At 62.8% G+C, this 351,447-nt stretch carries 290 protein-coding genes, 4 tRNA genes and 1 pseudogene (1 of these 295 cut by a window edge); 149 read left to right on the forward strand and 146 right to left on the reverse strand.

Going from position 1 to position 351,447, the window contains the following annotated elements; all coding sequences use genetic code 11:
* Both ACYVHT_RS04595 and ACYVHT_RS04600 read right to left on the reverse strand, forming a co-directional pair.
* Nucleotides 1-592: the beginning of a penicillin acylase family protein gene (locus tag ACYVHT_RS04595; protein ID WP_460548448.1), read on the reverse strand. It extends 1,847 nt beyond the left edge of the window; only the first 592 of its 2,439 coding nucleotides appear in the window; the start codon lies at nucleotides 590-592; the stop codon falls past the left edge of the window.
* A 205-nt stretch (nucleotides 593-797) separates the two neighbouring features.
* Nucleotides 798-1,688 (reverse strand): septal ring lytic transglycosylase RlpA family protein, encoded by an 891-nt coding sequence (locus ACYVHT_RS04600; RefSeq protein WP_460548450.1) that lies wholly within the window; start codon nucleotides 1,686-1,688, stop codon nucleotides 798-800.
* A 334-nt stretch (nucleotides 1,689-2,022) separates the two neighbouring features.
* Between ACYVHT_RS04600 and ACYVHT_RS04605 the strand changes: the two genes are divergently transcribed.
* Nucleotides 2,023-2,949: a DUF72 domain-containing protein gene (locus ACYVHT_RS04605; protein ID WP_460548452.1), complete on the forward strand. Its 927-nt coding sequence runs from the start codon at nucleotides 2,023-2,025 to the stop codon at nucleotides 2,947-2,949.
* A 56-nt stretch (nucleotides 2,950-3,005) separates the two neighbouring features.
* Here the strand turns inward: ACYVHT_RS04605 and ACYVHT_RS04610 are convergent, their stop codons facing one another.
* From ACYVHT_RS04610 to ACYVHT_RS04675, 14 genes are all read right to left on the reverse strand, one after another.
* The gene (locus tag ACYVHT_RS04610; protein ID WP_460548454.1) at nucleotides 3,006-3,596 is read right to left on the reverse strand and encodes an arylesterase; all 591 of its coding nucleotides are present in this window, start codon (nucleotides 3,594-3,596) and stop codon (nucleotides 3,006-3,008) included.
* Nucleotides 3,597-3,801: 205 nt separating this feature from the next.
* Nucleotides 3,802-4,104: a DUF4286 family protein gene (locus tag ACYVHT_RS04615; RefSeq protein WP_460548456.1), complete on the reverse strand. Its 303-nt coding sequence runs from the start codon at nucleotides 4,102-4,104 to the stop codon at nucleotides 3,802-3,804.
* Nucleotides 4,105-4,213: 109 nt separating this feature from the next.
* Nucleotides 4,214-4,660 (reverse strand): DUF6526 family protein, encoded by a 447-nt coding sequence (locus ACYVHT_RS04620; RefSeq protein WP_460548458.1) that lies wholly within the window; start codon nucleotides 4,658-4,660, stop codon nucleotides 4,214-4,216.
* A 103-nt stretch (nucleotides 4,661-4,763) separates the two neighbouring features.
* Nucleotides 4,764-5,156 carry a hypothetical protein gene (locus ACYVHT_RS04625; RefSeq protein ID WP_460548459.1) on the reverse strand — a complete coding sequence of 131 codons (393 nt, stop codon included), beginning with the start codon at nucleotides 5,154-5,156 and terminating at the stop codon, nucleotides 4,764-4,766.
* Between the two features lie 105 nt (nucleotides 5,157-5,261).
* On the reverse strand, nucleotides 5,262-6,503 hold the full coding sequence (locus ACYVHT_RS04630; protein WP_460548461.1) for an MFS transporter: 1,242 nt from the start codon (nucleotides 6,501-6,503) through the stop codon (nucleotides 5,262-5,264).
* 86 nt (nucleotides 6,504-6,589) lie between these two features.
* Nucleotides 6,590-7,552: a cation diffusion facilitator family transporter gene (locus tag ACYVHT_RS04635; RefSeq protein ID WP_460548463.1), complete on the reverse strand. Its 963-nt coding sequence runs from the start codon at nucleotides 7,550-7,552 to the stop codon at nucleotides 6,590-6,592.
* 137 nt (nucleotides 7,553-7,689) lie between these two features.
* Nucleotides 7,690-8,511 carry a GldM family protein gene (locus ACYVHT_RS04640; protein ID WP_460548465.1) on the reverse strand — a complete coding sequence of 274 codons (822 nt, stop codon included), beginning with the start codon at nucleotides 8,509-8,511 and terminating at the stop codon, nucleotides 7,690-7,692.
* A gap of 50 nt (nucleotides 8,512-8,561) precedes the next feature.
* The gene (locus ACYVHT_RS04645; protein ID WP_460548467.1) at nucleotides 8,562-9,353 is read right to left on the reverse strand and encodes a GldM family protein; all 792 of its coding nucleotides are present in this window, start codon (nucleotides 9,351-9,353) and stop codon (nucleotides 8,562-8,564) included.
* Nucleotides 9,354-9,514: 161 nt separating this feature from the next.
* Nucleotides 9,515-10,213 carry a ClpP family protease gene (locus ACYVHT_RS04650; RefSeq protein WP_460548469.1) on the reverse strand — a complete coding sequence of 233 codons (699 nt, stop codon included), beginning with the start codon at nucleotides 10,211-10,213 and terminating at the stop codon, nucleotides 9,515-9,517.
* 182 nt (nucleotides 10,214-10,395) lie between these two features.
* Nucleotides 10,396-10,644, reverse strand: coding sequence for a hypothetical protein (locus tag ACYVHT_RS04655; RefSeq protein ID WP_460548471.1), 249 nt, complete (start codon nucleotides 10,642-10,644; stop codon nucleotides 10,396-10,398).
* Nucleotides 10,645-10,646: 2 nt separating this feature from the next.
* Nucleotides 10,647-11,216, reverse strand: a complete 570-nt coding sequence (locus ACYVHT_RS04660; RefSeq protein ID WP_460548474.1) for an RNA polymerase sigma factor — start codon at nucleotides 11,214-11,216, stop codon at nucleotides 10,647-10,649.
* Between the two features lie 171 nt (nucleotides 11,217-11,387).
* On the reverse strand, nucleotides 11,388-13,097 hold the full coding sequence (locus ACYVHT_RS04665) for a flavin monoamine oxidase family protein (RefSeq protein ID WP_460548476.1): 1,710 nt from the start codon (nucleotides 13,095-13,097) through the stop codon (nucleotides 11,388-11,390).
* 236 nt (nucleotides 13,098-13,333) lie between these two features.
* The gene (locus ACYVHT_RS04670) at nucleotides 13,334-15,844 is read right to left on the reverse strand and encodes a TonB-dependent receptor (RefSeq protein WP_460548478.1); all 2,511 of its coding nucleotides are present in this window, start codon (nucleotides 15,842-15,844) and stop codon (nucleotides 13,334-13,336) included.
* Between the two features lie 113 nt (nucleotides 15,845-15,957).
* Complete coding sequence (locus ACYVHT_RS04675; RefSeq protein ID WP_460548480.1) at nucleotides 15,958-16,302, reverse strand: hypothetical protein; 345 nt, start codon at nucleotides 16,300-16,302, stop codon at nucleotides 15,958-15,960.
* Between the two features lie 207 nt (nucleotides 16,303-16,509).
* On the opposite strand from ACYVHT_RS04675, the gene ACYVHT_RS04680 reads away from it, so the two are divergent.
* The 4 genes from ACYVHT_RS04680 (at nucleotide 16,510) to htpG (ending at nucleotide 19,601) form a co-directional block, all read left to right on the forward strand.
* Entirely contained in the window at nucleotides 16,510-16,950 is a 441-nt protein-coding gene (locus ACYVHT_RS04680) for a hypothetical protein (RefSeq protein WP_460548482.1), read from the forward strand.
* A gap of 9 nt (nucleotides 16,951-16,959) precedes the next feature.
* Nucleotides 16,960-17,178, forward strand: a complete 219-nt coding sequence (locus ACYVHT_RS04685) for a hypothetical protein (RefSeq protein WP_460548484.1) — start codon at nucleotides 16,960-16,962, stop codon at nucleotides 17,176-17,178.
* 33 nt (nucleotides 17,179-17,211) lie between these two features.
* Entirely contained in the window at nucleotides 17,212-17,679 is a 468-nt protein-coding gene (locus ACYVHT_RS04690) for a hypothetical protein (RefSeq protein ID WP_460548485.1), read from the forward strand.
* 104 nt (nucleotides 17,680-17,783) lie between these two features.
* The gene (gene htpG, locus ACYVHT_RS04695; protein ID WP_460548487.1) at nucleotides 17,784-19,601 is read left to right on the forward strand and encodes a heat shock protein Hsp90 family protein; all 1,818 of its coding nucleotides are present in this window, start codon (nucleotides 17,784-17,786) and stop codon (nucleotides 19,599-19,601) included.
* Nucleotides 19,602-19,735: 134 nt separating this feature from the next.
* Here the strand turns inward: htpG and ACYVHT_RS04700 are convergent, their stop codons facing one another.
* Complete coding sequence (locus tag ACYVHT_RS04700) at nucleotides 19,736-20,785, reverse strand: hypothetical protein (RefSeq protein ID WP_460548489.1); 1,050 nt, start codon at nucleotides 20,783-20,785, stop codon at nucleotides 19,736-19,738.
* Nucleotides 20,786-20,999: 214 nt separating this feature from the next.
* Between ACYVHT_RS04700 and ACYVHT_RS04705 the strand changes: the two genes are divergently transcribed.
* The gene (locus tag ACYVHT_RS04705) at nucleotides 21,000-23,117 is read left to right on the forward strand and encodes an alkaline phosphatase (protein ID WP_460548491.1); all 2,118 of its coding nucleotides are present in this window, start codon (nucleotides 21,000-21,002) and stop codon (nucleotides 23,115-23,117) included.
* 184 nt (nucleotides 23,118-23,301) lie between these two features.
* Here the strand turns inward: ACYVHT_RS04705 and ACYVHT_RS04710 are convergent, their stop codons facing one another.
* Nucleotides 23,302-24,216, reverse strand: a complete 915-nt coding sequence (locus ACYVHT_RS04710; RefSeq protein ID WP_460548493.1) for a class I SAM-dependent methyltransferase — start codon at nucleotides 24,214-24,216, stop codon at nucleotides 23,302-23,304.
* A 105-nt stretch (nucleotides 24,217-24,321) separates the two neighbouring features.
* Here ACYVHT_RS04710 and ACYVHT_RS04715 point away from each other — a divergent pair, with 105 nt between their 5' ends.
* Entirely contained in the window at nucleotides 24,322-25,278 is a 957-nt protein-coding gene (locus ACYVHT_RS04715) for a YpdA family putative bacillithiol disulfide reductase (RefSeq protein ID WP_460548495.1), read from the forward strand.
* A 75-nt stretch (nucleotides 25,279-25,353) separates the two neighbouring features.
* On the opposite strand, the gene ACYVHT_RS04720 is transcribed toward ACYVHT_RS04715, so the two are convergent.
* Both ACYVHT_RS04720 and ACYVHT_RS04725 read right to left on the reverse strand, forming a co-directional pair.
* Nucleotides 25,354-26,730, reverse strand: a complete 1,377-nt coding sequence (locus ACYVHT_RS04720) for an SGNH/GDSL hydrolase family protein (protein WP_460548497.1) — start codon at nucleotides 26,728-26,730, stop codon at nucleotides 25,354-25,356.
* A gap of 27 nt (nucleotides 26,731-26,757) precedes the next feature.
* Entirely contained in the window at nucleotides 26,758-28,050 is a 1,293-nt protein-coding gene (locus ACYVHT_RS04725; protein ID WP_460548499.1) for an OmpP1/FadL family transporter, read from the reverse strand.
* 151 nt (nucleotides 28,051-28,201) lie between these two features.
* Here ACYVHT_RS04725 and lptB point away from each other — a divergent pair, with 151 nt between their 5' ends.
* From lptB to ACYVHT_RS04740, 3 genes are all read left to right on the forward strand, one after another.
* Nucleotides 28,202-28,933, forward strand: coding sequence for an LPS export ABC transporter ATP-binding protein (gene lptB, locus ACYVHT_RS04730; RefSeq protein ID WP_460548501.1), 732 nt, complete (start codon nucleotides 28,202-28,204; stop codon nucleotides 28,931-28,933).
* Between the two features lie 130 nt (nucleotides 28,934-29,063).
* Complete coding sequence (locus ACYVHT_RS04735) at nucleotides 29,064-30,614, forward strand: GH3 auxin-responsive promoter family protein (protein ID WP_460548503.1); 1,551 nt, start codon at nucleotides 29,064-29,066, stop codon at nucleotides 30,612-30,614.
* Between the two features lie 136 nt (nucleotides 30,615-30,750).
* Nucleotides 30,751-30,996, forward strand: coding sequence for a hypothetical protein (locus ACYVHT_RS04740; protein ID WP_460548505.1), 246 nt, complete (start codon nucleotides 30,751-30,753; stop codon nucleotides 30,994-30,996).
* A 20-nt stretch (nucleotides 30,997-31,016) separates the two neighbouring features.
* On the opposite strand, the gene ACYVHT_RS04745 is transcribed toward ACYVHT_RS04740, so the two are convergent.
* Entirely contained in the window at nucleotides 31,017-31,799 is a 783-nt protein-coding gene (locus ACYVHT_RS04745) for an AIM24 family protein (RefSeq protein WP_460548506.1), read from the reverse strand.
* A 176-nt stretch (nucleotides 31,800-31,975) separates the two neighbouring features.
* Between ACYVHT_RS04745 and ACYVHT_RS04750 the strand changes: the two genes are divergently transcribed.
* Nucleotides 31,976-32,575 carry a toxin-antitoxin system YwqK family antitoxin gene (locus tag ACYVHT_RS04750; protein ID WP_460548508.1) on the forward strand — a complete coding sequence of 200 codons (600 nt, stop codon included), beginning with the start codon at nucleotides 31,976-31,978 and terminating at the stop codon, nucleotides 32,573-32,575.
* A gap of 37 nt (nucleotides 32,576-32,612) precedes the next feature.
* Here ACYVHT_RS04750 and ACYVHT_RS04755 read toward each other — a convergent pair whose 3' ends face one another.
* The 11 genes from ACYVHT_RS04755 to ACYVHT_RS04805 form a co-directional block, all read right to left on the reverse strand.
* Nucleotides 32,613-33,008: a hypothetical protein gene (locus ACYVHT_RS04755; RefSeq protein WP_460548511.1), complete on the reverse strand. Its 396-nt coding sequence runs from the start codon at nucleotides 33,006-33,008 to the stop codon at nucleotides 32,613-32,615.
* A gap of 133 nt (nucleotides 33,009-33,141) precedes the next feature.
* A complete protein-coding gene (locus tag ACYVHT_RS04760) occupies nucleotides 33,142-39,171 on the reverse strand; it encodes a LamG-like jellyroll fold domain-containing protein (protein ID WP_460548514.1) in 6,030 nt (2,009 codons plus the stop codon).
* Between the two features lie 119 nt (nucleotides 39,172-39,290).
* Entirely contained in the window at nucleotides 39,291-39,911 is a 621-nt protein-coding gene (locus tag ACYVHT_RS04765; RefSeq protein WP_460548516.1) for a response regulator, read from the reverse strand.
* A 58-nt stretch (nucleotides 39,912-39,969) separates the two neighbouring features.
* Nucleotides 39,970-41,940, reverse strand: a complete 1,971-nt coding sequence (locus ACYVHT_RS04770; protein ID WP_460548519.1) for a histidine kinase — start codon at nucleotides 41,938-41,940, stop codon at nucleotides 39,970-39,972.
* Between the two features lie 322 nt (nucleotides 41,941-42,262).
* Nucleotides 42,263-43,810, reverse strand: a complete 1,548-nt coding sequence (gene gltX / locus ACYVHT_RS04775) for a glutamate--tRNA ligase (protein ID WP_460548521.1) — start codon at nucleotides 43,808-43,810, stop codon at nucleotides 42,263-42,265.
* 69 nt (nucleotides 43,811-43,879) lie between these two features.
* The gene (locus ACYVHT_RS04780; RefSeq protein ID WP_460548523.1) at nucleotides 43,880-44,071 is read right to left on the reverse strand and encodes a hypothetical protein; all 192 of its coding nucleotides are present in this window, start codon (nucleotides 44,069-44,071) and stop codon (nucleotides 43,880-43,882) included.
* 57 nt (nucleotides 44,072-44,128) lie between these two features.
* Nucleotides 44,129-44,512 carry a RidA family protein gene (locus ACYVHT_RS04785; RefSeq protein ID WP_460548526.1) on the reverse strand — a complete coding sequence of 128 codons (384 nt, stop codon included), beginning with the start codon at nucleotides 44,510-44,512 and terminating at the stop codon, nucleotides 44,129-44,131.
* 48 nt (nucleotides 44,513-44,560) lie between these two features.
* On the reverse strand, nucleotides 44,561-46,060 hold the full coding sequence (locus ACYVHT_RS04790; protein WP_460548528.1) for a DUF6056 family protein: 1,500 nt from the start codon (nucleotides 46,058-46,060) through the stop codon (nucleotides 44,561-44,563).
* A 51-nt stretch (nucleotides 46,061-46,111) separates the two neighbouring features.
* Nucleotides 46,112-47,947, reverse strand: coding sequence for a glutamine--fructose-6-phosphate aminotransferase (gene glmS / locus ACYVHT_RS04795; protein ID WP_460548530.1), 1,836 nt, complete (start codon nucleotides 47,945-47,947; stop codon nucleotides 46,112-46,114).
* An 82-nt stretch (nucleotides 47,948-48,029) separates the two neighbouring features.
* Nucleotides 48,030-49,580: a DUF4270 family protein gene (locus ACYVHT_RS04800; RefSeq protein ID WP_460548531.1), complete on the reverse strand. Its 1,551-nt coding sequence runs from the start codon at nucleotides 49,578-49,580 to the stop codon at nucleotides 48,030-48,032.
* On the reverse strand, nucleotides 49,564-50,376 hold the full coding sequence (locus tag ACYVHT_RS04805; RefSeq protein WP_460548533.1) for a glycogen/starch synthase: 813 nt from the start codon (nucleotides 50,374-50,376) through the stop codon (nucleotides 49,564-49,566). The genes ACYVHT_RS04800 and ACYVHT_RS04805 overlap by 17 nt, the downstream gene beginning before the upstream one ends.
* A gap of 119 nt (nucleotides 50,377-50,495) precedes the next feature.
* On the opposite strand from ACYVHT_RS04805, the gene panC reads away from it, so the two are divergent.
* The 8 genes from panC to ACYVHT_RS04845 all read left to right on the forward strand — a co-directional run bounded on the left by panC (nucleotide 50,496) and on the right by ACYVHT_RS04845 (nucleotide 59,619).
* The gene (panC, locus tag ACYVHT_RS04810) at nucleotides 50,496-51,341 is read left to right on the forward strand and encodes a 4-phosphopantoate--beta-alanine ligase (protein ID WP_460548535.1); all 846 of its coding nucleotides are present in this window, start codon (nucleotides 50,496-50,498) and stop codon (nucleotides 51,339-51,341) included.
* An 86-nt stretch (nucleotides 51,342-51,427) separates the two neighbouring features.
* Nucleotides 51,428-51,775 (forward strand): aspartate 1-decarboxylase, encoded by a 348-nt coding sequence (panD, locus tag ACYVHT_RS04815; RefSeq protein WP_460548537.1) that lies wholly within the window; start codon nucleotides 51,428-51,430, stop codon nucleotides 51,773-51,775.
* Between the two features lie 110 nt (nucleotides 51,776-51,885).
* The gene (locus ACYVHT_RS04820) at nucleotides 51,886-52,932 is read left to right on the forward strand and encodes a lysylphosphatidylglycerol synthase transmembrane domain-containing protein (protein ID WP_460548539.1); all 1,047 of its coding nucleotides are present in this window, start codon (nucleotides 51,886-51,888) and stop codon (nucleotides 52,930-52,932) included.
* A 54-nt stretch (nucleotides 52,933-52,986) separates the two neighbouring features.
* A complete protein-coding gene (rfaE2, locus tag ACYVHT_RS04825) occupies nucleotides 52,987-53,466 on the forward strand; it encodes a nucleotidyl transferase family protein (protein ID WP_460548542.1) in 480 nt (159 codons plus the stop codon).
* 151 nt (nucleotides 53,467-53,617) lie between these two features.
* Nucleotides 53,618-54,295: a zinc metallopeptidase gene (locus tag ACYVHT_RS04830; RefSeq protein ID WP_460548544.1), complete on the forward strand. Its 678-nt coding sequence runs from the start codon at nucleotides 53,618-53,620 to the stop codon at nucleotides 54,293-54,295.
* A gap of 260 nt (nucleotides 54,296-54,555) precedes the next feature.
* Nucleotides 54,556-55,179 carry a helix-turn-helix transcriptional regulator gene (locus ACYVHT_RS04835; protein WP_460548546.1) on the forward strand — a complete coding sequence of 208 codons (624 nt, stop codon included), beginning with the start codon at nucleotides 54,556-54,558 and terminating at the stop codon, nucleotides 55,177-55,179.
* A 252-nt stretch (nucleotides 55,180-55,431) separates the two neighbouring features.
* Nucleotides 55,432-56,358, forward strand: a complete 927-nt coding sequence (locus tag ACYVHT_RS04840; RefSeq protein ID WP_460548548.1) for an SMP-30/gluconolactonase/LRE family protein — start codon at nucleotides 55,432-55,434, stop codon at nucleotides 56,356-56,358.
* 60 nt (nucleotides 56,359-56,418) lie between these two features.
* On the forward strand, nucleotides 56,419-59,619 hold the full coding sequence (locus ACYVHT_RS04845) for a reprolysin-like metallopeptidase (RefSeq protein WP_460548550.1): 3,201 nt from the start codon (nucleotides 56,419-56,421) through the stop codon (nucleotides 59,617-59,619).
* Between the two features lie 91 nt (nucleotides 59,620-59,710).
* On the opposite strand, the gene ettA is transcribed toward ACYVHT_RS04845, so the two are convergent.
* The gene (ettA, locus tag ACYVHT_RS04850; RefSeq protein WP_460548552.1) at nucleotides 59,711-61,375 is read right to left on the reverse strand and encodes an ABC transporter ATP-binding protein; all 1,665 of its coding nucleotides are present in this window, start codon (nucleotides 61,373-61,375) and stop codon (nucleotides 59,711-59,713) included.
* Nucleotides 61,376-61,707: 332 nt separating this feature from the next.
* Here ettA and ACYVHT_RS04855 point away from each other — a divergent pair, with 332 nt between their 5' ends.
* The 3 genes from ACYVHT_RS04855 to ACYVHT_RS04865 all read left to right on the forward strand — a co-directional run bounded on the left by ACYVHT_RS04855 (nucleotide 61,708) and on the right by ACYVHT_RS04865 (nucleotide 64,187).
* On the forward strand, nucleotides 61,708-63,027 hold the full coding sequence (locus tag ACYVHT_RS04855) for a DUF349 domain-containing protein (protein WP_460548554.1): 1,320 nt from the start codon (nucleotides 61,708-61,710) through the stop codon (nucleotides 63,025-63,027).
* A gap of 101 nt (nucleotides 63,028-63,128) precedes the next feature.
* A complete protein-coding gene (locus tag ACYVHT_RS04860; protein WP_035561220.1) occupies nucleotides 63,129-63,350 on the forward strand; it encodes a DUF2795 domain-containing protein in 222 nt (73 codons plus the stop codon).
* A gap of 153 nt (nucleotides 63,351-63,503) precedes the next feature.
* On the forward strand, nucleotides 63,504-64,187 hold the full coding sequence (locus ACYVHT_RS04865) for an ABC transporter ATP-binding protein (RefSeq protein WP_460548556.1): 684 nt from the start codon (nucleotides 63,504-63,506) through the stop codon (nucleotides 64,185-64,187).
* A gap of 93 nt (nucleotides 64,188-64,280) precedes the next feature.
* Here ACYVHT_RS04865 and ACYVHT_RS04870 read toward each other — a convergent pair whose 3' ends face one another.
* The 3 genes from ACYVHT_RS04870 to ACYVHT_RS04880 form a co-directional block, all read right to left on the reverse strand.
* On the reverse strand, nucleotides 64,281-65,471 hold the full coding sequence (locus tag ACYVHT_RS04870; RefSeq protein ID WP_460548558.1) for a lycopene cyclase family protein: 1,191 nt from the start codon (nucleotides 65,469-65,471) through the stop codon (nucleotides 64,281-64,283).
* 131 nt (nucleotides 65,472-65,602) lie between these two features.
* The gene (locus tag ACYVHT_RS04875) at nucleotides 65,603-66,346 is read right to left on the reverse strand and encodes an LOG family protein (protein WP_460549061.1); all 744 of its coding nucleotides are present in this window, start codon (nucleotides 66,344-66,346) and stop codon (nucleotides 65,603-65,605) included.
* A 353-nt stretch (nucleotides 66,347-66,699) separates the two neighbouring features.
* Nucleotides 66,700-67,929 (reverse strand): Glu/Leu/Phe/Val dehydrogenase dimerization domain-containing protein, encoded by a 1,230-nt coding sequence (locus ACYVHT_RS04880; protein ID WP_460548560.1) that lies wholly within the window; start codon nucleotides 67,927-67,929, stop codon nucleotides 66,700-66,702.
* A gap of 300 nt (nucleotides 67,930-68,229) precedes the next feature.
* Here ACYVHT_RS04880 and ACYVHT_RS04885 point away from each other — a divergent pair, with 300 nt between their 5' ends.
* Nucleotides 68,230-68,496: an ArsR/SmtB family transcription factor gene (locus tag ACYVHT_RS04885; protein WP_460548562.1), complete on the forward strand. Its 267-nt coding sequence runs from the start codon at nucleotides 68,230-68,232 to the stop codon at nucleotides 68,494-68,496.
* A 58-nt stretch (nucleotides 68,497-68,554) separates the two neighbouring features.
* On the opposite strand, the gene coaE is transcribed toward ACYVHT_RS04885, so the two are convergent.
* The 8 genes from coaE to ACYVHT_RS04925 form a co-directional block, all read right to left on the reverse strand.
* A complete protein-coding gene (gene coaE, locus ACYVHT_RS04890; protein WP_460548564.1) occupies nucleotides 68,555-69,160 on the reverse strand; it encodes a dephospho-CoA kinase in 606 nt (201 codons plus the stop codon).
* Between the two features lie 4 nt (nucleotides 69,161-69,164).
* A complete protein-coding gene (locus ACYVHT_RS04895) occupies nucleotides 69,165-69,881 on the reverse strand; it encodes a YbbR-like domain-containing protein (protein WP_460548566.1) in 717 nt (238 codons plus the stop codon).
* Between the two features lie 3 nt (nucleotides 69,882-69,884).
* A complete protein-coding gene (gene yajC / locus ACYVHT_RS04900) occupies nucleotides 69,885-70,211 on the reverse strand; it encodes a preprotein translocase subunit YajC (protein WP_460548568.1) in 327 nt (108 codons plus the stop codon).
* Nucleotides 70,212-70,223: 12 nt separating this feature from the next.
* Nucleotides 70,224-70,733, reverse strand: coding sequence for a DUF1573 domain-containing protein (locus ACYVHT_RS04905; RefSeq protein WP_460548570.1), 510 nt, complete (start codon nucleotides 70,731-70,733; stop codon nucleotides 70,224-70,226).
* Nucleotides 70,734-70,859: 126 nt separating this feature from the next.
* Nucleotides 70,860-71,858: an isocitrate/isopropylmalate dehydrogenase family protein gene (locus ACYVHT_RS04910; protein WP_460548572.1), complete on the reverse strand. Its 999-nt coding sequence runs from the start codon at nucleotides 71,856-71,858 to the stop codon at nucleotides 70,860-70,862.
* Nucleotides 71,859-71,974: 116 nt separating this feature from the next.
* Nucleotides 71,975-72,286 carry a YtxH domain-containing protein gene (locus ACYVHT_RS04915; protein WP_201977990.1) on the reverse strand — a complete coding sequence of 104 codons (312 nt, stop codon included), beginning with the start codon at nucleotides 72,284-72,286 and terminating at the stop codon, nucleotides 71,975-71,977.
* A 137-nt stretch (nucleotides 72,287-72,423) separates the two neighbouring features.
* A complete protein-coding gene (gene nusB / locus ACYVHT_RS04920) occupies nucleotides 72,424-73,620 on the reverse strand; it encodes a transcription antitermination protein NusB (RefSeq protein WP_460548574.1) in 1,197 nt (398 codons plus the stop codon).
* 124 nt (nucleotides 73,621-73,744) lie between these two features.
* Nucleotides 73,745-74,836: a Glu/Leu/Phe/Val dehydrogenase dimerization domain-containing protein gene (locus tag ACYVHT_RS04925; protein ID WP_460548576.1), complete on the reverse strand. Its 1,092-nt coding sequence runs from the start codon at nucleotides 74,834-74,836 to the stop codon at nucleotides 73,745-73,747.
* Between the two features lie 274 nt (nucleotides 74,837-75,110).
* Between ACYVHT_RS04925 and ACYVHT_RS04930 the strand changes: the two genes are divergently transcribed.
* Together ACYVHT_RS04930 and ACYVHT_RS04935 are read left to right on the forward strand one after the other, a co-directional pair.
* Nucleotides 75,111-76,895, forward strand: coding sequence for an ABC transporter ATP-binding protein (locus tag ACYVHT_RS04930; RefSeq protein WP_460548578.1), 1,785 nt, complete (start codon nucleotides 75,111-75,113; stop codon nucleotides 76,893-76,895).
* A gap of 68 nt (nucleotides 76,896-76,963) precedes the next feature.
* Nucleotides 76,964-77,359 carry a VOC family protein gene (locus ACYVHT_RS04935; RefSeq protein WP_460548580.1) on the forward strand — a complete coding sequence of 132 codons (396 nt, stop codon included), beginning with the start codon at nucleotides 76,964-76,966 and terminating at the stop codon, nucleotides 77,357-77,359.
* A gap of 143 nt (nucleotides 77,360-77,502) precedes the next feature.
* Here ACYVHT_RS04935 and ACYVHT_RS04940 read toward each other — a convergent pair whose 3' ends face one another.
* Nucleotides 77,503-77,982 (reverse strand): T9SS type A sorting domain-containing protein, encoded by a 480-nt coding sequence (locus ACYVHT_RS04940; RefSeq protein WP_460548582.1) that lies wholly within the window; start codon nucleotides 77,980-77,982, stop codon nucleotides 77,503-77,505.
* Between the two features lie 188 nt (nucleotides 77,983-78,170).
* On the opposite strand from ACYVHT_RS04940, the gene ACYVHT_RS04945 reads away from it, so the two are divergent.
* The 4 genes from ACYVHT_RS04945 (at nucleotide 78,171) to ACYVHT_RS04960 (ending at nucleotide 80,189) form a co-directional block, all read left to right on the forward strand.
* Nucleotides 78,171-78,244 (forward strand) — tRNA-Pro (locus ACYVHT_RS04945).
* Between the two features lie 108 nt (nucleotides 78,245-78,352).
* Nucleotides 78,353-78,426 (forward strand) — tRNA-Pro (locus ACYVHT_RS04950).
* A 132-nt stretch (nucleotides 78,427-78,558) separates the two neighbouring features.
* Nucleotides 78,559-79,293: a hypothetical protein gene (locus tag ACYVHT_RS04955; RefSeq protein WP_460548583.1), complete on the forward strand. Its 735-nt coding sequence runs from the start codon at nucleotides 78,559-78,561 to the stop codon at nucleotides 79,291-79,293.
* A 164-nt stretch (nucleotides 79,294-79,457) separates the two neighbouring features.
* The gene (locus ACYVHT_RS04960) at nucleotides 79,458-80,189 is read left to right on the forward strand and encodes a hypothetical protein (RefSeq protein WP_460548585.1); all 732 of its coding nucleotides are present in this window, start codon (nucleotides 79,458-79,460) and stop codon (nucleotides 80,187-80,189) included.
* Nucleotides 80,190-80,194: 5 nt separating this feature from the next.
* On the opposite strand, the gene ACYVHT_RS04965 is transcribed toward ACYVHT_RS04960, so the two are convergent.
* Together ACYVHT_RS04965 and ACYVHT_RS04970 are read right to left on the reverse strand one after the other, a co-directional pair.
* Nucleotides 80,195-80,713: a hypothetical protein gene (locus ACYVHT_RS04965; protein ID WP_460548587.1), complete on the reverse strand. Its 519-nt coding sequence runs from the start codon at nucleotides 80,711-80,713 to the stop codon at nucleotides 80,195-80,197.
* Nucleotides 80,714-80,812: 99 nt separating this feature from the next.
* Nucleotides 80,813-82,642, reverse strand: a complete 1,830-nt coding sequence (locus tag ACYVHT_RS04970) for an ABC transporter ATP-binding protein (protein ID WP_460548589.1) — start codon at nucleotides 82,640-82,642, stop codon at nucleotides 80,813-80,815.
* 553 nt (nucleotides 82,643-83,195) lie between these two features.
* Here ACYVHT_RS04970 and ACYVHT_RS04975 point away from each other — a divergent pair.
* On the forward strand, nucleotides 83,196-83,894 hold the full coding sequence (locus ACYVHT_RS04975; RefSeq protein ID WP_460548591.1) for a hypothetical protein: 699 nt from the start codon (nucleotides 83,196-83,198) through the stop codon (nucleotides 83,892-83,894).
* A gap of 388 nt (nucleotides 83,895-84,282) precedes the next feature.
* Here the strand turns inward: ACYVHT_RS04975 and ACYVHT_RS04980 are convergent, their stop codons facing one another.
* From ACYVHT_RS04980 to ACYVHT_RS05000, 5 genes are all read right to left on the reverse strand, one after another.
* Nucleotides 84,283-88,746 carry a DUF7948 domain-containing protein gene (locus tag ACYVHT_RS04980; protein ID WP_460548593.1) on the reverse strand — a complete coding sequence of 1,488 codons (4,464 nt, stop codon included), beginning with the start codon at nucleotides 88,744-88,746 and terminating at the stop codon, nucleotides 84,283-84,285.
* A 117-nt stretch (nucleotides 88,747-88,863) separates the two neighbouring features.
* Complete coding sequence (gene truA, locus ACYVHT_RS04985) at nucleotides 88,864-89,619, reverse strand: tRNA pseudouridine(38-40) synthase TruA (protein ID WP_460548595.1); 756 nt, start codon at nucleotides 89,617-89,619, stop codon at nucleotides 88,864-88,866.
* A 90-nt stretch (nucleotides 89,620-89,709) separates the two neighbouring features.
* Complete coding sequence (locus ACYVHT_RS04990; protein WP_460548597.1) at nucleotides 89,710-91,140, reverse strand: T9SS type A sorting domain-containing protein; 1,431 nt, start codon at nucleotides 91,138-91,140, stop codon at nucleotides 89,710-89,712.
* Nucleotides 91,141-91,169: 29 nt separating this feature from the next.
* Nucleotides 91,170-92,615: an FG-GAP-like repeat-containing protein gene (locus ACYVHT_RS04995; protein WP_460548599.1), complete on the reverse strand. Its 1,446-nt coding sequence runs from the start codon at nucleotides 92,613-92,615 to the stop codon at nucleotides 91,170-91,172.
* A gap of 198 nt (nucleotides 92,616-92,813) precedes the next feature.
* Nucleotides 92,814-94,019 carry a thiolase family protein gene (locus ACYVHT_RS05000; protein ID WP_460548601.1) on the reverse strand — a complete coding sequence of 402 codons (1,206 nt, stop codon included), beginning with the start codon at nucleotides 94,017-94,019 and terminating at the stop codon, nucleotides 92,814-92,816.
* An 89-nt stretch (nucleotides 94,020-94,108) separates the two neighbouring features.
* On the opposite strand from ACYVHT_RS05000, the gene ACYVHT_RS05005 reads away from it, so the two are divergent.
* Entirely contained in the window at nucleotides 94,109-94,579 is a 471-nt protein-coding gene (locus tag ACYVHT_RS05005) for a DUF4293 family protein (protein ID WP_460548603.1), read from the forward strand.
* Nucleotides 94,580-94,649: 70 nt separating this feature from the next.
* Here ACYVHT_RS05005 and ACYVHT_RS05010 read toward each other — a convergent pair whose 3' ends face one another.
* The 5 genes from ACYVHT_RS05010 to ACYVHT_RS05030 all read right to left on the reverse strand — a co-directional run bounded on the left by ACYVHT_RS05010 (nucleotide 94,650) and on the right by ACYVHT_RS05030 (nucleotide 100,927).
* Complete coding sequence (locus ACYVHT_RS05010; protein WP_460548605.1) at nucleotides 94,650-95,639, reverse strand: DUF4476 domain-containing protein; 990 nt, start codon at nucleotides 95,637-95,639, stop codon at nucleotides 94,650-94,652.
* Between the two features lie 186 nt (nucleotides 95,640-95,825).
* On the reverse strand, nucleotides 95,826-97,745 hold the full coding sequence (locus tag ACYVHT_RS05015) for an OmpA family protein (protein ID WP_460548607.1): 1,920 nt from the start codon (nucleotides 97,743-97,745) through the stop codon (nucleotides 95,826-95,828).
* A gap of 95 nt (nucleotides 97,746-97,840) precedes the next feature.
* Entirely contained in the window at nucleotides 97,841-98,353 is a 513-nt protein-coding gene (locus tag ACYVHT_RS05020) for a hypothetical protein (protein WP_460548610.1), read from the reverse strand.
* A gap of 139 nt (nucleotides 98,354-98,492) precedes the next feature.
* Complete coding sequence (locus ACYVHT_RS05025) at nucleotides 98,493-99,344, reverse strand: (Fe-S)-binding protein (RefSeq protein ID WP_460549063.1); 852 nt, start codon at nucleotides 99,342-99,344, stop codon at nucleotides 98,493-98,495.
* Nucleotides 99,345-99,523: 179 nt separating this feature from the next.
* On the reverse strand, nucleotides 99,524-100,927 hold the full coding sequence (locus ACYVHT_RS05030) for a (Fe-S)-binding protein (protein ID WP_460548612.1): 1,404 nt from the start codon (nucleotides 100,925-100,927) through the stop codon (nucleotides 99,524-99,526).
* 170 nt (nucleotides 100,928-101,097) lie between these two features.
* Here ACYVHT_RS05030 and ACYVHT_RS05035 point away from each other — a divergent pair.
* The 3 genes from ACYVHT_RS05035 to ACYVHT_RS05045 all read left to right on the forward strand — a co-directional run bounded on the left by ACYVHT_RS05035 (nucleotide 101,098) and on the right by ACYVHT_RS05045 (nucleotide 104,071).
* Nucleotides 101,098-101,170 (forward strand) — tRNA-Phe (locus ACYVHT_RS05035).
* A 455-nt stretch (nucleotides 101,171-101,625) separates the two neighbouring features.
* The gene (locus tag ACYVHT_RS05040) at nucleotides 101,626-103,242 is read left to right on the forward strand and encodes a vWA domain-containing protein (protein ID WP_460548614.1); all 1,617 of its coding nucleotides are present in this window, start codon (nucleotides 101,626-101,628) and stop codon (nucleotides 103,240-103,242) included.
* A 265-nt stretch (nucleotides 103,243-103,507) separates the two neighbouring features.
* On the forward strand, nucleotides 103,508-104,071 hold the full coding sequence (locus tag ACYVHT_RS05045) for a fasciclin domain-containing protein (protein ID WP_460548616.1): 564 nt from the start codon (nucleotides 103,508-103,510) through the stop codon (nucleotides 104,069-104,071).
* Nucleotides 104,072-104,088: 17 nt separating this feature from the next.
* Here the strand turns inward: ACYVHT_RS05045 and ACYVHT_RS05050 are convergent, their stop codons facing one another.
* Complete coding sequence (locus ACYVHT_RS05050) at nucleotides 104,089-105,330, reverse strand: DnaJ domain-containing protein (RefSeq protein ID WP_460548618.1); 1,242 nt, start codon at nucleotides 105,328-105,330, stop codon at nucleotides 104,089-104,091.
* A gap of 145 nt (nucleotides 105,331-105,475) precedes the next feature.
* On the opposite strand from ACYVHT_RS05050, the gene ACYVHT_RS05055 reads away from it, so the two are divergent.
* The 3 genes from ACYVHT_RS05055 to ACYVHT_RS05065 are packed head-to-tail and all read left to right on the forward strand — an operon-like array spanning nucleotide 105,476 to nucleotide 107,465.
* On the forward strand, nucleotides 105,476-105,853 hold the full coding sequence (locus ACYVHT_RS05055) for a phage holin family protein (protein ID WP_460548620.1): 378 nt from the start codon (nucleotides 105,476-105,478) through the stop codon (nucleotides 105,851-105,853).
* Between the two features lie 6 nt (nucleotides 105,854-105,859).
* Nucleotides 105,860-106,708 (forward strand): hypothetical protein, encoded by an 849-nt coding sequence (locus ACYVHT_RS05060; protein ID WP_460548622.1) that lies wholly within the window; start codon nucleotides 105,860-105,862, stop codon nucleotides 106,706-106,708.
* The gene (locus ACYVHT_RS05065; protein WP_460548624.1) at nucleotides 106,680-107,465 is read left to right on the forward strand and encodes a geranylgeranylglyceryl/heptaprenylglyceryl phosphate synthase; all 786 of its coding nucleotides are present in this window, start codon (nucleotides 106,680-106,682) and stop codon (nucleotides 107,463-107,465) included. Before ACYVHT_RS05060 ends, ACYVHT_RS05065 begins: the two co-directional genes overlap by 29 nt.
* A 97-nt stretch (nucleotides 107,466-107,562) precedes the next feature.
* Here the strand turns inward: ACYVHT_RS05065 and ACYVHT_RS05070 are convergent, their stop codons facing one another.
* From ACYVHT_RS05070 to ACYVHT_RS05095, 6 genes are all read right to left on the reverse strand, one after another.
* The gene (locus ACYVHT_RS05070; RefSeq protein ID WP_460548627.1) at nucleotides 107,563-108,273 is read right to left on the reverse strand and encodes a GAF domain-containing protein; all 711 of its coding nucleotides are present in this window, start codon (nucleotides 108,271-108,273) and stop codon (nucleotides 107,563-107,565) included.
* A gap of 153 nt (nucleotides 108,274-108,426) precedes the next feature.
* Entirely contained in the window at nucleotides 108,427-109,476 is a 1,050-nt protein-coding gene (arsS, locus tag ACYVHT_RS05075; protein WP_460548629.1) for a radical SAM/Cys-rich domain protein, read from the reverse strand.
* 72 nt (nucleotides 109,477-109,548) lie between these two features.
* Nucleotides 109,549-109,881 carry a carboxymuconolactone decarboxylase family protein gene (locus tag ACYVHT_RS05080; RefSeq protein ID WP_460548631.1) on the reverse strand — a complete coding sequence of 111 codons (333 nt, stop codon included), beginning with the start codon at nucleotides 109,879-109,881 and terminating at the stop codon, nucleotides 109,549-109,551.
* 63 nt (nucleotides 109,882-109,944) lie between these two features.
* Entirely contained in the window at nucleotides 109,945-110,781 is an 837-nt protein-coding gene (locus tag ACYVHT_RS05085; protein ID WP_460548634.1) for an SDR family oxidoreductase, read from the reverse strand.
* On the reverse strand, nucleotides 110,765-111,778 hold the full coding sequence (locus ACYVHT_RS05090; protein WP_460548637.1) for a Rossmann-fold NAD(P)-binding domain-containing protein: 1,014 nt from the start codon (nucleotides 111,776-111,778) through the stop codon (nucleotides 110,765-110,767). Before ACYVHT_RS05090 ends, ACYVHT_RS05085 begins: the two co-directional genes overlap by 17 nt.
* Nucleotides 111,778-112,467: a TIGR04283 family arsenosugar biosynthesis glycosyltransferase gene (locus tag ACYVHT_RS05095; RefSeq protein ID WP_460548639.1), complete on the reverse strand. Its 690-nt coding sequence runs from the start codon at nucleotides 112,465-112,467 to the stop codon at nucleotides 111,778-111,780. Before ACYVHT_RS05095 ends, ACYVHT_RS05090 begins: the two co-directional genes overlap by 1 nt.
* A gap of 240 nt (nucleotides 112,468-112,707) precedes the next feature.
* Between ACYVHT_RS05095 and ACYVHT_RS05100 the strand changes: the two genes are divergently transcribed.
* The 3 genes from ACYVHT_RS05100 (at nucleotide 112,708) to ACYVHT_RS05110 (ending at nucleotide 115,134) form a co-directional block, all read left to right on the forward strand.
* On the forward strand, nucleotides 112,708-113,442 hold the full coding sequence (locus ACYVHT_RS05100) for a DUF547 domain-containing protein (RefSeq protein WP_460549065.1): 735 nt from the start codon (nucleotides 112,708-112,710) through the stop codon (nucleotides 113,440-113,442).
* A gap of 50 nt (nucleotides 113,443-113,492) precedes the next feature.
* Nucleotides 113,493-114,461, forward strand: coding sequence for an arsenosugar biosynthesis arsenite methyltransferase ArsM (arsM, locus tag ACYVHT_RS05105; RefSeq protein WP_460548641.1), 969 nt, complete (start codon nucleotides 113,493-113,495; stop codon nucleotides 114,459-114,461).
* A gap of 85 nt (nucleotides 114,462-114,546) precedes the next feature.
* Nucleotides 114,547-115,134 carry a DUF6134 family protein gene (locus ACYVHT_RS05110; RefSeq protein ID WP_460548643.1) on the forward strand — a complete coding sequence of 196 codons (588 nt, stop codon included), beginning with the start codon at nucleotides 114,547-114,549 and terminating at the stop codon, nucleotides 115,132-115,134.
* 91 nt (nucleotides 115,135-115,225) lie between these two features.
* Here ACYVHT_RS05110 and ACYVHT_RS05115 read toward each other — a convergent pair.
* A tRNA-Thr gene (locus ACYVHT_RS05115) sits at nucleotides 115,226-115,298 on the reverse strand.
* 138 nt (nucleotides 115,299-115,436) lie between these two features.
* On the opposite strand from ACYVHT_RS05115, the gene ACYVHT_RS05120 reads away from it, so the two are divergent.
* The 4 genes from ACYVHT_RS05120 (at nucleotide 115,437) to ACYVHT_RS05135 (ending at nucleotide 120,134) form a co-directional block, all read left to right on the forward strand.
* On the forward strand, nucleotides 115,437-115,874 hold the full coding sequence (locus ACYVHT_RS05120) for a hypothetical protein (RefSeq protein WP_460548645.1): 438 nt from the start codon (nucleotides 115,437-115,439) through the stop codon (nucleotides 115,872-115,874).
* A 94-nt stretch (nucleotides 115,875-115,968) separates the two neighbouring features.
* On the forward strand, nucleotides 115,969-116,238 hold the full coding sequence (locus tag ACYVHT_RS05125) for a DUF4834 family protein (protein ID WP_460548647.1): 270 nt from the start codon (nucleotides 115,969-115,971) through the stop codon (nucleotides 116,236-116,238).
* A 110-nt stretch (nucleotides 116,239-116,348) separates the two neighbouring features.
* Entirely contained in the window at nucleotides 116,349-118,970 is a 2,622-nt protein-coding gene (locus ACYVHT_RS05130; RefSeq protein WP_460548649.1) for a YfhO family protein, read from the forward strand.
* A 243-nt stretch (nucleotides 118,971-119,213) separates the two neighbouring features.
* A complete protein-coding gene (locus tag ACYVHT_RS05135) occupies nucleotides 119,214-120,134 on the forward strand; it encodes a 1-aminocyclopropane-1-carboxylate deaminase/D-cysteine desulfhydrase (protein WP_460548651.1) in 921 nt (306 codons plus the stop codon).
* Here ACYVHT_RS05135 and ACYVHT_RS05140 read toward each other — a convergent pair.
* Nucleotides 120,112-121,287 carry a hypothetical protein gene (locus ACYVHT_RS05140; protein WP_460548653.1) on the reverse strand — a complete coding sequence of 392 codons (1,176 nt, stop codon included), beginning with the start codon at nucleotides 121,285-121,287 and terminating at the stop codon, nucleotides 120,112-120,114. The two genes, ACYVHT_RS05135 and ACYVHT_RS05140, sit on opposite strands and share 23 nt — an antisense overlap.
* Before the next feature lie 61 nt (nucleotides 121,288-121,348).
* Complete coding sequence (locus ACYVHT_RS05145) at nucleotides 121,349-124,618, reverse strand: M12 family metallo-peptidase (RefSeq protein WP_460548655.1); 3,270 nt, start codon at nucleotides 124,616-124,618, stop codon at nucleotides 121,349-121,351.
* A 271-nt stretch (nucleotides 124,619-124,889) separates the two neighbouring features.
* On the opposite strand from ACYVHT_RS05145, the gene ACYVHT_RS05150 reads away from it, so the two are divergent.
* The gene (locus tag ACYVHT_RS05150) at nucleotides 124,890-125,525 is read left to right on the forward strand and encodes a DUF4230 domain-containing protein (protein ID WP_460548657.1); all 636 of its coding nucleotides are present in this window, start codon (nucleotides 124,890-124,892) and stop codon (nucleotides 125,523-125,525) included.
* Between the two features lie 109 nt (nucleotides 125,526-125,634).
* Here ACYVHT_RS05150 and ACYVHT_RS05155 read toward each other — a convergent pair whose 3' ends face one another.
* Nucleotides 125,635-126,141: a regulatory protein RecX gene (locus ACYVHT_RS05155; RefSeq protein WP_460548659.1), complete on the reverse strand. Its 507-nt coding sequence runs from the start codon at nucleotides 126,139-126,141 to the stop codon at nucleotides 125,635-125,637.
* Nucleotides 126,142-126,395: 254 nt separating this feature from the next.
* Here ACYVHT_RS05155 and ACYVHT_RS05160 point away from each other — a divergent pair, with 254 nt between their 5' ends.
* Nucleotides 126,396-128,987 (forward strand): DUF5686 and carboxypeptidase regulatory-like domain-containing protein, encoded by a 2,592-nt coding sequence (locus ACYVHT_RS05160; RefSeq protein ID WP_460548661.1) that lies wholly within the window; start codon nucleotides 126,396-126,398, stop codon nucleotides 128,985-128,987.
* Between the two features lie 72 nt (nucleotides 128,988-129,059).
* Here ACYVHT_RS05160 and ACYVHT_RS05165 read toward each other — a convergent pair whose 3' ends face one another.
* Nucleotides 129,060-130,499: an amidohydrolase family protein gene (locus tag ACYVHT_RS05165; protein ID WP_460548663.1), complete on the reverse strand. Its 1,440-nt coding sequence runs from the start codon at nucleotides 130,497-130,499 to the stop codon at nucleotides 129,060-129,062.
* A 159-nt stretch (nucleotides 130,500-130,658) separates the two neighbouring features.
* Between ACYVHT_RS05165 and ACYVHT_RS05170 the strand changes: the two genes are divergently transcribed.
* Both ACYVHT_RS05170 and ACYVHT_RS05175 read left to right on the forward strand, forming a co-directional pair.
* Complete coding sequence (locus ACYVHT_RS05170) at nucleotides 130,659-133,208, forward strand: type III PLP-dependent enzyme domain-containing protein (RefSeq protein WP_460548665.1); 2,550 nt, start codon at nucleotides 130,659-130,661, stop codon at nucleotides 133,206-133,208.
* A gap of 436 nt (nucleotides 133,209-133,644) precedes the next feature.
* Nucleotides 133,645-135,075: an alpha/beta hydrolase family protein gene (locus ACYVHT_RS05175; RefSeq protein WP_460548667.1), complete on the forward strand. Its 1,431-nt coding sequence runs from the start codon at nucleotides 133,645-133,647 to the stop codon at nucleotides 135,073-135,075.
* Between the two features lie 162 nt (nucleotides 135,076-135,237).
* Here ACYVHT_RS05175 and ACYVHT_RS05180 read toward each other — a convergent pair whose 3' ends face one another.
* Complete coding sequence (locus ACYVHT_RS05180) at nucleotides 135,238-136,128, reverse strand: carboxypeptidase-like regulatory domain-containing protein (protein ID WP_460548669.1); 891 nt, start codon at nucleotides 136,126-136,128, stop codon at nucleotides 135,238-135,240.
* Nucleotides 136,129-136,439: 311 nt separating this feature from the next.
* On the opposite strand from ACYVHT_RS05180, the gene ACYVHT_RS05185 reads away from it, so the two are divergent.
* Both ACYVHT_RS05185 and ACYVHT_RS05190 read left to right on the forward strand, forming a co-directional pair.
* On the forward strand, nucleotides 136,440-137,042 hold the full coding sequence (locus ACYVHT_RS05185; RefSeq protein WP_460548671.1) for an OmpA family protein: 603 nt from the start codon (nucleotides 136,440-136,442) through the stop codon (nucleotides 137,040-137,042).
* Between the two features lie 270 nt (nucleotides 137,043-137,312).
* Complete coding sequence (locus tag ACYVHT_RS05190; RefSeq protein ID WP_460548673.1) at nucleotides 137,313-138,722, forward strand: alpha/beta hydrolase family protein; 1,410 nt, start codon at nucleotides 137,313-137,315, stop codon at nucleotides 138,720-138,722.
* 126 nt (nucleotides 138,723-138,848) lie between these two features.
* Here ACYVHT_RS05190 and ACYVHT_RS05195 read toward each other — a convergent pair whose 3' ends face one another.
* Entirely contained in the window at nucleotides 138,849-139,748 is a 900-nt protein-coding gene (locus ACYVHT_RS05195) for a peptidase associated/transthyretin-like domain-containing protein (protein ID WP_460548675.1), read from the reverse strand.
* Nucleotides 139,749-139,965: 217 nt separating this feature from the next.
* On the opposite strand from ACYVHT_RS05195, the gene ACYVHT_RS05200 reads away from it, so the two are divergent.
* From ACYVHT_RS05200 to ACYVHT_RS05260, 13 genes are all read left to right on the forward strand, one after another.
* Nucleotides 139,966-140,241: a FeoA family protein gene (locus ACYVHT_RS05200; RefSeq protein ID WP_460548677.1), complete on the forward strand. Its 276-nt coding sequence runs from the start codon at nucleotides 139,966-139,968 to the stop codon at nucleotides 140,239-140,241.
* Nucleotides 140,242-140,251: 10 nt separating this feature from the next.
* Complete coding sequence (gene feoB / locus ACYVHT_RS05205) at nucleotides 140,252-142,414, forward strand: ferrous iron transporter B (RefSeq protein ID WP_460548679.1); 2,163 nt, start codon at nucleotides 140,252-140,254, stop codon at nucleotides 142,412-142,414.
* Nucleotides 142,415-142,582: 168 nt separating this feature from the next.
* Nucleotides 142,583-145,024 (forward strand): TonB-dependent receptor domain-containing protein, encoded by a 2,442-nt coding sequence (locus ACYVHT_RS05210; protein WP_460548681.1) that lies wholly within the window; start codon nucleotides 142,583-142,585, stop codon nucleotides 145,022-145,024.
* A gap of 74 nt (nucleotides 145,025-145,098) precedes the next feature.
* The gene (locus tag ACYVHT_RS05215) at nucleotides 145,099-146,244 is read left to right on the forward strand and encodes a PepSY-associated TM helix domain-containing protein (protein ID WP_460548683.1); all 1,146 of its coding nucleotides are present in this window, start codon (nucleotides 145,099-145,101) and stop codon (nucleotides 146,242-146,244) included.
* 165 nt (nucleotides 146,245-146,409) lie between these two features.
* Nucleotides 146,410-147,657, forward strand: coding sequence for an efflux RND transporter periplasmic adaptor subunit (locus ACYVHT_RS05220; protein ID WP_460548685.1), 1,248 nt, complete (start codon nucleotides 146,410-146,412; stop codon nucleotides 147,655-147,657).
* A gap of 11 nt (nucleotides 147,658-147,668) precedes the next feature.
* On the forward strand, nucleotides 147,669-149,129 hold the full coding sequence (locus tag ACYVHT_RS05225) for a TolC family protein (protein WP_460548687.1): 1,461 nt from the start codon (nucleotides 147,669-147,671) through the stop codon (nucleotides 149,127-149,129).
* Between the two features lie 108 nt (nucleotides 149,130-149,237).
* A complete protein-coding gene (locus tag ACYVHT_RS05230; protein WP_460549067.1) occupies nucleotides 149,238-149,906 on the forward strand; it encodes an ABC transporter ATP-binding protein in 669 nt (222 codons plus the stop codon).
* A gap of 167 nt (nucleotides 149,907-150,073) precedes the next feature.
* Complete coding sequence (locus ACYVHT_RS05235) at nucleotides 150,074-151,333, forward strand: ABC transporter permease (protein ID WP_460548689.1); 1,260 nt, start codon at nucleotides 150,074-150,076, stop codon at nucleotides 151,331-151,333.
* Nucleotides 151,334-151,486: 153 nt separating this feature from the next.
* A complete protein-coding gene (locus ACYVHT_RS05240) occupies nucleotides 151,487-152,686 on the forward strand; it encodes an ADOP family protein (RefSeq protein ID WP_460548691.1) in 1,200 nt (399 codons plus the stop codon).
* A 151-nt stretch (nucleotides 152,687-152,837) separates the two neighbouring features.
* Complete coding sequence (locus ACYVHT_RS05245; protein ID WP_460548693.1) at nucleotides 152,838-153,545, forward strand: head GIN domain-containing protein; 708 nt, start codon at nucleotides 152,838-152,840, stop codon at nucleotides 153,543-153,545.
* Nucleotides 153,546-153,635: 90 nt separating this feature from the next.
* Entirely contained in the window at nucleotides 153,636-155,024 is a 1,389-nt protein-coding gene (locus ACYVHT_RS05250) for a sigma-54-dependent transcriptional regulator (RefSeq protein WP_460548695.1), read from the forward strand.
* Nucleotides 155,025-155,123: 99 nt separating this feature from the next.
* Nucleotides 155,124-156,437 (forward strand): sensor histidine kinase, encoded by a 1,314-nt coding sequence (locus tag ACYVHT_RS05255; protein ID WP_460548697.1) that lies wholly within the window; start codon nucleotides 155,124-155,126, stop codon nucleotides 156,435-156,437.
* A 117-nt stretch (nucleotides 156,438-156,554) separates the two neighbouring features.
* Nucleotides 156,555-157,922: an ammonium transporter gene (locus tag ACYVHT_RS05260; protein ID WP_460548700.1), complete on the forward strand. Its 1,368-nt coding sequence runs from the start codon at nucleotides 156,555-156,557 to the stop codon at nucleotides 157,920-157,922.
* A 40-nt stretch (nucleotides 157,923-157,962) separates the two neighbouring features.
* On the opposite strand, the gene ACYVHT_RS05265 is transcribed toward ACYVHT_RS05260, so the two are convergent.
* Together ACYVHT_RS05265 and ACYVHT_RS05270 are read right to left on the reverse strand one after the other, a co-directional pair.
* Entirely contained in the window at nucleotides 157,963-158,670 is a 708-nt protein-coding gene (locus ACYVHT_RS05265) for an SAM-dependent methyltransferase (protein WP_460548702.1), read from the reverse strand.
* The gene (locus ACYVHT_RS05270) at nucleotides 158,670-159,449 is read right to left on the reverse strand and encodes an alpha/beta fold hydrolase (RefSeq protein WP_460548704.1); all 780 of its coding nucleotides are present in this window, start codon (nucleotides 159,447-159,449) and stop codon (nucleotides 158,670-158,672) included. The genes ACYVHT_RS05265 and ACYVHT_RS05270 overlap by 1 nt, the downstream gene beginning before the upstream one ends.
* A gap of 101 nt (nucleotides 159,450-159,550) precedes the next feature.
* Between ACYVHT_RS05270 and ACYVHT_RS05275 the strand changes: the two genes are divergently transcribed.
* The 4 genes from ACYVHT_RS05275 to arfB all read left to right on the forward strand — a co-directional run bounded on the left by ACYVHT_RS05275 (nucleotide 159,551) and on the right by arfB (nucleotide 163,452).
* Entirely contained in the window at nucleotides 159,551-160,990 is a 1,440-nt protein-coding gene (locus tag ACYVHT_RS05275; RefSeq protein WP_460548706.1) for a carbohydrate porin, read from the forward strand.
* A gap of 110 nt (nucleotides 160,991-161,100) precedes the next feature.
* On the forward strand, nucleotides 161,101-161,823 hold the full coding sequence (locus ACYVHT_RS05280) for a head GIN domain-containing protein (RefSeq protein WP_460548708.1): 723 nt from the start codon (nucleotides 161,101-161,103) through the stop codon (nucleotides 161,821-161,823).
* A 183-nt stretch (nucleotides 161,824-162,006) separates the two neighbouring features.
* On the forward strand, nucleotides 162,007-162,954 hold the full coding sequence (locus ACYVHT_RS05285) for a 3-oxoacyl-ACP synthase III family protein (protein WP_460548710.1): 948 nt from the start codon (nucleotides 162,007-162,009) through the stop codon (nucleotides 162,952-162,954).
* A gap of 93 nt (nucleotides 162,955-163,047) precedes the next feature.
* Nucleotides 163,048-163,452: an aminoacyl-tRNA hydrolase gene (gene arfB / locus ACYVHT_RS05290; protein ID WP_460548712.1), complete on the forward strand. Its 405-nt coding sequence runs from the start codon at nucleotides 163,048-163,050 to the stop codon at nucleotides 163,450-163,452.
* Between the two features lie 100 nt (nucleotides 163,453-163,552).
* On the opposite strand, the gene ACYVHT_RS05295 is transcribed toward arfB, so the two are convergent.
* From ACYVHT_RS05295 to mgtE, 3 genes are all read right to left on the reverse strand, one after another.
* Nucleotides 163,553-163,882 (reverse strand): hypothetical protein, encoded by a 330-nt coding sequence (locus tag ACYVHT_RS05295; RefSeq protein WP_460548714.1) that lies wholly within the window; start codon nucleotides 163,880-163,882, stop codon nucleotides 163,553-163,555.
* Nucleotides 163,883-164,171: 289 nt separating this feature from the next.
* Nucleotides 164,172-164,900 (reverse strand): hypothetical protein, encoded by a 729-nt coding sequence (locus ACYVHT_RS05300; protein ID WP_460548716.1) that lies wholly within the window; start codon nucleotides 164,898-164,900, stop codon nucleotides 164,172-164,174.
* A 97-nt stretch (nucleotides 164,901-164,997) separates the two neighbouring features.
* The gene (mgtE, locus tag ACYVHT_RS05305; RefSeq protein WP_460548718.1) at nucleotides 164,998-166,374 is read right to left on the reverse strand and encodes a magnesium transporter; all 1,377 of its coding nucleotides are present in this window, start codon (nucleotides 166,372-166,374) and stop codon (nucleotides 164,998-165,000) included.
* A gap of 300 nt (nucleotides 166,375-166,674) precedes the next feature.
* Between mgtE and ACYVHT_RS05310 the strand changes: the two genes are divergently transcribed.
* Together ACYVHT_RS05310 and ACYVHT_RS05315 are read left to right on the forward strand one after the other, a co-directional pair.
* Complete coding sequence (locus tag ACYVHT_RS05310) at nucleotides 166,675-167,496, forward strand: cyanophycinase (protein WP_460548720.1); 822 nt, start codon at nucleotides 166,675-166,677, stop codon at nucleotides 167,494-167,496.
* Nucleotides 167,497-167,692: 196 nt separating this feature from the next.
* Nucleotides 167,693-168,748, forward strand: a complete 1,056-nt coding sequence (locus ACYVHT_RS05315) for a toxin-antitoxin system YwqK family antitoxin (RefSeq protein ID WP_460548722.1) — start codon at nucleotides 167,693-167,695, stop codon at nucleotides 168,746-168,748.
* Here the strand turns inward: ACYVHT_RS05315 and ACYVHT_RS05320 are convergent, their stop codons facing one another.
* Nucleotides 168,749-169,108 (reverse strand): YraN family protein, encoded by a 360-nt coding sequence (locus ACYVHT_RS05320; protein ID WP_460548724.1) that lies wholly within the window; start codon nucleotides 169,106-169,108, stop codon nucleotides 168,749-168,751.
* A 151-nt stretch (nucleotides 169,109-169,259) separates the two neighbouring features.
* On the opposite strand from ACYVHT_RS05320, the gene lipB reads away from it, so the two are divergent.
* The 10 genes from lipB (at nucleotide 169,260) to porN (ending at nucleotide 179,812) form a co-directional block, all read left to right on the forward strand.
* Entirely contained in the window at nucleotides 169,260-170,057 is a 798-nt protein-coding gene (gene lipB / locus ACYVHT_RS05325) for a lipoyl(octanoyl) transferase LipB (protein ID WP_460548726.1), read from the forward strand.
* A gap of 66 nt (nucleotides 170,058-170,123) precedes the next feature.
* The gene (locus tag ACYVHT_RS05330) at nucleotides 170,124-170,543 is read left to right on the forward strand and encodes a hypothetical protein (protein ID WP_460548728.1); all 420 of its coding nucleotides are present in this window, start codon (nucleotides 170,124-170,126) and stop codon (nucleotides 170,541-170,543) included.
* Between the two features lie 66 nt (nucleotides 170,544-170,609).
* Nucleotides 170,610-171,692: an MraY family glycosyltransferase gene (locus tag ACYVHT_RS05335; RefSeq protein ID WP_460548730.1), complete on the forward strand. Its 1,083-nt coding sequence runs from the start codon at nucleotides 170,610-170,612 to the stop codon at nucleotides 171,690-171,692.
* 52 nt (nucleotides 171,693-171,744) lie between these two features.
* Entirely contained in the window at nucleotides 171,745-172,890 is a 1,146-nt protein-coding gene (locus ACYVHT_RS05340; RefSeq protein WP_460548732.1) for a DUF4271 domain-containing protein, read from the forward strand.
* Nucleotides 172,891-172,962: 72 nt separating this feature from the next.
* Complete coding sequence (locus ACYVHT_RS05345; RefSeq protein ID WP_460548734.1) at nucleotides 172,963-173,793, forward strand: uroporphyrinogen-III synthase; 831 nt, start codon at nucleotides 172,963-172,965, stop codon at nucleotides 173,791-173,793.
* 173 nt (nucleotides 173,794-173,966) lie between these two features.
* Entirely contained in the window at nucleotides 173,967-174,971 is a 1,005-nt protein-coding gene (locus ACYVHT_RS05350; RefSeq protein WP_460548736.1) for a PorP/SprF family type IX secretion system membrane protein, read from the forward strand.
* A gap of 248 nt (nucleotides 174,972-175,219) precedes the next feature.
* The gene (porK, locus tag ACYVHT_RS05355) at nucleotides 175,220-176,239 is read left to right on the forward strand and encodes a T9SS ring complex lipoprotein PorK/GldK (protein WP_460548739.1); all 1,020 of its coding nucleotides are present in this window, start codon (nucleotides 175,220-175,222) and stop codon (nucleotides 176,237-176,239) included.
* 85 nt (nucleotides 176,240-176,324) lie between these two features.
* The gene (gene porL / locus ACYVHT_RS05360; protein WP_460548741.1) at nucleotides 176,325-177,134 is read left to right on the forward strand and encodes a type IX secretion system motor protein PorL/GldL; all 810 of its coding nucleotides are present in this window, start codon (nucleotides 176,325-176,327) and stop codon (nucleotides 177,132-177,134) included.
* Nucleotides 177,135-177,192: 58 nt separating this feature from the next.
* A complete protein-coding gene (porM, locus tag ACYVHT_RS05365) occupies nucleotides 177,193-178,773 on the forward strand; it encodes a type IX secretion system motor protein PorM/GldM (RefSeq protein WP_460548743.1) in 1,581 nt (526 codons plus the stop codon).
* 58 nt (nucleotides 178,774-178,831) lie between these two features.
* Nucleotides 178,832-179,812 (forward strand): type IX secretion system ring subunit PorN/GldN, encoded by a 981-nt coding sequence (gene porN, locus ACYVHT_RS05370; protein WP_460548745.1) that lies wholly within the window; start codon nucleotides 178,832-178,834, stop codon nucleotides 179,810-179,812.
* A gap of 70 nt (nucleotides 179,813-179,882) precedes the next feature.
* Here the strand turns inward: porN and uvrC are convergent, their stop codons facing one another.
* The 3 genes from uvrC to porW form a co-directional block, all read right to left on the reverse strand.
* Nucleotides 179,883-181,718, reverse strand: coding sequence for an excinuclease ABC subunit UvrC (uvrC, locus tag ACYVHT_RS05375; protein ID WP_460548747.1), 1,836 nt, complete (start codon nucleotides 181,716-181,718; stop codon nucleotides 179,883-179,885).
* Between the two features lie 181 nt (nucleotides 181,719-181,899).
* Complete coding sequence (locus tag ACYVHT_RS05380) at nucleotides 181,900-184,239, reverse strand: penicillin-binding protein 1A (protein ID WP_460548749.1); 2,340 nt, start codon at nucleotides 184,237-184,239, stop codon at nucleotides 181,900-181,902.
* A gap of 108 nt (nucleotides 184,240-184,347) precedes the next feature.
* On the reverse strand, nucleotides 184,348-187,485 hold the full coding sequence (gene porW / locus ACYVHT_RS05385) for a type IX secretion system periplasmic lipoprotein PorW/SprE (RefSeq protein WP_460548751.1): 3,138 nt from the start codon (nucleotides 187,483-187,485) through the stop codon (nucleotides 184,348-184,350).
* 171 nt (nucleotides 187,486-187,656) lie between these two features.
* On the opposite strand from porW, the gene ACYVHT_RS05390 reads away from it, so the two are divergent.
* The 10 genes from ACYVHT_RS05390 (at nucleotide 187,657) to ACYVHT_RS05435 (ending at nucleotide 198,384) form a co-directional block, all read left to right on the forward strand.
* Nucleotides 187,657-187,890 carry an AtpZ/AtpI family protein gene (locus tag ACYVHT_RS05390; protein ID WP_460548753.1) on the forward strand — a complete coding sequence of 78 codons (234 nt, stop codon included), beginning with the start codon at nucleotides 187,657-187,659 and terminating at the stop codon, nucleotides 187,888-187,890.
* 105 nt (nucleotides 187,891-187,995) lie between these two features.
* The gene (locus ACYVHT_RS05395; protein WP_460548755.1) at nucleotides 187,996-188,403 is read left to right on the forward strand and encodes a hypothetical protein; all 408 of its coding nucleotides are present in this window, start codon (nucleotides 187,996-187,998) and stop codon (nucleotides 188,401-188,403) included.
* Nucleotides 188,404-188,439: 36 nt separating this feature from the next.
* Nucleotides 188,440-189,504, forward strand: coding sequence for a FoF1 ATP synthase subunit a (gene atpB / locus ACYVHT_RS05400; protein ID WP_460548757.1), 1,065 nt, complete (start codon nucleotides 188,440-188,442; stop codon nucleotides 189,502-189,504).
* Nucleotides 189,505-189,626: 122 nt separating this feature from the next.
* Nucleotides 189,627-189,902, forward strand: coding sequence for an ATP synthase F0 subunit C (gene atpE / locus ACYVHT_RS05405; protein WP_196287135.1), 276 nt, complete (start codon nucleotides 189,627-189,629; stop codon nucleotides 189,900-189,902).
* A gap of 154 nt (nucleotides 189,903-190,056) precedes the next feature.
* A complete protein-coding gene (locus ACYVHT_RS05410) occupies nucleotides 190,057-190,554 on the forward strand; it encodes a F0F1 ATP synthase subunit B (protein WP_241936769.1) in 498 nt (165 codons plus the stop codon).
* Nucleotides 190,555-190,681: 127 nt separating this feature from the next.
* A complete protein-coding gene (gene atpH / locus ACYVHT_RS05415) occupies nucleotides 190,682-191,242 on the forward strand; it encodes an ATP synthase F1 subunit delta (RefSeq protein WP_241936770.1) in 561 nt (186 codons plus the stop codon).
* A 111-nt stretch (nucleotides 191,243-191,353) separates the two neighbouring features.
* A complete protein-coding gene (gene atpA / locus ACYVHT_RS05420) occupies nucleotides 191,354-192,937 on the forward strand; it encodes a F0F1 ATP synthase subunit alpha (protein ID WP_460548760.1) in 1,584 nt (527 codons plus the stop codon).
* Nucleotides 192,938-193,037: 100 nt separating this feature from the next.
* Nucleotides 193,038-193,922, forward strand: coding sequence for a F0F1 ATP synthase subunit gamma (atpG, locus tag ACYVHT_RS05425; protein WP_460548762.1), 885 nt, complete (start codon nucleotides 193,038-193,040; stop codon nucleotides 193,920-193,922).
* A gap of 421 nt (nucleotides 193,923-194,343) precedes the next feature.
* Complete coding sequence (locus ACYVHT_RS05430) at nucleotides 194,344-196,350, forward strand: IPT/TIG domain-containing protein (protein WP_460548764.1); 2,007 nt, start codon at nucleotides 194,344-194,346, stop codon at nucleotides 196,348-196,350.
* Nucleotides 196,351-196,548: 198 nt separating this feature from the next.
* Nucleotides 196,549-198,384 (forward strand): FG-GAP-like repeat-containing protein, encoded by a 1,836-nt coding sequence (locus ACYVHT_RS05435; protein ID WP_460548766.1) that lies wholly within the window; start codon nucleotides 196,549-196,551, stop codon nucleotides 198,382-198,384.
* Nucleotides 198,385-198,399: 15 nt separating this feature from the next.
* On the opposite strand, the gene ACYVHT_RS05440 is transcribed toward ACYVHT_RS05435, so the two are convergent.
* Entirely contained in the window at nucleotides 198,400-199,089 is a 690-nt protein-coding gene (locus ACYVHT_RS05440; RefSeq protein ID WP_460548768.1) for an HAD family hydrolase, read from the reverse strand.
* Between the two features lie 119 nt (nucleotides 199,090-199,208).
* On the opposite strand from ACYVHT_RS05440, the gene pafA reads away from it, so the two are divergent.
* From pafA to ACYVHT_RS05455, 3 genes are all read left to right on the forward strand, one after another.
* On the forward strand, nucleotides 199,209-200,924 hold the full coding sequence (gene pafA / locus ACYVHT_RS05445) for an alkaline phosphatase PafA (protein WP_460548770.1): 1,716 nt from the start codon (nucleotides 199,209-199,211) through the stop codon (nucleotides 200,922-200,924).
* Nucleotides 200,925-201,034: 110 nt separating this feature from the next.
* Nucleotides 201,035-201,586 (forward strand): inorganic diphosphatase, encoded by a 552-nt coding sequence (locus ACYVHT_RS05450; RefSeq protein WP_460548772.1) that lies wholly within the window; start codon nucleotides 201,035-201,037, stop codon nucleotides 201,584-201,586.
* Nucleotides 201,587-201,726: 140 nt separating this feature from the next.
* Nucleotides 201,727-202,575 carry a UbiA prenyltransferase family protein gene (locus tag ACYVHT_RS05455; RefSeq protein ID WP_460548774.1) on the forward strand — a complete coding sequence of 283 codons (849 nt, stop codon included), beginning with the start codon at nucleotides 201,727-201,729 and terminating at the stop codon, nucleotides 202,573-202,575.
* 7 nt (nucleotides 202,576-202,582) lie between these two features.
* Here the strand turns inward: ACYVHT_RS05455 and ACYVHT_RS05460 are convergent, their stop codons facing one another.
* On the reverse strand, nucleotides 202,583-204,112 hold the full coding sequence (locus tag ACYVHT_RS05460; protein ID WP_460548776.1) for a bifunctional ADP-dependent NAD(P)H-hydrate dehydratase/NAD(P)H-hydrate epimerase: 1,530 nt from the start codon (nucleotides 204,110-204,112) through the stop codon (nucleotides 202,583-202,585).
* 36 nt (nucleotides 204,113-204,148) lie between these two features.
* Between ACYVHT_RS05460 and ACYVHT_RS05465 the strand changes: the two genes are divergently transcribed.
* The 4 genes from ACYVHT_RS05465 (at nucleotide 204,149) to sdaAA (ending at nucleotide 208,228) form a co-directional block, all read left to right on the forward strand.
* Nucleotides 204,149-204,688: an RBBP9/YdeN family alpha/beta hydrolase gene (locus ACYVHT_RS05465; RefSeq protein WP_460548778.1), complete on the forward strand. Its 540-nt coding sequence runs from the start codon at nucleotides 204,149-204,151 to the stop codon at nucleotides 204,686-204,688.
* Nucleotides 204,689-204,792: 104 nt separating this feature from the next.
* Nucleotides 204,793-205,263: a peptide-methionine (R)-S-oxide reductase gene (gene msrB / locus ACYVHT_RS05470; protein WP_460548780.1), complete on the forward strand. Its 471-nt coding sequence runs from the start codon at nucleotides 204,793-204,795 to the stop codon at nucleotides 205,261-205,263.
* 76 nt (nucleotides 205,264-205,339) lie between these two features.
* On the forward strand, nucleotides 205,340-207,220 hold the full coding sequence (locus ACYVHT_RS05475; protein WP_460548782.1) for a M48 family metalloprotease: 1,881 nt from the start codon (nucleotides 205,340-205,342) through the stop codon (nucleotides 207,218-207,220).
* Nucleotides 207,221-207,325: 105 nt separating this feature from the next.
* On the forward strand, nucleotides 207,326-208,228 hold the full coding sequence (gene sdaAA / locus ACYVHT_RS05480) for an L-serine ammonia-lyase, iron-sulfur-dependent, subunit alpha (protein ID WP_460548784.1): 903 nt from the start codon (nucleotides 207,326-207,328) through the stop codon (nucleotides 208,226-208,228).
* An 84-nt stretch (nucleotides 208,229-208,312) separates the two neighbouring features.
* Here sdaAA and ACYVHT_RS05485 read toward each other — a convergent pair whose 3' ends face one another.
* Both ACYVHT_RS05485 and ACYVHT_RS05490 read right to left on the reverse strand, forming a co-directional pair.
* Nucleotides 208,313-214,918 carry a T9SS type A sorting domain-containing protein gene (locus tag ACYVHT_RS05485; RefSeq protein ID WP_460548786.1) on the reverse strand — a complete coding sequence of 2,202 codons (6,606 nt, stop codon included), beginning with the start codon at nucleotides 214,916-214,918 and terminating at the stop codon, nucleotides 208,313-208,315.
* 252 nt (nucleotides 214,919-215,170) lie between these two features.
* Entirely contained in the window at nucleotides 215,171-216,229 is a 1,059-nt protein-coding gene (locus ACYVHT_RS05490; protein ID WP_460548788.1) for a hypothetical protein, read from the reverse strand.
* Between the two features lie 211 nt (nucleotides 216,230-216,440).
* On the opposite strand from ACYVHT_RS05490, the gene ACYVHT_RS05495 reads away from it, so the two are divergent.
* From ACYVHT_RS05495 to ACYVHT_RS05505, 3 genes are all read left to right on the forward strand, one after another.
* Nucleotides 216,441-218,273: a hydroxysqualene dehydroxylase gene (locus tag ACYVHT_RS05495; RefSeq protein WP_460548790.1), complete on the forward strand. Its 1,833-nt coding sequence runs from the start codon at nucleotides 216,441-216,443 to the stop codon at nucleotides 218,271-218,273.
* A gap of 87 nt (nucleotides 218,274-218,360) precedes the next feature.
* Nucleotides 218,361-219,047: a transmembrane-type terpene cyclase gene (locus tag ACYVHT_RS05500; protein ID WP_460548792.1), complete on the forward strand. Its 687-nt coding sequence runs from the start codon at nucleotides 218,361-218,363 to the stop codon at nucleotides 219,045-219,047.
* Nucleotides 219,044-220,453 carry a sensor histidine kinase gene (locus ACYVHT_RS05505; protein ID WP_460548795.1) on the forward strand — a complete coding sequence of 470 codons (1,410 nt, stop codon included), beginning with the start codon at nucleotides 219,044-219,046 and terminating at the stop codon, nucleotides 220,451-220,453. The genes ACYVHT_RS05500 and ACYVHT_RS05505 overlap by 4 nt, the downstream gene beginning before the upstream one ends.
* Before the next feature lie 59 nt (nucleotides 220,454-220,512).
* Here the strand turns inward: ACYVHT_RS05505 and ACYVHT_RS05510 are convergent, their stop codons facing one another.
* From ACYVHT_RS05510 to ispF, 4 genes are all read right to left on the reverse strand, one after another.
* Nucleotides 220,513-221,901, reverse strand: coding sequence for a lactate utilization protein B (locus tag ACYVHT_RS05510; RefSeq protein WP_460548797.1), 1,389 nt, complete (start codon nucleotides 221,899-221,901; stop codon nucleotides 220,513-220,515).
* On the reverse strand, nucleotides 221,898-223,580 hold the full coding sequence (locus ACYVHT_RS05515; RefSeq protein WP_460548799.1) for a M28 family peptidase: 1,683 nt from the start codon (nucleotides 223,578-223,580) through the stop codon (nucleotides 221,898-221,900). Before ACYVHT_RS05515 ends, ACYVHT_RS05510 begins: the two co-directional genes overlap by 4 nt.
* A gap of 171 nt (nucleotides 223,581-223,751) precedes the next feature.
* Nucleotides 223,752-225,422: a M28 family peptidase gene (locus ACYVHT_RS05520; protein ID WP_460548801.1), complete on the reverse strand. Its 1,671-nt coding sequence runs from the start codon at nucleotides 225,420-225,422 to the stop codon at nucleotides 223,752-223,754.
* Between the two features lie 150 nt (nucleotides 225,423-225,572).
* On the reverse strand, nucleotides 225,573-226,052 hold the full coding sequence (gene ispF, locus ACYVHT_RS05525) for a 2-C-methyl-D-erythritol 2,4-cyclodiphosphate synthase (RefSeq protein WP_460548803.1): 480 nt from the start codon (nucleotides 226,050-226,052) through the stop codon (nucleotides 225,573-225,575).
* Nucleotides 226,053-226,381: 329 nt separating this feature from the next.
* On the opposite strand from ispF, the gene ACYVHT_RS05530 reads away from it, so the two are divergent.
* The 5 genes from ACYVHT_RS05530 (at nucleotide 226,382) to ACYVHT_RS05550 (ending at nucleotide 233,992) form a co-directional block, all read left to right on the forward strand.
* Complete coding sequence (locus tag ACYVHT_RS05530; protein WP_460548805.1) at nucleotides 226,382-226,996, forward strand: TetR/AcrR family transcriptional regulator; 615 nt, start codon at nucleotides 226,382-226,384, stop codon at nucleotides 226,994-226,996.
* A gap of 45 nt (nucleotides 226,997-227,041) precedes the next feature.
* Nucleotides 227,042-228,721, forward strand: a complete 1,680-nt coding sequence (locus ACYVHT_RS05535) for a TolC family protein (protein ID WP_460548807.1) — start codon at nucleotides 227,042-227,044, stop codon at nucleotides 228,719-228,721.
* 106 nt (nucleotides 228,722-228,827) lie between these two features.
* On the forward strand, nucleotides 228,828-229,973 hold the full coding sequence (locus ACYVHT_RS05540) for an efflux RND transporter periplasmic adaptor subunit (RefSeq protein WP_460548809.1): 1,146 nt from the start codon (nucleotides 228,828-228,830) through the stop codon (nucleotides 229,971-229,973).
* 142 nt (nucleotides 229,974-230,115) lie between these two features.
* Complete coding sequence (locus ACYVHT_RS05545; protein ID WP_460548811.1) at nucleotides 230,116-233,607, forward strand: efflux RND transporter permease subunit; 3,492 nt, start codon at nucleotides 230,116-230,118, stop codon at nucleotides 233,605-233,607.
* A gap of 118 nt (nucleotides 233,608-233,725) precedes the next feature.
* On the forward strand, nucleotides 233,726-233,992 hold the full coding sequence (locus tag ACYVHT_RS05550; RefSeq protein WP_460548813.1) for an acyl carrier protein: 267 nt from the start codon (nucleotides 233,726-233,728) through the stop codon (nucleotides 233,990-233,992).
* 386 nt (nucleotides 233,993-234,378) lie between these two features.
* On the opposite strand, the pseudogene ACYVHT_RS05555 reads toward ACYVHT_RS05550, so the two are convergent.
* The 3 genes and pseudogenes from ACYVHT_RS05555 to ACYVHT_RS05565 all read right to left on the reverse strand — a co-directional run.
* Nucleotides 234,379-234,540: pseudogene (locus ACYVHT_RS05555) on the reverse strand (YkvA family protein); the annotation flags it as partial.
* A gap of 448 nt (nucleotides 234,541-234,988) precedes the next feature.
* Entirely contained in the window at nucleotides 234,989-236,155 is a 1,167-nt protein-coding gene (locus ACYVHT_RS05560) for a trypsin-like peptidase domain-containing protein (protein ID WP_460548815.1), read from the reverse strand.
* Between the two features lie 145 nt (nucleotides 236,156-236,300).
* Complete coding sequence (locus tag ACYVHT_RS05565; protein WP_460548817.1) at nucleotides 236,301-236,879, reverse strand: RNA polymerase sigma factor; 579 nt, start codon at nucleotides 236,877-236,879, stop codon at nucleotides 236,301-236,303.
* Nucleotides 236,880-237,038: 159 nt separating this feature from the next.
* Between ACYVHT_RS05565 and ACYVHT_RS05570 the strand changes: the two genes are divergently transcribed.
* Nucleotides 237,039-237,266 (forward strand): hypothetical protein, encoded by a 228-nt coding sequence (locus tag ACYVHT_RS05570; protein WP_460548819.1) that lies wholly within the window; start codon nucleotides 237,039-237,041, stop codon nucleotides 237,264-237,266.
* Nucleotides 237,267-237,371: 105 nt separating this feature from the next.
* Here the strand turns inward: ACYVHT_RS05570 and ACYVHT_RS05575 are convergent, their stop codons facing one another.
* The 3 genes from ACYVHT_RS05575 to ACYVHT_RS05585 all read right to left on the reverse strand — a co-directional run bounded on the left by ACYVHT_RS05575 (nucleotide 237,372) and on the right by ACYVHT_RS05585 (nucleotide 240,728).
* Nucleotides 237,372-238,412, reverse strand: coding sequence for an McrC family protein (locus ACYVHT_RS05575; RefSeq protein ID WP_460548821.1), 1,041 nt, complete (start codon nucleotides 238,410-238,412; stop codon nucleotides 237,372-237,374).
* 31 nt (nucleotides 238,413-238,443) lie between these two features.
* Nucleotides 238,444-239,742, reverse strand: coding sequence for a 5-methylcytosine-specific restriction endonuclease subunit McrB (locus ACYVHT_RS05580; RefSeq protein ID WP_460548823.1), 1,299 nt, complete (start codon nucleotides 239,740-239,742; stop codon nucleotides 238,444-238,446).
* Nucleotides 239,743-239,879: 137 nt separating this feature from the next.
* Nucleotides 239,880-240,728 carry a hypothetical protein gene (locus ACYVHT_RS05585; RefSeq protein ID WP_460548825.1) on the reverse strand — a complete coding sequence of 283 codons (849 nt, stop codon included), beginning with the start codon at nucleotides 240,726-240,728 and terminating at the stop codon, nucleotides 239,880-239,882.
* Between the two features lie 154 nt (nucleotides 240,729-240,882).
* Between ACYVHT_RS05585 and ACYVHT_RS05590 the strand changes: the two genes are divergently transcribed.
* The gene (locus tag ACYVHT_RS05590; protein ID WP_460548827.1) at nucleotides 240,883-241,857 is read left to right on the forward strand and encodes an isopenicillin N synthase family dioxygenase; all 975 of its coding nucleotides are present in this window, start codon (nucleotides 240,883-240,885) and stop codon (nucleotides 241,855-241,857) included.
* A 102-nt stretch (nucleotides 241,858-241,959) separates the two neighbouring features.
* Nucleotides 241,960-243,252 (forward strand): chromate transporter, encoded by a 1,293-nt coding sequence (gene chrA / locus ACYVHT_RS05595; protein WP_460548829.1) that lies wholly within the window; start codon nucleotides 241,960-241,962, stop codon nucleotides 243,250-243,252.
* 181 nt (nucleotides 243,253-243,433) lie between these two features.
* Here the strand turns inward: chrA and ACYVHT_RS05600 are convergent, their stop codons facing one another.
* Together ACYVHT_RS05600 and ACYVHT_RS05605 are read right to left on the reverse strand one after the other, a co-directional pair.
* Complete coding sequence (locus ACYVHT_RS05600; protein WP_460548831.1) at nucleotides 243,434-244,729, reverse strand: LruC domain-containing protein; 1,296 nt, start codon at nucleotides 244,727-244,729, stop codon at nucleotides 243,434-243,436.
* A 675-nt stretch (nucleotides 244,730-245,404) separates the two neighbouring features.
* Nucleotides 245,405-246,613, reverse strand: coding sequence for an LruC domain-containing protein (locus tag ACYVHT_RS05605; protein WP_460548834.1), 1,209 nt, complete (start codon nucleotides 246,611-246,613; stop codon nucleotides 245,405-245,407).
* 469 nt (nucleotides 246,614-247,082) lie between these two features.
* Between ACYVHT_RS05605 and ACYVHT_RS05610 the strand changes: the two genes are divergently transcribed.
* Nucleotides 247,083-248,852, forward strand: coding sequence for a hypothetical protein (locus ACYVHT_RS05610; protein WP_460548836.1), 1,770 nt, complete (start codon nucleotides 247,083-247,085; stop codon nucleotides 248,850-248,852).
* 19 nt (nucleotides 248,853-248,871) lie between these two features.
* Here the strand turns inward: ACYVHT_RS05610 and ACYVHT_RS05615 are convergent, their stop codons facing one another.
* Nucleotides 248,872-250,227, reverse strand: coding sequence for a lysophospholipid acyltransferase family protein (locus ACYVHT_RS05615; RefSeq protein WP_460548838.1), 1,356 nt, complete (start codon nucleotides 250,225-250,227; stop codon nucleotides 248,872-248,874).
* 116 nt (nucleotides 250,228-250,343) lie between these two features.
* The gene (locus ACYVHT_RS05620; RefSeq protein WP_460548840.1) at nucleotides 250,344-250,862 is read right to left on the reverse strand and encodes a DUF6799 domain-containing protein; all 519 of its coding nucleotides are present in this window, start codon (nucleotides 250,860-250,862) and stop codon (nucleotides 250,344-250,346) included.
* Nucleotides 250,863-251,115: 253 nt separating this feature from the next.
* Between ACYVHT_RS05620 and ACYVHT_RS05625 the strand changes: the two genes are divergently transcribed.
* Both ACYVHT_RS05625 and ACYVHT_RS05630 read left to right on the forward strand, forming a co-directional pair.
* A complete protein-coding gene (locus ACYVHT_RS05625) occupies nucleotides 251,116-252,057 on the forward strand; it encodes a DnaJ C-terminal domain-containing protein (protein WP_460548841.1) in 942 nt (313 codons plus the stop codon).
* 17 nt (nucleotides 252,058-252,074) lie between these two features.
* Nucleotides 252,075-252,395 carry a hypothetical protein gene (locus tag ACYVHT_RS05630; RefSeq protein ID WP_460548842.1) on the forward strand — a complete coding sequence of 107 codons (321 nt, stop codon included), beginning with the start codon at nucleotides 252,075-252,077 and terminating at the stop codon, nucleotides 252,393-252,395.
* Nucleotides 252,396-252,519: 124 nt separating this feature from the next.
* Here the strand turns inward: ACYVHT_RS05630 and ACYVHT_RS05635 are convergent, their stop codons facing one another.
* The 5 genes from ACYVHT_RS05635 to ACYVHT_RS05655 form a co-directional block, all read right to left on the reverse strand.
* On the reverse strand, nucleotides 252,520-253,266 hold the full coding sequence (locus ACYVHT_RS05635) for a ZIP family metal transporter (protein ID WP_460548844.1): 747 nt from the start codon (nucleotides 253,264-253,266) through the stop codon (nucleotides 252,520-252,522).
* Between the two features lie 197 nt (nucleotides 253,267-253,463).
* Complete coding sequence (locus ACYVHT_RS05640; protein ID WP_460548846.1) at nucleotides 253,464-253,829, reverse strand: hypothetical protein; 366 nt, start codon at nucleotides 253,827-253,829, stop codon at nucleotides 253,464-253,466.
* A gap of 27 nt (nucleotides 253,830-253,856) precedes the next feature.
* Entirely contained in the window at nucleotides 253,857-254,489 is a 633-nt protein-coding gene (locus tag ACYVHT_RS05645) for a hypothetical protein (RefSeq protein ID WP_460548847.1), read from the reverse strand.
* Nucleotides 254,490-254,582: 93 nt separating this feature from the next.
* Entirely contained in the window at nucleotides 254,583-255,449 is an 867-nt protein-coding gene (gene nadC / locus ACYVHT_RS05650; RefSeq protein WP_460548848.1) for a nicotinate-nucleotide diphosphorylase, read from the reverse strand.
* A gap of 100 nt (nucleotides 255,450-255,549) precedes the next feature.
* A complete protein-coding gene (locus ACYVHT_RS05655; protein WP_460548850.1) occupies nucleotides 255,550-255,951 on the reverse strand; it encodes a DUF4783 domain-containing protein in 402 nt (133 codons plus the stop codon).
* Nucleotides 255,952-256,122: 171 nt separating this feature from the next.
* Here ACYVHT_RS05655 and gpmI point away from each other — a divergent pair, with 171 nt between their 5' ends.
* On the forward strand, nucleotides 256,123-257,667 hold the full coding sequence (gene gpmI, locus ACYVHT_RS05660; protein ID WP_460548852.1) for a 2,3-bisphosphoglycerate-independent phosphoglycerate mutase: 1,545 nt from the start codon (nucleotides 256,123-256,125) through the stop codon (nucleotides 257,665-257,667).
* Nucleotides 257,660-258,232, forward strand: coding sequence for a hypothetical protein (locus ACYVHT_RS05665; RefSeq protein ID WP_460548855.1), 573 nt, complete (start codon nucleotides 257,660-257,662; stop codon nucleotides 258,230-258,232). The genes gpmI and ACYVHT_RS05665 overlap by 8 nt, the downstream gene beginning before the upstream one ends.
* A 6-nt stretch (nucleotides 258,233-258,238) precedes the next feature.
* Here the strand turns inward: ACYVHT_RS05665 and ACYVHT_RS05670 are convergent, their stop codons facing one another.
* A complete protein-coding gene (locus ACYVHT_RS05670) occupies nucleotides 258,239-259,768 on the reverse strand; it encodes a hypothetical protein (protein WP_460548857.1) in 1,530 nt (509 codons plus the stop codon).
* 204 nt (nucleotides 259,769-259,972) lie between these two features.
* A complete protein-coding gene (prfA, locus tag ACYVHT_RS05675) occupies nucleotides 259,973-261,046 on the reverse strand; it encodes a peptide chain release factor 1 (RefSeq protein WP_460548859.1) in 1,074 nt (357 codons plus the stop codon).
* Between the two features lie 113 nt (nucleotides 261,047-261,159).
* Here prfA and thrA point away from each other — a divergent pair, with 113 nt between their 5' ends.
* The 6 genes from thrA to ACYVHT_RS05705 all read left to right on the forward strand — a co-directional run bounded on the left by thrA (nucleotide 261,160) and on the right by ACYVHT_RS05705 (nucleotide 269,364).
* Entirely contained in the window at nucleotides 261,160-263,604 is a 2,445-nt protein-coding gene (gene thrA / locus ACYVHT_RS05680) for a homoserine dehydrogenase family protein (protein ID WP_460548860.1), read from the forward strand.
* 101 nt (nucleotides 263,605-263,705) lie between these two features.
* Nucleotides 263,706-264,626, forward strand: coding sequence for a homoserine kinase (locus tag ACYVHT_RS05685; protein ID WP_460548862.1), 921 nt, complete (start codon nucleotides 263,706-263,708; stop codon nucleotides 264,624-264,626).
* Between the two features lie 92 nt (nucleotides 264,627-264,718).
* Nucleotides 264,719-266,014, forward strand: coding sequence for a PALP domain-containing protein (gene thrC / locus ACYVHT_RS05690; RefSeq protein WP_460548864.1), 1,296 nt, complete (start codon nucleotides 264,719-264,721; stop codon nucleotides 266,012-266,014).
* Between the two features lie 63 nt (nucleotides 266,015-266,077).
* Complete coding sequence (locus ACYVHT_RS05695) at nucleotides 266,078-266,767, forward strand: c-type heme family protein (protein ID WP_460548866.1); 690 nt, start codon at nucleotides 266,078-266,080, stop codon at nucleotides 266,765-266,767.
* Between the two features lie 111 nt (nucleotides 266,768-266,878).
* On the forward strand, nucleotides 266,879-268,003 hold the full coding sequence (locus ACYVHT_RS05700) for a toxin-antitoxin system YwqK family antitoxin (protein ID WP_460548868.1): 1,125 nt from the start codon (nucleotides 266,879-266,881) through the stop codon (nucleotides 268,001-268,003).
* 59 nt (nucleotides 268,004-268,062) lie between these two features.
* On the forward strand, nucleotides 268,063-269,364 hold the full coding sequence (locus tag ACYVHT_RS05705) for a protoporphyrinogen/coproporphyrinogen oxidase (RefSeq protein WP_460548870.1): 1,302 nt from the start codon (nucleotides 268,063-268,065) through the stop codon (nucleotides 269,362-269,364).
* A 72-nt stretch (nucleotides 269,365-269,436) separates the two neighbouring features.
* Here the strand turns inward: ACYVHT_RS05705 and ACYVHT_RS05710 are convergent, their stop codons facing one another.
* The 5 genes from ACYVHT_RS05710 to ACYVHT_RS05730 form a co-directional block, all read right to left on the reverse strand.
* Nucleotides 269,437-270,849: an MFS transporter gene (locus ACYVHT_RS05710; RefSeq protein WP_460548872.1), complete on the reverse strand. Its 1,413-nt coding sequence runs from the start codon at nucleotides 270,847-270,849 to the stop codon at nucleotides 269,437-269,439.
* Between the two features lie 108 nt (nucleotides 270,850-270,957).
* Nucleotides 270,958-272,781: an alpha-amylase family glycosyl hydrolase gene (locus ACYVHT_RS05715; RefSeq protein ID WP_460548874.1), complete on the reverse strand. Its 1,824-nt coding sequence runs from the start codon at nucleotides 272,779-272,781 to the stop codon at nucleotides 270,958-270,960.
* A gap of 117 nt (nucleotides 272,782-272,898) precedes the next feature.
* Nucleotides 272,899-273,606, reverse strand: a complete 708-nt coding sequence (locus tag ACYVHT_RS05720) for an SDR family oxidoreductase (RefSeq protein WP_460548875.1) — start codon at nucleotides 273,604-273,606, stop codon at nucleotides 272,899-272,901.
* Nucleotides 273,607-273,675: 69 nt separating this feature from the next.
* A complete protein-coding gene (locus ACYVHT_RS05725; RefSeq protein WP_460548877.1) occupies nucleotides 273,676-275,598 on the reverse strand; it encodes an alpha-amylase family glycosyl hydrolase in 1,923 nt (640 codons plus the stop codon).
* A gap of 190 nt (nucleotides 275,599-275,788) precedes the next feature.
* Complete coding sequence (locus ACYVHT_RS05730) at nucleotides 275,789-277,237, reverse strand: hydrolase (RefSeq protein ID WP_460548879.1); 1,449 nt, start codon at nucleotides 277,235-277,237, stop codon at nucleotides 275,789-275,791.
* A gap of 520 nt (nucleotides 277,238-277,757) precedes the next feature.
* On the opposite strand from ACYVHT_RS05730, the gene glgP reads away from it, so the two are divergent.
* Nucleotides 277,758-279,410, forward strand: a complete 1,653-nt coding sequence (glgP, locus tag ACYVHT_RS05735; protein WP_460548881.1) for an alpha-glucan family phosphorylase — start codon at nucleotides 277,758-277,760, stop codon at nucleotides 279,408-279,410.
* A gap of 78 nt (nucleotides 279,411-279,488) precedes the next feature.
* On the opposite strand, the gene ACYVHT_RS05740 is transcribed toward glgP, so the two are convergent.
* Nucleotides 279,489-281,828, reverse strand: a complete 2,340-nt coding sequence (locus tag ACYVHT_RS05740) for a B12-binding domain-containing radical SAM protein (RefSeq protein WP_460548883.1) — start codon at nucleotides 281,826-281,828, stop codon at nucleotides 279,489-279,491.
* A 108-nt stretch (nucleotides 281,829-281,936) separates the two neighbouring features.
* Between ACYVHT_RS05740 and ACYVHT_RS05745 the strand changes: the two genes are divergently transcribed.
* Nucleotides 281,937-282,599, forward strand: coding sequence for an SOS response-associated peptidase (locus ACYVHT_RS05745; RefSeq protein ID WP_460548885.1), 663 nt, complete (start codon nucleotides 281,937-281,939; stop codon nucleotides 282,597-282,599).
* A gap of 63 nt (nucleotides 282,600-282,662) precedes the next feature.
* The gene (locus tag ACYVHT_RS05750) at nucleotides 282,663-283,037 is read left to right on the forward strand and encodes a hypothetical protein (RefSeq protein ID WP_460548887.1); all 375 of its coding nucleotides are present in this window, start codon (nucleotides 282,663-282,665) and stop codon (nucleotides 283,035-283,037) included.
* A gap of 16 nt (nucleotides 283,038-283,053) precedes the next feature.
* Here the strand turns inward: ACYVHT_RS05750 and ACYVHT_RS05755 are convergent, their stop codons facing one another.
* Both ACYVHT_RS05755 and ACYVHT_RS05760 read right to left on the reverse strand, forming a co-directional pair.
* The gene (locus tag ACYVHT_RS05755) at nucleotides 283,054-283,248 is read right to left on the reverse strand and encodes a hypothetical protein (RefSeq protein ID WP_460548889.1); all 195 of its coding nucleotides are present in this window, start codon (nucleotides 283,246-283,248) and stop codon (nucleotides 283,054-283,056) included.
* A 37-nt stretch (nucleotides 283,249-283,285) separates the two neighbouring features.
* Nucleotides 283,286-283,702 (reverse strand): septal ring lytic transglycosylase RlpA family protein, encoded by a 417-nt coding sequence (locus ACYVHT_RS05760; RefSeq protein ID WP_460548891.1) that lies wholly within the window; start codon nucleotides 283,700-283,702, stop codon nucleotides 283,286-283,288.
* Nucleotides 283,703-283,772: 70 nt separating this feature from the next.
* On the opposite strand from ACYVHT_RS05760, the gene ACYVHT_RS05765 reads away from it, so the two are divergent.
* Entirely contained in the window at nucleotides 283,773-284,003 is a 231-nt protein-coding gene (locus ACYVHT_RS05765; protein ID WP_460548893.1) for a hypothetical protein, read from the forward strand.
* 83 nt (nucleotides 284,004-284,086) lie between these two features.
* Here ACYVHT_RS05765 and ACYVHT_RS05770 read toward each other — a convergent pair whose 3' ends face one another.
* Nucleotides 284,087-284,938 (reverse strand): glycoside hydrolase family 25 protein, encoded by an 852-nt coding sequence (locus ACYVHT_RS05770; protein WP_460548895.1) that lies wholly within the window; start codon nucleotides 284,936-284,938, stop codon nucleotides 284,087-284,089.
* Between the two features lie 97 nt (nucleotides 284,939-285,035).
* On the opposite strand from ACYVHT_RS05770, the gene ACYVHT_RS05775 reads away from it, so the two are divergent.
* Together ACYVHT_RS05775 and ACYVHT_RS05780 are read left to right on the forward strand one after the other, a co-directional pair.
* Nucleotides 285,036-285,311, forward strand: a complete 276-nt coding sequence (locus ACYVHT_RS05775; RefSeq protein WP_460548897.1) for a VF530 family protein — start codon at nucleotides 285,036-285,038, stop codon at nucleotides 285,309-285,311.
* A 5-nt stretch (nucleotides 285,312-285,316) separates the two neighbouring features.
* Nucleotides 285,317-285,640 carry a hypothetical protein gene (locus tag ACYVHT_RS05780; protein ID WP_460548899.1) on the forward strand — a complete coding sequence of 108 codons (324 nt, stop codon included), beginning with the start codon at nucleotides 285,317-285,319 and terminating at the stop codon, nucleotides 285,638-285,640.
* A 154-nt stretch (nucleotides 285,641-285,794) separates the two neighbouring features.
* Here ACYVHT_RS05780 and ACYVHT_RS05785 read toward each other — a convergent pair whose 3' ends face one another.
* Nucleotides 285,795-286,181: an Hsp20/alpha crystallin family protein gene (locus ACYVHT_RS05785; RefSeq protein WP_460548901.1), complete on the reverse strand. Its 387-nt coding sequence runs from the start codon at nucleotides 286,179-286,181 to the stop codon at nucleotides 285,795-285,797.
* Between the two features lie 270 nt (nucleotides 286,182-286,451).
* Complete coding sequence (locus ACYVHT_RS05790) at nucleotides 286,452-288,323, reverse strand: BamA/TamA family outer membrane protein (RefSeq protein ID WP_460548903.1); 1,872 nt, start codon at nucleotides 288,321-288,323, stop codon at nucleotides 286,452-286,454.
* Nucleotides 288,324-288,812: 489 nt separating this feature from the next.
* On the opposite strand from ACYVHT_RS05790, the gene ACYVHT_RS05795 reads away from it, so the two are divergent.
* The 9 genes from ACYVHT_RS05795 to ACYVHT_RS05835 all read left to right on the forward strand — a co-directional run bounded on the left by ACYVHT_RS05795 (nucleotide 288,813) and on the right by ACYVHT_RS05835 (nucleotide 302,282).
* Nucleotides 288,813-289,895, forward strand: coding sequence for an efflux RND transporter periplasmic adaptor subunit (locus tag ACYVHT_RS05795; RefSeq protein WP_460548905.1), 1,083 nt, complete (start codon nucleotides 288,813-288,815; stop codon nucleotides 289,893-289,895).
* 28 nt (nucleotides 289,896-289,923) lie between these two features.
* On the forward strand, nucleotides 289,924-293,115 hold the full coding sequence (locus ACYVHT_RS05800; RefSeq protein ID WP_460548907.1) for an efflux RND transporter permease subunit: 3,192 nt from the start codon (nucleotides 289,924-289,926) through the stop codon (nucleotides 293,113-293,115).
* Nucleotides 293,108-294,550 carry a TolC family protein gene (locus tag ACYVHT_RS05805; RefSeq protein WP_460548909.1) on the forward strand — a complete coding sequence of 481 codons (1,443 nt, stop codon included), beginning with the start codon at nucleotides 293,108-293,110 and terminating at the stop codon, nucleotides 294,548-294,550. The genes ACYVHT_RS05800 and ACYVHT_RS05805 overlap by 8 nt, the downstream gene beginning before the upstream one ends.
* A gap of 286 nt (nucleotides 294,551-294,836) precedes the next feature.
* A complete protein-coding gene (locus ACYVHT_RS05810) occupies nucleotides 294,837-298,121 on the forward strand; it encodes a T9SS type A sorting domain-containing protein (RefSeq protein ID WP_460548911.1) in 3,285 nt (1,094 codons plus the stop codon).
* 144 nt (nucleotides 298,122-298,265) lie between these two features.
* Nucleotides 298,266-299,423, forward strand: a complete 1,158-nt coding sequence (hemW, locus tag ACYVHT_RS05815) for a coproporphyrinogen-III oxidase family protein (protein ID WP_460548913.1) — start codon at nucleotides 298,266-298,268, stop codon at nucleotides 299,421-299,423.
* 101 nt (nucleotides 299,424-299,524) lie between these two features.
* Nucleotides 299,525-299,959: a hypothetical protein gene (locus tag ACYVHT_RS05820; protein ID WP_460548915.1), complete on the forward strand. Its 435-nt coding sequence runs from the start codon at nucleotides 299,525-299,527 to the stop codon at nucleotides 299,957-299,959.
* Nucleotides 299,960-299,965: 6 nt separating this feature from the next.
* Nucleotides 299,966-300,613, forward strand: a complete 648-nt coding sequence (locus ACYVHT_RS05825) for an alpha/beta hydrolase (protein WP_460548918.1) — start codon at nucleotides 299,966-299,968, stop codon at nucleotides 300,611-300,613.
* Nucleotides 300,614-300,752: 139 nt separating this feature from the next.
* Nucleotides 300,753-301,517, forward strand: a complete 765-nt coding sequence (locus ACYVHT_RS05830; RefSeq protein WP_460548920.1) for a cyclase family protein — start codon at nucleotides 300,753-300,755, stop codon at nucleotides 301,515-301,517.
* Nucleotides 301,518-301,592: 75 nt separating this feature from the next.
* Complete coding sequence (locus ACYVHT_RS05835) at nucleotides 301,593-302,282, forward strand: hypothetical protein (protein WP_460548922.1); 690 nt, start codon at nucleotides 301,593-301,595, stop codon at nucleotides 302,280-302,282.
* 131 nt (nucleotides 302,283-302,413) lie between these two features.
* Here ACYVHT_RS05835 and rpmA read toward each other — a convergent pair whose 3' ends face one another.
* Nucleotides 302,414-302,689 (reverse strand): bL27 family ribosomal protein, encoded by a 276-nt coding sequence (gene rpmA / locus ACYVHT_RS05840; RefSeq protein WP_460548924.1) that lies wholly within the window; start codon nucleotides 302,687-302,689, stop codon nucleotides 302,414-302,416.
* A 102-nt stretch (nucleotides 302,690-302,791) separates the two neighbouring features.
* Nucleotides 302,792-303,097, reverse strand: coding sequence for a large ribosomal subunit protein bL21 (gene rplU / locus ACYVHT_RS05845; RefSeq protein ID WP_460548926.1), 306 nt, complete (start codon nucleotides 303,095-303,097; stop codon nucleotides 302,792-302,794).
* A gap of 496 nt (nucleotides 303,098-303,593) precedes the next feature.
* On the opposite strand from rplU, the gene ACYVHT_RS05850 reads away from it, so the two are divergent.
* Nucleotides 303,594-304,553 carry a ribonucleoside-diphosphate reductase small subunit gene (locus ACYVHT_RS05850; RefSeq protein ID WP_460548928.1) on the forward strand — a complete coding sequence of 320 codons (960 nt, stop codon included), beginning with the start codon at nucleotides 303,594-303,596 and terminating at the stop codon, nucleotides 304,551-304,553.
* Between the two features lie 77 nt (nucleotides 304,554-304,630).
* Here the strand turns inward: ACYVHT_RS05850 and ACYVHT_RS05855 are convergent, their stop codons facing one another.
* From ACYVHT_RS05855 to ACYVHT_RS05880, 6 genes are all read right to left on the reverse strand, one after another.
* Nucleotides 304,631-305,056: a hypothetical protein gene (locus tag ACYVHT_RS05855; protein WP_460548929.1), complete on the reverse strand. Its 426-nt coding sequence runs from the start codon at nucleotides 305,054-305,056 to the stop codon at nucleotides 304,631-304,633.
* 121 nt (nucleotides 305,057-305,177) lie between these two features.
* Nucleotides 305,178-307,220, reverse strand: coding sequence for an excinuclease ABC subunit UvrB (gene uvrB, locus ACYVHT_RS05860; RefSeq protein ID WP_460548931.1), 2,043 nt, complete (start codon nucleotides 307,218-307,220; stop codon nucleotides 305,178-305,180).
* A 114-nt stretch (nucleotides 307,221-307,334) separates the two neighbouring features.
* Nucleotides 307,335-309,074 (reverse strand): hypothetical protein, encoded by a 1,740-nt coding sequence (locus ACYVHT_RS05865; protein ID WP_460548933.1) that lies wholly within the window; start codon nucleotides 309,072-309,074, stop codon nucleotides 307,335-307,337.
* Entirely contained in the window at nucleotides 309,064-309,717 is a 654-nt protein-coding gene (locus ACYVHT_RS05870) for an RNA polymerase sigma factor (RefSeq protein WP_460548935.1), read from the reverse strand. The genes ACYVHT_RS05865 and ACYVHT_RS05870 overlap by 11 nt, the downstream gene beginning before the upstream one ends.
* A 174-nt stretch (nucleotides 309,718-309,891) precedes the next feature.
* A complete protein-coding gene (locus ACYVHT_RS05875) occupies nucleotides 309,892-310,638 on the reverse strand; it encodes a shikimate dehydrogenase family protein (RefSeq protein ID WP_460548937.1) in 747 nt (248 codons plus the stop codon).
* Nucleotides 310,639-310,746: 108 nt separating this feature from the next.
* Nucleotides 310,747-311,406, reverse strand: a complete 660-nt coding sequence (locus tag ACYVHT_RS05880) for an SNARE-associated domain-containing protein (protein WP_460548938.1) — start codon at nucleotides 311,404-311,406, stop codon at nucleotides 310,747-310,749.
* 431 nt (nucleotides 311,407-311,837) lie between these two features.
* Between ACYVHT_RS05880 and ACYVHT_RS05885 the strand changes: the two genes are divergently transcribed.
* Together ACYVHT_RS05885 and ACYVHT_RS05890 are read left to right on the forward strand one after the other, a co-directional pair.
* Nucleotides 311,838-312,761 (forward strand): bestrophin family protein, encoded by a 924-nt coding sequence (locus tag ACYVHT_RS05885; RefSeq protein ID WP_460548940.1) that lies wholly within the window; start codon nucleotides 311,838-311,840, stop codon nucleotides 312,759-312,761.
* An 881-nt stretch (nucleotides 312,762-313,642) separates the two neighbouring features.
* On the forward strand, nucleotides 313,643-315,754 hold the full coding sequence (locus ACYVHT_RS05890) for a T9SS type A sorting domain-containing protein (RefSeq protein ID WP_460548943.1): 2,112 nt from the start codon (nucleotides 313,643-313,645) through the stop codon (nucleotides 315,752-315,754).
* Between the two features lie 78 nt (nucleotides 315,755-315,832).
* Here the strand turns inward: ACYVHT_RS05890 and ACYVHT_RS05895 are convergent, their stop codons facing one another.
* The 6 genes from ACYVHT_RS05895 to ACYVHT_RS05920 all read right to left on the reverse strand — a co-directional run bounded on the left by ACYVHT_RS05895 (nucleotide 315,833) and on the right by ACYVHT_RS05920 (nucleotide 323,717).
* On the reverse strand, nucleotides 315,833-316,663 hold the full coding sequence (locus tag ACYVHT_RS05895; protein WP_460548945.1) for a phosphosulfolactate synthase: 831 nt from the start codon (nucleotides 316,661-316,663) through the stop codon (nucleotides 315,833-315,835).
* A gap of 124 nt (nucleotides 316,664-316,787) precedes the next feature.
* Nucleotides 316,788-318,185, reverse strand: a complete 1,398-nt coding sequence (locus tag ACYVHT_RS05900) for a tetratricopeptide repeat protein (protein WP_460548947.1) — start codon at nucleotides 318,183-318,185, stop codon at nucleotides 316,788-316,790.
* Between the two features lie 162 nt (nucleotides 318,186-318,347).
* Nucleotides 318,348-319,370: a Rossmann-fold NAD(P)-binding domain-containing protein gene (locus ACYVHT_RS05905; protein ID WP_460548948.1), complete on the reverse strand. Its 1,023-nt coding sequence runs from the start codon at nucleotides 319,368-319,370 to the stop codon at nucleotides 318,348-318,350.
* Between the two features lie 87 nt (nucleotides 319,371-319,457).
* A complete protein-coding gene (locus ACYVHT_RS05910; protein ID WP_460548950.1) occupies nucleotides 319,458-320,243 on the reverse strand; it encodes a tyrosine-protein phosphatase in 786 nt (261 codons plus the stop codon).
* A 12-nt stretch (nucleotides 320,244-320,255) separates the two neighbouring features.
* Nucleotides 320,256-322,769, reverse strand: coding sequence for a P-loop NTPase family protein (locus ACYVHT_RS05915; protein ID WP_460548951.1), 2,514 nt, complete (start codon nucleotides 322,767-322,769; stop codon nucleotides 320,256-320,258).
* 48 nt (nucleotides 322,770-322,817) lie between these two features.
* Nucleotides 322,818-323,717, reverse strand: a complete 900-nt coding sequence (locus ACYVHT_RS05920; protein WP_460548953.1) for a polysaccharide biosynthesis/export family protein — start codon at nucleotides 323,715-323,717, stop codon at nucleotides 322,818-322,820.
* A 295-nt stretch (nucleotides 323,718-324,012) separates the two neighbouring features.
* Here ACYVHT_RS05920 and ACYVHT_RS05925 point away from each other — a divergent pair, with 295 nt between their 5' ends.
* From ACYVHT_RS05925 to hpf, 4 genes are all read left to right on the forward strand, one after another.
* Nucleotides 324,013-325,158 (forward strand): acyl-CoA dehydrogenase family protein, encoded by a 1,146-nt coding sequence (locus tag ACYVHT_RS05925; RefSeq protein WP_460548955.1) that lies wholly within the window; start codon nucleotides 324,013-324,015, stop codon nucleotides 325,156-325,158.
* 209 nt (nucleotides 325,159-325,367) lie between these two features.
* Entirely contained in the window at nucleotides 325,368-325,562 is a 195-nt protein-coding gene (rpsU, locus tag ACYVHT_RS05930) for a 30S ribosomal protein S21 (protein WP_168672574.1), read from the forward strand.
* A gap of 168 nt (nucleotides 325,563-325,730) precedes the next feature.
* Complete coding sequence (locus ACYVHT_RS05935; protein WP_460548957.1) at nucleotides 325,731-326,609, forward strand: site-specific integrase; 879 nt, start codon at nucleotides 325,731-325,733, stop codon at nucleotides 326,607-326,609.
* Between the two features lie 37 nt (nucleotides 326,610-326,646).
* Entirely contained in the window at nucleotides 326,647-326,946 is a 300-nt protein-coding gene (hpf, locus tag ACYVHT_RS05940; protein ID WP_208174342.1) for a ribosome hibernation-promoting factor, HPF/YfiA family, read from the forward strand.
* A gap of 120 nt (nucleotides 326,947-327,066) precedes the next feature.
* Here hpf and metK read toward each other — a convergent pair whose 3' ends face one another.
* The 4 genes from metK to ACYVHT_RS05960 form a co-directional block, all read right to left on the reverse strand.
* Nucleotides 327,067-328,329 (reverse strand): methionine adenosyltransferase, encoded by a 1,263-nt coding sequence (gene metK / locus ACYVHT_RS05945; RefSeq protein WP_460548960.1) that lies wholly within the window; start codon nucleotides 328,327-328,329, stop codon nucleotides 327,067-327,069.
* Between the two features lie 135 nt (nucleotides 328,330-328,464).
* Nucleotides 328,465-329,199 carry an SDR family NAD(P)-dependent oxidoreductase gene (locus ACYVHT_RS05950; RefSeq protein WP_460548962.1) on the reverse strand — a complete coding sequence of 245 codons (735 nt, stop codon included), beginning with the start codon at nucleotides 329,197-329,199 and terminating at the stop codon, nucleotides 328,465-328,467.
* A gap of 104 nt (nucleotides 329,200-329,303) precedes the next feature.
* The gene (locus ACYVHT_RS05955) at nucleotides 329,304-330,512 is read right to left on the reverse strand and encodes a THUMP-like domain-containing protein (RefSeq protein WP_460548964.1); all 1,209 of its coding nucleotides are present in this window, start codon (nucleotides 330,510-330,512) and stop codon (nucleotides 329,304-329,306) included.
* Between the two features lie 29 nt (nucleotides 330,513-330,541).
* Nucleotides 330,542-331,153, reverse strand: a complete 612-nt coding sequence (locus ACYVHT_RS05960; protein WP_460548965.1) for a hypothetical protein — start codon at nucleotides 331,151-331,153, stop codon at nucleotides 330,542-330,544.
* Nucleotides 331,154-331,325: 172 nt separating this feature from the next.
* Here ACYVHT_RS05960 and ACYVHT_RS05965 point away from each other — a divergent pair, with 172 nt between their 5' ends.
* Together ACYVHT_RS05965 and ahcY are read left to right on the forward strand one after the other, a co-directional pair.
* Nucleotides 331,326-332,084 carry a DUF4397 domain-containing protein gene (locus ACYVHT_RS05965; protein ID WP_460548967.1) on the forward strand — a complete coding sequence of 253 codons (759 nt, stop codon included), beginning with the start codon at nucleotides 331,326-331,328 and terminating at the stop codon, nucleotides 332,082-332,084.
* Between the two features lie 136 nt (nucleotides 332,085-332,220).
* Entirely contained in the window at nucleotides 332,221-333,537 is a 1,317-nt protein-coding gene (gene ahcY, locus ACYVHT_RS05970; RefSeq protein ID WP_460548969.1) for an adenosylhomocysteinase, read from the forward strand.
* Between the two features lie 78 nt (nucleotides 333,538-333,615).
* Here ahcY and ACYVHT_RS05975 read toward each other — a convergent pair whose 3' ends face one another.
* The 5 genes from ACYVHT_RS05975 to ACYVHT_RS05995 form a co-directional block, all read right to left on the reverse strand.
* Nucleotides 333,616-334,662 carry an LLM class flavin-dependent oxidoreductase gene (locus tag ACYVHT_RS05975; RefSeq protein WP_460548971.1) on the reverse strand — a complete coding sequence of 349 codons (1,047 nt, stop codon included), beginning with the start codon at nucleotides 334,660-334,662 and terminating at the stop codon, nucleotides 333,616-333,618.
* Between the two features lie 96 nt (nucleotides 334,663-334,758).
* Nucleotides 334,759-335,517 carry a hypothetical protein gene (locus tag ACYVHT_RS05980; protein ID WP_460548973.1) on the reverse strand — a complete coding sequence of 253 codons (759 nt, stop codon included), beginning with the start codon at nucleotides 335,515-335,517 and terminating at the stop codon, nucleotides 334,759-334,761.
* A gap of 17 nt (nucleotides 335,518-335,534) precedes the next feature.
* A complete protein-coding gene (locus ACYVHT_RS05985) occupies nucleotides 335,535-337,763 on the reverse strand; it encodes a prolyl oligopeptidase family serine peptidase (RefSeq protein WP_460548975.1) in 2,229 nt (742 codons plus the stop codon).
* Nucleotides 337,764-337,926: 163 nt separating this feature from the next.
* Nucleotides 337,927-339,015 (reverse strand): hypothetical protein, encoded by a 1,089-nt coding sequence (locus ACYVHT_RS05990; protein ID WP_460548978.1) that lies wholly within the window; start codon nucleotides 339,013-339,015, stop codon nucleotides 337,927-337,929.
* Nucleotides 339,016-339,106: 91 nt separating this feature from the next.
* Nucleotides 339,107-340,108, reverse strand: coding sequence for a sugar phosphate nucleotidyltransferase (locus ACYVHT_RS05995; RefSeq protein ID WP_460548980.1), 1,002 nt, complete (start codon nucleotides 340,106-340,108; stop codon nucleotides 339,107-339,109).
* Between the two features lie 194 nt (nucleotides 340,109-340,302).
* Between ACYVHT_RS05995 and ACYVHT_RS06000 the strand changes: the two genes are divergently transcribed.
* The 3 genes from ACYVHT_RS06000 to ACYVHT_RS06010 all read left to right on the forward strand — a co-directional run bounded on the left by ACYVHT_RS06000 (nucleotide 340,303) and on the right by ACYVHT_RS06010 (nucleotide 342,289).
* Complete coding sequence (locus tag ACYVHT_RS06000; protein ID WP_241936433.1) at nucleotides 340,303-340,881, forward strand: LemA family protein; 579 nt, start codon at nucleotides 340,303-340,305, stop codon at nucleotides 340,879-340,881.
* Between the two features lie 98 nt (nucleotides 340,882-340,979).
* Nucleotides 340,980-341,438: a TPM domain-containing protein gene (locus ACYVHT_RS06005; RefSeq protein ID WP_460548982.1), complete on the forward strand. Its 459-nt coding sequence runs from the start codon at nucleotides 340,980-340,982 to the stop codon at nucleotides 341,436-341,438.
* A complete protein-coding gene (locus ACYVHT_RS06010; RefSeq protein WP_460548984.1) occupies nucleotides 341,435-342,289 on the forward strand; it encodes a TPM domain-containing protein in 855 nt (284 codons plus the stop codon). The genes ACYVHT_RS06005 and ACYVHT_RS06010 overlap by 4 nt, the downstream gene beginning before the upstream one ends.
* Before the next feature lie 91 nt (nucleotides 342,290-342,380).
* On the opposite strand, the gene ACYVHT_RS06015 is transcribed toward ACYVHT_RS06010, so the two are convergent.
* On the reverse strand, nucleotides 342,381-342,818 hold the full coding sequence (locus tag ACYVHT_RS06015) for a DUF1684 domain-containing protein (protein ID WP_460549069.1): 438 nt from the start codon (nucleotides 342,816-342,818) through the stop codon (nucleotides 342,381-342,383).
* Nucleotides 342,819-342,830: 12 nt separating this feature from the next.
* Nucleotides 342,831-343,013, reverse strand: coding sequence for a hypothetical protein (locus tag ACYVHT_RS06020; RefSeq protein WP_460548987.1), 183 nt, complete (start codon nucleotides 343,011-343,013; stop codon nucleotides 342,831-342,833).
* A 132-nt stretch (nucleotides 343,014-343,145) separates the two neighbouring features.
* Between ACYVHT_RS06020 and ACYVHT_RS06025 the strand changes: the two genes are divergently transcribed.
* Nucleotides 343,146-343,325, forward strand: a complete 180-nt coding sequence (locus ACYVHT_RS06025) for a hypothetical protein (protein WP_460548989.1) — start codon at nucleotides 343,146-343,148, stop codon at nucleotides 343,323-343,325.
* A gap of 79 nt (nucleotides 343,326-343,404) precedes the next feature.
* Here ACYVHT_RS06025 and ACYVHT_RS06030 read toward each other — a convergent pair whose 3' ends face one another.
* The 5 genes from ACYVHT_RS06030 to ACYVHT_RS06050 form a co-directional block, all read right to left on the reverse strand.
* Nucleotides 343,405-344,082, reverse strand: a complete 678-nt coding sequence (locus ACYVHT_RS06030; protein ID WP_460548990.1) for a sterol desaturase family protein — start codon at nucleotides 344,080-344,082, stop codon at nucleotides 343,405-343,407.
* Nucleotides 344,083-344,118: 36 nt separating this feature from the next.
* Nucleotides 344,119-344,721 (reverse strand): shikimate kinase, encoded by a 603-nt coding sequence (locus ACYVHT_RS06035; protein ID WP_460548992.1) that lies wholly within the window; start codon nucleotides 344,719-344,721, stop codon nucleotides 344,119-344,121.
* Between the two features lie 112 nt (nucleotides 344,722-344,833).
* Entirely contained in the window at nucleotides 344,834-345,892 is a 1,059-nt protein-coding gene (locus ACYVHT_RS06040) for an ABC transporter permease (protein WP_460548995.1), read from the reverse strand.
* 214 nt (nucleotides 345,893-346,106) lie between these two features.
* Entirely contained in the window at nucleotides 346,107-347,276 is a 1,170-nt protein-coding gene (locus ACYVHT_RS06045; protein ID WP_460548997.1) for a BT_3928 family protein, read from the reverse strand.
* 138 nt (nucleotides 347,277-347,414) lie between these two features.
* A complete protein-coding gene (locus tag ACYVHT_RS06050; RefSeq protein WP_460549071.1) occupies nucleotides 347,415-347,954 on the reverse strand; it encodes a DUF1599 domain-containing protein in 540 nt (179 codons plus the stop codon).
* A 157-nt stretch (nucleotides 347,955-348,111) separates the two neighbouring features.
* Between ACYVHT_RS06050 and folP the strand changes: the two genes are divergently transcribed.
* The 3 genes from folP to ACYVHT_RS06065 all read left to right on the forward strand — a co-directional run.
* Nucleotides 348,112-348,945, forward strand: a complete 834-nt coding sequence (folP, locus tag ACYVHT_RS06055) for a dihydropteroate synthase (protein WP_460548999.1) — start codon at nucleotides 348,112-348,114, stop codon at nucleotides 348,943-348,945.
* Between the two features lie 209 nt (nucleotides 348,946-349,154).
* Nucleotides 349,155-349,988 carry a diadenylate cyclase gene (gene cdaA, locus ACYVHT_RS06060; protein ID WP_460549002.1) on the forward strand — a complete coding sequence of 278 codons (834 nt, stop codon included), beginning with the start codon at nucleotides 349,155-349,157 and terminating at the stop codon, nucleotides 349,986-349,988.
* A gap of 474 nt (nucleotides 349,989-350,462) precedes the next feature.
* Nucleotides 350,463-351,447: hypothetical protein (locus ACYVHT_RS06065; RefSeq protein ID WP_460549004.1), on the forward strand; the 985-nt coding region annotated here is incomplete at its 3' end.

A 351,447-nucleotide genomic window follows, 5' to 3' on the forward strand; every position in this document is an offset into this window, starting at 1 on the left:
AGGCCATGTACTTCAGAATGAGGGCGCTTTTCAGCGGCTCCCAGGGCTCCGGCGCGTAGTCGAGCAGCTTGTACTCAAACGGGTAGGTGGCCGGCGTTAGGCTATTGATGTAGGCATTCACCCCGTCGGAATACGCCCGCACCATGGGGCCGCTCACCGGGTCGGCCAGGGCCGCTTCGCTCGATTTCTGCGCCCCGAAGCCCAGGCCCATGCGCCGGAAAAACCGGTCGGTTTCCAGCCGCTCCGGCCCCACTATTTCGGCCAGCCGCCCGGCGGCTACGTGCGCCACGAAATCCATCTGCCAGAGCCGGTCGCGGGCCGTGAGGTAGCCCTGGGCCAGGTACAGGTCGTGGTCGTTCTGGGCGAAGACGTGCGGCACGCGGTGGTCGTCGTAGCGCACGGTCACGGGCGCCTGCAGGCCGGGCAGGTCCAGCGTTTGCTGCGCGGGGAAGTCATCTTTGGTTTCGCCGTTCCGCCAGAAGCCGCGGTAGGGGCTCAGCAGCTTGCCGAAGGGCGGCACGGTGCCGTGCGAAGCATTCAGCACCCACACCAGGGTAAACGTGGCGGCGAGGGCCAGTAGCGCCTTTATCATACTTGTAGCTCGTTGCAGATTTCTCGCTGCAAGCTACTGAACCAAGCCCCAGCGGGGCGACATATCGGTAGTAAATAGATAGATAAAACGAGCAAAGCCCCATCGGGGCGACCCCCGTTGTTTGCCGGGCGCCGCCCCGATGGGGCTTAAAAAATCGGGTGGCATTGCTTCTGCCGATACGCGGCCCCGATGGGGCCGGCAAAACTCAGCGCAGCGCCACTTCGCGCACCAGCCCGCCAATGCCCCACACCAGAAGCTGCTGGCGCACGGCTTCGGCCTCGGGCCGCTCGCCGAACTGGCCCACGAGCACCCGGCTGCGCTGGCGGCCGTCCACCAAATCCTGCGAGATGTTGACCTGCACCTCGGGCAGCAGCGACTTGATGCGCGCCTGCACGCTGGTAGCATTCGCCGCATCCACAAACGAGCCGGCCTGGATGAAGAAGCCCGTCGGGCAGTTCACCGATTCGGTGGCCGTCATCACCTCAGCACCCGTTTGAGTAGAAGCAGCAATGAGCTGGGCCGTATTGGCCACGCGGGCCAGGGAGTCGGCGGGGCTGATGGGGGCATCCGGCGCAACCGAATAGGTCGTGAAAGCCGCTTCCGGGTTAGGGTCGGCGGCGTAGAGGGCGGCGAAGTTTTCGGGAGTGGTGGCGGGGCCCAGCGGAGCGTCGTCGGCCACTACCTGGGCAATGACCGTGGCGGCGCCGCAGTCCACCACGCCCAGCGGGCGGGCGGCAGCTTCCGATAAATCGAGGATGCGCTGGTGACGGAACGGGCCGCGGTCGGTGACGCGCACCACCACCGATTTGCCGTTCTTCACGTTCGTTACCCGCAGGCGGGTGCCGAAGGGCAGCGTTTTGTGAGCGCAGGTGTACTTGTGGCGGTTGTAGCGCTCACCGCTGGTGGTGCGCCGGCCCTGAAAGTAACTGCCATACCAGGAGGCCCGGCCGCGCAGCACAGTCGTAGAAGCGGAGCTAGGGGCAGGAGCTGCGTTGGTGGTGCCGGGCGCGGTGCGCGCCGAGGCGTCCAGAAAAGTCAGCAGAAAAAAGAAGCAACTGGCGAGGACGAGTACTATCGGGCGGCGAAATAAAATCATGCGATTCGCAGATGGTGAGCGAAACAAACATAGGCCTCTCCATCCGGGCAATGCTAAATTTTAGGGAGCGCTGCTAAGTGAGTTGGGTAAAAAATTGTGCAAAAACCAGAAAACTTGCATTTAATTAATCTTCATATTGGCCGCAAAAGTAGCCGTGAGGTTGCCTCAAACTATATTTTGCCAAAACCAGCCCAAGCCATTGCGCGGGTGCTGAAATTAGATTATGCGGCGGGTATAAAATTTCGGCATTGGCTGGCCGACTACCTTCGAAACCCGTTTGCGTAAGTCCCGGATTTTTCGTAAGAGCAGAAGCCCCGAACCCTACCTTTGCTTCATGGATTTTGGCCGCTTACCCGACCTGCGCTACGTTGATTTCGGGCTCCCGCCCGACCACCCCGAAACCGCCCGCGTGCTGGCCCGCGCCCGGCCTGCCCAGCCCCGGCCCGCCCGCGTGTATGTGGGCTGCCCCATCTGGACCAACAAGGACTGGCTGGGTACCTACTTCCCGGCCGGCATCAAAGAGCCTGACTACCTGCACTACTACGCCCGGCAGTTCAACAGCATCGAGCTGAACACGACGCATTACCGCATTCCCGATGCCGCCACGGTGCGGCGCTGGCGCGAGGCCGTGGGGCCGGATTCCGGCTTCAAATTTTGCCCCAAGCTGCCGCGCAGCATCAGCCACGAGCGGGAGTTATTTCAGGCCGACGACCTGGTGGTGACCACGGCGCGGGCCTTTGAAGGGCTGGGTGAGAACCTGGGCTGGGCCTTTCTGCAGCTGCCGCCGCACTTCGGCCCCGAGCACCTGCCGCGCCTGGAGCGCTTCCTGCTCGACTTCCCCGAAACCGTGCCGCTGGCCGTGGAGCTGCGCCACCCGCGCTGGTTTTCCGACCACGGCCTGGCCAATGCCGTGTTTGCCACCCTCGAAGCCCTCAACAAAACGCTGGTGCTAACCGACGTGGCTGGCCGGCGCGACGTGCTGCACATGCGCCTGACCACGCCCACGGCCTTCATCCGCTTCAACGGCCACGGCCTGCACAGCACCGACTACCACCGCGCCGACGCCTGGGCCGAGCGCATGGCCGCCTGGGTGGCCCAGGGCGTGCACGAAATCTACTTCTTCATCCACCAGAAGGACGTGCGCCACGCGCCGGTGCTCACGCAGTACCTGTTAGAAAAGGTAAAGGCGCTGACGGGCATTGCCGTGCCGCCGCCGCGCATCATCCCGCAGCCGGTGCAGGGGAATCTGTTCGGGTTTTAAGAAGCTTGCTATCAGTTGCGGTCATCCTGAGCACAGCGAAGGATGACAGGTGTAGGCTACGAGCTCACCGGCTGCTGCAGCAGCGGCCCGAGCACCTGCCACACGTTCTCGGCCAGGATTTTCTGGCCGGCCGCGTTGGGGTGCACGCCGTCGGCGAGGTTGAGGTCGCGGCGGCCCAGCACGCCTTGCAGGAGAAAGGGGATGAAGGGCAGACTATTCTTCTCGGCCAGGGTGCGGAACAGGGCTTTGAACTCGGTGGCGTAGTGGGCCAGCCGGTGACCGCCGAGCGGGCCGAGGTCGAAGGGAAACTCCAGACCGGCCAGCACGATTTGCGCGTCGGGATATTGCCGCCGCACGGCGTCGATGATGAACTGCAGGTTCTGGGTGGTTTCGCGCACCGGAATGCCGCGAATGCCGTCGTTGGCCCCGAGGGCCAGCACAAACACATCGACGGGGTGCCGGGCCAGCACGGCGGCCAGGCGCTGCCGGCCGCCGGCGCTGGTTTCGCCGCTCACGCCGTAGTTGTAGGCTTTATAGGGGAGCTGCTGCGCGTCGAGGCGCTGCTGCAGGAGGGTCGGGAAGCTGTTGGCGGCGGGCAGGCCGTGGCCGGCGGTGAGGCTGTCGCCAAAGAAGATGATGTTTTTCATGGAGTGCTGTTTTAACAGCACGGAGGGCATTTTCGTGCCCGATTTTGTGGAGAGTAGCGGAGGATAAAAACGGTCATGCCGGGCGGAGCCGGGGCCTCTCGCGTGCGGCAGTAAACCCAACGAATTGAGTTACTGCTGCACGCGAGAGGCCCCGGCTCCGCCCGGCATAACGCGCTATCTGGCCTTGGCTACGGATGCCAGCCGGCTATTCCACCACTTCCAGAATGGTGCGGAACGACACGTACTTGCCGGCGAAGTGCTTTTCCATCTCGGCGCGCAGGGCCGGGGCGCAGATGTTCTGGTAGTCCTCCAGCTGCTCCAGGCCGATGCAGTAGTATTGGGCGGCGTAGGTGATGCCGCCCTCTTCCTCGTTGAGCAGGCGCAGGAGCTGGCTTTTGAGGAAAAAGCCGGTTTCCATTACCTCGGGCATGTGGGTGGAGCGCATAAAATCCAGCCATTCCTCGGCTACGCTGGGCTCGATGCTGCTGGTGACGTTGTAGAGAATCATAAAGCAATGGGTGAAGGAGCGAATGGCGGAATGGGTGAACGGACCGGGCGGGCAGCGGTGGGCGAAAAACATTCACCCATTCCGCCATTCGCTCCTTCACCCATTGAAATCAGACGCGCATGGTGTCGAACTGAAAATCGGTGATACGGGCCTGAATGTCTTTGGGCGAAAGATTGGACGTGGCGGCGGCCTGGGCCAGCGCGGGCAGCTCGGCATCGCCGGCCAGGCGCAGGCTCAGAATCTGGGCGAGGCTGAGCTGCTTTTCGAGCTCGGCGAAGCGCTGGCCGCTCACTTCGAAGTAGCGCTGGCGCACTTCGAGCCGGCAGATGCGGTCCTGCAGCTGCAGGGCGTAGTGCTGGCGCAGCATCACGAGCACCCCGAGGCCGATGACGGCCAGCGCCGCCACCGTGAACCAGAGCCGGGCGGTCTGGTCGTCGTCGCCGGCCACCTTGGTGTAGCGGATGATGGCGTAGCCGGCCATGATGAAGGCCAGCGGCAGCAGCACGAAATGGTGCCACGGGTAGTAACGAACGGTGTTTTTGGTGGGCGTGGCCATGCGGGCGGGGGTATTGGAGGCGTGAAAGTAGGGGGAGGGGCAGGCAATAAAAAACTCCGGCCGGAGCCGGAGTCTTTTACAATACGACGGAGCGAGCGGTGCGTTACTTCATTTCCTTGGCGCGCTGCTTTTCGGCTTTGGCCAGGGCGCGGGCGGCGCGCTCCTGTTTCTTGGCTTCGCTGGCAGCGGTGCGCTGCTCTTTCAGCTGGGCTTTCTGAGCTTTTTCCTGCTGGCGCTGCTCTTTGAGCTGGCGCTTGAGGTCGCTTTGCTGGCTGGCGTTGTCTTTCAGCTGGCTGCGGCTGTCGCGCACGGCCTGGTCGCTGGTGTTGGTTTGCTGCTTCTGGGCTTCGTAGGTGGCTTTGGCATCGGTGGCGCGCTGCGCCTGCTGCTCAGGGGTGAGGGTGACCGGCTCGGGCGTGGCCGGCATGGTGGTTTGGGCCTGGGCCGAAAAGGCCGAAGCCACGAGGATGGCCACAAGGCCGAGGATTTTTTTCATGGAGGTGGGTCCGGAAACCCGTTAGGTTGGGCCTGTTTACGTTGGGCGCGAAGCAAAGTTTTTCATAATCAATATTTTGATTTCAGCATAACTGCTCCCAACGCCCTATTCTTCCACGTAGTCCAGGTCTTTGCCGTAGCTCTCGGGCAGGGTGCTCACGGCCCAGAAGGCCACCAGCAGCGAGAGGCCGCCCAGCACCGCCGCGCCCGGCACAATGCCGCCCAGCGCCCCGCTCAAATACTTGAAGGCAGGCACCAGCCCCACCACCGCGCCCCGCGCAAAGTTGGGCGCGGTGGTGGCTACGGTGGCCCGGAGATTGGTGCCAAACTGCTCGGCGGCCACCGTCACGAACAGCGCCCAGAAGCCCACCGACACGCCCAGCACGAAGCACACGGCGTAAAACGTCGTCGGCGAAGCCCCTTTCACCCCAAACAGATACACGCCCACCAGCACCGCGCAGAAGGCCAGAAACACCTGCAGCGCCTTGTTGCGTGAGTGCCAGAGCTGGCTGAGCGCCCCGCTGAAAAAATCGCCGAACACCAGCCCGAAGTAGCACCAGAACACCGCCAGACCGGCCGTGACCTCGCCCGTGAGGCCCAGGGCGCGGCCAAACTCGGGCGCCAGCGTCACCAGAATGCCCACCACAAACCACAGCGGCACCCCAATCAGCAGGATGCGCAGGTACTTGCCCAGCCGCGCCGGGTTGGTGAACAAGCTCAGGAAGTTGCCCCGCGATACCTCGGCGCGGGCCTGCACCTGCTGGAACATGCCCGATTCGTAAACGCTCACCCGCAGCACCAGCAGGGCCAGCCCCAGCCCGCCGCCCACGAAATAGGCGTTGCGCCAGCCAAAGCGGTGGCCCACCCAATAGCCCAGCAGCGCCCCGCTCACGCCTACGGTGGCCACCACCATGGTGCCATAGCCCCGGGTTTCCTTGGAAAGGCCTTCGCTCACGAGGGTGATGCCCGCGCCCAGCTCGCCGGCCAGCCCAATGCCGGCCACGAGCCGCAGCCAGGCGTATTGGTCGATGGTGGTGACGAAGCCGTTGGCGATGTTGGCCAGCGAATAGAGCAGGATGGAGCCGAAAAGCACCGAGAGCCGGCCCTTCTTATCGCCGAGCACGCCCCACAGGATGCCGCCGAGCAGCATGCCGCCCATCTGCATGTTTATCAGAAACAGGCCCTGGTCGGTGATGGCTTTGGCATCGGTGATGCCGAGGCTTTTGAGGCTCTCGACGCGCACGATGCTGAACAGAATCAGGTCGTAGATGTCGACGAAATAGCCCAGCGCGGCCACAATGACGGCAGCGGTGAAAATGGTGGACTTGGGTGGGTGAGTGGATTGCATGGCGAAATGTAGCGCGAACTTTTAGTTCGCGTTTCCTGCGCCGGCTCAGCAATTGTCGCCCAGGGGCGCGAGCTACAACGTTCGCGCTACGGATGCACGGCCGCCAATGGCGCAGCACCCACAGTTTCAGTGCAGCCACTGTGACAGCCGCCGGGCAGGGGGCCGTCCTCAACCTGCACCGTGCTGTGGTGGATGTGGAATTCCGATTCCAGCCCTTTGGTGAGGGCCGAAAGCCAGGCCGCGTCAGCCCCGCCGGGGCGCACGAGGTGGGCCATAAGCGCCGCGTCGTGGCCGGAGCTGCTGAGGCTCCAGATGTGCAGGTCGTGCACGGACTGCACCTGCGGCTGCTGCAGCAAGTAGTTGCGCACGGCTTCGGGGTCGATGCCGTCGGGCACGGCTTGCAGGCCCAGGCGCAGGCTGTCGCGCAGCAGGCCCCACGAGCTGTATGCAATGATGCCCAGGATGATAAAGCTGATGGCGGGGTCGAGCCAGGTCCAGCTGGTGAGCAGCACCAGGCCGCCGCCGGCCACCACGCCCACGCTCACCAGCGCATCCGTCAGCATGTGCAGGTAGGCGCCGCGCACGTTCACGTCGGACTTCTGCCCGCTGCGGAACAGCAGGGCGGTGACGCCATTTACGAGAATACCGATGCCGGCCAGCAGCATCACCCAGCGGCCATTTACCGGCTCGGGGTGGCGCAGGTGGTCGATGGTTTCCCAGAGAATGAAGCCCAGCGCGGCGTAGAGCAGGGCAGTATTGAGCAGCGCGGCCTGAATGGTGGCCCCGCGGTAGCCGAAGGTGTAGCGCCGCGTGGCCGGGCGGCCCGCCAGCCAGGCCGCGCCCCAGGCCAGGGCCAGGCTCAGCACGTCGCTCAGGTTGTGGCCGGCATCGGAGAGCAGGGCGCTGGAATGGGCCCAGAAGCCGCCGATGGTTTCGGCGATGACGAAGGCCACATTGAGGGCGATGCCGATGGCAAAAGCGGCGTTAAAGCCGCCGCCGGGCGGCGGGGCGGCGTGCTGGTGGCCGGCGTGGGAGTGGTCGTGGGGCATAGCGGGTAAGCGGTTGGGGCTATGCGCAGAACGTAAACGGTGGGGCTTTGGGTGCGGTCTAGAGCTATTGGTGGGCCTTGCGACGGCAACTTTAGCAGCGAAGCGGCGCTGAAGGCCCGGATTCCAAGCATTACAGCCTATCGGAATGGCAGCGGTTGAAAAATTGTTTTTTGCAGCGGGATTTTCTCTATGATGCCTTTAGAATTCATGCGCTGCAGTTGCAGAACATCGAAGCGAATTTGGTTACCAAGCCGGACAGAGTCTCGTGATATCTTGATGCCAGCCTGTGAGAAGTTAATCGTTTGGGTCTTCCTGATAACTGTATCGCCGCGTAGCAGCGTTAGTTTAAAGCGTGAAACTCTATAACGGGCGTCTGTAGGCATAAATGCCATGAACGATTCGTCAGGGCGGGCATTAATACTCAATTCAAAATAATAAAAGGCTGAGTCTGGCTGAGGCCCAAAGCAATAAAAATCGTTTGAACTGTTCCGAACCCAAGCCCTAATCAGGGGCATCGGCGGTAGAATTGCTCTGAATTTGTGCTTAGATACCAGAGTCCTTCCTTTATAGGCCTGCAGTGTAACCACAGAGTCAAAGGGGGCAATAAGAAGGCGCTGTTTCTTCGCATCGAGCCGGACCGTTGCGCCAGTGGCCGTAAAGTGAATTGCAGGTTGGCCCTTATGGGGCCGGGCGGGGGCGATTAACCGATTCTCGCAGTTGAGAAACAGGCGGATGGAGTCCGGTACAACGTTCCAGCGGAAGGGGGTTGGCACCAGTTTCAATACCTTTTTGCCGGGAGTCACCCCCTGTCCCCAATCACTAATAGCGTCAATAGCTCCTTCTATCACCCATTGATGTGTCATCCGCCACGGCCCCAGCGGCCGGCCTTGCGCCTGCAGGGGCGGCGCTGGCAACAGGCTCAGCAGCCATAGTGTCGGGAGGAGAAAGCGGGCTTGCATGGAATGGCGGATGGCTGAAGCCTGAACGTGGCTTCAGCAGCGAATAGAAACTACAGTAAATCAACCGTAAAGTGTTTAATGTATGGAATGTCTTCTACAACTCCACGGAAGTTCTGACGCTGCACCTGCTGCACGTCAATTTGAAGTTTGTCTCCTGCTTGAGCAGAATCGAGAGGTACTTGGTTGGTCAGGTTTAGGCTTCCGATGACTTTGGCAGGCCCAAGCGGCAAGTTGTTTCGGAGCAGTATTAGCTGGTATTGCGAAACCCGGTACTTGGCATCGTAGGGCATGAGGGAAGCAAAATCGCCTTGTGGAATGGCCCTTATGGCTGCAGAAAATCTTTCAGAATGCCTGCTACTGGATGCCCTTCCGCCGCCTATCCAGCATTCTATATGCGGTAGTGGTGAAGATATAGCTTTGAAAACGTGCTTAAAAACCAGGCTCCGGCCCTTGTGAGCATACAGTATTACCGTTGCCGCTATTGGCGCAATAAATAGTCGCTTGTTCTTTGTATCGAGTCGCACCGTGGCCCCAGTGGCTGAGAAGCGGATAGCTGGCTGGCCGTTTCGCGGTTGGGGCGGCGCAATGAGCGGGTTCTCGCAGTTGAGGAACAAGCGGATGGAATCGGGCTCGACGTCCCATTTGACGTCATGATAAGACCAACGTGGTTCCAAGCCTCGCACTAGCTCTTTGGTGACAGTGTCCGGGCCATGCACCCAGCGCTCCTCCATCGTGTACGTCAGTCGCCACGGCCCCAGCGGCCGGCCTTGCGCCCGCGAGCAGGGCGCTGGCAGCAGCAGGCTCAGCAGCCACACGGCCGGGAGGAGAAGGCGGGCTGACATGGAATAGCGGATGGATGACGCTTAAAAGTAACGCTGGAAACGCTGCCGCAGAGGCCCTGGTATGTGTAGCGCGGACTTTGTAGTCCGCGACCCCGGCAGAAACCCGAACGATACCCGAACGGCACGGGGGCGCGGACTACAAAGTCCGCGCTACTATTGCGCTACGTAGTCTGTCGCGTCAGCACCTCGTCAATCAGGCCGTATTCCTTCGCTTCGTCGGCGCGCATCCAGTAGTCGCGGTCCGAGTCGTCGTGGATTTGCTGGTAGGTTTTGCCGGTGCGCTCGGCGTAAATGCCGTAGAGCTCCTGGCGCAGCTTCACCACCTCGCGGGCTGTGATTTCGATGTCGGCCGAGGGGCCCTGCACGCCGCCGCTGGGCTGGTGAATCATGACGCGGGCGTGGGGCAGGGCCGAGCGTTTGCCGATGGCGCCGCCGCACAGCAGGAAGGCGCCCATGCTGGCCGCCAGCCCCGTGCAGATGGTGGCTACATCGGGCCGCACGTACTGCATGGTGTCGTACATGCCGAAACCGGCGTAGACCGAGCCGCCCGGCGAGTTGATGTAGAGCAGGATGTCCTTCCGCGCATCGGCCGATTCGAGGAAGAGCAGCTGGGCGTTGATGATGTTGGCAATGTGGTCGTCGACGGCCTGGCCCAGGAAGATGATGCGGTCCATAATCAGGCGCGAAAACACGTCGATTTCGCGGAAATTCTGCGGCCGCTCCTCAATGACGGAGCGGGTCATGTTATTGATGTAAGGCCGGGTCTGGCCCTCAACGTGGGCGATGTACTGGTCCACGCGCAGGCCGTTGAGGCCCTGGCTGTGCACGGCAAATTTGCGGAATTCGGTGTGGTTGAGCATGGAGGGAAATGGGGGTTGGGGATGGGCATGGCGGGGCCGGCCTTGCTGAAAAGCAAGGGGCGTTTGGACCCGTAGAATGGGCATAGGGGGGATGTAGAGCCGCGACACTTCGCGTCTCGGCGTTGAACGGCGCTTACCAACTAAACAACATCAGCAGCGCCGAGACGCGAAGTGTCGCGTCTCTACAGCAGGCGGCGCAGCCAGCCGCGCCAGCCGCCGTAGAGCCGCGCATGAACCTGGCGCAGCTCCTGGCGCAGCTGCCGGCGGCCGGCCTGGCGCAGGCCGTGGTAGAGCTGCTGCTGGGCATCGGCATCGGCGGCCAGCTCGCCGTCGAACAGCTGGCGCAGGTGCCAGTCCTCGGCCGGGAGGGCGGCGGGGGTGTTGAGCAATTGCTGCTCAATGAGGTGGAGGCGTTCGAGCTCGGGGCGCATGGCTAATACCCGAGGGTTTCGGTTTGAAAAGCCTTTCGCACCGAGTTGCGCAGGCGCTCCAGGCACTTAAACTTCTGCACCGTGGCCGAGCGCACGGAGCGGTAGCCGTGCGCCGCGGCAATCTGGGTGAGGGGCTGCTGGAAGTAGTAGAAGCTCAGCAGCACGTCCTTGCATTTCGCGCCCAGGCGCTCCACGTAGTCGAGCACGGCGAAGGCAGGCTCTTCGGGTGCCAATTCTTCGGAGGCGGGCGGTTCCAGGTCATCGGGCAGGGCTTCGTGCGGGAGGCGGGCGCGGCGGCGCTGCTCGTGGTGCCACAGGTTGCGGCCGATGCTTACCAGGTAGGTGCCGGGCGCGGCGGTGAGCGTCAACGTTTCGCCCACGGCCTGCTCGTAGAAAATGACCAGCGCATCCTGAAACACGTCCTGCGCATCCTGCTCCGAGCCGCCCGTGCGCTGCACGTAGCGGCAAACCGTGGGGTAGGCCCGGCGGTAGAGCTGCGTGAGGGCCTGCTCGCGGTTGGTGAGCAGGGCGTTGCGCAGGGTTTCGGCAGCAGAAGCGGTTGGAGCAGTCATCATCGGAGTGAGCTTGTAGTCATTAATCCATTTTCGGCGCAACTATCACCGGCCGGTCATAAAAAATCCCGCACCTGCATTGAAGTACGGGATTTTCAGCCAATTCACGCAGGCTGCGGAGCAAGCCAGGTCCAGGCACTGGCACTGCCGCGCCCAGCAGCCGAAACGGGGCTACACCAGCGCCAGCGCCTGCTCGCGCTGGCGCAGGAAGCGCTGCAGCACGGCCGCCGTGCTGCCGCTGCGGATGGCCGCCTGAATGCCGGCGGCGGCCAGGCGGCCGGTTTCGGCGGCGCCGTTCATGTAGCCCTGGTACCAGGCGCTGCAGTGCTCGCCGGCAAAAAACAGGTTGCCCACCGGCTTTATTTCGGCCCCGGCAATGGTGGTGTACTGGCCTACCCGGTAGCAGGCGTAGCTGCCCAGCGTGTGCGGGTGCGTGGGCCAATGAAAGCGTTCCACGGTGCCGTTGAAGGCGGCGCGGCTGCCGGGCCAGGCGGCGTCGAGCACGCTCAGGTGCTGGCCGGCCTGCGCCTGCGCCGAGCCCGTGCCCATGGCCACGCCCACCTGGCCGCCCACAAATACCGTGAACGTGCCCACGTTGCCGGGCTGCAGTTGCGAGCCGTCCCAGCCGCCCTGCGTCACCTGGTCGGAGAAGAAGTAGCCGGTGTAGCCCTGCGTGCGCCAGGGCCGGCCGTTGAAGCCCAGAAACAGCTTGGCGTTGGTGCCGTAGCCCAGGTGCTGAATGGCGGTGGTTTTCCAGGCGGGCAGCGGCAGGTTGAGGGCCACCGTGCGCAAAATGGTGAAAGGCAGGGTCAGGGCCACGTAATCGGCCGTGACGGTGGTGCGGCTGCCGCCGGGCTGCTCAAACGTGAGCTGGTACTCGCTGCCGGTCTGGCCCACGGCCACCAGCTTGCGCTGCAGCACCACCTGGCCGGGCAGCTGCGCGGCCACGGCATCCACCAGCCGCTGGTTGCCGCCCTGAATCTTGTACCGCTCGTCGCTGATGCCAAACATCTCCAGCGTGCCCTTATTCACATCGGCCAGAAACATCCACAGGAAATTGATGGCCGTCTGGTCGTTGGCCTCGCGGCCGAACTCGGTCACGTAGGCTTCTTCCAGCAGCGTCCGAATCCAGCCCGTCATGCCCAGCGTGTCGAAGTAGCCCGAAATCGACAGCTGGTCGAAGCGCGCCGCCGAGGCACTCAGGTGGTCGTAGGTGATGTTGTTGTTGGGCAGCGAGCGGCTGTCGGCCTGAATCTGCGCCGCGTAGGGCTGCAGCGCCTGAATGACCTCCGCCACCGAGTGGTGCCGGCCCCCAAAAAAGAAGGCATCCTTGACGAGCACCGTCTCGCTGGGCGCCTCCACGTCGAGCAGCGGCAGGCCGAATTCCTGCGCCAGCCCCAGCATATCGGCGTGGCCCGAGTCGATGAACTCGCCGCCCAGCTCCGTGGTCAGGCCCGGCCCCATCAGCCCCGTGGCCGTGAAAATGCGGCCGCCCACCCGGTTGCTGGCCTCGTAGATGGTGGCCTGGAAACCGGCTTTTTTCAGCTGGTAGGCGCAGTTCAGGCCGGCCATGCCCGCCCCCACAACCGCAATGCGCGGTGCTGGCCCCTTGGCATCGGCGTGGCCGGCCGCCGTGGGCGCGGCGGGCTCCACGGCCACGGTTTCGCAGGCCGCCAGCAGGCTGCCGGCGCCCACCAGCACCCCCAGCCTGGCGGTGTTGGCCAGGAAGTCGCGCCGGCTCTGGCCGGTAGCCATCTCGGCCAGCTCCTCGGCCGGGGGGGCCGCAGGCTCGTTGGCCACCACGGCCAGCTGAAATGCTTTTTGCAGCGCGCGCAGCAGAGCGGTGCGCGCTTTGGGAGAAGAAGTAAAACGTTCAGTCATAAGACAATAAAAGGTGGGAAAAGTGAAGTATCGGAAAAGTAACAGCTTTCTGGTGAAATAAAAAAATACGGGCCACTGCTTCCGGTAGAAAGCAATGGCCCGCACGTAAGGAAGCGTCGGATAATGGCAAAGTGCCTGCAGGAGACTGGCTGGTTGGGCGGGTTGGGGAATCACGGGCAACGATGCCCGTGCCCGGCCAGGCCAGGCCCGCTTTCGCCGTGCGCTGCCAGACGAAACTACTTGAAATCCAGCGGCACCACCAGCCGCACGCTCACGTTGCGGCCCTGGTTGAACACGCCCGTCCGTCCGTTTGCGGCGTTGAAGTCGGCGTACTTAAGGCGGCTCAGGTGGCTCTGGTAGCCCACGTCGAACAGGTTGTTGGCCGTGAGGTAGAGCGAAAAAAGCGTTTTGCCCTGCGCGTTGGCCAAATCGGTGCCGATGCCGGCGTTTATCAGCGTGTAGCCGGGTGTGGCCGTTTCGGTGTCGAAGGCCGAGAAGTAGCGGTTCTGGGCGAAGGTGTGCTCCAGCTGCACGCGGGCGTAGGGGTTGGTGAGGCGCTTGCCCTGGCGGCGGAAGTTGGCCCGCAGCTCCGACTGCAGCCGGTCGCCGGGGATGAAGGGCAGGTAGCGCTGGCTGTCCTCCACGTTCAGCTGCCGGGCGCGCACCATCGAAAACGAGTTTTCGAAGTGCAGCCAGTCGAGCGGGTGGGGGTGCAGGTCGAGGCTGACCTCGCCGCCCAGCAGGCGGGCCTGGCCCTGTGCGTACTTGTAGGCGCCGGTGTCGTCGCGCAGCGAGTCGGCCCCGCTGGCCGTGAGCAGGCGGCGCGTAAAGATGTAGTTGTCAATGCTGTTCTCGAAGGCATCGACGCTGAACCGGACGTGGTCGGTCACGTAGCTCACGCCGGCATCCACCTGCAGGCTGGTTTCGGCCTGCAGGTTGTCGTTGCCGATTTCGTAGCGAATGGTGCCCTCGTGCTGGCCGTTCGAGCCCAGCTCGGCAATGTTCGGGGCCCGGAAGCCGTGCGAGAGGTTGGCTTTCACCGTCAGCTTCTCGTTCAGGCTATAGGCCGCGCCCAGGCTGCCGCTGTAGTTGCGAAAAGTGCTGATGAAGCCCGGAAACTTGAGCTCGGCTTCGGGGTTGGTGGTCGGCTTTTCATCAGCGTCGAGCAGCAGCTTGTCGGCCGAAATTCGGCGCACGTCATACCGCAGCCCGCCGCTGATGTCGAGCGCGCCAATGGTCTTTTTCGCCACCGCAAACACGCCGCCCTCGTTCAGCTTATAGGCCGGAATCAGGAATTCCACGCCCAGGTTGCGGTTTTGCTGGTGCAGGCCGCTGGTGCCCACGGTCAGGTTCCAGCCGTTTTTCTCGGGCAGGAAGTAGCGCAGCGAGTAGTCCACGGTGCGCAGCTGGAAGTAGAGCGAGGTTTCGGCCGGGTCGAGCGCGTTGCCGTACTCGCGCCGCAGGTTCTGCTGGTAGCTCACCTGCAGGCCCAGCCGCCCGCCGTTCGGGCCCAGAATGAAGCTGTTGTCCACGCCAAGGCGCAGGTGGTTAATCTGTTGCTGGGGCACGGCCAGGCCGTAGCCGCGCAGGTCGGCATCGGTCACGGGCACGCTCAGGGTCGAGTCGCCGCTGGGCACGTCTTTCAGGAAGCGGCCGGTTTGCGGGTCGCGGGCGCCCTCCGTCAGCCCCAGCCGTTGGTTGAAGGTGCTGAAGGTGAGGTGCGAGTAGCCCCAGCTTTTATTCAGGCCCACGTAGCCGTTGGCGTCCCACTCATTAAAGCCGGAGTTGTACACCCGGCCGTCGTAGCGGTTCTGGTAGTCGCCGGCCACCTTGCGGGTGCCCCGCGCCAACCAGTTAAAGCCGTTGAGGTTGCCCGCGTTCTGGAAGGAGTAGCCCTGCTGGTGGTTGTTGGTCTGGTAGCTGGCCGTGGCCAGGCCGGTGATGTGGCCTTCGGCAATGGGCTCGGGGGCCAGGAAGTTGATGACGCCGGCCATGGCATCGGACCCGTACAGCAGCGAGCCCGGGCCCTTGATAATCTCGGCCCGGTCCACGCTAAACTCGTCAATCTCAATGCCGTGCTCGTCGCCCCACTGCTGGCCTTCCTGTTTGGCCCCGTTGTTCAGGGTGATGACGCGGTTGTAGCCCAGCCCGCGCACCACGGGCTTGCTGATGGCCGCGCCGGTCGTAATCTGACTCACGCCCGGCGTGTGCGCAATGGCATCCACGAGGTTGGTGGCCGAGGTCTGGTTCAGCCGCGTGTGGTCAATCACCGAAGTCGGAACGGGCGAGCGCCGCAGCTGCGTGGCCTGCGAAACCCCGGTCACCACCACCTGGCCGATTTCGGTGGCGGCCACCGTCAGCTTCACGTCCAGGGGCTGGCCGCTGCCGGTGTCCACCGTTTCGGTCACCGTGTTGTAGCCCAGCGAGCGCACCTGCACCGTGAAGCGCCCGCGCGGCAGGCTGCCGAAGCTGAAGCGCCCGTCGGCTCCGGTGGCCGCGCCCTGCTTCAAATCAATGAAAACGACATTGGCCCCGGGCAGGGCTTCGCCGGTGGCGGCATCGGTTACGCGGCCCGTGAAGGGCGGCGCCACGGCCCGGCCGCGGGCCGGAAGGGGAGCTGCAGTCGCTGCGGCGGGCGCATTTTGCGCCGCCGCGGTGGCAATGGAAATGCTCGATAACCCCAAGGTTATGAGCGGAATGGCATGAATTTTTAACGCGAAATCAGCTTTCGATAAAAGGGCAAGCATGAAATGGAGGGAATGGCCGCGCCAAGGCGGCATAAGCGCAAGCGCCGGCCCCCGGACCGCGGCACAGTCGGGGCAGGGCGTCGCTCAAAAAGCAGGAAAAGCCGGGGAGCCGCTCAGGCGGCCGGCGGCCCGCGCAGCTGGGCGGGCTCCCGCGCAATCCAGGGCGCGGTGGCAATGGTGGGCACCGGCGCCGTGGCAAAGCACGGCCGGACAACCGGCGCCGGCGCCACAACGGGCACGCTCGGCAGGAATGGTACGTTGTAGGTGTCCTCCACCGGGCAGTGCTTGTGCTGGTTGCTCACCAGGGCCTTGCCCTTGTGGCGGAAGGCCGGCGTTTGGGCCGGCTCTTCGGTGGTGTGCTCGTGGGGGTGCAGCGCCAGAATCCACGCCTCGGGCAGCAGCGTCCGCACCAGGCAGAGCAGCAGCAGCAGGGCAATATGGGAGCGCAGCGCAAACATGGGTGCAAAGATGCAGGCAGGGCGACGAAAGCTGCACCCCGGAATAAATTTTTGACCTGCGGCGGCAAACGAAATGCTTACCGTGAAGTTTTATCGTAACGCGCGCTGTATCTTCGTATTTCGCGGCTAAATGGCTGTTTTTCTGTGATAATAAGTAATATTTCCGACCTTTCTTTGCAATATGACGAGGCGTTGAGCCTCTTGCGGGTGGAATGGTCTTCCGGGGCCGACATGCGCGGCTTTCGCGGCAGCGCCGAGCAGCTGCTGCACCTCGGCCAGCGGCTGGGCGTGCGCCACATGCTGCTCAACATGAATACCTTTCCCGACATTTCGGTATATGACCAGATGTGGCTGGGTACGCATTGGCTGCCCGGCATCATGCAGATACCCCTCGAGCGCGTGGTCCTCATAAATCCCCGCCACCGCCTGCACAATCAAATGGCCATTGATGCGCTGATTGCCCTGGCGCGCCCGTTCATTCGCTTCGATATTCAGTATTTTCCCCGGCCGGTTGCGGGCCTGCATTGGCTGTCCGACTACTCGGACCGCCTGCCCGCCCTGCTGGCCGAATGGGATGCCGTACACGGCCCCACCGACCATTCGACGTCCGAACAGCGCCCGCAGTACCGCCCTTACGACACCCAATAAGTTGGCCTGATGGGGTTTCCGCTGGCCCATAACCCGCAGGTGCAGCCCGCGTCCGGTTTGCGGCTGATGCGGTTGCAGCGCGTTTGCGGCCACCTCAGGCGCTGGCAGATGCAGGTATTTGAGGATGTGCCCGCCGCCCTCGACTGGCTCACGGCCGGCGATGCCGCCGCCGTGCAGCGCCTGCGGGCCGAGTGGAACAACGACGTGGAGCCCGCCGGCCAAGGCTAGCTGATACGGCGCGCTGTTGTAGCTTACGGTCGCATGATTCTACCACTGCAGCACAACTTTCAGGTTCAACTCGACCCCGAACGGCGCATCATGCGCTTCCAGTGGCTGGGGCCGCGCAATAGCCGCGCCCTGCGCGACGGCATGCGCTATTGCCGCGACCTGGTTATGCAGCACCGGCCGCATTATGTGCTGGTTGATTTCCACGGCATGCCGCCCGTGGAGATGCGCGACGAGCTGTGGATGTCAATTCACTGGTTTCCACAGGTTTCGCGCCGGCCCCTGCGGGCGGTGGCCGTGATATACCCGCCGGAGCAGCTACACAACCAGATGGCCGTGGAGGCGATGCTCTGGGTGGGCAAGCAGTTTATGCACTACCAGCTGCAGGTGTTCGAGGAGGCGCGCTCGGCCTACGACTGGTTTACGGCGGGCGATGCCGCGGCCGGCCAGCAGCTGCAGGCTGAGTGGGCCGCCGCCTGGCCGGCCCCGCCGCTGTCAATCTGACAGCTAAAATTCCCTTGGAACGTGCTTTGAAAGCTGCTCAACCCGTGGCCCGCGCCCCTGCGCCCGGCCATTCCGTCTGTATTCAACCGTTTCCACTCCATCCCATGCAAGAAACCGGCTCCATTTCCATCCACACCGAGAACATCTTCCCGATTATCAAGAAGTTCTTGTATTCCGACCACGAAATATTTCTGCGCGAACTGGTTTCGAACGCCGTCGACGCCACCCAAAAGCTGAAAAGCCTGGCCCAGCTGGGCGAGTACGGCGGCGAGCTGGGCGAGCTGAAAGTGCGCGTGACCGTGGATAAGGAAGCCCGCAAAATTACGATTTCCGACCACGGCCTGGGCATGACGGCCGAGGAAATCAAGAAATACATCAACCAGATTGCCTTCTCCGGCGCCACCGAGTTTGTGGAGCAGTACAAGGAGAAAGACGCCGCCACCAAAGACCAGATTATCGGGCAGTTCGGCCTCGGCTTCTACTCCGCGTTCATGGTGGCCAAGGAAGTCGAAATCTTCTCGCAGAGCTACAAGGAAGGCACCGAAGCCGCCCACTGGACCTGCGACGGCAGCACGTCGTTCAGCATTGAAACCACCGAGAAAGCCGAGCGCGGCACCGACGTGGTGCTGCACGTGGCCGAGGACTCCGACGAGTTTCTGGAGGAGGCCCGCCTGCGCACCATCCTCACCAAGTATTGCAAGTTCCTGCCCATTCCGATTGAGTTCGAGGGCGAGGTCATCAACCAGACCACGCCCATCTGGACCAAGCAGCCGAGCGAGCTGACCGACGAGGACTACAAGAAATTCTACCAGGAGCTGTATCCGATGAGCATGGACGAGCCCCTGTTCTGGATTCACCTGAACGTGGATTATCCGTTCAATCTGACTGGTATTCTGTACTTCCCGAAAGTGAAGGACGAGCTCCAGTTCTCGCGCAACAAGATTCAGCTCTACTCGCGCCAGGTGTTCATCACCGACGAGGTGAAGGACGTGGTGCCCGAGTTTCTGATGCTGCTGCACGGCGTGATTGACTCGCCCGACATTCCGCTGAACGTGAGCCGCAGCTTCCTGCAGGCCGACGCGGCGGTGCGCAAAATCAATACCTACATCACCAAGAAGGTAGCCGATAAGCTGAGCAGCCTGTTCAAGCAGGACCGCGCCGCCTACGAGGAAAAATGGTCCGACATCGGCCTGTTTGTGAAGTACGGCATGCTGAGCGATGAGAAGTTCTACGACAAAGGCAAGGACTTTGTGCTGCTGAAGAATGTGGACGGCAAGCTGTTCACCCTCAACGAGTACACCGAGCACATCCAGGCCAACCAGCAGGACAAGAACGGCAACACCGTGGTGCTCTACACCAACGATGCCGAGCACCAGCACAGCTTCGTGGCCGCCGCCCAGGAGCGGGGCTACGACGTGCTGAACTTCGACCAGGTGCTCGACCCGCACTTTGTGGGCCAGCTGGAGCAGAAGCTGGAAAAAACCAGCTTCAAGCGCGTGGACGCCGATACCGTGAGCAAGCTCATCGACAAGGAAGACACCACCGAAAGCGTGCTGAGCGAGGATGATACCAAGAAGCTGGAAGAAACCTTCACCACAGCCATTGCCAACCCGGCCATGCACGTGAAAGTGGCCGCCCTCAGCCCGCAGGACGCCCCGGTGGTCATCACCCAGAACGAGTTCATGCGCCGCATGAAGGACATGCAGCGCACCGGCGGCGGGGGCGGCATGCAGATGTTCGGCGCCTTCCCCGAGTCGTACGACGTGACCGTGAATGCCAACCACCCGCTGGTGGCCAAGGTGCTGGCCGACGGCGGCTCCACCCTCGCCAAGCAGGCCTTCGACCTGGCCCTGCTGGCCCAGGGCCTGCTGAAAGGCGAAGCCCTGACCGCCTTCGTGAAGCGCAGCACCGAGCTGCTGTAAGCACGTAGCGCGGACTTTTAGTCCGCGAGTCAGCAGCATTTCTAAAACCAAAAAGCCCACTATCAATGCGATAGTGGGCTTTTTTGCGTTGTTGCTCAATCGGACTTTGCCGCCTTCCTCTCCGGCAGGTACAGTTATCGGTTTTGCGCTACGGCCCCGGCCTTGGGGGTGCTGTGCGCGCTGATGAGCTGGTGAAGCTGCCTGGTGGTGAGCACCGCCACGCCCGATTCACCCACCAGCCACAGCCGCTGCTGCTTATCGACCTGCAGCAAAACGGGATTGCCCGCGCCGGGCAGCGGCGGCAGCGACACCAGCAGCCGCTTCGGCTCCACTTTGTCATCGGTGGCCGGGGCGAAGCTGTTGAGATGGCCGGCGGGCTCGTTGGGCAGCAGGAGCAGGCCCTGGGTGGTGGCAAAAAGGCGGCCCGCGCCGGGCAGGGCGGCCACGCCCGTCACCTCGTTGCCGGGCCGGCCGATGAATTTCACGGTGGGCAACTCTTCCTCGGCCGCGCCGCGCTGGCCGCCGTTCTCAAACACGCAGATGGCGTCCGACATCACCACCCAGAGGTTGCCGGCGTTGTCGGGCAGCAGCTTTTCCACGATGTTGTCGGGGATTTCGTGGTTGGCCACGCCCTCCTCGTTGTAGCGCGTCCACTCGGCGTCCTGCTTGCGGCTGAGGCCGATGCTGGTGGCAATCCAGACGGAGCCGTCGGCGGTGGCCACGCCGCTGTTCACGGCCGGCGTGTGCAGCTCCTGGGTGAAGGCATTGCCGGCCCAGCGAAACACGCCCACGCCATTGGCCCCCACCCACATGTCGCCCCGGCCATCCCGAAACACAGCCGTGATGGCGGCGCCGGCATCGGCGCCGGGCAGGGCCAGGGGGCGCAGCCGGAAGGTGCGCGTGTTCAGGCGCTGCACGCCGGTGCGGGTGCCCAGCCAGAGCACGGTATCGGCCCCCAGGGCGGCGCACTGAATGGACTGGCTGAGCCGCTGCCGGCGCACCAGCTGCGGGCCTTCGAGCCGGAAAACGCTGTGCTCCGTGACAAGGTAGGTGGCCTTGCCGGCGTGCAGCAGGGCCACGGGGTGCTCGGCATCCGGCACGGCGTAGTGCGGGCGCGGCCGGGCGTGCACGGAAACAGCAATGAGGAGCGAAAGCCCCAGCAAAAGCGAGCGAAACGAAGGCATTGGAGCGAGAAAAAGCATGGTCCGGAACCCGGTTGACGGTTCGGGCAAAGGTAGAATCCGCAAGGTAATGGCTTGATTATGTAATCATTAACAAGGCGGTTAAATGGCGTGATATTCATAATGAAGAGTTGACGAGCCCGTAATTCCCGCCTCATGGCACCCGCTCAATTTTGCAGCCGGTTAATCCTTCATTCACCAACCCAAACCGGCTTTTATGCAAGCGAAAACTTTACTCACAGGCGGCCTGGTGCTGGCGGCGCTGGCCGCCGGGCAGGAGGCCCGCGCCCAAGCCTCGGCCAACAACAACAACGTCATCATCTACATCGGCGACGGCTTCGGGCTGGCGCCCAAAACGGCGGCGCGCATGGCCATGGGCCAGGGCACCACCGGCAAGCGCTTCCCCTCCGACGCGGGCTTCCAGGTGCTGAACCTCGACAAGCTCAAGTACAACGCCACCGTCACCACGCACTCGCTCAATTCCTGGATTACGGACTCGGCGCCCGGCGCTTCGGTGTATGCCTGCGGCAAGCCCGGCAAGCAGGACAACGAGGTGATTTCGCTGAACCCCGCCACCGGCGCGTCCATCGAAACCATCCTGGAAAATGCGAAGAAACAGGGCTATGCCGTGGGCCTGGTGAGCACGGCCCGCATCACGCACGCCACGCCGGCCGCCTTTGCCAGCCACATCTGGTACCGCGACCTCGAAGACTACATCTCGGCCCAGTATATTGCCTCGACCCAGGCGCAGTACGAAGCCATTTTCAACAGCAGCCCCACCACGTCGTACCGCTACACGGCGGCCCGCGACTGGGTGCTGCCCACCCCGAAAGTGGGCGTGGAGCTGGACGTGCTGCTCGGCGGCGGCGCGCGCCACTTCATGCCCCGCACCCGCACGGCGGCCAGCTCCTACGAAACCATTGTGGACCGCAACGGCACGGCCATCATCGACCCCGCCACCGGCGTGGCCGCCACCCTCAAGGGCAACCGCGCCGACGACGTGGACCTCGTGAGCTACGCCGTGAACCAGCGCAACTACGGCTACGTGAACAGCCGCGACGCGCTCAACAACATCAACCTCAGTCAGTACGGCGTGGGCGGCAAGAAGCTGCTGGGCCTGTTCAACTCCTCGCACGTCAACTACGAGCAGGACCGCCAGACCAGCGCCCCCTGGGAGCCCTCGCTGGCCGAAATGACCCACATGGCCATCGAAGTGCTCAAGGCCAAGAGCAACGGCAAAGGCTTTTTCCTGATGGTGGAGGCCGGCCGCATCGACCACCTGGAGCACGCCAATACCGGCGGCATTTCGGTGGTAGCCAACGCCGCCGGCGTCAACCAGTACACCGTCGATTCGGACAAGCCGACCTATGCCCCCGGCGGCGGCGAGGCCAACTACACGGCCACGCCCAGCACGGTGCGGACCACCAACGTGTATGCCTCCGACTACATGATTAAGGAGGTGCTGGCCTTCGACTACGCCGTGGCCGAGGGCCGGGCATTGCTCGCCACGCCATCCACAACCGGCAAAACCCTGATTTTTAGCACTTCCGACCACGAGTGCGGCGGCTTTGCTGTAACGGGCCTGCACGACGAGGCCGACGCCCAGGCCAACGGCACCAAAATCCGGACTTACTCGGGCCAGATTGGCAAGTCGGTGGCAGCCGAGGCCGGCTACGCCACGCCCACCAACCTGGTGCGCGGCGACGGCGGCGCGGGCGGCTGGTTTCCTGATTATGTGATGAATAGCTTCCAGGGCAAAGACTATCCGCAGCCGGCTTCGGCCACGGGCAGGCGCATTGTGGTGGCCTACGGCTCGAACCCTCTCACCAACGGCAACGGCGTGCGCGCCAGCACCGGCGTGGGCACCAACCAGGGCGGCACCCCCGGCAACCACACGCCCCAGGACATCTGGGTAGGGGCCGAGGACAACACCAACACCTCCACCTACGCGGCCGCCATTGCCGGCCAAGGCCTGTTGGATAACACGTCCATCACGCCCATCATGGCCAACTTCCTGGGGCTGACCAGCTTCTTCAATACCATCACGCTGCGCACCGCGCCCGGCAAAGCCGACGAAGTGGGCGGCCTGCAGCTCAGCCCCGTGCCGTTTCTCAATCAATTTGAGGTGCGCTTCACGCTGCCCACGCCCGGTGCCGTCACGGTCGAGCTGTTCGATGAGATGGGCCGCCGCGTGCAGAGCGTGGTGACCGGCAAGAACTTCGCCACCGGCACCCACGCCGTGGCCGTGGATGGCAGCCGCCTCAGCGCCGGCCTCTACATCGCCGCCGTCACCGTGAACGGCCAGGTTGTGAGCAAGCGCACGATTAAACTGTAGGCTCACCAGCCTTCCAACCTCACCCCCGGCCCCTCTCCCGCGGAGAGGGGAGCCTGGCGACCAAAAAAGAAAACCCCATTGCTGAGCAGCAATGGGGTTTTCTTTTTTGATTTTTTATGCTTGTGCCGTGGCTCCCCTCTCCGCGGGAGAGGGGCCGGGGGTGAGGTTCCGCCGTTCGGGGCCGCTACTTCACGTTCCGCGCCACCACGAACATTCGGTCGCCGAACCGGCCGGTCAGCTTGTTCAGGTAGTACGTCGGGTACTGGCCGGCCAGCTTGCTCACCTTCTCCACCACGCTGCCGCCCAGGCGAATGTTCTTCGGGGGCTTCACCGGGTTCAGCAGCTCCACCACCTCAAAGCCTTGCTTTTTGAGCATTTTGGTGATGGTGGCCGGCGTGAACTCGAACAGGTGGTAGGGCGGAATGTCCATCTTGCGCTCCTTGCCCAGCGCGCCGTAGGCCGCGAAGCCCAGGCGCACGGTGGGCAGGTTGAGGGTGGCCGGCAGGGCCAGCACCAGCAGCCCGCCCGGTTCCAGCATGCGGTGGAACTTGGCCAGCGTGGCGCTGGGCGAGAGCAGGTGCTCCAGCACGTCGCCCATGTAGGCCAGGTCGAACTGGTTTTCGTGGAAATCCTCGGTGGTTTCGATGTTGCCCGTCACCACGGGCAGGTGCAGCTCGCGGCGGGCAAAGTCGGCGGCGTGCTCGGATATTTCCAGGCCGTGGGCCTCCCAGCCCAGCGCCTCCAGGCTTTTGAGGGTGTAGCCGGGGCCGCAGCCCACGTCGAGGTAGCGGAACTTGCGGCCGGGGTATTTGGCCAGGATGTAGTTGGTGAACTTGTCGGGCCGCACCTGGTTTAAAGCAGCCTGCTTCTGGCCTTCTTCGATGAATGCGACCTCCTGCTGGGTGCGGTCGTAGTTGGGGCGTTCGGTGAAATAGTCCTTGCCGTAGAGCCGTTCCAGCTGCGCCGGCGTGGGCTGCGGGTCGAGAAACATCAGGTCGCAGCTGCGGCACTGAGTGCCTTGCAGCTTCTGGCCTTCAAATTCGTAGTAAAAAGGCAGCTTCTTAAAATCGGTGCTGCCGCACAAGTCGCAGGTACGCATGGCTGTAGCGCGAACTTTGTAGTTCGCGTTGCCGCACGGTCAATATTCGCACAACAACGCAAGGACGCGAACCGCAAAGTTCGCGCTACTTCGCCCAAGATTCTTATGCTCGACGTTCTCATCATCGGGGCCGGCCCCGTGGGCCTGGCCTGCGCCCTCGAAACCCAGCGCAAAGGCCTCCAAGTCGCCATCGTGGAAAAAGGGGCGCTGGTCAATTCCCTGGTCGGCTACCCCACCAACATGGAGTTTTTCTCCACGCCCGAGCTGCTCGAAATCGGCGGCTATCCCTTTCCCACGGCCCACTACAAGCCCCTGCGCGAAGACGCGCTGGACTACTACCAGCGCGTGGCCCGCGACGAAAAGCTGGATATCCGCCTGCACGAAAAGGTGCTGAGCCTGAGCGGCGAGCAGGGCAACTTTCGGGTTGAAACCAGCAAAGGCGAAATCCCGACCCGTAACGTCATCGTGGCGACCGGCTTCTACGACCTGCCCAACCCGCTCAACGTGCCCGGCGAGGACTTGCCCAACGTAAGCCACTACTACAAAGAGCCCTACCAGCACGTGCTGCAGCACGTTGTCGTCATCGGGGCTAAGAATTCCTCGGCCAAAGCCGCCCTGCAAATGACCCGTGCCGGCGCCAAGGTCACGCTCATCGTGCGCGGCCCCGAAATCAGCCATTCCGTGAAGTATTGGATTCGCCCCGACCTCGTCAACCGCATTGCCGAGGGCCGCATCACGGCGCACTTCAACACCACCGTCACCGCCATCACGCCCACGGCCATCGAAGTACTCACCCCCGACGGCCCGCTCACCATCCCTGCCGATTTCGTGTACGCCCTCACCGGCTACCACCCCGACGAAGCCCTGCTCGGCCGCCTCGGCGTACAGCCCGACCCGGCCGATGCCGCCTGCGCCCCGCTCTTCAACCCCGCCACCCACCAAACCACCCGGCCGGGCCTGTTCGTGGCCGGCACCGTGTGCGGCGGCCGGGCCACCAGCCGCTGGTTCATCGAAAACGGGCGGCACCATGCCCAGCTCATCGCGGCGTATCTGGCTGGGTAAGGACAGTCCTTTGCCACAACAAAAAAAGGCTTCCCCAATGCGGGGAAGCCTTTTTTTGTTGTGGCTGAAAGCTGCTTACGGGAACAGCACGCCGCGGTAGTCGTTCGGGGCTACGCTTGGCACGTTCGAGCCGTAGAATGCATTGATGTTGCGGATGAACTCGTTGGCCACCACCGCATAGCCGCGCGGCGTGGGGTGCACGCCATCGAGGCTGAACAGGTTGCCGGAGGCAAACGTGGCGGTATTATTCACGGCATTGGTCACGATGCCCTGCGTTCCGATGGTGGTGAAGAACGCATTCATATCGGCCAGCGCCACCTTATTCTGGCGCGCCGTCTTGGCGATGATGGCGTTCAGCTGCGTGGTGCGGTTCAGCACTTCGGTTTGCTCAATGGGGTCGAGCACGTACTGGCTGGGGATGGGGGCCAGGGGCGACGCCCCCACGCCGGGGTTGGCCGCGATATAGGACTGGGCGGTGAGCGTCAGCAGGTCGGTATCGGTGGCCACGCGGGCGGCGGTAGCGGTGGTGGTGGCCGAGGTGCGGGCAGTGATGTAAATGTTGGCAACGGCCGGGTTCACAGCCTTATAGCTGGCCAGTACGGCCGCCACCGTCACGGTCTTGAAGTAAGGAATGGCCGTTACGTTGGGAATGTTGGCGCAAATACCTTTCACCGTCCCGCCTTTGGAGATGGACGTCAGAATAGCCCGGTAGCCAATGCCGAAGCGGGTCGTATCGGTCAGGTTGCTGAAGGGGTCGGCCGCGGAGAATGTGCCGCCGTTGGTGGCATACGTGAGCACGTCATTGTTGCCCATCCAGCAGGTAAAAAACGTGGGCGTCTTCTGGCCGATGAAGGTGACGTAGTCCTTGGTGGGCTTCTCGGCCGGCGTCAGCAGACGCTCATAAAAAGGATTGAGCAGGCCATAGGGCGCCAGGCCGCCGGTGAGCGCCGACAGGCTGCTGAGTACCGAAATGCCTGGCACACCGAGGTTGTCGGGCTGCGGGCCGCTGTAGGCGGCCAGCTGCCGGCTGCCGCTGGCCAGCGTGGTAGTGGTGTACGCCACTTTTTCGCCCAGAAAGTTGTTGGCTAACGAAGGCTGCACGGGCGCAGCCGTGGCGATGCCGTTCGTGAAAGTGTTCACCAGCTTCACGTAGCCGGAGCCGTCGGCCTGAGTTGCGGCAAACGCCGGCTGCACGAAAGCCGACGGGCCCTTGCCGGTTTTGGCAAATTGCTGGGCCAGAATGGCGGGGTACGAAGTTGCCTGCGCCTCGTTGTAGAGGCCGCCATCGGAATAACCCGAGGTGAGGGAGTTGCCCACGGCCACGTAGCTGCTGAAGTTCAGCTGCCCGGCATCGGCAGCCGGACGGGTATCCTCCAGGTCGGGCTGGCAGCCGCCCAGCACCAGGCCCAGCAGGGCCAGCGCCGGCAGCGAATAAGTAGTAAAACGTTTCATGATAGTGCGTCGGGAAGTCGGTGGGAATTAGAATTTAACGTACAGCCCCACGCCGGGAACGGCAATGGTGGTCTTATAAGTGCCCGCCACGCGGTCCGTCGTGCCATTATTCAGCAGGTCGCTCTGCGATTGGCTGCGCTTCAGGAAGTCTTCGTAGAGAAACGATACATCGACGCCGAACCGCTTGGCAAACTCATACGATGCCCCCACCGACATGCCGATGCGGTCGGCATCCGGCGTTTCGGGGGTAATGTAGCCGTCCTTCACGGCCGCCATGTCGTAGAACGTGCCCGCCCGCACCGTGAGGCCTTCGGTGAGCTTGTACTGGCCGCCGAGGCGGAAGCACAGCGCATCCTGATAAAAGCGTTTGGACGAAGACGTGGAGCTGCCGCCCAGTAGGTTGGCATTGGGGCCGTAGCCATTGTTGCCGCTGAAAGTGAAGTCCAGCGTGCGGTACTTGCTCCAGAACACGAGGTTGGTTTCGAGCGAAACCGTCAGCTTCTCGTTGGGCATCACGGCCACGCCTACGCTGGCCGTGGCCGGCAGGGGCAGGGTGGCGTTGAAGTTGGTGGCCGTGAAGTTGCCGCCCGTCGAGGCAATCACGTCGCGCAGGCGCACGTCGCCGTTCTCAATCTTGGCATCCACCTGCGAGCGGTAGCTCACGCCCACGCTCAGCTTGTCGCTGGGTTTGAAGAAGATACCGGCATTGTAGCCAAACGTCTGCTTGGCCTTGCCCGTGAGGGTAACGTGGGGCGTGGGCGCGCCGCTCTGGGCCGACAGGGGCACGTCGCGCTGCAGGTCCACGTCGCCGTAGGCCAGCATCACCAGGCCCGCGCCCACGCTCAGCTGCGGCGTGATGGCGTACGAGGCCGTGAGCTGCGCAAACACCGAGCGCAGGTTGATGTCGGTGAGGGAGTAGCGGCCTTCCCAGTTCTGGGCGTAGTGCAGCTCGCTGCCGAAGGGCGTGTTGGCCCCGATGCCGATTTTCCACTTGCCTTCTTTGGGCCCGAAAGCCGCGTAGAAGTTGGCCGGTGTCACCATCTTATTCTGAAGCTGGCTCTGGCCGCCGCCGCTCTCGGGAATAAAGGCGTTGCGGGGCAGGGCGAAATTCACGCCCACCTGCACCCCGTTGTCGCGCACCATGGCCAGCGCGCCGGGGTTGTAGAACATGGCCGCCTGGTCGAGCGACAGGGCTACGCCCACCCCGCCCATGCCGTTGTTTTTCTGGCCGCCCAGGTTCACCTGGAAGCCGCTGGCGGATGCCGCCGACGCGCCAAGCAGCAGCGCGCCCCCCGTGAGGAGTAGTTTTTTAATTACCATTGAAGTAAGAAATGTTAGGTGGGTAAGTTCTGTGGGGTTAAAAGTAGCGGAATTTTTCAAGTCAAGTAGTAGGCAAGCCGAATAATTTATGCGGTTCCAATCGTTTGTTGCCGTATTCGCCTGCCGTGTTGCCAGCCCATACCTTTGCTTTATGATTCTTCGCGCCGACCATCTTATCAAGAAATACAAAGCCCGGACCGTCGTCAACGACATGTCGGTGACCGTAGAGCAGGGCGAAATTGTGGGCCTGCTCGGGCCCAACGGGGCCGGCAAAACTACCTGTTTCTACATGATGGTGGGCATGGTGAAGCCCAACTCCGGCCGCATCTTCCTGGACAGCACCGAGATAACCACCATGCCCATCTACCAGCGGGCGCGGCTGGGCGTGGGCTACCTGGCCCAGGAAGCCAGCGTGTTTCGCGACCTGAGCGTGGAGGAAAACATCATGGCCGTGCTCGAAATGACCAGCATGAAGAAGGAAGCCCGCCAGGCCAAGGTGGAAGAGCTGCTCGATGAGTTCAGCCTGGGCCATGTGCGCAAAAACCTGGGGAAAGTGCTGAGCGGCGGCGAGCGGCGCCGCACCGAAATAGCCCGCGCCCTGGCCGTGGACCCCAAATTCGTGCTCCTCGACGAGCCCTTTGCCGGTGTCGACCCCATTGCCACCGAAGAAATCCAGGGCATCGTGGCCAAGCTCAAGCACCGGGGCATCGGCGTGCTCATCACCGACCACGACGTGAACTCCACCCTCAGCATCGTGGACCGCGCCTACCTGCTCTTCGAGGGCAAGCTCCTCAAGGCCGGCACTGCCGAGGAACTGGCCAGCGACGAAACCGTGCGCCGCGTGTACCTGGGCAAGAATTTCGAGCTGAAGCGCAACGTGTGATTCTATAGGGTAAAAGGGTAGGAGGGGATGGGGCAGGAGTCGATAAACGTAACGTTTGCCCTGCTTTTGCTAACTAGCGAGCCCTCCTGCCCCCATCCCCTCCTACCCTCCTACTCTCATACCCTAACAAATGCTCGACCAGCTACTCGCTCATGCCGTTCAGTGGAGCAGCCTGCCCCGGCTGGCCCGCATCCGGCAGCAGCCGCACGAGGTGCAGGCGCGGCTGCTGCGCGGGCTGCTGGGCCGGGCGCAGGGCACGGAGTGGGGCCAGCGCTACGGGTTTCGGGAAAAAATGACGGCGGCCGACTTCGGCCGGCGCGTGCCCGTGAGCACCTACGAGCAGCTGTACCCCGAGCTGGAACGGGTGCTGCGCGGCCAGCCCGACGTGCTGTGGCCGGGCCGCCCCCGCTGGTTTGCCAAAAGCAGCGGCACCACCAACGCCCGCAGCAAATACATCCCCGTTACGGCCGAGGCGCTGCACGACGGCCACTACCGCGCCGGGCGCGACATGCTGGCCCTGAGCACGCACCTCTACCCCCGGGAGCGGCTGCTGGCCGGCAAAACGCTGTCGTTGGGCGGGGCGCACACGGCCAACCCGTTTCGGCCGCAGGAGCCGGCTTCGCGGGCCGGCGATGTGTCGGCCGTCATCATGGCGCAGCTGCCGCGCTGGGCCGAGCAGCTGCGCACCCCGCCGCTGCGGCTGGCGCTGCTCGATGAGTGGGAGGAAAAGATTGAGCGCATTGCCGCCCATGTGCTGCGGCAGGATGTGCGGGTGCTGGCCGGCGTGCCCACCTGGATGGTGGTGCTGCTGCGCCGCGTGGTGGCCCTGGCCGGGGCCGATACCATCGTGCAGGTGTGGCCGCAGCTGCGGCTGTTTCTGCACGGGGCGGTGGCGTTCGGGCCGTACCGGGAGCTGTTTCGCCAGCTCATTCCGGATGCGCGCATGCGCTACCTCGAAATCTACAACGCCTCGGAGGGCTATTTTGCCCTGCAGGACCAGCGCGAGGGCGAAGACCTGCTGCTGCTCCTCGACCACGGCATTTACTACGAGTTCCTGCCCGCCGACCAGTGGGCCGCGCCCGACCCGCGCCCCCTTCCGCTTGCCGAAGTGGAGCTGAACCGGCCCTATGCCTTGGTTATCAGCACCAATGCCGGGCTGTGGCGCTACCTGGTGGGCGATACCGTGCGTTTTACCTCGCTCGCGCCTTATCGCGTGCGCATCACGGGGCGTACCAAGCACTTTCTCAATGCCTTCGGCGAAGAGCTGGTGATTGAGAACGCCGAGGCGGCTGTGGCGGCCGCCTGCCAGGCCACCGGCGCGGCCGTGCGCGACTTCACCGCCGCGCCGGTCTGGTTCGCCACCGACAGTGCCACTTCGCGCGGCGGACACGAGTGGCTGGTCGAGTTTGCCCCCAACACGGCCAGCCCCGACCTCGGTCGGTTTGGGGCAGTGCTCGATGCCACGCTCTGCGAAGTGAATTCGGACTACGCGGCCAAGCGCCACCGCAGCCTGGCCCTGGCCCCGCCCCGGCTGCGGGCCGTGCCCAGCGGCACGTTTGAGGCCTGGCTGGCCCGGCAGGGCAAGCTGGGCGGCCAGCATAAGGTGCCGCGCCTGCTCAACTCGCGCGAAGTGCTGGAAGCCGTGCTGGCAGCCGTGCCAGCGGCCGCCAGCAAGCGCTAAACATCAGGCTGCTACCCGGCCGTAGCGCCATTGGCAGGGCCAAACCCGGAACTGGCAGGCGACAGGCGCGTTTTGGCCGAAAAGACTGTGGAGGAATTCAGTAATATTCAGTAATATTACCGTAACAAACCCACCCATGTCCTATATCACCGACGCTTCCGTGAGCCAAAAAGCGGCCTATCGACGCCCGTACAAAACCCGTCAGCAGCGGCGCCTGGCCGACCGCAAGAAATACGACGAATCCGGCGACCGCAAATTCCTGTTTCGCGTGGCCGGCGCCATTGCCATTCTGCTGGCCATTGCGCTTGGGTTTATGGTGAAGGGCATGATGGAGCGCAGCGCCGTGGAGGCGGCGGCCACCGGTACCCAGCTTCCCCAGTAGCAACCGCCGCCGCCGCGGGCTTATTCGTCCAGAATGCCGCCCAGGATGCCGCTGAGCACGCCGCCGCTTTCCTTCTGGGCGTTGCCGCCACCCGGTGCCAGCGCCCGAATGAGCTTCTTGACGGGCATGGACTGAATCCAGACGCGGCCGGTGCCGCGCAGCGTGGCCAGCAGCAGGCCCTCGCCGCCGAATATCATCGACTTAAGACCGCCGGCGCGGGCCACGCTGAAATCGATGCCCGGCTCGAAGGCCACCACGCAGCCGGTGTCCACGCGCAGCAGCTCATTGTTGAGGCGCTTTTCGATGATGGTGCCGCCGGCGTGCACGAAGGCTTTGCCGTCGCCGGTAAGCTTTTGCAGGATAAAGCCTTCGCCGCCAAAAAGGCCGGCTCCGAATTTCTGGTTGAAGTGCAGGCTGATTTTGGTGCCCCGGGCGGCGGCCAGAAAACCGTCTTTCTGCACGATGAGGCCGGCGGGCAGCTCGCGTAAATCGAGGGGAATGATGGTGCCGGGATACGGCGCGGAGAAGGCCACGCGGCTTTTGCCGTAGCCACCCCGGTGGGTGAAGTGCGTGAGAAACAGCGACTCGCCCGTAATCAGGCGCGTGCCGGCCGAGAACAGCTTGCCCATCAGGCCCTGGTCGGGCTCGGAGCCGTCGCCCATCTTGGTTTCGAAGGCAATGCCCTCGTCCATGTACACCATCGCGCCGGCTTCGGCAATGACGGTTTCGTTGGGGTCGAGCTCAATTTCGAGCACCTGAATGTCGGAGCCCAGGATGCGGAAGTCAACGTCGTGCGAGTTCATGGCCGGAAAGAGGGAGAAAGGGAAGAAAGCGGTTGAGGTGGCCAAAGATAGTGCCGCCGCCATATTCGGGCCGACGCCGGAAAAAGCTTTGCGGATGCCGGCGCAATATTTCCCGGAAACCGCGTTAGCCCGGTATTTCAAACTAACTTTATAGTTAAACCCAACGTTCTCGGCGTATGCGTCTTTCCTGCCTCTTTCTCCTGCTGAGCAGTGCCGTGCTGATGAGCTCGTGCGCGGGCTCGCGCCACTACGGCCCCCATGGCTTCTGGAAGCCCAACCGCTTCGACCGGCACGGGCTGGAAACCGGCCGCTGGCGCACTTATTACGACGAGAAAAACCAACAGCCCTTCACGGCCGGGCGCTACAAGCACGGCCGGCCGGTGCGAACTTTCAGCTACTACGCCCCCACCGGCCAGCTCGACCGCACCGAGCAGTACCAGCGCGCCGGCCTGTGCGGTGTGACGTACTGGCACCCCGGCGGCCAGGTGGCCCGCAAGGGCACTGCCCAATGGGTGACGGGCAAGGGCCAGAACCCTCGCTTCTACTGGTATGGCCCGTGGACGAGCTACGATGCGAACGGCCAGATTACCAGCGTGCAGACCTACGACGACGGCAACCTTACCCGCACCGAAACCTACGAGGCCGGCAAGCTGACGCAGGTGGAAACCTTTGAAAAAGGCAAGCGCAGCCGCGTCGAAACCTACGCCGACGGCCAGCTGCTGAAGGTGGAAAGCTTCGAGAAAGGCCTGCGCACGGGCACCACCAGCACGCTGTAGCACCGGAGCCGGGAAAGCTCGATGGCGGAGGCGGGGGCTACTCGTCGGCCGGCAGCTCGCTGCGGGTTTCGGCGGCTTCCTTTTCGGGGTCGTCCACGGTTTTTTTGCGCTTGGCCTCGCGGCTGGTGCGCTTGATGAAGTCCTCGTCCGATTCCTCGGGCTCGGCCTCGTGGTGGCCGTCTTCGATGGGAAAGGCCTCGTCCTCGCTTTCGCCGGGGGCGGGCTTCTCGCCAAACTGGCCGGCGCGGTCCACCAGCTTTTTATCGCGCACGTGGCGCCCCAGAAACTGGTTTATCTGCTCGATGCTGTAGTTGGAAGTGATTTCGCCCAGCGGATTGACCCCAATCTCGAAGCCTTCCAGCTCCTTGTGGACGCGGGCTTTTTTGTTGGGGTCGGCGGCGGCTTTCTTGGGCTTGACGGGTTTCTTGGCCATGATGGGGGAGGTGGGCGAAGGGGATGTTGCAGCTTTTACGCGAAACGGCCCGGACGGGTGGCCGGCCAGATGCACAAAAAAAGAGGCTGGCCCATGGCCAGCCTCTTTCGGGAGCAAAAATGATACCCGATGCCTACTCCAGGGTGAAGCGCTGTGCGAGCGAGCCGCAGCGGAGCACGTACACGCCGGTGGGCAGGCCGGCCAGGGGCAGCACGGTTTCGGTGCCGATGGCCGGTGCGCCCTGCGCGTACACCACGCGGCCCAGCGCATCATATACCTGCAGCGGGGCACTGGTAGCCGGGCCCAGCAGCAGCACCCGCACCGTGGCGTGGGCCGGGCTGGGGTAGGCCCGAAGCTGGGGCATGGTCGTGGCCGCGAAAGCTACGGTGCGTACCGGCGAGTAGGTGGCCGTGCCGTCAAGGTCGAACTGTTTGAGGCGATAGTAGAGCGTGGCGGCGCTGGCGGGCAGCTTGCCGTCGAGCAGGGCATAGTCGGTGGCCGAGGCTTTGGTGCCCTGGCCGGCCACCGTGCCGATGCGCTCGAAGGCGGTGCCGCTCAGGCTGCGCTCGACCTCGAACCGGGCGCTGTTTTTCTCGCTGGCGGTGGTCCAGGCCAGGCGCACGGCGGCCGGGCCGTCGGCCGTGGCCGTGAAGGCGGTGAGCTCCACGGGCAGCGGGTTGGTGGAGTTGCCCAGCGTCCAGAGGGAGAAATCGCTGATGCCGGCCCGGGTCACCACGTTTGCGCCTGTGGCGGTGGGGCGCAGGTTGGCCCAGGGGCCAGCCGTGGTGGTCACCGACTTAAACAAAGTCAGGTTGGCCGTCGGAATGCCGTTGAGCTCGTGGGTGAAATAGCCGAAGTCCATGGTCACGTTCAGGCCGGTGTTCACGGTGGGGCGGATGTCGAAGTAGCGCTTCACGCTCTGGCTGGTGCCTGCGCCACTGAGGGCCGTGCCCGTGGTGCGGACCACCAGCGTAGCGCCCGGCGAAACAGAGCCCGCGGCCGGGGTCAGCGTCAGGCCCAGGCCGCTGAAGCCCTGGGCCGCGCCGGCCGTCAGGGTGCGGTTCACGGCCACGGTGCCGATGACGTAGCTGGTTTCGGTTTCGCTGATGCTGGCCGAGCCGCCCAGGTTTACCTGGTAGCTGCCGGTGGTGAGGGTGCCGCTGGTCAGGGCCAGGCCCGAGTTGATGGTCAGTATCTGGCCAAGCTGCACGGTGCCGCTGGCCTTGTTCACCACCAGCGTGGTGAACGGCGTGGAGGTGCTGCCGCCCAGCGCCTGGGTAGCGGCGCTGCCCACGAAGGCCACGGTGCCCGAGAGGGTGGCCGTGCCGTTGCCGGCAAAATTGCCGCTCACCTGCAGCGTGGCGCCGTTGGCCAGCGTGAGGCTGCCGCCGGTGTTCACCGTTAGGTCGAGGACGGCGTAGGTGTTGCCGGTCGTCAGAGCGGGGTAGCGGGGCTGGCCGGTTGGGATGACGACGCTGGTCGTGGCATCGGGCACTTTGCCGTAGCTCCAGTTGGCGCAGTCGGCCCAGTCGGTGCTGCTGGCACCGCTCCAGGTGGTGGTGGGCGTGGCGGGCACGGTCACGGTCACGGTAGCTACCTGGGTGCTGGTGTTGCCGCTGGCATCGGTCACGCTCAGAAGGGCCAGGCGGGTGCCCGTTTCGGCGCAGGCATAGGTGGCCTGCGCCAGCGGCGAACCGTACACCGCCTGCACGACCAGGGTCTTCACCGTTCCGCCGCAGGGGTCGCCAAACACGCCATTGGCAGCCGGAATGGTAGCCGAGTTCTGGCCCAGCAGATAAGCAGCGGCCTGCGACTGGCTGATGGTGGAATGGCAGCCGCTGTTGATGGAGTAGGTGCCATTGCCGTTGTTGATGGGCGTGCCGTAGCTGGCGAAGGTAATGGCCGTGAAGACCATGCCGGCCGGGGCCGTCAGCGTCAGGCTGCCGCCTTCGCCCACCACGCCGCTCACCACTTTCTGGACGCCGAACGTGAGCGGGCTGCAGTTGTCGCTGCTGCCATTGTTGAGGGCGCTGGCCGTAAGGGTAGCCGTGCTGTTGATGGTCAGCGGCAGGCTCACGGGCTGGGCCACGGCGGTGGGGGCCAGGTTGTCCTGCACGGTCACCAGGGCCGTGGCCGTGCTGGTGTTGCCGGTGGCATCGGTCACGGTCAGGGTCACGGGCACGCCGGTGGTCACGGCGGGGGCGTCGGTGGTCCAGGTGGGGCCGTTGGTGAGGGTGCCGAGGTTGGCGGCGGTGCCGGTGGCATCGGCGGCGGTCAGGCCGCTGCCTTCGTTGAGGCGGTAGTAGGCCACCAGCCCGGCCGTGCTGCCGGGCAGGCCCGCGCCCTTGGCGGCGTTGATTTGCGCCGCCGTGCGGGCCACGCTCCACACGCGCACTTCGTCGATGCTGCCGGGGAAATACTCGCTGTTGTTGGTTGAGCCGATGCGCAGGTTGCTGGCCGTGGGCACGGCGTGGCCGGTGGGCGTATCGGTCCCGATGGCCACCCCATCGAGGTAGAGCGTGCGGGTGGTGCCGTTGAAGGTAGCGGCGACGTGGTGCCAGGCCCCGGCCAGGCTGGGCGTGGAAATAATGATGTCATTGGCCCACCAGTAGTTAATCAGGCCCGAGTTATACAGGCGCAGGGCGTTGACCTGGTTGGTCGTACCATAGTTGCCCCAGCCAATGATGCCGTAGTCGCCCATGGCAGTCGGCTTAATCCAGGCCTCGATGGTGTAGCTGCTGTTGCCCACCGGCACGGTTGAGCTTGTTGGAATGGCCACGTATTGACCGGCCCCATTGAAGGACAACGACCTGGCCACGTTGGCCGGCGCCACGTCGGTGCAGCTGAAGCTGCTGGGCGACAGGCTCAGGCTTCCGGCAGCGGCCGGCCCGCAGTTGGCGGTGCTGCCGTTGTTTACGGCCGCCGCAGTAGCAGCAGCGGTGCCACTGCCGTTCAGGGCCACGGTCACGCTCTGGGCAATGGCCACGGGCAGGGCACAGGTGGCCACCGCAATGGCATTGGAGTATGCACCCTGGCCGGTCACCGACGTTTTATCGGCCCGCACGCGGTAGTAGTAGGTGGTGCTGGCAGTGAGGCCGGTCACGGCCTGGCTCAGGCCGCTGGCCACCGTGTAGGTGGTGAGGCCGGCGGTGAAGGTGGCATTGGTGGCCACATCGAGGCGGTAGCCGTTGTCGACGGTGCCCACGACTGGGGCGGTCCAGTTGGCGGTGAAGCCGTTCGCAGTCAAAGCCGTGGCGGCCGTGGCGGTGGGTACCACCAGGGCGTAGCTTTCCACCCAGTTGCTGGTGGTGTTGCCACTGGTCAGGCCCGGGCTGGTGTAGTTGGTGAGCGTGCCCGTGTAGAGGCTGCTGCTCTGGTCGTAAAGAGTAGTCAGGCCGGTGTTGTTGCCGCCGGGCGTGCCTTCGTCGAAGCTGAAATACGCCACCAGGCTGCCCGGCAGGGCCGGACTGGTGCTCCGCATATCGGCCTGCACCTGGGCCGCCGTCAGGGCCGCGCTGTACACGCGCATCTCGTCGATGCGGCCGTTGAACTGCTCGCCCAGCGCGGTGCCGGTCAGAATGCGGCTGCCCAGGCGCCAGGTCGTGCCAGTAGTGCTGAAGGCGCTCCGCGTGCTGCTCACATCCAGCACACCGTCCACGAACAGGCTCAGCAGCGAGCCGTTGTAGGTGGCGGCCACGTGGTGCCACTTGCCATCGTTGATGATGATGTTGCCTTCCTGGTCGTTGAACTCGCCCACGTAGTACAGGTGGCCCGCCCCGCTGACCAGCACCCCCGAGCGCTGGTTGCTGCTGGCCGTGCCGTAGTTGAAAATGACGCCGCCGGTGGCGGTGGTCAGCACCCAGGCTTCCAGGGTGCGGGCCGTGTTGCCCTGCGGCAGGGCCGCCATGGTGCCCGTCACGTAGTCGTCGCTGCCATCGAATGCCAGGGCGTTGCCCGGGGCCGGCAGGAAGGTGAAGGCCGTGCTGCTGGCCGTGCCGCCGGGCGTGGTCACGCTGCTGGTACCTGTGGCCGTAGCCCCGGCCGGCACCCGGAAGGTGAGGCTGGTGCCCGTGTTGGTGAGAATGGTAGCCGCCGCGCTGTTGATGGTGAGGGCCGTGGCCCCGGTCAGGTTCGTGCCGGTGAGCGTAACAGGCACGCCCGCGCCCGCCGACGTGGGCGAAAAACTGTTGATGGTAGGCGCCAACTGCTGATTCAGGCGCACCGATACGGCGCTGCCGTTGATGGCCGCGCCGGCCAGGTCCAAGTCGTTGTCGTTGTCGAGGTCGGCCAGGGCGAGGTAGAAGAAACCCGTGGTAGCGGCAATGCTGCCGGCACTGCCGAAGCTGCCCGCGCCATTATTCAGCAGCAGGTAGAAGCCGGTAGCGCCCCGGCTGCCGGCCACCAGGTCGAGGTCGCCGTCGGCATCCACGTCGCCCACGGCCAGACCCGAGCAAATAGCGGGGACTGCGAAGGAACTGGTGGCATTAAAGCTGCCCGTGCCGGTGTTGCCGTTCAGGCTCACCGACAACGCGGCTGTGCCCTCGTTGGCCGTCACGATGTCGAGGGCACTGTCGCCGTTCACATCGGCCAGCGCCAAGCCGTTGGGGCCGCCGCCCACCGCCACGTTCGAGCCGCCCGAGAAGCTGCCGCTGCCGTTGTTGAGGCGCACCACCACGCGGGCGTTGTTGTAGTCGGCCACGGCGTAATCGAGGTCGCCGTCGCGGTCCACATCGCCCAGCACCACGTAGGTCGAATTGGCCGAACCGGTGTAGGAGGCCGGGGCCGAAAAGCCGCCGCTGCCATTGTTAAAATAAACACCCACGGCCCCGCCGCCACCCGAGATGGGCACCAGCATGTCGAGGTCGCCGTCGGCATCGATGTCGCCCAGGGCTGCTTTGCGCGGGTCGCCGCCGTTGCTGGCTGCCGCTGTCAGGGCCGTGAATACGCCGGCGCCGTTGTTCTGCATCACGGCAATAGTGCCACCGTTGCGAGGCACCACCAGGTCAATGTCACCATCGCCGTCGAGGTCGCCGGCCGTGAGTGAGAAATACCCCCCGGCGCTGGCATAGGCGGTGGCCGCGCCATACGTGCCGGTGCCCGTGCCGAAGCGCACTTCCAGGCCGCCGCCGGTGTCGGCCAGGTCCAGAATGCCGTCGCCGTTGAAGTCGGCGGCAAGTACCTCTACTCCATTCGCGTTAGTGAGGTCGGAGCCGGGCAGGAAGTTGCCCCGGCCCGTGCCGCCGGCCGCCGCCGTGAACTGGTACACCTGCTTGTTGGTCGTGGACGCACCGCCTGTGCTGGCCACGGCCGTCGGAATCGAGGCAAACACCGTTTCGCCCGGCTTGAAGTTGGCCGTGGGGTCGAAGGTGACCGTGGCGCCGCTGGTGCCGTACGTGCCCGCCTTTCTGCCCCCGGCCTGGGCCGAGAATACCTTAATGTTGCTGGCCGTGGCGTTGTCGATGTTTTGCGAAAAGCTCACGGCCACATTGGTGGCCAGGGCCGCTGCCAGCGCGTTGCGCGTGGGCGTGAAGCTGCTCACCGCCGGCGCATCCACGGTGAAAGTGCCAGAGCTGTAGGAAGTAAACGTGCCGTTATTAACAGGTTGCACGGAGCCAACAACATTGCCGGCCACCAACACGGTCAGGCCCTGGTCGTTGGTGCTGCAGCAGTTGCGCTGGGCCACCTGAAAGCGCACATAATAGGTGCCGGTGCCCAGTGTCAGGGTTTGCTGGAGCAGGCCGTTGATGCTGGCATCGCTTTGCACAAAGGCTACCGCCGAGCCCTGGGGCGCGTTAGGGGCTCCAAAGTTGCTGCCGTTCAGCGCAATGCCCGACCGGGCGTTGAACGTCCAGGCAGCGCCGGCCGGGGTATAGCCGTAGTTGCCATTGCCCAGCGCACCGAAGGTTTCGAAGCCGGGATTGGCCACCGCGCCCGGCACCACGGCCCCGGTCGATACCTGCACGATTTCAATCTGGTCAACGAAAGCCGTTACGTCCGTCCCGCCACTGGGACCCCGCGTGCCCTGAATGAGTAGTACCGGATTGGCAGCCCGGGCTATCGGGCCCGGGCCCAATAGCAGTAGCAGCAGAAGCCCGCCCATGCTGCGGCCCATGCGGCCGCTCAGGCGCACCGCTGATGCGAAGAGAGTAGAGAATTTTTCCAAGCAGCTTGTAAGTTTCAAAAACCGGAACAGCCCGATTTATGCTTTACAAAGGTCACGCCTGCCCACAGGCGGCGGTATCGCATATTGATGCTAGGAATATCTCAATATTGAATAGGGTTTTAGCTGTGCCGGCTCCGGGCCAGCAGCTCGGCCTTGGAGTTGATTTGCAGCTTGTCGTACACCGTGCGGATGTAGGCGCGCACCGTGTTGAGGCTGATGCCCAGGCGGTCGGCCACCAGCTTGTAGCTCAGGCCCTGCTCCAGGGCTTCCACTATCTGCTGCTCGCGCGGGGTGAGGGCGGCGCTGGGCGCAGCCGGTCGGAAATAGCGCATCACGTGCCGGGCAATGGCCGGCGACATGGGCGAGCCGCCGGCCAGCACATCAAGCAGCGCCTGCTTGATGTCGGGCAGCGGCGTGCTTTTGACCAGGTAGCCCACCGCGCCCGCGCACAGCGCCTGAAACGTGCGGTCGGCATCCTGATACACCGTGATGAGCACCACCTCGGCCTGCGGAGCCACTTCCCGCAGCAGCCCGATGCCCTCAATGCCGGTAGCGCCGGGCAGGCCAATGTCGGAAAGCACCAGCCGGGGCAGGGGCGCTCCTGCCGCCAGGGCTTCCAGCAATTCTTCAACCGAGCCGGCCACCGCCACGCACTCAAACTCCGGCTGCGCGCACAGGTACGTATGGAGCGCCTCCCGAATGGCGGGCTGGTCTTCGACAATGGCCAGGCGAATTTTCATGCCGCAAAGTTACCGGGCCCGGGTATGCAGCGGCATCGCATATTGATGCGGGGCCGGTTCAGGCGGCCGGACTGCTGCGCCCGAACGCTTTCCAGCCCGAAGGCAGCGGCACCACCACGCATACCCGGAAGCCCTGCCCGTCGGCGCCGCTGGTTGCGGCCCCGTGCAGCGCCTGGGCCCGCAGCTGAATATTGCGCAGGCCGTGGCCCGAGCGGCGCGTATGGCCTGCGGGCTCCCTTGGTGCTGCATTTTGCCCGTTGTCTTTGATTTCCAAGGATATGTGCGTGGTGGAGCCCGGCTCCAGGCGCACGCGCACCAGCACCAGGGTGGCGCCGGTGGCATGTTTCACGGCGTTGTGCAGGCTTTCCTTGAAAATGAGGTAGAGGTTGCGGCGCAGCAGCACCGGCAGGCGCTGGGCGGGCAGCTCGGCCGGAAAATCAAATTCGACGCCCAGGCCTGCCGCGCCCAGCACATCGAAGGCGTAGTCGCGTATGCGGTCGAGCAGGTCGGGCAGGTGGTCGTTGTGGGCATCGAGGCTCCACACCACGTCGTTGAGCTGGCGCACGGCCGAGCGGCTGGCTTCCGAAATCTGGCCCAGCTGGCGGCGTTGCCCGGCGGGGTCGGCCAGGCCTTCCTGCAGCAGGCTGCTTTGCAGCGAAATCTGACTGAGCAGGCTGCCCACGTCGTCGTGCAGGTCGGCGGCCAGGCGGTTGCGCAGCTCGGTTTCGCGCAGGCGCTGGCGCTGGCGGTAGCGCCAGAGCAGGGCCGCGCCTGCCAGCAGCAGCAGCAGCAGCAGGCCCGCGAGCAGGGTTTGGCGCTGCTGCTGGCGCAAGCGCTCCAATTCCCGCTGCTGGTTCAGCAGCTTGAGCTGCGCCCGCTGCTGGCGGCGCTCGTAGCTGAGCTGCAGGGCCGTGGTGCGCCGGCTCATCTCGGTACCGCCCAGGCTGTCGGCCACCTCCGTGTAGCGCTGCTGCGCTGCGTAGGCCTGCGGGTAGTTGTGGCGCCGGGCGTAGGCCTGGGCCAATACCGCACTGGCGGCTTTGATGTCTTCCTGCGAATGGTTTTGCTGGCCCAGGCGCAGGGCCTGGGTGCCGTACCAGATGGCGCTATCGGGCCGGCCGGCGTGCAGGCTGGCGCGGGCCAGCAAACTCAGAACGCGGGGCTGGAGCAGCAGCAGATTGGCCGCGCCGGCCTTGTGCAGAATGCCGTAGGCGGCGGCCTGCGCGGCAGCACATTCGCCCAATTGCTCGCTCATTTCGGCCAGGTTCAGGTCCATGCGCAGCACGTCGGGGGCATCGCCCAGCTGCTGGCTCACGGCGCGGCTCTGGGCGTAGTAGCGCCGGGCTTCGGGCCAGTGGCCCTGGCGGCGACTCAGCTCGCCCAGCTCGCCGTAAATGAGGTTGAGGCGGTCGGGATAGTCGTAGTGGCGGGCCACCTGCTGGGCCGCCAGCAGGTGGGCACGGGCCAGCAGGTACTCGCCCAACCGGGTATAAATGCTGCCTGCCTCAATCTGCAGGCTGGTGTGGAAGCGGCGCTCGTCGCCGGTCGAGCTGATGGCCATGGCCTGAAAAAAATAAGCCAGGGCCACGGCGTAGCGGCCCTGCTGGTCGGCAATCCGGCCCAGCCGGCCCAGGCAGCGCATCTGCCCGCCCGGGTCGTGCAGGCGCGTAAACTCGGCGTTGGCCTGGCGCAGCCAGGGCTTCGCCGCGGCGTACTCGGCCAGCGAGATATGGTAGTCGGCCACGTCGAGCAGCGTCTCGGCCAGCAGGTCGCCGCGCGAAATCCGGCGGGCCAGACGCAGGGCTTCGCGGCGCGTGGGGCCGGCGGCGCGGGCATCCTGTGCCGCTATCTCATTGGCCAGCCTGGTGAGCAGCACTACCCGCATGCTGTCGGGCCGGGGGTGCGCCTGCAGAAGCGCCCGCACGCTGTCGATGCGCCGAAACGGGCTCGGCATCAGCCTGTTTTTGGCAGCGGGTGGCAGCGGGGCCGCCGCCAGCTGGCGGCCGTTGCCCATCAGCAGCAGGAGCACCGCTAGCCCCCACCTACACCATCTGGTTAAGCACGATGAGAACAGAAGGCGAATTGCAGTCAAAGAGGGGGAGGAGAAAGGCGGGCAAAAGTCGGAAATTCCGGCATATAGCGGGAGAAAGATACTAGCTTACCAGCTATCCGAGCGTATTTATGATTGGCACAGCGCCGGTCACCGGTACCAGCCGGCGGCAGTGGCGCTGGCCAAATTCTCCCGAACCAGCCAAAAGCAAACCAGGCTTCGGCCAGAGGGCGGCAGTCTGGCTGACTGCACACTCTGGCCGAAGCCTGGTTTGCTTTTGGCTGGTGCTCGCGGGGCTTTCCTACGCGGCGGGCAGCGTGGCCACGGCCGTGCGCAGGCGCTCGGCTACTTCCGGCACGCCCAGAATGACGAGCGTCTCGAACAGGTCGGGGCCGGCGGCGGCCCCGGTCACGGCCACGCGCAGGGCCTGCAGCACCTGGCCGGGCTTGAGGCCCTGGGCGGCCATGGTGTCGTTGAACAAGGTTTTCAGGCCTTCGGCCGAAACCTCGGGAGCGCCGGGCAGGGCTTCGGCGTAGGCCGTGAGGGCGGCAGCTACCTGGGCGTTCCACTTCTTGCCGATGACGGCCTCGTCGTACTCCGTGGGCGCCTGGAAGAAGTATTTGGCCTCCTGCCAGAAGTCTTTCGGGAACGAAACCCGCTCCTTCATCACGCCCACAATCTGCTCGGCTTTCTCCTGGCTGCACACGATGGCGTGCTCGTGCAGGGCCTCCAGCAGGTAGGGGGCCAGCTCGGCATTGGACTTGGCGCGCAGGTAGTGCTCGTTGAACCACTTCACCTTGTTCTGGTCGAACTTGGCCGGCGACTTGCTCACGCGCTCAATCGAAAAGGCCTGAATCAGCTCGTCCATCGAGAATATTTCCTGCTGAGTGCCCGGGTTCCAGCCCAGGAAGGCCAGGAAGTTCACCATGGCCTCGGGCAGGTAGCCTTCTTCGCGGTAGCCGCGGCTCACGGTGGCCTCGCCGGTATCGCCGTCGGTGCCATGCCATTCCAGCGGAAACACCGGGAAGCCCAGGCGGTCGCCGTCGCGCTTGCTCAGCTTGCCGGTACCGTCGGGCTTCAGCAGCAGGGGCAGGTGGGCAAACTGGGGCATGGTTTTCTCCCAGCCCAGGTAGCGGTAGAGCAGCACGTGCAGCGGCGCGCTCGGCAGCCATTCCTCGCCCCGGATGACGTGCGAGATTTCCATCAGGTGGTCGTCCACGATGTTGGCCAGGTGGTAGGTCGGCATGCCGTCCGACTTCATCAGCACCTTGTCGTCGATGGCGCTCGAATGCACCACCACCCAGCCACGAATCAGGTCCTGAAAGCGCACTTCCTCTTTGCGGGGCACTTTCAGCCGAATCACGTACTGTGCGCCGCCATCCAGCAGGGCCTTCACCTCGTCCTCGGGCAGGGTGAGGGAGTTGCGCATCTGGGCGCGGGTGATGGAGTTGTACTGCGGGTTGGGCACCTTGGCCGCCTGCAGGCGGGCGCGCATGGCATCCAGCTCCTCGGCCGTGTCGAAGGCGTAGTAGGCGTGGCCGTCGGCAATGAGCTGGTCGGCGTACTGCTTGTACATGGGCTTGCGCTCGCTCTGCTTGTAGGGGCCGTGGGGGCCGCCCACGCCCTGGCCTTCGTCAATCACGATGCCCATCCAGGCCAGTGCTTCCAGAATGTATTCCTCCGCGCCGGGCACGAAGCGGTTCTGGTCGGTGTCCTCGATGCGCAGGAGCATTTTGCCGCCCAGCTTGCGGGCCAGCAGGTAGTTGTATAGGGCCGTGCGAACGCCGCCAATGTGCAGCGGGCCGGTGGGCGAAGGCGCAAAGCGCACCCGAACTTCTCTCTCAGTCATGGCAAATGAAAAGCGCGCCCCGGTTCTCGGAGCGCGCTGCAAAGGTAAGGCGAGTCTGGTGGTTGGTCGTCAGTCCCGGTTCCGGAAGCCGAGCCAGAGCACCAGCCCCAGCAGGGCGATGCCACCCCGAATTATCCAGGCCACGGTGGTGCCCCAGTTCTCAATCCAGGTGAGAAAAACGTAGTGCAGGTTGGGGTTAATCAACGGCAGCACCAGCGAGATAAGCCCAATAATGAGCAGGCCGAGTCCAAGTTCTTTCATAAAATCCGGGGAAAATGAGCAAATGGTTTTCAAGCCAACGCCCCGCCGCCCCGGATATTATGCCCCCACGGCCACGCAGGAAATTTCCACTTCCACGTCGCGCGGCAGGCGGCTTACCTCCACCGTTTCGCGGGCCGGGGCAATGGCTTCGTCGAAATAGGAGCCGTACACCTGGTTGATAACCGCGAAGTTGCCGAGGTCTTTCACAAAAATGCTGCACTTCACCACGTCCGTGAGGGCGAGGCCGGCGGCGGCCAGCACCGCCGTCAGGTTCCGGAGCACCTGGTGGGTCTGGGCCGCCACGTCGCCGGGCACCAGCTGGCCGGCCGCATCCAGCGGTATCTGGCCCGAGACGTACACGGTATTGCCGGCCTTCACGGCTTGCGAGTAGGGGCCAATGGGCGCGGGGGCCTGGTCGGTGAGAATAATCTGGTGAGCCATGTGGGCGGGGAGAATAGTTGCTGAAGCCCCAAAGTAACGGCGCGGGGCTTACATGCGGGGCGGCTTCGGGGCCTGCGGGCCAGGTTGCGGTACCGTGAGCGGGGGGGCGTTGAAATAATCGGCGTACTCGCGCAGCAAGACGGAATCCTGCACGCCCCCAATGTCGAAGCAGAAGAGCAGCTCGGGCCGGTTTTGCAGTGGACGCATGCGCACCACGGGCCGCTCAGTAGCCAGGCGGCGGTAGCGCGCCCGTAGCTCGGCATCGTAGCGGGCCGCTTCGCCGCCCAGCCACTGCTGGTAGGCCCGGATGGCGTTGTTGCTGCCACTGCCCAGCAAATGCCGGCGGGTCTGCACGTTGTAGTCGGCAAAGAAGAAGACGACCAGCACGCCGGCCCACACCAGCCGCAGGGGCTGCGCCGCCAGGGCCGCCGCCACGGCCGAAGGCTGCCCCTGCCGGCTGCACCAGCCCAGCAGCAGCCCAAACCAGCCCGGCACAAAAAGCAGGTAGAGCGCAGTGCGCGCCCGCAGGGGGAGCCCCGTGCCACTGGCGTAGAAGGCCGGGCAGTTGGCTGCCGCCAGCAGCAGACTCAGAAAAACGGCCAGCGCCCAGGTGGGCACCTGCCCCAGCAGGCGCACGAGCAGGACATCCCGCCGCCGGGCCAGCCGCATGAGCGTGGGCAGCAGCAGGGCCGATAACGCCAAGAGGACCGGGTTGCCGGCCCACGTCAGCAGCAGGTAAGCCGCCGTCGCCACCGAGTAAAGCAGCGTTTTCATCACCCCGAACGACTCGCCCATGCTGCTCATTCGCACAAAATTGCCGGGGGCCGCAAACGAAACGACGCAGCCCAGCAGCGCCAGCCCCGCCAGTGCGGCCAGCCCCAGGCTTCGGCTGCGCCACCAGCTGAGCAGCGCGCCCACCAGCAGCGCCAGCAGAAACGGCAAGGCCACCGGCTCGGTGGTGCCCGCCACGGCCACCGTCAGCCCGGCCATCCCGGCCGCCCAGCCGAGGCGGGCTCCGTTGCGCGGCCGGGCGGCCACGTACCGTGCATAAGCCACCGGCCATAGCAGAAGCAGCCAGGCGGTGGCAACGTACGTGTAGGCCCCGGTAAACCAGTACAGTCCCTCGGCCTGGCCGGGCGCATACGCCAGCCACAGCCCCAGCAGCAGCCCCGCGCCGCGCCAGGCCGCCCCGCCCGAAACCCGCAGCAGCGCGCCCAGGCCCAGCCTGAGCACCAGCAGCGTGCCCAGCATAAAGCCCAGCGCGACCGGCCACCAGTGGGTTTCCAGGTGCGTGTAAACCAGTGGGTTGGCCAGGGCCAGCAGCACTGTGGTGGTGTAGCGGCCGGTGTGGCCAAGGTAAAAATACTTTTGCGCCGCCCAAAAGCCCAGCTGCTTCACCGTGACTGCATCAAGCAGGTCATCGAGCGCCGGATGGTTGAAAAAGGACAGCGCCACAAACGGCAACGCCACCAAAAGCAAGCCGACGGTAATCAGCAGGTTTTGGTGGCGTTGAATAATCTGGAGAGCAAAGCGGGTAAGTCGGCTCATCAAAAAGGCTGAATGACGTACTTACCAACAGTCCTCATCTTGCCGGCGGACTTATTCCACCGTCACCGACTTGGCCAGGTTGCGGGGCTGGTCCACGTTGCAGCCGCGCAGCACGGCAATGTGGTAGCTCAGCAATTGCAGCGGCACCACCGACACCAGCGGCATCAGGATTTCGCTGGTGTGGGGCACCTCAATCACAAACTCAGCCATGGGCGGAATCACGGTATCGCCCTCGCTCACAATGGCGATGATGCGCCCCTTGCGGGCCTTCACCTCCTGAATGTTGCTCACCACCTTTTCGTATGAGCTGTCGCGGGTGGCAATCACCACCATCGGCATGTTCTCGTCAATCAGGGCGATGGGGCCGTGCTTCATCTCGGCGGCCGGGTAGCCCTCGGCATGAATGTAGCTGATTTCCTTGAGCTTGAGTGCGCCTTCCAGGGCCACGGGGAAGTTGTAGCCCCGGCCCAGGTACAGGAAGTTGGTCGCATCCTTGAAGATTTCGGCAATGGCGCGGATTTCTGTGTCCAGCTCCAGCGCCTTGGTCACCTTGGCCGGAATCGTCTCCAGCTCCACCATCAGCTCGCGCAGCTTGGTGTCGGTGATGGTGCCGCGCTTCTGGCCCATAATCATGGCCAGCAGCGTCAGCACCGTTACCTGGGCCGTGAAAGCTTTGGTCGAAGCCACCCCGATTTCGGGTCCGGCGTGGGTGTAGGCGCCGGCATCAGTGGCGCGGGCAATGCTGCTGCCCACCACGTTGCACACGCCGAAGATGGTAGCGCCCTTGCTCTTGGCCAGCTCGATGGCGGCCAGCGTATCGGCCGTTTCCCCGCTCTGCGAAATCGCAATCACGATGTCGCGCTCCGTGATAATCGGATTGCGGTAGCGGAATTCCGAAGCGTACTCCACTTCCACCGGAATGCGGGCCAGGTCCTCAATCAGGTACTCGGCTACCAGGCCGGCGTGCCACGAGGTGCCACAGGCCACGATGATGATGCGCTGGGCATTCACGAATTTCTGCTCGTAGGCCCGGATGCCGCCCATGTTCAGGTGGCCGGCTTCCAGTTCCAGGCGGCCACGCATGGAGTCGAGGATGGAGCGGGGCTGCTCAAAAATCTCCTTCAGCATGAAATGCTCGTAGCCTCCTTTCTCGATGGAGTCGAGCTCCATTTCCAGCTTCTGGATATAAGGCGTCTGGCTCACGTCTTCCTTGCTGCGGATTTCGAGCTGCCCGTCGCGGATAACCGCAATTTCGTAGTCGTTCACATACACCACTTCGTTGGTGTACTCAATGATGGGCGTGGCATCGGAGGCAATGAAAAACTCGCCTTCGCCAATACCAATCACCATCGGCGAGCCTTTGCGGGCCGCAATGAGCTGGTTGGGGGCATCCTTGCTCAGCACCACAATGGCGTAAGCGCCCACCACTTCGTGCAGGGCCAGACGCACGGCCTCTTCCAGCGTGCAGGCGTTTTGCTTCTGAATTTCCTCAATCAGGTTCACGAAAACCTCCGTGTCCGTGTCGGAATGAAAAACGTGGCCTTGCAGCTGCAGGTGCTTTTTCAGCGCCGCGTAGTTCTCAATAATGCCGTTGTGGATGATGGCAATGCGCTCCGACGTGGAGTAGTGCGGGTGGGCATTCTCGTCGTTGGGCTCGCCGTGGGTAGCCCAGCGGGTGTGGCCCATGCCCACGTTGGCGTGGGTGTTTTTCTGGGAGATAAATGCTTCAAGGTCACTGACCTTGCCTTTCTTTTTATAGACGGTGAGGTCGCCGTTGAGCAGGGCCACGCCCGCGGAGTCGTAGCCGCGGTATTCGAGCCGGTGCAGGCCTTTGAGAATGATGGGGCAGGCCTCACGATGGCCCAGGTAAGCAACAATGCCGCACATGGCAGAAAGAATTAAGTTCTGGGAAAAAAGAAAAACACTAGCCCGCTCCTACGCCATCAGGACGGAGAAGCGGGCTAATTTACTAGCGTTTAGAATAATAGACGCGCAGCTTAATATTGGCCGCATCAAGCGCAGCACGGTTCAGGGTCAGGGTGCTCGAAGCCCGGATGTTGGGGGCCAGCACCAGCGCATCCGGGTTGCCGCCCAGCTTGTTGTAGAGGTAGGCCTGCAGGTAGCTGGTCACAGGCACGCTGTAGTAGGCCTGGGTGGTGGTAACATCGACGAGGCTGCCGGTGGCGTAGGAACCCACGCCCTGCGGGTCGGCTCCATCGGCCTGCACTACCCGGTCGGTCGGAATAAAATTCACTATCCGCTGCAGAACGTTGTTGTTGGCGTCCACCTCCGACGCATACAAGGCGTTAGGATTCGGGAACAGGGCGTTGGTGTAGGGCTTCACCGGCACCCGCAGCTCGGCGCGGTTAATGGTCAGGCCGCCGGCCGTGGCTGCCGCAATAAGGTCGGCCAGGCCCGTGAAGGAAACCCGCGTGGCCAGGCCCGTGCCCTCCTGGGCATAGCTCAGGCCGTTGAGCACCGACGGATTGACCATGCCGCTGCGGCTGTTGAGCACCTGCAGGTTGGGCGGCAGGTCGGTGGTTATCTGGGTGTAATAGCGCGGGTCGTTGCTGGCCGACAAGCTCAGGCTGCTGAATGTGGGCCCAAAGTAGATGGAGTACGTAAAGCGCTGCCGGGCCAGCGTACCGCTGGCATCGAAATGGTAGTAGAACAGCATGCGCTGGCGCAGGCCCCGGCTAAACGCCACAATGGAGGAGTTGTGGCTGGTGCTGGGCAGAATGGCAAGGCCCTTCAGCAGGCTGTTCAGCGTTGTCTGATTGAAGCCGGGCTGGCTGATGCGGGCGAAAAGCCCATCGATAAACGCCGACGGAATATCCGAAATAGCGGGCTGTCCCGGGCTGGCCGGCACCCCCTGCCGCCGCACCACCAGGCGCACCGTGGGGTCGGAAGCGGTGGACGTGACAGCGGGCGTGGCGGCCGTGGTGGCCGTAGCAGCCACGGCTGCCGTCACTATTACTTGCTGCGTACGGTTGAGGCGGCTCACCAGGTTGGTGCCAATGGCCGTGGAAACCGGGCCCAGCGGCTGCGGCGTGCTGGTGTCATACAGCTGCCGCTCATCGAGCGGCGCGGTGAGCGGGTACACGTCGAACCGCGCCGGCGTGCTACTGCTGCCATACACCTGGTCAAACCCCATCACCATCACCACCGAGTCCAGAATGGCCGGCGTGGTGAAGCTGGTAACGCTCGACGGCAGCGAGTCGGTCACGCTGCCGCCCACGGCCGTTACGGTCCCGGCATCCAGCACGTTGAGGTAGGCATTGGCCGTGGTCGTGCCCGCGAGATTGTCGTTGAGGCGGCCCACCAGGAAGTGGTCCGTTTTCAGGGATTGCACCGGGGCCAGCCGCACGGTCGATACGCTCAGGGGCAGGTCCTGGTATTGTGTGTTCACCGATGAGGTGTCGGGCAGGTCCACATTCAGGGCCGTGCCCGTGTCGCAGGCCGTGAGAGCTAGGGCGACCAACGCCACCAGAGGAGCACTGCGGCTAGTTAGCCAATTCATTGTAGAGCGCTAGGTAAGAAGAGTGCAGGTTTTCGTCGGTAGCCACCTGGCTGAGCTTGTTGTGGAGGGCGTATTCGTGAAACATGCCGTTCATGTTTTCGCTGAAGTCCTCGTCGGACCGCACCACGGTGTCAGCATACTCCATGCCCATTTTGATGAAGCCGCTGAAGTCTGCCGTTTTCAGCGAAGCCAGCATGGCGTCGTCGATGTCGAGCATTTTGGCTTTCTCCAGAATGTTGCCCTCAAATTTATCGTTGAACTCGTTGTTGTAAATCGAGAACACCGATTTGGCGTCCTTGAACACCGGGTCTTTCTTGTAGGTGGTTTTCAGGTACAGCGGAATCAGACCGGTCATCCAGTCCGAGCAGTGCACGATGTTGGGCGACCAACCCAGTTTTTTTACCGTTTCGAGCACACCTTTGCAAAAAAAGATGGCGCGCTCGTCGTTGTCTGCATAAAACTTATCATTTTTGTCGACCAAAGCCGACTTGCGGTGGAAATAGTCTTCGTTATCGATAAAGTAAACCTGCAGCTTGGCGGTCGGAATGGAAGCCACTTTGATGACCAGCGGCTTCTCGTCGTCGCCCACCGCAATGTTGATGCCCGACAGGCGCACTACTTCGTGCAGCCGGTTCTTGCGTTCGTTGATAATGCCGAAACGAGGCACGAAAATGCGAATTTCGCAGCCCATCTCCTGCATGCTGGCGGGTAGGCGCCGGAGCATTTCAGCCACTTTCGTGGTCTGCAGAAATGGGTCAATTTCGGTGGCCGCGTAAAGGATTCGTAGCTTCGACATAAAGGAATTATTGAAGAGAATGGGACAAGGCCATGCTATGGGTGCACAAAATTAAACAATTTTGAGCGGAAAATCAATATACACCCCGCCGGAGGCCGTCCCAAAGGCCTTCCTTTGCCATGCAGATACTAACTACCGCCGCTGAGTTGCAAGCCTATACCGAAAAGGCGCGGCAAACCGGCAAGCGCGTGGGCCTGGTGCCCACCATGGGCGCGTTGCACGCCGGCCACCTCCAGCTGGTGCAGGCTGCCCGGGCCGAGTGCGACGAAGTCATCGTGAGCATTTTCGTCAACCCCACGCAGTTCAACAACGCCGAGGACTTCCGGCTCTACCCGCGCGTGCCGGAGGCCGACGCGGCCCTGCTGGGCCCGGCCGGCTGCACGGTGCTGTTTGAGCCCTCGGTAGAAGAGATGTACCCGCAGCCCACCGTGCTGCGCTTCGACTTTGGCGATTTGGAGCGGGTGATGGAGGGCGCGCACCGGCCCGGTCATTTCAACGGCGTGGCCACGGTGGTGAGCAAGCTGTTTCACATGGCGCGGCCGCACCGGGCCTATTTCGGGCAAAAGGACTGGCAGCAGGTGGCCGTGGTGCGGCAGCTGGTGGCCGACCTGTCGTTCGACCTGGAAATTGTGGCCCGGCCCACCATTCGCGAAGCCGACGGCCTGGCCATGTCCTCGCGCAACCGCCGGCTCGATGCCGAAGCCCGCGCCGTGGCCCCGCTGCTGCACCAGGTGCTGGCCGCCGCCGCCGATAAGGTGCGGCAGGGCGTAGCGCCCGCCCGGGTGCAGGCCGAGGCCAGCGCTGCGTTGGCCGCCGAGCCGCAGCTGACGCCCGAATACTTTGAAGTGGCCGATGCCCGGACCCTGCAGCCGCTGGCCGCCTACGTGCCCGGCCGGGCCGTGGTGCTGTGCTTGGCCGCGCACCTGGGCGGCGTGCGCCTCATCGATAACGTGGTGGTGGAGTAGGGGCGGGCTTTCGCGGTGCGGTGCCGGGTGCGGGGCTGGTTGGGGCTTTATCTTTGCAGCCCTTATCAACGCTGTTAATCCGAGCTATGTACATCGAAGTAATGAAGTCCAAGATTCACCGGGTCACGGTCACGCAGGCCGAGCTGCACTACATTGGCAGCGTGACCATCGACGAGGACCTGATGGACGCCGCCAACTTCGTGGAAAACGAAAAGGTGACCATCGTGAACGTGAACAACGGCGAGCGGTTCGAAACCTATACCATTCGGGGTCAGCGCGGTTCGGGCACCATTTGCCTGAACGGGCCGGCCGCCCGCAAGGTGCAGGTGGGCGATGTCGTGATTATTTTCTCCTACGGCTTCGTCGATTTTGCCGAGGCCCGGCAGCACCGGCCCACCGTCATTTTCCCCAACGAGCACAACCGCCTCGCTTAATTTCAATGAGCGAATGGGGGAATGGCTGAATGGCTGAATGTTTAGGATGCATTCAGCCATTCGCTCATTCACCCGTTCACCCATTGCAATTCATTCACCCATTGCAATTGATGAAGCATTTACTGACGGTTCTCAAATACGTGCTGCTGCTGAGCATATCGGGGGCGCTGATGTGGTACGCCATGCGCGGCCTGAAGTGGGACGACATCACGCAGGCCATTCGCACGGCCAACTACTGGTGGCTGGGCATCACGATGGGGCTGTCGGTGCTGGGCTACTTCAGCCGGGCCTACCGCTGGCAGATGCAGCTCGTGGCCTCAAAATACGACACCGGCTACTGGCCCGTGTACCACGCCATGATGGTGGGCTACCTGGCCAACATCGTGCTGCCGCGCATGGGCGAAGTCATTCGCTGCTCGGTGCTGCGGCGCACCAGCGGGGTGCCGGTGCAGGTGGCGCTGGGCACGGTGGTGACCGAGCGCGTGATTGACGTGCTGGTGCTGCTGGGCCTGCTCAGCTCGGTGCTGCTGCTGGATTTCAATACGTTCTGGCGCTTTGTGACCGACAACGTGCTGGGCGGGCGCTACGACGCGTTGGCCCGCAACCGCACGCCGCTGCTCGTTGCGGCCATTATTGGCGGGGTGCTGCTGCTCTCGGTGGGCTACGCGCTGTTTCGCAACCTGGAGCGCCTGCGGCAAAATGCTTTTTTCAACAAAGGGGTGCTTTTCGTGCAGGGCCTGCTGGCCGGCGTATTCAGCGTGCTGAAGCTGGAAAACAAGGGGCTGTTCCTGCTCCACACGGTGTTTACCTGGCTGGTCTATTACCTCATGGACTACCTGGCGTTCTTCTGCTTTCCCGAAACCTATGGCCTCGACATGCGGGCGGGCCTGGCGGTGCTCACGTTTGGGGCGCTGGGCATGGCGGCCCCGGTGGCGGGCGGCATCGGGCCGTTTCACGTCATGGTGCAGAGCATTTTGCTGGTGTACGGCGTGAGCAAGGAGGCCGGTATTGCCTACGCGCTGGTGGTGCACGGGGCCCAGACGCTGCTGGTGGTGCTGATGGGGGCCATCAGCTTTTTTGCCGTGGCGGCCGCCGACAAGGGCAGCGTCCTCACCGAGGCCGAAGCCCTGGCCGGCGAGCCGTTGACCACGGAGTGAACGGCGGAATGATTCGCCACTTATTCCGCTATTCACCTATTCACCCATTGACTCATGTGGACGAAAGATAAAATCCTGACCCGCGAGCAGCTGCCCGCCACCCTGGCCGACTGGCGGGCCGCCGGCCGCAAAGTGGTGTTCACCAACGGCTGCTTCGACCTCCTGCACCTTGGCCACGTCGACTACCTGGAGCAGGCCCGGCACCTGGGCGACGCCCTGGTGGTGGGCCTGAACACCGATGCCTCGGTGAGCTGCCTCAAGCCCGGCCGGCCCATTCAGGACGAAACGGCGCGGGCCCGCATCCTGGCCTCGCTGGCCTTTGTGGATGCCGTGGTGCTCTTTGGCGAGCCCACGCCGCTGGAGCTGATTGAGCTGGTGCAGCCCGACGTGCTGGTGAAGGGCGACGACTACGCCCTCGCAAACATTGTGGGCCACGAGCTGGTGCTGGCCCGGGGCGGGGCCGTCCGCACCGTGCCGCTGGTAGCGGGCTACAGCACCTCACGCATCGTGGCGCGCATTCTGGCCACGCAGTAGCCACTTTGGCAGGAGGGAAAAGCCTGCATCTTTTTTGCAGAAAGGGTGTTCTGGAACGGTAGCCGATGGCTTTCCGGATGGGAAGCCGGTAGCCATGGCGTTGTGCTTCGTCCAGCGGTGCACGTCCCCTTCATCTCACTTTTTTCTCATCATGTCTTTTCCCTATCTGCTCGTCATTCTGATAATGGTTGCCAGCTGGGCTATCCAGTGGCGCCTGCGTAGTAAGTTCAAGGAATATGCCCAGGTACCCCTTCGCGCTGGCTTGTCCGGTGCCGAAGTCGCCACCAAAATGCTGGCCGACCACGGCATCTACGACGTGCGCGTCATCAGCACCGACGGCCAGCTCACTGACCACTACGACCCCGCCAACAAAACCGTGAACCTGAGCGAAGGCGTGTACGCTGAGCGCAGCGTTGCGGCGGCGGCCATCGCGGCGCACGAGTGCGGCCACGCCGTGCAACACGCCACCGCGTATTCGATGCTGAAGTTTCGCTCGGCAATGGTGCCGGCGCTGAGCGCGGCGTCGCGCTACTTGCCCGTGCTCCTGATTGGCGGCATTCTGCTGTTGCAGCGCTCAGTAATTCCGCTGGGCCTGGGCATTGTGCTGCTTGCGCTTACCACGCTGTTCTCGTTCATCACCTTGCCGGTCGAGTTTGATGCTTCGCGCCGGGCGCTGGCCTGGATTGACAAGCGCGGCATTGTGACCGCGCAGGAGCACGCCATGGCCAAAGATGCCCTGTGGTGGGCTGCTATGACCTATGTGGTGGCCGCTTTGGCTTCGCTGGCTACGCTGCTCCACTACGTGAGCATTTTTCTGCGCCGCCGGTAGGTCGTCGCCTTTCTCGCCTAAAAAGCCGCCGTCCTGTTTGCAGGGGGTGGCTTTTTTTATGGCCGGCCAGCGCAACTCGCACGGCAAAAAAGTCAGGTAAAAGCCAAGTAATCAATTATTATATTATTTAATATAAATAATTATTGTTAATCGGAGTTTGAATACTATTGTGCCAACCCTTCCGCAGCGTTCCTGCGGTGGCCATGCTTGCCAGAGGCCGCCGTAGTCATTGTTCCACGTCACTTTTTTCTGCCAAGACAATGACCGTTTCTACCCCCACGGCCCTGATTGCGGCCGCGCCCACGCTGCTGCGAAAGGGCCTGACTGCCATCCTGCACGAGCGGTGGCCCCAGCTGCACCTCACCCTTACCGCCGATGCCACGCAGGTGGCTGAGCTGGTGGCCCACCTTTCATTTGGCCTGCTGGTGCTGGACGAGGCACTGCCCGGCCGGGCGCTGGCCGAGCTGCTGGACCGGGTGCACCGCGTCCGCCCCGCCCAGCGCCTGGTGGTGCTCACCGACCCGCACTCGCCAGCCCAGCTGGCCGGGACGGCCCCCTGGCCCGGCACCCCGCTACGACTGCCTCGGTACGTATTGCCGCATGTGCTGGTGGCGACCCTGGCCGCCTGGCTTGATGCGCCGGCGGAGCCGTTGCAGCCGCTGCGGAGCACGGCCGCTGAGCCGCTGCCCGACCCCTTTAGTCGGCGCGAACTGGAGGTGCTCCGGCTGGTAGTGGCCGACTGCTGCAATGAGGAAATTGCCAACCGGCTCTTCATCAACGTTCGCACGGTAGAAACGCACCGCCGCAACCTGCTGCAGAAAGCCGGCACCCGCACGGTGGTGGGCCTGACGGCGCGCGCCGTACGCGAAGGCTGGGTGGCATAAGAGCCACTGGCGCGGTGCGGGCACCGCTGCGATGGAGGAAAGCAAGCTGTGCCAAGGGGGAAAGCCGGGCCAGGAACCGCTGGCTGGTGCTGCTGCCGTGCCCGGAAAAAGCGGCTCTGCACCGCAGCGGGGCGGGTGGGTAGTAACCGAATAGTCCGAAAGAAGGCTTTGGTGAAGGAGCAGGGGCTAGTGCAGGCAGTGAATTACCTTTCCGGCGCTACTGCGTTAGTAAGTCTTATTCCTTCTTCTCAAATGCTTTCTTTCGTCCTGCGCACCAGCTTTATGGCGCTTGTTGCCAGCGCTGGCGCCATCCTCACCGCGATGCCCCAACCTACTCCCCGCACCAGCTCCATTCTGGCCGGCTCGGCTACGCCGCAGCTGATATCCCGGCAGTTCAAGTTCACCGAAGGGCCAGCGGTGGACAAGGCCGGGAATGTCTTTTTTACCGACCAGCCCAACGATAAAATCTGGAAATACAGCACCGATGGCAAGCTGAGCGTTTTTCTCGATAAAGCCGGCCGGGCCAATGGCATGTACTTCGACAAGAAGGGCAACCTGCTGGCTTGCGCCGACGAGCACAACCAGCTCTGGTCCATTGCGCCCGATGGCCAGGTAACCGTGCTGTTGAAAGACGTGCAGGGCCACCAGCTCAACGGCCCCAACGACCTGTGGCTGCACCCCACCAATGGCGGCATCTACTTCACCGACCCCTACTACCAGCGCGACTACTGGACGCGCACCGCGCCCGACCCGGGCCTTGGCGGCCAGAAGATTTATTACCTGCCCAAAGGCCAGGCCCAGCCCGTGGTGGCCGACGACTACCTGCAAAAGCCCAACGGCATTGTGGGCACGCCCGATGGCCGGCTGCTGTACGTGGGCGACATCGACGGCAACAAAACCTACCGCTTTGAGATTGGGCCCGATGGCAGGCTCACCAACCGGACGCTTTTTGCCCCGCAAAGCTCCGATGGCATGACCATCGACAACGAGGGCAACGTGTACCTCACCGGGCACGGGGTGACGGTGTATAACGCCGCCGGCCAGCAGATTCAGCACCTCGACGTGCCGGCCGGGTGGACGGGCAACGTCTGCTTCGGCGGCAAGGACCGGAAGACGCTGTTCATCACGGCATCGGAGGGTGTTTACATCGTGCCCATGCGCGTGCATGGGGTGAACTAGCGGGGTTGTTTCGACGGATTGGGGCGCTATATTTGGCCGACCACATTTAATCCTACTCCGTTGAACAAAAACTACTTATCTGCCGCCCGCAAGCTACTTGTCGGCGGCCTGCTGCTGCTCAGCACCCGGGCCCTTGCGCAGGGGCCGCCTCCGGCTGTCGCACTGTTTCAGGACGAGGCGGCCCGGCCCACGGCGCTGTTGGCGGCGCTGGAACACGCCCGGCCGCTGGCGCTGGACGTGGCCGCCGCCCGGGCCGTGCTGGCCACTGCGCCGCCCGAAAACCCGGCCGGCCCCGCGCCGTTGGTGCTGGCGCTGCCTTTGCCCAACGGTGGCACCGGCCGCTTCGCGGTGTGGCAATCGGCCGTGATGGCCCCGGCCCTGGCCGCGCACTTTCCCGAAATCCAGACCTACGCCGGCCGGGGCCTCGACGATGCCACGGCCACCGTGCGCCTCGATTTGACGCCGGCGGGCTTTCATGCGCAGGTGCTGTCGGCCGCAGTGGGCACTTTTTACATCGAGCCCGGCCAGCGCGGCGACTCGCGGCACCACCTCAGCTTTTTCGGCCGCGATGCGCGGCCGGGGGCGGCGCCCGGCGTGGTGTGCCAGCAGCCGGACCCAACGGCTAAAAGTGGCGGTGCCCGGCAGGCAGTGCCGCCGGGCGGGGGCGGGCCGGCGGCCATTGGCAGCGGGGGCTTGCTGCGCACCTACCGGCTGGCCGTGGCGGCCACCGGCGAATACACCCAGTTTTACGGTGGCACGGTGCCGCTGGCCATGGCGGGTATTGTGACGAGCGTGAACCGCATCAACGGCGTGTTCGAAACCGAGGTGGCCGTGCGCTTCGTGCTCATTGCCAACAATAACCTGCTGATTTACACCAACCCCGCCACCGACCCTTATACCGATGGCAACTCCCTGGCCATGCTGCCTGAGAACCAGACGACCATCGACAACGTCATCGGCACGGCTAATTACGACATCGGCCACGTATTCGGCGGCCAGAATGCGGGCGGGCGCGGCGCTTATACTTCGGTGTGCCAGCCGGCTACCAAGGCCCAAGGGGCCACGGCGCTGTCGAATCCGGTTGGCGACTTTTTCAGCGTGAAATACGTGTGCCACGAATTCGGACACCAGTTTGGGGCGCACCATATTTTCAACAGCAACGCGGCCATCAACTGTGGCCCCAACCGCACGGCCGCCACGGCCTGGGAGCCGGGCTCGGGCAGCACCCTGATGTCGTATTCGGGCCTGTGCCCCGGCCAGGATATTCAGAGCGATTCGGACCCGTACTACAACATCGGAAGCTACGAGGAGATGCGCGCTTTCATCGTGACGACGAGCTGTGCCGTAACCGCTGCCTCTGGCAATACGCCGCCTGCCGTTAGTGTGCCGCCGGGTAGCCCCACGCTGCCCATTGGCACCCCTTTCCGCCTGACCGCCAGCGGGGCCGATGCCGACGGGGATGCCCTGGTTTACAGCTGGCAGGAGCTCGACCTGGGCACGGCCGGCGGACCTGCCGACCCGCAGGTGGCCAACGACAACATCCCGCTTTTCCGGGCATTTCCGCCCACGGCCTCGCCCACGCGCTACTTCCCGCAGCTGAGCGACGTGGTGAACAACTTCACGACGGTGGGCGAGCGGCTGCCGACGGTTACGCGGCGGCTCACGTTTAAGTGCGTGGCGAAGGACCTGCACCAGGGCGCGCTCGGCACCATTGGCGGCGTCACGACCAGCGACTCGGTGAAGCTGCGCGTGACCAGTGCGGCCGGGCCTTTCGTGGTAACCAGCCCCAACACGCCGCTGGCCTGGATAGGCGGCTCGACCTATAACGTGACTTGGAACGTGGCCGGCACCACCGCCAACGGCGTGAACTGCGCCCTCGTGAATGTGCGGCTGAGCACCGATGGCGGCTTCACCTATCCCACGGCTTTGGCCCTGAATGTGCCCAACAACGGCACGGCGGCCGTCACGCTGCCCAACGTGGCCACCAACCAGGCCCGCATCATGGTGGCGGCGGCGGATAATTACTTCTTCGACATCTCGAATGCCAACTTCACCATCAGCAGCCCCGGCGTGTGCCCGCCGCCCACGGCTTTGGCGGTGGGTAACATCACCAACACCAGCGCCCGGCTGAGCTTCAGCACCAGCAGCGCCGCCCAGCAATACGTGGTGACGACGCTGCCCGCCACGACTACGCAAACCGTAACCGCCTCGCCGGTAACGCTTACGGGCCTGCTGCCCGGCACTGCCTACACGGTGTACGTAGCCAGCGGTTGTAGCGGCGGCGGTACCTCCGTGGCAGCATCGGCCAGCTTCGTGACCACGGCGCCGCCCATCTGCGGCGCCGCCTCCGACCTGGCCGTGACCAACCGGACCATGACGGGCGGCACGGTCAGCTTTGTGGGCTCGGCCTCGGCCACCAGCTACACCGTAACCACCATACCGGCTACCATTAGCCAAACCGTCACGGCTTCGCCGGTGGTGCTGACCGGCATGACGGCCGGCACCGTGTACACGGTGCAGGTGGTGAGCAACTGCGCGGGCGGGGCCACGTCGGCTGTGTCCAGCCTGCGCTTCCGCACCGTGGCTCCGGTGCCGGCTAATGATTTCTGCAGCAATGCGCTGCCGCTCGCCTGCGGCCAGCGCGTGACCGGCAGCACCGAAAGCGCCACCGCCACCGGCGACCCCACGACCTTCTGCGACGACACCGTGGACGGCGGCGGCGTGTTCTACACCATTGCCGGCACGGGCGGCAGCATCACGCTCACCAACTGCGACTTATTCACCGATTACGATACCAAGCTTTTTGTGTATCGGGGGGCTTGCGGAGGCCCCTACACCTGCGTAGTCGGCAACGATGATACCAACGCCGGCGGCTGTGCCCAGCCTTCCACCGTCACCTTCAATTCGGTGCGGGGCGTGACGTACCTGGTTTTCGTGTCGGGCTACGGCGGCGACAAAGGCAATTATGCGTTGCTGGCTACCTGCGCCACCGTTTCGGCCACGGCCAGCCCGGCGGCGGCCTCCTTCGACGTCTGGCCCAATCCGGCGGGTGTCCACGCCGCCTTGCGGATAACCCTGGCGGCGCCAGCCCCGGCCGCGACGGCCACGTTGTGCAGCGTGCTGGGCCAGCGCGTGGCCCAGCGCACGTTTGCGGGGGCGGCTACCGAGCTGCCCACGACCGGCCTGGCAGCGGGCACCTATCTGCTCATGGTGCAGGTGGCCGGCCTGGCACCGGCCGTGCGCCGCGTGGTGGTGGAATAGGGGAGGAGCGTAAGGCGAAAGAAAACAAAAAGGCCGACGCTGGGTAGCGCCGGCCTTTTTACTTCTGGTAACACGGGTTTCAAAGCCCGTATTACCCCAGCTTCTTGTACCGCACGCGCTTGGGCTCCACGTCGCCCAGGCGCTTGCGCTTGGCTTCTTCGTAGTCGGTGAAGTTGCCCTCAAACCACACCACTTCCGAGTCGCCCTCGAAGGCCAGGATGTGCGTGGCCAGCCGGTCCAGAAACCACCGGTCGTGGCTGATGATGACGGCGCAGCCGGCGAAGTTCTCCAGGGCGTCTTCCAGCGCCCGGATGGCGTTCACGTCCAGGTCGTTGGTGGGCTCGTCGAGCAGCAGCAGGTTGGCGCCCTGCTTGAGCGTCATGGCCAGGTGCACGCGGTTTTTCTCGCCGCCCGAGAGCGTACCCACCTTCTTTTCCTGGTCGCCGCCGCCGAAGTTGAACTTGCTCACGTAGGCGCGGGAGTTCACCGGCCGGCCGGCCAGCAGCATGGTTTCGGTGCCGCCCGTGATGGTGTCGAACACCGACTTGCTGCCGTCCAGCGTGTCGTGCTGCTGGTCGATATAGGCCGTTTGCACCGTCGGGCCCACCACGAAGGTGCCCGCGTCGGGCTGCAGCTGCTCGGTGATGAGGCGGAAGAGCGTGGTTTTGCCCGCGCCGTTGGGCCCGATGATGCCCACAATGCCGCCCTGCGGCAGCGCAAAGCTCAGGTTCTCAAACAGCAGCTTGTCGCCGAAGGCTTTACGCAGATTTTCGGCTTCGATGACCTGGGCGCCCAGGCGCGGGCCATCCGGAATGAACAGCTCCAGCTTCTGCTCCTTGTCCTTGGCTTCCTCGCTGGCCAGCTTGTCGTAGTTGGCCAGGCGGGCTTTGCCCTTGCTCTGGCGGGCTTTGGGCGACATCCGCACCCATTCCAGCTCGCGCTGCAGGGTTTTGGCGCGCTTGCTTTCCTGGTTTTCCTCCTTGGCCAGGCGGTCGGTTTTCTGCTCCAGCCAGCTGCTGTAGTTGCCCTTCCACGGAATGCCCGAGCCCCGGTCCAGCTCCAGAATCCAGCCGGCCACGTTATCGAGGAAGTACCGGTCGTGGGTTACGGCAATGACGGTGCCTTTGTATTGCTGCAGGTGCTGCTCCAGCCAGAACACGCTTTCGGCGTCGAGGTGGTTGGTGGGCTCATCGAGCAGCAGCACGTCGGGCTCCTGCAGCAGCAGGCGGCACAGCGCCACGCGGCGTTTCTCCCCGCCCGAGAGGGTGCCGATGATGGCTTCTTCGGGCGGCGTGCGCAGGGCGTCCATGGCGCGCTCCAGCTTGCTGTCCAGGTTCCAGGCGTCGAGCTGGTCGAGGCGCTCCTGCACCTTGCCCTGGCGGTCGAGCAGCTTGTCGAAGTCGGCGTCTTCGGCCCCGAAGGCTTCGTTGATTTCGTCGTATTCCTTCAGCAGCGCTACGGTTTCGGCGGCGCCTTCCTCCACTATTTCGCGCACGGTTTTGGTGGGGTCGAGCTGCGGCTCCTGCTCCAGGTAGCCCACCGAATAGCCCGGCGAAAACACCACCTCGCCCTGAAACTGCTTGTCGACGCCGGCAATGATTTTCAGCAGGCTCGACTTGCCCGAGCCGTTGAGGCCCAGCACGCCAATCTTGGCCCCGTAGAAAAACGAGAGGTAGATATTCTTGAGAACTTGCTTCTGCGGCGGGTAAATCTTACTCACGCCGGCCATGCTGAAAATAATGGTCTGGTCGCTCATTGTAGTGCGGAAATGATGAGGAGTGAACTGAGTGAGGGGCTGGCCGCGTATCCTGAACGCCAGGCGCCGGCCCGGTGGGCCGCAAAGAACGGCAAAGTCGGCCGGCCGGCCGCACTTTTTTGCGGCCCGAAGTGGCCCTTGCTGCCCGCTGCCGCATTTGCACGGCCGGGGCGGCGCGCTCCTCGCCATAAACTACATCGCATCATCACCTTTTTACCGTAAACTTGTAGTTCCTTCCCGCACCACATTTCAGCCACAGCCCGCGCGCTTACCCTTCCTTTTCCCCCCCCCCAACCACCTTCACTCTCCTACCCACGAGCTTACCTTTCTGTATGGAACCAACCGACCACCTGCTGGCCGAAGCCAAGCGCTACGGCTACGTGGAAGCCGATGGCGTGTGGCTGCGCCCCGTGCTCTCCCAACCCGCCCGCCAGATTGGGCTGGTGAAAGAATCGGACGATGCCGCCCTGCGGTATTTTGCCCAACGCTTCGAAACCCTCCGCGCCAAAGTGGATGCCCTGCTGGAAAAAATGGAAGCCAGCGACAACAAGGGCTCCTTTCTGATGAAGGCCCTGCACCTCAAAGAGCAGCTGCTGAGCTACGACGGCCTCGGCGACTTCACCAGCCTGCACCGCCGCCTCACCGAAGCCGAAGAGGCCGTGGCCGTGACCGTGGCCCGCAACCGCGAAAAAAACCTGGCCACCAAAATCGGCTTCGTGCAAGAGGCCGAAGCCCTGCGCGAGAGCATCGAGTGGGTATCGGCCAGCGAAAAAGTGAAAGACCTGCGCCAGGGCTGGCTCAAAACCGGCCCCGTCGACAAAGCCATGACCGACGAGTTGGAGCGCCGCTTCCAGGCCGCCATTCAGGAATTCTTCGACCGCCGCAAAGCCTTCCAGTCTGATAAAAAAGCCATGACGGCCCGGGTGCAAACCCGCTACCGCGACCTCATTCAGCAGGCCGAAGCCATCAAAAACTCTGACCAGTTCGAAACCACCTCCCGCCAGCTCAAGCTGCTCCAGCAGCAATGGCGCGAAGTCAACGGCAACCTGCCCAAGAAGCAGGCATCCGAGCTCTGGATAAAGTTTCGGGCGGCCAACAACCACTTCTTCGAGCGCCTGAAGGCCCACATCGCGGCCCAGCAGGCGGCCGGTGCGCCCGGCGCGCCCGCCACGCCCGAGGTGCTGCTGGCCCGCAAGCGCACCCTTGCCGAGCGCGCCGAAGCCCTGATGAACATTCCGCCGCAGGAAGCCATTCATCAGGCCAAATCTTTGCAGGCCGAATGGAAGCAGGTGGGCACCGTGCGCGGCGAAGAATCGGACCGCATCTGGCAGCGCTTTATGGTGGCGTGCGATAAAATATTCGAGCTCAGCGCCTTGGAGTACCACCTGCGCAAGCGTACCGATGGCGCACCCATGCCCACGGCCCCCGCTGAGCGGGCACGCTTCCGGGCCGATACGCTGCGCACGCTGCTCGTCGACGACAACCAGGAGCTGGCCACGCTGCGCGCCAACCTCGACAACCTTAGCCCCAGCGCCGCCAACGATGCCTTCCGGCAGATGCTGCAAACTAAAATTCGCTCGTTTGAACGGAAAATTCGCACCAAAAACGACCTAATCGCGCTGTTTACGCAACAGGCTCAGGCCGCCGGCTAACCTTGGCCGGCGTTTTGCGTTGTCGTTTTGCAATTGGCTGCCCGTTTGTATCTTGACGGGAAACGCTTACCTTCGCCCACCTTTTTTTTATCCGCCTTACTATGTATTGGACTCTCGAACTGGCTTCCTACCTGGAAGATGCTCCCTGGCCCGCCACCAAAGACGAACTGATTGATTTTTCCATCCGCTCGGGCGCGCCCATGGAAGTGGTGGAAAACCTGCAGGCGTTGGAAGACGACGGCCAGCCCTACGAAAACATCGAGGAAGTATGGCCCGACTACCCGACCAAGGAGGACTTCATGTTCAACGAGGACGAATACTAAATCAATTATGAGTGTTGAATTATGAATTATGAATCACCTGGGAAGTCATCGCCGGAATTCATAATTCATAATTCAACACTCATAATTCCCGCGCTTAGCGCGGAGAATCTGGTTGCGGGCTACCCCGGCAGGGTGCTGGTCCGCAACCTTTTTTTGTGCCTGTCCCAGCCGGCTTTCGTGGCGGTGGTGGGGCACAACGGCAGCGGCAAAACCACGTTGTTTCGGGTGCTTACCGGCCAGCTGCCGTACCAGGGCCGCGTGCAGCTGCACGGGCATGAGGTGCGCGACCTGCGCCGCGCCGCCACCACCGGCCTGCTCGGCTACCTGCCCCAGCGCGGCACCCTGGATTTTGCCATTTCGGTGCGCGAACTGGTGGTGATGGGCCGCTACCGCCACCACGGCTTGCTGAGTGCCTATAAGCCAGCTGATTATGCGTTGGCCGATGCCGCGCTGGCCCGTGTCGGCATGGCGCATCTGGCGGCGCGTGACTTCACCCGGCTTTCCGGGGGCGAGCAGCAACTGGTGTGGCTGGCCCAGCTCAGCCTGCAGGATGCCCAGGTGTACCTGCTCGATGAGCCCACCCAGCAGCTCGATGTGTACTACCGGCGGCAGGTGTTTTCACTCATTCACGGCTGGGCCGCGCAGGAGCATAAAACCGTGCTCTGCAGCACCCACGACCTCGACAACCTGCCGGAGCTGACCGGCTACCTGCTCAACCTCTCCGAGCCCGCGCCACAGCTGAGGCCACTTTCCATCGAAACCGTGCGCGAGGCGCGCAGCTGGCTGGAGCAGGCCCCATCAGCGGTAGGGGCGGGGCCTGCCCCCGCCCGTCGTTGAGCGGCATCGTTATTCCTGACGAACAGCCGGATGGAGGCAAGCCCCGCCTCTGCAGCCCACGGGGCTGGGCCAAAGCATTGCTTCGCCTCAATTTCAGGCGCGCTGCCCCGGCCGGCCGCGCAATACGTGCGCGATGGACCGCATAAATGGCCCGGCCGATACCGAATTCATCACCCGCAGGTTGTCGGCCCAACCCGTTTGCTCATCCAGAAACCGGAAGATGCGCTCCACCGGGTTGCGCTCAAACAGCTGCCGGAAAATGTCCCGCGTGGTTTCGCCCCGCCGCCGCATGATGTCGAGCAGCAGCGTATCGAACAGGTGAAACTGCCACTGGTCGCCGGTTACATCGGCGGGGAGCTGGCCGGTTTTGGCCAGCGCCGCCACCAGCCGCGCCGAGTGTTGCTGAATGCGCTTGAAAGCGTAGCCGGTGCTGGGCTTGGCCCGCCCGCCCCGCGTGCCAATGTTGATGATATGCGGGCCGGTGCGGGCCGGCAGCGGGTGGTCAGTCATCGGAATAGCTCCGGTTTCTTCGGCCGTGATGCGGTAGCTTTTCAGCCGCAGCGTATGGGCCAGGTACTCCCGGATAGCGGCTTCGTATTCGTCCTTCGGAAGCAGCGTTTCCGAAAACAACGTGTACTCCACCAAGGCTTTGCGCGCGGTGAAAGGCAGCACGTATATGAACCGCGCCTCGTGCTGCTGCTCGCCGCGGAAGTCCATAAATTCCACCGTATTCGGGTCAAAAGCATCAGCATCCGCTTCAATCTCCCAGCCCACAAAGTGCTGCAGCAGGTAGCGGTGCTGCTGCGGCTGCTGCAGCCTGGCCAGGTCGGGCGGGCGGCTATCGAAAGCATAGCGGGCGGTGAAAGTGCCGGCCGAAGTAACGGCGGTGGCCCCCATCGAAGTGTTTGTCAGGCTTTCAACGGTGCCGTGCAGCAGCGTGAATTGCGGGTTTTCGGCCAGTGCCCGGTGCACAAAACGGTAGTAGTCCAGCCCGTTGATGGTCTTGTAGCGGTAGCGCCCCAGGTCGATTACCTTGTCAAAGCCGGGGCTGCGAAAGACTATCTGCCGCCACTCGTGCGCCACTATGCCATCGAACAGGCCCGGCCCATCGGCCCAGAACGACCAGGTGCGGTCGTTCTGCGTCTTGGCTTCGGGCTCAATAAGCAGCACCTTCTTTCCTGCCAGCCGGGGCTCCTGCGCCATGTGGTAAGCCAGGCTCAGGCCCGCCGCTCCGCCGCCTATAATAAGGTAGTCGTGCTCCAGAATGGTTTGGGCAGAAGGCATAAGCAGGCGGTAATAAATAACAACCGCCGCAAAGCTACCCAGCAAAAAGGCCGCTTCGTGAGAAGCGGCCTCAATCCAAAAGCATTCACAGATAATCGGCGTAATCCGTTAAATCTGCAGAATCCGTGGTCCTAGAAGTTCGGCGACAGCAGGTACTTGTGGTAGAAGTCGTCGATGATTTTCACGGCCTCGCTGGCATCGTCCACAATCTGCACCAGGTTCAGGTCTTCGGCCGAAATGTTGTGCTCCTCGTGCAGCATCACGTCCTTAATCCACTGAAACAGGCCGTTCCAGTAGGCCGAGCCCACCAGCACGATGGGAAAGCGGCTGATTTTCTTGGTCTGAATCAGCGTCATGGCTTCAAACAGCTCATCGAGCGTGCCAAAGCCGCCGGGCATGCCCACGAAAGCCTGCGCGTACTTCACAAACATCACCTTGCGCACGAAGAAGTAGTCGAAGTTGATGCACTTGTCCTGGTCGATGTAGATGTTGTGGGTCTGCTCGAAAGGCAGCTCAATGTTGAGCCCCACCGACTTACCGCCCTCGGAGCGGGCTCCCTTGTTGCCGGCTTCCATGATGCCGGGGCCGCCGCCCGTGATAACGCCGTAGCCGTGGCGCACCAGCTTGGCCGCGATTTCTTCGGCCATCTGGTAGTATTGGTTTTCCGGCTTGGTACGCGCCGAGCCGAAGATGCTCACGCACGGGCCGATTTTGGACATCTTCTCGAAGCCCTCCACAAACTCGGCCATTACCTTGAAAATCTGCCAGCTATCGGCGATTTTAATCTCGTTCCAGTCCTTGTCCACAAAGGCTTTGCGCAGGCGCTGCTCGTCTTCCAGGGCCATGGCGGTTTCGCCGTTGGCCGTCTGGCGCATCTCGGTGATGGACGTGAGCTTGTCGTCGTTTACGTTGGGCTGCTTAATGGTTTTGCCGCTACCGGCATTCAGCAGGTCGTCAGCAACTTTGGTCTTGCTGGTTTTGGGTTTTTTCAAAGTAGACATGTTGTTCAGTTGGGAATTCCTACAAAAACAAAATCGCCCCGGAAGCGGGGCGACCAAAAGTAGGGCATCAAAGTTATCGAATTGTTACCAAATAAAAATGCCTTACAAAATGTGGAGATGGGAAGATGTGGGAAACGAGGAAATGCAATGAGTAAGCCAGTCATTACGGACTCACCCATTACATCTCCCACATCTCCCACATTCTCCCATCTCCCATATTCAACGGCTTACACCAGCTGCCGCAGCGCCATCTCGAACGAGCGCTGCGCAATGCCCGTGGGCTGCGCATTCTCGGCGTGCGTGCGCTCCAGCGCCCCGCCGATGATGCGCGACGTGTCGGCAAAAATGGCCTGGTCGGTGATTTCGGCGCCGGTTTCCATCAGGTAGGCAAATACGCGGGCCATGCCGCAGTTGGCAATGAAATCGGGGATGACGGCCACGCGCTCATCGGCAAACACGCCGGTGGGGCCGAAGAAGATTTCGGGGTCGGCAAACGGCACGTTGGCCCCGCAGCTGATGACTTTGAGGCCACCGGCCACCAGCTGCTCCACCTGCCCGCGCGTGACGAGGCGCGAGGCCGCCGCCGGAATAAAAATCTCGGCACCCATGCCCCATACCTTCTCGTTCACTTCCTCAAACGACAGCAGGTTGTCGGCCGTCAGGGCGTTGCCCTTGCGGGCCAGCAGCAGCTCCCGGATTTCCTCCAGCCCGAAGCCTTCCGCGTTCAGCAGCCCCCCGGCCCGGTCGATGATGCCCACGATGCGCACGCCCTGGCCGGCCAGGTAGTAGGCCGCCGCCGCGCCCACGTTGCCCCAGCCCTGAATGATGGCCCGCTGCCCGCGCAGGTCGGTGCCGGGCCAGAGGCGGTAGTAGTGGCCCACGGCCTCGGCCACGCCGTAGCCGGTGATGAGGTCGGCCACGGTGTATTTGCGGGCCAGATTAGGCGAAAACGAGGCGTCTTCCACCACTTTCACCACGCCCTGCCGGAGCTGGCCAAGCTTCTGAATCTTCTGGGGCTCAGTGGCGCGGTAGTGGCCGTTCACCACGCCTTCCTGCGGGTGCCAGAGGCCGTATTCTTCGGTGATGGCGATGACTTCGTGAATTTCATCCACGTTGAGGTCGCCGCCGGTGCCGTAATAATTTTTCAGCAGCGGAAACACCGCGCGGTACCAGCGTTCCAGCACGCCGCGCTTGCGGGGGTCCTGCGGGTCGAAGTTGATGCCCGACTTGGCCCCGCCGATGGCCGGGCCCGATACGGTGAATTTCACTTCCATCGTCTTGGCCAGGCTTTCCACTTCGCGTTTGTCGAGGCCCTTGCGCATGCGCGTGCCGCCGCCGGCCGCGCCACCCCGTAAGGAGTTGATTACTACCCAGCCTTCGGCTTCGGTTTCGGCGTCTTTCCACTCAAAGACAATTTCGGGGCGCTTGTTTTCAAACTTTGTGAGCAGGTCCAGCATTAGGCAATCAGAAAAAGGAAAACCTGCCAGCCGGCAGGGCCACAAAGGTAGGTACAGACCCGAAGCCGGGGCGAAATTGGCAAATATTCGAAAAAATGAATAAAAAATGATAAATATCTAATTATATTGGGGATGTTAAACCCCTTTACCCCTATTTTGCGTATTGGTTCCGGAACTACCCCAGTAGTACCGATGTATTGCACTTATTCTACTCTTCCATTTCTCTCTTCACTTTTTATCGATTTCATGAAACCATTGCATTCGCGTGTAGAAGCGCAACAGTTGGACCGTGCCGCGGCTATGCTCAAGGTTCTCTCTCATCCCAAGCGACTGGCTATTGTTGACCTCCTCGGCAAAACCAAAGGCAAAGACAGCCAAATGTCCGTTACTGATATCTATCAGGCCCTCGACCTGCCCCAGGCCATTGCCTCCCAGCACCTCATTACCCTGAAGGACCGGGGCGTGCTGAAATCCAGCAAAATCGGCACGAAGATTTACTATTCGCTGGCCGTACCGCAACTGCTCAAGGTGATTGACACCCTCGAAGATTACTCGGGTCGGATTTAATCCACTGGATTGATTCGAAAAGAAAAGGCTGCTTCGTGAGAGGCAGCCTTTCTTTTTTCTAAGCCGCTGGTGCGGCGCTGAACGCAGCGTGTAGCGCCAGCACCTGCGGCAGCAGCGGCAGCACGTCGTCGTTGGTGAGGATGTAGTCGGCGCGCTGCATTTTCTCTTCCTCGCTCATTTGCTTGGCCATGATGGCCTCTACATCCAACGCCGAGCGGTGCGGGTCGCGCAGTAGCACCCGCGCCGTGCGCACCGCCAGCGGCGCAAACACGGTGATGATGCGGTCGAGCTGCTTGTACGAGCCGGCTTCAAACAGCAGGGCCGCCTCCTTGAGAACATACGCGTGTCCGGCCTGCTGCTGCGCCGCTGCCCAGCGCTCAAAGTCGAGGCCGACGTGCGGATGCACCAGGCCGTTGAGCTGGGCCAGCAGCGGTGGGTTGTTGAATACCGTGCCGGCCAGCGCCGGCCGGTTGAGCCGCCCGGCCTGGTCGTATGTCGTCGGGCCAAACGCAGCGATGAGCTGCTGGCGCAGCGCCGGGTCATGCTCCATCACCCAGCGGGCGCGGGTGTCGGCATCGTAAACAGGGGTGCCGAGGGCGTGAAACAAGCGGCTGGCAATACTTTTGCCCGAGCCAATGCCGCCGGTGATGCCAATGCGTAGCATAGCGTTAGTGTGAAGTAGTGGCGCGGTGCCGTCGGCTGCGCGGCTGCGAAACAGGTGTCAGGCTGATGTGCACCGACGATACCGTTGCCCGCACCCGTGCGGGCAAAATAATTGGTACTTCCATGTCTTCATCGGCGCTGGCGGCGGGCAAGGCAACAGGGTAAGGGCTGGGCAACGAATTGACCAGCGTAGCCGGCCCCCGAAACGTGACGGCGGCCGGCGAAAAAATGGCTTTGTAGCGCCTGGCCGAATCGGCGGGCAGCCCCAGCGGCAGCCGCCGGCTGATGCAGCGGTCGAAGGTGAGGCGCAGGGTATCACCGGCCCATTCGGTTACCTGCACGCCTTCCAGCGCGTTTTGCAGGCTCTGGTGCCCGCTGGCGGGCAGGTAGCGGGTGCCGGGGCGCGACACCGGCCGTAGGTCGGCGGGGTGGGTGCCCCAGCCCATATTGGCCCGCAGCAAGCGCCAGCCCTGGCCCGTAACGACGACCGGCAGCGTGGGCGGCAGCGGCCGCAGCGGCACGTACCGCACGGAGTCGTAGTGCCAGTGCAGCGGAAAGTTGATGTGCGTGGTGTAGGTTTTGTTCAGGGCATTCATCTGCCAGAACACGCCCGCTGCCAGCAGGCAGGCCGTGATGGCCCGGTAAAAACTGGTTTCCTGGCCGGCGAAGGGCCGCACGAACCAGCGCACCAGCCGGCCCGCCCGAGTCAGCGGCCCCTGCATGGCTTAGGAAGCAGTCGGCGTGTCCGACGTAGCGGCCTTGGCGCCCACCTCGCGGGCAATGGCGGAGCGGTCGAAGCGCAGCTTGGTGCCCCGGTCCACTTCCACTACCACGGTGTCCTCGGTCAGGTCAACGACCAGCCCGTGCAGGCCGCCGATGGTGACAATGCGCGAGCCCTTCGTGAGCGCCTGCCGGAAAGCTTTGGCATCGGCCGTGCGCTTCTGCTGGGGCCGAATCATAAAGAAATAAACCACCAGGCCAATGGCAATGGGGAAGAGCAGCTGCATGTATTCGCCGCCGCCGCTGGCTTGAAGCAAGAGAGTCAACAACATGAGGGAGAGGGCTTAAAGCGGCTTCTTGGCGTCGTCGGTCAGAACGTTGCCCTTGATAACGATGGTGGTGATGCTGGGCTGGGTGTTGGCCCGCACGGCCACCTGCTTGTTGATGATGCCCTGCTTGCCCTGGCTGTCGAACTGCACTTCCATCTTGCCCTCGGCGCCGGGGGCCACGGGCTCTTTGGTCCAGCTGGGGGTGGTGCAGCCGCAGGAGGCGGTAGCATCCTCAATCAGCAGCGCCGACTTGCCGGTGTTGGTGAACGTGAACGTGTGACGCACCTTGCTGTTGGGTTGAATATCACCGAAATCGAACTCTGCTTCGGCGAATTTCATCACCGGCGCATTGGGGTTCGGCGCCTCGTTGTCGCTCACCACGTTGGGGTTGTCCACGGTGGGGTTGGCCGCGTCGGAGGTAACGGTGGCGGCGGCATTCATGCCTTCGGCCCCGGCTTCGGTTTTCTTATCGTTGTTGCAAGCCGCCAGCAGGAGGGTGGCCGCTACGAGAATCGGGTATTTCATACTGTTAGTAAGATGTCTTCTGTCATTCTGAGCGGAGTGAGGGACACCATCACGCATGATACCTAACGTGAGAAGGTCCTTCGCTGCGCTCAGGATGACAAAGGGACAATAAAAGTTGCCAAAGAATTACAGCTTGGCAATGATGTGCTGGGTGAACTCGCTGGTGCTGGCTTTGCCGCCGAGGTCGCCGGTGCACTCGTCCTGGTTCAGGAGCGTGTCTTCCAGGGCCTTGTCGATTTGGTCGGCCTTGACGTGCTCGCCGAGGTGGTGCAGCATCATGATGGCCGAGCGCAGGATGGCGGTGGGGTTGGCTTTGCCCTGGCCGGCAATGTCGGGAGCGGAGCCGTGCACGGCTTCAAAAATGGCCATGTTGTCGCCGATGTTGGCCCCCGCCACCACGCCCAGGCCGCCCACCAGGCCGGCGCAGAGGTCCGACAGCAGGTCGCCAAACAGGTTGGTGGTCACAATCACGTCGAACTGTTCGGGCTTGCCCACCAGCTGCATGCACATGTTGTCGATGATTTTATCCTCGAACACAATCTGCGGAAACTCCAGACTGGCTTCTTTGCAGGCGTTGAGCATCAGCGTGCCCGCCATTTTGATGATGTTGGCCTTGTGGGCCAGCGTCACCTTTTTGCGGCCGTGCCTGACGGCGTACTCAAAGGCGGCGCGGCAGATTTTGCGCGAGCCTTCCACCGTGACGCGGGCAATGGCATCGGCAATGCCCAGGCGCTCGTCCCAGGTTTCGAGGCCGGAGTACAGACCTTCGGTGTTTTCGCGGAACAGCACCAGGTCGATGCCTTCGTAGCGGGTTTTGATGCCCGGCGTGGTTTTGCTGGGGCGCACGTTCTGGTAGAGGTCGTACTTCTGGCGCAGCGTCACGTTGATGCTGCGGAAGCCTTTGCCCACCGGCGTGGTAATCGGCCCTTTGAGGGCCACCTTATTCTTTTCCAGCGACTTGAGCAAAGCAGTCGGGAGCAGCTCGCCCGATTGGTCGAACGTGGTCTGACCAGCATTCTGCTCTTCCCACTGAATGGGCACTTGCGCGGCAGCGAAAATATCGGTTACCGCTTTCGTGATTTCGGGGCCTATGCCATCGCCGGGAATAAGGGTTACTACGTGCATCTTGTTGATATAATGAGTGAATGGGTGAATGAGCGAATGAGTGAATGGGTGGATGAGCACAAGCTGTCACGCTTTCTCATTCACCCATTCACTCATTCGCTCATTCACCCATTGGATTAAGCGCCTTTACGGGAGTTGATTTGGTTGATGAGCTGGTCCACGTCGCCGAGCAGCTGTTCGGCTTTGGATTTGGCATCGGAAATCACGCGCTGGCCTTCGCTTTTGGCCGACGACTGGCCCACGCCTTCGCGGCTGGTCACGAGGCTGTCGGTGAGGTCGGCCAGCACGGAGCGGTATTTCTCCAGCTGGTAGCTGAGCCAGGAGCGGGTTTCGGTGCCGGGTTCGGGGGCATAGAGCAAGCCAAGGGCTGCGCCGGTGAGGGCGCCGCCCGCGAAGCACAGGATGCCGGTGGTGGTTTTGCTAGCCATGGTTATCGGAAGAAGGTGAGTAGGTGAGAATGTTTTCAGGCCTGCGTACGCAGAAACGCGGCTGCAGATGCAAAAGTGGCTATATCGGCCCAATGTTCAGCCGCCGGCCATAAAGTTGCGGCCTGGCCCGCCCTTTTTTATTGGTTGTCCAGCAGGCCGCGGCCCGATTTGCGAATGTCGCCACTGGCCGCCAAATCCGTGGCCAGCTTGTCCAAGATGCCATTGACAAACTGCTTGCTCTTGGGCGTGCTGTAGAGCTTGCTGATTTCAATGTACTCGTTGATAGTGACTTTCACCGGAATGCCACGGAAGAGCTGCATCTCGGTAAGCGCCATTTTCAGGATGATTTTGTCGAGCAGCGCCACGCGCTCCACGTCCCAGTTCTGCACCGAGCCGGCGATGAGCTTCTCCATCTTGTCGTCTTCGATGAGCGTTTGCTTGTAGAGCGTTTCGGCAAACTCGCGGTCGTCCTGCCAGTTGGCCGATAGGTTCATCAGCTCTTGGGTTTCGGTGGCGGCGAAGGGCAGCATTTTCAGCGTCTTCAGCACCAGGTTGCGCACGATGGGCCGGTTTTCCTCCCAGTTCAAATCCGCCGCCTCAAGCTGGCGCGGCAGGGCTTCGCCCTTGAACACGAAGTCCTTGTAGATGTGGCGCAGAATTTCGAGGTCGGTGTCGTAGTCCATTTCGGCCTCGTCGGTCGGCTTGCCGCTGAGGTAGGCGAGGATGGTTTCGTCGGCCTTCATTTCCTGCCAGGCAGCGGCGAGGGCTTCGAGCTCCTCGGCCCCTTCCCAGGCCAGCTTCCGGCGGATGGTGAGGCCTTGCAGCTGCTCGTTGGCCATCAGCTTGGCAATGGCCTTGTTCTGGTGCAGGCGGCTGGTATCCAGGGCGTTTTCGCTCGGGCCCAGGCGGCGGCGCTCCTCGCGGCTCTGCTCTTCTTCCAGCACGCCCAGCAGGGCCTTGGGCAGGTTGAGCAGGTGCAGGTACTGGTCGTGGATGCTTTCGGCACCCACCAGCAGCTGGCCGGCGTAGAATTCACCGTCCTTCTTCACCTGGTTCTGAAAGGAGTTGATGGCGTCGGTCACGGCCTTGTCCACGGCTTTGTCGTCCGTTGTCGAGGGCGCGGTGCCGGTGCGGTACCAGTCGCGGAGCTGGGCTTCGCCCAGCTTGCGCTGGCCCTCCAGCTTGCGGCGGTCGGGGGCCTCTTTGGCCGTCAGGTCGGGCTCGAAAGCAGCCGCGATACGGTCCTGCGCCAGCAGAAAATCGGCTCCCACCGCCTGGTGGTAGGAGTAGAGCGACTGCATGACTTTGATACGGAGGAGGCGGCGGTTGAGCATGGGTTTTTAATTATGAATTATGAGTTGTGAATTATGAGTTAGGATTATGAATCAGTTGAATATGAGTTAGCTAATGGCTCTCACTAGCCAACTCATAATTCATAACTCATAATTCATAATTCCTTTAGTAGGTCGACTTCACCCGGCCCACGTTGGCGATGCGCTCCTTGGCCTGCCGGATGGCGGCGGCCTGCGGGTGCATGCCTTCGGCTTCGGCGCGGGCCAGAACCTGGAGGGTGAAATCGTAGATTTTTTCGGTTTGGGTGAGGGCGCCCTGGCGGCTGGCGCCGGTTACCTCAGAATACACGTTGATGAGGCCGCCGGCATTGATGAGGAAGTCGGGAGCGTACACAATGCCGCGGCGCACCAGCTCGGGGCCGTGCTGGTTCTCGTTTTTGAGCTGGTTGTTGGCGCAGCCGGCCACCACCTGGGCCTTCAGGCGCGGAATGGTGTCGTCGTTCAGCGTGGCACCCAGGGCGCAGGGCGAGTAGATGTCCATGTCCTGGTCGTAGATGTCGTCCAGGCCCACGGCGGTGGCGCCGAAGCGGTTGGCGGCATCTAGGGCGCGGTCTTCGTAGTAGTCGGTCACGATGAGCTTGGCGCCTTCTTTCTGCAGGTGCTCGAGCAGGTAGGTGCCCACGTGGCCCGTGCCCTGCACGCCAATGCGCTTGCCGGTGAGGCTCTCCGAGCCGAAGGCCTTTTTAGCGGCGGCTTTCATGCCCATGTACACGCCGTAGGCCGTCACGGGCGAAGGGTCGCCGCTGCCGCCCATGCTCTCGGGCAGGCCGGCCACGTGGGTGGTTTCCATGCGGATGTACTCCATGTCCTTGGTGGTCATGTTCACATCCTCGGCCGTGATGTACTTGCCGTTCAGGTTCTTCACGAAGCGGCCGAACTTGCGGAGCAGGGCTTCGGTCTTGAGCGTGGCGGCGTCGCCGATGATGACGGCCTTGCCGCCGCCCAGGTTCAGGCCCGAGATGGCGGCTTTGTAGGTCATGCCGCGCGAGAGGCGCAGCACGTCGTTCAGCGCTTCGGCGTCGGAAGCGTAGTGCCACATGCGCGTGCCGCCGAGGGCCGGCCCGAGCACGGTGTTGTGGATGCCGATAATGGCCTTGAGGCCCGTCTCGTGGTCGTGGCAGTACACGACTTGCTCGTGCTGGTGCTCAGCAATCTGGCCGAAAATCGACTCAGGGGCGACAACTTGGGTTTCAATCATGGGAAATGAATTGAAGGTTGGTGGGAATTGTGGGAATGGATGGTTGGGAACAGTGCGGCGTAACTTTGTTGGGTCTTATACCTATACGGAAAAACAAGAACGTCATGCTGAGCGCAGCCGAAGCATCTTTACCTCAGCGCTAAAAATTATTTAGTTGCGCGGTAGAGATGCTTCGGCTGCGCTCAGCATGACGGGCTTTCTGAATGGGTGCTTGGCCTTTCAAGCCGCAAAAGTACCGCTATTTTCCCGAACCGGTTCCTCCTCCGCTATGCCCGTGCGCGCCTTATCCGCTGTTAACCCGTTCATCTTCCGCTACAAGTGGCATTTCCTCGCCGGGGTGCTGTTTGTGGCGCTGAGCACTTTGCTGGCCATTTTTCCGGCCCAGCTGGTGCGCTACGCCTTCGATTTGGTGAATGAGGGCATCGACCTCTACCACCTCTATGCCGGCACGGAGGCGCAAAGCGGCGTGTATCAGCTCTTTGGGCGCAACGTGCTGTTCTACGGCGTGCTCATTATTGCGCTGGCGCTGGGGCGCGGCATCTTTTTGTTCTTCATGCGCCAGACGCTCATCGTGATGTCGCGCCACATCGAGAACGACCAGAAAAACCAGATTTACCAGCACTACCAGTCGCTGCCGCTCAGCTTCTACCGCCGCCACAGCACCGGCGACCTGATGTCGCGCATTTCGGAAGACGTGAGCCGCGTGCGCATGTACCTCGGGCCGGCCATCATGTACTTCCTGCAGCTGGTGCTGCTGTTTCTGCTCATCGTGCCGCTCATGCTCATGGTGAACGTGAAGCTGACGCTCTACACGCTGCTGCCGCTGCCCATTCTGTCGGTCAGCATCTTCTACGTCAACAACCTGATTGAGCGCAAGTCCGACGAAATCCAGCGGGCGCTGTCGGGCATGACGACTTTTGTGCAGGAAGCTTTCTCGGGCATTCGGGTGCTGAAGTCTTTTGTGCGCGAAGCCGATTCGCACGAGCAGTTTGCCAAAGCCAGCAACGACTACAAGGAGAAGTCGCTGAGCCTGAACTTCGTGAACTCGCTGTTTTTTCCGCTCATCCTGTTCCTCATTGGCCTGAGCACGCTCATCACCGTGTGGGTGGGCGGGCAGGAAGTCATTCGCGGCACCATCACCACGGGCACCATTGCCGAGTTCCTGATTTACGTGAACCTGCTCACGTGGCCGGTCACGGCGCTGGGCTGGACGTCGTCGCTGGTGCAGCGGGCCGAGGCCTCGCAGGCCCGCATCAACGAATTCCTGGACCAGAAAACCGACATCATCTCGCGCCAGAACGTGGAGCGCGAGCTGGCCGGCGACATCGTGTTCGAAAACGTGTCGTTCACTTACCCGGATACCGGCATCCAAGCCCTGAAAAACGTGAGCTTTCGCGTGCGGCCGGGCCAGACGCTGGCCGTTATCGGCAACACCGGCTCGGGCAAAAGCACGGTGGCCGCGCTGCTCTGCCGCCTCTACGACGTAACGGCCGGCGACATCAAGGTGGATGGCGTGGACGTGCGCGACTACTCGCTGCGGGCGCTGCGCGGCCAGATTGGCTACGTGCCACAGGACGTTTTTCTCTTCTCCGACACCATCCGCAACAACATCAACTTCGGCCTCGACGAGCCCGACGAAGCCCGGATGCTGCAAGCCGCCAAAGACGCCGACGTGTACGACAACATCCTGGCCTTTCCCGAAGGCTTCGACACCAAAGTGGGTGAGCGCGGCATTACCCTCTCCGGCGGCCAGAAGCAGCGCGTGAGCATGGCCCGTGCCTTGGTGAAGGAGCCCAAAATCCTCATCCTCGACGACTCGCTCTCCGCCGTCGATACCAAGACGGAGAATGCCATTCTTGGCAGCCTCCAGCGCATTATGGCGGCCCGCACCAGCCTCATTATCTCGCACCGCGTGAGTTCCGTGAAGCTCGCCGACGAAATTCTGGTGCTCGATGACGGCGTGATTGTGCAGCACGGCACCCACGACGCCCTGATGGCCGAAACGGATGGGCTGTACCGGGCGCTGTACGAGCGGCAGCTGCAAACCGAAGAAGCGTAGCGTGGACTTTTGTCCGCGACCTAAATTCCAACCCACTCGCGGACTAAAATTCCGCGCTATTGCCCCACATGTCCCAACGTCTCGCCCTCGTCACCCTGATTGTCCGGAATTACGCCGAAGCCATTGCTTTCTACACCACCGTGCTGGGCTTTCGCCTGGATGCTGACCTGGATATGGGGGGCGGCAAACGGTGGGTGGTGGTTACCCCGCCCGGCCTGGCTGGCGGGAGCGGCCTGCTGCTGGCCGAAGCCAAAACCGAAGCAGAAAAAGCCGCCGTGGGCCGGCAGGGCGCGGGCCGCGTCTGGCTATTTCTGTACACCGACGATTTTTGGCGCGACTATCCGGTGCTGCAAGGCCGGGGACTGAAGTTTCTGGAAACGCCCCGCAGCGAAGCCTATGGCCACGTTGCCGTATTCGAAGACCTGTACGGCAACAAGTGGGACCTCCTGGAGCCGTTGGGGTAGGGGCGGGGCTTGCCCCCGCCCGTCGTTGGATGGAACCGGTATCGCAGTGCGAACGGCGGGCGGGGGCAAGCCCTACATTAGTCTGAATAAAAAAGGGCCGGCACGCGTAGCGCACAGGCCCTTTTGCATTGCCGTTGACTTAGCTACTGCCCAATCATGACGCGGCGCATGCCGGTTTTCTCGTAGGCGGTGCAGCGCACAATGTAGGCGCCGGCCGGCAGCTGGCTCACGTTGAGCACGGCGGGCGTCTGGCCGTTCATCATGGTGTGGGTGATGACGGGGCGGCCGCCGCCGTCGGTAACTTCCACGCGGGTGGGGCCGGGATTGTCGGTTTTCACGGTGAGCTTGCCGGCCACGGCATCCGCTTTCACCTTGATGGCGTTGGGATTAGCAGCCGGAGTTTCGGGCGCCGGGGCAATGAGGGCCGCGCCGGATGGTGTGGTGGCCGGGGCGGCGGCCGGAGTTGGAGCGGCTACTACGCCATTGGGCAAAATGGCTTCTTCTTTTGCGGGCGCAGCGGCAGCGGCGGCTGGCGCGGGGGCACCCGCCGCGGCCGTGGGCTGGGCATGGGCGGCGGCCAGACCTAAGGTGCTGGCCAGCACGAATAGTAATAACTTTTTCATAAGTAGGATAAGAACGGGATGGAGTAAAATGGCTACTGTAAAGCTAAGCAATTCTGGGGCCGGTTGGCTGCAAAAGTACCCGGGGGCGGGGGGGAGGCCCCGGCGACAACGCTTTTTGCAAAACTTTATTTGCCCCCGGCTTGCACAGGAATCAAATAAAACCTTACCTTTGTCGCTCCAATACCAATCGGGGTGTAGCGTAGCCTGGTATCGCGCCAGCATGGGGTGCTGGAGGTCGTAGGTTCGAATCCTGCCACTCCGACGGAAGAGCAGCCGCTCTCTCAAAAGCCTCCGAACTTCCGGGTTCGGGGGCTTTTTTCGGCCGCTTAATATTGGAACAAGAAAACCAGTCGCCCCATCGGCTGGCTTTCGGGGTGTAGCGCAGCCCGGTAGCGCGCGTCGTTCGGGACGACGAGGCCGTAGGTTCGAATCCTGCCACCCCGACCCGAGAATCAGAAGAGGCCCGTTCCACTGCTGGAACGGGCCTCTTCCGGTTTTAGCCAGGGGCTATACTCTGAGCGGGGAAAAGGCGTTAGGTTCGCGGTTTCATTTTCACCCCTTTCCATTTTCGCTTCAATGAAAAAACTTTTTCTTCTCTCGCTGCTAGCTGCTACCGTCGGCACGAGCCATGCCCAAAGCATTGCGGCGGGGACCATCTCGCTCACTGGCAACATTGGGTATTATCGCTCTACCAACACGAGCAGTAGCTATTACAGTACCGGCAGCGGTGCTGGCCGCATTGGCTACACGACTGAGGCGACAAATAGCCAGTTTGGAACAGCAGTGTTGCCGGCCTATTTCGTGGCCGATAATCTGGCCATCGGCTTAAATCTGGGCGTTAACACCACCAGCAGCACACAGAAAACAACCTATACCAATAACACCGGCTTTCCCTCCCCTACTTCGCTGCCCGACCTCGACCCAAACAAAAGCGTACGGCTGGGGGCGTTTGTGCAATACTATAAGTTTATCAGCGAGCAGTTTGCGCTGATAGGAACCCTGGGCGGCGGCTATCAGCATTCCAAGTCGTACGCCTACAGCAGTACTGGCAGCAGTATGCCGGTTGCCACGACTTTCACCGGCAACGGCTATTATGCGGACCTGACGCCGGGTATCGCATTCTTTCCCATTCCTAAAGTTGGCATCAGCGCCTCAATGGGGGCGTTGGCATTTAGTCATTCAAGTAATAAGTTTCCAGAAACTGCGGGTAGCACACCGCCTGATAACTATGAAAATTCTTCCAGCAGCTTCGGTGCGGCCTTTGGGTTCGACCATCTGAGCTTTGGGGGCACGTATTATTTCGGCCGGTAATGCGGCCTTCGAAGCTGTCCTGATGAAATCCCCGGCCACAAAGCCGGGGATTTTTCTTTGGCCGAAGGCATCACGAATCAGTGCGCAGCCGGGGTTTTCAGCAACTTCATAAAAATGCCATAGTAAGTAGCTTATATTCACGTAATCACCCTTCCCACCCCGACATGAGAAACACGATTACGCTACTGGTGCTGCTGGGCACCGTGCAGGGCCTGAGCGCTACGGCGGCGCGGGCGCAGTGCCACGCGGTTTTTGCGCCGACTTTCTACGCGCACCATTCGTCCCATTGTCATTGCCACAGCCGCGACTCCTGTGCGGTGGACAAGCCGTTGGTGCCCGGGCGCTGGGGCGGGTACATGGGCATGCTGGGGCTGGCTGACCGGCGCGGCCACCTCTACGCGGGCGGCGACATGGCGGGCTACTACTGGCTGGGGCCGCGCTGGGCATCGGGCTTGCGCGGTAACATCACCGGCAAAATGCCTGTTGGGTCGGCTTCGGAAACTTACATGGGGGCGCAGCAGCCGTTGGTGGACCAATACGGCATTACCTGGACCAACAACCTGCTGCTGCTCGACCAGGCCCGGTGGCGGGTGATGGCGCTGGCCGGGGCGGGCGTGGGTGGCGTGCGCCTTTATGACAAGGCGGTGCAGGTGCCCACCAAGGGCGGCTGCGGCTGCACCTCGGCGCAGCAAGTGGCTTCGGCCACTGCGCCGGTGACGGAGGTGGGCCTGGCCGCGCTCTACAAGCTGAAGGGCGCCGATGCGCCGTGGCTGACCTTACGGGGCGAATACCGCACCTGGAATGGCTCGGCTCCTTTTGGCCTGCCCCAGCAGTTTTCGAGCTATCTGGTGAGCGTGGGCGTGAGCCTGCCCGATGCGCCGCCGAAGCGGAAGTAGCGGAGTTACTTCAGGCCAATCAACACTTCGGAAGTGTCATCGGCACCGAAGCGTTCGAGGTAGAAGTTGCCGCGCTGGGGAAGCTTCTGCTTTTTGATGGCCTCGAAGGCGGCGGGGTAGAGGTGGTTGGGGGCCAGCAGGTAGCTCACGCCGGTGAGGCGGGCGGCCAGCACGCGCTGGCCGGCGGGCACCACACGGTAGCGGAAGCCGGCGGGCAGGGCCTGCGTGGTATCGGCCACGGCCAGGCCGATGAAGGCGCGGATGGTGTCGTGGGCGGTTTCGGGGTTGTTGAGGTAGAGGTTGGCGAGGTCGCCGTGGAGGCGGGCCTGGGCGTCTTTGGCCTGGCGGAACAGCTGGCCGAAGGCGTCGCTGTTGGGCGGGCCGTGGAAGGGCCGGGCGGCCAGGTAGAGCGGCGCGGCGGTGGTTTCGAGGGTGATGGTGGGGGTGCGGGTGCCGCCGAGGTAAACGTAGGTGCCGGCCGCGGCGGCGGTGAGCAGGATGATGGCGAGGAAGAGGTAACGCATGACGCTTCGCTTAATGAAGAATTAAGAATGAGGAATGAGGAATTATTGGACGGCAATTCTTCAGTTCTGATTCTTCGCTTGATAATTAAGAAGGAGGACCTAAGAATTATTGGACGGCAATTCTTCATTCTTCATTCCTAATTCTTCATTGAGCGCAGCGTCCACTACAACGTACTGCATGCGGTAGAGCTGGGCGTAGTAGCCGTTTTCGATGCGCAGCAGCTCCTCGTGGGTGCCGGTTTCCTTGATTTCGCCTTTGTCGAGCACGATGATTTTGTCGGCTTTCTGGATGGTGCTGAGGCGGTGGGCGATAACGAGCGAGGTGCGGCCCTGCATCAGCTTTTCGATGGCGGCCTGGATGAGCTCTTCGGTTTCGGAATCGACGGAGGAGGTGGCTTCGTCGAGCACGATGACGCGGGGCTGGTACACCATGGCGCGCACGAAGCTGATGAGCTGGCGCTGGCCCACGGAGAGCGTGGCCCCGCGCTCCATCACGGGGTAGCCGAGGCCGTTGGGCAGGCGCTCGATGAAGCGGCGGGCGCCCACGAGGTCGGCGGCGGCCCAGATTTGGGCATCGGTGATGGCGCGGTTGCCCAGCGTGATGTTGTCGCGGATGGAGCCGGCGAAGAGGAAAACGTCCTGCAGCACCACGCCAATCTGGCGGCGGAGCAGGCTGAGGTCGTAGTCGCGCAGGTCGCGGCCGTCGATGCAGATGCTGCCGTCCTGGATGTCGTAAAAGCGGCTCAGCAGGTTGATGATGCTGGTTTTGCCGGCGCCGGTGGCGCCCACGAAGGCGATGGTCTGGCCGGGCTTAACGTGGAAGCTGATGTCTTTGAGCACCCAATCGGGCTCGTTGTAGGCGAAGCGGACGTGCTTGAACTCCACATCGCCCTGGATTTCGGCGGGGGCATAGGTGCCGGTGGGGGCTACCAACTCCTGGTTGTCGAGGAGCTTGAGCAGGCGCTCGGTGCTGACGAGGCCCAGCTGCAGGGTGTTGAACCGGTCGGCAATCTGGCGGATGGGGCGGAAGAAGAGGGCGTTGTACATGATGAAGGCGATGAGCGCGCCCTTCGAGATGGAGCCCTCAATCTGGCCCTGGGCGGCGTACCACACCAGCAGGCCCACGCCGATGGCGCCCAGCACTTCGGCCACCGGGAAGTAGATGCTGTAGTAGAGCACCGAGCGGATGTTGGCCTCGGTGTGCTCCTTGTTGATGGCGGCGAACTTGCGGTACTCGCGCTCCTCGTTGTTGAAAATCTGGACCACGTTCATGCCCGTGAGGTGCTCCTGCACGAAGGAATTGAGCTTGGCCACGGCCGTGCGCACGTCCTGAAACGAGCCCTTGATTTTCTCCTTGAACACGTAGGTGCTGAAGAGCAGCGGCGGAATGACGGACAGGCTGATGAGGGTGAGCCGCCAGTCAATCCAGAACATGAAGGCCATGATGAAGAGCAGCTGCAGAATGTCGCCCACCATGGCCGCCAGGCCCTCGCTGAAGACGTCGGAGAGGGTTTCGACGTCGGAGATGTTGCGGGTGACGAGCACGCCGATGGGCGTCTGGTCGAAGAACTTGAGCTTGAGGCTGAGCAGGTGCTGGTAGAGGTCGGCGCGGATGTCGCGCACGATGTACTGGCCCAGCCAGCCGCCGTAGTAGGTCTGCAAATAGCTCACGCCGGCGTGGGCCACCAGCAGCACCAGCAGCAAGAGAAACATGGAGTTGAGCCCGCGCATGTCGCCCTGCTCAATGCTCACATCGACCATGCGCTGGATGAGGAAGGGCCGCAGCGTGCCCAGCACCGCCGTGGCAATGGTGAGCACAATGAGGCCGATGAACACGCGCCGGTAGGGGCGCACGTAGCTCAGCAGGCGGCGCAGCACGGTCCAGTCGAAGACCTGGCCGGTTTTGGGGGCGGAAGTGGTGGGGTCCATAGGTGGGGCAAAGGTCGGGAAGAAATGGCGGAGCGGCCGGGTTTTGCTGGCGCGCGCCAGCGGGGCGTACGGGTTTTGCTGGCGCGCGTCTGTGACGCGTGCCGACTGGTGCGGTGGGCGGGCAGGGCGGTTCGCCTGCGAGCCATAGGCTCGATGCCAGTCGGCACGCGTCGCAGACGCGCGCCAGCGGGGCGCCAACGGGGACGCGCGCCAGCGGGGCGTACGGCCCGGAAGTCAGGACATACCATCCGCAAGTCGGGTCGTAGAGTCCACAAGTGTGGTCGTAAAATCCGGAACCTTCCTCGTAATACCTGCGAACTTGCTTGTGCAGGCCGCAAGCCAGCTCGTACGGTCCGGAACCTCGCTCGTAAAGCCCGCAAGCTTGCTCGTATAGTCCGGAACTCGGGTCGTTGAGGCCGGAAGCTGACTCGTACGGGTGGGGGAAGCGGGTGGCAAGGGGGTGGTGGGAAAGTGCCTTAAAAGCACTACACTTGCGGCGGGCCAGGGTGTTCCTGGTCAGCACGTTCTTCTTTTACCTTTTTTACCCATTCGCATGAATGCCCAACAAGAAAAGCAGGTTGCCATGACGACGGTCCTGGTCAAGTTTATTGCCGACAACGCGGCCGGTTTGGCGGTGAGCGGCGTGGCCGCGGCCGAAGCCGCTGACGTTGCCCCGGCCTACGAGCGACTCACCGACGCCGTGGGCCGGGCCGCCGTCGACACCAAGCCCGTGACCGGGCAGGCGGCCACGGCACAGGCGGCACTGGCCGCCGCGCTGCCGGCGCTGCTCGGCCCGCTGCGCAGCATTGCCACCAAAACCCAGGATGCCGACCTGCTGGCCCGCACCACGCTCAGCGCCGCGCAGCTCAGCAAAATGCGTCCCGAGGAGCTGCGCGACGTGAGCAAGGCCCTCTTCGACGTGGCCGACGCCCACGCCAAGGAACTGGCCGCTTACGGCCTCACGGCGCCGGTTCTGGCCCAGCTGCGGGCGCTGCACACGGCCTTCGTGCCCACGGTGCGCAGCACGGCCTCGCTCATCGACCAGCGCGGCCAGGGCAACCAGAGCATCGACGAGCTGCTGCTGGCCCTCATGCAGCAAGTGTATGAGCTGGACAAGCCGATGGAGGTGTTCCGCTTCCTCAACCCCAGCCTCTACGCGGCCTACAAGCGCGCCCGCTACGTGGGCAAGCGCGGCGGCAAGGGCGGCAAGGGCGGCAGCGACTCGGGCAGCGGCCCGGGCGGGAGCCTGTAGGCAATAGCGTGATAGAAGCAAAAAAGCCCGCCAGGTATTCCTGGCGGGCTTTTTTGCACGGCCTTCGGAAAGTGCGGTGTAGGGGCGGGGCTTGCCCCCGCCCGTCGTTGACTGGCATCGACAGGATGGCGCAGCCGTCCGGGCGGGGGCAAGCCCCGCCCCTACGTTGTTCGATAAATACACTGACCGCGCAACAGTGCAGCTACCTAAAAAAGCCCGCCGGCTAGTGCTGACAGGCCTTTTTAGGTAGCTGCGCTATTTTCTCACTCGGCCCGCACCAGCAGCTTGCCGGTCGCTCCTGGCCCGGCGCTGGTGCTGAGGCGCACGGCGCGGCCAGCTGCGGGTAGAGCTGCAGGGCTTCGGCTCCGGCGTGTAAACAGACAAATACTTACCGCACAATCTCCACCCAGCCCTTCACCCGCGTGCTGCCCTCGGTGCCGCCCAGCAGGTAGTAGTAGAGGCCGGCGGGCAGGCCCTCGCCGCCCCACTCGTTGTGGTACACGGCGCTCTCGAACACCTGCTGGCCCCAGCGCGAAAACACCTGCAGGCGGCCGGGGCAGCCCCCGATGCGCGGCGCGAAGGTGTCGTTCTGGTGGTCGCCGTTGGGCGTGATGATGTTGGGGACGATGGCCTGCTGCACCTCTACCGGCAGCAGCGCCACCTGCCGGGCGCAGGGGCCCGGCGTACCCATGGCAGGGGGCAGCGCGGCCTGGGCCTGGTAGCGCCCGCCGCTGAGGTAGGTGTGCTCGGCCACGGCCCCGCTGGCCGGAGCGCTGCCATCGCCAAAGTCCCACTGCACCTGCGCGGCGGCCGGGCCGCTGGCCTCGAAGCGCACCAGGCGGGGCGCAACGTTGGTGCCCGAGCAGTCGGGGGCCGACCACCGGGCCGCGAACGTGGGCTCGGCCGGCACCGTGACGCGGTAGGGGGCCGCGCCGCAGCCGCCCGGCAGCGTGTAGGTGAGCACCGAGGTGCCCGGCGTGCGCGGCGGCGTAAACGTGCCGGCCGCCGTCACGTTGGGGCCGCTCCAGGTGCCGCCGGCCGGGGTGGCCCGCAGCCGGAAAGGCGTCTGGTCGAGGCAGAGCACCGTGTCGGCGGGCAGGCGGATGGCCGTGAGCTCCGTCACCTCCGCAATGGTGGTGGCCACGAGGGTGCAGGTCATAAACGGCACCGTGTAGGTGATGACGTGGCGGCCCGGCCCGGCCTGCGCCGGGTTGAAGCGGTTGCCCACCACGCCCGGCCCGCCAAAGATGCCGCCGGCCGGCTGGGCCGTGAGCACCTCGCCGTGGGGCGGCACCCCGGCGCAAAAGCTTTGCGAAGGAATTGAATCGATGCTCACCAGCGGCGGCGCGGCCACCTCCACCCGCAGCGTGCCGGTGCCAGGGCACTGGCTGGGGTTGGTAGCAGGTGGCGACGTGTAGGAAAGCGTCTGCTGGCCAATCAGGGCCGGGCTGGGCGTGAAAACGTAGCCCGTCGTGGCATTGCCCGAAATGCCCGGCCCCGTCCAGGTGCCGCCAGGCGGGCTGGCCGACAGCCGCTGCGGGCCGGCTGCCGGGCACATCAGCGTGCGCTGCGCGCTCAGCTGCACCGTGCCCGCCGTGAGGCGCACGGTCCGGATAGCCTTGGCCGGGCACTGCGCGGTGTCGATGACCGCGCCGGTATAGAGCACGCTCTGCGACCCGGCCAGGGCCGGGGCCGGGGTGAAGACGAAGCCCGTGGCCAGCGAGCCCGTCACGCCGGGGCCGCTCCAGGTGCCGCCGGCCGGCAGGCCCCCGCGCAGCCGAAACGGCGCCCCCCCGGCGCACAGCGCCGTATCGGGCGGCACCGTCACCGAGCCCGCCACCGGCCGCACCCGCACGTGCAGCGTGTCGCGGGCCCCGTCGCAGCCCGGCGAGCCGTTGAAGGAATACACCAGCGTATGAAACCCAATCAGCGGCACGCTGGGCACAAACGAATAGCTGCCCGCGCTGCTCATCACCACGCCGGGGCCACTCCAGGTGCCGCCGGCCGGCAGGCCCCCCAGCGGCTGGGGCGGGTCGTTGGCGCACACCACCAGCGGCGGGCCGGGGTCCAGCACCCGCAGCCCCAGCACCGTGATGGTGACCGAGGCCAGCGCCGCGCAGCGGCCCGTCGAGTTGCTGCCCGGCAGCACGTAGCGGATGAGGTGGCTGCCCGGCCCGGCCAGCACGGGGTCGAAATAAGGCGCGGTGCCATTCACCACGCCCACGCCCACAAACACCCCGCCGGCCGGCGTGGCCAGCAGCGGAACGGTGGCGGGCGGCGGCCCCTGCGGCTGCATGCAGATGGTGGTGGGCGGCGTGAGCATGCGGGCGCGCGGCTGCGGCAGCACCGTGATGCGGCGGATGCTGGTGCCCGCGCACAGCCCCGTGAGCGGACTCGCGTAGGTGAGCACGAAGGTGCCCAGCCGGGTGGTATCGGGGGTGAACACGTAGCCCGAGGTGGCATTGCCGGTCACCAGCGGGCCGCTCCAGGTGCCGCCCGCCGGCGAGCCGCCCAGCGCAATGGGCCCCGAGCGGGCGCAGATGGTGAGCGTATCGGGCCCGGCCGGGGTGCTGCCCGCCGTGAAGGCAAACGTGAAGGCCGCGTTGTTGCAGTGCGCCGAGCCGTTCACCGGGCTGTAGTAGTGGGCTCCTGCGGGAATGGGCAGGCCGGCCCCCGTGCCCTGGTTGCAGGCGCACATGGCCTGGTAGAGCGTGCCCTGCGGGTCGAAGCGCGAGGTGCCGCCGTCCACGTGGTCGTCGGCCGAGGTGCCGAAGAAGGTGGCGTAGTCCAGCGCGCGGGCTCCGTCCGAGAGCTGCATCAGGTAGAAGTCCATGCCATCGGAAACGGGCTGGAGAGAATTGTTCGTCACGTCCAGGCCCAGGGTCGAGCCATTGTTGGGGTCGAGGCCGCCGCCCCAGCCGGCCAGAAACAGCCGGCCGTAGCAGTCCACTTCGAAGGCAGTGGGGGAGATGTCGGGCACGCTGCCCCCCGTGCCAAACACGGTGCTGAAGCCCGCCGTGCGGAGGTCGGCGGCCAGCTGCTGAATGAACTGGTGGCCCCGCGCCCCGGTGTAGAGGCCGCTGGTCCGGTTGGGCCAGGCGGTGGTGAGGGTCTGGCCCAGCACGTACACCGCGCCGCTGCCGTTGCGGCGCACAAAATAGGCCTGGTCCTGGCTGGGCGAGCCCAGGTAGGTGCTTTGGGTGAGGGCGCCACCGGCCGAGAGCCGCGTCACAAACCCATCGATAACGCCCCCGAAAACCGGCTGGTAGCCGCCCGCCGCCGCCGACAGGTTGGGGCTGGTGGTGCCGCCGGCCACAAACAAATTGCCGGTGTCGTCGCGCTGCAGCGAGTAGGCGGCATCGGCCCCAGAGCCGCCCACGAAGGTGGTCCAGCGCACCCGGCTCAGGCTGGAATCGAGGCTGGTGACGAGGCCATCGGTGAGGCCGCCCCGGTAGCCCTGGCCGGTGGCCGCGCCGGGAAAGTTGGCCGAGCCGGTGGTGCTGGCCACGTAGAGGTTGCCCTGCGGGTCGAAGGCCAGGTCGCCCCGAAAGGCATCGCCGTAGTTGTAGCGCAGGTTGGGGGCGGGCGCGGCGGGGTCGAGCAGGCCGTCGTTGGCCGAGCCGCCCAGGTAGGTGCTGGCCCGCAGCTGGCTGCCGTTGGCGCTCAGCCGGCTCAGAAACAAATCGGAGCCATTGGCCAGCACGAAGGCCGAGCCCACGCCATACGGCGCAATGCGGCTGCCGCCCTGAAAGGTGCGCGTCGCGGCCCCGCTCGTGGTCGGGTAGTCGGTAGAAGACGTGGTGCCCAGCAGCGTGAGCTGGCCCCGGGCATCTACCAGCAGGCTGTGCGGAAATTCCAGCCCATTGCCGCCCAGGTGCGTGGCCCACACCCGCGCCGCCGCGCCGCTCACGCCGGTGTTGAACTTCATCAGGGCGATGTCGGTGCTGGCGCTGAAGGAGGTCTGATACGCGCCCGGCGTTACCGGGTAGCCGGGCTCAAACACCACCCCGGCCGAGTACAGGTTGCCGGCCGCATCGGAAGTGCCCGCAAATCCCCAGTTTTCCACCGTCGAGCCGGTGTAGCTGGCAAACCCGACCACCGGGTCAATCACCAGCGGGCGGCGGCGGTCATAAGCCCCCACCCGAAAGCCCACTTCGTTGCCGCGCAGCTCGAAGGCGCAGGCCACCGGCTGGCGCTGGCCGCGGGCATCGGTCTGCCAGGCCTGGGGGTGCTGCTCGGTGAGCGGGCCGGCGGAGGTACGCACCAGCAGGTGGCCGGTGGCGGGGTCGAGGCGCAGGGCATCGGCGCCCTGGTAGCGCAGGCGGGCGCGGGCGGGGCTGGTCCCGGGCGCCAGCAGCAGGTCGTACTCCAGCTGATGGGCGGCGTTTTCGTGCAGCACGAGGTCGGTGCCGGGCCAGAGGGCGCGGTAGCGCAGCTGGCGAAAGGTGCGGACATCGGCGGCCCAGCGCCTGGGGTCGTTGCCGCGCAGGTAGTGCTGGCGGCCGGCGGCCGGGTCTTCGGGCTGCAGGCTCGCCGTGGGGTCGGGCTGCACAAATTCTACGCGCAGGCAGTGGCTGGGCAGCTGGTCGTTGAACCCGGGCGCCGGGCTGGCAGGCTTCGCGCCGGCCCGGTGGGGGGCGTGGTCGGGCAGGCCGCTCACCAGGGCGTAGGTCAGGCCGGTGCTCTCCGCAAACAGCCAGGCCCCGGTGGCAACGTGCGCGCCGTAGCGGGCGCGGGCGTCCCACTGGCCCTTGTTCTCATTAAACTCGATGGTGCGGGCTGCTTCCTGCGCCCGGGCGGGCCGGCAGAAGAGCGTAACCAGCAGCAGCAACAGGGTAGGTGTTGAACGCATAAGCAAGCCGTTGGAAAGGAAGGGGATAAGGCCGGCCGCACCGCGCAAAAACAGTGCCCCGCTCACCCCCGGTATCCGCAAGCTAGCGCCAAGACCGGGCGATTTCCTAAAAGGCTGCTACACCAGTGGCACAATTCCCGGTTCGTATTCCACCCGGCTCAGAAACAGGCCCTTTGCCGGGGCCGCGCTGCCGGCATCCACGCGCTGCTGCGCCCACAGCACCTGCTGAAACTCGCGCGGCGTAAGCTTGCCCCGGCCCACGTCGAGCAGGGTGCCCACCACCAGCCGCACCATGCCCCGCACAAAGCGGTTGGCCCGGATGCGAAACACCCAGCCGCCCGGTGCCGCGTGCCAGCCAGCCTCGGTGCAGTAGCACACGTAGTGGTTTTCGCCGCCCTTCACCTTGGAGAAGGCCGTGAAATCGAACTGCCCCAGCATATAGCCGGCCGCCTCGTTCATGGCCGCCACGTCGAGGGGGCGGTCCACGAACAGGGCCTGGTCGCGGCGGAAGGGGTCGGGCTGGGTCACCACACAGTAGTCGTAGGTGCGTTCCTCGGCCGAGAAGCGGGCGTGGGCCTCATCGGGCACGGGGTGCAGGCGCAGGGCCCCGATATCGGGGGGCAGGGCGCGGCGCAGGCGGTAGAGCAGCACGTCGAGCGGGAGGGTCTCGGGCAGGTCGGCGTCGAAGTGGGCTACCTGGTGGCTGGCGTGCACGCCCGTATCGGTGCGGCCGCTGCCGAGGCAGTAGGTGGGCCGGCGCAGCACCTGCGTGAGGCAGCGGTCGAGCTCGGCCTGCACGGTGAGCTGGTGGGGCTGAATCTGCCAGCCGCAGTATCGGGTGCCATCGTAGGCGAGGTGGAGGAAATACCGCATGGCCCGCAAAAGTACGGCCCACGTAGCGCGGACTTTCAGTCCGCGAGGGCAATGAACTAAGGGGATTTACTCGCGGACTAGAAGTCCGCGCTACTCCACCACCACGCGGCGGGCCAGGGCGGTGCCGCCGGCCCGCAGGCGCAGGGTGTAGAGGCCGGGGGCCAGCCCGCTGGTTTCAACCCGAAAGCTGCTACTGCCTATGGCCGGGCGGCGCACCACCTGGCCCAGGGCATCGAGCAGTTCGGCCTGAGTGGGCACGAGGCCGGCCGGCAGCTGCACACGGAAAGTGTCGTGGGCGGGATTGGGATAGAGCGCAACCTCGGCGGCGGCGGTGGGGGCGGTGGCCAGGGGCGTATAGGTGCCGGTGTTGAGGAGGACCGATGCGGCGTTAAGTAGGTTGCTTGCCGTGACGATGTCGGGGCGTCCATCACCATTGATGTCCCCCAGCGCCACGCCGTTGGGAGAAGAGCTAATGGCAAAGTCGGCTTTGGGCCCGAATCCGCCAGCGGGCAGGCGAAGGAGTGCCGAAATAGAGTTACCTATGTAATTGCTGGTGATGATGTCAAGCCGCCCATCACCGTTGACATCGCCTAGGGCGATGCCGTTGGGCGATGCCCCGACGGCGTAATCCGTTTTCGTGCCCAAGCCGCTTGCGCCTCCCAGCAACACGGAGGCGATGCCGGTACTGTTGGTTCTGTCGGTGGTAGTGGTGACGACGTCCAGGCGTCCGTCGCCGTTCAGGTCTCCCAGCGCGAGGCAGCTGGGAAAGGTGCCCACCGGGTAGTCGGCATGAGGTGCATAGCCCCCACCGGGCAGCCCCAGCAGCACCGATACGGTGTTGTCGTAGTAATTGCTGGTTGCCAAATCGGGGCGACCGTCGCCGTTCAAGTCGCCTACGGCCACGCTGTTGGGACGCTGCCCGGTTGCGTATTCGGTTCGGGGGCCAAAGCCACCGCCCGATAGCCCCAGCAGCACCGACACGGTTGCATTGCTGGCATTCGTCTGGTTGCCGTTGGTCGTAACCAGGTCCAGCCGACCATCCCCATTGGCATCACCCAGGGTCACCGAGTTGGCTGCCGTAGAATAATTCGCGGCGGCTCCAAACGTGCCACCGAGCTGCCCCAGCAGTACCGAAACGATACTGGTATAACTACCGCCAACAATATCGAGCCAGCCATCTCCGTTCACATCACCCAATGCAATTGTTATGGGGGTTGTCGTTGCAGTAGCGTAAGTAATGGCCGTTGCAAAACCCCCTGCCTGTCCGAGCAGTATCTGCACTTTCGGATGACTATAGGAGCCTATAACAATATCTACACGGCCATCCCTATTTATATCGCCTAGCCTCACCCCTTCAGGAATATTATACAGAGGGGTCGTTGAGGCGACAAGTGCATAATTAGTTACCGACCCGAAGCTCTGCCCCCAGGCCGCCGGCCCGGCCGCGCCCAGGGCCAGCAGCAGCGCCCCGCGCCGGGCGAGGCTCAAGAGTTTGTTTGTAGTTGCGGAGAGGTGTTTCATCGCTGGAAAGGAAAATGGAAAAGTCCGCGCTACTCCACCACCACACGCTTGGCTAAGGCGGTGCCGCCGGCCCGCAGGCGCAGGGTGTAGAGGCCGGGGGCCAGCCCGCTGGTTTCAACCTGAAAGCTGCCACTGCCTATGGCCGGGCGGCGCACCACCTGGCCCAGGGCATCGAGCAGTTCGGCCTGAGTGGGCACGAGGCCGGCGGGCAGTTGTACGGTGAAGGCGTCTTGGGCGGGGTTGGGATAGAGCGCAACCTCGGCGGCGGCCGTGGGGGCGGTGGCCAGCGTAAAATTGCCGGTATTCAGCAAAACGCCTACCGTGTTGGTGCCGGCATTGGCCACCACAATGTCCACCCGACCATCGTTGTTCACGTCGCTGGCCACCACGCCCGAAGGCATGCTGTTCAGGCCGGTTGCATAGCTTTGAGCCGATGCAAAAAGGCTCGGCTGATTGGCTTGTGACAGCAGCACCCCAACATTATCGCCGAAAAAATTGGCTTCTACGATGTCCAGACGGCCATCGCTGTTGACGTCGGCTATTGTTTCAATAATCGGCCCCCGGCTATTGGAGTTGTAGGTGAGCGGCGGTGCAAACCCTCCGCCGGCCTGCCCCAGTAGTACCCCTATCAGGTTGATGGAGTGCAGGCCCGTGACGATGTCGGGCCGGCCGTCGCCGTTCACGTCGCCAATGGCCAGGCCCAGAATGGTGACGTTGCTGAACCCAATCGGGTAGGTGCTGAGGGTGCCCAGGCCGCCCCCCGCCTGGCCCAGCAAGATGCCGACCGTATTAAATCCCTGAATGTTGATGGCCGCATCCAGCCGGCCGTCGCCATTGACATCGCCCAGCTCGACCGAGCTCGGGTAGCTAAAAGCTCCGGTAGAATAGATGTTGGGGGCCGCAAAGCCGCCACTAGCCTGGCCGGCCAGCACGCAGATGCCCGCAGCATTGCCGTTGATAACGGCCACGATATCCAGCCGGCCGTCGCCGGTCACATCGCCCAGCGCTACGCTGGTGGGAACGAGGTTGATGCCCAGCGCGTAGGTGGTGGCGGGCGCAAAGCCGCCACTGGCGCGGCCCAGCAACACGCCAATGGCCCCCTGGCCGCTATTGGGCACCACAATATCAGGCCGGCCGTCGCCGCTCACATCGCCGATGGCTACATCGAAGGGAACGCCGGCACCGCCTGCGGAGTACGTGGTGGCGGTGCCAAACCCGCCGCCGGCCAGGCCCATCAGTACGCTGACCGTGGCGGAGCCGGCATTAGCGGTTACGATATCAACCCGCCCGTCGCCATTCAGGTCACTTACCGCCAAGCCTTCCGGATTGACCGCCGACGGTCCGGTCGGGTACGCTACCATTGGGCTGAAGCCCTGTCCCCAGGCCACCGGCCCGGCCGCGCCCAGGGCCAGCAGCAGCGCCCCGCGCCGGGCGAGGCTCAAGAGTTTGTTGGTAGTTGCGGAGAGGTGTTTCATCCGGGTAAAGGCGTGAAAGGTGGAAAGGAGGTGCCCGCGCCGCCGCGGCCGGGCTGCCCAAGATACCAGCGCGGCGCAGTTTCTCAAGTCGCTGCAGGGAATGGCTGGTGGCCTGACCAGAAAACAAGAACGTCATGTCCCAGCGCAGTCGCTCGGCATGACGTTCTTTTATTAGGACAGCGCGGTTAGATTGCCTTCCTACAGCTTCTCGTAAATCACGGCCGCGCCCTGGCCCACGCCCACGCACATCACGGCCAGGCCGTAGCGCATGCCTTCGCCGCGCCGGTGCATCTCGTGCAGCAGCGTGGCCGTAATGCGCGCCCCCGAGCTGCCCAGCGGGTGGCCCATGGCAATGCTGCCGCCGTTCACGTTCACCTTGGCGGGGTCGAGGCCCAGCTCCCGGATGCACACGATGCTCTGGGCCGCGAACGCCTCGTTCAGCTCAATCAGGTCGATGTCAGCCAGCGTGAGGCCGGCGCGCTTCAGCACCTTGTGGGTGGCCGGAATCGGGCCCAGGCCCATCACCGAGGGGTCCACCCCGGCCACGGCCGAGGCCACCACCCGCGCCAAAGGCTTGAGGTTGTATTTCTTCAGCGCCTCCTCGCTCACCACCAGGGCGGCGGCGGCCCCGTCGTTGATGCCCGCCGAGTTGCCGGCCGTCACGGTGCCACCTTCGGGCTGGAAGGCTGGCTTGAGCGTGCCCAGCTTCTCGATGGACGAGAAGCGCGGCTGCTCGTCGGCATCAAACAAGGCGGTGTCGCCCTTCGGATTCGGGATGAACACCGGCACAATCTCCTTGCGGAAGCGGCCTTTCTCCAGCGCCCGCGCATACTTGCGCTGGCTCTCGAAGGCGAAGGTGTCCTGCTCCAGACGCGTCACGCCGTACTGCGCGGCCACGTTCTCGGCCGTCTGGCCCATGGCATACGGGTAGTGCAGCTTGCTCAGGCGCGGGTTGATGAAGCGCCAGCCCAGCGTGGTGTCGTGGGCCGTGAGCTCGCGCCCGAAGGCCGACTCCGACTTAGCCATCACGAACGGGGCACGGGTCATGCTCTCGGCCCCGCCGGCCAGGTACACGTCGCCCTCGCCCGCCATAATGGCCCGCGCGGCATCCGTGATGCTTTGCAGGCCCGAGGCGCAGAGGCGGTTCACCGTCACGCCGGGTACCGTGATGGGCAGGCCGGCCAGCAGCGCCGCCATGCGGGCCACGTTGCGGTTGTCCTCGCCGGCCTGGTTGGCAGCACCAATGATGACGTCTTCGATGTCGTTTTTATCAACGGATGGGTTGCGGCGCAGGAGCTCGCGGAGAACATGGGCGGCCAAATCATCGGGGCGGACGCTGCTGAGAGCACCCGCGAATTTTCCAATCGGGGTACGCACCGCGTCCACGATATAAGCAGTTGGCATTCGAATGTAACTAATGGCGGCGCAAGCGCCGGATGAGACTAAATTTGTGGCCCGGCACCAATCCGGACCTTTTCTACACTACAACAAAGATGATACAAAGAATCCAAAGCGTGTTTTTACTCCTGCTGGCGCTGGCCATGCTCAGCGTCCTGGCGCTGCCCCTCTGGCACAAAGTCGACGGCCTCACGCACCAGGAGCTCACGCTCACGGCCTTCGGCTTCACGGCCCAGGGCCTCACGCTGGCCGGCCAGGGCCCGGTCTGGGTCATTGGCCTGCTGGCCGCCGCCTCGGCCGCCGTGGCCGCGTTCGAAATCTTCCAGTTTCGCAGCCGGAGCAAGCAGCTCTTGCTGGGCTCGGTCAATTTATTGCTCATCGTGGCCACGCTGGGCGCCATGTTCTACTTCTCCAACAAAGGCGAGCAGGTGCTCAACCTCAAGCTCGAAGGCCAGTACCTGATGGGCTTCTACCTGCCCACCCTGGCCCTGCTGCTCAACCTGCTGGCCAACCGCTTCATCCGCCGCGACGAGCAACTGGTGCGCAGCATGGACCGCCTCCGGTAGTGCCGTTGGGGCTGCAACAAAAAAGGCCGCTGTGAAGCGGCCTTTTTTGTTGCGCAGGCGAAAGAACGAACTACCGCTGCGGTGCTGCGTTCACGGCATCTTCCACGGCCCGCGCCCCGGCTTCGGTCTCGAAGGCATCATACACCCGGTCAAAATTCTCCGGGTCCGAAACGTGGGAGTAGGCAAACTTGGCTAAGTCAATGCGGCAGGCTTCGGAGCTGAGGCCGTGCAGCAGCCGGCTCAGGTCGTCGGCCTGAATGCTGCGCTCTTTCAGGCCGTCTTTGGCCGCGTTCAGCTTGCTCACTTCCGTAATGCGCTGCTTCATGGTCTGCTCCAGGCCGGTCACGTCCTGCGGGGCCAGCGTGCGGTAGCTGCTCACGGCCGAGCCGGGGTAGTAGCCGGCACCGTTGCCGGGGCCGTTGTTGTAGCCGCCTCCGTTGGGCGTGTTCGGGTTGTTGCCGTAGGGGCTGTTATTGCCGTTATTGGGGGCATTGTAGCCGCCATTGTTTGGATAGGGAGCGTTGTTATAGCCGCCGTTCGGGGCGTTGTTATAACCGCCATTGTCGTAGCTGCCGTTCGGGTTGTTGCCGTTGTAGGGGGCATTGCCGTAGCTGCCGGGTGCCGGGGCGGGGTAGGGCGCGGGGCTGTTGTAGTGGCCGCCATAGCCGTTGTTGTACCCATTGCCGTAGCCATAGCCGCGCCCGCCGCCATACAGCGACACGGCATTCACCTGCTGCAGATACAGCTGCCGGCCGGGGCGCGCCACCAGCACAAACGTGGTTTCGAGGCCGGGCTCCAGCCACACGCGGCTGCGGAAGCGCACCGCCCCGCCATACGCCGTGGGCACGCTGAAATCGGCCCAGTGCAGGCCGGGCACCAGCTGGTCGACGTGTACCTGCCGGGCCATGCCCCGCGTGAGGGGCCGGCCATCGAGCACCAGCCCAAACGGCACGCCGCGCTCCGACGAGAAGTTGGCATTGGCCGGGGCGGGCGGGTAAGCCAGGGCAGGAAGGACAGCCGTAAGCAAACCGGCAATTGCGAAAAGTAAGGCCTTTTTCATGGCGCTGAAGAATGAAGTGCCGACCACTAAATCCGGCCGGTATTTCACCCATTTTCAAAACCTGTGCCACGTTTGAACGAGGTGGACAACGACACGCGTTTCCTCCTGCTTTTGCACAATAGTGCCCAGCAAAAAGCCCCCGCAACCGAAGCTGCGGGGGCTTTTTCACCAGGCGAAACGCTTAGCTTACTTCGCGACTTTCGTCACTTTGAACTCCGTGCGGCGGTTGCGCTGGAATTCTTCTTCGGTCTTCGCATTCGGAATCAGCGGACGGGTTTCGCCGTAGCCTTTAGCCGTGATGCGGGCCTTGCTGATGCCTTTGCTCACGATGTAGTCAACCGCAGCCTGAGCGCGCTGCTGCGACAGCTTCAGGTTGTAGGCGTCCTTACCGCGCGAGTCGGTGTGCGAGCTCAGTTCAACCGAGATTTTGGGGTTGTCCACCAGCGTCTGCACCAGCGTATCGAGGCGAATAGCGGCATCCGGACGGATGTCGTATTTGTTGTAATCGTAGAGAATGTCTTTGATTTCGATGGCCCGGGCCAGGATGATTTTGTTCAGCGTCAGGGTCACCGGCAGCTGAATGTCGTTCGTCAGGTTGGGCAGGGCATCCTGGCTGGGCTTGCGGCCCACGGTGCTCAGCGAAGCACGAGCGGCGAAGTCACCAGCGCGCTCGGCCCGGAAGGCGTAGTTGCTCACCGAGTCCAGCTTCAGGCTGAATTTGCCCGAGGCATCGGTGGTCACGGTCTGCGGGGCGCCATTGGGGCCGGTTACGGTCACGGTAGCGCCCGCGGCTGGCGTGGTGGTGCCGGCTTTGTCGTCGCGCTCCACCACGGTGCCGTCAGCATAGAAGGTAACCAGCTTGAGGGGCTTCTTCTTGAACATGTACTCGTCGTCCGAACCTTTGCCACCGGCGCGGTTCGAGCTGAACAGGCCCATGTCGCCGGCCATCGGAATAGGCGCGAAGTCGTCGGCGGGGCTGTTCACGTCGGCACCCAGGTTCACCGGCTTGCCGGCTTTCACCATGAACAAGTCGAGCTTGCCCACGCCGGGCCGTCCGTCCGAAGCGAAGTACAGCGTGCCATCTGGCGCTACGCCGGGGAAGTTCTCGTTACCGGCAGTGTTGATGCTTTCGCCCAGGTTTTCGGCGGGCGAGAAGCGGCCGTTCGGGCCGAGGGTGGCTTTGTACAGGTCGTTGCCGCCCTGGCCGCCTTTGCGGCTCGAGGAGAAGTACAGCGTAGTGCCATCGGGCGCGAAGGCCGGCGAGAAGTCGTCGGCCGTACGGTCGTTGATGTTGGCGAGCACGGGCTCGCTCCAGGTACCACCTTTGTTGTAGGAAATCCAGAGGTCCACGCTCAGGTAGCCTTTCTTGCTGCCATCGTTCGAGCGGGCAAACACCATCGTCTTGCCGTCGGGCGTGTAGGTGGCGCTGGCTTCGTGCTTGTTCTCGCTGTTGAAGGGCCCTTCGAGCTTGCGGGCGGTGCCGCCGGTCATGGCCGTGGCATCGTCAAACTTGATGGCGTAGAGGTGGTTGAAGTTCTCGCCGTTGCCGAGGTACTTCTTGCCGTCGCGGCCGGAGGTGAACACGAAGTCGCCGCCGGGCACCATCGAGCCGCCAAAGTCGGAAGCGGCCGAGTTCAGCGCGTCCACGGGCATCACGTCGTATTTGTTTTTCATCGCGGCCACTTCTTTGCTGGCCGTGGCGTTCTTGGCTTCCACCTCGGCGCGGGCGGCCAGGGTGCGGTTGCCGCCGTTGGTGGCATAGGTAGCAAACTGGGCTGCGGCTTCGTCGTACTTGCCGTTGGCTTTCAGCGCTTCAGCGTAGCGGAAGCCAGCGTCGGCGTTTTTCACGCCGCCGTCGATAGCTGCCTTATAAAAGGGCTCGGCCATTTCCACCCGGTTCGAGAGGCGGTAAGCCTCGCCGATGCGGAAGTTGGAGATGGCCGCGTTTTTGCCCTTGGCCACATCGGCCTGGTACAGGGGAATGGCCGTCTCGTATTGGCCACGGGCGAACTGCTTGTCGCCTTTGCTCATGCCGCCTGAAGTGGCGCAGCCGCTCATTAGCGCGACAGAACCAGCCGCAGTGCAGACGAATAATAGTTTCCTCATAGGTGAAATTGGGGTGGTGTGGGGAGGGAGGGCAGTGGGAAAAGTTCCCGACTAGGCATTTTTGGGTTAGCAATAATACTACGTTTAACTAGGATTCATGCTAGCGTCGGCTTTTTTTCTTCATGACTGAAGTAGCGGGCCAGCCAGGTTTCGGCTGCTGGCCGGGGCCAGTGGGTATCCAATTCAGCCTTAGTGGCTACCGTATTATCGAAATAAAAGGTGTCCGGGAGTACCGTTCCGGCGGCTATGGCGGCTTTTAGCTCGGTGTGCTTCACAGTCTGAACCGTACCGCTCTGCAAAAAAGCCAGCCGGGATTTTTCGAGCAGCGCCACGCCCAGCGCCTGCTCCAGCTGCGCCACAAACCGCACCGACGAATCGATGGAACAGCCGCTTGCGCCGGCCACGCCTTCATCCAACCCAATGACCAGAAAATGCTGGTGCAGAAACTCGGCCGAGGCCAGCAGGCTGCGGCCGTGGCTGGTCCACTCTTCGGCAAAGCGCGCCAGGGCCGGCATCACCGACACAATTTCGGGGGCGCTGAGCGGCCGGCTGGCCTGGTAAATCCAAACCCGGGCTTCGGGCGGGAGCTGGTCGAAGGCAACGTACATAGGGCATGAAGCTGACAGGGGAGAGGCAGACAAACCGGCTTGCGCGGCAGCCTATTGCCCCAAAGTTATGGGGGCAAACGAAGTCAAGTAGCTTTTCTTGCCTTCGTTTGCCCCCAAAAGTCGGGTCGCCCGCGAAAAGTTATGCGTTGATGCCTTCGGCTGAGGCTACCAGCTCGGCCAGGTCGAACACCTGCACGTTGTTTTCCTGGTCCTTATTCTTTACGCCGTCGTTCATCATGGTCATGCAGAAGGGACAGCCCACGGCAATGATGCTGCCCTTCAAATCGTGCGCGCCGGGCGTGCCGGTTTCCGTTTCCACGCCGCCCAGGTTGGCCAGGGCATCGGCTTTGCCGCTGAGGGTAGCCAGCGCCTCTTCGGTGCGCTCGATGTTGATGTCCTTCCTGCCCGGCTCGGGCTCCTTAAACATCTGGGCACCACCCGCGCCGCAGCACAGGCCGTTGGCGCGGCTGCGCTTCATCTCCACCAAGTCGGCATCGAGGGCGGCCAGCACTTCGCGCGGGGCTTCGTAAATGTTATTGGCGCGGCCCAGGTAGCAGCTATCGTGGAAGGTGATGCGGCGGCCTTTGAAGCTTTCGCCGCCGGTCACGCCCACCTTGCCTTCGTTGATGAGCTGCTGGAGGTAGGTGCTGTGGTGAATGACTTCGTAGTCGCCGCCCAGCGCGGGGTACTCGTTTTTGATGGTGTTGAAGCAGTGCGGGCAGGCCGTCACGATTTTCCTGATGCCGTAGCCGTTCAGGGTCGTGATGTTCTGCATGGCCTGCATCTGAAACAGGAACTCGTTGCCGGCGCGCTTGGCGGGGTCGCCGGTGCAGCTTTCTTCCAGGCCCAGCACCGCGTACCTGGTGCCTACGTGGTCGAGAATACGCACGAAAGCGCGGGTCACGCGCTTGTACCGGTCATCGAAAGCGCCGGCGCAGCCCACCCAGAACAGGATTTCGGGCGACTCGTTGCGGGCCGCCAAATCGGCCATGACGGGAACATTGATTTGCTTTTTAGCGGGAGTATCGGGAGTCATAGAAGAAGGGATTGACACGGTTGTCATCCTGAGCGGAGCGAAGGACCTTATCACGTCCGGGCCGCAGTGAATTAGTAAACCAGACGAAAGCGGCAGTGATAAGATGCTTCCTTCGTCAGCATGACAGACGATTCTTAAGCTACCGTCGCTTTCGCCGGCTTCTCGGCCGCAAACAAGTCATCGGCCCAGTTAAACCGGTCCGACGGCGAGAAAGCCCACGGCGCGCCGTTGTTTTCGATGTTGGAGAACATCACGTTCAGCGAGTTCGGCGCGGCCGATTCTTCCAGCACCAGGAAGCGGCGCATCTCGATGATGCTTTCCAGGGGGTTGATGTTGACGGGGCAGCTTTCCACGCAGGCGTTGCAGGTGGTGCAGGCCCAGAGCTCCTCGGGCGTCACCTTGCCGCGCAGCAGCGTGGCTTCCATCAGGTCGGTCACGGGCTCGTGCTTGGCTTCTGCCCCGTACACGTTGGGACGGAAGATGAGCGGCGAGTTATACTTCTCTTCCATCCGGTCGCGCGTGTCCATGATGATTTTGCGCGGCGAGAGCAGCTTGCCCGTCAGGTTGGCCGGGCACACCGAGGTGCAGCGGCCGCACTCGGTGCAGGAGTAGGCATTCAGCAGGTTGGTCCAGGGCAGGTCCTCCACGTCTTTGGCCCCAAAGGGCGTAGGCGCCAGGGCCGAGCCATCGGGAGCCGTAGGCGCGGGCGGCACCACAAAGCTGGGGTCCATCATGGCCTTCACCTCGTTGGTAATGCTGTCCACGTTCGAAAACTGCCCTTGCGGCACCAGCCGCGAGTACCACACGTTCGGGAACGCCAGGATGATGTGGAAGTGCTTCGAGCTGGGCAGGTAGTTCAGAAACAAAAAGATACCCGTGATGTGCAGCCACCAGCCCAACCGCTCCAGTATGTGCAGCGTAGTCACGTTGGAGGGCAGCAGGCCCACCAGCAGGTTGCTGATGGGGAAAGTGCCCGGCAGGTCCTGGCCTTCCAGCTGGTGCAGCTTCAAGTCGGCGGTATTCATGAAGAACAGGGCCATCATCAGCGCCACTTCGATGTAGAGAATGATGTTGGCATCGAGCTTGGGCCAGGCGCGCAGCTCCACGCCGCTGAAGCGTTTCACCGGCGGCTTGCGGTTGCGGCGCCACCAGAACGCAGCCACCGCGATGATAACCAGCGCGGCCAGGACTTCATTGGTGGCCATGAGCACGTCGTACACCGGCCCGAGGAACTTGAGGGCGCGGTGAAAGCCGAAAATGTTGCCAAACAGCCCGTCGATGACAATTTCAATCACCTCAATGTTGATGACCAGAAAGCCCACGTACACCACCAGGTGCAACAGGGCGGGCGTCATCCGCTTGAACATTTTTTGCTGCCCAAAAGCTACCAGCAGGGTTTTCTGAAACCGCTCGGCGGCGTGGCCGCTCATGTCACGGTCGCGCCCGACGAGGATGTTGGCGCGTATTTTCCGGACTTGCCACGCGAACAAGCCAAAAGCTGCTACCAGCAGTAGCAGGAAGAGAATAGATTGCAACATGCGGTAAAGGTAAGGTGGGAACGATTGGGGACGCAATATACTCGGCATGCCGAATACTTTCACGGAAATTATTGCCCGGCCAACACTTTTTTTACTCGATTTCTTGCGTCATTGTTTTGGATTCGTACCTTTGCGGTCCCCAAAGCAACCTAAAGCCGCTACGGGGAAACGGCAACATAGCTCAGTTGGTAGAGCACAGCACTGAAAATGCTGGTGTCGTTGGTTCGATTCCAACTGTTGCCACGAAAAAGGCCTCTAGCATTGCGCTAGAGGCCTTTTTTGTTTTCAGGCAAACGCTTACAGGTGAGTTGCCCTTCTCCCGACTTTTCCCGCGCCCCGGCCGCCTGACCTGGCAGCCGGGACGGGCAGTGCGTGGTGTGCGGGCCGGTGAGCAGCGCAACTTTAGATGCCTCAGGCATTGGCCTGCGGCAAACCGTGCCGCGGGCTGCCGGATAGCAGCTGCCATGGGTTACCTCTGCGGCGTTGCCGGTATATAGGACCACAGGCGGCGCTGCCTGTGCTTTTGCCTCTTCGGGGCAGCCCTTTCATGGGGCCGGCCGTGCTGCCGCCGGGTTTTCGTCGCGAAGAAAACCCGGCCCCAGCCCGCCCTCCGCAAAGTCGCGACTTGCGGGGGGGCGAGTAGCCGGTACCGCCCGCCGGAGGCCGCTTGCCTTTCCCTCCATCTTTTCTTTTCAACAATGAAGCGAAACTGCCTGCGCCCCCTGTGGGGGCTGCTGGTGGGCGCGTGGCTATTGCCCGCCTGCCAGCAACAATATTCCACCGAGCATATGATGCTGCGAAAGGAGGTGGCAGAAATGACTGCCGAGCCCGCCGCAACTCCTGTTTCCGCCGATTCCGAAGCGGCCGATACCGTGCAGGGCAACCGCGAGAATTACGCCGTTATCCACGAAAACCCGTTTCTGTCGGCGGCGCGTAATCCGCTCAGCACCTTTGCCATCGACGTGGACCGCGCCTCCTATGCCAACGTGCGCCGCTTCCTGACCCAGGACCGGCAGCTGCCCCCGCCCGATGCCGTGCGCCTGGAAGAGCTGGTGAACTACTTTCCTTACCACTACCCGCAGCCGCGCACCGGCCCGGCCTCGCTGAACGCCGAAGTGGCCGCCTGCCCCTGGAACCCGGCCCACCAGCTGGTGCTGGTGGGCGTGCAGGGCAAGCAGGTACCAACCGAAAACCTGCCGCCGGCCAACCTGGTGTTTCTGCTCGACGTGTCGGGCTCGATGAACGACCCGCAGAAGCTGCCGCTGCTGAAAGAGTCGCTGCGGCTGCTGGTGCGCGAGGCGCTGCGCCCGCAGGACTACGTGGCCATTGTGGTGTATGCCGGGGCGGCCGGCGTGGTGCTGCCGCCCACCTCGGGGGCCGAGCCCGAAACCATTCTGCGCGCCCTCGATGGGCTGGAAGCCGGCGGCTCCACGGCCGGTGGCGAAGGCCTGCGGCTGGCCTACCAGCTGGCGCAGCAGCACCAGCGCCCCGGCGGCAACAACCGCATTATCCTGGCCACCGACGGCGATTTCAACGTGGGCGAGCAGAGCGATGCCGACATGGAGCGGCTGATTACACAGGAGCGGGAATCGGGCGTGTTTCTGTCGGTGCTGGGCTTTGGCGAGGGCAATTTGCAGGACAGCAAAATGGAGCTGCTGGCCGATAAGGGCAACGGCAACTACGCCTACATCGACCAGCTGGGCGAGGCCCGGCGGGTGCTGGTGCAGCAATTCGGCGGCACCTTGTTCACCCTGGCCAAGGATGTGAAAGTGCAGGTCGAGTTCAACCCCGCCCTGGTGCGCGAGTACCGCCTGCTGGGCTACGAAAACCGCCTGCTGGCCGCCGAGGACTTCAACGACGACCGCAAAGACGCCGGCGAGCTGGGCGCGGGCCAGCAGGTCACGGCCCTCTACGAAGTGGTGCCGGTGGGCGCGCCCGAAACCGGCAGTTCTTCCGTCGACGCATTGAAATACCAGCACACAAGCCCTGCTGCATCCGCTCCCGGCACGGAGCTGCTCACCGTGAAGCTGCGCTACCAGGAGCCGCAGGGCAGCCACAGCCAGCTGCTCACGCTGCCCGTGCGCAACGTCCGGCTGGGCGAACCCATTGCCCAGGCCTCCGACAACCTGCGTTGGGCGGCGGCCGTGGCGCAATTCGGCCTGCTGCTGCGCGGCTCCCGCTACGCCGGCTCGGCTACCTGGGCCAGCACCACGGCCCTGGCCGGCAACATGAACGGGCCGGATGCCGACGGCTCCCGCACCGAATTTCGCGGGCTGGTGCAGCAGGCGGCTGCGCTGGGCAGGATGCCCCGATGATAACAGCAGGCTATTCGGCCTGCCTTGTGCCGACGAGACAGGGCCTTTCCTGCGGCGGTGCGCTGCGGATAGTCGACCCGGGAAAAAGCCGGAAATAGCGAAGTGGGCCGGTATTTTGCACGAGCCGGCAAGTAGCAGGTAAAGAAAATGTTGGGATATCCACGGCGTGATATCCTAAAAAACTTTGCCGCCGGGGCAATCCGTCGGCGGAAGTGGTGGCGTAGGTGGGGCATCATCCAAAACATCCAACCATTTCTTTATCCCGATGAAAAAGTCTTTGTTTTCCCTCGCCTTCGTTGCCCTCTTCAGTGTTGCCGCTACCACCACGGTTTCGGCCCAGGCTACCAAGACGGTGATGGTGGGCGGCGCCCCCATGTACCCCACGAAAAACATCGTGGAAAACGCTGTTAACTCGAAAGACCACACCACCCTGGTGGCCGCTGTGAAAGCCGCCGGCCTGGTCGAAACCCTGCAAAGCGCTGGTCCCTTCACCGTGTTTGCCCCCACCAACGAAGCCTTCAACAAGCTGCCTGCCGGCACCGTCGAAACCCTGGTGAAGCCGGAGAACAAGGCTACCCTCACCAAAATCCTGACCTACCACGTGGTGGCCGGCAAAATGACTTCGGCCGACATTGCCAAGGCCATCAAGGCTGGCGGTGGCAAGGCTACCCTCAAAACCGTGCAGGGCGGCACCCTGACGGCCATGATGAAAGGCAAAGCCCTGGAACTGAAGGACGAGAAAGGCGGCGTTTCGACCGTTACCATCGCCGACGTAATTCAGAGCAACGGCGTGATTCACGTAGTGAATACCGTGCTGATGCCCAAGTAGTCTTTCTGAGCTGCTGATTACAACTGCGGCAACCGCCGTCGGCCCCAGGCCGGCGGCGGTTGTTTGTTTTTAGGCCAGTGGGCGGCCGGTGGCGGGCCGGGCGGCTTTGTGGGCGGTTTGGGTGCGCAGCTTTTTTGCGCGGTGCGGGCATAGTCGTAGCCCAGCCGCACGGCACGGCTGTAAAACTCGCAGGCGGCAGTGGCGTCGCCGGTGCGGGCGGCCAGCCGGCCCAGCAGAAAGTGCGTGCGGCCATCCCGGGGATTGGCCCGAATCACCCGGAAATAATCGGCCCGGGCCTCGGCATAGCGGCCCAGCGAGGTGTAGGCCAGGCCGCGCAGCTGCACGTAGTGCCAGGGCGTGGCGCGCCCGGCCCGCCGGCGCTGCCCCAGGCCGGTGCTGAAATCTGCCACGGCCTGGGCCAGCTGGTTCAGGTCGAGCAGCCGGATTTCGCCCCGGGCCAGGTAAGCCGCGCTGCGGGTACTGTCGAGCCGAATGGCCTGAGAAAAATTCAGCTCCGCCGAATCGGGGCGGCCCAGCACGGCTTCGCAGCGGCCCAGAAAGTAGCGCGTCGTGGCTTCGGCGCGCGGGGCCTGTGGCTGGAGCAGCGCGGCCCGGAAATTGGCGCGCGCCCCGCGCGGGTCGTGGTTGATGAGCAGGTCCAGCTCGCCGAGGCGGGCCAGGGTGGGAGCGTGGTCGGGCCGGAAGTGCAGCGCCTCTTCCAGAAATGTATAGGCCGGGGCCCACTGGCCGTGGGCGTAGGCGTGCAGGCCGTCGCGGTAGTTGCTGTTGGCCGTCACGCGGTCCATGGTCACCTTCACGGCCAGCGCAAACAGCACAATGCCCAGCAGCAGCGCCCCGGTCAGCAGCCAGTCGCGGCCGTTGAAGCGGGCGCGCTTGTTCGGAATGCGCTGGTAGTGTCGCTCGCGGGCCCCGGCCGGCGGGCGGGTGCGCAGCGGGGCCGGCGGCGGCATGGGCACGCCATATACCTGCTGCGTGGCCGGGCGGTGCTGCTGGGCCCGCTGCGCCTCCCGCGCCCGGCGGGCGGCCTGGGCCAGCTGAAAGTCGTAGGTGGCGCGCTTGCCGGGGTCGCTGAGCACGGCGTAGGCCACCGCCACGGCCTTAAACTGGTCTTCGTAGCGCACATCCCCGCCGTGCTTATCCGGGTGGTAGCGCACCACCAATTGCCGGTAGGCGCGCTTAATGTCGGCGGCCGGGGCATCGGGGGCTACTCCAAGAACTTGGTAATGATTCTGACTCACGCGGGGAGGGAAACACAAAGGGTACTACAAAATTCAGCCGCAGGCCGCGATTTTCCGTAGAACGGACGCGGCCCGCAGCTGAATTCTGCGAAAACAGCGCTTTGCCCAGGCTTTATTTTCTTTTTCTGACCCTTTTTCGCGCCGTATGTTCACCGACGACGATACTTCCAAAACCCCGCGCAACGACAGCCTGATTGGCAACCTGACCGGCTACCTCGACACCCGCATCGACCTGGTGCGCCTTGAGCTTCAGCAGCGGGTATCCACCATCCTGGTGGGCACCATTCACGGCGCGGCCCTGGCCATGCTGGGGCTGCTGTTCATCATTTTCGTGAGCATCTTTGCCGGCCTGGCCCTCAATTCGGCGCTCAACAGCCCGTACTGGGGGTTTGGCGTAGTGGCCGGCTTCTACCTGGTGCTGCTGGTGCTGGTGGTGGTGGGCGTAGACAAAGCTGCCTTCCAGGGCATTGCCAACAAGGTGCTCAAGGACACTATTTATAAATCTGACAAACGCCAAGCCTAGCCTGCCATGAGTGAGTTGCAAAATCCGTTGTTCGACGAAGAAAAAGAATTTCTGGAGCGCAAAAAGCTGGAATACGAGCGCGCCCTGCGCGGCGACGTCGAGCACATCAAAGACCAGTCGGTGATGGTGGGCAAGGTAGCATTGGTGGGGGCCGGCCTGGCCGGCGGCGTGTGGCTCATCAGCAAGCTCATTGGCGGCAAGAAGCGCAAGAGCCGCAAGCGCGCCCGGCACGAAGAACACCTCGATGCCGAGCGCGAAGAAGCCGACCACGACTACGAGTTCGGCTCCAACTACTACTCCAGCGGCAAGGCCAATGGCCATGATGATGGACTGGCTCACAAGTCGGCCGCCGTATCGGCACAGGCCTTTGCCGACCATCACGCCCACACCCACGAAGCCGACGACCTGGGTTTCGGCTCCAAGGCGGCGCAGGCTTACCCCGGCGCCGCCGACGCGGTGGCCGATGCGGAATCGAACGACTTCGACGCCGAAGAGTTTGAGGACGACCCTTTTCAGGACCTGCCCTACGACGACAGCCGCCGGCTGCCCGCCTCGCACGCGTTCGATGCTCCCGCCGCTGCCCCCGCGTCAGCGGCCAACTCCCGCTCGCAGTTGGTGGGCTCAGTGCTGAAGGCCTTTTTGCAGACCGACACGGGCAAGGTTTTGGTGGCGCAGGCCGCGGCCGTAGCCATGGCTTTGGTGACAAAAAAAATAGGGGAGTTTTTCCCAGCCGACAAAAATGCCGACCTTGCGACTTCCCCCGGCTACGCACCCGCCGAAACCGGGGCTGAATCCGTCGCTTCGCCTGCTCCTTCTGTCCCCTCGGATGCGTCCAACCCCTCCCAGTCTGTATGATGCGCTGCGCACCCGCCAGCAGCACGGCCGCAAGGCGCTGGCGGTCTTGCTCGACCCCGATAACCTAGACGAAACCAGCCTGTTGCACCTGCTCCGCCTGAGCGAGGCGCACCCGGTAGATTACTTTTTCGTGGGGGGCAGCCTAGTGCTTACCGAGCACCAGGCTGCCCTCATTGCGTTGGTCAAAGCCCACTCCACGGTGCCGGTGCTGCTGTTTCCCAGCCACAGCCTGCACCTCGACGGGCCGGCCGATGGCGTGCTGCTGCTCTCGCTTATCTCGGGGCGCAACCCCGATTTTCTTATCGGCCAGCACGTCGTGGCCGCCCCGCGCCTCAAGGCCAGTGGCCTACAACTGCTGCCCACCGGCTATATGCTCGTCGACTCGGGCCGGCCCACCACGGCCTCCTACATGAGCGGCACGCTGCCGCTGCCGCACGATAAGCCCGGCATTGCCGCCTGCACCGCGCTGGCCGGCGAGCAGCTGGGCTTAAGGCTGATGTACCTCGACGGCGGCAGCGGCGCGCAGAACCCGGTATCCGGCGCCATGATTCGAGCCGTACGCGAAGCCGTGAGCACGCCCATCATCGTGGGCGGCGGGCTGAACTCGGGCGAGAAAGTGTATGCCGCTCTGGCCGCCGGGGCCGATGTCGTGGTGGTAGGCAACCACATTGAGGCCCGGCCGGAGTTCCTGGCCGAAGTCGTTGGGGTGGTCGCCTCGTTCAACCAGGTAGCGGCTTCTCAACGGGTTTTCCAGTAGCCTTTTCCGCTTAGCAGCCTGTACCCGATGTACCTGAAAAAGCCCGCCGTGCTGAACACGGCGGGCTTTTTCAGGTACATCGGGTACAGGCTGCCAGTTAAGGCTGGTAGGCATCCAGCAGTGCCTGCAAGTCGCGGATGCGGCTTTCGACCTGGGTGAGGAAGGCCGTAGGCACGGGCACCTGCGTGCCATGGCGGGCAAACAGATAACGGACCAACGCATTAAACGCCTGCACTTCCTCCTGCAGCTCGGCACTGAGCCGGACCCATTGGGCTTCGCCGGTTTTGGGCTGCAGGCGGCAGAGGTGGCGCACGGCAATGGTGCGGCTGACCAAAGCGGCCAGCAGCTCAAGAATGCGTTGCTCGTCGGTGGTAAAGGTGCGCGGGGCGCGGTCGATGACGCACAGCGTACCGAGCGGGCGCTGGTCGGGGAGGCGCAGCAGTGCGCCGGCGTAGAAGCGCAGCTGGTTGTTTTCGGCCGCCCGCAGGGCTTCGGAGGGAATGTCCGGGTGCTGTTCCAGCGCCAGGTCGTGGTACACCACGGCCCGCGACAGGGCAATGGCGGTGGAGCACAGCGCTTCAATGCGCGGCTGGCGGGGCTGCTTCGGCATCCCCAGGTTGGCGGGGTAGTGCACATCGTCTTCCTCCACCACCGAGATGAGGGAGATGGGCAGACTGAAAATGCGGGCCGTGAGCGCCACAAACTCTTCGAACACGGGCTCGGTGAGGGTGGGCAGCACTTCGTAGGCACGCACGCTGCGGAGGCGGTCGGCTTCGTTGGCGGGCAGATTAGGGCGTGGGGTAGCCAAGGCGGTGAATCACAGAGGACGAAAAAAGCAGTGGAGCGGCACAGACAGCCGGTCCGCTGCCAAGTTACTGCCAGCAGCGCTCAATCCATGGGGTTGCGGGCAGAATTGTTGCTGCCCACGGACTGCAGCGGCTGGTTGAACGGGGGGACCGTCCTACGCCACGGTGCCGCCGCAGCTTGAGCCAGCCCCGGCCGTGCAGCCGTAGCAATGCTGGTTCACAACAATGGAGCGCCCGGCCAGTGCTGCCGCGTCGAAGTCGCGGATGTGCTGGCCGGAGCTGGCCACGGGCAGGTCGAGCATCTGGTTAAAATCGCAGTCGTATAGACCTCCGTCCCAACCCACCGAAATAGTGTCGCGGCACATCACGCCGGCCGCGGCCGTGGGGTTGAAGGCGTTGACCAGCTTTTCCATGTAGCCGGCGTAGTTGCCCGACTCGATGAGGTAGTCCAGAAACCGGCTCACGGGAATGTTGGTGATGGCAAACAGGCTGTTGAACACAATGCCGAAATCCTTGAGCAAAGCCCGTTTAAACTGCTGCTCCAGGCTGGCCTGCGGCCCCGGCATAAACGCGCCGGCGGGGTTATACACCAGGTTAAGGACCAGGCCGCTGCCGGGCTGGCCGTAGCCCACGGCGTTCAGCATTTGCAGGGCTTTGATAGAATCGGCAAATACCCCATCGCCCCGTTGCCGGTCGGTTTTGTCGGCTGTATAAAAGGGCAGGGAGCTGACTACCTCCACGCCATGCTTTTTAAAGAAGTCGGGCAGGTCGTGGTACTTCTTGTTGGCCACAATGATGGTCAGGTTGCAGCGCACAATAACCTTCCGTCCCAGCTTGCTGATTTCCTCCACAAACCAGCGAAAATCCGGATTCATCTCCGGAGCACCACCCGTGAGGTCCACGGTAGGAATGTCGGTCTGGGCCAGCACATTGAGGCAATGCTGCATCGTGGCGCGGGTCATGATTTCCTTGCGGTCGGGGCCGGCATCGACGTGGCAGTGCTTGCACACCTGGTTGCACATCTTGCCCACATTGATTTGCAGCACTGCCGGCGCCACCGGCCGCAGGGGCAGTAGCCCCGCCTCGGCCAGTTTCTGGTGGAAGGGCGGCAGGTGCAGCACGTCTACCACTTCCTGGCGTAGCACCGTCAGCTGAAACGCTGAGTCGGCGAGCCGATTGCCGGAAGCTTTAAGGGATTTCGCCATGAAAATAAGAGGAGTGGGAGGGCTGTTGGGAACAGAAGAACGTTATGCGCGGCATCGCGTTCCAACCGCGGGCTACATCGACAGTTCTTTTACTTTGTTCATCATCTGCACGCCGTGTACCAGCGTGGCGCCCCCACGAATGGCCGCCGCTACGTGCACGGCCTCCATCATTTCAGGCTCGGTGCAGCCTTTCTCCAGCGTGTCGGACGAGTAGGCGTCGATGCAGTACGGGCACTGCACGGCGTGGGCCACGGCCAGGGCAATCAGGGATTTTTCGCGGGCCGTGAGCGCGCCTTCGGCAAATACGGCGCCGTAGTACGCGAAAAACTTATCAGCAAACTCTTTCTGAAAGTCACCGATGTTGCCGAATTTCTTGAGGTCGGCGGGGTTGTAATAGGTTTCCATGCGCGGGGTTTAAATGAAATACGAAAAAGGAAAAGCACCAGATTGGACCCGGCCTGCGCCAGGCTACTCGTAGAGCTTGCGCAGCCGCCGCTGAGAAAGCAGCACCACCCAGTCGCCGAGCCGGGGCAGCAACGAATGTACTACCAGAATGAGGCGGCCTAAGGCAGAAATAACCGTGCGCCGCCGCCGCCGCCGCACATGGCTCACAATAATGGCTGCCACCTGTGCCTGCGACTTTTGCCAGCGCGGCGGGCGGTGCGCAATGGGCACGGGCCGGCCCGCTGCGTCGAGCACGCGCTTATCGGGGTCGTTCTGGGTGAAGCCGATGTGCACCACTCCGAAATGCACCCCCGTGGCGGCCAGCTCCAGGCGCAGAGTATGGGCCAGGTTGACCAGGGCGGCCTTGCCGGCGCAGTAAGCCGACCCGCTGGGCATGCCGTTGAGGGCCGAGATGGAAGAAATAAACGTGACGCTGCCCTGGCTGGCCACCAAGTGCGGCAGGGCAGCCTTGAGCGGATACACGGAGCCGTACACGTTGCTGTCGAGCACTTGCCGGAATACTTCGGGCTGCATGTCGGCGAAGTAAGCCCGTTGCGAAATGCTGGCGTTGGTTATCAGCACATCGAGACGGCCAAAACGAGCTAATGCCGTCGCCACGAGGCGTTCGCAGGCGGTGTAATCGGTCACGTCGGCCACGCAGGCTGCCACCGGATAGCCGGCGGCGGCCAGCGCCCGGCGGGTGTGCTCCAGGCGCTCGGGCTGGCGGCCGTTGAGCACCACGGCCGCCCCCAGCCGGCAAAAGGCCCACGCCGTTTCGCGGCCAATGCCCGACTCCGAGCCGGTGATGAGGACGACCTGGCCCGCTAGCGGGGCGCTCCGGCGGCTACCGAACATATCCATGGGCTTTAAACCACGCAAAGGCATCGGCAACGGCCTGGCGAATGGGGGTGTGGGGCAGGGCCAGCTCGGTGCGGGCCTTCTGCGGCGTAAAATAGTGGCCATCGTTGGCCACGGCTATCATGGCCGGGCTGACCCTGGCCGGCCGGCCCGTGAGCACTGCCTTGCAGGCGCAGAGTACGCCGTAGCAATTGGCCAGCGGGGGCAGCAGGGGCCAGCGTGGCGGGGCCACGCCCAGCACATCGGCCATGAGCGCAAACGCTTCCCGGTAGGGCAGGTTCTCGTTGCCCAGAATATAGCCTTCGCCCACGCGCCCCTGCGTGAGGGCATTGACGGTGGCCACGGCCACGTCGTGTACATGTACGTAGTTTTTGCCGCCCAGCGGGTAGCCGGGCAGGCGGCCGGCGGCCAGCTCCAGCAGCAGCGCGCCCGAGGTGGGCCGGGCATCGCCGGGGCCCAGCATAAACGTGGGATGCACGAGTACGGCGGGCAGCTGCTCGTGGGCCACGGCGCGTAGTATCAGGTCGGTGGCGGCGCGCTTGCTGTCCATATAGTCGAGGCCATAGCGGCGGCCGGTGTAGGGCCGGGTTTCGTTGCCGGGCCGCTGCCGGGAGCCAAAACCGAAAACGTTGGCCGTGCCTACGTACACCAGGCGCGTCACGCCGGCCCGTCGTGCCAGGCGCAGCACCAGCTCGGTGCCGCCAAGATTGGTGGCCCACACGGCCGGGCTGCGGGCGGGGTTCACCTGCGCCAGCGCAGCGGCATGAATGATGGCCCCGCAGCCGGCCGCTACGGCCGCCAACTCGGCTTCGTGGGCTGCCCGGCCAAGGTCCAGTTCGCATACTTCGATGGGCAGGGCGTGCAAGGGCGGCAGGGCCGGGCCGGGCGGGCTGCCGGGGCGCATCAGGGCCCGCACGGGGTAGCCACGGCGCAGCAGCTCCGCCACAACGTGGCGGCCCAAAAAGCCATTGGCACCGGTCACAAGCACGCGTGGAAGCATCAGCGGTAGTTGAGCAGGGCCTTATAGGTGCGGGCAATGCGGGCCGGCGGCAGCCGGAGGAAGTACATTGAGAAGGCGGTGAGGTTGGCCAGCTGCACGCGCAGCCAGCTGTTGGTTTCGTATTTGCGGGCCGATACCACCACGTTCTGCGGCACAATGTAGAAGCGGGCCACCCGCCGGATGCGCTCGATAATCTCAAAGTCTTCCATGATGACAAACCGCTCGTCGAAGCCGCCCAGCTGCTCAAACAGCGCCCGCGTAATGAACAGCGTCTGGTCGCCGCCCCGGCTCATGATGCCTTTGAAGCGGGTGCCGTAGCTGTTGAGGCGCAGCAGCAGGTGGTTCGAGTCGAACCGAAAGCGGTAGCAGCCGGCCGCCGCGCCCTGGGCCACGGCGGCGCGAATGGTGGCCACGTAATCGGGATGAATGCCCACGTCGGCGTGCACGAAGTAGAGAAGGTCGCCCCGGGCCTGCTGCGCGCCGTGGTTCATTTGCGCGGCCCGGCCGGGCTGCGGCGCCTCCAGCACCGTGGCCCCGGCGGCGCGGGCCGCGGCGGCGGTACCGTCGGGGCTGTGGGCGTCCACCACCAGCACCTCCACGGTGCCGGGCGGCGCGTAGCGCCGCAGGTCGGCCACCAGCCGGCCAATGTTTGCTGCTTCGTTGCGGGTGGGAATAATTACGCTGAGCATTGCAGGCGGAGAGGCATGGAGGAGGCAACTTCCGAATTAATTGCCAAAGCAACCCAGGCGGAAAGGTATGGGACCCGGTGCGAGCCCGCCTTGCTTACGAAAATTTGGCGGCCGAAAGTTTGGTTTCAATCTTCGCGCCAACGCTTTCCCGTATATGGCGCCATGAACAAGCCGATAAAGATTTCAACCATTGGACCCTTGGCCTTTGCGCTGGCTGCCAGCACCCTGGCTGCGGTAGCCATGGGCAGTCCGGGCGCCGGGGCGTTGCCGGCAGTGGCTGTTGCAGCCTACAGTACGCCGAGCGACCACAGCGCCTTCGATAAGCTCCTGAAAAAGCACGTTTCGGCGCAGGGGCTGGTTGATTACAAGGGCTTTAAGACTGACGAAAAGGCGTTTGACCAATACCTGGCCCTGCTCAGCAAAAACCCGCCCGCCGCCAGCTGGCCCAAAAACGAGCAGATGGTGTATTGGATTAACGCCTACAACGCCTACACCATTCGCCTCATTCTGGACCACTACCCGGTGGAGAGCATCAAGGACATCGGCTCGAAAATCAAGATTCCGTTTGTGACAACGCCTTGGGCTGCCAAGTTTTTCAGCATCGGCGGCGATAAAATGAGCCTCGATAACATCGAGCACGGCATTTTGCGCAAGAAATTCGACGACCCGCGCATTCACTTCGCCCTGGTGTGCGCGTCCATGTCCTGCCCGCGCCTGCGCAACGAAGCCTACACCGCCGCCCAGTTGGAAAAGCAGCTGGACGACCAGGGCCGCGATTTTCTGAACAACCCCGCCAAAAATAAAATCGGCAAGTCGGCTGCTCAGCTCTCGAAGTATTTCGATTGGTACAAGGGCGACTGGCAGAAGAACGGCCAGTCGGTAGTGAAGTGGGTGAACCGCTACTCCACCACCAAAATCGACGACAACACCCGCATCACCTACCTCGACTACAACTGGAGCCTGAATAAACAGTAAGGCTCCGGCTTACCTTCACGCATACTCCCACACGCCTTTTTTTTCATTTCATGGGTTACCTCGAAACTACTGCCAACGTGTACCGCCAGGCTGCCCAGGAGCCCCAGGTGGGCTTGTGCTGCACCACCAATCCCGTGTGGCAGCTGCCCGGCCTGAGCATCCCGTCGCGCATGCTGAGCATGAATTACGGCTGTGGCAGCACCGTGAACCCGCGCGACCTCACCAACTCGCCCACGGTGCTCTACGTGGGCGTGGGCGGCGGCATGGAGCTGTTGCAGTTTGCGTACTTCAGCCGGCGGCCGGGGGCCATTATTGGGGTCGACGTAGTGCCGGAAATGCTCGAAGCATCGCGCGATAACATGCGCACCGCCGAAGAGCAGAACGACTGGTTCCAAAGCGAGTTCATCGACCTGCGCGCTGGCGATGCCCTGCACCTGCCCGTGGCCGACGAGAGCGTGGACGTGGCCGCCCAAAATTGCCTGTTCAACATCTTCAAGCTCGACGACCTCAAGCGTGCCCTGCAGGAAACCTACCGCGTGCTCAAGCCCCACGGCCGCCTCGTGATGTCGGACCCCACCTGCGAGCAGCCCATGAGCGACGAGCTGCGCGCCGACGAGCGCCTGCGCGCCCTGTGCCTCACCGGCTCGCTGCCCCTGCAGCAATACCTGGACATGATAACGGAAGTAGGCTTTGGCACAGTCGAGGTGCGGGCCAAGCGCGCCTACCGCGTGCTCTCGCCCCAGCACTACGCCACCGATGAGCTCATTTACATCGAGAGCGTGGAGGTGTGCGCCATCAAAGACCCCATGCCGGCCGATGGCCCCTGCATCTTTACGGGCCGCACGGCTATCTATTACGGGCCCGATAACTACTTCGACGACCAGAAAGGCCACGTGCTGCTGCAAAACCAGCCGCTGGCCGTGTGCGACAAAACGGCCGGCGCCCTGGCCCGGCTGGGCCGCGACGATGTTTTCATTTCGCCATCGACCTACCATTACGATGGTGGCGGATGCTGCTAACGCACTGACTTACAAGTGGCGCGCCCGCTCCGCGGCGTTTGGGGCGCGCTCACTTGTGGTGATGAGTATTGTATTGATTTTTAATGTGATTAGCCGGTCTGTGCCCCTGGCGGCCCGGCCGGCCGGCGCTGAGGTGCGGCACTACAGCATTGAGGTGGCAGGTATTCGGGTGGGCACCATGACGGCGACGCGGCAAGCCCCGGTCGGGGCCGACGTAACCTATTCGTTGGTGAGCGACGTGAAGGTGAATTTTCTGCTCTACCATCTCAAAGTCTATTATCAGGTAACCAACCGCTTTCGCAACGGGCAACTGCTGCTCTCTACGGTGGAAGCGCATACCAACCAAGGGGATTTCGCTTCCCGGACCGAGTGGAAAGGCGACCATTACGACATCGTAGCCGACCAGTACAAACACCACTACAAAGCCATCGAAACCCAGCCGATTCGCTTTGCCGTGACCAACATGTTTTTTGGCGAGCCGCCGCTAGGCCAGTCCCGGGCATTTGCCGAATATTTCGGCGACTATTTTTCCCTGAGCCGCAATCAGCCAGGGCACTGGCAAGCCACGCGCGACGGACGCGAGGACGAGTACCAATACCAGAACGGCCAGCTGGTGACGATTATAAAAAAGAACCCGCTCAAGAACTTTGTCATTCGCGTGTTGCCGGAGTAGGCGGCCGGCTGCGCAATGCTGGCCACTGAATGCAAAAAGCCCAGAAAACGACTTTCACATAATGAAAAGCGGTTTTCTGGGCTTGAAAAAGAGCCGATTATTGGACTCGAACCAACGACCTGCTCATTACGAATGAGCTGCTCTACCAACTGAGCTAAATCGGCTTGTGCCCGACCAACGGTTTTGGAAGGGGCTGCAAAGATAAGCATTCGGTTGGACGCCGCGCAACCGCTTGCTGGGAAAAATTTAACAACTCCTGATTCGGCCATCCGTTTGATTTGAGGAACCCTCTTTTCCTACGTATGAAAGTCCTTCCTTCTCTCGCCGCTGGCTTTGCCGGCGCGGTGGCCCTCACCGTTCTTCACGAAACTGCCCGCCGCCTGCGCCCCGCCGACGCGCCGCGCATGGACGTGCTGGGCATGCGCGGCCTGCGCAAGCTGCTGCATAAAGCCGATGCGCCCCAGCCCGATGATGACACGCTGTTCGACCTGACCATGGCCGGCGATATCCTCAGCAACGGGCTTTACTATACGCTGGTTGGTAGCGGCAAGCACGCCGGGCGGCGCGGCTTGTTGCTAGGCGTGGCCGCCGGCGTGGGCGGCGTGGTGCTGCCCGGCCCACTGGGCCTGGGCGAAGGCCCAAGCGGCCGCACGCCCCAAACCAAGCTCATGACGGTGGCCTGGTACACGGCCGGCGGGCTGGTGGCCGGCGCCGTGGCCCGCGCCCTGCGGAAACGATAGGGGCAAGCGCCGTGTTGGGCCTAAAACAAAAGCGCCGCTCGGCCGTCAGCAGGCGCTGACCGTACTTTGCGGCGGCGTTTACGTTTCTGATTCTATGAAATTCTGGCTCATTTTCATTCTGATTTTTTTCGCGGTCCGCTACTTGCTGCCCATTGTGCTGCGGCTGGCGCTGGCCGGTTTTGTGCGCAAGCAGATGCGCAACGGCGGCTTTGTGGTGCCGCCCCAGGCCCGGCCCGATAGCGGCCCCGCATCCGGCCGGCCCGGCGAAGTGCATGTGGACTACGTGCCGCCTACGGCCGCGCAGCCTAACAAACAGCATGGCTTTACGGGTGGGGAATATGTTGATTTTGAAGAAGTGAAGTAGCGTATTGCGTCGCTGTATCCGGAACGGTCATGCGGCGCGCAGCCGAAGCCTCTCTACTGTGGAAGTAATTGATTTACTCTCCCGGTAGAGAGGCCTCGACTGCGCGCCGCATGACCGTTCTTGCTTTCAGCAATAGCAGCTTCATCTGGTTCTACTGTACCTTCGGGCACGTTTTCATTTTCCCCAAAATTGCCCTGATGGCTGCTGTTGCTTCTGTTCCTTCTGTTTCGTCTGCGCCTTTGTGGCAGCGGGCCGTACCGCACGTGCTGGCGGTGCTGTTTTTTGTGCTGCTGGCCTGCGTGTATTTCTCGCCCATCATGTTCGATGGCAAGACGCTGGCCCAGCATGACATTACCCAGTTCCAGGGCGGCGCGCACGAGGCGCAGGAGTACGCCAGGGTGATGGGCAAGGAGGCGCTGTGGACCAACTCCATGTTTTCGGGCATGCCGACTTACCTCATCAGCCTGCACTTCCCGGGCGACTGGTCGGCGTATTTGCAGAAGGCCATCTCGCTGGGCCTGCCCGCCGTGGTGGCCAACCTGTTTCTGGCGCTGCTCTGCGGCTACGTGCTGCTGGTGGCGCTGGGTGTGCGGCCGCTGGTGGCCGTGGCGGGCGCGGTGGCGCTGGGCTTTTCGAGCTACAACCTCGCCATTCTGGCCGCCGGCCACAACACCAAGAGCCTGGCCCTGGCCTACGCGCCGCTGGTGCTGGGCGGCCTGCTGGTGACGTACCGTCGCGATAAGTGGCTGGGCGCGGCCTTGTTCGCCGTAGGCCTCACGCTCAACATTCACGTCAACCACCTCCAGATTACCTACTACCTGTTGCTGCTGGTGGCCATTTTCGGCATTATCGAGCTGGTTTCGTCGTTCCGCACCGGCCGGCTGCCGGAGTTCCTGAAGCGCACGGCGCTGCTGGGCCTGGGCGCGGCGCTGGCGGTGGGCGTGAGCTTCGGCCGCCTCTACACCACGGCCGAGTACAGCAAATACAGCAACCGCGGGCCGAGCGAGTTGAAGTCGGCCGCGCCGACCGCGCCCGGCCAGGCTCCGGCTCCCAAAACGGAGGACGAAGGCTCGGGCGTGGACCGCGACTATGCCTTCCAGTACAGCTACGGCGTGGGCGAAACCATTACCCTGCTGATTCCCAACTTCTACGGCGGGGCCAGCTCCATGCCGCTCGGCACCGATTCGAACCTGGCCAAAGCCGGGTTGCCGCAGGAATACCTGGGCTCGATGCCGACCTACTGGGGGCAGCAGAGCTACACGGCCGGGCCGGTGTACATGGGCGCGGTGGTGTGCTTTCTGTTCATTCTGGGCCTGTTAGTGGTGGAAAAGCGCACGCGCTACTGGCTGCTGGCCGGCACCATTCTCTCCATCCTGCTGGCCTGGGGCAAGAACTTTGAGACTTTTAACTACCTGATTTTCGACCTGCTGCCGGGCTACAACAAGTTCCGGGCCGTGAGCATGGCCCTGGTGATTGCGCAGCTGGCCATGCCCATTCTGGGCGCGCTGGCGCTGAGCCGCATCCTGCGGCCGCGTGCCGCGGCCGCGCCCACGCTGCCGGGCACCAAGGCGCCGCTGCCGGCCGATGCGGCGGCTTTGCTGCCCAAGGTGCTGTATGCCGGGGCCATTGCGGCGGGGCTGTGCGTGCTGGCGTATCTGGCCAGCTTCAGCTTCGATTTTGCCGCGCCGGTGGACGGTGAGCTGACCAAGCAGGGCTTCACTCCGCAGCTGCTGGGCGCCCTGCGCGCCGACCGCGCCGACCTGCTCCGCAACGACGTGTGGCGCGGGCTGCTGTTCATTGGGGCGGCGCTGGGCGTGCTGTATTTCCACCTCAAAGGCCAGCTGAAAGTGGTGCCGGCGGCGGCCGTGATGGTGCTGCTGGTGCTGGTGGACCTGTGGGGCGTGGACAAGCGCTACCTCGGCGACAATAAATTCCAGCGCGAAACCATTGCCGAGGAATTCCAGCCCACCCCGGCCGACCAGATGATTCTGCAGGACAAAGACCTGAGCTACCGCGTGCTCAACCTGCAAAACCCCTTCAACGAAGCCCAGACCTCGTACTTCCACAAGAGCATCGGCGGCTACCACGGGGCCAAGCTGCGCCGCTACCAGGACCTGATTGAGCGTCAGATTTCGGCCAACAACCAGCAGGTGCTCAACATGCTGAACATGCGCTACCTCATCACCGGCGACCAGAAGCAGCCGGTGCAGCGCAACCCCGGCGCGCTGGGCAATGCCTGGTTTGTGAGCGAGGTGAAGCCCGTGAACAGCCCCGACGAGGAAATGGCGGCCCTCAGCACCCTGAGCCCGGCCACCGTGGCCGTGGTGGATGCCAGCAAGTTTCCGCAGCAAAAAGCGGCCACCTACAACATCGCCGGCTCCACCATTGCCCTCACCAACTACAGCCCCGACGAGCTGAAGTACCGCTACAACGCCACCCAGGCGGGCTTGGTGGTGTTCTCCGAAATCTATTACGCCGACGGCTGGCAGGCCTACATCGATGGCAAGCCGGTGCCCCACATCCGGGCCGACTACGTGTTGCGCGCCCTGCAGGTGCCGGCCGGCTCGCACACCATCGACTTCAAGTTTGAGCCCAAAGCCTATGCCGTGGGCAATGGCGTGTCGCTGGCCGCCAGCATCGCGCTGCTGCTGGTGCTGGTGGGGGCCATTGCCTACGCCGTGCGCCGCAAGCCCAGCGCCGACGAGCTGCCCGACGCGGTATCGCTGGCGTAAAGCCGCCCGGCGTCGACGAAGCGAATGCCCCGGAATTTCAGCGCCGAAGTTGAGGTTCCGGGGCATTCGCTTTAGAAGCTGCTTAGAAAGGCTGATTTGCCTACGCGTCTGTCATCCTGAGCGCAGCGAAGGACCTTAGCACGTCAGAACAGCGCTTATTATGACGTGATAAGGTCCTTCGCTGCGCTCAGGATGACAACGATTCTGACTTTCTAAATAGCTTCTTAATGACGATTTCCTACCATGTCATTCGTAAGCCCTTTTTTGCAGGAGTTGAACGAGCCGGTAGCAGCGGCCCAGGGCGTGCGCCTGCTGCTTTGGCGCGACGACCTGGCGCACCCCGACCTGCCCGGCAACAAGGCCCGCAAGCTTAAATACAACCTGCGGGCCGCCCGCGAGCAGGGCCACCGTACGCTGCTCACCTTTGGCGGGGCCTACTCCAACCACCTTGCCGCCGTGGCCACGGCCGGCCGCCTGTTCGGCTTTCAAACCGTTGGCCTGGTTCGGGGCGATGCGCCGAGCGCCGCAACGGCCCTGAACCCCACGCTGGCCCGGGCCGCCGCCGATGGCATGGCCCTGCATTACCTGGACCGCAGCAGCTACCGCCGCCGGAACGAGCCGGATTTCGTGGCCGGGGTACTGGCCCGATTTGGCCCCGCCTACGTGCTGCCCGAAGGTGGCACCAATGCGCTGGCCCTGGCTGGCGTGGCCGAGCTGGTGGCGGAAATTCGTGAGCAGGGGGCGTTTGATGCGCTGGCCGTGGCGGCCGGCACCGGCGGCACGCTGGCCGGCCTGCTGCTCGGCTTGGCAGGGCAAGAACAGGCGATTGGCGTGGCGGCGCTTAAAAACGGCGGCTTTCTGCGGAGCGAAGTTGACGCGCTGACGCAGCAAGCCGCCGGCCGAACCTTCCGCTACGCGCTGCAAACGGAATATCACTTCGGCGGCTACGCCAGATATTCGGCCGACCTGCTGGCTTTTATTCGGCAGTTTCGGGCGAGGCACGGGGTGCTGCTCGACCCGATTTATACCGGCAAGCTATTGTTTGGCGTGTTGGATTTGATTGGCAAAGGCCATTTCCGGCCCGGCAGCACCGTGGTAGCCATTCATACCGGCGGCCTGCAGGCCTGGGCCGGCTGGGAAGCTAGGTTCGGGCCGCTGGGCTAACGAGTGCCGGCCAGCGGGCCGCCATTTCCAGCGCCGCCAGCACAAACACCACCGGCAATACCGGCGCCAGAAACCGCACGTCCCAGTCATCAACTGTGAGCATGACGATGGCCGTTTGCAGCAGGAAAACGCTGGCCAGAAACACCCGCGCCGGCCGCCAGATGCCGTGCCGCCGCGCCCCCAGCGCCGCCAGCCAGTAGGCCGGCCACAGCACCAGCACGCCCAGCACGCGGTGCGCCAGCGAGTAGTGCGGCTTGAGGTAGCTGATGAACACAAACAGCTTGCCCAGCATCAACCGGCCCAGATACAGCGGGTTGTGCGCCGCGAAGTACAGCACCCGCATGGCCGGGCCGGTGCCGGGCGGCGGCAGGACCAGCGGTGCGGCCTGGTGCACGGCCCAGAGCTGGTAGCGGAAAATCAGCTCGCCGCGCTGGTAGGTATCCATCAGATAATACGTGGCCAGCTGGTGGTTGAGCGCCACCCACAGCAGCGGCGACAGCAGCACCAGCAGCCCCAGCGCCGCCCGCCACGGCCGGCGGTCAGGACGCCGACGCAGGGCATCGAGGCCGGCCAGCGCGGCGGCCAGGCCCACCATGAAACCGTTGGGGCGGGCCAGGGCGGTGAGCACCAGTAGGAAAATCAGCAATGCCCAAGCGGGCCACCGGCCACTGCGCACGCGGGTGAACGCCCCGAACGACAGCGCCACCAGGCTGATAAACAGCGACTCGGTGAGCAGGAAAACGTTGAGCTGCTGAATGTCGGGCCAGGCAATGAAAAGAAGCGTGGCCAGCGCCGCTGCGCCCCGCCGCCCAGCCGCCAGCCGGCGCGTGCCCCGGTAGATGGCGCTGGTGGCGGCGGCCGAAACCAGTAGCTGCCCCGCTACGATGCCCGGCCAGCCCAGGTCCAGCCGCAGCCACAGGCTTTGAAACAGCGGGTAGAGCACGTAGCGCAGGTTGTGGCCGGGCGCGAAATAGCCGCGCTCCGCAATGCCGTGGGCGTATTCGAGGTATCGGGCGCTGTCGTTGGCGTAGTGCGGGCCGTGGAACTTGCGCAGGTACACCAGCTGCACCAGCACCCAAAGCGCCGCCAGCAGCGCCCGGTGGTGCGGCCACAGGCGCTGGGCCAGCAGGCGAATAGAAGAGGGGAGAGGCATGAAGCCGCAAAGCTAGAGCGGCGGCCGCCTCGGCCCCCTTTTATGAAAGTTTGCGGCCAGATTAAAACAGCACTTTCTGCTGCTGCGGAAGGCCCGTGGCAGGCCGCACCGTGAGCACATGCAGGCCGTGCCACTGGCTGGTTTCGGGCACGGTCAGCGTGGTGGTGCCGGCGGGCAGGGGCACCGATTGCTGCCACACCGTACGGCCAACGGCATCAGTCACCGACAGCTGCACAGTTTGCGCCTCCGGGCTTTGCACCCGGAGCTGGAGCGTGCCGCCGGCGGGCACGGGGTTGGGGAACGCCTGCACGCTGAAGGCGGGGCGGGCCGCGTCGTCGCGCTGCACCGCGACAACCGCCGAGTATGCGGCCGTGCCGTCGCGGTCCTGCACCAGCAGGCGGTAGTAGGCCCGGCCGGCCGGAGGATTGGCATCGGGGAGCGTGTAGGCGCGGGCGGCGCTGGTATTGGTGGCCGGCACCCGGCCCACGGGCTCGAAAGCAGCGCCGTCGAGACTGCGCTGCACTTCGAAATACGCCACATCGGCTTCCGAAGCTGTGGCCCACTGCAGCTGGTTGACCAGCCCGGCGGCCTGCCCCGAAAAGCGGGTGAGCACCACCGGCAGCGGCCCGCCGGTGATGGTGACGCGCCGGGCATTGCTGCTGAGCTGGCCGCAGGGCGCAATGCTGCTCAGAGCGCTTTGCAGGCTGCTGAAGGGGCGGCTGAGCTGGCCGCTCAGGTCATAGCCCCGCTGAAAAAGCAGGCCATAAACGTCGTAGGTGCCGGCGGGCAGCGTGCGCAAATCGGCCGTGGGCGCTATCTGCACCACCGCATTGGTGGCGGTGTTCACCACGGCGTACTGGTACTCGTAGCCTGCGCCTGGCAATGGGGCGTAAACGGTGCCGCCGGCCACGGAGGAAGTGAACGTAACGCTGTAATTGCCCGGCGAGGGCGCCGTCGGGTTGGAAGAGCTGCCGAAATTGGCCAGTACCAGCGTGTAGGGCTGGCCGGCCGTGAGGGCCACCGTCACGCTGCGCGGCAGAAATGCATTGATGTAATTGTTCGCCAGCACGTTCTGACACGGGTCGCCGGGCACAAACCCGTTGCTGTCGTACACCCGGATGCTCATGTTGCTGAATCCCGTGGGCGTATTGATGGTGTAGGTGGCCGTGGCGGAGGGCACGAAAACGTAGCTGTCGTAGAACTGAATGTTGGAGAAGCGGCCGCAGGGCGTGTTGTTGTTCGAGAGAAAGGTGGTGGGGTCGGTGGCGGTAATGGTGCCGGTTAGCTGGTTCGCGCCCGTCAGCTCGGTCAGGCTAAAAGGATTCTGGGCCAGGTTCAGCGCCGCGTCGCCCGCGTTGGCGCTCACCGCCGTGGCCGGCAGAAGCTGCGAAGCCACCGAGCTGCAGGGGCCGATGGGAAAATTCTGGTCGTTGATGTCGAAGAAGATATTGCCCACGGCCTCCACCCGCACGCGGGCCTGCGTGGTGGTGATGTTCGGAACCGTCACGCTCTGCGAGCCGTCGTTGGGCGTGCTGGCCGCCAGCACCGTTCCGAAGGTTTGCCCGCCATCGGTCGAGAGCGTGATGCGGACGGTGCTCACCCCAATCGGGGCCTGGTCGGTGCCGTTCACCGACCACGTCACGGTGGCGGGCTGCCCGGCAACCCAGAGGGCGGCCACGTTCTGGGTGGTCACGGCAAACGGGCCGGTGTTCGGGGCCACGGTCAGCGTCACGTTGTCGGTGGCGAAGGTGCCGCCGGCGGCTTGCTGGTCGCGGGCCGTCACCACGAAATTGATGGTCCGGCCCACGTTGGGCAGCGCCTCGCCGAGCCGGTCGGCCGGGCGGTTGCTGTTGGCCAGGATGTAGGCCAGGTCGGGAAAAGTACGGCTGGGCGCGGCGCGCGGCGGCCGGGGCCGAAACAGCGGCGCCTCGGGGTCGTCGACGGCCGCCAGCCCGGCCGTGCCCACGATGGTGCCCAGCGCGTTGCGGTTGGTGGTGTAGTCGAGCTGGTTCCAGGTGTAGGCCAGCGCGTCGCCGTCGGGGTCGGAGCCGGTGGCGGTGAGCGTAAACGGCGTGTTGCGCGGAATCACGTAGTCGGAGCCGGCATTCACCGTCGGCACACGGTTGGTGTTGGTAGCGACGGTGGGGCAGGTCACGCTCAGCAGCTCGGCGCGCATCTGGCTGAGCGAGAAAGTGTTGAAATGGTCCTCGTCGGTCGGGCCCACGCCCTGCAGCGTCTGCACATTGCACACGTAGGTATAGCCCATGATGGTGGCCCCGCCGCCCGGCTCTACCGCATTCACATCGGCATTGGAGCCGCAGGGACCGGCAAATGTGTGCGAAGCGCCGTGCTGGTGGCCCATCTCGTGCGCCAGCACCTGCCGGAAGCCACTGGTGCCCACCCCCGACCAAGCGCCCGCCCGGTAAGTGAGGTTGCTGTGGCAGATGATGCCCACGTAGGCCACGCCCCCGCCCGTATTATGAAAGCAGTGGCCCAGGTCATACACGCTGGCATCGAAACGAGCACCGATGAAGCCGGCCACTTCGCTCAGGTTCTGGTTGCGCAGCCGGCCGGTGGTGGCCGGGTCGGTATCGGGCAGGGTGGCCGTCGTCATGGCCGAGAAATAATAGCTGCCGCCCGTGGGCTTCACCAGCTCGTAGCTCACCGACAGTTCCTGTAAGTACAGCGCCGTCATCTGGTTCATGGCCGTGGCCACGGCCAGCTCCACGGCGGCATCGGCGTTGCCGTTGGCGGTGTAATACTCCTGCGTCACCAGAATGGCGTAGCGAATGCGCCGCAGCTGGGTGCCGAAGCTGAACGGGGCCGGCAAGCTGGCCGCCGCCGCCCGCCGCTGGCCCACCGCCGGGTCGAGCACGCCGCACGGGCCGGTATTGGGCGGGGTGGCTTGCAGCAGGTAGGCCCCGGTGCCATCGGCCGCCGGCCGCAGGCTGGCCGATTCGGTTCCGGCCAGCAGGTCGGCAGTCAGGGAGCTGGGGGTGAGCACCACCGACGCCCGGTGCCCGGCCGCGCCTTCCTCATGGCCCACAAACGTGCGGAGCCGGCGCTGCGCCGCCGCATCGGAAGCCGGCAGCACAAAGCTTTCGGTGAGCACGAACGGCCGGGAGCCTCGCAGCGTGGGCAGGCTCACGCGGTAGGTGGCTGCCGGCCGGGCAATGCCGCCCGTGGCCGGCGCCAGCTGCTGCCGCAGCAGCGCTACATCGAGCGCAACGCGCTGAACAGGTGACGGCCGTAGGGCCTGGGCAGTGGCCGGATTGTGGCCCGGCAGCAAACACAACAGAATAAACGCGGCGAATAATAAGATTCTATCCATTCAGCGGTTCAATGAGTGAGTATGTCCTTTCCGGTGTGCATCACGCCCACGCAGCACAGCCGTTTGCCCGTGCTTGTGCGTTGCTGCGTAAGAGAGACTCGGCCGATAACTGTGTCTTCGCGGAATTCATTCCTCCAGAAGCAAGGTTTTGGCTGAATCGCGCCCTGACTGTTAGGTGAATAACGTCTCAGACGGAGGCGCTGCACTGAAATACGGCAACGCCATCTGCCTGAATTGCTTCTGTACAGAATACTTCCCCACACTACCCCGCATGAATTTAGTCCGCCTTGTCCGTCGCCTTCTGCCGCTGTTGTTCCTCGTCGGCCTGGGCTGGTTTCTCTGGAAAAAAATAGGTCCCACCCTCGCCGACCTCAACCCGCTGAACGCCGAGCCCAAAGTCACCGTCACGCACAACACCGTCCTTACCCAGGTCGAGGCCCTCGGCAAGCTGGAACTGGTGCGCTACCAGTTCAAAGACGTGGTGGAGTACCGCCGGGCCAGCCGCTACCCGCTGCTGCCCGATGCCAAAGTGGCCCTCGTAGTGGGCGGCGAGGCCGTGGGCTGCCTCGACCTGCGCAAAATCCGCCCGCAGGATGTCGTGTTTGAGGGCGACACGCTGGTGCGCGTGTTCCTGCCCGCGCCGGAGCTGTGCTCTTTCCAGGTGCGGCACGACCAAAGCCGCGTCTTCAGCACCGAAAACGGCTTCTTTCAGGATGCCGACCTGGTGGACCAAGGCTACAAATACGCCGAAAAGCAGGTGCGCAACGCCGCCCTGCAATCCGGCATCCTGGCCCAGACGCAGCGCAACGCCGAGCAGATTTTGGTGCCCATGCTGCGCACCCTCACTGGCCGCCAGGTAGTGGTGGGGCAGCAGCTGACGATGCCGAAAGTGGAGCCGAAGCAGTAGCGCGAACTTTTAGTCCGCGTCTCGCTGCGTCGCAGCGAATGCGGGACCGCACGAAACCTCCCAACGATTATTCGCCGCAACGCGGCGAAACGCGAACTAAAAGTTCGCGCTACTCCTCGTCCTCCGGCACCTTGCCCAGGTCATCGAGCGCGATTTTGATTAAATCTTGCTCGTAGCCCTTGCCGGTGAGGTACTGCGCGATTTTCTGGCGGCGCACGCGCGGGTTCTTCTCCTTTTCCTGGCGGTCTTTTTTCTCCATAATATCTACCAGGTTCTGGTAATACTCCTCGCCATCGATTTCCTTCAGGCCCGACTTGATGCAGTACTCGCTGATGCCTTTCTGCTTGAGCTCCTGCACGATGCGGCGGCGGCCCCACTTCTTGTGGCGGTAGTGGCCGCGCACGAACGCCTGGGCAAACCGCTCCTCGTCGAGCAGCTTTTCGCGGCTGAGGCGAATGATGATTTCGCCGGCCTCGTCCTCGTCGAGGCCGTAGGATTTCAGCTTTTGCTCCACCTCCTTCTGGGTGCGCTCCTGGTAGGCGCAGAAGGCGGCAATTTTTTGCAGGGCTTCGCCGGGCGTGTATTGCTTGGGGGCTTTGTCGGGGTTTTTGAACATGGGAAAGGGATTTCAACCGGCAAGTAACACTGAACAACGCGCCGGGTACTTCGTTTCCAGGTACAGCGCGTTTTTAACCGTCTGCCCAGGCGCCGGCGAATATTCACCAAAATGACGGGCAACGCTTTGGCGGCGGCTGGCATCAGTTGTAGTGGGGCGTAACTTGCCCGTGCCTTTCCTTCTGCTTTCTCCGGTATATGGTGCTGAATACCTTACGACTACTAGCATTCGTTCTTTTGCTGCTGGGCGGCCCGTTGCGTAGCCCCGCCGGCGTTATCAGGGGCAAGGTGAGCGGGGCCAGCAGCGAAGGGCTGGCGTTTGCCAACGTGGCCGTGCGCGGCTCGGCCACCAGCACCGGCGCCAACGACCAGGGCCAGTACCAGCTGCGGCTGCCGGCCGGAAGCTACGAGCTGGTGTTTCAGTACGTGGGCTACAAGCCGCAGGTGCGGCCGGTGCGCGTGCCGGCCGGCGACTCCACGCTCACCGTTAACATCACGCTCCAGCCCGAGGCCTACAACCTGGGCGAGGTGCTGGTGAAGTCATCGGACCGCGACCCGGCCTACGCCATCATTCAGCAGGCGCAGCAGTGGCGGGCCTACCACCGGCGCGAGGCCGCCGCGTATCAGGCGCGCATCTACATCAAGTCGCAGATACGGCTGAAGGAAACGCCGGGCAAAATCATGGGCCTGTTCAAGGTCGGCCCCGACCTCAAGCCCGGCATCCTGTACCTGTCCGAAAGCCTGTCCGACATCAGCTTCACCCAGCCCAACGTGGTGAAAGAGCGCATGATAAGCAGCCGGGTGAGCGGCGACTCGCGCGGCCTGAGTTTCAACCGGGCCAGTGCCGGGCGCAACCTGAGCTTCTATGAGAACCTGATAAAGCCGCCGTTTTCGGAGCGCGGCTACGTGTCGCCCATCGCGGCCAACGCCATGCTGTTCTACAAGTACGAGCTGGTGGGCAGCACCCCGCAGGGCGGCGAAACGGTGCACAAAATCCGCGTCATCCCGCGCCGCCGCACCGACCCGGTTTTCGCCGGCTACGTCTACATCGTGGAAGGTACCTGGCGCATTCATTCCGTCGATTTGATGCTGGACAAGGACGCCCAGATTGACTACGTGGACGAACTGCACCTGAAGCAGCAGTACGCTCCCGCGCCTGGCAACGCCAACGTGTGGCTCATTCAGTCGCAGCAGGCCACGGCCGAGCTGTCGGGCCTGGGGTTCAAAGGCTCGGCCTACGTCACGGCCGTGCTTTCCAACTACGCCCACGTGGTGCCCACCTACCCCACGCCGCCGGTGGCCAAGGCCGCGCCGCCCGTGGTGGCCGAGGGCAAAGACCCCGCGCCCGTCGGCCAGGAAACCGCCGCCCAAATCCGCAGGCGCAAGCCCGACCTCAGTGGCCTCAACCGCCAGGTGCGCAAGCAGGTGAAGAAGGCCCAGCGCGACTCGCTCAGGAACGATGTTTTCGCCCGGATGCCGCGCGGCGAGGTGCAACTCATCGAGAAAGGCGTGAACGAGCGCGACTCGGCCTACTGGGCCTCTGTGCGCCCGGTGCCCCTCACGGCCGAGGAAAAGAAGGACTACCACGTCAAGGACAGCACCGAAGTCATTCGCCGCTCGCGCCCTTACCAGGACTCGATGGACCGCAAGCGCAACGAGTTTGAGCCGATTAGCCTGCTGCTGGGCGGCTACGCGCACGTCAACAGCTTCCGCAAACGCTCGTTTTCCATTCTGCCGGTTTCGCAGATTTTTCAGTACAACACCGTGGAAGGGGCCGTGCTCAACGCCCAGGCCACCCTCAGCCAGCGCACCGACGACCGACGGTTTTTTACCATCACGCCGGTGCTGCGCTACGGGTTCAGCAGCGAGCAGCTCAACCCCAGCCTCAGCGCCACCTGGCAGCTGCACCCGGCCAAGCTCAAGCAAATTGGCCTGGTAGCGGGCCGCACCATCGAGAATTTCGATAAGAACTCGCAGCTCACACCGCTCATCAACACGGTGTACACGCTGCTGGACAACCGCAACTACGCCAAGCTCTACCGCCGCGACGGAGCCGAGCTTACTTTCCTCACCGAGCCCATCAACGGCCTGAACCTACGCGCCAGCGCGGCCTATTTCGACCGCCACGAGCTCTACAACACCACCGACCGCCTCATTATCGACGTGAAGGGCCGGCCCTTCACCGACAACCGGCCGGTGAGCGACGAGCTGGGCTACACCGGCTTCGGCCGCAGCCGCGTGGCCACCGTGGGCCTGTCGCTCGACTACCGGCCCGGCACGCGCTACATCAACCGGCCCGATGGCAAGTTCAACCTCGGCTCGAAGTGGCCCACCTTCAACGTGCAGGGCCGCCTGGCCATTCCGCACCTGCTGGGGGCCGACGTGCGCTACCTGCTGCTGCAGGCCGGCGTACGCGACAACCTCTCGCTGGGCCTGCTGGGCAACAGCAGCTTCCGCGTGAACGTGGGCGGCTTCGTGGGCAAGCAGGAGGGCATGACCTTCATCGACTACCGCCACTTCTCGGGCAACCAAACCCTGCTCACCGGCAACTTCAGCTACTTCCAGCTGCTCGACTACTACCGCTTCAGCACCAACAACACCTACCTCGAAGCCCACTACGACCACCATTTCAACGGCTTCTTTTTCGATAAAATCCCGCTGCTGCGCAAGCTGAAATGGCAGGAAGTGGGCTCCTTCAACTACCTCACCACCCGCCAGGCCGGCCACTACGTGGAGCTGGGCGCCGGCATCGAGCACATCCTGAAAGTGGTGCGCGTGGACTTCTACACGGCCCTGCAAAGCGGCCAGCGGCTGGGCACCGGGTTCCGGGTGGGCGTAGGGTTCTAGCGGAGGCTTTGGGGATAAAAAGGAACGGTCATGTTTCGACCATACGCGGCATCACCGTTCTCCTAAAGCCGCTTATTTATTCCGCACGGCCCGCAGCATATTGGCCAGCGCCGCCGCCGGGTAGGCTCTGCCCCGCGAAATCACCGCGTCAATCTTGCGCACGTTGCCGATGTTTTCCAGCGGGTTGCCGGTGAGCAGCACCAGGTCCGCGTCCTTGCCCGGCGCGATGGCTGCCGAATGTTCCGCCACACCCATGAAGCGGGCCCCGTTCACGGTAGCCGCCTGCAGGGCCTGGAGGGGCGTGAGGCCTGCCAGCACCAGCAGTTCCAGCTCGCCGTGCAGCGAAGCGCCGGGGTAGATGTAGGAGTTGAAAGGCCCGCTGTCGGAGCCCGCCAGCAGCGTGACACCGGCCGCCTGCATCTGCGGCACCAAACTCATGAATTTGGCGCTCAGCTTCTTGCTGAATAGCTGCGCGGTCAGGGACTGCTGCCGGGCACCCGACTGGCGGCGTTGGTACGTGGCCTGAATCTTCGGGTCGATGTAGGCCAGCAGCGTATCGCCGGCGTGGTCGTTTTCGGGCAGCTCGGCCAGCGTGCGCTGGATGTAGAGCGTGGGCACGGCGGCCGTGTGGCGCTTGGCCATGAGCGCAAAAATGCGGCTGGCGGCGGCCGGGCTATAGGTGTCGTACACGGCCGGCAGCACCGCAAACAGCCCCAGCGGCTTGGAGGTGGCCAGGCTGTTGCGCACAGCCGTCGTGAGGCTGTCTTCCTTGCCGGAGCAGGCCTTGAACACGTAGTACAGATGCTCGGTAGCATCGAGCCCCCGCTTGATGGCCTCGCCCAGCGTCACGGAGTAGGGCATGTGGCCCGTCGTTTTCAGGCCGCGCCGCTGGGCCTGCCGGATGGTTTCGAGGTAGGCCGCGCCCGAAATCCTGCTGTCGTAAAGCTTCACGTAGTCCACCTTCAGCCGTTGCAGCGAGTCGAGGGCGTGGCGAATCTGGGCGGGCGTTTCTACTTCGAGCGAGCCCGGCCAGTAGGCGTGCGGCCCGTCAATCTTAGGGCCGGAGGTGAAAATGTGCGGCCCGGCCAGCCGGCCGGCGTCCAGCTCGCGCCGCCACTGGAAAATGCTGGGCGTGAGGTCGCCCCCGGCATCGCGCACCGTCGTGATGCCGTGCGCCAGGTACAGGGTCAGGCTTTTTTTATTGGCCGCCGCCAGGCTGTCGCCGCCCCGGAAGTGCACGTGCATGTCCCACAAGCCGGGAATGAGGTAGCGCCCGTTGCCGTTCACGTACTGCCTGGCGGCGTAGCTATCCTTGTCGGCCACCTGAATTTCCACGATTTTGCCTTTGGCAATGGCCACCACCTGGTTGGGCACCAGCTGGCCCGTGCGCACATCCACAATGGTTACGTGGTTGATAACCACGTCGTAAATCGGTAGCCGGGTGGGCCGGCGCGCGCAGCCCACCAGCCACAGGGCCAGGCTCAGGCCAAAAAGGAATCGGGATAATTTCATGCGGGCGGCGCTAAGCTGGCCCGGCAAAGTTAGGCGGGCAGCCTTACCGTAAACGCAGCGAATTATTTGGGTGCTAGCAGCCTGCCGCAAGTGCGGCCCGACGGCAGCGCAACGCCGACCTGGCACCGGCGGCCATCTTTGCCGGACCTTTGCCCCGCTATGCTGTTTCCCCGCTTCCTCGATTTGCCCGGCCTGCTGGCCGGTCGCCTGCTCCAGGCCCCCGCCGATGCCACGGCCGACGTGCGTCATCTGCTGCTCGACAGCCGCCGGGTGGGCCTGCCCGCCGGCGCGGTGTTTTTCGCCCTGCGCGGCCCCAGCCACGACGGCCACCGCTACCTGCCGGCCCTCTACGCCCAGGGCGTGCGGCTGTTTATCATTGAAAAAAACGCGGAGCTGCCTGATGGCCTTGCGGCTTACCCCGAGGCCGGCATAATTCAGGTAAGCAGCTCATTAGCTGCCTTGCAGACGCTGGCCGCCGCCCACCGGGCCGGGTTTGCCGGGCCGGTGCTGGCCATCACCGGCTCCAATGGCAAGACCATTGTGAAAGAGTGGCTGGCCCAGCTGCTGAGCCCCGACGAGGACATCTGCCGCTCGCCGCGCTCCTACAACTCGCAGGTGGGCGTGCCGCTGAGCGTGTGGGAGCTGAACCCCGCGCGGCACACGCTGGGCATCTTCGAGGCCGGCATTTCGGAAGTGGGGGAGATGGCCCGGCTCGCCGACATCATCCGGCCCACCGAAGGCATTTTTACCATGCTCGGCACGGCGCACGATGCCGGCTTTGCCACCGACGAGCAGAAGCTGCGCGAGAAGCTGCGGCTGTTCCAGGGGCCGCAGTTCCGGCGCCTGTTCTACTGCGCCGACCAGCCGCTGGTGCAGCGCGTTGTGGCGGAGCTGGGCCTGCCGGCCTTTCGCTGGACGCGCCGGGCTGGGCAGCCGGCCGACCTGCGCTTTGCCCTCACTGCCAGCAGCGAAAGCAGCACCAGCCTGCAGGCAACATACGCGGCCACTGGCCTCACGGCCGCCTTTACGCTGCCGTTTGCCGATGAGCCCTCCCTTGAAAATGCGCTGCACTGCGTGGCTGTGCTGCTGCACCGCCAGGTAGAGCCCGCCGAAATCCAGCGCCGGCTGGCGCGCCTGCACCCCGTGGCCATGCGCCTCGAAATGAAGCTCGGCCGCCACGACTCCTACCTGCTCGACGACACCTACAACAACGACCTCGCCGGCCTGGCCCTGGCCCTGAGCGCCCTGGCCCGCCAGAGCCGCCCCGGCCGCCGTACCCTGATTCTCAGCGACGTGCTCGAATCGGGTCTCACCGGCGCGGAGCTGTATGCCCGCGTGGCGGCCCTGCTGCCCGCTGCCGGCGTGAGCCGTGTGGTGGGCATCGGGGAGGAGATTTTGCAGTTAAGCGCTAAAAGCGAAGAGCCGGCCAGACCACTCTTAACTTCTAGCTATCAGCTCTTAACCGAATTCTATCCCACCACCGAGGATTTCCTCGCCCAGCTCAATCCCGCCGATTTTGCCCACGAAGTCATCCTCATCAAGGGCGCGCGGCGGTTCGGGTTCGAGCGCATCGTGGCCGCCTTGCAGGCCCAGCAGCACGGCACGGTGCTCGAAGTCAACCTCGATGCCCTCAGCCACAACCTGCAGTACTACCGCCGCCAGCTACGCCCCGGCACCCGGCTCATGGTGATGGTGAAGGCCTTCGCCTACGGCGCGGGCTCCTACGAAGTAGCCAGCCTGCTTGAGTTTCAGCGCGCCGACTACCTCGCCGTGGCCTACGCCGACGAAGGTATTGCCCTGCGCGAAGCCGGCATCAGCCTGCCCATCATGGTGATGAACGCCGCGCCCGATGCTTTCGAAACCCTGCGCCGCTACCGCCTGGAGCCCGAAATCTACTCCTTCGAGATGCTGGATGCCTACCTCGCCACGTTCGATGCCGCTTCCGGGGCACCCGCGCCCAAAATCCACCTCAAGCTCGATACCGGTATGCGCCGCCTCGGCTTTGAGGAGGCCGACCTGCCTGCGCTGGCGGCCTGCCTGCGCCAGCACGCCGCCCGCCTGCCCGTGGCCAGCATGATGACCCACCTCGCCGCCGCCGACGACCCCGCCCACGACGATTTCACCCGCGAGCAGCTGGCCGCCTTCCGCCGCATGAGCACTGCCCTGGAAGCCGCCCTGGGCCATTCCGTAATCAGACACGCACTGAACTCAGCCGGCATTCTGCGTTTTCCCGAAGCGCATTTCGACATGGTGCGCCTCGGCATCGGCCTCTACGGGGTGGATGCCAGCAACACCGCCGACCCCGCCGCGCTGCGCCCGGTGAGCCAGCTGCGTACCACCATTTCCCAGATTAAAACCCTGCCCGCTGGCGCCACCGTGGGCTATGGCCGCCGGGGCACTGCCACCGCGCACGAGCGCCGCATTGCCACCCTGGCCATCGGCTACGCCGACGGCTACGACCGCCGCTTCAGCAATGGCGCGGGCATGGTGCTGGTGCACGGGCAGCGGGTGCCGGTGGTGGGTTCCGTGGCCATGGACATGTGCATGGTGGACGTGACGGACATTGCGGCGGCGCGAGCCGGCGATGTGGCGCTCGTCTTCGGGGATGGCCTGCCGCTGCCCGAAATGGCCGGTCGCATCGGCACCATTGCCTACGAGCTGCTGACCAATGTGAGCGAGCGGGTGAAGCGCGTATTCGTCAGCGAATAAGCTGAACAGGAATCGATAACACGATGCTGATTTCGATGGGACAGGCAAAGCCACTGTCGCGGGCGTAATTCAGGCCAGGGGCGGCAATATCTGCCCCGATGCCTGCCAGGTGCTGGCCGGCGAGGAAGCTTCTTCGAAAGGCCACTGGCGTGGCCAGCCGGGGCTGCTTCCCGATACATATCCTGCCCGGCCAAATGGTGCAGGCAGGAGCCCGCGGTACCTTTTTCTAGTTGAAAGCCTCGGGCAGCTTTGGGGTGTAAATCACCCGCTTGGCTTCTAAAAGCTCCTGCTTCTGTGGCAGAGCAGGGACTTTTTTTGTGGCAACGGCCGGCTTGGCCAATGTTGGCAAGGTATTTATTTTGCTACTTTACACTGGGCGGCGCGGCTCCCTTCTAATTTTGAGTCAGCAAGCTGTTTGTGACGCTTCTTTTTTGTTATGAAAATCAATACGTTTCGGTTGTTTCACCTTTTTGGTATGTTGCTGGCCGGCTTCGTGCTGGCGGGGCCTGTGCAGGCAAGTGCCCGTCCCCAATCGGTTTCGGCCCGCGTGGCCGATGTGCCACCGCTCGACGGCCTCTGGAAAGGCCCGCTGAAAGTGCCCGGCGGGCAGCTTGAAGTCATCTTCCGGTTTGTGAAGCTCACCGGCGGCGAGTATTTCTGCACCCTCGACGTGCCGCTCCAGAAAGTGAGCCGCATGAACGTGAAAACCGAAATCAAAGGCGACACCGTGCGCCTTTATGCCGAAGAAGCCGCCACCCGCTTCATTGGCCGCGTTTCGGCCGACGGCAAGCAGATGGCCGGTACCTGGCAGTCGCCCGGCTTCAAAGTGCCCATGACGCTTACCTTCAGCGCCCTGCCTGCCATGAACGCCAAGAACGTGCGCCTCACCCCGCCCTATCGCGAGGAGGAGGCCACCTTCAGCAACCTCACCGTGAATGCCCGCCTGGCCGGTATGCTCACCATCCCGGCCGGCCCCGGGCCCTTCCCGGCCGTGGTGCTGCTGAGCGACAGCGGCCCGCATGACCGCGACGGCACCGTGGGCGACTTTGCCCCGCTGGGCCAGCTGGCCGACTACCTCACCCGCCGGGGCATTGCCGTGCTCCGCTTCGATGACCGGGGCGCTGGCAAATCCGGTGGCACTCCCGCCGTTACTACTGCCGATTTGGTGAGCGATGCCCAGGCCGGCCTCAACTACCTGCGCACCCGCCCCGAAATCGACCTCGCGCACTTGGGCCTTATTGGCCACGGCGAAGGTGGCAACGTGGCGCTGCTGGCGGCGGCTCAGCCCTTGCCTCCGGCTTTTGTGGTCACCATGGCCGCCTACGGCCTGCCCGGCCGCGACATTGTGGTGCAGCAGCAAGCCACTACCCTCCGCACGCTCGGCACCGACGCGGCCCAGATTGAGGCTGCCACCAAGCGCCAGCAGGCCATGCTCGAAATCATTCGCCAGACCACCGACAATGCCCAGGCGCAGGCCATTGTGGCCAATATGCTCAAGCAGAACAACGCGGCCATCGACAATGCCACCGCCCAGGCCAGCGCGGCAGAAATGACTTCGCCCCGCTACCGCTATTTCCTGGCTTTCAATCCGGTAGAGAAGCTGGCGGCCGTCAACTGCCCGGTATTGCTGCTCAATGGCACTTCCGACCTGACCATCAATGCCGATGCCAACATGGGCCCGCTGGAAAAAGGCCTGAAGGCCAGCAAGAATAAGAATGTGACTGTGCGCAAGCTGCAAGGCGTCAACCACTTGTTTCAGCCCGACCCCACCAAGTGGCCGGTTGTCAACGGCCAGCCTCAGCCTAACTTTTCTCCCGAAGCCGAAGATGCCATTCGGGAATGGATAGTGTTGCAGACGAAGAAATAGGCAGCAATAGCCCGGGACTAAAGCTTGGGCTTCCTCCTCGCAATGGCGGCTGGTCCGGTCGCCGATGGCCAACAAAAAAGCCCTGCTGACTGGCAGGGCTTTTTTGCATTCTAATCGTAAAAAACCGGGCAAATACCTTGCATATACAAGGTGTCGCTCGGGCTATTTAATCATGTCCACTTCAGCCTTAATCATAGCATTATACCGGCGGCCCTGGCCGTTGGCCAGCGTGAGCAGGTTCCAGCCCTTGCCAATGGTATAGCTCCAGGTGCGGCTTTCCTTAAACTCGAAGGTGGGACGCATAATCTGGCCGTAGGGCGTGTAGTTGTCCATAAAGTTGGTGGTGTAGAACTTGTCGCCACCCACAATCCACTCCATTGCCACAAAGAAGCCCTCTTCCGGAGCCGGGATGTTGTACGTGCTCAGGTCGATGGTGTACCACTCGCCGCCGCGTGAGGCCGAAACCACCACGTTTTCGGTGAGCAAATCGGTGTTGGGGGCGTTGTAGTTGCCATCTGCCTTGTATAGACGCACCCGGAAAGGCTCACGGGGGAAGCCGTTTTCACCGATGTAAAAAGACACGGTCCGAACGTTGCCCAACTTTTTTTGCTTCTCATTTTTCACGAAAAAAGCATATTGTGACCCGGGCAGGCCCTGAATCATGCCCTCGCCCGGATTGTTGGAGTTCGAGCCCAGTTCCAGGTTTTTGAGCTTGCCGCCCTTCACCTTCACTTCGCTCAGCTCGATGACACGTTTTTTCAGCTCAACGATAAGGTCTTCGGTGCTGCCGCGCTTGATAAAAATAGCGCTGCGCTCGTAGCCCAATGTCATGACAATCAGCGAGTCCTGGCTGGTTTTTTCCAGGCCTGCCAACTGAAAATACCCGTATTCGTTGGTGAGAGCACCCGTGCCCTCTTCCCGTAGGCCAATCGACGCAAAGGGAACGGGGTCCTTGGTTTTGGCATCCACGACACGGCCCGTAATGCGGTTTTCCTGTGCCCAGCCCAGTGCCGGCAGGAGTAGCCATAGTGCGAAAAAAAGTATGCGTTTCATCATCGCCAAAAATAATAGATAAGATGGTCGTCTGGCAAATTTACAAATTCCAGTCCAATCTATTGTTACCTGTATGCTTCGAAAGTTGTCGCAAAGTGCAGGTGGATTGCATTTTTTTTTATAGGGTTACCCAATCAAACGTGTCGGTGTTACCAGATTATTGCTTTGTGGGGCAGAATGAGGTTTTTTGGACTTTCCCAAGGCTGTTGGTCGCGGTTGCGCTGCTGGCTGCAAACCTGGAAAAATATTGATGGCATTCGGCGCTTTTTTCGAAAAGGCCGTATGCTGCCCATCATTTCTTTCCCAATATCATGAAAAAAGCCCTCCTTTCGGCACTTGCTGCCGCCACGCTGCTCAGCAGCTGCGACACCAAACAGTCGCCCACCAAAGACCAGCTCAGCGAAGCTGGCCAGGATACCGCCGTGATGGCCCGCGACAGCCGCACTGCCCGCGAGTCTGTGAGTGAAGACGATGAGTGGGACCTGACCAAAGCCAGGCTGGCCGACGTGAAATTCAAGGAGATTACCCTGCCGGGCGTATCGGTGCGCGGCGACAGCACCTACAATGTGTACAGCGTGGACGAAACGGTGCTCTTCGATACTGACAAAGCCGATATAAAGCCCTCAGCCGCCGCTGCCCTGAATCAGATTACGGGCTCGATTGGCCAGCGCTACGGCACCCGGCAGGTGCGGGTGATGGGCTTTGCCGACGCGCGCGGCGACAAAAGCTATAATAAGGCCCTGAGCGCGCAGCGTGCCGAAGCCGTGAAAAGCTACCTAGTGAGCAACGGTAAAATTGCTGCCGACCGGGTGAGCGTTGAGCCAATGGGCGAAGCCATGCCTGTGGCTACGAACGCGACGGCCGCCGGCCGCCAGGAAAACCGCCGCGTGGAGATTGCCGTGCGTACCCGCTAGTACCCCCCCGAGGGATTTGACGCCTGAATGACGTGCACCGGTGAGCTGATTTTGGCAGGGGCCAAAGCAGCTCACCGGTGCACGTCATTCGTTTTTCAAACGGTTGTTGGCAACATAGAAAGATTTAATACCCGCTGGACGCTTAGTTTTCTGTTATTTTGCGGTCCTCCTCCACTATGCTGCCAGCAATGGGATATTAGCCAATTTAATATGGCTGGTACGCCAGGGCTTATCTTTCGGGTTCTGACTAATTTGATTGCTTTTTATAAGATGAGGAGACGTTTACTCTGGGTTTTGGTGCTGTTGGGAGTAGTGGGTGCTGATATTGCCCAAGCCAAAACAGGAGTTCTGAGCGACGGCGGAGTAGCACTGGGCGGCCTGTGGAAGGGCAAGCTGCCGCTGCTCGGCGGCCAGCTCGATGTGACAATTAGTGTGGTGCCGCTGGCCGGGGGCAAGTATTTCGGGGCGCTCGATGTGCCCGCACAGAAAATAAGCCGCACCGTTACGGAAATTACCGTGCGCGGCGACTCGGTGCTCATGCGGATGCCCGGCGTGGGCAGCCGTTACGACGCTCGTTATGATGCCGCCAGGCAAGAGCTAAGCGGTGCCTGGATTGCTTCGGGGGTAAAATCGATGGTGGTGCTGCGGCATTCACCCATGCCCACTGCTTCTGCGCCCGGCACGCGGCTTACGCCGCCCTACCGCGAGGAAGAAGTAGTGGTGAACAATCCCACGGCCCGCCTCAACCTGAGCGCCACCCTGACGGTACCGGCCGGCACTGGTCCTTTTCCGGCTGTGCTGCTGGTGAGCGACGTGGACAGCCAGGACCGCGACGGCACTATCGATGATTTCCACATGCTGGGGGCGCTGGCCGACTATCTCACCCGGCGTGGCATCGCCGTGTTGCGCTACGATGACCGGGGGGTGGGCCAGTCGGGCGGCAATTCTGCCACCACCACCACCGCCATGCGGGTGAGCGATGTGCAGGCCGCTATGAACTTTCTACGGGCGCGGCTGGAAATCAATATCAACCGCATCGGCGTGATAGGGCATGGTGAAGGAGCCAACGTGGCGCTGCTGGCGGCGGGCCAGCCTCTGCCGCCAGCGTTTGTGGTGTCGCTGGCGGGCTATGGCCTGCCGGGCGAGCAAACCTTGCTGGAGCAGCAGGTAGCCGAGCTGCGCGCCAAAAAGTTAGACCCGGCCCTGGTGCAGGCCGCATACGAGCGGCAGCGCACCATGTACACCATCATCCGCAATACCAACCCGCCCCAGGCACAAGCCATCGTGAGCAATATGCTGCGGCAGGACCAGCCTACTCTCACCCCCGAGGCCGCCACCGCCGCCGCCGCCAAGCTGCTCACGCCGTGGCGGCGCTTTTTCCTCGCCTTCGACCCCATTGCTGAGCTCGACCAGGTGCAGTGCCCCGTGCTGCTGCTCAACGGCACCAACGACCAGCAGGCCCCTGCCGACCTGCACCTCGTAGCTTTGGAAAAAGAGCTGAAAAGCGTAAATAGAAACGTTACGGCCAAGCGCCTGTCCGGTGTCAACCACCTCTTCCAGCCTCCCAAAACGGAGTGGACGCTGATGAACGGCGAGATGATGCCCCTGTTCTCGCCCTTGGCCGAAGAAACCATTCGGGAATGGATTATGAGCCTGTGGACAAAAGACGTGAAGCACTAAAGCACTGATTGGCGGGAATCAACCGTGGGTTTGGGGATTTTCCCACTCGCTAATCAGGCAATAAGAAGAAGGCCCGGCTGTTTAGCCGGGCCTTCTTCTTATTGCCTGATTAGCGAATTGATTGACTTATTTAATCATGTCCACTTCGGCCTTAATCATGGCATTATAGCGCAGGCCCTGGCTGTTGGCGGCCGTGATGAGGCTCCAGCCTTTGCCGATGGAATAGTTCCAGGTGCGGCTTTCCTTGAACTCGAAGGTGGGGCGCATAATCTGGCCGTAGGGCGTGTAGTCGTCCATGAAGTTGGTGGCGAAGAACTTATCGCCGCTTACCACCCATTCCATGGCTACGAAGAAGCCTTCTTCCGGCGCCATGATGTTGTAAGGCGTGAGGTCCACCGTGTACCACTGGCCACCCTGCGGGGCCGATACCACCACGTTTTCGGTGAGCAAATCGGTGTTGGGGGCGTTGTAGTTGCCGTCGGCCTTGTAGAGGCGCACCCGGAAAGGCTCGCGGGGAAAACCGTTTTCGCCGATGTAAAACGATACCGTCCGCACGTTGCCAAGCTTCTTGTTCTTGTCGTTTTTAACGAAGAAGGCATATTGTGAGCCCGGCAGGCCCTGAATCATGCCTTCGCCGGGGTCGTTGGACTTGGCCCCGAGCCCCAGGTTTTTTACCTTGCCGCCTTTCACCACCACGTTGCTCAGCTGCACGGCCCGCTTGGGAACCTCAATGGTGAGGTCGGCCACGGCCACGCCGCGCTTCACCAGCACGGCCCGGCGGGCGTAGCCCAGCGCCACCACAATGAGGGAGTCGGCGGTGTTCTGCGTAGGAGCGGGCACGATGAACTGACCATGCTCGTTGCTAAGGGCTCCGATTTGCTCATTTTTCAGCCCGATGGACGTGAACGGCAGCGGCTCTTTTGTGTCCTTATCAACGATTACGCCTTTGATTTGAACTTGCTGTGACCAACCCGAAGTTGCAGAAACAGCTAGTAATAATGCTATAAATAGTAGGTTTTTAGACATAGGAAGCGTGATAGACTGGACAAAATTACAAATTCCAGTGCGGAAAGTTATCAGAAAAAATCAGCACCTCCAATTTGTAAGTAAAACAAGATGACTCAATGGCCGCCCAAAAGCCGGAATAGCCTGCGAGAAACCGGATAAAAAAAATCGGGCTGGGCGAAAAGCATTTGGTTCCGTACCTTTGTTTGTACTCTTTCTAAATAGAATAAACCTGCCCGTGGCCCTGTTTCGCCGTACCCCGCAACCTGCCGTAGCTGCCGCCACCCGGCGCACCGCCAAAGACCTGCGCCTGGGCGAAACCGGCACCATCTGCTGCCTCGAAGACCCCGAGATGGCACTGAAGCTGCTGGAAATGGGCTGCATACCCGGCGTGAAGGTGCGCCTGAGCGGCCGGGCCCCGCTGGGCGACCCGCTGATGCTGGTGCTCGGCGACCAGGAATACACACTGTCGGTGCGGGCCAGCGAGGCGGCCACCATCATGCTGAAAGAGTAGCGCACAACGAATGGCGGCCACAGTGAGCAATCCGGCGCAGGTAGCCGACGGCCAGCCAGCCGCCACTGCTTCGATGCGTCCGGTGCGTATTGCGCTGATTGGCAACCCGAACAGCGGTAAAACGTCGCTGTTTAACCAACTCACCGGCCTCAACCAGAAGGTAGGCAACTTCCCCGGTGTGACCGTGGACCGCAAAACCGGCGTGGCGCAGCTTACGGCCACGCAGCGGGCCGAGATTATTGACCTGCCGGGCACCTACTCGCTCTATCCCAAGAGCCTGGACGAGAAGGTGATAACCGACCTGCTCTACGATAAAACCGCCGATAACTACCCCGATTTTGTGGTGGTGACGGTGGATGCCAACAACCTGCGCCGCAGCTTGCTGCTGTTCACGCAGCTCGGTGACCTTGGGCTGCCCGCCGTGCTGGCCCTCAATATGATGGACGTGGCCGCGCGCCACGGCATCAACATTGACCTGAAGGCGCTGGAGCAGGAGTTGGGCGTGCCCATTATTCCGATGAATGCGCGGAAGGGCATTGGCGTGGCGGCGCTCAAGATTGTGATGGCGCAGCGGCTGGACGCGCCGCCGGTGCGCTTCTGGCAGCCCGACGAGCAGCTGCTGCCGCTGGTGCGCCAGATTCGCTACTACTTCAACCTGCACAACGACTACCTGGCGCTGCACTACGCGCAGCAGTACCGGCAGATTGGGTTTTTGAGTGCCGACGAGAAGGCCCACATTCAGGAGCTTACCCAGAAATATGCGTTCGATGCCACGGCGCAGCAGGCCGCCGAAACCATTGGCCGCTACGCCCGCATCAACGAAATCCTGCTGGAAACGGTGACGGTGACGCGCACCGAGCAGCGCGAGCCGGTGAGCAACCGGATTGACAAAGTGCTGACGCACCGGGTGGGCGGCTACCTCATTTTTCTGGGCATTTTGTTTCTGCTGTTTCAGGCCATTTTTGCCTGGGCGCAATACCCGATGGACTGGATTGACCAGGGCATTTCGAGCCTGAGCGCGGTTATTCAGGAGAACTTCCACGGGCCGCTGGTGCGGCTGCTGACGGAGGGGGTGCTGGCTGGCCTGGGCGGCGTGCTCATCTTCATCCCGCAGATTGCCTTGCTGTTTGGTTTCCTGGCGGTGCTGGAGGAAACGGGCTACATGGCCCGCGTGACCTTCCTGATGGACAAGCTGATGCGCCCCTTTGGGCTGAGCGGCAAAAGTGTGGTGCCGCTGATATCGGGCCTTGCCTGCGCGGTGCCGGCTATCATGGGCGCGCGTACCATTGAGAGCTGGAAGGACCGGATGATTACCATCTTCGTGACGCCGCTCATGTCGTGCTCGGCGCGCATTCCGGTATACACGGTGCTGGTGGCGCTGGTGGTGCCCGATGAGGCGGCGTGGGGCATTTTCAACCTGCGCGGCGTGGCGCTGATGTCGCTGTACCTGCTCGGGCTGTTTTCGGCCCTGGCCTCGGCCTGGGTGCTGAAAACGGTGCTGAAGGCGCGGGAGCGGAGCTACTTCATCATGGAATTCCCCGTTTATCAGTGGCCGCGCTGGAAAAACGTGGGCCTGACCATTTACCAGAAGGTGCAGGCGTTTGTGTTGCAAGCGGGCCGCGTGATTGTGGCCATTTCGGTGCTGCTCTGGGTGCTGGCCAGCTACGGCCCCGGCCAGCGGCAGGAAAAGGCCGAAGCGCAGGTTCGGCAGGAAGCACCCGCGCAAAAATGGGACGAGGCCGAAACCAGCCGCCGCGTGGCATCGGCCCGGCTGGAGAATTCCTACGCGGGCTCCTTTGGTCACGCGCTGGAGCCGGCCATCCGGCCGCTGGGCTACGACTGGAAAATCGGCATTGCCCTGCTTACTTCGTTTGCGGCGCGGGAGGTGTTTGTGGGCACAATATCAACGATTTACAGCGTGGGGCAGGATGCCGACATGGGCACGCTGCAACAGAAGCTGAGCGCCGAGCGCGACGTGCATGGGCAGCCGTTTTTCACGCCGGCGCGGGCGTTTTCGCTGCTGGTGTTCTACGTATTTGCCATGCAGTGCATGAGCACGCTGGCCGTGACCTACCGCGAAACCAAGAGCTGGCGCTGGCCGCTGGCGCAACTGCTGTACATGACGGGACTGGCTTACGCGGCGGCGTTTGTGGTGTATCAGGCACTGACTTGATTGACAGTATTATTTAGAATTATTCTCAATAGTTATTTGGAATTTGTCTAAATAGCGTTGGAAATGCCGGCTTGCGGTGGTTGCTTTGCAGCATCAATTGCAAAACAACGCGGCATGAAGAGTTTACGATTTTTGATTTATTGGCCATTTATGGTGCTGCTGGTTAGCTTGTTTGCTTTTGCAAACAGCCCGGTGCAAGCCCAAAGCACCGGCAGCATCAGGGGGCGGGTGACGACTACCGACGGCGACCCGGCCGAATCGGTGAGTGTGGGCCTGCAAGGCCAGGCCCTGGGTGGCATTACCGATGGCGAGGGGCACTACACGATAGGGGCCGTGCCGGCGGGCACCTACATGCTCATCGTGTCGTCGGTGGGGCTGAAGCCGGCCCAGCAGCAGGTGACGGTGGCAGCGGGCCAGCGCGTGACCCTCGATTTCAGGCTGGCTGAAAGCACGGCCGAGCTGCAGGAGGTGGTGGTGCAGGGCGCGCGCACCAATAAATTCAATCGGCCCAACAGCGAGGACGTGGCCAAAATGCCGCTCAAAAACCTCGAGAACCCGCAGGTGTACGCCACGGTGGGCAAGGAATTGCTGACGGAGCAGCTGGTGTTTTCGGTGGACGACGCGACGCGCAACGTGCCGGGCCTGCAAAAAATGTGGGAGCCAACCGGACGCGGCGGCGACGGCGGCTCGTTCTACGCCAGCCGGGGCTTTGTGGTGTCGAGCCAGCTGCGCAACGGCGTGGCCGGCAGCGTGACCAGCACCGTTGATGCCATCAACCTGGAGAAGCTGGAAGCCATCAAGGGGCCGTCGGCCACGCTGTACGGCAGCGCGCTCACGTCCTACGGCGGCCTGCTCAACCGCGTGACCAAGAAACCGTTCGAGACGTTTGGGGGCGAAGTGGCGGTGTCGGGCGGTAGCTACGGTTTCCACCGGGTGAGCGCCGACGTGAACACGCCGCTCAACGCCGCCAAAACCCTGGCTTTCCGGCTGAACACGGCGTACAACTACGAAGACAGCTGGCAGAATGCGGGCTACGCGGGCTACGTAAAAAACCTGGCCATCGCGCCCAGCCTGCAGTTCCGGCCCAACGACCGGCTGACCATCAACCTGGATGCGGAAATCTACCGGGGCAGCAACATCGGCAAGCAGATTATCTATTTCAACTACCAGGAGCAGATTAAGAACCTGGGCTTTTCGCGGGCCGACCAGGCGCCGCTCGATTACCGGCAGTCGTACCAGGGGCCGGGCCTGAGGCAGGATTCGCGCAGCACGAACCTGTTTGGGCAGGTGCGGTATCGCATTTCGCCCGGCTTTACGTCGACTACCTACCTCTCGTCGAGCCGCAGCTACTCGCAGGGCAAGGGGCCGTATTTCTACATGGTATCCAACACGGTGTATGCCCTCGACTCGCTGGCGGCGCTGGGCCGGCCGGTGCCTGCGACGGGCCTGACGCGCCAGCCCGGCGCTCATAGCCTGTACCGGGCCGACCAGTCGACGAACAGCCACAGCGATACCTACGAGGTGCAGCAGCTGTTCAACGGAGATTTTCAGCTGGGGCGTTTGCGCAACCGCGTGGTGCTCGGGCTTGATTTTCTGAGCATTAATTCCAACCTGGACTACTTCGGCGGCAACATTGATGTAGTGCCGCTGGGCCTGGGGAGCAACAACTACCGCGCATTTAACGGCGCCGCCGTGGATGCCGCCTATGCGGCGAACCCCGCGCTGTTTCATTACCTGGTGACAACCAAGGTGAACACCTACAGTGCTTTCGCCTCGGATGTGCTGAGCCTGACCGACCAGCTGAGCGTGCTGGCGGCCATGCGCGTGGACCGCTACGATAACAAGGGCGGGCTGTACTACGCTCCGGTAGAGGCGTATAAGCAAACGGCGGTTTCGCCGAAGTTTGGCCTGGTGTATCAGCCCGTGAAAGACAAAGTCGCGCTGTTTGCCAACTACCAGAACAGCTTTACCAACCTGAATACCACGTTTGTGGACCTTGAGGGCAGGTCGCACGTGACCACTCCCGAGCGCGCCAACCAGATAGAAGGCGGCGTGAAGCTGGACGCGGCCGGCGGCCGGGTGAGCCTCACGGCGAGCTACTACGACATTCGGGTGCAGAACATCCTGCGCACCATTGCCCCCAACGTGAGCGCCCAGGACGGCAACCAGTGGAGCCGGGGCGCTGAGCTGAACCTGACGGCCAACCCGCTGCCGGGCCTGAACGTGGTGGGCGGCTTCGCCTACAACTACGCCAAGTACGTGGACACCAACGCGGATTTGAACGGCTTCCGCCCCGCCACTGCCTCCTCGCCCTACCTGGCCAATGCCTGGGTGAGCTACCGCCAGCCAGCCGGCGCGCTCAGGGGCCTGGGCGCGGGTGTTGGCGGCAACTACGCCAGCGACAACAAAATCGTGAACAGCGTGTCGCAGGGTGTTTTTATTCTGCCCAGCTACACGGTGCTCAACGCCAGCATTTTCTACGACCAGCCGCACTACCGCCTGTCGGCTAAGGTCGACAACCTGACCGACCAGCACTATTGGATTGGCTACACCACCATCAACGCGCAGAAGCTGCGCAGCATTGTGGGCTCGGTGGCGTATAAGTTTTAGATTATTAAACGCGAAACCAGGACGTTATGCAGCGCGTGGCGAGGCCTGATGTCCTGGCGAGTCCGATTCTGCCCATGACCGTTAAGCAAGCCGTTGGCAAACTGCACCTCTGGCTCGGGCTGGCCTCGGGGCTGGTGGTATTCATTGTGAGCCTGACGGGGGCCATCTTCACGTTTCAGGATGAAATCCGGGACCTGACCGAGCCCTGGCGCAAGGTGGAAGCGTCGGCGTTGAAACCGCAGCTGCCCTCACGCCTGCAGGCGGCGGCGCTGGCGAAGCATCCCGATGTGAAGAAAGAAACAACGTGGGTGACGTATTTCGGCCCGGAGCGCTCCGCGACAGTGTATTTCACCGACCCGGCCGGCACGCCCACGCAGGTGTACCTGAACCCGTACACGGGGCAGGTGCTGAAGGAGCAGAACCTGCGCTACCACTTTTTCAGCATCGTGCAGGCCATCCACATGACCTTGCTGCTGCCCGAGGCCGTGGCCAAATGGGTAGTGGGCGGCAGCGTCATCGTCTTCGTGCTGATGCTGGGCACGGGGCTGGTGCTGTGGTGGCCCAAGCGCCGGCAGGAGCGCAGGCAGCGGTTCACCATCAAATGGGGTGCCCGCTGGCGACGCGTCAACTACGACCTGCACAACGTGTTGGGGTTTTACGTTGCCAGCATTGCGGTGGTGCTGGCGCTCACGGGCTTGTTCATGATTTTCCCCGGCCTGCTCGATTCTGCTGAGTTGATAGCCAATGGCGGCCGGACCTACCCGCAGGAAAAAGCGCAGGCCACAGTGGACACGCTGCAAGCCGTATCGGCCGCCACGCAGCCATTGCCCGACGTCATTTACCGCACCGTCCGGCATCGCTCACCGCAGGCCGAAATGATACTCATCGGGCCAGCCGGTACGGGCAAGGCCCCGGCCTATTGCTGGGCTTACCAACGGACGCTGCACTACTACCACCGCGACGATTATGCCTTTCACCCCGTATCGGGCCGGGTGCTGCAGGGCCGTTTCCACGCCGGCAAGAGCAACGGCGGCAAGCTCAGCGACATGAACTACGACCTGCACACGGGCCAGCTTCTGGGCCTGGGCGGCAAAATCGTGGCCTTTCTGGCCAGCCTGATTTCGGCTAGTCTGCCCGTAACGGGCACCGTGCTGTGGTGGGGCCGCAAGCAGAAAAGTAAGAGCGGCACAAAAAGCCTGAGGCCGGTAGCTGTCCGGTAAGGACGATATCGACTGTCCGATTAAAGACAAGGTGTTCATAAATGGACACCTTTTTTTGTGCACGCCACGCTTGGTTTGGAGTTTTTATTTTGATAATCAATATTTTATAAAAATGGCACGCGGCTTGGCCCACTATACAGAAACCCTCCTGATTTCTGCACGAAAATGGACAGAGCCATTGCCGATTCTATTCACACCCAACGCAAGCGCCGCCGCTGGCTCGCGGTAGCCGCCGCGGTGCTGCTGGCGCTGGGCGCGGTACTGGCTTTTCGCACGGTGCTGAAGCCCAGCCTGCGGCGCGGCGATGTGCTGACGGCCACCGTGGAAACGGGCGAGGTAGAAGCCTCGATTACGGCCGCCGGCACCATCATTCCGGAGCGGGAGGCGGTGCTTACCAGCCCCATCCAGAGTACCATCCGGCGGGTGGCGGTGGTGGTGGGGGCGCGGGTGGCGGCCGGCGAAACCATTGTGGAGCTGGACAAGGACCTGACCAACTCGGCCCTGGCCAAGCTTGACGACGAGCAGCTGCGCAACCAGAACAAAAACTCCCAGCTGCAGCTCAACCTGGAGCGCAGCCTCAACGACCTGCGTGCCCAGGCCCAGGTGCAGGCCGTGAAGGTGCGTAGCCTGCAATCGGCCCTGCGCGACGAGCAGCAGCTGCTGAAAATAGGCGGCGGCACGGCCGAAAACGTGCGCCAGGCCGAGCTGAACCTGACCGTGGCCGAGTTGGAAGCCAGCCGCCTGGCCCGCCAGATTCAGACCCAGCAACGCTCCAACGCGGCCGACGTGCGCGAGCTGGGCTATACCGTGTCGATGCAGCAGCGCAGCATTTCGGAGCTGGCCACCAAGCTGCGGCAGGCCAACATCAGCAGCCGGCAGCCGGGCGTGCTGACGTGGGTGAACGACAACCTCGGCAGCACCGTGCAGGCCGGCGACGCCCTGGCGCGGGTGGCCGACCTGAGCAGCTTCCGCGTGCGGGCCACCATTTCGGACAGCTACGCCGACCAGCTGCACCCCGGCGATTCGGTGGTGGTGCGCATCAACGACACCGACCTGCGCGGCACCGTGGCCAGCATCAGCCCGGCTGTGGACAAGGGCGTGGTAACATTCTACGCCCAGCTCAACAACCCGCACCACGCGGCGCTGCGGCCCAATCTGCGGGCCGATGTGTTTGTGGTGACCCGCGCCCACCACGGCGTGCTGCGCGTGAAAAACGGGCCGTATTATCTGGGGGGCAAAGAGCAGCCGGTATTTGTGCTGGCTGATGGCAAAGCGGTGCGGCGCACGGTGCGCTTCGGCGACAGCAACTTCGACTACGTGCAGGTTGTGAGCGGCCTGCGGGCCGGGGAGGAGGTTGTGGTGTCGGATATGAAGGACCATCTGGACACGCCGGAGCTAACCCTGAACGACTAATGCGGCCGACCATGAAACGCCTGTTTTGCTCGCTGCTTTTGCTGCTGTTGTTGCCAGGGCAGCGTGTGGCCGCGCAGGCCCGCGCACTCACGCTCGAGGAAGTTATTGCGCAGGCCATCAACCAGTCGGCGCCCGGCCAGCAGGCCGTGACCACCCGCGAAACCAGCTACTGGGCCTGGCGCGGCTACCAGGCCAACTACCGCCCGCAGCTGGGCCTGGCCGGCACAGTGCCCAATTTCAACCGCGTGATTACGCCCGTGGTGCAGCCCGACGGTACCACCAGCTTCGAGTCGGTACGCATCAATAATTCGGATTTAGGCCTGACGCTGAGCCAGAACCTGGGCCTGACCGGCGGGCAGGTGTACATCGGCTCGGTGGTGCAGCGGTTCGATGATTTCAACGGCGGGCAGCGGCGGTATAATAATCAACCGTTTACCATCGGCATAACGCAGCCGCTGGGCCAGTTCAACGGCCTGCTGTGGGCCCGGCGCATTGAGCCGCTGCGCTACCAGGAAAGCCGGCGCCAGTACGTGGAGGAGCGCGAAACCATTGCCCAGCGCGTCACGGAGCTGTATTTCGACGTGCTGCTACAGCAGGTGAACGCCGACGTGGCCCGCCAGAATGCCCAGGCCACGGCCGAGCTGCTGCGCATCGGGCAGGAGCGGTTCAAGCTGGGCCGGCTCTCGCAGAGCGACTTGTTGCAGCTGGAACTGAACGTGCTGGACGCCCGCCAGGCCCAGACCCAGGCCCAGCTCGACGCCCAGAATGCCGCCGTGGACCTGCAAGCCTACACCGGCCTGCCCGGCACCGAAGCGCCCGCCCTGGCCGTGCCCGCGCCGGCCCCACAGCCGGCCGTGCTGCCCGCGCTGGCCCTGGAGCAGGCCCGCCAGAACCGCAGCGCCACGCTGGCCTTCCGCCGCCGGCTGCTGGAGGCCGAGCGGACGGTGGCGCAGGCCCACGGCACCACCGGCTTTCAGGCCGCACTTACGGCCAACCTGGGCTACGTGAACCAGGCTGAAAACCTGGGCAATACCTACCTCAACCTCCAGAACCAGCAGCAGGTGCGGCTGGCGTTCAGCCTGCCGCTGGTGGACTGGGGCCGCCGCCAGTCCATCATCAAAACCGCCGAGCTGAACCGCGACCAGACCCAGCGCAACGTGGCGCAGGAAGAGCGCAGCTTCGAGCAGCTGGTGCTGGCGCAGGCGGGGCAGGTGGCGGCGCTGCGCGACAAGCTGGCCCTCGCCGGCCGGGCCGACTCGCTGGCCCAGCGGCGTTACGACATTGCCCGCGCCACCTACCTGCTGGGCCGCATCAGCCTCACCGATTTAACGCTGGCCTCGGCGGCAAAGGATGGCGCGCGGCGCGGCTACATTTTCGCGCTACGGGCCTGCTGGGTGGCCTTCTACCGCCTGCGGGCGCTGACGCTGTATGACTTTGAAAAACAGGCGCCCATTTTCGTCGCCAACCGCTGATTCTAATCCACTCCACGCGCTTTTCTCCCCTTTTTTCTCATGGAAAACCTGCTCGCCAACTCGCCCGAAACCCACACGCCGCCGACGGTGCAGAACGGTGCCACGCCGGTGCTCCGGCTCACCAACATCGAAAAGGTGTACCAGACCAAAACCATCGAAACGGTGGCGCTGAACCAGGTGAACCTGACCATCAACCGGGGCGAGTTTGTGTCCATCATGGGGCCGAGCGGCTGCGGCAAATCGACCTTGCTCAGCCTGATGGGCCTGCTCGATGAGCCCACCAGCGGCACCATTGAAGTGGATGGCCGGCCCGTGACGGCCTACACCGACAAGGAGCTGGCCCACCTGCGCAACTTGAAAATCGGCTTCGTTTTCCAGAGCTACCACCTGATAAACGACCTCTCGGTGGTGGATAACGTGGAAGTGCCGCTGCTCTACCGCAAGGGCATGAGCGGCAAAGAGCGCCGCCAGCGGGCCCTGGATGCCCTCGACAAAGTGGGGCTGAACGCCCGCACGGCGCACTTTCCCGGCCAGCTCTCGGGGGGGCAGCGGCAGCGGGTGGCCATTGCCCGGGCCCTGGCCGGCGGCCCCGAAATCATTCTGGCCGACGAACCCACCGGCAACCTCGACTCGGTGATGGGCGAGGAGATTATGGAGCTGCTGATGAATCTGAACCGCCGCGACGGCGTGACCGTGGTGATGGTGACCCACGACGAGCACCAGGCGCTCAAGACGCAGCGCGTCATCCGCTTCTTCGACGGCAGCCAGGTAAGCTAACGCCCTGACGTGATGAACCCGCAACGCTGGACTTGGGCCCTGCTGCTGGCCGCGCTGGGCGCGGTGCTGGCCCACCGGCCCACTGCGCCGCCACTGCGGTCGCCGGTTAGGCCAGCCCGGCCCACCTACTTTTTTCTTCAATTCCACTCTTCGCTTCCTGCTTCGCCATGCTCCGTTCGTACCTGAAAATTGCCTGGAAGGTGCTCATGCGCCGCAAGTTCTTCACCTTCATCAGCCTGTTTGGCGTGAGCTTCACGCTGATGATTCTGCTGGTGGTGATGGCCATGTTCGACCACATGGTGGGACCCAACGCGCCGGTGAAACGCGTGGACCGGATGCTGTTTGTGAACACCATGCGCCACCAAATGGCCGATGGCCACGGCTGGATGAGCAACCCCGTGAGCGCACACTTCGTGGACGACTACGTGCGCAAGCTCAAAACGCCCGAGCGGGTGGGCGTCACTACGGTAACGTCCAACGCCACGGCCTTCACCAAGAGCAAGCTGCTGCCGCTGGACATGGCCTATACCGACGGTAGCTTCTGGCAAATCATGGACTACGAGTTTCTGGGCGGGCGGGCATTCACCAGCGCCGAGGTGACGCAGGCGCAGCACGTATGCGTCATCAACGAGGCCACCGCCCGCGCCTACTTCGGTCGCACCGATGTAGTGGGGCAAACCATCGAAATCGACCTGAAGCGCTACCGCGTGGCCGGCGTGGTGCGCAACGTGTCGGCCGCCCAGGTATATGCCTACGCCGACGTGTGGGTGCCCTACACCCTGAACCCGCAGTACACCAAAGACAGCCGCCTGGAAGGCGAGTTTCTGGTGGTGCTGCTGGCACCTTCGGCGGCGGCCGTGCCGGCCGTGAGCGCCGAGTACCAGCAGATGATAAAGCGGATACCCATTCCGAAACCCAAGGAGGTGAAGGCTATTTATTCCTACGCCGACCCCATTCTGCCGGGCATCACACGGGCCATACTCAGCCACGAACAGACCCTAAGCAACGACAACCTGACCAAATTTTACGCGCTGGTGGGCGGGCTGGCGCTCCTGTTTATGCTGCTGCCGGTGCTGAACCTGGTGAACCTGAACGTGACGCGCATCCTGGAGCGCTCGGGCGAGATTGGGGTGCGCAAGGCCTTCGGCGCGGCCGGCTCCGACCTGGTGGGGCAGTTTCTGGTCGAAAACCTGGTGCTGGCCCTGGTGGGCGGGCTGCTGGGCCTGGGCCTGGCCGCCGGCGCCCTGGCCCTCGTGAACGAAGCGCACCCCGTGGCCTACGCCCACTTCGCGCTGAGCTGGACCGTGTTTGGCTGGGGCATGGTGCTCACCCTGATTTTCGGCCTGATGAGCGGCGTGTACCCGGCCTGGAAAATGTCGCGCCTCAATCCCGTGGCCGCCCTGCGCGGCAGCGGCGAGCAGAAGTAGCGCATTGTGTTACGGCTGTCATCCTGAGCGGAGCGAAGGACCTTCTCACCGCTGCTCCGCTTGGGAGTACTGCAAACTGTTCAGCGGCGATAAGGTCCTTCGCTCCGCTCAGGATGACAGATGATTTCCCCTCAACTATCCTTCCCTCACCCCATGCTTCGCCATCTCTTCACCCTTATCTGGAACCGCAAGCGGGCCAACCTGCTGCTGATTTCCGAAGTCTTTTTCTCATTCGTGGTGCTGTTTGGGGTGGGGGCGGTGCTCATCACCGTGAGCAAAAACTACCTGGCCCCGCTCGGCTTCGAGCCCACCCAGGTGTGGCGGCTGCTGGTGCGTGCCCAGCAAGGCCAGAAGATGCCCCGCGCCGAGCTCGACGACGTGCTGCGCCAGGTGAAGGCCCTGCCCGGTGTGCAAACCGTGGCCCTCACCAGCGGCAACCTGCCCTTTACCTTCAATACCAACAACTCGGACTTTGTATATAAGGGCCGCAAAACGCCCTACGCCAACACCTACGACGCCGACGACCATTACGGCGAGGCTATGCGCCTGCACCTGCGCGAGGGCCGCTGGTTTCGGGCGGCCGACGACGGCAGCCACCACCGCCCCGTGGTCATCAGCCAGGACATGCGCGAATACCTGTTTGGCGACGAGCCGGCGCTGGGCAAAATCTTTACCTACGCCGGGGGCAGCAAGGAAACCAAGCCCGAAGACGAGTTCCAGGTGGTGGGCGTGGTGGATAACGTGCGGATGGAAAGCGACTTCTCGGCCGCCCTGCCGTCGGTATGGAAGCGGCTTATTCCCTACGACACCACGCACTGGGAAACGGCCGCCGTGCTGGTGCGCGTGGCCCCCGGCCAGGGCGGCGCGCTGCAGGAAAAAATAGCCCGCACCGTGGCCGGCGTCACCCGCCAGTGGAGCACCGAGGTGCGCGTGATGGAAGACGACCGCCAGCACCGCCGCCTGTTCACGCTGGTGCCGGTGGTGGGGCTGTGCCTCATGGGCTTGTTTTTGATTATCAACGTAGCACTGGGCCTGTTCGGGGTGCTGTGGTACAACATCAGCCAGCGCCGGGCCGAGATTGGGCTGCGGCGGGCCATGGGCGCCACGGGCGCGGGCATCGGCTGGCAGTTTCTGGGCGAAATGATGGTGGTGACGACCTTTGGGGTGCTGCTGGGCGGACTGCTGGCGGCGCAGTTCCCCCTGCTTCATGCCTTCGACCTGCCCACGCAGCCCTATTTGCTGGCCATTGCGGCGGCCACCGGGGCGGTATATTTCATTACGGCGCTGTGCGCGTGGCAGCCCAGCCGGCTGGCGGCGGCCATTCAGCCGGCCGTGGCGCTGCGCGAGGATTGAGGCGACGACAACAAGCCGGTGCCGCCAGCTATTCTGCCCAGGGCTGTAACGAATGGCCCCGGCGGCCGGTAGCCGGGCAACCCGGCTCTGCCAGTGTGCATCTGGAACGTCAGAAGCCAGTTCATCACTCACCCTTTCACTCTTTTTTCGCATGAAAAACCTCACCGCTCTCGCCCTGCTTTGGTTGCTGGCCCTCGTGCCTGCCCTGGCCCAAACCGCTCCGGAAGTGCGCTCCGTCTCCGCCTTCCGCGCCCTCAAAGCGTCCGATGGCATCCTCGTCACGCTCACTTCGGGCAGCACCCAGCGCGTGGAGGCCAGTGCCGACACCCCCGAATTCCTGGCCCGCATCAAAACCGAAGTGAGCGACGGCGTGCTCAAGGTGAGCTTCGACCACAAGCTGAACGAAGCCTGGAGCAAAGACAACCGCCCGCGCAACCTGCGCGTGACCATCGTGGCCGCGCCGCTCACCGGCATTGAAGTCAGCAGCGGGGCCCGGGTCGACGTGAAAAATGCGTACGCCGTCGGCAGCTGCCGGCTGGAGGCCTCGTCGGGCGGCGTTATCTCGGCACCTGATTTTACGGGCAAAAACGTGGAGGCCAGCGTGAGCAGCGGCGGTGTGGCCACCCTCGGCGGCAAGGTGCAAAGCCTGAGCGTGCACGCCTCCAGCGGCGGCGTCTTCAAAGGCCAGGAGGTGCAGGCCTCCTCCTGCGAGGCCAATGCCTCCAGCGGCGGCACCATCAACGTGGCCGTGCAGGACAAGCTGAACGCCAACGCCTCCAGCGGCGGTGATGTGCGCTACGCTGGCTCGCCGCAGCTCACCAAGCACACCAGCAGCGGCGGCACCGTCAAGAACCGGTAGCATCCGCTCACTATGCCAGGCCGTCATGCCGAGCGCAGCCGAGGCATAACGTTCTTAACTTCTGCAAAAACACCTTTCCTTTCTGCAAGCATGGTACTCATCATCGACGACGACTTGGCCATCCGCACGTCGCTCAGGCTGCTGCTGAAGCAGGCCGGCTACCCCGCGCAGGCCGTGGCCGGCCCGGCCGAGGCGCTGGCCGTGGTGCGCGAAACGCCGCCCCGCCTCATGCTGATGGACATGAACTACTCGCTCGACACCACCGGGGCCGACGGCCTGGCCCTGCTCCGCCAGATGAAGGCGCTGGCCCCGCAGGTGCCCGTCATCCTCATCACCGGCTGGGGCAGCATCAGCCTGGCGGTGGAGGGCATGAAGGCCGGCGCAGCCGAGTTCATCACCAAGCCCTGGCACAACGAGGCCCTGCTCCAGACCATTCGCACGGTGCTGGCCGTGCAGGAAAGTGCCGCCGAGGCCGACCCCGCCGAAGCGCCCGCCCGCCAGCGCCGCCAGCTCGACCAGCAGTTTGCCTTTCGGGATATTATCGGCCAGGATGCGCAGCTGCTGCACGTGCTGCGCCAGGTGGGCCAGGTAGCCGCCACCGATGCCGCCGTGCTCATCGAGGGCGAAAGCGGCACCGGCAAGGAGCTCATTGCCGAAGCCATTCATCGCAACAGCCAGCGCAAAAACCAAGCGTTTGTGAAGGTGAACCTGGGCGGTATATCATCCTCATTGTTTGAAAGCGAGATGTTCGGCCACCGGCGCGGCGCCTTCACCGATGCCAAAACCGACCGCGTGGGCCGCTTCGAGCTGGCCAACGGCGGCACCATTTTCCTGGATGAAATCGGCGAGCTGGAGCTGGCCTCGCAGGTGAAGCTGCTGCGCGTGCTGCAGGACCGCACCTACGAGGTGCTGGGCGACAGCAAGCCCCGCCGGCTCGACATCCGCGTCATCGCCGCTACCAACCGCAACCTGGCCGAGATGGTGCAGCAGGGCCGCTTCCGCGAAGACCTGTTCTACCGCATCAACCTGATTTCGGTGCGCCTGCCCGCCCTGCGCGAGCGGGCCCAGGACATCCCGCTGCTCACCCAGCACTTCGTGGATAAGCTCCGCGCCACCTACCAGCGCCCGGCCCTGAAGGTGAGCACCCGCGCCCTGCACTGGCTGCGCGAGCAGCCGCTGCCCGGTAACATCCGCGAGCTGAAAAACCTGGTGGAGCGTGCCGTGCTCGTGAGCGGCAAGGAGGAGCTGGGCCCCGAAGATTTTCAGGCCAACGCCCAGCGCCTGCCCGCCCACCAGCCCCAGCCCGGCGAGCTGCCCACCCCCGGCACCATGACCCTCGACGAGCTGGAAGCCCAGATGATTCGGCAGAGCCTGGCGCACTACGACGGCAACATCAGCCGCGTGGCCAAGGCCCTGGGACTGAGCCGGGGCGCACTGTACAGAAGGTTCGAAAAGCACGGCATCCCGTATGACGAGTAGGAGCGGGGCCTGCCCCCGCCCGTCGTTGAACGATACCTGTTGAACGACCCGTACAATAAACCGTTCAACGACGGGCGGGGGCAGGCCCCGCCCTTACTTATGTCCCTTCGCCTCCAGTTTCTCCTCTTCGTCACCCTCATCCACAGCGTGCTCATTGCGCTGGCCTGGCAGCTGCACACCACCAATCTGCCGCTGTTCTTCGGCAGCGAAGTCATGCTGCTTATCAGCATTGGCCTGAGCGTGCGGCTGTACCGGGGCTTCGTGCGGCCGTTTGAGCTGATTGCGGCGGGCACGGCGGCCATCCAGGCCAAGGATTTCAGCATGAAGTTCGTGCCCGTGGGCCAGCGCGAGATGGACCAGCTCATTGCCGTCTACAACGACATGATTGACGCCCTGCGCCAGGAGCGCGTGAGCCAGCACGAAAAAAGCTTCCTCCTCGAACGCCTCATTCAGGCCTCGCCCGCTGGCATCCTCATCCTCGATTTCGATGGCCGCATCGAAAGCGCCAACGCCGCCGCCGAGCGCCTGCTGGGCCAGCCGGCGGCCGGGCTGCTGGGCCGCCCGCCGGCGGAGCTGCCGGCTCCCTGGGGCCCGGCCCTGGCCAGCCTGGCCGAAGACCAGCCGCAGGCGCTGCGCCTCTCCGGCCTGGCCACCTACCGCGCCCACGCCGCTCACTTTCTGGACAGGGGTTTCATGCGCCGCTTCATTCTGCTCGAAGAGCTGACCCAGGAGCTGATGCAGCAGGAGAAGCAGGCCTACGGCCAGCTGATTCGGATGATGTCGCACGAAATCAACAATTCCATCGGGGCCATCAACTCCATCCTGCACAGCTTCGCGCACTACGCGCCGCAGCTCGCGGCCGACGACCAGCCCGATTTCACCCAGGCGCTGGACGTGAGCATTGCCCGCAACACCCAACTGGCCAATTTCATTGCCAACTTCGCCCACCTCGTGCGTCTGCCGCCGCCCGCGCCCCAGCCCACCGATGTGCACGCCCTGCTGCGGGGCATTTGCCGGCTGTTCCAGCCCCAGAGCGAGGAGCGCCGCATCAACTGGCACCTGGAGCTGTCCCCAACCCCGCTGCTCATCCGCCTCGACCCCCAGCAACTGGAGCAGGTTCTGCTGAACGTGGCCAAAAATGCCCTCGAAGCCATTGGCCGGGACGGCAACATCTGGGTGCGTACCAGCCCGCAGCCGCCCACGCTCACCATCGAAAACGACGGCCCGGGCCTGACGCCCGCGGTCAGCCAGCGGCTGTTTACGCCCTTTTTCAGCACCAAGCGCGACGGGCAGGGCATTGGCCTCACGCTGGTGCGCGATGTGCTGCTGGCCCACGGCTTCCGGTTTCAGCTGGCCACCAACGCGGCCAAGCGCACGGCTTTCACCATTTTTTTTGAAGATGGGGCCGCTTGATGGAAGGGGGTGTGTTGAGAAAGAGAAGCAGTTTTTTAAAGCAGGCCTTTCAAATTGAGGAGTTATAGCGGAAATTGTAGTGTAAATTAGCGGAGCGGCCTTAATTTTACTACTGCTATGACTCGTAAACAATATTTAGCCACGGCCTGCCTCGGCCTCATCCTGCTATTGGCCGGCCTTGCCGCCTTCCTGCCCCAAAACCATCCCGAAGCCAAGCCCGACGCGTTCAACCCCGCCGACCTGGCCTGGATGCTGTCCGCCTCCGGCCTTGTGCTGCTGATGACGCCCGGCCTGGCCTTTTTCTACGGCGGCATGGTGAGCAAGCGCAACGTCATTTCCACCATGCTGCAGAGCTTTATTGCGCTGGGCGTGATTTCGATTCTGTGGTACGTGGTCGGCTTTTCGCTGGCTTTCGGCGACAGCATCGGCGGCGTTATCGGCAATCCGCTCACGTTTTTCATGTTCAATAACGTGGGCACCGCGCCCCATTCCCGCCTGGCCACCAACCTGCCGCTGGTGCTCTTCGCCGCCTTCCAGCTGAAGTTTGCCATCATCACGCCGGCCCTCATCAGCGGGGCGTTTGCCGAGCGCATTCGCTTCTGGGGCTACCTGCTGTTTATGTGCCTGTTCAGCCTGCTCATCTACTGCCCGCTGGCCCACTGGACCTGGCACCCCGACGGCTTCCTGTTCAAATGGGGCGTGCTCGACTTTGCGGGCGGCACGGTGGTGCACATCTCGGCCGGCTTTGCGGCGCTGGCCGGGGCGCTGGCCCTGGGCCGCCGCCACACCCACCTCGAAGGCCACATCCACATTCCGCCGAATGTGCCGTTTATCCTCATCGGCACGGGTCTGTTGTGGTTCGGCTGGTTTGGTTTTAATGCCGGCTCGGCGCTGGCGGCCAATACCACGGCCGTGCAGGCTTTTTTCACCACGCACATGGCGTCGGCAGCCGCTATGCTCACCTGGATGATGATTGAGGCCGTGCGCGGGCAGCGCCCCACGGCAGCGGGCGCGGCCATTGGCGCGGTGGTGGGCCTGGTGGCCATCACCCCGGCGGCGGGCTACGTGAGCTACGGCCCGGCCCTGTTCATCGGGGTGGTGTCGGCGGCCATCAGCGCCGGCGCGGTCGATTTGAAGAACAAAACCACCCTCGACGATACCCTCGACGTGTTTCCCTGTCACGGCGTGGGCGGCATCGTGGGCATGATTCTGACGGCCGTGTTTGCCAAAGACGGCGGCCTCGTCACCACCGGCTCCTGGGTGCTGCTGATGAAGCACTTGGGTGCGCTGGCCTTCATCTCGGTGTTCACCTTCGGCGGCTCCTACCTGCTCTATAAATTCACCAATCTGCTCATTCCCATTCGGGTAAATGCCCTGCACGAAGCCGACGGCCTCGACCTGAGCCAGCACGGCGAAACCGTGCTGCCCGCCCCGCACGAGCACCTGCCGGTGAGCGAGCCGAAGTTCGTGGTGCGGGCGTCGTAGGGCTATCCGTCATCCTTCGCTGCGCTCAGGATGACGGATGCTACATCCCCAGCACAAACACCGTCGGAATCTTGTGCAGCTCCGGGGCCGGCAGCCGCTTCCAGTCGCTCACCGTCAGCGTCCTGATGAACTCGCCCGCGCCGGTCACGTCGGCTGCCACGCACAGACGGGTGCCGGGCTGCAGGTGCGCCAGCAAATCAGCAAACAGCGCCCCGTTGCGGTAGGGCGTTTCGATGAACAGCTGCGACTGCTGCCGCTGCTGGGCCTCCTTCTCCAGCGCCTTGATGGCCGCCACGCGGGGCGCTTTCTCAATGGGCAAATACCCGTGAAAGGCAAACTGCTGCCCGTTCAGCCCCGAGGCCATGAGCGCCAGCAGCAGCGACGAGGGCCCCACCAGCGGCACCACGCGCAGGCCCTGCCGGTGCGCCTCCCGCGCCAGCGCCGCGCCGGGGTCGGCAATGCCGGGGCAGCCCGCTTCGCTCAGAATGCCCCCGTCAATTCCTTCTTTTAGCAGCGGGCCGAGGGCGGCGCGCACCTCCGCATCGGTGCTGTCTTTGTCGATGACAACGAAGCGAATGTCCTCAATGACGCGGTGCGGCGCCACGCTTTTCACGAAGCGGCGGGCCGTGCGCGCATTCTCCACCAGGAAGTAGGGGAGGGAAGCCACGGCGGCCACCACCTGCGGCGGCAGCACCTGCGGGGCCGTGTCATCGGCCAGGGGCGTGGGAATGAGGAAGAGGGTTTTCATTAGCTCAGCGCAAACGCCTTCACCATCCCGAAAATCTCCTCCGGCTTTTCGGCGTGCACCCAGTGGCCGGCATCGAGCACGGTGGCCACCTGCGAGTGCGGAAACAGCGCCGGAATCCCGGTCAGCTTGTCCTCGGCCGTGATGTAGTCGGACTTGCCGCCCCGGATGAACAAAGCCGGCTTGAGAAACGGCGTGGCGCTGATGGTTTCTTCGCCAATGGCCGCCAGCTGGGCCGCCAGCACCGGCAAATTGATGCGCCAGGCAAACGAGTTGTCCTCCTTGCGGTACAGGTTTTTCAGCAGAAACTGCCGGGTGCCTACGTTATTAATGTATTGAGCCAGTGCCGCATCGGCTTCCTGCCGGTTGGTGATGGTGGCGAGGTTTACGGCGTGCAGGCCGGCCAGGATTTCGTCCTGATGCTCCATGTTGGAGAAGCGCGGCGCAATATCGAGCACGATGAGGCGGGCCAGCCGCGCGGGGTGGTCGAGGGCGAAGCGCATGGCCACCTTGCCGCCCATGCTGTGGCCCATGAGCGTGGTGTCGGGCCCGAGCTGCAGGTGGTCGAAGAGGTCGAGCACGTCCTGCGCCATGAGGGCGTAGGTGTGCTCCTGGCTGTGAAACGAGCGGCCGTGGTTGCGCAAATCGACGCTAATCACGCGCAGGCCGGCCTCGGTGGCCCAGCGCCGCGCCAAGGTCTGCCAGTTGTCGAGGGTGCCGAAGAGGCCGTGGAGAATGACGAGCGGCCGGCCCTGGCCCTGGTCGAGGTAGTGAAGTAGCATGCCGCAAAAGTACGGCGGCCGCCCGGCGCAATGCCGCTTATGGGCCGAAATCAGTTCTTCATCAAAGGGACATCTGATTGGCCGGAGCTTCGGCTTTAGCTTTGCTGTCTCACTGCCCTAAGGGGTTTATTTTCACTGCGCTGAAACGATTACTCACGCCATTTGCGCTGGCTGGCGGCCTGTTGTGGGCCAGCCAGGCCCGCGCCCAGATTACGCCCGCCGGCGCCGCCACCCCGCCCGTGGCCCCCAACGCCGCCTCGGCGCAGGAACCCGTGCACCTGCCCGCCGAAAAGGCCCGCAACTGGAGCCTGCACTTCCAGCAGACCCTTATCGACCAGTGGCACAACGACCTGAGCACGCCCTACGCGGGGGCCTACAGCCTGGCCGACCGCGAATCGGCCAAGCTGTCCTTCACCAGCACCCTGTTTGTTGGGCGGCGGCTGTGGAAGGGGGCGGCGCTGTATTTCAACCCCGAAGTGGCCGGTGGCAGCGGCCTGAGCGGCGCGCGCGGCATTGCGGGGTTCACTAACGGCGAAACCTTCCGCATCGGCGACCCGTCGCCCAACCTGTACCTGGCCCGGCTGTATTTGCGCCAGGTGTTTGCCCTGGGCACGGCTACGGACAACGACCTCGACGACCTCAACCAGTTGGCCGGCACCAGTCCGCAGCGCTACTTCGCCCTCACGCTGGGCAAGTTCAGCACCGCCGATTACTTCGACCAGAACAGCTACTCGCACGACCCGCGCACCCAGTTCCTGAACTGGAGCCTGATGAGCGCCGGCGGCTGGGACTACGCCGCCAACACCCGGGGCTACACCGTGGGCGGCGTTATCGAATACGTCACGCCCGACTTCACCGCCCGTTTCGCCTCCACGCTCATGCCCACGCAGGCCAACGGGCCGACGCTGAATTTCGACTACGGCACGGCCCACGCCGAAACCGTGGAGCTGACCAAAGTGTACCACCTGCGGGGCCGGCAGGGCACTGTGCGGGCGCTGGGCTTTCGCAACGTGGCGGCCATGGGCACCTACAGCACGGCCACCCGCCTGGCGCAGCTCACCGGCCAGCAGCCCGATATATCGGCCGTGGGCCGCGACGGCCACACCAAAGTCGGCTTCGGGCTGAATGCCGAGCAGGAAATTGCCAAAAACGTGGGCCTGTTTGCCCGGGTGAGCTACAACGACGGCAAGAACGAAACCTGGGCTTTCACCGAAATCGACCACAGCGCCAGCCTCGGCATTGCTAGCACCGGCGACCGGTGGCACCGCCCCGACGACCGCCTCGGCGCGGCCATTGTCGTGAACGGCCTCAGCCCCGAGCACCGCGCCTACCTGGCGGCCGGCGGCTACGGCTTCATGGTGGGCGACGGGGCCCTGAACTACGGCCTGGAGCAGATTGGGGAGCTGTACTACAGCTTCGCGCTGCCCACGTACCACGCCAGCATCAGCCCCGATTATCAGCTGGTTATCAACCCGGCCTATAACAAGGACCGCCGCGGGCCGGTGCACGTGGTGGCCGTGCGGCTGCACGTTGAGTTTTAGCGGCGCTTCGGGGCGACAAAGGCGGGATAAAAAATTTCGGGCTACCGCTGTAACGTAGGCCGCATTATGATGGTAACCGTTGTGAATCATTCATTTTTTTTCTTTTTCTGATGGCCCTGTACCGAACCAAAACCCTGATGACCAGCCTGCTGCTTGCGGTGGGAATGCTGTCGTCGTTCATTGCCGTGCGGCCCGCTGCCCAGCGCGAAACCCGGCCAGTGGGTCCATTCACCGAAGTGAGCCTGGGCGGGGCGGCCCACGTGGTGCTCAGGCAGGGCAGCCCGCAAAGCGTGGTGGTGGAAGCCAGCCCCGAAGCCCTGGCCGAGTTCGAAACCGTGGTGAAAGACCAGCAACTGCGCCTGGGCAACCGCAACCGCAACGACATGGGCAGCTACAAAGACCGGGGCCCCATCACAGTGTACATCACGGCCCCCAGCCTCACGGCGCTGCGCGTGGGCGGCTCGGGCAAATTTGAGGTGGAGGGGCCGCTGAAGGCCGATGCCCTGACCCTGGCCGTATCGGGCTCGGGCAAGCTGCAGGTGCCCCGGCTCACGGCCAGCAGCCTCGAGAGCACCTTGTCCGGCTCCGGCGATTTGGTGGTGGGCGGCAGCTGCCCGCGCCAGCAAATCCGCATCAGCGGCTCGGGCCAGGTGAAGGCCCACGACCTGAAGTCGGAAACCTGCCAGGCCCGCATCAGCGGCTCGGGCGATGCCCACGTGTACGCCAGCCGCACGGCCGATGCCAGCATTTCGGGCTCGGGCAGCATGTACGTGGCCGGCGGGGCGCAGCTCAGCAGCGCGGTGCACGGCAGCGGCCGCATGGTGAAGGAGTAAGCCGCTCATACACGGCACGGAAAGCCTCGGCGGCAAGTGCAGCCGAGGCTTTTGCATGCTGTAAAAACGGCTCTGTGTATAAAATTTGGGCATAACGCCGGGGCGCACCGACCGCCCCGGGCTGGGAAGCGTACCTTTGCCGGGCCGAAAGGCCCGCTTACGTTTTCCACCCAATACCACTCCGTGTACCTTCATCATGTGGCGGCCTACCTCCCGGAGGCCGTCGTCACCAACGCGCATTTCACCCGTCTGAATGGCCTGGCCAGCGAGTGGATAATTGAGCGCACCGGCATAGAGGAGCGCCGCAAAGCGGCCCCCGGCGAAAATGCCAACACCATGGCCATTGCCGCGACCCGCGCCGCGCTGGCCGCTGCCCCCGCCTTTGCTCAGAATAGTGTCGACCTTATCGTAGCCGGAACCTATACGCCGCACGATACCATTTTTACCGCCGCGCACGCCGTGCAGCGCGATTTGGGCATCAACGAAATCCCGACCGTCAGCATCTCCTCGGCCTGCTCGTCGCTGCTGAATGCGGTGGAAATTGTGGAAGGCTACTTTGCCATGGGCAAGGCCCGCCGCGCCGTGGTGGTGGTGAGCGAGCACAACACCGCCTACAACAACGAGGAAGACACCATTGCCGGCCACCTATGGGGCGACGGTGCGGCGGCGCTGCTCATCAGCAAGGAGCGCATCAGCCCCGCCGACCTGCACATTGCCGAAGTCATCACCGGCGGGGCTGCGCCCGTGAGCAAAGCCGACGAGGCCGTGACCCTGAAGCCGGTGGAAAAAGGCATTGTGATGCCCTTCGGGCGCGACGTGTTTCAGCAGGCCTGCACCTACATGGCCCGCGTGACCCAGACGCTGCTCGACAAGCACCACATCCCCACGCAGGAGCTTACCTACCTCATTCCGCACCAGGCCAACCTGCGCATCTCGAAAAACGTGACCAAGGCCCTGGGCCTTGACCCGGCCCGCGCCGTGAGCAACATCGAGCGCCTCGGCAACACGGGCTGCGCCGGGGCCGCCATCGGCCTGGCCGAGGTGTGGGACACGCTCCGGGGCGGCGACAAGGTGATTATCACCGTATTTGGCGGTGGCTATTCCTACGGAGCCATGCTGCTTACTAAATAATTATGAATTATAAATTATGAATGATGAATTGACCGCCGGACGGGCTCGTTTCGCCAACTCATAATTCATAATTTATAATTCATAATTCAAAACATGCTGCCTCCCGCCGATACTTTTCTGCCCGAAATCACCTTCCAGACCAGCCGGGCCAGCGGGCCGGGCGGGCAGAATGTGAACAAGGTGGAGTCGCGGGTGGAGCTGCGCTGGCACTTGCAGGCTTCGCAGGTGCTGACTGAGGAGCAGAAGGCCCTGATTCTGGAAAAAATCGGCCATCAGCTCACCGCCGAGGGCCTGCTGCTGGTAACGGCGCAGGACGACCGCAGCCAGCTGCGCAACAAAGAAATTGCCCTGGCCCGCTTCCACGCGCTGCTGCTCAAAAGCCTGCGCCGGCCCAAGTCCCGCAAGGCCACCAGGCCCAGCAAAGCCGCCGTGCGCAAGCGCCTCGAAGGCAAAAAGCTGCAAGGCGAGAAGAAAGCCAGCCGCCGCAAGCTGGAATAAAGCTTCTGCACAAAAAAGCCCTTTGCGTGCAGCAAAGGGTTTTTTTGTGGGAGCGGAGCCGGCCGAAGACTGGCGGCATCGGCCGGCCGCTACGCGGCGATTAGTTCACGCCGTTGAGGGCGAGGTTGTTGCTGAGCGTGGTGCCGGAGCAGGTGTAGGTGGCGGTTTTGGCGCTGCCTTTCTGGTAGATGAAGGCCTGGGTGGCCTGGTTGTCGTTGCCCCACATCACCCAGATTTTCATCCAGACGATGGAGCCGTCCGGCACGCCGAGGTCGCCGGGGTCGGTGGTGTAGGACTGGCCCAGCAGCTCGTTGCTGGTTTGGGAAGACTGGTGCTGCTGGCCGCTGTCGTCGAGGTACACGAACTCGGTGCGGCACACGTAGCCGCCTTGCTGGTTGAGGGTGAATTTGCCTACGGTTGGGTATGCCATGGTATTTGAAGAAAAAAGGAGTGTGCGCCTACTCTGATTCTGAAGGCTTTTCGGCAGCCGCCTGGTGTCGGGGTGAAGCTTCGTTCGACATCACAAAGGGACACATCGGCGGCTGGTGCTATCAGCGCACAACTACCTGAATTTCAAAAACCGTTGTTTTACCTGGCTTCGCACCGCATTTCTACGTGGGCGTATAAATACGCGGCCTTTCGGCCACGGAGCCGCGCCGTGGCCTCTGCCCAAAACCGTTGGTCGATACGGGTGCCGATGGGTTTCGGCGGGGGCATGGCTAGTTCAAATCCAGCCCAAACAGCACGCCGAACCAGGGCTTGTGCTGGTAGGCCCAGGAGGCGCCATCGGGCCCCAGCAGCTGGTCGACGCCCACGGCCAGGCCGATGTTGAAGGCGCGGGCATCGAAAATGGTGGCCACGCCGCCATGAATCACCACGCCTTCGTACTCGGCGGCGGTGGGGCGCAGCTGGGCCACGTCGTCGGTAATGAACGTGGAGCCCGCGCCCACGAAGGCCCCGTAGCCCAGCCCCGTGACCCGAACGTGCGCCGTGGGCCCGAACGGCGTGGTGCGCCTGGTGCGCAGCGCGTAAAAATCGAGCCGCCTGCCCACGTAAACGGCCGCGTTGAAATTGGTGTTGAGCTGCACCGGCACCCCGCCCTGGGGCGGCCGCACCTTGAAGGGAATGGTGAAAATATCGACGTCGAGCCGGCGGCGCAGCAGTACCAGCTCGTGGCTGGGGCGCAGGCGGTAGCGGTAGGTATGGGGCCGCCCGGCGGGGGCATCGGGCGTGAGCAGCAGCGTATCGGCGCGCTGCTGCACGTAGAGGCGGGTGGTGGGCAGGGCCGCCACCAGCGAATCGGGGGAGGCTCGGCGCACCACGCGGTAGTAGTCGTCATCGAGCTGCGTGACGTTGCCCACCACGGCGCAGCTGCTCAGGGCCAGGGCACCGGCGGTGGCCAGGACGGGAAGGACGGGATGGAGGCGTACGATGGAAGCGTTTGTCATCCTGAGCGCAGCGAAGGACCTTCTCACGTGAGAACGGTTTGCAGTAAATACAGCTGAAATAAACTCCGCTCAGGACGACAGCCAATTACTAAAGTCCCTACAGCAGCGTGCCGTGCAGCATCACCAGCGCCACAGTGAAGTAGATAATCAGCCCCGTCACGTCGACCAGCGTGGCCACGAAGGGGGCCGAGGACGTGGCCGGGTCCAGGCCCAGCTTCTTGAGCAGCAGCGGCAGCATGGAGCCCGCCAGCGAGCCCCACAGCACAATGCCCACCAGCGCCACGCCCACCGTGAGGGCCACCATGAGCCAGTGCGGGCCATAAATGGGCGTGATGCTCTGCCACACCGCAATGCGGGCAAAGCCCACAATGCCCAGAATGATGCCCAGCGCCAGCCCCGAGGCCAACTCGCGCCGCATCACCAGCCACCATTCGTTCAGCTTGAACTCGCCCAGCGCCATGGCCCGAATGATGAGCGACGTGGCCTGCGAGCCCGAATTGCCGCCCGAGCTGATGATGAGCGGAATAAACTGCACCAGCACAATGGCCTTCTGCAGCTCACCTTCGAAAAACTGCATGGCCGAGGCCGTGAGCAGTTCGCCCAGAAACAGCACCACCAGCCAGCCGGCCCGCTTCTGCACCATGCTCAGCAGCGGGGTGGTGAGGTAGGGCTCGTCGAGGGCTTCGGAGCCGCCAAACTTCTGGATGTCCTCGGTGTCTTCCTCTTCCCGAATGCTCAGAATGTCGTCCTGCGTCACAATGCCGAGCAGGATGCCCGTATCCGAAACCACGGGCAGCGCCACCCGGTCGTTGCGCCGGAAAATATCGATGGCTTCTTCCTGGTCCTGGTTGGCGTGCAGGCTCACGTAGCGGCGGTCCATGAGGTCGCGCACCCGCGAGGTGGGCGCGGCCAGCAGAAATTCCCGAATCCGGATGTCGTCAATCAGCACGCCGTGCGCGTCGGTCACATACAGCATGCTCAGCGTTTCGGACTGCCCGCCGTGCTGCCGGATGTAGTCGAGCACCTGCTGCACCGTCCAGTTCTCGCGGATGGCGATGTAGTCGGGTGTCATCAGGCGGCCCACCGAGTATTCGGGGTAGCCCAGCAGCTGCAGGGTCACCTTGCGCTCTTCCTCGCTCAGGCTTTGCACCAGCTCGGCCACGAAGTTGGCGGGCAGAAACTCCAGCAGGGCCGTGCGGTCGTCCGGCGACATCTCGTTGAGGATGTCGGCCATCTTGTCCTGGGCCAGGTTGTCGAGAAAGTGCCGCTGCACCTCCAAATCGAGGTATTCGAACACCTCGGTGGCCAGCTTCAGCGGCAGCAGCCGGAAAATAATAAGCTGCTCCCGGTCCTCTTCGGCCTCAATCAGCGCCACCAGCTCCGAAGGCTGGAAATCACGAAGCAGCTGCTTGAGCTTAAAAAATTCGCCCTCCTGAATCAGGGACGTGATGGTTTCCACGGTCTGCGGCTGCATGAAAAAGAGGGGAGGGGAGATGCTTCGCTAGGCAAGCGGGGTTGATGGAGAAAATAAGCGCCACAAAAGTAGGGCGAAGCCGGCGGTAAATGGGCAGGGCCGGCCGGATGATTTAAGGCTCTGCCTGTCATCCTGCGCGGCGCGAAGGACCTGCTCACCGCTGAATCTGTTCGCAGTATCGGCCATAGAGTTGGAGGCGTAACAAGGTCCTTCGCGCCGCGCAGGATGACAGGCGCTGCAAAGCGCACTCGCACTATTCCGCCCGGCCGCCCCATCTTGCCGCTTCAAACCCCCGTGCCTATGCCCGCCGAACCTCCAACTGCTGCGCCTTTGGGCACCCTCGCCGTGTTTGGCGGCGGCGACGATGACCCTCTGCTGGCCCTGCTGGCCGGCCTGCTGCCCGACCGCAACGCCCCCATCGAGGTGCTCACCACGGCCACCCGCCGCCAGCCCGCCCGCACCGCCGCCGCCTATGCCCACGCCTGGCACCAACTGGGCTGCCCGCACGTGCGCCACCTGCAGGTAAACGAAGACCACCCCGCCGACGACCCCGCCACCCTCCTGCGCCTGCGCAAGGCCGCGCTGGTGTTCATGAGCGGCGGCGACCAGGAGCGCCTCACCGAGTTTCTGCTCGGCACCGAGTTCCTGGCCGTTCTCAAGCAGAAGCACCAGGCCGAAGCCGGCTTCATCCTGGCCGGCACCAGCGCCGGGGCCTCCGCGCTGGCCGAGGTGATGCTCGTGCACGGCCACGGCTGGCGCAGCCTGCTCGGCGGGCAGATTGACGTGCTGCCCGGCCTGGGCCTGCTGCCCGGCGTGCTGCTCGACCAGCACTTTGCCGAGCGCGCCCGCTACCCGCGCCTCATGCACGCCGTGCTGGCCCAGCCCACGCTGCTGGGCATCGGCCTGAGCGAGGAAACCGGCCTGCTCTTTCGGCCCGGCCAGCCCGCGCAGGTGTTTGGCGAAGAAGCCGTGGTGGTGGTGGATGCCGCCGAAACCACGCACAACAATCTCGCGGGCCTGCCCGACGACGAAGTAATCAGTGGCCACAACCTGCGGCTGCACCTGCTGGTGGCGGGCCAGGCGCTGGACGTGGCGACGCGGAAGGTTCGGGTAGGAGGGTAACGCTGCGCTTGGCTGGCACCCTAAGCGCAGGACCTTCTCACGCCCCAGCGAACTGTTCGACGGGGCTGGGGGCCTTCGCTCCGCTCAGGACGCCAGCCGCATGGCCGCTTCCTACACGCCCTCGCTACCTTGCCTCCGCCGGGCACCAAAGTGCTCTACCTTTGCGTTGATGCCCCGAAAATATTCCGTGCAATTCATGCGTATCTCTCGTTTGTGGCTGCGGCCGCTGCGTTTCCTGGGTTTGGCGCTGGCGCTGGTCACGCTGCTGCCGTGGGCCTGCACCCGCAAAGCCGTTTCCTTCAACAGCACGCCGGAGCAGCCCGTTGCGGCCGTGCTGGTGTCCGACACGCTCACCCACACCAGCGACACGCTCAACGGCAAGCCCTCGCTGAGCACGGCCCGCAAGGTGGTGCTCACCAAAGAGCAGGAAAAAGCGGCCAAGGACTCGGAAAAGGCCGACCAGCGCAAATCCAAGAAGAAGAAAAAGAACGTCTTCCTAGGCGAGAAGATGAAGCGGGCCTTCGCCAAATCGGGCCCGAAGGGACGCAATCAAATTATTGAAATCTTCTACTACCTCAAGTACCCCAAGCCGCTGGCCGACTACGCCCCGGCACACTACTACTACGACACCAAGAAGCATAAAATCCTGAAGCTGGCGGCCATTGAGGAGGACATGTCTTCGCTCAAGATTCTGCACGGCCCCTACAAGAAGATGCAGAACAACAAGGTGCTCGAAACCGGCTACTACGCGCTCGGTACCAAGCACCTGCGCTGGGAGCGGTTCGACAAGAACGGTGTGCTGCTGACCAAAACCCACTACGAGATGGGTTTCCCGCGCGATGCCAACGTGAGCTACTACGGCGAGGACCGCGCCAAAATCAACGAAGTGGTGCCCTACGTGAACGGCAAGCTGGAGGGCGACTACGCCAAGTTCCTCGTGAACGGCCAGCCCGACTGGCGCGGCCAGTTCGAGAACGGCAAGCGCGTGGGCACCTGGACCAAATTCTGGGGCTTCCGGGGCCGCCGCCGCTACGAGTACCAGTACGGCGAGTCGGGCTACGACCCCGAAGTGACCGAGCCGGAGCTTGTGCGCGAGTTCAACCGCAACGCCGTGCTCATCTACGACAAGGAAAAGAACATCGACAAGCGGGGCGAACCCGAGGCCGTGGACAAGCCCGGTGCCCGCCGGGCTACCGTGCCGCCCCGCACCGTGCCCAAAGCCGCGCCGAAAGTGGCTCCCAAGCGGCGCTAATCAATAAAAAGCGTCCTCAAAGTGCTCGATGCGGAAGCCTTGGCTGAGCAGCGTCAGGGCCAGGATATCGAAGCGGATGTCGCCGCGCCAGTCCAGCTCTTCCTGCAAATGCGTGGCGGCCAAGCGAAACAGCTCCTTCTTGCGCGCCGACACAAACGTCTCGGGCGGGCCGAACTGACTGGAAGAGCGGGTTTTAACCTCCGCGAACACCAGCAGCTCGGTGCCGCGGCGCAACACCAGGTCCACCTCGGCCCGGCCGTGCCGGTAGCCGCGCGCCAGCACCTCAAAGCCCCGGGCCTGATAGTAGTCGGCGGCGGCCTGCTCGCCGGCCTGGCCTAGTTCGTGCGGCGCGTGGGCCATGAATAGCAGCTAAAGGGGGAAATTGGAAAAACCGGGTGCCGACGGAGCCGCCAAAAGAGGCAGGGAGCGGTTATAAGCCCGCCGCAGCCCTGCGCAAGCTAATGCCTACGGTGCTTAGTACCTTTGCGTCCCGATTCATTAACCTTCGCCCATGGCTTCTTCTGTAGAACAGTTTCGTCCGCAACTGCTCGACGCCATCCTTCCCGACGACGCCAGCGCCCCCATCAACCGCACGGTTCAGGTCCGGCGCCTGGGCCTGGTCGATTACGTTCCGACCTGGCAGCTGCAGGAGTCGCTGATGGATGCCACCATCGCCATCAAAACCCGGAACCGCCAAGCCGAAACCACCGGCGCGGCCCCGTTGCCCACGCCCAACCATCTGCTGCTCTGCGAGCACCCGCACACCTACACCCTGGGCAAAAGCGGCAAGCCCGAACACCTGCTGCTGGACGAAGCGGCCCTGGCCGCGCACGAAGCCAGCTTCCACCGCATCAACCGGGGCGGCGACATCACCTACCACGGCCCCGGCCAGCTGGTGGGCTACCCCATCCTCGACCTCGATAATTTCAAGGCCGACATCCACTGGTACCTGCGCACGCTGGAGGAAGCCGTTATCCGCACCCTGGCGGAGTACGGCCTGAATGCCGGCCGCATCGCCGGCCTCACCGGCGTGTGGCTCGATTGGGAGGAAGGAGCGGCCAACCCGCGCAAAATCTGCGCGTTCGGCGTGAAATGCAGCCGTTGGGTGACGCTGCACGGGCTCGCGCTCAACGTAAATCCCGACCTCTCGTACTTCGGCCACATCGTGCCCTGCGGCATATCCGACAAAGCCGTGACCTCGCTGGCCCAGGAACTGGGCCCCGCCACGCCCGTATCGGTGGCCGAGGTGCAGGAGCGCCTGCTGCCGCACCTGCTGGAGCTGCTCGGAGCCACGCCGGCTTCGGCCTGAGCTCCACATGGTGCCGGGCCGGTTCATTTCGTTCAATCCCTCAAAATCTGCTAAATCCGAGTTTCTGTGAAACAAGACATTCCATTTGAACAGGTCGAAGGCGTTTCGGTGGCGGTGGTGCTCGCCGCCGACAATGCCCAAACCCCCGACGGCCAGCCCCTCTGGCAAGTGTACCTGCTCAATCACAATGACTTTCCGCTGACCAACGTCATCATCAACGCCAACGGCTACGGCCAGCAGCCCGATGGCGAAAAGGTGCGCACCTCTACCCTGCGCTACCTGTTCGAGGAAGTGCCCGCGCACACGGCCATCCCCGTCGAGCCGCTCGACCCGGCCCTGTTTCACCTGAATAATCAGTATTGGGTGAGCTACTACCACGGCGCGCAGATTTTCGACAAGAAATTCATCTTCGTGCCCGATTCCATCGTGCCCGACAACTTCACGCACATTGCCCTGCTCGACCGCGTGGGCATTCTGCACAGCTAAACTCCTCTCTGCCACGCGGCTTTTCGGCGGTTTGCCAATGCCTTTAACCCGTACTTTGTGCCTGCTATGACTCACTTTGATATACCCCTGGGACTGTCCTGGATGTGGGCGCTGCTCGTGTCGCTCTTTGCCGTGCCGTCCATTATCTACATCGCCCACCTCAAAAACATGCTCGATACGCCCAACGGGCGCACGGTGCACCAGTCGCTCACGCCGCGCCTGGGCGGGGTGGCCGTGTTTGCGGGCTTCATGTCGGCGCTCACCATCTTCGCTCCGCTCGAAAACGGGGCCAAAGAGCTGCTGGCCGGGTGCATCATCCTGTTTTTCGTGGGGCTTAAAGACGACCTCGTGGGCATGTCGGTTTCCAAGAAATTTGTGGGCCAGCTGCTCGCCACGGGCATTGTCATGATAATGGCCGACGTGCGCATCACCAGTTTTCAGGGCATTCTGGGCATCGGCACCCTGCCCATTGGCATCAGCTACGCCTTCACGCTGAGCGTAATTGTGGGCATCACCAACGCCATCAACCTCATCGACGGCCTCGATGGCCTCGCCGGCACCATCGTCCTCATTATCTGCGGCACGTTCGGGTATTACTTCTATCAATACGGCGGCCCCAGCTATGGCAACTATGCATACGTGGCCGTCTGCCTCATCGGCGGCTTGCTGGGCTTTCTGCGCTATAATTTTCACCGGGCCCCCATCTTCATGGGCGACACGGGCTCGCTCGTCTGCGGCTTCATCGTGTCGGTGCTGGCCATTCAGTTCATCGAAATGGGCCTGCGCGTGGGGCAGCCCTTCGGCTCGTCGGCCCCATCGGTAGCCGTGGGCATTCTGTTTGTGCCGCTATTCGATACGCTCCGCGTGTTTTCGTTGCGCATGCTGGCCGGCAAGTCGCCCTTCTCGCCCGATAAAAACCACATTCATCACCGCATCCTGGCCATGGGGTTTCAGCAAATCAGCACTGTGCTGTTGCTGGGCCTGCTGAATATAATCGTGGCCTTGTTCGTCATCCACTTCGCCTACCTCGGCAACACCATCATCATTGCCGCCCTGGCCGTATTCTCGGCCCTGCTGAGCATCTTTTTTGGCGTGTACCAGAGCCGCATCTCCCGTCGGCAGTTGCTGGCTTCCGAACCCAGCAACTAGCTCTGCCATGACTGCCCGGACGTTTTGGCGCCGTTCTGCGTGGCGGGCAGCATTGGGCCTGTGGCTGGCACTGGCTGGTTTTCGGAGGGCAGATGCCAGCGAGTACCGCCAGCTGCCGCCCGCGCCCCCGGCGTCCATCTCCGCCGACTGGCTGATTCACGATGCTGCCCGTAACCGGCTGATTTTCTACCTGCCCGGCTACCATCAGCCCGCCCATGCCTATTACCAGTGGGTGCAGGTCAGCCGCAATCTGTCGTTTCCGCTCTCCTTTGCGGCGCAGCGCGGCCTCAGCTTGTTTCTTGATAACCAGCTGGTTTTCACGGCCCGCTCCGCCGGCACTTATTCCCTCGACCTGGCCCGCCTGCTCCCGGCGCAGCTCCCGGCCGGCCGGCACCTGCTGGCCGTGTGGCAGCCCGATGGTATTCCCGCCCTTGCGTCTTTTTCCGGCGTGCGACCGGGCGGCAGTGCCAGCCCCGCTACGGCCAGCCTTACCGGACAGGCCCAGCCGCGCCTGCCCGGCCCGCAAGGCCAGAGTGTGTACCTGGGCCTGCTGCTGGTGCTGGGCCTGTCTTACGGGGCCGTGCGTACCACCTACCAGCCCGGTCTGGCCCGCATTTTTCAGCTCGACGAGCTGTTTGGGCGCGGCAGCGACCAGCAGGCCTTCCTCTCCAAGCCGGCCTTTTCGCTGCTAAACCTGCTATTGGTTTTGCTCTTCGCGCTATCATTTGCCCTGCTGCTCACCGCCATTCACACCGACCTGCAAAACCTGCCGCTGCTCCGTCGCTTCATCAACGTGCCCGAAACGGCCATTGTCGCGCGGGTACTGCTCTATACGGTCATTATCACCGCCTTCGTGTTTGGTAAGTATCTGTACGTGGGCATCATGGCGTATATCTTCGACCTGCTTCCCCTAGTCGACATCCAGTTTCGCGAGTTTCTCCGCACCACCCTGTTAGCGGGCTTGTTTCTGCCGTTGGTGCTGCTGCTGTACCTGAGTCTCAACACGAGCTTTCCCCAGACGGTAGCCTGGGCCGCCAGTTTTGCAATCGGCATTGTCCTCGTTGGCTCGGTGCTGCGCGTCGGGCGCACCTTGCATCGTCACGCTTCGCTGCTGAATTTGCATTTGTTTGCCTACCTTTGTGCTACCGAAGTACTGCCTTTACTGGTTTTACTTAAACTTATTGTCTTCACATACTGATTGGCCGCCTGGCTGCTCGCCTTAGTCCTTTCCTTCCTCATATCGTTCTAAGCATTACCCACTCTTCCCTGTATGGCCGATAGTGCAGAAAAGCCGGGCACAGGCCGGCACGCCAAGCGCATCAGTAGCATCCTGGTTACCCAGCCCAAGCCCACCAACGACGTTTCCCCCTACTTTACCATCGCTGAGAAATACGGCATTAAAGTAGATTTTCGGGAATTTATTGAAGTGCAGCCCGTATCCTACAAGGACTTTCGGCGCGAAAAAATCAATATTCTGGACTTTACGGCGGTAATTTTTACCAGCCGTAATGCCGTTGACCATTTTTTTCGCATCTGCCAGGAAGCCAAGCTGGAGATGCCGGCCGAAATGAAGTATTTCTGCATTTCGGAGCAGACTGCCAACTACCTGCAGAAGTATATCGTATTGCGCAAGCGCAAGCTCTTCGTGGGCGAACGCACCGCCGCCGACCTTTTTGACATCATCAAAAAGCATAAAGGCGAGAATTTTTTGTATCCCTGTTCCGATATCCGCAAAGACGATTTGCCGGTGTTCATGCGGGCCAACAATCTCAAGTTTTCAGAGGCGGTTATCTACCGCACCGTCGCCAGCGACCTGTCCGATTTGTCGGACGTGAAGTACGACTGCCTCGCTTTCTTTAGCCCTTCCGGCATCAGTTCGCTCTTCATAAATTTTCCCGATTTTGTGCAGGAGGGCACCCGTATTGCCGCTTTTGGCCCCACTACTGCCAAAGCCGTAATCGATGCCGGCCTTATTCTGGACATCGAAGCGCCCCACCCCAATGCTCCGTCAATGACCGGTGCCATCGAGGCCTACATCCGCCGACACTCCCAACCCGATGTAGGCAAGGCCGGTACTAAAAATACCCGACCAAACGTTTAGCTCATTGCAGAGCACAGAACCGGCGCAGTCTTGCTTTGCGCCGGTTTTTTTTGGCCAAGTTTTTTGTAGCAGGTTTTTGCCTTACATTTGGAAGCTATTCATCCTATAGCACCCACCCCCATCTCTTTCAAAAACACCTCCCTCTTCTTCCACCATCACCACCCCCCGCTTCTATGAAAGGAACGTTACTCGCGACCCTGCTGCTAACGGCGGCAGCTGGCTCGGCGCTTGCTCAGCAGCAGCCCCAATTCACCCACTACGGCCTCAATGGCATGTACCTGAATCCGGCCTACGCTGGTATCAAGGGGCAGGGTGAAGTTAGCCTCATCGGTCGTTATCAGTACCTGAACTACAACGGTACTTTCGACGGCAACAACGGTTCGCCCCGTACGGGCCTAATCACCGTTTCGCTGCCTATCCTCCCCATCAGCGGAGGTGTTGGCCTGGCGGTGTACTACGACCAGGTTGGCCAGTCCAAGCTGACCAATGCGGCGCTCTCCTACTCGCAGCACATCAAGCTGGGTTCAGGCAAGCTAGGCATTGGTATCCAGGGCATCTACACGTACCTGAGCAAAGGCTCGTATATCGCCATCGACCCGCAGGACATTAACGTACCTAAAGACGCATCCGACAACAAGTTCGATGCCGGTGCCGGTATCTGGTACGAGTCGCCGAAGTTCTACGCCGGTATCAGCATGAACAACCTGCTGCGCTCGGAATACTCATTCAAGAGCGCCGACGGGAGCACCAAAGGCAACAAGAGCCCCTATCTGGCCGAAAACCACGCGTATTTCACGGCCGGCTACAATATCGAAGCTTCGTCTTCCGTTACGGTAACCCCGATGGTACTGGCCAAAGCGGTACTGCCGGGCAAGTTCTCCAGCTCCAGCAAATTTGATAACGCAAAGAACTACTCCTTTGAAGGTGGCGTTCGGGCCACTATCGATGACAAATACTGGATTGGTGCCAACTATCGTCACCAGGAGTCCGTTTCGGGCTTGCTGGGCCTGGGCTTTGGCAAGGATAACAACATGCGCGTAGGCTATGCGTTTGACTTCATTGCTTTCAACCAGGATGCCCGTGCGTTCAGCTCGCACGAAATTATGCTCACCTACCGTTTGCCGAAGCCCGGCCTCATTACCCGCCCGGCTATCCGCACGCCCCGTTACAGCTTCTAATACTCCTATTTTCTTGTCTTGCACTAAAGATGAGCATTATCCTATTCAGTTAGGATAAAATTTAGTCGGCCTCTCAGCCAATAAATCGGATTAACCGGCTTATTTACGCTATCCAGCGTGTTTACACGCAATTTGGTTTCTTAATTCGGAATGCGGGTATTGCACCACGACCGAAAAGAGTGTAGATTTGCCATACCATCCAACTGTACTTTAGCGGTATCGACAATTAAAACAGATTTCTAACACTCATGAACAAGATTTTAGCATTATCCCTTTTTGCTATCTCCGGGGCATTATTAGGTGGGTGCGGTTTTGGCAAGGGGCCTACGGGCGACCTTGTTGGTTCCGAAGACCGTCCTTTCTTCAACCCGCAGGAAGTACCCTTTGGAATGGTCCCCTGCCCCGGCGGCACGTTCCACATGGGCCAGACCGACCAGGACATCTCGGCCTCGATGGTGAACATGAATAAGCAGGTGACTATCGCCGGCTTCTACATGGATGAAACCGAAATCACCAACAACGAATACCGTCAGTTCGTGGATGCCATCAAGCAGGACTCGCTGGATGTGCTGGGCGAAGAATATGTAATGACCGAACTCTACCCCGATACTACGGTATGGGTTCGCGACTTTACTTATCACATGGGCGACCCGCTGCTGGAGTACTACTACACCCACCCGGCATTCGATGATTACCCGGTGGTAGGCGTTGACTGGTTTGCTGCTAAATACTTCTGCAACTGGCGTACGAAATTCCGGAACGCTGCCCGCGAAGAATCCGGTCTGGCCAGCGACCCGAACTTCCGTTTGCCTTCCGAGGCTGAGTGGGAGTATGCTGCCCGCGGCGGTCGCGACCTGGCTACCTATCCCTGGGGTGGTCCTTACCTGCGCAACACCAAAGGCTGCATGTTGGCCAACTTTAAGCCCGGCCGTGGCGACTACGCATCTGACGGCTTTGCTTACACTTCGGAAGTAGGCTCGTTCTTCCCCAATGACTTTGGTCTGTATGACATGGCCGGCAACGTGTCGGAATGGTGCGATGATGCTTACATGGAGGCTTCGGTGCCCGTTGTGTGGGACTTGAACCCCACCAACCCGGATGACAACGAACCCCGCAAAGTAGTGCGTGGCGGTTCGTGGAAAGACATTGCGTACTTCCTCGAAACCGGCACCCGCAACTTTGAATATCAGGATTCCGCTCGCTCCTATATCGGATTCCGCTGCTCGATGATTCAAATTGGCATGGGTACTAACAGCTCGCTCAACTAATACCAACATTATAACCGGCTAAGGCCATCATTTAACCACCCTCCACCTCACCTTACTTCAACCCCTTTCAATCAGTTAGACTCTCATGGCAGCCCAAAAAAGTTTTCTCTACGATACGCTGATGCCCAAAGTGTATGGCATCGGTGCAGCCGTTGTAATTGTTGGTGCATTGTTTAAAATTGAGCACTGGAAAGGTGCCGACACGATGCTGATTGTAGGTCTGGGTACGGAAGCCGTTATCTTTTTCCTGAGCGCATTCCAGCCCGCCGCACACGAGCCCGACTGGAGCCTGGTTTACCCGGAACTGAATGACGGCTACGACCCTTCGACGGGCGGCACCAAAGCAGTTGAAACCAGCAACGCCAAAGGCCTCACGATGAAGCTCGACGATATGCTGAAAAACGCTAACGTTACGCCCGAAGCTCTCACCAGCCTGGGCCAGGGCCTGAACCGCCTCAGCACCACCACTTCGCAGATGTCGCAACTGGGCGAGGCTGCTAACGTGACCGACGAATACACCAAGAAAGTGCGTTCGGCTGCTGATTCGCTCGACAAAATCAACGTGGCTTATGGCAATACGGTGGAAGCTATTTCGGCTATGTCGAACGCTACTTCCGACGCCAAAGAGTACCACATGCAGGTACAAAATGTGACCAAGAACCTGGGTGCCCTGAATGCTGTGTACGAAATGGAGTTGCAGGATGCCAACACGCACCTGAAGTCCATGAACCAGTTCTATGGCACGCTCAGCAAGGCGATGGATAACATGACCCAGGCTGGCAAAGACACCGAGCAGTTCCAGAAGCAAGTATCGGACCTGACCGGCAACCTGACCTCGCTGAACCGGGTGTACGGCAATATGCTGAACGCCATGCGTGCTCCTGCCCAGGCTTAATTGCCGGCAGAAGAAGCAAAAAGTTAGTTCTTATTCCAATTTTTAGCGGAAACAGATAATGGCAGGCGGAAAAGAAACCCCGCGGCAGAAGATGATTGGCATGATGTACCTCGTGCTGACCGCTCTTCTGGCGCTCCAAGTGAACTCAGCAATTCTGCTGAAGTTCAAGTTTATCGATGACAGCCTGCTGGGTGTCAACGACAAGACGTCGGTTGCAGCTGATAATACCATTAAAGGCATCAGCGAAGCCGTTACGAAAAACCAGAACCAGGCCCGTGACAAAGCGGTACTGGCGGAAAGCGAAGAAATTCGTACCAAGACAAAAGAGATGACGGCTTACCTGCGCAGCCTGCGTGAGAAGCTATTGAAAGCCACTGAGAACACCGGTCCCGAAATGACCAACCTCAGCGGTGAAGACAAGGTGGCAATGACGATGCTGGGCGGCAAAAACAATGGCCTCGCCTACACGGAGTTGAAGCCGAAGTTGAACGAGTATTCGGAGTTCATCAAAAAGTTTGTGCCGACTGCTACTCCGCTGGCGCTTGACGGCAAAGAAGACACGCGTGTAACGGAAAAGTCGCAGAAGACCAAGAATTTCGCTGAGCTAAACTTCGAAAATACCCCTGTAGTAGCTGCTCTGGCAACTATCTCGCAGAAAGAAACCGAAGTGCTGAAGTATGAAGCGGAGGCTCTGTCGGCGCAGGCCCAGAAAGTAGGCGCCAAGACCATTGTATTCGACAAAATCGGTGCTTTCGCTAGTGCTGAGTCGAACACGGTAGCTGCTGGTACCAAATACAAAGCGGAGCTGTTCCTGACGGCTGCTGCTTCGAGCATTCACCCGACGATGACGTTGAACGGTGGTTCGCTGGCAGTTGGTCCTGACGGCCACGGCAAAGTGGAGTTCACGGCTCGTCCCGGCAACTTCGACGCTTCGGGCAACGCCAAAGCTTCCTGGACCGGCACGATTCGCTTCAACCAGAATGGCCGCGATACCACGTTCAAAGTAATGGTGCCTTACACCGTTACCAAGCCGGTAATGCAGATTCAGTCGGCTTCGGTACAGGCGCTGTACTTCAAGTGCGGCAACAAGCTGACGGTAAACGTGCCCGCGCTGGGTGCTCAGTATAAGCCCAGCTTCTCGGCCTCGGGTGCTACGGCTATCACGGGCAGCAAAGTGGGCGATGTAACGCTGGTGCCTACCTCGAAAGAAGTAACCCTGAACGTGAGCAGCAGCGGCAACGCCATCGGTTCGCAGACCTTCCAGGTTCGTCCGATTCCCAAGCCCACCATCGAGTGCTGGGTAGGTGGCCGTCAGGCCAACGAGAAGCAAGGCACGCCTGGCACGGCCGTTCGTTCGATGAACCTGCGCGCTATCCCGGATGCCGGCTTCCAGACCTTCCTGCCGGATGATGCCAAGTTCCGCGTATCGCGCTACGAAGTGACGCTGGTGCGTGGCCGTCGTCCCGCACTCCAAACCAAGACTGTAAACGGCCCGCAGGCTGACCTGAGCGACGTGGTGAATGCCTACCGCGAAGGCGACCGCCTCTACATCGAAGTGAAAGACGTGCAGCGTCAGAACTTCCGTGGCGAAGTGGAGCCCGTGAGCGTATCGAAGCAGTTCAATATTCCGCTGCTATAATAATTCCCCTTTAGGCTCGTTAGCGAACTATCCTACAATCAATTTGCTTTTGCCCGATATGAAATCCATTCACACTTTGGCCGCTATTGCTGCTGGTTTGTCGCTGTCGCTGACGGCATCGGCCCAGGAGCAGGCTACTACGGCGAGCAGCACGGGCTCGCACCGGCCCATTCCGCCGTCCGACCAAATGTTCCGCAAGAGCATCTGGCGTCAGGTTGACCTGCGTGAAAAGCAGAACAAGCCGATGTTTTCGGAAGGCAAAGAGATTAGCCGGGTTATCCTCGAAGCGGTAAAGCGCGGTGAGTTGCAGGCGTATAAAAACGACTCGCTGACCTCAACTTACACGCCCACGGAGGTGAGCAGCAACATGTCATACGCTGATGAAACGGTGAAGCTGAGCGACGAGGAAAAGGCCGCCGGCTTTAGCCAGGCTGACCTCGGTGGCGGTGGTAGTGACGACTGGGGCGCTCCGGCCCCCAAGAAAGGTGCCGCTGGTGCTAAAACGGTTCGTCAGCCTAAGCTTGGGGCCAACGGCAAGCCGCTGAAGGACAAAAAAGGCAAAATCATTTATGAAACTGTAGCGGTAACGCCGCCGCCGCCCCCTGCTCCGCCAGCCAACTTGTATCGCTACAAGGACCTGTATGAGATGGAGATTAAGGAGGATATGATTTTCGACAAGAAGCGGTCGAGAATGTACCACGACATCAAGTCCATTCAGCTGCTGGTTCCTTCGACGCTGGCGGCTAATACTTCTGGTATTGAAAAGCCGATTGGTACGTTCAAGTACAGCGACCTGGTGAAGGTATTCCGCAACAATCCGCAAAATGCCATCTGGTTCAATGCGGAGAACGATGCGCAGCACAAGAACCTGGCTGATGCCTTCGAACTGTGGTTGTTCAACTCCTACATCACCAAAGTGTCGAACGCCGGCGACAGCCGTCTGGACGATATCTACGGTGGTGCTCAGCAAGGCATCCTGGCTGCCCAGCAGACGGCGGCTGACCTGGTAGAATACGAATACAACCTGTGGAGCTTCTAGCGCCTTCGGTTGATAAAACAAAAAGGCCCTCGCAGCAATGCGAGGGCCTTTTTGTTTTACTTCGCTGAGCCTAGCCGGGCAATTGCCGGGCGGGCATGGGGTGCGCGGGTGCTTCGTTTTCGGCGAAGTAGTTCTGGAGGACTTTGGCCTTTGCCTTGCCGACTTCAGCAATTAGCTCGGCCTCGGACAGCTCGCGGATTTTCTTGACGGACTTGAACTTGTTGAGCAGCTTGTCGGCGGTGACGGGGCCGAGGCCTTTGACATCGGTTAGCTCAGTTTTGAGGGTGGCGGCGTCGCGGCGGGAGCGGTGGAAGGTGATGCCGAAACGGTGAACTTCGTCGCGCATGCGCTGAAAAAGGCGGAGGGATTCGCTTTTTTTATCGATATATAACGGCAGCGGGTCGTTGGGGACGTAGATTTCTTCGAGGCGCTTGGCAATGCCAATGACGGGAATCTGGCCCCAGAGGTTGAGGTCTTTCAGGGCCTTGACGGCCATGCTAAGCTGGCCTTTGCCGCCATCGACGATGACTAATTGCGGGAGGCTGGCGCCTTCGTCGACCAGGCGGCGGTAGCGGCGGGTGACGACTTCGTACATCGAGTCGAAATCGTTGGGACCGATGACGGTTTTGATGTGGTAGTGGCGGTAGTCCTTCTTGCTGGGCTTGGCATTGCGGAAGCAGACCATGGCCGCCACGGGGTTGTCGCCCTGGAAGTTGGAGTTGTCGAAGCACTCGATGTGCTTGGGAAGCTCGGTGAGGCGCAGGTCCTTTTTGATGGTTTCCATGATGCGCACCTCGTTGAGGTCCTTGCTGCGCTCGTTCATGCTTTCCTTCTCCTTGCGGGCGTAAAGCACGTTTTTGAGGGCCAGTTCGAGCAGTTTGCGCTTGTCGCCGATTTGGGGAACGGCGAGGGTGACGCCGGGCAAAGGCAGCTCGACGGTGACATTGGTAAGGACTTCCTTCGACTCGCTTTCGAACTCTTGGCGCATCTGCATGATGAGCGGGGCCAGGATTTCGGCGTCGTCCTCGTCGAGCTTTTTGGTGACTTCCAGCGACTGGGTGAGGATGATGCTGCCGTTCATTACCTTGAGGTAGGTGATGAAGCCGGACTTCTCGTTGCTGGCGATGGCGAAAACGTCGATGTTGGTGAGCGAGGCGTTGACGATGGTGCTTTTCGCCTGGAAATCTTCCAGCTTGTCGAGCTTGACTTTGAACGCGTGGGCCAGCTCGTACTGCATATCCTGGGCGGCGGCGCTCATGCGCTCGCGGAAGTATTGCTTCGGAATGCGCAGGTCGCCGTTGAGAATCTGGCGGATTTGCTGAATGTAGCCGTTGTAGGTGGCCTCGTCTTCTTTGGCCACGCAGGGGGCGTTGCAGTTGCCGATTTGCAGCTCCAGGCAGGGCTTGAACTTGCCGGCCTCTACGTTGGCGGCGCTCAGGTTGTAATTGCAGGTGCGGAGCGGGTAGAGGGCGCGGATAAGCTCCAGCAGCACATTCAGGGCCGTGCCGTTGGCGTAGGGGCCGTAGTAGCGCGAGCCGTCGTTAATCTTGTTGCGGGTGGGGATGAGGCGCGGAAACCGCTCGTTGGTGAGGCAGAGGTAAGGGTAGGTTTTGCCGTCCTTCAGCAGGATGTTGTACTTGGGCTGGTGCTGCTTGATGAGGTTGTTTTCGAGCAGAAACGCATCAGACTCGGAGTCGACGATGGTAAACTCCAGGCGTTTGATGTTGCGGACCAGCTGCTGGGTTTTCTTGTTGTGGTCCTGCTTGGTGAAATAGCTACTCACGCGCTTGCGCAGGTCGATGGCCTTGCCCACGTAGATGATGCCCTCGTCATCGAAATACTTGTACACGCCGGGCTTGTGGGGCAGGGCCGATATCTGGGCCTGTAGTTCGGGTTTGGCAGCCATGAATCGCAGATTTATAAGAGGACTGATAGTAACGAAATATGGCTGACGAAAGTCGCCAGCCATAGCAAAATTTAAAGGTTTCGGGCCTGAAATAGAAACCCGCCGGGGAGTTGGGCGAAACCCGCAGGGGTTTTGCCCAACTCCCCGGCGGGTTTTGCCCAATTCCTGCCCGGGAGCTGCCCTAGATGTCCTTATCATCCAGCTCGTCCATGCCGGGCGCGGTCATCTTCTGGTCGTAGGGAATGGTGTCGCGCTGGCCGCCGTAGTATTTCGAGCAGTCGATTTCCATGCTCAGCGGGGCAGTGGGCTTGGGGAAGGGGCCGGTATCGATGCCAATGCTTTTGTCCTTATACACTTTCTGCATGAAGAGGCCGTAGAGCGGCAGCGCCAGGCGGGCGCCCTGGCCGTAGGCCCCGGTGCGGAAGTGAATGCTGCGGTCTTCGCCGCCCACCCACATGCCGCACACCAGGTCGGGAGTGATGCCCATGAACCAGGCATCGGAGTAGTTGGAGGTGGTGCCGGTTTTGGCCCCGATTTCATAGGGAAACTTGAAGCCCGTGTGCAGAATGGTGCTGGTGCCGCCCGGCTCGGTAGTGCTGGCCTGCAGCATATAGGTCATGAGGTAGGCGTGCTCCTCGTTGAGGGCTTCGTGGGTGCGGGGCACGAACTCGCGCAGCACGTTGCCATTCTTGTCCTCGATGCGCGTGACCATGAGGGGCGAGGTCCAGACGCCCTTGTTTACGAACGCCGCGTAGGCCCCGCACAGCTCGTAAATGCTGCAATCGGAAGCGCCGAAGCCTACGGAAGGCACCGCGTCGATGGGCGAGGTAATGCCGAGGCGCTGGGCGCATTCCACAATCTTTTCGGGGCCAATCTGCATCACCAGCCAGGCCGTGATGGAGTTCATGGACCGGGCCAGGGCCTGCCGCAGCGTGAACACGCGGCCCGAAAAGCCGCCCTCGAAGTTCTTGGGCGTGTAGGGGGGGCGGCCGGCCACGGCGGGGAAGGTGGTGGCCACGTCGGGGCGCGGGTAGCAGGGCGAGTAGCCGCGCTCGATGGCGGCGGCGTACACAATGGGCTTGAACGTGGAGCCGGGCTGGCGCTTGCCCTGCCGCACATGGTCGAACTTGAAGAACTTGTAGCTCGGGCCACCCACCCAGGCCTTAATCTGGCCGTTGAGGGGGTTCATGGCCATGAAGCCGGCTTGCAGCATCCGCTTGTAGTAAGCCAGCGAATCGAGCGGCGACATCAGCATTTCCTTCTCGCCCTGCCAGGTGAATACCGGCATCTTGTACTTCTTGTGCAGGTAGAAGTTCACGGAGTCGCGGTTGCCGTCGTACTGCGCCATCAGCGACTTATAGCGCTGGGTGCGGCGCATGGCAATGTTCAGAAAGTCGGGAATGACCTTGCCGTTTTCGTCGCGCCAGGGCAGCTGGCCCTTCCAGTGCGCCGTGAACCATTTCTGCTGCAAGGCCAGGTGCTCGGCCAGCGACTTCTCGGCGTAGTTCTGCATCCGCGAGTCGATGGTGGTGTAGATTTTCAGCCCGTCGGCGTACAGGTCGTGGTCGGTTTCTTTGGCCCAGGTCAGCAGCGACTTCACCACCTCGGCCCGGAAGTAGGGGGCCAGGCCCTTGCTGGGGTTCTCCACCGAGTAGTGCAGCACAATGGCCTTGGCCGTGTCCTGGGCCAGCTCATCTTTGGTGATATAGTTGGCCTTCGCCATCTGGCGCAGCACCCAGTTGCGGCGCAGCTTCGAGCGGTCGGGGTGCACCACGGGGCTGAAGCGGCCCGGCGCGTTCACGATGCCCACCAGCGTGGCGGCCTCGGGCGTGGTCAGGTCTTTGGGTTTCTTGTTGAAGAAGGTCTTGGCCGCCGTATTCACCCCAAACGAGTTAGAGCCGAACTCCACCGTGTTCAGGTACATGCGGATGATTTCGCGCTTGGTGTAGTTGCGCTCCAGCCGAATGGCCAGAATCCACTCCTTGGTTTTGGTGATGAGCAGGCCCAGCTTGCCGGGGCCGTTGAGGCTGCCGTCGTTCAGGTCGTTGCGGGTTTTAAACAACACCTTGGCCACCTGCTGCGTGAGCGTGGAGCCGCCGCCGTTGTGCGAAAACGTGAGCACGCCGGTCACGGCCCGCAGCACGCTCTTGGCATCGATGCCCGAATGCTGCTCGAAGCGCACGTCCTCGGTCGCAATGAGGGCATCAATCAGGTTCTGGGGCAGGTCCTTGAATTCGACGGGCGTGCGGTTTTCGCGGAAGTACTTGCCCAGCAGCACGCCGTCGGCCGAGTATATCTCGGAGGCCAGCTCGGAGCGCGGGTTTTCCAGCGTTTTCAGGTTGGGCATCCGCCCGAACAGGTTCAGGAAGTTGCCGCTCACGGCCAGCACAAACAGCCCGAGGCCCACCACGCCCACGCCAAACAGCACCCACATGGTACGCACAAAGGCCGTGAACCGGCCCGGCCGCGCTGGTTTCAGGGGCTGGGGCTTCGGGCGGCGAGTAGGAGGGGAAGTGGGCATAAGGGAAGTAAAGACAGAAAAAGTAAGCAAAAATAAAGCCCCCGGCACTGGACGGAGGCTTTATACGGTTCGGGCGCATTGGTCACCCATTGCCCGGCCCACAGCCGCTTACTTATACACGCGCTGATAAAAGCTCTGATACCCGGCCAGGTCGCCGGTGCTTTGCAGCAGCGTCAGGTTCTCCAGGCTGATGACGAGCGTCTGGTAGCCCGCCCCGCGCAGCCGCGCCAGCGGCGACTGCGGCCCGCGCAGCTTGGTGGCGTAGCTCTGGGCCACCTTCGCGCCGGGCAGTGCCCGCACCACAAACAGGTCCTGCTCGGGGCCCAGTGCCGGGGTTTCAATCTGCAGGTTATTGGCTTTGAAGAAGCGGTTATTATACGTTGTGAACTGTGGACCCAGGCCGGTAGCGGCCGGCGAACCTTTCGGAAACACCAGCACCACGGCGTGCGCGCCGCTCAGCTGCGTGGTATAGGCCGTGGCGGGGGCCGAAGAGGCCGTGCTGGCCCCTGTAGCCGGGGCGGGGCTGCCGGCCGGGGCGGCGGAAGCCGTAGCCGGGGCCGTAGTAGTAGGGGCTGGTGTCCCGGGTGCTGCCGCAGGAGTGGTCACGGGCGCTGCACTGCCCGGCGCGGGCGTGCCCGCCGGCGCTTTGGTTTTGGGAATGACCTTGCCCGATGGCGCAGGCGCAGGAGCCGACGTGGCCGGGGCGGGCGCAGCCGGTGCAGGGCCCGCCGAGCCGGCCGGAGCCAGCACTGCGGCCGGGGCTTTGGTGGTGATTCCCTTATCCGGGGCGGGCGCGGCCGGCGCCGGCGTTGCCGGCCCCAAGGCTTTGGCGGGGCTTTCGTCTTCGCGGAAGAAGATGCGCATCCGGTTATCTACTTCGCCGGGCCGGAAAACGGATATCACCGGCTTCTCCGTAGAAGCCAGCGCCCCGGCAATCTGGCCGGTGTCCTGCTTCTTGTAAGTAGCTGCCAGCTCCTGGGCCAGGGGCACCAGTGGGCTATCGGGGTAGTCTTTGTAGAACTTCTCCACCGACGAGCGGGCCGTGAGCGGCGGCTGGGTGCGGATAACCAGCAGCGTTTTCAGGTAAGCCACCCGGTCGTTGAGGTCGCTCTTGGGGTACTGCTGCTCGGTGCGGGCCAGCACGGCCCGAGCCTTGGTGAATTTCTGGTCTTTGTAATACGTAAAGGCCGAATCGACGCGGCTGGCCACGGCATTGTGCAGGGCCAGCTCGTGCTCGCGGTAGAGCGGGTCGGCAATCAGCTTGGCATAAATCGACTGCGGAAACTCGCGCTGCAAAGCCGCCGCGTACTGCGCCATGCGGGCGGCATCGGGCTTGTCCTTGTAATAGAGGTAGAGCAGGTAATAGGCATCGGGGGCGTGCTCGCCGCGCACGTAGCGCGTCACCTGCTTTTCGTAGGTTTCGAAGCCCTTTTCCCGCTCCTTCAATTGCTCCTTGTAAATGCCGCCCAACTCGTACAGCGCCGCTTCCACCTGCTTGTCAGACGCGGCAAGCTGGGCCGGCGTGGTCGGAATATCCTTGCGATACTGCGCAATCAGCGCATTGCGCGCCGCATTCGGGTTAGCCGCAGCGGCGGTTTTGACGGAGTCGGCCTGGCCGCCGTTCACCTTCGTGTCGCCATTGCCCGTCACGGCCAGCGGGGTGCTGCCATTGGCCGTGGTATTGGGCGAGCTGCTGGCCTGGCGGCTGGTGCGCCAGTTGTCCTGCAGCTGCCGGTCGCCCCATTTCCGGATAAACTCGGCCCGGGCCGTGCCCAGCGAAGTGGGATTGTCGAAATACCATTGCGCGCCCGAAGCCGTGGCCGTGGGGTCGGACGACATCGGGTCGGGGGCCGGCGTGCCGCCGGGCAGGTTGCTGCCCAGGCTGCTGCTGCTGGAATTGGCCCGGGACGCAAACTCGGCGGCCTTGGCCTGTTCCTTTTCCTTGGCCGCCAGCTTAGCCGCCGCCGCGGCTTTTGCCGCAATTTCAGCATCGGCATAGGTGCCAAGCTGCCGGGTCAGCGAATCGGGCGCCAGGCGGGCCAGGGCCTGCAGGCTGTCCTGCGTTTCGATGATGGTGTACTGCTTGGCAAATTCCTGCAGAATGTCGCTGCGCTCCTTAACGGCGGCGTAGGTTTTGGCTTCTTTGGCCATGTTCTGCACCGTGCTGTCGTAGTACGCCGCCGCGAGGCGGTACTTCTGCAGGTTCTCGTAGTAGATGCGGCCCGCCAGCAGGTAGGTGTAGCTCTTCTGCGTGCGGTTGGTCGTCGTGGCTTTGATGGACTTTTGCAGCAGCTTCAGCGCCTCGGCGTAGTTCTTTTCGCGGTACTTCAGCCGCGCCATCTCGTAGTAAATCTTGTCGCGGTAGTCCTTGTTTTTCAGGTCTTTCAGCAAGCCCTCAAAATTCTTGTTCAGCCGCTCCCGGTCTTTGGCGCTCAGGTCCGAAACCTGGGCCATCATCAGCTTGGCCTGAAAGTCGAGCTCGTAGGGCGGGTTGCGGGCCAGAATCTGGTCGAGCTGCTGGTAAGCCTTCTTGTTCTCGCCCTGGTCCTGGTACAGCTGCGCCAGAATGTAGCGCGTGCGCGACCGTTCGTTCTTGAACTCAATCAGCGGAATGGCCTTTTCCAGCTGCGGAATGGCCTTGGTCGGCTCGTCGATGCGGATGTAATAGTCGGCCCGCGTCAGGAATAGCTGGCGCGCATCCTCGGGCCGGCCCGACTCTTTGTCCAGCATGTCCGACACCGCTTTGGCGCTTTCCAGCTCGCCCTGCGCCACGAAGGTGCGCATCAGCCCAATCAGGGCCTCGTGCTTGGCGTTGGCGTCCTTGCTGGTCGAGTTTACATACTTAAACGTCTGGGCCGCGTCGTCGAACTGCATCTGGTAAAACCGCGACCAGCCCACCAGAATGTAGGCATCATCGGTCCAGTCGGAGCCCGGCCGGTGCTGAATCGGCATCGATGCCTTCTTGATAATGTCGTTCAGCTCCGCCCGGTTGGCCTTCACGCTGGCGCTGTCCAGCGTCGGAAACAGCGGCAGGGTCTGGTTGTAGTCATTCAGCCGCGCGCCATAGAGCTTCGCCTCCGTAGCGTGCAGCTTTTCGCGGGCCAGGAAATAGGCATTGTCCCGCGCCGCCACGTTGTTGAACGTATGCGCCACCAGGTTTTTATCCGACGCGCAGCCCGCCGCCCCCATTCCCAGCAGGAAGAGAAGCAGCGCTGCCCAGCGGTATTTCAGCGAAGTATGTGTCAAAATCAAAGCGAAAGAAGGACGAGCCAGAGCGGCCAAAACGCGTAAAGCTCCCGGAAATGTTCGATAACTCCGCACGTTAACGAAGCCGCACGGGTAAAATTACGTTTTTCCTTGGGCAAACCCAGCCCGGTACGTGCCGTAACTTTGTCAGCCGCCTCTCATTCCCGCCCAATGCCCACGCCTCCTGACCCCCAGCCCACCGGTTCCAGCCGCCTCCAGGCCGTCATGAAATATTCCGGTCTGGCCTTCCAGATGCTGGCCATCATCGGCGGCAGTGCCTGGCTGGGCTACTGGCTTGATGGACGTTTCAACACCCAGCCCTGGCTCACCATCGTCTTGCTGCTGCTCGGCGTGTTCGCAGCGGTGTTTCAGGTTATCCGCAGCCTCACCAAGGAGTCGTTGTAACCCGTAGCGCATGCTTCAGCTTGCGCCCATCAGAGCCGTCTGCCCGGCAGTCATCCGTCCGTTTCTCGTTCATCGCCGCACAAGCTAAAGCATGTGCTACAATCCATGCCGAAGTTCCTGCGCCAGTTCCTCCTCTTCACCGTCGCGCTGGGCCTGCCCATCTACGCCTTGCAGCGCGTGTACGGCGCGGCCGTGGTGCACCCGCGCACGGGGCTGATTTTCGTAGTGATGGCGGCGCTCACCTACTTTGCTTATAGCCTCACCGCGCGCCTCGTGGCCCGCGACCCGGCCAGCCTCGGCATGGGTTATTTAATCGGCATGACCGTGCGTTTGCTGGTGTCGCTGGGCCTCGTTACGGCGCTGCTGGCGGGCGGAATTGCGCGCGAGCCGCGGGGCGTCTGGACCTTCCTCGGGGCCTTCTTCATCCTGTACTTTTCGTGGGCCGGGTTTGAAATCTGGGCTACTTTGAGTAACTTGCGGCCGATTTCAGGAAAGCAAGTAACGCAGACATAATGCGTTAGCCCGAAATTACTCATTAATTAACTTTGGATGAAGCGTTTACTCTCGATTCTTCTTTGTTTCGTTTCCCTCTCCGTTTTCGCTAACGAGCCCGCCGGCGAGGGCGCAAAGGCCGAAGGCTTCAATCCCGGCGAAATGATTTTGCACCACATCGGCGATTCGCACGAGTGGCATTGGCTGGCCACCGACAACGGCAACTTCACCACCTACCTGCCCATCATCGCCTACCGTCCCGGCAAAGGCGTTTCGGTGTTCTCCTCGAAGCACATTTCCAACGGTGAGTCGGAGGGCCCCGCCAAAGAATACGACGGCCTGAAGCTGGAGCACGAGCACCTCGTGAGCACCGACGGCAGCAAAGTCTACGACTTCTCCATCACCAAGAACATTGCCGCCCTCATTGGTAGCGCCGTGCTGATGCTCGTCATCTTCACCGCCGTAGCCAGCGGCTACCGCAAGAACCACGGCCGCGCCCCCAAAGGCATCCAGTCGTTCTTCGAGCCCATCATCGTCTTCATTCGCGACGAAGTAGCCAAGAAAAACATCGGCCCCAAGTACGAGCGCTACATGCCGTACCTGCTCACGGTGTTCTTCTTCATCTGGTTCAACAACCTGCTGGGCCTCACGCCCGGCGCGGCCAACCTCAGCGGCAACATCGCCGTGACGATGGTATTGGCTGTGCTGACCCTGATTATCACGCTGGCATCGAGCAACAAATACTACTGGGCCCACATTTTCGCCACGCCCGGCGTGCCCAAGCCGCTGCTGCCCATCATGATTATCGTGGAGGTGATTGGCATTTTCACTAAGCCCTTCTCGCTCATGATTCGTCTGTTCGCCAACATCACGGCGGGCCACATCGTGGTGCTGAGCTTCATCAGCCTGGTGTTCATCTTCAAATCGTGGGCCGTGGCCCCGGTGACGTTGGCTTTCGGTTTGTTCATCAACGTGCTCGAATTGCTGGTGGCCCTGCTGCAGGCCTTCATCTTCACGCTGCTCACTTCGATGTACATCGGCGGCGCGGTGGAAGACCACCACGACGCCGACCTGCAAATGGGCTACGACGACGGCTCGGCCTCAACCCACGTTGCTCACTAATCTGACTTAATCGGCCGGGCGTCCGCCGCCCGCCAACTGGCTGTTTCGGCCAGACCGTGGCAATCCCCCCCCCCCCGCTGCGGGACTGACGAACTTTTTCTTATCCCCTTTTTCCAATTTTTATGTTGCTCTCTTTGTTGTTGCAAGTAGCTGCTATGGCGGCTAACTACGGTCCTGGTTTGGCTGTAATGGGTGCCGGTATCGGTGCAGGTCTGGTGGCTCTGGGCGTAGGCCTGGGCATTGGCCGCATCGGCGGCAGCGCCATGGATGCTATCGGCCGTCAGCCGGAAGCTTCGGGCAAAATCCAGACGGCTATGATTATCGCCGCCGCTCTGATTGAAGGTCTGGGCCTGTTCGCAGTCGTAGTCTGCGTACTCATCTGGACCAAGCTCGTTTAAGGCAGTCGGCCGGGCCTGTGAGGGCTCGGAAGTAGTAAGGAAGCCCGCCGCCCGCTGCTGCACATGCAGGTGGCGCGGCGGGCTTACCTGCTCCTACTATCAGTCATTGTCCTAGCCGGTTTTTTATTGCCCGGCTACCCATTCTAAACGCATTATGCCAGCTTTCTTATCCCCCGAACTCGGCCTGATTTTCTGGCAACTGGTTATCTTCCTGCTGGTATTGTTCCTGCTGGCGAAGTTTGCCTGGAAGCCGATTCTGCTTGCTCTCAAAGAGCGCGAAGACAGCATCGAAGGCGCCCTGCGCATGGCCGACCAGGCCAAGATTGAAATGCAGCAGCTGAAAGCCGGCAACGAAAAGTTGCTGACCGAAGCCCGCCTCGAGCGCGACCGCATGATGCAGGAAGCCACCCAAATGGCCAACCAGCACCGCGAAGCCGAAAAGGCCCGCGCCACCGCCGAAGCCAACACCATCATCCAGCAAGCCCGCGAAGCCATCCAGCAGGAGAAAAACGCCGCCCTGGCCGAAGTGAAAAACACCGCCGCCAAGCTGTCGCTCGACATCGCCGAGCGCATCCTGCGCCGCGAACTGACCGACCCCGCCGCCCAAACGCAGCTGGTCGATTCTTACCTGAAAGACGTGAAACTGAATTAGTTTCTGTCATGCTGACGAAGGAAGCATCTTATCACCGCTGCTTTCGCCAGAATTAGTTACTACCCGAGCGGTGCAGGCGTGATAAGATGCTTCGCAAGCTCAGCATGACAACTACAACAACCAACCAATGGCTGACCAACGAGTAGCGGCCCGCTACGCCAAGTCGCTCCTCGACTTGGGCAAGGAGATGGGCACCCTGAGCGCAGTGAAAGAGGACATGGACCTGCTGAGCAAAACCATGGCCGAAAGCCGCGAGCTGCGCCTGCTGCTGCGCAACCCGATTGTGAAGCACGACAAGAAGCTGGCCATCCTGAACGCCATCTTCAAAGGCAAGGTGTCGGACATGACGCTGCGCTTCTTCACCATCCTGACCGAGAAAAACCGCGAGTCCGCCATCGAAGGCATCGGGCCCGAGTTTCTGGCGCAATACAACGTGATGCAAGGCGTGCAATCGGCGGAAGTAACGTCGGCAGCCCCGCTTACGGCTGTTGCCCGCCTCGAGATGCGCAAGCTGGTAACCCAGCAAACCGGTCTCACCGACGTGCAGCTCACCGAGAAGGTAGACCCGGAACTCATCGGCGGCTTCGTGCTGCGGGTGGGCGATAAGCAAATTGACGATTCCGTGCGGACCAGCCTTCGCAAGCTGCGCACGTCGCTGCAAGAAAATTCTTACCAACAAAAACTGTAGGGTGCGGGGCTTGCCCCCGCCCGGCCGATTGAACGACCCGGCAGAGCGTCGTTTATTTAATTACCGTCTCACGACGGGCGGGGGCGAGCCCCGCCCCTACAACCCAAACAAATGGCAGAAGTACGTCCGGATGAAGTCTCCGCAATCCTGCGGCAGCAACTGTCCAATTTCAAGTCGGAAGCCGAGCTGGAAGAAGTCGGCACCGTGTTGCAGGTCGGCGACGGCGTGGCCCGCATCTACGGTCTGAGCAAAGCCCAGGCCGGCGAACTGATTGAATTCGAGAACGGCCTGCAAGGCCTCGTGCTCAACCTGGAAGAAGACAACGTGGGTGCCGTAATGCTGGGCGACTACTCGGAAATCCGGGAAGGCGCCACGGTGAAGCGCACCAACAAAATCGCCTCTATCAAAGTAGGTGAGGGCATCGTAGGCCGCGTGGTAAACACGCTGGGCCAGCCCATCGACGGCCGCGGCCCCATCCAGGGCGAGCTGTACGAGATGCCCCTGGAGCGTAAGGCTCCCGGTGTAATTTTCCGTCAGCCCGTAACCGAGCCGATGCAAACCGGTATCAAGTCAATTGACGCGATGATTCCGATTGGCCGTGGCCAGCGCGAACTGATTATCGGTGACCGCCAGACCGGTAAGTCGGCCGTGGCCATCGATACCATCATCAACCAGCGCGAATTCTTCGAGGCTGGTCAGCCGGTGTTCTGCATCTACGTGGCCATCGGCCAGAAGGCTTCGACCGTGGCCCAGGTAGTGCAGGCCCTCACCAAGGGCGGCGCCATGGACTACACCGTGGTAGTGGCCGCTTCGGCTTCCGACCCGGCGCCGCTGCAGTTCTACGCCCCCTTCACGGGTGCTGCTATCGGTGAATTCTTCCGCGACACGGGTCGTCCGGCCCTCGTGGTTTATGACGACTTGTCGAAGCAGGCTGTGGCTTACCGCGAGGTGTCGCTGCTGCTCCGTCGTCCTCCGGGCCGCGAGGCTTACCCCGGCGACGTGTTCTACCTGCACAGCCGTTTGCTGGAGCGGGCCGCTAAAATCAACTCCTCGGACGAGATTGCGCGGAACATGAACGACCTGCCCGACAGCATCAAGCACTTGGTGAAAGGCGGCGGCTCGCTGACCGCGCTGCCCCTGATTGAGACGCAGGCTGGTGACGTATCGGCTTACATCCCGACCAACGTGATTTCGATTACGGACGGCCAGATTTTCCTCGAGACCAACCTGTTCAACTCGGGCGTGCGCCCGGCCATCAACGTGGGTATCTCGGTATCGCGCGTGGGTGGTAACGCCCAGATTAAGTCGATGAAGAAAGTGGCCGGTACGCTGAAACTCGACCAGGCCCAGTTCCGCGAGCTGGAAGCCTTCGCCAAGTTCGGCTCCGACCTCGACGCCTCGACCAAGCTCACCATCGAGCGCGGCCGTCGCAACCTCGAAATCCTGAAGCAGCCCCAGTACTCGCCCGTGAAGGTGGAGGACCAGGTGGCCATCATCTACGCCGCCACCAACGGCCTCCTCGACACCGTGCCCGTGAACCGCGTGCGTGAGTTCGAGAAGGAGTTCGGCCAGGTGATGAACTCGCGCTACCCCGACGTGCTGAAGGCCCTGAAAGCTGGCAAGCTGGAGGACGCCGGCACGAAGGCCATCCGCGAGGTAGCCAAGGACGTTTCGGCAAACTACGCAGCCAAGTAATTATCAATGAAGAATGAAGAATGAGGAATGAGGAATTGTCGCTGCCGTTTCTGGCGCAGCAATTCTTCAATCTTCATTCCTCATTCCTAATTCAATCTAAATGGCAAGCTTAAAAGAAGTCCGTAACCGCATTCAGTCGGTGACCAGCACGCAGCAGATTACCAAAGCCATGAAAATGGTGGCGGCGGCCAAACTGCGTCGGGCCCAGGACAACATCGTGCGGATGCGGCCCTACGCCCAGCGCCTGAATGCCATCCTGACCAACCTGACCCGCAACGCCGACGACGACATCGTGAGCGACTACGGCGTGGCCCGCGAGGTGCGCAAGGTGCTGGTGATTGCCATCACGTCGGACCGTGGTCTGGCGGGTGCCTTCAATACCAATGTGTTCAAGGGCGTGAATGCGGCCATTGCTTCGCGCTACAGCAACCTGCCGGCGGCCAACATCTCGGTGATGGCCATCGGCAAGAAGGCGCACGACTACTACGGCCGCCGCGGCCAGACGGTGGGCGACTACACCCACGTCTTCGCCAAGCTCTCGTTCGAGACAGTGCGCGAGGCTGCTGAGGTGGCCATGCAGGGCTTCCGCGACGGGCTGTACGATGAGGTGGTGATGGTCTACAACGAGTTCCGCAACGTGGCCACGCAGATTATCCGCACCGAGCAGCTGCTGCCGCTGGTGCAGACGGAGGCGCCCGCCACGGCCACGCCGCAGTCGAACGTGGACTACCTGTTCGAGCCCTCGAAAGAGGAAATCGTGCAGACGCTGATTCCGCAGTCCATCAAGATTCAGCTCTACAAAGCAGTGTTGGAAAGCAATGCCTCAGAGCACGGTGCCCGCATGACGGCCATGGACAAAGCCACCGACAACGCTGGTGAGCTGCTCAAGGCCCTCAAGCTGACCTACAACCGGACGCGTCAGGCGGCCATCACGACCGAGATTCTCGAAATCGTGGGCGGTGCCGAAGCGCTGGCGGCCGGCTAATAGCCGAATAGTTTACAAAGTAGAAAGGCCCGTTTCCGCAAGGAAGCGGGCCTTTTGATTGGCGGTATGCTGGAGTGCTGCGGAATACCAGCAACTCATAAAAGCGAGTCAGGCAACTGATGCAGGGCTGGGGATTGGCCGGAAGGGCCAGGCTTCAGGATTTACTTTCAGGATTCAGCACTCGGCACAAGCCTGGCCCTGCTCGTACCGTGCCGGCTGCTGCAACTATCCTTCGGGCAGAGAATTTTATTGAATAATAAGCAATGCATTATACATATTAAACATTTATTCTGACCTTTGACTTTTCATATGGTTCAGCTTAATTGGTATGATGCGTTTTTATTTTGTATTGATGGCTATGGGGCTGGCTTTGCTGGCAACTTCCCGGTCTGCAGTCGCCCAGTGCTCATCGTCAAGCACCTTGGTTACTCCTTTTGCTTCCAACAACACTGGCGGAGGCTGCCAGTTCGACGTGACAGCCACTAGCGCCATTACGGTTACTTCGTTTGATATCAATATGTTGAGTAGCGGTAGTTTCGAAATCTATACAAAGCCGGGCAGCTACGTTGGTTCCGAAAACACGGCGGCAGACTGGACGCGGATAGCCACGGTCAGCGGAGTGGTAGCGCAGGGGCTGAATGTGCCCACGCCCCTGCCCGTTACCCTGAGCGTGCCCATCGCGGCCGGGCAAACGGTCGCTTTCTACATCGCAACTCTCGGGGGAGGGAGTTTGCGCTACACCAACAACAGTGGCTATACCACCATTGCCACCAATGCCGACCTGAGTGTGCTGGGCGGCACGGGGCGCAGTGTCGGCGACGCGTTTGTGGTCAATGCGATTAGCAACCGTAGCATCAATTGCGTGGTGCACTACTACACGGGCCCGGGCCCGGTAATCACGGGCTTCAGCCCCAGCAGCGGGGTAGTGGGCACCACCGTGAATGTAACGGGCGCTAACCTGAACGGCGTGTCGGCGGTGCAGGTGGGTGGCGTGGCCGGAACCATCACGGGGCCACGCTCGCCATCGGGGTTCAGCTTCACGGTAGGCAGCAATACCATGAGCGGACCGTTGAGCCTGACCACGCCTGGCGGCACGGCCACCACGCCGTGTTCTTTTGCCGTGGTGCCGCAGGTAACCGGCCTGAGCCTGCCAGCTGAGCTGCCCGGCATGCCCATCACCATCGCAGGAGTCAGCTTTGCCAATAGCAGCACCGTAAGCTTTGGCGGCGTGCCGGCCACCAGCGTTACCTACAATTCGCCCACTTCACTCACGGCGGTGGTGCCGGCTGGGGCCCCCACCGGCAATAGCAGCGTGGTGGTGACATCGAACGGGCAAAGCAGTGGCAGTGCGCCGGCATTTACCGTGTTGGCCGTATATGCGGGTCCCGTCAGCTGCCTGGCGTCGGCCAGCTACACGGCGACGGGCAGTGGCAGCTGGCGCTACCTGCTTACGCCGGCCGGCGACGTGGTAGCTGCCCTGCAGGATACCCGTGCTGCCCTGGGCACCGTGACGGTGAGCCTGCAGGCGACCGGGAGTGCCGGGGCTGTGCGTGAGGACGGGCGCGGCCACAAATACCTCGACCGCAACTTTCGCGTCACGGCTACCAATCCCACCTTCACGGGCAGTACCCTGAATGTGCGCTTCTACGGCCTCGCCAGCGAGTTTGCCCGGCTGCAGGCCGCCGACCCGGCCGTGACCTACGCCAACCTGAAAGCTACCCAGTACAGCGGGCCCAATGAAGACTGCGACTTTGGCAACAACAGCTTTACCACGGGGCAATTTCGGGTGCTGGGCCTGGCTGCCAGCGCGCCCGCTGGCGTGAACTGGTTTGTGGCCCAGGCGGCCGTAGCTGACCACTTTTCTGAGTTTTACCTCACCGGAAGCGCCGCCCCACTGCCGGTCGAGCTGGTGAGCTTCACGGCCGAGGCCACTGGTCCGGCTACCGTGCGGCTGGCCTGGGCCACGGCTTCGGAGCAGAACAGTAAGGCTTTTGAAGTGGAGCGCAGTCTCAATGGCGAGACATTCGCGCGCATTGAGACGGTGCCTGCCGCCGGCCAGGGCCGCGCCCGCCGCTACGAGCTGCTGGACAACCAGCTTGCCGGCCCGCCAGGCCCCCAGGCGCGCCTCTACTACCGGCTGCGCCTGGTAGACGCCGACGGCACAACCGCGTATTCGCCAGTGCGGGTGGTGGCCCTAAGCCGCCAGCCCGGGGCGCTGATGTTGGCGCCTAACCCGGCCCGCGCCACCACCCTGGCCGGGGCCACACCCGGTGCCCCGGTGGAAGTATCCGACGCCTTGGGCCGCCTGGTGCTCTCGGCGACGGCCGATGCTGCCGGCACCGCTGCCCTGGCCCTGCCCGCTGGGTTGCCCGCGGGCGTGTATGTGGTTCGCAGCGGCACACAGGCAGTGCGTCTGGCGGTGGAGTAGCTGGGCTGAGAGCTTTCCGGAAAGGCTCCGCTGCCCGGCAGCGGAGCCTTTTTTGTGGGGTGGTCGATGGATTTTTGGAGGTGATGGCTGGGCCGACAGGCGCCATCCGGCCCCGAAAGGAGCTGACCAGCGGGGCGGTACCATGCAAGGAGCGGGGCCCGATTTGAGAGATTTGCGGCGCTATCGTACCTTTTCCAGATGAAGTCAACCTACCCTTCTACCAATAAGGCTGCCGGGCAACGTTCCTGTTGCGCAGTTCCCGGGGGCTGCCTGCTGCTGCTGGGGTTGCTGCCGATGCGGGCCGCCCTGGCGCAGTCGCCCACTATCATTGCGGCCGTGCCGGCGGCTAATGCGGTGGCGGTGCCCCGGTCGGCGGCGGTGCAGGCCACGTTCAGCCATCCGCTCACGGCTGCTTCGGCGGGGGCCTTGCGGGTGTTCAGCAGCCAGCGGGGCGGAATGCGGACCCGCACCCGGCCGGCGGCAGTGAGCGGCAATGCGCTCAGCTTTACTCCCTCCAACTATGATTTCCGGCCGGGCGAGAAGGTGACGTACACCATTAGCCGGCAGGCCGCCAGCAGCGGCGGCGCGTTGGTCAACGGGCGGGTGGTGCAGTTCACCACGGCAGTGAGCGGAACCGGCGTGGGCAGCTTCGTGGCGGGCCCCACCGTGAGCATGAGCAGCATCGGGAGCGTGGCCACCGGCGACGTGGACGGCGACGGCGACCTCGACCTGCTGCTGGTGAATACCACGGGCAGCGCTGTGAACCGGCTGCTGAACGGCAGCGATGCCACCGGCTCCAATACCGGCACCTTTGGCAGCGCGCAGGCAATAGCCGTGGCGGGCGGGCCCATGGGCGTGGCCCTGGCTGACGTGGACGGCGACGGCGACCTGGACCTGCTCACGGCAAATTCCAACAGCACCAGCAGCCTGAGCGTGTGCCTGAATGGCGGCAATGCCACCGGCTCCAACACGGGCACTTTTGGCAGCCCGCAGAACATCGGGCTGGGCAGCACGCCCCAGGGCCTGGCGGTGGGCGACGTGGACGGCGACGGCGACCAGGACGTGGTGACCGTCAGCCAGTACGGCAACGCGGTGAGCGTGCGCCTGAACGGCGGCGATGCCACCGGCTCCAATACCGGCACCTTCAGCAATGGCAGCAACCTGACGGTGGGCAACAACCCCTCGCGCGTGGCCTTGGGCGACGTGGACAACGATGGCGACCTGGACCTGCTGGTGGCGAACTACGGCAACAGCCCCATTGCCATACTACTGAACGGCGGCGATGCCACCGGCTCCAACACCGGCACCTTCAGCAATGGCGGCGGCGTGGTGGGCAGCAGCTACTGCTACGGCCTGGCCCTGGGCGACATCGACGGCGACGGCGACCTAGATATAATTGTGGGCGGAGGCGGCAACAACATCATCATCTTCCGCAATGGCGGCGATGCCACCGGCAGCGCTACCGGCATCTTCAGCAATACCCAGGCCGTGACCACCGCCTCGGCAACCGGAACGCTCACGATGGGCGACGTTGATGCCGATGGCGACTTGGATGTGGTGATTACCAGCACCAACCGGACTTACCTGACGGTGGCGCTGAACGGCAGCGATGCCTCCGGCTCCAATACGGGCGTGTTCGGGGGGCTGCAGTTTTGCACCGTGGCGGGCGTGCCCAGCGACGTGGTGCTGGGCGACCTGGACGGCGACGGCGACCTGGACGCACTGTCGGCCCAGTATAATAACAGTGCGGCCAGCGTGAGCCTGAACGGCGGCAGCGGGCCACTGGCTACCGCGTCTGCGGCTACTGCAGGCACGGTCCTGCAGGCTTACCCCAACCCTGCCCGCTCGGCCGTGGCGGTAGCGGGAGCGGAGCCCGGCGTGCAGATTGTCGTGCTCGATGCCCTGAGCCGCCCGGTGCTGGCGACCCGGGCCGATGCGGCCGGGGCGGCGGCGCTGGTGCTGCCGGCCGGGCTGCGGCCGGGCCTGTACCTGGTGCGGGCCGGGGCGCAGGTGCAGCGCCTCGTGGTGGAGTAGAAAGAGGCGGCTGAGTTAGCGGGCCTTGCGCGGCTGCGGCGCTTCGGGCTGGGCGGCCAGCAGCGTCAGCAGCCGGGCGGGGGTGAGCTCGGTAAAGTCGTTGATGACCGTGAGCGGGGCCTGAAAGTCCTTTGCTTTGAGTGTAGTGGCCACGGCCACGCAGCGCATGCCGGCGCGGTAGGCGGCCTGCTCGCCCAGCACGGCGTCTTCGAAGACGATGCAGCTTTCGGGCCTGGCGCCCAGCCGGGCGGCGGTGAGGCGGTACGTGTCGGGGTGGGGCTTGCCCCTGGGCACATCGTCTTTGCCGATGACGACATCGAAGTAGCGGCGCAGGTCGAGGTGGTCGAGTAGGTAGCGGAGGGTGGCCCCGCCCGAGCCGGTGCCGAGGCCGATTGGGAAGCCCTCGACCCGCGCTGCCTGCAGAAAAGCCGTGAGGCCGGGCAGGGCTTGGCGCTTGCTCCAGTACAGTACCCGGTACAGCAGCTCGCGCTGCTCGGCGTAGATTGCCAGCTGCTTGGGGGGAATGGGGTGGCGGAATACGCTTTGGATGATTTCATCGGCCGGCATGCCATTGAGGCGTTTGAGCAGCTGGCGGGCGTTGGTGCTCAGGCCGAGGTCGCGGAAGAGGAGCTGGAAGGCACGGGCCTGCACGGGCGTGTTGTCGACGAGGACGCCGTCCATGTCGAAGATGAGGGCTGGTTTCATGGCAAGGGAAGCAAAGGGGCGCGCTGGTGGCCAGCGCCGCATGACCTTATGGTTAAGGCATAATCTCCAACCTGCGGGCTGGGTATCTTTGCGCTTTGTGTAGCCTTACCCGTTTTCGCTTGAAAAAGATATTGCCCTTCGCGCTGGCCGCTCTGCTAGCTGCTCCTGCCCTGGCCCAGAAAACATCCGATGTCCTGCCGCGGCCCAGGCTGGTGGTGGGCATCATCGTGGACCAGATGCGCTACGACTACCTGTACCGCTACTGGAGCAAGTACCCGGCCGGCGGCTTCAAGCGGCTGCTGGGCGAGGGCTTCAGCTACGAAAGCTGCCACTACAACTACGTGCCCACCTACACCGGCCCCGGCCACGCCAGCGTGTACACGGGCACCACGCCGGCGGGGCACGGCATCATCGGCAACAACTGGTGGGTGCGCGAGGAAGGCCGCCAGACCTACGTGACCGAGGATAAAACCGTGAAAGCCGTGGGCGGCACCGAAGCCGCCGGCCAGATGTCGCCGCGCCACATGCTCAGCACCACCATCACCGACGAGCTGCGGCTGGCCACGAATTTCCAGGCCAAAACCATTGGCGTGAGCATGAAGGACCGGGGCAGCATTCTGCCGGCCGGGCACTCGGCCACGGCCGCCTACTGGTACGATGGCACCAACGGGGCCTTCATCAGCAGCACGTTTTACCAGAATGCCCTGCCCGACTGGGTGAGCCGCTTCAACGCCGCCGGCCACGCCGCCGGGTACCTGGCCAAGCCCTGGAACACGCTGCTGCCCCTGGCCGACTACACCGAGAGCAGCCCCGACGACGTGGCCTGGGAAGCGGCCTTCAAAGGTGAGGCCCGGCCCGTGTTTCCGCACGACCTGCCGGTGCTGGCGGCCGGCGCGCCCGCGTCGGTGCAGCCGGTGCTCAAAAATTCCGGCGACGGCAAAAATCCCCAGCCGCCCACCCAGAACCTCGACCTCATCCGGAGCACGCCCTTCGGCAACAGCCTGACCACGGATTTTGCCCTCGAAATTCTGAATCAGGAGAAGATGGGCCAGCGCAACATCACCGATTTTCTGGCCCTGAGCTACAGCAGCACCGACTACGTGGGCCACCAGTTCGGTCCCAACTCCATTGAGGCCGAAGACACCTACCTGCGCCTCGACCGCGAGCTGGCCCGCTTGTTTGAGGCGCTGGACAAGCAGGTGGGCAAGGGCCAGGCCCTCGTTTTCCTCACCGCCGACCACGCCGCCGCGCACGCCGTGGGCTTCTCCAACGCCCACCGGCTGCCCGGCGGCGGCGTGGGCCCGGCCGTGATGCGCGACTCGGTGCAGCGCGCCCTCACCCGGCAGTACGGCGCGGGCCAGTGGGTGCTGAGCTACGAAAACCAGCAGGTGTACCTCAACCGCCAGCTGCTGAAAAAGAAAAACATCGACCTCGGCAAAGCCCAGCAGGACGTGGCCGCCGCGCTGCTCACCCTGCCCGGCGTCACGCAGTCGCTCACGGCCCTCGACCTGCAGCGCGCCCACTGGAGCGAGGGCCTGGGCATGTACCAGGAAAACGGCTTCTACGCCCCGCGCTCCGGCGATGTGCTCACGGTGCTGGCCCCCAGCTGGCTCGAAGCCTACGGCTTTCCGGTGGTGAAGGGCACCACCCACGGCTCGGCCGGGGCCTACGACACGCACGTGCCGCTGCTGTTCTGGGGCTGGGGCGTGAAGCACGGCGAGTCGTCGGCGCCCGCTCGCATCGTGGACATTGCCCCCACCATTGCCCAGTTTCTGCACATTCAGGAGCCCAGCGGCTGCTCGGGCGTGCCGCTGCGCGAGGTGCTGGGCCGGTAAGCTGTGGCGCGGATGCTGCGAATCTGTGCCACATTTTATTAACAAACTCCCTTATCCGCTTGTAATTTTGACATCTCCAGCCGCCAGGTCGGCGACTGTTTTTTTACGCTATGACCCATTTCAACCCCTGGCACGACGTGTCGCGCGGCGACGAAACCCCGACCGTCGTTCAATCCATCATCGAAATCCCCAAAGGCAGCAAAGGCAAGTACGAGCTCGACAAAGACAGCGGCCTGCTGAAGCTCGACCGCGTGCTGTTTTCGGCCGTGCACTACCCCGCCGCCTACGGCTTCATTCCCCAGACGTACTGCGACGACAAGGACCCCCTCGATATTCTGGTGCTCTGCTCGGTCGACATCGTGCCCATGTGCCTCGTGGAGGCCAAGGTTATCGGCGTGATGCAGATGGTGGACCAGGACGAGGAAGATGACAAAATCATCGCCGTGGCTGCCCACGACATTTCGGTGAACCACTACAACGACATCTCCGACCTGCCGCCCCACACGCTGCTCGAAATGCAGCGCTTTTTTGAGGACTACAAAGCCCTCGAGCACAACAAGCACGTGACCGTGGAGCGCTTCATGGGCCGCGAAGATGCCTACCGCATCATCAACGACAGCATCAAGCTCTACGAAGAAACCTTCGGCGACCGCAAGGCCTAGCCGGCTTCATCGTTTGCCAAAAGGCGAAGCCGCCCCGATTAAAGGGGGCGGCTTCGCCTTTTTTGTGTTTGGGGCTGAAAGCTGGCGGCCGGGCTGTTTTACCTTCGTTTGTGGTTTCGCTGTCGCCTTCCTCCGTTCCAATGGCCAGCCCTTCCGGGGCCCGGCGCGCGCTCGATGCCGTGCTGTATAGCAGCGTGTGGCTGGCCGGCGCGGCGGCGGCCCAAACGGCCGCCACGTTCCGGCGCTGGCCGGCGGCCGGGGTAAATTTCCGGGTGGTGGCGCTGGTATTTGCCGCTACGCTGCTGGTGTATAACCTCGACGCCGTGCTGCCCTTCAAGCACGGGCAGCCGGCCGGCGCCTCGGGCCGCAAGGCCTGGCAGCAGCGGCACCGGCGGGCGCTGGCCCTGCTGGCGGGCGCGGCGGCGCTGGGGCTGGGCTACTACTTTCTGGCCGACGGCTGGTGGCGCTACCTGCCCGCGCTGCTGCCGCTGGCGGCGCTGGCGCTGCTGTATTCGTGGCCGCTGGGCCGCTGGCGCGGACGGCCCCGGGCCCTGCGCGAGGTGCCGCTGCTCAAGATATTTCTGATTGCGGGGGTGTGGTCGGCCATCACGGTGGGGCTGCCCACGCTGGCCCTGCACCGCCCGCTGGCCGAAGCGGCGGGCCTGCTGGCGCAGCGCTTCTGCCTGGTGCTGGCCCTGGCCATCGTGTTCGATATCCGCGACCTGAGCCGCGACCGGGCCGCCGGCACCCGCACCTTTCCGGTGGTGCTGGGCCTGGCCGGGGCCAAAGCCGTGGCGCTGGCCTTCCTGGCCGGCGCCATGCTGCTGGGCTTCGAGCGGGGCGTGCCGCCGCTGGGGCTGGGGCTCACGGCGCTGGCGGCGGCCACGGTTATTGTGCTGGCCGATGAGCGGCGGAGCGATTACTTCTTCGCCCTCTGGGCCGATGGGGTGCTGCTGGTGCCGGCGGTGCTGTATTTCGTGGTGGGGTAGGGGCCGGCTACTCCCATTCCCTCAGGGCCGGGCCGAGGTGGCGCACGATGTCGCCGGCCACCAGACCGGCCTTTCCGGTATGCTCGGCGGCCAGGTCGCCGGCCCGGCCGTGGGCATACACCCCCAGCCGCACCGCCTCAAACGGCAGGAGCTGGGCGTGGGCGCGCAGGGCCAGCAGCACGCCCGTGAGCACGTCGCCGCTGCCGCCGGTGGCCATGCCGGGGTTGCCGGTGCTGTTGAAGTGCAGCTCGCCCTCGGGGGTGGCCAGGCAGGTGCAGGCCCCTTTCAGCACCACCAGGCAGCGGTGCTGCACGGCAAAGTCGCGCAGCAGCTCCAGGCGGTGGTAGTCGTCGCGGGCCGGCTCGGTGAGGCGCTCAAACTCCTTGGGGTGGGGCGTGAGCACGGTGTTTTCGGGCAGCAGCTTCAGCAGCTCGCGGTGCTGGCCCAGCAGGTTCAGCGCGTCGGCATCGATGACGAGAGGCAGCGGCCGGCCGGTTTTGGGAGTAGGTTTGGCGGCTTCCTTCAGCAGCTGGCGCAGCACGGCCAGGCTGGCCGCTTCCTGCCCCAGGCCGGGGCCGATGCCGGCGGCCTGGTAGCCCTCCAGCTTCGGCAGCTCGCTGATGAAGTCGGCTTTGGCATCGGTGAGGCACATGGCTTCGGGCTGGCTGGTCTGGAAGATGTCGTAGCCGCAGCCGGGAATGTGCGCCGTGAGCAGCCCCACGCCGGTGCGCAGGCAGGCCCCGGCCGCGAGCACGGCCGCGCCCATCTTGCCCCGGCTGCCGGCCAGCAGCAGCGCGTGCCCGAAGGTGCCCTTGTGGCTGAACTTGGGCCGCGTCGGCAGCGCCCCGGCCACGGCGGCGGCATTGGTGTAGTGCCAGGGCGTGGCCGTATCGGCAATGAATTTCTGGCTGAGGCCGATGTCCTCGATGCACCATTCGCCCATGTAAGCCGCATTCTGCGGCAGCAGGAAAGCCAGCTTGGGCAGGCCGAAGCTCACCGTGTGCCAGGCGCGCACCACGGCGCTGTCGGCGGGCTGGGGCTGGTCGGCAAAGAGGCCGCTGGGGATGTCGATGGCCACCACCCGCGCGCCCGCCTGGTTGAGGTGCGCCACCACGGTGGCCGCCAGCCCGGCCAGCGGCCGGCTGAGGCCGGTGCCAAACAAGGCATCCACGACGAGTTGGCCGGGGGCAATGGCGGGCAACTTCTTGGCGGTGATTTCGCTGGACGGCACGGCCTTGGGCAGGTGCTGGCGGTTGTGCTGCCAGTCGGCCGAGTGGCGGGTGGCGGGCAGCAGGGCCACGCGCACCCGGTAGCCGCGCTGCAGCAGCAGGCGGGCCACGGCCAGGCCGTCGCCGCCGTTGTTGCCCGGCCCGCACAGGATGAGAATTTCGCCGGCATCGGCCGAGCTGTACCGGCTCGAAAGCCAGGCGGCGAAGGTGCTGGCGGCGCGCTCCATGAGCTCGACTGAAATGAGGCGCTGCTCGGTTTGGGTGGCTTGGTCGAGGTCGCGGGTTTGGGCGGCGGAAAGGATTTTCATAGCGGAGGGTGAAAGGACGGCGAACTACTTTTGAGGATGCAAGAAACAGCCCGCGTCTTCATTATTCCCGGCCTTGGCAGCTCCGGCCCCGGCCATTGGCAAACCTGGCTCGAAGGTATCCATCCGGAATTCAGGCGAATAGAGCAGCGCGAATGGGACGCGCCCGACCGCGCCGAGTGGGTGGAGCGCATCGAGCAAGCCCTGGTCGGCGAAGACCTGAGCCGCGTGGTGCTGGTGGCCCACAGCCTGGGCTGTGCCACCGTTGCTCACTGGGCCGGGCAGTACGGCCACCGCATCAAAGGGGCGCTGCTGGTGGCCCCCAGCGATGTGGAAACGGCCCATTACGCCGCCTTTCCCACCACCGGCTTTGCGCCCATGCCGCTGGCCCGGCTGCCTTTCCCCAGCAAGCTGGTGATGAGCCGGAACGACGAATGGACAACGCCCGCCCGCGCCCGGCAGTTTGCCGACGCCTGGGGCAGCAAGCTGGTCGACGTTGGCGCAGCCGGGCACATCAACACGGCCAGCGGCCACGGGCCCTGGCCGGCGGGGCTGGAATTGCTGCGCGGGTGGCGGTAAGGAAAAGCACGTTTCAGCGTCTAATCAAGAAGCGTGGGCAAACCTCCGGTGCACGGCTGCGTTTACCAATAAGCCCCCCGCTTCTACTTTCTTAATTACCCGATATGCAAACCTGGAACGACGTTATCCGCCTCGCCAACCATCCCATTCCCTCGCCCCGCCGGGTAGAGAAAACGCCCGCCGAGTGGCGCGCCCAGCTCACGCCCGAGCAGTTTCACGTCACCCGCGAGCACGGCACCGAGCGCGCCTTCACCGGCGAGTACTGCGAAGCCCACGAGGCCGGCCTCTACGCCTGCGTGTGCTGCGGCACCCCGCTCTACGACTCGCGCACGAAGTTCGAGTCGGGCACCGGCTGGCCCTCGTTCACGCAGCCCGTCGATGAAAGCGCCATTCGCTACAAGAAAGACACCAGCTACGGCATGGTGCGCGTGGAAGTGCTCTGCAACGTGTGCGACGCCCACCAGGGCCACGTTTTCCCCGATGGGCCCGCGCCCAGCGGCCTGCGCCTGTGCATCAACTCGGCCAGCATCAAGCTGGTAACGGAGGCCGAAAAGCAACCCACGTCGGCGGCCTAATATTCAGCGGCTTCGCGTAGTTTAGGGCTTGATTGGCAGGGTGCCGGTCAAGCCCTTTTTCTTGCCGCCCCCCCCCATGACGCGCGAAGCCTTCGTTGCCCGCCTCGAACAACTCCAGCCGCTGGCCATGGCCAACCCGCGCGCCTACCGCTGGCGGGTGCAGGCCTGGGCCCTGCTTGGCTACGGCTTCATTCTGCTGCTGCTGCTGGGCACGGTGGGCGCTTTGGGCGTGGTGGCCGTGCTGCTGACCTCGGTAGCCGCCGTGGTACTGATACTGAAAGTAGGGCTGGCGCTGGGCGTTTTCGCCTGGAAAGTCATCCGCTCGCTGTGGGTGAGGTTCGACCCGCCCAAAGGCCGCGTCCTCGTGCCTGCCGAGGCCGCCCCCCTCTTTGGCCTGCTCGCGGAGCAGGCCCGGGCGCTGGCCGCCCCGCCGGTACACCGCGTGCTGCTCACTGCCGATTTCAACGCATCGATTGTGCAGCTGCCCCGCCTGGGCGTGCTGGGCTGGCCCCGCAACTACCTGATGGTGGGCCTGCCGCTGCTGCAGGCCCTGAGCCCCGAGCAGGCCGCGGCCGTGGTGGCGCACGAGCTGGGCCACCTGCGCGGGGGGCACGGCCGGTTCGGCGCCTGGGTGTACTGCGTGGGCCAGTCCTGGGAGCAGCTGCTGGCCCAGCTGGAGCGCAACGGCCGGGGCACCTGGCTGAGTAAGTTTGCCTATTGGTACGTGCCGCGCTTCAACGCGTGGTCGCACCCGCTGAGGCGCACTGCCGAGTTTGAGGCCGATGCCGCCGCCGGCCGCGTCACCAGCCCGCAGGCGCTGGCCCAGGCCCTGTGCGCCCTGGAAGTGCGCAATCAGACCATCGATAAGCTGCACTGGGATGCGCTCACGGCCGGCATGGCCACGCAGCCCCGGCCGCCCGCCGATGCCATCAGCCGCCTGCTGCCGCTGGCCAAAAGTGCCCGCCTCGATGAAGAAGCGGAGGACCGGTGTCTGCAGGCTGCCCTGGCGGCCGACCCCGACGTGCTGGACACCCACCCCGTCTTGCGGGAGCGGCTCACGGCGCTGGGCCAGGCCGCCGTGGTGCCCGCCCCGCCGGCCACCACGGCGGCCGAAGCGTGGTTTGGCCCCGGCCTGCCGGCCCTGGCCGTCGAGCTTGATGCGGCCTGGGCCAAAGAGCGGGAAGGCTTCTGGCAGGAGCGGCACCAGTTGCTGAGCGCCCAGCGTCAGCGCCTGCGTACCCTGGCCGACCGCCTCGCCGCCGGCCAGGCCCTCACCCCCGACGAAGCCTGGGAGCACGCCGACCTTACCGAAGACCACGCCAGCCCCGCCGAGGCCCTGCCGCTGTTCCGGGCCTTGTTTGGCGATGCCGCGCATGGCCTGAAGGCCCGGTTTGCCGTGGGCCGCATCCGGCTCATGCAGGACGACCCTGCCGGGCTGGCGCTGCTGGAAGAAGTGATGGACCGCTCGCCCGCTACCCGCACCGCCGCGCTGGCCCTGGCTCAGGCCTACCACCAGCGCCGGGGCAACAAGGCCGAAGTGCGCCGCCTGCAAGCCGAGGTTCTGCGCTACGCCGACTTCGACGACCAGGCCCGGGCCGAGCGCAGCATCATCCGCGCCACCGACCGTTTTCTGCCCCACGGCCTGCCCGCCGCGCCCCTGGCGGCCCTGCAAACCCGGCTGGCAGCGGGCCCCGCCCCCGTGCGCCGCGCCTGGCTGCTGCGCAAGCACCTCACGCTGTTTGCCGAGCAGCCGCTCTTTGTGCTGATAGTGGAGCTGCAAGTGCCCACGGGGCGGCGGCCGCCCGAGTCTGTGGGCGCGGCCCAGCTTGAGCAGCTGGCCCGGGAGCTGACGCTGCCGGGCGAATGCGTAGTGGTGTCGCTGAACGCCAACGGCTGGTTTGCCAACCTTATCCGCCAGCTGCCGGCCAGCCTCGTTTATACCACGCTGCCCGGCTGAGGCGGCCGCCGGTAGTGCACCACGTAGCTTTGCGCCCCGGCCAAAGACACCTTTGGCCGGGGCTTTGCGTTTACGTCTTTTTAGCCCGCTCCTCCCACCCACGTCATGTCCCTTCTGTTCAACGATTTTGCCTCCTGGCAAGCGCAGTGCGCCACCACCGGCGAGCCCCTGTACCAGCCCGTGCTCGATTACGAGATTGAGCAGAAAGGCCGCACCGAAGATGAAATCTGGGCCGGCCTGCAACGGGCCTACGACGTGATGCGCGATGCGGTGAAGGAAGGCCTGACCGGCAACATGACCTCGCGCTCGGGCATGATAAACAACGGAGCCAAGAAAATTGCCGCCTCGCCCGTTACCGTGCTCTCGCCCGAGTTCAAGCAGCTTATTACCCGGGCGTTGGGGGCCAAGGAGGTGAACTCCTGCATGGGCCGCGTGGTGGCCGCGCCCACGGCCGGCGCTTCGGGCATCCTGCCCGGCGTGCTCGTCACCCTGCAGGATTTGCACAAGCTCTCCGACCGCAGCATTCTGGAAGGGCTGCTGGTAGCGGCCGGCATTGCCCTCATCATCGAGCAGAATGCCTCGCTGGCCGGGGCTGTGGGCGGCTGCCAGGCCGAAACCGGCTCGGCGGCGGCGATGGGCAGCGGGGCCATTGTGTATTGCCTGGGCGGGCCCGTCGAGCAGGTGTTTGCCGCCGTGGCCGTCACCATTCAGTGCATGCTGGGCCTGATATGCGACCCCGTGGCCGGCCTGGTGGAAGTGCCCTGCGTGGTGCGCAACGCTTCGGCCGCTGCCATTGCCTTCAGCTCGGCCCAGATTGCCATCGCGGGCATCGACCCCGTCATTCCCGTCGACCAGTGCGTGGCCGCCCTCGGCGAAGTGGGCCAGAGCATGGAAACCCGCTACAAGGAAACCGCCCTCGGCGGCCTGGCCAATACCACGCGCGGCAAGGAAATCGAAAAGATGGTGCTAGTGCAGGATGTGAACATTCTGCCCGATGAGGGCGAGTGAGTCAGGAGTTCAACTTTTAACTCCCAATTAAAAAAAAAGCCCCGCTGGCATTGCCAGCGGGGCTTTTCAATGAGCGGCTATTCGCTACTCGCGCACGATGCGACGTACGTCCGAGCCACCTTCGGTGGTGGTGCGGAGCAGGTACACACCGCGGGCAGCACCCGAGAGGTCGAGCTTGGCTTCCGGCTGGCCAGGGGCCACCTGCTGCGTCAGCACCACGCGGCCGAGGGCGTCAAGCACGGTCAGCGTCACGGCTTTGGTGTAGCCGGTGAGCTGAAGCGTAAGCTTGCCGTCTGCCGTGGGGTTCGGGAACAGAGCCAGCGAAGTGCCGGCCAGCTGCTGGCCGGCGGCCGTCACCGTCAGCGGGGCCGAAGCGGCCGACTGGCAACCCGTAGCCGTGTTGATGAAGCGCACGGTGTAGATACCCGGGTTGGTCGCGCCGTTGGCCGTGTAGGTCTGGCTGGTAGCCCCCGTAATAATCTGCCCGCCTACGTACCACTGGTAGGTGGTGCCGGCCGGCGCCACGCTGCTGGTGAAAAGCACCGTGCTGCGCGTGGGGTAGGTGTAGGTGTACGTCGGCGTGGCCGGCAGCGCGTTGATGGTCACCGTAGCCGTGCTGGTTACGGCGGCACAGCCGCCGCTGGCCGCTACCGTGTTGGTCACGGTGTAGGTACCGGCCGTGGAGGTGGCCGGGTTCACTGCGCCCGTCGTGGCGTTGATGGTCAGGCCCGTGGTCGAGGTGTAGGTGCCGGCCGTGGCGCCCGTGCCCAGCGTGGGCGTAAGCAGCGTAGCCGAACCCGCGCAGGCGCTGGCCGAAGCGTAGCTGAACGCCGCCAGCGGAGCTGCCGTGATGGTTACCGACTGCGTGCTGGTGCTGGAGCAGGCGCCGGCCACGCTGTAGGTCACAGTGTAGGTGCCGGGCGTGGACGAAGCCAGCGTGATGGCACCCGTCGTGGCGTTGATGGTCAGGCCCGTGGTCGAGGTGAACGTGCCGCCGGCGGTGCCGGTCACGGTAGCTACCGGCGCCGTGGTGCCGCTCACGCAGAACGTTGTGCCGGCGTAGCTGAACGTGGCCGACGTAGCCGGCGTGATGGTTACCGACTGCGTCGTGGTCAGGGCCGGGCAGGTGGCCGTGGCGGGCAGCGTGTTGGTCACGGTGTAGGTGCCGGCCGTGCTGGTGCCGGGCGTGATGGCGCCCGTCGTGGCGTCAATGGTCAGGCCGGTGGTCGAGGTGAAGGTGCCGGCCGTGGCGCCCGTAGCCAGCGTAGCAGCCACGGTGCCGGTAGCCCCGGCACAGATGGTGGCCGTGGGATAAGAGAACGTCGCCGAACGCGTGCCCGAGGTGATGGTCACCGGCGCCAGCGCGTTGTTGGCGGGGTTGTCATCGCCAACTACCGAAGCCGTCACAACTGCGCTGTAGGTGCCCAGCACGCTCAGGTTGGCGGTGGTGGCGAAGGTGACGGTCTGGCTGGCCCCGGCGGCCAGGGTGCCGGTGTTTACCACCGTAGTGAACGTCTGGGCCGCACCGCCGGCCGTGGGCGTGATGGTCACGGTCACGGTTACGGGGGTGGTGGCGAAGTTCAGTGCGGCCGTCGAGGAGTTGGTGATGCTGGCCGTCACGGTTTCGGTAGTGCCAAAGCAGGTGCTGTTGGCCACCGGGGCCGTCAGGGCCGCCACGCTCACATCGAGGTTCGCTGCAAATTCATCGGCCCCGATGTCGGGGCGCGTCGTGCTGCGGGTATCACCGTCGAAGTCGGTGGTAATGCCTGCGATGGGCGTACCGGCGCCGTTCAGCGCCAGGCCGGCCGGAATTGCCACGTGCAGGTCGGTGGCCGAAACAAACGGCGAAGCGGTCAGCACGAGCGAGGTGCCCGGCGTGGTAGCCGTAGTGGGCACATCCTGGCCGGTTTCGGCGCTCAGGGCGGCCAGCGTCAGGCGGGTAGTGCCGCTGGATAAGCCACCGGTCAGGCCCGTATAGAACGTGGAGCCCGTGCCCACGAAGAAAGCGTTGTTGCTCGAAGTCAGGCCCGTGTAGCTGCCGGTGGTGCTGGAGTACGCCAGGCCCAGGGCCACGCTGCTGCCGCCCGTCGACTGGGTGTTGGCCAGCACGTTGTTGCGGATTTCCACCGTTGGCGTGGTGCCGCCAATGGCCAGCGCAAAGCTGGGCTGGCTGCCCCCGGTCTGGGTGCCGGCCATGCTCACCGAGTTGTCGAGTACGCGGGTGATGCCGCCCCCGGTTGCTCCGGCTACGTAGATGCCCGCGCCGAAGTCACTGACCGTGCCGTTGCTCGATACGCCGGCCACGAAGTTGTTCGCCAGCGTGTTGGTGCCCGTCGTGGCCGTGGCCACCCCAATGCCAATGGCAGAGTAGGTGTTGGTCTGCTGCACGGTGCCAATGTAGTTGCGGCTCACCGTAGCGTTGGTCGTTTCCGAGCCGGTCGTGGTGCTGTTCGAATACGACAGGCCAAAGCCGAGGCTGATGCCAACAGCATCGGCCGTGCCCGCATAGGTAATGTTGTCGATGGTGTTCTGGGTAATCTGCACGCTGTTGTCGAACGAGGACAGGATGCCGCCCCGGGTGAGGGCACCGGCGCTGGCCGTCGCGTTCAGGTCGTTCTGCGTGATGACGTTGTTCTGGTTTTTCAGCCCGATGGCTCCACCCAGCGAGGCGATGCCCACCTGCGTGCCGCGCACGGCGCAGTTCTGCACCGTGTTGTTGGTGTACTGGTTCACGGTGGTGGCGTTGCTCACGCCTTGCAGCGTGATGCCATACAGCGTGGCGGCCGTGGCGGCCGTCGTAGCGCCCACGGCCACCAGGTTTTTGATGGTGTTGAAGGTCGCGCCGTCGTTGGTGAACTGTGCGAACTGCTGCACCACCACGCTGGTAGTGCCCGTGTTCGTGTTCGTGATGGTCAGGTCGCGGCTCGGGCGCGCGTCGGTGGCCGAAATGGTCCCGCCCAGCGTGCCGTCAATGGTCACGTAGTCGCTGGCCAGCAGCTGCAGAATAGCCGTTGCGTTCGAGCCCGTAATGGCCACGGCTGTAGTGCCGGTAGCGTTGCTGGGCTTGATGGTGAGCGTGTTGGTGGCCGAGGCATCCGCGTTGTTGAGGATGGCAATCGGGAACGTCTCGGCGGTCGAGTACGTGGGGTCCAGCAGCAGGAAGGTAACCGCCCCGCCCAGGCCCGACGTATTGTAGGCCGTCACCGCCGCCGTGAGGGTGGCATAAGTGCGGGCCGGCACCGGCGAGGTAGCCGAGTTGGCGCTTACGTAGTAGGTGCCGCTCAGCGAAGGCAGCACGGTGTAGGTGTACACCACCGACGGAGCCGTGGCCCCGTTGCCGCCGGTGGGGTTGGTGCTGGCGTTGCCCGGCACATCCTGCGCCGCTACGTAGTAGTTTATTACATCGCCGGCCGCTACCCCGCCCACCAGCGAATAGTCGAAGGTGAAGGTGTAGGTAGAACCCGCTACCGTGGGTACCGCCGAGGCAACGAAGGCGCCCGTGGTGCCCTTGCGGAAGTACAGGCGCGGCGCGTTGGTGCCCGTGGCCACCCCGCTCGGGTCGGTGATGGTCACCGTCAGGGTGCGGCTGGTGGTGCTGGCGGCGCTACCGCCCAGGCCCGTGATGCTGATAATGGGCCCGGTCACGTCCGAAAGCAGGAAGCTGCCCTCATCGGCCCCGATGTCGGGAGTCGTGGTGTTGCGGGTATCGCCGTCGAAGTCGGTGGTGATGCCGCCGAACGGCTGCCCGCCGCTCTCGGCCTGGGTGGCGGCACCCGCCGTCAGGTGCAGGAAGGTGGCGCTGGTGCCGGTGGTGCTGGCAAAGGGCGTGGCCGCTTCCGTTACCGAGTTGGCTTCGCGGTTCAGCAGGAAGGCCTTGTAGGCGGCCAGGGTCTGCTGGGCGTTGGTCTGGGTCGTGGTGCCTTCCACGTAAATGAGGTTCGTGGCCGAAGGCGTGCCGGCGTAGTACAGGTTGTTGTTGCCGAACAGGTTGGCGGGCAGCGTGCCGGCCGTGCCGCTGATGCGGCGAATGGCTGCGGCCGAACCGCCCGTGCCTACGGGCGTGCTCAGGTTCACCACAATGTTGTTGAACAGGTTCAGGCCCGCCGTCAGCGAGTTCAGGTAGATGCCCTGGGTGCCGAAGGTGGCGCCGCTGCTGGTGCCGTCGAGGCGAATGGTGTTGAAGGCCACGTTGTTGGTGGTGCCGCCGCCAATCAGCACGCCCGAAACGGCCACCAGGCTGGTGGAGGTCGAGGCCTGCAGGTCGCCAATCAGGTTATTGCTGACGTTGTTGGTGGTGCCGCCCGTGAGCCAGATGCCGGTGCTGATGTTAGCCACGCCGCTGCCGGCCACCAGCGTGTACAGCTTGTTGCGGCTGATGGTGGTGGTGGTGCCGGCCGAAACCAGAATACCCGCCACGTTCGAAGCCACACTGGTCGAGGAGCCCACGCCCGTGATGTTGCTGATGGTGTTGCCCACAATGTTCACCACCCCGCTCGAAGCACTCGAGATGCCGAACGAGTAGCCCCCCGTGGTGCTGATGTTTACCGAGATAGGACCGGCGGCCGAGCCAATGACGTTGCCCGTGGTGGTGCCAATGTTGGCATCGCCGGAGCTCACGTAAATCCCCGATACCACGCCGTAGGTGGTAGATGCGCCGCTGCTGCTCAGCCAGCTGATGTTGGCAATGGTATTGCCCTGCACGCTGGGCGCTGTGCCGGCGGCAATGGTGCCCGAGGTGCTGAGGTAGATGCCCGAGAAGCGGAACGCTGCCGCCGTGCCGTTGGCCGTCAGCGCCGTGCCGCCCGCGCTTGGGGCCGAGCCCCCGATGAAGTTGCCCGAAATAACCTGGCCGATGCCCCCAACGGCGTAGATGCCATACATGGTGCCGGCCGTGCTGGTGCGCGCGGCCGTCTGGTAAATGCTGTTGCCGGTGATGTTCCAGCCCGCGCCGGCCGTACTCATGTAGATGCCGTAGGAGCTGCCTGCCGACAGGTAGAAGTTCGACAGGTTGTTGCCGATGATGCTGTTGCGGCTGTTCAGCGAGCTGCCCGAGTAAATCAGGGTTACGGGCGTGGTGGCACCGTCGCGGATGTTGTTGTACTGCACCACGTTGTCGCTGTTGCCGAGCGTAGTGGTGGTGCCCGTGAAGTTCACGTTCGGGTACAGCGACACGTTGTTGCCCACCCCGATAATCTGGGTGTGCTGCACCGTGTTGAAGGTGGCGTCGCTGGTGAACTGCAGCGGAATGCCGCTGGTGCTGGTGCTGGCAATGGTGAGGTCGGTGGCCAGTGCCGCGCCGCTCACCGTGCTGCCCGAGCCGCCGGGGCGCCCGTCAATAATCAGGTATTTGCCGCCGAAGATGTTCATCACCGCGCCGGCTACCGTGCTGGTAATGCTCAGGTTGGTGGCGCCGGCTGCCGGGCGCACGGTCACGGTGTTGGTGGCCGTGCTGCCAGTGTAGTTATACACCAGCGGGAAGGTTTCAACGGTGCTCACGTAAGCCGCTTGCAGCTCCAGCACCAGCGGGCCGCACAGGCCATTGATGGAAACCGCCGAGAACGCCGCCGTGAGGGAGGCATAGTCGGCCGTCGCGCCGGGGCCTACCGATTTCGTGCCGCAAATCGGCACGGCCGCCGCCGTGGTAACCGTCACGGTGCCGTTGGTCGATACGCCGCCGGCTTCGTTGTTGGCCGTTACGCGGTAGTAGTAGGTGGTGCCGGGCAGCAGGCCGGTTTGGGCAAACGTAACCGTGCCGCCCGTCGCGGCAGTCGTCGTCGAGGGCGCGGTGCCCACCACGGCAAACGTGGTGTTGTCCGTGGAGCGGGAAACCGTGAAGTAGGTTTCGTTGGTCGAGTTGTCGGTAATCACCAGGTTCAGGCTGGCCTGGCCCACGGCAGCAGTAGCCACGCCGGGCGCGGCGGGCGTGCCCGAAGTCGGCGTGAAGGTGAAGACCGTGCGCGAGCCGTCGGCCGTCGAGCTCAGCACCGGCACCACGGCGTTGGCCGGGAGCGTCGAAGTCGTGGCCGAAGTAGCCGTGGCATCGTAGGTGGGCGTAGCAACAAAGTTGGTAACCACCCCAATCTGGCCGGCACTGGTGCCCGCCGAGATGAAAATGCTCCGCGAGGCCGTGGCGGTGCTGTTGTTGAACACGGTGCCGTAGCGGTACTCCACCTTGCCCGTGTTTTCTTCCAGAATGGCCTGCACCACGCTGCCCGTGCCCACCGTCGAGCTGAAGGGAATGCGCAGCGAGTTCCACTCAATAACCAGCGTGCGGTTGGTGCCCGGCACTACCTTGTAGCGGACGCCGCCGGTGGCCTGAATGGCGTTGTCGCCGCCGAAGGGCGCCAGAATAGCCGCTCCCGAAGCCGGCGAGGCGCTGCCGCCCGAAATGGCCGTGGCCCCCAGGCGCAGCTGCCCGTTGGAGTTCACGCTGAACTGCGTGTAGTTTGTGCCCATGAAGCCGAACGTGAAGCCGATGGGCAGCACCGCCGAGGCGTCGTCGTCGTGGTACGTGGCGGTTGTCAGCGCGTCCGTCGTACCCGCCGACATATCCACCAGCGAGCCGGTGGAGTTGGTGGCAAACACGTAGTTGGCAGTGCTTTGGGCTATGGCTGCTGACGTGCTCAGCAAAACCATCAGCACCATTGCCAGCCACCGGTTTAGCCGGTTACCAGGAAAAGGTGTGTGCATAAAAATGGGAAATAGGGTGGGGAAAAAAGTGAGAGAAAATAATAAAAAAAGAGGAAAAAAATTGAGGTTCGGTACTGCCGTTCTTCCGAATAGCCTGACCACCGAACAAGCATGTAAATTAAAGACAATTTTAGCTTGCGCCACCGAAAACTGCCGGCTAATCGACGGATGGACCAGGCCGAAGGCCAAACAGGTACTTCGCAGGCGGCGAATGGCGTTGGCCCGTCAGTGGCACCGGCCACGGGCGGGTGCTCACGGGGCCGGGTTTTGCACGGGGGCCATGGTCAGGCGCATCAGGTACTCCAGGGCCGGCCAGTAGAGGCTGCGCAGCTCCTGGTACTGCCGCCAGGCGGCGGCGCGGTCGGGCAGCAGGGGCAGGCCGTGCTCCGCCAGCTCCTGGCAGGCGCGGTCAAAATCGGCCCGGCTGGTGGTTTCGCGCGCGTCCTCGGGCAGCAGCGCTGTTGGTTCGGCGTCGGCTTTGCTGTTGAAGAAGCGGTACACCCGGTTCAGGGCCAGGCAGCCGGCCTTGAAGGTAAGCTGGGCCTGCCGGGGCCGGGGCGCATCCACGGCCGCAAAGAGCAGGGCGGCCGCGTCCAGAATCAGCCCGCCGCTGCTCACCCAGGAGCGGCCCGGCTGCGGCGAGCGGAAAAACGAGAGAATGGGCAGCGAAGTGTGGCTTTCCTCAATCTCGACAAACCACCGCTCCCAGTCGGCCCACTGCGGGTCGTCGTTCTGCACCGAGCCGTCGTGGTTGAGCCAGCCCAGCAGGCAGGCGGCCGTGGGCGGGGTGCCGGCCCGCAGCTCCAGCAGCGCCACGGTGGTTTCGCGCCGCGCAAACGCCTGGTAGATGGTGGGCAGGTAGGAGAGCAGCAGCGTGAGCAGCAGCAGGCCCAGCAGGGCCTCGGAGTAGGTGAGAAACCCGGCCGCGACGCTGAAATCATCAATCGTACCCAGCGTGAGCAGCGAGCTGCCGCTGAGCTGGTAGCAGTGCAGCCAGGTGCCTTCGCCCACGGCCCAGTACATGGCGGTGTAGCCCAGGCTCACCAGGGCCTCCCACGCCACGGGCAGCGCCACCAAGGCCACTGGGGCGTAGTGGGCCATTAGCCGGTCGCGGCGCTCATACGAGCTGGAGTGCTTCGCCGCGAAGCGGAAAAAGACGCGAATGCCCATAAACACCCACACGTTCAGCCGCACGACCTCGTTGCGCGGCAGCACAAACGAGCGAATAGCCGATGAGAGCGTGGTGATGACCAGCACAATGCCACCGAGGCCCGCAAGCACGCGCAGAGCAATCAACAAAGCGTCAGGCATAGTCAGCAAAAAGCCCTGATACGAGCAATCAGTGCGAAACGCTGAACCAGCGCTGCTTACGTAAGCGCCGGGCTAGCCAGGGTAATGGGAATATTTTTTGACTTTGTTAATATTGATTAAGATTATTTGATTTAATATTACAAGAATTAATAAATATTATTTCAAAACACGCCGCGTTTGTTCATCCTCATTACCAACCCGCTTCCTCGCCATGATTTCAGCAACTAATTCCGGAATTAAGGTGGCGGTGCTGGGCGGCGGTGTGGCCGGCATGAGCGCCGCGCACGAGCTGGCCGAGCGCGGGTTTTCGGTGGACGTATACGAGCGCCAGCCGCATTACGTGGGCGGCAAGGCGCGCTCCGTGAGCGTGCCCGACACCGGCACCGATGGCCGGCCCGACCTGCCGGGCGAGCACGGCTTCCGGTTCTTCCCCGGCTTCTACAAGCACATTACCGATACGATGAAGCGCATTCCCTACGGCACCAATCCGCAGGGCGTGTTCGACAACCTGGTGGCCTCGCAGCGGGCCCTGATGGCGCGGTTTCACAAGCCGGCCCTGGAAACGCTGGTGAACTTCCCGAAAAGCCTCGCCGACCTCAAAACCATCATGCACGATTTGATGGCGGGCAATACCGGCCTGACTCACAGCGATATTGAGCTGTTTGCGCACAGTTTGTGGCGCATTCTCACGTCCAGCTACGAGCGGCGGCAGCAGGTGTACGAGCGCATGAACTGGTGGCAGTTTATGCAAACCGATGAGCAGCGCCGCCGCGATGGGGTGGCCGAAGGGGCCATTTCGCCCTACGAAACCTACTGCGTGGGCGGCCTCACGCACTCGCTGGTGGCGGCCCAGCCCAAGCTGATGAGCGTGAAAACGGGCGGCGACATCCTGCTGCAGCTGCTGCTGCTCATGGCCGACCCCACCGCCCACACCGACCGGGTGCTCAACGGCCCCACCAACGAGGTATGGCTCAACCCCTGGCTCACGCACCTGACCACTACGCTGGGCGTGCGCTACCATCAGCAGCGCTACGTCACGCGCTTCGACTGCGACCCGGATACCCGCCGCATCACGGGGGCCTACGTGCGCCGAAATGTGGGCGACCCCGAGGAGCGCATCGAGGCCGACTACTACGTGGCCGCCGTGCCGGTCGAGCGCATGACCGAGCTCATCAACGACGACATGCTGCAGGTGGACGGCACGCTGGGCTTCATCAAAGTGCTGGCCAGCGAGGATACGAAGGCGCTGAACTGGATGAATGGCGTTCAGTTCTACCTGAACGTGGACGTGCCGCTGACGCCCGGCCACATCATCTGCCTCGACTCGCCGTGGGCGCTGACCGGAATTTCGCAGGCCCAGTTCTGGCCGCAGCACCCGCTGGCCGGCTACGGCAATGGCCAGGTGAAAGGCCTGATTTCGATAGACGTGAGCAACTGGTTTGAGCCGGGGCTGGGCCCGAAGGGTAAGATGGCCAAAGAGTGTACCCTGGAAGAAGTGGAGCAGGAAGTGTGGGAGCAGCTCAAGCGAAGCCTGACCCACGAGGACGGCTCGCCGATGCTGACCGATGCCATGCGCGCCGCAATACCCCGGAATTACTACATCGATACGGACATTGAGCCCGACACCCACCAGGCCACGCCGCCGCCCATCAAAAGCCCTTTTGTGGCCGAGCACAACACCGAGCCGCTGCTCGTGAACACGGCCAACTCCTGGAGCCTGCGTCCGGCCAGCTTTTGCGGCATCGAAAACCTGTTTCTGGCCTCCGACTACGTGCGTACCAACACCGACCTGGCCACCATGGAAGGCGCCAACGAAGCCGCCCGCCGCGCCGTCAACGGCATCATTGCGGCCAGCGGGAGCGGGGCCCCGTTCTGCAAAATCTGGAAGCTGCACGAGCCCGACGTGCTGGCGCTGCTGCGCTGGCGCGACCGCCGCCGCTTCGCCAAAGGCCTGCCCTGGACCGACCCGCTGGACCACCCGCTCACCCGGCTGGCGCACGAGGTCAGCTACTGGTGGCAGCGCCGCCGCAAGAAGCGCAGCTGACCTGGCAAGAATGGTCATGCTTCGACGGCGCAATCGCATCGGCCTGACGGCCAACCAGAAACCAGCAACCAGAAACCCATCAGCACGATGCTTGGCGTCATCATCAATCTCAAAGACTATACCCCCTTCGAGCACATTTGCTTTGCGCTGGGCTGCCTGCTGTGGGTGGTGGTGTATGTGTTCACCATTCGCACCATTCGCACGAGGCAATTTGTTGATATTGCCCTTATCTCGGTGTGTGCCAACATCTCCTGGGAGTTTCTGTGGAGCTGGGTGTTCACCACCGACATGGGCGCGCTCTACGTGTGGGGCTACCGCATCTGGTTTTTTCTGGACTGCTACATCGTGTACGGCCTGTTTCGGTTCGGCTACAAGCAAATCCTGATTCCGGCCCTGCGGCAGCGGGCGCAGCTGGCCACCGTGTGCGGCATCATCGGCTGGGGCGTGATGCTGTATTTCTACATCAAAAACTACGACGCGCCCATCAGCCACATGGGGGCATACTCGGGCTACATCCTCAGCATTCTCATGGGCATGCTCTACCTCACGCTGTTCCTGAGCATGAACGACCTGAGCCTGTTTTCCTACGCTTCGGTGTGGTGCGCGGGCATCGGCAACCTAGGCGTCACGCTGTTCTGCTTCTCGCATTTCACCGACTGGTTTCTGCTGTCGATGTGCGTCTTCACCACGCTGCTGAATGCGACGTACATCCTGGTATTCAGCCTGCGGCGCCGCCAGCAGCCCGTGGCTGCCCCGCAGCTGGCCGCTGCATGAGCGCCGCCACGTTTTGGGAGCGGTACCTCTGGTATCCGCTCGGGTTTCGGGGCCTGAGCCCCGACGAGTTCAAGAAGCGCACCACGGCGGTGCGGCTGGCCCTGTTCACCATGCTGGCCGCCATCCCGTACTCGCTGATATACGCGTGGCTGGGCTTCCCGCTGGCGCCGCGCGCCACGTTCATCTACATCGGCTTTTCGCTGGGCAATCTGCTGGTCTTGTTCCTGACCAAGAACTACTCGCTGTTCACCACGGCCCAGCTGGTGGCCATCATTCTGAACCCCATCATGGCGCACATCGCCATCGGGGGCTTTGTCGATAGCAGCGCCATCATCCTGTCGGGCATCCTGAGCCCGCTGGGCGCGCTGATGTTTACCAACCACCGCACGGCGCGCATCTACTTTCTGCTGTTCGTGGCCGATGTCATCGTGGCCGGGGTCTGGGATTATTTCAACGTGAGCGGGCCGCCCAGGCTGCCCAAGGGCGTGCTCATCGTCAGCTTCGTGTCGAATCTGGTCATCATCTGCGGCATCGTGTACCTGCTGATTGAGGACGTGCTGCAAAAGAAAGAAGATGCCCAGCAAGAGCTGCGGGCATCGCTCCACGAGCTGCGCACCACCCAAACCCAGCTCATTCAGCGCGAGAAAATGGCCAGCCTGGGCGAGCTCACGGCCGGCATCGCCCACGAGATTCAGAACCCGCTCAACTTCGTCACCAACTTCTCCGACGTGGGCACCGAACTGTGCGAAGAAGCCCTCGACCTGCTCGTGCCGCCCACCCTGCACCCCGCCGCAAAAGCCGAGCTCACCGACCTGCTGCGCGACCTCGCCAGCAACCAGACCAGGATTGCCGAGCACGGCCGCCGCGCCGCCGGCATCGTGCGCAGCATGCTGGAGCACAGCCGCACCAGCACCGGCGAGCGCCGCCCCACCGACCTCAACGCCCTGTGCGACGAGTACCTGCAGCTGGCTTACCACGGCCTCAAAGCCAAAGACACCACCTTCCACGCCGAGCTTCAAACCGATTTTGCCCGAAGCCTGCCCCACCTCGAAGCCGTGGCCCAGGACCTGGGCCGCGTCATGCTGAACCTGTTTGTCAATGCTTTCTACACCGTTCAGCAGCGCCGGAAGCAGGAGGGGGCATCGTACCAGCCAGTGGTGCAGGTAAGCACCCGGCAGGTAGGCAGTGAGGTGGAAATCAGCGTGCGCGACAACGGCATGGGCATGAGCGAGGCCGTGCGCCAGAAGATTTTCCAGCCCTTTTTCACCACCAAGCCCACCGGCGAAGGCACCGGCCTGGGCCTGTCGCTGAGCTACGACATCATCACCAAAGGCCACGGCGGCACCCTCCGCGCCGAGAGCCAGCCCGGCAAAGGCACCGAGATGGTGGTGACGCTGCCACTGTAGTATCTATTGCCCGCCTGTCATCCTTAGCAGAGCGCAGGATGACAGGCGGGCAAGACGCATTACTGCTCCTTCCGTGCCTTCCACAGCTCCCGGAATGAGGGGCCGGCAATGTGCAGGCTTTCGCGCCGCTTGCTCCAGCCCACCTGGCCCAGCAGGCGGCCCAGGCTCCAGTCCTTCATTCTGGCGGGCAGAATGTCCAGCGCCCAGCGGTGCTGCATGCTCCATTTCCACAGGCCGATGGCCACTTTTTCCTCCGTCGGCGCGTAGCCTTCCTCCACGCTCTGCTGGCGGTTGAGCAGCAAGAGGCTGTGCAGCGGAATGCGAACCGGGCACACCGTGGTGCAGGCCCCGCACAGGCTGCTGGCGTAGCTCAGGTGCTTGTGCTCGGGCAGGCCCGAAAGGTGCGGGCTGATGACCGAGCCGATGGGGCCGGAATAGGTGGTTTCGTAGGTGTGCCCGCCGATGTTCTTGTACACCGGGCACACATTCAGGCACGCGCCGCAGCGGATGCAGCGCAGGGCGGCGCGCTTGTCGGGCTGGGCCAGCAGGTTGGTGCGGCCGTTGTCGAGCAGAATGACCACCATTTCTTCCGGGCCGTCCACCTCGTCGGGCTGGCGCGGGCCGAAGTACACCGTGTTGTACACCGTCACCTGCTGGCCCGTGCCACTGGTGCTGAGCAGGGGCCAGAACAGGTCCAAATCCGTGAGCTGCGGAATCACTTTCTCGATGCCGACAATGGCAATGTGCAGCTTCGGGAAAGTGGCCGAGAGGCGGGCGTTGCCCTCGTTCTCGGTCACGGCAATGCCGCCTTCCCTGGCAATGAGGAAGTTGCCGCCGGTCACGCCCACCTCGGCGCTGGTGTACTTGCTGCGGAGCAGGTGCCGGGCTGTGAGCACCAGCGTTTGGGCGTCGTCGGTGGGCTCGATGCCGAGGTGCTTCACGAAAATATCGGCGATGTCGGCCTTGCTCAGGTGCATGGCCGGCGTCACGATGTGGTAGGGCCGCTCGCCGTTCAGCTGCACGATGTACTCGCCCAGGTCCGTCTCCACCGACTCGATGCCCTGCGTGGCGAGGTACTTGTTGAGGTGAATTTCCTCGGTGGTCATGCTCTTGGCCTTCACCACGGTTTTGGTGTGGCGGGCGGCCGTCAGCTTGCCGATTTCGGCCAGCGCCTCGGCCGCATCGCGCGCCCAGATTACGCGCCCGCCCCGGGCCGTAAATGCGGTTTCGAACTGCAGCAGGTACTCGTCCAGCTTTTCCAGCACGCTGGCTTTGAGGTAGGCGCCCCGGTCGCGGGCCAGCTCGTGCTCGTGGTAGAGCTTCAGGCCCGCGCTCACGGCCGCGTCGTACTTGCCGATGTTGAAGCGGATTTTGCGGCGGTGCTCGCGGTCGAAGGCTTTGCGCTCGGCGTCGAGCTGAAACTGGGCGGCTTTGGGGGCGTTGGTCATGGCTTGTTCGAATCAACAACGATGCGGCCGTCGCGGTTGGCCAGCACCCAGGCGGTGTGGAAAACCAGCTGCGCCCGCTCGGCTAATTTATCAAACTCGATTTTCTCCACGTCGTCGGTGGCCTTGTGGTAGTCGGCGTGCTCGCCGGTGGTGTAGAAGATGACCGGGATTTTGCGCCGCGCAAAGTTGTAGTGGTCCGAGCGGTAGTAGATGTGCTCCGGCTCGCCGGGCACGTTGAAGCGGTAGTCCAACTCCAGCCTAGTATAGTCGCGGTTGGCCGCCTCGTTGATGGCGTGCAGCTCCGACGAGAGCTTGTCCGAGCCCACAATGTCCACGAAGTGTTTCTTCGGGCTGTGCTTGCGGTCGGTGCGGCCCACCATGTCGATGTTGAGGTCGGCAACGGTCTGGGCCAGTGGTACAACCGGGTGCGCCGTATAGTATTCCGAGCCAAAAAGGCCTTCTTCCTCCGCCGTCATCAGCACAAACAGGATGCTGCGGCGCGGGCCGTGCCCTTCCCGCTTGGCCTGGGCAAACGCCTGGGCAATCTGCAGCACCGCCACCGTGCCCGAGCCATCGTCGTCGGCGCCGTTGTAAATGGTGTCGTGCTTCACGCCCAGGTGGTCGTAGTGGGCCGAAATCACCAGCACTTCGTCCTTTTTATCCGTGCCTTCGAGGTAGCCGAGCACGTTTTCGGTGGTGAGCTGCTCGTTTTGCTGCGGCAGGAAAAGGGTGGCCGTTGGCGGCTGAAACTGCGGCCGCACCGGCCGGCCGGCGTCGCCCACGGCCCGCACGTAGCCAATCAGGCCGGCCATGGTGGTGCCGGTCAGGGCCAGCCCGAGGTCCTGCGAGGTCAGGTACACGCCAATGCCCGGCGGAATGTTCTCGGCCACCGTGTCGATGATTTCCGGCCCCGGCTCGGGCAAGGAAAATGCCGGGTCGTGCAGCGGCCCCGAAAACTGCTCCGCCTCTTTCCGAAAGGCCGCCGTGGGCGCAAACGTGACCAGGAAAATGCTGCGGGCGCCGTGGGCCTTGGCCAGCGCCGCCTTGCGCAGGCCCGAGTCCCAGTAGTCGGGCTTGCGGCCCAGCGCGGGCAGCAGCTTGCGGCCCCGGTCGTCCTGCGGCTCGCCCATCAGGGCCACCACGTCCTTGCCCTGCACATCGAGCCCGGCATAGTCCGAATACGCGCCCTGCTCCACGCCAAACCCCACAAAGACCGGCTGCGACACCGTTTCGGTTTGAAAGGGCGAAGCCATGGGCCCGTAGCTGAAAAAGTCGCTCAGCCACTCGTAGCGCTGGCCGTTCACCTTCAGGTAGCCGCCCTCGGCGTAGCTGCCCTTCGTAAGCTGAAAGTGCTGCAGATACGGGTTGTCGCTGCCCGTCACGGGCCCTTGCAGGCCAATTTCCGCAAACTGCTTCACCAGGTATTCGGCCGCCAGCTTCTGGCCCGGCTGGCCCACCTCGCGCCCCTGAAACGCATCCGACGCCACCACCGTCAGGCGCTGGCGCAGCGCTGCGGGCACAATGGTGGCGGCGTAGGTGCGCGACCAGTCCGGCGCAGCGGCGGCAGCGGCAGGCGCTGCGCTTTTGGTTTTGATTTTAACCTTGGCGGGCGCTTGCTGGGCCGCGGCGGGTGGGCCGCACACTAGGGCCAGCAGCCCGGCGAGTAGCAGTTTGTTCATAGAAGGCAAGGGGAAGAAGCGGGAGTTGCTTAGAAAATCAAAGAACGTCATGTCGAGCGCAGCCGAGACATCTCGCGTGCAGTAGTAAACTCCAACGAAAGAATTACCACCACACGCGAGACGTCTCAGCTGCGCTCGACATGACGTTCGTGCGAGCCAATCAATTAGGCGTTACGGCTTGTTCGAGTCGACCGCAATGCGGCCGTCGCGGTTGGCCAGCTCCCAGGCCAGGTGGAACACCAGCCGGGCGCGCTTCTCCATTTTCTCGAACTCGATTTTCTCGATTTCGTCGCTCTGCTGGTGGTAGTCGGCGTGCACGCCGTTGAAGAAGAAAGCCACCGGCACCTTGTTCACCGCGAAGTTGTAGTGGTCGGAGCGGTAGTAGAAGCGGTTCGGGTCGGCCGGGTCGTCGAAGCGGTAGTCCAGGTTGAGCTTCGTGTACCGGTTGTTCACGTCCTCATCAATCATCTTCAGCTCCGAGGCCAGCTTGTCGGACCCGATGACGTACACGTAGTCCGGCTTGCCTTCGTGCTCCACGTCGGTGCGCCCAATCATGTCCACGTTCAGGTCGGCCTCCGTGTTGGCCAGCGGAAACACCGGGTGCTTGGAGTAATACTCCGAGCCGAACAAGCCCTTTTCCTCGCCCGTCACGCTCAGAAACAGCAGGCTGCGGCGCGGGCCGTGCCCGTCCTTTTTGGCCTGGGCAAAGGCCTCGGCCATCGTCACAATGGCCGACGTGCCCGAGCCGTCGTCATCGGCCCCGTTGAACACCTGCCCGTCGTGCATGCCAAGGTGGTCGTGGTGGGCCGAGATGACGATGACGTCCTCCTTCTTGTCGGTGCCTTCGATGAAGCCGAGCACGTTCTCGGTATCCAGCGGCGTGCGCTTGCGCTCCGCCTTAAGCTGCATCGGCACCACCTTAAACGAGGCCGCCACCGGCTGCTTCGTCGCATTGATTTTGGCCAGATACGCCTGCATGGCCGCCTCTTTCGTGCCCAGTAGCTGCAGGCCCACCGCCGGCGAGATAAAGAAAGCCGGCGTGCGGCTGGGCTTGTCGCCGCTCACCATCACCGTGGCGGGCCGGCTGATGTAGGGGGCCATCCGGGCCGTTTGCTTGGCGAAGTTGCTGGTGGGGTTGAAGCCCACGAAAAACACCGTGCGCGCGCCTTTCTGAGCAGCTAGCTGGGCCTTGGCGCGGTAGTCGTTGCCCCATTTCGTGGGCGCGCCGTCGGCGCTGAGCAGGGCCTTGCCGCCTTCGCCGGTAGGCTCGCCCAGCAGCACCAGCAGGTCCTTGCCTTTCACGTCCACCCCGGCGTAGTCGGAATAGCCGGGCTGCTCGATGCCGTAGCCCACAAAAACCGGCTTCACGGTGGTTTCCTGGGCGAAGGGCGAGTCGTTCAGGCCATAGAAATCGGTCAGCCAGGCGTAGCTGGTTTTGCCCACTTTCAGCGTAGCGCCGTCGGCCCAGGTCACCTGCTCCACGTTGAAGTGCTGCTGGTACGGGTCTTCAGCTTTCAGCGGGCCGGTGAGGCCGGCATTTTTGAACTGCTCGGCAATGTAGGCGGCGGCCATGTGCTGGCCCTTCATGCCGGTTTCGCGGCCTTCGTATTCGTCGGAGGCCAGCACGGCCAGGTGCTGGCGCAGGCGCCCGGCACTCACCAGCTCGGCGTATTTCACGCTTTCGTCGGTGGGCACCGTTTGCTGTCGCAGGGGAGCCTCGCGCAGTATGTCTTTGGTCGAGGTTTCGCGGGTCTTGTTTTTGACTTTGACCTTGCTTTGGGCCTGGGCCGGCGCGGCGCTGGCCAGGGCCAGCAAAGCCAGCAGGAGCGGGGTTTTATTCATGTATGTAAGGAGTGGTGGGAGTCGGATTGAACGGTGTAGAGACGCGACACTTCGCGTCTCAGCGTTGAACGATTCTGCCTGAAGATGCCTCAGGCGGGGCTGGCGCCACAACGCGAAGTGTCGCGTCTCTACATCGTTCAACGGGTGGTATTAGCTTTTCACAATCAGCACGCTGGCGTAGGCGGCCACGCCCTCTTGCCGGCCCACAAAACCTAGCTTTTCGGTGGTGGTTGCTTTGATGGACACGTCTTCTTCGGCAATGCCCATCACGGCGGCCAGCACGCGCTGCATTTCCGGAATGTGCGGGTTCACCTTGGGCCGCTCCAGGCAGATGGTCGAGTCGATGTTGCTCACCTCGTAGCCGCGCTCCCGCAGCAGCCGCATCACGCCGGCGAGCAGCTTCTTCGAATCGATGCCCTTGTACTGCGGGTCGGTGTCGGGGAAGTGGAAGCCGATGTCGCGCAGGTTGGCCGCGCCCAGCAGCGCGTCGCAGATAACGTGGATGAGCACGTCGGCATCGGAGTGGCCGAGGGCGCCGTGGGTGTGCGGCACCAGGATGCCGCCAAGCCAGAACGGCAGGCCGGGCTGCAATTGGTGAACGTCGTAGCCGAAGCCGGTTCGGATTTTCATAGGGTCAGAATATGAGCGGGCCAACGGGGCCGCCGCAAAAGTACCGGGCAGCGGCGGCATCGGCCCTGCAATGGCCGCGAAGACTTCTTTTTAAATTAATAATGGAATTAGCAGATATTATCCGACTAAAATTATTAGCTTTGCATTGCCAGTTAAATTAGTTAGCTATGCGGCCTGCCACGCACTTTTTTTCGGGGTTCGGTAAAATATCGGGGGCGGGTGTGCGTCAGGTAGAGGCGAAAAGTGCCCAGGCTGGCTGGGAACGCCAAAAAGAAAATGGAAACTTTGGGTACAGTAAAAGTTTCCGTTGTATCTTTGCGGCGTTAGTTATGGAAATCAAAGACCGAATCCTCAACCACGCGCAAAAGCTTTTCCTGCGCAACGGCATCAAAAGCGTGAGCATGGACGACATCGCCGCCGACATGGCCATGTCGAAAAAGACCCTCTATAAATGGTTCGAGAACAAGGACCAGATAGTGCTGGCCGGCATATCGAACCACCTCACCGGGGTGCAGTGCGACTGCGCCGTGGTGGCCAGCAAAGCGGCCAACGCGGTGGAAGAGATGCTGCTCCTTTCCAAGTGGGCCGATGAGCAGTTTGCCGACATTCACCCCAGCATCTTCAACGACATGAAGAAGTACCACCCCACGGCCTGGGAAATGTTTCGCTCGCACAAAAACACTTTCATTCTGGCGCAGATAACCCAGAACCTGCGCCGTGGCATGGCCGAAGGCCTCTTCCGGGCCGACCTCGACGTGGACGTGCTGGCCCGCCTCAGCCTCGCCCAGATTGAGCTGGCGTTCGACTCCGAGCTATTCCCCGCCGCGCAGTTCAGCCCCTTGCGCGTCAACCGGGTGTTCGACGAGCATTTTCTGCTGGGCGTGGCCACGCTCAAAGGCCACAAGCTCATCAACCAGTACCGGCAGGTTACTGAAGAAGAATAATCCTCTTTTCCCCGCTTACCCGTTTCCTTTTTGCGCTTTATGAAGATGCTGTTTCGAACCAGACTCCTGCTGGTGGCTGCCCTTGGTGCGGCCGTACCTCAGGCCCTGCTAGCCCAGGCCGCGCCCGCGGCCATGCCGGCCGCGCCGCCCACCGGAGGCACCATGCCGCTGAGCCTGCAGCAGGCCGTGGACTATGCCATTAAGAACAAGTCGTCGCTGCTGTCGACGCGCCTGGCCGAAGCCACAGCCGCCGCCAAAGTGGGCGAAATCAAGAGCGCCGGCCTGCCCCAGGTGAACGTGGGCGCCACGCTGTCGGACAACTTCAAGCTGCAAAAGAGCCTTGTCGATGTGGGCGCGTTCGGTGGCGGGGCCACCTCCATCCCCCTGACATCGGCCGACATTGCGGCCGCTCAGGCCGGCCAAACGGTGAAAATCAATACCGTGACGACGCCGGTTTCGCTGCCGCCCCAGGCCATTGCCTTCGGCCTGCAATACGCCGGCAACACCAGCATGTCGGTATCGCAGCTGCTGTTCGATGGGTCGTATCTGATTGGGCTGAAGGCCGCTAAGGTGTACACCGAGCTGGCCAAAAAGCAAACCCAGCAGGCCGAAATCGACGTGGTGGAGCAGGTGAGCAAAGCCTACTACAGCACACTGGTGGCCCGCTCGCGCCTCGCGCTGCTGGCCCGCAACGTGCAGCGCCTCGACACGGTGCTCTACCAAACCAGCCAGACCTTCAAGGCGGGTTTTGCCGAGAAGCTCGATGTGGACCGCCTGCGCGTGCAGCGCAACAACCTGGTGGTGGAACAGCAAAAGGCCCAGCGCCTTACCGAGCTGAGCGTGTCGCTGCTCAAATTCCAGATGGGCTTGCCGCAGCAGCAGGCCGTGCAGCTGACCGATTCGCTCGGCGCGGCCGTGGTTGATGCCGGCAGCCTGCGCCAGCGCCTCGGCGTGGCCAGCCTTGCCACTGGTGGCGGGGTAGATGGCCTGGGGGCCGTGCCCGCCGCGCCCGCCGCGCCCGGTGGCGACAATACGGCGGCCCAAAACCGCCTCGACCAGCAGAACGCGCTGTCGGGCGGGCAGGGGGTGGCGGCTCGCGGTGCCCTCAACTACAACAACCGCATCGAATTCTCGACCCTCGAAACCCAGCAGGCCCTGGCGGGCCTCGACCTGCGCAACCGCCAGGCCGGCGCCTACCCGCGCCTGGTGCTGACGGGCGCCTACGGTTTCCTGGGCTCGGCGCCAACGGCGGGCGACCTGTTTGCCTTCCGGGGGCCCAACTCGCGCAACGGCAACGGCTTCCCCAACCAGAACTGGTTCGGTTTCGGCAACGTGGGCCTGACGCTGTCGGTGCCGGTGTTCGACGGCTTCCGCCGCAAGTACCTGGTGCAGCAGAGCCGCCTGCAGCAGCAAACCATCGAGCGCGGCTTCGAAACCCTGAAGCAAAGCATCGACCTGCAGGACGCCCAGAGCCGCACCACGCTCATCAACGCGCTGGATGTGCTCGATAACCAGAAGGCCAACCTCGACCTGGCCACCGACGTGGCCCGCGTGACGCGCATCAAGTTCAATGCCGGGGTGGGCTCCAACCTGGAGGTCATCACCGCCGAAACCGACCTGCGCTCGGCCCAGACCAACTACTACAGCGCTATTTACGATGTGCTGGTGGCCAAAGTGGACCGCGACAAAGCCACCGGCGAGCTGTTTAGCCAGGTTAAAAAATAGTGTAGCGCGGACTTTCAGTCCGCGACTCAATTGATAATAACGGCACCACTCGCGGACTAAAAGTCCGCGCTACGTGCCCCCGACATCTCAAACACCCCGCTTACCCATGCGTTTCAACCCAACCCAACCCGCCACGCTCTTCCTCGCGGGCACCCTGCTACTGGCTTCCTGCGGTGGTGACAAAAAAGACCCCAAGGCCGAGCTGGCCAAGCTGAAGAAAGAGCAGGCCGCCACGCAGGCCAAAATCACCGAGCTGGAAGCCAAAACCGGTGCCGGCGCCGAAGCGGCGGCGGCGAACATCACGCCCGTTTCGGTGCTGAGCGTGCAGCCCGAGAGCTTCAAGAGCTACCTCGAAGTGCAGGGCCGCGTCGATTTCGACCAGAACGCTACCGTGGGCGCCCGTGCCGCCGGCTCGCTCACCAGCATCCGCGTGCAGCGCGGCGACCGCGTGAGCAAGGGCCAGGTGCTGGCCACCATCGATGCCAGCATCCTCGACGCCAACGCCGCCGAGCTGCGCACCCGCATGGACCTCGCCAAAACCGTGTACGAGAAGCAGGCCGGCCTGTGGAAGCAGCAGATTGGCACCGAAATCCAGTACCTGCAAGCCAAGAACAACTACGAAGCCCTGCAGCGCAACCTGGCTACCCTGAACCAGCAGCGCTCCCTGTATAATGTGGTGGCGCCCTTCGCCGGCTCGGTAGACGAGGTGCTGCCCAAGCTGGGCGAAATCACGGCCCCCGGCGCGCCGGTGGTGCGCCTGACCAGCGGCGCGGGCGGTAAAATCCTGGCCGATGTGTCGGAAGCCTACGGCAACAGCATCAAGGCCGGCGACAACGCCGTGGTGACCATTCCGGACCTGGGCGGCGAAGAAATTCCCGCCACGGTGCGCGTGGTGAGCCGCAGCATCAATGCCACCAGCCGCACCTTCACCGTGGAGCTGCGCCTGAAAGGCAGCAAAGCCGCCGACCTGCGCCCCAACATGGTGGCCACGGTGCGCATTCAGAACTACGACCGCCAGAATGCCACCGTCATCCCCGTGGATTTGGTGCAGAAGGACGAGCAGAACAGCTACGTGTACGTGGTGGGCCAGGAAGGCGGCAAGGCCGTGGCCAAGAAGCGCGTCATCCAGACCGGCAACGCTTACAACGGCAAGGTGGAAGTCACCAGCGGCCTGAAAACCGGCGACCAGGTGATTTCGGCCGGCTATCAGAATTTGAATGATGGCCAGGTAGTATCCGTGGCGAAAGCGTAGGGGCGGGGCTTGCCCCCGCCCGTCGTTGAACGGAAGTGCTGGCCCGACCAATACTCCTGATAAGCGACTTGCTATTAGTGTTAAAAAAATCCGTGCAACGGTTCGGGCGAGGTCAAGCCCCGCCCCTACAATCTTCAAGAATATGCAGGACTTAGAAAAAGAGTTTGGGCCGACCAGCTGGTCCATCAACAACAAAACCAGTATCTACATCATCACGGTGATACTGTGCGTGGCGGGGATTTTTGCCTACATCAAGCTGGGCAAAGAGAAATTCCCCGACATCGTGATTCCGCGCATCATCGTGGCCACGGTGTACCCCGGCACCTCGCCGGCCGACATTGAAAACCTGGTGACGCGCCAGCTCGAGAAAGAGGTGAAAAGCGTGAACGGGGTGAAGAAAATCAACTCCACTTCGAACCAGGACTATTGCATCCTCGACATCGAGTTCAACTCCGGCGTGGACGTGCAGTACGCCAAGCAGCTCATCAAGGACGCCGTGGACAAGGCGGCCACCGAGCTGCCCAACGACCTGCCCACCCCGCCCACGGTGAAGGAAGTGAACATCTCGGAGCAGCCCATTATGTACGTCAACCTGAGCGGCAACCTGCCCGCCGCCCAGCTCAAAAAGGTAGCCGACGACTTCCAGGACAAGATTGAAGCCCTGCCTGAAATCACCCGCGTGGACATCATTGGTGCGCTCGACCAGCAGGTGAACGTGGACGTGGACCTGAACAAGCTACGCGCCTCGCGCCTGGGCTTCTCGGATATTTCGCGCGCCATCAGCGGCGAAAACCTGACGGTATCGGGCGGTTCCATCGACGTGGGCCAGCAGAAGCGCGCCGTGCGCGTGGCCGGCCAGTACGTTCGGGCTGAGGACATTGCCGACATTCAGGTGAAAAACCTCAACGGCTCGGCCGTGCGCCTCGGCGACATTGCCACCGTCACCGACGGCTTCAAGGACCGCGAAAGCTACGCCCGCCTCGACGGCAAGCCCGCTATCACCCTGAACGTGGTGAAGCGCCAGGGTGAGAACCTGATTGATGCTTCTGACAAAATAAAGGCGCTGGTGAAGGAAACCGAGAAAACGCTGCCCAAAGAGCTGAAAATCACCATCACCGGCGACACCTCGAACGACACCCGCGTGACGCTGCACGACCTCATCAACACCATCATCATCGGCTTCCTGCTCGTAACGGCCATCCTGCTGTTCTTCATGGGCACCACCAACGCCATGTTTGTGGGCCTCTCGGTGCCGATTTCGATGTTCCTGGCCTTCCTCATCATCCCGGGCTTCGATTTCTCGCTGAACATGATTGTGCTCTTCGCCTTCCTGCTGGCGCTGGGCATCGTGGTCGATGACGCCATTGTGGTCATCGAAAACACCCACCGTCTGCTGCACGAGCACCCCAACCTGAGCACCGAGAAAGCGGCCAAATTCGCCGCCGGCGAAGTATTTGTGCCGGTTTTGGCCGGTACGCTCACCACGGTGGCACCCTTCGTGCCGCTCATGTTCTGGCCCGGCATTGTGGGCTCGTTCATGTATTACCTGCCCGTCACGCTCATCATCACGCTCATGTCGTCGCTGGTGGTGGCATTCATCATGAACCCCGTGTTTGCCGTGAGCTTCATGGCCCGCGAGGAGCATTTCGAAGAAGACCTGCACAGCCGGCCCAAAGCCACCCGTGGCTTCCTCATTGCCATTGGTATTCTGGTGGGCCTGGGCATCCTGTTCAATCTCACGGCCATGGGCAAAACGCCCGAGGTTGGCCCCGACGGCGAGGCTACCGGCCTGATGGGCCATTTCCTTGGCAACCTCTGCCTGGCCCTGGCCGCCTTCATCGTCCTCGACAAGTACGTGTTGGTGAAGATGATTGCCTGGTTCCAGACCCGCGCCCTGCCCAAGTTTCAGAACGGCTACGCCAGCCTGGTGCGCTGGGCCATCGGCCACCCGGCCCTGGTGATGGTGGGCGTGGTAGTGGTGTTCATTGGCTCGTTTGTGGCCGTGGGCATTCGGGGGCCCAAGGTGGACTTCTTCCCCAAAGGCGACCCGAAATTCATCTACACCTACCTGCGCATGCCCGTCGGCACCCGCGTGGAAGTGACCGACTCGGTGACGAATATCCTCGAAAACCGCGTGTATGGTGTCATCGGCCGCCACAACCCTGACGTGGAATCGGTGATTACCAACGTGGCCATCGGTGCCGGCGACCCCTCCGACCCCAGCTCCAGCACGGGCGTGTCGCAGTCAAACCTGGGCAAGGTTGGCGTGGCCTTCAAGGAGCTGAGCGACCGCACCGGCCCGGCCACGCACACTTACATGGATAAAATCCGTGAGGTGGTGAAGGGCATCCCCGGCGCCGAAGTTTCGGTGGACCAGGAAGCCAGCGGCCCGCCCCAGCAGAAGCCCATTGCCATCGAGGTGAGCGGCGACGACTACCCGGCCCTGGCCAAGCTCTCCAAGAAAGTAGAGCGCTACGTGGATTCGCTGCACATTGGCGGTATTGAAGACCTGCGCTCCAACCTGGAGGACCGCAACCCCGAAATTGCCGTCAACATCGACCGCACCCGCGCCAACCGCGAGGGCATCAGCACCGGCCAGATTGGCCTGGAAGTCCGCACCGCCATCTACGGCTCGGAAGCCAGCAAATTCAAGACGCCCGACGACGAATACCCCATCCAGGTGCGCTACGCCAAGCCCTACCGCAACGACGTGGACGCCGTGGTGAACGCCCCGCTCACGTTCCGCGACGCTACCGGCCAGGTGCGCCAGGTGCCCATTTCGTCCATCGCCACCGTCAGCTACGGCAGCACCTACGGCGGCATCAAGCGCAAAGACACCAAGCGCATCATCACCATTTCGTCGAACGTGCTCAACGGCTTTACCGGCCCCGACGTGGCCGCGCAGGTGAAGCAGGCCCTCAAGTCCTTCCCCGTGCCGAACGGCTACAACATCAAGATGGGCGGTGCCGAAGAAGACCAGAAGGAAACCACCGACTTCCTGCCGCTGGCCGGCATCGGCGCCCTGGGCCTCATCTTCCTCATCCTCGTCACGCAGTTCAACTCGTTCAGCAAGCCGATTATCATCCTTTCCGAGGTGCTGTTCTCGATTGCCGGCGTGTTCTGGGGCCTGGCCATCACGGGCCAGAACGTCAGCATCGTGATGACGGGCGTGGGCATCATAGCTCTGGCCGGCATCGTGGTGAAGAACGGGATTCTGCTGGTCGAATTCACCGACATTCTGCGGGCGCAGGGCATGCCCCTGCGTGAGGCCATCGTGCTGGCCGGCCGCACCCGCCTCAACCCGGTAATCCTGACGGCTACGGCCGCTACGCTGGGCCTTATCCCGCTGGCCATTGGCCTCAACATCGACTTCTACGAGTTGTTCGCCTCCGGCAACGCCCACTTCTTCATCGGCGGCGAGTCGGTGACGTTCTGGGGCCCGCTGGCCTGGACCATCATCTTCGGTCTGGTGTTCGCCACGGCCATCACCCTGCTGGTGGTGCCGGTGATGTATTTGCTGAGCGAAACGCTCAAAGGAAAAATTTCCGGAAAAAATCCGGACACCATTGCAACCAATTCGGCAGAGGTTGACTCTGAAGAAATACAGGCGGCTACGCCGCCTGTACTAGCCTAACAATTTCTGCGTTGTTGGGGCCCGCTGGCTGGTTTTTGTTGCAGCAGCAACCACCGGCGGGCACCCTCCGCACCTTTGGAGGGCTGTCGCTCCGCCATCCTTTTTTCGCAACTTTATTATGTACGTATCCACTAGCTCCACTCACCACACGCCCACTATCGAGCAGCAGGTTTTTCGCATCATCAGCAAGCGCAAGGCCATCCGGGCCAGCCGCGTGCGCAAAACCGCCAGCCTCGCCCGCGACCTGCGCTTCGAAACCCTCGATGTTGTTGACATCATCCTCGAGCTCGAACGCAACTTCAGCATCACCATCCCCGACGAAGTGCCGCTCTACACCGTGGGCGACTTCGTGCGCTACGTGCGCGACCACGCCGCCGCTGCCTAAGCAGCCCGCGAATTGAATTGGAATGTTAAGCCACAAAAAAGCCCCGCAACACCGTTGCGGGGCTTTTTTGTGGCTGCACTGCGCCGGCAGGCGGCTTTATCTGCTTAGCGCACATTGCCGCCCGTGTCGGCTGCGGTGGTGCTTGGCTCGCGGCTGCTGTCGGTGGTGTTCGCCGCCACGCTATCGGTGCCGGCATGCTTCGCCGATTCAGGAGCTACCTGCGGAGTGGCAGCGGCGGGGTCGTTGGAATGCGAGGGCTGGGCTTTGGGCGTTTCGGCTTTGGGAGCGGTTACGTCCGTGGCGCTGGTTTTTACTTCGGCCGGCCGGGTCAGCTCCCACTCGTGGAAGCGGTCCATCTCGTGTTTCAGCGTGGTCGAGAACCAGGCCACGAGCGCCACGTCATCGAGCAGACCCAGCACCGGAATGAAGTCCGGAATCAGGTCAATCGGGCTCAGGAAATAAACGAGTACGGCCACCGCCGCGGCCACCGTGGTGCCGGGCACGCCCGTGTACTCGCCCGAAATCGAGGCCTTGATGAGCCGGAACATGGTCTGGAGCGTTTCCCAGGCTTCGTGGGCCAGCGTGCCCACTTCGTTTTTCTCGCTGGCTTTCTGGTAAGCATCCGTCAGCAGCTTTTTCAGGCGGGTGGGCTGCTTGATGTAGCCTTCGGCCGTGCTGAGAAACTTCTTGAAAATGGCCGAGCCGGCAACATCGTTACCGGAGGGCGGGGTTTGGGTATTTTGAGCCACGGAATTCGGGGTTAATGGTGCAAAAAAAGGAAAAACAAGCGCGGCTTGTTCCACGCCTGAATACTAGGTTAGGGAGCCGAAGGTTATGAAAAAGGCTGCATTTCGCACGGCCAATTAGCGAAATGCCCAGCCCGATTTGACCAGTTGCCCATATGAATCGCAGCAGGGCAGCGGGTATTACAAAGCAACGGCCCGCTTCGATAAAGAAACGGGCCGTTGAGCTAAGACAGCAGCTGCGGGTACGAGCTTAGTTCTCAAATACCTTCACCACGAACACGTAGTCCTGCAGCTTTTTCAGCTGTTGCGGGCGGGCGGCACCGGTCAGTTGATTGGACTTGGGCAGGCGGTAGGGCGCGGCGGGCTGTGCATTGCGCAGCGAATCCACGAGGCGCACCAGGTACGAAGACTTGGTGGCGAAAGAGGTGCCTTCCAAATCGTTCTGCCGGGCATTGATGACGCCAATCAGGTTGCCCTGCGCGTCGAGCAGCGGCCCGCCTGAGTTGCCGGGGTTCACCGGAATGCTGATTTGGTAGGCGGCCGTGTCGCCCTCGAAACCGGAGCGGGCGCTCAGCGAGCCTTCGCCGTACACCACGTCTTCGCGCGGGTAGCCCAGCGTGAACACCCGCTCGCCCAGGTCGGCCTGGCCGGCCTTGAAGGTGTAGGGCAGGCGGCCGAAGCCAGTGAAGCGCTTGTCGGTGATGCGTAGAATGGCCAGGTCGTGGGCTTTGTCAGAATACACCGGCTCGGCTCGGTAGCGCTGCCGGTCGCGGCCCTCCACCAGCAGCGAGTCGGCGCCTTTGATGACGTGGTAGCTCGTCACGAGGTAGCCTTCTGATGTCAGGGCGAAGCCCGTACCACCAAACTTGCCATTGTTGACAGGCGGCAACTGCGGCACTGCCGTGCCATCAATACGCCGGATGGTGCGGTTGATGGCCCGCTGGTTTTGCTTCAGGTTGTTGATTTCGCGGCGCATCCATTGAACGGAGGCCGGCGCCTTCGAGCTCCGCCAGATATCCAGGCCCAGCAGCGTGGCAAACACGGCCATCACGGCCACCGAGGCGGCCACGCCCACCGTGGCGCGGTGCCCGCTCCAGAACTCGCGCAGCCTGCGCTCGGTGCGCGAAATGCGCAGCATCGGGTTCACGGTGTGGGTGAGCTTGGTTTCGGGCAGCTTCACTTCTTCCGGGGCATCGGCGGCCAGCATGGCGGCGTGAATGCTGCGGAGCTGCGTGCGGGCCTGCTGGCGCTGGCCGTAGGCGCGCAGCGTGCCGGTCATTTCGGTGAAGTCGGCATAGCGCAGGGCCAGCGCCGGGTCGGCCGCCAGGCGGGCTTCGAGGTTGGCGCGGGCGGGGCCGGCCAGCTCGCCCTGGGCGTAGGCTTCAAATAAGGCGTAGTAGTCTGCTTCGGTCATCATGGGTAAAGGCCACGGGGTGGGAGCACGCGGCGGTAAGCGAATGGGTAGTAAGTAGTGAGTCAGAAGTAATGAGTAGCAAGACCTTGAGCTGATTGACAACCGCAAGATGCGTCTTACTACTTACTACTAACGTCTGACTACTCTCTCAAATAGGCTCTTCTTTATAGTGGGTGAAGAATAATTTTTTGAGGCGCACAAGGCACTTGTATTTCTGGTTTTTGGCATTGTCGGCGTTGGTGTAGCCGAATTCCGTGGTCAACTCCTGCATCGATTTATCGAGCAGATAAAAGCCTTCCAAAAGCGAACGACAGGGCTCCCCCAAGTGGTTCAGGGCCTCGCTCATGGTGGCGAAACGGCGGTCCTGTTCCTCGGCAGCCAGCAGGTCGTCTTCGGCCCCGGTGTTCAGGTACGGGCCGTGCTCCTCATCGTCGAGCAAACGCACGCCGAAGCGGCTTTTGCTGGTCAACCGCTTGAGCCACAGGCGGCGGCACACGGCGTAGAGATAGGTTTTAATCTGGCAGCTGAGCTCGAGGGAGCCGTCGCGCACCTTTTCATAAAACACCATCACACCTTCCTGGTACACGTCCTGGGCATCGTCTTCGGTGCCGCTGTTCTGCAGCACGAAGTGCGATACCATGGGCCAGTGCAACCGATAGAGGTGGGCCAGCGCCCGCTCATCGCCGCTACGAATAGCCGCAATCAGCGCGTCGTCGGTAGGAGTCAAAACGGAGGAATTTCCTCTGCTCATTCACTTTGGGGGTTAATACAAACGCGGGGTACAAGTAACCCAACGAAAAAATATTTTTCTCGACCGGGTTACCTTCTCAGAAACCCGGGATAAAGGGCGTTTTTACGTTAACCCATTTTCAAAATTACCCCAAAGATGAAAAATCTGTTTAAAGCTGCTGCCCTGGGCCTCGCCCTCACTGCTGGTCTGACTTCGTGCGGCGAAAAGAAAACCGAAGAAACCACTACGGTTGAAACTCCTGCTGCTACCACGGAAACCACCACCACGGTTGACACCACGGCTGCTGCTGCTCCTGCTGCTGACACCACGGCTATGGCTCCTGCTGCTACCACCACCACGACTACCACCGAAGAGAAGAAGTAATTGGCTGCTGGCCCCGTGCCAGCGCTTTGCTTAGTCGATTCGACAAACAGCCCGGATTTTCCACCTGGAAAGTCCGGGCTGTTTTTTTTCCGGCCCTGGCCAGGGCTACGCCACCAGTGCCAGCAAATGGGCGGCAATACCGGCCCAAGGCTGGCGTAGGTCGAGCGTGACCACCCGTACCGGGTGCCCGCCCAGCGTGTAGCGCACATCCACGGCCTGCGTGGTGGCGGGGTAAAGCAAAATGCCTTCCAGCGCCTGCCCCGGGGCCGGGGGCTGGTTTTGTAGGTAGGCGTAGAGCTGGTAGAGGTGCGGCGCAATGAGGCGCTGCTGGTCGTAGCGTGGGCGCAGGGCCGCCGCGTAATACTTCGTATCGAGGATGATTTTGCGGTCAGTGGCTTCCAGCGTCGTGTCCGTGAGCATGGTGGGCAGCAGGGCCAGGTCGTCGGGCTGCTGGGCTTCGGCCTGCCAGGCAATGGTTTCGGCATACACGCGGTAGCGGCGCTGCTCGCGGCGGTAGAAGTTCCGCACGAACTGCTCGAACAGCCGCGCCATGAGCACTTCGTCGCGCCGGAAATCGGCAAAGCGGCTGCGTCCGCCGGCCGTGGGCTCGGGCAGCGCCACCCGCCACACCAGCTCGCAGACGTGCAGCAGGAAAGCCGCCTGGCCGTCCGGCCGCTGCCGCCGCAGCTCCCGAAACGTGGCCGCTGTAGGCAGTGGCTGAGCAGCCGTAGTCAGCGCCGCCGGAAACCGCTGGCGCACCTGGCTTAGCTCGCGCCGCAGGGCCAGCGGCAAAGCCGCTGCTTTGCTGAGCACGGCCAGCGTCTGGGCAATGAGGCGATGCAGAGGCGCTTCAACTCCCAGCTCATCGAAGGTGCAGACGGCCCGGCCCTGGCCCAGCAGGCCGCGCCCCAGCGTGGGGGCCAACTCTACCCGGCCCCGCAGGCTGGCCAGCTCCGCTTCCTGGGTGGCGAAGGTGCGGGGCAGCCCGCTGCGCAGCCGGCGGCGGGTGCCGTGCAGCAGCACCTGCGCCAGCAGCCCCAGCGGCCGATGAAACGGCGTGGCCTCGCTGGCGTGCAGCACGGCGGGCTCGGGCAGCCGGTTCCAGGCGTAGCAGAGGAAATAGTAGAGGGTGGACAGCGGAATCACAGCATCAGTTTTCTGGGCGCTCGGCTTAAACTTACGCCAACAGCTTGCGCAGCTGCGCGGCGGCCGTGGCCGGCTGCTCGCGCCAGTAGTCGGCCAGCAGCGGGCCGATTTCCTGCTCCATGATAGCGCGAAGCCACGCAGCAGCTTGTGACGGCTGGGCCGGCGGCTGGCAGAAGTAGCTATGGCCGATTTCAAAATCAGGCCCCAGCTCCGGGTCGTCGGCAATGGTCTGGTTGAGGGCCTGCATGCGGCTGCACAGCTGCTCGATGAGCGCCGGGGGTACCTGCCGGGCCCCGAGGAACTGCCGCAGCGGCGCACCAAACTGCGGCCCCAGCGCCACAAAGGCAAAGCGGCGGCGCAGGGCATAGTCCAGCGGGCTCAGCGAGCGGTCGGCCAGGTTGAGGGTGCCGATGACGTACAGGTTGTCCGGCACGAAGAATCTGGGCGCATCGGGCGGGGCGTAGGGCAGGCGCAGCGCGTGGGCGGGGCCGCGCTTGTCGGCTTCGAGCAGCAGCAGCAGCTCGCCGAAGATGCGCGGCACGTTGCCCCGGTTCACTTCGTCAATCAGCAGGAAGTAGGGCCGGTCCGGGTCGGTGGCGGCGCGCTGGCACAGCAGCGGCAGCACGCCGGGCACCAGGTGGAAGCGGCCTTCCGCGTCGGGCCGGAAGCCGAGCATAAAGTCCTCATAGCCATAGCTGGGATGGAATTGCACCAGCTCGATGCGGCTTTCGTCCTGCGCGCCCAGCATGAGCCACGCCAGGCGGCGGGCCAGAAAGGTTTTGCCGGTGCCGGGCGGGCCTTGCAGCAGCAGATTGCGCCGGCGCCCGAGGCCCGCCAGGGCAGCATCCAGCGCTGTTTCCGTAATAAAAAGCTCCGCCAGCGCCTCGGCGCGGGTATAGGCTGGCGCATGGTATGCGGCAATAGGTTCGGCCGCTTTGGCTGGGGAGGGAAGCAGTGGGCTGGCATCCTTGGCCAAGCCGGTGTACAAGTCCTCGGCCTGCTGGTGAGCTACTTCCTCGCCGTCGGGCCCGGAGCCGGAGGTGAGCACCGGCCGCTTGGTGCTGATGGTGAAATCCAGGCGTTCGAGCAGGGCATTGGTGGGCGCACCGGCCGGGCGGGGCCAGTGGGCGGTGGCATTGCCGGTGGCCAGGCGGTAAGCCAGCTCGGCCACGGCACGGGGCGGATAGCGGCGGCCCCGGTACACCAACTCGTACACGGTGCCGGGGGGCAGGGAGCGGCCGTCGCGCGCCAATTGGCGCAGGGCGCGCAGCACCTGCTCGCGGGTGAGCAGGGGAGGAGGCGCGGCGGCATCGGCGGGGGCGGCAGACATGGCGGGAAGGTAACGCTACGGCAACAAATGGCCATAACTAAAAAAGTCCCCCGGCCGGGCCGGGAGACTTTTTAGGGTAATTAAATCATAACGCAAAGGCAACGCTTTCAGGCCAAAGCCCGGGCGTTTTGCGCTGCTTAGGGCGTTACGGTGAACTTGCGCGTTACCGAGTTGTAGGGGCCCGGAATCAGCGTGCCGTTGCTGTCCACCAGCTCCAGCTTCACGGTGTTTTCGCCGGCGGGCAGGCCCTCCATCATGTAGGGCATCCAGCGGTCGAGCATAAACTCGGTGCCGTTGATGGTCGCGCGCACGCGGTTTCCGCCGGGCTCCAGCGTGGTGTTCACCAGGTAAAAGTCCAGCATGATGCGCTTGGCATCGGCGCCGGCGTAGGTGTCTTTGGGGCGGCTGTAGAACAGATTGGGAGCCTTCACGTCGATGATGGGCGTAGCCGGCGCGGGCGCGTTGCCCACGTTGATGACGCGCAGGTCGTAGGCGCCGCGGTGCTTGAGGCTCTCGTGGTAGGAACGCGACAGGAACGACAGAATAACGTGCTGGCCGTCCGGAATCGGCTTGGTGAAGCTGGTTTCGTAGTGGGCCGTGTAGGGCTCGTTGTCCACGATGTTGTGGATGTGCTGGCCCTTCATCGAGTTGGCCATCTCGGCCATGTGCGGGCCGCCGCTCATCTTGGTGAGCTGGAAGTTGGTAATCTGGTAGTTGAACGCCACATCGCCGCTGGGCACGGTTGCGTTGGCAATGGGGGCCCGCAGCTGCATTTGCGCCTCCGGAAACTTAGGCGAGTCGCCGAAAGGTGTCAGGCGAATGCCATTCGACTCCATGCTTTCGCCGTTGGTGGCCGTGCGGCTGATACCAGCGCCGTTGGTGCCGGCATTGGCGCTAACGTCGGTGGCCGGCTTGCTTGTTTCGCAGCTTGCCAACAGGGCCAGCGCAGCGGTGGTGCTGCAAAGCAGCCAGAGGGGGCGTTTCATAGACTGAGGATTCAAAAAAAGTGGTAGTAATTTATTTTAATAGAGGCTGGAGCGATGCCGCATACGGCAAAGAGCCGATGCGGGGTTTTGCTTAACTTGCGGCGTTGCCCCACCAATGGAGCTTACGCAGCCCCAAAGTAAACTTAAATTTCCCATGCAAGACCAACTTCTTGAACACATTCCCTCGCTCGACCTCGCCGATTTCCGTTCCGGCGACCCCGAGCGCAAGGCTCGTTTCGTGCAGCAGCTCGGCGAAGCCTACCAGAACATCGGCTTCATCGCCCTGAAAAACCACGGCCTGAACGACGACCAGACCAAGCAGCTCTACGCCGACGTGCAGGCGTTTTTCCAGCTGCCCGACGAGGCCAAGCAGCGCTACGAAAACCCGGAGCTGGCCGGCCAGCGCGGCTACATCAGCAAGGGCAAGGAGCACGCCAAGGGCCGCAACACCGGCGACCTGAAAGAATTTTTCCACGTGGGCCAGGAAGTGGAAGGCGAGGACCCCATCAAAGAATCGTATCCCGATAACATCTGGCCCGCGGAGGTGCCCAGCTTCAAGCAGAGCACCTTCACGGCCTACCGCACACTGGAGGCCGCCGGCCAGGACGTGCTGCGCGCCATTGCCCTGTATCTGCACCTGCCCGAAAACTATTTCGACGACAAGGTGCGTCACGGCAACAGCATCCTGCGCCCCATCCATTATTTCCCCATCGAAGACCCCGATGCCGTGCCGGCCGACGCCGTGCGCGCCGCCGAGCACGGCGATATCAACCTGATTACTTTGCTGATGGGCGCCAGCGCCGACGGCCTGCAGGTGAAGCGCCGCGACGGCAAGTGGATTCCCATCACGGCCCTGCCCGACCAGATTGTGGTGAACGTGGGCGACATGCTCCAGCGCCTCACCAACGGCGTGCTGAAAAGCACCATTCACCGCGTGGTGAACCCGCCCCGCGAGAAAATGAACACCTCGCGCTACAGCATCCCGTTCTTCATGCACCCGCGCTCCGAAATGAGCCTGGCCGCCCTGGAGCACTGCGTCACGCCCGACAACCCCAAGAAAGAGGCCGACATCACGGCCGGCGAGTTCCTGAACGAGCGCCTCATTGAGCTGGGCCTGAAAAAGAAGTAATAATTATTCGGCATCCTGAGCTTGCGAAGGACCTTATCACGTTAGCGCCGTTGGAGTTACTGCAAACCGTTCTTGTCCGGTAAGGTCCTTCGCAAGCTCAGGATGACGACTAATTCTGCCCCGCACCCCCCCGCTTCCGTTTCGCTCACGCCGCCCCCGCGGCGCTCGGGCAAGCGGACGCGGCGGGTGCGGGGCATTATTTTTCTGAAGGACGTGGCCGTGCTGGCCCTCACGGCCTTTGGGGGGCCGCAGGCACACCTGGCCATGTTTTTTCGGCTGCTGGTAGAAAAGCGACGCTACATCAGCGCGGCCGAGCTGCTGGAGCTGCAGGCGCTGTGTGCCCTGCTACCGGGCCCTACGTCCACGCAAACCATCACCGTGATTGGCTTCCGGCTGGGCGGGCCCAACCTGGCCTACCTCACGCTGCTGGTCTGGATGACCCCTTCGGTGACGCTGATGACCCTGGCCGCCCTCACCCTCAGCCACCTCGACCCGGCCCGGGTGGCGGCGCTGGTGCAGTTTGTGCAGCCGGTTGCCGTGGGCTTTGTGGCGTTTTCAGCCTACAAGATTTCCGAAAAGGTCATTCATACCAAAACCTCGGTGGCCCTGATGGTGGCCGCTGCCATGCTGGCCTACTTCTTCCAGTTGCCCTGGATGCTGCCGCTGCTGCTGCTGGCTGGCGGGGCCGTGACCACGGTGCGCTACCGCAAGCACGCCATCATTCAGGAGAAAAAGCCGCTGCGCGTGGAGTGGGCCAACTTTTTTCTGTGGTTCGGCATTCTGGCAGGGGCGGCGGTGCTGGGGCACTACACCCAGCTGCTGCCGGTGCGGCTGTTCGAGAATTTCTACCGCAACGGCTCGCTGGTTTTCGGGGGGGGGCAGGTGCTGGCCCCGTTGCTTTACGCTGAGTTTGTAGAGTTTAAGGGCTACCTCACGGGGCCGGAGTTTCTGTCGGGGCTGGGGCTGGTGCAGGCCATGCCGGGGCCCAATTTTTCCATCGCGGCCTACATTGGCGCGCTGGCCATGCGGCCGGCCGGCGGGGCCAGCATGCAGCTCATAGGCGCGCTGGTGGGCGTGGCGGGAATTTTCCTGCCGGGCACGCTGCTGATATTCTTCGTTATCCGGTTCTGGGACCGGCTGCGGCAGTACCGTGTGGTGCAGGCCTCGCTGGAAGGCGTGAATGCCGTAAGCGCCGGGCTGGTGTGCGCGGCCACGTTCCTGCTCTACCACCCGCTGCCCTACCGGCTGCTGGACCTGCCGTTTCACCTCGGCCCCATCGACACCCTGCCGCTAAACCCGCTGCTGGTAGGCATCACGTTTTTGCTGCTGCTTTGGGAAAAAGTGCCGAGCGTGGTGATAATTGCCGTGGCGCTGCTGGCCGGGGCGTTTGTTTAGGAATCTGAAAATTAGGTGCTTGTAGTCAGGGAATCAGGTCTTGGCGCGGGCGTATGGTTCCGACGCTGCCGGCTTGCTCAGAAGTCCGCCGGGCAGGGGGCGGCCACAAAAAAACACCCCTCCAAAACCATGGTTCTGGAGGGGTGCAATCAGCGGGTTTTACCGCCGTTCAAAGAGCTGGCTACAGGTTGCAGGTCGCCTTGTTGAACGTTTTGGACGGGTCGGCCAGCGTGCTGGCCCAGTTCGGCGTGAAGCCTTCGCTGAGGCTGGTGAAGTTGGGATACGGCACCCGGATGTTGGTGTATTCCAGGGGCCAGCGCCAGTCGGCCGGGATGATGATGCCGTTGGGGTACACTTTGCCATCGGTAGCCGTCCAGGTGTCGCGGTGCGAAACCTCGTAGATGTAGAGGTCATACGCGGGGTTCGGGTCGCCGGCGTAGTACACCGTAATGAAGGGCTCGTAGGGCTTGGCCGCGTTGTACACGAACGAGCTGTTCAGCGTCAGCGTCACTTCCCGCTCAACAAACGGCGTGCAGGTGCCATCGGCCGATACGTTGACGTAGCCGCCGTTGGCCCCGAAGGCCACCCGGTCGTTGTCGATGACGGTTACGGTGTAATACGTGCCCTTGTCAACGTACGAAGCAGCCCCGAAGATGCCCGTAACGCCGGTTTTGGGAATGTTAAACTGGAATTTGTGGTCGAAAGAAGCACCCCGGGCGGTGAGAATGAAGTTGATTTTCATTTCCGTGGCCGACTTCGTGATGTCCGACTGCACCACCAAGTCGTCGTAGTCGCTGTCGTTGGCCGAGCCATTCAGGTCTTCCCAGGCATAGGTGAAGTCGATGGACGGCGTGCATTCGGTTTTGCAGAACTCGAAGTAAGCCGAGCCGCCGCAGCCGTTGAACTGCTTGCTGGGGTCCAGCGTAACGCCGCCACCCGAGCGGGGGCTGGTGAGCCCGGCCCAGGCCGAGCTGCAGTTCGACAGCGTGGCCTGCGCCGTCACAAAGAAGCAGTTGGCCCCGCCGCACTGGCTGATGTAGTAGCGCGGCACCACAAACGTGTAAGTCGTGACGCGGCTGCGGGCGCTCCAGGCTTCGTCGAAGGTAAAGCGGGACGGATAGGCACCCCAGGCCGAGATTTTGCCGGCGTAGCGCAGCTGGTTCAGGCTCGTAAACACGTCCATGTTGGCCTCGGTGAGGTAAATGCCGGGAGCCGTGATGTTGTAGGAAACCAGCGCGTCGCCGGTGCTCCGCATCTTGATGCCCACCGTGCCCACTACCGTGTTGCCGGATACGAGGGAAACTTCTTTGCAGAAGTCCGTCGGGGTCGGGGCCGAGGGAGTGCCGCAGTCCTGCGCCAGCGCATTCGCGTCGGGGGACACCTGGTCGGCTTCCTTATTACAGCTCTGAACTGCTCCCATGAGCACTAAGCCCAGGGCAAGGGCTTGAATTTTAGCGAGTACCGATTTGGTATTCATGCGATGAGGTGTGAAAGAGTAAGGGTGTGAAATAGATGAGTGTGTTGGGTACAGGGGAGAGCAGCAGGTGAACAGAAACAACTTGACTTAAAGCAGTAATAAATAGTGCTTATTTATTAAGTAGAAACAAAACTACAATTGTTTTAAAAATATCGATATGACTTTATCGGTTAAAAATTTTATTTTCTGTGACTATGCAAATTTACTGATGTGCTTATCGCTGATTATCAGCGCCTGATTGCGGGAGCAAACCAAGGATAATCAAATAGCCCGGGTGCTAATTTTTTTGCAGCTGGCAGCTGCGGCAATTTGTAAAAAGAGGCGCAGCGCAACCGGCTGCTGGCAGGCAGCAAGCGATGCCGGATTATGAAGCAAAACTATGGCGTATAGCAATGCAATAATGGACTATAATTATAAAAAGTTAAATTATTTTATTTTCCTATTCACGACTGTTTTGCAGAGGCATTCAGGGCAGTTGATTAAAGAAAAATTCCTATCGTTAGCAAACAGGGAGATTTACTGGAATTATTGCCAAAACGCTATTTTGCTTGAAACGCCTGGCTTTCAATGCTGCCCGCTGCGGTAAAGCAGCCCATTGTCTCTGCATTACCTCAAAAGAAACTGCCCCCCGAAATCAGGATTTCGGGGGGCAGTTTCTTTTGAGGTAATGCAGCGCTAGTTGCAGATGCTCTTGTCGAAGGTCTTGGAAGCATCGGCCAGATTATTGGCCCAGGTTGGGGTGAAGCCATCGGTGAGGCTGGTGAAATCAGGATATGGCACCGTGATGTTGATGCCCTCCAGTGGCCAGCGCCAGTCAGAAGGAATGAGAATACCGTTGGGGTAGGTTTTGCCGCTCGTCGAAGTCCAGGTGTCGCGGTGCGATACTTCGTAGATGTACAGGTCGTACACCGAAGTGCTGCTGCCCGGATACAGAATTGAGATGAAGGGCTCGTAGGGTTTGGCCGGGTCGTAGGTGAAGCTGCTGTTGAGGGTCAGGGTTACGGCCTTTTTCACGAACGGCGTGCAGGTGCCGCCCGTAATCACGTTGGCATAGCCATTCGGGAAGGAAACGATGTCGTTTTCAAAGACGGTTACATAGTAGTAGGTGCCATCGTCGGAGTAGGAATCGGCACCGAAAATGCCGGTAATGCCCGCCATCGGGATTTTGAACTGGAACCGGTGGCCGAACGAAGCGCCGCGAGCGGTGAGCATAAAGTCAATTTTCATCTCGGCGGCCGATTTGGTGATGGCCGACTGCACCACGAGGTCGTTGTAGTCGCTGTCGTTGGTGCTGCCGTTCAGGTCTTCCCAGGCGTAGGTGAAGTCAACGGCCCGGTTGCACCGGCTCTTGCAGAACTCGAAGTACACCGACCAGTTGGCGCCGGGAAACTGCTTGGCTACGTCCAGCGAAACGCCGGTAGCCGTGGGACGGGTGAGGCCGCCCCAGGCCGTTTCGCCGTTGGAGAGGGCCGCGTGCGTGGCAACGTTGAAGCAGTCGCTGTTCAGCGCATTAACCGCGGCGGCCGGAATCACGACGGTATAGGTGGTGGTGTGCGAGCTGGCCGTAAAGGACTGCTTGTAGGCAAACTTGCCCGGAATGGCCCCGCCGCCGCTCAGCTTCTTGGCCGCCTGCAGCTGCCCGATGCTGGTGAAGATGTCCGCGTGGATTTCGGACAGGTAAATGCCGGGCGCAGTTACGGTGTAGGTAATGTATAAGTCGCCGTTGCTAACCGCCGCATCCACGGTGCCCACGGCAGTGTGCTGGCCGGCTACCAGGGTTACCTGCTCGCAGGAAGCGGGTACGGCAATGGCCTGCTGGGCGCCCGCATTGGTGCTGGGCGTCACCTGGTCTGCTTGCTTGTTGCAGCTTTGGAAAACCAGCATCAGCAACAGGCCGGAGAGCAAGGAATGGAATCTGGATGGTACCCGATGTGCACTCATGGTGTTCTATAGTTAGGTGAGGAATAGACTTCCCTCTCTGGAGAAGTTGTAACAAAGCTAGAAAAAATTTCAAATAATAAATATTTATTTAGCAATAAAAAATCATTTTATTTTACAATATAATATTTTCAATCGTTTGTGGGAATGCGAGCTGGGGTTTTTATCATTTAATGTGTTGTTTGTCAGATTAATATGGCGTTGACCTGAATTCTGTGCATATTCTGTTTTCTGCACTGAAATTGCCGGTACAGTCTGAATTCTACAGAGTCGGCCGGCCTTGCCGAGGAAAGTCTATCAGTGCCAGCCCGGATAGGAATATGCCCACGGGCACGGATTGACGCGGGTGGGGGCAACGAGGTCCTTTGTGGGTAGCGATTCGAGCGAATGGCCTCCACCAAAAATCCCCTGTCCCATGAAAATTGCTTTGCTCCGGCCCTGGCTGCCGGCTGCTGCCGTGTTGGCGGCTGCTTTGCCCGTTGCTCCTGCATCGGCCCAAAAACTGGCCATTGAGAAAACCCACGACGTATCGGGCAAGGCCAAGCGCGGCTTTCTCGACGAGGTGAACGTGAACGAGGCCGCCAATAAGGTAGACCTTACCTTCTGCACGAAGGCCAACAACCGCAAGGTGAAGTTTGAGACGTATCACTTTGATAGCCAATTCAACTTCAAGGGAATGGATGAGCGGGAGGAGCCCGTGGAGAAAATGAAGCGCTACAAGGGCGACCAGTACGACGTGCCCGGCGTGACCGTGGAGCCCAACATGATGGGCACGCTGGTGCTCCGCCGCAAGCAGGCGCACTACACCTGGGACTGGTTCTGGGGCGGCTACAACAAGAAGATTGAGATTCTGGAAAAGGTGAAGCCGCGTGGCGACAACGGCTCCTTTTACCAGTATTCGGCCCATGCCGAGTACGACCAGACGGGCAACGTGGTGGTCATTACATCCGGCAAGGACAAGCTGGGCAAGGGCACCGACCCGCTGCGCATGTATAAGGAGTACCACGTACTCAAATTCAACAAGGACCTGGACCTGGTTTCGGACACGCCCATTCAGTTCGACAAGCCGCAATACGTGGTGCAGGCCACCAAGCTGGACCCCAAAGGCGACCAGGACGAGGCCGCCGACGACTCCGGCGACCCGGAGTATGACCTGGGCATCGTCTTTGCGCCGGTGGCCATTCAGGGCCTGAAAAAGCAGGCCGACCCGGTGGCCACCAACTACACGTACGTGCGGGTAGGGGCCGATACCAGGCAGAAGGAGCGGGTTAGCATTGCCTCGCCCAACAGCATCTGGCTGGTGAATGGCATGGCCACGTTCCGCGACGGCACGGTGGCCGTATTTGGCCCGGCCAACGATAAGCAGGACGAGTACTTCAACGAGGATATTACCGCCCAGGTGGCCAACGAGGCCGTGCGCGGCCCCATGGAAGACAAGTTCAAAGCCAAAAACTTCGAGCTGTTGAAAATCAAGGATGGCGCGGTGGCTTTCATCACCAACACGCCGGTGGCCGAGTTTGAGCAGAAGCTGCAAACCCCGCCCGCCCAGAAGCGCACCCCCGAATACACCGGCAAGCGCTTTAAAGTAAATGGCGGCACGGTGCTGCCCAACGGCGACCTGCTCATTGGCGGGCAGAGCTACGGCCTGGAGCGCGGAGCCTTCGGCCTGGGTGCTCCCAAAACCAGCAGCAGCGGCAGCAGCCTGGTGGGGGGCCTGGGCGGCATCATGAGCGGCAAGGGCGGCACCAGCATGGGCACGGCGGCCAACAACCGCGAGTACAAGGACATCATGATGTTTCACTTCGACCCACAGGGCCACCTGCGGGCGCAGTACGGCGTGCGCCGCCAGGAAAACAACAAGTACAGCGAGCAAAACCCCAACGAGCAGCACCTCTACCCCGCGCAGGACGGCCGCAGCCTGTACTGGATGATTGGCGAAATCTCGGGCATCCGCGAGCTGAGCGGCATGGAATCGGGCTCGGCCAAGGTGCTTTACTATCCGGCCGTGACCAAAATAGACCTGACCGGGGCCAAGCTCACCAATTTCGCCAAGTTTGGCAACGAGCAGTATTTCCTCAACAACTCGATGCCGCAGCTGCCCATGGGCGGCAAAAACAGCATCGTGTACTTCGGCGAAAACAAGAGCGGCAAAACCATGTGGTTTGGCCAGATGCCGCTGGAATAGGCGGCAGGCCGGGCCTGGGCTACTGCCGTGCCGTGAGGTAGGCCGTACGGGCTTCCTCGAGCTCGGCAACCAGCGCCGCGCGCTGCCGGAGCAGCGCTTTGCCCACGGCCGGGGTGCGCCTGAACAGCCGGGCCGCCCGCAGCCGCCGCAGGCGTTGGGAGAGGTTGTTCCAATAGCCCAGGGCATAGAAGCCGGTGAGCGGCAGGCTGAGCACGTACAGGGCCGTCAGCCGCCAGTCGTGCGCGAGCCAGTGCTGCACGGCGGCCGCTTGCAGCGCATAGGCCAGCGGGAAGGTTATCATGCCCACCACCAGCATAATGGGCGCGATAAATTCCACGTCCTTGGTAGCGCGCCGGGCCACGGCCGAGGGCAGGATGTAAGGCAGATAATTGTTCAGCACCCCATACAGCCACACGGGCGCGCCAAAAAACAGGTTGAGGAGCCCGGCCACGGTGCCCCGCCGCTGCCCGTCGAGGGCGGCATCGGTGAGGCCGTGGCGCTGCAGGTCGGCCAGATAGGCCTGGAACTGCTCGCGGGCGGCCAGCAGGCGCTCGGGAAAATGCTGCTCGGCCCAGGGCAGGGCCTGCAGCAGAGTGCGGCTGAGCTGGAAGTTGTCGTAGAGCGTGGTAGGGTCGTCGTCGGGGTTGAGATGGTCGCCAAACACGCGCTCAATCTGCTGCACGAAAGCATCTTCGGCCGCGTCGCGGGTGATGACCAGCCGCCGCTCCAGCGCCACCCGAATGGCTTCGGTGAGCTGGTCGGCGGCTTCGTCGGGGTCTTTAGCGTAGGCGGCGGCATAGTCGGCCACCACAATGGGCGGAGCCACGTTCAGCAGCACATCGGAGCGAAACTTGCTGGGGTCGAAGTAATTGGTGGCCACCGGCACCACCAGCAGGCCCAGCCTGAAGTCGTGCCGGGCCTCGGCGCCCAGCGCAATGCGGGCCGCGCCGGTTTTGAGGGGCCGCAGCCGGCGCTCGCTCACGCTGGTGCCCTCCGGGAAAATCATGATGGTGCCGCCCCGGCCCAGATAATCGTAGCAGCGGCCGAAGGTCGCCTCGTTCTGGGCCGCGCGCTGCTCGTTGCTCTGGGGGCCCGGCCCGGCGTCCTGCGCCCGGTAGATGGGAATGGAATTGCCCGACGCCATGATGGCCCGCACGATGGGGTTCTTGAAAAACGTGCTCTTGGCCAGAAAGGCAATGGGCTCGCGGCGGTTCACGGCCGCCAGCAGCGGGTCCATGAGGGTGTTGGGGTGGTTGCCGGCCAGCAGCAGCGGGCCGGGCAGCTGCAGGCGCTCGGGGTGCCGCACCTCAATGCGACGGAAAAAGACCCGCAGCGCTACCTGCACCAGCGGTTTCATGACGGTATAGAAGAGCATGGGCGGGCATACGTAAGGCCCCGAAGATAGGACACCCGCTCATTCGGCCAGCCCTGAAATGCAAGCGCCGCCAAACCTCGGGGGCTTGGCGGCGCTGCCTGGCGGGCGCCGTCAGGCTACCTCTTCTTCATGCGGTCGGCTTTCGCTTTTTCCAGCTTGGCCTTGGCTTTGGCTTTTTCTTCTTCGCGCTTGGCCTTCTCCTTGTCTTTTTTGGCCTTCTCTTTTTCCATCTTCTCGCGCTTGCCGGGGTACTTGGCATCGAAGAGCTGAACCTTGGCAATGCTGTCGGCATCGGCAATGGCCTTGCGGGTGGTGACGCGGCCCGTGAGCGAAACATGGTCGCCCTCGGCAATCTGGGTGGCGGTGCCGTCGGGCGTGGTCACCACGCCGGCCGGCGTGATAACCGTGCCGTTGATGAGCTTCTTGTCGGCCGTGAGTGGGTTGCTGATGCCGAGCTCGGTGAGTACCACGCGGCCCTTCACCATCGACAAGCCATCCTTGGTGCCCTCAACGGCCGAAGCAGCGACCCGCGGCTTGGGCTGCACGCGGCCCGGGCGGGCGGTCTGGCCTTGTGCTACAACACTACCCAATAGGAAAATGCCTAGCAAACCTCGGAATAGAGAAGTGGATTTCATGCTAAAGTTAAAAATAGGGTGGGGAGATATTGCGGGGTAATTGCTTTTCAGGCGCAAGTTACGGCATTTTTTGATAACATTCAGGAGAAGTAATGTCCGGTGAGTGCAAATTCATGTTTGCCGGTCAGGGGCCCGGTGCATCCTGGCGCACGCCCTGCGCGTATGGGCATTATTCAACTTTGATGCCGTAAATCGGGTTCCTTTTGCGGCGTCGGCGGCAAAGCGTCGGCCGGTTTCTGCTACCTTTCCACTCATGGAATACAAAGACTATTACAAATCCCTCGGGGTGGATAAAAACGCCACGCCCGAGCAAATCAAGAAGGCTTACCGCAAGCTGGCCCGCCAGCACCACCCCGACGTGAACCCCAACGACAAGGGCGCGGAACAGAAGTTCAAGGAAATCAACGAGGCCAACGAAGTCCTCAGCGACCCCGAGAAGCGGAAGAAATACGACCAGTTCGGGGCCGACTGGCAGCGCTACCAGCAGCAGCCCGGCGGCGGGGCCGGCCGTGGCGGCCAGCCCGGTGGCGGCTTCGACTGGAGCCAGTACACGCAAGGCGGCGGGGGCGGTGGTTTCGGGGGCGGCAGCCCGTTTGGCGAAGGCGAGGACTTTTCCGATTTCTTCGGCTCGCTCTTCGGCAACATGGGCGGCGGCGGTGGGCGCTCGAGCCGTCCCGGCGTCGGCCAGGACTACCAGGCCGAGCTGGAGCTGAGCTTGGAGGAAGCCTACCACGGTGGCCCGCGCACCATCACCGTCAACGGCAAAAACCTGCGCCTCACCATCGCGCCCGGCGTGGCCGACGGCCAGACCATCCGGCTGCGCGACCAGGGCGGCCCGGGCCGCAACGGCGGCCCCAACGGGGCGCTGCTCATCACTTTCCGCATCGCGCCCGATGCCCGCTACGCCCGCACCGGAGACGACCTGACCCAGGAAGTGCCCGTGAGCATCTACAAAGCCCTGCTGGGCGGCGAGCAAACCGTGGACACGCTCAGCGGCCCCGTCAAAATCAAGCTCAAGCCCGAAACGGCCAACGGCACGCGCCTGCGGCTGCGCGGCAAGGGCTTTCCCGTGTATAAAAAAGACGGTCAGTTCGGCGACCTCTACCTGCGCCTGACCCTGACGCTGCCCCAGCACCTCACCGACCAGGAAAAGGACTTGTTTCAGCAATTAGCCGCCCTCCGGCCCGATGCCTAACCCCTAGTTTTTTCGCTATGGAAACGCTCATCCTTACTTTTCAGGAATGCACGGTGCGCTACGGCCTGGCCCCGGCGGCGTTGCATGAGTTCTTGCAGGCCGGCCTGTTGCGCGCCGCGCCCGCGCCCGAAACCATCATCATCGACGAGCCCGACGACCTGCCGCGCCTTGCCCGCCTGCACCACGAGCTGGGCCTGGCACCGGAAGCCCTCGACATTATTCTGGCCATGCGCCGCCGCCTGGTGCACCTGCAAGCCACCCTGGCCCGCGAAACCGCCCGCGCCCGGCAGCTGGAAAATTTCCTTTTGGGAAACGGGGCATTAGAAGACTTTGGCTAAGCGCCGAAGAACATCAGGCTGAGCGCGGGCGAAGCATCTCCACCGCATAAGTAATCCAGTTGACCGGGTTTACTGTTTGCAGTAGGGATGCGCCGCCCGCGCTCAACCTGACTTTTTTTACTGCTCACGCTACGGCCAGCGCCAGCGCCAGGCCCACCAGCGTGGCCGCCAGCTTGGGCCAGTTGAGCTTGTGCTCGGGGCTGGTTTCGAACAGAATAGTGGTGGAAACGTGCAGGAAATTGCCCGCCACCAAGCCCAGCAGCGCGGCATACCAACCACTGCTTAGCAGCTGCGACAGCACCACGTAGTTGCTGACGATGATGCCCACCGGCGAAGCCAGCGCGAAAATCAGCAGGCCCGGCCACACCCGCCGGAAGCTGCCCAGGCGCAGGCGCAGCAGCGTGGCCAGCGCAAAGGCCGCCGGCATGTGGTGCAGCGCCACGCCCACCACGATGGCGTAGAAATTCTGGCTCACCTGCCCTACTTCCGGCGTGCGCACCAGAATGCTGCCTTCCAGAAAGGAATGCACCACCAGCGCACTCAGCAGCAGAAAAGGTACCCGGCCGGGGGCATCGTGCCCGTGGGCCGTTTCGTGGTGCACATGGCCATGCTCCACGCCCTGCGACAGCACTTCCAGCAAAAGCTGGCCGAAGAAGCCCGCCAGCACCCAGTAGCCCACCCGGCTTGGGTGCTCGGGCAGCAGTTGCAAAGCTTCGGGCAGAATATGGGTGACCGTGAGCGTGAACAAATACGCTCCGCTGAAGGCCAGCAGCGGTTTCAGCCACCGGCCGCCCTGCGCCACCGGCACCCAGGCCGCCGCCGCCCCCGCGCCCAGCACGGTCAGCAGCAGCAAGAAAATAGCAAAGCCCATACAGTAAATCAGTGAGGAGTGAGGAAGCCGCAACCAGCCGCTAATGTTTCGGCCCGCGGCTCAATCCGACCGCCTGCACTCCCAATTCAGCCTTCTCGAAAAAGCTTCGCAAACAGACGCAAAGCGGCAGCTTTGCTACCGCCACCGGGCGGGCAAAGCTGCCACTTGCAGAAGAAACCGTGCTGAAGGAATGCGCCTTAGCGCTGAATTTCGTGACCGCCGGCCGTCGTGTCGGCCTGGCTCGACTTGCCGGCGTCGTTCAGCTTGCCGCGCTGGCGCATGCCTTCTTCGGCATTGGCCGAGATGGCCGATTCCGGGGTGATTTTTTTGGTGCCATCGGTGGTCACGCCTTCTTCGGCTGCCACCATCAGCGGCGAGTGCGTGTTCTCGATGGAGCCGTTGGGCACCGAGTGGTCGAAGTTCTCGTCGTCGCGGGTGCCGGGGGCTACCACGTCCACGGATACCTTTTCATCGTCGCGCCAGTCAGACGGCTCGCTGCTGCAGGAGGTCAGGGCCAAAGTAGCGGCCGAAACAGCCAGCAACAGGGTGGAAGTCAATTTCATCGAAGTAAAATTAGCAGAGGTTGAAATTTATACGGTGGCCGCCGCGGCATCGGCCGGCAGCAGGTTTTTGCGACGCAGCATGGAGTCGAACAGCTTCACATCGTTGGGCGAGTTGAAGATGCGCAGGGGCAAATGTAAAAACACCGGCACATCAAACGTGCGCGCCAGCCACAGCCGCCAGGCCGCCATGCCTGCCGGCGGCGTGCCCGACTTCAGGTACAGCGTGTAGGCTTCGGCGTCGCGGGTGGCGCGGTCAATCAGGTCCCAGGTCAGCTGCATGGCTTTGCCTTCCTTCTCGGGGCCCACGCGCAGCAAAATCTGCTTGTTGTCCATCTCGAAGGCCATGCGCTCAAACAGCGGCTTGCTCTGCTCCAGCTGCGTCACGCCCGTCACCTGCGCCGAGCGGAACAGCACAAACAGAATGGTGAGCACCACGGCCAGCGCTATCCACCACCACGAATGCACGAAAATGGCCGGCAGCAGCCCCAGCGCAAACGGAATCAGGGCGTACACCCAGTCTTTTTTCCACACTTCGCCCATCACCATGCGCGTGTAGGCATCGGTGGTAAGCTGGGTCTTTTTGGTACGAATGGCCAGCGACGGAGCCTGCTGGGCCTGGCGGAAGCCGCCACCGCCGCCGCGTTGGTTGGGTTGGTTCATTCTTAACGATTAATGATTGATGCGTAACGGTGAATGGTGGTTACAGGAGCGGGGCCGCAATTAACCATTTATCACTAACCGTTAAGCATCGATTTAAAATGCTTTCAGGCTCAGGTCAAGGCTTTTAACCGAGTGGGTGAGCGCGCCCACCGAAATGTAGTCGACGCCGGTGCGGCCTATCTCGGCAATGGTCTGCTCGGTGATGCCGCCGCTGGCTTCGGTGGGGTAGCGGCCGGCCACGAGGGCCACGGCCTCGCGCAGCTGCTCGGGGTTCATGTTGTCGAGCATGATGCGGTCGATGCCGCCCGCGTCCAGCGCCTGCTGCACCTCGTCGAGGGAGCGGGTTTCGATTTCGATGGGCAGCTGGCGGCCGGTTTTTTCCAGGTAGGCGTGCGTGGCCGCAATGGCCGCGCCGATGCTGCCCGCGTAGTCAACGTGATTATCCTTCAGAATAATCATGTCGAACAGCCCGTAGCGGTGGTTCACCCCGCCGCCGATGAGCACCGCCCACTTCTCGCAGATGCGGAAATTGGGGGTCGTCTTGCGGGTGTCGAGCAGCCGGGCCTTCGTGCCGGCCAGCAGATTGGTGAGGTGGGCCGTGTAGGTGGCAATGCCGCTCATGCGCTGCATGCAGTTGAGCACCAGCCGCTCGCCGGTGAGGATGCTGCGCGCCGGGCCCTCCACGGTAAAGGCAATGTCACCGTGCTTCACCCGGTCGCCATCGGCGAGCAGGGGCGTGAGCATCAGCGAAGGGTCCACTTCCTTGAAAATCATGGGGGCCAGCTCCATGCCGGCCAGTAGGCCTTCGCCTTTCACCAGCAGGTGGGCGCGGTTGCGGGCATCGGCCGGAATGGCGGCCAGGGCCGAGTGGTCGCCGTCGCCCACATCCTCGGCCAAAGCCGTGCGGATGAAGGTGGTCAGGGCTTCGGGAGTCAGGTAAGCAGTGGTGGGAGTTTGCACGCCGCAAAGGTACGGCCCTTGCAGCGGCTAGGAAAGCGTAGTGCTCTTGTTGAAAAAAGGCCACGAAAAAGCCCCGACCTGTGGTAGGACGGGGCTTGCTTTATTCTTTGGTAAGCTCCAGGGTGTCCAGCAACGGGGCACCACGAGTGGGCTTCAGCTTCACAAACACGCGGTAGGTGCCACTGCGGCCCGTGTAGCGGCCAATGGCGTACTGAATGCCTTCGCCGCTCTGACCCTGGTGAATAAATTCAAACGAGCTGGGCGGGTTCTTGGCGAAGAAATCCTTCATCACCAGCTCGGCCTGGGTCGAGTTATAGCCCTGCTTATCGCCTTCGAAACCAATTTCAACGGTAGGAGCAAAATATTGCGACAGCTCGCGGGAAGAGCCGTTGCGCAGGGCCGAGCGCACAGCCCCAAGGTTATCGGACTGGGCATGTGCCGCGACAGCACCCAGCAGGAACAGCCATCCAATGAATAGAGTCCTAATTAAATAGCGTTTCATTATAAGAGTAATAAATGCGTCATACGCAGCGAAGTCAAGCGAAAATGATGCCAGTAAGTAAACGAAGTGGTGAAACCGCCGGTAAAATTACTAAAAATCGAGGCAGGCAAAGAGAAGCAGCGAAGGTAGAAAATTTCAGCCAGAGGCGCGGGGCTGCCGTATCTTTGCCCCATGAGTAAGCAGGTTTTATTGGTAATTCTGGATGGCTGGGGCATTGCCCCGAATACCACGGTTTCGGCAGTAGACGCGGCTAGTACGCCGTTTTACCACGAGCTGTTGCAGCGGTTTCCGCACAGCACCTTGCAGGCATCGGGCGAGGCCGTGGGCCTGCCCGAGGGCCAGATGGGCAACTCCGAAGTAGGGCACATGAACATCGGGGCCGGCCGCGTGGTCGACCAGGAACTGGTGCGCATTGGCAAGTCCATCCGGGAGCGCAAGCTGGGCCAGATGCCCGCGCTGGCAAAGGCGTTTGAATACGCCGTGGCCAACGACAAGCCGCTGCATCTTATTGGCCTGCTGAGCGATGGCGGCGTGCATTCGCACATCGACCACGTCAAAGCCCTCTGCACCATTGCCCACGAGGCCGGGGTGCGGCGCGTGTTTGTGCATGCCTTCACCGATGGCCGCGACACCGACCCCAAGAGCGGCGTGCGCTACATCAACGACCTGGAGCAGCACAACGAGCGCAACGGGGCCAAAATCGCCTCGGTGGTGGGCCGCTACTACGCCATGGACCGCGACCGCCGCTGGGAGCGGGTGAAGGTGGCCTACGACCTGCTGGTGCATGGCATCGGCACGCCGTCGCAAAACCTGATTCAGAGCGTGCAGGAGCAGTATAAGGAGGGCGTGACGGATGAATTCCTGAAGCCCATCGTGAAAACCGGGCCCGATGGCCAGCCGCTGGCCACCATTCAGGAAGGCGACGTGGTGCTGTGCTTCAACTTCCGCACCGACCGGGGCCGCGAAATCACGGAGGTGCTGACGCAGCAGGACATGCACGCTTTCCAGATGCAGCGCCTCAACCTGCACTACCTCACGCTCACCAACTACGACGACACGTTCGTGGGCGTGACGCCCATTTTCGAGAAGGACAACCTCAACAACACGCTGGGCGAGGTGCTGGCCGCGCACGGCAAAACCCAGATTCGCATTGCCGAAACCGAAAAGTATCCGCACGTCACGTTCTTCTTTTCGGGCGGCCGCGAGGTGGAGTTTGAAGGCGAAAAGCGCATCCTGCGGGCTTCGCCCAAAGTGGCGACCTACGACCTGCAGCCCGAGATGAGTGCCGCCGAGCTGCGCGATGCCATCGTGCCGGAGCTGCAAGCCCGGTCGGCCGATTTTGTGGTGCTGAACTTTGCCAACCCCGACATGGTGGGCCACACCGGCGTGTTTGAAGCCGTGGTGAAGGCCGTGGAAACGACCGATGCCTGCGCCCGCGCCGTGGTAGAGGCGGCCCTCGCGGCCGGCTACGCCAGCATCATCATTGCCGACCACGGCAACGCCGAGTTCATGCGCAACGAGGATGGCTCGCCCAACACCGCGCACACCACCAACCTGGTGCCCTTCATTCTGGCCGATAACGACTACGTGGGCACGCTGGCCGCCGGCAAGCTGGGCGACCTGGCCCCCACCATCCTCGACCTGATGGGCATTGCCCCGCCGGTTGAGATGACGGGCCAGAGCCTGCTGCAGCGCAATGGCGGCGCCCATGCGTAAGGGCGGCGCGGCGCTGCTGGCCGGTGCCCTGGCGCTGGCCGGCTGCGGCGATGCCGGCCCGGCCGCACCAGCGGCCCGCCGGCCGCTTTATTTTGATGTGAAAGGCCTGCTGGCCAGTCAGATAACGGGGCTTGAGCAGCGCCACGCCGCCGTGACCAAGCACGTGAGCCTGCGCGGCAACGCCCCGGAAACCGTGCGGGTGCCGAAAGTGAAATGGGCCGATGAGCTCCAGATTTTTTTTCAGGCCGACATCAACAAAGCGGCCCTGCGTGGCGCGTATGCTGTGGATTCGGCCGCGCTGCCCGGGGGGCTGCTGCGCCGGACCTATACCCGGCTGCCCGGCCAGCCCAACGCACCGGTAGCGCGCCTTACGGTGGTGCAGCAAGGGACGGTTCCGCAGGAAATTGCGGCCACCATCATTCAGAATAATCCGCTGTTTTCGGCGCAGAAGCAGCTGCGCATGCAGCTGCAAAACGGCCAGCTGCGCACCTATGAAGTAGTAGGAACCCAGAAGCTGATTCTGTTCGATACGCTGCGCTACACCGCGGCCGGGCAGGTGGAGTAAGACGACCTACCGGCGCTCGTAAGCGCCGATGGTGGGCGTGCTGGGACTGCGCGGCAGGTTCAGCAGGTCGCGGCCGGGCGGAGTGCCATCGGCTGAGCGGGCGGGCGAAACGGCGGGCGAAGTGGCCTGGAAACGATAGTCGGCGGTACTGCCGGAAAACGTGGTGCGGACGAAAAGCGGGTCGGGCACGTTGACCAGGTTATTGAGCGCGGGCGCGGCCAGTCCGGGCTTGCCGGCCGCATCGGTCGTGGCCTTGTATTCCTGGGTGCGCAGCAGGGAGTTGCGAACGGTCGGCGTGGGGAAGCCAGGGGTGCCGTTGTTCTGGAAAAATAGCTCGTCCTCATACGAACCCCAGACCACGGAATTGCGGATGCTGACGCTGGTGGTGAGCGGCAGCGTCGGCCGGCCATCGTCCTTGTTGGTAAAGGTCAGCGACGAAGTTTCGCGCTGGAAAGACGGCGTGTAGTTGGCGATGGTGCAGAAATTGAGGTCATACGCCCCCCCCAGGCCAATCATGGCGTACTCGCCGCAGTTGGTGAACAGGCAGTTGGTGGCCGTCACGTCACCGGAGTAGCTGATGACCCCGCCGCCGGTGCTGGCGCTGGCATTGGAAAACGAAACCCGGGAGCCGGAAATATTCTTAACCACCGTGTTCTGCAGGCTCAGGGTTGGGTGCGGCAGCAGGGCGTCGGGATTGTAAAGCAAGGCTCCGAACGTGGCGTTCTTGATTTCGGCGTAGCGAATGAGGTTGTTGCGGCTGGTGCTGGTGAAGATGATGCCGCCCCACTGGCCGGGAATGTCGTTGTAGAACGACTCCAGCCGGTCGCCCTGAAAGCGCACGATGTTGCGGTTGCTGGCCTTAATCGTATCAAAAGGAGCCGTGAGGGCCGTGCCGGGCTGATAATCGGCGGGCGAATTCACGATGAGCGTGCCCATCACGATAATGGCCGACCCGGCGTGCGAGTACACTTTGGTGCCGGGCATGATGCGCAGCGTGCAGCCGGGGTCAACCTGCACCGAGTTGAAAATGACGTGCGGCTTGTCGTTGCGCCACACCGAGTTGCAGGGCAAAACCTGACCGTTGTGGAAGTAGGCATTCTGCCCGAATGCCACCAGCTTCACGTCCTGGTCGTTGTTGTTGGTGAAGAAATGCACTTCATCGGCCACCAGAAAAGGCTTGGCCGCCGTGCCGTTGTCGCCGAGCGTGGCACGCACCAGCACCAGCAGGCTGTCGTTGCCGCGAATGGTAACGCCCGATATGGTCGGGCCGGCATCGCCGTTGATAATGAGCGAGTAAGTAGTGCCCGAGATGCCGCGCAGGCTCACGTCCGTCTTCACCGCGCCGCCGTTGCGGTTGTACACCCACAGCCGCTTCGTCACCGTTCTGACGGTGGTAAAAACCGTGTCGAATATCACGGAGTCGGTAGCGAATTCCAGCTTGCCGGTGGTCTGCATCATATCCTCCTTCGGCTCGCAGCCGGGCAGGAAGGTGAGCAGGCAGCTTAGCAGGATGAATAGCGGGAAGAGGTGGCGCATAGCGGGGCGGCGGGCAGTCAGGCTCCCCGCCTTACCAGGGCGGGAAAGCGGACGCTGGGGTGGTTATGGCGTTGAACGCTGGACGTTGGCAAATAAGTATGGTGAAGCACGGGTATCGCTCGGGTGTCGTTCAACGACCCAGCCACCCCGTTTTTGCTTCGCAAAAACTCCCCTCCCTGGCAAGGAGGGGAGTAGTCGTTCTGCTTATTTGGTCACGCCTTCCTGCAGGCGCTCGGCGCTTTCGGCCAGGCGGAGCTGCTCCACGAAGTCGTCCACGTTGCCTTCCATTACGCTGGCCAGGTTGTACACCGTGTAGCCGATGCGGTGGTCGGTCACGCGGCCCTGCGGGTAGTTGTAAGTGCGGATTTTGTCGGAGCGGTCGCCGCCGCCAATCATGGTTTTGCGCACCAGGCCGTCGGCTTCGTTTTTCTTGGCCAGCTCCATGTCGTACACGCGGGAGCGGAGCACAGCCAGGGCTTTGTCGAAGTTTTTGAGCTGCGACTTCTGGTCCTGGCACTGGGCCACGAGGCCGGTGGGCAGGTGGGTGAGGCGCACGGCCGAGTAGGTGGTGTTTACCGACTGGCCGCCGGGGCCGCTGGAGCAGAAGTAGTCCTTGCGGATGTCGCTCATGTTCAGCTCCACGTCGAATTCTTCCACTTCGGGAATCACCACAATGGAGGCCACGCTGGTGTGAATGCGGCCTTGGGTTTCGGTGGCCGGCACGCGCTGCACGCGGTGCACGCCGCTTTCAAACTTGAGCTTGCCGTACACGTCCTCGCCGCGCACGGCCACAATGATTTCCTTGTAGCCGCCGGCAGTGCCTTCCATGGCATCCATGAGCTCCATTTTCCAGCCCTGCTTTTCGGCGAAGCGCATGTACATGCGCTGCAGGTCGCCGGCAAAAATGGCGGCTTCGTCGCCGCCCGCACCGGCCCGGATTTCCATGATGACGTCCTTGGAGTCGTTGGGGTCCTTGGGCAGCAGCAGGTCTTTGATGACTTCTTCGAGGCGTTCCTTCTCGGGCTGCAGCTCGTCGAGCTCGGCTTTGGCCATCTCGCGGAAGTCCTGGTCTTTCTCCGTGGCAATGACCTCGCGGGCGTTTTCGATGTTGCTGAGCACGCCCTGGTAGTTGCGGTATTCGGCCACAATCTTGCCCAGCTCCTTGTATTCTTTATTCAGTGCCTTATAGCGCTTTAAGTCCGACATCACGTCGGGCTGCATCAGTTCCTCGTTTACGTTCTCGTAACGTTGGTTGATGGCTTCTAATTTATCAAGCATCGGTGTTCGGGAATTAGTCAGTAGTTTGCAAAGATACTGAATCTAAACACCGCTATGTAGGCGAGGGGTTCATTCAGAATCATAACCCAACAGCCGTGCGGCGGCCTGAGTTTATGCAAGTGTTGAAATTTGGAGGCACCTCGGTGGCCTCGGCCGAGAATATTCGGAAATCCATTGCCATTGCGGCCCAGGCGGCGGCGCAAGGTCCGGTTGTGATGGTGGTGTCGGCGCTGGGCGGCACCACCGATGTGCTGATTGGCGCCGGCCGCGCCGCCGCCGCCACCGATGCCGGGTACGGCGATACCCTGGCCCAGCTGCACGAGCGCCACCGCGCCGCTACCCAGGAGCTGCTGGCCGGTGCCGCGCAGCACGAGAAGCTGGCCGCCATCACGGCCCAGTTTGGCGAAATCCAGATGCTGTGCGACGGCATTTTTGCGCTCGGTGAGCTCTCCAACCGCACCCTCGACAAGCTCATGAGCTACGGCGAGCTGCTGTCGTCGCGCCTCGTGGCGGCAGCCGCCAAGGCCCAAGGCCTGCCCGCTGGCTGGGCCGACGCCCGGCAGCTCATTCGCACCAATTCCCGCTTCGGCGCGGCCGAGGTGGACATGGCCGTGACCACCCGGCAGGTGGCCGATATGAAGGACAGCACCGAGCACCACATCTGGGTGGTGCCCGGCTTCATCGCCGCCGACAGCTACGGCACCACCACCACGTTGGGCCGCGGCGGCTCCGACTACACGGCCGCCCTGCTGGCCGCCGCGCTGGATGCGGAGAAGCTGGAAATCTGGACCGACGTGAGCGGCATGATGACGGCCGACCCACGCCTCGTGCGCAGCGCCCGGCCCATTGCGCGCATCAGCTACCAGGAGGCCATGGAGCTGTCGCACTTCGGGGCGAAGGTGCTCTATCCGCCTACTATTCAGCCGGTGATGCAGCGCGGCATTCCGCTCTGGATAAAAAATACCTTCGCGCCCGACGACTACGGCACGCTGGTGGAGGTGGAGCCGCCGCGCGCCGCCACGGTGGTGCAGGGCATTTCCAGCATCGGCAACCTCACGCTGCTCAACCTGGAGGGCAGCGGCATGGTGGGCATCCCCGGCTTCTCGAAGCGGCTGTTCGAGGCCCTGGCCCGCGAGCGCATCAACGTGATTCTCATCACCCAAAGCTCGTCGGAGCATTCCATCTGCGTGGGCGTGAACGCGCAGGACGCGGCCGTCGCTCAGGTGGTGGTGGACGAGGAGTTTGCCACGGAAATTGCCGCCGGCCGCATCGAGCCGCTGCGGCCGGAGCGCGACCTCGCCATTGTGGCGCTGGTGGGCGAGAACATGAAGGACCACCCCGGCATTAGCGGCAAGCTGTTTGGGGCGCTGGGGCAGAATGGGGTCAATATCCGGGCCATTGCGCAGGGCGCGTCGGAGAAGAACATCTCGACCGTGATTCGGGCGGCCGATGTGCGCAAGGCCATCAACGTGCTGCACGAAGCTTTCTTTGAGGCCACCAAGAAGCAGGTGAACCTGTTCATCCTCGGCCCTGGCAATGTGGGTAGCAAATTGCTGGAACAGCTGGCCCGGCAGCAGCCGCACCTGCTCGAAAAGCTCGGCTTGCAGGTGCGTGTGGTGGCCATTGCCAACAGCCGCCACTGCCTGGTGGATGAAAACGGCCTCGACCTGACGGCTTGGCCCGAGGAACTGGCTAATGCACCAGCCCAGACGTTGGCAGAATTCACCCAGCTCATCATCAGCCGAAACCTGCGCAACTCCATTTTCGTGGACGTGACGGCCAACCCGGCCGCCGCCAGCATCTACGCCGATTTGCTGGAAAAAAGCGTAGCCATCGTGGCCTGCAATAAAGTGGCGGCTTCGTCGGACTACGCGCATTATGCAAAGCTGAAAAGTTTGTCGAAGGAATTCAACGCCAGCTACCTGTTCGAAACCAACGTGGGCGCGGCCCTGCCCATCATCGGCACGCTCAACGACCTGACGCGCAGCGGCGACGTGGTGCGGCGCATGGAAGCCGTGCTCTCGGGCACGCTCAACTTCGTGTTCAACAACTACGACGGCACCCGGCCCTTTGCCGAGGTGGTGCGCCAGGCCCAGGCCGAAGGCTACACCGAGCCTGACCCGCGCCTCGACCTGAGCGGCTCCGACGTGGCCCGCAAAATCCTCATTCTGGCCCGCGAAGCCGGCCAGGTGATGGAAATGGCGGACATTGAAATCGAAACTTTCCTGCCACCGGCCTGCCTCGAAGGCGATGTGGAAGCCTTCTACACCCAGATGGCGGCCCACGAAGCGCACTTCAAAGCGCTCTATGATGAGGCCGCTGCGGCCGGCAAGCGCCTGAAATTCGTGGCCCGCTACGCCGACGGCCGCGCCGCCGTGGGGCTGCAGCAGGTAGCGCCCGGCCACGACCTCTACGACCTGCGCGGCAAAGACAACGTGGTGCTTTTCTACACCGACCGGTATGTGGACCAGCCGCTGGTGGTGAAGGGCGCGGGGGCCGGGGCGGAGGTCACGGCTTCGGGCGTATTTGCGGATATTATCCGCGCCGCCCGGCTGTAGCGCGGTGCTCAATGAGGAATGAAGAATGAGGAATGAAGAATTGCTTCGCCTGATTCATCGGCCACAATTCCTCATTCTTCATTCCTCATTCTTCATTAGCAATGTCCGTTCTCGTTCACTCGCCCGCCACGCTTTCTAATCTGGGCTGCGGCTTCGATGTGCTGGGCCTCGCCCTCACCGCGCCCTACGACACCATTCGCCTCACACGCAGCAGCACGCCGGGCGTTCGCATTCAGCACCTTGACGCCTACAACCTGCCCACCGACCCCACCCGCAACGTGGCCGGCGTAGCCCTGCTGGCGCTATTGAAGGAAGTGCCGGAGGCGGTGGGCTTCGACATGGAAATCACCAAGGGCATCATGCCGGGCAGCGGCGTGGGCAGCAGCAGCGCCAGCGCCGCCGGGGCCGTGGTGGCCGCCAATGCGCTGCTGGGCAACCGCTTCAGCAAGATGCAGCTCGTGGATTTTGCGATGGAAGGGGAGGCCGTGGCCTCCGGTGCCCGCCACGCCGACAACATTGCGCCGGCCATTTTCGGCGGTTTCACGGTGGTGCGGGCCCTGGAGCCGGCCATTGATATTGTGGCGCTGCCGGCCCCGGCGCTGTGGGTGGCCGTGGTGCACCCGCAGATTGAGGTGAAAACCAGCGAGTCGCGCAAGGTGCTGCCGGCCGCCGTGCCGCTGGGCCTGGCCGTGCGCCAGTGGGCCAACGTGGCGGGCCTGGTGTCGGGCTTTCTCACGGCTGATTATGAGCTGATTGGCCGCTCGCTGGACGACTACATCGTGGAGCCGGCGCGGCTGCCGCTCATTCCCGGCCTGGCCGAGGCGCGGCAGCGGGCGCTGGCTGCCGGGGCCATCGGGGGCGGCATTTCCGGCTCTGGGCCGTCGATTTTTATGCTGAACCGCGACGAGGCAACGGCGCAGGCCGTGGGCGCGGCGCTGGGCAGCGTATTTGCCGAACTGGGCATTGCGTTTAATGTGTACGTGGGGCCGGTGGGCACGGAGGGCGCCCGGGTGGTGGGGTAGGAACGCGCCATGGCGCGTTCGACGGTCGCAGGAGTTTGTGCGGCCGGTTCAACGACTGAACGCGCCGTGGCGCGTTCCTACAAGCAACAACAATGAAATACTACAGCCTTCGCCACCAGTCGCCGCCGGTTGATTTTCGCCAGGCCACCATCACCGGCCAGGCGCCCGATGGCGGCCTCTACTTCCCCGAAACCATCCCGAAGTTCCTGCCCGGCTTCCGGCGCGAACTGCGTAAGCTGAGCAAGGCCACCGTTGCCTTCAACGTGATGCGGCCTTACGTGGGCAGCACCATTGCGGAGAGCGACCTGCAGCGCATCTGTGCCGAGGCGGTGGACTTTGAGTTTCCGCTGGTACCGGTGCAGCCGGAAGTATCGGCGCTGGAGCTGTTTCATGGGCCCACGCTGGCATTTAAAGACGTGGGGGCGCGGTTTATGAGCCGCTGCCTGGGCTACTTCGCGCAGCGCGGCGACACGCCGCCCGTGACCGTGCTGGTGGCCACCTCCGGCGATACCGGCGGGGCCGTGGCCAGCGGTTTTCTGGGGGTGCCGGGCGTGGAGGTGGTCATTCTCTACCCCTCCGGCAAGGTGAGCCCGGTGCAGGAGCAGCAGCTCACCACGCTGGGCCAGAACATTACGGCGCTGGAAGTGGCCGGCACCTTCGACGACTGCCAGGCACTGGTGAAACAGGCGTTTCTGGACCCGGAGCTGGCCCGGCGGCGCTTTCTGACCTCGGCCAACAGCATCAACGTGGCGCGCTGGCTGCCGCAGCAGCTGTACTACTGCTTTGCCCTGCAGCAGTGGCCCGCCGAGGCCGCGCCGCCGGTGGTGTCGGTGCCGAGCGGCAACTTTGGCAACATCTGCGCGGGGCTGCTGGCGCGAACGTCGGGGCTGCCGCTGGGGCCGTTCATCGCGGCCTGCAATGCCAACGAGCCGGTGCCGGTGTACCTGCGCACGGGCACCTTCACGCCGCGCCCGGCGGTGCCCACCTTCTCCAATGCCATGGACGTGGGCAACCCCAGCAACTTCGTGCGGATTCTGGAGCTGTTCGACAACGACCTGGCCAAAATGCGCGCCGCCCTCAGCGCCGACACCGTGAGCGACGCCGATACCGTGGCCGCCATCCGGCAGGTGTGGGAGCAGGACGGCTACCTGCTCGACCCGCACGGCGCGGTGGCCTACACCGCCCTGCGCCGCTACCAGGCCCGGCACCCCGGCGCGGCCGGCATGCTGCTGGCCACGGCCCACCCGGTGAAGTTTCCCGACGTGGTGGAGCCCATTCTGGGCCACGCCATCGAGCTGCCGGCGGCGGTGCGGGCCCTGCAGGGGCGCGCCAAACGAAGCGTGCCCATTTCGGTTAACTACGAGGAGCTGAAAGCCTGCCTGATGTAGCGGCCTTGGGCCGTGGCGCGGCGTTTCAGAACTTTGCATAAATTCAGCCTGATGCCTTTGCCCGTGAAAACCCTGCTGCCAAAAATCGTCCTTTCGGCCGTCGCTTTGAGCTTCGCCGCCTGTAGCTCCGACCAGGTGGAGCACCTCAAGGACAGCAAGCGCATCGGCATCGAAACCGCCAACTGGGAGGTGAAGCGCATCATGCCCAAGGACCTGCTGAATGCCACGCGCTGGGCCGGCGACTCGCTCACCGCCACCGCCGACTCGCTGCTGCGCCGCACGCTGGCCCGCGAGCTGGCGGCCGGCGGCGTGGCGCAGGCCCTGCGCTTTTGCCGGCCCGAAACCTACCACGCCGTCGATTCACTGGCCGGAGTGCTCAAGGCCACGGCCCACCGCGTGAGCGAGCACCCGCGCAACCCCGCCGCCCAGGCCCCGCTGCTGGCCGAGCAGATGCGCCCCGACACGCTGCGCACCATTCAGCGGCTGTCGCAGGAGGTGTTCTTCTACCAGCGGCCCATTGTGCTGAACAATCAGCTCTGCCTGCGCTGCCACGGCGCGGTGGGCAAGGACATTTCGGCGGCTGATTACGCCCTCATCAGGCAGCAGTTTCCGCAGGACCAGGCCACCGGCTACCGCCTGGGGCAGGCCATGGGTGCCTGGCAGCTCAGCCTGCAGCGCCCCGGCGTGGCCGAGTTCTGGACCATGAAAACCCGCAAAAAGTGGAAGGAGCACAAAATGCCCAAGCTGTTCTGAGGCCGTTGCCGGGCCGATGGCCGTCCGCCGGGGTTCCGTGCTTACTTTTCGGGCATGAACGGGTTGTTTTTAAATCGCCGCGTCCTGGCTGCCGGGCTCGCTGTTGGGGCAGTGCTGTTGGGCCGAGCCGACTGCCAGGCCCAACACACCCTGGAGCAGGCCTTCAATTCGCTGAAGGCCAACGAAGCCACGGTACCGGAATGCATCAGCGTGGTGGCCGGCGACAGCACCATTCTCTACTATAACCACGCCTACGCCCTGACCCCGCCGGCCTGCGCCAGCATTCGGCGTCATGCTCATGTGAGCGACCAGGGCGATTTTTTGGGCGAGGCCCGCGACTACAGCATGGCCACCGGCCGCCTGCTGAGCCGCATCTACTACCTGAAATCGGTGCGTGATGGCGCCTACGAAACGTATTTTCCGAATGGCCGGCTGGCCGTGCGCGGGGCATTTGCCAAGGGCGAGCCCACGGGCAGCTGGGAATTCTGGTACCCCAACGGCCAGCGCAAGCACACCCTCGACTGGACCGGCCAGGTGGCGTCCCCGATTCGCATTGTGGCGGCCTGGGACTCGACCGGCCAGCAAACCGTGACCAACGGCAACGGCCTGTGGCAGGACGTGATGCGCCTCGTGCCGCGTCGCTACGGCGGGCCGGTGCTGAACGGGCTGCCGCAGGGCGTGTGGGAAAGCCACGACGTGGCGTCGGGCAAGCTGCTGACCACGGAGGTGTACGAGCAGGGCATTTTCCGGGGCGGGAAGTCGCTCGATGGGGGCAGGCGCTACAAAAGCCGCGCGCTGCTGGAGCCGCAGATTGACGACCCCACCGCCGACTCGGACCGCGTGCGGCTGGGCCAGAAGTGCAATGCCCCCGGCATGCAGGCAATGCTGAAGCCCGGCGGCCCCCGCACGCCCCCCAGGCCCCCCGGCGACGTTACGTCTTACCTGCGCCTGGTGCTCGACAACCTGAACCAGACCAACCAGCGCAACCAGTGGGAAAACCTGGCCGATGGGCAGGAGTTCACTGTTCGGGCCAGCGTTGACGAAACCGGCTACCTGCGGCTGGTGAGCGGCCAGGGCGGCAGCGGCATCGTGACGGCCCTGGGCCAGGCCGTGAGCGGGCTGCCGCGCTGGAAGCCCGCCACCGTCAACAACCAGCCGGTAGCGGGCGATGTCCGCTTTCTGATTGTGAAATCGGGAGCCCGGCTGAACATTTCGATGCAAACCAAGGCCCTTTGATAACCCTGCAGCCGCCTGGGACCGTTAGCTATAATATTACCGAAATAGGGGCTCTGCTCATGGATGCTACAACTAAACCAATCATCATCATCGGGGCGGGCATGGCCGGGCTGGCCTGCGCCACCTGGCTGCACCGCGCCGGCCGCCCGGTGCTGGTGCTCGAAGCCGATGCCGCCGTCGGCGGCCGGGTTCGCACCGATGTCACGCCCGACGGCTTTCGGCTCGACCGGGGCTTTCAGGTGCTGCTCACCAACTACCCGGAGGCCCGGCGCGTGTTCGACTACGGAGCCCTGAACCTCAGGTCTTTTCGGTCGGGGGCCGTAATCCGGCAGGAAAACGGCCGCGAAACCACCCTGCAAAATCCTTTGCAGCAGCCCCTGGCGGCTTTTTCGGCGCTCACCTCGCCCATCGGCACCCTGCCCGATAAGCTCCGCATTTTCAGCCTGGTGCGGCACGTGCTCAAGTACACGCCGGAGGAGCTGCTGGCCCGCCCCGCCACCGATACCCTTGGCTTTTTGCAGCGCTACGGCTGGAGCGAGCAGATAATCAATAATTTTTTCAAGCCCTTTTTCGGCGGCGTATTTCTGGACCGGGAACTGACCACGGCCAGCAATTTTTTCGAGTTCGTTTTCCAACAGTTCGTGACGGGGGAAGCCGCCATTCCGGCCCTCGGTATGCAGCAGCTGCCCGAGCAGCTGGCCGCCCGCCTGCCCGCCGGCACCGTGCGCCTGAACACAACCGTCGCGGGCATCGTGGACGGCTCGCAGGTGCGCCTCACCACCGGCCAGGTGCTGGATGGCCGCGCCGTGGTGCTGGCCGCCGATGGCCTGACCGCCCTGCGCCTGCTGGCCGGCCGCAGCGGCAGCGCCGATGACGTGGTGAAAGCCCCGGCAGCGAGCTTTCACACGGCTACGCGCATCACCACCTGCAACTACTTTGCTGCGGAGGGCGGCCACTCGCCGGGCCGCAACGACAAGCTGCTGCGCCTCAATGCCGCCCCCAATGTGCTGGCCCACAACGTCGCTTTTCCCGCCGATGTGAGCGGGGCCTACGCGCCGGCCGGCCAGGCGCTGGTATCGGTGAGCACCCACGGCGAGCGGGGCCTGAGCGAGCCCGAAATCACGGCCGGCGTGCGCGAGGAGCTGGCTGCCTGGTTCGGCCCGGCGGCCCGGCAGTGGCGGCACCTGCGTAGCTACCGCCTGCCCGCCGCCCTGCCCGCCTACCTGGCCGGCCAGCCCGCCGAGCAGCCCCTGAAGCTGAGTGAAAACCTCTACCGCTGCGGCGACTGGGCCGCGTATCCGTCGCTCAACGCCGCGCTGGCTACCGGGCGGGAAGTGGCCGAGGCCATCATCAAAGGCTGACAAATAGTATATCAACAGCAAAAGGCCGCCCATTAGCGTGGGCGGCCTTTTGCTGTTTGACTAGCCGGAACGCTATACGGCGGGGTTTGGCGTGGCTGGCGTTTCGTAGGCCGGAGCCAGGCCTTGTTCACCCTCGATGGGAATTCGGATTTTCTCGTCGTCGGAAACGCGGAGTGTGAGCAGGCCGCCGATTATCATGAGCACGCCGCCCAGCACCACCACATTCAATGGGTCGAGCGACGGGAACTGCTTCATGATGAAGGGCAGGCCGAGCGAGGCACATACCTGCGGCGTTACGATGAAAGCATTGAAAACGCCCATGTAGTGGCCCATTTTGTTAGCCGGGATGGCACCCGCCAGCATGGCGTATGGCACCGACAGAATGCTGGTCCAGGCAATGCCCACGCCAATCATCGACACATAGAGCATCCACGGCTCGGTGATGAAGGCCACCGACAGCAGGCCCAGTCCGCCCGCCGTAAGACAGAGCATGTGCGTGAGCTTACGGCTGAATTTGCGGGCAATAACCGGGAGCAGCAAGCTGAAAGCAGCCGAAATACCATTGTAAACAGCAAAGGCCACGCCCACAAAATTAGCGCCTTCATTGAAGGCCGCCGATTTGGTATCGGTGGTGTGGTAGAGGTGCTTGGTGACGGCCAGCGTGGTGAAAATCCACATGCAGAACAGCCCGAACCAGGTGAAAAACTGTACCGAAGCCAGCTGCTTCATCACCTTGGGCATGTGCGCTACGCCGGTGAAGGTTTCCTTGATACCTTCCCACAGCGTGACGCGGTTTTTCTCCCGCTCGAAGGCGGCCAGGTCCTCGGGCGGGTATTCGGTGGTGGTGAAAATGGTGTAGAGCACGCACAGGAAAAATGCCGCCGCCCCGATGTAGTAGGAATACTTCACCGAATTGGGCACGATGCCCGAGGCAGCCTCGTTGGCCACGCCAAAATGGGTGAGAATGGTGGGCAGCAGCGATGCCACCACGGCCCCGATGCCGATGAAAAACGACTGCGTAGCAAAGCCCGTGGTGTGCTGCTCGGCGGGCAGCATGTCGCCCACGAACGCCCGGAAGGGCTCCATGCTGATGTTGATGCTGGCATCCATTATCCAGAGCATGCCGCCGGCAATCCAGAGCACGGGCGAGTTGGGCATGATGAGCATGGCGATGGACGCCAGAATGGCCCCAACCAGAAAAAACGGCCGCCGCCGCCCCCAGCGCGGGCTCCAGGTGCGGTCGGACAGGTAGCCGATGATGGGCTGCACGATGAGCCCGGTGAGCGGCGCGGCCACCCACAGAATCGGAATATCGTCGGCGCTGGCCCCCATGTTGGAGAAAATGCGGCTGGTGTTGGCGTTTTGCAGCGCAAAGCCAAACTGAATGCCCATGAAGCCGAAGCTCATGTTCCAGATTTGCCAGAAGCTCAGGCGGGGCTTCTTGCGGTTACTTGAGGTGGCCGGAGCCGCAGCAACTGATGCCATCGGTCGTGGTGGGGTGGGAGTGGATGGAGGAGAACAGGCGGGACCGGGCGTTTGCAGGCGGCCGGGTATTCTTCAAATTTAACGGGCTGGCGATGTTGGGCCAGCGGGTTAGCGGGGCTTTATCTCGAAAATGTAGGCCGAAAGCGGAGCCAGCGTCAGGTTGAGGGCATTGCGCGGCTCTTCCTCGGCCAGCAGGCTGGTGTAGGTATAGAACTTTTTGGTGCTCAGGCCCATGGCCGCCATGGCCTCGGGCGAGATGTTGATGGTGGGGCGGTAGGTTTTGTCGGCCGAGAAGTTGACGACCACCAGCACCTGCTGCTTGTCGGTGTAGCGCAGGTAGGCGTAGAGGTGGCGCTGGTCGTACTCCTTGCCGAGGTTGTTGGCATCCTGCAGCTCGTAGAAGCGGCCCTTGCGGATGGCTTCGTTGCTGCTGGTCACGTTAAGCAGGCGGCTGTAGAACTCGCGCAGGCTCTTCTGCTCGGCGCTCAGCTTGCCGCCGTCGAACTTTCCCTGGTTCAGCCACTTCTGGTGCTCGGGCACGCCCCAGTAATCGAAAATGGTGGTGCGGCCATCCTCGCTGCTGAAGCCTTCGCTGCCGCCAGCCGGTTCGGCCACTTCCTGCCCGAAATAGAGCATCACCGGGCCGCTGCCCAGCGTGGCCGACACCGTCATGGCTGGAATGGCGCGCTTGGGGTCGACGGCAAAGTCCTTGCTGGCAATGCGCTGCTCGTCGTGGTTTTCCAGAAAGCGCAGCATGTGTGACGAGAAGCCGTTGCTTTCTTCCTTCCATACGTGGGTGATGTCTTCGGTGGTGCCGCCGCCCGTCATCAGGCGGCGCAGGCCGTCGTAGAGGCCTACTTTGTCGTAGAGGTAGTCGAATTTGCCCTTCTCCAGATAAGTCTTGTATTCCTTCGGATTGTAGGCTTCGCCGATGAAAACCAGGCCGGGCTTCACCTTTTTCAGCTCCGGAATCACCCAGGCCCAGAACTCGACGGGCACCATTTCCACCATGTCGCAGCGGAAGCCGTCCACGTTTTTGCCGGCCCAGAACACGAGGATGTCGCGCATCTTCGTCCAGGTGTCGGGCACGGGGCTGAAGTGCGTTTTGCGGCCATTCACGTAGTCCACGCCGTAGTTCAGCTTCACGGTTTCGAACCAGTCGTTGATGCTGGGCGCTTCCGAAAAAACGTCGTTGCCGGTGGCTTTGGCCGGGTTTTCGGCGTACTTGCCGTCCTCGCGCGGGCCTTTCAGCGGGCCCAGCGGGTTGTAGTTGGCCGGCACCACGAAGGCTTTGCCGGGCAGGTAGTAGAAGTGATTGTTGGGCGCGAAGGCTTTGGTTTTGTCGTCGCTGGCGCCCAGGTCCACCACGCCGGCGGGCTTGGCATCCGACTTATAGGAGCGGGCCACGTGGTTCGGAATGAAGTCCATGATGACCTTCAGGCCGTGGTCGTGGGTGCGCTTGATGAGGGCCTCGTACTCGGGCATGCGGTTTTTCACCACCACGGCCAGGTCGGGCGCCACGTCGTAGTAGTCCTTGATGGCGTAGGGCGAGCCGGCGCGGCCTTTCACCACGTCGGCATCGTCGGGCGGAATGCCGGCGGCGGTGTAGTCCGTCATGGTGGCGTGCTCAATCACGCCGGTGTACCAGACGTGGCTCACGCCCATTTTCCTGATTTCGTCGAGGGCCTTGTCGGTGATGTCGTTGAACTTGCCGCAGCCGTTCTCGCCGATGGTGCCGTAGGGCTTGTTCAGGGCCACTTTGTTGCCGAAGAGGCGCGTCATCAGCTGGTAAATCACCAGTTTGTGGTCCTGCGGGACTTCGGCGGTGGTGTTGGGGTCGGTGGCTTTGGGGTGTTTTTTGTCCACGGGCGGGTTGGGCAAAGAGAATGCGGCCAAGGAGAGGAGGCCGCCGGCCAGCAACAGTTTTTTCATGATGCGGCAAGATAGGGCTTCGTTTAGTGATAAATGATTAGTGGTTAGCGTTTAGCGATTTGAATAAGGCGTGCTAACAGCATTAATCGTTGACCGTTAACCACTAACCGCTAAAAATCACCACTCCTGAGTCACGGGGTGGAGCATGAGCTCGTCAATCACGACGTGGGCGGGCGCTTCGAGCACGTAGCGCACGGCCTGGGCCACGTCGCCGGGCCGCAGGTGCGTTTTCTCGGCCTCCGGGCTGCCGGGCGTGGTGTCGTTGAAGTAGGTATCGACCAGGCCGGGGTAAATGGTGCTCACCTTGATGCCGTGCGGGCGCACCTCCTTGCGCAGGCTGGCCAGCACGGCATCCTGGGCAAACTTGCTGGCCCCGTAGGCCGTGCCGTGGGCGAACGTGCGCTTGGCCACATCGGAGGTGATGCCCACGATGTGCCCGCTTTGCTGCGCTTTGAACTGCGGCACGGCGGCTTTGCAGAGCAGGAATGTGCCCTTCACGTTGGTATCGAAAATCCGGTCCCACTCGGCCGCGTCGAACTGCTCCAGCTCATTGAACGAGCCCACCCCGGCGTTGCACACCAGAATGTCGAGCCGGCCGAAGCGGCTCAGCGTTTCCTGCACCACGTACCGGGCGTCTTCCTCAATGGAAATATCGGCCACGATGCACAGGCCCTGGGTTTTATGCGTGAGCTCTTCCAGCTCGGCTTCGCTGCGGGCCACTGCCACTACTTTGGCGCCTTGCAGGGCCAGCAGCAGCGCAATGGCTTTGCCAATGCCCCGGCTCGCGCCGGTCACGATGGCTACTTGGTCGGTGAGGTCGGTCATAATGGCAAGCGTTAGCAGTGGAGAAAAAGGGCGCCGCCGCCGCCCGGGCAGCTTCTTGCAACGGTGAGGTTATTTGCGCAGTTCCACTACCCAGGCCGTGTGGGCGGGCACTTTCAGCGTTTTCAGGTCCGAAATAGTCGCGCCGCTCACTACTTCCACGCCCGATGAAAAGCCTTCGGTGCGTTCGGCGAAGCGGGTGCCATCCACCTTTTTTTCGTCCTTGGTGTTGTTGGCAATAATCATCACGCACTCGCCGCCCTCGTTGTAGCGGAAGTAGGTGTACACGCCATCCTGCGGGATGAACTGCATCATTTTGCCCGAGCTTAGCACGGGGTGCGCCTTGCGGTAGTTGGCCAGCTTGCTCACGTAGTCGAACGCCTCGCCGGCCTGGCCGGGGCGCGACACGAAGTAGTTGGTTTTGTCGCCGGCCCAGCCGCCGGGAAAGTCCTCGCGCACCTTGCCGTCGGGGTTCGAGAAGTTCTTCATCAGCACTTCGGTGCCGTAGTACAGCTGCGGCGTGCCGCGCAGAGTGAGCAGCCAGGCCATGCCGGTCTTGAACTTGTTGAAATCCTCGCCAATCACGGAGTAGAAGCGGCTCATGTCGTGGTTATCGAGGAAGGGCACGTTGCGGGTGGCATCCACGTACATCCAGTCGCCCTGCAACGAGTGGTAGAGCTTGCTCAGGTCGCCATTCTCGGTTTTCAAGGCATCGGAAACGGCAAAGCAGATTTGAAAATCGAGCACGCCGGGCAGGTTCGACTTGAAGCCATTCACCGGCGGGAAAATGTTCTGAGCGAAGAAGGCCTGCTCCGCCTCGGTGCCCTCCCAGGCTTCGCCAAACTGGGCCAGCCTGGGGTATTCCTCGGCAATGGCCTTGCCCCACTGCATCAGGAACTGCGGGTTCGAATACGGGTACGTATCAATGCGGTAGCCGTCAATGCCCGTCGATTCCACCCACCACAGAAAGTTCTGAATGATGTACGTGGCCACCAGCGGGTTGCCCTGGTTCACATCGGGCATGGTGGTATCAAACCAACCGTCGTTGAACAGCGTGTAGTCGCGCTTCGAGCCGTAGGGGTCGTTGAGGGCGAAGGCGTTGTAGTTGCTGCGCGTAAACGTAGGGAAGGCGTGGAACCAGTCGGCGGCCGGCTTGTCGAGGAACAGGTGGTGGTAGCTGCCCCAGTGGTTGAGCACGATGTCCTGCACCACTTTCAGGCCGTCGGCGTGGGCGGCTTTCACAAACTGCTGGTATTCCTCGTTGGTGCCGTAGCGCGGGTCAATCTTGTAGCAGTCCGTCACGGCGTAGCCGTGGTAGCTGGCCTTGGGCATATCGTTTTCCACGATGGGCGTGGGCCAGATGGCCGTGGCGCCCAGCTTCTTGAAATAGTCGAAGTGGTTCTGGATGCCCTTCAGGTCGCCGCCGTGGCGGGCATACATCGAGTCGCGGGCAATGCGGTTCACGCGGGTGCCTTTCACCACGTCGTTCTTCGGGTCGCCGTTCGAGAAGCGGTCCGGCATCAGCATGTAGATGAAATCGGCCTGGGTGAGGCCCTGCGTGCGCTGCGGGTCGGCGTTGCGGGCGCGCAGCTCGTAGGTGTAGGTCAGCTTTTTGTTGCCTTTCAGCTCCAGCTTCAGCTGGCCGGGCTTCGCATCGGGGCCGATGGTGAGGTTGATGACCAGGTAGTTGGGGCTTTCCAGCTTCTGCTGGCTGTCCAGCGTCACGCCGGGGTAGGCCGCCAGGCTGGCTGTGGTGCTGGCCACGCCCGCCCCATTCACCAGCAGCTGGAGCCTGGGGTTTTTCATGCCCACCCACCAATACGTTGGGTCGATGCGGACGCCGGGCGCGGCTTTGGCATTGGCGTTGGCAACGAGAATGGCGGTGCTGGTAGCGGCGCGGGTGGCGGCCATAAGCAGGCCGACCTGGGCCGCTGCGGGCGTGGCTAAAGTGAGCAGCGGCACAGCGGCTGCCAGTAGCAAGCGTGGGAATTTCATGAAAAAAGGCAATAGAATGGCACTAAGACCAAAAGTACCCATTCGCGGGTGCCGCCCGAAAATGCAACCGTTTCCACTCCGAAAATTTATTTTTCGGCCGCAACGCCGTCCAATTTTCAGCCCGAAAGCAGAAAGCCCGCTGCCAGTGAAGGCAGCGGGCTTTTGCGGAGCGTTGGTAGCGGCGGGTATGCTACTGCAACTTGGCCAGCCAGAGCGAGGCGTTCATGTGCAATTTGGCGTGGCTGGCCAGTTCGGTCCAGCCCGGGTACACGGTGTTGCCGGGGCTGCCGGTGCCGTCGTCGGCCGGCGACGAGTCGGTGACGCACACCACGCGGCCGGTGCCGTAGGTGCTGCTCAGGCACATGATGTTGGTGCTGCCCTGCGAGGCCGTGCTCTGCCAAATCAGCGGCGTGGCCTGCGAGCCCGAGGTTTTGGTCATCGTCGCGCCGTTCGAGAATTTCAGCTGCGTCACCGCGCCCTGCGAGCCGTTCAGGATGGTGTTGGTGCTGCTGGCCAGCACGTTGCTGCTGGTTTCCGAAATGTTGGTGAGGTTGATGCTGTAGCCGAAGGGGTTGGCCTGCACCGAATTGTTGGTCATCAGGTCGTTCCAGATGGCGGGCGAGTCGTAGCCGTCGTTGTTGCGGTCCGACACGTCGTGGTCCGAAATCATGAACAGGCCGCCGCCGTTTTTCACGAAGTTCACAATGGCTGCCTTCTCACTGGCCGAAAACAGCGTGTTCGGCTCATCCACCACAAACACGTTGTAGTTGCTCAAGTCCTGCGGGTTCGACGCATTGCCGTAGGTAATGGCCGTGCCCGAGGGCAGACTTTCCACGGTATTGCCCAGCTTCACCAGCGCCACGCCCCAGGAAGAAAGCGCGCCCGTCCAATACGTTTCGGCCGTGCTGCTGGTGATGCCCGAAGCGGCCGGGGTGGAATAGCGCGGCACTACACCGCCGTCCACGTCCAGCACCCAGTCGGCGTTGCCGGCCGTTTCGGCGTGCGTGGCATCGAACAGAAACTTCTTGCCGCCGGTGCCACCGGTGCCGCTGCCGCCCGTGCCGCCACTGCTGTAGCTCTCCACGGTGATGTTGTCGAAGTTGATGCGGTTGGTGCTGCCGTCGGTTTTGCGCACCTGCAGGCGCACGGTGCCGGCCAGGTTCACGGTAAAGGAAGCCGTGCTGAGCGTGGTGCTGCTGCTGGTGATGGTGCTGCCCACTTTGGCGTAGCTGCTGCCGCTGTTGCTACTGGCCCACAGCTCCCAGGTGCTGCTGGCGTCGGTGCCGTATTTGGCGTGGGCCACCGTCACCACGCCAGCGCCGCCGGTCAGGTCAAAATTCATGCTCAGCGAGCCGCTGTTGCGCACCCGGGCCGACCAGCTGCCCGTCTTCGCATCGGCCGTGGTGTTGCCGATGAGGGCGTCGTTCAGCGTCCACGAGCCCGAACCCAGCGTAACGCTGCCCGTGGTGTAGGCCGTTTTGGTGCCGGTTTCAAACCCTTCGGGAAAGCCCGGTGCCGATACATTTTGCAGCACCGCGGCCGCCGTCGGCGCGCTGGGCGTGGTTTCCAGCTTCGAGCAGCTGCCCAGCAGAACCGCCGCCAGCAGCGGCGCCACCAGGTAACGAACAGAGAAAGTCATGCGCATTGGTTTGAAATGAAGTTGGTTAGATGTTGAAAACGGAGGGCCAAAGCTAGCGGGCTTATGTAGTCATCTCATAATATCTGATGTTAAAAGATTATGGCTAATTATTGATGAATTTTTAATAATAATGAGTAAAATTTGAATATTATTACAAATAATCAGAATTGATACAGAATTGCCTATTGATTTGTCAAAAGCTCAACCGTAAGCTTCGGGTGGCTCTCGCTGGCATCGGCCGCTCATTTTTTCGGTGAAACGAGCCCGTATCGGGCTGGTAGTTAAGGGCAGTAGAAGAAATTTCCGGGTAACGCCCTGGCTGATATAGGCTTGACACTGTTGGCGTTGCACAAGGTGCTAACGTTTGCCTAAGTCAGTCCTCTATATCAAGTGGTTGCGATTTTTATTGTTTGCTTCGGACCTTGCGGCCCCAACGAGCCGTGGGCCTTGCGCCGGCGGCCATTCTTTCACCCGAAATATTTCTGTTTTGGTGCCGGCTCCGGCCCGCCCGCTTTTCCTTATGGCTTTTACCTTCAAACCCTACGCTCCCGCCGCCAAGTACAAGACGGCCGCCGCGTATTTCTCGATGGAGTTTGCCATCGACCAGGCCCTCAAGACCTACTCCGGCGGCCTCGGCTTTCTGGCCGGCTCGCACATGCGCTCGGGCTTCGAGCTGAAGCAGAACCTGGTGGGCATCAGCATTCTGTGGAGCTACGGCTACTACGACCAGGACCGCAACGCCGACCAGAGCATGAAGCCGGAGTTCCGCCTCAAGCACTACTCGTTTCTGCAGGACACGGGCATCATTTTCCCCATCACCATCCACGGCGCCGATGTGCAGGTGAAAGCCCTGTACCTGGCCCCCGAGGTGTTCGGCACGGTGCCGATGTTCTTCCTCACCACCGACATTGAGCAGAACGACTACCTCTCGCGCACCATCTCGCACCACCTCTACGACCCGGACTCGGCCGCCCGCGTGGCCCAGAGCATTCTGCTGGGCGTGGGCGGCGGCAGGCTGCTCGATGAGCTCGGCCGCAAAACCGACGTGTACCACCTCAACGAAGGCCACGGCCTGCCGCTGGCGTTCTACCTCTACGAAAAGCACGGCCGCGACCTGGCCGAAGTGCAGAAGCGCCTGGTGTTCACCACGCACACCCCCGAACTGGCCGGCAACGAGGAGCGCCCCATGAAGCTGCTCACCGACATGACCTTCTTCGGCACCATGCCGGAGGCCGACGTGCGCCGCCTGGGCCGCATCGACAACGGCGACCAGCTCAACTACACCCTCACCGCGCTGCGCTTCTCGCGCAAGGCCAACGCCGTGAGCAAGGTGCACGGCACCGTGGCCAACGAAATGTGGAGCCACTACGAGGGCGTGTGCCCCATCATTCCCATCACCAACAGCCAGAACGGCACCTACTGGCGCGACCCGCAGCTGGCCGCCGCCCTCAAGGCCAAGGACGACAACGCCCTGCTGGCCCGCAAGCAGGAGCTGAAGAAGGACCTGTTCAGGATTGTGGCCGACCAGACCGGCAACGTCTTCGACCCCAGCGTCATCACCATTGTGTGGGCCCGCCGCTTTGCCGCCTACAAGCGCGCCGACTTGATTCTGCGCCATTTCGAGCGGTTTGTGGAGCTGGCCAGCAATTCCAAGCACCCCATCCAGATGATTTGGGCCGGCAAGCCCTATCCGAAGGATTTCGGCGCGGTGGCCTTGTTCAACGACATCATCAAGCGCACCGCGCACCTGAAGAACTGTGCCGTCCTCACCGGCTACGAGCTGGGCCTGTCGGCCGCCCTCAAAAAGGGCTCCGACATCTGGCTGAACACGCCGCGCTTCCCCCGCGAGGCCAGCGGCACCAGCGGCATGACCGCCGCCATGAACGCCAGCGTGAACCTGAGCATCGCCGACGGCTGGATTCCGGAGTTCTGCAAGGACGGCGAAAACGGCTTCCTCATCCCGATTGCCGACGTGACCCTGCCCGACAACGTGAAAGACGATGCCGAAGCCACCGCCCTGCTCGACGTGCTGGAAAACAGCGTGCTGCCGCTCTACTACGACCAGCCCAAGAACTTCCTGAAAGTGGTGAAAACCGCCATGAAGGACGTAGAGCCGGAGTTTGAGAGTGGCCGCATGGCCAGGGAATACTACGAGCTGCTGTACAAAGCCTAGCCCGGAATTCGGTGGATTGATTGCTGAAAAGGCCGCCTTCGGGCGGCCTTTTTTATGCCGGCGCGGGCCAGCCAGCGGCTAGTCCATTGGGCCGCGCCGGGCACGTTTCAGGTGCAGCTTGATGAGCGTGCGCGTCATCTTCCGCTTGAAGCGCCGGCGCAGCAGGGAGGCGCGTTCGTGGAAGGTGGTCGGCCCTCGCAGCAGGTACTCGCGTTCGGGCGGCTGCATGCCTTCTTCGGGCAGGCAGGGCCGCGCCTCGCGGGCGCGGAAGCGCTGCTTTTGCAGGAGCGCCACAATGGTGCGCTCTACCGCAGGAGATAAGTTGAGCCCGGCGGCCCGCCGGACAACGCCTTCGGAGTCAGTGTAATAGAACAGGGTGGAGGCGACGCTGATTTTGGGATTGTGCTGCTGCAAAATGCGGCGCAGCTCCTGGTAGTCGTGGCGCACGCGCTGTTTGCGCAGGCGCTCCAGGTGTTTGGCCGTGCGCTGGTCGTAGAACAGGCCATTGCGCCGCCTGGCCTCAATGCTTTGCCCCAGGGGCGAGTCTTGCAGGCAGCCGTCCTGGGTTTTCAGCTGCGGCTTCAGCAGCCGCCAGTCGTGCCGGTTGAAGTGCCGGATGAGCCGCGTGCTGGCCTGCTGGCGCTCCTTGTCGGCCCCCGACCGGGGCTGCTGGGCGTGGGCCGCGCCCGCCAGCAGCGCAAACAGCCCCGCCAGCATGGCCGACTGCACAATGGCCCCGGCCCGGTAGTAGCAGGTGGGAGCCGGCCGGCCGGGGTGGGCCTGCTGCACCAGCTGCTCCATCTGGTGGTGCAGCTCGATGATGCGGCGGTAAAAGTCGAGGTCGGCCGTCACGGTTTCGGCCCGCAGGCTGGCGCGGGCGGCCGCCATGGGCGCGCCGAGGCGGGCATACTCGGCCGCCCGCCGGATGACGCGCACCTGGTCGCGGTTGATTGCGCGGGTGAGGGCCGCTACCTGCTCCGCCAGCCGGTCGGTGCTGGGGCCGGGGTAAAACACCTGCATGATGCCTAGATTAAAGCCCAGGTCGGCGGCCATCTTGGCGGGGCTGTACACGCCGAAATGGCGTGTGTCGAGCTTGCTCACCAGGGCGTGGGTGCGCCGGGTGGCTTCTTCCAGGTAGTCGTAGTCGTAATCGAGGTAGTTGCCGTGCAGGCGGCCTTCGGCCAGCAGGCTCTGGTACAGGCCCGTCTTGCCGTAAATCACCACTTCCACGATTTCAAAGGGGAAGTCGGCGCACTGCTCCAGAAACGCCAACTCCGGCTCCAGGTCGGCAAACCGGATATCCGGCCCAAACAGCAGGGCATTGAAATAAGCCGGCACCCGAAACGCGCGCAGCGTTTGCAGCGCGTGCAGCGAGGCGTTGTCGCGGGCCTTGCGGCCCAGCCGCGACAGCAGCTCCTGCGTGCCCGATTCGATGCCCACGAACAGCCGAATCAGCCCGATTTCCTTGAGCACGGCCAGGATTTCAGGCTGCACGCTGTCGGCCCGGGTTTTTAGGGCGAGGCCAATCCGGCCCACGCCGTGCCGGGCCAGTTCGGCTTTCAGCTCGGTGAAGTAGGCCACGGCGGCGGCCACGTTCGGCGGTATCCAGTTGTCGTCCTGAAACTCGAAAAGGCGGATTTCGTGCCCGAAGTACAGCTGCGCTATTTCGGCCGCCACGCTGGCCGGCGTGCGGCGGCGGGTGCCGGGCAAGGCGCTGGCATTGCCCGCCGCCCGGCCGGCCTGGCGACGCTCGGTGGCCAGCGCGGCCACGCAGCAGTATTTGCAGGTGGCGTGGCACCCGCGCGAGCCCAGCATGTGCGCCGTTTTGAAGCCCAGGTGCTGCGCCCGCTCGGCCCGGCGCAGCGGCAGCGCCAGGTGGTTGATGTCGCCCGGCTCGGGGGCGCTGTGGTTGATGTTGACGTTTCCGTCGGCATCGCGCCACACCAGGCCCGGCACCGCGTGCAGGGCCGGGGCCGGCTGCGCAACGGCCGCCGCCAGCTGCACAATCGTGGCCTCGGCCTCAAACCGGACAATGCTGTCGAGGCCGGTGCAGTCCTGAAATATTTCGGCGTGGTGCAGGGTGGCAAACTGCCCGCCCGCCGTGATGTGCCCCCCGAAACCGTTCTGGCGCAGCAGCTGCACCAGCGTCATGTCTTCCACGGCCCGCGTCTGAAAAGCCATGGAAATGCCCACCAGGTCGGCCCGGCTAGCCACAATGTGCGCCGCCACGGCCGCCGCGTCGCGGATGCCGTTGTAGGGCAGCACTTCCACGGCCGGGTAGCCGGCGGCGGTCAGTGCCCCGGCCAGGTAGCGCAGCGAGAGGTTTTCTTCGAACTCGACCCCCACCAGCACCACCCGAACGTGCTGCGTAGTGGCCGGGGGAGGCGCGAGGTGATAAAAGCCGATGGTAGCCTGCATAGGGTGAAGTAGTTGAGCGGAAAGGTTTGCCAATGTACCAAGCGCCGGCCATATGGTCGAATCGGCCGGCCGGGCCCGCATTTCGTTTAAGCCAGAAACCCCTTTCCTATGTGTGGCCGCTACACGTTCATCGCCCCCGCGCCCGCCGCTGAGCAGCGCTTCAACGCCCGATTTGCCGAGCCCGCGCCGGCCAACTACAACGCCGCGCCCTCGCAGCGGCTGCCCGTCATCACCAACGCCGCGCCCGGCCAGATTCAGCTGTTGCGCTGGGGGCTGGTGCCCGGCTGGAGCAAAGACCCGGCGGCCGGCCCCAAGCCCATCAACGCCCGCGCCGAAACGCTGGCCGGAAAGCCCAGCTTCCGGCAGCTGCTGAACCGGCGGCGCTGTCTGGTGCTGGCCGACAGCTTCTTCGAGTGGCAGGCCACGCCGGCCGGCAAGGTGCCGCACCGCATCCTGCTGCGCGACGAGCAGCCCTTCGCCTTCGCCGGCCTCTGGGACGAGTGGCTGGACCGCGCCACCGGCGAGCTGCACCCCACCTTCACCATCATCACCACCGAGCCCAACCGCCTGATGGCCAGTATTCACAACCGGATGCCGGTCATCCTGCCCACCCGCGCCGCCGAGCAGGCCTGGCTCGATGATGGCCTGGGCACGGCCGCGCACCAGCAGCTGCTGGTACCCTATGATGCGGCGGCCATGCGCGAGTACGTCATTGGCAAGCGGGTAAATTCGCCGGCCAACAACGACCCGGAAGTGCTGGCCGCTGCCTGACGAGAACGGGTTCGCCTGTCATCCTGCGCGCAGCGAAGGGCGACAGCCCATACCTTTGCCCGCATGAACTGGCGCAATCCCTGGCTTTTGCCCATCCTGATACTGGTGCTGGCTTCGGCCGCGCAGCTCGATTTGCCGTGGTGGAGCCTGGCCGTGGTGGCCTTTGTGGTGGCCATGGCGCTGGCGCCGTCGGGCAAAGCCGGGTTTTGGGCCGGGTTTGCCGGGGCCGCCCTGAGCTGGCTGCTGCCCGCTGCCTGGCAGGCTTACCAAAACGATGGCCTGCTGGCCCACCGCGTAGCGCAGCTGCTGCCGCTGGGCGGCTCGCCGGGGGCGTTGGTGCTGGCCGATGGGGTAGTAGCCGGCTTGGTAGGCGGCCTGGCCGGGCTGGCGGGCGCCTGGCTGCGGCTGGCGTTTCGGCCGGCGACCCCGGCAGCGTAAGGCCATAGCCGCCAGCTTATTTGCGGGTGTACCAGTCCAGCACTGCGAGGCCGGCTTTGTCGTCTTCGGCTTCCACCACTTCGTTGATGACGTACTGCACCTCGTCTTCCGTCCAGCCTTCGTCTTCGGCGGCGGGCACCCAGAGGTCGAGGGCGGCGTAGCGGCTGGTGCCGGGCGGGAGCGTCCAGGTTACTTTTTTACGGATGTTCATCTCAGCGGGAAAACAAGTGTGGTAAAACGCCGCAATACTAGCGCTTGGGCGCGGCTTTGATGACTTTGAGCTGCACCGGCACCACGCCGGCATCCACCAGGTCGAGCTTGCGGGCGGCCTTGCCCGACACGTCCACGATGCGGCCTTTCACGTGCGGGCCCCGGTCGTTCACGGTCACCTTCACCGACTTGCCGTTTCGCACGTTCGTGACCTTGATGCGCGTGCCGAAAGGCAGCGTGTTGTGGGCGGCCGTCATCTTGCCCGAGCGGTAAATCTCGCCGCTGGTGGTGGGCCGGCCGTTGAATTTGTCGGCGTAGTACGAGCCCTGGCCCGACTGTGTGAACGCGTTTTTGCTGCTGCCGCAAGCAGATAGCAGCGCCAGCGCCGTCAGGGCCCAGCCGCCGAGCCGGCCCCGGCCGACGTGCAAAATTTTGGCTTGAGTAATCAAATTCATCGAAACTTTATAATCGAAGATAACCTTTCGGCCGAGTTTCTCACCCAACACCAACAACCCAACCACTCCCATGAAAAACCTCCTGAAACTGGCTGCGGCCTTCGCCCTCACTTGTACGTTCGTAGCCGCTCATGCGCAGCAGGGCGACGACAAAATGATGAAAAAAGATGCCAAAGCCGACGGCAAGATGATGAAGCACGACGGCAAGATGATGCACGACAAGGGCATGAAGAAAGAAGGCAAAATGATGAAGGACAGCGATAAGAAAATGGCGAAAGACGCCAAGATGGACAAAATGTAGGCTGTCCGGCAGGTGCCGTTCATCAGGCCGCCCGGCGCACTTGCTCTCCAGAAGCAGCGGGCCGGGCGGTTCTTTTTTGGGGGTTAGGGTTTGGCCGGGGCGGCGGCGGGCAGCGGAATGCGCAACGCCTGCAAGGATTCGAAATTGCCCTGGAACACGTTGAAATCGACCACGCCCCGAATGCCGGGCACGTAGGCTTCGTCGGAATGCTGCCAGATTATCCACTTGCTGCGCGGCATGGTGGGGCGCTCCACCTCGTAGTGGGCCAGCCAGAGCGGGTAATGGTCGAAATGCCCGGCCAGGTGGCGCTTGTAGAAGCTGTGGTTGGAATACAGAATGGGCCGCACGCCGTAGTGCGCCTCCACGAGGCGCAGCCAGCGGGCTACTTCGCGGCGCATGATGGCCACGTCGTGAAAGTTGGCGGCCTCCACGTCGAGCACGGGCGGCAGGTCGCCGGGGGCCAGCGGAACGGTTTTGGTGAACAGGTTGGCTTGCGTCAGCCCGTCGCGGTTGGGCTGAAAGTAGTGGTAGGCCCCGCACAGCAAGCCGGCCTTGCGGGCCTCGCGCCAGTTGCGGGCAAAGCGCGGGTCGCGCAGCGTGGCGCCCTCACTGGCCTTGATGAAGGCAAAGCGCACGCGGTTGCGGGCCACCTCGGGCCAGTCGATGTGGCCCTGGTAGGCCGAAACGTCGATGCCGTGCACCGAGTAGCCGGCCAGCAGCGGGGTTTTTTCGCGGCCCGTGAGGCCGTTTTTGGTGAAGGTGGCCCAGGCCCGGCGGGCGTACCGGTTCAGCTGCACCCGGTGGCGCACGTAGTAGTAGCCACCCACCACCAGCAGCGCCAGCAGGGCCGCCAGCAGGTTGCGCCGCCACCAGCGGCGCGGGGCCGGGGGCAGAACGGGTGGCGTGGTGGACTGGCTAATGGGGGGCAACGGCATGGGGTGATGGTGCCCAAAAATAACGCCCGCCCGGCCGCCATCGTGCGCCGGGCCCCGGCTTTTCGCCAACTTTGCGCTTTCCCCAGCCCATTTCGCCATGTCCTTCCTTCGTGCCGCCGACGCCCGCGACGAATCCGGCCACCTCATCAGCGAGCTGCACGGCGTCAAGCTCGCCGATATTCTTGAGTACCTCGTGGCCGCTTACGGCTGGCCCGAGCTTGATGCCCGCCTGCGCATGAACTGCTTCGCCGAAAATCCCAGCATCAAGTCCAGCCTCACGTTTTTGCGGCGCACGCCCTGGGCCCGCGCCAAGGTAGAAGCGCTCTACATCAAAGCCCGCAGCGCGGAAGTGCAGGGCCGTCCGCGACCGTAAGCACCATGGCTGATATCTCCGAAAAATCGTCCGGCCCGGCGCTGCTGGCGGGCCTGCTGCTCTTCGTCGCCTTCGAAACGGTGGCCTTCTTCGGCCTGCAGTACCTCACCGCGGGCCTGGGCGAAAGCAACCAGTACCAGCCCGAAAACACGATTGTGCGCAATTGGGTGAAGACGATGGTGTTCTTCGTGGCGCACCTGCTGCTGGTTATCGCGGCCATGCTGGTGCTCAGCAACCGGCTGCCGCGCCGCTACCGGGGCCAGATGATGGGCTGGTTCTACCTGGCGCTGGTGATGAGCTTCGTGCTGATTATTCCCCTGTTCGGATAGGCCCGCAAAAACAAAACCACCGCTGTGGGCGGTGGCTCAAGAGTGAAAACCGGAAGGGTTTTGGAAAGGCTGCCGGTCGGGCCCGGCGTTATCTGAAGACTGCGGTGCTGGTCGGTCCCAGCGTTATGGAATTGAGCAGTAACGGAAAAGCCGACTACTCGTTGCGTTTGATGTCGATTTCGCGCTGCTGGTCGTTCGGGTTCAGGAAGGGGATGCGCACGCGCAGCTCCTGGCCTTCGTGCACGGCGTCGATGCGGGCGAGGTTGAGGTTGGTGGGCAGGTCGAGGGTTTGCACGAAAAGCGGGGCGGCCAGCTGGTCGTCGGGCTCGTGGCGGTACTCGCCAAACACGGTGAGCTTCTGGTTATTGAGCACCACGCGGAAACGGTCGGCCGATACGGTGGGCATGGCCACGCGCAGAATGACGCCCTTCGGGTGCTGGTCGACGTGGAGCTGCGGCTGGGCCACGCCCCCACCAATGGTGTTGAGCAGGTCGAGCTGGGGAGCAATGCTATGGATGAATTTCGAGCTGATGAGTTTCATGGCAAAGAGCCGGTTTTAGGGGCGGCTTCGGGACAGGTATTACAAATGATGTACCAATCTGAATCGAGGCGTATCTGTGCTGAATATCAGTCGAATTGACGTATTTTTTCTGAAAACAATTTAGCCTCCGGCCAAGCTGGCCGAAAAGCGGGTTTTAGCCGGAAAAATGCAGACGAAATGGCCGGCTGTAGCGTGGATGCTGCAGGTCCGTGCATCGTTTGTGGACGTTGGCACACTAGCCGAAACGCGGGCTCGCGGCGTTCACGCTACTCAGAACCGGCTGGTGAGGCCGAAGTGGATTTTCGACGTTTTCAGCCCGAACGACTGATTGGCGAAGTCCGACTGCCCCACCGAGTACACGAACTGAAACAGCCCCGCCGCCGTGCGGAAGCTAAGGCCCGTGCCCAGGCCGGTGGGCTGGTCGCTGTACCGGTCCTGCTCAATATCGTGCCGGAAATACGCCTGGTCGGCAAATAGAAACACGTAGGAGTCGGCGCCGATAAACTGCCGGAACTCGGCCGTGGCCACGGCGTAGGAGCTGGCGTAGAACTGGTTTTCGTTGAAGCCGCGCAGCGAGTTGAGGCCGCCGAGGCGGAACAGGTCGTTGGTGAACAGGCGCGGGTTGACGAGGCTTTCGCCGCGCAGGCGCAGCAGCACCACGCCGGTGCGCCGGATGGGCAGGTAGCGCTCCACGCGCAGGGCCAGCGAATATTGGGACGAGCGCAGCCCCACGCCGTTGTAGAACTCGTTGTTGATGCTGGTGTTGCGGTCGATGGTTTTGGTGCCCACGGCCCCTTGCGCATTCAGCAGGTAGCCCCGATGCGGGAAAAACAGGTCGTCGAGGCTGTTCCAGGCATAGCTCAGGCCGTAGGAGTTGAACCGCGAGTCGATGTTTTCGGGCAGCTGGGTCAGGTTGGCGTACGTGGCGCTGTCGTAGAGCAGGAAGGAGCTGCGCTGCTCAAAGAAAAAGCCCACGCGCCCCGCCCGCGCCGTGGGGTACGTCACCTGCACGCGCGGCCGAAGCGTGAGGAAGGCATCGGTCTGCTTGTAGAGGTTGAAGGTGCCGGATACTTCCAGCGGCGTGCCGAAGAAATTGGGGTGCACGTACTGCGCGTCGAGCAGCTGCGAAAGCGCATCGGTTTTGCGCCACTGCAGGCCAATCTGCTTGCCGCCGCCCTTGAGGTTGCGCAGGTTGATGGTGACGTCGCCGGTGAACTGCACGCCTGTCTGGGCCGCGTTCGCGTTCGGCAGAATGCCCACAATGGCGTCGAACTGGTTGCTGGGCCGGTCATCGAGCAGCAGGTACACGCGGGCTTTGCCCCGGGCAAAGCGGATTTCCGGCTCGGCCCGCAGCTGCACGTAGGGCAGCTGGCGCAGCAGCTGGGCGGCGGCGGCCACGCGCTGCTGGCTGAAGGGCTGGCCCGGAAAAATCTGGAGGTACTTGGTCAGGAAACGCTTCTTGGTCTTGGTGTTGCCCACAATCTGCAGCGAGTCGAACACCACCACGCGGCCGCGCTTCAGCACCACGCGCCCGGCAATGTCGTGCCCGTCGAGGCGAATGGAATCGAGGCCGACGGTGGCAAAAGGAAAGCCCTGGTTTTCGGCTTCGGTGAGAATGCGCTCCTGCAGCTTCACCCAGTCTTCGGGCAAAAAGGGCGTGTGGCGGAAGAACTTTTCGCGGTAGCCGGCGCGGGTCAGCAGGCCGTCGCCGAGGTTGCCGTTGTGCAGGTAGGCCCAGCGAAACCGCTCGCCCACGTACAGGCGCACACGCACCGTGTCGCGGCTCCAGCGCAGCTCATCGGCCGAGGCGGTGAGGTAAGCGTCGCTTTGCAGGGCCAGCACCAGCTCGCGCACCGCGCGCAGGGCGCCAAGCGAATCGGGCACGGTGGGCTTCACTTTGTAGCGGCGCAGCAGCGGCTGGTCGGCCGCTTCGGCATCGAGCAGCAGCACCCGGGGCCGGGCCAGCGCGCGCCGGGCGGCCGGGGGCGGCGTGGCTTTGGGCGGCAGGGCCGGGGTGGCCAGGCCCGGCTGGTTGGGGGCGTTGGGGTCGAGGCCGGGCGTTTGGGCGCGGGCCGCCGGGCCACCCATCAGGCAGGCCAGCAGCAGCAGCAATCCCCGGCAGCGCAGTAGAAACCTATTCATCCGGGGGCATAACGTGAAAGCCGCTTTTTAATTTCCCGAAGGTAGCGGCTGGTGGTAAAGGCCTGACCAATTGGCGGTAAAAAACGCTGTTTTCAGCGCATGGGGCCGCCTTTGCGCCGTTGCCGCCGGGCCAAATCCGGTGCCGGCCAGGGCCCGGCGGCGGCCCGATTATGAATGAATTTCACCAATTCCTTCATAGTGACTTCATGCCGACGCTCCGTGCTTTGCATCACTCAGCGGGCAAAACGAGCCGGGCGAGGTCGGTTTTACTGCTCGATTTCGCGCTTCCGGTTTCCGATTTCCGCTGACGTTGAACGGGCTGCTGCCACCTGGCACAACCGAATGTGACGCATGGAAAACCCCCACATAAATACCGCCTGACCACCCCTTCAGGTGCCCGCCGCATCAGGCACGCCAAGGCCACCCTCTCCATCCAAATATTCCCGGGATTACAAACTGCAACTGCCTGCCCAGGCACCTATGCTACTTATGAAAAGAGTATTCATGCTAATGAGCTTGTGCGGCCTGTACTTCTGCACCAGCTGCCAAGAGAAGAAAGAGGAAAAAGAAGAACAGGTAAAGCTTCTGACCACCAGCCCCTTGCAAAAGGACACCACGGTTACGAAGGAGTACGTAGCCCAGATTCACGCCTTTCAGCACATCGAGATTCGGGCGCTGGAAAAAGGCTACCTGCAAAAAATCTTCGTGGATGAGGGCCAGCTGGTGCAGCAGGGCCAGCCCATGTTTCAGATTACGCCCACGATTTACCAGGCCGAGCTGAAAAAATCGCAGGCCGAGGCCAATTACGTCGGCATCGAATACCAGAACACGAAGCGCCTGGCCGATAAGAACATCGTGTCGGGCAATGAGCTGTCGCTCTCGCAGGCCAAGTTCGACAAGGCCAAGGCCGACGTAGCGCTGGCCCAGACGCATTTGCAGTTTACGTCCATCAAGGCGCCGTTCAGCGGCATCATGGACCACTTCCAGGCCCGGCTGGGCTCGTTGCTGGACGAGGGCGACCTGCTCACCACGCTTTCCGACAACAGCAAAATGTGGGTGTATTTCAACGTGCCCGAGGCCGAGTACCTGGCTTATAAAGAGCACGTGCAGGGCCCCGACGCGGTGAACGTGCACCTGAAAATGGCTAACAACGAGGTGTTTGAATACCCCGGCAAGGTGCAAACCATTGAGGCTGACTTCAATAACGAAACCGGCAACATTGCCTTTCGCGCCACTTTCCCCAATCCCAAAGGGCTGCTGCGCAACGGCGAAACCGGCAGCGTGCTCATGACCGTGCCGCTCAAGCACGCCCTCATCATCCCGCAGAAAGCCACGTTTGAGGTGCTGGAGAAGAAGTTCGTGTACGTGGTGGACAAGAACAACGTGGTGCACCAGAAGGAAGTAACCATTGCTTCTGAAATGCCTGACCTCTATGTGGTTAAGAGTGGAATTGCCAGCACCGACAAGATACTGCTGGAGGGGATACGCAAGGTGAAGGATGGCGACAAGATTAGCTACACCTACGAGGCGCCGGAAAAGGTGCTGCCCAAGCTGAAAGTGTACAGCGAATAAGGTCGTTTCATCTAATTACAGCTGAGCTATGTTTAGTAAATTCATTCGCCGGCCCGTGTTTGCCATCGTCATTTCGGTGGTAATCGTCTTCATGGGCATTATGTCTATCAAAACGCTGCCCACGTCGCAGTTTCCGGAGATTTCGCCGCCCATGGTCATGGTGGCGGCGGCCTACCCCGGGGCCAGTGCCAAGGTGCTCACCGAGTCGGTGCTGATTCCGCTGGAACAGGCCATCAACGGCGTGCCGGGCATGAAATACATGACCTCCGATGCCGTGAGCGCCGGCGAGGCCAACGTGCAGGTGGTCTTCAACCTCGGCACCGACCCCGAGCAGGCCGTGGTAAACATCAACACGCGCATTGCCCAGGTCATCAACCGCCTGCCGGTGCTGGTGCAGCGCGAAGGCCTGATTGTGAACCGCGTGGTGCCCAACATGCTCATGTATGTGAACTTGTACAGCAAGGACAAGAACACGGACATGAAGTACCTGTTCAACTACGCCGGGGTGAACATGATACCGGAAATCCAGCGGATTAACGGCATTGGCCGGGCCAGCATTCTGGGCAGCCGGCAGTACGCCATGCGCATCTGGCTGAAGCCCGACCGCATGCGGGCCTACAACATCTCGGCCGACGACGTGATGAAGGCGCTGGACGACCAGAGCGTGATTGGCTCGCCGGGCCGCATTGGCCGCTCCGATGGGGGCCGGGCCGAGGCGTTGGAATACGTACTGACGTACCAGGGCCGCTTCAACGACGTGGACCAGTACAAGAACGTGATTCTGAAGGCGAACTCCAACGGCGAGATGCTGCGCCTGAAAGACGTGGCCGACGTGTCGCTGGGCTCGGAGTTCTACGACATCTACTCCAACCTCGACGGCTACCCCTCGGCGGCTATCGTGCTGAAGCAGACCTATGGCAGCAATGCCAGCGACGTGATTCAGAGCGTGAAGGCCAAGCTGGAGGAGCTGAAGAAAACCATGCCGCCCGGCATGGACTACAAAATCAGCTACGACGTGTCGAGCTTCCTCGATGCCTCGACCGAGAACGTAATCCACACCCTGCGCGACGCCTTTATTCTGGTGGCCATTGTGGTGTTTCTGTTTCTCGGCGACTGGCGCTCGACGCTGATTCCCATCCTGGCGGTGCCGGTTTCGCTGATTGGTGCCTTCACGGCCATGCAGGCGTTCGGGCTCACCATCAACATGATTACGCTCTTTGCGCTGGTGCTCGCCATCGGCATCGTAGTCGACGACGCCATTGTGGTGGTGGAAGCGGTGCACGCCAAGATGGAAGAGAAGCACCTGTCGCCCTACGGCGCGGTGCGGGAAGTGATTGGGGAAATCAGCGGGGCCATCATCGCCATCACCATTCTGATGACGGCCGTGTTCGTGCCGGTGGCCTTCATGAGCGGCCCGGTGGGCATTTTCTACCGCCAGTTCTCCATCACGATGGCTACGTCCATCGTCATCTCGGGCGTGGTGGCCCTCACGCTCACGCCGGTGCTCTGCGCCATGATTCTGAAAAACACCCACGGCCAGCCGCGCAAGAAAACGCCCATCAACCGCTTCATCGATGCTTTTAACCGCGTGTTTGAGCGCCTGACCGGCCGCTACACCAACCTGCTGGAGAAAGTGGTGGACCGCCGGGTGGTCACCTTCGGCGTGCTGATTCTGTTTGCGCTGGGCATTTTCGGCATCTCGTCCAAGCTGCCCACCGGCTTCATTCCGGCCGAGGACCAGGGCATGCTGTATGCCATTATTCAGACGCCGCCCGGCTCCACGCTGGAGCGCACCAACGACATTTCGCAGCGGCTGCAGCAGCTGGCCAAGGACGTGCCCGGCATCGAAAGCATTTCGACCCTGGCCGGCTACGAGGTGCTCACCGAGGGCCGCGGCTCGAACGCCGGTACCTGCCTGATTGACCTGAAGCCCTGGGGCGAGCGCAAGGAGTCCATCCACGACATCATCGAGTCGCTGGAGAAAAAGGCCAAGCTGATTCCCGGCGCGACCATCGAATTCTTTGAGCCGCCGGCAGTGCCGGGCTACGGCGCGGCGGGCGGTTTCCAGCTGCAGCTGCTGGACAAGACCAACACGGGCGACTACAAAGCGCTGGAAAAAGTGAACGAGGAATTCATGGCCGCGCTGCGCAAGCGCAAGGAGCTGGCCGGGCTTTTCACGTTCTACAGCGCCAACTATCCGCAGTACGAAATCCAGATTGACAACCAGCTGGCCATGCAGAAAGGCGTGAGCATTGGCAACGCCATGAACACGCTGAGCATCATGATTGGCAGTACCTACGAGCTGGGCTTCATCAAATACCAGCGCTTTTTCAAGGTGTATGTGCAGGCTTCGCCCGAATACCGCCGCCTGCCCAAGGACGTGATGGACATGTGGGTGAAGAACGACAAAGGCGAAATGGTGCCCTTCTCGGCCTTCATGAAGCTGGTGAAAACCCAGGGCGCCAACGAAATCAACCGCTACAATATGTACACCACGGCCTCCATCCGGGGCGATGCCGCGCAGGGCTTCAGCTCGGGCGAGGCCATCAAGGCAGTGCAGGAAGTAGCGGCTAAAACGCTGCCCCGCGGCTACGACATCGACTGGGGCGGCCTGTCGAAAGACGAAACGGCCCGCGGCAACGAAGCCATCTACATCTTCCTGGTGGTGCTGGCCTTCGTGTACCTGGTGCTCGCGGCGCAGTACGAAAGCTTTCTGCTGCCGCTGGCGGTGGTGCTCTCGCTGCCGGCCGGCATCTTCGGGGCCTTCCTGTTCATCAAGATGCTGGGTCTGGCCAACAACATCTACGCCCAGGTGGGGCTGGTGATGCTGGTGGGGCTGCTGGGCAAGAACGCCGTGCTTATCGTGGAATTTGCGGTGCAGGAGCACGAGCAGGGCATGTCGGTGCGCGAGGCGGCCATTGCCGGGGCCAAGGCCCGCTTCCGGCCCATCCTCATGACCTCGTTCGCCTTCATTGCCGGCCTGATTCCGCTGGTGATTGCCACCGGGGCCGGGGCCATCGGCAACCGGACCATTGGCACAGCGGCCCTGGGCGGCATGCTGTTCGGGACCATTTTCGGGGTGGTGCTGGTGCCGGGCCTGTACTACGTCTTTGGCTCGCTGGCCGCCGGCCGCAAGCTGATTCACGACGAAAACGAATATCCAGTAAGCGAGGGCTTCGAGCCGCGTGTATTAGTCGAAGAAGTAGAATCTCATGCTTAAGAAACGGATTTATAAAAGCCTGGCCGCCGCCGGCCTGATGCTGGCGGTGGCGGGCTGCGCCACGCCGGCCCTGGTAGATAGAGCGGTGAGCCGCAACGTGCCGGCCGGCTACCTCAACAGCGCCGCCGTGCAGGATACCGCCAGCTCGGCCCGCGTGCAGTGGAAGCAGTTCTTCACCGACCCCAACCTGACCAGCATCATCGAAACGGCCCTGCAAAACAACCAGGAGCTGAACGTGACGCTGCAGGAAATTGAGATTGCGCGCAACGAGGTGCGGGCCCGCAAGGGCGAGTACCTGCCCTTCGTGAGCCTGGGCGCCCGGGCCGATGCCGAGAAAGTGGGCCGCTACACCATTCAGGGCGCGACCGAGGAAAACGTCGACATCAAGGAAGGGAAATCCACGCCCGACCCGCTGACCAACCTGCAGGTGGGCGCGTTTGCTCACTGGGAGGTCGATATCTGGCACAAGCTGCGCAATGCCCGCAAGGCCGCCGCGCTGCGCTACCTGGCCACCGTGGAAGGCAAGAATTTCATGGTGACCAACCTGGTTTCCGAGATTGCCAACTCGTATTACGAGCTGCTGGCGCTGGACAACCAGCTGGCTATTCTGAAGCAGAACCTCGAAATCCAGACCAACGCGCTGGAAATCGTGAAGCTGCAAAAGGAGTCGGCCCGCGTGACGGAGCTGGCCGTGAAACGGTTTGAGGCCCAGGTGCAGCACACCCGTGCCCTGCAGTTCGGCATTCAGCAGCGCATCGTGGAAACTGAGAACCACCTGAACTACCTGGCCGGCCGCTACCCGCAGCCCATTGCCCGCAACTACCAGACGTTTGCCGACCTGGTGCCGAAAACCATTCAGGCCGGCCTGCCCGCGCAGCTGCTGAGCAACCGCCCCGACATCCGCCAGGCCGAGCAGAACCTACAGGCCAATAAGCTGGACGTGCAGGTGGCCCGCGCCAATTTCTACCCCTCGCTGGCCATCAACGGGGCCGTGGGCCTGGAGGCTTTCCGCCCCGGCCTGCTGGTGAGTACGCCCGAGTCGATGCTGTATGCGCTGGGGGCCGACCTGGCCGGGCCGCTGGTGAACCGCAACGGCATCAAGGCGCTGTATTACAGCGCCAATGCCCGCCAGCTCCAGACGGTGTATCAGTACGAGAAAACCGTGCTGAATGCCTACATCGAGGTGAACAACCAGCTGTCGAACATCAACAACCTGGCCGGCAGCTACGATGCCAAGCAGAAGGAAGTGGCGGCGCTCAACGAGTCCATCAACATCTCGAACACCCTGTTCAAATCGGCCCGCGCCGACTACATGGAGGTGCTGCTGACCCAGCGCGACGCGCTGGAATCGAAGTTCGACCTCATCGAAACCAAGATGCAGCAGCTCAACGCCACCGTGAACGTGTACCGGGCCCTTGGCGGCGGCTGGAATTAAGCCCCGGCATTTGCCCGCTTAGTAAAAAGCGTCCTGCTGCGATACGCGCGGCAGGACGCTTTTTTATTGGCGCTGAGCGGGTGCCGGAGTAGGAGGGAGGAAAGAACGGCCTGCCGTTAAGCCACTGCTCATAAGCAAGAAAGCAGGGCTGCACCCGCGAAACAGAGAATGGCCGCTACCCCAAAGGCTATTTCGGCGCGTCCGGGGAAAAGCTGCGGGGCAGGTGCGCTACGCTCGGCTTTTTCTGTGCTTCTTTTGCTTTCCTTTTCACTTAAAAACCGGTGTTATGAAATGCTTTCTACTCGCTTCCCGACAGGGACGGAGCATTCTTGGGCTGCTGCTGGTGTGGCTGCTGGCCAGCCAGCTCACGCAGGCCCAAACCCTGAGCTGGCAAACGGCCGTGGCCGCCGCCGGCGACGTGCAGGTGCAGGCCAGCACCCCCGATGGCACCGGCAACGTGTACCTGGCCGGGGGCTTTGCCGGCAACGCCACCTTCGGCAGCACCACCCTCAGCACTGCCAACGGCCAGGAAATGTTCGTGGCCAAATGGAATGCCGGCACCGGCTTTGTGTGGGCGGTGAAGGGTACCAGCAGCGCCACTGCCGGCCGCAACGCGGCCACGGCGGTGGCCGTGAGCGGCACGTCGGTCTTCGTGGCCGGCAACTTCGCAAGCGCGACGCTGGCGCTGGGCAGCACCACGCTCACCAACGTGCAGGCCGGCACCAGCGACGTGTTTACTGCGCGGCTCAGCACCTTGTCGGGCAGCATGAGCCTGGCCCGGCGGGGCGGCGGCACCGCCAACGACTACGCCACGTCGATAGCCTGCTTCGGCACTACTTATGTGTATGTGGGGGGCACCAGCGGCGGCAATGCCACCTTCGACAATTATACTCTGGCCAGCCCGGGCGGCTTCATTGCCCGCTACTATGGCTACACCACGGGGAACCAGCCCAGCAGCCCGGCCCCCGTGGTGCGGGCCGGCGATGCCGTGACGGCCCTGAGCTATGCCAACGGCTACCTCTACGCGGCGGGCACGGCCAGCGGCACGGCATCGGCGGTGCCGGGCGGCACCCTGCCCAATGCCGGGGGCGAAGATTTATTCGTCCTCAAGCTGAACTACGCCGACCAGAACCTCGCGCTTTGGGCGCAGCAGGCCGGCGGCAGCGGCGACGACTACGCCCGCTGCCTGCTCGTGAGCGGCAGCAGCGTGTATGTGGGCGGCAGCTACCGCAGCGCCTCCTTGCCGCTGGGCGGCACCACCCTCACCAATAGCGGCGTGGCCAACCTGTTTGTGAGCAAGCTGGCCGACGCGGGCACGGCCGCCAGCTTTGTCTGGGCTGCGCAAAACGGCGGCACCAGCACCGACCCCTCCAACAGCGCCAACGCGCTGGGTATTTATGGCACCAGTGTTTACGTAGCCGGGGCGTTCGGCGGCACGGCCACCTTCGGCAGCCGCACCCTGACCAGCGTTGGCAGCAGCGACGCGCTGGTGGCCAAGCTGGCCGACGCAGGCAGCAGCGCCGGCTTTGTGGGGGCGGAGCAGGCCGGCGGCACTGGTGCCGACTACGCCATCGGGCTGGGGCGGCTCGACCCGCGCACCTGGTGCGTGACGGGGCAGGCCACCACCCCGACCAGTTTTGGCAGCGTTGGCCTGGGGGCCAGCGCCGGAGTGCGGCCCGGCTTTGTGGCCACTTTTCTCGACCAGGCTCCCCTGCTCACGCTGGTGGCACCCAATGCCGGGCCGGTGGGCACCACCGTCACGCTCTACGGCCAGGGCCTGGCCGGCACCACCGCCGTGGCTTTTGCCGGCACCAGCAACAACGTGGTTACGTCAGGCTTCAGCGTAAATGCCGCCGGCACGCAGATTAGCGGCGTGGTGGTGCCGGCCGGCGCACAGTCGGGGGCCGTGAGTGCCACCACGGCACTGGGCACCAGCAATGGCCTGGTGAGCTTCACGGTGCTCACGAGCCCCAACCCGGCTCCGGCCTGGCAAAGCGTGCTCACGGCCGGCAATACCAGCCTCGTGCGCTGGGCGGCCCCGGCGGCGGGCGGCACGGTGGTGGTGGCCGGCGAGTTCAGCGGCAGCATCACCCTCGGCAACACCACCCTAACCAGCGTGGGCGGCATCGATGTTTTCGTGGCCAAGTTCAACCCCGCTACCGCCAGCTACACCTGGGCCGTGCAGGCGGGCAGCTTGGCCAACGACGATGCCTACGGCGGCGTGGCCGTGAGCGGTAGCAGCATCTACCTGGCAGGCCAGTTCTACGGGCCGACCATTGCCCTGGGAGCCACTACCCTGACTTCTTCGGCCCCCGGCAACCTGACCGGCTACGTGGCCAAGCTGACCGACGCGGGCAGCAGCGCCAGCTTTACCTGGGCTCAGCTGATTGATGACGGCTCGGGCGTGTTTGTGGAGGCCCTGGCGGTGAGCGGGAGCAGCGTGTACGTTGGGGGCGACTTCACCGGCAATGCCCTCACCGTTGGCAGCACCACGGCTCTGAGCACCAACGCCAGCTACGACGACGGCTACGTAACCAAGCTCATAGACAACGGCAGCACGGCCACTTTTGGCTGGGCCCGGGGCATCGGCAACGGCAACAGTGCCACCATCAGCAACACTATCAACGTGTATGGACTGAGCGTGAGCGGCTCGACGGTGTACGTGAGCGGCGTGTTTTACGGCACCCTGAGCATTGGCAACGCCACGCTCACCAATGCGGGCCCTGACGGCAGTGGCGATATCGCCATCGCCAGCCTCACCGACTTTGGCGCTTCGGCCAGTTTCACAACGGCAATACGGGCCGGCGGTACGGGCAATGATTTTGTGACCAGTATGAGCCGCCAGGGCAACGTGCTGTACGTATCCGGCTCCACTGCCAGCCCTGCCTGGACGGGGGCCACGCTCACCGGCACCGGCAATGGCTTTGTGCTGAAAGTAACGGATACCGGCACGTCATTAAGTGCCGGCTGGGTGCAGCTCGTGAACGGAACCGTGTACCAGACAGCTCTCAACGGCACCGGGCTGTATGCCGCCGCCACGTTTGGCGGCACGGCCACCTTTGGCGGCACGCCCATCCAGAGCGCCGGCGGCTCCGATGGCATGGTGCTGCGTCTGGCCGATGGCGGCAGCAGCGTTGGCGTAAGCTGGGCGCGGGCCGCCGGGGGCTTGAACAGCGACATCCTGCGGGCGCTGGCGCTGGTGAGCGGCCGGGTGGTGGTGGGCGGCAGCGTCACGCCGCTGGCGGCTTTCGGCAGCACGGTCATTGCCGCGCCGGAAGGCGTGGTGGTGGCGGCGCTTGCCACGTTGTCCGACCCAGCCGTGCTGGCCACCGGCAAGGCCCAAACCAGCGCGGTCCTGACGCTTTACCCCAACCCGGCCCACCAGCAAGTGAGCGTGGGCCCGGTTTCGGGCGCTGAAACGGTGCTGCTGCTCGACGCATTGGGCCGCGAAGTGCGCCGCTACGCCGTGGCGGCCAGCGCGGCCGAGGCCCAGCTTGACCTTCGCGGGCTGCCGGCCGGGCTCTACGTGCTTCGCAGCAAGGCCGGCAGCCGGCACCTGGCGGTGAAGTAAAGCAGCCCGGCCCCCAGCACCAGCCCCGCCCGGGACGCGCGCCGTCGGGCGCGCGTCCCGGGCGGGGCTTACCTTTGCCGCCTCATTGCCGGCCTGGAATTTTTCCGGAGCCGTTAGCGCAGCGCCCGCTTTTTACCTGTATTTATGGCTGGCCTCTACCTCCACATTCCCTTCTGCAAGCAGGCCTGCCACTACTGCGATTTTCATTTCAGCACCTCGCTGGGCATGAAGAGCCGGTTGGTCGAAGCCATCGGGCGCGAGCTGGAGCTGCGCCGGGACTACCTCGGCCCCAAGGCTGCCCTCGAAACCATTTACTTCGGTGGCGGCACGCCTTCGCTGCTGACTGCGGGCGAGCTCGGCCGGATTTTTGAGGCCATCCACCGCCATTTTACGGTTTCGCCGCAGGCCGAAATCACCCTCGAAGCCAACCCCGACGACCTCAGCGCCACCAAATTGCAGGAGCTGCGGGCCGCCGGCATCAACCGCCTGAGCATTGGGCTGCAAAGCTTCTACGAGCCGCACCTGCGGCTCATGAACCGCGCCCACACCGCCGAGGAATCGACCACCGCCGTGCGCCGCGCTCAGGATGCGGGCTTCGAGAACATTTCCATCGACCTGATTTACGGCGTGCCCGCGCCGGGCCACCACATCTGGGAAGCCGACCTGGCCAACGCCTTCGCGCTGGGCGTGCCGCACGTGTCGGCCTATGCTTTGACAATTGAACCGGGCACGGCTTTCGGGCACCGTTTGCAAAAGGGCACGTTCAAGCCCGCGCCCGATGAGTTCGTGGCCACGCAGTTCGAGATGCTGCTGGCGGCCATGCGCGCCCACGGCTACGAACAGTACGAAATCAGCAACTTCTGCCAGCCCGGCCGCGAAAGCCGTCACAACGGCAACTACTGGCGCGGGGTGCCTTACCTCGGCCTCGGCCCCAGCGCCCACAGCTACGACGGCCGCAACCGCCAGTTCACCCTCGCCAACAACCCGCAGTACGTGGCCGCCGTGCTGGAGCGCGGCGAAGTGCCCGTGACCGTGGACGTGCTCAGTGCCACCGACCGCGCCAACGAATACCTGCTCACCACCTTGCGCACCGCGCGCGGCTGCGACCTGGCCCACCTGCGCGCCCACCACGGCCTCGACCTGGCGGCCACCCGTGCTGCCTACCTTGCCGAGCTGCAGGCCAACGGCTGGGCCACCATTCACAACCAGGTGCTTGCCCTGACCGACGCGGGCAAGCTGCTGGCCGACCACATTACGCTGGAGCTGTTCCAGGCCACCGATTCAACGGATGCGGATGGGTAAGACCGATTTTCGGTGGCTTCGGCCATGAGTGCCTGCGTTCGGCCTACATTTGTGCAGCCCCACGAAAAATCTGTTTTAATCTGTTAAAATCTGCTAAAGCTGTGGTCAAGCTACTGAGTGACAGCATTGCCGACGATGCCGACTTCTTCGTGGAGCAGATTCACGTCGTCGCCATTGTCTTCGATAATACCGACGACGTGACCGTGTGGGCCACCACGTACTTCGACAGCGATACCCACTTCTTCCACCTTGCGCTGCCCTTCAAGGCCCTCGATACCCTTCTCGGGCTGGCCCACGGCCGCGCCGAAGCCCTGCAGGAGCAGGTGGCCGATGCCCTCTCGGCCGGCGACTGGCCCGCGCTGCTCGAATACAACTCGGCCGAAGCCCCGCCCGTGCCGCTGCCCGGCGTGGCCCTGAAGCTGTCCGTTACCTACCCTGCCACCGAAGACGGTGAGCTCGGCGAAGACGACCCCGACGACCCCCAGCCGCACAACATCTTCTACCTCGAAGGCGTGTTTGTGCGCCTCGATGCCTAGGCGGTAATGGCCGCCGATTTTTACCTCATTCCCGGGCTGGGCGCCGATGAGCGGGTGTTCCAGTTTCTGCGTCTGCCCGGCCCGGCGCACGTATTGCGCTGGCTGCCGCCGTACAATTCCCGCGAACCGCTGCCGCACTACGCCGCTCGTCTGGCGGCCGCTGTGCCCGCCCACCAGCCCTGTTGCCTGGTGGGGGTATCCTTCGGCGGCGTGCTGGCGCTGGAAATCGCGCAACTGCGCCCGCTGGCGCAGGTGGTGCTGATATCCAGCTTTGGCGGGCCCCGGGAGCTGCCGTGGCTGGGCCGCGTGGCCCGGGCTACCGGCCTGCACCGGCTGGTGCCGCCTTCGCTGCTGCCGCGCCTGCCGCGCGTGGCGCAGTGGTTTTTTGGCGTTAAAAATGGCCGCGAGTACCAGTTGCTCCGCCAGATTCTGCGCGATACCGACCCATACTTCACCCGCTGGGCCATCGCGCAGCTGCTGCATTGGCCGGGTCGGCCCACGCCGCCCGCCATCCGCATCCACGGCACCGAAGACCGCCTGCTGCCCAACGGCGCCGCACTCAGCCAGTTTCAGCTGCCCGGCGGTCATCTCATCATCATCAGCCAGGCCCGCGAAATCAGCCGGATTCTGCAGCGCCTTTGCCCCACCCGCTGAGCGCCGCGAGGCAGCACGTCTGCGTTGCCCGGCTATGCTCTCCCGGAGAGAAAGTCCGCAGGCCGGTTCCGCTTCAGGCAAAGCGCCGGGGCCACCGTTCCTTTGCTTACTGCTCACCACTTACTGCTCACTGCTTACCGTGAAACCAACTTTCCCCTTTGCCGGCCGCACGTATGCCTACGACCCCGCCGCGCCCATCGATATTTCGCTGCCCCTGCAACCGGGCCCCGACCAGGTAAACTGCTTCTGGGCCGAGCCCGTGCAGTTCGACACCATTCGGGTGGGCAGCTTCGTGGGCAGCGTGGCGCTGGGCGGCAGCACCAACTACCAGCGCATCCACGTCACGCCTCACGGCAATGGCACCCACACCGAGTGTTACGGCCACATCTCGCCCGACCCCGGCGTTACGCTCAATCAGTGCCTGCGCCGCTTTTTGTTCGTGGCCCGGCTGGTGAGCGTAGCGCCCCGCCGGCAGCTCAATGGCGACCTCGTGGTGCTGCTGGCCGACGTGCAGGCTGCCCTCCAGGCCCAGCCCGACCGCGCCATTGCCGAAGCCCTCGTGCTGCGCACCCTGCCCAACGACGCGGCCAAACGCACCCGCCAGTATTCCGGCACCAATCCTACCTACATCGAGCCCGCGCTGGCCGAATGGCTGGTAGAGCACAACGTGCAGCACCTGCTGCTCGACCTGCCCAGCGTGGACCGCGAGGAAGATGCCGGCCAGCTGCTGGCCCACCACGCCTTTTGGCAGTACCCAGCCCGGCCCCGCCGCGAAGCCACCATAACCGAGTTGATTTTTGTGCCCGATGAAATTTCGGATGGATTATATCTGCTCAATATTCAGATTACCAGCCTGGAGCTCGACGCCAGCCCCAGTAAGCCAGTGCTTTATCAGCTCTCGTAAACAGCTTGCGTTGCAACCGAAACGACGGCGATTGAATCCAGCACATGAATTTCCACAACATCCGCTTCATTCATCATGCGCCGCTGCCTGTTTTCACTGCCTGGCCTGTTGCTGGCCAGCCTCACCGTTTTTGCCCAAGCCCCGGTTCCGGCATCCAATCCTGAAACGGCTGCCGAGCCACCCGCAGACAAGCTGCGCGTGCGCGTGGGCCTGAATGCCGCCCGGGTTTTCCGACACGGCAACTATTACGGGCTGGGCGCGCGCCTACCCTTGTCGGCCGGCATCGAGTACGCGCTGAGCCGCCGCTTCTCCCTCTACGCCCAGGCCGATGCCGACCTGGGGCTGTTCCGAAATGACCCCGGCCGCCAGGTTGATAGTCCATTGCTGCCTACCGGTGCGCTTAGCCTTGGCGGGCGCTACTACTACAACCAGGCGGGCCGGGCGCGGCACGGCCGGGCTCGTGGCTCGTTTGTGGGCAACTATTTGGCGGCTGAGCTGCACACGGAAATGTTGCGCACGCCGGAGTTCGTCATCACAACCCCTTACCCTAATTTGGAAGGCTATTACCGCTACCGGACCGACTATATGCCCACACTCAACCTGCTGTGGGGCATGCAGCGGCCGCTGGGTCGCAACTTCCTGTTTGATTTAAACGCCGGGGTTGGCATTGGTCCGACGCGTAGCGATGCCCACTTCGGGGGCTATTCGGCGGGTGGTCTCAACCTGTCCACCCAAATCAATCTCGGCGTGTACTTCGGCCGCTAAGCCGCGTCGAAGCCGGCAGCGGTGCCGCAGGGCATTGGCATTATGATGCCCGTACTTGCGCAGTTCAGCCAGCCACAACGCGAAAAGGGCTGCCCGTGGGGCAGCCCTTTTTACTTGCAGTCAGTCGGCAATTAAGCCGGTACCGAAACTACTTCGCGGGGGATAACCGTCACGAACGAACGGTCTTTGCGGCCCTTGCGGAACTGCACTTCGCCATCAACCAGCGCAAACAGCGTGTGGTCCTTGCCCATGCCCACGTTCGCGCCGGGGTGGTGCTTGGTACCGCGCTGACGCACGATGATGTTGCCAGCCACCAGGGGCTGACCACCGAAGATTTTTACGCCGAGGCGTTTCGAATGCGATTCGCGGCCGTTGTTGGACGAGCCGACACCTTTCTTATGAGCCATGTTGATTTAAGAGTTAAAAGTTATGAGTTAAGAGTTGGCTGTTATGATTAGAATCGGCTCATTGCCAACGCTTAACTCATAACTTTTAACTCTCAACTGACCTTAGCCGATGCTGTTAATCAGGACTTTGGTGAACGACTGACGGTGGCCGTTCATTTTCTGGTAGCCTTTGCGGCGCTTCTTTTTGAAGACCAGAACTTTGTCGCCTTTTACGTGGGCGAGGATGGTGCCGGTAACGGCCACGCTCAGCTCGGGCGCACCAACGGTGATGGTGCCGTTGTCATCGGTCAGCAGGGCGTTGCCCAGCGTTACGGTGTCGCCAACATTGCCGGCCAGTTTGTGAGCGTAAACGAATTTGTTGGCCTCAACCTTGGTCTGCTGGCCAGCTATGTTAACAATTGCGTACATCAGCTTTCGCGGGTTTTTCTGAAATGGGAAGGCAAAAGTACGACTTTGGTTTGGGAAATCCAAGCCTAAGTTGTTAATCGTCATTGGCTGGCCCGTGCGCAAAGCCCAAAAAAGGCTCCTGCGCAGATGAAGCGCAGATTAAGGCCGGATTAAAAAACGAGGCCTAACGGCCGCAAATCGACCGGTTTTGGGGACAAGTAGGTTTATCCACAGTCGGAATGTGGATAAGTGGGGCGAAAATGCTTGATTATGAGACGGATTTCTGTGGACAGCGCGCCGCGCCGGCCGCGCAAAATGGGTTGAAAATTAGCCGGTCTTAACCAAAAAGTAATGAATAAAAAAGCCCGAACCCGGGGCAATTGCCTTCCCCGACGGGGCTATATTTGGTGCTGGAAGGCCAGGCGATTTTGTGCCGCCGCCGCCAAACATCTGTTTGCGAACCGAGGTTAGCCTCCGTCTTCCCTCCTGAAAACCGCCATCAACACCCCGAGATATTATGGAACCGCTCCTCGCCGAAAATCCCAACCGCTTCGTGCTTTTCCCCATCCAGAACGATGAGGTGTGGCAGTACTACAAGAAGTCGCAGGCCTCGTTCTGGACGGCCGAGGAAATTGACCTGAGCCAGGACCAGAAAGACTGGAACGGTCTGAACGACAACGAGCGGCACTTCATCAAGCACGTGCTGGCCTTCTTCGCGGCTTCCGATGGCATCGTGAACGAAAACCTGGCCGTGAACTTCATGCAGGAAGTGCAGATGCCCGAGGCGCGCTGCTTCTACGGCTTTCAGATTATGATGGAAAACATTCACAGCGAGACGTATTCGCTGCTGATTGATACTTACATCAAAGACCCCAAGGAAAAGGATTACCTCTTCAACGCCCTCGAAACGGTGCCCGCCGTGCAGAAAAAGGGCGAGTGGGCCCTGAAATGGATTAACTCGGAAAACTTCGCCGAGCGCCTCATCGCCTTCGCGGCTGTGGAAGGCATCTTCTTCTCGGGCTCGTTCTGCTCCATCTTCTGGCTGAAGAAGCGGGGCCTGATGCCCGGCCTTACGTTTTCGAACGAGCTGATTTCGCGCGACGAAGGCCTGCACTGCGACTTCGCCTGCCTGCTCTACAGCTACCTGGTGAACAAGCTGCCCGAGGCGCGGGTGCAGAGCATCATCCGCGACGCGGTGACGATTGAGCAGGAGTTTGTGACCGATGCGCTGCCGGTGAGCCTAATCGGCATGAACGCCAAGACGATGTCGCAATATATCGAGTTTGTGGCCGACCGCCTGCTGGTGGCGCTGGGCTGCGCCAAGATTTACAACGCCACCAACCCCTTCGATTTCATGGAGATGATTTCGGTGCAGGGCAAAACCAACTTCTTCGAGAAGCGCGTGGCCGAGTACCAGAAAGCCGGCGTCATGGCCGACCGTGCCGACAATGTATTCTCGCTGGACGAGGATTTCTAAGCCAACAGGCAGGCTGCCAGTTTGATTGCAAGCCAATGGCCGCGCTGATGACGTCAGCGCGGCCATTGGCTTTTAGGCTACATCGCCTTGCGAAACAGATAGCGCGTTTGTGAAGCGGTTTCGATGGAAGTGGTGCCTTTGTAAACCGGGCGCTCGGGGTCGTTGAACTGCAAATCCCGCTCGACTTTCTGCGTGGCCAATACCGGCTGTGTGGCCGTGCGGATTTCCAGCAGCTCCCAGCCAGCGGCCGACAGCTCGTTCAGCGTGTTCAGCAGCAGGCCGTCCAGCTCGCCTGTCAGGTTGAGGTTTAGAAATTTGTGCGAAGGTTCCAGCTTGGTTTGCCCGCGCCAAGCCGGAGCCAGCCAGATTTGGCTGCCATCCAAATGCACCAGCTGGTATTGATAGCGCACCCCCGCCGCATTATTCACCACTGTTGTGCTCAGCGTGGGCTGCAGGCTGGCCTCCGGCAGAGGCGGGAAAACGGTTTGGGCACGTTGGCCCAAGGCCAGATGGCAGGGGAGAAGGGCGGCCCAAAGTAACCAATGCTGCATAAGACAAAACGAAAAAAGGGAAGCAGCAGCCGTTTAGGCTGCTGCTTCCCCCGTCCGAATATGATGCCAGAAATTAGTCGCGCTTGTTTTTCAGCATTCCTCTGAGCGCGGCCAGCTCGTCGCGCAGCTTGGCAGCCGTTAGGAAGTCGAGGTCTTTGGCGGCGGCTTCCATCTGTTTCTCAGTGGTTTTGATGAGCTTTTCGAGCTCGGGCCGGGTCATCATGGCCACCACGGGCTCGGCGGCCAGGGCGAGGGCCGCACCATCGGCTTCGGGATTGGCATAGCCCTGGGTATCGAGCACGCGGTAGTCGGCCAGGTCGGTCTGGCCCATGATTTCGGCGTGGCTCTTGCGCACGGTGCGCGGCGTGATGCCGTGCTCGGCGTTGTAGGCGGCCTGGGTGGCGCGGCGGCGGTTGGTTTCGTCGATGGCCCGCTGCATGGAGCCCGTTATGCGGTCGGCGTACATGATGACCTTGCCCCGGTCGTTCCGCGCCGCCCGGCCCATGGTCTGAATCAGGCTGCGCTGGTCGCGCAGAAAGCCTTCCTTATCGGCATCGAGAATGGCCACGAGGCTAACCTCTGGCAAGTCAAGGCCTTCGCGCAGCAGGTTCACGCCAATCAGCACGTCGATTTCGCCCAGGCGCAGCTTGCGCAGAATCTCCACCCGGTCCAGCGTTTTCACGTCGGAGTGCACGTATTCGACCTTGATGCCGAGGCGGTCCATGTATTTGCTCAGCTCTTCGGCCATGCGCTTGGTGAGGGTGGTCACGAGCACGCGGTCGCCCTGCTTCACGCGGTTGTCCACTTCGTCCAGCAGGTCGTCAATCTGGTTCACGCTGGGGCGCAGGTCAATTTCGGGGTCGAGCAGGCCGGTGGGGCGGATAATCTGCTCCACCACCACGCCACCGCTCTGGGCCAGCTCATAGTCGGCCGGCGTGGCCGAAACGTACACGGCCTGCCGGTACATGCTCTCGAACTCGTTGAAAGTCAGCGGCCGGTTATCCAGCGCCGAAGGCAGGCGGAAGCCATACTCTATGAGTGCCGTCTTGCGGCTGCGGTCGCCGCCCCACATGGCCCGGATTTGGGGCATGGTGGCATGGCTCTCGTCCACCACCAGCAAGTAGTCGTCGGGGAAATAGTCGAGCAGGCAGAACGGGCGCGAGCCCGGGCTCCGGCCATCAAAATAGCGCGAGTAGTTCTCGATGCCCGAGCAGTAGCCCAGCTCCCGAATCATCTCCAGGTCGAACTCGGTACGCTCCATAATGCGCTTGGCTTCCGCGTCGCGCCCTTCTTTCTCGAAGTAGGCGTGCTGGTGCACCATGTCGTCCTGAATCTGCTTGATGGCCGAGTTCAGCGTCTCCTTGCCGGTCACGAACAGGTTGGCCGGGTACAGCGCAATGCCGTGGGCCTCGTCGCTCAGCTTCTTGCCGCTGATGGGGTCAATCTTGTGCACCGACTCGATTTCATCACCGAAGAAGTAGATGCGGATGGCGTAATCGGCGTAGGCCGGAAACACATCCACCGTGTCGCCCTTCACCCGAAACGAGCCCCGCGTGAACTCCACCTCGGTGCGCGAATACAGAATCTGCACGAACTGGTAGAGCAGGTTATTGCGCGTGTAGCGCATGCCCGGCTTCAGGAAAATGACGTTTTTGGCGAATTCCTCGGGGTTGCCGATGCCGTAGATGCACGACACCGAGGCAATGACAATGACATCGCGCCGCCCGCTGAGCAGGGTGGAGGTAGTGTGCAGCCGCAGCTTCTCAATTTCCTGGTTGATGGCCAGGTCTTTCTCGATGAAGACGTCGGTGCTGGCAATGTAGGCTTCCGGCTGGTAATAGTCGTAGTAGCTGATGTAGTACTCGACGGCATTGTTCGGGAAAAACGCCTTGAACTCGCCGTAGAGCTGGGCGGCCAGCGTTTTGTTGTGGCAGAGCACCAGGGCCGGCTTGCCGGTTTCGGCAATGACGTTGGCCATGGTGAAGGTTTTGCCGGTGCCCGTGGCGCCGAGCAGCACCTGAGCCGGCTCGCCGTTGTTCACGCCCTCCACCAGCTTGGCAATGGCGGTGGGCTGGTCGCCGGTGGGTTTAAATTCAGAGGTCAGTTGGTACTCCATGCAACGCGAAAGGTAGGCCGAAATGGTCAGCCTACCTTAACCCGCGACGGGGATTTTGGGTTTCGTCGGAACCAGAAAAGCGTATGGGCAGGCGCTTTACTGCTAATTCAAACCCTACCGACCGAACTCTACGGCTGCTTCCAGGCCGAGGCTGTAGGGGTGGCTCTGGGCGAAGTAGCTCTGCACCGGGTGGGCATTGAGGGCCACCAGGCCGAGGTCGGCGGTAGGACCCATGGAGAAGGCCCATTTGCTGGTGCTGGGGCGAAACTGAGCACCCGCGCCGCCGCGCACGCTGCCCATCAGGCGGCGGTAGGGGCCGCCGGTGTAGGCAATGGAGTAGGTGCGGGTGGCTTCGGGGTCGCCCTGCACGTCGCTGCGCACGCCCAGCAGGGCCGTCACCACGCCGCCCAGGCGGCCGTAGAGGCTCCAGCCGCGCTTTGCGGGGTTGGAGTAGCGCACTTCCAGCGGAATGCTGGCCATCTGGTAGCTGAAATTGGTGGTGTGCAGGGGCTGCGCGGTGCTGCCCTGGCTCAGGTCGAACAGCTGCTCGCCCACGAAAGCGGTGGAAGAAGCCGACTGGGCCGTGGCGCGGGTAAACTCAGCGCCGGTGCTCAGCGACCAATGGCCGCGTAGGTGGCGCGTGGCCAGCAGCGCGATGCGCTGGCTCAGCCCGGGGCGCAGGTTGTTGCGGTATTCGGTGGCAGCAGCTTCGGTGATGGCCGGCGAGTTGGCCCCGAAAGCCGGGCCCCGGTTGTAGTCAAACTCGGGCTCGATGCCGGCGCGGGAGAAGTTGATGTTGGGGTTGAATACACCGGCGGCATAGCTGGCGCTGTAGCGCCAGCGGTGCGCGTCGATGGCAGGCAGCGGCTCAACCGGCACCGTGGCCAAGCCATTGGGCAGGGCAGTAGCGGCGTTGGCCAGTGCCAGCGATGCCTGCCGGGCGGCCAGCAGGCCCATTTCTTCGGTGGTGGTGGCGGCCACTGTTGGAGCCAGGGCTACAGCCGTGGCGCTGCCGCCCGTAGCGGCGGCGCTGCCCATAGCGGCCGCGGCCCCAGCTGCGCCGGCGCCGGCTGCATCGGCGGCGGCCAGCGTGCGGCCGGCCTCCGCTGCTGAAGCAGGAGTCGCTGCTGCCATCGCATCGGCAGCAGGGGTTGCGGTGGCCGGAAGCGCCTGCACCGCCGCTGTAGCAGCGGCGGGCGTAGCGGCATAGCTGCTCGCAGCAGTGCCGTTTTGCGCGGCGGGGCTGGTTTTCATCGCCGGGCCATTGGCCACGTAGCGGCCGGAGGCAGCCGGGCCAAAACCGGCATAGCGGCCCCGGGTAGCGGCAGCGGCCGTTGCGCGGCTTGCCGAAGCATAGCCGTTGGTGGTTGCAGCGTTGCCCACGCCGTTGTTAGCGCCAAGTCCGAGGGCCCCGTGCCGCGTCGAGGCAGCGCCCGTGGTACCGGCGGCAGGGGTGTTGGCTGCCAATGCCGCACCAGCTTGGCCAGCAGCTTCCGGCAACGCTGCGCTTGTACGGGGGCGGCCGGCAGCATCCGTAGCGCGGACGCTGCCCGAAGCGGCGGACTGGCTGGTGGTGGCCATTTGGGCCCCGCCCAGCAGCTCGTGGCGGCCGGCCCACCAGCCGGTGCCGGCCAGCGTGGCCAGCAGCAGGCTGGCGGCCGCCACCCAGCGCGTAGCCACGAGGCGACGGCGGTAGGTTTCGTTCTGCCGAATCAGCAGGGAATTATCAATCTGGTCCCACAGCATGGGGCGCGGGGGCACAGCGGCGGCCTCGCCCAGGTGGTGGCGGAATAAGTCCTCCAGGCTGCCGGTGGTTTTGGGCGTAGAATTATCGTCGATAGGATTAGCTGACATGGCGGGTTGGCGCGCCGAGGCGTTCCAGTTTAGTTTGTAGGATGACGCGGGCCCGGGAATATTGGGATTTGCTGGTGCCCTCGGTGATATTCAATAGCTCGCCGATTTCTTTGTGGGTGTAGCCCTCAATGGCGTATAGGTTGAAAACCATGCGGTAGCGCGGAGCCAGCTCCTGCACCATGCTGAGCAGCTCCTGAAAGTTATAGTTGCTGAGCGTAAATTCCTCACTGGCCAGGGTTTCGGGGTAGTCGCCGTCGCTCACGGCCACCAGCGAAGCGTTGCGGCGGTGCTGGCGCAGGGCGGCATTAATCATGATGCGGCGAATCCAGAATTCCAGCGGGCACTCGCGCCGGAAGCTGCCCAGCGTGCGAAACACGGTGAGGAAGCCTTCCTGCAGCACGTCTTCGGCCTCGAAGGTGGTTTGGGCGTAGCGCAGGCACACGGCCATCATTTTGCCGGCATACTTGTCGTAGAGCAGCTTCTGGGCCAGCTGGCGGCCGCGCAGGCAGCCGTCAATCAGCTCGGCCTCGGTGGGTGGGCTGGTCACGGCCGAGCTACGGCTGGCCGTGAGGCGCGGGGCGGCCGTAGGCTGGTCGGGCAGCACGTCGTCGCTCCCAAACGCGAACCATGTGAGGGCGCTCATGCCCGTGCCCGGTAACCCGTGCCGGCTGGGAAAAGAAGGGAGGCGTAAGTCATTGTCTGCATCATAGAAAGCAACTCTACCGGGGAAAGGCCGGCGCGTAGCGGGCTGGCAAATAGGAGAGGCCAGCCACTGCCGAAAGGTTGCAAGCACGGGCCCAAACAATCTGAAAAGGACCTACCGGCCCGAGGCATTCCAGATGTCCCAGGCGGCCTCGGCTTGCAGGCAGAGCATTTCGAAGCCGTTTTTTACGTGCGCGCCGGCATCTTTGCCTTTGGCCATAAACAGCGTTTCGGTGGGGTTATATACCAGGTCGTACAGGTAATGCTGCTCATTAAGAGCCGAATAGGGCAGCGTCGGGCACTCCTCTACGTGCGGAAACGTGCCCAGCGGCGTGGCATTGACGATGAGGTGGTGCGCGGCCAGCAGCTGCGGCGTAAGCTCGTCGTAGGTGAGGCCCGGCCCCAGCGGATTGCGCGTGACGGACCAGTGCGCAATGCCCAGGTCGTTGAGCGCCACCACCACCGCCTTGGCCGCGCCGCCGGCCCCGAGCACCAGGGCGCGGGCATTGGTGGTGATGGGAAAGAACCGGCGCAGCGACTCCCGGAAGCCCACCACGTCGGTGTTGTGGCCGCGCAGGCGGCCGTCGGGCAGGCGCTCAACTACGTTCACGGCGCCTACGCGGCTGGCCGAAGGAGCCAGCTCGTCGAGGTAGGTCACCACGGTTTCCTTGTAGGGAATGGTCACGTTGAGGCCCACCAGGTCGGGGTGCGTGGCCAGCAGGGCAGGCAGCTCGCGCAGGCTTTCCAGCTCAAACAGGTCGTAGCGATGCTCGGCCAGGTTCTGCGAGTAGAACTTCTGCGTGAAGTAAGTCTGTGAAAAAGAATGCCGAAGGGTACGGCCGATAAGCCCGAACTGACGCATGATGCCGATAGCAGGAAGGTAGAAACCACCGAAAATAACATAAAAAAAGCCGCCCCAAATCAGCTGATTCGGGGCGGCCCGGGTACCGATGCCACAACCGCGCGAGTATCAGCGGCTGGTGTCGGGTCGGCTGGCCAGCTTGCTTTTCACAAACGACCACAGCGGCGGCAGCAGCGACAGGGCGATAATGCCCAGCACCACCAGCTCGAAGTTCTTCTTCACCACCTCGATGCCCCCGAACAAATAGCCGGCAAAGGTGAGCAGCACCACCCACAGCACCGCGCCCACAATGCTGTAGGACGCAAAGTACCGGTAGGTCATGGTGCCCACGCCGGCCACAAACGGCGCGAACGTGCGCACGATGGGCACGAAGCGCGCCATAATAATCGTCTTGCCGCCGTGCTTGGCATAGAAAGCCTGGGTCTGGTCGAGGTACTTGCGCTTCAGAAACTTGAAGTCTTCGCGAAACACGCGCGGGCCCAGGTAGTCGCCCACGGCGTAGTTCACGTTGTCGCCGATGAAGGCGGCCGCAATCAGCAGCGGAATCAGCAGCCACACGTTCAGGCCGGTTTCGGGGCGGGCGGCCAGGGCCCCGGCCGCAAACAGCAGCGAATCGCCGGGCAGAAATGGGAAAATGATGATGCCCGTCTCGGTGAAAACAATGAGAAAAAGCACCAGGTAGGTCCAGGTGCCGTAGTTGTGCACCACGTCAACCAGGGTTTTATCGAGGTGCAGTAAAAGGTCGAGAAAGTGCTTTATAATTTCCATCCGAGGCGTGAAGTGAGCCACAAAGAAAACCGACAGGGGCCGAACCGGCACCGGCACACCCGAGGCAAGTGCCTGAATATTGGCAGCCAAGTTGTTGCCCCGGTCAATTTTCCGTACCTTTGCGGCCCTCAATCCTGCCCACGAAACAAACTTTTTCTGATTTAACTCTACATTCTCTGGCTGCGCGGCCAGCCTAAAAAGCCGCCTGCAAACGATTCGAGGCACTTTTGCCGCGCTGCGCAATGAGTGTGCTGCGGTCTGCTCACTACGAATAAGGGTAAAACTGGCACGACCTGTGATAGGCCACGCCCCTGGCCCGTTCCGGCTTCGGCGGCGACTGGCGTTTTCGCTGGCTACCGTCGGGGTTACCGGCCCCAACCCCGAACGCGGCTTCGCCGTTGCAGGCTCTGGAAGCATAATTACAAGACCCCATGATAGTTTATCAGGGCGGAGATTGGTGGCGTGCCCTGGGGCACTTTCACTCTTCAGCCGTTATCCGTCTGCTGCTCAAGCGTGTGGCCCTGGTGGGGCTCTATGGCTCGGCGCTGGCCATCGTCAGCATCGATTTTCATAGCCTCAACGTTCGCATCGGGCGCGAGTACCTGTCCATTCTGGGCATCTTGCTGAGCCTGCTGCTCGTGTTCCGGACCAATACGGCGTACGACCGGTACTACGAAGGCCGCAAGGTGTGGGGCATTCTGGTGTCGCAGTGCCGCGGGCTGGCCATGGAGATGAACGCCCTGCTGCCCCGCGAGGCCAAATCGAGCCGCCGGTACTTTGCGGCGCTTATTTCCAACTTTCCCATTGCGCTGGAAGGCAGCCTGCGCAACAAAGTGCGCTTCGACAAGATGGAAGCCACGCCCGATATCATCGAGCGCCTGCAAAGGGCTGAAAACGTGGCCTCTACCATTATTGCGGTGCTTATGGAAAGCGTGGAGCAACTGCGCCAGGTTCAGATTTTCGACCCCATTCACCTCATCAACATCAAGCAGCACTACCTGGGCATGATGTCGGTGAATGGGACTTGCGAGCGAATCAAGGCCACGCCCATCCCGTATTCCTACAGCTTTTTCATCAAATGCTACATCACCATCTTCATCATGATAATGCCCCTGGTGCTGGTGGACTCCTGCGGCTGGTGGATGGTGCCCATCACCATGATTGGGGCCTATGCTATGTTGGGCCTGGAAATGATTGGTAATGAGATTGAAAACCCCTTTGGCTACGACAGCAACGACCTGCCCATCACGCAGCTTTCCAACAAAATCCGGGTGAGTGTGCACGACCTGCTTGGGGTGGAGCTGCCGGCCGAGAAAAAAGCCCTCGCTTCCATCCCCTACAGCGTGGTGCACTAATAGCAAAATAACTGCCCGGCGCTTGGTCCCGTAAGAGGCCCCAAGTGCTGTCAATAGGCTAATAACAAGCCATTTTTGATACTAAAACAGCATCTTTTCAAAAAAATCTTCTTCAATCAGACCTTTTTCCCACCCCTGCGTATATGCGCCTCGATTACGAATTGCGCACTACGCTTTTCCTCCATTTTTAACATCAATTCCCTAACTCCATGCAAACGTTAAATTTTACTCAGCAGCTGTCGCGACAGCGGAGCTTCCTAAGCTCACTGCTTCCTCTCTTTGCCTTGTTTGTGGGCTTGCTTGGCTTCACTGCGGCCAGTGCACAAACTACCATTAACTTCCGTAATGTTATCGTGACTTCGGGCACTAGCACTGCTAGTGCGTCGACCGTGACATACGACGCAGTTTCGCAAACACCAGGTGCTAACGTTTTTCAGGGCACAAATTTTGGCACGCTAGACCTCAGCACAGGCGTTTTATTGTTGCAAGGTGGTTCAATTGAGATTGTAGAAGCTCCGAATGAAAACTACCCGACGGCATTTGTCAACTACGGTATAAAGCAGGGCGCTACTTTGGCTAGTACTGGAGCTACTAACATTCCGGCATTGACTAACCAAGTACAACTGACCCAAACTAACTACAACGCTGCCACCCGCACTCGGACATTCTCACTGAGCAATGCCGCCATCAACATATTATCGCTTGCTACAACTGGTGGTGCAGGTACCAGTTACCGCTTTGATATTTCTGTTAGCACTGGGGCTGGCCAAGATGACAACGGTGACCCTATTAATCCTATTCTTGGTCAACGTCGTGCTTCAGTATTCACCGCTACCGGTACTCCTGTAACTCCCCCGACGCTGGTTGGTAGCGCAATCTACGTGGCCCCCAACGCCGGTTCCAACGTTACCTACAACGTTAATCCTGCCACGCCTCGTCCTTTCCAGAATGCTGACCTGAGCTCGTCGAACAACGGCGGCAATGCTTACGATGTGAACAACGGCCAGCTGCTGCTCAACGGTGGCACGGCCACGACTACTGAGAGCGGCCCGAACGTTATCAACGGGGTGGTGCTTTATTACCGTGTGCGCGCCCTGACCGGCACGCCGCCCGCCATCACGCCCTACCAGGCCATTCAGCTGACGCAGATTTCGAACGTAAACGGTACCCGTACTTTCCAGCTCACTACTGCCCAGCTCAACCTGATTGCTACTTCGCCGGTGCTCACGGGTACCGTCAACGGTCAGAACTCGGTGTATAACCTCGATGCCTACTTTCAGGCCAGCGGCACCAACACCTCGACTGGTGCCATCTTCAGCATCACCGACCCGGTGAACCCCAATTCGCCCTACACGGCAGCTTTTAGCGTAACGGGCGTACCGGTAGCCCAGACCATCTGGGTAGGCGGTACCAACGACAACTGGTTTGATGCCAGCAACTGGAGCAACGGTGTGCCGAATGCCTCGACCAACGCACTGGTGCGTGACCTGGGTGCCGGCAACATGGTGCCGTATCCGAACATCTACTCCAACACCGTAAACGCCACGGCTGCGGGTGTTGTGCTGTACGACAATACCAACTCCGGCCCGGCTGAGTGCTTCAACCTGACTATGGGCGGCACCTCACAGGCCTCGCGCTCTATCACGCGTCTGATTGTGGGCCGCCTGAAAGTGTATGGCGACTTCAATAACAACTACGACAGCTTCATTCAGCGCGAAAACACGGTAATTGAGTTTGCTGGCGGCAACCAGAACATCACCGGTGGCTCGTTTGTAGCGGTTGAGATTTCGGGTGGCGGCACCAAATATGATATGGGGGTGATGAACGTTTCGGAGCGTATCACCTTCATCAACGGGCTGCTCACTACTAATATCACCCAGCCGCTGCTGTCGGTGGTAGTGCTGGCCGACCGGGCCCCTACCAACAATAACAACGGCGCGCAGCTGGAGAACGAAACCGACCACAACTACCTGCGTGGTTTTGTCCGCACCACGCGTCAGTCGGTGCTCGCCGGCGAAACCCGTACCTATGGCAACATGGGCATGACCCTGACCTTCAACAACGGCAACAACCCCGGCAACGTGGAAGTAACCCGCAACACGGCCGAGAGCTACACGCCGCTGGGCACCAAGTACAGCACCCGCCGCATTTTCGGTGTGCGTCCTTCTGACCAGCAGACCAATGCCGGTGGCCTGAACGCTACCATGATTTTCCGCTACCAGAACATCGATACCCGTGGCCTGGGCGCTGGCAATGCCAATAGCATTCAGGAGCAAAACCTGGCCCTGTTCCTCTCCACCAACAGCGGCAACACCTTCCAGCAGCTGGGCCGCGACATACTTGACACCCTCACCAACGAGTTGACCAAATACAACGTGCGCTCGTTTGCTACCTTCACCCTCGGCGACATCACCAACCCGCTGCCCGTGCGCCTCACCGCCTTCGACGCTAAGCGTGTGGGCTCCGATGCCCTCATCACCTGGCAGACGGCCAGCGAAGTGAACAGCAAAGGCTACGATGTGCAGGTTTCGACCAACGGCACCGAGTACCGCACCCTTGCTTCGGTAAACAGCGTGTCGGCCAACACCACCAGCCTCAGCGACTACCGCTACGTGGACACCGAAGCCAACAAGGCCGGGATGCGCTACTACCGCCTGCGTCAGGTTGACCTCGACGGCAAGGAAACCTACTTCAAGCCCGTGGGCGTAAGCTTCGACGGCAAAGCCACTTCTGCGGAGCTGGTAGCTTATCCGAACCCGATGAAGAGCGGCGACGACCTGCGCCTGGCCATGCAGACCAGCGTAGCCGGCAAAGGCCAGCTCATCATCACGGACATGACCGGCCGTACGCTCAGCAAAGAAACCATCGACCTGAGCTCGGGCGTGAATGACATGGCCGTTAACAACTTCGGCAGCCTGAAAGCCGGCATCTACATGGTGCGCGTATCGTTGCCCTCGGGCGACACCAAAAACCTGAAAGTGGTGAAGCAGTAAGCTTCGCCGCCTTCCGGCAACGAAAAACGCCGGCTTCCGCAAGGAGGCCGGCGTTTTTCGTATTGGCTGCTTTGGGTGCTAGCCGCGGGGCATGGAAGTACCGGGCTTGCCGGTTTTAGCCGCCGGGTGGAACATGGGGTCCACGGCATCCATGTCCAGGAAGTGCGAGAACGTGTCGCCGCGCAGGCCCAGCCGGATGGTTTCGAGGCTCACCACTTCGTTGGGCGCAATGTTGCCCAGGTTCACGTTGGCCCCCAGCAGCTTGATGAACCACACCTGCTGGGCTTTCTGCGGGGCTTCCCACAGAATTTTATCCGACGGAATCTTGGTCAGGATTTCCTCTACCAAGCCCGAGCGCACCTCGCCGGTGCTGCGGAACAGGCCCACGTTGCCGCCCTCGCGGGCTTCGCCAATTACCTTGATGGCACCGGCGGCCAGCTCGGTTTCCATCTGCGAAATCCACTTGTAGGGCGGAATAATTTTCTCGGCATCCTTCGAGCCGACCTCGCTCAGCACGCGCACGGTCTTGCTCAGCTCCCGAATGTACTCGCACTTGCGGTCGTGGTCGAGGTCGATGCTGCCGTCCGATACTTCGGCGTATTCCATGCCGAAATTGTCCAGCAGGCGGCGGTAGTCGTCGAACTGATTACGGATAATGAACGCCTCGAACAGGGTGCCCCCGAAATACACCGGAATATTGGCCTCGCGGTAAATCTCCAGCTTGCGCTTGAGGTTGGGCACCACGTAGGACGTGGCCCAGCCCAGCTTCACCACGTCGGTGTAGGCCCCGCCCACTTCCAGAAAGTCTTCTACTTCGCGCAGGCTCATGCCCTTGTCCATCACCATGGTGTAGCCCTGCTCGCGGGGCTTGGTGGTGCGCTCGGGTAGTTGAGAAAGGTCGTAATTCATTAAGGTTCAGTGAAAAGATAGGGATGATAAAAACGGCTTGCCTACCGCCGGAGGGGGTGGAGCGGCAAAGAAAAACCGCCCGTCGGCTGACGGGCGGTTACAAAAGTAACTTCAAGCGGAAATGTTATTTCCGAAACTGCTCGATGAGGCGTTTCAGGCCGGGCTGCTCGCGCAGCTGCGGGAAGTAGTCGAACAGCAGCACGTGCTGCTCGTAGTTGAGCGTGAGGGCCGTTTCGAGCACACCGTAGGCTTCTTTCATGCGGCCATCGGCCAGCAGGTAGGCGCACAGCATGTAATGAAAATGGGCTTCGTGCGGATGCAATTCCACGGCGTGGCGCACCAGGTCCACGGCTTCGGCAAAGTGGCCCTGCTCGTAAAGAATGGCGCTCCAGCTCACCCAGCCCTGTACGTCATCAGGCGCGACTTCGGTGGCTTTCTCATACGACTCCAGCGCACTCACCACGTTGCCAACCTGGTTTTCGGCCGCGCCCAGCGCCGACCAATACTCGCCGCTGTCGGCATACAGCTCCGTGGCCTTGCGGAAATAGTGAATGGCCTCGAACCAGCGCCCCTGCTCCTGCAGCAGCACGCCCTGGCCAAACCAGGCCTCGTCCATCTCGGGGTTGAGCTCCAGGGCCATGCGGTAGTATTTGCGGGCGGGCTCCCACTCGCGCAGCTTCTCGTAGCACTCGCCAATGTTGCACAGCGCCTCGTCGGTGGGCTGGCCGGCGGGGTAAGCCTGCTCGAACTCCGCGATGGCCTTGCGGTATTCCTGCTGGCACACAAACGTATCGGCCAGCCAATGGTGCGCATCGTGAAAATCAGTGCTGATGGTCACGGCGAAATCGAAGGCTTCGGCGGCTTTGGTAAAGTCCTCGCGGCGGTACCAGTACTGGCCCAGATTGTACCAGGCGGTAGCCGAATACGGGTCGTCGTCGGTGAAGCGCTTGAAGAATTCCTCGTGCTCCTCGAGCCGGCCCGTGATGTCGAGGCAGTGCAGCAGCTCCTGCACCCCGGTTTCGTTGTCGGGGTTCAGGCGCAGGCTCTGCTTGTAGTGCTTGGCCGCGCTCTTGAACTTCTGCCAGCTCTGGAAAGCCAGGCCGAGGTTGAAGTGAATGTCCTCCCGCTCGGGCTCCTGCTCCAGGCCGGCCCGGAAAAACTCCACGGCCAGGGCAAATTCTCCCCGCTGGGTGCTGATGATGCCACGCGTCACGGCCACGTCGGCATTGGTGGGGTCGAGGGCGGCTACGGCGTCAATCTGGCGCTCGGCTTCGGTGTAGTCGCCGCGCATGGCCATCACCTGGGCGCGGTCAATCAGCAGCTCGGTAGAAAAGGGGTACTGGCCCAGCGCGGCCTCGCAGGCCTGCAGGGCCTTGTCGAATTCCACGTTGGTAACGTAGTGGTCGATGATATTCTCGAAGTCTTCCAGGTCGAAGAAAACGGGCTCCTGCTGGGCGACCATGCGCTCGAAGCGACGCACAGTGTCCAGCACGGCCCGGGGATTTTCAAAATTTTCGCTCATTCGCATAATGTCGCAATTAAGTGGATTAATCGGGTTTCGTAATTGGCTCACGCCCGCCGCAGATGCATCACACCGGGCCGCTGGCAGCCACCGCCTACTCCACTTTTTAGTTCGATATCAATAGTAACAAATATTGGGCAAAACCGTGCAATCGGCTTCTAGCTAAGATACGAAGGCCACTGCGGAATCAGACTTTTTTGTGGCCAATTCGCTTGCGCACCACGCCAGGGTTTCGGCTAACGGCCGGAATGCTAGGCCCGTAGCCCTTTGCACTTTGTCGTGGCGATAGACTACCGGCTGCCGTCCGGCCCGGGCCGTATCCTTGGTGATGAGCGGCCGGGCTCCTGTGAGCACCGCCCGGGCGTGCTCCAGCCGCCAGATTACCTCGGCCGCCCAGTCGGGCACGGCCAGGGTGGGCGGGCGGCGCTGCAAAGCCGTGGCGGCCTGCCGAAAAAAATCGGCCAGCGGCAGTGCTTCAGCGCTCAGAATGTACCGCTCGCCGCTTAGCTGGGGGTGGTCGAGGGCCAGTGCTGCCAGCTGTGCCACCACGTCGCGCACGTCCACGAAATTGAGCAGCCCCCGCGTGTAGAAGCGGTGCTGCTGATGGGCGTAGCGCAGCAGGCGGGTGCTGCTGCGGTTCCAGTCGCCGGGGCCCAGCACCACCGACGGATTCACCACCACCGCCGATAGCCCTTCGGCCACGCCGCGCCATACTTCCAGCTCGCCCAGGTATTTCGAGGTCGCGTAAGCCGGGTGGGCCGCGCCTAGGTCCCAGGTAGCTTTCTCGGTCACGGGCAGCCGCCCGTCGGGGGCCGGCATGCTCCCTGCGGCCGGCCCGCCCAGCGCCGCCACCGACGACACATGAGCCAGCCGGATGCCCGGCCGTTCCAGACAGGCATCGACAATGGCAGCCGTGCCCTGCACGTTCACCGAGAGCAGCCGGTCCTCGTCCTGCGGCGCGTACGACACCAGCCCGGCGCAGTGAAAAACGTGCGTTACGTCGGGCGTGAGCGCCACGCGCAGCTGCTCGGTGTCGAGCAGGTCGCCGGCCAGCCACTCCACACCCGGCGCGGCATCGGCCGGCACCGCGCCCCGGTGCAGCGCCCGCACGGCCAGTCCCCTTGCGCGCAAGGCCCGCAGGAGAAATGAGCCAATGAGGCCGGTGCCGCCGGTAACGAAAACCATGGGAGAAGTGGTTGGAGAGTGGTGGTTAGCAGGTAGTGGCCAGCTCACAAAGGCTAGTGGGGTGGACCGGCTACTAACCGTTATCAGCTACAGGGTGTTATTGAGCAGCGGCAGCTTCAGTGCTTTTTCCAGGTGCGGCTGGGCCAGGGTACGGTTCAGAAGCGTGTCGGTGTGGCGCAGGTGGTGAGCGTCGGTGCCCACAAAATCAACCATGCCGGCATCAACCAGCTGCTCGGCTACTTTCCGGGCGGCCGGTGAATAGTAGCCTGCCAGCGAGTTCAGGTTCACTTGCAGCAATACCCCGTAGTCGCGCCGCATTTTCTCAATGTCATCGAAGCGGCCGTAGAGGTAAGTGTAGCGCTCCGGGTGGGCCAGCACGGGCCGGTAGCCCTGCGACTTCATTTCGAAGATGATGTCGAACAGGTTAAGCGGTTCGTTCATGTACGACGTTTCGAACAGCAGGTAGCGCTTGTCGCCGCCGAAGGTGAGCATTTCGGTGCCATCGGCCAACTTGCGCCCCAGAAACTCGTCGAGGTAGTACTCGGCCGCGCAGTCCAGCGCTACATCGCTCAGGCCGGCGGCGGCGGCGGCTTCGCGCAGCAGCTGTAGCGCGGCCCGAATGCCCTCCGGGGTATTCTTGTAAAAGTCGCCCATGATGTGGGGCGTCATTATCAGCTTGCGGTAGCCCAGCGCGCGCAGGGCCCGCAGCAGGCCCAGCGAGTGCTCCACGGTTTCGGCCCCGTCGTCGAGGCCGGGCAGCAGGTGGGAGTGCATGTCGGCCCCCAGCGCGGCCAGTGCCTGGCGGGGTGCCTGCGGGGCCGGAGCCGCCGAGGCGGTGGCCCCGCCAAAAAGCCGTTGCCAAAGCGTAGCCATTGCGGTGGTTGGTTAAGAAAACAGCTTTTTCAGCTTCTCGCCGAAGGTCAGCGGCTTGGCCGTCGGCTCTTCGTAGTAGCCCTGCCCGTAGGAGCCGTAGCCGTAGCCATAGCCATAGCCATAGCCGTAGCCATAGCCGTAGCCATAGCCCCCGCCGGCCTGCGCATCGTTGAGAATGGTGCACATGCGGGTGAAATTATTGCTGCGCATGAGCCGGTTCATGTTTTTGATGAAGGCTTTGCGCGAGTAGCCGGCCCGCACGATGTAAAGCGGAATGTCGGCCTTGCGCATAATCAGAATGCCATCCGTGACCAGCCCTACCGGCGGCGTATCAATCAGAATCACGTCGTAGGTTTTGAACAGCTCCTGAATCATCACATCGAACCGGTCGCTCAGAATGAGCTCCGACGGGTTGGGCGGCGTGGGGCCGGCCGAGATGAATTGGAGCGTGTCGATGGTGGTGGACTGGATGCACTCCTGCACCGTGTGGCGCTCGATGAGGATGGTGCTCACCCCGCGCGTATTCTCCGCCCCGAAGGCCAGGTTCACCTTGGGCTTGCGCATGTCGAGGTCCAGAATGATAACCTTCTGGCCAGAGAGGGCAATGATGCCGCCCATGTTCACCGTGACGAAGGTCTTGCCTTCGCCCGAAATCGTGGACGTCACCGAAATCAGCCGCTTCTTTTTGGAGGAGCTGATAAAATCCAGGTTGGTTCGGATAGAGCGAATGGACTCGGAAATGGCCGACTTGGGATTTTTGTCCACCACCAGGCGCGACACCTCCATCTTGTCCTTGTCGTAGGTCGGGATAATGCCCAGCACCGAGGCCTTGGTGTTGCGCTCGAGCTCCCGCACATTCGTCACGGTGTTGTGCATGAAATACCGCACCCCAATCAGGCCCAGGCCCAGGAGCAGGCCGCCGGCCAGCCCCACCGCATACACCAGCAGGCGGTTAGGAAAGAGGGGCTCCTGCGGCGTGGAAGCCGGCGACAGAATCTGGAAATCGGCCGTAATGCCAGCGTTCTGCATGTTATACTCTATCTCCTTCTGCTTCAGCTGCAGGTAAGATTCCTCCGCCAGGCTCAGCGCACGCTTCAGGCGCTCCAGCTCGGTGCCCTTGTTGGGCAGGCCCTGCAGCAGGCCCTGAATCTCATTGTACTGCTGGTCGAGCTGGTTGATGCCCGAGCGCAGCAGCTCCTGGTTCTGGCGCAGCAGGCGCTTGACGCTGTTGCGGGCGTACGCAATTTTAGCCTGCGCGGCCTGTATCACTTCGGTCTTGTCGGTGTAGGAGCGCGACAGCCGCCGCAGCTCATACTGCAGGCCGTTCAACTCCGCCAGCTGCGTGTTCAGGAGCGGGTCCTCAATGGCGGCCAGGGCCGGAATGCTCTGCTCCACCGTCTGGTTTTCGTCGCGGGTGAGGTACTCCTGGTTCGCCATCTGCGATACCTGATTCAGCAGGTTCAGCTTTTCCTCAATCAGCGTGCGGTCTTCTTTCAGCTTCACCAGCTTTTCGCTCAGCACGCCCAGCTCGGCCTTCACATCGTAGGTGCCCGAGCGCTGCACGAAATCCTGCAGGCGGCTTTCGGCGTCCTGCAGACTCGCGCTGTTATCCTTCAGAATCTGGGCCAGAAACAGCAGCGTTTTGCGCGAGCTCTCCGATTTGCGGGCCACTTTCTCGGCCAGGTACACCGAGTCGATTTTATTGACGATGACCTTCGCTTTGGCCGGGTTGTAGTCGTTGAACGAAATGCCGATGGTATTGGCATCGGGGTTCACAATCTCAACCGTAAGGTTCTTGTTGAGGTAGGCATTCACCGTGTTGTCGTCCTGCACCGTGAAGTGGTAGCTGCCATTCAGCACATCTTCCTGCAGAGCCGGCGTGCCCAGCACTTTCAGGCTGATGCCGGGCAGCTCAATGGGCTGGCCCAGCGCATACTCGCCGCCCTGGGCCTGGCCCTGGCCAATAAAGTCCAGCTTGAAGCGCTGCAGGCTCACAAACTTCAGGTTGAACTTGCGGTTGTAGAGCGAGCCATCAGTGATTTTGTAAACCACCCGAAACGGCGAAGTGCCGTACATTTCCGTTTCCAGCACCGTGCCCTGCACGTAGTAGTTCACGTCCAGCGCCAGCGAGTCCTTGAGGCGCTGGTACACAATCCCCGACTTGATGAGCTCGACTTCCCCGGCCAGCTTCGAGCCTTTGGCGCTGGTGGCCGGAACAGTCTGGCTGGTAAAGCCCAGCTCCAGGCTCTGGTTCCGCTCGTCAATCTTGAGCAGCGATGCCGATTTATAAACCGGCTTGGTGTAGCGCAGGTACAGCCAGGAAGCCGTCACGCCCAGAATGACCAGCAACACCAGCCACAGCAGGCTGCGGCGGGCCACCAGCCCCAGGGTGGCCAAATCCAGGCTCGACGACTCTTCCTCCTCCGGGTCGGCACCGTTCGCAGTTGGGCCCGCTGGTGACTCGGGACCACCGCCGGTTGCATTGCGGATGAGCTCTTCCAACTCCGAGTTTTCGTTTGCGGCCATTATAATAGTATTACGAGCAAAAAATGCTGAATATGAGAGGCTTGGGCCTTACTTGGATAGGTTGATGATAATGAGAGTGGTATTGAACAGCAGTGTTACGAAGGCAACGACGGGGGCTGCATCGGTCAGCACTTCGAGAACGGGCCGTCGTACGGGCTCTACGTAAATAATGTCGTTTGGCTCCATCTGCAGGTTGGCGCGGCGCATGCCATCCAGCGTGGTCAGGTCCACCTGCTGCACCCGCGGGTTTTTCAGGTCGCCGCGGATGATGCGGATGTTGGTGGCCTTGCCCCCGAAGCGGTAGATGCCGCCCTGAATGCTGCCGCCAGTGGTTTGCCCGTCGATGCCCCCGGCCAGGGCCAGCACTTCTATCAGGTTCATGTTGTCGTTGGCCAGCGAAATAACCTGGCCGCCCGGTGCGCCTAGCACAAAGACGCGGTTATTGGTCACCCGCGTCGTCACAAACGATTCCTTGTAGTATAAGTCGTACTTCGTTTTCAGCAGGCTGTCGGCCTGCAATAGCGACAAGCCGCTGACCTTCACGCGGTTCACCAGTGGCAAAAACACGGTGCCATCGGCCTGCACCAGAAAGGCGGTGCCGCTGGTGGCGCTGCCCGCGCCCTGGCCCACGCTGCGCTGGCTTGCTCCCGTCGAGCGGCCGCCGCCCGTGGAGGTGCTCTGGGTGGGGGCCGGGTTGGTGAGGCCGCCGCCGTTGGGCTCGCCAAACCGCAGCTCGCCGTTGGGGTCCAGAATGCGCTCGCCCTTATTGGTGTTCACCCGTACTTCGAGGAAGTCGTTGGGCTGAATGAGGTAGTTGCGCTCGGTGCGGTTTTTGGCAATGCGCAGCTTGGAGCTGTCCAGCTGCTGGCCCTGCTTGTCGGTGAGCCGGAACATCACGCGCTGATTGTAGTACTTGGTCGATGCGCAAGATGAGAAAAGCAGCAACACCGGCAGTGCAAGCAGCCCCAATCGCCCAAGGCGATGAATGAAAGATGTCGGCATGAAGGCCAATTAGAACGGAATCAAACGAATAAAACGGGAATTTTTTTTGACCCCGCAGGGCCGATACCTCCCAAAAAGCCTCAAAAGTAACGCTTTTGGAGCGCCCATTCAAAGTCAGGCACTTGGCCGGCCCATTCCCAACTGCCAGAGCCGTACTTTCGTGGAGCCAAAACCAGCCATTATCGGTTGAGGCAATCATTGACCAACCATTCTCTCCAATCCCACCCAAGTTCCCTTTTTTATGGAAGCCGTAGCCACCGAAAACCAGACCATGATAGCGCAGATGGTGCGCGATTTTGGTGCCCAGCACATCAAGCCCAGCATGATGAAATGGGATGAAAGCCAGGAGTTTCCCATCGACGTCTTCCATAAGCTCGGCGAGCTGGGCCTGATGGGCGTGCTGGTGCCGCAGGAGTATGGCGGCGCCGGCTTTGGCTACGTGGAGTACGTCACGGCCATTGCCGAGCTGTCCAAGATTGACGGCAGCATCGGCCTGAGCATGGCGGCCCACAACTCGCTCTGTACCGGCCACATCCTGCAGCACGCCTCCGAGGAGCAGAAGCGCAAGTACCTGCCCAAGCTGGCCAGCGGCGAATGGATTGGGGCCTGGGGCCTCACCGAGCCCAACACCGGCTCCGATGCCGGCAACATGCGGACTACCGCCGTGCTCGACGAGAGCGGGGATTACTATATTATTAACGGAGCCAAAAACTTCATCACCCACGGCAAATCCAGCAACGTGGCCGTGGTCATCGTGCGCACCGGCGAAGTGGGCGACTCGCACGGTATGACGGCCTTCATCATTGAGCGGGGCACGCCCGGCTTCGAGGCTGGCCGCAAGGAAGACAAGCTGGGCATGCGCGCCTCCGAAACCACCGAACTGATTTTTACCGATTGCAAAGTGCCCAAGGAAAACGTCATTGGCAACGTGGGCAACGGCTTCGTGCAGAGCCTGAAAGTGCTCGACGGCGGCCGCATCAGCATTGCGGCGCTCAGCCTGGGCATTGCCCAGGGCGCGCTGGAGGCCGCCACCAAATACAGCAAGGAGCGGCATCAGTTCAACCAGCCCATCAGCAGCTTCCAGGGCATCAGCTTCAAGCTGGCCGACATGGCCACCGAGGTTGAAGCCGCCAGCCTGCTCACCTACCGCGCCGCCGACATGAAGGACCGGGGCCTGAACGTAAACCTGGAATCGGCCATGGCCAAGCTGTATGCTTCGGAAGTGGCCGTGCGTACCGCCAACGAAGGCGTGCAGATTTTCGGCGGCTACGGCTACACCAAAGACTACCCGGCCGAGAAATACTACCGCGACGCCAAGCTCTGCACCATTGGCGAAGGCACCAGCGAGATTCAGAAGCTGGTCATCGCCCGCGCCCTGCTGAAATAGGCCGCCGAATTATGCGGACTTCGACGGATTCAGCGGGTTTTTCCGGGTTCAGGCTTGCGCGCGCGGTTGGCCAAAAGCGCCCTTGCCGATGCGCCAGGCACGGAACTGCAAAAAATCTGTTAAAACCGTTAGAATCTGTTAAATCTGTGGTTTATCTTTGCGGCCCGGTTTAGGCCGCCCTCCTCAGAAAATCTCCCTCATTCCCTGATATGATTATCATTCAAATCAAAGACAACGAATCGGTTGACCGCGCTCTGAAGCGTTTCAAAAAGAAATTCGAGCGCACCGGCGTTCTGAAAGAGCTGCGTCGTCGCACCTTCTTCCAGAAGCCGAGCATCACCGAGCGCAAGATGAAGCAGAAAGCTGTTTACAAGCTCGCCACCTACGGCCAGCCCGGCGAATAGCCCGAAAGTTTTACGGCACGTTTAGCTTTGCTAAAAGCCGGCTGGTTTGCCTGTTAGGTCAAGCCAGCCGGCTTTTTCGCGCCCGTACTCCACGGGCAGAGTTGGTAGAAAAGAAAAAACCGCTACATTGGATGCCCGGCCCAACCGCTGGGCATTTTTGGTGTTGGTATGGATGCTTTCCTCGATTTTTTGCGCTTTGAGAAGCGCTACAGCCCGCACACGCTGGTGTCGTATCAAACCGATTTGGGCCAGTTTGCCGCCTACCTGAAATCGGCCTACGAGCTGACCGACCCGGCGCAGGCCACGCACCCGCTCATCCGGGGCTGGGTGGTGGCGCTGATGCAGGAAAACCTGGACCCGCGCACCGTGAACCGCAAAGTGGCCTGCCTGCGCTCCTACTACAAATTCCTGCTGCGCGCCGGCACCATTGCCTCCAACCCCATGCTGCGCATCAAGGCCCCGAAAATGGCCAAGAAGCTGCCCGAGTTCGTGCCCGAGGAAGCCCTGAACGGCTTGCTCAACTCGTTTGAGTTTGGCGACGACTTTGGCGGGCTGCGCGACCAGCTGCTGCTGGAAATGCTCTACGGCACCGGCATTCGCCTTTCGGAGCTCATCGGCATTCACGCCGATGACGTGAGCCTGGGGGCGGGCACCGTGCGCGTCACCGGCAAGGGCAATAAGCAGCGCCTTGTGCCCCTGAACCCCACGCTAAAGCTGGTCATTGAGCGCTATCAGACCAGGCGGGCACACGAGTTCGGGGCTGTGGGCGGCCCGCTGCTGCTCACCGACAAGGGCGATGCCATGTACGAGAAGTTTGTGTACCGCACCGTGAAGCGCTACCTGAGCCAGATTACCACCTCCAGCACGCAGCAGCACCCGCACGCGCTGCGGCACGCGTTTGCCACGCACCTGCTGGGCAAGGGAGCCGACCTGAATTCCATCAAAGAGCTGCTGGGCCATGCCAGCCTGGCGGCCACGCAGGTGTACACGCACTTGTCCGTGGACCGCCTGAAATCCGTATTTGAACAGGCCCACCCACGGGCCTGAGTTTTGTTTACTCTTTTACCTCTTAATCACCCACCTTATGAAAGTACAGATGCATTCGGTGCATTTCGACGCCGACAAAAAACTGCTTGACTTTGTTCAGCAACGCCTGAATAAACTGGAAACTTTTTACGATAAGGTCACCGAAGGCGAAGTCATCATGCGCCTCAACAATAAAGACGGCATCGAAAACAAAACCGTTGAAATAAAGCTGCTGGTGCCGGGCAACATCCTCTTCAGCCAGGAAGACGCCGCTTCGTTCGAAGCCGCCGCCGATGCCGCCACCGAAAGCCTGCGCCGCCAGATTACCAAGCACAAGGAAAAGGCCATGGCGCACTAAGTTGAATTGCAGCACATGCTTCAGCTTGTGCCTTTAATCAAATAAAAAGCCCCGCTTACCAGAAGGTAGGCGGGGCTTTTTGGTGGGGTTGGTGCTAGCGGGCACAAGCCGGAGCTTATGCTACAAGCCAAACTCGGCTTTAATCTGAGGCACGTAGTCGAGCTTTTCCCAGGTGAAGGTTTCGAAGGTTTTCGTTTCGCCACCGGGCATCACCACGCTTACAGTGCCGGGCTGGCGGCCCATGTGGCCGTAAGCAGCACTCTGGGCGAAGATGGGGTTTTGCAGGCCGAAGCGCTTCACGATGGCGTAGGGGCGCAGGTCGAACAGCTTGTTCACCTTCTCGGCCACTTCGCCGTCGGTGAGGGGCTGGCCGCTGGCATTTTTAGCCTTAATGGTGCCGTAGGTGGTCACAAACACGCCCACGGGCTGGGCCACGCCGATGGCGTAGGCTACCTGCACCAGAGCCTGGTCGGCCACGCCGGCGGCTACCAGGTTTTTGGCGATGTGGCGAGCGGCATAAGCGGCCGAACGGTCTACTTTCGACGAGTCTTTGCCGGAGAAGGCACCGCCGCCGTGGGCGCCCTTGCCGCCGTAGGTGTCCACAATGATTTTGCGGCCGGTGAGGCCGGAATCGCCGTGCGGGCCGCCGATAACGAACTTGCCCGTGGGGTTGATGTGGTAAGTAATCTGGTCCGTAAACAGGGCCTGCACGTCTTCGCTCAGGCCGGCTTTCACGCGGGGGATGAGGATGGCGAGCACATCGGCCTTGATTTTTTCCAGCATGGCGCTTTCCGACGGGTCGAACTCGTCGTGCTGGGTGCTGATGACGATGGTGTCGATGGCCTCCGGCTTGTGGTCGTCGGAGTAGCGAATGGTGACTTGGCTTTTGGCGTCGGGGCGCAGGTAAGGCATGTCGCGGGCTTCGCGGCGAATGGCAGCCAGCTCCTGCAGCAGGCGGTGCGAGAGGTCGAGGGCCAGCGGCATGTAGCTGGCCGTTTCGTGGCTGGCGTAGCCGAACATCATGCCCTGGTCGCCGGCGCCCTGGTCTTCGTCCTTGGCCCGCTCCACGCCTTGGTTGATGTCGGGCGACTGCTCGTGCAGGCGGTTCATCACCTCGCAGGTGTCAGCGTTGAAAAGGTATTCGGGCTTGTTGTAACCGATGCGGCGGATGGTTTCGCGCACAATGGGCTCGGCATCGACGTGGGCGGTAGATTTAATCTCGCCGGCAACAAGGGCAAAATCGGTGGTAACCAACGTTTCGCACGCTACTTTGGCGGTAGGGTCCTGGCGCAAATACTCGTCGAGGATGGCGTCGGAAATCTGGTCGGCAACTTTATCAGGATGGCCTTCCGAAACCGATTCGGAAGTGAACAGATAGGGCATTGAGTGCGCGAAAAGAGGAAGATATAAAAGACAAAGGTGCCCGGCAGGCCGAAACCGGCGGGCGGGCACGAAGGCAAAAGTACGGAAAATCGGGGTATTAGTAGCTACTGCCCGGCGGCATGATGCCGGCCCGATTTACAGCTGTGCCAGGCGGCCTCCATCTACCACCAGCGTGGTGCCGTGCACAAAGCTGGCCTCGTGCGAGGCCATGAAGGCGATGGCGGCGGCCAGCTCCTCGGGCGTGCCTACGGTGGCTTTGTCAATGGTTTCGGCGCCGCTCTTCACATTGGGGTTTTCCCAGAGCATGGGCGTATCCACGGCGCCGGGCGCTACGGCATTGATGCGGGTCTGCTTGCGGTCGAGCTCGAGGCTGAGGCCGCGCACGAAGGCTTCGAGGCCGCCTTTGCTGGTGGCGTAGGGCACCACGTTGGCAGTGGTTTGGTGGGCGTGCACGGAGCTGATGGCCACAATGGCGCTGCCCGCCGGCATGTGCGGCAGGCAAAGCTGGGTGAGCTGCACCAGCGAGCGCAGGTTCACCAGCATCAGCGTGTCCCACTGCGAAAGAGGGAGGTCGGTGAGCCGGTCGAAGGTCATCATGGCCGCGTCGCACACCAGCACATCAACGCGGTGGTACCGGGCCAGGACCTTTTTAACGACGGCCGTAATGGCGCGGGAACTGGTGAGGTCGCAGGCCATGAATGCCGCTTTGCCACCGGCTTTGGTGATGAGCTGAACGGTTTCGGCGCCCTCGGGGCGGTCGCGGCCCAGGGCAATGACGGTGCCACCCTCGGCCGCCAGGCGCTGGCAGGTGGCCCGGCCAATGCCGGAGGTGCCGCCCGTGACGAGGCACACTTTGTTGGAGAAGCGCATTAGAATAATGGAGAAAATCAGCAGATGATGTCGGCCGCTCTACGTAATCTGAGCGTGGCGCGCCGCTTTCAGGCCGATTTATTGTCGGCCCGACCCGCTGCGCATCAGGCGGCGCTCACCGGAGCCGTTAGCTTTTCACAGACCAAAACGACTGGCCGGCCGCGCAGGTCGGTAGTGGCAAACAGGTAGATTTCGCCGCCCTCGCGGATGCCGGTGCGTCGTCGGAAATCGGCCACCGAGTCGGGGAAGTTGCGGGTGGTGACGTGCGCCCGCGCCTCCGGGCCCAGGTAAGCTTTGAGGGCTGCGCCATCGGCCTTTTCCACGGCCAGCACCTTAAAAACCCGGCCCGGAAATTCCGGGCGCAGCACATCGGAAGTATACAGGTGGCTGTGCTGGTGCAGCTTCAGCAGCTCGAACGCCGTGCCGATGCTGCGGAACGCGCCCGCCTTGAGCACGGCCGCGTTGGGCTCGTAGAGGTACTGCTGGGCCTCGGCGTAGCGGGGCGTGGCGCGGGCCTCGCGCGCCCGGTTGAGGCGGAACTCCTGTTGCGTACCATCGCGCCGCAGGTTGATGGCGTAGCGCTCGGGGTCGATGGCCGGCTCCTGGCCCAGCTCGTAGAGCACTTCCTTGACCTCATTATCCACGGCCACCACCCACAGGCGGCGCACATGGGCCAGGCCCTGCACCGCGTGCTCAATGTCAAGCATGGGCGAGGTTTTGAGCAGAATCTTATCGGCCTTGTGCAGCAGCAGCGGCAGCAGCTTCACCACGTCGGGCTCGCAGTCGCGGAGCAGGAAAATCTTGCGGGCGGCGGTATCGCGCCGGGCCGGGTCGAGGTAAAGCCAGTCGTAGTGCTGCGGCGTTTCCTTGAGAAAGGCCACCGCGTCGGCGGCGTGCACCGCCACATTGTCGATGCCGAGCTGACTGAAATTAAAGCGCACCACCTCGGCCAGCGCCGGGGTGCGCTCCACGTAGTCGACCCGGGTTACGCGGGCAGCAAAGGCCGCCGAGTCGGCCCCGAAGCCGCCGGTGAGGTCGGCCAGCCGCTGACCGCCCACCAGACCGGCCTTGAAAGCGGCCGTGCGGGCCGAGGAGGCCTGCTCGACGGACAGGGCGGGCGGGAAAATCAGGTCGGGGTTGTCGGCCCAGGCGGGGAGCTTGGCGCGGGCTTTCTGGCGGGCCTGAATCTGGCGCACCAGCTCGGGCACGGGCAGGCCGGGGTGGCGGCGGGCTTGGAGGGCCAGGTGGGCGGGGTCGTCGTGCAGATGCGCGGCCACATACCGCCGGGCCGCTTCGGGCAGGGGGTAGTCCATGGAAAAGCCTATACGGAAAAACGCGACGCTTAGCGCAAAGCCCAGCGCACGGCCAGCAGCGGCTGGCCGGTAGGTGCAGCGGCAAAGCCAACGGCCGAAGGACGCAGGCGCGGCCACACCCTGTGGTATGCAAGGCCGGCATTGTACGACTCCACGGCTTGCCTCATGTACGTATTGGTGTTGGCGTTGATGAAGACCGTGGCCAGAATGCTGGTGGCAAACACGCCGAGCGCCACGCGTTGCGAGGGCTTGAAGTATTGAAAGCCGTCGCCGGATAGAATCTGCTGGCCATAAAAACCGAACGAGCCCACGGCCACTATCCGGTCAATCAGAAACAGGGTTTTCTGCCGGCGGTACTGGTTGAGGTGGGCCAGGGCCTGCGGGTTGCCGGCCAGGTACGGGCGCATTTTCTGCCCGAAGAAGCCGGCGGTCTGGTAGTTGTCGCCCTCAACGCCGGGCGGCAGAAAATCGAAATTGTGCTGCGGGCCGTGCAGGCCGCGCTCGGCATCGTCGGGATGCAGGCGAATGGTGGCAGGTGCCTTCTGGGCCAGCACGGGCAGCAAGGGGCTGATAAACAGTGCGGTGGCGAGAGCGCCGCGAAGCTGCCACTTGGCCAGCGGCAACCGGTTGGTAATGTGCATAGCAACAAATATAGCAGGGGCCGCAAGGGCCAAATAGCGGGCTTTCCTAATATTTTCGGGTTGTAAGCCCAACAAACCTGCGCGGTAGCACGTTCAGGCCGAGCCAGGCGGGCTTTTCCGCAGGTCATTATAGCCCCCATAAAGTAATCACTTCACCACCCGATACGACATTATGAAAAATCCCTTCGTGCTCCGCCGCGCTGTCCAGGCCCTCATTCCCGCTGTGGTATTGCTTGCCTCGTGCAGCAAAAAAGACGACCCGGCGACCCCCGTCGTCGAGCAGGGCCGGGTAATCGTTTCGCACGCCGCCGCCGCCGCCAACACCGCCGTGACCGTGTTTGTGAATGACGTGCAGGGCGGGTCGCTCAACTACGGCCAAACCGGTACCTACTTCAATATCAACACTGGCACTCCCACGCTGAGCATCAAAAACGGTACGCAGGTTGTTGCGAGCCAAGCTGTCACCATTGCCAAAGACCAGAATTACTCGGCCTTTATTTATTCGCCCAATGCCACCGTTGGCAGCGCCGCCCTGCTGGTGACCCCCGACGACCTGACGGCTCCGACTGCGGGCACGGCCAAAGTGCGGGTCGTGCATTTGGGGGTAGGGGCTTCCAGCCCGGTGCGCCTGACGCTGCCGTCGGCTGTGCCGGGTGCGGCAGGTACCGACATTACCTCCGACGTTGCCTTTGGGGCCGCTTCTGCCTTTGCTCCTGTCAATGCAGGCTCCTACAACCTGAGCATCACGGCACCTTCTACTGTTGGCACCGTGCGTACGTCGGTAGTGGCCGTGGGCGACGGCACCGGGGCCGGCACCGGCACCAAAACGTTTGAATCCGGAAAAATCTACACCGTCATCGTGCGTGGCATTTCCGGGCCTGGCGTTCCGACGGCGCAGCAGGTTCAGGCCGTCATTGTTGCGAACAACTAGGCATTCGCAGGCATTCTTCTTCCTGCGCCAAACGAAAAAGCCTGCGCCACCCGGCGCGGGCTTTTTCGTGCCCAACGCCAAACAAACTATGTATCTTTGTAGTTGAAACGCGAATCAACAACTTAATCCTATCCCATTGGAAACCACGACGAATACGTACGTTCCGTACAAAGTAAAGGACATGAGCCTGGCCGAGTGGGGCCGTAAGGAAATCCGTCTGGCCGAAGCTGAAATGCCTGGTCTGATGAGCCTGCGGGCCGAATTCGGTGCCTCGCAGCCCTTCAAAGGTGCCCGCATTGCCGGCTGCCTGCACATGACGATTCAAACGGCCGTACTCATCGAAACCCTCCAGGCGCTGGGCGCGGAGGTAACGTGGTCGTCGTGCAACATCTTCTCGACCCAGGACAACGCGGCGGCTGCCATTGCAGCGGCTGGCACCCCGGTATATGCCTGGAAGGGCATGAACGAGGAGGAGTTCAACTGGTGCATCGAGCAGACGCTGTTCTTCGGTGAGGACCGGCAGCCGCTGAACATGATTCTGGACGACGGTGGCGACCTCACCAACATGGTGCTGGACAAATACCCTGAGCTGGCCGCCGGCATCAAAGGCGTGAGCGAAGAAACCACGACCGGCGTGCTGCGCCTGTACGAGCGCGTGAAGCAGGGCACGCTGCCCTTCCCCGCCATCAACGTGAACGACTCGGTGACGAAGTCGAAATTTGACAACAAATACGGCTGCAAAGAGTCGGCCGTGGACGCCATTCGCCGGGCTACCGACATCATGATGGCCGGCAAAGTGGCCGTGGTGGCCGGCTACGGCGACGTAGGAAAAGGCACCGCTGCTTCGCTGCGCGGCGCCGGTGCCCGCGTCATCGTGACCGAGATTGACCCCATCTGCGCCCTGCAGGCCGCCATGGACGGCTACGAAGTGAAGCGCATGGAAACCGCCATCCCGCGCGCCGACATTGTGATTACCACCACCGGCAACTGCGACATCATCCGCGAGGAGCATTTCCGCGCCCTGCGCGACAAGGCCATTGTCTGCAACATCGGCCACTTCGATGATGAGATTGACATGGCCTGGCTGAACAACAACTACGGCCACACCAAAGACACGGTGAAGCCGCAGGTGGACATCTACACGATTGACGGCAAAGAGGTTATCATCCTCGCCGAAGGCCGCCTCGTGAACCTGGGCTGCGCCACCGGCCACCCCTCGTTCGTGATGTCGAACTCGTTCACGAACCAAACCTTAGCCCAGCTGGAGCTGTGGGAGCGTGGCGACCAGTATGAAAACCAGGTGTACACCTTGCCCAAGCACCTCGACGAGAAGGTGGCCCGCCTGCACCTCGCCAAAATTGGCGTGGAACTGGACGAGCTGACGCCCAAGCAGGCCGACTACATCAAAGTGCCGGTAGAAGGTCCGTTCAAATCGGATTTGTATCGCTACTAAAAGTAGCCAGAAACCTGAAAGCTTAAAAGGCCGGCTCACGTAAGTGGGCCGGCCTTTTAAGTTCATGGAAAAGTTGCGCTAAACAGCTGCCGAAACTCCCAGCGCTGCTCGCACCGCCGGTGCTACCTGCGTGCCCAGCAGCTCAATGGAGCGCAGCACGCTTTGGTGCGAAATGCCCTCGATGACGAGCTGCGCCAGGAAGCGGGTGTTGGTGAACAGCCGATGCTGGTAGAGGAGCTTGGCGATGATGTCCTGCGGCGAGCCCACCAGCAGCGGGCCCTGCGGGCCGCAGAGGTAGTCGAAATGGCGGCGGTCCATGGGCGACCAGCCGCGCTCCCGGCCGATACGGTTCATAAGCGTGGAGTAGGGCGGGAAGAACTCGTCGCGGGCCTGCTCGGCGGTGTCGGCCAGGTGCAGGTGGCAGTTGATGGCCAGCTGGAGTGCGGCCACGTCGTGGCCGGCTTTCTGGGCCGATTCGCGGTAGAGTTCCGCAAACGGCACGTATTGCGCGGGCGCGCCGCCCAGGATGGCAATGGTGAGCGGCAGCCCCAGCTGCCCGGCCCGAATAACGGAGGCCGGCGTACCGCCTACGCCAATCCAGACCGGGATTTTGGGCTGGGCCGGGCGCGGGTACACACCCTTGGCGGCAATGGCGGCGCGGTGCTTGCCCTGCCAGGTCACCACCTCGTTTTCGTTGATGTTCAGCAGCAGCTGGAGCTTCTCGATGAACAGCGCGTCGTAGTCCTTCAAGTCCTGCCCGAAGAGCGGGAAGGATTCAATGAAGGAGCCGCGTCCGGCAATAATCTCGGCCCGGCCGTTGGAGATGAGGTCCACGGTGGCGAAATTCTGGAAGGTGCGAACGGGGTCGACGGAGCTGAGGACGGTGACGGCGCTGCTCAGGCGAATGCGCGTGGTGATGGCGGCCACGGCGGCCAGAATGACTTCGGGCGCGGAGATGATGAAGTCGGGGCGGTGGTGCTCGCCGAGGGCCAGCACGTCGAGGCCGGTTTCGTCGGCCAGCTTGCCCATAGCCAGGATTTCCTGCATGCGCTGGGCAGCGGCGTGGTCCTGGCCGGCAACGTGGGCGGGCGCTACCTCGCCGAAGGAGCTGATTCCAATTTGCATATCAAGTGGGTGAATCAATTCAGGGAAACGAACCGGGAAGCGCTGAATCAGCGAAATAGTTTGTTAAGACTGAACCGGAACTCAGAGCAGTACACTTCAGGGCTTGGGTTTTGACGCTGCGGGCAAGCGGGCCAGATAGGTACGCACGTACTCATTTTGAGGAAAAAGCTTTAAGGTGCGCTGTCCATAATGACGGCAGAGGGCTGTGTTCCTTAATTCAGCAAAGCATTCCGTTTGGTACTGGAGGGCACTCTCGTAGATATCATTCGTTTTCCAGTCCGGTACCGCGTTGAGGATATACAGGAAACGCGAGAGGTTGTAGGCGGCGAGTTCCCACTTGTCATTGTCCATTTGCAGCGTGGCCAATTTGTAATACGCCTCGCTAAATGGCAGGTAAATCGCACACGTAGTGGCGTTCTCGCGGCCATAGGCATCGAGCAGCGCAATCAGGCGCTGGTAAGCGGCGTAGCTCTCGGGCTTGCCTCCCGGGGCTCGGTACAGGGCACGGGCATACTGATTAAGCACCTGGGGAGCGACAATCTTTTGATTGACGAATGGTTTTAGATGCGCGGCGGCCTCTGCAAACCGGCCGGCATTGTAGGCCTGCTCTGCCTGGGCTACTTCGGCCGTATGCGGCGGCGGTACCGGAAACCTGATGCCAGTCGGGGTTTTGGGCGGGTGGTCCAAGTCGGCATCGCTGACTGGTTTTTCATCGCCCACTGAATTGAAGTAGCGTTTTCCAGTGGGAAAAGCGCAGTCGTCGTTCACTAATTTCCACTGCGCATGCCCCGGCAGTGAGGCCAATAGCAGAAATAGCAGAACGGTGGCAGGCCAGAGTTGCTTGAGAAAGGACATTGGGTGCTGCTGGCTTGCTACTTTACCTCCGGCGTCACGCCCATGTTGGCGTAGCAGAAGCTCCACACGTCGGCCCACTCCTGAATCTGGAGCTTGGTGCTTTTGCCCGCGCCGTGGCCGGCGTTTACGTCCACACGGATGAGGGTGGGGTTGGGGCCGGTGTTGGCGGCTTGCAGGGCGGCGGCAAACTTGAAGGAGTGCGCGGGCACCACCCGGTCATCGTGGTCGGCCGTCGTTATCATGGTGGCGGGGTAGGCGGCGGGCTTCAGGTTGTGCAGGGGCGAGAAGGCCAGCAGGTTCCGGAACTGCGCTTCATCGGCCGAGGTGCCGTACTCGGGCGCCCAGTTCCAGCCGATGGTGAAGGTTTGGTAGCGGAGCATGTCCATCACGCCCACGGCGGGCAGGGCCACTTTGCACAGGTCGGGGCGCTGCGTCATGGTGGCGCCCACCAGCAGGCCGCCGTTCGAGCCGCCCGCGATGGCGAGGTGGTCGTAGTCGGTGTACTTGTTGGTTTTCAGGTACTCGGCGGCGGCAATGAAGTCGTCGAACACGTTCTGCTTGTTGGGCGTCATGCCGGCTTTGTGCCAGGCCTCGCCGTACTCGCCGCCGCCGCGCAGGTTCGGAATGGCCAGGATACCGCCATTTTCCAGCCACAGCATGCGCGCCACCGAGAAGCCCGGCGTGAGCGAGATGTTGAAGCCGCCGTAGGCGTAGAGGTAAGTGGGGTTCTGGCCGTTCAGCGCCACGCCTTTCTTGCGGATGATGAACATCGGAATCTTCGTGCCATCCTTGCTGGGGTAGAATACCTGCGTGGTTTCGTAGTCGGCCGGGTTCACGTCCACCTTCGGGGCGCGGAACACGGTGCTGGTGTTGGTGGCGAGGTCGTATTTGTAGATGGTGGTGGGGTAGGTGAACGACGTGAAGGCGTAGTACACGGCCTTGGCATCGCGCCGGCCGCCGAAGCCGCTGGCCGTGCCAATGGCCGGCAGCTGCACGTCGTGCTCAAACTTGCCCAGCTCCGAATACACCTTCACCTGCGAGCTGGCGTCGTTCAGGTAATCGGCAATGAGCTTGCCGCCCACCTGCGTCACGCTTTCCAGCTTGTTCTTGCTTTCGGGCAGCACGTCGTGCCAGTTGGCTTCGGCGGGCTTCCTGGGGTCGATGCGGATGACGCGGTAGTTGGGGGCCTTGTAGTTGGTGTACACCAGCACCTCGCCGCCCACGTTGCCGATGACGCTGTTGTTGAACTCGTAGCTCGAAATGAGCGTGGTCCAGGTTTTGGCCTGTTTGGGGTCGGTGAGGTCGCGCACCAGCAGCTGGTTGCCGTCGGCCTTGCCGTCGGTGAGGCTCAGCACGAGGAACCGCTCGTCCTCGGTGGCATTGGCAAAGCGGAAGCCCAGCGGCATTTTGGGGTTTTCGTACACCAGCTGGTCGGCGCTCTGGGGCGTGTTCAGCTTGTGGAAATACACCTTGTGGTACTCGTTTTTGCCCGAAAGGCCGTTTTCGCCGGCCTTGGGCGCGTCGTAGCGGCCGTAGTAGAAGCCGTTCTTCGTCCACGACGTGCCCGATACCTTCACCCATTCCAGGGTTTCGGGCAGCAGCTTGTCCGTGGTCAGGTCCATGATGCGGACCTTGTGCCAGTCGGAGCCGCCGCCGCTGGTGGCGTAGGCCAGGTAGCGGTGGTCGTTGCTGAACTCCATGCCGGCCAGGGCAGTGGTGCCGTCGGCCGAGAACTTGTTGGGGTCGAGCAGCACGCGGGGCTCCTCGGTGCCGCGCTGGCGGTACACCACGGCCTGATTCTGCAGGCCGTCGTTCTTGCTGAACACCAGCTCCGGCCCCACCTGCTCGGGCACGCCGTAGCGCTCGTAGTTCCAGATTTTGGTGAGCCGCTCCCGGATTTTGTCGCGGAACGGAATCTGATTCAAATAGCCGAAGGTCACCTCATTCTCGGCCGTCACCCAGGCCTTGGTTTCGGGCGAGTCGAGGCTTTCGAGCCAGTGGTAGGGGTCGGGCACCACGGTGCCGAAGTAGGTGTCGGTGTGGTCGGTTTTGCGGGTGGCGGGGTATTTCACGGGGGGAGGGGCAAGGAGGGCCAGGCCGGTGAGGTGGCGGGGCTCGCCGTTTTCGGCGGTGGTCATTTCGGTGAGGGGCTGGCGGCGGGGCAGGCTGTTGCGCTCCTGCGGCGAGGTGGCGCGGCAAGCCGTAGCGGCCGTCAGAAGAACAAGGAGAGAAAGGGCGGGTTTCATGTGGGTTGCGGTGGTAAGGGGGCGTGGAAAGAAGGGAACGTCATGCTGAGCTTGTCGAAGCATCTCTACCGCGAAGAGTAATCCAATCGAAAGAATTAGTTGCGCAGTAGTGATGCTTCGACAAGCTCAGCATGACGTTCTGGTTACAGACATGACGGTTACTCTAATCCCGCTGCCCGCCATCCGCAACCGGTGGCGTAGGGTCGGGGTTTCCGGCTTCTGCAGCCGCCGGGGGCGCATCGGCTTCGGCTGTCACCATGGGCTGGCTCACCACGGCGGCCACCAGCTCGGGCAGGTTGGCGCGCAGCCAGCGCAGCTCCTCGTCCACGCGCTGGCTCACCAGGCGCTCCACTTCCAGGCGCTGGGCGGGGCTGAGCTGGTCGAGGGCCGGGGTAGCCACGGGGGCGGCGCTGGTTTCGGAGGCAGCCAGCACCAGGGCTTCGGCGCGTTTCACGCGGGCCACCGAGTCGGCCACGGCGGCGCTGGTTTCGGCGGCGGCAGCCTGGGCGGCGGTGGCGGCTTGCTTCGCCGTGAGGGTTTCGCGGCGCTGCTGCCGCCGCCAGTGCCCCAGCGTGATGCGCAGCATGATGTAGAGCACCAGGCTCAGAATGGCCAGAATGAGCGCCAGCGGGGCGGCGAAGCGAAACAGCAGGCTTTCGCTGCTGGTGGCCGTCGGGGCCGCTGCGCCGACGGCGTTGCGGTCGGCGGCGGCGGCCAGCTCGGCCGCTTCGGCGGGGCCGAGGGCGGTGCCGGTAGCCACGGCAGTATCGGGCGTTTCGGGCGTCATGGCGGCCGCTACTTCGCCCAGCGGCGTGCCGGCGGCCACGTAGTTGGTGAGGGCCGTTTCGAGGGCGGCCACGCGGGCCATGCGGGCGGGGTCTTTGCGGCGGGCCGGCGAGCTTTTCAGCTTGCCCACAATAGCTTTGGTCAGCGCAGCGAGGCGGGCCGGGTTGTCCTTTTTGCCCTGGTAGATGCTGCCTTTGCCCTCAATGGGCTGGTAGAGCAGGCTGTACACGCGCAGGCTGTCGGGCCGGATGCTGGCGGCCAGCGCCTCCAGGTTGCCGCCGTCGCAGCGCACCGTGCTTTTGAGGTTGGGCCGGCCGGCGTCGTCGTACACGAAGCGCACCGTGGCGCACCAGATTTGCACCTTGCTTTCATCGAGCGAGGGCTGGCCGAGGGGCGTTTGGGCGCGGAGCGGGCCGGCAAGCGACAGAACCGCCAGCAGCGGAGCCAGAACAGAACGGAAATTCATAAGCAGCGCGATTTTACCGGAAAAGTACGGCGTTGGGCGCAACTTATTATTGTTTTGTTACTACACGAGCCTGAGCCGGATGGCGCAATGCTCAGCTATAATCAATCTCCGTGTTGTCGCCGATGTTCAGCGAGTGGTTCATGCCCCGGAACGAGGCGTCGGAGCCCACGATGCAGTCGTGCATCACCGCCGACTGCAGCTCCGAGTAGGAGCCGATGATGGAGTCGCTCAGGATGGTGTTTTTGATGATGGTTTTGTCGCCAATGGCCACGTTGGGGCCGATGATGGAGTGCGAAATCTGGCAGCCCCGCCCGATGCTGACCGGCGGAATAATAACCGAATCGGGAAACTCGGAGTAGTCCCGCTCGTCCAGAAACTCGGGCTGGTTGAGCAGGCGGGCGTTGGCTTCGAGCAGGGTTTCCTTCCGGCCGCAGTCGAACCAGTTGTCCACCGGGCAGGTCGTCATCACCTCGCCTTCCTCGATGAGGTGCATCAGCGCATCGGTGAGCTGGTACTCGCCGTGGGTGCGCACCTCGTGCTCGCGCAGCCATTCCAGGGCCTGGGCCAGCTTTTCGGGGTAGGCCAGCTTGTAGAGGCCCACCATGGCGAAGTTCGACTTCGGGATTTTGGGCTTCTCCACCACCTTGCTCACGCGGCCGTTGGCCCCGGTTTCGACCAGGCCGAACATGCTGGGCGTCTTCACCTCCTTCACGGCCAGCACCGAGCCGGGCGTGGCCATGAGGGCGCGCAGGTCCACGTCGACAATGGTGTCGCCGAGCAGGATGAGCACGCCGTCCGTGTCGTGCCGGAACTCCTCGCGGGCCAGCCACAGGGCGTGGCCCAGGCCCTCGCGGGGCTCCTGCAGCACGAAGGTGGACTTCAGGTCGGGGTAGGTGCGGCGCACGTAGCGCACAATCTTATCGCCCAGATAACCCACGATGAACACAAACTCGGTGATGCCGGCGGCCGTGAGGCGGTCGATGATGTGGCCCAGAATGGTGTTGCCGGCCACCGGCACCAGGCTTTTGGGCTGGGTGTGGGTGTGGGGGCGCAGGCGCGAGCCAATGCCGGCAACAGGGATAATGGCTTTCATTGTAATGGATGGGATGCGAGGACGATAAAGCAGGCGCCAGGCGCAGCTAAGCAGCAAGCTACAACTACTAGGGCTAAGCTGCGTACTTTGCGCCAAACCCGGTACCAAACCGAACCAGCGGCCGCAGGTTTTGCCGCCGCGCTTTCCCAGCCTTCGAATACCTTTCACCAACACCCTTCACAACCCATTTCAAGATGAAACGCTTTCTCCTTTATTTCGCGGGCCTGGCCCTGTTGCTCACTCAGTCCTCGTGCGGCTACAACGGCATGGTGCAGCGCGACCAGGCCGTGAAAGCCCAGGCCGGCAACGTGCAAAGCGCCTATCAGCGCCGCAACGACCTCATCGGCAACCTGGTGAACACCGTGAAAGGGGCTGCTAAATTTGAGCAGGGCACCCTCACCAGCGTCATCGAAGCCCGCGCCAAAGCCACCAGCGTGCAGCTGAATGCCAACGACCTGACGCCCGAAAACATCAAGAAATTCCAGGACGCCCAGAGCCAGGTATCGGCCGGCCTGGGCCGCCTGCTGGCCGTGTCGGAGAATTATCCTGACCTGAAAGCCAACGCCAACTTCCAGGAGCTGCAGGCCCAGATTGAAGGCACCGAAAACCGCATCAACGTGGAGCGCAACAAGTTCAACGCCGTTACCAACGACTACAACACCTTCACCCGCTCCTTCCCCAACAACCTGTTTGCCGGCATGTTCGGCTTCCCGCCCAAGCCGTATTTCGAGGCCGACCCGGCCGCGAGCAAGGCGCCGACCGTTCAATTCTAATTGAGTTAAGCGTCAGGAGTGAAGAGTTAAAAGTTGGGGTCGGTTTGCTTCCCAAGCTCAACGCTCAACTTTTAACTCTTCACTCAAAATTCCCACCCATGACTTCCCCCCTCACTCCGGCTCAGGATGCTGCCCTGGTGGCCGCCATTCGGCAGGCCGAAATCACGACCTCCGGCGAAATCCGGGTGCATCTCGAAGACACCTGCCCCACGCCTGAGCCGCTGGACCGCGCCGCCCAGGTTTTTGGTGAGCTGAACATGCACAAGACCGCCGCCCGCAACGGCGTGCTGTTTTACCTGGCCTGGAAAAGCCGGCAGTTTGCCGTGGTGGGCGATTCGGCCATCAACTCCGCCGTACCCGACGATTTCTGGGAAACCACCAAGGAGGCCGTGCTGGAGCAGTTCCGGCACGAAAACTACGTGCTGGGCCTGGAGCGCGGCATCAAGATGGTGGGCGAGCAGCTGAAGCGCTACTTCCCCTACGATGCCGCCACCGACCAGAACGAGCTGGACGATTCCATTTCTTTCGGCGGCCCTGCGTCGCCTTCCAAAACATGAAAAATTCCGTGGCCGCTGCCAGGATAAGTACGCCGGTACGGGCCGCAGCCAGCCCCGCCCGGCCGTGGTGGGCCGTGCTGCTGGTGCTGCTGGGGCTATTCGCCGCCCTGAGCAGCGCCGCGCAGAACATTCCGCCGCGCCCCGACCCGCCCCACCTCGTGAATGACCTGGCCGGCATGATGCAGGCCGGCGAAGCCGCGCAGCTGGAGCGCAAGCTGGTGGCCTACAACGACAGCACCTCGTCGCAGATAGCCGTGGTAACCGTGCCTACGCTCGACGGCGACGACATTGCCGACTACGCCCAGCAGCTTTACGAGAAGTGGGGCATTGGCCAGAAGGGCAAGAACAACGGCATTCTGGTGCTGGTGGCCCAGCAGGAGCACACCGCCCGCATCCAGACCGGCTACGGCCTCGAGGGCGCCGTGCCCGATGCCATTGCCAAGCGTATCATCAGCAACACGCTGGTGCCCGCTTTCCGGCAAAACCAATACTACGCCGGCCTTGACCGCGCCACCGACCAGCTCATTCTGCTGGCCAAAGGCGAATACAAGGTTGACCCCTCCGATGTGCGGCAGCCGCGCAGCCGCGACCGCAGCGGCTCGGGCATTCCTTTCTGGGTGATAATTGGGGTAATGGTGCTCATTTTCATCATGCTGCGCAACCGGGGCGGTGGCGGCGGCGGGCGGCGCAACCGGGGCTTTGGTGGCGGCTTCGTGCCGCCCATCATCTTCGGGGGCGGCTTCGGCGGCGGCGGTGGTGGCGGCTGGGGCGGCGGCGGTGGCGGCGGGGGCGGCTTTGGTGGTTTCGGCGGCGGCAGCAGTGGCGGCGGCGGGGCCAGCGGCAGCTGGTAGGCTTTTTAATGATTAATGATGAACGGTTAGTGCGTAATGCCCCAATTCCGCTGGGCATTACGCACTAACCGTTCATCATTAATCACTACCTTCAGTGCCCGGCCCGCACGCCCACCGGAATGGCCACGGCCAGCCGGTTTTCGGCCGGGGGCACGGGGCAGGAGTAGCCGTGGTTGTAAGCGCACGAAGGGTTGTATGCCTTGTTGAAGTCGAGCACCATGGTGCGGGCGCCGGCGGGCGGAATGCGCAGGTCGAGGTACCGGCCACCGCCGTAGGTTTCGTGGCCGTTGGTAAGGTCGGTGAAGGGCACGAACAGGTAGTCTTCGAGGCCGGGGCGCTTTAGCAGCTCCTGGTTCTGGTAGATGCTTAGCGTCAGCGGCTTGCCATTGAGCACGAAGCGCAGCTCGCCGTATTTGCGGTAGATGGGCCGCCGGGCAGTGCTGGTTTGCATGGCAAAGGGCGTGGACGTTGAATCGCGCACCAGCCGGGCCTCCACGCAGTAGGCGTAGCGGGTGGGGTAGAAGGGCAGGGTGTTGAACGCCTACCGCTCGGCCGTCGTCAGCGGCGACTCTTCCGGACTGCGAAACTCCGCGTTGATGGTTTGCTGGAAGGCGATGACCCCCTGCCGGTGCGTTGCCGAGTCGGGCCGGGCACTGAGGGCTTGCGCGTGGGCGGCACCACCCGGCAGGGAGGCAAAGAGGGCGAGCGTCAGCAGTCGTTTCATAAGGCAAAGCTACTTCCGGCCGTGATTGCTGCCGTGGGGCTTAACCTTTTTCGCGTTGCCTGAGTATCACCCTCTATCCGACGGTATTTCAAGGCCGCGGCCTCTTCTTTCACTTCCCCTTCAACCATTGCCATGAACGCCTCCCGTCTTTCACTTTTCGTATTTCTCTTCGCCCTGGCCACCACGCTCACGGGCTGCGATGCCATTGTGGGCATCTTCAAAGCCGGGGCTTACACGGGCATTATTGCCGTCGTCATTGTAGTGGCGCTGTTGTTCTTCATTGTGAGCAAAATGCGTGGCCCGCGTCCATAATCCACTATTGGCCAGACGCAAAAAGCGCGGCTCCTGCACAGGAGCCGCGCTTTTTTATTGACCGGAGTTGCGGTGAAATCTATTCCGACTTCTTGCTTTCCGGCATGGTGCCGATGATGTGGTCCCAGAGTGTACTGCTCACGCCAAAGGCCACGGCTTCCTGCCGGTAGTGGTGCTGGGCGTGGTGCGTCCACCACACTTTCAGGAAGTTTTTCGGCGGCGCGTAGGCATGAATGGCGTAGTGCACGAACAGGTACATGGCGTAGCCGAACGTGAAGCCCGACAGCAGGCCAAACGCATACGACCCAAAGCTGAAGCGGAAAATGAAGAACAGCAGCGAAGCCACAAACACCGTCAGAATGGGCGGCATGGCCAGCCGGGTCTTGTCTTTGGGATACTCGTGGTGCACGCCGTGCATGGTGTACTGAAACTTGGCGCGGGCCGGCGTGGTGGCCGGAATGTGGTACACGTAGCGGTGCACCAGGTATTCCACCAGCGTGAAAAGCAGCAGGCCGGCCAGAAACAGGCCCAGCGCCGAAACCCCCGTCATGAAGCCACGCGTGAGGCCGTAGTACAGGCTCACGCCGGCCGTAGCGATGAAAATGCCCACCGGCAGGGCAATGTGGGTATGCGTCAGGCGCTCCAGCACGGGGTTTTGAAACAGTTGGGCCGACCCTTTGTGCTTGGGCCGCACGGGCGTGTTAACGTCGGGTACGGCTGCCTTAACGACTGGTTCTTCGGTGGATATTGATTGCATGAGGATAATGGGCGTCGAACGAATCAATTAACAAAATTACAATGCGGGAGGCAATGTACCCGGCAGCGCAAACCCGATGCCCGCCAGCTGGGCCACCACCGCCGGCAGCGTGCACGCCAGCGAGCAGCGCAGCCGCGCCTGGTTGTAAAACTTCATTCGGGCCGCAAGGGTTTCGCGCAGCCAGGCTTCGGCCCCGCCCGCGGCGGCCATGAGGGGGCGCCTGGCCACTTCTTCGGGCAGGAGGCGGGCGGCCAGCACGGCCACCGGCACGTCGAGCCAGAGCGTGGGCCCCACGCGGTTGAGCAGGGCCATGTTGTCGTGAAAGCAGGGGGTGCCCCCGCCCGTGGCCAGCACCAGCGGCGAGCCGGCGTAGCTCAGCGCGTCGCGCAGCACCGCCGATTCTACGCTGCGAAACTCAGCTTCCCCGTCTTCGGCGAAAATCTTCTGCACGCTGCGCCCGGTGCGGGCTTCGATGGCGATATCCAGGTCCAGAAACGGGCGGTTGAAATGGGCGGCCAGCTGGCGGCCCAGCGTGGTTTTTCCCGCGCCGGGCAGCCCCACCAGGCTCAGGTGGCCGGAGCCGCCGCGGGTGAACAGGTCGTCGGAAGGGAAGGGTAGGGTTTGGGTACGGTTTGTCATCCTGAGCAGAGCGAAGGACCGTATCATGTCCGTGCCCAATTGAAAATCAGTAAGCTGTCCTTTCGTGATAAGGTCCTTCGCGCGGCTCCGGATGACAGCTCTTACAGCAATGCTACCCCAGCTTCACGCGCGGGTCGAGCACGGCGTAGAGCACATCGACCACAATGTTTATCAGCACAAACAGCGCGGCCACGAACAGCGTGGAGCCCATCACCACCGGAAAGTCGAGGTTTTCGACGGCGCGCAGCGTCACGGTGCCCAGGCCTTTCCAGTTGAAGATGTATTCGATGAAAAACGCGCCGGCCATGAGCGAGGCCAGCCAGCCCGATACGGCCGTCACCACGGGGTTCAGGGCGTTGCGCAGGGCGTGGTGCAGCACGGTGGCGGCGCGGCTCAGGCCCTTGGCGCGGGCCGTGCGAATGTAGTCCTGGCTCAGCACGTCGAGCATGCTGGAGCGCGTGAGCTGCGTGATGATGGCCAGCGGCCGGATGCCCAGCGCCACGGCCGGCAGCAGCAGGTTGCGCAGCACCAGGTGCCGCTCGCCCGTAAACGGGTCGGTTTCGTACAGCTGCCCGGTGAGGCTCAGGCCCGTGAAGTGGCTCCAGTAGAAGCCAAACGTGACGGCAATGAGAATGGCCGCCACGAACGACGGCACCGAAATGCCCAGCACCGAGGTGCTCACCAGCACCCGGTCCGGCCACGACTGCGGCCGCAGCGCCGCCACCACGCCAAACGCCACGCCGCCCACGCTGGCAATGAGCATGGCCGCCAGTGCCAGCCACATGGTGCCGGGGAAATAGTCGAGCAGAATGCGCAGCACGTCCTTGTTGCTCTGGAAGGAGCGGCGCAGGTAGGGCGTTTTCAGGACCAGCGCCCGGCTGCCCAGCGGCAGCAGCGCCACGCCGCCGTAGCGGGCCCGCCCGGCCGAGTCGCGCGGGTGCAGGCCCAGCGGCGACACGTCGTTGAGGTAGCCGGCCAGGCGGGCCGGCAGGGGCTGGTCGAGGCCGAGGTCGGCGGTGATGGCGGCTTTGGTGGCCAGGTCGGAGCGCTGGCCGGCCAGCAGGGCCGCCGGGTCGCCGGGCAGCACGTTGAACAACAGAAACACCGTGCAGGCTACTCCGGCGAGCACCAGCAGGCCCTGGCCCAGGCGACGGAGGATGAAGGAGAACAAGTTCTTTTAATGATTAATGGTTAACGGTCAGGGATTAATGTTTTTCGCCTGCCATCCGGGGGGTACGCAGCTCCTCATCACGTTCGGCCGACTTGATTGCGGCGAATCGCTCAGCTTCAGGAAGGTTCAGCGCACGTTCCGAAACGGCAGGCGAAATGCTCATCAATGGCCAGTCATTAATCCCTGACCATTAATCACTAATCATTATAGCCTGCTACTCTTTCAGCGCTTTCTCCACTTCCCACAGCTGGGGAATGTCGTGGTAGTGGTACTTGGCTTTCACCACGCCATTCTGCAGCACCATGAGGCCGGGGTTGGAGCGAATCATGGATTTGAGCACTGTGGCATCGGCAAAATAGTAGGGGCCGGCGAGGTTCACGTCGTGGCGGAACGAGTCGAACTTGGCCGCGCTGGTACTGGTAATGGTGAGCGCCGTAATGCCGCGCCGCGACTTGGCCGCCGACTCCATCAGGGCATTGATGGCTTTGAAACGGTCGCGGTCGGCCTTGTTGGTGTTCTGCACGATGAGCACCAGCTTGCTGCCCTTCAGCAGCTCCTGGGTGTAGGAGTCGCCGTTGACGTCGGACACCTCGAAGTCGGTGATGACCGGGGTGGACGTCTTCGGGTTCAGCGACTCCATGCTCTGGTATTTCCAGGTGGTATCGGTGGGGTAGGCGTCGAACTCCTTGGTTTCGCCGTTGCGCGTCATGGTGTAGCGGTAGCGGGCGGGCTCGGCGGGCTTCATCAGCGTGCCGATGTTGTTGCCCACTTTGTAGGGCAGGAAGTCGAAATAGGGCAGGTGGCCCAGCGCCCGCACCCCAATGCCGATGGCAATGGCCGAGGCAAACGTCATGACCATGATGCCGAAGGTGCCCTGCACAAAGGCGTGGCGCAGAAAGCGTTGGTGCGTGAACACCACCAGCCACAGCACCAGCAGAAACATGTCCTTGGCAAACGACGTCCAGGGCGTGAGCTTGATGAAATCACCGAAGCAGCCGCAGTCCGTCACCTTGTTGAAGGCCGCCGAATAAAACGTCAGAAAGGCGAAAAACACCAGCAGCCCCAGCAGCACCCACAGCGTGATTTTGAGGTGCCAGCGCAGCAGCAGCGCCACGCCCAGAATTACTTCGAGCGAGCTGAGAAAAATGGACAGCGTGCGCGAAATGTTCTTGAACCACAGGAAGAACCCATCGAGCGCGGGCACCGACACGGCAAACACTTCGAAGTATTCTTCCAGCTTATAAGCCGTGCCGACGGGGTCGTTCAGCTTGATGAGGCCGGAAAAAATGAACAGGGCCCCCAGCAAAAACCAGCACACCCGCGTGACGGTGCGCAACAAATGAGGGGCCGGTGCAACGGCAGGAGCGGAGCTGATAGTCGACATAAGAGCAAAGTAAGCCGGTGGCAAACGCGCAGGCAACGCGCAATGTTTGGGTAAAGGTCGGGCCGGAAGTAGGAAGATAGAAAAGGAACGGTCATGCTGAGCGCAGTCGAAGCATGGCCGTTCTGGTTTTGTGCGCTGCTACCTCTCGCCGCGCAGAATCAGGGCAAACACGGCGTAGTTCAGCATGTCGCGGTAGCTGCCTTCCACGCTCTCGCTCACCAGGGCGGCCCCGCCGATGTCTTCGAGCTGCTTCACGCGGTGCAGCTTCATCAGGATAAGGTCGGTGATGCTGGCCACGCGCATCTGGCGCCAGGCCTCGCCGTAGTCGTGGTTTTTGGCCAGCAGCAGGCGGCGGTTTTCGGCGGCTTCGTGGTCGTAGGCGGTGGCCACGGCCTCGGGCGTCATGTCCAGCGGCGTGCCGGCGGGCAGGTGCAGCTGCATCAGGGCAATGAGGCAGTAGTTGATGATGGCCACGAACTCCTCGTTCACGTCATCGGCCACCAGCTGCACGCCGGTTTCCTGAATGGTCCGGATGCGGTTGGCCTTGATAAAAATCTGGTCCGTGACCGAAGGCAGGCGCAGAATGCGCCACGCCGTGCCGTAGTCGTGGGTTTTGGCCAGAAACAGCGTGCGGCAGCGGGCCAGCAGCAGGTCGTAGTGTTCGGGGGTGTTCACAATGAGTGAATGGGTGAATGAGCGAATGAGTGAATGACTGACCCAACCGGCAACGCCTTCACGGCTGCAAGTTCGCCCCGCCCGTTGGATATTTAGGCCTCTTACCCGCTCCCCTATGCCGCCTGCTATTCACTCATTCACCCATTCACCCATTCACTCATTGCGCAGCCCCCACGGCCGCCTGCTCAGCCTGCGCCGTCCGCAGGTGATGGGCATCCTCAATCTCACGCCCGACTCGTTTTTTGCCGGCAGCCGCGTCGAATCTGAAAAAGACCTGCTCACCCGCGCCGAAGCCATGCTCACGGCCGGCGCGGCCCTGCTCGACCTGGGCGCCTACAGCACCCGGCCGGGGGCCGAAGACATTTCGCCCGACGAGGAAGCGCGCCGCCTGCTGCCCGCCGTGGCAGCCCTGCGCCGGGAGTTTCCGGCCGCCTTTCTCTCCGTCGATACCTTTCGGGCCGGCGTGGCCGAAGCCGCCGTGCAGGCCGGGGCCGACCTGGTGAACGACGTGGGCGGCGGCACCCTCGATGCCGCCATGTTTGCCACCGTGGGCCGCCTGCGCGTGCCCTACGTGCTGATGCACCTGCGCGGCACGCCCCAAACCATGGCCCGGCTCACGCACTACGAAGACGATATCGTACTCACATTGCTGCGCTACTTCCGCGACGGGCTGACCGCCCTGCGCCAGGCCGGTGCCACCGACGTGCTGCTCGACCCCGGCTTCGGCTTCGCCAAAACGGCCGCCCAGAGCCACGAGCTGCTGCGCCGCCTGCCCGAGCTGCAGGCGCTGGGCCTGCCCGTGCTGGCGGCGCTTTCGCGCAAGCGCATGGTGTACGGCCCCCTCGGCCTCGGCCCCGAAGCAGCCCTCAATGGCACCACGGCGCTGCACATGGTGGCCCTGCAGGGCGGCGCGCGCCTGCTGCGCGCCCACGACGTGGCCGAGGCCGCGCAAACCATACAATTATTTGCCCACACCTTTCCGGACGCGGAATAAAGGCCGTAATTTGAGGAATGAAGGGCGTGCCGTGCAACGGCCGCGTATTCTCGTTGTCATCCTGAGTCCCGTCTGTCAGCCTGAGCGTAGCGAAGGACTTTCTCACGACTAAACGGTTTGCAGGGACTTATGCCGTGGCGATAAGGCCCTTCGCCCTGCTCAGGATAACAGGCGCATTCCTGTCTCTTTTTCCCCATTCCCACCCGCCCATGTCCGGCCCATTCCCCATCAATTTCCTGCATTTCGGCTGGATTGACGCGGCCGACGTGTTGCTGGTGACGGTGCTACTCTACCAGCTCTACAAGCTGCTGCGCGGCTCGGTGGCCCTGAACGTGGCGCTGGGGCTGATTTCCTTCTACCTGCTCTACCTCGTGGTGAAGGCCACCGGCATGGAGCTGCTCACCAAGATTCTGGGGCAGTTCATGAGCGTGGGCGTGCTGGCCAGCATCATCCTGTTTCAGCAGGAAATCCGGCGGTTTCTGCTGAACGTGGGCAAGGCCACGGCCCTGGAGCGCATGCGCGGCTGGACCTGGGGCCGCCCCGCCGAAGCCGCGCCGCTGCAAATCACCCCCTTCGTGGAGGCAGCCAAAAGCCTTTCCAATAAGTACACGGGCGCGCTCATCTGCTTCACGCAGGCGTCCGACCTGTCGGCCTTCGCCGAATCCGGCGACCGGCTCGATGCCGAAGTCAGCAAGCGCCTGCTGCTATCTATCTTCAACAAAACCAGCCCCCTGCACGACGGGGCCGTGATTATTGCCAACGGCCGCATTCTGGCGGCCCGCTGCATCCTGCCGGTGAGCGAAAACCCCGACGTGCCCGCCTCGCTCGGCCTGCGCCACCGCGCCGCCATCGGCCTGAGCGAAATCACCGATGCCGTGGTGCTGGTGGTGAGCGAAGAAACCGGCGCCATGAGCCTGGTGCACCACGGCGAGGTGTACCGCAACCTGGGCACCACCGAGCTCAAGGCCCGCCTGGGCGAGTGGCTGCTGGCCGTGAACCCCGGCAAAGCCGCGGCCAAACCGGCCGTAGCGCCCCTGCCCTGAGCCCGGGCCGCAAACCAGATTCCGGGATGCCGACGAGGGCTATAAAGCCGCCGGTCTGTGGTTTGCAGGCCCCGTAGAGACGGGCTTTGCGGGAGAGGACCGAGCGGGGCGTGCGCTGCTGCACGTTCCGGGTGGCGCGGGCGAAGTGGCCGCCGCGCGGGCCACGACATCCATATTACATCACTGTTACGAATTTTGTTGGGCGGGTTAAGATTTTGATAAATAGGGTATTAATAATAAAAATAATGGAATTGCTATGCGGGGACCTGAGGGGGGGAGATTAGGTTTTTGGGGTTTTTGGTTATAATTTTCTCGGAAAGTTATGAGCTACACCCGATTAACGACGGCCCTTTGCAAGCGGCCGGCCGGGGGTTGGCAAGCTCATGGCACCTGCTGTTCCGGCTATTACCTACCCACCCTTTGCTTGTTTCGGTTACATTTTTTTCACCCTCTTCACCCTCTTCATTTCTTCTTATGCTAAAAACTTTACTGCGTGAACAGCCCGGAATGCTGTTCCGACAACTCGCATCCTCCAAGCGGCTGACACGGCTGCTGGGGGCCGGAGCCTTGCTGCTGGGCAGCCTGGGCGCGCAGGCCCAGACCACCGTGTTCAACGAAACCTTTGAGGGAGCTACGAACAGCTTCACCATCGTGAACGGCACGGAAACCAACCAGTGGTACGTGGGCACGGTGGGCGGCAACGGCCCAACGACGACAGGCACCAAAGCTGCCTACGTGAGCAACGATGCGGGCGTGAGCAACGCCTATACCATTACAGCTCCCTCGGTTGTGCACTTTTACCGCGACGTAACGTTCCCGGCTGGCCAAAACATTGTGCAGCTGGGCTTCGATTGGAAAGCGGGCGGCGAAAGCACGTTCGACTACATCCAGGTATTTATGGTGCCCACCACGGTGACGCCGACTGCCGGCACGCAACTCGTGAACGGCACGGCCGGTGCGGTGCAGCTCGGCGGCAACATTAACCTGCAAACGGCTTTTGGCCGCACCAGCTACCAGCTGCCAGGTACGGTAGCGGGCACCACGCAACGACTGGTGTTCACCTGGCGCAACGACAACACGGCGGGCACACAGCCCCCGGCGGTGATTGACAACGTGTCGGTAACGGCGCAGGTGGCCAACCCCATCAGCGGGGCCTACACCATCAACAATGCTCAGCCGACGGCCGGCACCAACTTTAACAGCTTCACGGATGCCGCCTCGCGACTGACGCTGGACGGCATCAGCGGGCCGACGACCGTGACGGTAGTGGGTGGCCCCTACACCGAGCAGTTCCTACTGGGCCAGGTGAACGGCACGAGCGCGACCAACCCGTTGGTTATCAACGGCGGCGGGCGTACCATCAAGTTCGGCTCCACCAATTCGAACCAGCGGGCGGTTGTTCAGCTGAACGGGACGGACTACACGACGATAAACAACCTGGTGATTGACGCGACGCGGG

The sequence above is a fragment of the Hymenobacter daeguensis genome (genome assembly GCF_054780555.1).

What these genes read in the sequence shown, in the direction of transcription:
- ACYVHT_RS05505 (WP_460548795.1), top strand. Translation starts at nt 219,044, where the DNA reads ATGAGCGCCGCCACGTTTTGGGAGCGGTACCTCTGGTATCCGCTCGGG.
- ACYVHT_RS05895 (WP_460548945.1), bottom strand. Translation starts at nt 316,663, where the DNA reads ATGAATTACGACCTTTCTCAACTACCCGAGCGCACCACCAAGCCCCGC.
- ACYVHT_RS05765 (WP_460548893.1), top strand. Translation starts at nt 283,773, where the DNA reads ATGAAAAACCTCCTGAAACTGGCTGCGGCCTTCGCCCTCACTTGTACG.
- ACYVHT_RS05045 (WP_460548616.1), top strand. Translation starts at nt 103,508, where the DNA reads ATGAAAAAGTCTTTGTTTTCCCTCGCCTTCGTTGCCCTCTTCAGTGTT.
- ACYVHT_RS05455 (WP_460548774.1), top strand. Translation starts at nt 201,727, where the DNA reads ATGGCCAGCCCTTCCGGGGCCCGGCGCGCGCTCGATGCCGTGCTGTAT.
- ACYVHT_RS05795 (WP_460548905.1), top strand. Translation starts at nt 288,813, where the DNA reads ATGAAAAGAGTATTCATGCTAATGAGCTTGTGCGGCCTGTACTTCTGC.
- ACYVHT_RS05610 (WP_460548836.1), top strand. Translation starts at nt 247,083, where the DNA reads ATGAAAATTGCTTTGCTCCGGCCCTGGCTGCCGGCTGCTGCCGTGTTG.
- ACYVHT_RS05025 (WP_460549063.1), bottom strand. Translation starts at nt 99,344, where the DNA reads ATGGCCGATTTGGCGGCCCGCAACGAGTCGCCCGAAATCCTGTTCTGG.
- uvrB (WP_460548931.1), bottom strand. Translation starts at nt 307,220, where the DNA reads ATGGAGTACCAACTGACCTCTGAATTTAAACCCACCGGCGACCAGCCC.
- atpE (WP_196287135.1), top strand. Translation starts at nt 189,627, where the DNA reads ATGTTGCTCTCTTTGTTGTTGCAAGTAGCTGCTATGGCGGCTAACTAC.
- ACYVHT_RS05510 (WP_460548797.1), bottom strand. Translation starts at nt 221,901, where the DNA reads ATGACCAACGCCCCCAAAGCCGCCCAGTTTCAGCTCGACGCCGAGCGC.
- ACYVHT_RS04885 (WP_460548562.1), top strand. Translation starts at nt 68,230, where the DNA reads ATGCTCAAGGTTCTCTCTCATCCCAAGCGACTGGCTATTGTTGACCTC.
- ACYVHT_RS05965 (WP_460548967.1), top strand. Translation starts at nt 331,326, where the DNA reads ATGAAAAATCCCTTCGTGCTCCGCCGCGCTGTCCAGGCCCTCATTCCC.
- nusB (WP_460548574.1), bottom strand. Translation starts at nt 73,620, where the DNA reads ATGCTCAACCGCCGCCTCCTCCGTATCAAAGTCATGCAGTCGCTCTAC.
- ACYVHT_RS04665 (WP_460548476.1), bottom strand. Translation starts at nt 13,097, where the DNA reads ATGACTGAACGTTTTACTTCTTCTCCCAAAGCGCGCACCGCTCTGCTG.
- ACYVHT_RS05730 (WP_460548879.1), bottom strand. Translation starts at nt 277,237, where the DNA reads ATGACTTTCTCTGTTCGTTACCTGGTGGCGCCGCTGCTGGCGGCGGTT.
- ACYVHT_RS06045 (WP_460548997.1), bottom strand. Translation starts at nt 347,276, where the DNA reads ATGTCGACTATCAGCTCCGCTCCTGCCGTTGCACCGGCCCCTCATTTG.
- ACYVHT_RS05790 (WP_460548903.1), bottom strand. Translation starts at nt 288,323, where the DNA reads ATGAATAGGTTTCTACTGCGCTGCCGGGGATTGCTGCTGCTGCTGGCC.
- ACYVHT_RS05625 (WP_460548841.1), top strand. Translation starts at nt 251,116, where the DNA reads ATGGAATACAAAGACTATTACAAATCCCTCGGGGTGGATAAAAACGCC.
- ACYVHT_RS04690 (WP_460548485.1), top strand. Translation starts at nt 17,212, where the DNA reads ATGATTCTACCACTGCAGCACAACTTTCAGGTTCAACTCGACCCCGAA.
- ACYVHT_RS05850 (WP_460548928.1), top strand. Translation starts at nt 303,594, where the DNA reads ATGGAACCGCTCCTCGCCGAAAATCCCAACCGCTTCGTGCTTTTCCCC.
- ACYVHT_RS04855 (WP_460548554.1), top strand. Translation starts at nt 61,708, where the DNA reads ATGGAACCAACCGACCACCTGCTGGCCGAAGCCAAGCGCTACGGCTAC.
- ACYVHT_RS04970 (WP_460548589.1), bottom strand. Translation starts at nt 82,642, where the DNA reads ATGGACCCCACCACTTCCGCCCCCAAAACCGGCCAGGTCTTCGACTGG.
- ACYVHT_RS05165 (WP_460548663.1), bottom strand. Translation starts at nt 130,499, where the DNA reads ATGAAATTATCCCGATTCCTTTTTGGCCTGAGCCTGGCCCTGTGGCTG.
- feoB (WP_460548679.1), top strand. Translation starts at nt 140,252, where the DNA reads ATGGCGGCCACAGTGAGCAATCCGGCGCAGGTAGCCGACGGCCAGCCA.
- ACYVHT_RS05720 (WP_460548875.1), bottom strand. Translation starts at nt 273,606, where the DNA reads ATGACCGACCTCACCGACCAAGTAGCCATCGTGACCGGCGCGAGCCGG.
- gltX (WP_460548521.1), bottom strand. Translation starts at nt 43,810, where the DNA reads ATGACTGAGAGAGAAGTTCGGGTGCGCTTTGCGCCTTCGCCCACCGGC.
- truA (WP_460548595.1), bottom strand. Translation starts at nt 89,619, where the DNA reads ATGCGGTATTTCCTCCACCTCGCCTACGATGGCACCCGATACTGCGGC.
- ACYVHT_RS04705 (WP_460548491.1), top strand. Translation starts at nt 21,000, where the DNA reads ATGCAAGCGAAAACTTTACTCACAGGCGGCCTGGTGCTGGCGGCGCTG.
- ACYVHT_RS05645 (WP_460548847.1), bottom strand. Translation starts at nt 254,489, where the DNA reads ATGAACCAACCCAACCAACGCGGCGGCGGTGGCGGCTTCCGCCAGGCC.
- ACYVHT_RS05040 (WP_460548614.1), top strand. Translation starts at nt 101,626, where the DNA reads ATGAAGCGAAACTGCCTGCGCCCCCTGTGGGGGCTGCTGGTGGGCGCG.
- ACYVHT_RS05725 (WP_460548877.1), bottom strand. Translation starts at nt 275,598, where the DNA reads ATGAAATTCCCACGCTTGCTACTGGCAGCCGCTGTGCCGCTGCTCACT.
- ACYVHT_RS04790 (WP_460548528.1), bottom strand. Translation starts at nt 46,060, where the DNA reads ATGAGCCGACTTACCCGCTTTGCTCTCCAGATTATTCAACGCCACCAA.
- porK (WP_460548739.1), top strand. Translation starts at nt 175,220, where the DNA reads ATGAACAAGATTTTAGCATTATCCCTTTTTGCTATCTCCGGGGCATTA.
- ACYVHT_RS04640 (WP_460548465.1), bottom strand. Translation starts at nt 8,511, where the DNA reads ATGCAAGCCCGCTTTCTCCTCCCGACACTATGGCTGCTGAGCCTGTTG.
- ACYVHT_RS05395 (WP_460548755.1), top strand. Translation starts at nt 187,996, where the DNA reads ATGCCGAAGTTCCTGCGCCAGTTCCTCCTCTTCACCGTCGCGCTGGGC.
- ACYVHT_RS05885 (WP_460548940.1), top strand. Translation starts at nt 311,838, where the DNA reads ATGATAGTTTATCAGGGCGGAGATTGGTGGCGTGCCCTGGGGCACTTT.
- ACYVHT_RS05500 (WP_460548792.1), top strand. Translation starts at nt 218,361, where the DNA reads ATGCTTGGCGTCATCATCAATCTCAAAGACTATACCCCCTTCGAGCAC.
- ACYVHT_RS05685 (WP_460548862.1), top strand. Translation starts at nt 263,706, where the DNA reads ATGTCCGTTCTCGTTCACTCGCCCGCCACGCTTTCTAATCTGGGCTGC.
- lipB (WP_460548726.1), top strand. Translation starts at nt 169,260, where the DNA reads ATGGCTTCTTCTGTAGAACAGTTTCGTCCGCAACTGCTCGACGCCATC.
- ACYVHT_RS05250 (WP_460548695.1), top strand. Translation starts at nt 153,636, where the DNA reads ATGGTACTCATCATCGACGACGACTTGGCCATCCGCACGTCGCTCAGG.
- ispF (WP_460548803.1), bottom strand. Translation starts at nt 226,052, where the DNA reads ATGAAAATCCGAACCGGCTTCGGCTACGACGTTCACCAATTGCAGCCC.
- ACYVHT_RS05335 (WP_460548730.1), top strand. Translation starts at nt 170,610, where the DNA reads ATGACTCACTTTGATATACCCCTGGGACTGTCCTGGATGTGGGCGCTG.
- ACYVHT_RS05865 (WP_460548933.1), bottom strand. Translation starts at nt 309,074, where the DNA reads ATGTCAGCTAATCCTATCGACGATAATTCTACGCCCAAAACCACCGGC.
- ACYVHT_RS05440 (WP_460548768.1), bottom strand. Translation starts at nt 199,089, where the DNA reads ATGAAACCAGCCCTCATCTTCGACATGGACGGCGTCCTCGTCGACAAC.
- arsS (WP_460548629.1), bottom strand. Translation starts at nt 109,476, where the DNA reads ATGGCGAAATCCCTTAAAGCTTCCGGCAATCGGCTCGCCGACTCAGCG.
- porN (WP_460548745.1), top strand. Translation starts at nt 178,832, where the DNA reads ATGAAATCCATTCACACTTTGGCCGCTATTGCTGCTGGTTTGTCGCTG.
- ACYVHT_RS04605 (WP_460548452.1), top strand. Translation starts at nt 2,023, where the DNA reads ATGGATTTTGGCCGCTTACCCGACCTGCGCTACGTTGATTTCGGGCTC.
- ACYVHT_RS05240 (WP_460548691.1), top strand. Translation starts at nt 151,487, where the DNA reads ATGCTTCGCCATCTCTTCACCCTTATCTGGAACCGCAAGCGGGCCAAC.
- ACYVHT_RS04610 (WP_460548454.1), bottom strand. Translation starts at nt 3,596, where the DNA reads ATGAAAAACATCATCTTCTTTGGCGACAGCCTCACCGCCGGCCACGGC.
- ACYVHT_RS05155 (WP_460548659.1), bottom strand. Translation starts at nt 126,141, where the DNA reads ATGTTCAAAAACCCCGACAAAGCCCCCAAGCAATACACGCCCGGCGAA.
- ACYVHT_RS05100 (WP_460549065.1), top strand. Translation starts at nt 112,708, where the DNA reads ATGGGCAGTCCGGGCGCCGGGGCGTTGCCGGCAGTGGCTGTTGCAGCC.
- ACYVHT_RS05910 (WP_460548950.1), bottom strand. Translation starts at nt 320,243, where the DNA reads ATGGCTACGCTTTGGCAACGGCTTTTTGGCGGGGCCACCGCCTCGGCG.
- ACYVHT_RS04710 (WP_460548493.1), bottom strand. Translation starts at nt 24,216, where the DNA reads ATGCGTACCTGCGACTTGTGCGGCAGCACCGATTTTAAGAAGCTGCCT.
- ACYVHT_RS05190 (WP_460548673.1), top strand. Translation starts at nt 137,313, where the DNA reads ATGAGGAGACGTTTACTCTGGGTTTTGGTGCTGTTGGGAGTAGTGGGT.
- ACYVHT_RS05530 (WP_460548805.1), top strand. Translation starts at nt 226,382, where the DNA reads ATGGAAATCAAAGACCGAATCCTCAACCACGCGCAAAAGCTTTTCCTG.
- ACYVHT_RS05120 (WP_460548645.1), top strand. Translation starts at nt 115,437, where the DNA reads ATGAAAGTCCTTCCTTCTCTCGCCGCTGGCTTTGCCGGCGCGGTGGCC.
- ACYVHT_RS05220 (WP_460548685.1), top strand. Translation starts at nt 146,410, where the DNA reads ATGGACAGAGCCATTGCCGATTCTATTCACACCCAACGCAAGCGCCGC.
- ACYVHT_RS05125 (WP_460548647.1), top strand. Translation starts at nt 115,969, where the DNA reads ATGAAATTCTGGCTCATTTTCATTCTGATTTTTTTCGCGGTCCGCTAC.
- ACYVHT_RS05515 (WP_460548799.1), bottom strand. Translation starts at nt 223,580, where the DNA reads ATGAACAAACTGCTACTCGCCGGGCTGCTGGCCCTAGTGTGCGGCCCA.
- ACYVHT_RS04670 (WP_460548478.1), bottom strand. Translation starts at nt 15,844, where the DNA reads ATGCTTGCCCTTTTATCGAAAGCTGATTTCGCGTTAAAAATTCATGCC.
- ACYVHT_RS05085 (WP_460548634.1), bottom strand. Translation starts at nt 110,781, where the DNA reads ATGGATATGTTCGGTAGCCGCCGGAGCGCCCCGCTAGCGGGCCAGGTC.
- ACYVHT_RS05590 (WP_460548827.1), top strand. Translation starts at nt 240,883, where the DNA reads ATGCAAGACCAACTTCTTGAACACATTCCCTCGCTCGACCTCGCCGAT.
- ACYVHT_RS04675 (WP_460548480.1), bottom strand. Translation starts at nt 16,302, where the DNA reads ATGTTTGCGCTGCGCTCCCATATTGCCCTGCTGCTGCTGCTCTGCCTG.
- ACYVHT_RS05000 (WP_460548601.1), bottom strand. Translation starts at nt 94,019, where the DNA reads ATGCCAACTGCTTATATCGTGGACGCGGTGCGTACCCCGATTGGAAAA.
- ACYVHT_RS04805 (WP_460548533.1), bottom strand. Translation starts at nt 50,376, where the DNA reads ATGTCGAAGCTACGAATCCTTTACGCGGCCACCGAAATTGACCCATTT.
- rplU (WP_460548926.1), bottom strand. Translation starts at nt 303,097, where the DNA reads ATGTACGCAATTGTTAACATAGCTGGCCAGCAGACCAAGGTTGAGGCC.
- ACYVHT_RS04960 (WP_460548585.1), top strand. Translation starts at nt 79,458, where the DNA reads ATGAGAAACACGATTACGCTACTGGTGCTGCTGGGCACCGTGCAGGGC.
- ACYVHT_RS05215 (WP_460548683.1), top strand. Translation starts at nt 145,099, where the DNA reads ATGACCGTTAAGCAAGCCGTTGGCAAACTGCACCTCTGGCTCGGGCTG.
- ACYVHT_RS05255 (WP_460548697.1), top strand. Translation starts at nt 155,124, where the DNA reads ATGTCCCTTCGCCTCCAGTTTCTCCTCTTCGTCACCCTCATCCACAGC.
- ACYVHT_RS04700 (WP_460548489.1), bottom strand. Translation starts at nt 20,785, where the DNA reads ATGCCTTCGTTTCGCTCGCTTTTGCTGGGGCTTTCGCTCCTCATTGCT.
- ACYVHT_RS05095 (WP_460548639.1), bottom strand. Translation starts at nt 112,467, where the DNA reads ATGCTCAGCGTAATTATTCCCACCCGCAACGAAGCAGCAAACATTGGC.
- thrA (WP_460548860.1), top strand. Translation starts at nt 261,160, where the DNA reads ATGCAAGTGTTGAAATTTGGAGGCACCTCGGTGGCCTCGGCCGAGAAT.
- ACYVHT_RS05170 (WP_460548665.1), top strand. Translation starts at nt 130,659, where the DNA reads ATGCTGTTTCCCCGCTTCCTCGATTTGCCCGGCCTGCTGGCCGGTCGC.
- gpmI (WP_460548852.1), top strand. Translation starts at nt 256,123, where the DNA reads ATGAGTAAGCAGGTTTTATTGGTAATTCTGGATGGCTGGGGCATTGCC.
- atpG (WP_460548762.1), top strand. Translation starts at nt 193,038, where the DNA reads ATGGCAAGCTTAAAAGAAGTCCGTAACCGCATTCAGTCGGTGACCAGC.
- ACYVHT_RS05495 (WP_460548790.1), top strand. Translation starts at nt 216,441, where the DNA reads ATGATTTCAGCAACTAATTCCGGAATTAAGGTGGCGGTGCTGGGCGGC.
- ACYVHT_RS05260 (WP_460548700.1), top strand. Translation starts at nt 156,555, where the DNA reads ATGACTCGTAAACAATATTTAGCCACGGCCTGCCTCGGCCTCATCCTG.
- ACYVHT_RS05620 (WP_460548840.1), bottom strand. Translation starts at nt 250,862, where the DNA reads ATGAAATCCACTTCTCTATTCCGAGGTTTGCTAGGCATTTTCCTATTG.
- uvrC (WP_460548747.1), bottom strand. Translation starts at nt 181,718, where the DNA reads ATGGCTGCCAAACCCGAACTACAGGCCCAGATATCGGCCCTGCCCCAC.
- ACYVHT_RS05905 (WP_460548948.1), bottom strand. Translation starts at nt 319,370, where the DNA reads ATGGTTTTCGTTACCGGCGGCACCGGCCTCATTGGCTCATTTCTCCTG.
- porM (WP_460548743.1), top strand. Translation starts at nt 177,193, where the DNA reads ATGGCAGGCGGAAAAGAAACCCCGCGGCAGAAGATGATTGGCATGATG.
- ACYVHT_RS05560 (WP_460548815.1), bottom strand. Translation starts at nt 236,155, where the DNA reads ATGATGACCGAAGCAGACTACTACGCCTTATTTGAAGCCTACGCCCAG.
- ACYVHT_RS04635 (WP_460548463.1), bottom strand. Translation starts at nt 7,552, where the DNA reads ATGCCCCACGACCACTCCCACGCCGGCCACCAGCACGCCGCCCCGCCG.
- ACYVHT_RS04835 (WP_460548546.1), top strand. Translation starts at nt 54,556, where the DNA reads ATGACCGTTTCTACCCCCACGGCCCTGATTGCGGCCGCGCCCACGCTG.
- ACYVHT_RS05550 (WP_460548813.1), top strand. Translation starts at nt 233,726, where the DNA reads ATGTACGTATCCACTAGCTCCACTCACCACACGCCCACTATCGAGCAG.
- hpf (WP_208174342.1), top strand. Translation starts at nt 326,647, where the DNA reads ATGAAAGTACAGATGCATTCGGTGCATTTCGACGCCGACAAAAAACTG.
- ACYVHT_RS05390 (WP_460548753.1), top strand. Translation starts at nt 187,657, where the DNA reads ATGCCCACGCCTCCTGACCCCCAGCCCACCGGTTCCAGCCGCCTCCAG.
- ACYVHT_RS05145 (WP_460548655.1), bottom strand. Translation starts at nt 124,618, where the DNA reads ATGGATAGAATCTTATTATTCGCCGCGTTTATTCTGTTGTGTTTGCTG.
- ACYVHT_RS04935 (WP_460548580.1), top strand. Translation starts at nt 76,964, where the DNA reads ATGTCCCAACGTCTCGCCCTCGTCACCCTGATTGTCCGGAATTACGCC.
- ACYVHT_RS04725 (WP_460548499.1), bottom strand. Translation starts at nt 28,050, where the DNA reads ATGGTAATTAAAAAACTACTCCTCACGGGGGGCGCGCTGCTGCTTGGC.
- ACYVHT_RS05750 (WP_460548887.1), top strand. Translation starts at nt 282,663, where the DNA reads ATGAACTGGCGCAATCCCTGGCTTTTGCCCATCCTGATACTGGTGCTG.
- ACYVHT_RS06030 (WP_460548990.1), bottom strand. Translation starts at nt 344,082, where the DNA reads ATGCAATCAATATCCACCGAAGAACCAGTCGTTAAGGCAGCCGTACCC.
- ACYVHT_RS05570 (WP_460548819.1), top strand. Translation starts at nt 237,039, where the DNA reads ATGAAAAATCTGTTTAAAGCTGCTGCCCTGGGCCTCGCCCTCACTGCT.
- ACYVHT_RS05465 (WP_460548778.1), top strand. Translation starts at nt 204,149, where the DNA reads ATGCAAGAAACAGCCCGCGTCTTCATTATTCCCGGCCTTGGCAGCTCC.
- rpsU (WP_168672574.1), top strand. Translation starts at nt 325,368, where the DNA reads ATGATTATCATTCAAATCAAAGACAACGAATCGGTTGACCGCGCTCTG.
- ACYVHT_RS04990 (WP_460548597.1), bottom strand. Translation starts at nt 91,140, where the DNA reads ATGAAACACCTCTCCGCAACTACAAACAAACTCTTGAGCCTCGCCCGG.
- hemW (WP_460548913.1), top strand. Translation starts at nt 298,266, where the DNA reads ATGGCTGGCCTCTACCTCCACATTCCCTTCTGCAAGCAGGCCTGCCAC.
- atpH (WP_241936770.1), top strand. Translation starts at nt 190,682, where the DNA reads ATGGCTGACCAACGAGTAGCGGCCCGCTACGCCAAGTCGCTCCTCGAC.
- ACYVHT_RS04655 (WP_460548471.1), bottom strand. Translation starts at nt 10,644, where the DNA reads ATGCGCCCCGAGCTCGAACGCCTCCACCTCATTGAGCAGCAATTGCTC.
- ACYVHT_RS04780 (WP_460548523.1), bottom strand. Translation starts at nt 44,071, where the DNA reads ATGAAAGAACTTGGACTCGGCCTGCTCATTATTGGGCTTATCTCGCTG.
- ACYVHT_RS05030 (WP_460548612.1), bottom strand. Translation starts at nt 100,927, where the DNA reads ATGTTGCAATCTATTCTCTTCCTGCTACTGCTGGTAGCAGCTTTTGGC.
- ACYVHT_RS05975 (WP_460548971.1), bottom strand. Translation starts at nt 334,662, where the DNA reads ATGCAAATTGGAATCAGCTCCTTCGGCGAGGTAGCGCCCGCCCACGTT.
- ACYVHT_RS04625 (WP_460548459.1), bottom strand. Translation starts at nt 5,156, where the DNA reads ATGAAAAAAATCCTCGGCCTTGTGGCCATCCTCGTGGCTTCGGCCTTT.
- rfaE2 (WP_460548542.1), top strand. Translation starts at nt 52,987, where the DNA reads ATGTGGACGAAAGATAAAATCCTGACCCGCGAGCAGCTGCCCGCCACC.
- sdaAA (WP_460548784.1), top strand. Translation starts at nt 207,326, where the DNA reads ATGTCCCTTCTGTTCAACGATTTTGCCTCCTGGCAAGCGCAGTGCGCC.
- ACYVHT_RS06000 (WP_241936433.1), top strand. Translation starts at nt 340,303, where the DNA reads ATGAAACGCTTTCTCCTTTATTTCGCGGGCCTGGCCCTGTTGCTCACT.
- ACYVHT_RS04800 (WP_460548531.1), bottom strand. Translation starts at nt 49,580, where the DNA reads ATGAATTGGCTAACTAGCCGCAGTGCTCCTCTGGTGGCGTTGGTCGCC.
- ACYVHT_RS05785 (WP_460548901.1), bottom strand. Translation starts at nt 286,181, where the DNA reads ATGAAACTCATCAGCTCGAAATTCATCCATAGCATTGCTCCCCAGCTC.
- ACYVHT_RS05615 (WP_460548838.1), bottom strand. Translation starts at nt 250,227, where the DNA reads ATGCTCTTCTATACCGTCATGAAACCGCTGGTGCAGGTAGCGCTGCGG.
- ACYVHT_RS05755 (WP_460548889.1), bottom strand. Translation starts at nt 283,248, where the DNA reads ATGAACATCCGTAAAAAAGTAACCTGGACGCTCCCGCCCGGCACCAGC.
- ACYVHT_RS05915 (WP_460548951.1), bottom strand. Translation starts at nt 322,769, where the DNA reads ATGGCCGCAAACGAAAACTCGGAGTTGGAAGAGCTCATCCGCAATGCA.
- ACYVHT_RS05005 (WP_460548603.1), top strand. Translation starts at nt 94,109, where the DNA reads ATGATACAAAGAATCCAAAGCGTGTTTTTACTCCTGCTGGCGCTGGCC.
- rpmA (WP_460548924.1), bottom strand. Translation starts at nt 302,689, where the DNA reads ATGGCTCATAAGAAAGGTGTCGGCTCGTCCAACAACGGCCGCGAATCG.
- chrA (WP_460548829.1), top strand. Translation starts at nt 241,960, where the DNA reads ATGACGACTAATTCTGCCCCGCACCCCCCCGCTTCCGTTTCGCTCACG.
- ACYVHT_RS05345 (WP_460548734.1), top strand. Translation starts at nt 172,963, where the DNA reads ATGGCCGATAGTGCAGAAAAGCCGGGCACAGGCCGGCACGCCAAGCGC.
- ACYVHT_RS04830 (WP_460548544.1), top strand. Translation starts at nt 53,618, where the DNA reads ATGTCTTTTCCCTATCTGCTCGTCATTCTGATAATGGTTGCCAGCTGG.
- ACYVHT_RS05665 (WP_460548855.1), top strand. Translation starts at nt 257,660, where the DNA reads ATGCGTAAGGGCGGCGCGGCGCTGCTGGCCGGTGCCCTGGCGCTGGCC.
- cdaA (WP_460549002.1), top strand. Translation starts at nt 349,155, where the DNA reads ATGTCCGGCCCATTCCCCATCAATTTCCTGCATTTCGGCTGGATTGAC.
- glgP (WP_460548881.1), top strand. Translation starts at nt 277,758, where the DNA reads ATGGCTTTTACCTTCAAACCCTACGCTCCCGCCGCCAAGTACAAGACG.
- atpB (WP_460548757.1), top strand. Translation starts at nt 188,440, where the DNA reads ATGAAGCGTTTACTCTCGATTCTTCTTTGTTTCGTTTCCCTCTCCGTT.
- ACYVHT_RS05900 (WP_460548947.1), bottom strand. Translation starts at nt 318,185, where the DNA reads ATGAGCGAAAATTTTGAAAATCCCCGGGCCGTGCTGGACACTGTGCGT.
- ACYVHT_RS05020 (WP_460548610.1), bottom strand. Translation starts at nt 98,353, where the DNA reads ATGTACGTTGCCTTCGACCAGCTCCCGCCCGAAGCCCGGGTTTGGATT.
- ACYVHT_RS05980 (WP_460548973.1), bottom strand. Translation starts at nt 335,517, where the DNA reads ATGTCCTTTCTCAAGCAACTCTGGCCTGCCACCGTTCTGCTATTTCTG.
- ACYVHT_RS05180 (WP_460548669.1), bottom strand. Translation starts at nt 136,128, where the DNA reads ATGAAACGCATACTTTTTTTCGCACTATGGCTACTCCTGCCGGCACTG.
- ACYVHT_RS05295 (WP_460548714.1), bottom strand. Translation starts at nt 163,882, where the DNA reads ATGGCATACCCAACCGTAGGCAAATTCACCCTCAACCAGCAAGGCGGC.
- ACYVHT_RS04975 (WP_460548591.1), top strand. Translation starts at nt 83,196, where the DNA reads ATGAATGCCCAACAAGAAAAGCAGGTTGCCATGACGACGGTCCTGGTC.
- ACYVHT_RS05280 (WP_460548708.1), top strand. Translation starts at nt 161,101, where the DNA reads ATGGCCCTGTACCGAACCAAAACCCTGATGACCAGCCTGCTGCTTGCG.
- ACYVHT_RS05960 (WP_460548965.1), bottom strand. Translation starts at nt 331,153, where the DNA reads ATGCACATTACCAACCGGTTGCCGCTGGCCAAGTGGCAGCTTCGCGGC.
- lptB (WP_460548501.1), top strand. Translation starts at nt 28,202, where the DNA reads ATGATTCTTCGCGCCGACCATCTTATCAAGAAATACAAAGCCCGGACC.
- ACYVHT_RS05225 (WP_460548687.1), top strand. Translation starts at nt 147,669, where the DNA reads ATGAAACGCCTGTTTTGCTCGCTGCTTTTGCTGCTGTTGTTGCCAGGG.
- ACYVHT_RS05605 (WP_460548834.1), bottom strand. Translation starts at nt 246,613, where the DNA reads ATGCTGGTTTTCCAAAGCTGCAACAAGCAAGCAGACCAGGTGACGCCC.
- ACYVHT_RS04660 (WP_460548474.1), bottom strand. Translation starts at nt 11,216, where the DNA reads ATGACTGCTCCAACCGCTTCTGCTGCCGAAACCCTGCGCAACGCCCTG.
- ACYVHT_RS05540 (WP_460548809.1), top strand. Translation starts at nt 228,828, where the DNA reads ATGCGTTTCAACCCAACCCAACCCGCCACGCTCTTCCTCGCGGGCACC.
- ACYVHT_RS05745 (WP_460548885.1), top strand. Translation starts at nt 281,937, where the DNA reads ATGTGTGGCCGCTACACGTTCATCGCCCCCGCGCCCGCCGCTGAGCAG.
- ACYVHT_RS05080 (WP_460548631.1), bottom strand. Translation starts at nt 109,881, where the DNA reads ATGGAAACCTATTACAACCCCGCCGACCTCAAGAAATTCGGCAACATC.
- yajC (WP_460548568.1), bottom strand. Translation starts at nt 70,211, where the DNA reads ATGTTGTTGACTCTCTTGCTTCAAGCCAGCGGCGGCGGCGAATACATG.
- ACYVHT_RS04745 (WP_460548506.1), bottom strand. Translation starts at nt 31,799, where the DNA reads ATGAACTCGCACGACGTTGACTTCCGCATCCTGGGCTCCGACATTCAG.
- ACYVHT_RS05990 (WP_460548978.1), bottom strand. Translation starts at nt 339,015, where the DNA reads ATGAATTTCCGTTCTGTTCTGGCTCCGCTGCTGGCGGTTCTGTCGCTT.
- ACYVHT_RS05635 (WP_460548844.1), bottom strand. Translation starts at nt 253,266, where the DNA reads ATGGGCTTTGCTATTTTCTTGCTGCTGCTGACCGTGCTGGGCGCGGGG.
- ACYVHT_RS05710 (WP_460548872.1), bottom strand. Translation starts at nt 270,849, where the DNA reads ATGGCATCAGTTGCTGCGGCTCCGGCCACCTCAAGTAACCGCAAGAAG.
- ACYVHT_RS04715 (WP_460548495.1), top strand. Translation starts at nt 24,322, where the DNA reads ATGCTCGACGTTCTCATCATCGGGGCCGGCCCCGTGGGCCTGGCCTGC.
- ACYVHT_RS04995 (WP_460548599.1), bottom strand. Translation starts at nt 92,615, where the DNA reads ATGAAACACCTCTCCGCAACTACCAACAAACTCTTGAGCCTCGCCCGG.
- ACYVHT_RS05705 (WP_460548870.1), top strand. Translation starts at nt 268,063, where the DNA reads ATGGATGCTACAACTAAACCAATCATCATCATCGGGGCGGGCATGGCC.
- ACYVHT_RS05760 (WP_460548891.1), bottom strand. Translation starts at nt 283,702, where the DNA reads ATGAATTTGATTACTCAAGCCAAAATTTTGCACGTCGGCCGGGGCCGG.
- ACYVHT_RS05880 (WP_460548938.1), bottom strand. Translation starts at nt 311,406, where the DNA reads ATGGAAATTATAAAGCACTTTCTCGACCTTTTACTGCACCTCGATAAA.
- ACYVHT_RS05780 (WP_460548899.1), top strand. Translation starts at nt 285,317, where the DNA reads ATGGCTGATATCTCCGAAAAATCGTCCGGCCCGGCGCTGCTGGCGGGC.
- ACYVHT_RS04925 (WP_460548576.1), bottom strand. Translation starts at nt 74,836, where the DNA reads ATGATTGAAACCCAAGTTGTCGCCCCTGAGTCGATTTTCGGCCAGATT.
- ACYVHT_RS05870 (WP_460548935.1), bottom strand. Translation starts at nt 309,717, where the DNA reads ATGAGCGCCCTCACATGGTTCGCGTTTGGGAGCGACGACGTGCTGCCC.
- ACYVHT_RS04880 (WP_460548560.1), bottom strand. Translation starts at nt 67,929, where the DNA reads ATGCTGGACCTGCTCACAAAGTTTGAAAACAAGCGCCCCGAAATTGTC.
- ACYVHT_RS05520 (WP_460548801.1), bottom strand. Translation starts at nt 225,422, where the DNA reads ATGAATAAAACCCCGCTCCTGCTGGCTTTGCTGGCCCTGGCCAGCGCC.
- ACYVHT_RS04755 (WP_460548511.1), bottom strand. Translation starts at nt 33,008, where the DNA reads ATGGCCAAGAAACCCGTCAAGCCCAAGAAAGCCGCCGCCGACCCCAAC.
- thrC (WP_460548864.1), top strand. Translation starts at nt 264,719, where the DNA reads ATGAAATACTACAGCCTTCGCCACCAGTCGCCGCCGGTTGATTTTCGC.
- ACYVHT_RS05015 (WP_460548607.1), bottom strand. Translation starts at nt 97,745, where the DNA reads ATGAGGAAACTATTATTCGTCTGCACTGCGGCTGGTTCTGTCGCGCTA.
- ACYVHT_RS04860 (WP_035561220.1), top strand. Translation starts at nt 63,129, where the DNA reads ATGTATTGGACTCTCGAACTGGCTTCCTACCTGGAAGATGCTCCCTGG.
- ACYVHT_RS06025 (WP_460548989.1), top strand. Translation starts at nt 343,146, where the DNA reads ATGAACGCCTCCCGTCTTTCACTTTTCGTATTTCTCTTCGCCCTGGCC.
- ACYVHT_RS04685 (WP_460548484.1), top strand. Translation starts at nt 16,960, where the DNA reads ATGGGGTTTCCGCTGGCCCATAACCCGCAGGTGCAGCCCGCGTCCGGT.
- ACYVHT_RS05245 (WP_460548693.1), top strand. Translation starts at nt 152,838, where the DNA reads ATGAAAAACCTCACCGCTCTCGCCCTGCTTTGGTTGCTGGCCCTCGTG.
- panC (WP_460548535.1), top strand. Translation starts at nt 50,496, where the DNA reads ATGCAGATACTAACTACCGCCGCTGAGTTGCAAGCCTATACCGAAAAG.
- ACYVHT_RS05060 (WP_460548622.1), top strand. Translation starts at nt 105,860, where the DNA reads ATGAGTGAGTTGCAAAATCCGTTGTTCGACGAAGAAAAAGAATTTCTG.
- ACYVHT_RS05270 (WP_460548704.1), bottom strand. Translation starts at nt 159,449, where the DNA reads ATGCTACTTCACTACCTCGACCAGGGCCAGGGCCGGCCGCTCGTCATT.
- ACYVHT_RS05600 (WP_460548831.1), bottom strand. Translation starts at nt 244,729, where the DNA reads ATGAATACCAAATCGGTACTCGCTAAAATTCAAGCCCTTGCCCTGGGC.
- ACYVHT_RS04630 (WP_460548461.1), bottom strand. Translation starts at nt 6,503, where the DNA reads ATGCAATCCACTCACCCACCCAAGTCCACCATTTTCACCGCTGCCGTC.
- ACYVHT_RS05805 (WP_460548909.1), top strand. Translation starts at nt 293,108, where the DNA reads ATGCTTAAGAAACGGATTTATAAAAGCCTGGCCGCCGCCGGCCTGATG.
- ACYVHT_RS05310 (WP_460548720.1), top strand. Translation starts at nt 166,675, where the DNA reads ATGCCCGCCGAACCTCCAACTGCTGCGCCTTTGGGCACCCTCGCCGTG.
- ACYVHT_RS04615 (WP_460548456.1), bottom strand. Translation starts at nt 4,104, where the DNA reads ATGATTCTCTACAACGTCACCAGCAGCATCGAGCCCAGCGTAGCCGAG.
- ACYVHT_RS04940 (WP_460548582.1), bottom strand. Translation starts at nt 77,982, where the DNA reads ATGAAAAAGTTATTACTATTCGTGCTGGCCAGCACCTTAGGTCTGGCC.
- ACYVHT_RS05995 (WP_460548980.1), bottom strand. Translation starts at nt 340,108, where the DNA reads ATGAAAGCCATTATCCCTGTTGCCGGCATTGGCTCGCGCCTGCGCCCC.
- ACYVHT_RS05475 (WP_460548782.1), top strand. Translation starts at nt 205,340, where the DNA reads ATGACGCGCGAAGCCTTCGTTGCCCGCCTCGAACAACTCCAGCCGCTG.
- ACYVHT_RS05300 (WP_460548716.1), bottom strand. Translation starts at nt 164,900, where the DNA reads ATGACAAACGCTTCCATCGTACGCCTCCATCCCGTCCTTCCCGTCCTG.
- ACYVHT_RS05925 (WP_460548955.1), top strand. Translation starts at nt 324,013, where the DNA reads ATGGAAGCCGTAGCCACCGAAAACCAGACCATGATAGCGCAGATGGTG.
- ACYVHT_RS05235 (WP_460548689.1), top strand. Translation starts at nt 150,074, where the DNA reads ATGCTCCGTTCGTACCTGAAAATTGCCTGGAAGGTGCTCATGCGCCGC.
- atpA (WP_460548760.1), top strand. Translation starts at nt 191,354, where the DNA reads ATGGCAGAAGTACGTCCGGATGAAGTCTCCGCAATCCTGCGGCAGCAA.
- ACYVHT_RS04910 (WP_460548572.1), bottom strand. Translation starts at nt 71,858, where the DNA reads ATGCACGTAGTAACCCTTATTCCCGGCGATGGCATAGGCCCCGAAATC.
- ACYVHT_RS05185 (WP_460548671.1), top strand. Translation starts at nt 136,440, where the DNA reads ATGAAAAAAGCCCTCCTTTCGGCACTTGCTGCCGCCACGCTGCTCAGC.
- ACYVHT_RS05545 (WP_460548811.1), top strand. Translation starts at nt 230,116, where the DNA reads ATGCAGGACTTAGAAAAAGAGTTTGGGCCGACCAGCTGGTCCATCAAC.
- ACYVHT_RS05810 (WP_460548911.1), top strand. Translation starts at nt 294,837, where the DNA reads ATGAAATGCTTTCTACTCGCTTCCCGACAGGGACGGAGCATTCTTGGG.
- glmS (WP_460548530.1), bottom strand. Translation starts at nt 47,947, where the DNA reads ATGTGCGGCATTGTTGCTTACCTGGGCCATCGTGAGGCCTGCCCCATC.
- ACYVHT_RS05670 (WP_460548857.1), bottom strand. Translation starts at nt 259,768, where the DNA reads ATGCGCCACCTCTTCCCGCTATTCATCCTGCTAAGCTGCCTGCTCACC.
- msrB (WP_460548780.1), top strand. Translation starts at nt 204,793, where the DNA reads ATGCAAACCTGGAACGACGTTATCCGCCTCGCCAACCATCCCATTCCC.
- ACYVHT_RS04620 (WP_460548458.1), bottom strand. Translation starts at nt 4,660, where the DNA reads ATGGCCACGCCCACCAAAAACACCGTTCGTTACTACCCGTGGCACCAT.
- ACYVHT_RS06035 (WP_460548992.1), bottom strand. Translation starts at nt 344,721, where the DNA reads ATGACAAACCGTACCCAAACCCTACCCTTCCCTTCCGACGACCTGTTC.
- ACYVHT_RS04870 (WP_460548558.1), bottom strand. Translation starts at nt 65,471, where the DNA reads ATGCCTTCTGCCCAAACCATTCTGGAGCACGACTACCTTATTATAGGC.
- metK (WP_460548960.1), bottom strand. Translation starts at nt 328,329, where the DNA reads ATGCCCTATCTGTTCACTTCCGAATCGGTTTCGGAAGGCCATCCTGAT.
- ACYVHT_RS05715 (WP_460548874.1), bottom strand. Translation starts at nt 272,781, where the DNA reads ATGAAAAAACTGTTGCTGGCCGGCGGCCTCCTCTCCTTGGCCGCATTC.
- ACYVHT_RS05090 (WP_460548637.1), bottom strand. Translation starts at nt 111,778, where the DNA reads ATGCTTCCACGCGTGCTTGTGACCGGTGCCAATGGCTTTTTGGGCCGC.
- ettA (WP_460548552.1), bottom strand. Translation starts at nt 61,375, where the DNA reads ATGAGCGACCAGACCATTATTTTCAGCATGGCCGGCGTGAGTAAGATT.
- arfB (WP_460548712.1), top strand. Translation starts at nt 163,048, where the DNA reads ATGCTGCCTCCCGCCGATACTTTTCTGCCCGAAATCACCTTCCAGACC.
- ACYVHT_RS05315 (WP_460548722.1), top strand. Translation starts at nt 167,693, where the DNA reads ATGCGTATCTCTCGTTTGTGGCTGCGGCCGCTGCGTTTCCTGGGTTTG.
- ACYVHT_RS05350 (WP_460548736.1), top strand. Translation starts at nt 173,967, where the DNA reads ATGAAAGGAACGTTACTCGCGACCCTGCTGCTAACGGCGGCAGCTGGC.
- ACYVHT_RS04875 (WP_460549061.1), bottom strand. Translation starts at nt 66,346, where the DNA reads ATGCGCCAGACGGCCAACGGCGAAACCGCCATGGCCCTGGAAGACGAG.
- ACYVHT_RS04740 (WP_460548505.1), top strand. Translation starts at nt 30,751, where the DNA reads ATGTCCTATATCACCGACGCTTCCGTGAGCCAAAAAGCGGCCTATCGA.
- ACYVHT_RS05435 (WP_460548766.1), top strand. Translation starts at nt 196,549, where the DNA reads ATGAAGTCAACCTACCCTTCTACCAATAAGGCTGCCGGGCAACGTTCC.
- ACYVHT_RS05955 (WP_460548964.1), bottom strand. Translation starts at nt 330,512, where the DNA reads ATGGACTACCCCCTGCCCGAAGCGGCCCGGCGGTATGTGGCCGCGCAT.
- ACYVHT_RS05585 (WP_460548825.1), bottom strand. Translation starts at nt 240,728, where the DNA reads ATGAAACGCCCCCTCTGGCTGCTTTGCAGCACCACCGCTGCGCTGGCC.
- ACYVHT_RS06005 (WP_460548982.1), top strand. Translation starts at nt 340,980, where the DNA reads ATGACTTCCCCCCTCACTCCGGCTCAGGATGCTGCCCTGGTGGCCGCC.
- ACYVHT_RS05535 (WP_460548807.1), top strand. Translation starts at nt 227,042, where the DNA reads ATGCTGTTTCGAACCAGACTCCTGCTGGTGGCTGCCCTTGGTGCGGCC.
- ACYVHT_RS05640 (WP_460548846.1), bottom strand. Translation starts at nt 253,829, where the DNA reads ATGAAATTGACTTCCACCCTGTTGCTGGCTGTTTCGGCCGCTACTTTG.
- ACYVHT_RS05065 (WP_460548624.1), top strand. Translation starts at nt 106,680, where the DNA reads ATGCGTCCAACCCCTCCCAGTCTGTATGATGCGCTGCGCACCCGCCAG.
- ACYVHT_RS05950 (WP_460548962.1), bottom strand. Translation starts at nt 329,199, where the DNA reads ATGCGCTTCTCCAACAAAGTGTGCCTCGTCACGGGCGGCACCTCCGGC.
- ACYVHT_RS05800 (WP_460548907.1), top strand. Translation starts at nt 289,924, where the DNA reads ATGTTTAGTAAATTCATTCGCCGGCCCGTGTTTGCCATCGTCATTTCG.
- ACYVHT_RS06010 (WP_460548984.1), top strand. Translation starts at nt 341,435, where the DNA reads ATGAAAAATTCCGTGGCCGCTGCCAGGATAAGTACGCCGGTACGGGCC.
- mgtE (WP_460548718.1), bottom strand. Translation starts at nt 166,374, where the DNA reads ATGCAGCCGCAGACCGTGGAAACCATCACGTCCCTGATTCAGGAGGGC.
- ACYVHT_RS05055 (WP_460548620.1), top strand. Translation starts at nt 105,476, where the DNA reads ATGTTCACCGACGACGATACTTCCAAAACCCCGCGCAACGACAGCCTG.
- ACYVHT_RS05630 (WP_460548842.1), top strand. Translation starts at nt 252,075, where the DNA reads ATGGAAACGCTCATCCTTACTTTTCAGGAATGCACGGTGCGCTACGGC.
- ACYVHT_RS04965 (WP_460548587.1), bottom strand. Translation starts at nt 80,713, where the DNA reads ATGCGTTACCTCTTCCTCGCCATCATCCTGCTCACCGCCGCCGCGGCC.
- coaE (WP_460548564.1), bottom strand. Translation starts at nt 69,160, where the DNA reads ATGCTACGCATTGGCATCACCGGCGGCATTGGCTCGGGCAAAAGTATT.
- arsM (WP_460548641.1), top strand. Translation starts at nt 113,493, where the DNA reads ATGGGTTACCTCGAAACTACTGCCAACGTGTACCGCCAGGCTGCCCAG.
- ACYVHT_RS05935 (WP_460548957.1), top strand. Translation starts at nt 325,731, where the DNA reads ATGGATGCTTTCCTCGATTTTTTGCGCTTTGAGAAGCGCTACAGCCCG.
- panD (WP_460548537.1), top strand. Translation starts at nt 51,428, where the DNA reads ATGTACATCGAAGTAATGAAGTCCAAGATTCACCGGGTCACGGTCACG.
- ACYVHT_RS05450 (WP_460548772.1), top strand. Translation starts at nt 201,035, where the DNA reads ATGACCCATTTCAACCCCTGGCACGACGTGTCGCGCGGCGACGAAACC.
- ACYVHT_RS04785 (WP_460548526.1), bottom strand. Translation starts at nt 44,512, where the DNA reads ATGGCTCACCAGATTATTCTCACCGACCAGGCCCCCGCGCCCATTGGC.
- ACYVHT_RS05985 (WP_460548975.1), bottom strand. Translation starts at nt 337,763, where the DNA reads ATGAAACCCGCCCTTTCTCTCCTTGTTCTTCTGACGGCCGCTACGGCT.
- ACYVHT_RS05380 (WP_460548749.1), bottom strand. Translation starts at nt 184,239, where the DNA reads ATGCCCACTTCCCCTCCTACTCGCCGCCCGAAGCCCCAGCCCCTGAAA.
- ACYVHT_RS05410 (WP_241936769.1), top strand. Translation starts at nt 190,057, where the DNA reads ATGCCAGCTTTCTTATCCCCCGAACTCGGCCTGATTTTCTGGCAACTG.
- ACYVHT_RS05775 (WP_460548897.1), top strand. Translation starts at nt 285,036, where the DNA reads ATGTCCTTCCTTCGTGCCGCCGACGCCCGCGACGAATCCGGCCACCTC.
- ACYVHT_RS04765 (WP_460548516.1), bottom strand. Translation starts at nt 39,911, where the DNA reads ATGAAAATTCGCCTGGCCATTGTCGAAGACCAGCCCGCCATTCGGGAG.
- ACYVHT_RS04735 (WP_460548503.1), top strand. Translation starts at nt 29,064, where the DNA reads ATGCTCGACCAGCTACTCGCTCATGCCGTTCAGTGGAGCAGCCTGCCC.
- ACYVHT_RS04915 (WP_201977990.1), bottom strand. Translation starts at nt 72,286, where the DNA reads ATGGCTAGCAAAACCACCACCGGCATCCTGTGCTTCGCGGGCGGCGCC.
- ACYVHT_RS05770 (WP_460548895.1), bottom strand. Translation starts at nt 284,938, where the DNA reads ATGCCGTTGCCCCCCATTAGCCAGTCCACCACGCCACCCGTTCTGCCC.
- ACYVHT_RS05490 (WP_460548788.1), bottom strand. Translation starts at nt 216,229, where the DNA reads ATGCCTGACGCTTTGTTGATTGCTCTGCGCGTGCTTGCGGGCCTCGGT.
- htpG (WP_460548487.1), top strand. Translation starts at nt 17,784, where the DNA reads ATGCAAGAAACCGGCTCCATTTCCATCCACACCGAGAACATCTTCCCG.
- ACYVHT_RS04820 (WP_460548539.1), top strand. Translation starts at nt 51,886, where the DNA reads ATGAAGCATTTACTGACGGTTCTCAAATACGTGCTGCTGCTGAGCATA.
- ACYVHT_RS05150 (WP_460548657.1), top strand. Translation starts at nt 124,890, where the DNA reads ATGAATTTAGTCCGCCTTGTCCGTCGCCTTCTGCCGCTGTTGTTCCTC.
- ACYVHT_RS05460 (WP_460548776.1), bottom strand. Translation starts at nt 204,112, where the DNA reads ATGAAAATCCTTTCCGCCGCCCAAACCCGCGACCTCGACCAAGCCACC.
- ACYVHT_RS05195 (WP_460548675.1), bottom strand. Translation starts at nt 139,748, where the DNA reads ATGTCTAAAAACCTACTATTTATAGCATTATTACTAGCTGTTTCTGCA.
- ACYVHT_RS06020 (WP_460548987.1), bottom strand. Translation starts at nt 343,013, where the DNA reads ATGAAACGACTGCTGACGCTCGCCCTCTTTGCCTCCCTGCCGGGTGGT.
- porL (WP_460548741.1), top strand. Translation starts at nt 176,325, where the DNA reads ATGGCAGCCCAAAAAAGTTTTCTCTACGATACGCTGATGCCCAAAGTG.
- ACYVHT_RS05485 (WP_460548786.1), bottom strand. Translation starts at nt 214,918, where the DNA reads ATGCACACACCTTTTCCTGGTAACCGGCTAAACCGGTGGCTGGCAATG.
- ACYVHT_RS04650 (WP_460548469.1), bottom strand. Translation starts at nt 10,213, where the DNA reads ATGCTCAACCACACCGAATTCCGCAAATTTGCCGTGCACAGCCAGGGC.
- ACYVHT_RS04720 (WP_460548497.1), bottom strand. Translation starts at nt 26,730, where the DNA reads ATGAAACGTTTTACTACTTATTCGCTGCCGGCGCTGGCCCTGCTGGGC.
- ACYVHT_RS05580 (WP_460548823.1), bottom strand. Translation starts at nt 239,742, where the DNA reads ATGTCTGCCGCCCCCGCCGATGCCGCCGCGCCTCCTCCCCTGCTCACC.
- ACYVHT_RS05320 (WP_460548724.1), bottom strand. Translation starts at nt 169,108, where the DNA reads ATGGCCCACGCGCCGCACGAACTAGGCCAGGCCGGCGAGCAGGCCGCC.
- ACYVHT_RS05825 (WP_460548918.1), top strand. Translation starts at nt 299,966, where the DNA reads ATGGCCGCCGATTTTTACCTCATTCCCGGGCTGGGCGCCGATGAGCGG.
- ACYVHT_RS05835 (WP_460548922.1), top strand. Translation starts at nt 301,593, where the DNA reads ATGCGCCGCTGCCTGTTTTCACTGCCTGGCCTGTTGCTGGCCAGCCTC.
- ACYVHT_RS04645 (WP_460548467.1), bottom strand. Translation starts at nt 9,353, where the DNA reads ATGTCAGCCCGCCTTCTCCTCCCGGCCGTGTGGCTGCTGAGCCTGCTG.
- ACYVHT_RS05135 (WP_460548651.1), top strand. Translation starts at nt 119,214, where the DNA reads ATGTCATTCGTAAGCCCTTTTTTGCAGGAGTTGAACGAGCCGGTAGCA.
- ACYVHT_RS04905 (WP_460548570.1), bottom strand. Translation starts at nt 70,733, where the DNA reads ATGAAATACCCGATTCTCGTAGCGGCCACCCTCCTGCTGGCGGCTTGC.
- ACYVHT_RS05740 (WP_460548883.1), bottom strand. Translation starts at nt 281,828, where the DNA reads ATGCAGGCTACCATCGGCTTTTATCACCTCGCGCCTCCCCCGGCCACT.
- ACYVHT_RS05875 (WP_460548937.1), bottom strand. Translation starts at nt 310,638, where the DNA reads ATGCGTCAGTTCGGGCTTATCGGCCGTACCCTTCGGCATTCTTTTTCA.
- prfA (WP_460548859.1), bottom strand. Translation starts at nt 261,046, where the DNA reads ATGCTTGATAAATTAGAAGCCATCAACCAACGTTACGAGAACGTAAAC.
- ACYVHT_RS04895 (WP_460548566.1), bottom strand. Translation starts at nt 69,881, where the DNA reads ATGCAGGGGCCGCTGACTCGGGCGGGCCGGCTGGTGCGCTGGTTCGTG.
- ACYVHT_RS05130 (WP_460548649.1), top strand. Translation starts at nt 116,349, where the DNA reads ATGACCGTTCTTGCTTTCAGCAATAGCAGCTTCATCTGGTTCTACTGT.
- ACYVHT_RS04840 (WP_460548548.1), top strand. Translation starts at nt 55,432, where the DNA reads ATGCTTTCTTTCGTCCTGCGCACCAGCTTTATGGCGCTTGTTGCCAGC.
- ACYVHT_RS04750 (WP_460548508.1), top strand. Translation starts at nt 31,976, where the DNA reads ATGCGTCTTTCCTGCCTCTTTCTCCTGCTGAGCAGTGCCGTGCTGATG.
- ACYVHT_RS04955 (WP_460548583.1), top strand. Translation starts at nt 78,559, where the DNA reads ATGAAAAAACTTTTTCTTCTCTCGCTGCTAGCTGCTACCGTCGGCACG.
- ACYVHT_RS04600 (WP_460548450.1), bottom strand. Translation starts at nt 1,688, where the DNA reads ATGATTTTATTTCGCCGCCCGATAGTACTCGTCCTCGCCAGTTGCTTC.
- ACYVHT_RS05010 (WP_460548605.1), bottom strand. Translation starts at nt 95,639, where the DNA reads ATGAAAAAGGCCTTACTTTTCGCAATTGCCGGTTTGCTTACGGCTGTC.
- ACYVHT_RS05655 (WP_460548850.1), bottom strand. Translation starts at nt 255,951, where the DNA reads ATGAAACGCTATTTAATTAGGACTCTATTCATTGGATGGCTGTTCCTG.
- ACYVHT_RS05175 (WP_460548667.1), top strand. Translation starts at nt 133,645, where the DNA reads ATGAAAATCAATACGTTTCGGTTGTTTCACCTTTTTGGTATGTTGCTG.
- ACYVHT_RS05140 (WP_460548653.1), bottom strand. Translation starts at nt 121,287, where the DNA reads ATGCCTCTCCCCTCTTCTATTCGCCTGCTGGCCCAGCGCCTGTGGCCG.
- ACYVHT_RS04980 (WP_460548593.1), bottom strand. Translation starts at nt 88,746, where the DNA reads ATGCGTTCAACACCTACCCTGTTGCTGCTGCTGGTTACGCTCTTCTGC.
- ACYVHT_RS05265 (WP_460548702.1), bottom strand. Translation starts at nt 158,670, where the DNA reads ATGAAAACCCTCTTCCTCATTCCCACGCCCCTGGCCGATGACACGGCC.